The 439949-nt window shown below is 65.2% G+C and carries 416 protein-coding genes, 4 tRNA genes, 1 other RNA gene, 1 pseudogene and 1 riboswitch; of the genes and pseudogenes, 288 read left to right on the top strand and 134 right to left on the bottom strand.

Going from position 1 to position 439949, the window contains the following annotated elements; all coding sequences use genetic code 11:
* Positions 1–238 precede the first annotated feature (238 nt).
* Genes CH268_RS08140 through CH268_RS08125 form a run of 4 tightly spaced genes read left to right on the top strand, consistent with a single transcriptional unit; the run spans position 239 to position 3768 of the window.
* Complete coding sequence (locus tag CH268_RS08140) at positions 239–1075, top strand: biotin--[acetyl-CoA-carboxylase] ligase (RefSeq protein WP_032372888.1); 837 nt, start codon at positions 239–241, stop codon at positions 1073–1075.
* Between the two features lie 47 nt (positions 1076–1122).
* On the top strand, positions 1123–1722 hold the full coding sequence (locus CH268_RS08135; protein WP_094663178.1) for a PH domain-containing protein: 600 nt from the start codon (positions 1123–1125) through the stop codon (positions 1720–1722).
* 39 nt (positions 1723–1761) lie between these two features.
* The gene (locus CH268_RS08130; protein WP_094663176.1) at positions 1762–2442 is read left to right on the top strand and encodes a response regulator transcription factor; all 681 of its coding nucleotides are present in this window, start codon (positions 1762–1764) and stop codon (positions 2440–2442) included.
* A gap of 6 nt (positions 2443–2448) precedes the next feature.
* Entirely contained in the window at positions 2449–3768 is a 1320-nt protein-coding gene (locus tag CH268_RS08125) for a sensor histidine kinase (RefSeq protein ID WP_027496485.1), read from the top strand.
* 12 nt (positions 3769–3780) lie between these two features.
* Here CH268_RS08125 and CH268_RS08120 read toward each other — a convergent pair whose 3' ends face one another.
* Entirely contained in the window at positions 3781–4335 is a 555-nt protein-coding gene (locus CH268_RS08120) for a GtrA family protein (RefSeq protein ID WP_032366285.1), read from the bottom strand.
* 167 nt (positions 4336–4502) lie between these two features.
* On the opposite strand from CH268_RS08120, the gene CH268_RS08115 reads away from it, so the two are divergent.
* From CH268_RS08115 to CH268_RS08105, 3 genes are read left to right on the top strand one after another with little or no spacing between them, the layout of a single operon-like run.
* Positions 4503–5756 (top strand): 5-(carboxyamino)imidazole ribonucleotide synthase, encoded by a 1254-nt coding sequence (locus tag CH268_RS08115; RefSeq protein ID WP_094663174.1) that lies wholly within the window; start codon positions 4503–4505, stop codon positions 5754–5756.
* Complete coding sequence (gene purE / locus CH268_RS08110) at positions 5749–6261, top strand: 5-(carboxyamino)imidazole ribonucleotide mutase (RefSeq protein WP_027496487.1); 513 nt, start codon at positions 5749–5751, stop codon at positions 6259–6261. Before CH268_RS08115 ends, purE begins: the two co-directional genes overlap by 8 nt.
* A complete protein-coding gene (locus CH268_RS08105) occupies positions 6258–6647 on the top strand; it encodes a hypothetical protein (protein WP_032372702.1) in 390 nt (129 codons plus the stop codon). Before purE ends, CH268_RS08105 begins: the two co-directional genes overlap by 4 nt.
* A 9-nt stretch (positions 6648–6656) precedes the next feature.
* Here the strand turns inward: CH268_RS08105 and CH268_RS08100 are convergent, their stop codons facing one another.
* Positions 6657–7367 (bottom strand): TIGR03089 family protein, encoded by a 711-nt coding sequence (locus tag CH268_RS08100; protein ID WP_094663172.1) that lies wholly within the window; start codon positions 7365–7367, stop codon positions 6657–6659.
* Positions 7368–7422: 55 nt separating this feature from the next.
* Positions 7423–8853, bottom strand: a complete 1431-nt coding sequence (locus CH268_RS08095) for an LCP family protein (RefSeq protein WP_094663252.1) — start codon at positions 8851–8853, stop codon at positions 7423–7425.
* Between the two features lie 479 nt (positions 8854–9332).
* Between CH268_RS08095 and rfbD the strand changes: the two genes are divergently transcribed.
* Genes rfbD through CH268_RS08075 form a run of 3 tightly spaced genes read left to right on the top strand, consistent with a single transcriptional unit; the run spans position 9333 to position 12218 of the window.
* Positions 9333–10184 (top strand): dTDP-4-dehydrorhamnose reductase, encoded by an 852-nt coding sequence (gene rfbD, locus CH268_RS08085; protein ID WP_094663250.1) that lies wholly within the window; start codon positions 9333–9335, stop codon positions 10182–10184.
* Positions 10185–10222: 38 nt separating this feature from the next.
* Positions 10223–11134 carry a glycosyltransferase family 2 protein gene (locus CH268_RS08080; RefSeq protein WP_094663170.1) on the top strand — a complete coding sequence of 304 codons (912 nt, stop codon included), beginning with the start codon at positions 10223–10225 and terminating at the stop codon, positions 11132–11134.
* Positions 11124–12218: a sugar phosphate nucleotidyltransferase gene (locus CH268_RS08075; RefSeq protein WP_027496494.1), complete on the top strand. Its 1095-nt coding sequence runs from the start codon at positions 11124–11126 to the stop codon at positions 12216–12218. Before CH268_RS08080 ends, CH268_RS08075 begins: the two co-directional genes overlap by 11 nt.
* Before the next feature lie 40 nt (positions 12219–12258).
* On the opposite strand, the gene CH268_RS08070 is transcribed toward CH268_RS08075, so the two are convergent.
* The 3 genes from CH268_RS08070 to cofD are packed head-to-tail and all read right to left on the bottom strand — an operon-like array spanning position 12259 to position 15179.
* Positions 12259–12807: an NUDIX hydrolase gene (locus tag CH268_RS08070; RefSeq protein ID WP_094622376.1), complete on the bottom strand. Its 549-nt coding sequence runs from the start codon at positions 12805–12807 to the stop codon at positions 12259–12261.
* A 6-nt stretch (positions 12808–12813) separates the two neighbouring features.
* Positions 12814–14166, bottom strand: coding sequence for a coenzyme F420-0:L-glutamate ligase (locus CH268_RS08065; RefSeq protein ID WP_032408195.1), 1353 nt, complete (start codon positions 14164–14166; stop codon positions 12814–12816).
* Positions 14167–14189: 23 nt separating this feature from the next.
* The gene (cofD, locus tag CH268_RS08060) at positions 14190–15179 is read right to left on the bottom strand and encodes a 2-phospho-L-lactate transferase (protein WP_032366289.1); all 990 of its coding nucleotides are present in this window, start codon (positions 15177–15179) and stop codon (positions 14190–14192) included.
* 778 nt (positions 15180–15957) lie between these two features.
* Between cofD and CH268_RS08055 the strand changes: the two genes are divergently transcribed.
* Positions 15958–16191, top strand: a complete 234-nt coding sequence (locus CH268_RS08055; protein WP_027496498.1) for a WhiB family transcriptional regulator — start codon at positions 15958–15960, stop codon at positions 16189–16191.
* A gap of 43 nt (positions 16192–16234) precedes the next feature.
* Here the strand turns inward: CH268_RS08055 and CH268_RS08050 are convergent, their stop codons facing one another.
* A complete protein-coding gene (locus CH268_RS08050; protein ID WP_094663168.1) occupies positions 16235–16720 on the bottom strand; it encodes a metallopeptidase family protein in 486 nt (161 codons plus the stop codon).
* A gap of 72 nt (positions 16721–16792) precedes the next feature.
* Here CH268_RS08050 and CH268_RS08045 point away from each other — a divergent pair, with 72 nt between their 5' ends.
* From CH268_RS08045 to secA, 14 genes are all read left to right on the top strand, one after another.
* Positions 16793–17203, top strand: a complete 411-nt coding sequence (locus CH268_RS08045) for a DUF3499 domain-containing protein (RefSeq protein WP_174557261.1) — start codon at positions 16793–16795, stop codon at positions 17201–17203.
* A gap of 205 nt (positions 17204–17408) precedes the next feature.
* Entirely contained in the window at positions 17409–18791 is a 1383-nt protein-coding gene (locus CH268_RS08040; protein ID WP_052053378.1) for a phosphomannomutase/phosphoglucomutase, read from the top strand.
* A gap of 71 nt (positions 18792–18862) precedes the next feature.
* On the top strand, positions 18863–20005 hold the full coding sequence (locus CH268_RS08035) for a tobH protein (RefSeq protein ID WP_094663166.1): 1143 nt from the start codon (positions 18863–18865) through the stop codon (positions 20003–20005).
* Complete coding sequence (gene manA, locus CH268_RS08030; protein ID WP_094663164.1) at positions 20005–21240, top strand: mannose-6-phosphate isomerase, class I; 1236 nt, start codon at positions 20005–20007, stop codon at positions 21238–21240. Before CH268_RS08035 ends, manA begins: the two co-directional genes overlap by 1 nt.
* A 137-nt stretch (positions 21241–21377) precedes the next feature.
* Positions 21378–22889: an amino acid permease gene (locus tag CH268_RS08025; protein ID WP_048320229.1), complete on the top strand. Its 1512-nt coding sequence runs from the start codon at positions 21378–21380 to the stop codon at positions 22887–22889.
* Between the two features lie 182 nt (positions 22890–23071).
* Complete coding sequence (locus CH268_RS08020) at positions 23072–24292, top strand: alkane 1-monooxygenase (protein WP_094663162.1); 1221 nt, start codon at positions 23072–23074, stop codon at positions 24290–24292.
* 120 nt (positions 24293–24412) lie between these two features.
* Positions 24413–25897 (top strand): adenosylhomocysteinase, encoded by a 1485-nt coding sequence (gene ahcY, locus CH268_RS08015; RefSeq protein WP_027496506.1) that lies wholly within the window; start codon positions 24413–24415, stop codon positions 25895–25897.
* Positions 25898–25914: 17 nt separating this feature from the next.
* A complete protein-coding gene (locus CH268_RS08010) occupies positions 25915–26580 on the top strand; it encodes a dTMP kinase (protein WP_032370710.1) in 666 nt (221 codons plus the stop codon).
* A gap of 4 nt (positions 26581–26584) precedes the next feature.
* On the top strand, positions 26585–27262 hold the full coding sequence (gene mtrA / locus CH268_RS08005; RefSeq protein WP_027496508.1) for an MtrAB system response regulator MtrA: 678 nt from the start codon (positions 26585–26587) through the stop codon (positions 27260–27262).
* Positions 27259–28941, top strand: coding sequence for an MtrAB system histidine kinase MtrB (gene mtrB, locus CH268_RS08000; RefSeq protein WP_032366296.1), 1683 nt, complete (start codon positions 27259–27261; stop codon positions 28939–28941). Before mtrA ends, mtrB begins: the two co-directional genes overlap by 4 nt.
* Positions 28938–30719, top strand: a complete 1782-nt coding sequence (lpqB, locus tag CH268_RS07995; RefSeq protein WP_371827939.1) for an MtrAB system accessory lipoprotein LpqB — start codon at positions 28938–28940, stop codon at positions 30717–30719. The genes mtrB and lpqB overlap by 4 nt, the downstream gene beginning before the upstream one ends.
* A gap of 41 nt (positions 30720–30760) precedes the next feature.
* Positions 30761–31444, top strand: a complete 684-nt coding sequence (locus CH268_RS07990; RefSeq protein ID WP_094663160.1) for a ComF family protein — start codon at positions 30761–30763, stop codon at positions 31442–31444.
* A 233-nt stretch (positions 31445–31677) separates the two neighbouring features.
* Positions 31678–32346, top strand: coding sequence for a ribosome hibernation-promoting factor, HPF/YfiA family (hpf, locus tag CH268_RS07985; protein WP_027496511.1), 669 nt, complete (start codon positions 31678–31680; stop codon positions 32344–32346).
* A 321-nt stretch (positions 32347–32667) separates the two neighbouring features.
* A complete protein-coding gene (secA, locus tag CH268_RS07980) occupies positions 32668–35589 on the top strand; it encodes a preprotein translocase subunit SecA (RefSeq protein WP_094663158.1) in 2922 nt (973 codons plus the stop codon).
* Between the two features lie 45 nt (positions 35590–35634).
* Here the strand turns inward: secA and CH268_RS27555 are convergent, their stop codons facing one another.
* The gene (locus CH268_RS27555) at positions 35635–36231 is read right to left on the bottom strand and encodes an Rv3235 family protein (RefSeq protein ID WP_141215098.1); all 597 of its coding nucleotides are present in this window, start codon (positions 36229–36231) and stop codon (positions 35635–35637) included.
* A 174-nt stretch (positions 36232–36405) separates the two neighbouring features.
* Between CH268_RS27555 and CH268_RS07970 the strand changes: the two genes are divergently transcribed.
* From CH268_RS07970 to CH268_RS07950, 5 genes are all read left to right on the top strand, one after another.
* Positions 36406–37851: a WS/DGAT/MGAT family O-acyltransferase gene (locus CH268_RS07970; RefSeq protein ID WP_094663246.1), complete on the top strand. Its 1446-nt coding sequence runs from the start codon at positions 36406–36408 to the stop codon at positions 37849–37851.
* Between the two features lie 11 nt (positions 37852–37862).
* Positions 37863–38387 (top strand): DUF6912 family protein, encoded by a 525-nt coding sequence (locus CH268_RS07965; RefSeq protein WP_032366300.1) that lies wholly within the window; start codon positions 37863–37865, stop codon positions 38385–38387.
* A 138-nt stretch (positions 38388–38525) separates the two neighbouring features.
* Positions 38526–39641: a ferredoxin reductase gene (locus CH268_RS07960; protein ID WP_094663156.1), complete on the top strand. Its 1116-nt coding sequence runs from the start codon at positions 38526–38528 to the stop codon at positions 39639–39641.
* Positions 39642–39749: 108 nt separating this feature from the next.
* A complete protein-coding gene (locus CH268_RS07955) occupies positions 39750–41045 on the top strand; it encodes a fatty acid desaturase family protein (protein ID WP_032366301.1) in 1296 nt (431 codons plus the stop codon).
* Positions 41046–41174: 129 nt separating this feature from the next.
* Positions 41175–42425, top strand: a complete 1251-nt coding sequence (locus tag CH268_RS07950) for a fatty acid desaturase family protein (protein ID WP_032370715.1) — start codon at positions 41175–41177, stop codon at positions 42423–42425.
* A gap of 48 nt (positions 42426–42473) precedes the next feature.
* On the opposite strand, the gene rsgA is transcribed toward CH268_RS07950, so the two are convergent.
* The 3 genes from rsgA to ybaK are packed head-to-tail and all read right to left on the bottom strand — an operon-like array spanning position 42474 to position 45274.
* A complete protein-coding gene (rsgA, locus tag CH268_RS07945; protein ID WP_176457065.1) occupies positions 42474–43508 on the bottom strand; it encodes a ribosome small subunit-dependent GTPase A in 1035 nt (344 codons plus the stop codon).
* Positions 43460–44776, bottom strand: a complete 1317-nt coding sequence (gene aroA, locus CH268_RS07940; RefSeq protein ID WP_032366303.1) for a 3-phosphoshikimate 1-carboxyvinyltransferase — start codon at positions 44774–44776, stop codon at positions 43460–43462. The genes rsgA and aroA overlap by 49 nt, the downstream gene beginning before the upstream one ends.
* A gap of 6 nt (positions 44777–44782) precedes the next feature.
* A complete protein-coding gene (gene ybaK / locus CH268_RS07935; protein ID WP_094663154.1) occupies positions 44783–45274 on the bottom strand; it encodes a Cys-tRNA(Pro) deacylase in 492 nt (163 codons plus the stop codon).
* 91 nt (positions 45275–45365) lie between these two features.
* On the opposite strand from ybaK, the gene CH268_RS07930 reads away from it, so the two are divergent.
* A complete protein-coding gene (locus tag CH268_RS07930; protein ID WP_255182316.1) occupies positions 45366–46142 on the top strand; it encodes a sigma-70 family RNA polymerase sigma factor in 777 nt (258 codons plus the stop codon).
* Between the two features lie 44 nt (positions 46143–46186).
* Positions 46187–46474: a mycothiol system anti-sigma-R factor gene (rsrA, locus tag CH268_RS07925; RefSeq protein WP_027496522.1), complete on the top strand. Its 288-nt coding sequence runs from the start codon at positions 46187–46189 to the stop codon at positions 46472–46474.
* A 69-nt stretch (positions 46475–46543) separates the two neighbouring features.
* On the opposite strand, the gene CH268_RS28535 is transcribed toward rsrA, so the two are convergent.
* Positions 46544–46618, bottom strand: coding sequence for a 50S ribosomal protein bL37 (locus tag CH268_RS28535; protein WP_370878772.1), 75 nt, complete (start codon positions 46616–46618; stop codon positions 46544–46546).
* Between the two features lie 119 nt (positions 46619–46737).
* On the opposite strand from CH268_RS28535, the gene CH268_RS07920 reads away from it, so the two are divergent.
* Together CH268_RS07920 and CH268_RS07915 are read left to right on the top strand one after the other, a co-directional pair.
* Positions 46738–46953 carry a biotin/lipoyl-binding carrier protein gene (locus CH268_RS07920; protein WP_027496523.1) on the top strand — a complete coding sequence of 72 codons (216 nt, stop codon included), beginning with the start codon at positions 46738–46740 and terminating at the stop codon, positions 46951–46953.
* A 21-nt stretch (positions 46954–46974) separates the two neighbouring features.
* On the top strand, positions 46975–48453 hold the full coding sequence (locus tag CH268_RS07915) for a sensor histidine kinase (protein ID WP_027496524.1): 1479 nt from the start codon (positions 46975–46977) through the stop codon (positions 48451–48453).
* 152 nt (positions 48454–48605) lie between these two features.
* Here CH268_RS07915 and CH268_RS07910 read toward each other — a convergent pair whose 3' ends face one another.
* Together CH268_RS07910 and CH268_RS07905 are read right to left on the bottom strand one after the other, a co-directional pair.
* Positions 48606–48860: a WhiB family transcriptional regulator gene (locus CH268_RS07910; protein ID WP_032366305.1), complete on the bottom strand. Its 255-nt coding sequence runs from the start codon at positions 48858–48860 to the stop codon at positions 48606–48608.
* Positions 48861–49126: 266 nt separating this feature from the next.
* The gene (locus CH268_RS07905; RefSeq protein WP_027496525.1) at positions 49127–50080 is read right to left on the bottom strand and encodes a diacylglycerol/lipid kinase family protein; all 954 of its coding nucleotides are present in this window, start codon (positions 50078–50080) and stop codon (positions 49127–49129) included.
* A 221-nt stretch (positions 50081–50301) separates the two neighbouring features.
* On the opposite strand from CH268_RS07905, the gene CH268_RS07900 reads away from it, so the two are divergent.
* Entirely contained in the window at positions 50302–50733 is a 432-nt protein-coding gene (locus CH268_RS07900) for a hypothetical protein (protein WP_027496526.1), read from the top strand.
* On the opposite strand, the gene CH268_RS07895 is transcribed toward CH268_RS07900, so the two are convergent.
* Entirely contained in the window at positions 50730–51206 is a 477-nt protein-coding gene (locus CH268_RS07895; protein WP_094663152.1) for a GNAT family N-acetyltransferase, read from the bottom strand. The two genes, CH268_RS07900 and CH268_RS07895, sit on opposite strands and share 4 nt — an antisense overlap.
* On the bottom strand, positions 51203–51862 hold the full coding sequence (locus tag CH268_RS07890) for an acid phosphatase (RefSeq protein ID WP_204879550.1): 660 nt from the start codon (positions 51860–51862) through the stop codon (positions 51203–51205). The genes CH268_RS07895 and CH268_RS07890 overlap by 4 nt, the downstream gene beginning before the upstream one ends.
* Before the next feature lie 196 nt (positions 51863–52058).
* On the opposite strand from CH268_RS07890, the gene CH268_RS07885 reads away from it, so the two are divergent.
* Both CH268_RS07885 and CH268_RS07880 read left to right on the top strand, forming a co-directional pair.
* Positions 52059–53525 (top strand): DHA2 family efflux MFS transporter permease subunit, encoded by a 1467-nt coding sequence (locus CH268_RS07885; protein ID WP_032372689.1) that lies wholly within the window; start codon positions 52059–52061, stop codon positions 53523–53525.
* Positions 53526–53581: 56 nt separating this feature from the next.
* Entirely contained in the window at positions 53582–54376 is a 795-nt protein-coding gene (locus tag CH268_RS07880) for a ParA family protein (RefSeq protein WP_027496529.1), read from the top strand.
* A 49-nt stretch (positions 54377–54425) separates the two neighbouring features.
* On the opposite strand, the gene CH268_RS07875 is transcribed toward CH268_RS07880, so the two are convergent.
* Together CH268_RS07875 and CH268_RS07870 are read right to left on the bottom strand one after the other, a co-directional pair.
* The gene (locus CH268_RS07875) at positions 54426–55679 is read right to left on the bottom strand and encodes an Rv3212 family protein (protein WP_094663148.1); all 1254 of its coding nucleotides are present in this window, start codon (positions 55677–55679) and stop codon (positions 54426–54428) included.
* Positions 55680–55688: 9 nt separating this feature from the next.
* Entirely contained in the window at positions 55689–57245 is a 1557-nt protein-coding gene (locus tag CH268_RS07870; RefSeq protein WP_230595127.1) for a DEAD/DEAH box helicase, read from the bottom strand.
* A 413-nt stretch (positions 57246–57658) separates the two neighbouring features.
* Here CH268_RS07870 and CH268_RS07865 point away from each other — a divergent pair, with 413 nt between their 5' ends.
* Both CH268_RS07865 and CH268_RS07860 read left to right on the top strand, forming a co-directional pair.
* Positions 57659–58393, top strand: coding sequence for a ferritin-like fold-containing protein (locus CH268_RS07865; protein WP_032366312.1), 735 nt, complete (start codon positions 57659–57661; stop codon positions 58391–58393).
* A 137-nt stretch (positions 58394–58530) separates the two neighbouring features.
* A complete protein-coding gene (locus CH268_RS07860) occupies positions 58531–58758 on the top strand; it encodes a DUF3107 domain-containing protein (protein WP_027496533.1) in 228 nt (75 codons plus the stop codon).
* A gap of 83 nt (positions 58759–58841) precedes the next feature.
* Here the strand turns inward: CH268_RS07860 and CH268_RS07855 are convergent, their stop codons facing one another.
* The gene (locus CH268_RS07855) at positions 58842–59495 is read right to left on the bottom strand and encodes a TetR/AcrR family transcriptional regulator (protein ID WP_027496534.1); all 654 of its coding nucleotides are present in this window, start codon (positions 59493–59495) and stop codon (positions 58842–58844) included.
* A gap of 336 nt (positions 59496–59831) precedes the next feature.
* Between CH268_RS07855 and CH268_RS07850 the strand changes: the two genes are divergently transcribed.
* The 3 genes from CH268_RS07850 to CH268_RS07840 all read left to right on the top strand — a co-directional run bounded on the left by CH268_RS07850 (position 59832) and on the right by CH268_RS07840 (position 63026).
* Entirely contained in the window at positions 59832–60860 is a 1029-nt protein-coding gene (locus CH268_RS07850; RefSeq protein WP_370878773.1) for a DUF3152 domain-containing protein, read from the top strand.
* A gap of 76 nt (positions 60861–60936) precedes the next feature.
* Entirely contained in the window at positions 60937–62103 is a 1167-nt protein-coding gene (gene moeZ, locus CH268_RS07845; RefSeq protein ID WP_094663242.1) for an adenylyltransferase/sulfurtransferase MoeZ, read from the top strand.
* A 68-nt stretch (positions 62104–62171) separates the two neighbouring features.
* Positions 62172–63026 (top strand): TIGR02569 family protein, encoded by an 855-nt coding sequence (locus CH268_RS07840; RefSeq protein ID WP_027496537.1) that lies wholly within the window; start codon positions 62172–62174, stop codon positions 63024–63026.
* Here the strand turns inward: CH268_RS07840 and CH268_RS07835 are convergent.
* Positions 63016–63708 carry a FadR/GntR family transcriptional regulator gene (locus CH268_RS07835; RefSeq protein ID WP_027496538.1) on the bottom strand — a complete coding sequence of 231 codons (693 nt, stop codon included), beginning with the start codon at positions 63706–63708 and terminating at the stop codon, positions 63016–63018. The genes CH268_RS07840 and CH268_RS07835 overlap by 11 nt on opposite strands.
* A gap of 98 nt (positions 63709–63806) precedes the next feature.
* On the opposite strand from CH268_RS07835, the gene CH268_RS07830 reads away from it, so the two are divergent.
* From CH268_RS07830 to CH268_RS07805, 6 genes are all read left to right on the top strand, one after another.
* A complete protein-coding gene (locus tag CH268_RS07830) occupies positions 63807–65048 on the top strand; it encodes an MFS transporter (protein WP_032387180.1) in 1242 nt (413 codons plus the stop codon).
* Between the two features lie 224 nt (positions 65049–65272).
* Positions 65273–66676 (top strand): nitrate/nitrite transporter, encoded by a 1404-nt coding sequence (locus CH268_RS07825; protein WP_027496540.1) that lies wholly within the window; start codon positions 65273–65275, stop codon positions 66674–66676.
* A 59-nt stretch (positions 66677–66735) separates the two neighbouring features.
* Complete coding sequence (gene nirB, locus CH268_RS07820) at positions 66736–69231, top strand: nitrite reductase large subunit NirB (RefSeq protein ID WP_094663240.1); 2496 nt, start codon at positions 66736–66738, stop codon at positions 69229–69231.
* A gap of 128 nt (positions 69232–69359) precedes the next feature.
* Entirely contained in the window at positions 69360–69737 is a 378-nt protein-coding gene (nirD, locus tag CH268_RS07815) for a nitrite reductase small subunit NirD (protein WP_032366318.1), read from the top strand.
* A gap of 20 nt (positions 69738–69757) precedes the next feature.
* Positions 69758–70939, top strand: a complete 1182-nt coding sequence (locus CH268_RS07810) for a uroporphyrinogen-III synthase (protein ID WP_094663238.1) — start codon at positions 69758–69760, stop codon at positions 70937–70939.
* Entirely contained in the window at positions 70936–71670 is a 735-nt protein-coding gene (locus CH268_RS07805) for a sirohydrochlorin chelatase (protein WP_080736610.1), read from the top strand. Before CH268_RS07810 ends, CH268_RS07805 begins: the two co-directional genes overlap by 4 nt.
* On the opposite strand, the gene CH268_RS07800 is transcribed toward CH268_RS07805, so the two are convergent.
* Genes CH268_RS07800 through CH268_RS07775 form a run of 6 tightly spaced genes read right to left on the bottom strand, consistent with a single transcriptional unit; the run spans position 71627 to position 76511 of the window.
* Positions 71627–73408, bottom strand: coding sequence for an NTP transferase domain-containing protein (locus CH268_RS07800; protein ID WP_255182315.1), 1782 nt, complete (start codon positions 73406–73408; stop codon positions 71627–71629). The two genes, CH268_RS07805 and CH268_RS07800, sit on opposite strands and share 44 nt — an antisense overlap.
* 13 nt (positions 73409–73421) lie before the next feature.
* Positions 73422–73868, bottom strand: a complete 447-nt coding sequence (locus CH268_RS07795) for a PaaI family thioesterase (protein ID WP_228139195.1) — start codon at positions 73866–73868, stop codon at positions 73422–73424.
* Positions 73865–74206, bottom strand: a complete 342-nt coding sequence (locus tag CH268_RS07790; RefSeq protein WP_027496546.1) for an MGMT family protein — start codon at positions 74204–74206, stop codon at positions 73865–73867. Before CH268_RS07790 ends, CH268_RS07795 begins: the two co-directional genes overlap by 4 nt.
* The gene (locus tag CH268_RS07785) at positions 74207–74983 is read right to left on the bottom strand and encodes an alpha/beta fold hydrolase (RefSeq protein ID WP_094663234.1); all 777 of its coding nucleotides are present in this window, start codon (positions 74981–74983) and stop codon (positions 74207–74209) included.
* A gap of 23 nt (positions 74984–75006) precedes the next feature.
* A complete protein-coding gene (locus CH268_RS07780; protein ID WP_094653066.1) occupies positions 75007–75783 on the bottom strand; it encodes an ABC transporter permease in 777 nt (258 codons plus the stop codon).
* Complete coding sequence (locus CH268_RS07775) at positions 75780–76511, bottom strand: ABC transporter ATP-binding protein (RefSeq protein ID WP_094663146.1); 732 nt, start codon at positions 76509–76511, stop codon at positions 75780–75782. The genes CH268_RS07780 and CH268_RS07775 overlap by 4 nt, the downstream gene beginning before the upstream one ends.
* A gap of 136 nt (positions 76512–76647) precedes the next feature.
* On the opposite strand from CH268_RS07775, the gene CH268_RS07770 reads away from it, so the two are divergent.
* The 4 genes from CH268_RS07770 to CH268_RS07755 are packed head-to-tail and all read left to right on the top strand — an operon-like array spanning position 76648 to position 85196.
* On the top strand, positions 76648–77769 hold the full coding sequence (locus CH268_RS07770; protein WP_176457868.1) for a sensor histidine kinase: 1122 nt from the start codon (positions 76648–76650) through the stop codon (positions 77767–77769).
* Positions 77766–78410, top strand: coding sequence for a response regulator (locus CH268_RS07765; RefSeq protein ID WP_048320215.1), 645 nt, complete (start codon positions 77766–77768; stop codon positions 78408–78410). The genes CH268_RS07770 and CH268_RS07765 overlap by 4 nt, the downstream gene beginning before the upstream one ends.
* A 55-nt stretch (positions 78411–78465) precedes the next feature.
* Positions 78466–81792 carry an ATP-dependent helicase gene (locus tag CH268_RS07760; RefSeq protein ID WP_032390060.1) on the top strand — a complete coding sequence of 1109 codons (3327 nt, stop codon included), beginning with the start codon at positions 78466–78468 and terminating at the stop codon, positions 81790–81792.
* The gene (locus CH268_RS07755; RefSeq protein WP_094663142.1) at positions 81789–85196 is read left to right on the top strand and encodes an ATP-dependent helicase; all 3408 of its coding nucleotides are present in this window, start codon (positions 81789–81791) and stop codon (positions 85194–85196) included. The genes CH268_RS07760 and CH268_RS07755 overlap by 4 nt, the downstream gene beginning before the upstream one ends.
* Here the strand turns inward: CH268_RS07755 and CH268_RS07750 are convergent.
* Positions 85159–85545, bottom strand: coding sequence for a DoxX family protein (locus tag CH268_RS07750; protein WP_027496549.1), 387 nt, complete (start codon positions 85543–85545; stop codon positions 85159–85161). The two genes, CH268_RS07755 and CH268_RS07750, sit on opposite strands and share 38 nt — an antisense overlap.
* Before the next feature lie 139 nt (positions 85546–85684).
* On the opposite strand from CH268_RS07750, the gene CH268_RS07745 reads away from it, so the two are divergent.
* On the top strand, positions 85685–86752 hold the full coding sequence (locus CH268_RS07745; protein WP_027496550.1) for a potassium channel family protein: 1068 nt from the start codon (positions 85685–85687) through the stop codon (positions 86750–86752).
* Between the two features lie 23 nt (positions 86753–86775).
* Positions 86776–87678 carry an NAD(+) diphosphatase gene (gene nudC, locus CH268_RS07740; RefSeq protein WP_032370929.1) on the top strand — a complete coding sequence of 301 codons (903 nt, stop codon included), beginning with the start codon at positions 86776–86778 and terminating at the stop codon, positions 87676–87678.
* A 7-nt stretch (positions 87679–87685) separates the two neighbouring features.
* Here nudC and CH268_RS07735 read toward each other — a convergent pair whose 3' ends face one another.
* The gene (locus CH268_RS07735) at positions 87686–87955 is read right to left on the bottom strand and encodes a mycoredoxin (RefSeq protein WP_032366324.1); all 270 of its coding nucleotides are present in this window, start codon (positions 87953–87955) and stop codon (positions 87686–87688) included.
* Between the two features lie 112 nt (positions 87956–88067).
* Here CH268_RS07735 and CH268_RS07730 point away from each other — a divergent pair, with 112 nt between their 5' ends.
* From CH268_RS07730 to CH268_RS07720, 3 genes are all read left to right on the top strand, one after another.
* The gene (locus tag CH268_RS07730; RefSeq protein WP_032372680.1) at positions 88068–90182 is read left to right on the top strand and encodes an ATP-dependent DNA helicase UvrD2; all 2115 of its coding nucleotides are present in this window, start codon (positions 88068–88070) and stop codon (positions 90180–90182) included.
* Positions 90183–90325: 143 nt separating this feature from the next.
* Positions 90326–90637, top strand: coding sequence for a hypothetical protein (locus tag CH268_RS07725; protein WP_032366326.1), 312 nt, complete (start codon positions 90326–90328; stop codon positions 90635–90637).
* A gap of 153 nt (positions 90638–90790) precedes the next feature.
* Positions 90791–91111 carry a WhiB family transcriptional regulator gene (locus tag CH268_RS07720; RefSeq protein ID WP_032401423.1) on the top strand — a complete coding sequence of 107 codons (321 nt, stop codon included), beginning with the start codon at positions 90791–90793 and terminating at the stop codon, positions 91109–91111.
* A gap of 34 nt (positions 91112–91145) precedes the next feature.
* On the opposite strand, the gene CH268_RS07715 is transcribed toward CH268_RS07720, so the two are convergent.
* The 3 genes from CH268_RS07715 to CH268_RS07705 all read right to left on the bottom strand — a co-directional run bounded on the left by CH268_RS07715 (position 91146) and on the right by CH268_RS07705 (position 94966).
* Positions 91146–92456, bottom strand: coding sequence for an ABC1 kinase family protein (locus CH268_RS07715; protein ID WP_032366327.1), 1311 nt, complete (start codon positions 92454–92456; stop codon positions 91146–91148).
* A gap of 95 nt (positions 92457–92551) precedes the next feature.
* Positions 92552–93439, bottom strand: a complete 888-nt coding sequence (locus CH268_RS07710) for a hypothetical protein (RefSeq protein ID WP_094663232.1) — start codon at positions 93437–93439, stop codon at positions 92552–92554.
* A gap of 123 nt (positions 93440–93562) precedes the next feature.
* Complete coding sequence (locus CH268_RS07705; protein WP_032366328.1) at positions 93563–94966, bottom strand: zinc-dependent metalloprotease; 1404 nt, start codon at positions 94964–94966, stop codon at positions 93563–93565.
* 144 nt (positions 94967–95110) lie between these two features.
* On the opposite strand from CH268_RS07705, the gene CH268_RS07700 reads away from it, so the two are divergent.
* Positions 95111–96136, top strand: coding sequence for a YlbL family protein (locus CH268_RS07700; RefSeq protein WP_032366559.1), 1026 nt, complete (start codon positions 95111–95113; stop codon positions 96134–96136).
* Positions 96137–96151: 15 nt separating this feature from the next.
* Here the strand turns inward: CH268_RS07700 and CH268_RS07695 are convergent, their stop codons facing one another.
* The gene (locus CH268_RS07695; protein ID WP_094663230.1) at positions 96152–96718 is read right to left on the bottom strand and encodes a PPA1309 family protein; all 567 of its coding nucleotides are present in this window, start codon (positions 96716–96718) and stop codon (positions 96152–96154) included.
* Between the two features lie 288 nt (positions 96719–97006).
* Here CH268_RS07695 and CH268_RS07690 point away from each other — a divergent pair, with 288 nt between their 5' ends.
* Complete coding sequence (locus tag CH268_RS07690) at positions 97007–99967, top strand: UPF0182 family protein (RefSeq protein ID WP_176457866.1); 2961 nt, start codon at positions 97007–97009, stop codon at positions 99965–99967.
* Positions 99968–100109: 142 nt separating this feature from the next.
* Here the strand turns inward: CH268_RS07690 and CH268_RS07685 are convergent, their stop codons facing one another.
* Positions 100110–100679: a transglycosylase family protein gene (locus tag CH268_RS07685; protein ID WP_094663140.1), complete on the bottom strand. Its 570-nt coding sequence runs from the start codon at positions 100677–100679 to the stop codon at positions 100110–100112.
* Between the two features lie 501 nt (positions 100680–101180).
* On the opposite strand from CH268_RS07685, the gene CH268_RS07680 reads away from it, so the two are divergent.
* Both CH268_RS07680 and CH268_RS07675 read left to right on the top strand, forming a co-directional pair.
* Positions 101181–101257: transfer RNA gene (locus tag CH268_RS07680), tRNA-Met, on the top strand.
* Between the two features lie 105 nt (positions 101258–101362).
* Complete coding sequence (locus CH268_RS07675) at positions 101363–101875, top strand: putative immunity protein (protein WP_027496562.1); 513 nt, start codon at positions 101363–101365, stop codon at positions 101873–101875.
* Between the two features lie 97 nt (positions 101876–101972).
* On the opposite strand, the gene CH268_RS07670 is transcribed toward CH268_RS07675, so the two are convergent.
* Positions 101973–102161, bottom strand: a complete 189-nt coding sequence (locus tag CH268_RS07670) for a hypothetical protein (protein ID WP_094663138.1) — start codon at positions 102159–102161, stop codon at positions 101973–101975.
* Positions 102162–102234: 73 nt separating this feature from the next.
* Between CH268_RS07670 and CH268_RS07665 the strand changes: the two genes are divergently transcribed.
* On the top strand, positions 102235–102774 hold the full coding sequence (locus tag CH268_RS07665; RefSeq protein WP_094663228.1) for a GNAT family N-acetyltransferase: 540 nt from the start codon (positions 102235–102237) through the stop codon (positions 102772–102774).
* Here the strand turns inward: CH268_RS07665 and CH268_RS07660 are convergent.
* From CH268_RS07660 to CH268_RS07645, 4 genes are all read right to left on the bottom strand, one after another.
* Positions 102747–104027, bottom strand: a complete 1281-nt coding sequence (locus tag CH268_RS07660) for an RNA polymerase sigma factor (protein WP_255182314.1) — start codon at positions 104025–104027, stop codon at positions 102747–102749. The genes CH268_RS07665 and CH268_RS07660 overlap by 28 nt on opposite strands.
* Positions 104028–104043: 16 nt before the next feature.
* Complete coding sequence (locus CH268_RS07655) at positions 104044–104388, bottom strand: YciI family protein (RefSeq protein WP_094663226.1); 345 nt, start codon at positions 104386–104388, stop codon at positions 104044–104046.
* 184 nt (positions 104389–104572) lie between these two features.
* Positions 104573–105793 (bottom strand): acyl-CoA dehydrogenase family protein, encoded by a 1221-nt coding sequence (locus CH268_RS07650; protein WP_032366333.1) that lies wholly within the window; start codon positions 105791–105793, stop codon positions 104573–104575.
* 44 nt (positions 105794–105837) lie between these two features.
* A complete protein-coding gene (locus CH268_RS07645) occupies positions 105838–107247 on the bottom strand; it encodes an acyl-CoA dehydrogenase family protein (protein ID WP_094663224.1) in 1410 nt (469 codons plus the stop codon).
* A gap of 144 nt (positions 107248–107391) precedes the next feature.
* Here CH268_RS07645 and CH268_RS07640 point away from each other — a divergent pair, with 144 nt between their 5' ends.
* Complete coding sequence (locus CH268_RS07640; RefSeq protein WP_027496568.1) at positions 107392–107760, top strand: DUF1304 domain-containing protein; 369 nt, start codon at positions 107392–107394, stop codon at positions 107758–107760.
* Positions 107761–107805: 45 nt separating this feature from the next.
* Here the strand turns inward: CH268_RS07640 and CH268_RS07635 are convergent, their stop codons facing one another.
* Positions 107806–108597 carry an inositol monophosphatase family protein gene (locus CH268_RS07635; RefSeq protein ID WP_032370734.1) on the bottom strand — a complete coding sequence of 264 codons (792 nt, stop codon included), beginning with the start codon at positions 108595–108597 and terminating at the stop codon, positions 107806–107808.
* Positions 108598–108656: 59 nt separating this feature from the next.
* Positions 108657–109148, bottom strand: a complete 492-nt coding sequence (locus CH268_RS07630; RefSeq protein WP_094663222.1) for a beta-class carbonic anhydrase — start codon at positions 109146–109148, stop codon at positions 108657–108659.
* A 202-nt stretch (positions 109149–109350) separates the two neighbouring features.
* On the opposite strand from CH268_RS07630, the gene prfB reads away from it, so the two are divergent.
* The 19 genes from prfB to CH268_RS07535 all read left to right on the top strand — a co-directional run bounded on the left by prfB (position 109351) and on the right by CH268_RS07535 (position 127095).
* Complete coding sequence (gene prfB, locus CH268_RS07625; RefSeq protein ID WP_027496571.1) at positions 109351–110463, top strand: peptide chain release factor 2; 1113 nt, start codon at positions 109351–109353, stop codon at positions 110461–110463.
* Between the two features lie 3 nt (positions 110464–110466).
* Positions 110467–111366 (top strand): mechanosensitive ion channel family protein, encoded by a 900-nt coding sequence (locus tag CH268_RS07620; protein ID WP_094663134.1) that lies wholly within the window; start codon positions 110467–110469, stop codon positions 111364–111366.
* Complete coding sequence (locus tag CH268_RS07615) at positions 111363–111812, top strand: hypothetical protein (protein WP_094663132.1); 450 nt, start codon at positions 111363–111365, stop codon at positions 111810–111812. The genes CH268_RS07620 and CH268_RS07615 overlap by 4 nt, the downstream gene beginning before the upstream one ends.
* Positions 111813–111898: 86 nt before the next feature.
* Complete coding sequence (gene ftsE / locus CH268_RS07610) at positions 111899–112588, top strand: cell division ATP-binding protein FtsE (RefSeq protein ID WP_027496574.1); 690 nt, start codon at positions 111899–111901, stop codon at positions 112586–112588.
* 66 nt (positions 112589–112654) lie between these two features.
* Positions 112655–113560 carry a permease-like cell division protein FtsX gene (ftsX, locus tag CH268_RS07605; RefSeq protein ID WP_032366335.1) on the top strand — a complete coding sequence of 302 codons (906 nt, stop codon included), beginning with the start codon at positions 112655–112657 and terminating at the stop codon, positions 113558–113560.
* Positions 113561–113643: 83 nt separating this feature from the next.
* Positions 113644–114117 carry an SsrA-binding protein SmpB gene (gene smpB, locus CH268_RS07600; protein WP_027496576.1) on the top strand — a complete coding sequence of 158 codons (474 nt, stop codon included), beginning with the start codon at positions 113644–113646 and terminating at the stop codon, positions 114115–114117.
* An 8-nt stretch (positions 114118–114125) separates the two neighbouring features.
* Positions 114126–114980 carry a DMT family transporter gene (locus CH268_RS07595; protein ID WP_072692108.1) on the top strand — a complete coding sequence of 285 codons (855 nt, stop codon included), beginning with the start codon at positions 114126–114128 and terminating at the stop codon, positions 114978–114980.
* Positions 114981–115011: 31 nt separating this feature from the next.
* On the top strand, positions 115012–116472 hold the full coding sequence (locus tag CH268_RS07590; RefSeq protein ID WP_048320205.1) for an SDR family NAD(P)-dependent oxidoreductase: 1461 nt from the start codon (positions 115012–115014) through the stop codon (positions 116470–116472).
* Between the two features lie 65 nt (positions 116473–116537).
* Positions 116538–116908: a transfer-messenger RNA gene (gene ssrA, locus CH268_RS07585) on the top strand.
* A 115-nt stretch (positions 116909–117023) separates the two neighbouring features.
* Positions 117024–117716 (top strand): alpha/beta hydrolase, encoded by a 693-nt coding sequence (locus tag CH268_RS07580; RefSeq protein WP_094663130.1) that lies wholly within the window; start codon positions 117024–117026, stop codon positions 117714–117716.
* Positions 117695–118981, top strand: a complete 1287-nt coding sequence (locus CH268_RS07575) for an NAD(P)/FAD-dependent oxidoreductase (protein WP_217900900.1) — start codon at positions 117695–117697, stop codon at positions 118979–118981. The genes CH268_RS07580 and CH268_RS07575 overlap by 22 nt, the downstream gene beginning before the upstream one ends.
* Positions 118972–119751: a DUF1365 domain-containing protein gene (locus CH268_RS07570; RefSeq protein ID WP_094715278.1), complete on the top strand. Its 780-nt coding sequence runs from the start codon at positions 118972–118974 to the stop codon at positions 119749–119751. Before CH268_RS07575 ends, CH268_RS07570 begins: the two co-directional genes overlap by 10 nt.
* The gene (locus tag CH268_RS07565; RefSeq protein ID WP_094663126.1) at positions 119748–121049 is read left to right on the top strand and encodes an SAM-dependent methyltransferase; all 1302 of its coding nucleotides are present in this window, start codon (positions 119748–119750) and stop codon (positions 121047–121049) included. Before CH268_RS07570 ends, CH268_RS07565 begins: the two co-directional genes overlap by 4 nt.
* A complete protein-coding gene (locus CH268_RS07560; RefSeq protein ID WP_094663124.1) occupies positions 121046–122371 on the top strand; it encodes an SAM-dependent methyltransferase in 1326 nt (441 codons plus the stop codon). Before CH268_RS07565 ends, CH268_RS07560 begins: the two co-directional genes overlap by 4 nt.
* On the top strand, positions 122368–123159 hold the full coding sequence (locus CH268_RS07555) for a DUF1295 domain-containing protein (protein ID WP_094663122.1): 792 nt from the start codon (positions 122368–122370) through the stop codon (positions 123157–123159). Before CH268_RS07560 ends, CH268_RS07555 begins: the two co-directional genes overlap by 4 nt.
* A gap of 89 nt (positions 123160–123248) precedes the next feature.
* Positions 123249–124889 (top strand): phosphoglucomutase (alpha-D-glucose-1,6-bisphosphate-dependent), encoded by a 1641-nt coding sequence (gene pgm, locus CH268_RS07550; protein WP_027496584.1) that lies wholly within the window; start codon positions 123249–123251, stop codon positions 124887–124889.
* A 77-nt stretch (positions 124890–124966) separates the two neighbouring features.
* Complete coding sequence (locus CH268_RS07545; RefSeq protein ID WP_045841964.1) at positions 124967–126124, top strand: MFS transporter; 1158 nt, start codon at positions 124967–124969, stop codon at positions 126122–126124.
* Between the two features lie 25 nt (positions 126125–126149).
* A complete protein-coding gene (locus CH268_RS07540; RefSeq protein ID WP_176457865.1) occupies positions 126150–126896 on the top strand; it encodes a DsbA family protein in 747 nt (248 codons plus the stop codon).
* A gap of 126 nt (positions 126897–127022) precedes the next feature.
* Positions 127023–127095: transfer RNA gene (locus CH268_RS07535), tRNA-Ala, on the top strand.
* Positions 127096–127209: 114 nt separating this feature from the next.
* On the opposite strand, the gene CH268_RS07530 is transcribed toward CH268_RS07535, so the two are convergent.
* Positions 127210–127554 (bottom strand): histone-like nucleoid-structuring protein Lsr2, encoded by a 345-nt coding sequence (locus CH268_RS07530; RefSeq protein ID WP_094663216.1) that lies wholly within the window; start codon positions 127552–127554, stop codon positions 127210–127212.
* Positions 127555–128103: 549 nt separating this feature from the next.
* On the opposite strand from CH268_RS07530, the gene CH268_RS07520 reads away from it, so the two are divergent.
* Positions 128104–129189 (top strand): N-acetylmuramoyl-L-alanine amidase, encoded by a 1086-nt coding sequence (locus CH268_RS07520; RefSeq protein ID WP_255182313.1) that lies wholly within the window; start codon positions 128104–128106, stop codon positions 129187–129189.
* A gap of 11 nt (positions 129190–129200) precedes the next feature.
* A complete protein-coding gene (locus CH268_RS07515; RefSeq protein ID WP_094663119.1) occupies positions 129201–130259 on the top strand; it encodes a CobW family GTP-binding protein in 1059 nt (352 codons plus the stop codon).
* A 5-nt stretch (positions 130260–130264) separates the two neighbouring features.
* Here CH268_RS07515 and CH268_RS07510 read toward each other — a convergent pair whose 3' ends face one another.
* Genes CH268_RS07510 through CH268_RS07500 form a run of 3 tightly spaced genes read right to left on the bottom strand, consistent with a single transcriptional unit; the run spans position 130265 to position 132865 of the window.
* Positions 130265–130678 carry a molybdenum cofactor biosynthesis protein MoaE gene (locus tag CH268_RS07510; protein WP_027496591.1) on the bottom strand — a complete coding sequence of 138 codons (414 nt, stop codon included), beginning with the start codon at positions 130676–130678 and terminating at the stop codon, positions 130265–130267.
* Positions 130671–131678 carry a bifunctional molybdenum cofactor biosynthesis protein MoaC/MoaB gene (moaCB, locus tag CH268_RS07505; protein WP_027496592.1) on the bottom strand — a complete coding sequence of 336 codons (1008 nt, stop codon included), beginning with the start codon at positions 131676–131678 and terminating at the stop codon, positions 130671–130673. The genes CH268_RS07510 and moaCB overlap by 8 nt, the downstream gene beginning before the upstream one ends.
* The gene (locus tag CH268_RS07500) at positions 131675–132865 is read right to left on the bottom strand and encodes a molybdopterin molybdotransferase MoeA (protein WP_094663117.1); all 1191 of its coding nucleotides are present in this window, start codon (positions 132863–132865) and stop codon (positions 131675–131677) included. Before CH268_RS07500 ends, moaCB begins: the two co-directional genes overlap by 4 nt.
* Before the next feature lie 179 nt (positions 132866–133044).
* Between CH268_RS07500 and moaA the strand changes: the two genes are divergently transcribed.
* The gene (moaA, locus tag CH268_RS07495) at positions 133045–134097 is read left to right on the top strand and encodes a GTP 3',8-cyclase MoaA (RefSeq protein WP_255182320.1); all 1053 of its coding nucleotides are present in this window, start codon (positions 133045–133047) and stop codon (positions 134095–134097) included.
* 31 nt (positions 134098–134128) lie between these two features.
* Positions 134129–134374, top strand: a complete 246-nt coding sequence (locus CH268_RS07490) for a MoaD/ThiS family protein (protein ID WP_094663113.1) — start codon at positions 134129–134131, stop codon at positions 134372–134374.
* Positions 134375–134404: 30 nt separating this feature from the next.
* On the opposite strand, the gene nadE is transcribed toward CH268_RS07490, so the two are convergent.
* Positions 134405–135250, bottom strand: coding sequence for an ammonia-dependent NAD(+) synthetase (gene nadE / locus CH268_RS07485; protein ID WP_094663111.1), 846 nt, complete (start codon positions 135248–135250; stop codon positions 134405–134407).
* Positions 135251–135262: 12 nt separating this feature from the next.
* Between nadE and CH268_RS07480 the strand changes: the two genes are divergently transcribed.
* Positions 135263–136099 carry a fructosamine kinase family protein gene (locus tag CH268_RS07480; RefSeq protein ID WP_094663109.1) on the top strand — a complete coding sequence of 279 codons (837 nt, stop codon included), beginning with the start codon at positions 135263–135265 and terminating at the stop codon, positions 136097–136099.
* A 10-nt stretch (positions 136100–136109) separates the two neighbouring features.
* Here the strand turns inward: CH268_RS07480 and CH268_RS07475 are convergent, their stop codons facing one another.
* Positions 136110–136709, bottom strand: a complete 600-nt coding sequence (locus tag CH268_RS07475) for a TetR/AcrR family transcriptional regulator (RefSeq protein WP_027496598.1) — start codon at positions 136707–136709, stop codon at positions 136110–136112.
* Positions 136710–136813: 104 nt separating this feature from the next.
* Here CH268_RS07475 and CH268_RS07470 point away from each other — a divergent pair, with 104 nt between their 5' ends.
* From CH268_RS07470 to nrdF, 7 genes are all read left to right on the top strand, one after another.
* Positions 136814–137380, top strand: a complete 567-nt coding sequence (locus CH268_RS07470) for an NAD(P)H-dependent oxidoreductase (protein ID WP_032383451.1) — start codon at positions 136814–136816, stop codon at positions 137378–137380.
* Positions 137381–137423: 43 nt separating this feature from the next.
* Entirely contained in the window at positions 137424–137546 is a 123-nt protein-coding gene (gene ykgO / locus CH268_RS07465) for a type B 50S ribosomal protein L36 (RefSeq protein WP_027496600.1), read from the top strand.
* Positions 137547–137948: 402 nt separating this feature from the next.
* Positions 137949–138182: a redoxin NrdH gene (locus CH268_RS07460; protein WP_027496601.1), complete on the top strand. Its 234-nt coding sequence runs from the start codon at positions 137949–137951 to the stop codon at positions 138180–138182.
* A gap of 24 nt (positions 138183–138206) precedes the next feature.
* A complete protein-coding gene (nrdI, locus tag CH268_RS07455; protein WP_027496602.1) occupies positions 138207–138668 on the top strand; it encodes a class Ib ribonucleoside-diphosphate reductase assembly flavoprotein NrdI in 462 nt (153 codons plus the stop codon).
* A 34-nt stretch (positions 138669–138702) separates the two neighbouring features.
* On the top strand, positions 138703–140868 hold the full coding sequence (nrdE, locus tag CH268_RS07450) for a class 1b ribonucleoside-diphosphate reductase subunit alpha (protein ID WP_094663107.1): 2166 nt from the start codon (positions 138703–138705) through the stop codon (positions 140866–140868).
* A 91-nt stretch (positions 140869–140959) separates the two neighbouring features.
* Positions 140960–142054, top strand: a complete 1095-nt coding sequence (locus CH268_RS07445) for a type IV toxin-antitoxin system AbiEi family antitoxin domain-containing protein (protein WP_094663105.1) — start codon at positions 140960–140962, stop codon at positions 142052–142054.
* 48 nt (positions 142055–142102) lie between these two features.
* Positions 142103–143068: a class 1b ribonucleoside-diphosphate reductase subunit beta gene (gene nrdF, locus CH268_RS07440; protein WP_027496604.1), complete on the top strand. Its 966-nt coding sequence runs from the start codon at positions 142103–142105 to the stop codon at positions 143066–143068.
* Positions 143069–143092: 24 nt separating this feature from the next.
* On the opposite strand, the gene CH268_RS07435 is transcribed toward nrdF, so the two are convergent.
* From CH268_RS07435 to CH268_RS07420, 4 genes are all read right to left on the bottom strand, one after another.
* The gene (locus tag CH268_RS07435) at positions 143093–143290 is read right to left on the bottom strand and encodes a hypothetical protein (protein WP_032370750.1); all 198 of its coding nucleotides are present in this window, start codon (positions 143288–143290) and stop codon (positions 143093–143095) included.
* A 3-nt stretch (positions 143291–143293) separates the two neighbouring features.
* Positions 143294–144211, bottom strand: coding sequence for an SPFH domain-containing protein (locus CH268_RS07430; RefSeq protein ID WP_032387199.1), 918 nt, complete (start codon positions 144209–144211; stop codon positions 143294–143296).
* A gap of 98 nt (positions 144212–144309) precedes the next feature.
* Positions 144310–144783: an NUDIX hydrolase gene (locus CH268_RS07425; RefSeq protein ID WP_094663103.1), complete on the bottom strand. Its 474-nt coding sequence runs from the start codon at positions 144781–144783 to the stop codon at positions 144310–144312.
* Positions 144784–144787: 4 nt separating this feature from the next.
* Positions 144788–145801, bottom strand: a complete 1014-nt coding sequence (locus CH268_RS07420) for an ABC transporter substrate-binding protein (RefSeq protein WP_094663101.1) — start codon at positions 145799–145801, stop codon at positions 144788–144790.
* 373 nt (positions 145802–146174) lie between these two features.
* Here CH268_RS07420 and ctaD point away from each other — a divergent pair, with 373 nt between their 5' ends.
* From ctaD to yczE, 4 genes and pseudogenes are all read left to right on the top strand, one after another.
* Positions 146175–147965 (top strand): aa3-type cytochrome oxidase subunit I, encoded by a 1791-nt coding sequence (gene ctaD, locus CH268_RS07415; RefSeq protein WP_027496609.1) that lies wholly within the window; start codon positions 146175–146177, stop codon positions 147963–147965.
* Between the two features lie 149 nt (positions 147966–148114).
* Positions 148115–149341, top strand: coding sequence for a phosphoserine phosphatase SerB (gene serB / locus CH268_RS07410; RefSeq protein WP_094663212.1), 1227 nt, complete (start codon positions 148115–148117; stop codon positions 149339–149341).
* On the top strand, positions 149338–150147 hold the full coding sequence (locus CH268_RS07405; protein ID WP_094663099.1) for an aminoacyl-tRNA hydrolase: 810 nt from the start codon (positions 149338–149340) through the stop codon (positions 150145–150147). Before serB ends, CH268_RS07405 begins: the two co-directional genes overlap by 4 nt.
* 76 nt (positions 150148–150223) lie before the next feature.
* Positions 150224–150802: pseudogene (gene yczE / locus CH268_RS28530) on the top strand (membrane protein YczE); the annotation flags it as partial.
* Between the two features lie 11 nt (positions 150803–150813).
* Here the strand turns inward: yczE and glgX are convergent.
* Positions 150814–152919: a glycogen debranching protein GlgX gene (gene glgX / locus CH268_RS07395; RefSeq protein WP_255182318.1), complete on the bottom strand. Its 2106-nt coding sequence runs from the start codon at positions 152917–152919 to the stop codon at positions 150814–150816.
* Between the two features lie 112 nt (positions 152920–153031).
* Here glgX and CH268_RS07390 point away from each other — a divergent pair, with 112 nt between their 5' ends.
* The 5 genes from CH268_RS07390 to CH268_RS07370 are packed head-to-tail and all read left to right on the top strand — an operon-like array spanning position 153032 to position 157862.
* Complete coding sequence (locus CH268_RS07390) at positions 153032–153853, top strand: ABC transporter ATP-binding protein (protein WP_027496614.1); 822 nt, start codon at positions 153032–153034, stop codon at positions 153851–153853.
* Positions 153854–153900: 47 nt separating this feature from the next.
* Positions 153901–154716 carry an NUDIX hydrolase gene (locus CH268_RS07385; RefSeq protein ID WP_094663095.1) on the top strand — a complete coding sequence of 272 codons (816 nt, stop codon included), beginning with the start codon at positions 153901–153903 and terminating at the stop codon, positions 154714–154716.
* A gap of 24 nt (positions 154717–154740) precedes the next feature.
* Positions 154741–155520 (top strand): enoyl-CoA hydratase/isomerase family protein, encoded by a 780-nt coding sequence (locus CH268_RS07380; RefSeq protein WP_032366354.1) that lies wholly within the window; start codon positions 154741–154743, stop codon positions 155518–155520.
* Between the two features lie 56 nt (positions 155521–155576).
* Positions 155577–156635: a class I SAM-dependent methyltransferase gene (locus tag CH268_RS07375; RefSeq protein ID WP_032370757.1), complete on the top strand. Its 1059-nt coding sequence runs from the start codon at positions 155577–155579 to the stop codon at positions 156633–156635.
* Between the two features lie 54 nt (positions 156636–156689).
* Entirely contained in the window at positions 156690–157862 is a 1173-nt protein-coding gene (locus CH268_RS07370; RefSeq protein WP_094663093.1) for a THUMP-like domain-containing protein, read from the top strand.
* Here CH268_RS07370 and CH268_RS07365 read toward each other — a convergent pair.
* Positions 157850–159178 (bottom strand): outer membrane protein assembly factor BamB family protein, encoded by a 1329-nt coding sequence (locus tag CH268_RS07365; protein WP_094663091.1) that lies wholly within the window; start codon positions 159176–159178, stop codon positions 157850–157852. The genes CH268_RS07370 and CH268_RS07365 overlap by 13 nt on opposite strands.
* A 151-nt stretch (positions 159179–159329) precedes the next feature.
* Between CH268_RS07365 and CH268_RS07360 the strand changes: the two genes are divergently transcribed.
* A complete protein-coding gene (locus tag CH268_RS07360) occupies positions 159330–160091 on the top strand; it encodes an acyltransferase (RefSeq protein ID WP_027496620.1) in 762 nt (253 codons plus the stop codon).
* A 53-nt stretch (positions 160092–160144) separates the two neighbouring features.
* Here CH268_RS07360 and CH268_RS07355 read toward each other — a convergent pair whose 3' ends face one another.
* Genes CH268_RS07355 through CH268_RS07345 form a run of 3 tightly spaced genes read right to left on the bottom strand, consistent with a single transcriptional unit; the run spans position 160145 to position 163766 of the window.
* The gene (locus CH268_RS07355) at positions 160145–161392 is read right to left on the bottom strand and encodes a glycosyltransferase family 4 protein (RefSeq protein WP_094663089.1); all 1248 of its coding nucleotides are present in this window, start codon (positions 161390–161392) and stop codon (positions 160145–160147) included.
* The gene (locus CH268_RS07350) at positions 161389–162903 is read right to left on the bottom strand and encodes a 1,4-alpha-glucan branching protein domain-containing protein (RefSeq protein ID WP_094663208.1); all 1515 of its coding nucleotides are present in this window, start codon (positions 162901–162903) and stop codon (positions 161389–161391) included. Before CH268_RS07350 ends, CH268_RS07355 begins: the two co-directional genes overlap by 4 nt.
* A 23-nt stretch (positions 162904–162926) precedes the next feature.
* The gene (locus tag CH268_RS07345; RefSeq protein WP_032366359.1) at positions 162927–163766 is read right to left on the bottom strand and encodes a class I SAM-dependent methyltransferase; all 840 of its coding nucleotides are present in this window, start codon (positions 163764–163766) and stop codon (positions 162927–162929) included.
* A 173-nt stretch (positions 163767–163939) separates the two neighbouring features.
* On the opposite strand from CH268_RS07345, the gene CH268_RS07340 reads away from it, so the two are divergent.
* The 10 genes from CH268_RS07340 to ligA all read left to right on the top strand — a co-directional run bounded on the left by CH268_RS07340 (position 163940) and on the right by ligA (position 174813).
* A complete protein-coding gene (locus CH268_RS07340) occupies positions 163940–164740 on the top strand; it encodes an electron transfer flavoprotein subunit beta/FixA family protein (protein ID WP_027496624.1) in 801 nt (266 codons plus the stop codon).
* 43 nt (positions 164741–164783) lie between these two features.
* Entirely contained in the window at positions 164784–165740 is a 957-nt protein-coding gene (locus CH268_RS07335) for an electron transfer flavoprotein subunit alpha/FixB family protein (RefSeq protein WP_027496625.1), read from the top strand.
* Between the two features lie 153 nt (positions 165741–165893).
* Complete coding sequence (locus tag CH268_RS07330) at positions 165894–166712, top strand: GNAT family N-acetyltransferase (RefSeq protein WP_032372652.1); 819 nt, start codon at positions 165894–165896, stop codon at positions 166710–166712.
* The gene (locus CH268_RS07325) at positions 166709–167638 is read left to right on the top strand and encodes a lysophospholipid acyltransferase family protein (RefSeq protein WP_045841877.1); all 930 of its coding nucleotides are present in this window, start codon (positions 166709–166711) and stop codon (positions 167636–167638) included. The genes CH268_RS07330 and CH268_RS07325 overlap by 4 nt, the downstream gene beginning before the upstream one ends.
* Positions 167639–167720: 82 nt before the next feature.
* Positions 167721–168959 (top strand): cysteine desulfurase family protein, encoded by a 1239-nt coding sequence (locus CH268_RS07320; protein WP_094663087.1) that lies wholly within the window; start codon positions 167721–167723, stop codon positions 168957–168959.
* A complete protein-coding gene (gene mnmA / locus CH268_RS07315; protein WP_094663085.1) occupies positions 168959–170047 on the top strand; it encodes a tRNA 2-thiouridine(34) synthase MnmA in 1089 nt (362 codons plus the stop codon). The genes CH268_RS07320 and mnmA overlap by 1 nt, the downstream gene beginning before the upstream one ends.
* The gene (locus tag CH268_RS07310) at positions 170044–171063 is read left to right on the top strand and encodes a methionine synthase (RefSeq protein ID WP_094663083.1); all 1020 of its coding nucleotides are present in this window, start codon (positions 170044–170046) and stop codon (positions 171061–171063) included. Before mnmA ends, CH268_RS07310 begins: the two co-directional genes overlap by 4 nt.
* A gap of 155 nt (positions 171064–171218) precedes the next feature.
* Positions 171219–172406, top strand: coding sequence for a GGDEF domain-containing protein (locus CH268_RS07305; protein ID WP_094663081.1), 1188 nt, complete (start codon positions 171219–171221; stop codon positions 172404–172406).
* Between the two features lie 25 nt (positions 172407–172431).
* Positions 172432–172614: a hypothetical protein gene (locus tag CH268_RS07300; RefSeq protein WP_094663079.1), complete on the top strand. Its 183-nt coding sequence runs from the start codon at positions 172432–172434 to the stop codon at positions 172612–172614.
* A 54-nt stretch (positions 172615–172668) separates the two neighbouring features.
* The gene (gene ligA, locus CH268_RS07295; RefSeq protein WP_441346971.1) at positions 172669–174813 is read left to right on the top strand and encodes an NAD-dependent DNA ligase LigA; all 2145 of its coding nucleotides are present in this window, start codon (positions 172669–172671) and stop codon (positions 174811–174813) included.
* 30 nt (positions 174814–174843) lie between these two features.
* Here the strand turns inward: ligA and CH268_RS07290 are convergent, their stop codons facing one another.
* On the bottom strand, positions 174844–175494 hold the full coding sequence (locus CH268_RS07290; protein ID WP_027496633.1) for an amino acid-binding protein: 651 nt from the start codon (positions 175492–175494) through the stop codon (positions 174844–174846).
* Positions 175495–175786: 292 nt separating this feature from the next.
* Between CH268_RS07290 and gatC the strand changes: the two genes are divergently transcribed.
* From gatC to CH268_RS07275, 3 genes are read left to right on the top strand one after another with little or no spacing between them, the layout of a single operon-like run.
* The gene (gene gatC, locus CH268_RS07285) at positions 175787–176086 is read left to right on the top strand and encodes an Asp-tRNA(Asn)/Glu-tRNA(Gln) amidotransferase subunit GatC (protein ID WP_027496634.1); all 300 of its coding nucleotides are present in this window, start codon (positions 175787–175789) and stop codon (positions 176084–176086) included.
* Entirely contained in the window at positions 176083–177555 is a 1473-nt protein-coding gene (gene gatA / locus CH268_RS07280) for an Asp-tRNA(Asn)/Glu-tRNA(Gln) amidotransferase subunit GatA (RefSeq protein ID WP_032366363.1), read from the top strand. Before gatC ends, gatA begins: the two co-directional genes overlap by 4 nt.
* Positions 177556–177561: 6 nt before the next feature.
* Positions 177562–178644, top strand: coding sequence for an alpha/beta hydrolase (locus tag CH268_RS07275; protein WP_094663075.1), 1083 nt, complete (start codon positions 177562–177564; stop codon positions 178642–178644).
* 35 nt (positions 178645–178679) lie between these two features.
* On the opposite strand, the gene CH268_RS07270 is transcribed toward CH268_RS07275, so the two are convergent.
* Together CH268_RS07270 and CH268_RS07265 are read right to left on the bottom strand one after the other, a co-directional pair.
* Positions 178680–180074, bottom strand: coding sequence for an alpha/beta-hydrolase family protein (locus CH268_RS07270; RefSeq protein ID WP_094663073.1), 1395 nt, complete (start codon positions 180072–180074; stop codon positions 178680–178682).
* The gene (locus tag CH268_RS07265) at positions 180074–180715 is read right to left on the bottom strand and encodes a hypothetical protein (RefSeq protein ID WP_176457864.1); all 642 of its coding nucleotides are present in this window, start codon (positions 180713–180715) and stop codon (positions 180074–180076) included. The genes CH268_RS07270 and CH268_RS07265 overlap by 1 nt, the downstream gene beginning before the upstream one ends.
* A 220-nt stretch (positions 180716–180935) precedes the next feature.
* Here CH268_RS07265 and CH268_RS07260 point away from each other — a divergent pair, with 220 nt between their 5' ends.
* The 4 genes from CH268_RS07260 (at position 180936) to gatB (ending at position 185511) form a co-directional block, all read left to right on the top strand.
* Positions 180936–182123 carry a sensor histidine kinase gene (locus tag CH268_RS07260; RefSeq protein WP_037219267.1) on the top strand — a complete coding sequence of 396 codons (1188 nt, stop codon included), beginning with the start codon at positions 180936–180938 and terminating at the stop codon, positions 182121–182123.
* Positions 182124–182133: 10 nt separating this feature from the next.
* The gene (locus tag CH268_RS07255) at positions 182134–182796 is read left to right on the top strand and encodes a response regulator (RefSeq protein WP_032366365.1); all 663 of its coding nucleotides are present in this window, start codon (positions 182134–182136) and stop codon (positions 182794–182796) included.
* A 101-nt stretch (positions 182797–182897) separates the two neighbouring features.
* Positions 182898–183929, top strand: coding sequence for an ATP-dependent 6-phosphofructokinase (locus CH268_RS07250; RefSeq protein WP_032366581.1), 1032 nt, complete (start codon positions 182898–182900; stop codon positions 183927–183929).
* A 70-nt stretch (positions 183930–183999) separates the two neighbouring features.
* Entirely contained in the window at positions 184000–185511 is a 1512-nt protein-coding gene (gatB, locus tag CH268_RS07245; protein WP_027496639.1) for an Asp-tRNA(Asn)/Glu-tRNA(Gln) amidotransferase subunit GatB, read from the top strand.
* Positions 185512–185583: 72 nt separating this feature from the next.
* On the opposite strand, the gene CH268_RS07240 is transcribed toward gatB, so the two are convergent.
* Complete coding sequence (locus tag CH268_RS07240; protein ID WP_032370765.1) at positions 185584–186732, bottom strand: PQQ-dependent sugar dehydrogenase; 1149 nt, start codon at positions 186730–186732, stop codon at positions 185584–185586.
* A 93-nt stretch (positions 186733–186825) separates the two neighbouring features.
* On the opposite strand from CH268_RS07240, the gene CH268_RS07235 reads away from it, so the two are divergent.
* Complete coding sequence (locus tag CH268_RS07235; protein WP_094663071.1) at positions 186826–187767, top strand: DoxX family protein; 942 nt, start codon at positions 186826–186828, stop codon at positions 187765–187767.
* Positions 187768–187839: 72 nt separating this feature from the next.
* On the opposite strand, the gene ilvD is transcribed toward CH268_RS07235, so the two are convergent.
* Both ilvD and CH268_RS07225 read right to left on the bottom strand, forming a co-directional pair.
* On the bottom strand, positions 187840–189681 hold the full coding sequence (gene ilvD / locus CH268_RS07230; protein WP_094663069.1) for a dihydroxy-acid dehydratase: 1842 nt from the start codon (positions 189679–189681) through the stop codon (positions 187840–187842).
* Between the two features lie 59 nt (positions 189682–189740).
* Complete coding sequence (locus CH268_RS07225) at positions 189741–190280, bottom strand: PH domain-containing protein (protein ID WP_196249493.1); 540 nt, start codon at positions 190278–190280, stop codon at positions 189741–189743.
* A gap of 257 nt (positions 190281–190537) precedes the next feature.
* Between CH268_RS07225 and CH268_RS07220 the strand changes: the two genes are divergently transcribed.
* The 5 genes from CH268_RS07220 to CH268_RS07200 all read left to right on the top strand — a co-directional run bounded on the left by CH268_RS07220 (position 190538) and on the right by CH268_RS07200 (position 196894).
* Positions 190538–192496 (top strand): acetolactate synthase large subunit, encoded by a 1959-nt coding sequence (locus CH268_RS07220; protein WP_032366369.1) that lies wholly within the window; start codon positions 190538–190540, stop codon positions 192494–192496.
* Complete coding sequence (gene ilvN, locus CH268_RS07215; RefSeq protein ID WP_008717436.1) at positions 192493–192996, top strand: acetolactate synthase small subunit; 504 nt, start codon at positions 192493–192495, stop codon at positions 192994–192996. Before CH268_RS07220 ends, ilvN begins: the two co-directional genes overlap by 4 nt.
* 62 nt (positions 192997–193058) lie before the next feature.
* On the top strand, positions 193059–194060 hold the full coding sequence (gene ilvC, locus CH268_RS07210) for a ketol-acid reductoisomerase (RefSeq protein WP_170944858.1): 1002 nt from the start codon (positions 193059–193061) through the stop codon (positions 194058–194060).
* Positions 194061–194244: 184 nt separating this feature from the next.
* On the top strand, positions 194245–195840 hold the full coding sequence (gene serA, locus CH268_RS07205) for a phosphoglycerate dehydrogenase (RefSeq protein WP_027496645.1): 1596 nt from the start codon (positions 194245–194247) through the stop codon (positions 195838–195840).
* Between the two features lie 43 nt (positions 195841–195883).
* Positions 195884–196894 carry a 3-isopropylmalate dehydrogenase gene (locus tag CH268_RS07200; protein ID WP_094663067.1) on the top strand — a complete coding sequence of 337 codons (1011 nt, stop codon included), beginning with the start codon at positions 195884–195886 and terminating at the stop codon, positions 196892–196894.
* An 83-nt stretch (positions 196895–196977) separates the two neighbouring features.
* On the opposite strand, the gene CH268_RS07195 is transcribed toward CH268_RS07200, so the two are convergent.
* Positions 196978–198213 (bottom strand): MFS transporter, encoded by a 1236-nt coding sequence (locus CH268_RS07195; protein ID WP_032383590.1) that lies wholly within the window; start codon positions 198211–198213, stop codon positions 196978–196980.
* A 132-nt stretch (positions 198214–198345) separates the two neighbouring features.
* Between CH268_RS07195 and CH268_RS07190 the strand changes: the two genes are divergently transcribed.
* Genes CH268_RS07190 through CH268_RS07180 form a run of 3 tightly spaced genes read left to right on the top strand, consistent with a single transcriptional unit; the run spans position 198346 to position 201659 of the window.
* Entirely contained in the window at positions 198346–199119 is a 774-nt protein-coding gene (locus tag CH268_RS07190) for a fumarylacetoacetate hydrolase family protein (RefSeq protein WP_032370769.1), read from the top strand.
* Between the two features lie 7 nt (positions 199120–199126).
* A complete protein-coding gene (gene gltX / locus CH268_RS07185) occupies positions 199127–200602 on the top strand; it encodes a glutamate--tRNA ligase (protein WP_094663065.1) in 1476 nt (491 codons plus the stop codon).
* A gap of 46 nt (positions 200603–200648) precedes the next feature.
* Entirely contained in the window at positions 200649–201659 is a 1011-nt protein-coding gene (locus CH268_RS07180; RefSeq protein WP_032366375.1) for a YihY/virulence factor BrkB family protein, read from the top strand.
* Here CH268_RS07180 and CH268_RS07175 read toward each other — a convergent pair.
* Positions 201611–203182: a bifunctional 3'-5' exonuclease/DNA polymerase gene (locus CH268_RS07175; RefSeq protein WP_094663063.1), complete on the bottom strand. Its 1572-nt coding sequence runs from the start codon at positions 203180–203182 to the stop codon at positions 201611–201613. The two genes, CH268_RS07180 and CH268_RS07175, sit on opposite strands and share 49 nt — an antisense overlap.
* A 240-nt stretch (positions 203183–203422) precedes the next feature.
* Here CH268_RS07175 and CH268_RS07170 point away from each other — a divergent pair.
* Positions 203423–203494 (top strand) — tRNA-Gln (locus tag CH268_RS07170).
* Positions 203495–203593: 99 nt separating this feature from the next.
* Positions 203594–203666, top strand: a tRNA-Glu gene (locus tag CH268_RS07165).
* 91 nt (positions 203667–203757) lie between these two features.
* Here the strand turns inward: CH268_RS07165 and CH268_RS27795 are convergent.
* A complete protein-coding gene (locus CH268_RS27795) occupies positions 203758–203925 on the bottom strand; it encodes a DUF5302 domain-containing protein (protein ID WP_158514274.1) in 168 nt (55 codons plus the stop codon).
* Positions 203926–204045: 120 nt separating this feature from the next.
* Positions 204046–204774, bottom strand: coding sequence for an IclR family transcriptional regulator (locus CH268_RS07155; RefSeq protein WP_027496652.1), 729 nt, complete (start codon positions 204772–204774; stop codon positions 204046–204048).
* Between the two features lie 145 nt (positions 204775–204919).
* Between CH268_RS07155 and leuC the strand changes: the two genes are divergently transcribed.
* The 3 genes from leuC (at position 204920) to CH268_RS07140 (ending at position 207883) form a co-directional block, all read left to right on the top strand.
* Entirely contained in the window at positions 204920–206374 is a 1455-nt protein-coding gene (leuC, locus tag CH268_RS07150) for a 3-isopropylmalate dehydratase large subunit (RefSeq protein WP_037219272.1), read from the top strand.
* A gap of 47 nt (positions 206375–206421) precedes the next feature.
* Complete coding sequence (gene leuD / locus CH268_RS07145; RefSeq protein ID WP_032366380.1) at positions 206422–207039, top strand: 3-isopropylmalate dehydratase small subunit; 618 nt, start codon at positions 206422–206424, stop codon at positions 207037–207039.
* 148 nt (positions 207040–207187) lie between these two features.
* On the top strand, positions 207188–207883 hold the full coding sequence (locus CH268_RS07140) for an HU family DNA-binding protein (RefSeq protein ID WP_027496655.1): 696 nt from the start codon (positions 207188–207190) through the stop codon (positions 207881–207883).
* Positions 207884–208003: 120 nt separating this feature from the next.
* Here the strand turns inward: CH268_RS07140 and CH268_RS07135 are convergent, their stop codons facing one another.
* From CH268_RS07135 to cofC, 3 genes are all read right to left on the bottom strand, one after another.
* The gene (locus CH268_RS07135) at positions 208004–208939 is read right to left on the bottom strand and encodes an NUDIX hydrolase (RefSeq protein ID WP_094663061.1); all 936 of its coding nucleotides are present in this window, start codon (positions 208937–208939) and stop codon (positions 208004–208006) included.
* Positions 208939–211059 carry an RNA degradosome polyphosphate kinase gene (locus tag CH268_RS07130; protein ID WP_228139401.1) on the bottom strand — a complete coding sequence of 707 codons (2121 nt, stop codon included), beginning with the start codon at positions 211057–211059 and terminating at the stop codon, positions 208939–208941. The genes CH268_RS07135 and CH268_RS07130 overlap by 1 nt, the downstream gene beginning before the upstream one ends.
* Before the next feature lie 172 nt (positions 211060–211231).
* Positions 211232–212029 carry a 2-phospho-L-lactate guanylyltransferase gene (cofC, locus tag CH268_RS07125; RefSeq protein WP_176457873.1) on the bottom strand — a complete coding sequence of 266 codons (798 nt, stop codon included), beginning with the start codon at positions 212027–212029 and terminating at the stop codon, positions 211232–211234.
* 101 nt (positions 212030–212130) lie between these two features.
* On the opposite strand from cofC, the gene CH268_RS07120 reads away from it, so the two are divergent.
* Positions 212131–213129, top strand: a complete 999-nt coding sequence (locus CH268_RS07120) for an NAD(P)H-dependent glycerol-3-phosphate dehydrogenase (RefSeq protein ID WP_027496659.1) — start codon at positions 212131–212133, stop codon at positions 213127–213129.
* Positions 213130–213202: 73 nt separating this feature from the next.
* Positions 213203–214309 (top strand): D-alanine--D-alanine ligase family protein, encoded by a 1107-nt coding sequence (locus CH268_RS07115; RefSeq protein WP_032391547.1) that lies wholly within the window; start codon positions 213203–213205, stop codon positions 214307–214309.
* Between the two features lie 9 nt (positions 214310–214318).
* Here the strand turns inward: CH268_RS07115 and CH268_RS07110 are convergent, their stop codons facing one another.
* Positions 214319–214942: a DUF3515 domain-containing protein gene (locus CH268_RS07110; RefSeq protein ID WP_094663055.1), complete on the bottom strand. Its 624-nt coding sequence runs from the start codon at positions 214940–214942 to the stop codon at positions 214319–214321.
* A 3-nt stretch (positions 214943–214945) separates the two neighbouring features.
* Positions 214946–215194 (bottom strand): Lrp/AsnC ligand binding domain-containing protein, encoded by a 249-nt coding sequence (locus tag CH268_RS07105; RefSeq protein ID WP_032370776.1) that lies wholly within the window; start codon positions 215192–215194, stop codon positions 214946–214948.
* A gap of 232 nt (positions 215195–215426) precedes the next feature.
* Between CH268_RS07105 and CH268_RS07100 the strand changes: the two genes are divergently transcribed.
* The 3 genes from CH268_RS07100 to CH268_RS07090 are packed head-to-tail and all read left to right on the top strand — an operon-like array spanning position 215427 to position 217638.
* Positions 215427–216386, top strand: coding sequence for a thiamine-phosphate kinase (locus CH268_RS07100; protein WP_369597498.1), 960 nt, complete (start codon positions 215427–215429; stop codon positions 216384–216386).
* A 38-nt stretch (positions 216387–216424) separates the two neighbouring features.
* Positions 216425–216949: a gamma carbonic anhydrase family protein gene (locus tag CH268_RS07095; RefSeq protein WP_032366386.1), complete on the top strand. Its 525-nt coding sequence runs from the start codon at positions 216425–216427 to the stop codon at positions 216947–216949.
* Positions 216946–217638 (top strand): uracil-DNA glycosylase, encoded by a 693-nt coding sequence (locus tag CH268_RS07090; RefSeq protein WP_094663053.1) that lies wholly within the window; start codon positions 216946–216948, stop codon positions 217636–217638. Before CH268_RS07095 ends, CH268_RS07090 begins: the two co-directional genes overlap by 4 nt.
* Before the next feature lie 5 nt (positions 217639–217643).
* On the opposite strand, the gene CH268_RS07085 is transcribed toward CH268_RS07090, so the two are convergent.
* Both CH268_RS07085 and rpmB read right to left on the bottom strand, forming a co-directional pair.
* Positions 217644–218438 (bottom strand): enoyl-CoA hydratase/isomerase family protein, encoded by a 795-nt coding sequence (locus CH268_RS07085; protein ID WP_032366585.1) that lies wholly within the window; start codon positions 218436–218438, stop codon positions 217644–217646.
* Between the two features lie 145 nt (positions 218439–218583).
* Entirely contained in the window at positions 218584–218775 is a 192-nt protein-coding gene (rpmB, locus tag CH268_RS07080; RefSeq protein ID WP_008717389.1) for a 50S ribosomal protein L28, read from the bottom strand.
* 283 nt (positions 218776–219058) lie between these two features.
* Here rpmB and CH268_RS07075 point away from each other — a divergent pair, with 283 nt between their 5' ends.
* The 14 genes from CH268_RS07075 (at position 219059) to smc (ending at position 236580) form a co-directional block, all read left to right on the top strand.
* Entirely contained in the window at positions 219059–220726 is a 1668-nt protein-coding gene (locus CH268_RS07075) for a DAK2 domain-containing protein (protein WP_094663051.1), read from the top strand.
* A gap of 14 nt (positions 220727–220740) precedes the next feature.
* Entirely contained in the window at positions 220741–223020 is a 2280-nt protein-coding gene (gene recG, locus CH268_RS07070; RefSeq protein ID WP_032370778.1) for an ATP-dependent DNA helicase RecG, read from the top strand.
* 110 nt (positions 223021–223130) lie between these two features.
* On the top strand, positions 223131–226547 hold the full coding sequence (locus CH268_RS07065) for a pyruvate carboxylase (protein WP_032383422.1): 3417 nt from the start codon (positions 223131–223133) through the stop codon (positions 226545–226547).
* The gene (gene rsmD / locus CH268_RS07060; RefSeq protein ID WP_027496669.1) at positions 226544–227116 is read left to right on the top strand and encodes a 16S rRNA (guanine(966)-N(2))-methyltransferase RsmD; all 573 of its coding nucleotides are present in this window, start codon (positions 226544–226546) and stop codon (positions 227114–227116) included. The genes CH268_RS07065 and rsmD overlap by 4 nt, the downstream gene beginning before the upstream one ends.
* Positions 227117–227210: 94 nt before the next feature.
* Positions 227211–227699 carry a pantetheine-phosphate adenylyltransferase gene (gene coaD, locus CH268_RS07055; RefSeq protein ID WP_027496670.1) on the top strand — a complete coding sequence of 163 codons (489 nt, stop codon included), beginning with the start codon at positions 227211–227213 and terminating at the stop codon, positions 227697–227699.
* A 151-nt stretch (positions 227700–227850) separates the two neighbouring features.
* Positions 227851–228642 (top strand): DivIVA domain-containing protein, encoded by a 792-nt coding sequence (locus CH268_RS07050; protein ID WP_045841865.1) that lies wholly within the window; start codon positions 227851–227853, stop codon positions 228640–228642.
* Positions 228643–228733: 91 nt separating this feature from the next.
* The gene (locus CH268_RS07045) at positions 228734–229342 is read left to right on the top strand and encodes a YceD family protein (protein ID WP_027496671.1); all 609 of its coding nucleotides are present in this window, start codon (positions 228734–228736) and stop codon (positions 229340–229342) included.
* Positions 229343–229525 carry a 50S ribosomal protein L32 gene (rpmF, locus tag CH268_RS07040; RefSeq protein WP_032397784.1) on the top strand — a complete coding sequence of 61 codons (183 nt, stop codon included), beginning with the start codon at positions 229343–229345 and terminating at the stop codon, positions 229523–229525.
* Between the two features lie 26 nt (positions 229526–229551).
* On the top strand, positions 229552–230334 hold the full coding sequence (gene rnc, locus CH268_RS07035) for a ribonuclease III (RefSeq protein ID WP_027496672.1): 783 nt from the start codon (positions 229552–229554) through the stop codon (positions 230332–230334).
* A complete protein-coding gene (gene mutM, locus CH268_RS07030; RefSeq protein ID WP_027496673.1) occupies positions 230334–231200 on the top strand; it encodes a bifunctional DNA-formamidopyrimidine glycosylase/DNA-(apurinic or apyrimidinic site) lyase in 867 nt (288 codons plus the stop codon). Before rnc ends, mutM begins: the two co-directional genes overlap by 1 nt.
* A gap of 49 nt (positions 231201–231249) precedes the next feature.
* Entirely contained in the window at positions 231250–231678 is a 429-nt protein-coding gene (locus tag CH268_RS07025; RefSeq protein WP_027496674.1) for an OsmC family protein, read from the top strand.
* Complete coding sequence (locus CH268_RS07020) at positions 231678–232574, top strand: SMP-30/gluconolactonase/LRE family protein (RefSeq protein WP_094663048.1); 897 nt, start codon at positions 231678–231680, stop codon at positions 232572–232574. The genes CH268_RS07025 and CH268_RS07020 overlap by 1 nt, the downstream gene beginning before the upstream one ends.
* Complete coding sequence (locus CH268_RS07015) at positions 232571–232846, top strand: acylphosphatase (RefSeq protein WP_032372630.1); 276 nt, start codon at positions 232571–232573, stop codon at positions 232844–232846. Before CH268_RS07020 ends, CH268_RS07015 begins: the two co-directional genes overlap by 4 nt.
* 59 nt (positions 232847–232905) lie before the next feature.
* Positions 232906–236580 carry a chromosome segregation protein SMC gene (gene smc / locus CH268_RS07010; RefSeq protein WP_094663046.1) on the top strand — a complete coding sequence of 1225 codons (3675 nt, stop codon included), beginning with the start codon at positions 232906–232908 and terminating at the stop codon, positions 236578–236580.
* 7 nt (positions 236581–236587) lie between these two features.
* Here the strand turns inward: smc and CH268_RS07005 are convergent, their stop codons facing one another.
* The gene (locus CH268_RS07005; protein ID WP_094663206.1) at positions 236588–237220 is read right to left on the bottom strand and encodes an MSMEG_1061 family FMN-dependent PPOX-type flavoprotein; all 633 of its coding nucleotides are present in this window, start codon (positions 237218–237220) and stop codon (positions 236588–236590) included.
* Between the two features lie 97 nt (positions 237221–237317).
* Here CH268_RS07005 and ftsY point away from each other — a divergent pair, with 97 nt between their 5' ends.
* From ftsY to trmD, 12 genes are all read left to right on the top strand, one after another.
* A complete protein-coding gene (gene ftsY, locus CH268_RS07000) occupies positions 237318–238694 on the top strand; it encodes a signal recognition particle-docking protein FtsY (protein WP_027496679.1) in 1377 nt (458 codons plus the stop codon).
* Positions 238695–238880: 186 nt separating this feature from the next.
* Positions 238881–240185 (top strand): ammonium transporter, encoded by a 1305-nt coding sequence (locus CH268_RS06995; RefSeq protein ID WP_370878683.1) that lies wholly within the window; start codon positions 238881–238883, stop codon positions 240183–240185.
* A gap of 72 nt (positions 240186–240257) precedes the next feature.
* A complete protein-coding gene (locus CH268_RS06990; RefSeq protein WP_019664269.1) occupies positions 240258–240596 on the top strand; it encodes a P-II family nitrogen regulator in 339 nt (112 codons plus the stop codon).
* The gene (locus CH268_RS06985; protein WP_027496681.1) at positions 240586–243117 is read left to right on the top strand and encodes a [protein-PII] uridylyltransferase; all 2532 of its coding nucleotides are present in this window, start codon (positions 240586–240588) and stop codon (positions 243115–243117) included. Before CH268_RS06990 ends, CH268_RS06985 begins: the two co-directional genes overlap by 11 nt.
* A gap of 202 nt (positions 243118–243319) precedes the next feature.
* Positions 243320–244264 carry a M23 family metallopeptidase gene (locus CH268_RS06980; RefSeq protein ID WP_094663044.1) on the top strand — a complete coding sequence of 315 codons (945 nt, stop codon included), beginning with the start codon at positions 243320–243322 and terminating at the stop codon, positions 244262–244264.
* 153 nt (positions 244265–244417) lie between these two features.
* Positions 244418–245977 carry a signal recognition particle protein gene (gene ffh, locus CH268_RS06975; protein ID WP_032366589.1) on the top strand — a complete coding sequence of 520 codons (1560 nt, stop codon included), beginning with the start codon at positions 244418–244420 and terminating at the stop codon, positions 245975–245977.
* 11 nt (positions 245978–245988) lie between these two features.
* On the top strand, positions 245989–247107 hold the full coding sequence (locus tag CH268_RS06970; RefSeq protein WP_094663042.1) for an amidohydrolase family protein: 1119 nt from the start codon (positions 245989–245991) through the stop codon (positions 247105–247107).
* Positions 247100–247975 (top strand): CPBP family intramembrane glutamic endopeptidase, encoded by an 876-nt coding sequence (locus CH268_RS06965; protein WP_094663040.1) that lies wholly within the window; start codon positions 247100–247102, stop codon positions 247973–247975. The genes CH268_RS06970 and CH268_RS06965 overlap by 8 nt, the downstream gene beginning before the upstream one ends.
* A 171-nt stretch (positions 247976–248146) precedes the next feature.
* On the top strand, positions 248147–248626 hold the full coding sequence (rpsP, locus tag CH268_RS06960; RefSeq protein WP_032366399.1) for a 30S ribosomal protein S16: 480 nt from the start codon (positions 248147–248149) through the stop codon (positions 248624–248626).
* Positions 248623–248865 carry an RNA-binding protein gene (locus CH268_RS06955; protein ID WP_027496687.1) on the top strand — a complete coding sequence of 81 codons (243 nt, stop codon included), beginning with the start codon at positions 248623–248625 and terminating at the stop codon, positions 248863–248865. Before rpsP ends, CH268_RS06955 begins: the two co-directional genes overlap by 4 nt.
* Positions 248866–248880: 15 nt before the next feature.
* Positions 248881–249420 (top strand): ribosome maturation factor RimM, encoded by a 540-nt coding sequence (rimM, locus tag CH268_RS06950; protein ID WP_094663038.1) that lies wholly within the window; start codon positions 248881–248883, stop codon positions 249418–249420.
* Positions 249421–249423: 3 nt separating this feature from the next.
* Positions 249424–250104, top strand: a complete 681-nt coding sequence (gene trmD, locus CH268_RS06945) for a tRNA (guanosine(37)-N1)-methyltransferase TrmD (protein WP_032370788.1) — start codon at positions 249424–249426, stop codon at positions 250102–250104.
* A gap of 5 nt (positions 250105–250109) precedes the next feature.
* Here trmD and CH268_RS06940 read toward each other — a convergent pair whose 3' ends face one another.
* Positions 250110–251066, bottom strand: coding sequence for a serine hydrolase (locus tag CH268_RS06940; RefSeq protein ID WP_051365124.1), 957 nt, complete (start codon positions 251064–251066; stop codon positions 250110–250112).
* 68 nt (positions 251067–251134) lie between these two features.
* On the opposite strand from CH268_RS06940, the gene CH268_RS06935 reads away from it, so the two are divergent.
* The 13 genes from CH268_RS06935 (at position 251135) to CH268_RS06875 (ending at position 264393) form a co-directional block, all read left to right on the top strand.
* Positions 251135–253486 (top strand): Tex family protein, encoded by a 2352-nt coding sequence (locus CH268_RS06935; RefSeq protein WP_176457863.1) that lies wholly within the window; start codon positions 251135–251137, stop codon positions 253484–253486.
* 107 nt (positions 253487–253593) lie between these two features.
* Complete coding sequence (locus CH268_RS06930) at positions 253594–254457, top strand: hypothetical protein (RefSeq protein ID WP_370878684.1); 864 nt, start codon at positions 253594–253596, stop codon at positions 254455–254457.
* Between the two features lie 133 nt (positions 254458–254590).
* Complete coding sequence (rplS, locus tag CH268_RS06925) at positions 254591–254932, top strand: 50S ribosomal protein L19 (RefSeq protein ID WP_027496692.1); 342 nt, start codon at positions 254591–254593, stop codon at positions 254930–254932.
* A 184-nt stretch (positions 254933–255116) separates the two neighbouring features.
* Complete coding sequence (lepB, locus tag CH268_RS06920) at positions 255117–255908, top strand: signal peptidase I (protein ID WP_094663035.1); 792 nt, start codon at positions 255117–255119, stop codon at positions 255906–255908.
* Positions 255905–256666 carry a ribonuclease HII gene (locus CH268_RS06915; protein WP_080732047.1) on the top strand — a complete coding sequence of 254 codons (762 nt, stop codon included), beginning with the start codon at positions 255905–255907 and terminating at the stop codon, positions 256664–256666. The genes lepB and CH268_RS06915 overlap by 4 nt, the downstream gene beginning before the upstream one ends.
* A gap of 37 nt (positions 256667–256703) precedes the next feature.
* Positions 256704–257009 carry a DUF2469 domain-containing protein gene (locus CH268_RS06910; protein WP_008717288.1) on the top strand — a complete coding sequence of 102 codons (306 nt, stop codon included), beginning with the start codon at positions 256704–256706 and terminating at the stop codon, positions 257007–257009.
* A gap of 397 nt (positions 257010–257406) precedes the next feature.
* A complete protein-coding gene (locus CH268_RS06905) occupies positions 257407–257751 on the top strand; it encodes a histone-like nucleoid-structuring protein Lsr2 (protein WP_027496695.1) in 345 nt (114 codons plus the stop codon).
* Positions 257752–258102: 351 nt separating this feature from the next.
* Positions 258103–258459, top strand: a complete 357-nt coding sequence (locus CH268_RS06900; RefSeq protein ID WP_027496696.1) for a YraN family protein — start codon at positions 258103–258105, stop codon at positions 258457–258459.
* The gene (locus CH268_RS06895; protein ID WP_094663033.1) at positions 258459–259964 is read left to right on the top strand and encodes a YifB family Mg chelatase-like AAA ATPase; all 1506 of its coding nucleotides are present in this window, start codon (positions 258459–258461) and stop codon (positions 259962–259964) included. Before CH268_RS06900 ends, CH268_RS06895 begins: the two co-directional genes overlap by 1 nt.
* Positions 259961–261082: a DNA-processing protein DprA gene (gene dprA / locus CH268_RS06890; protein WP_027496698.1), complete on the top strand. Its 1122-nt coding sequence runs from the start codon at positions 259961–259963 to the stop codon at positions 261080–261082. The genes CH268_RS06895 and dprA overlap by 4 nt, the downstream gene beginning before the upstream one ends.
* Before the next feature lie 98 nt (positions 261083–261180).
* The gene (locus CH268_RS06885) at positions 261181–261963 is read left to right on the top strand and encodes a siderophore-interacting protein (protein WP_027496699.1); all 783 of its coding nucleotides are present in this window, start codon (positions 261181–261183) and stop codon (positions 261961–261963) included.
* Positions 261964–262032: 69 nt separating this feature from the next.
* Complete coding sequence (locus CH268_RS06880; RefSeq protein ID WP_094663031.1) at positions 262033–262959, top strand: tyrosine recombinase XerC; 927 nt, start codon at positions 262033–262035, stop codon at positions 262957–262959.
* 69 nt (positions 262960–263028) lie between these two features.
* Positions 263029–264393 (top strand): MinD/ParA family ATP-binding protein, encoded by a 1365-nt coding sequence (locus tag CH268_RS06875; protein WP_441346970.1) that lies wholly within the window; start codon positions 263029–263031, stop codon positions 264391–264393.
* Between the two features lie 3 nt (positions 264394–264396).
* On the opposite strand, the gene CH268_RS06870 is transcribed toward CH268_RS06875, so the two are convergent.
* Entirely contained in the window at positions 264397–264897 is a 501-nt protein-coding gene (locus CH268_RS06870; protein ID WP_081371335.1) for a M23 family metallopeptidase, read from the bottom strand.
* A gap of 342 nt (positions 264898–265239) precedes the next feature.
* Between CH268_RS06870 and rpsB the strand changes: the two genes are divergently transcribed.
* The 6 genes from rpsB to CH268_RS06840 all read left to right on the top strand — a co-directional run bounded on the left by rpsB (position 265240) and on the right by CH268_RS06840 (position 270307).
* Entirely contained in the window at positions 265240–266130 is an 891-nt protein-coding gene (gene rpsB / locus CH268_RS06865) for a 30S ribosomal protein S2 (protein WP_032366407.1), read from the top strand.
* A gap of 159 nt (positions 266131–266289) precedes the next feature.
* Positions 266290–267114 carry a translation elongation factor Ts gene (tsf, locus tag CH268_RS06860; protein ID WP_027496703.1) on the top strand — a complete coding sequence of 275 codons (825 nt, stop codon included), beginning with the start codon at positions 266290–266292 and terminating at the stop codon, positions 267112–267114.
* A 164-nt stretch (positions 267115–267278) separates the two neighbouring features.
* Entirely contained in the window at positions 267279–268007 is a 729-nt protein-coding gene (gene pyrH / locus CH268_RS06855) for a UMP kinase (RefSeq protein ID WP_027496704.1), read from the top strand.
* Between the two features lie 55 nt (positions 268008–268062).
* On the top strand, positions 268063–268620 hold the full coding sequence (gene frr / locus CH268_RS06850) for a ribosome recycling factor (protein WP_027496705.1): 558 nt from the start codon (positions 268063–268065) through the stop codon (positions 268618–268620).
* A 36-nt stretch (positions 268621–268656) separates the two neighbouring features.
* Positions 268657–269571 carry a phosphatidate cytidylyltransferase gene (locus CH268_RS06845; protein WP_027496706.1) on the top strand — a complete coding sequence of 305 codons (915 nt, stop codon included), beginning with the start codon at positions 268657–268659 and terminating at the stop codon, positions 269569–269571.
* A gap of 16 nt (positions 269572–269587) precedes the next feature.
* Positions 269588–270307: a class I SAM-dependent methyltransferase gene (locus CH268_RS06840; protein WP_176456708.1), complete on the top strand. Its 720-nt coding sequence runs from the start codon at positions 269588–269590 to the stop codon at positions 270305–270307.
* Between the two features lie 21 nt (positions 270308–270328).
* On the opposite strand, the gene CH268_RS06835 is transcribed toward CH268_RS06840, so the two are convergent.
* A complete protein-coding gene (locus CH268_RS06835) occupies positions 270329–271171 on the bottom strand; it encodes an HpcH/HpaI aldolase/citrate lyase family protein (protein ID WP_032366409.1) in 843 nt (280 codons plus the stop codon).
* Positions 271172–271261: 90 nt separating this feature from the next.
* Positions 271262–271702, bottom strand: a complete 441-nt coding sequence (locus CH268_RS06830) for a LapA family protein (protein ID WP_094663200.1) — start codon at positions 271700–271702, stop codon at positions 271262–271264.
* Positions 271703–271868: 166 nt separating this feature from the next.
* Between CH268_RS06830 and rlmN the strand changes: the two genes are divergently transcribed.
* Positions 271869–273020, top strand: a complete 1152-nt coding sequence (rlmN, locus tag CH268_RS06825) for a 23S rRNA (adenine(2503)-C(2))-methyltransferase RlmN (RefSeq protein WP_045841851.1) — start codon at positions 271869–271871, stop codon at positions 273018–273020.
* A 4-nt stretch (positions 273021–273024) separates the two neighbouring features.
* Here the strand turns inward: rlmN and CH268_RS06820 are convergent, their stop codons facing one another.
* On the bottom strand, positions 273025–273294 hold the full coding sequence (locus CH268_RS06820) for a DUF2631 domain-containing protein (RefSeq protein WP_027496710.1): 270 nt from the start codon (positions 273292–273294) through the stop codon (positions 273025–273027).
* 217 nt (positions 273295–273511) lie between these two features.
* Here CH268_RS06820 and puuE point away from each other — a divergent pair, with 217 nt between their 5' ends.
* Complete coding sequence (gene puuE / locus CH268_RS06815; protein WP_032370792.1) at positions 273512–274411, top strand: allantoinase PuuE; 900 nt, start codon at positions 273512–273514, stop codon at positions 274409–274411.
* A 1-nt stretch (position 274412) separates the two neighbouring features.
* On the opposite strand, the gene CH268_RS06810 is transcribed toward puuE, so the two are convergent.
* Positions 274413–274934, bottom strand: a complete 522-nt coding sequence (locus tag CH268_RS06810) for a DUF1990 family protein (protein WP_032366411.1) — start codon at positions 274932–274934, stop codon at positions 274413–274415.
* A 122-nt stretch (positions 274935–275056) separates the two neighbouring features.
* Here CH268_RS06810 and dxr point away from each other — a divergent pair, with 122 nt between their 5' ends.
* The 5 genes from dxr (at position 275057) to CH268_RS06785 (ending at position 281460) form a co-directional block, all read left to right on the top strand.
* On the top strand, positions 275057–276196 hold the full coding sequence (dxr, locus tag CH268_RS06805; protein WP_094663029.1) for a 1-deoxy-D-xylulose-5-phosphate reductoisomerase: 1140 nt from the start codon (positions 275057–275059) through the stop codon (positions 276194–276196).
* A gap of 3 nt (positions 276197–276199) precedes the next feature.
* The gene (locus CH268_RS06800) at positions 276200–277411 is read left to right on the top strand and encodes a M50 family metallopeptidase (RefSeq protein WP_094653004.1); all 1212 of its coding nucleotides are present in this window, start codon (positions 276200–276202) and stop codon (positions 277409–277411) included.
* A gap of 61 nt (positions 277412–277472) precedes the next feature.
* Entirely contained in the window at positions 277473–278612 is a 1140-nt protein-coding gene (ispG, locus tag CH268_RS06795; RefSeq protein ID WP_032370959.1) for a flavodoxin-dependent (E)-4-hydroxy-3-methylbut-2-enyl-diphosphate synthase, read from the top strand.
* A 116-nt stretch (positions 278613–278728) separates the two neighbouring features.
* A complete protein-coding gene (locus CH268_RS06790) occupies positions 278729–279565 on the top strand; it encodes a GNAT family N-acetyltransferase (RefSeq protein WP_032366413.1) in 837 nt (278 codons plus the stop codon).
* Between the two features lie 104 nt (positions 279566–279669).
* Positions 279670–281460 (top strand): penicillin-binding transpeptidase domain-containing protein, encoded by a 1791-nt coding sequence (locus tag CH268_RS06785; protein ID WP_094663027.1) that lies wholly within the window; start codon positions 279670–279672, stop codon positions 281458–281460.
* Between the two features lie 22 nt (positions 281461–281482).
* Here CH268_RS06785 and CH268_RS06780 read toward each other — a convergent pair whose 3' ends face one another.
* Positions 281483–282352 carry a helix-turn-helix transcriptional regulator gene (locus CH268_RS06780; protein ID WP_032383405.1) on the bottom strand — a complete coding sequence of 290 codons (870 nt, stop codon included), beginning with the start codon at positions 282350–282352 and terminating at the stop codon, positions 281483–281485.
* A 139-nt stretch (positions 282353–282491) separates the two neighbouring features.
* On the opposite strand from CH268_RS06780, the gene map reads away from it, so the two are divergent.
* Both map and CH268_RS06770 read left to right on the top strand, forming a co-directional pair.
* A complete protein-coding gene (gene map / locus CH268_RS06775; protein WP_052060642.1) occupies positions 282492–283367 on the top strand; it encodes a type I methionyl aminopeptidase in 876 nt (291 codons plus the stop codon).
* A 78-nt stretch (positions 283368–283445) separates the two neighbouring features.
* Entirely contained in the window at positions 283446–284975 is a 1530-nt protein-coding gene (locus tag CH268_RS06770) for a cobyric acid synthase (RefSeq protein WP_094663025.1), read from the top strand.
* Here CH268_RS06770 and CH268_RS06765 read toward each other — a convergent pair.
* Genes CH268_RS06765 through CH268_RS06755 form a run of 3 tightly spaced genes read right to left on the bottom strand, consistent with a single transcriptional unit; the run spans position 284959 to position 286960 of the window.
* The gene (locus tag CH268_RS06765; RefSeq protein WP_094663023.1) at positions 284959–285654 is read right to left on the bottom strand and encodes an ABC transporter permease; all 696 of its coding nucleotides are present in this window, start codon (positions 285652–285654) and stop codon (positions 284959–284961) included. The genes CH268_RS06770 and CH268_RS06765 overlap by 17 nt on opposite strands.
* Entirely contained in the window at positions 285651–286601 is a 951-nt protein-coding gene (locus CH268_RS06760; protein ID WP_094663021.1) for an ABC transporter ATP-binding protein, read from the bottom strand. Before CH268_RS06760 ends, CH268_RS06765 begins: the two co-directional genes overlap by 4 nt.
* Positions 286598–286960, bottom strand: a complete 363-nt coding sequence (locus tag CH268_RS06755; RefSeq protein ID WP_176457871.1) for a GntR family transcriptional regulator — start codon at positions 286958–286960, stop codon at positions 286598–286600. Before CH268_RS06755 ends, CH268_RS06760 begins: the two co-directional genes overlap by 4 nt.
* 106 nt (positions 286961–287066) lie before the next feature.
* Here CH268_RS06755 and CH268_RS06750 point away from each other — a divergent pair, with 106 nt between their 5' ends.
* Entirely contained in the window at positions 287067–287633 is a 567-nt protein-coding gene (locus CH268_RS06750) for an alpha/beta fold hydrolase (protein WP_032366419.1), read from the top strand.
* A gap of 7 nt (positions 287634–287640) precedes the next feature.
* On the opposite strand, the gene mtr is transcribed toward CH268_RS06750, so the two are convergent.
* Together mtr and CH268_RS06740 are read right to left on the bottom strand one after the other, a co-directional pair.
* Positions 287641–289026 carry a mycothione reductase gene (mtr, locus tag CH268_RS06745; RefSeq protein ID WP_094663019.1) on the bottom strand — a complete coding sequence of 462 codons (1386 nt, stop codon included), beginning with the start codon at positions 289024–289026 and terminating at the stop codon, positions 287641–287643.
* Positions 289023–290063: an alpha/beta hydrolase gene (locus CH268_RS06740; protein WP_032383400.1), complete on the bottom strand. Its 1041-nt coding sequence runs from the start codon at positions 290061–290063 to the stop codon at positions 289023–289025. Before CH268_RS06740 ends, mtr begins: the two co-directional genes overlap by 4 nt.
* Before the next feature lie 191 nt (positions 290064–290254).
* Here CH268_RS06740 and mqo point away from each other — a divergent pair, with 191 nt between their 5' ends.
* From mqo to CH268_RS06690, 10 genes are all read left to right on the top strand, one after another.
* Complete coding sequence (mqo, locus tag CH268_RS06735; RefSeq protein WP_027496726.1) at positions 290255–291775, top strand: malate dehydrogenase (quinone); 1521 nt, start codon at positions 290255–290257, stop codon at positions 291773–291775.
* Positions 291776–291786: 11 nt separating this feature from the next.
* The gene (locus CH268_RS06730) at positions 291787–292263 is read left to right on the top strand and encodes a GNAT family N-acetyltransferase (RefSeq protein ID WP_027496727.1); all 477 of its coding nucleotides are present in this window, start codon (positions 291787–291789) and stop codon (positions 292261–292263) included.
* 85 nt (positions 292264–292348) lie between these two features.
* Positions 292349–292441, top strand: a riboswitch (adenosylcobalamin-variant (AdoCbl-variant) riboswitch).
* A gap of 54 nt (positions 292442–292495) precedes the next feature.
* The gene (locus CH268_RS06725; RefSeq protein ID WP_441346969.1) at positions 292496–294433 is read left to right on the top strand and encodes a magnesium chelatase subunit D family protein; all 1938 of its coding nucleotides are present in this window, start codon (positions 292496–292498) and stop codon (positions 294431–294433) included.
* Positions 294434–294444: 11 nt separating this feature from the next.
* Complete coding sequence (gene cobO / locus CH268_RS06720) at positions 294445–295065, top strand: cob(I)yrinic acid a,c-diamide adenosyltransferase (protein WP_027496729.1); 621 nt, start codon at positions 294445–294447, stop codon at positions 295063–295065.
* Positions 295059–296453, top strand: a complete 1395-nt coding sequence (locus CH268_RS06715) for a cobyrinate a,c-diamide synthase (RefSeq protein ID WP_032366424.1) — start codon at positions 295059–295061, stop codon at positions 296451–296453. The genes cobO and CH268_RS06715 overlap by 7 nt, the downstream gene beginning before the upstream one ends.
* A complete protein-coding gene (locus CH268_RS06710; protein WP_052073793.1) occupies positions 296444–296833 on the top strand; it encodes a cobalamin biosynthesis protein in 390 nt (129 codons plus the stop codon). The genes CH268_RS06715 and CH268_RS06710 overlap by 10 nt, the downstream gene beginning before the upstream one ends.
* A 37-nt stretch (positions 296834–296870) precedes the next feature.
* Positions 296871–298538, top strand: coding sequence for a DUF7800 domain-containing protein (locus CH268_RS06705; protein WP_048318321.1), 1668 nt, complete (start codon positions 296871–296873; stop codon positions 298536–298538).
* Between the two features lie 72 nt (positions 298539–298610).
* Positions 298611–300293 carry an ATP-binding cassette domain-containing protein gene (locus CH268_RS06700; RefSeq protein ID WP_032366426.1) on the top strand — a complete coding sequence of 561 codons (1683 nt, stop codon included), beginning with the start codon at positions 298611–298613 and terminating at the stop codon, positions 300291–300293.
* An 11-nt stretch (positions 300294–300304) separates the two neighbouring features.
* On the top strand, positions 300305–301540 hold the full coding sequence (cobA, locus tag CH268_RS06695; RefSeq protein ID WP_027496733.1) for a uroporphyrinogen-III C-methyltransferase: 1236 nt from the start codon (positions 300305–300307) through the stop codon (positions 301538–301540).
* Positions 301541–301547: 7 nt separating this feature from the next.
* The gene (locus CH268_RS06690; RefSeq protein ID WP_032366427.1) at positions 301548–303035 is read left to right on the top strand and encodes an MFS transporter; all 1488 of its coding nucleotides are present in this window, start codon (positions 301548–301550) and stop codon (positions 303033–303035) included.
* 13 nt (positions 303036–303048) lie between these two features.
* On the opposite strand, the gene mgtE is transcribed toward CH268_RS06690, so the two are convergent.
* The 4 genes from mgtE to yaaA all read right to left on the bottom strand — a co-directional run bounded on the left by mgtE (position 303049) and on the right by yaaA (position 307364).
* Positions 303049–304395, bottom strand: coding sequence for a magnesium transporter (gene mgtE / locus CH268_RS06685; protein ID WP_048318325.1), 1347 nt, complete (start codon positions 304393–304395; stop codon positions 303049–303051).
* A 44-nt stretch (positions 304396–304439) separates the two neighbouring features.
* Complete coding sequence (locus CH268_RS06680; protein WP_094663015.1) at positions 304440–305348, bottom strand: nuclear transport factor 2 family protein; 909 nt, start codon at positions 305346–305348, stop codon at positions 304440–304442.
* A gap of 64 nt (positions 305349–305412) precedes the next feature.
* Positions 305413–306624, bottom strand: a complete 1212-nt coding sequence (locus CH268_RS06675; protein ID WP_094663013.1) for a DUF2786 domain-containing protein — start codon at positions 306622–306624, stop codon at positions 305413–305415.
* Positions 306621–307364 carry a peroxide stress protein YaaA gene (gene yaaA, locus CH268_RS06670; protein ID WP_094663011.1) on the bottom strand — a complete coding sequence of 248 codons (744 nt, stop codon included), beginning with the start codon at positions 307362–307364 and terminating at the stop codon, positions 306621–306623. Before yaaA ends, CH268_RS06675 begins: the two co-directional genes overlap by 4 nt.
* A gap of 70 nt (positions 307365–307434) precedes the next feature.
* Between yaaA and CH268_RS06665 the strand changes: the two genes are divergently transcribed.
* Entirely contained in the window at positions 307435–309186 is a 1752-nt protein-coding gene (locus tag CH268_RS06665; protein WP_094663008.1) for a proline--tRNA ligase, read from the top strand.
* A 91-nt stretch (positions 309187–309277) separates the two neighbouring features.
* Positions 309278–310999 carry an acyl-CoA dehydrogenase family protein gene (locus CH268_RS06660; RefSeq protein ID WP_032366432.1) on the top strand — a complete coding sequence of 574 codons (1722 nt, stop codon included), beginning with the start codon at positions 309278–309280 and terminating at the stop codon, positions 310997–310999.
* Positions 311000–311002: 3 nt separating this feature from the next.
* Here the strand turns inward: CH268_RS06660 and CH268_RS06655 are convergent, their stop codons facing one another.
* The gene (locus tag CH268_RS06655) at positions 311003–311617 is read right to left on the bottom strand and encodes a TetR/AcrR family transcriptional regulator (RefSeq protein WP_255182310.1); all 615 of its coding nucleotides are present in this window, start codon (positions 311615–311617) and stop codon (positions 311003–311005) included.
* Positions 311618–311699: 82 nt separating this feature from the next.
* Between CH268_RS06655 and CH268_RS06650 the strand changes: the two genes are divergently transcribed.
* Positions 311700–313157, top strand: coding sequence for an MFS transporter (locus CH268_RS06650; RefSeq protein WP_094663006.1), 1458 nt, complete (start codon positions 311700–311702; stop codon positions 313155–313157).
* On the opposite strand, the gene CH268_RS06645 is transcribed toward CH268_RS06650, so the two are convergent.
* The gene (locus tag CH268_RS06645; RefSeq protein WP_027496742.1) at positions 313120–313560 is read right to left on the bottom strand and encodes a ferritin-like domain-containing protein; all 441 of its coding nucleotides are present in this window, start codon (positions 313558–313560) and stop codon (positions 313120–313122) included. The two genes, CH268_RS06650 and CH268_RS06645, sit on opposite strands and share 38 nt — an antisense overlap.
* Positions 313557–314066 (bottom strand): hypothetical protein, encoded by a 510-nt coding sequence (locus tag CH268_RS06640; RefSeq protein ID WP_094663004.1) that lies wholly within the window; start codon positions 314064–314066, stop codon positions 313557–313559. Before CH268_RS06640 ends, CH268_RS06645 begins: the two co-directional genes overlap by 4 nt.
* Positions 314067–314251: 185 nt before the next feature.
* On the opposite strand from CH268_RS06640, the gene rimP reads away from it, so the two are divergent.
* The 8 genes from rimP (at position 314252) to CH268_RS06600 (ending at position 322653) form a co-directional block, all read left to right on the top strand.
* Positions 314252–314827: a ribosome maturation factor RimP gene (gene rimP / locus CH268_RS06635; protein WP_032370966.1), complete on the top strand. Its 576-nt coding sequence runs from the start codon at positions 314252–314254 to the stop codon at positions 314825–314827.
* On the top strand, positions 314824–315831 hold the full coding sequence (nusA, locus tag CH268_RS06630; RefSeq protein WP_027496745.1) for a transcription termination factor NusA: 1008 nt from the start codon (positions 314824–314826) through the stop codon (positions 315829–315831). The genes rimP and nusA overlap by 4 nt, the downstream gene beginning before the upstream one ends.
* Positions 315832–315927: 96 nt before the next feature.
* Positions 315928–316260 (top strand): YlxR family protein, encoded by a 333-nt coding sequence (locus tag CH268_RS06625; protein ID WP_052053323.1) that lies wholly within the window; start codon positions 315928–315930, stop codon positions 316258–316260.
* 97 nt (positions 316261–316357) lie between these two features.
* Positions 316358–319291: a translation initiation factor IF-2 gene (gene infB / locus CH268_RS06620; RefSeq protein WP_032366434.1), complete on the top strand. Its 2934-nt coding sequence runs from the start codon at positions 316358–316360 to the stop codon at positions 319289–319291.
* A 157-nt stretch (positions 319292–319448) separates the two neighbouring features.
* Positions 319449–319739 carry a DUF503 domain-containing protein gene (locus CH268_RS06615; protein ID WP_027496748.1) on the top strand — a complete coding sequence of 97 codons (291 nt, stop codon included), beginning with the start codon at positions 319449–319451 and terminating at the stop codon, positions 319737–319739.
* Between the two features lie 100 nt (positions 319740–319839).
* Positions 319840–320328: a 30S ribosome-binding factor RbfA gene (gene rbfA, locus CH268_RS06610; protein ID WP_027496749.1), complete on the top strand. Its 489-nt coding sequence runs from the start codon at positions 319840–319842 to the stop codon at positions 320326–320328.
* A 1-nt stretch (position 320329) separates the two neighbouring features.
* Positions 320330–321328, top strand: a complete 999-nt coding sequence (locus tag CH268_RS06605) for a DHH family phosphoesterase (RefSeq protein WP_032384417.1) — start codon at positions 320330–320332, stop codon at positions 321326–321328.
* Positions 321325–322653: an MATE family efflux transporter gene (locus CH268_RS06600; protein WP_094663002.1), complete on the top strand. Its 1329-nt coding sequence runs from the start codon at positions 321325–321327 to the stop codon at positions 322651–322653. Before CH268_RS06605 ends, CH268_RS06600 begins: the two co-directional genes overlap by 4 nt.
* Before the next feature lie 15 nt (positions 322654–322668).
* Here the strand turns inward: CH268_RS06600 and CH268_RS06595 are convergent, their stop codons facing one another.
* Genes CH268_RS06595 through CH268_RS06580 form a run of 4 tightly spaced genes read right to left on the bottom strand, consistent with a single transcriptional unit; the run spans position 322669 to position 325762 of the window.
* A complete protein-coding gene (locus CH268_RS06595; protein WP_094663000.1) occupies positions 322669–323763 on the bottom strand; it encodes a sulfate/molybdate ABC transporter ATP-binding protein in 1095 nt (364 codons plus the stop codon).
* Positions 323760–324569 carry an ABC transporter permease gene (locus CH268_RS06590; RefSeq protein WP_027496753.1) on the bottom strand — a complete coding sequence of 270 codons (810 nt, stop codon included), beginning with the start codon at positions 324567–324569 and terminating at the stop codon, positions 323760–323762. Before CH268_RS06590 ends, CH268_RS06595 begins: the two co-directional genes overlap by 4 nt.
* A complete protein-coding gene (modA, locus tag CH268_RS06585; protein ID WP_032387250.1) occupies positions 324566–325351 on the bottom strand; it encodes a molybdate ABC transporter substrate-binding protein in 786 nt (261 codons plus the stop codon). The genes CH268_RS06590 and modA overlap by 4 nt, the downstream gene beginning before the upstream one ends.
* A gap of 12 nt (positions 325352–325363) precedes the next feature.
* Positions 325364–325762, bottom strand: a complete 399-nt coding sequence (locus CH268_RS06580; protein ID WP_048318336.1) for a TOBE domain-containing protein — start codon at positions 325760–325762, stop codon at positions 325364–325366.
* A 232-nt stretch (positions 325763–325994) separates the two neighbouring features.
* Here CH268_RS06580 and CH268_RS06575 point away from each other — a divergent pair, with 232 nt between their 5' ends.
* Genes CH268_RS06575 through truB form a run of 3 tightly spaced genes read left to right on the top strand, consistent with a single transcriptional unit; the run spans position 325995 to position 328548 of the window.
* Positions 325995–326918 carry a metallophosphoesterase family protein gene (locus CH268_RS06575; RefSeq protein WP_027496756.1) on the top strand — a complete coding sequence of 308 codons (924 nt, stop codon included), beginning with the start codon at positions 325995–325997 and terminating at the stop codon, positions 326916–326918.
* Positions 326915–327580 carry a 4'-phosphopantetheinyl transferase Npt gene (gene npt / locus CH268_RS06570; protein ID WP_094662998.1) on the top strand — a complete coding sequence of 222 codons (666 nt, stop codon included), beginning with the start codon at positions 326915–326917 and terminating at the stop codon, positions 327578–327580. Before CH268_RS06575 ends, npt begins: the two co-directional genes overlap by 4 nt.
* Positions 327581–327615: 35 nt before the next feature.
* Positions 327616–328548, top strand: coding sequence for a tRNA pseudouridine(55) synthase TruB (gene truB / locus CH268_RS06565; protein ID WP_027496758.1), 933 nt, complete (start codon positions 327616–327618; stop codon positions 328546–328548).
* Between the two features lie 43 nt (positions 328549–328591).
* On the opposite strand, the gene CH268_RS06560 is transcribed toward truB, so the two are convergent.
* The 4 genes from CH268_RS06560 to CH268_RS06545 are packed head-to-tail and all read right to left on the bottom strand — an operon-like array spanning position 328592 to position 331978.
* Entirely contained in the window at positions 328592–329344 is a 753-nt protein-coding gene (locus tag CH268_RS06560; protein ID WP_441346968.1) for a metal-dependent transcriptional regulator, read from the bottom strand.
* A gap of 1 nt (position 329345) precedes the next feature.
* Entirely contained in the window at positions 329346–330173 is an 828-nt protein-coding gene (locus tag CH268_RS06555) for a metal ABC transporter permease (RefSeq protein ID WP_052053360.1), read from the bottom strand.
* Between the two features lie 48 nt (positions 330174–330221).
* The gene (locus CH268_RS06550) at positions 330222–331019 is read right to left on the bottom strand and encodes a metal ABC transporter ATP-binding protein (protein WP_094662996.1); all 798 of its coding nucleotides are present in this window, start codon (positions 331017–331019) and stop codon (positions 330222–330224) included.
* Positions 331016–331978: a metal ABC transporter substrate-binding protein gene (locus CH268_RS06545; protein ID WP_032370822.1), complete on the bottom strand. Its 963-nt coding sequence runs from the start codon at positions 331976–331978 to the stop codon at positions 331016–331018. Before CH268_RS06545 ends, CH268_RS06550 begins: the two co-directional genes overlap by 4 nt.
* A gap of 103 nt (positions 331979–332081) precedes the next feature.
* Here CH268_RS06545 and CH268_RS06540 point away from each other — a divergent pair, with 103 nt between their 5' ends.
* The 4 genes from CH268_RS06540 (at position 332082) to CH268_RS06525 (ending at position 337465) form a co-directional block, all read left to right on the top strand.
* On the top strand, positions 332082–333050 hold the full coding sequence (locus CH268_RS06540; RefSeq protein WP_027496763.1) for a bifunctional riboflavin kinase/FAD synthetase: 969 nt from the start codon (positions 332082–332084) through the stop codon (positions 333048–333050).
* 136 nt (positions 333051–333186) lie between these two features.
* Positions 333187–333456, top strand: a complete 270-nt coding sequence (rpsO, locus tag CH268_RS06535) for a 30S ribosomal protein S15 (protein WP_027496764.1) — start codon at positions 333187–333189, stop codon at positions 333454–333456.
* A gap of 393 nt (positions 333457–333849) precedes the next feature.
* Positions 333850–336111: a polyribonucleotide nucleotidyltransferase gene (locus tag CH268_RS06530; protein ID WP_027496765.1), complete on the top strand. Its 2262-nt coding sequence runs from the start codon at positions 333850–333852 to the stop codon at positions 336109–336111.
* Positions 336112–336205: 94 nt separating this feature from the next.
* Positions 336206–337465: a M16 family metallopeptidase gene (locus CH268_RS06525; protein ID WP_032383575.1), complete on the top strand. Its 1260-nt coding sequence runs from the start codon at positions 336206–336208 to the stop codon at positions 337463–337465.
* On the opposite strand, the gene CH268_RS06520 is transcribed toward CH268_RS06525, so the two are convergent.
* Positions 337446–338018 carry a TetR/AcrR family transcriptional regulator gene (locus tag CH268_RS06520; RefSeq protein ID WP_255182309.1) on the bottom strand — a complete coding sequence of 191 codons (573 nt, stop codon included), beginning with the start codon at positions 338016–338018 and terminating at the stop codon, positions 337446–337448. The two genes, CH268_RS06525 and CH268_RS06520, sit on opposite strands and share 20 nt — an antisense overlap.
* Positions 338019–338071: 53 nt before the next feature.
* Between CH268_RS06520 and CH268_RS06515 the strand changes: the two genes are divergently transcribed.
* Both CH268_RS06515 and CH268_RS06510 read left to right on the top strand, forming a co-directional pair.
* A complete protein-coding gene (locus CH268_RS06515; RefSeq protein ID WP_094662994.1) occupies positions 338072–338746 on the top strand; it encodes a lysophospholipid acyltransferase family protein in 675 nt (224 codons plus the stop codon).
* Positions 338743–339540, top strand: a complete 798-nt coding sequence (locus CH268_RS06510) for an SDR family oxidoreductase (RefSeq protein ID WP_094662992.1) — start codon at positions 338743–338745, stop codon at positions 339538–339540. The genes CH268_RS06515 and CH268_RS06510 overlap by 4 nt, the downstream gene beginning before the upstream one ends.
* Before the next feature lie 19 nt (positions 339541–339559).
* Here the strand turns inward: CH268_RS06510 and CH268_RS06505 are convergent, their stop codons facing one another.
* Together CH268_RS06505 and CH268_RS06500 are read right to left on the bottom strand one after the other, a co-directional pair.
* A complete protein-coding gene (locus CH268_RS06505) occupies positions 339560–340303 on the bottom strand; it encodes a polyprenol monophosphomannose synthase (RefSeq protein WP_032372836.1) in 744 nt (247 codons plus the stop codon).
* Positions 340304–340389: 86 nt separating this feature from the next.
* A complete protein-coding gene (locus CH268_RS06500) occupies positions 340390–341157 on the bottom strand; it encodes a 2-phosphosulfolactate phosphatase (RefSeq protein WP_094662990.1) in 768 nt (255 codons plus the stop codon).
* Between the two features lie 70 nt (positions 341158–341227).
* Between CH268_RS06500 and CH268_RS06495 the strand changes: the two genes are divergently transcribed.
* Together CH268_RS06495 and CH268_RS06490 are read left to right on the top strand one after the other, a co-directional pair.
* On the top strand, positions 341228–341662 hold the full coding sequence (locus CH268_RS06495) for a hypothetical protein (protein WP_032366446.1): 435 nt from the start codon (positions 341228–341230) through the stop codon (positions 341660–341662).
* A gap of 125 nt (positions 341663–341787) precedes the next feature.
* Positions 341788–343245: an APC family permease gene (locus CH268_RS06490; RefSeq protein WP_027496772.1), complete on the top strand. Its 1458-nt coding sequence runs from the start codon at positions 341788–341790 to the stop codon at positions 343243–343245.
* 2 nt (positions 343246–343247) lie between these two features.
* Here CH268_RS06490 and CH268_RS06485 read toward each other — a convergent pair whose 3' ends face one another.
* Complete coding sequence (locus CH268_RS06485; protein ID WP_027496773.1) at positions 343248–343523, bottom strand: hypothetical protein; 276 nt, start codon at positions 343521–343523, stop codon at positions 343248–343250.
* A 100-nt stretch (positions 343524–343623) separates the two neighbouring features.
* Between CH268_RS06485 and CH268_RS06480 the strand changes: the two genes are divergently transcribed.
* Complete coding sequence (locus CH268_RS06480) at positions 343624–344259, top strand: AMIN-like domain-containing (lipo)protein (RefSeq protein WP_141215095.1); 636 nt, start codon at positions 343624–343626, stop codon at positions 344257–344259.
* An 89-nt stretch (positions 344260–344348) separates the two neighbouring features.
* Complete coding sequence (locus tag CH268_RS06475) at positions 344349–344798, top strand: chemotaxis protein CheY (protein WP_051365375.1); 450 nt, start codon at positions 344349–344351, stop codon at positions 344796–344798.
* A 1-nt stretch (position 344799) separates the two neighbouring features.
* Here the strand turns inward: CH268_RS06475 and CH268_RS06470 are convergent, their stop codons facing one another.
* Positions 344800–345513, bottom strand: coding sequence for an aquaporin (locus CH268_RS06470; RefSeq protein WP_032370827.1), 714 nt, complete (start codon positions 345511–345513; stop codon positions 344800–344802).
* 290 nt (positions 345514–345803) lie between these two features.
* Here CH268_RS06470 and CH268_RS06465 point away from each other — a divergent pair, with 290 nt between their 5' ends.
* From CH268_RS06465 to nuoN, 14 genes are all read left to right on the top strand, one after another.
* Positions 345804–346163, top strand: a complete 360-nt coding sequence (locus tag CH268_RS06465) for an NADH-quinone oxidoreductase subunit A (protein WP_027496775.1) — start codon at positions 345804–345806, stop codon at positions 346161–346163.
* Positions 346164–346234: 71 nt separating this feature from the next.
* A complete protein-coding gene (locus CH268_RS06460) occupies positions 346235–346789 on the top strand; it encodes a NuoB/complex I 20 kDa subunit family protein (protein ID WP_027496776.1) in 555 nt (184 codons plus the stop codon).
* On the top strand, positions 346786–347490 hold the full coding sequence (locus tag CH268_RS06455) for an NADH-quinone oxidoreductase subunit C (protein ID WP_176457862.1): 705 nt from the start codon (positions 346786–346788) through the stop codon (positions 347488–347490). Before CH268_RS06460 ends, CH268_RS06455 begins: the two co-directional genes overlap by 4 nt.
* On the top strand, positions 347490–348788 hold the full coding sequence (nuoD, locus tag CH268_RS06450; protein ID WP_094662988.1) for an NADH dehydrogenase (quinone) subunit D: 1299 nt from the start codon (positions 347490–347492) through the stop codon (positions 348786–348788). The genes CH268_RS06455 and nuoD overlap by 1 nt, the downstream gene beginning before the upstream one ends.
* Entirely contained in the window at positions 348785–349681 is an 897-nt protein-coding gene (nuoE, locus tag CH268_RS06445; protein ID WP_032366450.1) for an NADH-quinone oxidoreductase subunit NuoE, read from the top strand. Before nuoD ends, nuoE begins: the two co-directional genes overlap by 4 nt.
* A 1-nt stretch (position 349682) precedes the next feature.
* On the top strand, positions 349683–350984 hold the full coding sequence (nuoF, locus tag CH268_RS06440; RefSeq protein ID WP_032366451.1) for an NADH-quinone oxidoreductase subunit NuoF: 1302 nt from the start codon (positions 349683–349685) through the stop codon (positions 350982–350984).
* A 104-nt stretch (positions 350985–351088) separates the two neighbouring features.
* Positions 351089–353554 carry an NADH-quinone oxidoreductase subunit G gene (locus CH268_RS06435; RefSeq protein WP_255182317.1) on the top strand — a complete coding sequence of 822 codons (2466 nt, stop codon included), beginning with the start codon at positions 351089–351091 and terminating at the stop codon, positions 353552–353554.
* A gap of 26 nt (positions 353555–353580) precedes the next feature.
* The gene (gene nuoH / locus CH268_RS06430) at positions 353581–354861 is read left to right on the top strand and encodes an NADH-quinone oxidoreductase subunit NuoH (protein WP_032391636.1); all 1281 of its coding nucleotides are present in this window, start codon (positions 353581–353583) and stop codon (positions 354859–354861) included.
* On the top strand, positions 354854–355399 hold the full coding sequence (gene nuoI / locus CH268_RS06425) for an NADH-quinone oxidoreductase subunit NuoI (protein ID WP_094662984.1): 546 nt from the start codon (positions 354854–354856) through the stop codon (positions 355397–355399). The genes nuoH and nuoI overlap by 8 nt, the downstream gene beginning before the upstream one ends.
* Positions 355396–356163: an NADH-quinone oxidoreductase subunit J gene (locus tag CH268_RS06420; RefSeq protein WP_032387262.1), complete on the top strand. Its 768-nt coding sequence runs from the start codon at positions 355396–355398 to the stop codon at positions 356161–356163. Before nuoI ends, CH268_RS06420 begins: the two co-directional genes overlap by 4 nt.
* Positions 356160–356459, top strand: coding sequence for an NADH-quinone oxidoreductase subunit NuoK (nuoK, locus tag CH268_RS06415; RefSeq protein ID WP_032383367.1), 300 nt, complete (start codon positions 356160–356162; stop codon positions 356457–356459). The genes CH268_RS06420 and nuoK overlap by 4 nt, the downstream gene beginning before the upstream one ends.
* A 16-nt stretch (positions 356460–356475) precedes the next feature.
* Positions 356476–358347, top strand: a complete 1872-nt coding sequence (gene nuoL / locus CH268_RS06410) for an NADH-quinone oxidoreductase subunit L (RefSeq protein ID WP_094662982.1) — start codon at positions 356476–356478, stop codon at positions 358345–358347.
* Positions 358344–359882 carry an NADH-quinone oxidoreductase subunit M gene (locus CH268_RS06405; RefSeq protein WP_094662980.1) on the top strand — a complete coding sequence of 513 codons (1539 nt, stop codon included), beginning with the start codon at positions 358344–358346 and terminating at the stop codon, positions 359880–359882. The genes nuoL and CH268_RS06405 overlap by 4 nt, the downstream gene beginning before the upstream one ends.
* Positions 359879–361441, top strand: coding sequence for an NADH-quinone oxidoreductase subunit NuoN (nuoN, locus tag CH268_RS06400; protein ID WP_094662978.1), 1563 nt, complete (start codon positions 359879–359881; stop codon positions 361439–361441). Before CH268_RS06405 ends, nuoN begins: the two co-directional genes overlap by 4 nt.
* An 11-nt stretch (positions 361442–361452) precedes the next feature.
* Here the strand turns inward: nuoN and CH268_RS06395 are convergent, their stop codons facing one another.
* Entirely contained in the window at positions 361453–361932 is a 480-nt protein-coding gene (locus CH268_RS06395) for a DUF4188 domain-containing protein (RefSeq protein ID WP_094662976.1), read from the bottom strand.
* Between the two features lie 81 nt (positions 361933–362013).
* On the opposite strand from CH268_RS06395, the gene CH268_RS06390 reads away from it, so the two are divergent.
* Entirely contained in the window at positions 362014–362607 is a 594-nt protein-coding gene (locus tag CH268_RS06390) for a TetR/AcrR family transcriptional regulator (protein WP_027496788.1), read from the top strand.
* Here CH268_RS06390 and CH268_RS06385 read toward each other — a convergent pair.
* Together CH268_RS06385 and CH268_RS06380 are read right to left on the bottom strand one after the other, a co-directional pair.
* Positions 362601–363524: a YdcF family protein gene (locus CH268_RS06385; RefSeq protein WP_094662974.1), complete on the bottom strand. Its 924-nt coding sequence runs from the start codon at positions 363522–363524 to the stop codon at positions 362601–362603. The two genes, CH268_RS06390 and CH268_RS06385, sit on opposite strands and share 7 nt — an antisense overlap.
* A 127-nt stretch (positions 363525–363651) precedes the next feature.
* Positions 363652–363906: a hypothetical protein gene (locus tag CH268_RS06380; protein WP_141215094.1), complete on the bottom strand. Its 255-nt coding sequence runs from the start codon at positions 363904–363906 to the stop codon at positions 363652–363654.
* A 107-nt stretch (positions 363907–364013) separates the two neighbouring features.
* Here CH268_RS06380 and CH268_RS06375 point away from each other — a divergent pair, with 107 nt between their 5' ends.
* The 7 genes from CH268_RS06375 (at position 364014) to CH268_RS06345 (ending at position 375033) form a co-directional block, all read left to right on the top strand.
* Complete coding sequence (locus CH268_RS06375) at positions 364014–364529, top strand: DinB family protein (protein ID WP_032366611.1); 516 nt, start codon at positions 364014–364016, stop codon at positions 364527–364529.
* A gap of 49 nt (positions 364530–364578) precedes the next feature.
* Entirely contained in the window at positions 364579–366105 is a 1527-nt protein-coding gene (locus CH268_RS06370) for an aldehyde dehydrogenase family protein (protein ID WP_176457861.1), read from the top strand.
* Between the two features lie 24 nt (positions 366106–366129).
* A complete protein-coding gene (locus CH268_RS06365; protein ID WP_032366458.1) occupies positions 366130–367641 on the top strand; it encodes an APC family permease in 1512 nt (503 codons plus the stop codon).
* Positions 367642–367653: 12 nt separating this feature from the next.
* Complete coding sequence (locus CH268_RS06360) at positions 367654–369201, top strand: GMC family oxidoreductase (protein ID WP_094662970.1); 1548 nt, start codon at positions 367654–367656, stop codon at positions 369199–369201.
* Positions 369191–371140: a putative nucleotidyltransferase substrate binding domain-containing protein gene (locus CH268_RS06355; RefSeq protein WP_032391504.1), complete on the top strand. Its 1950-nt coding sequence runs from the start codon at positions 369191–369193 to the stop codon at positions 371138–371140. The genes CH268_RS06360 and CH268_RS06355 overlap by 11 nt, the downstream gene beginning before the upstream one ends.
* A 24-nt stretch (positions 371141–371164) precedes the next feature.
* Positions 371165–373843 carry an MGH1-like glycoside hydrolase domain-containing protein gene (locus CH268_RS06350; protein ID WP_255182308.1) on the top strand — a complete coding sequence of 893 codons (2679 nt, stop codon included), beginning with the start codon at positions 371165–371167 and terminating at the stop codon, positions 373841–373843.
* Between the two features lie 83 nt (positions 373844–373926).
* Positions 373927–375033: an alcohol dehydrogenase catalytic domain-containing protein gene (locus CH268_RS06345; protein ID WP_094662968.1), complete on the top strand. Its 1107-nt coding sequence runs from the start codon at positions 373927–373929 to the stop codon at positions 375031–375033.
* 3 nt (positions 375034–375036) lie between these two features.
* Here the strand turns inward: CH268_RS06345 and CH268_RS06340 are convergent, their stop codons facing one another.
* A complete protein-coding gene (locus CH268_RS06340; RefSeq protein WP_094642990.1) occupies positions 375037–375825 on the bottom strand; it encodes an ABC transporter ATP-binding protein in 789 nt (262 codons plus the stop codon).
* Positions 375826–375918: 93 nt separating this feature from the next.
* Here CH268_RS06340 and dapB point away from each other — a divergent pair, with 93 nt between their 5' ends.
* Genes dapB through CH268_RS06325 form a run of 3 tightly spaced genes read left to right on the top strand, consistent with a single transcriptional unit; the run spans position 375919 to position 377605 of the window.
* Positions 375919–376677: a 4-hydroxy-tetrahydrodipicolinate reductase gene (gene dapB / locus CH268_RS06335; protein ID WP_027496797.1), complete on the top strand. Its 759-nt coding sequence runs from the start codon at positions 375919–375921 to the stop codon at positions 376675–376677.
* Between the two features lie 50 nt (positions 376678–376727).
* Positions 376728–377147 (top strand): hypothetical protein, encoded by a 420-nt coding sequence (locus CH268_RS06330; RefSeq protein ID WP_063216903.1) that lies wholly within the window; start codon positions 376728–376730, stop codon positions 377145–377147.
* Between the two features lie 5 nt (positions 377148–377152).
* The gene (locus tag CH268_RS06325; RefSeq protein WP_094662966.1) at positions 377153–377605 is read left to right on the top strand and encodes a flavodoxin family protein; all 453 of its coding nucleotides are present in this window, start codon (positions 377153–377155) and stop codon (positions 377603–377605) included.
* A gap of 56 nt (positions 377606–377661) precedes the next feature.
* Here CH268_RS06325 and CH268_RS06320 read toward each other — a convergent pair whose 3' ends face one another.
* Positions 377662–378114: a hypothetical protein gene (locus CH268_RS06320; protein ID WP_094662964.1), complete on the bottom strand. Its 453-nt coding sequence runs from the start codon at positions 378112–378114 to the stop codon at positions 377662–377664.
* A 137-nt stretch (positions 378115–378251) separates the two neighbouring features.
* Between CH268_RS06320 and CH268_RS06315 the strand changes: the two genes are divergently transcribed.
* From CH268_RS06315 to zwf, 4 genes are read left to right on the top strand one after another with little or no spacing between them, the layout of a single operon-like run.
* A complete protein-coding gene (locus CH268_RS06315) occupies positions 378252–379622 on the top strand; it encodes an OFA family MFS transporter (RefSeq protein WP_027496813.1) in 1371 nt (456 codons plus the stop codon).
* A complete protein-coding gene (locus tag CH268_RS28525; RefSeq protein ID WP_420030340.1) occupies positions 379619–379735 on the top strand; it encodes an MFS transporter small subunit in 117 nt (38 codons plus the stop codon). The genes CH268_RS06315 and CH268_RS28525 overlap by 4 nt, the downstream gene beginning before the upstream one ends.
* A gap of 35 nt (positions 379736–379770) precedes the next feature.
* The gene (locus tag CH268_RS06310) at positions 379771–380979 is read left to right on the top strand and encodes a winged helix-turn-helix domain-containing protein (protein ID WP_094662962.1); all 1209 of its coding nucleotides are present in this window, start codon (positions 379771–379773) and stop codon (positions 380977–380979) included.
* 48 nt (positions 380980–381027) lie between these two features.
* Positions 381028–382482: a glucose-6-phosphate dehydrogenase gene (gene zwf / locus CH268_RS06305; protein WP_027496815.1), complete on the top strand. Its 1455-nt coding sequence runs from the start codon at positions 381028–381030 to the stop codon at positions 382480–382482.
* 30 nt (positions 382483–382512) lie between these two features.
* On the opposite strand, the gene CH268_RS06300 is transcribed toward zwf, so the two are convergent.
* Entirely contained in the window at positions 382513–382989 is a 477-nt protein-coding gene (locus CH268_RS06300) for a hypothetical protein (protein ID WP_032372573.1), read from the bottom strand.
* A 126-nt stretch (positions 382990–383115) separates the two neighbouring features.
* Between CH268_RS06300 and thyX the strand changes: the two genes are divergently transcribed.
* The 3 genes from thyX (at position 383116) to CH268_RS06285 (ending at position 386762) form a co-directional block, all read left to right on the top strand.
* Entirely contained in the window at positions 383116–383895 is a 780-nt protein-coding gene (thyX, locus tag CH268_RS06295) for an FAD-dependent thymidylate synthase (RefSeq protein WP_228139203.1), read from the top strand.
* 99 nt (positions 383896–383994) lie between these two features.
* Positions 383995–384903: a 4-hydroxy-tetrahydrodipicolinate synthase gene (gene dapA / locus CH268_RS06290; RefSeq protein ID WP_027496818.1), complete on the top strand. Its 909-nt coding sequence runs from the start codon at positions 383995–383997 to the stop codon at positions 384901–384903.
* A 107-nt stretch (positions 384904–385010) separates the two neighbouring features.
* Complete coding sequence (locus CH268_RS06285) at positions 385011–386762, top strand: ribonuclease J (protein WP_032366466.1); 1752 nt, start codon at positions 385011–385013, stop codon at positions 386760–386762.
* Positions 386763–386765: 3 nt separating this feature from the next.
* Here the strand turns inward: CH268_RS06285 and CH268_RS06280 are convergent, their stop codons facing one another.
* Complete coding sequence (locus tag CH268_RS06280; RefSeq protein ID WP_094652950.1) at positions 386766–387545, bottom strand: sulfite exporter TauE/SafE family protein; 780 nt, start codon at positions 387543–387545, stop codon at positions 386766–386768.
* Positions 387546–387624: 79 nt separating this feature from the next.
* Here CH268_RS06280 and CH268_RS06275 point away from each other — a divergent pair, with 79 nt between their 5' ends.
* Both CH268_RS06275 and CH268_RS06265 read left to right on the top strand, forming a co-directional pair.
* Complete coding sequence (locus tag CH268_RS06275; protein WP_094662960.1) at positions 387625–388248, top strand: TIGR03085 family metal-binding protein; 624 nt, start codon at positions 387625–387627, stop codon at positions 388246–388248.
* A gap of 68 nt (positions 388249–388316) precedes the next feature.
* Positions 388317–391007 carry a DNA translocase FtsK gene (locus tag CH268_RS06265; RefSeq protein ID WP_176457860.1) on the top strand — a complete coding sequence of 897 codons (2691 nt, stop codon included), beginning with the start codon at positions 388317–388319 and terminating at the stop codon, positions 391005–391007.
* A gap of 88 nt (positions 391008–391095) precedes the next feature.
* On the opposite strand, the gene CH268_RS06260 is transcribed toward CH268_RS06265, so the two are convergent.
* Positions 391096–391380, bottom strand: a complete 285-nt coding sequence (locus tag CH268_RS06260; protein WP_027496823.1) for a YciI family protein — start codon at positions 391378–391380, stop codon at positions 391096–391098.
* 41 nt (positions 391381–391421) lie between these two features.
* On the bottom strand, positions 391422–392009 hold the full coding sequence (locus tag CH268_RS06255) for an amino-acid N-acetyltransferase (protein ID WP_237606192.1): 588 nt from the start codon (positions 392007–392009) through the stop codon (positions 391422–391424).
* 110 nt (positions 392010–392119) lie between these two features.
* Between CH268_RS06255 and pgsA the strand changes: the two genes are divergently transcribed.
* The 5 genes from pgsA to CH268_RS27790 all read left to right on the top strand — a co-directional run bounded on the left by pgsA (position 392120) and on the right by CH268_RS27790 (position 395508).
* A complete protein-coding gene (pgsA, locus tag CH268_RS06250) occupies positions 392120–392806 on the top strand; it encodes a CDP-diacylglycerol--glycerol-3-phosphate 3-phosphatidyltransferase (RefSeq protein ID WP_441346967.1) in 687 nt (228 codons plus the stop codon).
* A 219-nt stretch (positions 392807–393025) separates the two neighbouring features.
* A complete protein-coding gene (locus CH268_RS06245; protein WP_027496826.1) occupies positions 393026–393367 on the top strand; it encodes a helix-turn-helix domain-containing protein in 342 nt (113 codons plus the stop codon).
* A gap of 144 nt (positions 393368–393511) precedes the next feature.
* Positions 393512–394321 carry a PspA/IM30 family protein gene (locus CH268_RS06240; RefSeq protein WP_027496827.1) on the top strand — a complete coding sequence of 270 codons (810 nt, stop codon included), beginning with the start codon at positions 393512–393514 and terminating at the stop codon, positions 394319–394321.
* A gap of 45 nt (positions 394322–394366) precedes the next feature.
* A complete protein-coding gene (pspM, locus tag CH268_RS06235) occupies positions 394367–395236 on the top strand; it encodes a phage shock envelope stress response protein PspM (protein WP_230592957.1) in 870 nt (289 codons plus the stop codon).
* A 98-nt stretch (positions 395237–395334) separates the two neighbouring features.
* Positions 395335–395508, top strand: coding sequence for a hypothetical protein (locus tag CH268_RS27790; protein WP_027496829.1), 174 nt, complete (start codon positions 395335–395337; stop codon positions 395506–395508).
* A 12-nt stretch (positions 395509–395520) separates the two neighbouring features.
* Here CH268_RS27790 and CH268_RS06230 read toward each other — a convergent pair whose 3' ends face one another.
* The gene (locus CH268_RS06230) at positions 395521–396417 is read right to left on the bottom strand and encodes a diacylglycerol kinase (protein ID WP_094662958.1); all 897 of its coding nucleotides are present in this window, start codon (positions 396415–396417) and stop codon (positions 395521–395523) included.
* A gap of 238 nt (positions 396418–396655) precedes the next feature.
* Here CH268_RS06230 and CH268_RS06225 point away from each other — a divergent pair, with 238 nt between their 5' ends.
* The 5 genes from CH268_RS06225 to CH268_RS06205 all read left to right on the top strand — a co-directional run bounded on the left by CH268_RS06225 (position 396656) and on the right by CH268_RS06205 (position 400502).
* Positions 396656–397267, top strand: a complete 612-nt coding sequence (locus CH268_RS06225) for a TetR/AcrR family transcriptional regulator (protein WP_094663184.1) — start codon at positions 396656–396658, stop codon at positions 397265–397267.
* Between the two features lie 65 nt (positions 397268–397332).
* Positions 397333–398505, top strand: a complete 1173-nt coding sequence (locus CH268_RS06220; RefSeq protein WP_032370149.1) for a glycosyltransferase — start codon at positions 397333–397335, stop codon at positions 398503–398505.
* Positions 398506–398515: 10 nt separating this feature from the next.
* Positions 398516–398707: a DUF3046 domain-containing protein gene (locus CH268_RS06215; protein ID WP_027496833.1), complete on the top strand. Its 192-nt coding sequence runs from the start codon at positions 398516–398518 to the stop codon at positions 398705–398707.
* A gap of 193 nt (positions 398708–398900) precedes the next feature.
* Positions 398901–399938, top strand: a complete 1038-nt coding sequence (recA, locus tag CH268_RS06210; RefSeq protein ID WP_027496834.1) for a recombinase RecA — start codon at positions 398901–398903, stop codon at positions 399936–399938.
* Between the two features lie 12 nt (positions 399939–399950).
* A complete protein-coding gene (locus CH268_RS06205) occupies positions 399951–400502 on the top strand; it encodes a regulatory protein RecX (RefSeq protein WP_094662956.1) in 552 nt (183 codons plus the stop codon).
* A gap of 96 nt (positions 400503–400598) precedes the next feature.
* Here the strand turns inward: CH268_RS06205 and CH268_RS06200 are convergent, their stop codons facing one another.
* From CH268_RS06200 to CH268_RS06185, 4 genes are all read right to left on the bottom strand, one after another.
* A complete protein-coding gene (locus tag CH268_RS06200) occupies positions 400599–401471 on the bottom strand; it encodes an amino acid ABC transporter permease (protein ID WP_027496836.1) in 873 nt (290 codons plus the stop codon).
* Positions 401471–402148, bottom strand: a complete 678-nt coding sequence (locus CH268_RS06195) for an amino acid ABC transporter permease (protein ID WP_027496837.1) — start codon at positions 402146–402148, stop codon at positions 401471–401473. Before CH268_RS06195 ends, CH268_RS06200 begins: the two co-directional genes overlap by 1 nt.
* A gap of 96 nt (positions 402149–402244) precedes the next feature.
* Entirely contained in the window at positions 402245–403075 is an 831-nt protein-coding gene (locus CH268_RS06190) for a glutamate ABC transporter substrate-binding protein (RefSeq protein WP_027496838.1), read from the bottom strand.
* A gap of 52 nt (positions 403076–403127) precedes the next feature.
* Positions 403128–403856: an amino acid ABC transporter ATP-binding protein gene (locus tag CH268_RS06185; RefSeq protein ID WP_174557262.1), complete on the bottom strand. Its 729-nt coding sequence runs from the start codon at positions 403854–403856 to the stop codon at positions 403128–403130.
* A 249-nt stretch (positions 403857–404105) separates the two neighbouring features.
* Here CH268_RS06185 and miaB point away from each other — a divergent pair, with 249 nt between their 5' ends.
* Together miaB and CH268_RS06175 are read left to right on the top strand one after the other, a co-directional pair.
* Positions 404106–405656, top strand: a complete 1551-nt coding sequence (gene miaB / locus CH268_RS06180; RefSeq protein ID WP_072692104.1) for a tRNA (N6-isopentenyl adenosine(37)-C2)-methylthiotransferase MiaB — start codon at positions 404106–404108, stop codon at positions 405654–405656.
* Positions 405653–406240 carry an Rv2732c family membrane protein gene (locus tag CH268_RS06175; RefSeq protein ID WP_027496841.1) on the top strand — a complete coding sequence of 196 codons (588 nt, stop codon included), beginning with the start codon at positions 405653–405655 and terminating at the stop codon, positions 406238–406240. Before miaB ends, CH268_RS06175 begins: the two co-directional genes overlap by 4 nt.
* Positions 406241–406266: 26 nt before the next feature.
* Here CH268_RS06175 and CH268_RS06170 read toward each other — a convergent pair whose 3' ends face one another.
* Entirely contained in the window at positions 406267–407742 is a 1476-nt protein-coding gene (locus CH268_RS06170) for a DUF349 domain-containing protein (RefSeq protein ID WP_255182306.1), read from the bottom strand.
* Between the two features lie 152 nt (positions 407743–407894).
* Here CH268_RS06170 and CH268_RS06165 point away from each other — a divergent pair, with 152 nt between their 5' ends.
* From CH268_RS06165 to CH268_RS06145, 5 genes are all read left to right on the top strand, one after another.
* A complete protein-coding gene (locus CH268_RS06165; protein ID WP_045841803.1) occupies positions 407895–408617 on the top strand; it encodes a class III extradiol dioxygenase subunit B-like domain-containing protein in 723 nt (240 codons plus the stop codon).
* Positions 408610–409551, top strand: coding sequence for a tRNA (adenosine(37)-N6)-dimethylallyltransferase MiaA (gene miaA / locus CH268_RS06160; RefSeq protein ID WP_052057279.1), 942 nt, complete (start codon positions 408610–408612; stop codon positions 409549–409551). Before CH268_RS06165 ends, miaA begins: the two co-directional genes overlap by 8 nt.
* 24 nt (positions 409552–409575) lie before the next feature.
* The gene (dapF, locus tag CH268_RS06155) at positions 409576–410445 is read left to right on the top strand and encodes a diaminopimelate epimerase (protein WP_094662954.1); all 870 of its coding nucleotides are present in this window, start codon (positions 409576–409578) and stop codon (positions 410443–410445) included.
* 184 nt (positions 410446–410629) lie between these two features.
* Complete coding sequence (gene hflX / locus CH268_RS06150; RefSeq protein ID WP_051365137.1) at positions 410630–412051, top strand: GTPase HflX; 1422 nt, start codon at positions 410630–410632, stop codon at positions 412049–412051.
* A 5-nt stretch (positions 412052–412056) separates the two neighbouring features.
* Entirely contained in the window at positions 412057–413151 is a 1095-nt protein-coding gene (locus CH268_RS06145) for a hypothetical protein (protein ID WP_094662952.1), read from the top strand.
* Here CH268_RS06145 and CH268_RS06140 read toward each other — a convergent pair.
* From CH268_RS06140 to CH268_RS06125, 4 genes are read right to left on the bottom strand one after another with little or no spacing between them, the layout of a single operon-like run.
* Positions 413148–413405 carry an HPr family phosphocarrier protein gene (locus CH268_RS06140; RefSeq protein WP_094662950.1) on the bottom strand — a complete coding sequence of 86 codons (258 nt, stop codon included), beginning with the start codon at positions 413403–413405 and terminating at the stop codon, positions 413148–413150. The two genes, CH268_RS06145 and CH268_RS06140, sit on opposite strands and share 4 nt — an antisense overlap.
* 43 nt (positions 413406–413448) lie before the next feature.
* Positions 413449–415503 (bottom strand): PTS fructose transporter subunit IIABC, encoded by a 2055-nt coding sequence (locus tag CH268_RS06135; protein ID WP_094662948.1) that lies wholly within the window; start codon positions 415501–415503, stop codon positions 413449–413451.
* An 8-nt stretch (positions 415504–415511) separates the two neighbouring features.
* Positions 415512–416522, bottom strand: coding sequence for a 1-phosphofructokinase family hexose kinase (locus CH268_RS06130; protein WP_032391491.1), 1011 nt, complete (start codon positions 416520–416522; stop codon positions 415512–415514).
* Entirely contained in the window at positions 416519–417286 is a 768-nt protein-coding gene (locus CH268_RS06125; protein ID WP_027496851.1) for a DeoR/GlpR family DNA-binding transcription regulator, read from the bottom strand. The genes CH268_RS06130 and CH268_RS06125 overlap by 4 nt, the downstream gene beginning before the upstream one ends.
* A gap of 242 nt (positions 417287–417528) precedes the next feature.
* Between CH268_RS06125 and ptsP the strand changes: the two genes are divergently transcribed.
* The 3 genes from ptsP to CH268_RS06110 all read left to right on the top strand — a co-directional run bounded on the left by ptsP (position 417529) and on the right by CH268_RS06110 (position 421784).
* Complete coding sequence (gene ptsP, locus CH268_RS06120; RefSeq protein ID WP_032383688.1) at positions 417529–419196, top strand: phosphoenolpyruvate--protein phosphotransferase; 1668 nt, start codon at positions 417529–417531, stop codon at positions 419194–419196.
* A 20-nt stretch (positions 419197–419216) separates the two neighbouring features.
* Positions 419217–420488 carry a uracil-xanthine permease family protein gene (locus CH268_RS06115; RefSeq protein ID WP_032400221.1) on the top strand — a complete coding sequence of 424 codons (1272 nt, stop codon included), beginning with the start codon at positions 419217–419219 and terminating at the stop codon, positions 420486–420488.
* A gap of 153 nt (positions 420489–420641) precedes the next feature.
* Positions 420642–421784, top strand: a complete 1143-nt coding sequence (locus CH268_RS06110) for an acyl-CoA dehydrogenase family protein (RefSeq protein WP_027496854.1) — start codon at positions 420642–420644, stop codon at positions 421782–421784.
* Positions 421785–421863: 79 nt separating this feature from the next.
* Here CH268_RS06110 and lexA read toward each other — a convergent pair whose 3' ends face one another.
* Entirely contained in the window at positions 421864–422547 is a 684-nt protein-coding gene (gene lexA / locus CH268_RS06105; RefSeq protein ID WP_027496855.1) for a transcriptional repressor LexA, read from the bottom strand.
* Between the two features lie 399 nt (positions 422548–422946).
* Here lexA and CH268_RS06100 point away from each other — a divergent pair, with 399 nt between their 5' ends.
* Positions 422947–423336, top strand: a complete 390-nt coding sequence (locus tag CH268_RS06100; RefSeq protein ID WP_032383680.1) for a hypothetical protein — start codon at positions 422947–422949, stop codon at positions 423334–423336.
* A 99-nt stretch (positions 423337–423435) separates the two neighbouring features.
* Positions 423436–423900 (top strand): transcriptional regulator NrdR, encoded by a 465-nt coding sequence (gene nrdR, locus CH268_RS06095; RefSeq protein WP_027496857.1) that lies wholly within the window; start codon positions 423436–423438, stop codon positions 423898–423900.
* A gap of 12 nt (positions 423901–423912) precedes the next feature.
* Here nrdR and hrpA read toward each other — a convergent pair whose 3' ends face one another.
* A complete protein-coding gene (hrpA, locus tag CH268_RS06090; protein ID WP_094662946.1) occupies positions 423913–427809 on the bottom strand; it encodes an ATP-dependent RNA helicase HrpA in 3897 nt (1298 codons plus the stop codon).
* A 97-nt stretch (positions 427810–427906) separates the two neighbouring features.
* Between hrpA and CH268_RS06085 the strand changes: the two genes are divergently transcribed.
* Complete coding sequence (locus tag CH268_RS06085) at positions 427907–429166, top strand: aminotransferase family protein (RefSeq protein ID WP_094662944.1); 1260 nt, start codon at positions 427907–427909, stop codon at positions 429164–429166.
* Here CH268_RS06085 and CH268_RS06080 read toward each other — a convergent pair.
* Positions 429150–429380: a hypothetical protein gene (locus CH268_RS06080; protein WP_027496860.1), complete on the bottom strand. Its 231-nt coding sequence runs from the start codon at positions 429378–429380 to the stop codon at positions 429150–429152. The two genes, CH268_RS06085 and CH268_RS06080, sit on opposite strands and share 17 nt — an antisense overlap.
* A 37-nt stretch (positions 429381–429417) precedes the next feature.
* Between CH268_RS06080 and CH268_RS06075 the strand changes: the two genes are divergently transcribed.
* Positions 429418–430092 (top strand): hypothetical protein, encoded by a 675-nt coding sequence (locus tag CH268_RS06075; protein WP_032383676.1) that lies wholly within the window; start codon positions 429418–429420, stop codon positions 430090–430092.
* On the opposite strand, the gene CH268_RS06070 is transcribed toward CH268_RS06075, so the two are convergent.
* The 7 genes from CH268_RS06070 to sthA all read right to left on the bottom strand — a co-directional run bounded on the left by CH268_RS06070 (position 430082) and on the right by sthA (position 438827).
* Positions 430082–430756: a PhzF family phenazine biosynthesis protein gene (locus tag CH268_RS06070; RefSeq protein ID WP_094662942.1), complete on the bottom strand. Its 675-nt coding sequence runs from the start codon at positions 430754–430756 to the stop codon at positions 430082–430084. The genes CH268_RS06075 and CH268_RS06070 overlap by 11 nt on opposite strands.
* Positions 430757–430852: 96 nt before the next feature.
* Positions 430853–431392, bottom strand: coding sequence for a carboxymuconolactone decarboxylase family protein (locus CH268_RS06065; protein ID WP_094662940.1), 540 nt, complete (start codon positions 431390–431392; stop codon positions 430853–430855).
* A 1-nt stretch (position 431393) separates the two neighbouring features.
* Positions 431394–431981 (bottom strand): peroxiredoxin, encoded by a 588-nt coding sequence (locus tag CH268_RS06060; RefSeq protein ID WP_032366622.1) that lies wholly within the window; start codon positions 431979–431981, stop codon positions 431394–431396.
* A gap of 456 nt (positions 431982–432437) precedes the next feature.
* Positions 432438–434954, bottom strand: a complete 2517-nt coding sequence (locus CH268_RS06055) for a DEAD/DEAH box helicase (protein ID WP_027496866.1) — start codon at positions 434952–434954, stop codon at positions 432438–432440.
* A 65-nt stretch (positions 434955–435019) separates the two neighbouring features.
* Positions 435020–436060, bottom strand: coding sequence for an alpha/beta fold hydrolase (locus CH268_RS06050; protein ID WP_027496867.1), 1041 nt, complete (start codon positions 436058–436060; stop codon positions 435020–435022).
* A 225-nt stretch (positions 436061–436285) separates the two neighbouring features.
* Positions 436286–437230 (bottom strand): proteasome assembly chaperone family protein, encoded by a 945-nt coding sequence (locus tag CH268_RS06045; protein WP_027496868.1) that lies wholly within the window; start codon positions 437228–437230, stop codon positions 436286–436288.
* Between the two features lie 181 nt (positions 437231–437411).
* Positions 437412–438827, bottom strand: coding sequence for a Si-specific NAD(P)(+) transhydrogenase (sthA, locus tag CH268_RS06040; protein ID WP_032366488.1), 1416 nt, complete (start codon positions 438825–438827; stop codon positions 437412–437414).
* A gap of 164 nt (positions 438828–438991) precedes the next feature.
* On the opposite strand from sthA, the gene CH268_RS06035 reads away from it, so the two are divergent.
* A partial coding sequence (locus tag CH268_RS06035; protein ID WP_094663180.1) for an S-(hydroxymethyl)mycothiol dehydrogenase occupies positions 438992–439949 on the top strand: 958 nt, incomplete at its 3' end.

The raw sequence follows: 439949 nt of genomic DNA, 5'->3' as shown, positions 1-439949 counted from the left end.
TGGACCCGCTCCACCGCCGCCTCACCCGACGGCATCTCCGCAGCCCCCAGACGTTTACGAAGATCGGCCAATTTACCCGCAGTGGTATGGATATCGGGTGCATCTGCCGACCCGGGTGCAGTGGAATCCTGGACGCTGGTCATGGGGCAACACTTTAACTGCGAGTGTGATCTGCGCCCCGACCGAGGGTGGTTCACGAGCCGACGTCGGTTCGTGCCGAACCCATATGCTGGTGGTCATGTGGACCAATCTGGATCGCCCACCGCTCGACGTCCGTGCACTCCGTCGAGCCTTGGTGGACGGACCGCAGGCCTCGTGGTCTCGGGTGGACGTGGTGACCGAGACCGGTTCGACCAATGCCGACCTCGTCGCTGCGGCGGCAGATCGGGCGGACCGGACGGCCTTGATCGCCGAACATCAGGGGAGTGGGCGGGGCAGGCATTCGCGTCCGTTCTCCGGTGCTCCGCGATCGCAGATATTGCTGTCGATGCTGCTGAAGTTCCCGGGGATCGACCCGGCGGTGCTGGGTTGGCTGCCGCTGATGACCGGCGTGGCTCTGGTCGATGCGCTGCGTACCGTGGCCGAGGTCGATGCGCGGTTGAAGTGGCCGAACGACGTTCTGATCGGCGGTAGGAAGGTCTCGGGCATTCTGGCCGAAGTAGCCGCCCACGGACCGAGTCCGACCGTGGTCATCGGCCTGGGAGTGAACGTCTCGATGACCGAGGCCGAGCTCCCGGTGCCCACGGCGACGTCACTCGCGCTCGAACAGGCCGCGGTGCTCGATCGAGACACCCTGGTGCGTGCGATCCTGCGCGGGGTGGCCGCCGAGGTGGATTCGTGGCGGGATGCGCACTGGGATACCGAGGCGCTGGCGCACCGATACAGAGATCGGTGCGGCACCATCGGACAGCGAGTGCGTGTCGACCTCCCCGGCGGCGAGCACGAAGTGGGAACCGCTGTCGATGTGGACGAACACGGCCGGATTGTGATCGAGGTCGAACGTGCCGGCTCCGCATCGCCCTCGGTTCTCGCGGTGGCCGCCGGCGACGTCACTCATCTCCGACCTGTCTCGTGAGACCATCTTCACCCGGGCAGATCCGGCGCGAATAGTCAGGAGTGCACGTGGGTTACCCACAGGATGCGTTGGCCGACGAGGAAGAGCTACTGCTTCACCGTCACCCGCATTGGAAGATGTTGATCCTGCCGTCGATCACGTTCGTGCTCGCCACGGGTCTCGCCGGCGTCGCCCTCGGTGTCGCAGGTGCCCGACTCGAATCCACGGCCGCCGATGTGGCCACGATCGCCGCGCTGGTGGTGTGGGCAGCGATCGTCGGGTGGCGATGCCTGGTTCCGCTCGTGAGCTGGAAGTGCACTCACTTCATCGTCACCGATCGTCGGGTCCTCGTTCGGCAGGGTGTGCTCACGCATTCCGGAATCGACATCCCCATGAGCCGCATCAGCAACGTGCAATTTCGACACGGGCTGCTGGACAGGATGCTCGGTACCGGCACCCTGATCATCGCGTCGGCGTCGGACGACCCACTCGAGTTCGACGACATTCCGCAGGTGCAACGCGTCCATTCGTTGCTCTACCAGCAAGTATTCGACTCCATGGACTTTCGTCGCGAGTCCGTTCACGATCGGGACCGAGCATTCGAGCCGATGGCCGACGATAGACCGGCCGAGTCCAAGCCCGGTTGGCGCGCGGGGAAACGCAGGTAACACAGGCTGTTCTCACATTCGAACCGTAGGGTTGCCGACGTGACCGATGTTCTGCTTGCCGAAGACGACGAAGCTATCGCCGCACCCCTCTCCCGTGCCCTCGGGCGCGAGGGCTACACCGTGACCGTCGAACAGACCGGGCCGGCCACGCTACAGCGTGCTCTCGACGGCAAGTTCGACTTGCTGATCCTGGACCTGGGGCTGCCCGGAATGGACGGCCTCGAAGTGTGCCGTCAGGTCCGCGCCAACCGGTCCGAGGTGGCCGTGTTGATGCTCACCGCGCGCACGGACGAGGTCGACTTCGTCGTCGGCCTCGACGCCGGTGCCGACGACTATGTGGGCAAGCCGTTCCGGCTCGCCGAGCTGATGGCTCGGGTTCGAGCGCTCCTGCGTCGACGCGGTGCCGGCGAGGACGCTCCGATCGAGGTCGGTGCCATTCGCCTCGAACCGGCCGCCCGACGGGTGCTCGTCGGAGGTACCGAGATCTCGCTGGCCAACAAGGAATACGAGTTGCTCAAGGTGCTGCTCGATCACGCCGGTCAGGTGGTCTCGCGGGAGGTGATCCTGCGCGAGGTGTGGGGCGACGCGGAGTTGCGCGGATCCAAGACACTCGACATGCACATGTCCTGGTTGCGCCGCAAGATCGGCGACGAAGGACCGGTGGCGGAGCGTCGCATCGCGACCGTTCGCGGTGTCGGATTCCGCATCAACAGCGACTAGTCGTCGATGCGGCGTCGAATCCTGGTCTCCATTCTCGCTGTCGTCATCATGACGGCCCTGCTGCTCGGGCTGCCGCTGATGTACACGGCCTGGCTGTGGGTCGAGGACTTCACTCGAAACGATCTGCAGGCGCGCCTCGACCGAATGGCCGCGGAGATCATCTCGCAAGAGGGGTCGGCCGGCCTGATCGAGGGTCAACTCGACATCGGTTCGCTGCGTCTGGCGATTCCGCAGGGTGGCCGCCTCGTCGTCATCTATCCGACGCCGGAGGATGCCGCGTCCCGTGCCGACATCGGCCAGGCATCCGTCCCCCGGCCACTCGTCGAATCGTTGTCGATGGGGACCTCGGGATCACTGCGACTCGAAGTACCGTCCGACGACATGCGTTCACTGCAGCGGCAGGCTCTCGGCGCGGTGACTCTGGTGGTCTTGGCGTCCGCGCTGGCAGGAACCGTGGTGGCTGTGCTCACCGCCAAGCGACTTGCCGATCCGTTGCAGGACGTCGCGCGGCGGGCGGCCCGACTGGCCGAGGGCGACTTTCGGCCGGACCCGCGTCGGCACGGCATTGCCGAGCTGGACCGGGTGTCGGAGGTTCTCGACTCGGCCACCGTCGAGATCGCCGGGCGGCTGCAGCGCGAACACACGTTGGTTGCCGACGTCTCGCATCAACTTCGTAGCCGCCTGACCGCCGTTCGACTGCGGTTGGACGAGATCTCCACCCATCCGGACCCCGCGGTGGTCGACGAGGCGAACGAGGCGATGGATCAGGTCGATCGGTTGACCCTGGCCATCGACGAACTCGTCCGCTCCTCCCGCAGCGACGGCGCCGCCGATGCGCACGAGGTATCGGTCATCGAGGAACTGACCGGCACGGTGGTCGAATGGCAGCGAAATTTCGACGATGCAGGTCGGAGTCTGGTGCTCAAGGGCGACGCCGACCTCCAGGCGTCGGTGACCGGCTCGCGTCTGCGCGAGGCCGTGTCGGTACTGGTCGACAACTCTCTGGTGCACGGCGACGGTGCCTGCACGGTTGCAGTGCGCGCCGTGTCCGCCGCCGAGGGGACCGACCGGCGGCGAGAGAAACTGGTCTGTGTCGAGGTGTCCGACGAGGGTCCAGGGGTGAGCAACGAACTGGCACCCCACATCTTCGACCGCGGATTCTCCGGAGCCGGTTCGACCGGAGTCGGTCTCGCGCTGGCCCGGGCCCTGATCGAGGCCGACGGCGGACGGTTGGAACTACAGCGCAGACGGCCGGCACTGTTCTCGGTGTTCCTGCCCGCTCGGCGCGAATCGTCGCCCGCGCTCTCGCGGCGCGAACCACGCTGACCGAACTGGGGGTCAGTCGAGCGCGTTCGATGCGTCGGTCGGATCCCCGTTGCGCTCGGCGTCCACTTCCAGGATGGTGCGCGCGTTGTCCTCGGGAAAAGCGAAGCGACGCAGCGCCCAGAAGCGGAACGCCATCTGGAGCAGGTTGCCGATGATGTAGTTCAGCACGAAGTCGATGACGACCACCATCGTCAGCGACTCGTTGGTGTCGCGGATGTCGAAGATGTTGTTCGCGATCCACAGCGGCCCGGCGGCGATGAGCACTCCAATGCCGCTGATGGCGAAGAAGAGAAGCGCTTCGTGGTGGCGTTCGCGCCCGCCGCGGTGCTTGAAGGCCCACTCACGGTTGAGGAAATAGCTGAGCAGGGTGGCGAGTACGCCCGAGATGATCTTCGCGATCACCGGCTTCTGCTCGAGCACCGTCAGGCTCAGCGAGTAGAAGATGACGAGGTCGAACACCATCGTCGTACCGCCCACGATGGCGAACTTGATCAACTCGCTGTGCCGGATCGCAAGGTCCCTGATGGGCTTGGGTAAGCGCTGAAGCACGCTGTCGATCGTCGGCACAACGGTGAAGTCTACGAAACGAACGCCCGATCCGGCGAACCGACGCTCTGTTCATCAGCGTTTCCACAGTCTTGACGACAGTGTTTCCACGTTCTTCGCGACAACGACGACCGCCGTGCGACTGCCGGTTCGGCCCGAACCGGCAGGACATGACACCATGGTGAGCCGTGACAGGTACCGAACCGCGCCCCACCGCTGCGCGCCCGTCGTCGACCGGAATGCCCGTCGTGACGATGATCGGCGGAGGTCAGCTGGCCCGCATGACCCATCAGTCGGCCATCGAACTCGGCCAAACGCTGCGCGTGCTCGCCGCGGGCGCAGACGAGCCGGCGGCTCAGGTGAGCCCCGACGTCGTGTTCGGGCTGCACGACGACCTCGATGCGCTGCGCACGGCCGCGACCGGATCCAACGCCCTGACCTTCGACCACGAGCACGTGCCGACCGAGCACCTCGAGACCCTGGTCGCCGAGGGCGTCAACGTCCAGCCGCCACCGAGCGCGCTGATCTTCGCGCAGGACAAACTGCGCATGCGTCGAAAGCTCGAAGAGCTGGGGGCACCCGGACCGGCGTACGCGGAGGTGTCGTGGGCGCAGGACGCCATTGCGTTCGGTGACGAACACGGGTGGCCGGTCGTCCTCAAGGCGGTCCGGGGCGGCTACGACGGCCGCGGTGTCTGGATGCCCGCCGACGCCGAGGAAGCCGAAGAGATCGTCACTGCCCAGCTCGACCTCGGTGTGTCGCTCATGGTCGAGGAGAAGGTCGCCATGCGCCGCGAGTTGTCGGCGATGGTCGCGCGATCGCCGTTCGGTCAGGGTGCTGCGTGGCCCGTCGTACAGACCGTGCAACGACACGGACAATGCGCGGTGGTTCTGGCCCCGGCTCCCGACCTGGACGAGGACGTCGCCACGTACGCCGGTCGGCTGGCGCTCGATATCGCGGGCGCCCTCGGCGTCGTCGGAGACCTCGCGGTCGAGCTGTTCGAGACCACCTCGGGCAAGCTTCTGGTGAACGAGCTGGCCATGCGGCCGCACAACTCCGGTCACTGGACCATGGACGGCTGCCGCACCTCGCAGTTCGAGCAGCATCTGCGTGCAGTGCTCGACTACCCGCTGGGTGACACCGATCCACTGGCACCGTTGACGGTGATGGCGAACATCCTGGGTGCACCCGAAGCGCCGGAGATGACGATGGACGAACGCCTGCATCACCTGTTCGCCCGCATGCCCGACGCCAAGGTGCACCTGTATGGCAAAACCGAGCGGAAAGACCGCAAGATCGGCCACGTGAACATTCTGGGCGCGAGGTCCGGATCGCTCGGCGACCCGGCCTACGTGGCGGCCGTACGTGAACGAGCCGAACGTGCAGCGCATTGGATGTCGCACGCCGAATGGACCGACGGATGGGACCCGCATCATGACTGACGAATCCGGTACCGCCGTCGTAGGCCTGATCATGGGCAGCGATTCCGACTGGCCGACGATGGAGGCCGCTGCAGAAGCCTTGGCCGAGTTCGGTATTCGGTTCGAGGTCGGTGTCGTCTCGGCCCACCGAACCCCGCAGCGGATGCTCGACTATGCCCGCGAGGCCGCCGGTCGTGGCATCAAGGTGATCATCGCCGGTGCCGGGGGAGCGGCGCACCTGCCCGGCATGGTGGCGTCGGCGACGCCATTGCCGGTCATCGGGGTGCCGGTACCGCTGAAGTACCTCGACGGTATGGATTCGCTGCTCTCGATAGTGCAGATGCCCGCCGGCGTTCCCGTGGCCACGGTGTCCATCGGCGGTGCCCGCAACGCGGGGCTGCTCGCCGTTCGGATCCTGGGAGCGTCCGATCCTGTTCTGCAGCAGCGGATGTCGGCCTTCCAGGCCTCTCTCGAGGCCATGGTGCTGGACAAGGACGCGGCACTGCGAACCACGCTGCTGGGATGAGTGCCGCGGCGTCGCGGCGCGAGCAGATTCGACGAGCCGGCCGCGGCAAGTGGCAGTCGGTGTCGGTGACCCGGCTGGCACTGCGCTACGCGCAGCTGTGGGGCGGAACGGCGCGTTTCGACGACGAGTTCTCGATCTTCGTGTGTTCCGGCCTGCGCGGCGGATTCGGCCGCGGCGGAACCACTTTCGGTGGGGCCTACCTGACGGCGAACAACACCGCCCGTCGGGTGCTGCGGCACGAGGCGATTCACGCCGACCAGTGGGCGAGGTTCGGGCTGACCTTTCCGTTCCGCTACCTCGTCGAGGAAGCGCGTCACCGCGGCAGCGCCAATCGGTTCGAGATCGAAGCGGGACTCGCGGACGGCGGCTACCGCCCGACCGGATGAGGAGACAAGTCAGTCGAGGGTCGTCGTGACCTTTTCGGTGTCGATGCGTCGTTCCTTCTTACTCTCGTCGGAGTTGGCCACCTGTACCAACGACGCTCCGGCCGCGAGCACCGAGAGCAGTCCGTCGATCAACTCGTCGGCGTTGGTCCAGGATGCACTGGACAACACTCGATCCGCGGCCGAGAGAGAACGGGCCTCGGCGCGTTCTCTCGCTGCGGCGAGGACGTCGTCCACCGAGCGGCCGTCCAATGCCGCGGCCCCGGATCCGGTTGCCCTGAATTGGTCACCGTGTACGCGAACCGAGGTGGCGTAGTCGGTCATCCCGAGGGGCAGATCGGGGACTGCCTTGCCGAAGGCATCGAGCGAGAGCGCCAGAACTTCGTCGACGTCGGGCGCGTCCTCGAGGCGGTCGCCGTGCACCAGCGCGAGATCCGCGCAGTCGTCTGCACCGAGCACCACCTCGCCGCCGGTCCACCAGATTCCCAGAAGTACGGCAGCGGTCTGCCAGTGCGCCGGCAACAGCACGCACACGCGCGCGCCCTGATCGAGTGCGAACTCGTCACGGAGCAGGTTGGCAGTCTTGGCCGCCCAGTTGGCCAGTGTCACGGCGGACACCTCGACCCGCTCGCCGGTGGCATCGTCGTAGTACGTGATGCGGGGACCGGCCGGGTCTGCCGCCAGGATCGGCTCGAGCAGGGTTTGAGTCAGGTTCGAAGCCACACCACGACCCTAGTCGACGCCGACCCGCCCCGATTTCCGCGCTGCGTTCGTACTGTCAGTTCACGCACATGGGGCCGGTGGAACCCGCGTCGATCGGTGCCGCAGGTTCCTCGGGGACTGCTGTACCCGCTTCGGGTGCCACGGTTTCGGCCGTCGCGGCCTGACCCGAGCCGGGGCCGGCGTAGTCATCGGCGAGCACGACCCGTACGGCATCGGCCGGCATGGTGTCGTCGGCGGTGATCTGCAGGCCACCGAGTGCGGCCGACACGGCGCGAGCGGCGTCGCTGTCCACGTCGGCGGTCTGGATGCGGCTCGTGGAGATGGACGAGCCCTCGTAGTTGCCGATGGTGCCACCGACGTACCCGAGCGCCGTCAACGATCCGGCCACACCGTTGGCCAAGCCTTCGATACCGCTGTCGTTCGCGACGTCCACCGTCACCGTCGACGGATCGACGGTCGGGGCATCCGAATTCTCGGCGTTGGTCTCGGCGGAGTTCCCGTCCTCGAGTAGTCCGGCGACGTATTTCTTCACTGCTTCCGGGTCGACCTGCACGATGGATTCGCCGTAGTCGGTCGTCGCATTGATGTCGACCGCGGGAATGGTCTCGAACTTGACCTTGCCACCGGCGAGATCCTGCAGGCGAGTGGCGAACTGCAGGATGTCCCAGTCCGAATCGAGGGTGACCGACCGCTGCACCGCGGTACTGAGCTGACCGAGCTTGCTCGGATTGCTCAACGTCTTGGCGCTGAGCACACTGCGTACGAGGGAGGCCATGAAGACTTGCTGGCGCACGATCCGGTCCAGGTCACCGCGGGGCAGATCGTGTCGTTGCCGGACGAAACTCAGCGCCTGCGAACCGGACAGGTTCTGCTCACCGGCGGCGAAGTTCGCACCCGACAGCGGCTCCTGCACCGGATTGTTCAGGCATACCGCTACTCCGCCGACGGCGTCGGTCAGCAGAACGAAACCGAGCAGGCCGACCTCTGCGTAGTGATCGACCGTGATACCGGTCAGGTTGGCGACGGAATCGATCAGCGCTTCGCGTCCGGCCTCGGTGGCCTGCGGTTCGGCGTCGGCATCGGAGACTCCCTGCTCGACCAGTTCGAGCCGTTTGTTCTCCTTGGTCGCTCCGTACGCGGCGTTGATCTTGGACATTCCGATCCCGGGCACCTCGACGTACGAGTCGCGCGGGATGGAGATGGCAGTGGCCGACGAGCCGTCGTTCGGGACACGGATCAACACGATCGTGTCCGTGTTCGACGCAACTTCCTCGCCTGCGTTGAGCGAGGCCAGTTCTTCCGGTGAGAGCGCGTTGCCGTGGGCGTCGGTGCGGCTGTCGGTGCCGACCATCAGGATGTCGACGGCACCGTCCGCTGCGCCGCCCAGACCGAGGCCGCCCGCAGTGGCGATGTTCGACCGCAGACTGTCCACGCTGTGCCATGCGAAGCCGGTCACCAGCAGGACGAGTACCGACAACACGGCCACCGCAACGTGGGTTGCCGGCCAGCGACCGCCTGCGCCCGGTCGGCGGGGTGCCTCGCCTGCGTCCGGGCGTCGTTCGTCGCCTCGGGGCCCGCGCTGCGGTCGTCGTGTGCGGCCGGCCGTGGTTCGTCGTTCGTCGCCGGCCGCGCCGCCTCGGCGATGCACGCCCGGTTCGCCGTCTGCGGAGGGACGTACAGGTCGATCCTGGGAGTCGCGCCCGCGGGATGCACGAGGGTCGGTGTCACGGTCGCGTCGCTCGCCGCGCAGGCCGTCGCCGTCGGCTCGCCGCGAGGTGCGCCGGTGTGGTGGGGGCGTGCGCTCACCTCCGTGCGTGCCTGAATCTCGTGGCACCTTCGACCCTTTCCTCGTTTCCGGCAGGCATGGACACCTACCGACAGACGTTCACTCCCCCCGACTCGAAGGTTACTGGCGATCGGCCGCGCTCTCGCCGAACCGACCGCGGCGTGCCACACTTGGCAACCGTGAATGCGATCGTGGTGACCGGTGCACACGGCCAGTTGGGCCGAAGGGTGGTCTCGCTCGCCGCCGAGCGTTATTCCGACGTCGAGGTGCACGGCTATTCGTCCGCCGACCTGGACATCACCGACCCCGATGCCGTCGACGCCGTGGTGACTGCGGGTGCGACCGTCGTCAACTGCGCCGCGTACACCGCCGTCGATGCCGCCGAAACCGACGAGTCCAGGGCGATGGCCGTCAATGCCGACGGTCCTCGAAATCTCGCGCGGGCGTGCGGGCGTGTCGGTGCCCGACTGATTCACATTTCCACCGACTATGTGTTCGACGGCACAGCGACCGAGCCGTACGACGTCGACGCGGCGACCGCGCCGAAGTCCGTGTACGGACGCACCAAGTTGGCCGGGGAAACGGCGGTACGTGAGGAACTTCCCGAGGCCGTCATCGTGCGCACCGCATGGGTCTACGACAACACCGGCAAGAACTTCGTCACCACGATGCGAAGACTCGAAGGCGAGCGGGAGACCGTCTCGGTGGTCGACGACCAGATCGGATCGCCCACCTTCGCCCTCGACCTGGCCGCCGGTCTGCTCGAGATCGAAGCCAACGCGACGGTGACCGGCCGGACCCTTCACTTCACCAACGCCGGGCAGGCGAGCTGGTACGACCTCGCCCGGGCAGTGTTCTCGGGAATTGGTGCCGACCCCGACCGGGTGCGACCGTGTTCGAGCGCAGAGTACGTCGTCCCGGCACCTCGGCCCGCATACTCGGTGCTGTCACCGAATGCGTGGTCCGCAGCCGGGCTCGGTGCGCCCCGCCCCTGGTCCGAGGCTCTGACGGCGGCTCTTGCTCGGTCGTGATGCGGGATCGATGCTCGCCTCGGGCTAGTCTTGCCCGCGTGAGTTCCGACCTGGCCGTGGTGACGGTGACCTATTCCCCCGGCGAATACCTCGAGCAATTTCTGACGTCTCTTCGCGAGGCCACGACTCGGCCCGTGCGAGTCATCATGGCCGACAACGGGTCGGTCGACGGCACTCCGGAAGCTGCCGAGGCGGCGTTCGCGGAAGCAGAATTGCTGCGTACCGGCGCCAACATCGGCTACGGCGCTGCCGTCAATCGGGCGATCGCCGCGGTCGACCCCGAGGTCGAATTCGTCGTGGTCGCCAATCCGGATGTCAGGTGGCACCCCGGGTCCCTTGACGGATTGCTCGACGCCGCGGCGCGATGGCCGCGCGCAGGTTCGCTGGGCCCACTCATTCGTGAGCCGGACGGGTCGCGATACCCGTCCGCGCGATCGGTGCCCGATCTGACGTCCGGGGCCGGCCACGCAATTCTGGGCAAGCTCTGGCCGGCCAATCCGTGGACTCGGCGATACCGCCAGGAGAACGAGACGGTGTCCGAGCGGCCGGTGGGATGGCTGTCGGGATCATGCCTGTTGCTTCGCCGCGCGGCGTTCGACTCCATCGACGGGTTCGATTCGCGCTACTTCATGTACATGGAGGACGTGGACCTCGGCGACCGGCTCGGTAGGGCGGGTTGGCAGAACGTCTACGTACCCGAGGTCGAGGTCACGCACTCGAAAGGCCATGCGGCAGGACGGCATCCGGAAGTGATGCTGCCCGCACACCACACCAGCGCCTACCGATTCCAGGCCGACAGACACGACCGGGTGTGGCAGGCTCCACTACGATGGGCGCTGCGCGCGGGTCTCGGTCTTCGCTCGAAGGTCGTTGTGACTTCGGCGCTTCGGGCCCGAGCTCGTGAAGAACGACCGTCGGACGAGAGAACAGAGGCTGGACATGTCGGATAGTTCCCCATCGGTCGCCGCACGGACGGATGCAGTGATCTTGGTCGGCGGCAAGGGAACTCGACTGCGCCCGTTGACTCTGTCGGCACCGAAGCCGATGCTCCCGACTGCAGGACTCCCGTTTCTCACACACCTGCTGGCCAGGATCAAGGCTGCGGGCATCGAACACGTGGTTCTCGGAACGTCGTTCAAAGCCGAAGTGTTCGAGCAACATTTCGGCGACGGGTCGGCGTTGGGCATCGAACTCGAGTACGTGTTCGAGACCGAGCCCATGGGCACCGGCGGCGGAATCAGAAACGTGTTGCCGCGACTGCGGGCGGACAACGTCATGGTGTTCAACGGTGACGTGTTGGGTGGTACCGATCTGACGGCAGTGCTCGATACGCACCGCACGACCGACGCGGACGTGACGTTGCATCTCGTTCGGGTCGGCGATCCCCGAGCGTTCGGTTGTGTCCCGACCGACGAGAACGGCCGAGTCACCGCGTTTCTGGAGAAGACCCAGGATCCGCCGACCGACCAGATCAACGCCGGTTGCTACGTGTTCAAGCGTGAGATCATCGAGTCCATCGCAGCCGACCGGCCGGTGTCGGTGGAGCGAGAGGTGTTCCCCGCCTTGCTCGCCGAGAACAAGAAGGTCTACGGGCACGTCGACAGTGCGTACTGGCGCGACATGGGTACGCCGGAGGATTTCGTCAAGGGATCGGCCGACCTCGTTCGTGGGATTGCGCCGTCGCCCGCACTGCACGGAGATCGCGGTGAGTCCCTGGTTCACCCCGGAGCGGGTGTCGCGCCGGGCGCACTGCTGATCGGTGGAACCGTCGTCGGACGTGGTGCCGAGATCGGCGCAGGCGCTCGTCTCGACGGCGCGGTGGTGTTCGACGGTGCGATCGTCGAAGCGGGGGCCGTGGTCGAACGGTCCATCCTGGGCTTCGGAGCCCGCATCGGACCGCGGGCACTCGTGCGTGACGCCGTCATCGGTGACGGTGCCGATATCGGAGCTCGGTGCGAGTTGCTGCGTGGGGCACGGGTATGGCCCGGAGTGAAGCTGCCCGACGGGGGAGTGCGCTTCTCCACCGACGTCTGATCGTCGTCCCGAGGGGCTGAGCGGGGCCGAGCCGGGCCGATCAGCGATGCGCGGCGAGCGCGACGAGATGGTCGATGGTCTCGCGCTCGGCCGAGTCGGGTAGTTCGTCCACCGGCCACCAACGCAGGTCCGTCGATTCCTCGCTGCGCACGGCGCGCGCGCCGTCCGGGGCGCGCACCAGGAACCGCAGGTCCAGGTGCCGGGTCGGCTTACCCAGCGAGCACGTGATCGGGTGAGTGTGCGCCGAGAGCAACTCGGGATCGATCGACAGATCGGTAATTCCGGATTCTTCGGTCGCCTCGCGCAGCGCCGCGGCGACGACCGTCTCGTCCTCGGGTTCGCAGTGACCGCCCAGCTGAATCCACCGGCCCACCCGGGGATGCAGGGTCAACAGAACGTGCCGTCCCGACGCGTCGAGTACCAGCGACGACGCCGTGATGTGGCCGGCCTCGTTGGCACGAAGACACGCGTCGGGATTGCTGTGCAGAAAGGCGATCACGGTGTGCCGAAGGGATTCGTCCCTGGAGTCGGTCGGTGCCCATCGGTCGAGTGTCTCGGCCGCGGACTGCCACAGTGAGGAAGCGGACATCGTCGGTCAGAGCTCCACCAGCGAAGACCCGGGCGCGGCCGGATCTCGCACCGTCAGCGGTTCGCTGGGGTGCCCGATTGCGATGGCCCCCAATGCTTTCCAGTCCGCACGCAAGCCGAGCTCGGCGCGGACGGTATCGGCGGCGAAGATCGTCGAACCGATCCAGCAGCTCCCGAGATCGCGAACGGCCAGGGCGACGAGCAAACCCTGAACGGCGGCACCGACCGCCACGGTGAACATGGTGTCCTCCGCTGCGCGACGCCTCTCGTCGGGATAGGTGTGCGCCCCGTCCGGCACACAGAACGGAATCACGATTTCCGGCGCATCGAACAGAATGTCACCGCGGCTCAGCCTCGCGGCGATGCGGTCCTCGGTCAGCCCGTCGCCGGCCAGATCGGCTCGCCACTGCTCGCGCATGGTCTCGAGCAGTCGTCGACGCACCGCGGGCGTTCTGATCCAGACGAATCTGACGGGGTGGGTGTGGTGCGGGGCGGGGGCGGTGAGGGCGTCCGCGACGGCGTCACGAATCGAGTCCGGGTCGACTGCATCCGGGGAGAACGATCGAACCGACCGCCGGCGGAGCAGGGCCTCGCGTCGACCACGTTCGAGTGCCTCGGCGGTTCCCAGCCAGAACAGGTCGTCCTCGCCGCCGCGCAGCAGGGTGGCGGCGGTGGAGCCGTCGTCGACCGGTGACAGGCCGCGGACGACGGCTATCGGAACGCCACCCAGCTTGCCCTTCACGAGATCGCCTGCCGCAGCGAGCTCGTCGGCGATCGCGACTTCGGTGACGATCAGTTCGTTGCCCTGGCCGTCTTCTGCCCCGGCGTATCGATGGACGACCGCCAGGCCGGCAGACCCGATCGCGGCATCGGTCTGACCGATGCGCCAGGCCCGGCCCATCGTGTCGGTGATCACGACAGCCACGGTGACTCCGGCCGACTCGTGCAGTGCTCGCCGAAGAGCCGCCGCGCTGGCGTCGGGATTCTCCGGGAGCAGCGCCAGTTCGCTGCCGTCGACGTTGGACCCGTCGATACCCGACGCGGCTTGCACGATGCCGAGGCGGTTCTCGGTGATGAGTGTCCGGCCTTTTCGGGCGACGACGCGAACGGCCTCCTGATCGACGAGGACCCGGCGGGCTGCGTCCCGCTCCTCGGGGTCCTGCGGTGCGGGCACCAGACGTCCCTCGACCTTGGAGACGATCTTGCTGGTGACCACGAGGACGTCTCCGTCGCGCAGCCAGGGCGCTCGGTCGACGATCGCTGCGGCGAGATCGTCGCCCGGACGAAACTCGGGAAGTCCCGTGACCGGCAGGATTTCGATCGATCCGCCCGGTGCGTGGTCACCGGGAGCCTCCGGCATAGATGCCACGTCGCGTGGGGCGGTCACAGTTCGAGTCCGGCTGCGCGCAGGGCGGTGCGGGCCATCACCGCTGTGGTCTCCGGGTCGGTCATCAGCAACGGAATCGACTGCACGTCGACTCCGTCGACCACCGCCGAGTCGGTGCTGTGCACCAGCCAGGCGTCGAGAATGCCGGTGCCGCTTCGGCTTCCGTAGAGGCGGCCGACGGCCTCGGCCGTCGTCTCGACGCCGATGACCGAGAGGCACTCGTCTGCCATGCCGCGCAACGGTTTACCGTCCACCACCGGGGACAGGCCGACGACCTTGGCGGCGGTGGTGCGCAGTGCGCCGCGGATGCCGGGTACGGCAAGAATTGCGCCGACACTGACCACCGGGTTGGACGGGGCCAGGATCACCGCGTCGGCCTCGGCGATCGCTTCGGCGACTCCCGGTGCGGCAGTGGCCTGTTCGGCACCGATATGAGCGAAACTGTGCGTGGGAATCTGCGCGCGGTAGCGAACCCACCACTCCTGGAAGTGGATTGCACGTTGCTGCTCGCCGCTGGGGTCGTCGGGGTCGGTGACCACGACGTGTGTTTCCGAGCGGTCGTCGGTGACCGGCAGCAATCGGACCCCGGGCTGCCATCGGTTGCACAGTGCCTCGGTGACGGCCGACAGCGGAAATCCGGTGCGCAGCATGCGACTGCGGATCAAGTGCGTGGCGATGTCCCTGTCGCCGAGGCCGAACCAGTCGGGATCTGCTCCGTAGGCGGCCAACTCGTCGCGGGCGTTCCATGTCTCCGCGACCCGGCCCCAGCCTCGCTCGGTGTCGATTCCGTTTCCGAGGGTGTACATGCACGTGTCGAGATCCGGGCAGATGCGAAGGCCGTGCATCCAGACGTCGTCGCCGACGTTGACCACCGCCGTGATCTCGTTCTCGGGTTCGTCGCCGAGAAGGGAGTCGCCGAACAGGGATTTGAGCCCCTGGAGGAACCGTGCGCCACCGACGCCACCGACCAGAACAGTAACTTTCACAACATGCGAGCCTAGTGCGGTTGCCGCCCGCCCGGGTGAGCGCCCACCCGGACCGTCCGCGGGGCCGGGATCCGAGCCCGAGAACCGCCGCGACACGCACGGGACGCGCTCCGATTCGGGGAGACAGCCGATTTCGGGCATGGGATGGTATTGGATTTGTGCGATCGGCTTGACCGCGACACACCTGTACGTGTCTAATCACAGGTATGTCATTCAGCGTTCGCGGCACGTGTTCGACTGCAGCGAACCTGGTTTCGAACACTCGTTCCCTTCCTGTTCGTCCCTGAGTGGACGTGGAGTAGAGGTCGAGAGTTGGACGGGTGGAGAGCCGGCTCGGACGTACCAGCTCGATCGAATACCGGCGCGGGGCAAGGTATTCGAGATTACGAGGACCGAAAGTATCTGCGCTACCACAGGTGAGGAGGCGGAAGCGATGTATGACCAGCACGTGACACGTGATCAGCGGGGCGGACCCACTGCACACCTCAGCGCTGTCGACGACGCGCCGCAAACCGAGTCCGATTCCGGCGTGGATTCGAGCGTCTCCGTCGACGCCGGTTCTGCGTACGTGACCCCGTCGAACGATGCAGTCGACGGTGAACTCTCGAGTGACGCCGTGCAAATCGATCAGGACATCGACAGCCCCGATGTCGACAGCCCGGATGTCGACGACATCGATAACGACGACTCGGACAACGACGCCGATTCGATGCCGTTCGTGGCCGAATCGGTTCCACCCGCGAAGCCGTTCCTCAGTCTCGTGGCGGGTTTCGACGAGATGTTCGAGGAGATCGAGGATCAGTGGCAGGAGCGCGCCCTGTGCGCTCAGACCGATCCCGAAGCCTTCTTTCCCGAAAAGGGCGGCTCCACCCGCGAAGCGAAGCGAATCTGCCTCGGCTGCGAGGTCAAGGACGAATGCCTCGAGTACGCTCTCGCCAACGACGAGCGATTCGGAATCTGGGGCGGACTGTCCGAGCGTGAGCGTCGTCGGCTCAAGCGCGGGATCGGCTGAGCCGAGCGCTCTCAGGGGGATCCACCCACGAGCCGACGCTGCATCACGGCTCGGCGCTGGCGGGGTCCACCTCGTCGGGATCGATCCCCAAATACGTCGCTACCTGCTCGACCAGGACCTCGAACAGTAGGTCCTCCAAATCTTCCGGGTGCTTGGCGCGCCGCTCGAGCGGACGCCGGAACAGCACCACACGGGCGCGTGTCGTCTCTCCGCGCTTGTCGATCCCTGCGGGGACCAGTCGCGACAGGGGTACCGGTCCTTCTGCGACCACCTCGGGCGGCCAGGTGACCGATTCCGGGTCCAACGCCCTGATCTTGGGCACGTCGTCGACGGCGATGTCGAGCTTCGAGAGCTTGTCGTGCCACCGGTGGTCGATGCGCGCGAACGCGTCGAGTACCAGCCGGTCGAACTTCTCTGCACGTGATCGCCGGGCAGGTAGGTCCTCGGGCAGCACCGGTCCGCGGATGCCGCGGCCGTGCCGCGCAACGGACCGCGACGTGATCCTGCGCGCGGAAAAGAACTGAGGCATGGGGGCAGGTTATCGCGGCTGTCCGGTGTGTCGGTCGTTCGGTCGGTTGCACGTACCGGATACTCTGCACTCGTGAGATCACTGCGTGGCTGCTGCAGGCCTGGTTGCAACCGTTCTGCCGTTGCGACGCTCACATATGTCTACTCCGACTCCACTGCGGTCGTCGGTCCGCTGGCCACCGTGGACGAGCCGCACTCCTGGGACCTGTGCGAGGTCCATGCCTCGACGACCACGGCACCCAAGGGCTGGGAGCTCGTGCGGTACGAGGGTGGTTACTCGACATCGACCCCCGACGAGGACGATCTGACCGCGCTGGCCGAGGCCGTACGCGAAGCCGGTCGGGGAGACCGGACGCGCTCCGAGGATCGAGACAGCGGTGACCGGTCGCCGGCTCGCCACCAGGACACCGAGCGACGGGCCACGCCTGCCGTCCGAACCGGCCGACGCGGACACCTCAGAGTTCTACCCGATCCCACGTCCTAGACCCCCTGCGCAGAACGCCGCGGCGGGGCGAGGCGCTGCGTCGACCCGAATGAACGACGGGTCGACTGGCCCGCCCACCGGGCGTCTGGCAAGGTTTGCACCAGTACCGAAACGGACAAGCCGGTCTGCCGAGCTTCGGTGTTGATCGCCCCGTACCCAACGCTGGATGTCCGACGCCGGACGACCGACAATCAGGAGAATCTTCGTGGCCCGAACCGCAGAGTCCGTCAACGCCGTCATCAAGGCCTACGACGTCCGTGGCGTCGTAGGTGAGCAGATCGACGAGGCGTTCGTCCGAGACGTGGGTGCATCGTTCGCCCGGTTGGTACGCGACGAGGAGGGCGCGGCGCGGACTGTCGTCGTCGGACACGACATGCGCGACTCCTCGCCGGGCCTGTCCCGCGCTTTCGCGGACGGCGTCACCGCGCAGGGGCTCGACGTCGTGCACATCGGTCTCGCCTCGACCGATCAGCTCTACTTCGCGTCGGGCCTGCTCGAATGCCCCGGTGCCATGTTCACCGCAAGCCACAATCCGGCGAAGTACAACGGAATCAAGCTCTGCCGCGCCGGTGCCAAGCCGGTGGGGCAGGACACCGGGCTGGCCACGATCAAGTCGGAACTGATCGACGGCGTGCCGGACTTCGACGGCCCGGCCGGTACGGCAACGTCGCGAGACGTGTTGACCGACTACGCCGGGTTCGTTCGCGACCTGGTCGATCTTTCCGGCATCGGATCCATGAAGATCGCCGTCGACGCGGGTAACGGCATGGGCGGGCACACGGTCCCCGCGGTGTTCGCTCCGCTCCCGGTGACGATCGAACCGTTGTTCTTCGAACTCGACGGCAGCTTCCCCAATCACGAGGCCAACCCACTGGATCCGGCGAACCTGGTGGATCTGCAGCGCTTCGTCGTCGAGACCGGTGCCGACATCGGGCTCGCGTTCGACGGAGACGCCGACCGGTGCTTCGTCGTCGACGAGAAGGGCGATCCGGTCTCGCCGTCGGCCGTGACCTGCTTGGTGGCAGAACGCGAGCTGGCCAAGGAGCCCGGTGCGTCGATCATTCACAATCTCATCACCTCGCGTGCGGTGCCGGAGCTGGTCACCGAGCTCGGCGGCAAGCCTGTCCGCACCCGAGTGGGGCACTCCTTCATCAAGCAGCAGATGGCCGATACCGGTGCGATCTTCGGCGGAGAACATTCCGCGCACTACTACTTCCGCGATTTCTGGGGTGCCGATTCCGGCATGCTCGCCGCGCTGCACGTTCTCGCTGCCCTCGGTGCCCAGGATCGACCGCTCTCGGAGATGATGGCCTCGTACGAGACGTACAGCGCGTCGGGTGAGATCAATTCGACGGTCGACGACGCAGCCGAGCGCACCCAGGCCGTGCTCGACGCGTTCGCCGATCGGACCACCGGAATCGACCGTCTCGACGGCGTGACCGTCGACCTCGAGGGTGGTGCATGGTTCAACTTGCGTGCGTCCAACACCGAGCCTCTGTTGAGACTCAATGTCGAGGCGCGCACCCGCACCGAGGTCGACGCGTTGTCGACCGAGATATTAAGCATCGTTCGCTCCGGACTGGAATAGTGGTTACCTAGAGTTCACAAGTGGGTATGCAGGCATTTCGAGTCGGTGACGTAAGGGAAGGTGCCGAGGTCATGAGGGCAGTGACGTCTCTGGTCGATCTCGACGACGCCGGCGCGATCGTGGCCGCCGATCGGGAGGGCGCGCTCCGCAGCGCCGCGCTCGCGGGTGCTCAAGTACGCGCCGTCGCCACTGCGGTCGAAGAGTCGGTGCTGGCGCGCCTGGCCGACCTGCGACCTCGCAGCGTGGTGATCGTGACCGGCGACGGCCGCAGCAGCCGTGCGGCGTCTCTGCTTGTCGCTGCTCTCGGAAACCATTTGGGCGTTCCCCTGGTTCGTAGTACCGGAACTCCGCCGTGGATCGGGCCACTGGATGTCGTCGTGGTGGCCGGCGACGATGCAGGCGATCCGCGCTTGGCCGAATCGGTCGACGCGGCAGCGCGGCGCGGCGCGGAGGTCGTCGTCGTGGCACCGGAAGAGGGTCCCTTACGTGCCGTGCGCGGTGCCAGGGTCATGTGGTTGCCGCCGCGCATAGCGGTGCGTGACCACAATGCGCTGATGCGCTACCTTGCGGCGTTCGTGGCCGTCCTCGGCGCGGTTGCCGGTGGTTCATGGAAGGCGCTGCTGCCCAACCTTTCTCGGCTCGCAGATCTGCTCGATGCCGAGGCTGTGCGCAACAGCCCGTCCAACGAGGTGTTCCACAACCCGGCCAAAGCGCTTGCCAGTGGGTTCAGCGGCAAACGTGTGGTGCTGAGCGGTGCCGGGCCGGCTGCCGTCGAGGTGGCGCGGCACGGTAGCGAGGTGTTGCTGCGGGTGGCCGGTCTGATCGTGGCTGCGGGTGAGCTCGGCGATGTCATCGCTGCGTCCATCCGTGCGTCCATGGTCGAGTCATCGGGGCCGGTCGGCACCTTCGACTCGATCTTCCACGACGAGGAGCTCGACGGACCGGCTCCCGAACAGCCGATGCGGGTATTCGTCCTGGCGTCCGAATCCGATCGCGCGCTGACCGAACGACGCATTGCCGGTGTTCCGAATTCCGAACTGGTACTGACCGAGTCCGGTGAGGCGACGTCCGGCGGGGAGTTCGTGAGTTCGGGTTTCGAGACCCGCGCGGCGTCGCCCGATCCGGTTACACTCTCGATGCTCGACACGATGTCGGTGTTGGCAACGCGGTTGGACACCACTGCCGCGTACTTGTCGTTGATGGGCGGTAGCTAGTGCAACTCCTGCGAGGCGCAGTCCGGTCCTACGCTTGGGGTTCGCGCACTGCTCTGGCTCGTATCCAGGGCAGGCCGGTACCGTCCGATCATCCCGAGGCGGAGATCTGGCTGGGTGCACACCCGGCCGATTCTGCGCACGTGGTTCACGAGGGTGGCAGCACTCCGTTGCTCACCCTCATCGACGGGGATCCGGAAACACAGTTGGGCGGCTCTGCAGAGGACTTCTCGTCGCGGCTGCCGTACTTGCTGAAATTGCTTGCCGCAGAAGAACCTCTGTCGTTGCAGGCACATCCGAGCAGCGCGCAGGCGCGTGAGGGCTTCGCGCGTGAGAACGCCGCAGGTGTTGCGATCGATTCCCCGGTGCGCAATTACCGGGACGCCAATCACAAGCCCGAGCTGATCGTGGCACTCACCGAATTCGAAGCACTGGCAGGGTTTCGGCAACCTGCCGAGACAGTCGAGTTTCTCGATGCGTTGGCCGTGCCGTCCCTCGGGGGGTATCGCACGTTGCTCGCCGCTCAGCCCGACGCGTCGGGCCTCCGGACGGTGTTCACCTCGTGGATCACGTTGCCCGGGCAGTCCCTCGACGACCTGTTGCCTGCGGTCGCCCAGGGCTGCATCGATTATCTGTCGGGGCCTGCCCGCGCCGACGGCGGTCGATTCGCCGCCGAGGCACGGACGTTGCTCGAGCTGGGGGAGTCGTATCCCGGTGATGCCGGAGTACTGGCGGCCTTACTGCTCAATCGGGTCACCCTGACTCCCGGCCAGGGCCTGTACCTGGATGCGGGCAATCTCCATGCGTACCTGCGCGGAACCGGTGTGGAGATCATGGCCAACTCCGACAACGTTCTGCGTGGAGGGTTGACGCCCAAGCACGTCGACGTGCCGGAGTTGTTGCGCGTGCTGGACTTCGAGCCCGCCGACATCTCTCCGATCACGCCGGGTGAGAACGATCGGCCCACCTACCGATACCCGACGCCGGCCCCGGAATTCGTCCTCAGCCGGACGGCGGTCGGTTCGGGGGAGACCGTCGAGATCCCTGGAACCGGTCCGCGAATTCTGTTGTGCACCAGCGGTTCGGTGCTGGCAACGACCGGTGACACACACGCGGGGCTCACCGTGCCCCAAGGTAGTTCGGCGTGGATTCCCGCTGCCGACCGATCCGTCACCGTCACCGCGGACTCCGACGGTGCCGAAGTGTTCGTGGCGGCGGTCGGATCATTGCAGTCGTAAGGCGCGGCAAGTCGAGTGGCCGAAGTGTCCGACACGGGTGCCCGCTACCAATAAGGTGATGTCACAGTGAATTCTGGGACGGGTGGGTCCGATCGGATCGGCCGTCTGCAGAAGCGACGTGGCGATACGGAGGTCCGATGACCAAGGCAGACCGGCCCAGGAAGCCCCCGCGTACGACGGGGTGGTTCCGGACCAAGTCGATCGAACAATCGATCAAGGACACCGACGAACCGGACACCAAGTTGCGCAAGGAGCTCGGTTCGTGGGATCTGACCGTGTTCGGTGTCGCGGTGGCGGTCGGAGCCGGCATTTTCACGCTGACGGCGAGGACTGCCGGAAACGTTGCCGGACCGGCTGTTTCGGTGGCGTTCGTGTTGGCGGCCATCGCCTGCGGGCTCGCTGCCCTCTGTTACGCCGAGTTCGCCTCCACGGTTCCGGTCGCCGGTAGTGCCTACACGTTCTCCTACGCCGCATTCGGTGAGTTCATCGCCTGGATCATCGGCTGGGATCTGATCCTGGAATTCGGACTCGCCGCGGCGGTGGTGGCGAAGGCCTGGTCGCTCTATCTGGGAGACCTGCTCGGCACGTCGGCCCCGGTACTGCAGATCGGTTCGCTGAATTTCGACTGGGGCGCACTGCTCATCGTGGTGGTGTTGACGGTTCTCATCGCCTCGGGAACCAAGTTGTCCTCGCGCGTGTCGTTGGTGATCACAGCCATCAAGGTGATCGTCGTGCTGTTCGTCGTCGTGCTCGGTGCGTTCTACATCAAGGTCGCCAACTACGACCCGTACATTCCGCCGTCCGAGCCCGCGTCCACGGGTGAGGGGCTTCATCAGTCCCTGTTCTCCTTCGTCACCGGTGCGGGCGGTAGCACCTTCGGTTGGTACGGACTGCTGGCGGCGGCGTCGCTGGTGTTCTTCGCGTTCATCGGCTTCGACGTGGTCGCGACCACGGCCGAGGAGACGAAGGAGCCGCAGAAGGCATTGCCGCGCGGCATCCTCGGATCTTTGGCCATCGTGACCGTGCTCTACGTGGCGGTGACCCTGGTGCTGACCGGGATGGTCAAGTACACGGATCTGGCCGGCGACAGTGCCACGCTGGCAACGGCGTTCGAGCTGAACGGGCTGACGTGGGCCAAGAACATCATTTCGTTCGGCGCACTGGCCGGTCTGACGACGGTGGTCATGGTTCTCATGCTGGGGCAGACTCGCGTCCTGTTCGCCATGTCGCGAGACGGCCTGGTGCCGCGCGGTCTGGCCCACACCGGAAAGAAGGGCACGCCGGTTCGGACGACGATCCTGGTCGGTGTGGTGGTCGGACTGCTCGCCGCGTTCGTCCCTCTCGGCACGCTCGAGGAGATGGTCAACATCGGAACGCTGTTCGCCTTCGTTCTGGTGTCGGCCGGTGTCCTCGTCCTCCGCAGGACGCGGCCCGATCTCGAGCGCGGGTTCCGCGTGCCCTGGGTTCCGCTGGTTCCGATCCTGGCAGTGGCCGCGTGCCTGTGGCTGATGCTCAACCTGTCGGTCGAGACGTGGTTGCGGTTCCTGGTGTGGATGGCAGCGGGTGTCGTCATCTACGTGCTGTACGGCCGCCGTCATTCGGTGATGGGTCTGCGCGAGGCGAAGAAAGTCGAGTCGCGACCCGAGTGAGACGCGGCCGAGTCGTCTTGCGAGGCCGGCCCCGACCGTCGATCGTGCGGGCGGGGCCGGTTTTCTCGGATCCGACGTGTCCGGGGTATCCGTCACACCCCTCGGTCCGAACGCCCGGCATGTTATACCCTCGAAAACAAACTGATAGGACCGCAAACATTCGGTGAGAGGGTGTGGCAACTGTGAGCGTGGACGGCCGAACCACCTCATCGGACGATTCGGGTGTCGCTTTCGGGGAGCGGAATTCGGCCGGGGCTGCACCTGCGGTTCGGCGGTGGGACAACAAGCGCTACTTGTGGATACTGGGTCTGCTGGCACCGGCATCGGCACTGTTGCCGTCCCAATTGGTGTACCGGACCGGCATGCCGGTGTTCTGGTGGAGCGGCGTCCTGGTGTTCTTCGTGATCATTCCGATCATCGATCTGCTCGCGGGCGAGGACGGTCACAACCCGGACGCGTCTGCGGCCGACAAGCTGCAGAACGACCGCTATTACCGCTGGTGCACCTATCTGTTCCTGCCCATCCAATTCATCGGTCTGATCGTCGCCTGCTGGATGTGGGCGTACGGAGGTCTGAGCGTGGTGGACAAGATCGGGCTCGCGGTGACGGTGGGCCTGGTCGCGGGAACCGGAATCAACGCCGCCCACGAGCTGGGCCACCGCGTCGAGCAGCACGAACGCTGGTTGGCGAAGGTGGCCTTGTCGCAAACCCTGTACGGACACTTCTTCGTCGAGCACAACCGCGGTCACCACGTGCGGGTGGCCACTCCGGAGGATCCGGCCAGTGCCCGGCTGGGAGAGAGCGTGTGGACGTTCGTGCCGCGCAGCGCTGTTCTCGGGCTGGCCTCGGCCTGGAAGCTCGAGGCTCGGCGGCTGCGCCGCAAAGGCCACTCCGTGTTTCACCCGTCGAACGCTCTATTGCACACGTGGCTGCTCAGCGCCGTTCTCTTCGTCACGCTGATGGTCGTCTTCGGCTGGGCGATCGCGCCGTATCTGCTGATACAGGCCGTCGTGGGATTCGTGCTCCTGGAGATGGTGAACTACGTGGAGCACTACGCACTGCTGCGCGAGACGAACGAGCGAGGCAGATACGTGCGGTGCGCACCGCGGCACAGTTGGAACAGCGACCGGCTGTGCACCAACATCTTTCTCTACCACCTGCAGCGACACAGCGATCATCACGCCAATCCGGGGAAGCGATACCAGACTCTGCTCTCGTGCGACGAGGCTCCGCAGTTGCCCGCAGGGTACGCGACGATGGTTCTACTGGCAGCGGTACCGCCGCTGTGGCGTCGGGTGATGGACCCGCGGGTGCTCGACCACTACGACGGTGATCTCGTCCGGGCCAACATTCTGCCCCGAAAGCGCGATCGGATTCTGGCGCGAGCCCAGCAACACGGGTGACCGCGGGACCACTCGACGAGCCGTCTGAAGGGCATCGGACCGATTCGCCGGGCAGACGGTCGCCGCGCGCCGCGACCCGATAGCCTGGACGAAGACATTCAAGTCAACAGGAGAGGCAAGATGACGACCTCAGTTACGTCAGGATCGGCACTCACCGTGGAACACCGCGGTGGAATCGACTTCAAGGTCGCAGACCTGTCACTCGCAGAATTCGGCCGCAAGGAAATACGGCTGGCAGAGCACGAGATGCCCGGCCTGATCGCGCTTCGTCGCGAGTACGCCGACGTTCAGCCGCTCAAGGGCGCACGAGTATCCGGATCGCTGCACATGACGGTGCAGACCGCCGTGTTGATCGAGACGCTGGTGGCACTCGGTGCCGAGGTGCGTTGGGCCTCGTGCAACATCTTCTCCACCCAGGATCACGCTGCCGCGGCCGTCGTCGTCGGCCCGTACGGCACCGTCGAAGAGCCCAAGGGCGTTCCGGTGTTCGCCTGGAAGGGTGAGACCCTCGAAGAGTACTGGTGGGCCGCCGAGCAGATGCTCACCTGGCCCGAGCAGCCTGCCAACATGATCCTCGACGACGGCGGTGACGCCACGATGCTGGTGCTGCGCGGCGCTCAGTTCGAGAAGGCAGGCGTCGTTCCGCCGACCGACGACGACCAGGATTCCGACGAGTACAAGGTGTTCCTCGGCCTGCTGCGTCGCTCCCTCGAGGCGTCGACGACCAAGTGGACCGAGATTGCCGCATCCGTGCAGGGTGTCACCGAGGAGACCACAACCGGTGTGCTGCGGTTGTACCAGTTCGCTGCTGCCGGTGAGCTGTCGTTCCCGGCCATCAACGTCAACGACTCGGTCACCAAGAGCAAGTTCGACAACAAGTACGGCACTCGCCATTCGCTGATCGACGGCATCAACCGTGGCACCGACGTTCTCATCGGCGGCAAGGCCGTGCTGGTCTGTGGCTACGGAGACGTGGGCAAGGGCTGCGCCGAGGCACTCAAGGGCCAGGGCGCTCGCGTGACGGTCACCGAAGCAGATCCCATCAACGCCCTGCAGGCACTGATGGACGGCTTCGACGTGCGCACGGTCGACGAGTTCATCGAGCAGGCCGACATCGTGATCACCTCGACGGGCAACCTGAAGATCATCACGTTCGAGCACATGCGCAAGATGAAGCACCAGGCGATCCTGGGCAACATCGGCCACTTCGACAACGAGATCGACATGGCCGGCCTCGAGAAGGCTGCCGACGTCACGCGGATCAACATCAAGCCGCAGGTCGACGAGTTCCAGTTCAAGGACGGGCACTCGATCATCGTGCTGTCCGAGGGCCGTTTGCTGAACCTCGGCAACGCCACCGGTCACCCGTCGTTCGTCATGAGCAACAGCTTCTCCAACCAGGTCATCGCGCAGATCGAACTGTGGACCAAGCCGAGTGAGTACGACAACGAGGTCTACCGGTTGCCCAAGCACCTCGACGAGAAGGTTGCTCGCATCCACGTCGAAGCGCTGGGCGGCTCGATCACCAAGCTCACGAAGGAGCAGGCCGAGTACATCGGCGTCGACGTCGAGGGCCCGTACAAGCCCGAGCACTACCGCTACTGACCGAGAGAGTTCGGTCGTTGGGAAAGCTCTTCGTCATCGAGGGAGTCGACGGAGCGGGCAAGAACACGCTCGCCCGTCGGCTCGTCTCGGCGTGGGAACGCGACGGCCTGGCCGTCGTCCGGGTCGGGTTTCCCCGGTACGGCAGGTCGGTTCATGCCGATCTGGCGGCCGAGGCGCTGCAGGGGGAACACGGAGACACCGCGGGCAGCGTGCACGCCATGGCGCTGCTGTTCGCACTCGACCGCAAGGATGCGGCCGACGAGATCCGAAACTTGTTGTCCCGCAACGATATCGTGTTGCTGGACCGGTACGTGGCGTCCAATGCCGCCTACACCGCGGCGCGGTTGGAGCAGTCCGTCGACGGAGCGGCCGTCGAGTGGATCCGGTCACTCGAATTCGAGCGGTTCGGTGTGCCCGTTCCGGACGTGCAGGTGCTGCTGGACGTACCGGTGGCTCTCGCTGCGGAGCGCGCCGCCGCGCGTGAGAGTGCGGACGCCGCGCGCACCCGGGATGCCTACGAACGCGACGGCTCGCTGCAGACCCGAACCTCGGCCGTCTACGGCCGTCTCGCAGAAACGAACTGGGCGTCGCCCTGGCGAGTCGTGCGCGCCGACGTCGACCCCGATCGACTCGCCGCCGACATGTTCAATCAGCCATCCGCCGAGCCGAAAGTGACACGATAGAGCCATGAAGCCTCGGATTCTGGTTGTGGACGACGATTCGGCTCTGGCGGAGATGCTCACCATCGTGTTGCGCGGTGAGGGATTCGAGCCGTTCGTCGTCGGAGACGGCACCCAAGCGCTGGCGGCCGTCCGCGAGAATCGACCCGATCTGGTGTTGCTCGACCTGATGCTTCCCGGAATGAACGGCATCGACGTCTGTCGCGTGCTGCGAGCCGACTCGGGCGTCCCGATCGTCATGCTGACGGCCAAGACCGACACCGTCGATGTGGTGCTCGGTCTCGAATCCGGGGCCGACGACTACATCATGAAGCCCTTCAAGCCGAAGGAGCTGGTGGCACGCGTCCGGGCACGACTGCGTCGAACCGAGGACGAGCCGGCCGAACTGTTGTCGATCGCCGACATCGTCATCGACGTCCCCGCCCACAAGGTCAGCCGCGGCGACGAGCTGGTCTCGCTCACTCCGCTCGAATTCGATCTGCTGGTCGCCTTGGCCCGCAAGCCCCGTCAGGTGTTCACCCGTGAGGTTCTGCTCGAACAGGTGTGGGGCTACCGGCACGCCGCCGACACCCGCCTGGTCAACGTCCACGTTCAGCGCCTGCGCGCCAAGGTCGAGAAGGATCCGGAGAACCCGGAGGTGGTGTTGACCGTGAGGGGGGTCGGGTACAAGGCCGGACCGCCGTGATCGGTTTTTCCCACTCTCGGCGACGAATCAACGGCAAGTTCTCCCCGCTCCTGCGTTGGTTCAGGTCGCTGAGCACATCGCTGGGTCATGCCTGGCGAAGGTCACTGCAACTGCGCGTGGTCGTCTCGACCCTGACGTTGTCGCTCGTGGTGATCCTGATTCTCGGCGTCGTTCTGACCAGCCAGATCACCGATCGGTTGCTCGAAGCGAAGCTGTCTGCAGCCACCGAGGAACTCGACCGCTCGCGCACCACGGTGGAGGGCAACCTCGCCGGTGCCGATGATTCGAGCGGCCTGTCCACCCGTCTCGAACGGGCGAGAGCAGCGTTGACGAACCAGGACCTCGACGCCGCGTCGACCACAGGGTCGGCAGGGTCCTTCGACCCTGTTCTGATCGTCGAGGGCGACGCGACCCGCGCGGAAGCGTCGGTCGGTCCGGTCGACCAGATACCGGCCAGCTTGCGCGACTTCGTCAAAAAGGGCCTGATCAGCTCGCAGTACGCCACCGTGACCGACAGTGACGGCGGATATTCCGGATCGGCGCTCATCATGGGATCGCCCACCGGTTCCGACATATCGGCGCTGCAGCTGTATCTCATCTTCCCGCTCGCCAGCGAAGACCGAACGCTCTCTCTGGTCCGCGGCACGCTGTTCATCGGGGCCGTGGTGCTGCTGGTGCTGCTTGCCGCGATCGCGATGCTCGTCGCGCGGCAGGTGGTGCTACCCATTCGATCCGCGTCCCGCATCGCAGTACGTTTCGCCGACGGCAGGCTCAAGGAGCGAATGCCGGTTCGAGGTGAGGACGACATGGCGAGGCTGGCGATGTCGTTCAACGAGATGGCCGAAAGTCTGTCCAAACAGATCACGCAGCTCGAGGAATTCGGAAACCTGCAGCGCCGGTTCACCTCCGACGTCAGCCACGAACTACGAACTCCGCTCACCACCGTGCGGATGGCCGCGGATCTCATTCACGACGCCAGTGACGATCTCGAACCTGCCCTCAAGCGTTCCTCCGAGCTGTTGGTCAACGAGCTGGACCGCTTCGAGACGTTGCTCGGTGATCTGCTCGAAATCAGCCGCCACGACGCCGGTGTCGCCGAACTGGCTGCCGAGCAGCTCGACCTCCGGATGTGTGCACGCGCCGCGGTCTCCACGGTGCGTCACCTCGCCCGCGAAACCGGCACCGAGGTGATCGTCGACATGCCCGAGACGGCGGTCATCGCCGAGGTGGACCCGCGGCGCGTCGAACGTATCCTGCGCAACCTACTGGCCAACGCCCTCGATCACGGGGAAGGCAAGCCGGTGCTGCTGCGCCTGAGATCGGATGCCGACGCGGCAGCCTTCGTGGTGCGCGACCAAGGAATCGGTCTGCGCCCCGGCGAGGAGAAGCTGGTGTTCAATCGGTTCTGGCGCTCGGACCCCTCCCGCGTCCGGCGCTCGGGCGGTACCGGCCTCGGGTTGGCGATCAGTGTCGAGGACGCCCGGCTGCACGACGGTAAGCTCGAGGCGTGGGGTGCAGTCGGCGAAGGCGCATGTTTCCGGCTCACGGTGCCACTGGTCCGTGGTCACAAGGTGATCGGCTCACCTCTGCCGTTGAAGCCGAGCACCAAGAAATACGCTCAGGGACAACCGATCCCGGCTATCGGTGCGCAGCGGGCCGCGTCGGAGTCGTCGACGTGATTCGCTCGTCTCGTCGGCTGTCTCGCTCGGTTGCAGTCTGCGCCCTGATCGCCGCCCTGGTCTCCGGTTGTGCCAGCCTGCCCGAGTCCTCGAGCCCCCAGGCCATCGGCACGTTGACCGACGGTGCCGCGCCGACCAGCGCCCCGGCCCCCGAACCCGGACGTGAGCCCGACCGGCTGCTCGACGACTTCTTCGAGGCCAGCGCAGTGTCGGCCAACCGCCACCAGGCCGCCCGACAGTTCCTGACCGAGGACGCGTCGAACACGTGGGACGACGGCGCTCGTACCGTCGTCGCAGATCGGATCGACACCTTGTCGGGGCCCCGAACTGCAGACTCTGCGCAGTTCACGATTCGGTCGACGACAGCGGGAATCCTGGCTCCCGGCGGGGAATATCAGGCCGGATCGGACACCTTCGACATCGCGATCGACATGACGCGCGTCGACGGCCAATGGCGCATCTCGAAGCTGCCACCGGGTGTGGTCATCGATCGCTCGGCGTTCATGGACACCTATCAGCAGCGATCCATCTACTTCGTCGATCCGCTCGGTGGGGTGTTGGTGCCGGATGTTCGGTGGACGAGCGGATCGCAGGATCAGCTCGCAAACCAGCTCGTCCAGCTGTTGATCGATGGACCCAAGTCCGCGCTGTCCGCAGCGGTGAGCAACGAATTGTCCGACGACGTCAGTATCCGGGGGCCCATCACCAAGGCCGACGGACAGACCACACAGGTCGGAGTCGGTCTCGGCGGCATCAGAATCGACTTCGGTGGTTTGCAGAACAAGGGCGACCGCGACCGAGAATTGCTTGCCGCACAGGTGATCTGGACTCTGGCCTCGGCGGAGGTGGCCGGGCCCTACGTGCTGCTCGCCGACGGACAACCCATCGACACGACCAAGCCGGACGGGTGGACGACGGCCGGGGTCGACTCCTTCGATCCACAGAGCTCCACCAACGAATCGGTCGGCCTGCACGCATTGGCCTCCGGTCGACTGCTCCGCGTCGAGGAATCCGCGACCACACCCGCCCCCGGGTACTTCGGGCAGGCACGGAATCTGCGCTCGGTGGCATTGTCGAACGACGGAACACTCGTGGCCGGCGTCGCGGATACCGGTAGACCCGCTCCGGCACCGTCGAGCACATTGATGGTCGGTAGCTACGACGGTGGCGCGTTCCCGGTGGCCGAGGGGCAGTCGATCACGCGTCCGACGTGGGGAGCCGATGACAACGCCGCCTGGGCGGTCATCGACGGCACCAACGTCATTCGCGCGGCCCGCGACCCCTCGACCGGTCAGGTATCGGTGATACCGGTCGATGCCCGCGCGGTCACCACCCTGGGAACTCGCATCACCGAACTCCGGCTGGCCCGCGACGGCGTTCGGGCCGCACTCATCGTCGACGGCGTGGTGTACGTGGCCACCGTGGTACGCGATCCGTCGGGCGTCTATTCGCTGACGGCCCCGCGCGCGGTTGCGATCGGACTCGGCAGTGACGCCACCAGCCTGGACTGGAGCACCGGCGAGGCTATCGTGATCGCACGGGTTGCCACCGATACACCGGTGGTCCAGGTGACGGTCGACGGCTCGAGGATGGACGCCCTGCCGTCGCGCAATCTCACCAATCCTGTTCTGGCGGTCGATGCGTCGCCGGAAACCGAGTACGTTGCCGACGCTCGCGCTGTGTTCGCACTCAACAACGCCGATCCGGTCGGCGACAGGTACTGGCGCGAGGTCACCGGCCTGGCCGGGGTGAAGGCCGTCCCGATCCTGCCCGGCTGACGTCCGGCGGGTGTCGGTGGCTACCGGCACACTTCACGGTCATGAGAACGCTTCTCGACCTCGTCCTGCCCCTCGAATGTGCCGGGTGTGGGGTGCCGGGGGAGCAGTGGTGTCGCCGTTGTGAACAGGCGCTGTCGGTGCCGCCTGTCCGGGTGCGTCCGCGGGTCGATCCGGGGGTGCCCTGCTGGGCGCTGGGCACGTACACCGGCCCTCGGCGCAACGGGGTGATCGCACTGAAAGAACGGGGCCGACGGGCCGTGTCCGTGCCGTTCGGGCGGGCGCTGGCCGGTGCGGTGCACCAACTGCGCGCTGCGGGCGAGATCGATCCACCGGAGCTGAGTCCCCTCGTTCTGGTGTGCGCTCCGTCCCGGGCGCGCGCAGCGCGAGCCCGAGGGGGCGATCCGGTGCTGCGGTGTGCGAGGAACGCAGCGACCGAGTTGGCACCGGAGCGAGTATCGGTTCCCCAGCTGCTGAAGATGGCCGGGGGAGTGCGAGATTCGGTCGGGCTCTCGGCAGGTCAGCGTCAGCACAACGTGGCGGGCCGGATCGAAGTGATCGGACAGTCGCGCCCGGCTATCGGCCGGCCGCGGCCGCGAACCGACGAACTGACCGTTCTTCTCGTCGACGACGTGGTGACCACCGGGGCGACCCTGGCCGAATGTGCAAGAGTGCTAATCGATTTCGGGATCTCGTTGGCTGGTGCGATCGTGGTGGCCAGCGCGTGAACGCGAGTCGACGAGACACGCCGACAACCAATTCGGGGTGAACGGTGGCACACGCGTCGATGACCGACTAACGTCGCGGACACGCTCCATCACGACGGAGCGGACCGGTAGAACGACCCGTAGAAACACGGACGTGAGGTGATGCCCCGGACTCGAGATGCCGGAAGGTTCCCCATTCGGCATGCACACCTGCCACGTCCAACAGTGGGCGTGGCCGATATCGGGAGGTACACGTGACGACCCCTTCACAAGCCTCGGTTTTCTTCGACGAGAAGCCTTCGGAAGAACCCGCCAAGAGCAATGCCGACGTTGTGGTCAAGGGCCGCAACGTCGAGATACCGGACCATTTTCGGATATACGTGTCCGAGAAACTGGCTCGCCTCGAGCGCTTCGACCCCTCCATCTACTTGTTCGATGTCGAACTGCAGCACGAACGAAATCGCCGTCAGGCCAAAGCATGTCAACGCGTGGAGATCACCGCGAAGGGCAAAGGCCCGGTCGTTCGTGCCGAAGCGTGCGCAGACAGTTTCTATGCCGCACTCGAAGCAGTGACCTCGAAACTCGAAAGCAGACTCAGGCGCACCAAGGATCGGCGCAAGGTCCACTACGGCGAGAAGAGACCGGTATCCGTCGCCGAGGCCACCGCTGAACTCGCCGAAGACGACACACTTGCGCTCGATCCCGAGACCAAGCTGGATTCGTTCGAGGACGATCAGACCGGCCCCGGGCACATCGTTCGCACGAAGGTTCACTCGGCGGCACCGATGAGCGTCGACGATGCGCTGTACGAGATGGAACTGGTCGGCCACGACTTCTTCCTGTTTCACGACAGCGCCACCGACCGGCCTTCCGTGGTGTACCGACGGCATGCCTTCGACTACGGCCTGATCAGGCTCACCTGACCGAGCGTGACAGCGAACGGGTCGTTCGCCGTCCGTGAAATATCCGACCACTGCAGGCTCGACGCCGGAAGACACGATCCCCACGTCGAGCCTGCAGTGCTGTGTCGGGGTTGTCCGAATGCCGGCGTGGTGTCGTTCGGGGACCGACAGTGGGACTGCCGTACCCACAGTGAGACCGCCTACCATGGACGCGTTCGGGTTACTGCCGCGCGGACGTCACGGTGACGAACCCGTGCGCTCGTGCAGGTAGCAGTAACGCGTCGAGTAACAGATTTGTTCGTGTCAGTACCCGTGAACCGAGGATCGAGGACGAGAAAACCCGTGCCGTCGCTGTCGTTTTCTAAGCTGCTCCGTGTTGGTGAAGGTCGCATGGTCAAGCGGCTCAAGAACATCGCTGACCACGTCTCGACCCTGTCTTCGGACGTCGAGAGTCTCTCCGACGACGAACTGAGGGGTAAGACCGCCGAGTTCAAGGAGAGGTATTCATCCGGGGAGACCTTGGATCAGTTGCTGCCCGAGGCATTCGCGGTCGCCCGTGAGGCATCGTGGCGGGTGCTGTCCCAGCGGCACTTCGACGTGCAGGTGATGGGCGGAGCTGCCCTGCACTTCGGCAACATCGCCGAGATGAAGACCGGCGAGGGCAAGACCCTGACGTGTGTTCTGCCTGCTTATCTCAACGCCATCTCCGGCGACGGTGTGCACGTGGTGACGGTCAACGATTACCTCGCCAAGCGTGACTCGGAGTGGATGGGCCGTGTGCACCGCTTCCTGGGTCTGTCGGTGGACGTGATCCTGTCCGGGATGACGCCGGTCGAACGCCGTGCAGCGTATGCCGCCGACATCACCTACGGCACCAACAACGAGTTCGGGTTCGACTACCTACGCGACAACATGACGCACTCGCTCGACGATCTGGTGCAGCGCGGACACAACTTCGCCGTGGTCGACGAGGTCGACTCGATCCTCATCGACGAGGCGCGAACCCCACTGATCATCTCGGGCCCCGCCGACGCGTCGAGCAAGTGGTACGGCGAGTTCGCCCGGATCGCCCCCATGCTGAAGGTCGACACCCACTACGAGGTCGATATCCGCAAGCGCACCATCGGTGTGCACGAGGCCGGCGTCGAGCTGGTCGAGGATCAGCTCGGTATCGACAACCTGTACGAGGCGGCCAACTCGCCTCTGGTGAACTACCTGAACAACGCCATCAAGGCCAAAGAGCTCTACACCAAGGACAAGGACTACATCGTCCGCGACGGCGAGGTCATCATCGTCGACGAGTTCACCGGTCGCATCCTGGTCGGACGCCGCTACAACGAGGGCATGCACCAGGCGATCGAGGCCAAGGAGAAGGTGGAGATCAAGGCCGAGAACCAGACCCTCGCCACGATCACGCTGCAGAACTACTTCCGCCTGTACGACAAGCTCTCCGGCATGACCGGCACGGCCGAGACCGAGGCCGCGGAGCTGCATCAGATCTACGGATTGGGCGTCATTCCGATCCCGACGAACCGCCCGATGGTCCGCGTCGACAACGGCGACCTGATCTACAAGACGGAAGAAGCCAAGTTCGACGCGGTGGTCGACGATGTCGTCGAGCGGCACGAGAAGGGCCAGCCGGTTCTCATCGGCACCACGAGCGTGGAACGGTCGGAGTATCTGTCCAAGCAGTTCACCAAGCGCGGCGTCGCGCACAACGTGCTCAATGCGAAGTTCCACGAGCAGGAAGCGACGATCATCGCCGAGGCCGGGCGACAGGGCGCGGTGACGGTGGCGACCAACATGGCCGGCCGTGGCACCGACGTCGTGCTCGGCGGCAACCCGGACATCCTCGCCGACCTGAAGCTGCGTAAGCAGGGCTTGGACCCGGTGGAGACTCCCGAGGAGTACGAGGCCGCCTGGGAGCCTGCTCTGGAAGAGGTCAAGGCTCAGGTCAAGGCCGACGCGGACACCGTGCGCGAAGCCGGTGGCCTGTACGTTCTCGGAACCGAGCGCCACGACTCACGTCGTATCGACAACCAGCTCAGAGGGCGGTCCGGTCGTCAGGGTGATCCGGGCGAATCGCGGTTCTACCTCTCGCTCGGCGACGAGCTGATGCGTCGATTCAACGGCGGCGCACTCGAATCGATCATGACTCGGCTCAACTTGCCCGACGACGTCCCGATCGAGGCCAAGATGGTGTCCAAGGCCATCAAGAGTGCCCAGACACAGGTCGAGCAGCAGAACTTCGAGATCCGCAAGAACGTCCTCAAGTACGACGAGGTGATGAACCAGCAGCGCACCGTCATCTACGAGGAGCGCAGGCGCATCCTCGAAGGTGCCGACATGGAGGGCCAGGTCGAGGGCATGATCACCGACGTGATCACCGCCTACGTCGATGGTGCGACGAGCGAGGGCTACGTCGAGGACTGGGATCTGGAGCAGTTGTGGACGGCGCTGAAGACTCTGTATCCGGTCGGTATCGATCACAAGGTTCTCTCGGGCGAGAACGAGGACGGCGAGAAGGGTGACCTGAGCCGCGACGAGCTGCGCGAGGCGCTGCTCGAGGACGCCCGCTCGGCCTACGCCGCTCGCGAGGCCGAGATCGACGGCATCGCAGGCGAGAACGGAATGCGGGAGCTCGAACGTCGGGTTCTGCTGTCCGTCCTCGATCGCAAGTGGCGCGAGCATCTCTACGAGATGGACTACCTCAAGGAGGGCATCGGACTGCGTGCGATGGCCCAGCGAGATCCACTGGTCGAGTACCAGCGGGAGGGCTACGACATGTTCCAGGGCATGCTCGACGGCCTCAAAGAGGAGTCGGTGGGCTTTCTGTTCAACCTCCAGGTCGAGGCGACCCCTGCCCCGGCAGGTCCGGCCGCGTCCGCCGGTCTCGCGGTTGCCCCCGGGTTGGCCTCACCCGTCGGATCCGGTCGCCCGGCAGCTGCGGCAACGTCGGCACCTGCGGCCACGTCGGCACCTGCGGCCACGGGCGGTCAGCCTGCGGCCAAGGCGGCCCCGGCCCCTGCCGCTCCAGCTCAGGCAGCTCCCACAGCTCTGCGTGCCAAAGGACTCGACGAGCGGGACGAACAGAGATTGACGTTCTCCGGCCCGGCCGAGGGGGGCGGTACGGCTGTGCAGCGATCGGATGCTGCAGCGAGCGCGGAGTCGGCGGCCGAGGGAACCCGACGCGAGCGTCGCGAAGCAGCGCGAGCGCAGAACAAAGCACCGAAGAAGTCGGCGCGCTCCAAGCGCAAGAAGTAGTCGGCCGGGTCGATCCGGCGCGACCTAGCCGGGCGACCCGTGTTCTCAACCCACTCGCAACGAGGTGACCGTCCATCCTGGCCGCCGTGGGTCGACCGCCTGCTCGATTCGGCCCGCGAAGGCGAAGGTGCGTGGGCCGCGGGTGTACGAGCCGAATATCTCGGCCGACGTGTCCGATCTATAAGCGACGTGCACGCGACGCACCGCGGCGAATCCGAGTCGCCGTCCCGGTGGGGGCGTGCGGACGATGGTGCGAATCAGGTCGATCACGGGCGCAGTGAACAACGAGGACAGTTGCTCGGCACTGCGCCTGCGGTCGATCACCTCGATGAGCAACCGCATGGCGCGTTCGGCGCTCGCCCGCGCATCGGCGGGCACCACTTGCACGATCGGTCGATGGGGTGCCTCGGCCCGGCGGCGGGGGCGAGTGCTGCGTACCGATGCCGGATGGCGTTCCGGTGGCCTTTGCGGGCTCTCACCCCGTCCCCAGGTGTGCACCGCGCCTGCCGAGAGTGGCGGCTCGAACTGGGTCGGCCGCGACAGAAAGCAATGGTGCTCGGCGCGCAGCCGAGAGTCCGCCGGCGACGGTATCGGGCTGTCGTCCCCGGTGTCCGGCGGATCGTTGGATTCGATGACGCTCACACCGACATTGACGGTCGCGATCGAATTTCGGTTCCCGAGATCGGCGACACGTCGGTGCCCACCCGGCACTGGGACTCACGTCGCGAACCCACGTACTCTGAGTTCGAGCACACCGCGCAACAGGCGGTATCGATCGGGGCGCACCACGTGCGAGGACGGGGACCGAGACACGCGATGGCGACCAGACTGACGGCGCAGGATGCGTCGTTCTACTTTCTCGAGGCCGGCAGCAGTCCCATGCACCTCGGCTCGCTCGCCGTCTTTCGGACCCCGCGGAGCGGTTTCAGTTACGACCGACTGCTGTCGTTGGTCGAACAGCGACTGATGCTGGTTCCGCGCTACCGGCAGAAGGTCCGCGAAGTCGCGTTCGGTTTGGCGCGGCCGGTCTGGGTGGACGACGCGGATTTCGACATCACCTATCACATCCGTCGTTCGGCACTACCCAAGCCGGGGACGGACGATCAGTTGCACGACCTGATCGCGCGACTGACCTCACGGCCGCTCGATCGCACCCGACCGTTGTGGGAGATGTACCTGGTCGAGGGCCTCGCGAAGAATCGTTTCGCCATCTTCACCAAGTCTCATTCGGCCCTCGTCGACGGCGAGAATGCGCTCGACATCGGTCAGGTCATTCTGGACGCGAGCAAGAACCCCGCGCCGATGGCCGAGGAGCTGTGGATGCCTGCCCGTGAGCCCAAGGACTCGGTGTTGGTGCTCGACGCGCTCACCGAACTGGTGGTGCGTCCGGGCGAGAGCATCGAGACGTTGCGCGGCGCGGTCAACGGGGTTGCCGGTCTCGCGGGCGACGCATTGCGCGCCGCGGGCAAGGTCGCGGCCGTGCTGCGTACCGCGACACAGAGCGCCCCGTCCAGCCCACTGAACGCGCCGATCTCGCGAAATCGTCGGTTCGCCGTGGCCAAGACCGAGCTGGCGGATTACCGCAGGATCCACGACAGATTCGACTGCTCGATCAACGACGTCGTGCTCGCAGTCGTCACCGGCGCGCTGCGAAATTGGCTGCTCTCGCGCGGCGAACCCGTCACGGCATCGTCCACGGTGCGGGCCATGGTGCCGATGTCGGTGTACGTCTCGTCCGATCGAGTCGGCTTCGGTGAGGGCAGCGACATTTCCGGTGAGCCGGCAGAGGACGATCGCAGCGAGGTGTCCTCGTTCCTCGTCGACCTCCCGGTGGGGGAGTCGAACGCCGTCGTTCGGCTGTCTCACATCGCGCACGCGACCGAGGCCCATTCTCATCAGAGCCGCGGTGTGACGGCTCAGACGCTGATGCGGATCAGTGGGTTCGCTCCGGCGAGCCTGCATGCCATGGGTGCGCGGGCGGGTAGCCGACTCTCGCAACGAGTGTTCAACCTGATCGTCACGAACGCGCCGGGCCCGCAGTTTCCGCTGTACGTCGGTGGTGCCCGGATGCTCGAGATGTACCCGGTGTCGCCGCTGTTCGAGAATCAGGCGTTGAGTATCGGGCTGACGTCGTACGACGGTTTTGTGTTCTTCGGGCTCAATGCCGACCGCGGAGCGATGCCCGATGTGGATGTGGTGACAGCGCTACTGCACGAGGCGCTGGAAGAGTTGGTCGACGCCAGCAACGAATCGAGAGTGTGAGGTCTTCTGCAATGCGTGTCTACGTTCCGGCGACGCTGGAATTCTTGAAAGTGCTCGCAGCCGAGGGCGAGTTCAGTCCGGTCTCGCGCACCGCATTCGCGGTGACGCCCACCTTGCGTGAGGCGTACTCGTCGGGCGACGACGAGGAGTTGTCCGAGGTCGCGATGGGGGAGGCCGCGCGTGCCTCGCTGCGCCTGATCGCCGCTGCCGTCGACGACGAGGCGGACACGGGGACGGTGGCCGACGGCGTGGTCTACCGACGGGCGGTGATTGCCGCAGACGTCGACGATCCCACCCTGCGTCCCGATCTCGACGACGCTGTCGTTCGGCTGAAGGAACCGCTGCGAATGGATCAGGTCGCGTCGGTGCACGTCGATCTGGAAGGGGCCGAAGAAGCGGTTGCCAAGGCTGTCTCCGCCGTGGACGCAGCGGACATGGGCGATGCCGATGCAGAATTCGTTCTCGGTGATGCCGAAGACCACACGCTGGCGTGGTACGCCCCCCAGGAACTACCATTTCTGCTCGATCTGCTGTGATCCTGCTCTCGGCCACGACCTGGCGATATCCGCGGTTGGGCGGCCTGCAGAGGTGACCAGGGGACTCAACCTACGGTAGCGTAACCTCGATGCCCGCACGCGGTTCGGTACGACGATCGAGGGGATGGGGAACACCCGATGGATCTGAAGAAGTGGTTGGAGGCCCCGGTGGCCGGTGTCTCGGCACCCAAGCGGCCGAGGCTGAACATGCTGCGTGGTGCTTTCACCCGCATCACCACTCCCTTGCTGCCCGACGACTACTTGCACCTCGCCAACCCGTTGTGGTCGGCCCGTGAACTGCGCGGCCGCGTCGTACGCGTGGAGAAGGAAACCGCTACCGCGGTGACACTGGTGATCCAGCCCGGGTGGGGCTTCAATTTCGATTATCAGCCGGGTCAGTACATCGGAATCGGACTGCATCTCGGCGGTCGGTGGCACTGGCGCTCGTATTCGCTGACCTCGCCGCCGAACTGGGAAGACAAGCTGATCTCCATCACGGTCAAGGCGATGCCCGAAGGGTTCCTGTCGTCACATCTGGTGGGCGGCGTGCCGCAGGGGACCATCGTGCGACTGGCGGCACCGAAGGGCAATTTCGCACTGCCCGTTCCGCCGCCCGCCAAGATTCTCTTCGTCACCGCAGGTAGCGGCATCACCCCGGTCATCTCGATGCTCAGAGCACTCGATCGTCACGGCGACATGCCCGATACCGTGCATATCCACTCGGCCCCCACCGAGGACGAGGTGATGTTCGCGGCCGAACTCGCAGCCCTCGAGAAGTCGCATCCCGAGTTCACCTCTCACGTGCAGCTGACGCGTTCCGACGGCAAGTTCGCTCTGTCCTCGCTCGACGAGCTCTACCCCGACTGGCGTACCCGCGACACCTGGGCCTGCGGTCCCGCGGCACTGCTCGAGGAAATCGAGAAGACGTGGAAGCACGAGGGCATCGAGCACAAGCTGCACCTCGAGCGGTTCGAGATCTCGCGCGCCGATACGTCCGGTTCCGGCGGAACCGTCACGTTCTCCAAGTCCGACAAGAAAGCAGCGGCGGACGGGGCGACCACGCTGCTCGAAGCGGGCGAAAATGTGGGTGTTCGGATGCCGTTCGGCTGCCGTATGGGTATCTGCCAGACGTGTGTGGTGCCGTTGACCGCAGGGCATGTGATCGACCTGCGTTCCGGTAAGGAACACAGCGAGGGTGACCGCGTCCAGACGTGCATTTCCGCGGCCGCGGGCGACTGCACATTGGAACTGTAGGTCTGTTTTTCGCACACTGCCTTCTCAGGCTGCTGGGTTACGCTCACGTAGGTTGCCCACGCTGAACCCCGGTATTTCGGGCGCCGCACACAACTGTTGGAGGACCCGGTGGCCATCACCGACATCAAAGAGTTTGCTCACCTGACCGAAGAAGACATGGAAGCGTTCGGGCGCGAACTGGACGCCATTCGCCGCGACGTCGAGGACAGTCGCGGTGAACGCGATGCCGCATACATCCGCCGGACCATCCGAGCTCAGCGCATGCTCGAGCTCGGTGGACGCGCCGTGCTGCTCGGTAGCAAGTACCGGCCGGCATGGCTCGTGGGGACCGCGATGCTCAGCGTCGCGAAGATCATCGAGAACATGGAGCTCGGCCACAATGTGATGCACGGCCAGTGGGACTGGATGAACGATCCGGAAATTCACTCCACCTCGTGGGAGTGGGACCAGACCGGGCCGTCGGAGCAGTGGAAGCGGGCGCACAACTACTCGCACCACACGTACACCAACATCGTCGGAATGGACGACGACATCGGCTTCGGCATCCTGCGGATGACCCGCGACGAGCCGTGGAAGCCGATCAACCTCGTTCAGCCGCTCGCCAATGTCGTGCTGGCGACGACGTTCGAGTGGGGCATCGCACTGCACGACTACGACGCTCAGAAGCAGCTCGACGGGGAACACGAAAAAGGCCTCTTCAAGTCACCGGCGGCCCGCGCTTTCGCGCGCAAGATCGCCAAGCAGGTCGGCAAGGACTTCGTCCTGTTCCCGGCCCTGTCCGGCCCGGCGTGGAAGTCCACGTTGACCGCCAACGCCACGGCCAACCTGGTTCGAAACCTCTGGGCCTACGCCGTGATCTTCTGCGGTCACTTCCCCGACGGCGCCGAGAAGTTCACGATCGGTCAGTTCGAGAACGAGACCCGGCCCGAGTGGTACCTGCGGCAGATGCTCGGTAGTGCCAACTTCGAGGCCGGCCCCGTCATGGCGTTCATGAGCGGAAACCTCTGCTACCAGATCGAGCACCACATGTTCCCGGACCTACCGAGCAATCGGTACTCGGAGATCGCAGAGAAGGTGCACGCGCTGTGCGACAAGTACGACCTGCCGTACACGACAGGGTCGCTCGGTAAGCAGTACCTGTTGGCACTGCGGACCATCCACAAGCTGTCGCTGCCCGACAAGTGGTTGCGCGCAACCTCGGACAACGCGCCCGAGACATCGTCGGAGCGGCGTTGGCGCGTCGGCGATTCTCCGACCGTGCACGCACTTCGGATCGACCCGCTCACCGGCCAGCGCCGTGGACTGCGCTCGGCGATGCAGGAGGCACGAGGAGCTCTGCGCAACGCGAAAAAAGAAGCCAAACGACAGGCGAAGGCGCTGCGGCGATCGGACGTCACCGCCTGATTGTGAATCGTCACACAGATTCGCGCCCGTAACCTACGCGACCGTAAGTTACGATACGGTAGGTGACGGAAATGCACACGGCTCACTACCGCACGCTGTGTGTTCACAACTGCCAGGAGGCTGTTTCCCATGGCGATTTCGGACATCAAGGAATACGCGCATCTGACCGACGCCGACATCGAAGCATTGGGCCACGAGCTCGATGCGATTCGGCGAGACATCGAGGCGTCCCGTGGTGAACGCGACGCCCGGTACGTGAAGAACACGATTCGGCTGCAACGCTCGCTCGACATCGGCGGACGTGCAGTCCTGTTCGCCAGTCGCCGCCGCCCGGCATGGCTGGTCGGTACCGCCATGCTCGGGGTCGCGAAGATCATCGAGAACATGGAGCTCGGCCACAACGTCATGCACGGCCAGTGGGACTGGATGAACGATCCGGAGATCCACTCCACCTCGTGGGAGTGGGACAACACCGGGCCCTCGGCGCACTGGAAGCAGACGCACAACTACATTCACCACAAGTACACCAACGTGTTGGGCATGGACGACGACGTGGGCTACGGCCTGCTGCGCGTCACCCGCGACCAGCGTTGGAAGCCGTTCAACATCGGCAACCCGGTCTACAACCTGTTGCTGCAGCTGTTCTTCGAGTACGGCGTGGCGCTGCAGCATCTGGAACTGGGCAAGGTGGCCAAGGGCCGCGTCCCACGCGAGGAATTCGAGCAGAAGCGTCGCGAGGTCCTCGAGAAGGTCGGCAAGCAGATGGGCAAGGACTACGTCCTGCATCCACTGCTCACCGGACCTGCCTGGAAGAGCACGCTGACGGCGAACATCGTCGCCAACATGATGCGCAACGTGTGGACCAACACCGTCATCTTCTGCGGGCACTTCCCCGACGGTGCCGAGAAGTTCACCAAGTCGGACATGGAAGGCGAAACGCAGGGGCAGTGGTACCTGCGTCAGATGCTGGGCAGCGCGAACTTCAACGCCGGTCCGGTCATGGAGTTCATGAGCGGCAATCTCTGCTACCAGATCGAGCATCACCTGTTCCCCGATCTACCCAGCAATCGTCTGCGGGAGATCAAGGTTCGGGTTCTCGAGCTCGCGGAGAAGTACGACCTGCCGTACACGACCGGTTCGATCGTGCACCAGTACTTCCTGTCGTGGCGAACCATCGCCAAGCTGTCGCTTCCGAACAAGTACTTGAAGGCGACCAGCGACGACGCGCCGGAAACCGCGTCCGAGCGTAAATGGGAACAGGCACCTGCAGGTCTGTTCGCCGTCGACCCCGACACCGGAAAGCGGCGTGGCCTTCGGACCGCGATCGCAGAAACCAAGAAGCGCAAGGGGATTCGCAGACTGGTCGGCAAAGCAGCCTGACCGACTCCGATTTCGAGCAGCGAAGCCTGGTACAGACCCCGTGGGTCTCTACCAGGTTTCGTTCGTTCGAACCGCTTCCAGCAGGAGCCGTACGGCAGCCACCCGTCGTGCTGCATCCCCGGTGAGCGTGTCGAGAGCGCACTCGGGATCTGCAGGCGGACCCAGGTGAGTGCAGCCGCGGGGGCAGTCCTCGATGGTCTCGGCGAGGTCGGAGAATGCGGCCACGACGTTCTCCGGCGAGATGTGCGCCAATCCGAACGATCGGATGCCGGGAGTGTCGACCACCCATCCGCCGCCCGGTAGCGGCAGCGCCACCGACTGCGTCGACGTATGGCGGCCCTTGCCGACGCCCGAGACCACCCCGGTCGCGCGATAGGCGTCGGGCACCAGTCTGTTGACAAGCGTCGACTTGCCGACACCGGAGTGTCCGATGAGCGCGGTGACCTTGTTCGTCAGCATGGCGGTCAGTTCGGTCAGGTCCTCGGACTGGCCCGCCAGTACCACCGGGACGTCCAGATCGGCGAACGACGCGGTGAACTCGTCGGGTGCAGCGAGATCGCTCTTGGTCAGGCACAGCACCGGTTCGAGTCCGCCGACGTACGCCGCGACGAGAGCGCGCTCGACGAAACCGGTGCGGGGAGGTGGATCGGCAAGCGCTGCGACGATGAGCAGTCGGTCGGCGTTGGCCACCACGACGCGTTCGAACGGGTCGGTGTCGTCCGCGGTGCGGCGCAGCACCGTTCGCCGCTCGGCCACGCGCACGATTCGGGCCAGAGTGTCGACCTTGCCCGACAGATCTCCGACGATGCCGACCTCGTCGCCCACCACGATCGGAGTTCGCCCCAGCTCGCGGGCCCGCATCGTCACGACCGGCCGAGACGGGTCACCGTCGAGTACGCAACCCCAGCGGCCGCGGTCCACGGACACCACCATGCCGGCTTCGGCGTCGTTGTGTTCGGGTCGAGTCTTGGTGCGCGGACGAGAACTCTTGCCCGGCCGGATGCGGACGTCGGACTCGTCGTAGCGGCGCGCGGTCAGGATCCGACCCCGCTGGGTGTGGAAGCGGACAACATCGTGTCCCACAGGTTCTCGAAGCCGGGGAGAGTCTTGGCAGTGGTGCCGATGTCGTCGACCTCGACGCCCGGGACGCGGAGCCCGACGATCGCGCCGGCAGTGGCCATGCGGTGGTCGGCGTAGGAGTGCCAGGTGCCGCCGTGCAGCGGTGCGGGATCGATGCGAATGCCGTCGTCGGTTTCGACCGCTCGCCCGCCGAGGCGCACTATCTCGGTCGTCAGTGCGGCCAGTCGGTCGGTCTCGTGACCGCGTAGGTGGGCGATGCCGCGCAGGATGGACGGCCCCTCGGCCAGGGTGGCGAGCGCTGCGACGGTGGGGGTCAGCTCGCCGACGTCGTGTAGATCGAAGTCGATGCCGCGCAACGTGTTCGGACCTTCGACGGTCAGCACCCCTGCGCGTAGTTCGACCACCGCGCCCATCTGCGTGAGGATCTCGCGGAACACATCGCCGGGTTGAGTCGTCGACTCAGGCCAATTCGGTACTCGCACAACACCTTCGGTGACAGCGGCGGCAGCGAGGAACGGGGTGGCGTTCGAGAGATCCGGCTCGATGCTCCAGTCGACGGGGGTGACCGAACCGGGATGCACGCGCCAGGTGTTCGCGTCTCCGCTCGATTCCGGGGTGTCGACTCGGACGCCCGCACGGCGCAGCATCTCGACGGTCATGTCGATGTGCGGCATGGACGGGACGGGCTTACCGATGTGATGGATCTCGATTCCCTCGTCGAACGCCGCGGCCGAGAGCATCAGGCCCGAGACGAACTGCGACGACCCCGAGGCGTCGATCTCGACGGATCCACCACGCAGCGAACCGGTACCGCGCATCGTGAACGGCAGCGCGCTGCCGTCGACGTCGGCGCCCACAGCGCGCAGTGCGTCGAGGATGGTGTCGAGCGGCCGGATGCGAGCCTGCTCGTCTCCGTCGAAGGACACCACGCCGTCGGCGAGCGCGGCCAGGGGCGGGACGAAACGCATGACCGTTCCGGCCAGGCCGCACTCGACGGATCCACCGTGCAGCGTTCCCGGCGTCACGCGGAGAGACGTCGGATCGTTGCGGTCGGCGGCCACCTGCACGCCCAGTGTCTCCAGAGCATGGATCATCAAGTCGGTGTCGCGGCTGCGAAGCGCGCCGGTGACGGTCGACGGGCCGGATGCGAGCGAGGCGATGATCAGCGCGCGATTGGTGATCGACTTCGATCCGGGCAGAGTGACTGTCGCGTCGATGGGTCCATCGGCGGCGGGGGCTGTCCAAGTGCTCACCGGTCCATCTTCGCTCATCGGCGGTCAGTGTGCGGCGATGGGCGCGGTGACGGCGCGCGTGAGGCGGATCAGATCGGCCGGAGCCAGTTCGATCTCCAGGCCACGGCGACCTCCGCTGCACAGCACACGGTCGAACTCGAGTGCCGAGTCGTCGATGACGGTGGGCAGGGATCTACGTTGGCCGAGCGGAGAAATTCCACCGAACACGTAGCCCGACGACCGTTCGGCGGCAGCTCTGTCGGCCATCGCGACCTTCCGCGTGTTCAGAGCGGCTGCTGCCGCTTTGAACGAGAGCAATCCGGTGACGGGGACCATCGCGACGGCCAGCGAACGATCTGCGCGTTCGACGACCAGGGTCTTGAACACCTGCTCCGGGCGCACGCCGAGGCGCTCGCCCAGAATCTCGGCGGCCTCGCTGCCGAACGACTGCGTGCGCGAATCGTGCTCGTAGGTGTGCACGGTATGCGCCACCTTCCGTGCGGTGAGCAGCGCAAGAGCGGGGGTCGACGCAGCCATTCCTCGGACTCTATCGACTGCGGCGGGAACACCGCGGCGCGCGGCAGTGTTGTGACAGGGCAGATACGGATGCAGGCGGAAGGAATGACGAATGGCAGTGCTGACCGCGGGACGTCCCTTGGCGATCAAGGGGGTGATCTCGGCGCAGAAGCCGACTTCGGGCGCGGTAGCCTGGGTGGTGGAAGCTACCGAAGGGATCAGCGTGACAGAAGCCAGGACTCCCACCGAAGCGGACGAGAAGGCGATCGCCGAGCAGCGGGCAGCAGAGACCGAGGCCCAGCTGACCGAACGCTTCGAGCGTGACGCGCTGCCGATGCTCGATCAGCTGTACGGTGCCGCGCTGCGGATGACGCGGAACCCCGCAGATGCCGAGGACCTGGTGCAGGAGACGTTCGTGAAGGCCTACTCGGCGTTCCGGTCGTTCCGTGAGGGCACGAACCTGAAGGCGTGGCTCTACCGAATCCTGACCAACACCTACATCAACTCCTATCGCAAGAAGCAGCGTCAGCCTGCGCAGTACCCGACCGACGAGATCAGTGACTGGCAGCTCGCCGCGACCGCCGAACACACGTCCACAGGACTGCGCTCGGCCGAGGTCGAAGCGCTGGACGCACTGCCGGACGACGACATCAAGGCCGCTCTGCAGTCGTTGCCCGAGGAATTCCGGATGGCGGTGTACTACGCCGACGTCGAGGGTTTCCCGTACAAGGAAATCGCGGAGATCATGGGAACGCCCATCGGAACGGTGATGTCGCGCTTGCATCGTGGGCGTAAGCAACTTCGAGGTTTGCTGGCGGGTGTGGCCCGCGACCGTGGATTCAACCGGGACGGCGCAGTCGACCGGCACGAGCAGGAGGTAGTCCAGTGACGCGCACCGGTGATTCCGGCGATGACATCATCGGCGGCGGTTCTGTGGGCGACGGCGGAGCCGACGCCGAATTCGAGCGACTGGATTGCTCGGCCGTGATCGCGGACGTATGGATCATGTTGGACAACGAGTGCGACGAGGCCAGCAGGCAACGGTTGCAGAAGCACATCGACGAGTGCGGATCGTGCTTCGAGGCGTACGGCATCGAGGAGAAGGTCAAGCGGCTGATCTCCCGTAAATGTGGCGGAGATCAAGCGCCCGCCGGGCTTCGCGAACGACTCAGCGTGGAAATCCGACGCACGGTGCTGACCCGTAGCGTCGACTCCGAATAGCCTGATCGTACCGACGACGAAGGGCCGAGAAGCAGTGCTTCTCGGCCCTTCGTGGCTGGTGGCAGAACGTCAGCTGTTGGGACGTTTGCCGTGGTTGGCCTTGTTGCCCTTACGAGCACGCTTCTTACGTCCACGCTTTCCCATGATGGGCTCCTCTCGTTTGTTCACTACAGTCTCCCACGTGTGATTGGCTTACTGTGACGGGCATGGTCTCCGGTGTGTGCCCGCCGCGGTTCGAGGTGTCGTGAGAGAGGGGTTCGCCGGTGTCCGAGGATGTTCGTGCGGAGATGGTGTCGACGGTGTTTCAGGTGGTCGTGGCCCGCGGTGATGCCGTCGAGGTCGGTGACACGTTGGTCGTGCTGGAGTCGATGAAGATGGAGATTCCCGTGCTCGCCGAGACCGCAGGCACCGTCACGTCCGTGGACGTCGCAGTGGGGGATGTCATTCAACAGGGCGATCTCATCGCTGTGGTGTCCTGACCGACGGCTGCGTGAGAACCCGTGTCGACCCTCAGTGACCTGCTGGCCGAACACACCGATCTGCCCGGTGCCGCGGTGGACCATCTGCAGCGCGTCGTAGGGGAGTGGCAGCTCCTGGCCGACCTGTCGTTCGCGGACGTATTGCTCTGGGTCGGTACCGACGATGTCTCGGACGGGTCGGCGGACGTGCTGTGTGTCGCCCAGTGCAGACCCACCACCGCGCCGACGGTGTTCACCCACGACATCGTGGGGACGACCATCTCCGAGTCCGAGCACCCCGAAGTGCTCGTCGCGTTGCAACAGCGAAAGATCGTGCAGGGTGGTGTTCTGACCCGCAGCGAGAGCATTCCCGTGCGATGTGGAGAGCACGTCATCGCCGTGCTGACCCGCGACACCAATCCGGCCCAGCTTCGTCCGCCGAGTGCGCTCGAGGTCGCGTATCGGGAATGTGCGGACGATCTCTGCCTGATGATCAGCGAGGGAACGTTTCCGACGCCGGAGGAGCGAACCGACGTCAACTCGTCGCCGCGGGCCGGCGACGGCTTCATCCGCATCGATACCGAGGGACGGGTGGATTACGCGAGCCCCAATGCGCTGTCGGCGTACCACCGGATGGGTTTGACGACGGAACTGTCGGGCCGTGACCTCGCGTCGGTGACGCGGTCTCTGGTGACCGACCCGTTCGATTCGCAAGAAGTGGCCGACCATATCCGGTCGTCACTGTCCGGCAACGTCGGGCACCGAATGGAAGTGGACGCCCGCGGCGCGACGGTTCTGGTGCGCACGTTGGCACTGCAGCCGCACGGTCGATCCGCGGGCGCAGCCGTACTCGTCCGAGACGTCACCGAGGTGAAGCGCCGCGACCGTGCGCTGCTCAGCAAGGACGCGACGATCCGCGAAATCCACCATCGAGTGAAGAACAACCTGCAGACCGTGGCGGCTCTGCTGAGGCTGCAGTCGCGGCGGCTCGAGAACGAGGAAGCTCGCACCGCGTTGTCCGAATCCGTTCGCCGCGTGACGTCCATCGCGCTGGTGCACGAGATGCTGTCGATGTCGGTCGACGAAGAAGTGGATCTCGACGAGATAGTCGACCGGTTGGTGCCGATCATGCTCGACATCGCCACCGTCAACCCTCGGGTGCGGGTGGTCCGGGACGGCCAACTCGGTGTCTTCTCCGCCGAGCGGGCGACGCCGCTGGTGATGGTGTTGGCCGAGCTGGTGCAGAACGCGATGGAGCACGGGTTCGACGCCGGATCGGTCGGCGTGGTGCGCATCGGTGCCGACCGTTCGTCGAAATGGCTCGACGTCGTCATCCACGACGACGGCCGCGGGTTGCCCGCAGGGTTCTCGTTGGAGCGTTCGGACGGACTGGGGCTGCAGATCGTGCGCACTCTGGTGTCGGTCGAACTGAACGGTTCTCTGGGCCTGCATCCGGCTCCTGGAGGTGGCACCGACGCGATGCTGCGAGTGCCACTGGGCCGTCGGGTGCCGCGAGCCTGACGGGCCGCTCGTGAACAGTGCGTTACGAACCGGCCGCACTGTGACGTGAGAACGCCCGATCCGTGGAAGCGCCCGCTGTGCAGTTCGACACGCAGAAGGCCCGGTATCCGCTGAGCGGATACCGGGCCTACCGAGTGTTGTGTGTCTGCGTCCTAGACGGAGCTACGTGCGCGCGTACGTGCGTTGCGTCGCTTGAGTGCACGGCGCTCGTCTTCGCTCATTGCGCCCCATACTCCTGCGTCCTGGCCGGATTCGAGTGCCCAGGACAGGCATTCTGCGGTGACGGGGCACCGAGTACAGACGACTTTGGCATCGGCGATCTGCGCGAGCGCCGGACCACTGTTTCCCACCGGGAAAAATAGTTCCGGATCTTCATCGCGACAAATTGCCTTGTGGCGCCAGTCCATCCTCTGCTCCTTACCGGGCGCCGAAGCGCCGTTTCGTTTCTCTTCTGTTTCACGAGTGGGTAACCAATGTTTCCGCACTGTTGCTTGTGAATGCTTTCACGAACTCAGGTGAAGTCAAGGGATACGCGCGTGACCGTGGTCAAGCTCACTCTGTTAGGCTCGCTTTAGCCTTCTGCGCTCCTTTGTACCCCGACTCGGCAGATATTGCTCGTGATTTCGCAGGAAATTGCCCATCGAGCATCTTCGCGCGCAGGCCATAGTGGGTCTCACGTGACGGGCGCGACAACATCCAATGCGTCGGGAGTCGAGAAGAACTCCGCCTCGGTGCGTTCACCCAGATAGTCCCCGTCCATCTGCAGCCCCATCGGTTCTGCAGACGTGATTCGAACACTCGGGACGTCGTCGACTCGAATCAACTTGCGAGACTTCGGTTCTGCACCTTTGGCCAACAGCTGACGCGACACCCGCAGCGTGGGGAACAGTGCCGTCGAGCGCATCGCGAACACACCGAGACCCGAATCGAAAGCGGTCCCGGGATTGGTATGGACCGGACGATCGTTCAAGAAGGTCCACGGACTCGAGTTCGACACGAACGCATAGTGCACGTTCTCGAACGGATCCCGCCCGGGAACCTCCACCGTCAACTGCGCCGGACGACGCTTGTGCTTGAAGAACTCCTGCACCGAGAACCGGAGATAACGCGTCGCCGACACCGGCGTACCGTCCTTCCGGCTCGCATCGATGGCCCGACACACTTCCGCGTCCAAACCCATCCCGGCATTGAACGTGAACCACCGGTTGTCGCAATGCCCCAGACCGACCGTCCGCCGCGCCCGCGCGTCCAGCAGACCGATCAACTGATTCGTGGCCGCTACCGGATCCGCCTCGATTCCGAGAGAGCGCGCGAACACATTCGCACTACCACCGGGAACGACCGCAATAGGCGGAATCGCGCCGATCGTCACCGCCTGCATCGACGTCGGCAACGGAACCCCGAGCAGACCGTTGATGACCTCGTTCACCGTGCCGTCACCCCCGTGAACGATCACCAGGCCCACCCCGTCTTCACGGGCACCTCGAGCCAACTCCGACGCATGATCACGATGCGTCGTCTGCGCCACCGTCACCCGCAACCGACTCGACAATGCATGAGCCAACAGATCCCGAGCTGCAGCCGTCGTAGAAGTCGCATTGGGATTGACGATCAGCAGCGCACGCACAGGAACAAACACTAACCGGGTGGCTCGGCGGACTCCACCGGCACCACCCGGGTCGTTCCGCAGGCTCCACTCCCGCCACCCGGGTCGTTCCGCAGGCTCCACTCCCGCCACCCGGGTCGTTCCGCAGGCTCCACTCCCGCCACCCGGGTCGTTCCGCAGGCTCCACTCCCGCCACCCGGGTCGTTCCGCAGGCTCCACTCCCGGTTGCCTAGGCTGGTCCCGTGTCCACCCAACCCGAGAACCTCACCCCACCGGCCACTTTTCGATCCGCCGGGGTCCTCGTCGCAGCACAAGGTGCCGTCTCGCTGGTCGCGGCCTTCGTTCTCGTCGTGCGCGCGGTCTCCGGAGAGGGCGACAACGCTGTCGCGAACGGGTACGGCACGGCCGGGTGGTTCGGCGTGCTGGGCCTCGGCGTCGGGGCTGCAGGCGTCGCCCTGATTCTCGGCAAACGGTGGGGGAGGGCGCTGGCAACCGTCGTCCAGCTGCTGCTGCTTCCGGTCGTGTGGTCGCTGCTCACCGGTTCACATCAGACCGTCTACGGCATCGTTCTGGGAATCGTCGTGGTTGCCGTGCTGGTGCTGCTGTTCAGTCCACCCTCGTCGCAGTGGATGGCGGCCGAGTACAGCGACGTCGACGACGAACCGCGTCTCTAGGACGCTGTCGCTGCCAGGTCCCTCAGGGCACCGTCGGTCAATCGGAATGTGGTCCACTCGTCCTGAGCCTGCGCGCCCAACGCTCGGTAGAACCCGATCGACGGAGTGTTCCAGTCCAACACCGACCAGGTCAGCCGCGTGTAGCCGTTGGCTTCGCACTCGGCCGCCAACGCTGCCAGCAGTGCGGTTCCGAACCCATGGCCGCGTGCGTCCGGCTGCACGTAGAGGTCCTCCAGATAGATTCCGTTGACCCCGTCCCAGGTGGAGAAGTTCAAGAACCACAGAGCGCACCCCACCACCACGCCGTCGTGCTCGGCGATGTGCGCGAACACCGACGGATTCTCACCGAACAGAGCCGACCGAAGGTGGTCGTCTCGGACCGTGCACAACGAGGACGCCTTCTCGTACTCCGCCAGTTCGTGGACCAACCCGCAGATGGCGGATACATCGTCTTCGGTGGCGCGTCGGATCATCGTGGACCTCCGGTCGGTTCGGTGCCGATCGAGCGATCGGTGGCTGCAGAGAGAATCGAGGGGTGAACATTGTGGGCGATGAGCTGTCGAAAGGAGTGCTCGAAACCGAGCAGTGAATAGGCGGCCGGGGACAATGCGAAGCGCTTTCCTTCGGTGATGGACGCTTCCGTCCAGCCGGCGATCAGTGCTCTCGAGAAATGGCCGTGTCCCACCAGCACCACGTCCCGGCCTTCGAGCAGTGGAAGAACAACGGACAACACCAGTTCGACGCGAACAGCGATGTCACCGATCGACTCTCCGCCCGGGCACGGGTGCGTCCAGACGGTCCAGTGCGGCACTGTCTCGTGGATCTCCGACGACGTGATGCCCTCGTAGTCGCCGTAGTCCCACTCCGACAGTGCATCCCATGTTCGATCGACCTCGAGCCCCGCGAGATCGGCTGTTCGACGGGCCCGTTCGCGCGGGCTGCTGATGACCACCGGGTCGCGCAGATTCAGCAGAGTCAGTAGTGAGCCGGCCTCGACTGCCTGCTGCTCACCGTGCGCGGTGAGTGGAACATCGGTGTTTCCGGTGTGCTTACCTGCGAGGGCCCATTCGGTTTCCCCGTGACGGAGTAGAACGACTCGGCCGGCCTCGACGGCTCCGTGGTTGGTCATGCACACGATCATGCCTGCCGGTCGGGTGTGGGCTTCGTCATACCGAACCGGTGGATGTGTCCGAAAACGCGATTGAGTCCAGACCTACCGGACGGTTATTCTCTTCTGGATCTTCACCGTCGCAGGCAACGCAGTCCTGCCCGTCAGTGTGCTCACTGCATTGACCTCGTAGCTCTTCTCATCGATCTGGAGAACAATGACCGACTTGCAGAAGCCCGCGCCCTCCGGTGCCCCGGAGAAGCTCGACGGAGCGTTGCTGAAGATCGCCGGTGTCGTCGTTCTCGGCGCGATCATGTCGATTCTCGACGTCACCGTCGTCAGCGTGGCCTTGAGGACGTTCACCGACGTATTCGAGACCACGTATGCCAACGCGGCCTGGACGATGACCGGTTACACCCTCGCCTTGGCCACCGTCATCCCGTTGACGGGCTGGGCTGCGGACCGTTTCGGCACCAAGCGTCTCTACATCACGGCACTGGTGCTGTTCGTACTCGGTTCGGTGCTGTGCAGTTTCGCCTGGGACATCACGTCGTTGATCGTGTTTCGCGTACTGCAGGGCCTCGGCGGAGGCATGTTGATGCCCCTGGGCATGACGATCATGACGCGTGCCGCCGGCCCCGAACGGATCGGCCGGGTGATGGCCGTGCTCGGTGTGCCGATGCTGATCGGGCCCATCGCGGGCCCCATCCTCGGCGGTTGGCTGATCGAGGCCGCGAGCTGGCACTGGATCTTCCTCATCAACTTGCCGATCGGCATTCTCGCGCTGATCGCCGCAATCGTGATCTTTCCGCGAGACAATCCGACCCCGTCGGAATCGTTCGACTTCCGCGGCATGCTGATGCTCTCGCCCGGTCTGGCCCTGTTTCTCTACGGTGCGTCGTCGGTCGTCGAAACCGAGACCGTACTGGCCGTCAAGGTGCTGGTTCCGGTCATCGTGGGCCTGGTGCTGATCGTGTTGTTCGTCTTCCACGCTCTGCGCGTCGAGCATCCGTTGATCGACCTGAGGCTCTTCCGGAACCGTTCACTCACCGTCGCAGTCATCACGACCACCTTCTTCATGGTCGCGTTCATGGGCGCAGGGTTGCTGTTTCCCAGCTACTTCCTGCTCCGCGGCGAGTCCACACTGTCGGCCGGGCTGCTTCTTGCACCGCAGGGTATCGGCGCGATGATAGCCATGCCGATCGCCGGAGTGATCGCGGACAAGACCGGTCCAGGACGAATCGTGCTGATGGGCATGGTCCTGATCACCGCAGGCATGGCGGTGTTCACCCAGGTCGGCACCAGCACGTCGTACACGTTGTTGATCGGAGCCTTGTTCGTCATGGGGCTGGGGCTCGGCTCGACGATGATGCCCATCATGACTGCTGCGCTGCAGACGTTGACGAACGAAACAGTCGCTCGCGGTTCGACATTGATGAACATCGTCCAGCAGGCCGCCGGATCGATCGGAACCGCGTTGATGTCGGTGGTGTTGACCGCGCAGCAGAAGCCGGCGCTGACGGCCTCGAGCCAGCTCGAAGCATTCGACATCTCGGCGCGCGCGTTCGGGACCACCTTCATGGTCGCGTTGGTGCTCATCGTCATCACGTTCGTGCCCGCGTTCTTCCTGCCCCGAACCAAGCACGTTTCTCAGGAATCCGCGCCGCCGATCGTGATGCACTGACGCGCCCGGAACCGACAAACCTCGCTCGAGCGGCGAATCTAGGCAAGGATCAGGGCGTGACGACAATTCTTGCGGTAGCGAATCAGAAGGGCGGCGTGGCCAAGACCACTACGGTCGCCTCGCTGGCAGCCGCGCTGCACGCACTCGACCGACGCGTTCTGGTGGTCGATCTCGACCCGCAGGGATGCCTGACGTTCTCGCTCGGTCACAACCCGGACAAGCTCGACTCGTCGGTGCACGAGGTATTGACCGGGGACGCACAGGTCGAGGACGTGCTGATCGAGACGGCGGAGGGGATCGTGCTGTTGCCCGCCACGATCGACCTCGCGGGTGCGGAGGCGCTGTTGCTCATGCGCGCCGGTCGCGAGTTCGCACTCAAGCGTGCTCTGGCACCGATTCTGCAGGATTTCGACGTGGTCGTCATCGATTGCCCACCCTCGCTCGGTGTTCTCACGCTCAACGGTCTCACTGCAGCGCAATCGGTTCTGGTCCCGCTCCAGTGCGAGACGCTCGCTCACCGCGGCGTCGGACAACTACTGCGGACGGTGTCCGAGGTGCAGCAGATCACCAACCCCGACCTCGCGCTGCTGGGTGCACTGCCCACCCTGTTCGATGCCCGTACCACCCACAGCCGTGACGTGCTCGGCGATGTTTCCGACCGGTACTCGCTGCCGGTCCTCGCTCCGCCGATCCCCAGGACGGTGCGTTTCGCGGAGGCGAGTGCATCCGGCGCAACAGTGCTGTCGGGGCGAAAGAACAAGGGCGCGCAGGCGTATCGCGAGCTGGCCGAGAACTTGTTGGCCCACTGGGAGGGCACAGCGGAACTGAAGACGTACGACCCCGCGGAGTAGCTCCTCCTCGCACGTCTTCGATCGGCCGTCCTCGATCAGCGGTCCCTGATCAACCCAGCGCGACCAGGTCGGAACCGCGCTGCTCGACGACGACATCGCCGATCACGGAGGTCTGCACCGGTCCGTCGTAGTCGCCGCGATCGATCGGAATTTGGGCAGTGACCGTGCCGGTGGCGAGCTCGACCACCGCGATCGCGTCGGGCACGGGAACCAGTAGCCTGCCGGCCATGACGGCACCGCTGCCGAGGGCCCCGGGCATGGACCACGCCGGAGTCAGGTCGGTGGAGTTCAGTGCCTGCACTCCGGAGCCGGTGAACCAGGTGAACACCGAACCCTGTTTCGCTGCCGGCGAGGAGGGCGGTGCGGATGCTGGGTCGAGGCCCGCGGGAAGTGCGAATTCGGAGACGGACGTGGCGGTGTCGTCGTAGAGCGCGATGCGCGCAGGGGCACCGTTTGCGGACGGAACATACAGCGCGACAAGGCTTCCCGTCAGAGCCAGGACGCGTCCGGATGTCGGCTCCTGCTCCGAGGTGACGAGATCCGGGACCACCGAGGATCCGTACTCCTCGGGTTCGCTCGCATCCTTGGGGGCAGGGTTGAGCAGAGACAGTCGTGCGGCCGGCTCACCCGGGCACTGTTCGAGCACTGCCGTCCGCGAATTGGACGACGTGGTGGACAGGAGCGTGCATCCGGTTCTCGGCTGAGTACCCGGGTTGACCGGAGCATCGACGCGCCCGTATTCGAGTGTGCGCACCATGTCGGAGCGCCACAGTTCCATCCGAGTGTCACCTCGCGAGGTCACGTAGGTGCCGTCGGACGAGAGGTACACCGAGTCGTCTGCGTCGGACGTGCGCTGTGCTGTGCGGACGCCGGTCGATCCGTCGAGCGTGGTCACCTGCGAGCAACCGCGGTCGTCGCGGTAGACCGAGACGGCAGTGTTCCAGGAGGCGATCACAGAGCACAGGGGTAGGTCTCGCGAGTACGACCACGCCGGGTCGCCGGAACGGGGGTCGTGGCCGACGACCGAACCGCCATCGGCGGTCACGACTGCCGAACCGGTCACGACCGGAACCGGCGTATGCGCCGAATCCGTCGCCGAACTCGGTGCCCGCCACAACTCGGACAGGGCGGCGGGCACGGAGGCGGCCGCCTCGGACGGCGCGAGTGGATTGTCGGCCGTGACAGAGGTGGTGCCCCGAGCGTCACCCGTGAGCCAGGCGACGCTCGCGGCCACGACCACCGTCACCGCGATGACTGCCGCGACGACGAGATCGGTTCTCGACCTACGTTCTGGAGCCAGCACGGCTGGAGACTACTCCGACGCGCTCGCCGTCGACGGTCCGGTCTCGGCGGACGATCCGCTCGTGCGGCGACGGCGTCGGCGACGAGGAGCGGTCTTGGTCGACGCTTCCGGTGTCGACGAATCGGTCGAATCCGACTGTGCTGCAACAGGGTTCGCGGTCGATGCGGAGGCGTTGACCGAGTCGGTCGAGGTCGAGGCCTGGTCCCCGTCCTGTCCCGCGCGGGTGCGACGGCGGCTGCGTGAGCGGCGCGGCTTGCTCGGTGCGGACGCCTCTGCCGACGGTGCTGCGGACTCGGTGTCGGGGGCCTTGTCAGCGGCCTGCTCCGCGGCTCGCGCGGGTGCCGCCTTGCGTACGGTGCCGGTCGCATCGGTGGGGATATCGAGCTCGGCGAACAGATGCGGCGAGCTCGAGTAGGTCTCGACCGGATCCGGCATACCCAGATTCAGGGCCTTGTCGATCAGCTGCCAGCGCGGGATATCGTCCCAGTCGACGAGGGTGACGGCGATACCGGTGCGCCCTGCACGGCCGGTACGGCCGATGCGGTGGACGTAGGTCTTCTCGTCCTCGGGGCACTGGTAGTTGATGACGTGGGTGACGTCGTCGATGTCGATACCCCGGGCCGCGACGTCGGTGGCGATCAGCACGTCGATCTTGCCGGTGCGGAACGCCTTGAGAGCCTTCTCGCGTTGGACCTGCCCGAGATCTCCGTGGACCGCGCCGACCGAGTAGCCACGCTCGGCGAGCTCGTCGGAGACCTTCTGCGCCGTGCGCTTGGTGCGGGTGAACACCATCGTCGCGCCGCGGCCTTCCGCCTTGAGGACCTTGGCGACCATCTCGACCTTGTCGAGTGCGTGTGCCCGGTAGACGTGCTGGGCGGTGCGATCGTGCACGGCGGAGGACTCCGCCTCTTCGGCCCGGATGTGCGTCGGCTGCGTCAGGAATGTACGGGCCAGCGTGATGATCGGGCCGGGCATCGTCGCGGAGAACAGCATCGTCTGACGCTTGTCGGGGACCATGCCCAGGATGCGTTCGATGTCGGGAAGGAACCCGAGGTCGAGCATCTCGTCGGCCTCGTCGAGAACCAGGACGCCGACCTTGCCGAGGATCAGGTGGTTCTGCTTGGCGAGGTCGAGTAGACGGCCGGGAGTGCCGACGACGACGTCGACGCCGTTCTGGAGCGCGCTGATCTGAGCTTCGTACGGGCGGCCGCCGTAGATGGAAAGAACCTTCACTGGGCCGTTCGCGCCGCTGAGGTACTTCGATGCATTCTCGAGGTCGGAGCTGACCTGAACACACAGCTCACGGGTCGGCACGATGATCAGCGCGCGTGGCGTGCCGTCGAGCGGGGTCGTTCCGGAATTCTCCGTGGCGAGACGATGCAGAAGGGGCACGCCGAAACCGAACGTCTTGCCCATTCCGGTCCTGGCCTGCCCGATGAGGTCGTCGCCCGCGATGGCCAGCGGAAGAGTGAGCTCCTGGATGGCGAAGGTGCGCTCGATACCCATGTCGGCGAGTGCACGAACGATGTCGGCGTCGACGTTCAACTCGGCGAACGTCGGTGGCACATGCGTGTCGTCCAGTTGGGCCGACAGGGTCGTGTCGCCGGTCTCGGATTCTTGGTCTACGACTATCTTGCTCAGGGGACTGGCCTTCCTCGTGGTCGAACGTACGCACAAGGAAGGGCACAGGCCTATTGCCGGCCGAAGTCGATGCCCTCAATCCGATGTGATGTCGCCGTCAGCCTCAGCGCGGCCGCGAACTGTGACGTTCGCTGCGGCGAAGCTCTCGAGGCGACCCGGATCAGGTGCGCACACATTATCGATGATCGCCGCATCGGCTTTCGGTCCGTGTGACAGGTCCGCGAGCAACGATCGACACCATGGTAGCTTGCCCGGCCCGATTCTCCACGGTCGACGGGTCGCGGCAGGTGTGACGCGCCCCGCGACGGGGCGTCGGACTCGGGTCTACGATTCGTGGAATGGGAGCCCATTCGTCGGAGTCGTCGTCGCCCGCAGTTGCATCCACCGCCCTCGTCGGGTCGAGCGATCCGGACAGAGGGGAGCCCGCGATCGCACACGATCACCCGGGCGTTCCCGACTTGTTCGCCGTGCTCGCCTACGGCGAGATCTCTGCGTTCTACCGGTTGGCGGAGGACGCTCGAATGGCTCCGTCCATGGAAGGCCGGGTGGCGCTGGCAAGTATGGCCGCCGCCGAGATGAGTCATTTCGAGACGTTGGAACAGGCTTTGTCCAACCGTGGCCTCGACGTGTATTCGTCGATGGATCCGTTCGTGCGAGCTCTGGACGAGTACCACGCCTCCACCACGCCGTCGACCTGGTTGGAGTCGCTGGTCAAGGCATACGTGGGTGACGGAATCGCCGCTGATTTCTACCGGCAGATCGCGCACAGCCTCGCCCCCGACGTCGCGGAGATCGTTCGCGACGTGTTGGCCGAGACCGGGCACTCGGAGTTCGTCGTCCACGAGGTGTCCGAACGGGTCCGGGCGAGCTCCCAGGACAAGGCACGCCTGATGTTGTGGGGGCGTCGACTGCTCGGCGAGGCGATCACGCAGGCCCAGTTCGTGCTCGCGCAGCGCGAGTCGCTGACCGATCTCGTCATCACCGCGTCGGGCGACCTCAACGGGGTCGTCGCGCTGTTCGATCGCATGCAGGAGCAGCATGCCGAGCGGATGTCCTCGCTCGGGTTGGACTGATCGGCTCGATCGGCCACCGGGCGGGGCGGGTCCCCGCCGGTGTTCGCTGACAGCACAGGCCTGGAAGCGGCTGCGGCACGCGGGCTGCACTAGCCTGGCGAGAACAGCGTCAGTTGTCGAGAGTTCGGAGGTTGACCGTGGAGGTCAAGATCGGTGTGTCGGAGAGTTCCCGTGAGCTCGTCGTGAACAGTGCGCAGTCCCCGGCCGAGGTCGAGGCGCTCGTATCGACCGCCTTCGCAGGTAAGGACGGAGTGCTGTCGTTGGAGGACGAGAAGGGACGCAAGTTCTTGATCCAGACCGCCAAGGTGTCGTACGTCGAGATCGGCCCGTCCGATCCTCGCAAGGTCGGGTTCGCAACCACCTGAGACGGCCGGTAACACCACACGCCCCTCGTTCTTCTCGAACGAGGGGCGTGTGGCGTATGTGGGCGGGATGCCCGACCGGCTGGTTACGGAGACTGCAGCGGAACGTGCGACAGGCCGCCCCAGGCCAGTGAGACCGTGGTGTCGACGGCGTCTTCCTTGGAGATCGGCCGATCTGCTTCGAGCCAGTAGCGCGCGGTGAACTGGCTGGCACCGACGAGGCCGACGGCCAGCACTCGTGCTCGGTACGGATCGAGTCCGGAATCGTGGGCGACCAGGTCGAAGACGGCGTCGACGCATGCTTCGGTCGCCTGCTCCACGCGGGCGTTGACCTGAGGGTCACCCATCAGATCCGACTCGAAGACCAGACGGAAACCCTGGGTGTCGGTGTCGACGAAATCGTAGAACGCCAGAACCGCGGCGCGGACGCGTTGCTTGTTGTCCGTCGTCGAACGCAGAGCCTGACGAACCCCGGCGATGAGGGTGTCGACGTAGCTCTGCAGTACCGCCAGGTACAGCTCGAGTTTGCCGGGGAAGTGCTGGTAGAGAACCGGCTTGCTGACTCCGGCGCATTCGGCGATCTCGTCCATTCCCGACGCGTGATAGCCGCGGGTCACGAAGATTTCGCTCGCAGCAGCCAGCAGTTGCGCCCGACGGGCATCACGCGGCAGCCTGGCGCTGCGGCGGTTGCCGGTGGTGGCCGGTCGGTCGGAGGACCTCCGGTCGTCGAGATCTGTCATCAAATATGTTCCCATCGCGTCGACAGCTGCGCTCGTCTTGGTTCGACAACGTGCGGTCCGGCGTGAACTTTCGGCGGGTGGCCTTCGGTTCGGACCGCTCGTAGCGCAGATCACGGGCAACGATACTCGTGGCCGTCGGCACCGCTGGGATCCTGGGGGATCCTTGTCGGAAACGGGCGATCTCGAATCACATCGGATGGTTTGTTTGTACGATGTTTGTCGTACCGAGAGCCCGATAGATCCGTCCCCGGTATCGGCGTGCCGAGCGGCGAGCGAGCAGGATTGTGAGATCGTGAGCGAGTGACTGACCGAGGCGAGCCGCGAATTCGCGGCGGTGTGCAGTCCGGCGGGTTCGACGAGCGGTCGGACGATCTTCCACGCGGCGTGGGCGGTCGTGGGTCGCATCAGCCCTTGCGCGCTCAGTGGGACCCGACGCAGCGCGAGGTCAAGGACCGCAGTCGCCGTCCCGAGCGTGACGTGCGCAAACAGACCAAGCTGGGAAAGTTCGCCGCCACCTACGGTTGGCGGGCTTACGCGGTACCGATCCTGATCGCCGTCACCGCGCTCGTGGTCGTCGATGCCGTTCGGGCCGGTGACCCGGTCGTCGGCACCGCCTCTCAGGGCACCTCGCAGGACCCAGGGTTCGGCACGCTGAGCTCCGATACGTCCGGAACCGGAATCATCGGGGTCCCGCCGCAGGCCGACGGCAACTTCGCGGAAACGATCTCGTCCGGTGAGCTGCCCGACGGTGGACCGTTCGCGGTGCAGGGGGCAGGCACCTGGCACACCGTCGCCGGAAGCACCGAGCAGGTCGGCCAGGGAACCGAGCGGGTGTTCACCTATACCGTCGAGGTCGAGGACGGTGTGGACACCGTCGGTTTCGGCGGCGACGAGTCGTTCGGCCGTCTGGTGGATCAGACGTTGGCCAACCCCAAGAGCTGGACCAACGACCCACGTTTCGCGTTCCGCCGTATCGATCAGGGTGACCCGGATTTCCGGATCTCACTGACGTCGCAGATGTCCATTCGGCAGGCGTGTGGATACGACATCCAACTCGAGGTGTCCTGCTACAACCCCGGCATCGAACGGGTCGTGCTCAACGAACCCAGATGGGTACGCGGAGCGATCTCCTTCCAGGGAGACATCGGTTCGTACCGTCAATATCAGATCAACCACGAGGTCGGGCACGCCATCGGCTACCAGCAGCATCAGCCGTGCGAAACCGACGGCGGGCTGGCGCCGGTAATGATGCAGCAGACGTTCGGAACGGCCAACGACGACATCGCGCGGCTCGACCCCGAGGGCGTCGTGCCCATGGACGGCAAGACCTGCCGGTTCAACCCGTGGCCCTATCCACGCGGGTGAGCGATCGCGGATTAGATTCGAAGGCGGCGAACGCAGTTATGTGGTCGCCCCGTCGAGTCGAGGAGAGTCGCTGAGCGTGGTCCACCTACCGCCACTGGTCGAAGCCACCTGTGAACTGACCTCCGAGGAGGTTGCCAGGTACAGCCGTCACCTGATCATTCCGGACGTCGGAACGGACGGCCAGAAGCGGTTGCGGAACGCCCGCGTGCTCGTGGTCGGAGCCGGCGGACTGGGTTCGCCTGCGCTGCTGTACCTCGCGGCCGCCGGCATCGGAACTCTGGGCATCGTGGAATTCGACGACGTCGAGCTGTCCAACCTCCAGCGACAAGTCATCCATGGGCGGTCCGACGTCGGACGACCGAAGGCCGACAGCGCACGGGACTCGATCCTCGAACTCAACGACGGCGTCTCGGTGGTGCTGCACAGGGTCCGCCTCGACTCGTCCAACGCGATCGACCTCTTCGGCAATTACGATCTCGTTCTCGACGGCACCGACAACTTCGCCACCCGCTACCTCGTCAACGACGCGGCCGCACTGGTCGGTATCCCGTACGTGTGGGGTTCGATCTACCGGTTCGAGGGGCAGGTCTCGGTGTTCTGGGATGCAGCTCCGGGTGGCGTCGGGATCAACTATCGAGATCTGTACCCCGAGGCTCCGCCGCCGGGAATGGTGCCCTCCTGCGCCGAGGGCGGCGTCCTGGGCGTGCTCTGCGCCTCGATCGGATCGGTCATGGTGACCGAAGCCATCAAGTTGATCACCGGAATCGGCGAGACGCTGCTGGGACGGCTGATGATCTACGACGCGTTGGCCATGAGCTACCGAACCGTCGGACTGGCCCGTGATCCGCACCGAACCCCGATCACGGAACTGATCGACTACGACGCCTTCTGCGGGGTGGTGCCGGCCGTCGAATCCGACGACGCCTCGATCAGCCCCGAGCAGCTACGGGCGATGTTGGATTCCGGACGCGAGGTCGCCTTGATCGACGTGCGTGAGCCGGTGGAGTGGGACATCGTGCGGATCGAGGGCGCTCGGCTGATACCGCGCGGGCGAATTCTGTCCGGGGCGGCGTTGGCCGAACTGCCACAGCAGGTACCGATCGTTCTGTACTGCAAAACCGGCATCAGGTCCGCGGAGGTTCTCGACGCTCTCGTCGGTGCCGGTTTCACCGACGCAACCCATCTCGACGGCGGAATCGTGGAGTGGGCCAAGCAGATCGAGCCCGGCCTGCCCATCTACTGACGTGGCGGCTGGGCCGCATGCGCGCGTCGTCCGCAGAGCTCTGCCCGATCGGCGGTACCGTGGCGTTCGTGAGCTCTGTCGAACCTCCTCAGCACGTGATCTCTACGTTCGGGCTGCGCGATGTCGAGCCTGCGCCACTGGGTGCGGACTGGGACGGAGGGTGGCGTCTGGGTGACGTCGTGCTCTCGCCCGTCGCCGATCACGCTCGCGCAGCCTGGTCTGCGAAGGTGCGAGAAACACTGACTGTGGACGGTGTGCGCCTCGCTCGACCGGTGCGCTCGACCGATGGTCGATACGTCGTGTCCGGTTGGCGTGCAGATACGTTCGTCGCAGGCGAACCCGAGCCTCGCCACGACGAAGTGGTCTCGTTGTCCATGCGGTTGCACGCAGCGACCGCGCAGTTGGAACGTCCCCGCTTCTTGGTGCAGCCACCCGTCGCCCCGTGGGCCGACGTCGACGTGTTCGTCGCGGCCGACCGGGCCGCCTGGGAGGCCGTTCCGCTACGGACCGCTCGCGGTGCGGGTGCGCCGGAGCCGTCGTCGAGTGACGGCAAGAGCAGCCTCGAATTGGTTAAACAGCTTGCGACACTGCGTAAGCCCGTCGAATCGCCGGACCAATTGGTACACGGCGACCTGTTCGGGACGGTGTTGTTCTCCGGCAGCGATGCTCCGGGGATCAGCGATATCACCCCGTACTGGCGTCCGGCGTCGTGGGCTGCCGGCGTCGCCGTGGTGGACGCGCTCTCGTGGGGAGACGCCGACGACGGTCTGGTGGGCCGGTGGGACGATCTACCGGAATGGCCGCAGATGCTGTTGCGCGCGTTGATGTTTCGTCTGGCTGTGCACGCACTTCATCCGCGGTCGACGTCGGAGGCATTTCCCGGCCTCGCGCGCACGGCAGATCTGGTGCGTCTCATTCTGTAGGTTCGGGCGCGTGGCCCGGAGGGGCGGAGAGTTCGCGGAACAGCGACCGGGCGGAGGCGATTGCCCGGGCCGAATCACCGTCCACGATCGCGTCGACGAGGGCTGTGTGCTCGGCGACGTAGTCGTCGTCGTGAGCAGTGGCGTGTTCTCTGATCGTCTCGTGGATCACCGGTAGCAACGAGTCGTAGAACTCCAGGTAGATCGCGTTGTGGCTGGCGGCGACGATGCTCCGATGCAGGCGCGCGTCGATTCGTACGGCGTCGGCCAACGGCACGTCGCCGCTCGACCAGGCGACATTGCGGTTCTCGAGGGCGTCGTTCATCTCTCGGATGTCGTGCTCGTCGCGTCGATCCGCAGCCAATGCTGCTGCGGTCACCTCGAGAGTTTCCCGGAGCTCGGTGACGTCGCGATAACGGGCGTCCGAGAAGTACTTGCCCAGGGTGCCGCCGAGGTCCGAGCAGGTCATGACGAACGTTCCCGACCCCTGCCGTCGCTCGACCATGCCGGCGTGGACGAGTGCCTGAACGGCCTCACGAACCGTGTTTCGCCCGGTGCCGGTCATCTCGCACAGCTCCGGTTCGGTGGGAATTCTGCTGCCGACCGGCCATCGTTTCGACGTGATCTCGTCGCGCAGGGCTGCAGTGACCTGGGTGATCAGGCTCGATCGGTGGACCTGGCGCACGGAGGCTCCTCGTTCTGGGGGCGGTGCAGTGCTCGGGGTGCTGCGCCGACGATGATACTGCGTTGCACCCGATGATCCGGTCATCCTATGATTACGCGGTGAGTGCCCCTACCGTTTCCGAGACCACCCAGACCGGTACATCACTCGTTCGCGGCCGACTGCTGGTGTTCGCCGCCATCGTTCTTTCTGCGCTGACGCTGCGCGCCGCCGTGACGTCCATCAGCCCTCTGTTCGGCAGGATCGCAACGGATCTGCAGTTCGGGGATGCCGTGATCGGCGTCGTCGGGATGCTGCCGCCGGCGATGTTCGCCGTGTTCGGGTTGGCGACACCTTTTCTCGCCAAGCGCACCGGTCTCGAGCGCGCCGCCCTGCTCGCCATGGCGTTGACCACGATAGGGATGGCCACCCGGGCATTCGCGCCGAACACGGCGTCGTTGCTGGCGCTGTCCGCGATCGCCCTCGCCGGCATGGGTATCGGAAACGTCGTCATTCCACCTCTGGTCAAGCGGTACTTCTCGGATCGACTCGCAGTGGTCAGCACCATCTACATCTGTGCACTCCAGATCAGCACCATGATTCCGCCCCTGCTCGCGGTTCCGGTCGCCGATGCCCACGGGTGGCGGCTCTCCATCGGGGTCTGGGCGATCGTCGGTGTTGCCGCAGCATTGCCGTGGCTCGGTGTCGTGATCGCCCGACGCGGTCGCGACGAGAAGGACGTCTCTGCCGAGGCCGGTTCGGCGGCCGTGCACACCCGATCCGGCGGCCGCATCCATCGATCCTCGCTCGCGTGGGGAATGGTGATGATGTTCGCGATGACGTCGCTGATCACGTATTCGATGTTGACCTGGCTGCCGACGCTGTTGATCGACTCGGGTATCGGCGAGGGGTTGGCCGGAGCCTCGGTCGCCGCGTTCGGAGCGATGGGCCTGGTCACGTCGCTGGCCACGCCGACCCTCTGCGCAAAACTGCGAAATCCGTTCGGTCTCGTCCTGGTCGCCGCGGTCTGCTACCTCTGTGGGTTTTCCGGCTTGCACTTCTCGCCTTCCGCCGGAACGGTGATCTGGGTGTGCCTGATCGGCCTCGGCACGATGACCTTTCCGATGTCGCTGACGCTGATCAATCTCAGGACCCGCACCGCGGTGGGCTCATCCTCGCTCTCGGGCTTCACCCAGGGGCTGGGCTACGTGGTGTCGGCCACCGGACCGATACTGTTCGGCTTCCTGCACACCGTGTCCGGCGGTTGGGGATTGCCGCTGACGCTGCTCACCGGATGCGTTGTGATTCTGCTGGTCGGCGGCTATCTGTGCTGTCGACCTCGGATGCTCGAAGACTCCTGGTGACCCGGCTCGTCGACGCGTTCGATCTCACGTACGCGCCGACGAGCGGGTGAGAACGAGTTAATCAGCGGGTCACCGCACGCAGCGCCGCTGCAACATGGCTTTCCTATCTTGGTGTCACTCACCGAACCAGGAGGCCATACGTGACCAGCCTTTCTCGCAGCGCTTCAGCCGAAACCGGCTCTGCTGCCACCGCACCCGTTCCGCCCGGAACCGTTCCCGTCTCGGTGAATCACCGGATCGCGCATTGGAATTCCGAGGACGTGCAGGCGTGGGAAGGCGGCGGTAAGCAGATCGCCAAACGAAACCTGATCTGGTCGGTCGTCGCCGAACACGTCGGCTTCTCGATCTGGTCGATCTGGTCGGTGATGGTGCTGTTCATGCCGTTGTCGGTTTACGGCATCGATGCCGCGGGCAAATTCTTCCTGGTGGCAGTCCCCACTCTCGTCGGTGCTGTCCTGCGTATTCCGTACACGTTCGCCACGGCGAAATTCGGCGGGCGCAACTGGACCATCTTCAGCGCTCTGGTGTTGTTGATTCCCACGCTGTTGACGATGTACTTCATGTTGAACCCGGCCTCGTACACCACGTACATCATCGTGGCGGCGTTCGCCGGAGTCGGCGGCGGTAACTTCGCCTCGTCGATGACGAACATCAACGCCTTCTATCCGCAGCGCGAAAAGGGTTGGGCCCTCGGACTCAACGCCGGCGGAGGCAACATCGGCGTACCGGTCATCCAGCTCATCGGTCTGCTGGTCATCGCTACCATCGGCAACACCGCACCCGAGATCGTCTGCGCCGTGTACCTGGTGTTCATCGCGATCGCCGCCGTCGGTGCCGCGCTGTACATGGACAACCTCGACAACCAGAAGACCAACGGCCGCTCCATGATCGACGTGTTGAAGTTCTCCGACGCATGGTGGATCGCCTTCCTCTACATCGGCACGTTCGGATCGTTCATCGGCTTCAGCTTCGCATTCGGGCAGGTACTCCAGATCAACTTCCTGGCCGGATTGACCGACGGGGCGCCCGCCACGGCGGCTCAGCAGGCCCAGGCCTCGCTGCACGCTGCGCAGATCGCGTTCCTCGGACCTCTGCTGGGATCGCTGTCGCGGCCGTTCGGTGGCAAGCTCGCCGACAAGATCGGCGGCGGAAAGATCACCCTGTACACGTTCGTGGCCATGACCTTCTCCACCGGAATTCTGGTAGCGGCCAGCACCTGGGACGACTCGACGCCAGGGGCGGCCAGCGGCACGGTGATGGTCCTCTTCGTCATCGGATTCATCGCACTCTTCTTGCTCTCGGGCCTCGGCAACGGGTCGGTGTACAAGATGATTCCCGCGATCTTCGCTGCGAAATCTGTTGCACTGCAGGGCATGACGGTCGAGGAACAGCAGCACTGGTCCCGCAAGATGTCCGGCGCACTGATCGGGATCGCCGGTGCCATCGGCGCACTCGGCGGTGTCGCCATCAACCTGGTGCTGCGGGCGTCGTACTCCGGTAGTGCGAAGTCGGCCACCACAGCGTTCTGGGTGTTCCTCGGCTTCTACGTGGTCTGCGCGATCGTCACGTGGGCGATCTACCTGCGCAGGACCGACTCCGCCGACGCCGACGCACCGGTAGCCGTCTGACGCTCGGTGCAGGCGCACTCGAAACACTCTGCACGGCAACGAAATCGGAAGGACCCGCAATGAAGAACGCGGTAGTGGTAGGGCACGGAATGGTAGGGCACAGGTTCGTCGAGGCGCTGCGGGCGCGCGACGAGGGTGCCGAGTGGAAGATCACGATCCTGTGCGAGGAAGCTCTGCCGGCGTACGACCGGGTGGGTCTGTCGTCCTACGTCGGTGCCTGGGACCACAAGGAACTTGCGTTGGCGGGCAACGACTATCCGGGCGACTCCCTCGTCGAGATGCGTACCGGGGTGCGGGCCGAACGCGTCGACCGTGACCACCGAACCGTCGTCACCTCGGCCGGCGACACCGTGGACTACGACGCGCTGGTCCTCGCCACCGGCTCCTACCCGTTCGTTCCGCCGATCGCCGGACACGACCTGCCCGCGTGCTTCGTCTACCGCACCCTCGACGACCTGGACAGGATCCGTGCACGCGCCGACGCCGCTGGACCGGGTGCCGTGGGCGTGGTCGTCGGTGGCGGCCTGCTCGGCCTCGAAGCGGCGAACGCGCTGAAGAAGATGGGCATGACGCCGCACGTCATCGAGTTCGCGCCGCGGTTGATGCCGCTCCAGGTCGACGAAGGCGGCGGTGCGCTACTGGCCCGCCTCGTCACCGATCTCGGATTGAACGTGCATGTGGGAGTGGGCACGTCGTCGATCACCGAGAACGACAGCGCCGGGTTGACGGTCGAGCTGAGCAACGGTGACACGATCGACGCGGCGCTGCTGGTGTTCTCCGCGGGGGTACGGCCGCAGGACCGGCTGGCTCGCGAGAGCGGCCTCGACGTCGGCGAGCGCGGCGGAATTCTGGTCGACATCGGCTGCACCACATCCGATCCCGACGTCTACGCCATCGGCGAATGTGCTGCGGTCGAAGGCCGATGCTACGGACTCGTCGCGCCCGGATATTCGACGGCCGAGGTGGTGGCCGACCGATTGCTCGGCGGCGCAGCGGAGTTCCCCGGAGCGGACATGTCGACCAAGCTCAAGCTCATGGGCGTCGATGTGGCGAGCTTCGGTGACGCGATGGCCGCAACTCCGGGTGCGCTCGAGGTGGTCTTCAGCGACGCACCCAAGGGCACCTACGCCAAGCTCGTCGTCACCGACGACGCCAAGACGTTGCTCGGCGGCATCCTCGTCGGCGACGCATCGGCGTACTCGTTGCTCCGGCCGCTCGTCGGACGCGAATTGCCGGGCGATCCGGGTTCGTTGATCTCTCCGGCGGCCGAGCAGGTCGGCATCGGAGCGCTTCCCGACGACGCCGAGATCTGCTCGTGCAACGGTGTGACGAAGGGTGCGATCTGCTCGGCCATCTCCGACGGTGCGTGCGATCTGGCCGCGGTGAAGAGCTGCACCACGGCGGGTACCACCTGTGGAGGGTGCTTGCCGTCGATCAAGTCGCTGCTGGCGGCATCGGGGGTAGTGCTGTCGAAGTCGTTGTGTGAGCACTTCTCTCAGTCGAGGGCCGAGCTGTTCGAGATCGTGCGGGCGACGAACACCCGAACTTTCTCGTCGTTGATCGCCAAGTACGGATCGGGTGCCGGCTGCGACATCTGCAAGCCCGTCGTGGCCTCGATTCTCGCGTCCACCTCGTCGGATCACATTCTCGACGGTGAACTGGCGTCGTTGCAGGACACCAACGACCACTTCCTGGCCAACATCCAGAAGAACGGCACCTATTCGGTGGTGCCTCGGATGCCGGGAGGCGAGTGCACGCCCGAGCAGTTGATCGTCATCGGTGAGGTCGCCCGCGACTTCGGGCTGTACACCAAGGTGACCGGCGGGCAACGCATCGACATGTTCGGTGCCCGTGTCGAACAGCTTCCCGAAATCTGGAAGCGGCTCGTCGACGCAGGCATGGAATCGGGTCAGGCGTACGGAAAGTCGCTGCGTACGGTCAAGAGCTGCGTCGGGTCCAGCTGGTGCCGCTACGGTGTTCAGGACTCGGTGGGAATGGCCGTCGACCTCGAGAACCGGTACCGCGGACTGCGCTCGCCGCACAAGATCAAGTTCGGAGTGTCGGGCTGCGCACGTGAGTGCGCCGAAGCCCGCGGCAAGGACGTCGGCATCATTGCCACCGAAGGTGGCTGGAATCTCTACGTGGGCGGCAACGGTGGCCAGTCGCCCAAGCACGCCCAGTTGCTCGCGTCCAACCTCGACGACGCCACACTCGTCAGCTACATCGACCGCTATCTGATGTTCTACGTCCGCACCGCGGACCGCCTGCAACGCACCGCACCGTGGCTGGAATCGCTCGATGGGGGATTGGACCACCTCAAAGCCGTCGTCTGCGAGGACAGCCTGGGCATCGGCGCAGAACTCGAGGCAGACATGGCACGCCACGTCGCCGGCTACAAGGACGAATGGGCAGGGGTGCTGGAGGACGAGGAGAAGCTCGGCCGGTTCGTATCCTTCGTCAACGCTCCGGCCGAGGCCGATCCGACCATCGCGTTCGACGAGTCCGGCGCACGCAAGGTGCCCGTGCTGATGGGGATGCCGCGCATCGAAGCGTGACGTGATCGAGTGACGGGTTCCTGACAACTGACAGGTCACGAACCTGAGCGCATGTGCACAGGTGGGTAATCGCCGCTTAACGGCCAAGAAACACGGGCAGCGTCAAATAGCTGACCAGGAGGTACGTCATGACTGTCATCGATTCACATACTTCGGTACCGAACGATCTTTCGCGAGACTGGACCCCGGCCTGCACCCTCGACGCTCTAATCCCGGGCCGCGGGGTGGCGGTGCTGCTGCGCGGCGGCACCCAGGCGGCACTGTTCTTGCTCGACGACGGACGACTGTTCGCCGTGGGCAACATAGATCCCTACGGCCGGGCCGCAGTGATGTCGCGTGGTCTGGTCGGCGACCGTGGCGGCGAGCCCACGGTCGCGTCTCCGCTGCTCAAGCAGGTCTTCTCTCTCGTCGACGGACGTTGCCTCGACGATGCGGAGGTCTTGCTCGGCTCGTTCGAGGTCGCCACGGTCGAGGGTGTCGTGCTCGTCCGCGGCGGATCTACGTGACCGAAAATGCCGGGGCGGACATGCCTCTGGCCGGGTTCACCGTCGGGGTGACGGCGTCGCGTCGCGCCGAGGAGTTCGCGACCCTGCTCGAGCGGCGTGGGGCCAGCGTGATGCACGCGCCTGCGATCAGGATCATCCCGCTCGCCGACGACGCAGAGTTGGAACGCGTCACCGCGGCGATCATCGCTGCACCACCCGAGATCACCGTTGCCACCACGGGAATCGGTTTTCGTGGCTGGATCGAGGCCGCCGACGGTTGGGGGCGAGCCGAGGAACTCGGTCGTGCTCTCGGTGCGTCGCGACTGTTGGCGCGCGGTCCGAAGGCCACCGGTGCCATTCGCGCGGCGGATCTGCGCGAGGAATGGTCGCCTGCCTCCGAGTCGTCCGCCGAGGTGCTCGAACATCTGCTCGCCGAGGGCGTCGAGGGCAAACGCATAGCGGTACAACTGCACGGCGCGACCACCGAGTGGGAGCCGGTTCCGGACTTCTGCGAGGTACTGCGTTGCGCCGGAGCCGAAGTGGTGCCGGTGCCCGTCTACCGTTGGACGGCGCCCGACGACCAGAGTCCGATGGATCGCATGATCGAGTCGGTCGTCGTCGGTGATCTCGACGCCATCAGCTTCACCTCGGCACCGGCGGTCGCGTCGATGCTGATGCGTGCCGACGAGAACGGCGTACTCGAGCCTCTGCTGCAGTCGATGCGTACGCGGGTGCTTCCGGTGTGCGTGGGGCCGGTCACCGCCGCCCCGCTCGAACAGCTGTCGGTTGCCACCACTGCGCCTGCGCGTGCGCGCCTCGGTGCGCTCGCCCGTCACATCGCCGAGGAGCTGCCCAGGAGAACCGGTCGCCTGCACGCAGGCGGGCATGTGGTCAGTGTTCGGGGACGGTGTGTGGTGGTCGACGGGGAGGTGCGGCCCGTGTCCCCGGCCGGGATGGCGCTGATGAAGACGTTGAGTCGCAATCCGGGGCGCGTGGTCTCCCGTGAAGACCTGTTGGCCTCGTTGCCCGGAGGGGGTGGCGATACCCACGCGGTGGAGACCGCCATGACCCGACTCCGTTCCTCACTGGGGGCACCCAAGGCGATCCAGACCGTGGTCAAACGCGGCTACCGTATCGCGTTGGACTATATAGAGACCGAATCCGACTGCGATACAAACGAACCCACGGGGGCTGTTGCCGTGAGCGAGGGGAGTAAGTACTGATGGAACCCACCTTGGTGTTGGTCGCACACGGCACTCGAAACCCGCGCGGTGTGGAGATGGTCGCCGCGCTCGCCGACGCCGTCTCGAAGCAGATCGGTACTACGCGTGTCGCCTTCGTCGACGTGCTGGGACCGTCCCCATCCGAGGTACTGCGCGACACTCCGGAATCGGCGGTCGTCGTTCCGGCATTTCTGGCATCGGGTTATCACGTCCACACCGACGTGCCGCGCGAGATCACGGACAGTGCGCACTCGTCGGTCGCCGTCACCCGTGCCCTCGGGCCCGACCCGGTGCTCGCACGAGTGATGGTCGATCGGCTCCGGGACGCCGGCTGGCGAGCCGGCCAGAGCATCGTGCTCGCGGCCGCAGGATCGTCCGATCCTCGTGCGTTGCAGGAACATCGGATCGCGGCAGCCATGCTCGCGGACGCGGCTCGGACACCGGTGAAGATCGGATACGTGGCCACCAGTACGCCGACCGTCGCGCAGGCGGTGTCCGGACTGCGGGAAGCCGGGCACGATCGAGTGTTCGTGGCGAGCTATCTGCTGGCTCGTGGGCTCTTCCACAATCGGTTGGCCGACGTGGGAGCCGACGGCGTCGGTGCGCCGCTCGGGGTGCATCCGGCCATCGTCGATCTCGTCGTCGAGCGGTACCACGAGGGTGTTCGACTGCTGGCCGGTTCGGAATTCAGTACGGTAACGGAAGAATTGTCACCGGCTCGTCGTCGCTGACGTCGGCGGGTATCACGGCGAGCGCATCACGGCCGACGAGGTGCGCCAGATGAGCTGTCCTGACCTTGGTGTCGGCTCGCCAGCGGGTACCGTCGGCCACCACGGGAACGATTCGAGGGATCGGGGCTCGAACCTCGGATGCGTTGGACAACAACCCCGTTCGCGGTGAACGCGGACCGCGAGCGGTGAGCGCGTCGACGATCGCCGGTGCCGTCAGCAGCGCCGTGCTCACTGCCGCGAGCGGATTGCCGGGGAGGCCGAGTACAACCGTACCGTCGGGCAGGGTCGCGGTGATCTGGGATCCGCCGGGACGCACGCGCACTCGCCCGACCACGGTTTCGGCACCGAGGGCGGCGAGCGTGGAGCGTAGCTGATCGGCGGCGCCTCCTCCGGTGGCTCCGACCACGACCACGAGGTCGATGTTTTCGGTACTTCCCAAGAGGTCGGCGAACGCGGTCGCCGTGTCGTCGAGCAGCAGTGCGTCCACGACGGCGATTCCACAGTGCGCCAGATACTCCGGCAGCGCCGATCCGAGTACATCCCTGGTCTCCCCGGGTGCCAGCGGACCCGATACCCGAATCTCGTTTCCGCTGATGACAATTCGTGCGCGAACCGGTCCCCGCACATCGAGTTCGGTCACCTCCGCGCTCGCGGCGAGTGACCGAACAGCAGTGTCGATCGCGGTACCCGAGGCAACCAACTCCGTTCCGGGAAGCCAGTCCTCGCCGCGGCGACGCGTGTCGTCGGTCGACGTCGCCGTCGGTGCGCGTTCTACGACGCCGGCCGGTGTCGTGACCGCGTGTTCGTCGCGAACGACCGCAGTGGCACCGGGAGGAAGCGCTGCGCCGGTCGCAATGCGTACCGCGCTGCCGTCGGCGAGTCGCGCGATGCCGGACGTCCCGGCGTAGGCGATATCGGGCCTCAGCGTCCACGGAGAGGGTCCGCTCACGGCAAATCCGTCCATCGCGGAGATGTCGACCGCAGGCAGTGCTGTTGCTGCCACCAACGGTTGCGCGAGCACGGTCCCAGCCGTGTCCTGCAACGGAATTCGATGAACCGGGAGGGCGGCTACTCGCTGTCGAATTCGTTCGTGCGCGGCGTCGATGTCGAGTACGTCCTCCGATTTCGACGAGGCTGCGGCGCGCGCGGCGACCAGATCGGCAGGGGTGTCGCAGTCCTCGATATCGGCAACCGTGACGACGCGGTGCTCGTTCGGTACGAGTGCGCGCATCGGGGCACCCTCGACGGTATCGAGCGCCGCCATCGCCGAGCGCAGCGCGCTGTAGCGCCAGACTCCGAGCAGGAACTGGGTGCGACCGGTGGCGTCGGCCGCGAACACTGCGTCGGTCTCGACTCGGTGGAACTGATCGATCAGTGACTGCACCGCAGAAGCATTCAGCAGTGGTATGTCCGACGCTACGACTGCGACCAGATCGGCTGTCCCGTCGAGTGTTTCGAGTCCGGCGGCCAGAGCTGCCACCGGGCCGCCGCCGGCGGGGAACTCTCGGGTCTGCACAACCGAACCCGGTACTGCGTCGCGTGTGGGGCCCACCAGTACCGTTCGGCGACAGTCCGAGACGGCCGCCACTGCAATGTCGACCAGTCGTCGTCCGCCGACGGTGAGCGCGGGCTTGTCGACTTCTGCCGATGCGGTGCCGGCAAGGCCTGCCATTCGCGATCCGCGACCACCCGCGAGCACGATGGCGTCGCATATCGGCTCGGTCGACGAGCCGCTCACCGGTGCGATCCCATCACGTCGGCAGCGGCACGTTCTGCAGTCGAACCTGGCCGCGCGCGATGGTCTTACCGCTGTCGGTCGCGGTGATCGTGACCAGCCAGAGTTGCTGAACGCGGCCCTGCTGCAACGGTTCCGCGAGAACGTCCACCCGTCCGCCTTTGCTGGCGCGTAGGAAATCGGTTCCGTTGTGCACTCCGACCGCGAACTCGCCGCGATCCTTGACCGCCTCACTCGCACCGATGCTCGCGGCGCTCTCCACAGCGCTGGTGTAGACCCCACCGTGCACGACGCCCCAGGGCGTGAAATGTTCCTCGGTCAACTCGATGTGCCCCGCTACCCGCGTGCCCGAGACCTCGTCGATCACCAGGCCGGCCGCGGCGACGAAAGTGCTCGCCTTGGACAGGGCGAACTTCGCCGTAGGGCGTGGATCGAACTGCCCGAGCCGATCTCCGATGTTCATCCTTCGAGATTAGTGGTCGACGTCGGAGGCTGGGGGAGCGCCCCGAAGTCGAAGCGAACGGACTTCAGCGACACTCGCCCGTCGCGGATCTCGACACCTTCACCGCGCAGCGTCTCGAGTTGTCTCGTCGCCAGATGCGCCGCAGGCTTTCCGCTTGCACCCAGGACACGGTGCCACGGCAGATCGGCGGAGTCGGTCCGCATGATCCACCCGACGATGCGGGGGCTGGACAGGTCGGCCGCCGCCGCGATGTCCCCGTAGGTGGCAACGGAACCGACGGGAATCGACGCGACCAACGCGCGTACCCGCTCCACCTGCGCCTCGGTGATCGGAGCCATCTACAGCAGGGATCGCACCAGCTCGGCCACGTCGGCCGGCTTGGCCTGGCCGACCATGTGATCGCAGTCGAGTTCGACGGTGCGCAGGTTCTCGCCGAGCTTGTCTCGGAGCGCGGACACGAATTCTTCGGTCACGTAAGGAGGTTCGACGCGCATGGCCCGCACCACGATGGTCGGGACGCTCTCGGCGGGCACCACGATCGGACGAGCGAGCTCGCCCCACGTCGCAACGATGGCCGGAATCGACATTCGCCACGCGACCTTCCCGCCGTCGGCGGGGACCAGGTGATCGGCGACCTCGCGGTCGAGCAACTCGGTGGGCACGTCCGCCCAAGCCCCGTGAATCTTCTCCGAACGCGCCTCGTCGGCGTCGGTGTAATCGGGGGACTTCGCAGTGGCCTCGGCGACCTCGAGCAGCTCCTCCGGCGGCAAGGCAGTCGCAGGATCGAGCAGCACCAGCGCGCGCACCACCTCCGGGAACTGCTGTGCGAGATGCACGGCCAACGCGCCGCCGTACGAATGTCCGAGCACCACGACCGGACCGCGCGCATGGGCGTCGAGCACGGCCTTCAGTGCGGTGACCTGAGCGTCGATGTCCCACGGTGGAACGGACGGAGAACGGCCGTGGCCGATCAGATCGGGAGCCAGAACGCGGGCCTCGGGCAGGTGATTCTCGGCGAGGTCCCACCAACGGGCACCGTGACCGGTCACACCGTGAACGGCGAGGATTTCGGGACCGTCTGCGGGTCCGAACGTATGCAGATTCAACTCGGGCACGTGAACCACTATGCCGCATCTGCTCAGGACCAACGAAACAACCGGATTGCACACGCGGTTCCGACGACCACGGTGGCCCCCAGCCCGATCGGTCCGGCTATGTCGATCGGGGTTCCGGCCCAGGCAGACCCCAGCGCAGTAACGGTGGCACCGAAGGGAAGAAGCTCTCCGACGGCGATCAGCGGACCGGGCAGGTCTGCGACGGGGCCGAACAGTCCGCCGCCGGCACCGAGTATCAAGAACAGGGTGAGGCCGATCGCGACGGCAGAGTTCGCTGTGGGTGCGACGGCCGCCACCACGATCCCCAGCGAGTACATCGCCGCTGCACCCAGCACCAGAATTGCCGCAACCAGGATCGGGTTGTGCGGGGGAGTGATTCCGAACAGCAGGGCCGCAGTGGACAAAGCGATACCGATTCCGAGTGTCGCTTGCACTGCGCTGGTGATCACCTGCGCAGCCAGCACCTGCGTCGGCCCGATCGGTGTCGTCGACAGCCTCTTCAGCACGCCGGACTTCCGATAGAGCGCAAGAAAGCTCGGCATGTTCACGATTCCGATGACGGCGACGATCATGGTCAGGGCAAGCGGCAGGACGAACCGATCGAATGCTGTGATTGCGCCCGGCCCGACGATTTCGGCCGACGTACCGGATCCGTTCATTACCAGTACGAGAACCGGGAGGGCGATGGGGACGATCAGGCCGGCCGTGTCCCGGGTGACCATGCGCATTTCGGCCCCGACGAGTGCGCCGGTGGCGCGCAGGCCTGGACGAGGCGCAGCGTGGATGTCGCATGCGGTCATGCCGTCCTCCGTTCGGTCAGCGTCAGGAATGCGTCCTCGAGGGTGGCCCGGTGGTCGCCTCCGAGGCCGGCATCGGCGATCAGAGACTCCGGTGTGCCGGTGGCCGCGACGGCCCCTCGATCGAGGACGGTGATGCGATCGCACAGGCGGTGTACTTCGTCCATGTGATGGCTGACCAGCAGGATGGTGACACCGTCTGCGCGGAGGTCCTCGATCAGTCGCCACACGGTGCGTCGTGCATCCGGGTCGAGTCCGGTGGTGAGCTCGTCGAGCATGACAACCCGAGGGGAGCCGATCAGTGCGAGGACCACCGACAACCGCTGTTGCTGGCCTCCGGACAACCGCTCGTACCGCACCCGGCGGTGCTCGTGCAGGCCCACCGCGCGGACGAGAGCGTCTCGATCGGCGGGTCGACGGTAGAAGGAGGCGAACAGATCGACCAGTTCCTCAACGGTGAGCGCGGTGTGAAGGTCGTTGGACTGCAGCTGTACTCCCAGAACCGCGCGTACTCGATTGCGGTCGGTGAAGGGGTCGAGTCCCAGAACTCGCACGGCACCGGAGCTCGGCTTACGAAGGCCCGCAATGGTTTCGACCAGGGTCGTCTTACCGGCGCCGTTGCGCCCGAGCAGGCCGTGCGTCTCGCCTTCGCGGACCGAGAGGCTGACGCCTGCCACGGCGGTGCGCTCTCGATAACGCTGGGTGATACCTCGAACGTCTATCGCTGCCATCCGATGTTCCCTTCTCGATCGTGTCGATCTCGACGCTAGATCCGCCATGGCCTGCGCACAGGTGCCGATCGTCACCGAAGGGGATCGTGACTTTCGGCAGGGGCGTGCGGGTGGAGCGGGCGATAGGGTCGACAGAATGAGACGCCTCGGACCCGACGTTCTGGCCGGTGCGTTCGTGTCCGCGCTCGCGGTCGCGATGGGCGCTCTCGTCGTCTTCGATCGGTCGATCGCCGACGGTCTCTCGGTTCCGCGTTGGGCCTGGGCTGCGCTGTTCGCAGCCTTCCTGCTCGTGCAGACCGCGGGCATGTGGTGGGAAGACCGGCTGCCGGATCGTCTCGTCCGCGCGAGCTTCGCCACCCAGGTGATGCTGGCACCGGTTCTCGTGCTGACCGCCCCGACTGCAGGTTGGTTGCCCATTCTGTTGGTGTTCACCTCGACGTTCGCCGTGTATCGGGTGTCCGGCTCGTCGGTGGCGGTCATTGTTGCGGTCTACACCTGCTGTGTGGGGGTGTCGGTTGCGATTCGGGGTGGACGGATCTCGGAAATCGCGCTGATAATGTCGATCTACGGAGCGCTGCAGGTGGCCAGCGCGTTGTCGGTGACTGCACAGCTGCGACAGGCTCGGTTGCGCCGGGAACTTGTGGTCGCGCACGCCGAACTGCGCACCGCCAGTGCGTTGTTGAACGATTCCTCCCGTGCCGACGAGCGATTGCGCATCGCGCGCGAGCTGCACGATGTGCTCGGTCACCAGCTCACCGCACTGAGCCTCGAGCTCGAGGTGGCGTCCCATCAGGTCTCCGAGCCTGGGCGCGAGCATGTCGTTCGGGCCCGATCCATCGCACGTGACCTGCTCGGCGACGTTCGGTCGACCGTCGGCGAAGTGCGCAGCAGGACTCCGGTGCTGGGGGAGTCGCTCGATCGTCTGGTTGCGCAGCTGCCCGAACCGGTCGTGCATCTTACGGTCGACCCCGAGATCAGGGTCGACGAAGCTCGGGCGGTGGCGGTGGTCCGCTGCGTGCAGGAGATGATCACCAACACCATTCGCCATGCGAATGCCGATGAGATGTGGATCGAGTTACGCGCGGATTCGACCGGTGCGCTATCGGTCTCGGTGCGCGACGACGGCCGGGCGTCGGCCGACTTCGAGCCGGGGCACGGGCTGCAGGGAATCCGAGAGCGCATCGAAGGACTGGGCGGTACGGTCACCTTTTCGGTCGATCGCGGATTCACGGTCCACGCGACGGTGCCTGCCCCGTGATCACGGTCTTGATCGTCGACGACCACACTCTGGTTCGGCAGGGTATCCGCAGCCTGCTCGAACTGGATCCCGACATCGAGGTGACCGGTGAGGCGGACAACGGTGCCGCTGCGGTCGCGTCGATCGAACTCGATGCTCCAGATGTGGTGTTGCTCGATCTGCGCATGCCGCGCTTCGACGGCCTGTGGACGCTTCGGGTATTGCAGGACAGGGAAATACGGGTCCCGGTCTTGGTTCTGACGACGTTCGACGACGACGAGTTGGTACTCGGGGCGCTGCGTGCGGGTGCGAAGGGCTATCTGCTCAAGGACGTGACCTTCGAGCGGCTCGGTGGTGCCGTACGCGAACTCGCGGCCGGGCGAACCTTGGCGCAACCTGCCATCACAGAGAGACTGCTGGACGCTTTTCGGACCGGCAAGCACGGCCCGAGCGACGTCGTGATCGCCGAAACACTCACGGCCCGCGAGATCGACGTACTGCGCCTGGTGGCAAGTGGATACACCAATAGAGCAATAGCCGACGCGTTGCATCTGGCCGAGGGGACCGTGAAGAACCACGTGTCGTCGGCGATTCTCAAACTCGGGGCCAGAGATCGCACCAGCGCGGTTCTGCGTGCGCTGAGCGGCGGGTTGCTCGACTGATTTAGAACGCATTCTTGTCATGGCGCAATTGGGTGTGTCGGTGGTTCGTGATTGCATGTCCCGCATGAGCACGGACGGCAGACACGGCGCGACGGTCACCCTCGTCCGTGCACCCAGGGTGGCGCAGCCGCCCCGCCGGTGGACCGATTCCGCTGCCCGGTTGCTGGCGTGGACTCCCGATTCGGCGGCGGAGGCGGCTCAGGGCGCTCCTCGATGGAACCCCTGGCAGGTGCTCGGCGGGCCCGGCTCGGGAAAGACAGCGCTCGTGGCCGACTACGCAGTCTCCCGAATCGTGTCCGGCGATCCGGAATCGGTCCTGGTGCTCACTCAGTCGAAGCGCGCGTCCATCACGCTCCGCGAGCAGATCACCGCCGGTCTGTTCAGCGGCGATCACGCGCTGCGCGCCACGCGCGAACCGCTGGTACGTACGGTGCACTCCTATGCGTTCGCGGTACTCAGGTTGCAGGCCTCCCTCTACGGCAATCCGCCTCCTCGACTGCTGACCGGTGCCGAGCAGGACGCGGTGGTCCGCGAGATGCTGCGGGGCGACATCGAGGACGGCGCAACCGACTGGCCGGATCGATTGCGCCCGGCTCTCGGTACCGCAGGATTCGTCACCGCGGTGCGAGACATGATGCTCCGATCCGCAGAACGCGGAATCGGACCCGAGGATCTGGTCAAGCTGGGCCGCACGCACGGCCGACCCGAATGGATCGCCGTCGGCAAATTCGCGGCTCGATACGAACAAGCCATGTTGCTGCGCGGCGCAGTCGGCGTCGAAGCCGCAGGGGCCACGGCACCGGGCCTCGACGCGGCCGAGCTCATCGGCAGCGCACTGATGGCGTTCGCCACCGACCCGGATCTGCTGCGCAGTGAGCGCGCCCGCATCCGGCACCTCGTCGTCGACGATGCACAGCACCTCGATCCGCAAGCTGCGCAGTTGATTCGGTTGATCGGCACCGATACCGAATCGACCGTGATCGCCGGGGACCCCGATCAATCCGTCTTCACGTTCCGTGGAGCGGATCCCACGTTCGTGGCCGATCTGCTCGATGCGGACTCGCCTCGACGGGTGGTCCTGACGCGGAACTTTCGATCGGTGCCTGCAGTGGCGGAACTGACCGACATCGTGGCGGGGCGACTGCCCGGGCTCGGTCGGCACCGCAGTCCCGAGCCGGTGGCCACGGCTCGGTTCGGCGAGCCGGAGGCCCGGGTACACGTCGTGTCTTCGCCTGCCAAGGAAGCCGCGATCATCTCCGACGCCATGCGACGCGCGCACCTGATCGACGGAATGCCCTGGTCCGAGATGGCGATCGTCGTGCGGTCGGTCCCGCGTACCGTCGCGCCGCTGCGTCGCGCTCTGCACGCGGCCGGTGTCCCCATGATCACCCCGGCTTCGGAGTTGCCGTTGCATCGCCAGCACGGAGCGGTGGGCTTGCTGCTGGTGCTGCGGGCGATCTCCGACCCGTCGTTCGACGGAGAAGATGCGCTGGCTCTGCTGTCCGGCCCGATCGGGGGTGCCGATCCGGTAGGTCTGCGGCGGCTGCGCCGAGGTGTCCGCAGACTCGAACTGGCCTCGGGCGGCGAGCGCGATTCGGCCGAACTGCTCAGAGTCGTTCTCACCGGCGAGACGCGAGAGAAGTTCGGGTGGATCACTGGTCTGTCGGACGTGGAAGCGGCACCGCTGCGACGAGCACTGAGCGTCGTTCGTAAGGCGCGAGCGGTGGCTCGGGAGGGCCGCGGAGTCGAGGACGTGCTGTGGGCTGCGTGGCAGGCGTCCGGACTCGAGCGGCGTTGGGCCGCCGCGTCCGCGTGGGGTGGGTCCGCGGGTGCTCAGGCCGATCGAGACCTCGACGCGGTGGTCGCACTCTTCGACGCCGCGGCGGCCTACGTCGACAGGCTGCCGCGCGCGCAGCTGGGCGGATTCCTCGATTACATTGCGCAGCAACAGATTCCTACCTCGAGCTCGAATCGTTCGACTGCGCCGGCCGATGCGGTGACGCTGCTCAGCGCGCACTCGGCAGCCGGTCGCGAATGGGAACTGGTGGCGGTCGCCGGGGTTCAGGAGGGGCTGTGGCCGGGTCTGCGAGCGCGCGGCAGCCTCCTCGGAACCGACACGCTCGTCGATCTGGTGTCCGGCAAGGTCGACGCGGCTGCGGCCCTCGACGGACGACTGTCGAAAGCTGCACCGCTACTCGCCGAGGAACGCAAGCTCTTCCTCGTGGCGTGCAGTCGCGCGCGCTCCACTCTGCTCGTCACCGCCGTGGACTCGAGCACGGGCGATACCGATCTGGTCCGCTCCCGATTCGTCGACGAACTCCGGGGAGTCGACGGCGACGCAGATCCCGTCCCGCTGCCCGAAGGTTCCGAGCCGCCGACCCCGCACCGGGTGTTGGCATTACCGATGTTGGTCGCCGAGCTTCGCGGGGTCGTCTGTGATCCCGTTGTCGCCGAACACGATCCGGACAAGCGAGCGCGCGCCGCGCGGCACCTGGCCACACTCGCCGAGGCCGGCGTCCGAGGCGCACATCCCGACGAGTGGTTCGGAATTGCGGGCCTCAGCACCAGCGAGCCCCTGTGGCACCTCGGCGATGGGCCGGTCCCGCTCTCGCCATCGACGGTGGAACAGCTCACCACGTGCCCGCTGCGCTGGATGCTCGAACGTCACGGAGGAAACGACGGCACCAACACTCACGCCGTCACCGGAACCCTCGTGCACACTCTGGTGCAGGCGGTGGCAGGCCGGATTCCACCGGACCAGCTCAGGCGGGCACTCGAGACGGCGTGGGATGCAGTCGATCTCGGATCACAGTGGTTCTCGCGTCACGAGCTCGATCGAACCGGGGCGATGCTCGACACGTTCGAGAATTGGCTGCAGGGCACCCGAGGCGAGCTCACCGAGGCGGGCGTCGAGGTACAGGTCGACGGCATTCTGGCCGCCCGATCCGAGGACGAGCCTGCGGTCGCCCTGCGCGGCCGGATCGATCGGCTCGAACACGATCCGGACGGCCGCCCGGTCGTCATCGACGTCAAGACGGCCAAAACGGTGATGTCCAAGGAAGACGCGCGCAATCACCATCAATTGGCTACGTATCAGGTCGCCGCTGCCGCGGGCGCAATCGAGGGAGAGCCCGCGGGCGAACCCGGGGGTGCCCGGTTGGTGTTCGTGGCCAAACCGCACAACAAGGACGGCGCAACGCAGCGGATCCAGGAGGTGCCGACACCGGAGAAACTCGAGGAATGGCGAGACACCGTCCACCGGGCGGCCTCGGCGACGCAGGGTCCCGTCTTCGAAGCCAGAGTCAACGACGGGTGCAGACATTGCCCCGTCAAATCCAGTTGCCCGGCCCACGAGACAGGACGGCAGGTGACCGAGCAGTGACCGCCTCGGCGACGCGCAGCGCAACCGTGCGGGTCTCACCCGTCGAACTGTCCCGCGCCCTCGGGCAGAAGCACCCACCCACCGACGAGCAGGCGGCGGTGATCGCCGCCCCACCCGGTCCGACGCTCGTCGTGGCAGGCGCAGGGGCTGGGAAGACCGAGACGATGGCCGCGCGAGTGGTGTGGATGGTGGCCAACGGGTTCGTCGATCCGGATCAGGTACTCGGACTGACCTTCACCCGCAAGGCTGCGCAGCAACTGACGTCCCGAATCCGCGCTCGGCTGGCGCGGCTCGCCGGGTCGGATCTGGTGCGCGCGCTGGATCCGAGTCTGGCACTGCGCGAACGGATTCTCGCCGCCGAGCCGGAGGTGAGCACCTACCACTCGTATGCCGGGCGACTGCTCACCGAGCACGGCCTGTTGCTGCCCATCGAGCCCTCCGCGACGCTGCTGTCGGAGACCGAACTGTGGCAGCTCGCGCATCGTGTGGTCAGCACGTGGGACGGCGATCTCGACACCGACCGAAATCCCACGTCGGTGACCGAGGCGGTACTCGCCCTCTCCGGTCAGCTGGCCGAGCATCTGGTGGACCCCGACCAGCTGCGCGAGGCGCACGTGGAACTCGAGAAATTGGTGCACACACTCGGCCCCGGTCCGCGTCAACGTGGTGGGCCGACCAAGGAGCTGCTCAACATCCTCGATGCCCAACATCAACGAATCACGTTGCTGCCGTTGGTGGAACGACTCGCGCAGACGCTTCGGCACGAAGGGGCACTGGATTTCGGTTCGCAGATGTCGATGGCGGCGCGGGTCGCGGCCGAACATCGCGAAGTGGGAATCGCAGAGCGGCAACGCTTTCGGCTCGTTCTGCTCGACGAATACCAGGACACCGGTCATGCCCAGCGGGTGCTGCTGTCCTCACTGTTCGGATCCGGTAGCGATGCCACCCTGGCGCTGACAGCCGTGGGCGATCCGATGCAGTCGATCTACGGGTGGCGAGGGGCGTCGGCGGCGAACCTGCCGCGGTTCGCCACCGATTTCCCGCAGGCGGACGGCAGTCCGGCACCGCGGCTCGAACTCCTCACCAGCTGGCGCAACCCGCCCGAGGCACTCGCTCTCGCCAATCTGATCACCGACCCCCTGCGCCGCGTCGGTGTACCGGTGCCGACCCTGCGGGCCCGGCCGGGCGCGGTGCCCGGCGATGTACGGCTGGCCGTCACCGACACCGTCCTCGACGAACGGGAATGGATCGCCGACCGAATAGCCGAGCACTACCGCGACGCCCTCGAACTGGACCGGCCTCCGCCCAGTGCCGCGGTACTCGTGCGGCGCAACGCCGATGCCGAGCCGATCGCCGAGGTGCTGCGTAGCCGTGGCCTACCCGTCGAGGTGGTCGGGCTCGGCGGATTGCTGCATGTGCCGGAGGTCGCCGACATCACCGCGATGCTGCGTCTGGTGGCCGATCCGACTGCGGGCAGCTCGGCCATGCGCATCCTCACGGGCTCCCGATGGCAGATCGGGGCCGCCGATCTGCGGGCGCTCGCTCAGCGCGCCAAGGAGCTCGAGATTCGGGGCGGCTACGGCACCGCGGGCCGTGTCGACGACCCACAGGCGCTCGACGCCGCGCTCGGAAGTGCCCTGCCGGGGGAACAGTCGGAGCAGGCCGGTCTGGCCGACGCCATCGCCGATCCAGGTTCGGCCGAACGATATTCGGAGGCCGGGCACCGACGCATCACTGCGCTCGCCGGAGAACTACATCTGTTGCGCGACCGAATCGGGCAGCCGCTGACGGAACTGGTCGCCGACATCGAACGCATCATGGGCATCGGCGTCGAAGCGCAGGCGCGGACACCGTTCGGTGTCGATGGTGCAGTCGGGCGCGAGCATCTCGACGAATTCGCCCATGTGGTGGCCGATTACGCCGACAATCCAACGGCCACGGTCACCGGATTCCTGTCGTTCCTCGCGGCGGCAGAGACTGTCGAGGACGGGTTGGCTCCGGGCGAGGTCGAGGTCGCCCCGCATCGAGTACAGGTGCTGACGGTGCATTCGGCGAAGGGCCTCGAATGGGAGGTCGTGGCCGTACCGCACGTGGCGACCGGAGTGTTCCCGTCCTCGAACGCCTCGTCGACCTGGCTCGGGGCGATGGCCGAACTGCCGCCGTCCCTGCGCGGCGACCGCGCTCTCGACGGTGAAGGTTCCGAGGGGGTACCGGTACTCGAGCTCGAGGACCTCTACAACCGAAAGGACCTCGAGGACGCCGTCAAGCGGCACAAGGATGCACTCGCTCGGCGTCGGCTCGCGGAGGATCGTCGACTGTTCTACGTTGCACTCACCAGAACCGAACGGGTGCTGCTGGTCTCGGCGCATCAGTGGGACGAGACGTCCACGAAGCCTCGTGGCCCGTCCGAGTTTCTCGACGAGCTCCACCGGTACACCTCGACGGCCGAGGACGCCGTCGCGGTGGTCGAGCAGTGGGCACCGGCCCCCGAAGCCGGAGCCGTCAACCCGTTGGGGGCCGAGCCGCATACGGCATCCTGGCCGCGAGATCCGCTCGGGCCGCGGCGAGGCGCGATCGAGAGTGGTGCGGCCGACGTTCTGCGGGCCCTGGCCGACAGGGCCGGCTCCCACCATGATTCGGACGAAGACGAGGACGAGGACGACCCGGAGGAGTGGGGCTTCGACGTCCGGACCTTGCTGGCCGAGCGCTCGGCGCGGGCCGTTGCCGGGGTCGATGTCGCACTACCCGAGAACCTGTCGGTGACGCAGCTGGTCGACTTGGCGGCAGATCCGGATGCGCTCGCCTCGCGACTGCGCCGGCCACTTCCGTTTCCCCCGAATCCGTTGGCGCGCCGGGGAACAGCGTTTCACGCGTGGATCGAGCGCCGGTTCGGCGCGACCCGACTGCTCGATCTCGACGAACTGCCGGGCTCCGCCGATACCGGTGCTTCTGCCGATGTGGACCTGGACACTCTTCAGCGGGCGTTCGAGGCCTCCGATTGGGCTCTGCGCAGTCCGGTGGAGGTAGAGGTGCCGTTCGAGACGTCGGTGGCTGGAACAGTGCTGCGCGGTCGGATCGACGCGGTGTTCGCCGACCCGGACGGCGGCTGGACCGTCGTCGACTGGAAGACCGGAGCCGAACCGTCGGCGTCCGAGCAGCAGGCGGTGGCGATGCAGCTGGCGGCGTACCGGCTGGCGTGGGCGGAGTTGATGTCCGTCGGTCGTGCCGAGCCGGTACCGCTCGATCGCGTCCGTGCGGCGTTCCACTACGTCCGCAGCGGTCGTACCATCTCGCCCGACAAGCTGCCTGACGCAACAGCTTTGGCGGCGTTGCTCGAAGGTCGATCCGTCGTGGACGACGTCGGCACTACGGTGCCAGTCGACGAGCTTTCAGAGCCTCGGTGACCAGTGGGATCTGCAGGGGGAGACGAGCGATCATGGCGGCCTTCAAGGCCGGTGACGTCTTGGAGCTGCGTACGTACTTCCATGCGAGGTTGATGTTGGCGGGGAATACCGTGACGAACAGGCCCGCTGCCAACGCACCGCCCACTCGACGGGTGCGGGGTGCGGCCAACGTGGCAGCGACAGCGAGCTCGGCTACTCCCGATACCTGGGTGTACGTCCGCGCCGAACCTGGCAGGGCGGTCGGTACCTGCGCATCGAAGAATTGGGGAGTGACGAAATGGAGTACTCCGGCGCCGGCGAGCAATCCCGCGAGACGCAGCGCTGCGGCCTGACTCGGTCTCTGTGTCATGCACACACCGTGCCACACGGTGCTGCATCCGCCCATCCGGTCCGCTCGAAGCGGTCGGTTGTCGACGCAGAAGCGCGGCATGGGGTTACGCTGCGTGCCGTGAATGATCTCGACTTCGGTGAGCACCTCGGTGGGCGACGTGGGAGGTAGGTTGCGCACGCGCCTGGGGGACAGCGGCGCGTTGACCGACAAGCCCGATTTCGCGCTGGTAGGTGTGCTGCGGGTTCCGGAAATCGAATCCAGCCCGTGGAGCGCGATCTACAAGCGGGTTCTGATGGCGTTGGGAATTCTCTTTCTCGCGGCGTTCGTCGTCTACCTCGATCGCGACGGCTACAGCGACAATCAGAACGGCGAGCTGTCGTTCCTCGACGCGTTCTATTACGCGACGGTGTCGTTGTCGACCACCGGATACGGTGACATCGCGCCGATGAGTCCGTCTGCGCGGCTGGTCAACATTCTGGTCATCACCCCCTTACGAGTCCTGTTCCTCATTCTGTTGGTCGGCACCACGCTGTCGGTTCTCACCGAGCGGTCTCGACAGGCATTCAAAATTCAGCGATGGAGACGCAGCGTGCGCAATCACACCGTGGTCATCGGTTTCGGTACCAAGGGCCGAACCGCAGTCGACGCGATGCTCGGCGACGGAGTGTCGGCCTCGGACATCGTCGTGGTCGACACCGACCAGACCGTGCTCGACGCGGCCTCGGCGATGGGTCTGGTCACCGTCCACGGCTCGGCTACCAAGTCCGATGTGCTTCGGCTCACGGGCGCTCAACATGCCGCGGCCATCATCGTGGCGACCAATCGCGACGACACGGCGGTCCTGGTGACGCTGACGGCCAGGGAAATCGCTCCGAAGGCCAAGATCGTCGCCGCGATCCGAGAGGCCGAGAACACGCACCTGGTGCGCCAATCCGGCGCGGACTCGGTGGTCGTCTCGTCCGAGACGGCGGGTCGGCTGCTCGGAATTGCCACGTCCACACCGTCCGTCGTGGAGATGATCGAGGATCTTCTCACCCCGGAGGCAGGCTTCGCCGTCGCAGAGCGAGAGGTGGAGCGGGACGAGGTGGGCGGTTCACCGCGTCACCTGGCCGACATCGTGTTGGGAGTGGTTCGGGGCGGCAAGCTGTTCCGTGTGGGATCACCCGAGGTCGACGCGATCGAGGCAACCGACCGACTGCTGTACATCCGTCGCGTGGCCGACTGAGCAGGCCCAGTAGGGTCGTGAGCGTGCCGAATTTTCAGCTCGTCCATCCACCTCGACTGTCTCGATCACCGCTCGACCGGGCCGAGGAATTGCGCCGCGACACAGCGGCACTGGCCGCCGGTTGGTCCACGGCTCGCATACTCGACGTGGACGGTCGCGGCAGATTCGCAGTGGACGACGGTGGTCTGGTCTTCGTCGACGCCGCAGACGTGGCCACGGAACCGACCGAGGACGCGGTCTTCCTCGGAATTCATGGCGACCGGCACCTGTGGACCCGACGCGTCGAACTACTTCAGGGCACGCTGGGAGACCTGCGAACCGACGGCGAGCGCCTCGACAGTGTGTCGCTGTCGATGGTCACCGGGGCTCTGGCCATCCTCAATTGGCACGCCAGTGCGCGGTTCAGCTCGCTCGACGGCGCTCCGTCCGTTCCGTCGGCTGCAGGCTGGTCGCGGACCAGCACGTCCTCGGGTCACGAAGAGTTTCCGCGCACCGATCCTGCGGTGATCTGCCTGGTTCACGACGGCGCGAATCGAGTGCTGTTGGCGCGCGCACCGATGTGGCCCGAACGTCGGTTCTCGGTGTTGGCCGGATTCGTCGAGGCCGGCGAATCGCTGGAGACCTGTGTCGCGCGGGAGATCAAGGAAGAAGTGGGGCTGGACGTATCCGGCATCGAATATCTCGGCAGTCAGCCGTGGCCGTTTCCGCGTTCGGTGATGATCGGCTTCTCGGCCGTCGCCGACCCGGATCAGCCGCTCGCGTTCCAGGACGGCGAGATCGCCGAGGCGCACTGGTTCGAGCGGACCGAGGTCGTCGCCGCCCTCGAACTGGGCGACTGGGGATCGGAGTCGACGTCTCGATTGCTGCTTCCCGGATCCATCTCGATCGCTCGCGGGATGCTGGAGGCGTGGGCAGCGACGACCTGACGCCCGATCAGAGCGAGAGAGCGCGCTTGACCTCGGCGAGGCTGGGATTGGTTGCCGTCGATCCGTCCGCGAACTGCACGGTGGGCACGATGTGGTTTCCGTTGTTGACGCTGCCGACGAACTCGGCGGACTCGGGGTTCTGCTCGATGTCGATCTCGGAGTAGGCGATTCCCGCCTCGTCGAGCTGAGTCTTGAGCCGGCGGCAGTACCCGCACCAGGTGGTGGAGTAGACGGTCAGCGCGGCCGGGGTTTGTGGGGTGTTCTCGGTAGTGGTCACGGAGACAGTCAACAGCAGGGCGCAGGTGATTGTTCCGTGACGGCCGCCTCGGCGAGTCTCGGCGGCGTCGGGCCCGGACATCGCTGTCGGTAGGCACTGACACAATGGACCCATGGCTGACGACGCGATGACTGCCGGTCTCGATCCGGAGCAATCCGCGGCAGTGCTGGCCCCTCGCGGTCCGGTCTGTGTGCTCGCCGGGGCGGGAACGGGTAAGACCCGCACGATCACTCGACGCATCGCGCATCTCGTGTCCGCGGGGCACGTGTCCTCCGGCCAGGTATTGGCGGTCACCTTCACCGCGCGGGCGGCCGGTGAGATGCGCGGCCGTCTTCGAGAACTCGGCGTCGGGGGAGAGGGACCTCCGGTGCAGGCTCGTACCTTCCACGCTGCCGCGATGCGCCAGCTCAAATATTTCTGGCCACAGGTCGTCGGCGACACCGGGTGGCAGTTGCTCGACCGTAAGTTCACCGTGGTCTCGCAGGCGGCGAACCGGGCCGGCGTCTCCACCTCCACCGACGCCATCCGCGACCTCGCGGGCGAGATCGAGTGGGCGAAAGGCTCGTTGATCGCCCCCGAGGACTACCCGCGCATAGCGGCGAGCAACCGACGCGACGTGCCCATGGACGCAGCCAAGGTCGCTGCGGTGTACGCGGGATACGAAGAACTCAAATCTCGCGGCGGCGACGGCATGTTGCTCGACTTCGACGATCTGCTGCTGCACACCGCCGCGGCGCTCGAAGAGCACTCTTCGGTGGCCGACGAATTCCGCGAACGGTATCGCTGCTTCGTCGTCGACGAGTATCAGGACGTGACGCCGCTCCAACAGCGGGTTCTCGACGCCTGGGTGGGCGATCGTGACGACCTCACCGTCGTCGGGGATGCGAATCAGACGATCTACTCGTTCACCGGAGCGTCCCCTCGCTACCTGCTCGACTTCTCTCGCAAGTATCCCGAGGCCACCGTTGTCCGTCTCGAACGTGACTACCGATCGACACCGGAGGTCGTGTCGTTGGCCAATCGCGTGATCGGTGCCGCGCGGGGTCGCATTGCGGGCACTCGGCTGCAGCTGATCGGTCAGCGTGATTCCGGTCCGGAGCCGGAGTTCTTCGAATACGACGACGAGCCCGCCGAAGCGGACGGAGTGGCACGCGCGGTGAAGAGGTTGATCTCGAAAGGCGTCGAGCCTGCCGAGATCGCAATTCTGTACCGCATCAATGCGCAGTCCGAGGCGCACGAGCAGGCCCTGACCGAGCTGAAGATTCCCTATCAGGTTCGCGGCGGCGAGGGTTTCTTCACTCGACCCGAAGTGCGGCAGGGAGTCAATGCACTGCGCCAGGCTGCTGGCCGAGACGATCTACCCGACGGTTCTCGTTCCGGGGACGGCCTGACCGGTCTGGTTCGGGCCGTGCTGGCTCCACTGGGGTTGACCGCTACCGAGCCGACCGGTGCGCAGGCGCGGGAGAAGTGGGCCTCCCTGGGAGGTCTCGTGCAACTCACCGAGGAATTGTTGCTGCACGACCCCGAACTGACCCTCGACTCACTTCTCGGTGAACTCGCGGCTCGCGCCGAGGCGCGACATCCACCGACGGTGCAGGGCGTGACGCTGGCCTCGCTGCATGCGGCGAAGGGGCTCGAGTGGGATGCAGTGTTCATCGTCGGGCTTGCCGACGGAACGCTGCCGATATCTCACGCGATCGGCAACGATCCCAGTGCGAACAACGAGGCCGCCGTCGAGGAAGAGCGTCGCCTTCTCTACGTGGGTGTCACCCGGGCGCGGGTCCACCTGCACCTGTCGTGGGCCCTGGCCCGTAACGAGGGTGGGCGCAAGTCGCGTCGCCGCTCCCGATTCCTCGTCGGATTGGTGCCCGAGGATTCGCCCGCGTCGCGCATCGCGGCACCCGCGGCCAAGAGGTCGGGGCCCAAGTGCAGAATCTGCGGTAAGCCGTTGATCGGCACGTCGGCCACGATGCTCGGACGATGCGATAGCTGCCCGTCCAACGTGGACATCGCCCTGCTCGACGCGTTGAAGTCGTGGCGCTTGGACAAGTCTCGTGAACTCAAGGTGCCCGCATACGTCGTGTTCAGTGACAACACGTTGACTGCTATCGCCGAACAGCAACCGCAGGACGAGCGTGGGCTTGTTGCGATACCGGGAATCGGGGCCAAGAAGCTCGAGCGCTTCGGCGAGGACGTGCTCACGGTGGTGCGGTCCTCCGACCGGTAACCGTCCGTCGAACAGTTGCCGTAAAACTGCTGGTCAAAAATAACTTGTGCAGATCTCGGCGGGGGGCTTAGTCTGTTTCTCGTGTCGCGGGAGACCGCACACTGCCCAGTCCGCCCACGAGACCAGAACAGGAGCTGAAGAACATGATCGACACATTCGACATCGCCGGTGCAAGAGCAACCGTCGTGCTCAGCCCTGTCTGCGGTGCAACGCCCTTCGGCGATGCGCTGGTCGGTACGCCCGCTGCTGCGGCCGTAGCCGCCGGCTCGGTTGCGCAGACGTGGATTCGTCCCACCGCTTTCGGCCCGATGCACCAGTCCGCATCGGAAGCCCTCGGGTCGAATTCCGCCCCCGGCGTCCTGGCGTTGGCAGCACCCGCTGTGTACACCCATCGACGTCACCGCGCACCACGCGCGTCCGTGTTCGACAGCAGATACCGACTTCACTGTAGGTAGACGCTTCGATTTGCCCACCAGGCCACGGACCCGCACTCGCGGACCGTGGCCTTTGTCGTTCAGGTAGATCCTCTACCCGAGCGTGAGGCCGACATGGTTCGCATTACCCCTCGAACCGATAACGACGCCGCACGAAAAGTAGAGGAGACCGACGTGTCAACCGCCACGATCCGGACGACATGCCGACCAGAGTCCGAAACCGCCTACGCAGCAACAAGTTTCGCCGAATCGGCGGAGCTCGAGCTGTCGGTGCCTTGCCGAGCGGCGAACCCCGACATGTGGTTCGCCGACACCCCTGCCGAATTGGAGCAGGCCAAGGCGCTGTGCGCCGAATGCCCCATCCGCCGAACCTGTCTCAGCGCCGCATTGGATCGCGCCGAGCCATGGGGCGTATGGGGTGGCGAGATCCTGGAACAGGGTGTTGTCATCGCACGCAAGCGTCCTCGCGGACGACCACGTAAGAACGCGGCATGACGCTCGATCTGGAAGTCCGGCTTCACCGAGTGATTCACTCGGTGAAGCCGGGCAACCATTCCGTCAGAATTGCCATGTACGGCGCATAGGCGTCGAGCTGCGCGCAGATTCCCACCAGGCCGCCCAGTACCCGGAAGATCATCACGTACTCCGGCGGCATGTTCAGCGAGCGAACGGTGCGGAACTGTGCGCTGTTGAAATCGGCTGCGGTGCCTGCCGCTTTCTGCAGCCACGCCCGAGTGAAATGAAACGACTCGGTGTGAATCGGGTCTGTGAACGGGCGAAGGTAATCGGCAATTTCCTTCTCCGTCACCGTGCGACCCGGCACCACGAAGCCACTCTCGGTGCACAGTTCGACCAGCTCGTCGAACTTGTCGTCACGAGCGAGTGCGACCATCCGGCCGAGGACCGGAGGCAGGCCGTCGGGCATCGGAGCACATGCCCCGAAATCGATGACGCCCATTCGGCCGTCGTCGAGCATCATGAAGTTTCCCGGATGTGGGTCCGCGTGCAACAACTTCGCACGCGCGGGAGACTCGAACGCGAACCGCGCGAGTAGTTCGCCGGCTCGATTACGCTCGTCCGCAGTTCCGTGCGCGATCACATCGGCCAGGGGCCTACCCGTCATCCATTCGCTCACAACCACTTTCGGGGCGCTGGCAACGATCTTGGGTACCGCGAACCGAGGATCGCCCGCAAATTCCTTGCTGAAGGCGCGCTGATTGGCTGCCTCGATACGGTAGTCGAGCTCGTCCTCGGTGCGAGCCGTCAGCTCTTCGAGCACGGGCTTGACGTCCGTACCGGCGAGCACCGTGCTGAACAGATTCGCGAAACGAGACAGAGTCTTGAGGTCCGACCGCAGGGCGTCGTCCGCACCCGGGTACTGGATCTTGACCGCGACGTCCCGCCCGTCCGCCCATGTGGCTCGGTGGACCTGGCCGATGCTGGCCGAGGCAATGGCGGTGTCGTCGAAACTCTCGAACCGTGATCGCCACGCCGTACCCAGTTGTTGATCGAGTACGCGATGCACCGTCTTGGCCGGCATAGGCGGGCCCTGAGCCTGCAGCTTCGTCAGTGCCTCACGGTAGGGCTCCGAATACTCCTCGGGAACGGCGGCTTCCATCACCGACAGCATCTGACCGAGCTTCATGGCCCCGCCTTTGAGCTCTCCGAGGACGGAGAAGAGTTGCTCGGCTGCTTTGGCGGCCATGTCCGCGTCGATCTCGTCGCGGTTTCCGCCGGCGAGCTTCTTTCCGAAGCCCATCGCGGCACGTCCGGCCATTCCCAGGGGAATGCTGGCTAGTTTCGCGGTACGAGTGGATCCACGGCGCGGTATGTCTGACACAGCTCCATCATGGCTGAACCTTCCGACAAATGCTCGGACCGGTGAAACCGTGGCCTCGACTGCCGAGTTGGGCGGGTGGTCGAGTGACCGTGTCGTCAGTACCAGCAATCGCAATGCGGATGTCGCGTCCACTGCCGTTTGTGCACGGACGTACCGGTTGCCGCGAAACTCAGCTCCATCGTGCAGTCGGTGGTTTCGGGCATCGTTCCGTCCGTGCGATCGATGAGGGTCTCGAGTTGCGCGAACGCGAACGCCGCCGTGGCCAACACCGTGGCGGTACTCGCCTGGCCCACCGTGCCGAGCAGATGTGCGGACAGGTGCGGCCACTCCGGATCGAGATCACAGCGGGTGAGATCGGCGCAGCGCAGGCAACTCGTCTGTCCGGGCACCACGAACGGGCCGACGATTCCTTTCCCGTCCCGCAGTCGCACCTGCAGGTGCGGGATCCTTTTCCGCACCAGATCGGTCACCAGGCGGGGCTCGGCGACGAGGTCGTCGGTGAGCACGACCACGTCGTACTGCCACGAGTTCACGGCGAGGTGCGGATAGCGTGTCGGGGTCAGGCTCGTTCTGGTCACCGCGACACCGGTGCGCCGCAACCCGGCGGTCAGCGCATCCGAGAGCGGCCCACGGCCCACGAGATGCACGGAACGAATGTCGCGCAGTTCACTCGACGAAGCGTCCGCGTTGCTCGACGCCGGGCCACTCGTGCCGTGCACGAGCAGGCCGGAATCGTCCAATTCGGCGAGCATCGACGACACTCGGTTCGCGGACAAACCCAACGTCATTGCGTGACAGACGATGTGAGGCCGGGAACGTCCTGCCGCGAGAAGCCGCAGGATCTCGAGTATCGAGCCCGGTTCCGCACCGGGAGGGGGAGTAACGACGACGCTGGTCTCGGGGCTCCACCCCAGTTGAACGGTTCCGTCCCGTCGCGGCAGGATGGCCACCGCGGGATCGAGTCGAACGGTCGATGTGATCATGAACCACACTGTGACACTCGGTCCGACGGCAAACGCCCGCTCGAAGCACGTTATCCACAGGGGAAAATGGGCTTCGAGCAGGCGTTCGACGGGGCCGACGGCATTGGTGTGCGCCGTCCGGGTTCAGGGTGTGGAAGAGCCTTTGTCCGGATGGTCGTCGCCGTCCTCCGAGGCGTCGTCCGTGCCGTGTTCCGCTCGTTCGGCGGCCTCTTTTGCCTCCATCGCCTCGAGTTGCGCGATGGGGTCGTCGAAGCTGGAGGTGCCGCCGCCCACGACTCGGTCGATGAACGCCGCCGGATTGTCCAGGTCGGATGCGTCGGGCAGGAGATCCGGGTGTGCCCACACCCCGTCGCGGCCCTCCACGTCCGCGGCGGCCAGTAGTTGGCGCCACAGATCCGCGGCCTCGCGCACCTTGCGGGGACGCAACTCGAGACCGACCAACGTCGCGAACGTCTGCTCTGCCGGGCCGCCGGAGGCGCGGCGACGGCGAATGGTCTCGGCGAGGGCAACCGCGCCGGGGAGACGGTCGCCGAGTGCGGCCGTGACCACGGTCTCCACCCAGCCCTCCACCAGCGCCAGCAACGTTTCGAGACGTTCGAGAGCGTGCTTCTGCTCGGGTGTGGTCTGCGGCTCGAACGAACCCTGCTGCAGCAGCGCTTCGATCTTCGACGGATCCGTCAGCGCCGACGGGTCGAGCCCTGCAGCGGCTTCCTCGATTGCCGAGAAATCCATGCGGATGCCGCGAGCATATTCCTCGACAGTGGCGAGAACCCGCTGGCGCAGCCACGGGACATGGCTGTACAGCCGCTGGTGTGCAGCCTCGCGGGCGGCCAGGAACACCAGCACCTCGCGCTCGGGCTGTTCGAGACCTTCGCTGAACGACGCGATCGCCGACGGTAGCAACGCGGCGGTGCCCGACGGGCCGAGCGGGAGACCGATGTCGGTGGAGGTGAGAACTTCCTTCGACAGTTGGCCCAGTGCCTGACCGAGTTGCGAGCCGAACGCCATTCCGCCCATCTGGGTCAGCATGCCCATCATCGGTCCGGCCATCTGCTGAGCCTCCGGCGGCAACCCCGAGGTCCACATGCCCGAAATCTGCTCGGCGACCGGATCGCACAGCCGCTTCCAGGTGTCGATGGTGTTGTCCAGCCAGTCGACCGGCGTCCACGCTGCAGTCTTGGTGGCACCGGCAGGCAATGTGGTGGCACCGTCCAGCCAGAGCTCGGCGAGGTGCGCGGCCTCGGTGATGGCCTCACGCTCCCCGGCCGACACCGGGCTGAAATCGCCCATCTGCTGTCGGGCCAATTGCTTGGCGAGGTCGTAATTGACCGGTCCGGCCGACGATCCGCCCGACCCCGCGGCACCCATGCCGCTGAGCATCTGGCCGAACTGGGTGAGCATCTGGCCCAGTTGTGCAGGGTCGAAGCCCTCCGCCCCGAACCCGAAACCGGCGGGGTTACCCGACCCGTCCGGATCCTTCTTCTTGTCCGGGTCGTCGTCGGAAGCACCGAAACCAAAATTGCTCATGGCTCAACGGTACAAGCCATGAGCACTCGGAGCGCGAAAGATCGTCACGCTGACGGCGAACAGAACGGCTTCGTCGCATCGTGCGTCGGGCTCCGGCAGGGGCGGTATCCACGCCGCCGCACGTTCGGATCTAGTGTCTACCGAGTGAACCGAAGGATCGCCACACTCGTCGCAGCGCTGGTACCGGTCGTGGTGCTGGGCGTCACCGGCTCGGTCGTCACCGTTCCGTTCGCGGCACTCGGCCCCGGGCCGACGTACAACACTCTCGGCGACGTCGACGGCGTGCCCGTAGTCCAGATCGACGGCACCGACGTCGACCCCACCGCAGGCCATCTGAACATGACGACGGTGGCCGTGCGGGATCAGCTCAATCTTTTCGAGGCCCTCGGGTTCTGGGCCAGTGGGCGTCAGGGACTGGTACCTCGTGAGGAGGTGTACCCACCGGACAAGTCGAAAGAGGAAGTGCAGGAAGGTAATCAGGCCGATTTCGAGCAATCGGAATCCAGTGCCGAACTCGCCGCTCTGCATCACCTCGACCTCCCGGTGTCGCTGTCGGTGACGAGCGTGGCCCAGGACGGCCCCGCCGCAGGCGTGCTGAACATCGGAGACACTCTGGTTGCGGTGGGCGGCACCCCCGTCTCGACGGCAGGCGCGGTTCGCGAGGCCGTCAGCGCCAAGGCACCCGGCGATTCGCTCGACATCGACTACGTGCGTGATGGTGCCCCTCGTACGGGTTCCGTTGTGCTCGGGGCCAGGCCGGACGATCCCTCCAAGGGATATCTCGGTGTGACGCCCGAGGAGCAGCCGGACGTTCCGTTCGACGTGAAGTTCAATCTCGCCGACGTCGGTGGTCCGTCCGCCGGCTTGATGTTCAGCCTCGCGGTGGTGGACAAACTGAGTCCCGGCGAGCTGAGCAACGGCGAATTCGTGGCGGGAACCGGCACGATCGACGCAGCGGGAACGGTCGGCCCCATCGGCGGTATTCCGTACAAGCTGATAGCAGCTCGTGAGGCAGGGGCCACCACGTTCCTGGTGCCCGACGCCAATTGTGGTGAGGCGCAACAGAATGTGCCAGACGGTCTGCGCTTGGTGCGAGTCGAATCGCTGGACAACGCGATCGACTCGCTCCGAGCGATCGGGTCGGGCGAAGACGCTCCGACGTGTAGCTGACCCGCTCGGTCGTATTCAGTCGTCGTCGACCACATCGAACGTCGCGTACAGACCGTGGACGACGTTGGGTGCCAGGTCCTCGGCGATGCGAAGGTCGATGGGAGCGAACGGATCGGCGTCTTCGTCCGGATGCAGTTGCAACAACGTCAACGACGGTCCGTCCTTGAGCACTGCCACGATCAGCCGCGCGTCACGCTTCTCGGGATGGTTCTCGGCGGCCGATCGCGCCGCGTTGTCGGCCGCGTCGGGATCTGCGAGAAGCGGCATCAGCGCATCGTCGAGTGCCGACTCCGCCGCCGGGGGGAGTACGACGATCTCCTGGACGAGTGCGCATCCCACGACGCCCTCGGGCCACGTCGACGTGGCGAGGAATTCGTCGAGGGCGGGGGAGCCGCCGGTGATGTCCTCGGGCAACGAATGCTGCTGGATCGGTGTGAGTGCAGCACCGTCGGCCAGATCGTCGAGCAGGCCGGGTTCTGCCGCGGCGAGGGCAGCGGTGGGCACCAGCGCGAACATCTGGGGCGACTGGCCCCACCCGCCCGCGTCGACGAAGTCCGCCACCTCACGCGCGCACCGAGCCAATGCCTCGGCGACGCCGGGTCCGCCCGACTCGGGGTCGAAGTCGTCTCCGAAATGTTCCTGGCCGGGCAGTCCGTCACTGTCGTTGCTCACCGCACTATCCTCGCATCCGAATGGTTCCACGAATGTCGATGCTCCTGACCTGCGATCCGGCGGGGCCGCAGTACGGGCGTCACAGCCGTAGGATCAACGTACGTACAGTAGGGCGAAACGGACATGCGGCGCACGCGAGGTGCGCCGTGACAGTCATCTGCGGCGCCATCGGCGTCGCCCGAAGTTGGAGTGTGGCACGTGGGCATGAGGCCCCCCACCGGTATGCCGTCGTTGTCGCGGCGAAGCCGGATCTTGCTCGTATTGGCCTTGGTAGTAGCAGCTTTGCTGCTCATCGGTCCGCGGTTGATCGATATCTACACGAACTGGTTGTGGTTCGGAGAAGTCGACTTCCGCGGCGTCTACACCACCACTCTGTTGACCCGGTTGGTGATCTTCCTCGTCGTCTCGGTCGTCGTCGGGCTCATCGTCTTCGGCGCGCTGGTCGTCGCGTACCGCAATCGCCCGGTGTTCGTTCCAGTGGCCGGACCCAACGATCCGATCGCTCGATATCGCACCACGGTGATGAGCCGATTGCGGTTGTTCGGCATCGGAATCCCGGTCGTGTTCGGTTTCCTGTCCGGCATGATCGCGCAGACGAACTGGGTCACCGTGCAGCTGTTCCTGCATGGCGGCGACTTCGGCCAGACCGACCCGCAGTTCGGCCTGGACGTCGGGTTCTACTCGTTCGATCTGCCGTTCTACCGCTTCATCCTGAACTGGCTGTTCGTTGCCATCCTGGTTGCATTCTTCGCAAATCTGGTGACGCAGTACGTCTTCGGCGGCATTCGTCTCGCCGGCCGAGAAGGAGCGCTCACCCGTGCGGCGCGGATTCAGCTCGCTGTGCTGGCCGGCACCTTCGTCCTGCTCAAGGCCATCGCCTACTGGTTCGACCGATACACGCTGTTGTCGAGCAGTCGTAAGGAGCCGACGTTCACCGGTGCCAGCTTCACCGACATCAACGCGGTGCTGCCGGCCAAGCTGATTCTGTTGGCCATCGCAGTCATCTGCGCGATTGCCTTCTTTGCGGCCATCTTCCTTCGTGACCTCAGAATCCCCGCCTTGGCCACAGCGCTGTTGGTGTTGTCGTCGATTCTGATCGGTGCCGTCTGGCCGTTGGTGATGGAGCAGTTCTCGGTTCGTCCGAACGCGGCCGACAAGGAGAGCACGTACATCGAGCGCAACATCGCGGCAACGAGGTCTGCGTACGGCTTGACCGATGACGTGGTCTCGTACCGCGACTATTCGGGTGAAGCGTCGTTGAGCCCGAGCGAAGTGGCATCGGAGTCGGCCACGATGTCGAACATCCGGTTGCTCGATCCGAACATCCTCGCGCCGACGTTCACTCAGCAGCGTCAGATCCGTAACTTCTACGGATTCCCCGACACACTGGCCGTCGACCGCTACCCGGACGCGGACGGCAACCTCCGCGACTACGTCGTCGCCGCGCGTGAGATCTCACCGCAGACTCTCGACGCGAACCAGCGTGACTGGATCAACCGCCACACCGTGTTCACGCACGGAAACGGCTTCGTTGCTGCTCCTGCCAACTCCGTCGACGAGGCTGTCGCCGACGAGTCCAGCGGCGGGCGTGGTGGTTATCCCAACTACCAGGTGAACTGGATCGAGAACAACGCCGAGGGAACCGTGCGTAAGGACGGCCCAGGTGACCTCGATCAGCCGCGCATTTACTTCGGCCCGGTCATCGCGAATTCCGACGCCGACTACTCCATCGTCGGCTCGGCCGGCGAACCCCGTGAGTACGACACGGACAGCAAGAGCTACTCCTACACCGGTGCAGCGGGTGTCGACGTCGGCAATTTCTTCAACCGACTCGTGTTCGCGAGCAAGTACGCCGAGCGCAACATCCTGTTCTCGAGCGTGATCGGTGACGAATCGAAGATTCTGTTCAACCGTGATCCCCGAGACCGCGTGCAGAAGGTCGCGCCCTGGCTCACCACCGACGGTTCGACGTACCCGGCGATCGTCGACGGCAAGCTCGTCTGGATCATCGACGGCTACACAACGCTGGACAACTTCCCGTATGCCCAGCGGATGTCGCTCGAGGATGCCACTGCCGACAGCATCGAGTCGACGACGACGCGCGCACTGCCGAGCCGGGAAGTCTCGTACATCCGGAACTCGGTCAAGGCCACCGTCGACGCCTACGACGGCACTGTCAAGCTGTACGAGCAGGACGAGAACGACCCGGTGCTCAAGGCATGGGAAGGCGTGTTCCCCGGAACGGTCATCCCCAAGAGCGAGGTGTCTCCGGAATTGCGGGATCACTTCCGGTACCCGGAGGACCTGTTCAAGGTTCAGCGTGAACTGCTGACGAAATACCACGTCAACGATCCGCGAGAGTTCTTCACCAACAACGCGTTCTGGGAGGTTCCGACCGACCCGACCGCGGAGAACACTGCCGCCAAGCAGCCTCCGTACTACGTCGTCGCGTCCGATATCTCCAACGAGGAGAACCAGGCCTCGTTCCAGCTGACCAGTGCGCTGGTGGGGTATCGCCGAGAAGTGCTGGGCGCGTATGTCAGCGCGGATTCGGATCCGGAGAACTACGGCAAGATCACCGTGCTGAGGCTGCCGACCGATACGTCCACTCAGGGCCCGAATCAGGTACAGAACCAGATGACGACCACGACGGACGTCTCCGAAAGCCTCGGCATCGTGCGCCGGGAGAACACTGTCGAGTTCGGCAATCTTCTGACCCTGCCCGTGGGCAACGGCGGTCTGATCTATGTGGAGCCGGTCTACGCCTCGCGCACCAACGAGGCGTCGGCGTACCCGCAGTTGATCCGGGTGTTGGTCTCGTACGAGGGTCGTGTCGGTTACGCCGCCACGCTGCCCGAGGCCATCGAGCAGGTATTCGGGGCCGGTGCCGGACGGACCGTCACGGCGCCGGGGGAGACCGACGGCAGTACCCAGCCGGGTGCCGTACCCGAGACGACCCCGTCCGAGGGCGGTTCGACGCCGGCGAATCCGGCTCCGTCCACCGGTGGGTCGACCACCAGGGACGCCGCTGTCACCGGGTTGAACGACGCACTCTCCGCCGTGCGCACTGCACAGCAGAGCGGCAACCTGGCGCAGCTCGGCACCGCGCTGGAGAACCTGCAGACGGCTGTCGACGCGTACAACCGGGCCGGTAGCTGATCGGCACGGTTTCACCGGGCTGACAGAAACGACAGAGCCGCCTCACCGAATCGGTGAGGCGGCTCTGTCGTTGTTCGCTACACCGGATGCGCTGGGCATCGCGGCGAGCGGAACGAGGCAGTTCTAGCGAACTGCCGGTGAATCAGCGTCCGATGGGCGCGAGCACAGGAGCGTTCGCAGCAACGAAGTGCTGGAACTGGGTGCTCAGGCCGTACTGGTCGGCGAGCTTGGATGCTGCATCGAATGCGCCCTGAGCGGCCTGTGCGGCTGCTGCGGCCTCGGGTGCGACGGCAGGCGCGGGGGCAGGTGCCGGAGCCGGAGCTGCCTGGGGAGCCGGTGCCGGTGCCGCTTCGGGCTCGGCTGCCGATGTACCGGTGGTCAGCTGCTGACCGCAGACGGGCCATGCGCCCGGTCCCTGGCTCTGCAGGGTGTTCTCCGCGACGCGGATCTGCTCGGCCTTGGAGGCGTTGGCCGGGGATCCGGTTCCGCCGTTGGCCGTCCAGGTGCTCTGCGAGAACTGCAGGCCGCCGTAGTAGCCGTTTCCGGTGTTGATGCTCCAATTGCCACCGCTCTCGCACTGTGCGACGCCGTCCCAGTTGTGGGTGGCTGCGTTGGCGGTTCCGGCAGAAACGCCGAGCGGAATGGCGACGGCTGCGCCGGCGATGGCGGCCAATCCGAGTGCGCGCTTACCGAAGTTGTTCTGAGTGGTCATGCGGGGTGAATCCTCTCCGCGCTCGACTGGCGCGACTGGCCTGCGAATCGTTACGCCGGTGATGATGGCGATGACGACCAGGCACTTCGTATCGTCGCGGCTCTGCCCCCGTACGTATTGGGGACCACACCCGCGGGGCAGAGCGAAAGAAGCGGCGGGGTGGTGCAAGCCCAGCGGTTTAGGGCCGTCCGTGAAGGTAGTCGAGGATTCACTTACCGTCACTGAGCGGATATGGGATGCCACCCGTCCACATAGTGGGATTGGGCCCCCTGTTCGTGCAGCTCGAGCCGCATTGTGGCGGGAATGTTTCACCTTCGTGACCCGACCGTTATGTGACCCGAAACACGCAAGAAAAGAGACCCGGAGCACTATTTCGAGGGGCTGCGAACGTGCTGTTCGGGTCGGCTCGGCCGTGCGTCGAGCCTGATCGGCTGGACCGAGCACCCCGTGGTCACGTGATTTGCATTCGTCGTACACGCAGGGGTAACTTCGTAGACGCAACGCGGGGTGGAGCAGCTCGGTAGCTCGCTGGGCTCATAACCCAGAGGTCGCAGGTTCAAATCCTGTCCCCGCTACCACTCGAAAAGCCCGAGGCCATACGGTCTCGGGCTTTTTTGTGCTCTGATAGCCATCGTGCAATCACATTGGACTGCCCGATGCCAGTGCGAAGAGGGCGACCGAGGATGATCCTGCCCGCTGTTCGAGATCCCCGGCTCGTCACGGCCCGGCGCGGGGGACTGCTGTCCGACGACGATCATCGGGCCCTGGCGCTCTGGGCTGCTGCCTGTGCCGAACACGTGCTGCCCCTGTTCGAGAGCTCGGTTCCGTCGGACGCCAGACCGCGGGAAGCCATCGACGGGATCGGCGCGTGGGTACGCGGTGAGCTGCCGATGATGGAGACCCGCGCCCTCGGCGGACACGCGATGGGCGCAGCGCGTCCCCTTCGCGGAGCGGCTCGATTCGCCGCCTACGCCGCAGGCCAGGCCGCATGCGTGGCGCACGTGGCCGAACACGACCTCGGAGCAGCGGCATACGCCATCAAGGCAGTTCGAGCTGCGGCACCGTCGTCGAGCGCAGCCGCCGCGGCGTATGCGGAAAATGAGTGGCAGAGGGAACAGCTGCCGGACAGCGTGCGGGCTCTGGTGTTGGAGGACCAGCACAGGAGAAACAGCATCTGCTGGTACGTGTTCGAGTAGATCTACAGAACCGTGACCGTGAAGGACTGGGTGTCGATCTCGATCGCCGTCGACGACCGGTTGCGCCGACTGGGCGCAGAGAACGCCGGCGCTTGCTTCAGTCCGAGACCTGCTCCCGTGCATCGTCACTGGTGACGATGTCATTGTCGTCGGTGGTCGCAGCATCCTCCGGCTCGTCTGCGGTGAGGTCGACGGTGTCCGCGCCCTCGAGAGCCGTCAGTTCCTGTTCTGCCTCTGCGATGAGGCCCTTGGCGTTCTCTTCGACCTTCTTGATCCACTCGGCCATGACTGTCACCCTTCGCTCGATCGTCTACCACCGGTCTACCAGACCCGAGCCCTCTAGGATCACCGGTGTGCGAATGCAGACCCCACGACTGGTTCTCGACGAGCCTGCAGATGCGGATCTCGACGCGTTGTACGAGATCTGCAGCGATCCGCAGTCGTGGACACACTTTCCGAGCTTGCGGCACACCGATATCGGTACGACCGAACGTATGGTGCAGAACTGGACTGCGCAATGGCGCCGAGATGGATTGAGTACGTGGATCGTTCGTGAGCACGGCAGCGACATGATCAGCGGCTACGGCGGGTGTTCCATCCGACAGAATGCCTTCTGGAATCTCGGCTACCGTCTCCATCCCGACGCGCAGGGCAAGGGGTACGCCGCAGAAATGTGTCGAACCGCAGTCGAGTGCGCGTACCGAACTCGGCCCGAAATGCCGGTCGTGGCATATCTTCTCGAACACAACCTCTCATCCGCTCGCGTGGCAGAGCGCGCCGGCCTGAAGCTGGTATCCCGTGGACCCGATATCGGCAACCCCGATCCCGAGGCCATCCGATTGGTGTACGCAGACCGACCGCTGACGGCCGATCAGGTGGATGCTGTGCTGTCCGCCTGATCCCGTGCGTCGGCAACCTCGGCCAGTCGTCTTCCCAGCAAACGCTTCTCGGGTGCCGTTCGCGCGAGATCCAGTGCTTTCCGGTAGTGCACGGCGGCCTCGTCCATCCGGCCCAGTCGGTGCAGCAGATCGGCCTTCGCCATCGCGAACGGGTGGTACCGGCGCAGGACCGGCTCAGCGGCGATGGCGTCCAACAACTCGAGCCCGGCCTCGGGCCCTTCGGTCATTGCGACGCCGACGGCCCGGTTGAGCGCGACGACCGGTGATGGTGTGAGTGCCATCAACACGTCGTACAGGGCCACGATCTGAGGCCAGTCCGTGCCCGCGGCGTCAGCAGCCTCGTCGTGTAATGCCGCGATGGCGGCCTGAACGGAGTACGGGCCGGCCGGCCCGCGGGTCAGGGCCTCGCTCACGAGTTCCGATCCCTCGGCCATGAACGCGGCATTCCATACGCGCCGGTCCTGATCGGCCAACAGCACGATCTCGCCGTGTTCGTCGATCCGGGCGCGGCGTCTGGCGTCGGTCAGCAACATCAGCGCCAGCAAGCCCGTCACCTCGGACGTGCCCGGCAGAGCCGCGTGCAGAACTCTGCCCATACCGATCGCTTCGTCTGAGAGATCGACGCGTCCGACTCCATCGCCGGATGTCGCCGAGTACCCCTCGGTGAAGATGGAGTAGACGACCTCGAGCACCATCGGCACTCTTTCCGCGAGCTCGTCCGGTCCTGGAACGCGAAACGGAATGCGAGCCGTGCGAATCTTGTTCTTGGCCCGCACTATTCGCTGTGCCGCCGTGGCAGGAGGGATGAGCAGTGCGCGCGCCACCTCTGCTGTGGACAGACCCGCGAGACACCTCAGCGTCAGGGCGAGTCGGTCCTGGGCAGCAAGAGCCGGGTGGGAGCACGTGAAGAACAGCTGGAGGCGATCGTCGGGCACACGATCGTCGAGCGCATTCGAGCCGGACGGGTTGTCGCGGTCCGAGTCGATCTGTAGTACGGCCATTTTCGCAGCCAGTGTCTCATCGCGTCGGAGGCGGTCGACTGCCTTGCGCCGGGCTGTGGTGAGCAACCAGGCCCCTGGCTTGGCCGGTATGCCATCGATCGGCCAATGCTTCAGAGCCGCCTCGATGGCATCCGACGTCACCTCCTCCGCGAGGTCGAGGTCACGGTAGCGCTGCACCAACGACGCGAGCAGCATCGAGCGCTCGGCACGGAATACCGATCCGATCGTTCGACTGACGTCGACCTTGCTCACCGAACGATCCCGCGCGTCAGAATTCTGCGAGCGGGCGCACGACGACGGTGCCGCCGTCCTTGGAGCCGGGGCAGCGGGCCGCCCACTCGAGCGCGGCATCGAGGTCGGGAACGTCGATGACGTCGTAACCCCCGAGTACCTCGTGCGACTCGGCATACGGGCCGTCCGTGACGGTCCGTTCGCCCGTGCTCGGATCGACGCGTACCGCGGTAGCAGTGGTCAAGTCGGCCAGCGCGTGCCCGGCAACGTAGACGCCGGCCTCCTTCAGTTCCCTCTCGTACGTCATCCAGTCCTCCACACTGCTGCAGCCGGGTGCAGCACCGGGGGAGGTGTCGGCGTTGATCAACAGGATGTACTTCATGGTGCGCTCCTTGGCTCGGTACCTCGGTGTCGCGGCGCGATTCGCCGTACACGAAGACGACGATCGAGACATCACGATATCGACACCGACCCTCGACATTTCTTCCAAGCGCACGAAAGCGGCACCGGACGCACAGTCCGGTGCCGCTTGTCGATCACGTGCCGACTCGATGACGAGCCACTGCTTACTTCAGCTCGGCCGAGGACTTTCCGAGTACGCGACGGGCAACGATCAGCTGCTGGATCTGCTGCGTGCCCTCGAAGATGTCGAGAATCTTGGAGTCACGGCTCCACTTCTCGAGCAGCGGGCGCTCGGAGTAGCCGTAGGTACCGGCCAACTCGACTGCTTTGAGGGTGATGTCGACTGCGGAGCGTCCGGCCTTCGCCTTCGACATCGACGCCTGCAGCGAGTTGGGCTCCTTGTTGTCTGCCATCCATGCCGCGCGCAGTGCGAGCAGGTGCGCGGCTTCCCAGTCTGCTTCGAGTCGCAGGAACTCTGCGGCCGCCGCGTGCTGGTTGTAGGCGGGAGTCTCGTACGAGATGTCGACTCCGGCATCGACCAGGATGGACCGCAACTCCTCGAGTGCGGCACGGGCGACGCCGATCGCCATTCCAGCAACCAGAGGGCGAGTGTTGTCGAACGTCTGCATGACGCCCGCGAAGCCCTTTTCGACGTTGACCTCGGCGGTGCCGAGCAGGTTGTCCTTCGGGATGCGGCAATCCTCGAGCAGCAGGGCTGCGGTGTCGGACGCCTTGATGCCCAGCTTGTGCTCGAGGCGGGCAACCGACAGGCCCGGAGCGTCACGCGGGACGACGAACGACTTGATGGCCGCGCGGCCGAGAGACTTGTCGACCGTTGCCCACACCACGATGTGGGTGGAACGCTCACCGGCGGTGACGTAGATCTTCTCGCCGTTGAGCACCCACTCGTCGCCGTCGAGGACAGCGGTGGTGGTGACTGCCGCGGAGTCCGAGCCGAAGCTGGGCTCGGTGATGGCCATCGAAGCCCACACCTTGCCGAAGCGCTCGAGCTGCTCGTCGGTGGAGACCGCGGCGATAGCGGAGTTGCCGAGTCCCTGGTACGGGATCGACAGCGTGAGGCCGACGTCGCCCCAGCAGGTTTCGATGACGTTCACCAGAGCGGACATGTTGCCGCCGTTGGAGTTGGCTGTCTTGCTGGGCTTGGCCGACTCGCTGTCCTTCTCGCGGCCACCGGCGGCTCCGCCGATTTCGCCACCGGCGTCGGACATGCCTTCGACCATGGACGCCATGGTGTCGAGCTCCACCGGGTACTCGTGCTCGGCGAGGTCGTACTTGCGGGAGATGGGGCGGAAGATCTCGGCAGCGACCTGGTGAGCCTGATTCGCCTGCGCCCGAAGCTTCTTGGGAAGTTCAAGATTGATCATCGTGTGTGTCCTTGGGTGAGTGCCATGGAATTCGGGTCGGCGAGCTAGATGAGAACGATGCCTTCGGCGACGCCGACGGACCGTAGATCGCGGTACCAGCGCTCGACCGGATGTTCCTTGGTGAAGCCGTGTCCACCGAGCAACTGCACACCGTCGGAGCCGATCTGCATTCCCTTCTCGGACGCCAGGCGGCGTGCGAGGGCCGATTCACGAGTGAACGACAGTCCCTGCTCGGCGCGAGACGCGCCACGCAGCGTGACCAACCGCATGCCGTCGAGCTCGATGGCGATGTTGGCGACCATGAAGGCCACGGCCTGGCGGTTACTGATCGGCTCGCCGAACGCAACGCGCTCGTTGACGTACGGAACGACGTAGTCGAGTACGGCCTGGCTCGTACCGACGGCCAAGGAGGCCCAGCCCAGACGGGCCAAACCGATGGCGGCGCTGTACTCGGCGGCGCGCTGGTCGGCGTCACCATCACCGAGCAGAGCCGACTCGGGCACTGCCACGTCGGTGAGGATCAGGCGACCCAGGCCCGCGGCGCGCAGACCCATGCTCGGATCCGCTTCGACGACGAGGCCCTTGGAGTCGGACTCGACGATGAAGAAAGTCGGGCGACCTTCGAGTTCCGCCGCGATGACGAACAGCTCGGAGCTGCCGGCCGCGGGTACGAGGCTCTTGACTCCGTTGAGCTTGTATCCGCTGGGCGAGCGCACCGCCTTGGTCTGCAGCGCGTACGGATCGAACAGTGCGCGGGGCTCGTTGACGACCACTGCTGCGTTCGGCACCTTCTCGCCGACGAATGCCGGAAGGTACGTCTTCTGCTGCGCATCCGTTCCCCACTGAGTGAGGGCGACAGCGACACCGCTGGGCGCGAGGATCGGCAGGGCCAGGCCCATATCGCCGTGGGCGAGCGCCTCGGCGACGAGGGAATTGGTGACCGCACCGCGCTCGCTGGCGGCACCGTCGAGCTCCTCGGGGACGTTGATGAGCGTGATGCCGAGTTCGGCGGATCGGCGGACCAGGTCCTCGGGCGAGGAGGCGTTGTGATCGGCCTCGAAGGCGGCCGGCCGGAGGATTTCCTCGGCGAACTCCTTGACCGTTTCGATGATCATGCGCTGCTCGTCGTCGGGGGTCAGGTCGAAGTAGCTCAGGTTCTTCGCGGCACCGTCGTCGAGACGCTTGGGCTTGCCGCCTCCGGTGACCTTGGCGAACGTACGGTTGGCAGCGCCGAGGGTCTTGAACCCGGTCTTGGTGCTCTCGTACGTAACGCGGTCGATCGTCTGTCGAAGGTTGTACTTCTCCGCCAGTTCGGACCCGGTGATGGCCGTCAGAACGCGCATGGCGGTTCCGATCGCATCTCTCTTGAACGGGTTGAGGCCAACCGCAGAAGTATCGCGGGGCACCTTGGGGGCCTTCGCGTCGACCACACTGTCTTGCTTGCTCATGATCACCAGTTCCTCGGCGTCGGGCACGGACTTCACAGATCTTACTCCCGAGTAAGTTACCTGTCTACTGTCGAGTAAGTACTGGTGGCGCACGACACCGTGGCGGGTCTTTCGTATCCTGCGTCGTACCGATGTGACAGGCTGTTTCCTGTGCATCCGATAGCTCAGGTCTTCGCCGCCCTCGCCGCGGTACTCCATGTCGCCATCTTCGTCATGGAAAGCGTGCTCTGGTCCAAGCCGGCCGTGTGGGCGAAGTTCGGTGTCGCCAGTCAGAACGACGCAGACATCACCAAACCGATGGCCTTCAATCAGGGGTTCTACAACCTGTTTCTCGGCATCGGCATCGTGGTCGGCCTCATCGTGGGCGGTTCGGCCGGCGACGCGATCGTCTACTTCGCATGCGCCAGCATCGTCGGCGCGGCTCTGGTACTCGCCACCGGCGGAGCGAAGTACTTCCGGCCCGCGTTCGTGCAGGGAATCACTCCGCTCCTGGCCCTGGTCCTGGCCGCAGTCCTCTGACGCCTCGCTGTTCTTACCGTCCGTCTCCGGTGAGTGCCGACCGATTCACGCAACAGGGGAGAGGCGGCCGAGGACGTCCTGGTGCAGCAGCCCGTTCGTGGCTACCGCGCTCCCGCCGTGCGGCCCGACGCGTCCGTCGAGCGAGGTGAACGTCCCGCCCGCCTCGCGCACCAGAACATCGAGTGCCGCCAGATCCCACAGGGAGACCTCCGGCTCGGCGGCGATGTCGAGGGCTCCTTCGGCGAGCAGGCAGTAGGAGAAGAAGTCGCCGTAGGCGCGGACTCGCCACACGTCATCGGTCAGTCCGACAAAGCGGTCTCTGGTTCCGAGGTCGGCCCAGCCGGACAGGCTGGAGAAACTCAGACTGGACGCGGCCAGTGAATCGACTTTCGACACGTTGATTCGACGGGCGGCTTCGTCGCCGACGCTCGTCCACGATCCCAGCTGCTCGGCGGCCCACCATCGGCGATGCAGCGCCGGGGCGCTGACCACTCCGACTGCGGGGACGCCGTCCTCGAGCAGCGCGATCAGCGTTGCCCACACGGGTACGCCGCGCACGAAGTTCTTGGTGCCGTCGATCGGATCGACGACCCATTGGCGGCCGCTGAACGTAGCCGTGCCACCGAACTCCTCGCCGAGCAGAGCATCGTCGGGACGCTCCGAACCGAGCTCCGCCCGAATCATCGTTTCCACGGCCAGGTCTGCGTCGCTGACCGGTGTGAGATCCGGCTTCGAGTCCACCGTCAGGTCCATGGCGAGGAATCGTCCACGGGTGATGACGTCGGCTTCGTCGGCGAGCCGGAGGGCGAGATGCAGATCGGCAGAGTAGTCGGTCACCGCAGAAGACTATCGCCGCGCACGGGCCTGCTCGTACGCGGCAATATGGGTGGCCGGGCCTATCCGGTGACTTCGTTCAACTTTCCGGTGGCAACATCGAAGACGAACCCGCGAAGCGACTCGTGCTTCGTGACGAACGGGCTGAGCTCGATGCGCGCCAAGGACTGCCGAACGTCGCGGTTCAGATCGGGGAACGATTCGGCAGCCCAGTTGGGCTTCAGACCCGTTTCTTCCTGGAGGTCGTTCTTGAACTCGTCGTCGGTGAACGTGAGCATGCCGCAATCGGTGTGGTGGATCAGGATGATCTCCTTGGTGCCGAGTAGACGCTGGCTGATGGCCAGAGAACGAATCTCGTCGTCGGTGATCACCCCACCCGCATTGCGGATCACGTGTGCTTCCCCGTCGGCCAGGCCGAGAATCCGGTAGACGTCGAGCCGGGCGTCCATGCACGCGACCACCGCGATGTGCTTCGACGGCGGCAGCGGTAGGGGACCGCCGAATTGGGCGGCGTATGCCTTGTTGTTCTCGAGGTACTGGTCGGTGACGGTCATACGAGACTCCTCTGTCCATCGAATGTCGCTGGCACCGTGCGGCGGCAGGGATGTCGACGTGCGCATATGCCGACTGGTCGAAAGCTAACAGCGGACGAGGTGCCCGAACAGGGTTCGAATCAGCACGGTTCGAACCCCTGGATGACCATGCGTCTTCGGGGGCGGTCGGGGACGGGTTCGTGTGCCGGTAACCTTGACTCTCGTGCATCCCGACGTTTCTGCAGACCTCGCCGAGCTCGACACCACTCTGTCCACAGTCGAGTCCGTTCTCGACGTCGAGGAGCTGCGGCGACGCATCGACGAGCTGGAACATCAGGCCGCCTCACCCGACCTGTGGAACGACCAGGAACACGCTCAGCAGGTGACCAGTCAGCTCTCCCATGCGCAGGCCGAACTGCGCCGCGTCGAGGAGCTCCGGCAGCGGCTCGAGGACATGCCGGTTCTGTACGAGTTGGCCGAGGGCGAAGAGGGCGAGGCCGCCGCATCCGCCACCGCTGACGCCGACGCCGAACGCGCCTCGCTCCGAGAGGACATCGCTGCCATGGAAGTTCGAACGCTGCTGTCCGGTGAGTACGACGCCCGCGACGCCCTCGTGAACATTCGCTCCGGTGCCGGCGGAATCGACGCCGCCGACTGGGCGGAAATGCTCATGCGCATGTACATCCGCTGGGCCGAGAAGCACGGGTACGGCGTCGAGGTCTACGACACGTCCTACGCCGAAGAGGCCGGAATCAAGAGCGCGACGTTCGCCGTCAAGGCGCCGTACACCTACGGAACGCTGTCGGTCGAGCAAGGTACGCACCGGCTCGTCCGGATCAGCCCGTTCGACAACCAAGGTCGACGCCAGACGTCGTTCGCGGAGGTCGAGGTGCTTCCGGTCGTCGAGACCACCGACCACATCGAAATCCCCGAGAACGACATTCGGGTCGACGTCTATCGCTCGTCCGGGCCAGGTGGGCAGTCGGTCAACACCACCGACTCCGCTGTCCGGTTGACGCATATTCCGACCGGAATCGTCGTGACCTGCCAGAACGAGAAGTCGCAGCTGCAGAACAAGGTGTCGGCCATGCGCGTGCTGCAGGCCAAGCTGCTCGAGGTCAAGCGCAAGGAAGAGCGGGCCGAAATGGACGCGCTCAAGGGTGACGGCGGCAGCTCCTGGGGCAATCAGATGCGCTCGTACGTCCTGCACCCGTACCAGATGGTCAAAGATTTGCGTACCGAGTACGAGGTCAACAATCCGTCTACTGTTCTCGATGGAGACATCGACGGCTTCCTGGAATCGGGAATTCGCTGGCGAATGCGAGGGGAGCAGTAACCGATGACGTCCTGGCTCGACCCGACGCTCGACTTCAAGCTCAACGCACTCGGAATCGTGCTCTACATCCTCGGTGGACTGCTGGCCGCGCGGTTCGTCACGTGGACCGGCTCCCGGATCACGGCCCGTATCGACCAGAACTATCAGCACAGCGATGCGCTCGTCCGGTCGGAGGCCGCCAAACACCGTCATGCCCTGGCTCAGGTCATCACCTGGGTGCTGGTCACGCTCATCTACATCCTGGTCACCATCGAGGTGTTGCGCCGCTTCGGCTTCGGGGTCGGTGGACTCGTGGCACCCGCGACTGTCATCGGTGCAGCCCTCGGCTTCGGTGCTCAGCGCGTGGTTCAAGACATCCTGGCCGGCTTCTTCATCATCACCGAACGGCAGTACGGCTTCGGTGACGTGGTGCAGATCGCCGTCAACGGCTCCGCCGAGGATGCCGAGGGCACGGTCGAGGACGTCACGCTCCGAGTGACGCGGGTCCGTAGCGTCGACGGCGAGGTCATCACCGTGCCGAACGGGCAGATCGTCAAGGCGATCAACCTGTCCAAGGATTGGGCTCGCGCCGTCGTCGACGTTCCGGTCCCCAGTACCGCCGATCTGACTCAGGTGAATGCGCTGCTGCGTGCGGTAGGCCGCGATGCGTTCGCAGATTCACACTTGCGTCCGCTCCTACTCGACGAACCGACCGTGATGGGCGTGGAGAGCATCGAGGTGGGGCAGGTCAACGTGCGCTTGGTCGCGCGGACGCTGCCGGGCAAGCAATTCCAGGTGGGACGAGAGCTGCGTGTGAGAGTTGCCGCTGCGCTGCAGCCCGAGGGCATCAACGTTGCCCCCGACGTCAGCACGGCCGGAGTTGCACCGGAATCATCGGGACGAGATCGAACGGAAGACCAGTGAGTACACCCGATACCGGAACCGAACGCTCGCAACGAAATTGGCGGCAGTGGCGCATTCCGGCCAAGATCTACGGCCGCGTCCGAACCTCCACCGTGGCGTTCGGAATCTGCTTCGTGCTCACCGCTCTGCTGTACGGGCAGGTCAGCGCAGATATCGCCGAGAGGAACGGGGAAGCGGTTCAGGGGCCGGTTGCGGTGAGCCCGGACGAGCTCAATCAACCGAGCGAATCGCAGACGTACGTACCGACCCCCTCACGTCTGTCGACCACCACCACACCCAGCACGACCACCGACCCGGAGTCGTCGACGAGCGCCGACGACACCGGTACCCAGTCGACGACGACTACCGCCCCGCCGACCACGACGACTGCCCCGTTCGGCGTGCCCATCCCGCCGGCGATTCAGTCGCTCATCCCGTCCCGGCCTGCACCGACGTCGTCGCGCTGAGGCACTCTTTACCGACCCTCGGGACTCGCCGCGGCACCCGCTCGCTTCCGGCGGTTACCGACGGGTAAGGACTACACTGGCGACCCGTGATCAGCACCTCGAATGTGTCCAAGTCCTACAAGACCTCGACCAGGCCCGCTCTGGACAAGGTGACGGTCTCCATCGACAAAGGCGAGTTCGTGTTTCTGATCGGGCCCTCGGGTTCGGGCAAGTCGACATTCATGCGTTTGTTGCTCAAGGAAGAGACGCCGACGTCCGGCGATATCCACGTAGCGGATTTTCACGTCAACCGGCTCGCTGCTCGTCGCGTCCCGCGGCTACGACAGAGCATGGGGTGCGTGTTCCAGGACTTCCGACTGCTGCAGCAGAAGACCGTGGTGGAAAACGTCGCGTTCGCGCTCGAGGTGATCGGCAAGCCTCGATCGATGATCAAGCGCACTGTTCCCGAGGTGCTGGATCTGGTGGGACTCGGCGGCAAGTCCGACCGTCTGCCCAACGAGTTGTCCGGTGGTGAGCAGCAGCGTGTGGCGATCGCCAGGGCGTTCGTCAATCGGCCGCTGGTGCTGCTCGCCGACGAGCCGACCGGAAACCTCGATCCGGACACCAGTCAGGACATCATGCTGCTGCTCGAGCGCATCAATCGCACCGGAACCACCGTGCTGATGGCGACCCACGACAACCACATCGTCGATTCCATGCGTCGACGCGTCGTGGAACTGGACAACGGACGAGTCGTTCGTGACGAGGCCCGAGGGGTCTACGGCGTCGGCCGCTGACGCCGACCACCGAACTCGACCGCTCAGACTTCTCGACCGAACGAATCGAAGGGCTCGGATTCCGCGATGCGCGCAAGTTTCATCTTCAGTGAGGTCTTCACCGGGCTTCGCCGCAACATCACCATGACGATCGCCATGATTTTGACGACCGCTATTTCCCTCGGTCTGTTCGGCGGCGGATTGCTCGTGGTGCAGATGGCAGGAAAGACCCAGCAGATCTTCCTCGACCGGGTGGAGGTGCAGATCTTCCTCACCGACGACATCTCTGCCACCGACGCAGACTGTGCCCAGGAGACGTGCGCTACGTTGCGCTCGGATCTCGAGAACACACCCTCCGTGGTCTCGGTGCAGTACCTCAACCGCGAGGACGCGGTGAAGGATGCGACCGAGCGAGTGTTCAAGGACCAACCAGAACTGGCAGAGTTGGTCAGTGCCGACAGTTTCCCGGCCTCGTTCAAGGTGCGTCTGAGCGACCCGGAGCGATTCGGAGTGATCAACGACAACTTCGAGAACCGTCCGGGTGTGCAGAGCGTGCTCAACCAGCGAGACCTGGTGGAGCGGTTGTTCAGCGTCCTGAACGGAGTACGCAACGCAGCGTTCGCGATTGCCACCGTGCAGGCGATCGCTGCGATCCTCCTGATCGCCAACATGGTCCAGATCGCTGCGTTCACCAGACGAACCGAGGTCGGAATCATGCGGCTGGTCGGTGCCACCCGGTGGTACACCCAGCTGCCGTTCCTCCTCGAAGCCGTGGTCGCAGCTCTGGTCGGTTCGGCGCTGGCGATTGCCGGGCTGTTCACCGCGAAGAACATGTTCATCGACGACGTCCTCTCCGACGTCTATCAAGCCAACATTCTGGCTCGGATATCGAACAGTGACGTGCTGTTGGTCTCGCCGTTCCTGGCACTCGTCGGAGTGGGAATGGCGGCGGTCACCGCCTACATCACATTGCGCCTCTACGTGCGCGAATAAATTCGGTTGCCGATCGGTTCTATGCTGGAGCGGTTGCCGATGAGGCGGCGTCAGGCATCGAACGCTCGAGAAAGGGCCCTGCAGTGAGAGAGAAGGGCCGCAAGGCCATTGCGACCAATCGCAAGGCACGGCACAACTACTCCATACTCGACGTCGTCGAGGCCGGAGTCGCGCTCGTCGGCACCGAGGTCAAGAGCCTGCGCGACGGCAAGGCCTCCCTCGTCGACGCCTTCGCGACCGTCGACGACGGCGAGATCTGGCTGCGCGGGCTGCACATCGCGGAATACACGCTCGGAAGTTGGACCAACCATGCGCCGCGTCGAAACCGCAAACTTCTTCTCCATCGTCGCGAGATCGACCGCCTGGCCGGCAAGGTCAAAGAGGGAAACCTGACGTTGGTGCCGCTGTCGATGTACTTCTCGGACGGCAAGGTCAAGGTCGAACTGGCGTTGGCCAAGGGCAAGCAGGACTACGACAAGAGACAGTCGTTGGCCAAGCGCACCGCCGAACGCGAAGTCACTCGTGAGCTCGGGCGTCGAGTGAAGGGCATGCGCTGACCGCTGTTCTGCTCGCTCTGGTAGCTGCCGTGGGCTACGGGGTGAGCGATTTCGTCGGCGGTGTCGCGTCCCGTCGAGTCGCCGCCCTGCGGGTGGTCATCGTGTCCTACCCGCTGTCGCTCGTCATCGTGTTGCTCGTCGCTCCGTTCGTCGGCGGGACCATCGAACTCCCTGCGATGCTGTGGGGCCTGGCGTCGGGTGTGGCGGGCGGCGTCGCCGTGTGGTGGTTCTATCTCGCGCTCGCGGCCGGGCCGATGGCAGTGGTGTCCCCGGTGACGGCTGTGTTGGTCGCCGGGATCCCGGTTCTGGTCGGGTTGTCGATGGGTGAGCGTCCCGGCGTCATCGCCTTCGTGGGCATCGCCGTTGCCCTGGTGGCCGTCGTGCTGGTCAGCAAAGAGTCACCGGACGAGGTGACCGGCGAGGTCGCGGGCGGCCGCGACATGAAGTTCACCCGCACCGTGGCCTGGCTTACGGTCGGGTCGGGTGTGACGTTCGCCTTCGCCTTCATCTTCCTGCATCAGATCGGTGACGGCAGTGGGCTGTGGCCCCTCGCGGCGTCCCGCGCATCGGCCACCGCGGTGGTCTGGGCCGTGGCGTTGGCGTCGGGGCATTTCGCACCGCCCCACGGCAGCGTGCTCAAACTTGCCGCGTTCGTCAGCGTGCTCGACGTGGTCGCCAACGCCGCGATGATCTACGCGTACGAGGGCGGTCTGCTGTCGTTGGTGAGCGTCATCGCTTCGCTGTATCCGGCTGCGACGGTGTTGCTGGCGATGGTGATGCTCGGCGAACGGGTCGGCGCACTACAGAAGGTGGGAATGGCGTTGGCGCTCGGGGCAATCGCGATGATCGCGCTCGCGGGTTGAACTTGCCCGCGCACGGGTAATGAACCCGTTTATGACTGCTTCCGGTTCTACCTCCGATGTCCCCACATCCGAGAACGCGTCGTCTCGGCCGCGTGTGCTGGTCACCGGTGCCACGGGATACCTGGGCGGTCGTCTGGCACCGCGCCTGCTCGACGAGGGTTACCGAGTTCGCGTGTTGGCTCGGACCCCGAGCAAGCTCGACAACGTTCCGTGGGCGGCGGACGTCGAGATCGTCCAGGGTGACCTGAGTGATCGGGAGTCACTGAAGGAGGCGCTCAGCGACGTCGACGTCATGTACTACCTGGTGCACTCGATGGGCACCGCGGGCCATTCCGATTTTGCCGACACCGAACGCGACAGCGCCGAGAACGTAGCCACCGTCGCAGCGGATTGCGGCGTCGGTCGCATCGTGTACCTCGGGGGCCTGCATCCGCCGACGGGTGAGCTGTCGCCACACCTGAAGTCACGCGCCGAGGTCGGTCGTATTCTGATCGAGTCGGGTGTCCCGACGATCGTGCTGCAGGCGGGCGTCGTCATCGGGTCCGGTTCGGCCTCGTTCGAGATGATTCGCCACCTGACCAATCGGTTGCCGGTGATGACCACCCCACGGTGGGTGCACAACCGTATTCAGCCGATTGCCGTACGCGACGTGCTGCACTACCTCATCGGGGCCGCGAGCGCTCCGGTCACCGAATCCCGCACGTACGACATCGGCGGGCCGGACGTCATGCAGTACGGCGAGATGATGAACATCTACGCCGACGTGGCCGGTCTGCGCCAGCGTCGCATCATCGTGCTGCCGGTGTTGACGCCTCGTCTGGCCGGTCACTGGATCGGGTTGGTGACGCCGATTCCGCGCGGATTGGCGATGCCCCTGATCGAATCGTTGCAGTACGACGCCGTCGGTCACGAGATGGATATCGACGCCGTCGTTCCACGTCCGGCCGAAGGCTTGACGGGCTACCGAGATTCGGTACGGCTGGCTCTACGCAAGATCGACGACGGCGAAGTCGAGACACGGTGGACCGACGCCACCGGAACTGCGGCCCCGTCGGATCCGCTTCCCTCCGACCCCGATTGGGCTGGAGAGGTCGTCTACACCGATACCCGGGTGGCCCGAAGCAGCGCGCGTTCGAGCACCATTCGGCCCGCGCTCGAACGATTGGCCGACGCCGAGGTGCTCACCGGTTGGCACCGCGACGCCACGGGGCCGGATGCGTCCGCCTCGGGAACCGAACACACCACCCGGCTGAAGTCGTCACGACGGCTGCCGGGAGAGGCGTGGTTGGATCTCACGGTCGGTGGCACCGCCAAGCAGCCGACGATCGAACAGCGACTCGTGTTCTTTCCTCGCGGATTGGCCGGGCGAGCCGTGTGGTACGCGTCGTTGCCCGTACGCAGGGCCGTTGCTCGTCGAATGCTGCGGACAGTAGTGGAACGAGTCGAGTCCGACGCCGGTGCAGCCGCGGCGCAGGGACCTGCCGGCCGTTAACGGGATGAATATGGCCGATCGACGCGTTACACTGAACAGCCCGGGCACGGTGTCCGGGAACATACGGGGCTGAACGGTTTCGACTTTGTATGTTGAGTCAGGGGAAGCGTGTCGGTGCAGGCGAGAGACCACCGTAAGCGTCATCGCAACCTTATAAGCGCCGATTCCAATCAGCGCGACTACGCACTCGCTGCCTAAGTAGCGACTGCGTGTCTGTCAGTCCGGGCTTGCCCTCGGCCCGGGTACTGGCATCAGCTAGAGGGCTCACCGATTCATCCGGCCGCGGGATGATGAGGAACATCAAACAGTGGCTGGGATCGTCATCCTGACTTGTTCGCGAGATCGGGAGATCCAAGTAGAGGCATAGCGGACTGCACACGGAGAAGCCCTGGCAATGCAGCAGAGGACCCGGGTTCGATTCCCGGCAGCTCCACTGTGAAGGCCGGGCCGAGAGACTTTCTCTCGGCCCGGTCTTTTTTGTGTCGGACACCTCACAAACACTGCTGTCGACCCGGTCCCACCCGGAGGGGGCTCGGTGCCGAATAGAGGGCATGAGCAACCAGCGGACCCCAGTTCTCTACACGGGGAAGCGGCTGTCGTCGCCGTCGATGGTGGTATTGGTTCTGAGCGGTGGCAAGGACGTGAGTCGCGCGCGCAGCAGGCCGTGGCACCTGGCGGGGTTGAGAATGTGGCCCTTCACCTGGACGCTTCGGCGGGCCGGACGTAGCCGCGATATTTCGGTCCAACAACTGCGATATCGGTTCCGCGGCTGGAACGCCCCCGAACGGACGCCGGTAGAGGACGCGCGGTGGGCGCTGCGCCGCATTCGTGACCGCAATCCCGAAGTTCCTGTGGTCGTGGTGGGTCACTCGATGGGTGGGCGCACAGCTGCCGCGCTGATCGACGACCCGTCGATCGCGGGTGTCGTTGCGCTTGCTCCGTGGTGGCCGCAGGGTACGGAGGCCGACGGATTCGACGAGAAGCGCACGCTGCTCGTGGTGCACGGAACTGCCGACCGGTGGACCGACCCGCGAACCTCCCGTCGCGCGACCGAACGCGCGATGGCGAACGGTGCCGACGCCGAATATTTCTCGGTGCCTGGAGGCCATTTCATGCTGCGTGATCCGCGCGTGTGGTCGCGCGTCACTCGTGACTTCGTTCTCCGTATCGCCGACGAGTCAAGAGTGCGAACCGATTCGAGCGAATCCGGTGCGTCGACGGGCTGCAGGGGAGAATCGTCGTGACCCGCCGTGTTGCCGTCGTGGGCAGCGGGGTGGCCGGCCTCACGGCGGCATACGCGCTGTCCAAGAACTCGTCGGTGACGTTGTACGAGGCCGACCCTCGGCTCGGCGGCCATGCCGACACCCACTTCGTGGACGGCCCCGGTGGTCCGGTGGGCGTCGACACCGGGTTCATCGTGCACAACGACCGCACGTATCCGACGCTGCTCCGTCTGTTCGACGAGCTCGACGTGCCGACGCAGGATTCGGACATGAGCATGTCCGTTCGGTGCGACGGCTGCGGGCTCGAATACTCGGGCGGACAGGGAATGCGGGGCATTCTCGCGCAGCGGACCGCGGTCCTGCGGCCTCGCTTCGTCTCGATGCTGCTCGACGTCAAGCGATTTCATCGTCTGGCGACCGAGCTACTCGAGCGCGAGGACGCCGCGGACACCGAGACGACGCTCGCTCAATTCTTGGAGCAGCACTCGTTCTCCGCATACTTCGAATCCCACTTCATGACACCGTTGGTGTCCGCGGTGTGGTCGTGCGATCCGGACACTGCTCTCGCCTACCCGGCTCGCTACCTGTTCACTTTTCTCCGCCACCACGGAATGCTCACCGTCACAGGATCTCCCACCTGGCGTACCGTCACCGGCGGGTCGATCGAATACGTTCGTCGGGTTGCGGAGCACATCGACGAGGTGTTGCTCGACAATCCGGTACATGCTGTCTACCGGTCCGTGGATTCGGTGCAGATCCGGGACGGCCACGACGACCTGCGCACGTTCGACGCCGCCGTGATCGCAGTCCATCCCGGTGCCGCGCTGAAGATGCTCGCGGAGCCGACTGCGCTCGAACACAGCGTTCTCGGAGCTATGCCGTATTCGGTCAATCACACTGCACTGCACACCGACTCGTCGGTGCTGCCACGAAACATCAGAGCGAGAGCGTCGTGGAACTACCACCTGCCGTCCTGTAGCGCCAAACCCGATCGAGTTCTGGTCAGCTACGACCTGACGAGGTTGCAGCGATTGGGTGACAGCGATCGAAGGATGCTGGTCACCCTCGGGGGAGCAGATCGCATCGACCCGAACACGGTGCTCGACGAGATGACCTACGAGCACCCGCAGTACACCCCCGAATCCGTCGCAGCGCAGCGTCGGCTGCCCGAATTGGACACCGATACGGTGTCGTTCGCCGGGGCGTACCACGGGTGGGGATTCCACGAGGACGGTGCGTTGTCCGGAGCGCGCGCCGCGCAACGGGTGGGGGCCTCGTGGCTCTGACGTCGGTTCTGCCGAACACCCGGGCGCACGGGGCGGCGCTGTATCTCACTCGGATCGATCACGTCCGACGAGCACCGATACGAAATACGTTCTCGTACAAGAGCTACAGCTGGTTCGTCGACCTCGACGCACTTCCCGAACTGCCGCGGATCCTGCGGCCACTCGCTTCATTCGATTCCCGCGACCACATGGGTGACCCTGGTGCCACCATTCGCCAGAACGTCGATGCCTTCGTGGCAGAGAGCGGAATCGATCTCGGCGGCGGTCGCATCACGATGTTGGCCAGCGCGCGGGTGTTCGGGCACACGTTCAACCCATTGACTGTGTACTGGTGTCACGACCGCGACGGAGACCTCGGCTGCGTGGTGGCCGAGGTGCACAACACCTACGGCGAGCGATACCGGTATCTGTTGGACACCGGTCGTCACGGCGAGGCACGGACTGCCAAAGAGTTCTACGTCTCACCGTTCAACGACGTCGACGGCGAGTACTCCATGCAGCTGCCCGAGCCGGACGCCACACTCCGGCTGTCGATCGTCCTCGAACGTCTCGGCCACCCTCCGTTCGTGGCGACCGTCGTCGGCCGTCGCCGCCAGGTGACGACGCGATCGATTCTTCGTACCGCACTCGAGATCCCGATGGCACCGCTGCGAGTGGTGATACAGATTCGCTGGCAGGGCATTCGGCTCTGGGCGCGGGGTCTGAAGATCGTGCAGAAACCTGCCCCTCCGGGGGCGCGGAGAGTTCAGAAGGAAGGAGCTCACAGATGACAACGGTGTCTCGAACCGATTCCGTGTCGCACCCGTCCGGTGCCGGGCCGCGCCCGCTCGTCGATCCTCGGGTCTGGCCCCAGATCGCCCACGTTCCCGGTGGCGTGAAAGTTGCGGTCGCCGCGCCCGTTGCCGACTTTCTCTTCCGTCGTGCGGTCGCGGGATTGCAGGTCCGAGTCGCGATGCCGGACGGCACAATGATCGGGGCCGGATCGTCCGACGCACCGTTGATGACGGTCTATCGGCCACACGACTTCGCCGCGCGCGTCGGCGACAGCGGCCTCATCGGATTCGGTGAGGCATACATGGCCGGAGACTGGGATGCCGAGGATCTCACCGCTGTGCTCGAGGTCTTCGCTCGTCGAATGGCGTCGCTGATTCCCAATTCCTTGCAGCGACTCCGTGGGCTCTACGTCCCGAAACCTCCACGGAGTGAACGCAATACGACGAAGAACACTCGATCCAACATTTCGCGTCACTACGATCTGTCGAACGAGCTGTTCGAGCTCTTCCTCGACGAGACCATGACCTACTCGAGTGCGTTGTTCGCCGGATCGGGACCCGACGACAGCATGGAGCTCGCCGACGCCCAGCGCCGAAAGATCGACCGGCTACTCGATCGCGCAGGCGTCGGCGAAGGAACCAGGGTCCTCGAGATCGGCACCGGATGGGGCGAGCTGGCCATCCGCGCAGCCGCTCGTGGTGCGACGGTCCGGTCGGTGACACTGTCTGTCGAGCAGCAAGAGCTCGCGCGTAAGCGTTGTGCCGCTGCGGGTTACGCGGATCGAGTGCAGATCGATCTTCTCGACTATCGTCTGGTCGACGGGGAGTACGACGCCATCGTGTCGGTCGAGATGATCGAGGCCGTCGGGCATCAGTATTGGAGAACGTACTTCGAGACGATCGACTCGTTGCTCGCGCCGGGCGGTCGGGTTGCGCTGCAGGCGATCACGATGCCACACGACCGGATGCTGGCCACCCGAAACACCTACACCTGGGTACACAAGTACATCTTTCCCGGAGGTTTCCTGCCGTCGGTGCGGGCAATCGAGGAGGTGACCGAGCAGCGCACCTCGCTCCGGGTTCGGGAGCGCCTGTCCATGGGTGACCACTACGCGCGCACCCTCGCGCTGTGGGACAGTCGATTCCGTGAATATCGCTGTGAGGCAGAAGCTCTCGGATTCGACGAGGTGTTCGCGCGTATGTGGCACTTCTACCTGTGTTATTCGGAGGCCGGGTTTCGATCCGGGTACCTCGATGTTCAGCAGATCGTGCTCGACCGAAGGGACAAGCGATGATTGCCTCGACACTTACCGCAGACCGGACCGAGCGCGGCGTCGGAGTCGCGCATCGGATCGCCGAGTTGATAGAACCCCTGGTGGGTGGTCCGCTTCCCGTTCGGCTGCACGCGTGGGACGGATCCGTCGCAGGGGATGCCTCGGCACCGAGAGTGCTGTTGCGAAGTCCGAATGCCCTTCGTCGATTGCTCTGGAGCCCGGGTGAACTCGGTGCTGCGCAGGCGTACGTCACCGGAGAGTTGGACGTCGACGGCGACCTTGCTGCAGCTCTCGATCACGTCTGGGGTGTGGTGCGTGAGCGTCGACTCGCGGCCGTTCGCCCGGGGCCGGCGTCGCTACTGCGGTTGGCGAAACTGGCCAAGGATCTCGGAGTGTTCGGCCGCCCATTGCCGCCGCCGGTGTCGCAGGCCTCGGTGAAAGGACGGCTGCATTCGGTGCTCCGTGACCGCGCTGCGATCAGCCACCACTACGACCTGTCGAACGACTTCTACGAACTCGTCCTCGATTCCCACATGGCGTATTCCTCCGGATACTGGACGTCCGACTCGGCCGACTACACGCTCGACGATGCCCAACGAGACAAGCTCGATCTCGTCTGTCGCAAGGTCGGTTTGGACAAGAAGCCAGGTCAGCGGTTTCTCGACGTCGGCTGCGGCTGGGGTTCCCTGAGTCTGCATGCGGCTCAGGAGTACGGCGCGCAGGTCGTCGGAGTGACCATCTCGCGCGAACAGAAAGCCTTCATAGACAAGCGAATCGCCGACCGGGGACTGCAGGACAACGTCGAGATCCGAATCCAGGACTACCGGGAGATTCCGGACGGTCCGTTCGACGCAGTGGCGTCGATCGAGATGGGCGAGCATGTGGGAGAAGCCAATTACCCGACCTACACCGCCGCACTGCATGCCAACGTGAAACCCGGCGGACGCGTACTGATTCAGCAGATGTCGCGGAGGGAGGGCGACAACCCCGGCGGCGGCGCGTTCATCGAATCGTTCATCGCGCCCGACATGTTCATGCGTCCGGTCGGGCGGACCGTGGCCATGATCGAGGAGGCCGGACTCGAGGTTCGCGACGTCCATGCTCTGCGCGAGCATTACGTGCGGACCGTCGATGTCTGGACGGAGCGCTTCGAGGCGCGGTACGACGACGTGGTGGCGATGGTCGGGGAAGAGGTCGCCCGCGTATGGCGGCTGTACCTGATAGGCGGTGGAATGGCGTTCCGGGACAACAGAATGGGCGTCGATCAGATTCTCTCGGTTCGGTCCGGTAACGGTCCGTCCGACATGGAACCGGTGCGGCCTACCTGGACGACGGTCGGATGAACTGGTCGGACTTGTTGACCGTATCGCTCGCGAGCCTCGGCGGTACCGCTCTCCTGATGATCGTCACCGCGCTCATCGGTGCGCGTATCGGAAGGCACAACGTCGTGGATGTGACGTGGGGCGGCGGCTTCGTGCTCATCGCGCTGATCGCGGCTGCGACCGGAACAGGTGATGCGTGGCGTCGAGTCCTGCTGCTCGTCCTGGTCGGAGTGTGGGGGCTTCGTCTCGCAGTGCACGTCTGTCGGCGTTCACGTGGACACGGTGAAGATCCGCGATACACCGAACTGCTCTCCAAGGCGACCGGAAACACAACCTTGTATGCCCTGCGCAAGATCTATCTGACGCAGGCAGTCGCACTGTGGTTCGTGTCCCTGCCGTTGCAGGTGTCCGCTGTCGCACATGGTTCGGTAGTGGCCGTCGTCGTCCTCGGCGTGCTGGTCTGGATGCTCGGATGGACGTTCGAGGCAGTGGGCGACGCGCAATTGAAGGAGTTCAAGGCCGACGCGTCGAACAAGGGCAAGATCATGGACCGAGGTCTGTGGGCCTGGACGCGGCATCCCAATTACTTCGGCGACTCGGCAGTGTGGTGGGGACTGTTCCTCGTCTCGGCCTCGGCGTGGCCTGGGGTGTTCACGATTCTGTCGCCCGTCGCGATGACGTACTTCTTGGTGTTCGCCACCGGGGCTCGGCTGTTGGAACGGACCATGGAGAAGCGTCCGGGGTATCGCGAATATCAGCAGCGAACCAGCTATTTTCTGCCACGGCCACCGAAACGGCAGAGCAAGTAGCTCGCGGGTGGGGCAGCGGCGTTAGGGTTGAACGAGAAATTCGGTTCGTCGACCGGATTCGGTTCGTTCGAGGATTGAGGAGGCGCATCGTGGCGCACGAGAGAGCTGGAACCACTGCACTGCCGGAGGATCTGGTCGATCTCTCGCAACTCGTCACGGCGTACTACTCGCGCATTCCGGACGTGTCGGAGCCGAGTCAGCAGGTCGTGTTCGGGACCTCGGGTCATCGAGGTTCGAGCCTGGATTCGGCGTTCAACGAGGCGCACATCGTCGCGACCACGCAGGCCATCGTGGAATATCGTTCCGCGCAAGGCATCACCGGGCCACTGTTCATCGGTCGAGACACCCATGCATTGTCCGAGCCCGCGTGGACGACGGCTCTGGAGGTGTTGGCAGCCAACGACGTCGACGTTCTGGTCGACTCGGGGGATCGCTACACCCCGACGCCCGCCGTCAGTCATGCCATTCTCCGGTACAACGAGTCGGGGCCGACCGCGAAAGCCGACGGCATCGTGGTCACACCGTCCCACAATCCGCCGCGTGACGGCGGGTTCAAGTACAACCCTCCGCACGGTGGACCGGCCGACAGCGATGCGACGTCGGTGATCGCTGCCCGCGCCAACGAGCTTCTCCGCGAGGGCATTACCGGAATCAAGCGTGTGACTCTCGCGCAGGCGTTCGCGGGAAGCGTCTCGCGGTACGACTTCCTCGGCACCTACGTGGACGACCTCCCGAACGTGCTCGATCTCGATGCGATCCGCGCCGCCGGAGTTCGCATCGGTGCGGATCCGCTCGGCGGTGCCAGTGTCGACTACTGGGATGCGATCGCCGAACGACACAACCTCGATCTGACCGTCGTCAATCCGTTGGTCGACGGCACGTTCCGCTTCATGACGTTGGACACGGACGGCAAGATCAGAATGGACTGCTCGTCGCCGAACGCGATGGCATCACTCATCGCTGCGCGGGATCGATTCGACATCGCCACGGGCAACGACGCCGACTCCGATCGACACGGCATCGTCACTCCCGACAGTGGTCTGATGAACCCCAATCACTACCTCGCGGTCGCGATCGACTATCTGTTCACCCACCGACCCGGGTGGTCACCGACCGCGGCAGTCGGCAAGACGCTGGTGAGTTCCTCCATGATCGATCGCGTCGTCGCCGGTCTCGGACGAAAGCTGCTCGAGGTCCCGGTCGGGTTCAAGTGGTTCGTGCCGGGGCTGCTCGACGGCGAGCTCGGCTTCGGCGGCGAGGAGAGCGCCGGTGCCTCGTTCCTGCGGCACGACGGCCGAGTGTGGACCACGGACAAGGACGGAATCATTTTGGCGCTGTTGGCCTCGGAGATCACCGCGGTCACCGGATCGACACCGTCGCAACGCTACGCAGAATTCACAGCCGAGTACGGCGACCCGTCGTACGCCCGCGTCGATGCTCCGGCAACCAGGGAGCAGAAGGCTGTGCTCGCGAAGTTGTCGCCCGACCAGATCACAGCCACCGAATTGGCGGGGGAGCCGATCACCGCGACGCTGACCGAGGCTCCCGGAAACGGGGCCGCACTGGGTGGGCTGAAGGTGACAACGGAGAGCGCCTGGTTCGCAGCTCGTCCGTCGGGAACCGAGGACGTCTACAAGATCTACGCGGAGTCGTTCCAGGGCAAGGAACACCTCGCCGAGGTCCAGGCTGCCGCACGTGAATTGGTCTCGTCCGCTCTCGAGAGCTCGTGACCGACTCACCGACACCCGACCACGACAGCTCGGCCCCCGAGCCGGCATTCCAACCCGGAGGCAAACTCCCTCCGGAGATCTGGGTACTGGTCTCGGCAGCGTTCGTCATCGCCCTCGGATTCGGCATCGTCGCGCCTGCCCTGCCGCAGTTCGCGCGAGAATTCGGCGTCGGATACACGGCCGCATCGGCAGTGATCAGTGCCTTCGCCCTCATGCGGTTGCTATTCGCACCGGCGAGCGGCGCTCTGGTTCAGCGCCTCGGCGAACGACCCGTCTACCTGATCGGACTGTTGATCGTGGCGGTCTCCACCGGTGCGTGCGCTCTGGCTCAGACGTACTGGCAGCTGCTGGTGTTTCGCGGACTGGGCGGAATCGGGTCGACGATGTTCTCGGTGTCTGCTCTCGGACTGCTGATCAGAATCAGTCCACCTACCAGTAGAGGCCGCATCTCCGGGCTGTACGCGACCGCTTTCTTGCTGGGAACCATCGGTGGTCCGCTCGTCGGCGGCGCGCTCGTCGGTTTCGGTCTGCGGGTGCCGTTCGTCATCTATGCCGTGGCTCTGGTGATCGCCGCTGCCGTCGTGTACTTCACCCTCGGCAATTCCGATCTGGTCAAGCCGGAGAAGGGAACTGCGCCGCCGACGATGTCGTTGCTCGCTGCTCTGCGAATCCCGTCCTATCGGGCCGCGCTGGCGTCGAATTTCGCGAACGGATGGGCCGTGTTCGGTGTCCGAGTGGCGCTGGTGCCGTTGTTCGTCGTCGAGGCAATGCAGCGGTCCGAGGTGTTCGTCGGGATTGCTCTCACGGTGTTCGCAGTGGGTAACGCACTGGTTCTCACCACTGCCGGTCGCCTGTCCGACGTACGCGGACGCAAACCGTTCATGCTGGGCGGTTTGGCGGTGTGCGGCCTGGGAACGGTCGTGATGGGCTATGTCCACGATCCGGTGTTGTTCCTCGCGGTGTCGTTGATCGCCGGAATCGGATCGGGCCTGATGAGTCCTGCCCAGCAGGCCTCGGTCGCCGACGTAATCGGCTCCAAGGCCCGTGGAGGACCCGTGCTGGCTGCCTTCCAGATGGCGTCCGACGTGGGCGCGGTGATCGGCCCGATCGTGGCCGGAATGATCGTGGAACGGGTCTCGTTCGGTCCGGCTTTCGCCGTGACGGGCGCACTGCTTCTACTGGCGGGGTTGTGGTGGTCGCGCGTTCCGGACACCCTCGAGCGCGAGCGCAGCTGACGGATTCGTCCGTAGTATTCGCTCTGTGAGCGAGAAGAAGACATCCAGCACGAAACACACTCCGCAGGCCTCGTCGAATACCGTGACGTACATTCTGGGCGGTATTGCAATCCTCGTGGTGGTCGCGGTCGTCGTGGTCGCGATCCTGTGGCAGCGAGGCAGTGACGCGCCCCGGAACGACGGGTACGGGTCGGTCAAGAATCCCGACGTCGAATTGTCGTTGCCGGGAGACGGTGTCGTCGTATTGGCTCGTCCGGGCGCGCAGCGCGTCATCGATATCTACGAGGACCCGATGTGCCCATTCTGCAGTGATCTCGAGGTGAAGCACGGCCAGGAATTGGCTCAGAAAATCGACGACGGCGTTGTCTCGGTCAACTACCACCTGATCAATTTCCTCGATGCGAGCTCGGCCTCGGGTGACTATTCGACGCGGGCCGTTGCGGCGTCGCACTGCGTGGCCGCCACCGAGAATGCGCGGGTCTACTCGGCTTTCCACGCCGCGCTGTTCGACCCGGAATTCCAGCCGGAGGAAGGAAGCGACTCCGACCGAACCGATGCCGAGCTGGCGGAGCTGGCAACGTCGAACGGAGCGAGCGATCTTGCGGTGGAGTGCATCACCACGGGCGCTCAGCGTGACTCAGCGGTGGCGGACGCGACGACCGGTCGGGACGCCTTGGCCGCATCGGGTGCACGCGGAACTCCGGGTGTTCTGGTGGACGGACAGGTGGTCGACGCGCTGGGCGACTCGGAATGGCTGGCTACGGTCGGCTGATCGGGGTCGAGCGCGGGGGCCCGTACCGGAGCATCGAGTACGGGCCGCACCAGCTGATTTGTTGCTGCCGCGAGCGATGGTGTAACTTCGTTCGAGCAACCGCATGAGCGGGAGCACGCAGTACTCGGGGCTATGGCGCAGCTGGTAGCGCACCACACTGGCAGTGTGGGGGTCAGGGGTTCGAGTCCCCTTAGCTCCACCGAGAAAGCAAAAGCGCCGCCCATCGGGCGGCGCTTTTGTTGTGTCTATGGCTTCGGCCACCGAATCGGCGTCTGCAGCGTGAGTCCTGAGACGCCGATTCGGAAGGCAGGAGTCAGTGAGCTGCGTCGAACGCCTGCTCCACTTCGGCGGGTATTCTTCCGCGCGCAGAAATGTTGTGGCCGTTCGCCTTCGCCCATTCTCTGATGGCTTTGGTCTGATTGGCGTCGCTCTTCGCCCCGGTGGCCGGGGAAGTCGACTTCTTCTGTCGCTTTCCGCCCACCTTCGTCGAGTGCTCGATGTAATAGTCGAGCTTGCGGTGGAATTCTTTGGCGTTCTTGTCGCTCAGATCGATTTCGTAGCTGACTCCGTTGACCGAATAGGTTATGTGTTCGCCACCGGATTCGATCGGTTTTTCGTCGATGTCATCGACTAGTTGCACATAGACTTTTCTGGCCATGCTGAAGCTCTCCAATGGTGCAGGGAATGATGCGGGGGGATGTCCAGATCGAACTGTGTCGACTATACGGCCGAACAATGTGTATATCCATGCTGGCCGATCGATTGTTACCGGTTTCGCAGCATTGCCACAGAATCTGCAGATGTATTCGTCGAAACCGACGTGGCGCAGGCATTAAGTGTGTGCGCAGTGCGAGGGATCGCTGTTGCGGTGAACAAAGACAAACTGTCCGGTATTCATAGGAAATTCGTTCTCGGGGTCGGTTCGAGCCGGCGGCCGGTTTCGGAGTTTCGCGGCACTGGTGTCGCCGTCGTGGGAAACATGAGAAGGCTGGGCAGATCGCAACGAATCGATCACGAAATGCACTCCTTTGGCTAACGAAATTCGATCAGGGACTCGAATGGTTCGATCTCTGGTTCACTCGAGCAGCAAGTGTCTGTTGTGACGCACGGTAGCTCCTGATGCCAATGGGAACCGCGTGGCTCGACGGCGTCCGAGGTGCCGAGAGGGGAGTGGCGCGACCGGCTCCACCGGAGCGCCCACGAGTCGATGAAATCTTCACGAACAGCCGGGTCGGCTGCGGTGACGCTGATGTGCGCAGGTCTACTGGGTGCTGGGGCGCTCGTCGGCGCACCGGCATCGGCCGACCCGTCCACGCCCGCCACCGCGCCGTCGGCGACACCCGGCACGGAATCGGCCGGACGAGAGTTGACGGGAAAGACGGTCTTTCTCGATCCGGGTCACCAGGGCACAGCTCACTCGGAGAATCTGCAACGGCAGGTCGACGACGGGCGCGGCGGTACCAAGGATTGCCAGACCACGGGCATGACCACGGTGGACGGGGTGCCGGAGCACACCATCAACTGGAAGGTCTCGGAGCTGGTTCGGTCCAGTCTGGAGAGTCTCGGTGCGACGGTGAAGACCAGCCGCGTCGACGACACCGGATGGGGCGGGTGCGTCGACGATCGGGCTCGCGCTGCCAGCGCGTCCGGAGCCGATGTGGCCGTCAGCATTCATGCGGACTCGACGAGCACGACGACCGACACCGACAAGCACGGATTCCATCTGATCGTGCCGACACTGCCGATTCCGAATGCGGCGGCCGATGCGGCTCAGTCGGAGGGCGGGCGCTCGGCCTCGAAGCTGATGAGAGATTCCTACGTTCGCGCCGGGTTCGATCCCGCCAATTACTCGGGCGTCGTCGACGGGATCCAGGAACGATCCGACGTCGCGGGGCCCGCACTGACGACTGTTCCGTTGGTGTTCGTCGAGATGGGCAATGGTTCCAACCCGGACGACGCGGCGGTGCTCGAGGGCTCGGACGGTCAGGTGAAGCATGCGATCGCCATCGCCACCGGCATCATCGACTATCTTCTCGGAGCCGAGGCTGCCTCGTCGCCGGATGTCGCAGTTTCCACCGCCTCTGCGCCGACACCGACGAGCGCGACTGTTCCCGCAGCTACGTCGACGTCCGTAGCGGGTCGTAGTGCCTTGTCTCGACTGCTCGAAAGCGTCTCGCCGTATGTCGAATCGTTCGGTGTCGACGGATTGAAGGGATTGGTGACCGACGAGAACGTCAGCAGCGTCTCCACCTTCGCTCGAGGCCTCCTGAATCGAATTCTCGCCGCCCGGTAGTCTCGACCGGCGTGGCGCGTCGACGAATTCCGGTGGTGATCGTTGCCGGCTTTCTGGGTGCCGGCAAGACCACTCTGCTCAATCATCTGTTGCGCAGCGATGCGGGAATTCGGATCGGCGTCGTGGTCAACGATTTCGGTGCGATAAACATCGATTCCATGCTCGTTGCAGGACAGGTCGATTCGATGGTGTCACTGGGCAACGGATGCATCTGCTGTGCGGTGGACATCGCTGACATGGACGCGATGTTCGATACGCTGGCTCACCGCCGTTCGGCCATAGACGTGATCGTGGTGGAGGCCAGCGGATTGGCGGAGCCACGGAATCTCATTCGAATGGTGCGCGGCAGTGAGAACGAGTTCATCGTGTACGGCGGATTGGTGGGAGTCGTCGACGCGGTCGAATTCGCGGATACCCGCACCCTGCATCCCGAAATCGATCAGCATCTGCAATTGGCGGATCTGGTGGTACTGAACAAGTCCGACGCCGTCGAGGATTCGGAGCGCTCTGCGGTGGTGTCGACGGTTCGGTCCATTGTCGGCGACGTCCCTGTCGCAGCTGTGTCGTTCGGACGCGTCGATCCTCTGTTGTTGTTCGACCGGCCCCAGAACGGGCCGGTCGAATCCGCACTACCCGTGCAATTGTCTTTCGACGAACTGCTCCGCGAGCACCTCGACGACGACAGCTGCCACGAGCACGGACACCACCGACACCTGCATGCGCAGTACTCGCATACCGAGTTCGTCAGCACAGCAGCGATGGAGCCGCGTCGGCTGATCGAATTTCTCGAGAACCCGACCGGAAACCTCTACCGCATCAAGGGTGTCGTGCATTTCGACCTGCCGGGACACCAGCAGAAGTTCATCGTGCAGACGGTGGGGCGACACATCCGGTTCGAGAGTGCAGCGTGGTCACGGGGTGAAGCCCAGCAGACATCACTGGTGCTGATCGGCACCGAACTCGACGCGGACGCGGTCGAACATCGACTGCGGGCCTGCGTGCGCGGCCCTGACGACGCAGTCGACGCCTCGGCCATGTTGCCTGTCCATCGATACCTCGAGCCGGCGTAGGTCTTCTACAGTCCGACCCATTCGGTGCGCCCGCCTTCGAAGCCCTGCCGTTTCCAGATGGGTACCTCGGCCTTGATGCGTTCGACCAGTCGGGCGCACGCCTCGAACGCCTCGGCGCGATGAGCCGATCCGACTGCGGCCACGAGCGCGAGATCGCCGACCCGCAAGTCCCCGACGCGATGCACGGCAGCGACCGCAAGACCGGTTTCGGACGAGACCTCCGAGCAGCATCGGCTCAAGAAGCGTTCCGCATCGGGGTGGGCGCGGTATTCGAGAGTTTCCACGGCGTGGCCACCGTCGTGGTCACGAACGATTCCGCTGAACAGCACCACGGCACCGTGGTGCGAATCCTGTACCGCGGCCTCTACCTCGGCGGTCGTCAGCGGCTCGTTCGAGATGCGGGCGACGAGTTCAGTCATCGTGGGGTCCTCCTCCTGAGATCTGGGCGAGTACATGATCGAGGAGCGGATCGAGAACGGCCAAGCCGTCTTTCACGCCTCCCGGTGATCCGGGCAAATTGACGACGAGGGTACGTCCGATCAACCCGGACACTCCGCGACTCAGCACCGCGTGCGGCGTCGCGGAGGTTCCCTTGGTGCGGATCTGGTCTGCTATTCCTGGCATCTCGATGTCGAGCAGTGCCGCCGTGGCCTCCGGAGTTGCATCGGTAGGGGAGACGCCGGTTCCGCCGGTCGAGATGATCAGCGACGGCTCGCCGCGTAGCGAGTCGCGCAGTCCGGCCTCGATGTCGGCATCGGCGTACACCAGCGGGCCGCGCACCGCGAAGCCCCGATCGGTCAGCCAGGATGCGATGGACGGGCCGGTGGTGTCCGGGCGGGTTCCGCGAGCACCGCCGGTGGAGGCCACGAGCACGACCGCCGACTTCGTCCCCTCCGACGGCCGAGCGTCGTCGTCGGGGGCGGTCGCCTTTGCATCACGCTGCCAATGCCCGTGCTTACCACCGTCTTTGGTGATCAGCCGGACGCCGTTCATCGTTGCACCCGGGTCGACCGCCTTGACCATGTCGTGCAGGGTCAACCCGGCAACCGCGACGGCGGTGAGGGCTTCCATCTCGACGCCGGTCCTACCGGTCGTGCGCGCGGTGGCCTCGACCGTGATGGAGGTGTCGGTGAATCCGAAGGAGATTTTCACCGACGAGAGCGCGAGTTGATGGCACAGCGGAATCAGGTCGGACGTGCGCTTGGCAGCCGAGATACCGGCGATCCGAGCGGTCGCCAGGACATCGGCCTTCGGCATGCCGTCCGCCTGCACCAACCCGATGACCTCGGGCGTGGTGACGAACTCGCCGGCCGCCACAGCCGTTCGGGAGGTCTCTTTCTTGTGCGCCACATCGACCATGCGGGCACGGCCCTCGTCGTCCAGGTGCGACAGGGGGTTCTGCGGGACTTCGGTGGTCACAGCGGCCATGCCTCCACGGGTGATCCTGCGGCGAGTTCGGTTGTCTCGGCGGCGATGTCGATGAGCACGTCGGCCCACGCCAGTGCGGCCACCAGGTGGGACCCCGGTCCGGCGACCAGTTCGACCCGGCCGTCGTCACGCAATTTCCCGCGGAGCAGTTGACGCCTGCCCGGCGGCGAGGTGATCGACTGGAACAGAGTCGCAGGGCCCGACAGGACCGGTGGCAGGCCGGCCGATCGCCGAACGATGTTGCGCGCGAACATGATGTACGACACCACGGTGCTGACGGGGTTGCCCGGGAAACTCAGGACCGGGGTGCCGTCGAACATCGTGATGCCCTGCGGTCCACCCGGTTGCATCCGAACCGATCCGAACTGTCCACCCAGCGGCGCGAGAACGTCCTTGACCACCTCGAAGTCGCCCATCGACACTCCACCGGAGGTGATGATGAGCTCCGCCGATGCGGCTGCGGAGGTGAGGATGCTTCGGAAGCGTTCCGGATCGTCGGTGCTGCGTGCGACGGTGACCACGTCGGCACCGCTCGCGCGCAGGTGCGCGGCAAGAGTGATGCCGTTCGAGTCGAAGATCTGACCGGGCGAGAGCGTCTCGCCTGCGTCGGCCAACTCTGCTCCGGTGGTCACCACGGCCACACGAGGACGCGACCGTACGTCGACGGTGGCCAGTCCGACGGCCGCGAGAACCGAGATGTGCCGGGGCTCGAGCACTCTGCCCGCGTCGATCAGGATCGTTCCCGCGCGTACGTCGCTACCCTGTTCGCGCACGAATTCGCCTGCGACGCGGGCTCGTTCGACGGTCACCGCACCTGCGGTGGTCACCGTGGTGTCCTCCACGGGGACGATGGCGTCCGCTCCGTCGGGTATCGGTGCACCGGTCATGATCTTGGCTGCGCTACCGGGCGTGAGCGTCGAGGGTCGGGTGGGTCCGGCAGCGATGATCGTCGATACCGGAAGCGTCACGGGCGCAGACTGCACCGAGCGAGAATCGACCGCATAACCGTCCATCTGCGAATTCCGGAACAGAGGTAGATCGACGGGGGAGGTCACGTCGTGGAATGCCACCCGCCCCAGTGCGTCGGTCAGCGGCACTCGTTGGGCTGCTCGGGTGCCCAAGTCTGCGAGCAGCGACTCGATCGCTGCTGCGTGCTCCTCGACGGATACGGCGCTCACAGTGCGGGTCCGGTGATCGCTCGAGTGTGCTCAGCCGTCATGGCTGCCAATCCTAGGCACGCCGACACGACGGGCGCGTGTGGGCTGCGGCATACTGGGTAGACAAGCCGATGTGAGACATGCAGGAACAGACGGATTCGAGGTGTGAGGTGACGGTGGACAGTGTCACGTCCCTCGGGATCCCGCGTATCGGTGCAGCTTCCTCGGGGTCGTCGTTCGGCCCGGTGGACGATCGTCCCGACGTGCCGCATCTGATCGATCGATTCGGGCGGGTGGCACGCGATCTGCGCATCTCGATCACCGAGAAGTGCTCGCTGCGGTGCACGTACTGCATGCCGGAGGAGGGGCTGCCGGCAATTCCCACAGCCGACCTGCTGACCGCTGGCGAGATCGCTCGGGTCGTCTCGGTTGCCGTGCGCCTGTTGGGAATACGCGACGTGCGTTTCACCGGCGGCGAGCCTCTGATGCGTCGAGATCTGGACGAGATCCTTCGTTCGTGCTCCGCTGTGGCGGACGGCGTGCCGTTGTCCATGACCACCAATGCCGTCGGTCTCGAACATCGTGCGCAGGCCCTCGCCGAGGCCGGTCTGACGCGCGTCAACGTGTCGTTGGACTCGGTCGATCGCGAACAGTTCGCGCGCTTGACTCGACGCGATCGTCTGCCGTCGGTGCTGGCCGGCATCCGGGCGGCCAAGAAGGCGGGCATCGGTCCGGTGAAGGTCAATGCCGTACTGATGCGAGATACCCTCTCCGGGTCCGTGGATCTGCTCCGGTGGTGTCTGGACGAGGGGGTCGCGCTTCGATTCATCGAGCAGATGCCACTCGACGCCGATCACGAATGGGCCCGCAACAACATGATCGACGCCCAGACGTTGCTCGACGAGCTGTCCACTGCTTTCGATCTACGTGAAGTGGGTCGCGCCGATCCGTCCGCTCCCGCCGAAGAATGGAGCGTGGACGGCACGGAGGCGACCGTGGGAATCATCGCGTCCGTCACGCGCTCGTTCTGCGGCGACTGTGATCGAACGAGGCTCACTGCCGAGGGGACCATCAGGTCCTGCCTGTTCAGCGACGACGAGACGGATCTTCGCGCGGCGCTGCGGGGCGGTGCCACCGATTACGAGTTGGCAGCAGTATGGCGCGGAGCCATGTGGAACAAATGGGCCGGGCACGGCATCGACGCCGAGGGCTTCGTGCCACCGACCCGCAGTATGGGAGCAATCGGTGGTTGAGACACAGCCCAGCACGACCGGTAGTCGAACGATGCAAGTGGAGGTGCGGTACTTCGCAGCCGCCGTCGACGCGTCCGGCTGCGAGTCCGAACACCTCACTCTGCCGGCCGGTGCGACGCTGGGAGAATTGCGCGAGACCATCCGTTCTCGGTACGGAGCCCCGATGGAACCGATTCTGCGGGTGTCGGCGTATCTGGTCGGAGACGAGTTGACCCGCGATCTGGGTCGGTCCGTAGGCAGCAGAGTCGACGTACTGCCGCCGTTCGCCGGCGGCTGATCGTCACCGATCGCCGCCGACGAAGGTCGGTCAGTGACCGTTCTTCCACCAATCGTCGAACGGTGTCACCGGAACGGTTCGCTTGTGCCGCGTCGCGGCGAACATCTTCTCGAGTTTGTCGGCCACTTCCTCGGTGACATCTTTGCCTTCGAGGTAGTCGTCGATCTGCTCGTATGTGACGCCGAGTGCTTCCTCGTCGGGCAGAGCCGGTCGATCGTCTTCGAGATCCGCGGTGGGGACTTTGCGCCAGGTACTTTCGGGCGCACCGAGCTCGCGCAGCAGCGCAGCACCTTGTCGCTTGGTCAGGCCGGTCAGTGGCGTCAGATCCACCCCGCCGTCCCCGAACTTGGTGAAGAAGCCGGTCACCGCCTCGGCTGCGTGGTCGGTGCCGACCACCACATAGCCGAGTTCGCCGGCGATCGCGTACTGGGCGACCATGCGTTGACGAGCTTTGATGTTGCCGCGCACGAAATCTCGGACCTCGCCGGTTCCCAGAGCCTCGGCGGTCGCAGCGGCTGCGGCATCGGAGGCCGCCTTGATGTTCACCGTCACCGTGCGGTCGGGATCGATGAACTTCAGTGCGATCGCCGCGTCGTCCTCGTCGGCCTGCACACCGTAGGGGAGCCGTACGGCGACGAATTCGGCCTCGTGCCCGTCGGCTCGTAGTTCGGTCACCGCCCGCTGTGCGAGCTTGCCGGTGAGCGTGCTGTCCTGTCCGCCGCTGATCCCGAGTACGAAACCGGAGGCCGGGGTCGACGCGAGGTAGTCCTTGAGGAAGTCCACGCGCCTGCGGACCTCCGTCACCGGATCGATGGTCGACTGTACCGCCAGCTCACGCATGATTCCGGAGCGCAATTCCGAGTTGATGTGTCCCATCCGATCATCCTAATGACGAGTGCGGGTACGCGTTCGGGTCGAGAAGGATGCGTAGTGTCGTTCGACGTGAGCGGATCCACGGATACCTTCGTCAAGCGAGATACCCGCGCGCACCCGGACTTCTTCGAGGCCGAGGCGACGGGACTCGCGTGGCTCGGTGAGACAGGGGTGCCGGTCGTCGGTGTTCTCGATCGCGGACCGACGTTCATCGAACTCGAGCGGTTGACGGCCGCGCGTCCCACCGAGATCGCGGCCCGTCGATTCGGGCGCGCACTGGCCCGTATGCACGACGGCGGCGCGGCCGGATTCGGGGCTCCGCCGAATCGCTCGGACGGCACACCGTTTCCCGGGCAGTTGTTCATCGGCTCGCGGCCCATGACCAACACTGTCCACGCCACCTGGGGTTCGTTCTACGCCGCCGAGCGAGTGCTGCCGTTTCTGCGGATCGCGGTCGACGCCGGAAACGTGACGCAGTCCGAGGCGGCGACCGTCGAGGCGGCGTGCGGACGGGTGGCGGACGGCGAGTTCGACGACGGTGAACCGCCCAGTCGAATCCACGGAGACCTGTGGAACGGCAACGTCTTCTGGACCGATGCGGGTGTCGTGCTGATCGATCCCGCGGCACACGGCGGCCATCGCGAAACGGATCTGGCGATGGCGGCACTGTTCGGCTGTCCTCATCTGGACGCCATGGTCGACGGCTACGAGTCCGTGCACCCGCTGCGGACGGGGTGGCGCGACCGGACCGCCCTCCACCAGTTGCATCCTCTGGCCGTACATGCGGCCGGACACGGCCGTTCGTACGGAACTGCCTTGCATTCGGCGGCACTGTCGATCCTCGCGACGTGACCGACAACCGCTATGGGACGCGAGTTGCTCTGCGCACCAGATCTTCCCACCCGTCGGCCAGACGATCCATCGTCATTCCGAGGTCTCGGTACTGGTGCAGCACCAACGTGGCTTCCAGGGGTGTGAGCAGCCAGTAGGTGAGAAGTTCCAGGTCTCCCTCCACGCCGGCTGCACGGAGCAAAGACAGAACGTGTGTGAAATTGACCATGTGCGCCGGAGCCGAATACCGAGCGTCGGCCGAGCTTTCCGCGGCCCGCAGCACCTCACCTTGAACCCTGACGAACTCCAGCCGTGCCCGACCGAACGCGACAAGGCGGTCGATGGGATCGGCACCGGGCCCGAGCGGCGGTTCGCCGAACATGAACGAGCTCTGCAACATCTTCTCGGTGTGATCCAACAGGGCTCGCATCAACCCGGCGCGGTTGCCGAAGCGCCGGAACACGGTGCCTTTGCCGACGCCGGCCCTCGTTGCCACGGCCTCCATGGTGACGGCGTCGGCACCGAGGGTCGCCACCAGCTCCGTCGCCGCGTCGAGGAGCAGTCGGCGGTTGCGGGCAGCGTCACAGCGTTCGGAGTCTTCGCCTACTACGGGCAGCATCGGACCGGTCACCTGTTCAGGGTACCTCGCTGGGGAATACAAGTGGACCGCGGTCCGTTTGGATGGTATGAATTGACACGACGATCACGTCATCCGAACTTTCGAAGGAAGATTTCATGTCAGACGCACACGTACTCGTTCTCGTCGGAAGCCTGCGCGCCGAATCGGTGAACAAGCAGATTGCCGAGACTGCAGTCACCGTCGCACCGGCCGATGCCGAGATCGTGGTCTACGACGGGCTGGGCGACGTTCCCTTCTACAACGAGGACATCGACGTCGACGGCTCCGTGCCTGCGGCCGCCCTCGCTCTGCGCGCCGCTGCCGAGAAGGCTTCTGCGCTGCTGTTGGTCACGCCCGAATACAACGGCACCATTCCGGCCGTGTTGAAGAACGCCATCGACTGGCTCTCACGTCCCTACGGTGCCGGTGCCATGGTGGGCAAGCCGGTCGTGGTCATCAGCGCATCGCCGAGCGGCAACGGTGCCAAGTGGGCCCACGAGGATACGAGCAAGGCCGTCCGCATCGCCGGCGGATCCGTACTCGAGGACGTCCAGCTCTCCATCGGCGGCACCATCGACAAGTTCGGGGCCGCCCACCCGCGTGAGAACGCCGAGGTGTCCGGTGAGATCGGCCACGTCGTGGCCGAGTTGGTCAAGGCGTCGAAGGAACTCGTCAACGCGTGACCGCTTGATGGTATCGGGAATCGTTTTCATGTAGCATGGTCTCATGAAGGTGAGAAATTCTCTGAAATCGCTCAAGAACAAGCCCGGTGCCCAGGTGGTTCGCCGCCATGGGGTCGTGTTCGTGATCAACAAGAAGGAGCCGCGGTTCAAGGCGCGTCAACGCTGACGCTCGCGTGATCCACGTGACGGCCCCTCGGAGCAATTCCGAGGGGCCGTCGTCGTGCGCGGATGTCGTAGGGGAACGTCACTGTCGGGGCGACGGTCGGTAGTGATGAAAGACACCTCGTTTTGTGACGTCCGACACGCCGATGTGGGGTGGACGAGCGTCGGTCGCACGGCCGTGACCAGCGAATACCACGCATGTTGTTCGCAACATCTCGTGTTCTAGGCAGATGGGGGACACTAGGTGTAGTGTTTGACCCGCCGAGAGACCACAACTCGAAGAGCCCGAACGACGTGGGTTCGAGCAGGTCGCAGTCGCCCTGAGCGGGAGATGTTCTCGGTGCCACACGCAGAGCACATCGTCGCCATCGGTGCACCCGACGGCGACACCGGAAAGAGGGACACCATGAGCATCACCGTTTACACCAAGCCCGCCTGCGTCCAGTGCAATGCCACCTACCGCGCCCTCGACAAAGCGGGTATCGAGTACTCCGTCATCGACATCTCGCAGGACCCCGAGGCACGTGACTACGTCATGGCGCTCGGTTACCTGCAGGCCCCCGTCGTCGTCGCCGGTGACGACCACTGGTCCGGTTTCCGCCCGGATCGCATCAAGACCCTCGCGACGAACGCTGCTTGAACAGATCGAGAAAGTGAGTGAGCGGTGAGTTCACAACAGCAGTCCTCGAACTCACTCGTCTACTTCTCCAGCGCGTCGGAGAACACGCACCGTTTCGTATCGAAGTTGGATATCCCCGCGACGCGCATTCCCTTACGAGATCCGGACGGCACGTTTCGCGTCGACTCTCCCTACGTCCTGATCGTGCCGACGTACGGCGGAGGAACGACGTACGCCGGCCGCGACACCAACTACGTCCCCAAGCGTGTGATCAAGTTTCTCAACGACAAGCACAATCGATCGTTGATCAGAGCCGTCATCGCTGCCGGAAACACCAATTTCGGTGACTCCTTCTGCTTTGCCGGAGACGTCATCTCGCAGAAATGCGCGGTTCCGTATCTCTACCGCTTCGAATTGATGGGCACCCCCGAGGACGTAGTGCGAGTCCGCGAGGGACTCGAAGACTTCTGGGAACGGGAAGTCCGTCGCGCTGCCCACACGCACTGAGCATCAACCACCACAGACCAGTAGGAGCACCGCCGTGGCACCGACCATCACCGACGCAGCACCCGCACCCGCGACCGTTCGCAGCGACGGTGACATGGACTATCACGCGCTCAACGCGATGCTCAATCTCTACGGGCCCAACGGTGAGATCCAGTTCGAGAAGGACCGCGAAGCTGCCAATCAGTACTTCCTGCAGCACGTCAACCAGAACACCGTGTTCTTCCACGACCTGGACGAGAAGCTGGACTACCTGGTCGAGGAGAACTACTACGAGCCCGAGGTTCTGGACCAGTACTCACGTGAGTTCGTGAAGTTCCTGATCAACCACGCGTACTCCAAGAAGTTTCGATTCCCGACCTTCCTCGGTGCGTTCAAGTACTACACCTCCTACACGCTCAAGACGTTCGACGGTAAGCGCTACCTCGAACGCTTCGAGGACCGTGTGTGCATGGTGGCATTGACGCTGGCGGCCGGTGACGAAGCCCTGGCCACCGATCTCGTGGACGAGATCATCGCCGGCCGATTCCAGCCCGCGACGCCCACCTTCCTCAACTCGGGCAAGAAGCAGCGCGGCGAGCCCGTCTCGTGCTTCCTGCTCCGCATCGAAGACAACATGGAGTCCATCGGACGATCCATCAACTCCGCGTTGCAGCTGTCCAAGCGCGGCGGCGGAGTTGCATTGCTGCTGAGCAACATTCGCGAAGCAGGTGCGCCGATCAAGCGGATCGAGAACCAGTCGTCCGGTGTCATCCCGATCATGAAGCTGCTCGAGGATTCGTTCTCGTACGCCAACCAGCTCGGGGCACGCCAGGGCGCGGGCGCGGTGTACCTGCACGCGCACCACCCCGACGTGTACAAGTTCCTCGACACCAAGCGAGAGAACGCCGACGAAAAGATCCGCATCAAGACGCTGTCCCTCGGAATCGTCATCCCGGACATCACGTTCGAGCTGGCGAAGAAGAACGAGGACATGTACCTGTTCTCGCCGTACGACGTCGAGCGCATCTACGGAGTGCCGTTCGCCGACATCAACGTCTCGGAGAAGTACTACGAGATGGTCGACGACAAGAGGATTCGCAAGACCAAGATCAAGTCGCGTGAATTCTTCCAGACTCTCGCCGAGCTGCAGTTCGAGTCCGGCTACCCGTACATCATGTACGAGGACACCGTCAATCGTGCGAACCCGGTGAAGGGCAAGATCACTCACTCCAACCTGTGCTCGGAGATTCTCCAGGTCTCGACGCCGTCGACGTTCAACGACGACCTCTCGTACAGCCATGTGGGCAAGGACATCTCGTGCAACCTGGGCTCGCTGAACATTGCCAAGACGATGGATTCGCCCGATTTCGGTAAGACCATCGCGGTGGCGATCCGTGGTCTGACTGCGGTGTCGGATCAGACCCACATCTTCTCGGTACCGTCGATCGAGCAGGGCAACAACGACTCTCACGCGATCGGCCTGGGTCAGATGAACCTGCACGGCTACCTCGCCCGCGAGCGCATTCACTACGGCTCGACCGAGGGAATCGACTTCACCAACATCTACTTCTACACGGTGCTGTTCCACGCCATCCAGGCCTCGAACCAGCTGGCCAAGGCTCGCGGCCAGTACTTCAAGGGTTTCCCGGATTCCAAGTACGCGTCGGGAGAGTTCTTCGACAAGTACACCGACCAGGTGTGGGAGCCTGCGACACCGAAGGTCGCGAAGTTGTTCGCCGACTCCGACGTCGCCATCCCGAGCCAGGCCGACTGGGCCGCGCTGAAGGCGTCGGTGCAGGAGTACGGAATCTACAACCAGAACCTGCAGGCCGTTCCGCCGACCGGCTCGATCTCGTACATCAACAACTCGACCTCGTCGATTCACCCGGTGGCGTCGAAGATCGAGATCCGCAAGGAAGGCAAGATCGGCCGCGTCTACTACCCGGCACCGTATCTCGACAACGACAACCTGGATTACTACCAGGACGCGTACGAGATCGGCTACGAGAAGATCATCGACACCTACGCTGCCGCAACGCAACACGTCGATCAGGGCCTGTCGTTGACGCTGTTCTTCAAGGACACGGCCACCACCCGCGACATCAACCGCGCGCAGATCTACGCATGGCGCAAGGGCATCAAGACGCTGTACTACATCCGTCTGCGTCAGATGGCCCTCGAGGGCACCGAGGTCGAGGGCTGCGTTTCCTGCATGCTGTAGGGCTTCGCCGTCGTGCGCGTTTTGCGTACCTGGAGGGGCGCAAAACGCGCACGACGGAAGCTGTCGTACCCACTGGGCAGGATGGCCGGCCATGGAACATGGTCGGGGGGACGGTCGAGAACTTCAGGTTCTGATCGACACGCAGTGGGGGCTGTTCACGCAGTCGCAGGTCACGAAGTTGGGGTACAGCCGAAATCGAGTCCGCAAGCTAGTGGAGAGTGGCGCGTGGATCGTTGTTCTGCGCGGCGTCTACTCGATCTTCACCGGGCCGTTGACTCGGGATCGGATCCTGATGGCAGCGCTTCTGTACGGAGGTGGGCACGCAATGCTGAGCCACCGCTCCGCAGCCGAAGAATGGGGATTGCGACGGCCCGATCCCGATTCGGCCGTCCACGTCACCGTGCCGTACGGAAAGTCTGCATGCAATCAGCGCCCGACGCTGCGCTCGGTCCCCAGGGTCGGAACGAGGCTGGTGGCGGGCATCGGACTATCGCTGCATCCCGGAGTGGTGGTGCACCGATCTCGTGCGCACCGGCACATCGGCGTACCAGGGGATATGCCGCGAACGACGCTGGTGGACACTGCACTCGATCTGGCGGTGTCGGAACCTACGCCGAGGCAGGCTTTCCACAGCTTGGTGTCGTCGGTGACTCAGCGGCGAATTCGATTGACGGACGTTCGGAAGCAGATCGCTGTCCGCAGGCCGTACCGGTATCTCACAGCGCTGACCGAAGCCGTCGACTTGCTCGCGAACGGCGTTCAGTCTGTTCTCGAACTCGAATATGCGACCAACGTCGAAGAGGCTCACGGGCTCCCTGCTGCCGAACGGCAGAGCGAGATAAAGGTCGACGGGCGGACACTCTACGAGGACGTCGTGTACCGAGTTGGATCTCGTACGCTGACCGTGCGCCTGGACGGTCGTCGGTTCCATTCGATGCAAGAGGTCGCATTCCGCGATCGGCGACGTGACAATGCTTCGGAACTCGCCGGGCGTGCGCGACTCGTTTTCGGGTACGAGGAGGTCAGCAGCGATCCGTGCGGCGTCGCAGGAGACGTGGCGCAGGTTCTTCGACGTGAGGGCTGGGAGGGCGAACTCACGTCGTGCGCGTTGTGCGCCCCTCCAGGTACGCAAAACGCGCACGACACAGATCTTGTGTTAGCTATTGATGTCGGACACAACGGGTAGTGTTCAAGCAAGCCAATATTCGGCAGATTCTCTCGGTAGATAGGACACATGGTGAAGCTGATCGATCGCGTTTCCGCAATCAACTGGAATCGGGTCCAGGACGACAAGGACTCCGAAGTCTGGGAGCGTCTCACCAGTAATTTCTGGCTGCCCGAGAAGGTGCCGGTGTCCAACGACATCCCGTCGTGGGCAACTCTCACGGCCGTCGAGAAGCAGCTGACGATGCGCGTGTTCACCGGACTGACCCTGCTGGACACGATTCAGGGGACGGTCGGTGCCGTCAGCCTCATTCCCGACGCCATCACTCCGCACGAGGAGGCGGTGTACACCAACATCGCGTTCATGGAGTCGGTGCACGCGAAGAGCTACAGCTCCATCTTCTCCACCCTCAGCTCCACCCGCGACATCGACGATGCGTTCCGCTGGTCCGAGGAGAACGTCAACCTTCAGCGCAAGGCCGAGATCGTGCTGAACTTCTACCACGGTGACGACCCGCTCAAGCGCAAGGTGGCGTCGACTCTGCTCGAGTCGTTCCTCTTCTACTCCGGCTTCTACCTGCCGATGTACTGGTCCTCACGGGCCAAGCTGACCAACACGGCGGACCTGATCAGGCTGATCATTCGCGACGAGGCCGTCCACGGGTACTACATCGGATACAAGTACCAGAAGGGTCTCGAGAAGGTCAGCGAGGAGCGGCGCGAGGAACTGAAGAACTACACCTTCGAGTTGCTGTTCGAGCTGTACGACAACGAGGTCGAGTACACCCAGGATCTGTACGACGAGATCGGTCTGACCGAGGACGTCAAGAAGTTCCTGCGCTACAACGCCAACAAAGCACTGAACAACCTCGGCTACGAGGGCCTGTTCCCCAAGGACGAGACGGATGTGAACCCGGCAATTCTGTCTGCTCTGTCACCCAACGCCGACGAGAACCACGACTTCTTCTCCGGGTCGGGCTCCTCGTACGTCATCGGAAAGGCCGTCAACACCGAAGACGAGGACTGGGACTTCTAGAAACCCATCCTCGCGCCGTGCCGCTCACTCCTTCGGTGGGCGGCCCGGCGCGCGAATGTCTCTGGCCTCCTTCGGCATTCGGCCCTGCTCGCTCAGTGCTCGACGCAGTAGGAACTCGATCTGAGCGTTGGTGCTTCGGAGCTCGTCGGAGGCCCAGCGGGCAAGAGCGTCGTGCACCGCTGGGTCCAGCCGAAGCAGAATTTTCTTACGCTCGACGGCCATGGCTCACTGGTACAGCGATCCGGTGTTGACGACGGGCTGGGTATCGCGATCGCTGCACAACACGACGAGCAGGTTCGACACCATCGCCGCTTTCCGCTCCTCGTCGAGTTCCACGACGTGCTTCTCCTCGAGCTTCGAGAGTGCCATCTCCACCATTCCCACCGCACCTTCGACGATCTGCTGACGCGCCGCGATGACAGCTCCGGCCTGCTGGCGTCGCAGCATGGCCTGCGCGATCTCCGGAGCATAGGCAAGACGGTTGATGCGGGTCTCGATCACCTCGACGCCTGCCGATCTCACCCGCGCGTGTACTTCCTCCGACATGGCGGCGGTGATCTCGTCGGCGTTCTCGCGCAACGACATTCGTCCCTCGGCGTCGTACGGGTAGCTACCGGCGATATGCCGAACCGCAGATTCGGTCTGAACGGCCACGAACTCCTCGTAGTCGTCGACCTGGAACGACGCCAGGGCGGTATCGGCAACCTGCCAGACGACGATGGCGGAGATCTCGATCGGATTGCCGTCGGCGTCGTTGACCTTCGACTGGCCGGTCTCGTGGTTGCGGATGCGCGTCGAGATGGCCCTGCGGTACGTCAACGGATTGGTCCAGCGTAGCCCCGGTGTGCGCAGCGTTCCACTGTACGAACTGCCGAGTAGCTGCAGAACACGAGCTTGATTCGGTTGCACCAGAGTCAATCCCATGAGTGCCGGCAACGACAGCACGAACAGCGCGACTCCGACGGCCATCAGCGCCACAACGGAGAAGACGAGTCCGAGAACGAACGCGGCGATTCCGCCGAGGAACAACACGAGACCGACGCCGAGCATCGACCAGCCGGGTAGATCCCAGCCGGTGCGCTCGGCAATGGTGGTGGTCGGAGTACCCGTCGGCTTCTCGGCGACGGTAGTGGGTACGGACATCGGAACCTCCCTCTCGTGAGTGATACTAAAGTGATATCACATTATCGACCGAGTGGGGGACGGTTCGATGGAGCTGCGGTCTCGGGGTGGTGGGGGAGTCAGCGTCGGAACCACGCCGACGGGTCGTCGGCGATGGCCTTCTCGATCCGCAATCGTGAGGTGGCCGTGAGGTTTTCGGGTAGTCCATCGAGCTCGAACCAGGCCACGTCGAGGTTCTCGTCGTCGGCGACATGAGGAGTGCCGCCGGTGTAGCGAGCGAGGAACGTGATGTCCAGATACTGCGCGACGTCGCCGTTGGGGTAGGTGATGGGCTCCGTCACGTCGACGCTCGTCAGGCGCACGATCGTGGCGTCCACACCGGTCTCCTCACCGATCTCACGCAGCGCGGCGGGTGCAGGTTCTTCGCCGGGCTCGAGGATTCCGGACACCACCGCCCAGGTGTTGTTGTCTGCCCGCAGAGTCAGCAGCACGCGCCGATCGTCGTCGAGAACGACAGCGCTGACGCCGGACAGCCACAGCGGGGACGCGCCGACGACGCTGCGCAGCGCCTGAACGAAGTCCGGTATGGGCATCGCGTCAGGACACGTAAGCGTTCAGAGAAGCGGACAGGTCGGCCAGAACGGCCCGCGCCGCAACGACCCCGCTGCCCGACCAGACCGTGTCGTTCACCACGAACACCCGCCCGTCGGTGACCGAGCCGAGAGCGTGCCACGCGTCGCCGTCCATCACCTCACGGCCGAAGGTCTCGCCGTCCGGACCCGCGAATCGCACGTAGACGATGTCGCCCTCGACGGGCTCCAGGTTGCCGGGCTCGACCGAGAAACCGGTGTCACGCTGATTCTGTGGCCGTGCAACGCCGACCTCGGCGAGCACCTGGCCGGCGAAGGAATCCTGGCCGTCGACCTCGACCGCGTCGGCACCGAATCGGACGACCGACGCCTGCGTCTGGGTTGCATCGATCTCACGCCCGACGCGTTCGGCATCCGCGGAGAACGACGCGAGCTGGTCGAATCCTGCCTGGCCGCGCCCCAAGGCGGCTGCGGACTGCAGAAAGGTGTCTTTCCATCCCTGTCCGGTCGCGGTGAACACGGTCGGCGCGATGGCAGTCAGCGAATCGTAGGTATCGGATCCGAGAGAATCTGCCCCCAGGATCAGGTCCGGGTCGAGGGCGGCGATCGCATCGAGGTCGGGGGCACCGACCGGGCCGACCGACGGAACCGACGCCAGGCCGGTGCCCAGGTACAGCGGTTGGTCTCCGTCTCCCCGAAAGTCGGGGTCGAGCGTGGCCGCGCCTACGACGCGGTCCCAGATCCCGACCGCGCAGCTGGCGTCGAGGCCTGCAGCGTCGAGGACGACGATGCGCTGTGGATCGGCCGGGATGGCACTGATTCCCTCGGCGTGCCCGACGGGGCGCGTATCGCCCTCGACTCCCGTCGGGTCGAGTGGGGCAAGTGCGGGACACAGTCCGACGGTGTCCCGGTTGTTACCGACCACCCCCGCTCCGGCAATGTTCGTCGTACTGCGAACGATGGTGGATGCGTCGTCCTCGGTCGCGGAATCGGAGCATCCGGTCAACGCCACGGCTGCCATCAGACAGACAGCGGCCGCCGTGCCCGTGGTGTGTGGCGCGAACCGGCGGGGGAGTCGTGGTCGAAGTGGCAATGCGGGACTTCTTTCTGCGGGTCGGGTGGTCTCACACAGTAACGGAAAGCGCCTCGCCCAGAGCACTGCCGCGCACCCTTCCCGGCCATCTGTTCGGGAGGTGTTCCAGGGTGTGTCGGAGGGCTCGTAAAGGCCGACGGCGCAGGCAGATCGCACCCCGAACCATGGTTCGATCGAATCCAATACGACACACGGTAGGACCGGTTCGGCAAGCGTCGGTCCGACGGTCTACGATTCGAGTAGCGCACGACTAGTGACGTCGCCTCGTGATTCGGGGTCGGACGCGCAATCAGGAGGATCTGTGACTGCCCTAGCGCCTAGGCCCGCTCCCGCGGTGGATGCTGCTCGGCCTTTCCCGCCGCGGATGGGACCGAAGGGTTCGTTCATCCACAAGGCGGTGACCACAACCGATCCCAAGGTTCTCGGGATCATGTACATCGCGACGTCGTTCGCATTCTTCCTCGTCGGTGGACTGATGGCGCTGTTGATGCGCGCCGAGTTGGCCGTGCCGGGGATGCAGTTCCTGTCCAACGAGCAGTACAACCAGCTGTTCACGATGCACGGCACCATCATGTTGCTGCTGTACGCAACGCCGATCGTGTTCGGCTTCGCCAACTACATTCTTCCGCTGCAGATCGGCGCGCCGGACGTGGCGTTCCCGCGTCTCAACGCGTTCTCCTACTGGCTGTACCTGTTCGGTGCGCTGATCACCACGGCCGGCTTCATCACCCCGGGCGGCGCAGCCGACTTCGGATGGACGGCGTACACGCCGCTCACCTCTGCTCTGCACTCGCCCGGTGTCGGTGCCGACCTGTGGATCATGGGCCTCGCCGTCGCCGGTCTGGGAACCATCCTCGGTGGCGTCAACATGATCACCACGGTGATCTGCCTCCGCGCCCCCGGTATGACGATGTTCCGGATGCCCATCTTCACCTGGAACATCCTGGTCACGTCGATCCTGATCCTGCTGGCGTTCCCGCTGCTGACCGCCGCACTGCTCGGCCTTGCCGCCGACCGCCACCTGGGCGCGCATCTCTTCGACCCGGCAACGGGCGGAGTGCTGCTGTGGCAGCACCTGTTCTGGTTCTTCGGGCACCCCGAGGTCTACATCATCGCGTTGCCGTTCTTCGGAATCGTGTCCGAGGTGTTCCCGGTGTTCTCCCGCAAGCCGATCTTCGGTTACTCGGGTCTGATCTACGCGACGATCGCCATCGCTGCATTGTCGATCGCCGTGTGGGCCCACCACATGTACGCCACCGGCGCGGTACTGCTGCCGTTCTTCTCGTTCATGACATTCCTCATCGCTGTTCCGACCGGTGTGAAGATCTTCAACTGGGTCGGCACGATGTGGCGCGGACAGGTCACGCTCGAGACGCCCATGCTGTTCTCGATCGGCTTCCTGATCACGTTCGTGTTCGGCGGACTGACCGGTGTGCTGTTGGCTTCGCCTCCCATCGACTTCCAGGTCACCGACACGTACTTCGTGGTCGCCCACTTCCACTACGTGGTGTTCGGCACCGTGGTGTTCGCGACCTACGCAGGCATCTACTTCTGGTTCCCGAAGATGACGGGCCGGATGATGGACGAGGCTCTGGGCAAGTGGCACTTCTGGCTGACGTTCTTCGGATTCCATGCCACGTTCCTGGTTCAGCACTGGCTCGGTAACGAAGGCATGCCACGTCGCTACGCCGACTACTTGCCGTCCGACGGATTCACCGAACTGAACATCATCTCGACCATCGGTGCGTTCATTCTCGGTGCCTCGACGCTGCCGTTCGTCTGGAACGTGTTCAAGTCGTACCGATACGGTGAGGTCGTCACCGTCGACGATCCCTGGGGTTACGGAAACTCGTTGGAGTGGGCCACCTCGTGCCCGCCCCCGAGGCACAACTTCACCGAGCTGCCCCGGATTCGTTCCGAGCGTCCGGCGTTCGAGCTGCACTACCCGCACATGGTCGAGCGGATGCGGTCCGAGGCGCACGTCGGTCCTGGTGCTCACGGCGGCAAGACCACCGCGGTACTCGAACAGGCCCGCCGGGCTCCGATCGCCACCAGCGATCACGAAGGTTCGGGCGACCCGGATCCCCGGTAGTCCACAGCACAGCGAGAGCCCCTCCCGGCTACCGGGCGGGGCTCTTCGCTTGCGACAATCTTTCCTGCGTGTCCGGCCCGTTCGGCGGTAGTCGCGGGACACGAGCAGGGCACACCAGTAACGGGGGGACAGTGCGAAAGGGAGATTCGGTGAGATCGAGCGACACTGCGGTGTTGGTAACGGTGACGGGACCCGACAAACCAGGTGTCACATCGGTGCTGTTCGCGGCCCTGTCGCGGCACGACGTCAGCCTGCTCGACGTGGAGCAGGTGGTCATCCGCAACAGGCTGACCCTCGGGGTGTTGCTGAACTGTCCACGCGATCCCGAGGCGCTCCAGGAAGAACTCGAAGACGCCATGGCCACCGTGGGTGTCCATGTCGATGTCGAGATCGACGCGGCTCAGAACGGTGGACGCACGTTGGCCACGCATGTCGTCGTCGTGCTCGGCCGTCCGGTGACTGCGCGAGCGTTCAGCACCATCTCGAGGGAATTGGCCCGGCAGGGCACGAATATCGATTCCATCCGTGGGATCGCGGACTACCCGGTGACGGGCCTCGAACTTCAGGTCACCGCCACCGACACCTCGCCTGAGGCAGACCTCCAGCTACGCACCGGCCTCGCCGCGATCGCAGCGGGAATCGGCGTCGACATCGCAGTGGAGCGAGCCGGCATCGCACGGAGGTCGAAACGACTCATCGTGTTCGACGTGGACTCGACGTTGGTCCAGGGCGAGGTCATCGAGATGCTTGCCGCCCGGGCCGGGCGCGAAGACGAGGTACGTGCCGTCACCGAGGCGGCGATGCGCGGGGAGATCGACTTCGCCGAGTCGTTGGAACAGCGTGTCGCAGCGCTGGCCGGCCTCGACGCATCCGTCATCGACGACGTCGCCGACAGCTTGGAGCTGACGGCGGGGGCTCGAACGACCATCCGGACGCTTCGGCGTCTCGGTTTCGCCTGCGGTGTCGTCTCGGGTGGATTCCGCCAGGTGATCGAGGGACTGGCTCACGAACTCGAACTCGACTACGTGAAGGCCAACACACTCGAGATCGTCGACGGGAAGTTGACCGGTCGCGTCATCGGCGACGTCGTCGACCGCGCTGCGAAGGCGACCGCACTGCGGGAGTTCGCTGCCCAAGCCGGAGTGCCGATGGAGCAGACGGTCGCGGTCGGCGACGGCGCCAACGACATCGACATGCTCACCGCGGCCGGGCTCGGCGTTGCGTTCAACGCCAAGCCCGCGCTTCGCGAGATCGCCGATACTGCGATCTCGCACCCGTACTTGGACGCCGTCCTGTTCATTCTCGGGGTCACCCGAAACGAGATCGAAGCCGCGGATGCCGTCGACGGGGGAGTCCGCCGCGTCCCGATCCCATGACCGACGCCCCCGCCGTCGGCGACTCCGTCGATCGGGACCGTGCCGGGTCGACGTCCGATACGGCTGAACCCGAGCAGTTCTCGGACGCCAACACGTTCGCCTCGCGTCACGCCGAGTTGGCCCGCGGCTATGGCGGCGCGGACGATCCCGAGGACCCGTCGGAGGTTCTGGCGATGCCCATGGTGCTGCACATACCCAAGGCCGATCCGCCGGTGCGCAACGACCTACTCGAAGCCGCCGCCCGCGCCGTCGTGGCGCTGTGCCTCGACCCACGGGTCGGTGTCGACGCCTCGTGGCACGAGCCTTTCGTCGCATGGACCTCGGCGCGGATCAGGAAGGTGGCCCGCCGTGCCCGCGGCGCGCAATGGACTGCGGCGCAGGAAGTTCCGGGTGTCACGGTCGAGGTCGGGAACGCTTCGGCCCGTGCTTTCGTGCCGGGCCGCGTCGGCGATCTGGATCCGCGCATCAAGCGTCTTCAGATCGGCGGCACCGACGTGCCGGCCGAGGAAGAGTCACCGCCGAGCGCCGGTCCGGTGCTGTGGATCGACGCGTCCCTGTCGATGACGGTGGGCAAGGCCGCGGCGCAGGTGGGTCATGCGTCGATGCTGCTGGCCGGTGCGATGAGCCTCGACGACTGTCGAGCCTGGGCCGATTCCGGTTTCGCCTGTTCGGTTCGATCGGCGGATCCGGAGCAGTGGACGCACGCGCTGGACGAGGTCCGCGAGGGTCGCGCCGTCGCAGTCCGAGATGCTGGTTTCACCGAAGTGGCTCCCGGTTCGACGACCGTGATCGCTGTCCGGACGTAACGCAGCATCGGCCGGGGGGTCCACTGTCGCGCAACTGGCTATCGAACGAGGTATCCAGTGGCCGGACACTGACACCATGCCTTTCTCACCGCTACGCGTCGCCGGCCGTCGTCTCCCGTCTCGCCTGACGGCGCTCTACGTCGGCCTGTGGCTGTACGGCGCGTCCATGTCGCTGATGATCGCCGGTGGGCTCGGCGTCAACCCCTGGGATGTGTTCCACCAAGGTCTGTCGCGGCACCTGTCGCTCAGCTTCGGAACCATCACTGCCATCACCGGCGTGGCGGTGCTCCTGATGTGGATACCGCTGCGGCAGCGTCCGGGTTTGGGGACCGTGAGCAACGTGATCGTCATCGCTGTCGCCGTGGATACGACGTCGGCGATCCTGCCCCATCTGGACGGGCCGATCGTTCGGACACTGGCAATGGTGTCGGGCATCGTCGTCAATGCCTTCGCCACGGCGCTCTACATCGGTGCGGGAATGGGCCCGGGCCCCCGAGACGGTTTGATGACCGGGTTGGTGGCGCGCACCGGATCGTCGATTCGCCTCACTCGCACGGGAATCGAACTGACAGTGGTACTCACCGGCTGGCTGCTCGGCGGAACTCTCGGTGTGGGTACGGTGCTCTACGCGCTCGGGGTAGGACCGCTCGTGCAGCTGTTCATGACTCACCTACCGGCGCTGCGGAACACGAGAACGGTCGAGCCGGTCACCGAAATCTTCGAACCTGCCTCCAGTGCAGTGGTATCGGGTGGGACGCCGTCCACGCGAGAGGAATCGAGGACGGGCACGAATCGAGACGACGACCAACTGGGGCAGGCCAGCGTGATCTCGGCGGGACCGCCGGAATGCAAGATCAGCAACGAACTCGCGTCGTCCACCTGCCCGCCGTCGGAGGCGTAGGAACGCACGTCGGACCCGTCGACCCAGGCGGAGATCGTGCGCACCGAATCGTCGTTCCATCTGTCGTGATCGAATTCGATTCCGGCGGAATCGAACCAGACGAGGTCCGGTCGACCGGTCGGCGTCGCCCGGCCGGTGAAGAACTCCTGCTGACGCAGTGTCGGGGCGCTCGCACGTACGCGCAGCAGGCGCGCCACGAATCGAATCATGTTCTGATCCGCGCTGTCCCAGTCGACGGCCCAGGCGTCGGATGCCGGTGCATCGTGAGATACGCAGTAGGCGTTGTTGTTTCCGCCCTGGCTGTGGCCGAGTTCGTCACCTGCGAGCAGCATCGGTGTTCCGGTCGACAGCGTCAGGGTGGCAAGCAGAGCACGGACATGTCGTCCACGGTCTCCGAGGACGGAGGGATCGTCGGTCGGACCCTCGACGCCGTAGTTGACCGAGGAGTTGTTGTCGGTGCCGTCTCTGTTCTCTTCGCCGTTGGCTTCGTTGTGCTTTCGTTCGTACGAGACCAGATCGTGTGCGGTGAATCCGTCGTGTGCGGTGACGAAATTGATCGACGCCCACGGCAGTCGACCGCTGCCGGCATAGAGGTCCTCGGAACCGGCCAGGCGGGAAGCCAATTCGCGCACTCCGTGATGGCCGGCCCAGAATCCTCGCACGGTATCTCGGTAGCGGTCGTTCCACTCGGACCACATGACCCCGAAGTTGCCCACCTGATATCCGGCACCGGTCGCATCCCAGGGTTCGGCGATCAACTTGACGCCCGACAGCACCGGATCGGTACCGATCGCCGTCAACAGCGGTGCACGAGAATCGAATCGCCAACCGCCCGGTCGGCCGAGCGTACTGGCCAGGTCGAATCGGAATCCGTCCACGCCCATGTCCTGCACCCAGTACCGCAGGCTGTCGCACACCATGCGAACCACGGCGGGAGACGCCGAATCGAGTGTGTTGCCGCAACCGGTCAGGTCGACGTCGGATCCGCGACCGTCGAGCAGGTAGTACCCCGGCGCGTCGAGACCCCGCCAACTGATCGACGGCCCGTCGACCGCGGATTCGCACGTGTGGTTGTAGACCACGTCGAGAATCACTTCGATCCCTGCGCTGTGCAACGCGTCGACCATCGTCCGGAACTCGTCCACTTCGTTGCCTCGTACGGCGGCGAAACGCGGATCGGGAGCGAAATACGCGCCCGTGGAGTAGCCCCAATGGTTTCGCATCCCTCGAGCGCGTACCCCGGGTTCGGTGAACGTGGTGTGGACCGGCAGCAATTCGACCGACGTGATGCCCGTTCGGGCCAGGTGTTCGAGTACGGCCGGTTGCGCGAGCCCGAGGTAGGTGCCACGAAGGTGTTCGGGTACGCCGTTGTGGCGCGCGGTGAACGACCCGACGTGCAATTCGTAGAGCACGGTTCTGTCCCAGGGAACGGCAGGCCTCACCGGCCGGTCGCCGTTGTCCGACGGTCCGCGGACGACGCCGAGCGGGAGGTGGCCGAGGGAATCGCGACTGCTGGGGGCTCCGAACGGGTCGTCCTCGTAGGCCAACAGGGCCGCGGGATCCCCGAAGTCACCGGACACCTGGCGGGCGGACGGGTCGAGCAGGATCTTGGCCCCGTTGAATCGTCGGCCCGAGTGGGGATCCCAGGTGCCGTGCGCGCGAAAGCCGTACCGCACGCCTGGCCCGACGTCGGGGACGAAGGCATGCCTGATGCCGAAGGTCCGGTTGGTCAACTCCACGCGCCGCTCGCCGCCGTCCGGGTCGATCAGACATACCTCGACGCCATCCGCACCGGGAGCGTGGACTGCGAATTGCGTACCAGTGGGATGCGCAGTGGCACCCAGGGGGAACGGCTGCCCGGGCGGGTTCACGCGAGTGACCCCGTCGACGGGTCGGCGGGAGGTGCGAGGTACATCGTCAGTGGGCGACACGCGTGCACATCCTGCCGTGTCTGCGCGGGGAGTGTGCGGGAGGATAGGAGCCGTGTCTGAACCGGATCCCGACCTGCTCGTAGATTTCACCGATGTCGTAGTCCGCCGAGGTGGCGTGACGTTGGTGGGTCCCGTCACCTGGAAGGTGGAACTGGACGAACGGTGGGTCGTACTCGGGCCCAACGGTGCAGGTAAGACGTCGCTGCTCCGTATCGCTGCCGCCGAGATCCATCCCACGTCCGGTGTCGCTCACGTCCTCGGCGAGGTGATGGGCAGAACCGACGTCTCGGAACTGCGTCCTCGAATCGGCTTGTCGTCGTCCTCGTTGGCGCACCGAATCCCTGCCGACGAACTGGTCTCCGATCTGGTCGTGTCCGCCGGCTACTCCGTGCTGGGGCGCTGGCGGGAGAAGTACGACGCGATCGACACCGAACGGGCCGTCGAGATGCTCGAGAGCCTCGGGGCCGAACATCTGGCGACGCGGACCTACGGCACCCTGTCGGAGGGTGAGCGCAAGCGTGTACTGATCGCCCGTGCCCTGATGACCGACCCCGAACTGCTGTTGCTGGACGAGCCCGCTGCCGGCCTCGATCTCGGTGGCCGCGAGGAACTGGTAGCCCGGTTGGCCGATCTGGCTGCCGACCCCGACGCTCCCGCGACGGTGCTGATCACCCACCACGTGGAAGAAATCCCGCCCGGCTTCAGCCACGCACTGCTCCTCAAGGAGGGCGGCGTGGTTGCGCAAGGCCTGGTCGACGACGTCATCACGGCGGAGAACCTGACCGAGGCATTCAGCCAGTCGATCACCCTCGATCGCGTCGACGGTCGCTACTTCGCGCGGCGCACGCGCGCTGCCGGGGCGCACCGCCGCTAGAGCGGACCCCGTGCCCGGGCGCGCCGGCTCAGCGGTACGTTGCGGAGATGAGCTCGAGCACCGCCGCCGATCCTGTTCCAGCACGTGATGCGTCGACCGTCATCCTGATCCGTGACGGCCGATCACAACCCGGCATCGAGGTGTTCCTTCTCGAACGCGTCGGCGGGATGGCGTTCGCGGGCGGCATGACGGTATTTCCCGGTGGCGGTGTGGATCCGTCGGATGCGGCCGCGGACATCGAGTGGGCAGGTCCGCCGCCGTCGTGGTGGGCCGACCGGTTCGGTACCGACGAGGGGACGGCGCAGGCGCTGGTGTGCGCAGCGGCGCGCGAGACGTTCGAGGAGTGCGGCGTGTTGTTGGCCGGTCCGACGGCGGATTCGGTGGTCGCCGACACCGCCCCGTTCTCTGCGGAGCGCGGTCGACTGGAACGCCGGGAGCTGTCGTTCGCCCAGTTTCTCACCGACCACGATCTGGTTCTGCGAGCAGATCTGCTGCGGCCGTGGTCGCACTGGATCACCCCGATCGGTGAAGCCCGACGGTACGACACGAGGTTCTTCGTTGCCGTGCTCCCCGAGGGGCAGAACGCCGACGGTGAGACCAGCGAGGCCGCGTCGGTGAGCTGGCGTTCGGCCGAGGACGCGTTGACGGACTGGCGTTCGGGGACCACCGTCCTGCTGCCACCGACGTGGAGCCAGCTCGATGCGCTCGGCCGATTCGACACGGTGGCCGACGTTCTCGATCACGAGCAGACGATCGCGGCGGTCCTGCCCGTCCTGACCCGGGAGAACGGCACCGTCCGAGTGGAGTTCGACGGCGAGGACGCGTACTACGCGGGCACGGTCCATCCCTGGTCGGATCGCTGAACTCGGGCGCGGTAGCCTTCGGCCATGGCTGAGTTCGTGACTCTCGAAGTATCCGACGGTATCGGCACCATTCGCTTGGATCGCCCACCGATGAACGCGCTCAATCGTCAGGTGCAGGAGGAGATCCGGGCTGCGGCACGCGAAGCCACCGTGAACTCCGACGTCAGAGCGGTCATCGTCTACGGCGGCGAAAAGGTGTTCGCGGCCGGTGCCGACATCAAGGAAATGGCGGCAATGTCCGTCGTCGAGATGACCGATATCGCGGCGGAACTGCAGTCCGCCCTCGGCTCGCTCAGCACGATTCCCAAACCGGTCGTGGCCGCAGTGACCGGATATGCACTGGGCGGTGGACTCGAGGTCGCGCTCGGCGCGGACCGACGCATCGCCGGAGACAATGCCAAGCTCGGCGTTCCCGAGGTGCTGCTCGGAGTCATTCCCGGGGGCGGCGGCACGCAGCGCCTGGCCCGTCTGATCGGGCCCAGTCGCGCCAAGGACATGGTCTTCACCGGCCGTTTCGTCGGAGCCGAGGAGGCCCTGCGCATCGGTTTGGTGGACGAGGTGGTCGCGCCGGACGAGGTGTACAACGCGGCACGCGCATGGGCGGGGCAGTTCACGACCGGAGCGTCACGCGCTCTGGCTGCGGCCAAGGCGTCCATAGATCAGGGGTTGGACGTCGACCTGACCAACGGACTGCGCGTCGAGGCACAGCAGTTCGCGGCCCTGTTCGCCACCGAGGACCGCACCGTCGGGATGGAATCCTTCATCGCGAACGGACCGGGTAAGGCCGCTTTCACCGGGCGTTGAGCATCGAGGTCGGTGGACGAACTTGTTCCATGGCTACCGGATAGTAGGCTCGCCTCATGACTGCAAGCCCCCACGACGGTGCGAATCGACCGACTGCTTCTGTGACGCCTCTCGTCTCGGCCGAGGCGCGAGACCGCGAGGTCGATCCGGCACCGAATCCGCACGCCACGGCCGAGCAGGTCGAGGCAGCGCGGTCGGACACCAAACTGGCGCAGGTGCTCTACCACGACTGGGAAGCCGAGACCTACGACGACAAGTGGTCGATCTCCTACGACGAGCGCTGCATCGATTACGCCCGAGGCAGGTTCGATCAGGCGGTGTCCGGTGACGCGTCGGCTCGAGCGGCTCTGCCGTACGGTCGTGCGCTCGAATTGGGTTGTGGCACAGGTTTCTTCTTGCTCAACCTGATGCAGGCCGGGATTGCCGACAAGGGCTCGGTCACCGACCTCTCACCCGGAATGGTCAAAGTCGCGCTGCGCAACGCCGAGCACCTCGGACTCGATGTGGACGGCCGGGTGGCCGACGCAGAAACGATTCCGTACGACGACGACACCTTCGATCTGGTGGTCGGTCACGCCGTGCTCCACCACATCCCGGACGTCGAGCAGTCTCTTCGAGAAGTTCTGCGCGTTCTCAAGCCCGGTGGACGCTTCGTCTTCGCAGGCGAGCCGACCACGGTGGGCAACTTTTACGCTCGCTGGCTGGGCCGTATCACCTGGGAAGCGACCACTCGTGCCACCAAGCTGCCGTTCCTGGCGGACTGGCGCAAACCACAGGAAGAACTCGACGAGTCCTCGCGAGCTGCAGCACTCGAGGCCGTCGTGGACCTGCACACGTTCGATCCGACCGACCTCGAGAACATCGCGTTGTCGGCAGGTGCCGAGGCCGTCCAGGCGAACACCGAAGAATTCGCTGCCGCTCTGCTCGGGTGGCCGGTGCGCACGTTCGAGGCTGCCGTTCCGGCAGGCAAGCTCGGCTGGAACTGGGCCAAGTTCGCGTTCAACGGGTGGAAGACGCTGAGCTGGGTCGACGAGAAGGTCTTGCAGCACGTGGTACCGCGAGGCATGTTCTACAACGTGATGATCACCGGAACCAAGCCCGCGCCCCGCGCTTGATTCGTTCCACCACCGTCGGCCGTACGGCCGACGCTGCATCGATCGGTCCCAACCGTGGGCTATGACTTCACCGGCACCGACCTCGACTTTCTGCGAAGCGAGGCCGGTGCCGAGGCACTCGGTGCAGTCGACCGACTCGAGCTCGATGCGCGAACTTCGCTGCGCGATATCGCCTCGGTACGTGCCCGCTACCCCGAGCACGTTGCGGCCCTCGTCGAGACGGTGACGGTGCGGCGGAAAGCACGGGCGAAGCTGCTGGGGTCCGACGGCTGGCTCGTCACCGACGACGCGGTGCAGCAGGCGACGCCGACGACCGTCGCTCGCAGGCGCGCGGACCGCCTGGCCGGACGGCGGGTGCACGATGTCACCTGCTCCATCGGCAGCGAGCTGGCGGCGTTGGTCGACACGACCGAACTTGCGGTGGGAAGTGACCTGGACCCGATTCGGGTGCGCATGGCTGCCCACAACGTGCCCTCCGCGACGGTGCTGCGCGCCGACGCACTGACCCCGACGACACGGGGGACAGTGATCGTGGCCGATCCCGGACGACGCGTCGGTGGTCGCCGACGGCACGATCCCGCGGCGCTCGAACCTCCGTTGCCGGATCTCCTCCACGCGTATCGGGGGCGAGATCTGGTCGTCAAATGTGCGCCCGGGCTGGATTTCGATGCCCTCGATTGGCCCGGTGAGATCGAGGTGGTCTCCCTCGACGGGGGAGTACGCGAGGCGTGCCTATGGTCGGAAGGTCTCGGCGACAGCGGAATTCGGCGTCGTGCCGCGGTCCTGCGATCCGACGGAAGTGCGCTCGAGATCACCGACGCCGAGTCGGACGAGATTCCCGTTCGGCCGCCCGGTGAATACATCGTGGATCCGGACGGTGCGGTCGTGCGGGCCGGACTGGTGCGGCACTACGGTGCCAAATTCGGCCTCTGGCAATTGGATCCGAGGATCGCGTACCTGACGGGCGACGCCGTACCCGTCGGCGTGCGTGGTTTCCGAATCCTCGAACAGTCGAAGTTCTCGGAGAAAGTGCTTCGGCAGCAACTGAATCGACTGGGGTGTGGCGCGGTGGAGATCCTGGTGCGCGGAGTCGACGTGGATCCCGCGTTGCTCAGGCCCAAACTCAAGCTGCGGGGCCGGGTCTCGCTGTCGGTCGTCATCACTCGCATCGAGCGCTCGGCCGTGGCGTTCGTCTGCGTGCCTGGCGCGGTCCGTCAGCCGGTGTAGGTAAAGATCTCGCCCAGGTAGCTCGCCGTGACGACCTGCCCGTCGGGACCGACGGACGTGCCCACGGTGGTGCCGACGACATCGGGTAGGGGCTGCGAATCGATGCTGTCGCCCGTCGCCGCGTCGAACGTGAGCAGAGCCAGCCCGTCGCCGTCGCGAACGACGGTGTGGCCGCGCCCGTCCGCGGATTGTGCTGCTGCCCCGGCCTGTTCGACGTCGTCGCGAACCCACACGCGCTCGGCCGAGTCGCCGTTGTCTCGAAGTCCCATCAGGGTGCCGTCGCCGCCGGCCGGGACGATGGTGCCGTCGGAGGCGATCGATGGACTGCCTCCGATTCCGAGTCCCGTGCCCTCGGTCCACTTCTGTTTCCCGTCCGAGGTGTCGAATGCGGTCAGTCGCCCGTCGACGTCGGCGATGTAGACCGTCGATCCGTCCTCGGAGAGCACCGGGCTCGATGCGACGCCTGCAGGGAGGAGGTCCGAGGACCACCGTTCGACGAGTCCAGGTGCGCCGTCGCGGGAGTACTGCAGCGAGACCAGTTGCGGCGCAATCGAACCCGGTCGCCACAGGGTCAGGTAGATGGCGTCGCTGTCGCGGTCCACCGCGGGCGCGGCAGGCACAGCGCATTCGGATTCACCCGAACTGCACTGGGCGAGTCCGGTGTCCATCGGCTCGAAGTCCGCATCGGGGTCGGTCAAGAAGTCCGGGGCCGGAACGAGATCGAGAATGGGTACTCGCAGTTGGCCGTTCTGGGAATCGAGGACACTGACCTGACCCATCTGGGTGATCGACAGCACGCTGCCGTCGCCCAAGAACTGGGCGGATTTCGAAACACCGTATACCGGTGTACGCCAACGTAATTGCCCGTGATCGTTGTACGAGTTCAGCCCGCCTTCGTCGCCGATGTAGACATTGATCGCAGAATCGACGGTGGGGGTGGCAGTCACCACGGAAGGGCCGATCCGGTTGCACCAGCGCTTGCGGGCCGACTCGATCTCGAACGAGAACAGATTGCAACCCGATTCGGTTGCGGCAGTGACGAACAGCTGACCGTTCGAGCCGATCGATACCGGTGACGTCACGGTGCCGCCGGTGGGTCGAGTCCAGTCCAGCGTCAGTGGAGCACCGACCGATACGTCCGTCGAGCCACTGTTGCGGAGGTTCGCGTGCGCCGCGGGCCAGGAGTCGGGCGAGAGCGGTTCGATGGCAGCAGGTTCCGTGCTGCACCCGGCAAGGGTCAACAGGACCGTCGCAGCCACTGCAGTCAGACCCTTGCCTGCTCCGGACGTCGAACCTGCACCGAACCCGACACGCATTCGAGCACTCCCCATGATGTCCGTTGTGCCCTTTCGATCGGCGGTCGCTCGGCCTGCTGCGCCGATGCCCGGGCATCGGTCGAGAGACAACACTAGCCCGCTGACGGGTGCCGGCAGAGAGCGGGCGAGCGAGAAACTAGGGTGAACGTCCATGACGAGTATGTGGAACGCGCCGCTGCGAACACGCTGGCGCGGGTCGAGGCGACGCGACAGCGAGCAGGCGCGGTTTCTCACGCGGGCGTCCCTCGACTGGGTGCTCGCCAACAAGGCCTACACCCCCTGGTACCTGGTTCGGTACTACCGTCTGGCCAAGTTCAAGCTCGCGAACCCGCACGTGATCCTGCGGGGCATGGTCTTCCTCGGCAAGAACGTCGAGATTCACTCCACCCCTGAACTGTCTCGCCTCGAGATCGGCCGGTGGGTCCACATCGGCGACGGCAATGCCATCCGGTGCCACGAGGGTTCGCTCCGCATCGGAGACAAAGTGGTGTTCGGCAAGGACAACGTCGTCAACACTTACCTCGACATCGAGATCGGCGCGTCGACGCTCGTGGCCGACTGGTGCTACATCTGCGATTTCGACCACCGGATGGACGACGTGAACATGCCCATCAAGGACCAGGGAATCGTCAAGGGCCCGGTACGAATCGGACCCGACACCTGGATCGCCGCCAAGGTGACGATCCTGCGGGAGACCAGAATCGGGCGAGGCTGCGTCCTCGGTGCCCATGCCGTCGTCAAGGGTGAGATTCCGGACTACAGCATCGCCGTCGGTGCCCCGGCCAAAGTCGTCCGCAATCGCAAGACGGCCTGGGAGGCCGGCGCAGCCGAGCGAGCGAAGTACATCGCGGCACTCGAAGACATCGCGCGCAAGAAGGCTCTCGGTCAGGCCGAGGCGGCGCGGGAGAGCTGAGACCCAGGTGAGTGGAACCTCGTAGTCCACTACGAGGTTCCACTCACATGGGGTCAGCTGCGATCGGGCAGGGCGCGTTCGACGATGTGCGGGCGACCCAGCGGATGGCGAACCTTGCGCTTGGCTTCGAGGTACACCCGAGCCGTCGACTCCGCGACGTGCTTCCAGTCGAAGTCGACGGTGAGACGTTCACGAGCGGCGACGGCTCTCTCCTGCGCCGCATCGGCGTTGTCCAACACCCGCCGCACCGCCGCCGACAGCGCGGCCACATCACCCGGCGGAAAGGACAGCCCGGTGACGCCGTCGACGATCGCCTCACCGAGTCCGCCGGCCGTCGATGCCACCAACGGAATGCCCGCGGCTGCGGCCTCCAGAGCGATGATGCCGAAGGGTTCGTACCGGCTGGGAAGGACGATGGCGTCGGCGCCGTGCAGCCATCCGAGCAGATCGGAGTGGTTCAGGTTGCCGAGGAACGACACCGACCTGGCGACGCGGTGGGTGCGTGCCAGACCTGCCAGCCACCCGAACTGAGTGCCTTCGCCGGCGATGTGCAGCGTGGTGCCGGGGTGACTTCGTCTGACGCGTGGCAGAGCGGCTATGGCGTCCTGGATGCCCTTCTCGTATTCCAGACGACCGACGAAGAGCAATTTCGCGGGCTCGGAGCGGGGCTGTCGGCGTCGGAAACTCCACGCGGATCCGTCGATGCCGTTGTGAATGACCGAGACCGCCGACTCGGCGACGTCGAACAGGGCCGTGACCTCGTCCTTCATCGACGCCGAGCACGCGATGATCGCGTCGGAATCGTTCGCGAGCCACCATTCGATCGAATGGACCTGGCGGTTGACGGTGCCCGAGATCCAGCCGCTGTGGCGTCCGGCTTCGGTGGCATGGATGGTCGAGACCAGCGGCACGTCGTAGAACTCGGCCAGAGCGATGGCCGGGTGCGCGACCAGCCAGTCGTGGGCGTGGACGACATCGGGCTGCCAACCGTCGCCGAGGCCGGGTTTACCGAGGGCGACCCCTGCCCGCACCATGGCGTGCCCCATCGCCAGAGTCCACGCGAGCATGTCCTCTCCGAACACGAAGTGCGCCGGATCCTCGGCGACGGCGACCACCAGTACGCCGTCCTCGATGTGGTGGGACGTGGGATGGGTGGACGCGTCGGTGCCGGTGGGTCGACGTGAGAGAACGACGACCTCGTGCCCGCAGCGCACCAGCTCGGTCGCCAGGTGATGAACGTGGCGACCCAGCCCGCCGACCACCACGGGTGGGTACTCCCACGACACCATCAGAACTCTCATCTACGCCCCCCTGGGCCTTCTCGGCGTGCATCGGGCAGTCTGCGTGCGTCCAGCGCCGCGAACAGTCCGTCTGCGTGATTCCATTGCCGCGCCAATTCTTCGGCTCGGGCCGGGTGCTGCTGCGCGGCAGCGATTTCACGTAGCGCATGTGCGTGGACGTGAGCTCGCTCTCGGGCGTATCCGGCCGCGGAGTCCTTGCTGACCATGAACGCCCAGTCGCTGGCCACGGCCATGAGTGTCTCACGCAGAATCTGATCGTCGACTCGATTGCGCAGTTCGGGGCCACCCGCCCGGCTTCGGACGGCACGGGAGGCGTCGACGGCATCGAGCGCGGTCCGGGACACCTCGGCGTTGAGTTTTACCAGGTCGGCGACGTCGTCGCCTGCCCACACGCGCCAGTCCTTGCCCGATCCCCAGGAAGAATCCTGCAGTTCGAGTGGGGCTCCGACGTATCCCCGTTCCCGGGCATCGTTCAACGTTCCAACGGTGACTCCCGCGGCGGGCAGGGCGCGCATCAACTTTTCGAGCCACTGTGGCCCCTCGTGCCACCAGTGTCCGAACAGTTCGGTGTCGAAGGCGGCCACCACCACGGCATCGCGGCCGATCCGCTCGGATTCGGAGATCAATCGCCGACGCACCACGTCGACGAAGTCGGCGACGTGACGGTCCACTGCTGCCGCGGCACGCTCGGGTTCGTAGGGAGCCTTGTCGTTCGAGTCGACGGTGCGGCCGGTGACCCGGGCCGGTTTGAGTCCGGTCGCGTGGTCGTAGGTGTGGAAATCCCGGTAGGCACCGTGGCCCGGGTAGCCGGACTTCGGTGACCAGACGCGGTAGCTGACCGGGAGATCGCGCCCGAACGCGACGACGTCCGAATCCCACACGGGCCGGCCGAGGGAGGTGTCGCCCCGCATGGCGGGGCCGTCGACCATGAAGTGCGAGACGCCTGCGGCCGCGTATTCGGTTTCCATGCCCGGGGTGAATCCGCATTCCGGTGCCCAGATGCCGCGGGGAGTGGTGCCCCATCGGGCGGCGGCGTCGCGTAGGCCCTCGCTCAGCGAGAACCGCCGCAGTCGTTCGTCGAGCAGCGGTTGGAACGGGTGCGCGAGCGGCCCGCCCAGCAGTTCGACGATGCCCTCGTCGATCAGCGGACGCAGCACCGCCGAGCCGCCGTGTCGCCATCGCGTCTCGAAGCGGTCCAGAGCAGCGGCGGATGCCCTGTGTTCGCGTACCGAGAGCGCAGGGTCGGTCGCTTCGTGGGCGCGTAGCTGCCAGTTTCCGAGCCAATGGTGCATACCGGCCAGACAGTGCGGATCGTCGAGCTGGGCCGCGAGCACCGGGGTGACGCCGAGCGAGAGAACGTCGCTGTAACCGTCCTCGGCCAGCCGTTCCAGTGCCGCGGTCAGTGGGAGGTAGCAGTCGGCCCAGGACTGGTACAGCCATTCCTCGCCGACGGGCCACCTGCCGTGATTGGCCAACCAGGGCAGGTGGGAGTGCAGAACGAGGGAGAACATGCCCGGCACGGTGGCACCGGATGTCACCCGATCACCGCAGCCGAGCTCTTTCGGGCGACGGCGACCAGGTCGAGGCTGTCGTCGATTCGATCGGCCGCGATGTCGAAGTCGGCGATGGTGATCGCGGCGACGTCCTCGGCGAGTTCGGCAGGCCAGGGTTCACCGGCGAGTGCTCGTTCGATCTGCGCGTCGATGAAGGATCCGCCGTGTTTGGCGTCGAGGGCGGCCAGCGTGCTGCCGTGCCGGACTCCGGTGAGTTCGGTGACCTCGAGGCGGGCGGCGACGAGCAACTCGGTCAGTTCTGCCGCGTCGAGTTCGCGGGTGTGGAAGGGGTTGAGGGGAGTGTCGCGTCCGGGCGAGAAGGTGATGCGGTTCGGTGTGCTGATCAGCAGCGTGCCGCCGGGCTCGAGGACGCGGTGCACTTCGGCCAGGAACGCTCCTTGATCCCAGAGGTGTTCGATGACCTGGAAGTTGACGACGACACCGACCGAGGAATCCGCGAACGGAAGGCGGTCGAGATTGCCGCGCACCATCGTCACCGCGGGGTAGCGCGCGTGGACGTGCGTCGCGGCCGAGACGTCGTAGTCGAGGCCGACGACGCAGGCCGCAACCTCGGCAATCATGTTGGCTCCGTAGCCTTCTCCGGATCCGGCTTCGAGCACCGTGCGGTCGCGGCACCGCTCTGCGAGGGCACGGTAGACCACCTCGTGACGGCGGAACCAGTAGTTCTCCTCGGCGATGCCGGGCACAGTCCGCTCGCCGGTGAGGGGGAGTGGTTCCGGTGCCGGTGTCCGAGCCGATGAATCGTTCACCGACGGAAGGTTAGTGCCTCCGGCGATGAGGTAAGCCAACGTGGTCTCCATAACAGTCGGGGTGCGGATGTATGGTCGATCGGGCAGGGAGGTAAGTTACCCACCAGTAACTACGGTGGGGTAACCTCGTAGCGGAACGTAGAACTGCACCAACCGTTCGACTTGCAGCAACCGTTAGAACACTCACGATCAGCAGAACATGACCAGGAGGTCGACGCAGACCCATGACGAACATCGTTGTTTTGATCAAGCAGGTTCCAGACACATGGTCCGAGCGCAAGCTCAGCGACGGTGACTACACCCTCGATCGCGAGGCTGCAGACGCCGTTCTCGACGAGATCAACGAGCGGGCCGTCGAAGAAGCCCTGCTCATCAAGGAAGCTCAGGGCGGTGAGGTCAAGGTTCTGTCCGCAGGCCCCGATCGCGCCACCGACGCGATCCGCAAGGCTCTGTCGATGGGCGCGGACAGCGCGGTACACCTCAACGACCCGAGCCTGCACGGCTCCGACGCCATCCAGACCGGGTACGCCCTGGCTGCGGCACTGGGCAACGTCGCGTTCGAGAACGACGAGCCTGCCGATCTCATCATCGCGGGTAACGAGGCCACCGACGGCCGCACCGGCGCAGTTCCGGCGATCATCGCCGAATACCTGCAGATCCCGGCCCTGACGCAGCTGCGCAAGCTGTCCGTCGCAGACGGCAAGGTCACCGGCGAGCGCGAGACCGACGAGGGCATCTTCGGACTCGAAGCCACGCTGCCCGCCATCGTGAGCGTCACCGAGAAGATCAACGAGCCGCGGTTCCCGTCGTTCAAGGGAATCATGGCCGCCAAGAAGAAGACGGTGCAGACCATCACTCTGGCCGACATCGGTGTCGAGGACGGCATCGTCGGCGTCGACAACGCCGGAACGACGGTCACCTCGTCCACCCCCAAGCCTCCCAAGACTGCCGGCGAGCGGCTCACCGACGAGGGCGACGGCGGCGACAAGATCGCCACCTACCTCGTAGGCCAGAAGATCATCTGATCCCGCCCCACCGAGCAATCGAAGACCAACGAGGAGCAAAGTCATGGCAGAAGTACTCGTGCTCGTGGAGCACGTCGAAGGAACACTGAAGAAGGTCAGCTCCGAGCTGATCACCGCGGCCCGTGCACTGGGTGAGCCGTCCGCGGTCGTCACCGGCCCGGTCGGTACCGCCGACAAGGTCGCCGACGCGTTGACCGAGGCCGGTGCCGAGAAGATCTACGTCGCCGAGTCCGACGACGTCGACGGTTTTCTCGTCACGCCGAAGGTCGACGTCCTGTCGTCCCTCGCCGAGTCGGTCTCGCCTGCGGCGATCATCACCGCAGCGACGATCGAGGGCAAGGAAGTTGCCGGCCGCCTCGCCGCCCGTCTGGGCTCGGGCTACCACAACGACGTCGTCGCGATCAACGGCGACGGCAGTGCCGTCTACTCCATCTTCGGTGGTGCGTTCACCGTCGAGGCCAAGGCCAACGGCGACGTCCCCGTCCTCTCGCTGCGCCCCGGCGCAGTCGAGGCAGAGCCGAAGGCCGGAGCGGGAACCCGCGAGACCGTCGAGGTCCCGGCGCAGGAAGAGGGCACCGTCAAGGTCACCTCGCGTGACCCGATCGTCGGCGGCGACCGTCCGGAACTGACCGAAGCGACGGTCGTCGTCTCCGGTGGACGTGGCGTCGGCAGCGCCGACAAGTTCACCGTCGTCGAGGATCTGGCAGATTCGCTGGGTGCCGCAGTGGGTGCCTCGCGTGCCGCCGTGGACTCCGGTTACTACCCGGGCCAGTTCCAGGTGGGCCAGACGGGCAAGACCGTCTCCCCGCAGCTGTACGTTGCACTCGGCATTTCCGGAGCCATCCAGCACCGTGCCGGCATGCAGACCTCGAAGACCATCGTCGCGGTGAACAAGGACGAGGAAGCACCCATCTTCGAGATCGCCGACTACGGCATCGTCGGTGACCTGTTCAACGTCGCGCCTCAGCTGACCGAGGCCGTCAAGAAGCACAAGGGATAGCCTCTCGGCGAAAATCTCTGCTCGACGGGCCCTCATCGCGATTGCGGTGGGGGCCCGTCGCGTTTCGACTGGCGCAATCGTGTTCATGCAAACTCTTCCGACACTTCTCCTCGGCGATGCCCGGTAGTCTTCCCCGCTCGTTAGACACACCTCATGACCACTTCCGTCATGAGCTCGACTGCATCGATCGTCCCGGCCACCGACCGCTATTCGCTCGTGTTGTCCACCGACCCCGAACACCGACTCGCGGCGCAGCGCCTGCGCTACGACGTGTTCGCCTCCGAGCCCGGCTTTGCCATACCCACCGACACGGACGGTCTGGACGCCGACCGGTTCGACGATTTCTGCGACCACCTTCTCGTTCGCGACCAGTGGACCGACACGTTCGTCGGTTGCTATCGCATGTTGCCGCCGCAGGCCGCGGTGTCGGCAGGCGGCTATTACACCGCAACCGAATTCGACATCTCCGCGCTCGATCCCGTCGGGATGAACATCGTCGAAATGGGTAGGGCTGCTGTGCATCCCGACCACCGATCGGGGTCGGTCCTCGGCCTGATGTGGGCGGGAATCCTGCACTACCTCGACGTGACGGGATACGAGTGGGTGATGGGTTGCGTGTCGGTTCCGATGCAATCGGCTCCCGGGGAAGCGGTCGGGGCCAACGTGCGTGGTGTTCGCGACCGGCTGTTGGATCGACACGCGACAGCGGTCGACAGGCGGGTCGTGCCCTACAACCCCGTGATCGTCGACGGCGTCGATCTCCTCGACATTCCGGCGGCGAAGCGAGCGTCCATGCCGCCGTTGATGAACGGGTACCTCCGGCTCGGTGCCTCCATCTGCGGTGAGCCCGCCCACGACCCGGAATTCGGAGTGGCGGATTTCGTCGCGCTCCTCGGCCTGCACGAGGCCAACACCAGGTATCTGGACCGTCTTCGTTCTGCAGCAACGACATTCGAGTCGGGTGCCCGATGACGCAACCCCTGGTTCGCGCACACGCCTGGATGCCGTCCTCGCCGTGCGGTGACGGGTGTCTGCCGAAGAATCCGCCCACGGTGCGTCGAATCGTCCTCGTTCTGCGCATCGCTGCGGCGATCGCGGCCTTTGCGCTGTTGCCGCTGTTGGTCGTCCTGGGGGTGCCCTTTCCCCGGGTTCGGCACGCGTTGACGCGGCTGGGCGCTCGGATGCTGCTATCGGCCATCGGCATCGATCTCACCGTGCTCGATACACGCTCGGAGCGGGAGCGGTCGCGTACGGCAGGTGGTGCCCTGCACGTTTCCGGACACATTTCGTGGACCGACGTCGTCGTCCTCACGGCAGTGCGCCCGTCGACGTTCGTTGCGCGAGCCGATCTGGTGGACTGGCCGCTGCTCGGGCGACTGGCCCGGGCGATGAAGGTGCTCCCCATCGATCGCGCACGACTGCGTGAGCTCCCGGCCGTTGTCGACCAGGTTGCCGACCGAATCCGCGCAGGCGCTTCGGTCGTGGTGTTCCCCGAGGCCACCACCTGGTGTGGGTTGGCCTACGGATCGCTTCGCCCGGCTCTGTTGCAGGCTGCCATCGATTCCGAGACGTGGGTGCAGCCCATCCGGCTGCGCTATCTCGATCGACACGGCGAACCGACCACCGCGACGTGCTTCGTCGGAGACGAGACGATCGGAGCGTCGATCGGCCGCATCTTCCGGCTCGCCGGACTGCGCGCCGAGGTCGAGTTCACCGCCCCGGAAGCGCCGGGCGGCGATCGACACGACCTCGCGCGGCGCTGCGAGGTGGCGATCCGACGCGACGACGGAGTGGAGCCTGCGGAACGACCCCGGAAGGACGTCTACGACCCGACGGTGCACGAGGTGATGGCCGAAGCCGAGCGAAGCCCCAGCGCGCCGACGGTTGCAGCCGCCTGATCCACAGCTGAACCGGGCGACCGTGGACCCACCTCGCGCAGGTAGGTCCGCGGTCGCTCGACCGGGTATCGTCGAGCGCGTTATGCCTTCTGTGCGCAGTACGCCTGCCCCCGCCCCGCCGCAGCCATCGGTGTACCTCGATCACGCCGCGACCACTCCCATGTTGCCGTGTGCGATCGAGGCGATGAACTCCGTGTTCGGCACCGTCGGGAACGCATCGTCGCTGCACACCTCGGGCCGGTCCGCCCGTCGCCGGGTCGAGGAATCTCGCGAGTCTATCGCCGCGGACCTCGGTGCGCGCCCGTCCGAGGTGATCTTCACCTCCGGTGGTACCGAAAGCGACAATCTCGCCGTCAAGGGCATTTTTTCGGCCCGTCGAGACTCGAACGCCGCACTGACCAGGATCATCGCCAGCTCGGTGGAGCATCACGCCGTGCTCGACGCGGTGGAGTGGCTCGTCGCGCACGAAGGGGCGAGTGTCACCTGGCTCCCGGTCGACGACGAAGGCCGGGTCACCCCCGATGTGCTGCGCGCCGAGCTGGCTCTGCACGCAGACGAGACGGCGCTGGTGACGGTCATGTGGGCCAACAACGAGATCGGCACCGTCATGCCGATCGCCGAACTCGCAGCGGTGGCCGCGGAGTACGGCGTTCCGATGCACAGCGACGCCGTGCAGGCCGTACCGCACCTACCAGTGGGATTCGCCGACAGCGGTCTGTCCGCCCTGAGTATCGCCGCACACAAGTTCGGGGGCCCGCAGGGCGTCGGAGCCCTGTTGCTGGGCCGCCAGGTCCCGTGCGTGCCGCTGTTCCACGGTGGTGGACACGAACGTGACGTCCGGTCCGGCACGCCCGACACGGCCGGCGTCGTCGCGATGGCGGCCGCACTGCGATCGACGGTACAGAATCTGTCGCTGCACGGGGAACGAACTCGCGCGTTGCGTGATCGACTCATCACCGGGGTTCGCGAGGTGGTGCCCGACGCCATCCTCAACGGCCCGGAGGGCGACGGGCGGCTCGCCGGCAACGTGCACTTCACCTTCCCCGGGTGCGAGGGGGATTCGCTGTTGATGCTTCTCGACGCCGCGGGCATAGAATGTTCGACGGGATCTGCCTGCACTGCGGGTGTGGCGAGCGCGAGCCATGTTCTGATCGCGCTCGGGTGCGATCCGGGCGTGGCCCGCGGATCCCTGCGGTTCTCGTTGGGAACCGGCTCGTCCGATTCGGACATCACCACTGTGCTTGCGGCCCTGCCGCAGGTCGTCGAACGTGCTCGTGCCGCCGGACTTGCCGGCGTCGGAGCTCGAGGAGGAAATCGCTGATGCGTGTTCTTGCTGCCATGAGCGGGGGAGTCGACTCCGCAGTCGCCGCGGCTCGAGCCGTCGACGAGGGGCACGACGTCGTGGGCGTTCACCTGGCGCTGTCCACCGCTCCCGGGGCGCTGCGGACCGGCTCTCGCGGGTGCTGCTCGAAAGAAGACGCCGGGGATGCACGCCGAGCTGCCGACGTCCTCGGAATACCGTTCTACGTCTGGGACTTCGCGGATCGGTTCAAAGAAGACGTCATCGACGACTTCGTCGCCTCGTACGCCGCGGGGGAGACTCCGAACCCGTGCCTGCGGTGCAACGAGAAGATCAAGTTCTCCGCGCTCGCGGACCGCGCGTTGGCACTGGGCTTCGACGCCGTCGCGACCGGGCACTACGCGCAACTGCACGACGGAGTTCTGCGGCGTGCGGTGGACGCCGACAAGGATCAGTCCTACGTGCTGGCCGTCCTGAACCGCGGGCAGCTCTCGCGTGCGATGTTCCCCATCGGCGACACCCCCAAGTCCGAGATCCGCGAGGAAGCAGCCGAGCGGGGTCTCGCCGTCGCCGACAAGCCGGACAGTCACGACATCTGCTTCATTCCCTCGGGCGACACCCGGGCCTTCCTCGGCGCACACATCGGTGTTCGTCCCGGCAAGGTCGTCGACTCCGAGACCGGAGCCGAGTTGGCGGACCACGACGGTGTGCACGGCTTCACCATCGGCCAGCGTAAGGGTCTCGGGGTGGAAGGACCGGCCGTGGACGGCCGTCCGCGCTACGTCACCTCGATCGAACCGGACACCGGCACCGTCATGGTCGGTTCGGCGCAGAAGCTGGACGTCTGGTCCATCACCGGAGACCGCGCAGTATGGACCGAGGGCACCGCGCCCACCGGGCCCATCGAATGCGTCGTACAGGTTCGGGCGCACGGCGGGCTGACCGACGCGGTTGCCGAGTCCGTCGGCGACGGCATGGAGATCCAGCTCCGGGCACCCTTGACCGGTGTCGCCAAGGGGCAGGCAGCGGTGTTGTACCGCAAGGACATTCACGGTGACATCGTGATCGGCAGCTCGACCATCTCGGGCACCCGATCCGAGCGCGAGTGACCCCGAGCACGTTCGGAGGGCTGGCGACCGGCATAGGTTCGTGGCCCGGCACCGACGTTCGTGAGGCCGTCGCCATCGTCCTCGGCGAGCTGGGTGAACTGCCACACGTGGTCGAACTGCCCGGGCGCGGGCTCGGTGCCGACATGATCGGCCGCACCGGAGCCATCATGGTCGACGTCGAACTCGACGTTCGGACGTCGGGCTACCGCGTCGTACCGCGTCCGATGCTGGCCGGTCGCCGTGCGACCGACTTTCTCACCGAGGATCTCGACGTGCTCGAAGAACTGTGGGAGGTCGCGGGACTACGCGGTACCGGCCGGACCATCAAGGTGCAGGCTGCAGGACCGTTCACCATGGCCGCGCAGGTCGAATTGCGGCACGGACACCGTGCGCTGACCGACCGCGGCGCTCTACGGCACTTCGCGGAATCCCTCGGCGAGGGGCTGCGTCTGCACTGCGCAGAAGTGGCACGCAGACTTTCGGCGAACGTGGTGGTCCAACTCGACGAACCCAGTCTCGCCGCCGTTCTCGCGGGCAGTCTGACCGGGATCACCGGTATCGACTCGGTGCGCGCGATCCCGGAACCGGAGGTTCTGGACCTGCTCGACTCACTGATCGACACCATCGCGTTACCGGTCGCTGTGCACTGCTGTGACGGGGGGGCTCCCGTCGATCTGCTGCGCCGAACCCGAGCCGTCGCGGTGGCCGTGGATGCACACGAGCTGCGCCGAACCGACCTCGATGCGCTGGGAGAGCTGCTCCAGGCCGGCAAGACCCTCGTCCTGGGATCGGTTCCGTCGGCAACCCCGGACCTACCACCCTTGTGGCGCGAGTGCGCCGAGCCCGGTGTGAAGTTGGTCGACAGCCTCGGCTTCGATCGTTCGATACTCGCTTCGCAGGTGTCGGTGACGCCGTCCTGCGGCTTGGCCGGAAGCACGCCCGAGTGGGCTCGTCGAGCAACGGCTCTCACCCACGAGGTTGTCGCGGCCTATCGGGACGCACCCGAATCGTTGTGACCACGAACCGGGACATTGTGACGAAGCACAGTGTGCCGAGTCGGAATGCCTGGAGCGTCCTGCGGCTCCGTCCCGGGTCGTTCGGGACGTACAACAGGTGTGACATCATTCACACGGCCGTCGGGGGTCTGCTTTGAATCGGTGGGAGTTCGTACATGGCATCAGGTGGTCGCGGCTTCGATGAAGTCGCCTCCCTCCGACGTTCCGGCCGGCATCGACGCGGAGTTCTGGCCAAACTCGCTGCCGCCACGTCGGATTGGTACCGGGCTCCGCACGACTTCGAATGGATCATCAACCACCGGTCCACTCGTCCACTGACGGGAATCATCCGGGTCGTCTTCGGCACCGCCGTCCTGATGTATGCCCTCACGTCGATTCTCATGTTGTTCAGCGATCTCGGCCCCACCGGTTCGCCGGCAATCGGGTGGGTCTTCTTCGTCCTGTTCACGCAGGTACTCGTTGCCGCACGGTGCGTGTTCGGCCCGATCCCCGGGAAGAAGTTCTTCGTCGGGTTTCTGGCGTTCGGCGACATTCTGACCACCTCGGTGCTGGTGTTGTACGCGCCGGTCGCGTCCTTGATCGGAACGGTGCTGTTCGCCGTCACCGGAGCGTTCTGTACGTATTTTCTCAGTCCTCGATTGCTCGTGGCCCACCTGGTGTGGACGGCGACGTTCATCATCGGCTTCGGTATTCGCACGTTCCTCGCTGTGATGGACGGCGAGGTGGTTGCCGTAGACGGACCGGCGGTCGCGACGGCGACGGTGGTGCTGTTGCTGGCAACGGTGGCGGTACCGGTGTTCGCGCAGGTGGCGTGGACGACGTTGTCCAACGACGCCAAGCGGTCGGTACTCGATCCTCTGACCGGGGTGTACAACCGCCGCGGTATCGACAGTGAACTGCTCGACCTGTGGCAGCTCGCGAACAAACGCGGACTGTCGATGGCGTTCCTGGTGGTCGACATCGACAAGTTCAAGGCCGTCAACGACCGCTACGGCCACAGCCGGGGCGACGAGGTCATCGTCCGGGTCGCGGATCGGCTGCGCAGACTCGCCCGCCACCACGGCGGAGTGCTCGCGCGAACCGGTGGCGAAGAATTTCTGCTGGCCGTCGTCGGACCTGCGCAGAGCACCGTCGACCTCGGCGTCGATGTGGTGCGCGTGCTGTGCGACCACCGGGACGACATTCCGGTCACGGCGAGCGTCGGTATGGCACTGCTGCGTGAGGACTCCGCGCTGTGGGACGTGGGCACCTCCGTCGTGGGACGAGCGGCTCGCACGGCGGACGCGGCGATGTATCGGTCCAAGCAGTCCGGCGGGAACAGTGTGGTCGTCGATGAGATCTGACACGGGGATCTGCGATGATCGAGACATGTATCGACTCTCGGACGCCCAGCGGCGCGGTCTGCCCGCCGGTGTCCTGCTCTCGGTGATGGCCTCCGTCCTCGGCGGTATCTACTCCGACGACTTCCTGACCGGATTCGCGCTGACTGCCGGAATCTGCGCGGTGGCGTTGATCGGCGCCACCCTGCTGCTGGGCCTGATGGGCAGATAGCTTTCCGGACGCAGGATCGTTTCGATGTCGGTGCCGTCGGATAATCTTCGTCACGTGCCTGAGCCGACCGAACTGCCTGCAGGAACCGACGATGCCGCCGAGGCTGCCGGAGTCGAACTCGATCCTGCCACCCCTGCCGACCGCGAGCGGTGGCAGACACTGGCCGAGGAAGTACGTGGACATCAATTTCGCTACTACGTACGTGATTCGCCCGTCGTCTCGGACGGTGAATTCGATGGCCTGCTGCGCGAACTGAACGATCTCGAACAAGCCCACCCGGACCTGCGTACGGCCGACTCACCGACCCAACTCGTGGGCGGTGGTTTCGCGACGGAGTTCACCGCCGTCGACCATCTGGAACGAATGCTGAGCTTGGACAACGTGTTCGATCACGACGAGCTCCGTGCGTGGGCCAAGCGGGTCGAGACCGAGGCCGGTCCGGATCTGCACTACCTGTGCGAAGTCAAGATCGACGGTGTGGCGTTGAACCTGGTGTACGAGAACGGAACTCTGGTGCGCGGTGCGACCCGAGGTGACGGGCGGACCGGCGAGGACGTCACGCTCAATGCTCGGACGATCGACGACATCCCCGATACCTTGACCGGCAGCGCCGAATATCCGATTCCGGAGCTGCTCGAGGTGCGCGGTGAGGTGTTCTTCCGGCTCGAGGACTTCCAGGCACTCAACGCGGCGCTCGTCGAGGAGGGCAAACCCCCGTTCGCCAATCCGCGGAACTCGGCGGCGGGCTCGCTTCGTCAGAAGAACCCGGCCGTGACCTCGAAACGGCGTCTCGGCATGATCTGTCACGGCTTCGGACGGATGGTCGGGTTCACCCCCGATTCGCAATGGCACGCCTACGAGGCTCTGCAGGCGTGGGGTCTGCCGATCTCCACCCACACGACGCGCGTGCAGGGCATCGACGCCGTCGTAGAGAAGGTCGAATACTGGGACAAGCACCGCCACGATGTCGAGCACGAGATCGACGGCCTGGTGGTCAAGATCGACGAGATGTCGTTGCACCGTCGGCTCGGAACGACGTCGCGAGCACCGCGGTGGGCCATCGCGTACAAGTACCCACCCGAGGAAGTCACCACCACCCTGCTGGACATTCGCGTCAGCGTCGGCCGAACCGGTCGAGTGACTCCGTTCGCGTACATGACGCCGGTGCTCGTCGCGGGGTCCACGGTGTCTCTCGCGACCCTGCACAACGCGTCGGAGGTCAAGCGCAAGGGCGTTCTGATCGGTGACACCGTCACGATTCGCAAAGCGGGAGAGGTCATTCCGGAAGTGCTCGGCCCGGTCGTCGACGCCAGGACCGGCGACGAGACCGAATTCGTCATGCCCACCGAATGCCCGGAATGCTCGACGCCGTTGGCACCGGCGAAGGACGGCGACGCGGACCTGCGCTGCCCCAATTCGCAGTTCTGCCCGGCGCAACGCCGTGAGCGTGCGTTCTTCGTGGCCGAACGGCAGCGTTTCGACATCGAGGGTCTCGGATACGAAGCGGCGACGGATCTTCTGGCCACCGGTGCGATCGAGGACGAGGGCGATTTGTTCTCGCTCACCGAAGAAGACCTGATGAAGACGGCGATCTTCCGCACGAAATCGGGCGCATTGTCGGCCACCGGTCGCAAACTGCTCGACAATCTGTCCTCCGCCAAGAATCAGCCTCTGTGGCGAGTGCTGGTGAGCCTGTCCATTCGCCACGTCGGCCCCTCCGCCGCACGAGCCCTCGCCGGAGAATTCGGCAGCCTCGAGCGCATCGAAGCAGCGTCCGTCGAGGAGTTGTCGGCGGTGGACGGGGTGGGCGGCACCATCGCGGCTGCTGTGTCCGAATGGTTCGAGGTCGACTGGCACCGAGCCATCGTGGAGAAGTGGCGGAATGCCGGTGTCTCGATGGAGGACGAGCGAGACGCCTCCATCGAGCGCAATCTGGAAGGCCTGTCGATCGTCGTCACCGGTTCACTCGAGTCCTACTCGCGTGACGAGGCCAAAGAGGCGATCTTGCTGCGGGGCGGAAAGGCCGCCGGTTCGGTGTCGAAGAAGACGGCGTTCGTCGTCGTCGGTGAATCGCCCGGTTCGAAGCACGACAAGGCCGTCGAGCTCGGCGTACCGGTCCTGGACGAGGCAGGGTTCACGCGTCTGTTGACCGAAGGCCCGGACGCAGTGTCGGAGCCGCCGACGGACACCGACGCGTAGCAGTAGGAGAGACCGGGCGAGTTCCGGTGATCAGGTAAGGACGGTTGCGACGATCCCGGCGAGGTAACCGAGCCGGGCTACCTCCGACGGCCTGAACTCGGGCCCTCCCGGCCGGCCGAGCATCAGCACGGTGCCGGTGGTGCCGAGGGGAGCGGCAGCGATCTTGGTGTCCATGTCCCGCCACACCTGAGGTACCCAGTCTGCGTCGGAGTCGAGTGCAGCGGGAGAGGTCAACGGGAACCAGGGCAATTCGGCGGCGTGTGTTTCGGGTGCGCCCGGGCTACCGACCAGGCGGAACGGACCGTGCGCGTTGGTGGCCACCACGGTGCTCCAGCCCACGCGCAGAACGCGGGGAGCGCCGTCGACCAGAACTTGCAGACGGTCGTCGGATGCCGCTGCGACCCGGTCGATCAGTTCCAGTTCGCGATGGGTGTCGAGAACGCCGGTGTACGGGCGGATCGAGTCGACGCGGACGTCGGTGAGGTTCTCGGCTGCAGTGATCAGTGTGTCGGGAAGCGAACCGGGCGCAACGTCGACCACCAGGTCGTCGACCGCGTAGCCGTCGCCGCGTTCGATGACGTCGAGCGAGAGGATGTCCGCTCCGACCGAGCCGAGGGCCACGGCCAGCGATCCGAGGCTGCCCGGCCGGTCGGGCAGCTGCACGCGGAGCAGGTAGGACATGGCACGCTCCCTTTCGACGTCTGGCGTAGTTCAGGGAACACTGTGCACCCCCGGCGCGAGCAATCTTTGCATCTTCGACCTGGCCGGCTCGACACGCAACGCGGGACGTGACAATTCTGACACTCGTGCGGCCGAGATCGGCGGCCGATCGAGACCGCTGACCGGGAGTGAGGTCGGCGAAACGGTGCGCACTAGGCTGGACCGCGTTCGCGGACCTGTGCGGTTCGCTCTGCGCAAATACGGGGCCGGTTCCTGCAGGCCCCACTCCTACTGTGTGAAAGGGGTCTACGCGGTGCCCGATATCTCCCGCGACGAGGTCGCTCACCTCGCCCGGCTGTCGCGCTTGGCTCTCAGCGACGCCGAACTCGACGAGTTCGCCGGCCAGTTGGATTCGATCCTCCATCACGTCAAGACCGTCGCCGAGGTGGCGACGGACGACGTTGCGCCGACAGCCAACCCCAGCGACATCGTCAATGTGACGCGTCCCGACGTGATCGTTCCCGGTCTGACGCCGGAGCAGTCGCTGTCCGGTGCACCGAATGCCGAGGAGGGCCGTTTCGCGGTGCCGCAGATTCTGGGAGAGAGCGAATGACCGACCTGACCAAGCTCGACGCGTCCGAGCTCGCCGACCGTATCCACTCGCGTGACGTCAGTGCGGTGGAGGTGACCCGGGCACATCTGGATCGAATTGCCGAGGTCGACGGCGACCTTCACGCCTTTCTGCATGTGGCGAGCGCGCAGGCGCTGGCCGCCGCGAACGACGTCGACGCCGGGCTGGCCGCGGGCTCGGCACCGGCCTCACCGCTCGCCGGGGTGCCGTTGGCGCTCAAGGACGTGTTCACCACCACCGACATGCCGACCACCGCCGGCTCGAAGATTCTCGACGGGTGGGTGTCGCCGTACGACGCGACGCTGACCTCGAAGCTGCGAGCCGCGGGCATTCCGGTTCTCGGCAAGACCAACATGGACGAGTTCGCGATGGGCTCCTCCACCGAGAACTCCGCGTACGGACCGACCAAGAACCCCTGGGACACCACCCGGATCCCGGGCGGCTCGGGAGGCGGAAGCGCGGCTGCGCTCGCCTCGTTCCAGGCACCGTTGGCCATCGGCACCGACACCGGTGGATCCATCCGGCAGCCCGCGGCACTGACCGGCACCGTGGGAACCAAGCCGACGTACGGCAGCGTCTCGCGGTACGGACTCATCGCCTGCGCCTCCTCGCTGGATCAGGGTGGACCCTGTGGTCGTACGGTGCTCGACACCGCGTTGCTGCACGAGGTCATCGCGGGTTACGACCCGCGGGATTCCACGTCGGTCGACACCCCGGTTCGTCCCGTCGTCGAGGCGGCCCGAGAGGGCGCTCGCGGCGACCTGACCGGAGTGAAGGTGGGTGTGGTCAAGGAATTGCACTCGGACAACTATCAGTCCGGTGTCATCTCGTCCTTCGACGCCGCAGTGGCCGCATTGACCTCGCTCGGCGCCGAGGTGGTCGAGGTGTCGTGCCCCAACTTCGTCCACGCATTGGCTGCGTACTACCTGATTCTCCCGTCCGAGGTGTCGTCCAACCTGGCTCGGTTCGACGGAATGCGGTACGGCCTGCGTGCGGGCGACGACGGCCACCACAGCGCAGAGTCGGTCATGGCCACCACCCGCGCTCAGGGGTTCGGGCCGGAGGTCAAGCGCCGCATCATGATCGGCACCTACGCGCTGTCGGCCGGTTACTACGACGCGTACTACGGGTCGGCCCTGAAGGTTCGCACCTTGATCGCGCAGGACTTCGACGCGGCATACGAGAAGGTGGATGTGCTCGTATCGCCGACGACCCCGACGACGGCATTCCCGCTGGGCGACAAGGTAGACGACCCGATGGCGATGTATCTCAACGATCTGTGCACCCTGCCCACCAACCTGGCCGGCCACTGTGCGATGTCGGTGCCGTCCGGTCTGGCGTCCGAGGACGGTCTGCCGGTGGGTCTGCAGATCATGGCTCCCGCGTTCGCGGACGAGCGGCTCTACCGAGTCGGCGCTGCGTACGAGGCCGCCCGCGGCGATCTGCGGTAGTTCGAGGTGTTGCATCGGTGGGCCGCCCGGTTGGCGCATCTGCCCTTGCTCGGTGGAGCGGTCCCGGTCATCGGATTGGCGGCGGCCACGGTGCTGGCGATCGTGGCCGCCGGTGCGATCGTGGTTCGCATCCGCCGTGGCCGTCCGCTCGGCTCGCCCGTCGGTGGGCTGAGCGCACTGGGCCTGGCAGCGGCGCTCCTGGTCGCGACCGCCGTACTGACCAACCTGACGGTGACGCGGTACCCCACGGCCGCGTCGGCACTCGGGCGTACACCGGTCGTGCACGTCGAAGGACACGGCCGGTTGTTCGACGTGGAGGTGCCCGGCACGGTGTCGCAGTTTCGTGCTCGTCCGGCGACGGTCTATCTCCCGGCCGCGTACGACGACGGCGCGGACGACCTCCCGGTACTGGTGTTGCTCACCGGACAGCCCGGCCACGTGGTCGACTGGATCGAAGGTGGTCGACTACCGCAGACGATGGACGCGTTCGCGGCACGTCACGGCGGCGTCGCCCCGGTTGTCGTCGTCGCAGACGGGCTGGGGGACACCGAAGCCAACCCGATGTGCATGGATTCGGACCTCGGTAATGCTGCGACGTATCTGACAGTCGATGTCCCACAGTGGGTTCGGTCGAACCTCCACGTGTCCTCGGACCCGCGATCCTGGGCGGTCGGCGGGTACTCCTACGGCGGAACCTGCGCCCTCCAGCTCGCGACGACGGAACCGTCGGCGTACCCCACATTTCTCGACATCTCCGGTGAGGACGAACAACGTCGTGGAACCAGAGCGGAGTCGGTCCTTGCTGCCTACGGGGCGGACACACCGGCCGACGAGGATCGGTTCGATCGTTCTACGCCGCTGAACGTGCTCTCCCGCAACAGCTTTCCCGACTCTGCCGGTGCCTTCGTCGTCGGAGCCGACGACGAGGAGTTCAGGCCGCAGACCGAGCGGGCCTACCGGGCAGCCGCCGCCGCGGGCATGGATGTGCACTACAGCGAGCTGCCGGGAGGACATTCGATGCAGGTCTGGGCTCCGGCGCTCGATCAGGAGATGGACTGGCTCGGCAATCGGCTCGGTCTGCTCGGCTGACGGTCCAGCACTCCCTTTTCCGGCGGCCCCGCTCTTCAGCGGCAGCGAGCCATGGCCTCACCTTGGTCGGTCCCGTATCGATGGCCGTGGCCCGACGTGACATCCAATGCGGCGAGCAGGTCGACGGACGTCTGCAGGAAGCCGACGACAGGCAACCACGGCGGCCGTGGGGCGTCGAGCGTGAACGTTGTCGTATCCGGCGGTGACCACAACAGATCGAGAGACCATCGCGCGACGGGGTCCGAGGAGTTGGCCAGGACGGCGGCACCGTCGGTGTCGACCGATCCCGCGGGCGGGCCGGCCCAGACAGCCCCGCAGAGTGACGAAATGTTCTGTTGCACGGCAAGGTACGCATCACTTCCTGCAACCGAGCCCAGGCTCTGGCCGTACACGACAACTTTCGGTGTGGTCGGCTCCGCCGCCGCTCGTGTGGCGACCGCTCGAACCACGGCGTTCGCGGACCGGCGGGCGTCGTCCTCGGCGAACAGGAAGGTCGCCCAACTCGGCTTGTCGGAGTACTGCACCGCCACCGTCGCGACGTCACCGCCGAACGTTCTTTCGGCCCCGGTGATCGCATTCTCGTCCACCCAGCCGGACCCGGTGGGAATCGCGACCACGACGACGCTGCGTTCGAAGGCTCCAGCCCGTTCCATCTCGGAGACGGCCAGTGCCACACGCTCGTCCGGTGTCGCGGCCGACTCGAGTCCCACGTACGTCCGTACGGTGTCGAGATCCTGCCCTCCCGACGCGAACGCGCGGCCCTCGCGTCCCAGCGTGCGCCACGGTGCCGAGGATCCGGGACCGCCGGATCTCGTCTCCGATGTCGGGGCGGCCACTGCGTCGTCCATTGCAGAGTTCGAGGCCGAGTACGAGGCCGACAGAGTGGACCGCACGAACGGAACGGCCAGGGTGTATAACAGCGCAGCGACCGTGACGAGCATTGCCACGCAACGGTTCCGGCCCAGAGTGGAGCAGATTCGCCGGAGCGCGTTACCGGCTCCGCACAGTACGAGCGCAACGCACAGGGCACCCCCGGCAACGTCGACGGCGTAGCTCCAGCTCACCGGCTCGACGTCCATCGCGGCTCGTAAGCGATTCTGCCAGTGCATGTTCGAGGCCAACGCAACGCTCGAGATCAGTGCAGCAGTGACGACGGTCCACGCTCGTAGTCGTAGCGACGCGGGCCGTCGTCGCCCGAACACCCGTCGGCCCGCCCATGCGACCGTCAGAGCGAGTGCCACCATGATTCCGGTGAACAGGGCTGCGGTGGCGGTGGAGCGGGGCAGAAGTGACGGAGCCGAGGAGATCGCCACAGCCGCTGCAACGGACACCGACGTGCCGAGTCTCGGCAAGCGAATACGGTTGGGCGAGAGGATATCCGATGCGACCGGGGTCTCGACCCCACGGTCCGGGATGGCCGTGGTGGACATCAGCGTCGGTAGGTGAGGGTCGGGGTCATCGACACACGCCGGTACCGCGCGACAACGAGTGCGATCAGCAGCGTCAGCGCCAGCACGGCTCCGAACAGTGTCAGGGGCATGGCGGGTTCGGCGACCGGTGCACCGAACGATTGTCGCCAGGAATTGAGGTCGACTGCCGTGGCCGCCACGACCGCAGCTGCGTCGCAGATCTGCCGGGCCCCCTCCTCGGTGCGATGGTCACAGGCGTCGTGCATGCGACTGTCGAGTTGGGCGTCGATCGCCCTGCGCCATTGTGGGTCGACGGTCGTCCCCGTCGCGCTCGCGTACCGGAGCAGGTCGTATCCCAGGTCGTGGGCTCGGCACGCAGCCTCGAACTCGGGTGGCAGTGGGATCGGGGACGAGCAATCCCCGCCGGGATTGCTCGCCATCCCGTCCTGCACCGCGGGCCGGTAGCCCATGACGTCCGCGAAGTCGCTCGGGATTGTCGACGCAGCGTCCTCGGCGGGTTCGGTGACCAGTGCACGAACGGTCAGTGCCACCGGGGAGCGACCGTCCTCGGTGGGTGACGACGTTGCTGCTCCCGTCGTGGCGGTCACGACGACGATGGCAGCTGCCACGCACATCAGGGTGCGAGATATGTTCCGGCTCATGGCGATCGACGCTAAGTTCGGCCGGCCGAGGCGAGCATCGCTCCGAGGTTCGGCTGTGGTGAGTGCCCCCGGGACCGGTTCGACGCGGTCCTGATACCTCCGAGCCATGCCGAACCGATACCCCGGTACGAGGACGCCGGCGGTCGATGCTGCCTAGGCTCGAGACGTGCGAAAGAAAAGGTCGACGAGTCTCGAACTCGGGGTACGTGCTCGGTGCCGGGTGCCCGAGCAGATCGGCGGCGTCCGTTCGGTCGACGTGCTGATCATCGCGGTGACGGCAATTCTGTACTCGATCGCGTGGCCGACACTGACGGTCACGCATCAGGTTTCGGTTCCGTTGCTACCGTTCGTCGCAGCGTTGGCAGCGTTTCCGTTCGCTCTGATCAGACTCAATCCCGCGATGGGGTGGGCGGTATCGGCGCTGTCCGCGTTGGTGATTCCGGCGGCGTTCGACCGCGTTCCGGATTACGACTACCCGTGGCAAGTGGTGCACATCCTCGTCCTGTTGGCGTTGCTGTTCGCGGTCGCGCTGCGTTCTCCGGCGCAGGTGCTGTTGGTGGCGTGGTTGGCCAGCATGTTGGTGTTCTTCGCGTACATGCCGGGCTCCGACGGAATCGGGTGGTCGGTGGGCCTGACTGCCGTGGTCGTGTTCGGGCTGCTGATCCGGTGGCTCGTTCTCTCGCGCAGGCAGCTCGCGCAGCAGGAGGAGGTCAGCGAACTCGAACGCACTCGCCGCACGATTCTCGAGGAGAGGGCGAAGATCGCTCGCGATCTGCACGACGTCGTGGCACACCACATGTCGATGGTCGTCGTTCAGGCCCAGAGCGCGCCGTACCGACTGGACGACGTGTCACCGGCCGCGGCTCGGGAATTCGAGTCGATCGGCGCGAGTGCACGCGAGGCGCTCAACGAAATTCGGGGGATGCTCGGGGTACTGCGCAGTGATGGAGCGCAGATGCAGGACGCGCCCGCGCCGAGTGCACTGGATCTCGAACGCACATTGCAGGCGAGTCGCAGAGCGGGCATGAATGTGCGGTGGACCATCACCGGTACCGTCGAATCGGTTTCGGAGACAACAGGACTGGCCTTGTTCCGTATTCTGCAGGAATCGCTGTCCAATGCTGCGCGCCATGCGCCCGAAGCCGAGGTGGAGGTGTGTATCGCGATCGGCCCTGCCGTCGTGGACATGACGGTGATCAACGCACCGGCTCCGAACCCGAGCATCTCCCGCACTCCCGGAAGCGATTGCGGCGGGCACGGAATCGCGGGAATGCGCGAGCGAGCGCAGGCCGCACACGGCCGGCTGCATGCAGCCCCTCTGCCCGGCGGTGGGTTCGAGGTTGCGGTTCGTGTGCCGACCGGAATGTCGACTCCGCCGGCAACGGGTGACGCCGGCGACGCGGTTTAGGCTGTCACGCGTGGTTACAACGGTGTTCATCGCCGACGATCAAGCGATGGTGCGGCAGGGGTTCGGTGCACTGCTCGGCGCTCAGGACGACATCTCGGTCGTCGGCGACGCCGACAACGGTCGTACCGCGGTCAGCGAGGTAGCGCGGCTGTTGCCGGACGTAGTGCTGATGGACGTGCGCATGCCCGAGATGAACGGGCTCGACGCGGCCCGCGCGATTCTGTCCGCGTCGCACGCGTCGCCGGTCCGCGTCCTGATGCTGACGACCTTCGACATCGACGATTACGTCTACGAGGCCCTGGCTCTCGGGGCCAGCGGATTCCTCCTCAAGGACGCGCCGGCCGAGGAACTGATCAGAGGCGTACGAGTCGTCGCGGCCGGCGATGCGCTCCTGGCACCGTCGGTGACCCGACGGCTCATCTCCGACGTCACGACTCGTCGCGGTGCGCGGAGGAACACTCCTTCGCGCCTGGCCGATCTGACGCCGCGCGAGCGCGAGGTTCTCGAACTGATCGCGACCGGTATGTCCAATGCGGAAATTGCAGGTGCGCTGTTCTTGGCCGAACAGACGGTCAAGACCCATGTGGGCAAGGTGCTGAGCAAGCTCGGGCTACGCGACCGCGCGCAGGCGGTCGTGCTGGCCTACGAAACCGGTGTCGTCACGCCCAAGTGAGGCCGACCGGTACCGGCGCGCGCGGGGACCCACGCCCGATTAGGCTGATGTTCGTCACTTCGGTCCGCTCCGCGGGCCTGCGAGCAGAGAGGCCAAAATCGATGCGCATCGGAGTTCTGACCGGAGGCGGCGATTGCCCAGGGCTCAATGCGGTGATCCGCGCTGTCGTTCGCACCGCCGACGCGCGATACGGCTCCACGGTCGTCGGATTCCAGGACGGGTGGCGTGGGCTTCTCGAAGACCGTCGGGTCCAGCTGCGCAACGACGACCGCAACGACCGGCTGCTCACCAAGGGCGGCACCATGCTCGGGACGGCTCGAACCAACCCCGACGTGCTGCGGGCCGGTCTAGACCGAGTCAAGCAGACCCTCGAGGACAACGGCATCGACGTGTTGATTCCGATCGGCGGTGAAGGAACTCTGACGGCAGCTGCGTGGCTGTCGGAGGAGGGCGTACCGGTGGTCGGTGTCCCCAAGACGATCGACAACGACATCGATTGCACCGACGTCACATTCGGCTTCGACACGGCGCTCACCATCGCCACCGATGCGATCGACCGACTGCACAGCACCGCCGAATCGCACCAGCGAGTGATGCTGGTGGAGGTGATGGGCCGACACGCAGGCTGGATCGCGTTGCACGCGGGATTGGCCTCGGGCTCGCACATGACTCTCATTCCGGAGCAGCCCTTCGACGTCGAAGAGGTATGCACGTTGGTGCGCAAGCGTTTTCAGCGGGGCGACTCCCACTTCATCTGCGTCGTGGCCGAGGGGGCCAAGCCCGTCGAAGGGTCGATGCAATTGCTCGACGGCGGTATCGACGAATTCGGTCACGTCCGATTCACCGGAGTCGCACATCAGCTCGGCGTCGAGATCGAACGTCGCATCAACAAAGAGGTACGCACCACGGTGCTGGGTCACGTGCAGCGTGGCGGCACTCCCACTCCGTACGACCGTGTGCTCGCAACGCGATTCGGTGTCAACGCCACCGATGCCGCGCATTCCGGAGACTTCGGAAAGATGGTGTCGCTGCGCGGTGCCGAGATCGGCCTGGTGTCGTTGGCCGAGGCCACCAAGCAACTCAAGCGGGTCCCTCAGACCCGGTACGACGACGCGGCAGCGTTCTTCGGCTGACCCCGAGGCGATCGGTGCCCGAGGACACGTGGTTACTCGGGTGGCGAATGCAATGCATAAACTACGGAGCATGACTGCTGCAACCGTCGATCTGATCGATTACGACGATGTGCTCGCCACGTTCGACCCCGTGCTCGGCATGGAGGTCCACGTCGAGTTGGGTACGGCCACCAAGATGTTCTGTGGTTGCCCCACCGCGTTCGGTGCGGAGCCCAATACGCAGGTGTGCCCGGTGTGCCTCAGCCTCCCCGGCGCACTGCCGGTGGTCAACGCTGCTGCGGTGGAGTCGGCGATCCGTATCGGGCTGGCGCTCAATTGCTCGATCACTCCGTGGGGACGGTTCGCGCGGAAGAACTACTTCTACCCGGATCAGCCGAAGAACTACCAGATCTCGCAGTACGACGAGCCGATCGCCACGGAGGGGTACCTCGACGTCGTGCTCGACGACGGCAGCACGTTCCGCGTCGAGATCGAGCGTGCCCACATGGAGGAAGACACCGGCAAGTCGACGCACGTCGGTGGCGCAACCGGACGAATCGAGGGCGCATCGCATTCGTTGCTCGACTACAACCGTGCCGGTGTGCCGTTGGTCGAGATCGTGACCAAGACCATCACCGGTACGGGGGCGCGGGCACCGGAGGTGGCGCGGGCGTACGTGACCGCATTGCGTGACCTGTTGAAGTCGCTGAACGTCTCCGATGTGCGGATGGATCAGGGTTCGTTGCGCTGCGATGCCAACGTCTCGTTGATGCGGAAGTCGGCCACCGAGTTCGGTACTCGCACCGAGACGAAGAACGTCAACTCGCTCAAGAGCGTCGAGGTCGCCGTGCGCTACGAGATGCGCCGTCAGGCTGCAGTGCTCGAATCCGGCGGCGAGGTGACGCAGGAAACCCGACATTTCCAGGAGTCCGACGGCACCACCACGGCGGGCCGGAAGAAGGAGACCGCGGAGGACTACCGCTACTTCCCGGAGCCCGACCTCGCTCCCGTGGCCCCGGATGCGGCGTGGATCGAGGAGCTGCGAGCCACTCTGCCCGAGCTGCCGTGGTTGCGCCGGGGGCGAATTCAAAAGGACTGGGGCGTCTCCGACGAGGAGATGCGCGACTTGGTCAACTCGGGTGCTCTCGAACTCGTGGCGGCGACCGTCGACGCGGGCGCGTCGGCGCAGGCTGCGCGGTCGTGGTGGGTGTCGTACCTGGCGCAGCAGGCCAACATCGCCGGCGTCGAATTGGGGGATCTGGCGATCACTCCGGCTCAGGTGGCCGAGGTGGCAGCCTTGGTGGCCGACGGCAAGGTCAACAACAACGGTGCCCGTCAGATCGTGGACGGCGTCTTGGCCGGTGAGGGCGAGCCCGCAGAGGTGATGTCGGCGCGGAACCTGGTGTTGGAGAAGGACGACACCAAGCTCCAAGCCGCCGTCGACGAAGCACTTGCCGCGAACCCCGGTGTGGTGGACAAGATTCGCAGTGGCAAGGTCCAGGCCGCCGGTGCCATCGTCGGCGCGGTGATGAAGGCGACGCGGGGACAAGCCGATGCCGCCCGAGTCAAGGAACTCGTGCTGGCGGCGTGCGGTCAGTCCTGATCGACGCATGAGCAGGGCGGCCGGGCAGCGATTGCTGCCCGGCCGCCCTGGTCGTTCGAAGGAGCTGTCGGATCAGTCGAAGCCGCCACCACCGCCGGCAGGGAACGGCACCTTGACGACCCGGTCGTCGGTGGGGCCGACGGCAGTGCCGTTCTTGTTCACCGTCCCCACCAGAATCTGACCGTCGCTCGTGCTGGTAGCCCCGTTCAACTGCCCGTACTTGTCCTGGATCAACAGGGTCGGCTCGGCCGAGACCGCTCCGGTGTTCGGGTCCGTGGCCAGTGCTGCAACAGCTTTCGCTGTGGTCAGGGCAACCGCGACGCCGCTCTGACCGGCGGCACACCCGGCCACACCCGGACGGTCGGGCCAGGTCCACACGGGGGAGAACACTGCTCCCAGCTTGTCGATGCGCTGCAGGCGATCCTCGGTGGCGGTGCGGTCGGTGACGTAGATGTTTCCGCTGCCGTCGGTGCACACGTCGCCCGCTGTGCCGATACCGCTGAGCGCGATCCCCGGCCGCGGGGGAGTAGGAGTCGGCGACAGTGACGTCACGCGTAACAGCTTGCCGGACAACGAGTTCGGATCCGCGGCGGCCACGGCATCGCCGTTGTCGCCGGTCAACACCAGAAGTTCGTTCGGCGTGTAGAACTCGAGGGAACCTCGGACTCCCGCGGCCCCGCGGGGGATCCCGGTCAAGATGTCCTTGGGTACGTCCCCCTGCGCGAGCCGAACGACCCGCGTATCCGACGCCGTCGTGATCAGCGCGTAGAGCAGTTTGTCCTCTGCGTACGTGGGCGAGAGTGCGATGTCCAGCAGGCCCCCGTCGCCGGTGCCGTCGACGGGGATCGTGGCCACCTGCTGTGGCGTCCGGCCTGCGGTGACCTCCATGATGCGGCCGGTCCTGCGTTCTGCCACGAGGCTGCTCTGGCCGTCGGGAAGAGCTACGAGTCCGCCCGTGGTGTCGAGGCAGGTGGCGATCACTGCTGGGTCGGGATCCACGCACGGTCCCGAGACGGGCTGCGGGGCGTTCGGACCCGCCGGGGGCGAGGTTTCGCTGGGTGTGGTGGGTTTGAGTTCGGCAGCTCCGACATCCGGCGCGGGAGTGAACGGGGACGAGTTGGAGTCGTCGAATCGGGCGCACCCGGCGAGCAGAACAGCCGTCGTAGACAGGGCGACCACAGCCGCGCGGGCAGTTCGTGACGATGCTCCGAGCGGCTTCATGGTTCGAACGTTACGGAACGTCGAGTCCGACGCGCCACGCGGCCGTGAGCGTCAACGTCGGTGGCGCGGGGTTGTCGGCCTTAGTGTGGGGAGGTGACCGATACACCGCGTGACCCCAACCAGCAGGATCCCTCGTACGAACCGGCCGAGAGCCCGTACGACAACCCCACCGAGAAGATTTCGCCCACGCGTTCGGGTTCCGACGCGTCCGGTGCATCGACCACAGCGTTCGGTGCGCAGCGTTCGGATCGTCTGCCCCGAACCGACGACGAGTTGGACTTCCCGAATTCCTCCGCATCCGACAAGCGGAGCACCGATGCGGCACCGACAGAGAAGATCCCGACGTACCGCCCGTCGGCCTTCGCCGACTCGCCGACCCAGACGACGGCTACGACGGCCGGTGCCACCTCGAACGCGTACTCGGATCGCACGACGGAGTATCTCGGTGAGTCCTCCGATTCGACGGTCGCTGCCCCGGCAGCCCCGGTGCGCACCGAGACCGTGGAAGTTCCGGCCCGACGCGGCACCACCGATCTGGGCCTGTTCGTCCTACGCGTCGCCATCGGAGCAGTGTTCCTCGGGCACGGCTTACAGAAGCTCGTCGGATTGTGGAACGGTCCCGGGCTGGACGGATTTCAGAATCTCCTGGAGGAGTCCGGGTTCCGATACCCGGAGATCCTCGCCATCGCGGCCGCGGCCGGCGAAACCCTCGGCGGCGCACTGCTGATCCTGGGACTGGCGACGCCGCTGGCCGGTGCAGCTGTGTTGGCGACCATCATCAACGCCTGGTGCTTCAAGCAGGTGGCAGAGCCGGGGCTGCAGTTCTCCGGTGCCACCGGCGTGGAGTACGAAACCGTTCTCGGCTTCGCGGCCGCGGCCATCATTCTCACCGGACCAGGAAAGATCGCGTTCGACGGCCGCCGCGGTTGGGCGACCCGCCCGCGCATCGGATCGTTCCTCGCACTCGCGGTGGGAATCGCTGCGGGCGTGTGCATCTGGATCTTCCTCAACGGAGCGAATCCGGTCGTCCGCTGATCCGGTCGACAACCAACCTTGTGAGTGGTTCCTCGTAGCCTGCTACGAGGAACCACTCACATGCTTTTCTGCTCAGGGCACGTAGCGCACAGCACCCTTGTCCGCGGATGTCGCCAGTGCGGCGTACGCGCGCAGCGCCGTCGTGACCGTGCGCTGTCGGTCGACCGGCTGCCACGGCCGCTCGGACGCGAGCATCTTCGCGCGTCGAGTCTCCAGAGTTTCCTCGTCGACGAGGATCTCGAGCGTGCGCGTGGCGACGTCGATGCGGACCTGGTCGCCGTTCTCGACGAGGCCGATCACGCCGCCGGCCGCAGCCTCCGGGGAAATGTGTCCGATGGACAGGCCCGACGTACCACCGGAGAACCGTCCGTCGGTGATCAGGGCACAGACCTTGCCCAGACCGGCACCCTTGAGGAACGCCGTCGGGTGCAGCATCTCCTGCATTCCCGGTCCACCCTTGGGTCCCTCGTACCGCACGACGAGCACGTCACCGGGTTGGATCTTCTTCTGCAGGATGGCCGAGACGGCTTCTTCCTGAGACTCGACGACCAGCGCAGGTCCCTGGAACGAGAAGAGGTCCTCGTCGATGCCCGCAGTCTTCAGAATCGCGCCGTCGACGGCGATGTTGCCGCGCAGCACCACCAGACCACCCTCGACCGTGTAGGCGTGTTCTAGATCGCGGATGCAACCACCCGCGGCGTCGGTGTCGAGGGAGGACCAGCGATTGCTCGTGGAGAACGGTTCGACGGTTCGGACACCGCCGGGAGCGGCATGGAACAGCTCGATCGCCTCGTCGGATGCGGCACCGGAGCGGATGTCCCACGTGTCGAGCCACTCGTCGAAGCTCTTCGTGTGGACGGTCGAGACGTCGGTCTCGAGCAGATTCGCACGCCGCAGTTCACCCAGCAGGGCGGGAATTCCACCCGCCCGGTGCACGTCTTCCATGTGGTAATCCGAATTGGGGGACACCTTGGCCAGGCACGGCACCTTGCGGCTGATGGCGTCGATGGTGTCGAGATCGAAATCGACCTCGCCCTCCTGCGCCGCCGCGAGTGTGTGCAGCACGGTGTTGGTCGAGCCACCCATCGCCACGTCCAGTGCCATCGCGTTGCGGAATGCCGCCGGGGTGGCGATGTTGCGGGGCAGCACCGACTCGTCCTCGTCCCGGTAGTACTTGATCGCCGCCTCGACGATGGTCGTGCCGGCCCGGGCGAACAGGGCGCGGCGGGCCTCGTGGGTGGCCAGCGTGGAGCCGTTGCCGGGCAACGCCAGGCCGAGCGCTTCGGTGAGGCAGTTCATCGAGTTGGCGGTGAACATGCCCGAGCAGGACCCGCATGTCGGGCACGCGCTGCGCTCGACCTCGTCCAGGCCCTCTTCGGACACGGCATCGTTCGCGCTGGCAGAGATCGCGGTGATCAGGTCGGTGGGTGCCTGCGCGACCCCACCGACAACCACCGCTTTACCGGCCTCCATCGGCCCACCGGAGACGAACACCGCCGGGATGTTCAATCGCATGGCTGCGTTGAGCATGCCGGGGGTGATCTTGTCGCAATTGGAGATGCACACGAGTGCGTCCGCAGTGTGGGCGTTGGCCATGTACTCGACCGAGTCGGCGATGATCTCGCGGCTGGGCAGCGAGTACAGCATGCCGCCGTGCCCCATCGCGATTCCGTCGTCGACGGCGATGGTGTGGAACTCGCGAGGGACTCCGCCTGCCGCGCGGACGGCGTCGGCGACGATCTCGCCGACGTTCTTCAGGTGAACGTGGCCGGGTACGAACTGGGTGTACGAGTTCGCGATGGCGACGATCGGTTTACCGAAATCCGAATCGGTCATTCCGGTGGCGCGCCACAGCGAGCGCGCGCCCGCAGCATTGCGTCCGACAGTGGTGACCCGTGAGCGTAGCGGCGGCATAGTGCAGTTCCTCGTTCGTTGCAGCGGTGATCGCAACGAGGAGATTACTCGGCCGCTCGTCAGCGATCCTTCGGTGCCTGTTCGTCGTCGTGCTCGGCATTCTCGGCCTCTGCGCGTGCCTGATCCTCCGCCGCAGCTGCCGCGGCATAGGGGTCGGTGATGCGACCGCCGCTGGCGGCCGCGAGTTGGGGGAGCCGATCGAACCGCACGAGCGGAAGTGACTTCTCCGTCTTGTCGGTGAGCACCACGCGTGCCCAGCGGCGATCGGGGAAGTGCAGTCCGACCACGGACTCCCACTCGATGACGTCGGAGCCGATGAAACGGCGGGCCGTGATCGCCTCGGGAGTGATGACGGTGCGCACACGCAGCACCCAGATGCACGCGACGATCGGCAGAATCAGCAGCCAGCCCAGTGCGGCGGGCCAGCTCGCCGCCGGCAGAGAGGTACTGAACAGGAGCAACCCGACGCCGATCAGGGCCAGACGCGGGAGGCGGATGACCTGCCTGCTCGACGGCGGTGGCCCGTCGGCACTGTTCGGTTGCTCGGAACCGGTGTGGGATGATGACCGAGGTGGTTCGGACTGCTGCGAAGACGACACCCATTCATCTTCGCATTGCATCTACGCGATCTCACATAATGGGATTGCGTCGTGACGAGTTTGACTCTTCCCTGTGCGCGCGCCTACCGTTCAGTGCGTGAAGCGGAATTGGATACTCGTAATCGGCCGGCGCGTCAACGCCTGAGCCGGTTGTTCAAACTCGCATCGACGCGCCACCCTCGTACAGCTCACGCTGACGGGGGTTTTTTCTTGCCCAGAGATCGCCCAGCAATTTCACATTCCTGAGGAAGCAATCAGTGAGCGCACCAACCGCACGCCCAGGGCCCACGACACGTAAGTCGGGGACAGCCACGAGCCCGTCGACCAGCAACCCGTCCGCAGACGCGGCGACCAACGGATCGCGACGCCACGTCGCACCCGAGAAGGTCAGCGGCGCACAGTCGGTCGTACGAGCTCTCGAAGAACTCGACGTCGACACCGTATTCGGCATTCCCGGTGGCGCGGTTCTCCCGGTCTACGATCCGCTCTTCGACTCCGTCAAGGTGCGCCACGTGCTCGTTCGCCACGAGCAGGGTGCGGGTCATGCCGCCACCGGCTACGCCCAGGCGACCGGCAAGGTCGGCGTCTGCATGGCGACGTCCGGCCCGGGTGCGACCAACCTCGTCACCCCGTTGGCCGACGCGCAGATGGACTCGGTTCCCATCGTCGCGATCACCGGTCAGGTCGCCCGCAGCCTCATCGGTACCGATGGGTTCCAGGAAGCCGACATCTCGGGTATCACGATGCCCATCACCAAGCACAACTTCCTGATCACCGACGGTGCGGACATCCCGCGCATCATGGCCGAGGCGTTCTACATCGCCGCGTCGGGTCGTCCCGGTGCCGTCCTCGTCGACATCCCGAAGGATGTGCTGCAGGCGCAGACCACGTTCTCGTGGCCGCCGGAAATGCGTCTGCCCGGCTACCGCCCGGTCACCAAGCCGCACGGCAAGCAGGTTCGCGAAGCCGCACGCTACATCGCCGATGCCAAGCAGCCGGTGCTGTACGTCGGTGGCGGCGTCATCAAGGCCAACGCCTCGGCAGAACTGCTCGAGCTCGCCGAACTGACCGGCATCCCGGTCGTCACGACGCTGATGGCGCGCGGGGCATTTCCCGACACCCACCAGCTGAACCTGGGCATGCCCGGTATGCACGGCACCGTCGCGGCGGTCGCCGCTCTGCAGCGCAGCGACCTGCTGATCACGCTCGGTGCCCGGTTCGACGACCGCGTCACCGGTCAGCTCTCGTCCTTCGCTCCCGATGCCAAGGTCATCCACGCCGACATCGACCCGGCCGAGATCGGCAAGAACCGATACGCGGACGTGCCGATCGTGGGCGACTGCGGCGAGGTCATCACCGAGCTGATCGAGGCGCTGCGGGCCGATCGCGCCACCGGAACGACTCTCGACCTCGAGCAGTGGTGGGTCTACCTCGACGGCATCCGCAAGACGTACCCGTTGAGCTACGACCGTCCGTCCGACGGTTCCATGTCTCCCGAGTTCGTCATCTCCTCGGTCGGCAAGTTCGCCGGTCCCGACGCGATCTACTGCGCAGGCGTCGGCCAGCACCAGATGTGGGCCGCGCAGTTCATCAACTACGAGAAGCCGCGCACGTGGCTCAACTCCGGTGGTCTCGGCACGATGGGGTACGCGGTTCCGGCCGCCATGGGAGCCAAGATGGGCCTACCCGACGCCGAGGTGTGGGCCATCGACGGCGACGGCTGCTTCCAGATGACCAACCAGGAGCTTGCTACCTGCGCGGTCGAGGGAATCCCGATCAAGGTCGCGCTCATCAACAACGGCAACCTCGGCATGGTTCGGCAGTGGCAGACCCTGTTCTACGAGGAGCGCTACTCCAACACCAATCTCGGCACCCACGGTGCCGTGCGCATCCCCGATTTCGTCAAGCTGGCCGAGGCATTGGGCTGCGTCGGTTTGCGATGCGAGCGGGAAGAGGACGTGGATGCGGTGATCGCCCAGGCACGCGCCATCAACGATCGTCCGGTCGTCATCGACTTCATCGTCGGTGCCGACGCCCAGGTGTGGCCGATGGTGGCCGCCGGAACGGGTAACGACGAGATCATGGCCGCCCGCGGCATCCGTCCGCTGTTCGACGAGGACGAGACCGTGGGCAGTGAGCCAGGACTCGACGACGCGATGGAACGCGAGCAGGCACCGCACCCGATGAACAACGACGCGAAAGGCACGGACCTGTGAGCACCAGCCATACCCTCAGCGTTCTCGTCGAGGACAAGCCAGGTGTGTTGGCGCGCGTGGCCGCGTTGTTCTCGCGCCGCGGCTTCAACATCTCCTCACTCGCCGTCGGCGGCACCGAGATTCCCGATATCTCGCGCATGACGATCGTGGTGACGGTCGACGAGTTCCCGCTCGAGCAGGTGACCAAGCAGCTCAACAAGCTCATCAACGTCATCAAGATCGTCGAGCAGGACGACGATTCCTCGGTGGCGCGCGAGTTGGTCCTGATCAAGGTCCGCGCCGATGCCAGCGTTCGGAGCGAGGTCATCGAAACGGTGAATCTGTTCCGCGCCAAGGTCATCGACGTCTCTCCCGAGGCGGTGACGGTCGAGGCGACGGGCACCCGCTCCAAGCTCGACGCGTTGCTGAAGATGTTGGACCCCTATGGAATTCGAGAAATAGTTCAGTCGGGAGTCGTTGCCGTCGGACGTGGACCGAAATCGATCACTGCGTCGCGTTAGCGGCCCCGGTGACGAACATGCGTAAAACCCAAGAGGAAAGGTAACAACCAGTGGCAGTCGAGATGTTCTACGACGACGATGCTGATCTGTCGATCATCCAGGGCCGCAAGGTCGCTGTGATCGGCTACGGAAGCCAGGGCCACGCGCACTCGCTCAGCCTGCGCGACTCCGGCGTCGATGTTCGCATCGGCCTGGCGGCAGGCTCGAAGTCCCGCGCCAAGGCGGAGGAGCAGGGCCTGAAGGTCGGAACTCCCGCAGAGGTGTCCGAGTGGGCCGACGTGATCATGGTGCTCGCACCCGATACCGCTCAGGCCAAGATCTTCTCCGAGGAGATCGAGCCCAACCTGAAGGACGGCGACGCGCTGTTCTTCGGCCACGGCCTCAACATTCACTTCGACCTGATCAAGGCTCCGGAGTTCGTGACCGTCGGCATGGTTGCCCCCAAGGGCCCCGGCCACCTCGTGCGCCGTCAGTTCGTCGACGGCAAGGGTGTTCCCGCGCTCATCGCCATCGACCAGGACCCGAAGGGTGAGGGCCAGGCCCTCGCGCTGTCGTGGGCCAAGGGCATCGGCGGCACCCGCGCAGGCGTCATCAAGACCACGTTCAAGGAAGAGACCGAGACCGACCTGTTCGGTGAGCAGGCCGTGCTGTGCGGCGGCACCGAAGAACTCGTCAAGACGGGCTTCGAGGTCATGGTCGAGGCCGGCTACGCACCCGAGATGGCGTACTTCGAGGTGCTGCACGAGCTCAAGCTCATCGTCGACCTCATGTACGAGGGCGGCATCGCCCGCATGAACTACTCGGTGTCCGACACCGCGGAGTTCGGTGGGTACCTCTCCGGACCGCGCGTCATCGACGCAGGCACCAAGGAGCGCATGAAGGCCATCCTGGCCGACATCCAGTCGGGCGAATTCACCCGTCGCCTCGTCGCCAACGTCGAGAACGGCAACACCGAGCTCGAAGGCCTGCGCAAGGCCAACGCCGAGCACCCCATCGAGGTCACCGGCAAGAAGCTGCGCGACCTCATGAGCTGGGTCGACCGCCCGATCACCGAGACGGCCTGATTCTCATCGAATCGCGTTGTCACGCAATCTGATCGAAGGGCACCCCTGGATTGCCGGGGGTGCCCTTCGGTGCGTGAGTCCGGTGGCGTCACCGTGTGACGTCTCGGACCTCTAAACTGTTCGTGCTGCACAGCCCGCCGAATTTTTCCGACCACGTCTCGAACCGATATAGGGAGTTTTTCACGTGAGCCAGCCAGGCCGTCCTGTCGTTCTGATCGCCGACAAACTTGCGCCGTCCACCGTCGAGGCACTGGGCGACGGCGTCGAGGTTCGCTGGGTCGACGGTCCGGATCGCCCCGCGTTGCTCGCTGCAGTTCCCGAGGCCGACGCCATTCTCGTGCGGTCCGCGACCACGGTCGACGCCGAGGTGCTCGCTGCCGGGACCAACCTCAAGATCGTCGCCCGCGCCGGTGTCGGCCTGGACAACGTCGACGTGCCCGCAGCCACCGAGCGCGGCGTCCTCGTCGTCAACGCACCGACCTCCAACATCCACACGGCCGCCGAGCATGCGGTGACGTTGCTTCTCGCGGCCGCGCGCCAGATCCCGGCTGCCGACGCCACCCTGCGTCAGCACGAGTGGAAGCGCAGCAAGTTCAACGGTGTCGAGATCTTCGGCAAGACCGTCGGCGTCGTCGGACTCGGCCGTATCGGCCAGCTGTTCGCGCAGCGTCTGGCCGCGTTCGAGACCCACATCATCGCGTACGACCCCTACGTCTCGGCAGCGCGCGCGGCGCAGCTCGGCATCGAACTGGTGAGCCTGGACGAGCTGCTCGAGCGGGCCGACATGTTCTCGGTGCACCTGCCGAAGACGCCGGAGACCAAGGGCATCATCGGCAAGGAAGCCCTCGCCAAGACCAAGCCCGGGGTCATCGTCGTCAACGCCGCACGCGGTGGACTGGTCGACGAGCAGGCACTGGCCGACGCCATCACCTCCGGTCACGTGTTCGCCGCAGGCATCGACGTCTACGCCTCCGAGCCGTGCACCGACAGCCCGTTGTTCGAGCTGCCGCAGGTCGTCGTCACTCCCCACCTCGGGGCATCGACCACCGAAGCGCAGGACCGAGCGGGCACCGATGTGGCCAAGTCCGTATTGCTGGCTCTCGCAGGCGAATTCGTGCCCGACGCGGTCAACGTCAAGGGTGGGGCCGTCGGCGAAGAGGTATCGCCATGGCTCGAAATCGTACGTAAGCAGGGTGTGCTGCTCGGAGCCTTGTCCGACGAGCTGCCCACCTCGTTGTCGGTGGACGTTCGCGGCGAACTCGCGAGCGAGGACGTGCAGATCCTGAAACTGTCCGCGTTGCGCGGACTGTTCTCGGCCGTCATCGAGGATTCGGTCACGTTCGTCAACGCTCCGTCCCTCGCCGAGGAGCGCGGTGTCACAGCAGAAGTGACCACCGCTCCCGAGAGCGAGAATCACCGCAGTGTCGTCGACATTCGCGCCGTCTACGGTGACGGATCGGTCCTCAACGTTGCCGGCACTCTGACGGGCACCTCGCAGGTCGAGAAGATCGTCAACATCAACGGCCGCAACTTCGACCTCCGCGCCGAGGGCAAGAACCTCATCGTCAACTACGCGGATCAGCCCGGCAGCCTGGGTCGAATCGGCACTCTGCTCGGCGACGCCGGAATCGACATCCAGGCCGCAGCACTGAGCCAGGACTCCGAGGGTGACGGCGCAACGATTCTGCTGCGCGTCGACAAGGACGTTCCGGCCGAGCTCAGTGCGAGCATTGCCACCGCTGTGGGTGCCTCCACCATCGAGCTGGTCGACCTGTCCTGATCGCTCGCAGCCGATCGGACCGACACGAACTACGAGGAGTGAAATGAAGCTGGCCGTCATCGCCGGGGACGGAATCGGACCGGAGGTCGTCGCCGAAGCGCTTGCCGTTCTCGACGTGGTCGCACCCGGAGCCGAGAAGACCGAGTACGACCTCGGGGCGCGGCGTTACAACGCCACCGGAGAGTTGCTGCCGGATTCGGTGTTGGCAGAACTGCGTGAGCACGACGCAATTCTGTTGGGAGCCATCGGCGATCCGTCGGTGCCCAGCGGTGTGCTCGAGCGTGGGCTGTTGCTGCGGGCGCGATTCGAGCTCGATCACCACATCAATCTGCGGCCGGCCAAGTTGTACCCGGGCGTGGTCGGTCCGCTGGCCGGGGACAAGCAGATCGATGTCGTCGTCGTTCGGGAGGGTACCGAGGGGCCGTACACCGGCAACGGTGGTGCACTGCGCGTCGGTACACCGCACGAGGTGGCCACCGAGGTCAGCGTCAACACTCGTTACGGCGTGGAGCGCGTGGTGCGCAACGGTTTCGAGCGGGCGCTGACCCGCAGGAAGCACCTGACGCTGTTGCACAAGACCAACGTGCTCACGTTCGCCGGTAGCCTGTGGGCCCGCACGGTCGAGGCAGTCTCGGCGGACTTCCCGGACGTCGAGGTCGCGTATCAGCACATCGATGCCGCGATGATCCACCTCGTCACCGATCCCGGCCGGTTCGACGTGATCGTCACCGACAATCTGTTCGGCGACATCGTGACCGACCTCTCGGCTGCCGTCACCGGCGGAATCGGTTTGGCCGCAAGTGGAAACATCGATGCCACCGGTACCAATCCCAGCATGTTCGAGCCGGTCCACGGCAGCGCACCGGATATCGCCGGTCAGCAGAAAGCCGATCCGACGGCTGCCATCCTGTCGGTGTCGCTGCTACTGGCACACCTCGGCGACGCATCGAACGCTGCACGGGTCGAAGCCGCTGTTGCAGCGGATCTCGCCGAGCGGGGAACCACGGCCGCGTCGACGAAAGAGATCGGCGCACGGATCGCCGGTCGCCTGTAACTCTCACGCCACGACATGCCACGGTGGGCCGACGGCCCACCGTGGCATGTCGTGTATCACGGGCAGGTCACCCCTTCGGCACGTCAGCGGGCGCGGTCTGCACCGGCGTCGGACGTCTCGTCCGTGGGCTCGGGTGCCGGATCGTCGGGCACGATAGGTACGGAGAGCGCGGGAAAGACCGCCGACACCAGGAACGCCACGGGGAAGCTGATGGCCGCGATCGCCCCGAAGACAGGCGGTACAGCTGAGGCGAATACGTACTGACTCGTGTTCTGTACCCCGAGAGCGCGTCCGCTCCAATACGGTCCCGAGATTTCCGCGACAGCAGTGAACGCGAGGCCGTTCGGGGCAACGGTGGCAACGGACGCGACGACGAGCAGGACGATGGCCGCGGGGGAGTCGAACCAGTCGGCGATGCCGAGCCCGAGCATGCTGGCAGCGGCCGTCACGGCCACCCACCGCAAAGGCCGCATGCGGCTACCGACACGATCGGACAGCGCGCCCACGCTCATCCGACCCAGTGCGCCGAGAATCTGGGTCAGCGTGACGAGGACACCCGCGGCCGCGGCCGTCCACCCTCGGTCGGTCATCAGCCACACGAGCGCATACGTCCACACCACGTACTGCGGCACCACCAACAGGATGGACGTGGCGTGAATGCGCCACAGTTGGCTGCTGTTGCGGTACGGATTGTCGAGCAGACCCTGCGCCGCCGCATCGGTGCGATTCGGACGGGGAGGGTCGACCACGGCCAGGCACAGCAGAGCGCTCGCAGCGCAGACGGCAGCGGGCACGAGCAGGGCCGCGCCGACGCCGTGGTCACGCGCGACAGGCGGGATGGTCAGTGCCGCGACGGCCACGCCGAGGGGAACCGACATCTGTCTGATGCCCATGGCCAGCCCACGACGGTGCGGCGGAAACCACCCCACCACGACGCGTCCGCTCGCGCTGTTCGCGCTGGCCGCAGACATACCGCCGATCAACAGCAGGGCGGCGAGCGCCGGAATGGACGTGCTGACCACCGCAGCCAGGCTCGCGGCAGCGGTGAGCCCGAGCCCGATCACCAGAACGAGACGTTCGCCGATGCGGTCGACGAGCACGCCCCATGCGATGAGGGTCAGCATGATGCCCACGGTGGGCATCGCAACCACGAATCCTGCGGTCGCAAGTCCGAGTCCCCGGTCGTCGTGCAGGGCGGGAATGAGAAATGCAGCACCGTTGATGAAGACGGCACCGGCAGTCTGCGCGAGCATCCCGAGCACGAGCATGAACCACCGTCGCGTCTCGCCGATACTGGACAGCTGCTTCGTGGCGCTCATTCCGGCCTCTCGTCTCACTATGTGAACACGTAATCTTGCTATCTGGATACAGATCGAAACATTACACCGGCGAAAGATCGACGGACAGGACGGCATCGGCGTGCGGAGAACGGCGGTCGATAGACTTTCGACATGCGTCTCGGTCGAATTGCAAGTCCTGATGGTGTGGCATTCGTGAGTATCGAAGGTGAGGGGGATGCCCGGACGGCGAAGGAAATTGCCGAACATCCTTTCGGCACACCGACGTTCACGGGTCGATCGTGGCCACTGGCCGACGTGCGACTGCTCGCACCGATCCTCGCCAGCAAGGTGATCGCCATCGGTAAGAACTACGCCGCGCACGCCGCCGAGATGGGTGGTGAAGCACCGGAGACTCCCGTCATTTTCATCAAGCCGAACACCTCCATTGTCGGTCCGGGTGCGGCCATCGTGCTGCCTCCGTCGTCGAACGAGGTGCACTACGAAGGCGAACTCGCCATCGTGATCGGTCGTCCGTGCAAGGACGTGCCCGCCTCCAAGGCGTACGACGTGGTGCTCGGATACACCGTCGCCAACGACGTCTCGGCACGCGACCATCAGAAGCACGACGGGCAATGGACCCGGGCGAAGGGGCACGACACGTTCTGCCCCCTCGGGCCGTGGATCGAGACGTCCCTCGATCCTTCCGACCTCGAGATCAAGACCGAGGTCGACGGCGTCGTCAAGCAGCAGAGTCGTACTTCGCTTCTACTGCACGACATTCCGAAGATCATCGAGTGGGTGTCCGCAGTGATGACCCTGCTGCCTGGAGACGTCATTCTGACCGGAACGCCCGAGGGGGTCGGCCCCATCGCCGACGGAGACAGTGTGTCGATCACCGTCGAGGGAATCGGAACCTTGACCAACCCAGTCGCAGCGAAGAAGTAGGACAACGATGACCACAACAGCAGATGTCCGCGTTCGGTTCTGCCCGTCGCCCACCGGCACACCGCACGTCGGTCTGGTCCGCACCGCCCTGTTCAACTGGGCGTTCGCGCGACATCACGGCGGCACCTTCGTCTTTCGGATCGAGGACACCGACGCCGCTCGCGATTCCGAGGAGTCCTACGCAGCGTTGCTCGACGCGCTGCGATGGCTCGGTCTGGATTGGGACGAGGGCCCCGAGGTGGGCGGTCCCTACGAGCCCTACCGCCAGTCGCAGCGACGCGACCAGCATGTGGCTGTCGTACAGCAACTGCTCGATGCCGGCGAAGCCTACGAGTCGTTCTCGACGCCCGAGGAAGTCGAAGCGAGGCACAAGGCCGCCGGGCGTGACCCCAAGCTCGGCTACGACAACTTCGACCGCGACCTGACGCCGGAGCAGCGGCAGGGATTCCTCGACGAGGGACGCGGGGCCGTGGTGCGGCTGCGCATGCCCGATCACGATCTGACGTGGAACGACCTCGTACGCGGCGAGACCACGTTCAAGGCGGGGACCGTACCGGACTTCGCCTTGACTCGCGGCAACGGAGTTCCGCTGTACACGTTGGTCAATCCGGTCGACGACGCACTGATGAAGATCACGCACGTGCTGCGCGGCGAAGACCTGTTGTCGTCGACGCCTCGACAGCTCGCACTGTACGAGGCCCTGATCCGAATCGGTGTGGCCGACCGCACCCCGGAGTTCGGACATCTGCCGTTCGTGATGGGCCAGGGGAACAAGAAGCTGTCCAAGCGTGACCCCGAATCGAACCTCTTCATCCACCGCGACCGAGGCTTCGTCCCGGAGGGGCTGCTGAACTACCTGGCGCTTCTCGGGTGGGGCATCTCCGACGATCACGACGTGTTCTCGCTCGACGAGATGGTGGCGGCGTTCGAGATCTCGTCGGTCAATTCCAACCCTGCGCGCTTCGACCAGAAGAAGGCCGACGCGATCAACGCCGAGCACATCAGGATGTTGGCTGCAGACGACTTCGCGGCACGGTTACGCGAATTCCTCGTTGCTCGAGGGCATCTCACCGAGCCGGTCGACGAGAAGATGTTCGCTGTCGCGGCGGATCTGGTGCAGACGCGCATCGTCGTGCTGTCGGATGCGTGGGGCCTACTGAAGTTCCTCTTCGTCGACGACGCGGAGTTCGAGATCGATCCTGCAGCGGCGGCCAAGAATCTCGGCGCAGACGCGGCACCGGTACTCGACGCCGCCATCGAAGCACTGACCGCAGTGACGGACTGGTCGACGGCCGAGCTGGAAGTCGCCCTCAAGGACGCGCTCATCGAGAAGATGGAACTCAAGCCCCGCAAGGCCTTCGCGCCGGTTCGGGTGGGGGTCACCGGCTCCCACATCAGCCCGCCGCTGTACGAGTCCATGGAACTTCTCGGCCGCGAGAGGACCCTCGCTCGTCTGACCGCCGCACGTACCCTTATCGCGTGACGGCGGTGCGACGTCGGCCGTCGAGGTCGGTCGGAGACTTTCGCACATGAGCGTCGCCGACCGACTGGATCGACTGCAGCGCAGGCGTCCGGTTCTCGGATTTCCGATTGCGGTGGTCTACAAGTTCGTCGACGATCAGGGTGGTTACCTGGCCGCGCTGATCACGTACTACGCATTCGTCTCGCTCTTTCCTGCGCTGCTGCTCTTCTCCGTGATTCTGGGCATCGTGTTGATGGGCAACCCGGAGCTGCAACAACAGATCCTGAACTCGGCACTCGGTCAGATCCCGGCGATCGGGGAAGAACTGGGGCGTCCCGAACGGATAGGTGGCGGCACGGTCGGTCTGACGGTGGGTATCCTCGGGTCGCTCTACGGCGGACTCGGCGTGTCCGTTGCGTTGCAGAACGCGATGAACACCGCATGGGCCGTACCGAAGAATCTTCGGCCCGATCCCATTCGAGCCCGAGTGCGGGGATTGGGTTTGCTGAGCACCGTGGGTCTGGCGGTACTGGCGATCACCGCACTCAATGTGCTCAGTGCCGCAGGATATTTCGGTCCGGAATCCGGTCTCGTCGTGTTCGTGATCGGAACGCTGCTGTACGTCGGGGTGTTCGTCGTTGCGTTTCGGCTCGCCACAGTGCGAGCGGTGTCGATCGGGCAGGTACTCCCGGGAGCCATAGCGGCCGGTCTGACGTGGCAGCTGCTGCAGACCTTCGGCGGTGTGTACGTGAAGTACGTCGCCGCGAGTGCGACGGTGACGAACGGTGTCTTTGCGGTCGTGCTCGGGCTGTTGGCCTTTCTGTACGTGACCTCGGTCTCGATAGTGATCTGCATCGAGATCAACGTGGTTCGTGTCGACAGGCTGTTCCCGCGGGCCCTTCTGGCCCCGTTCACCGACGACGTCGACCTGACCGAAGGTGACAAACTCACCTACACCGGACAGGCAGAAGCACAGCGCAGTACCGCGTTCGAGGAAATAGACGTGACGTTCGAGGACCCACCGAGCGCTCAGTCGGACTCCGGCCCGAACTCCGGCTCGGCAGCCGGGGCACCGTAGAAGCGGTCGATCCTGGTCTCCATCGGGAAGAGCACCGCCGTGTCGCCGAACATCAGACGCGTGGCCGAGCCTGCCGCCGCAGCAACGGCCTCGGACACCCACGGTGCGTCTCCGAGTGGACAGTGCACCACTACTTCGTCGTGCTGAAAGAACACCAACTCACTTCTGCTCGACCGCAATCGCCCGCGCAGATCTGCCAACAGGCACAGCGCCCACTCGGCTGCGGTCGCCTGCACCACGAAGTTGCGCGTGAATCGGCCACGCGCGTGGGCGTCACCGGTGGACCACCACTGCGGCGTAGGGGGAGGGCACGCTCGGCCCAGCCACGACCGGACCACCTCGCCGCGCTCGCCGGCCCGCGCCGCCTCTTCCACGACCGCCACCGCGTCGGGGAATCTGGCGCGTAGGCGGGTCAGCAACGCACGAGCCTCACCCGACGTCGCGCCGTACAGCACTCCGAGAACAGCGACCTTGGCGTGCGCACGATCACCGTCGAACGACTCGGCCGCGACGGGGGCGTAGAGATCCGCTGTTCCCGCAGCGGCGACCATGCGTGGGTCACCCGACATCGCGGCGAGAATGCGGGGCTCGAGCTGGCCGGCGTCGGCGGCGACGAAGGTGTACCCCGGGTCGGCGATCACGCTGGCGCGCAGAGGTTTCGGGATCTGCAGACCCCCACCGCCCCGGCTCGCCCAGCGGCCGGAGACGACGGCCCCTGGCACGTAGACCGGCCGGAAACGATCTCCGCGAACCCACGCGTCCAGCCACGTCCACCCGTTGGTGCTGTGCAGTTTCGACAGATCTCGGTGGCGAAGCAACAGCGGCACCGCAGGATGGTCGATGTCTCGGATCACGTGTGCTCGAGTGGATGTGAGCTCGATACCGGCGCGCGCGAACGCGGCGACCACCTCCGCGGGTGAACCGGGGTTCACGCGGCGCCCGAACGCCGACGAGATCTCGTTCTCGAGCTTCACCAACGCAGGAGGAGTCGATCCGTCGACCGGCCTCGCACCGAGGGTCGCGTCGAGGTGCCGCCGATGCGCAGCGGCCGAGAACGGCAATCCGTCGAATGTCATCTCCGCCGCGGCCAGACCTCCGGCCGACTCGGCGGCCGCCAACAGCTGCAGCGCCCGATCGTCACCGATCTCCTCGCTCTGACGGCGGTAGTCGGCGAGCACTGCCACCGGATCCGCATGCGGGTCGGCGTCGAACAATCCGGGTCGCAGGTCTGCGGGTGTGGACGGTGTCGTGGTGCGCCCCGTTCGCATCGCCAGAATGGCACCGACGAGGGCGAGATCGTGGCAGCGCCGGACCCGCACCCCTCCGTCGAGCAGTCGCGGGTAGATGCGGCTCGTGTCCTCCCACACCCAACGGGGAGCGTGCTCTCGCTCGACAGCGGCCACGGAGCCCACCAGATCGTCGGTCACCTCCTCGGCAGCGGAACTGCCGCCGGACGGGGAGCCGTCCTCGTCGAGGCGGATCAGCACGGCCCGGTTGCCCTGGGGAACGAGCAGCACCTTCATCGGCGTCTGCGAAGTTCGAGAACGCTCACGACACAGAAGTCTGCTGCATGCTCTGCGGCCGACGATGCGCGGGTTCTGCGTTCACGCGATGGTGTCCGAGCGGGCCTCGAGGGCGGTCGAGGGCGGTTATCAGGGCTCTGAGCAGCCGATTTGGAGAATGGGTAGTGACCTTTGATAGTCTCTATCCCGGCTCGAAACGCAGTGCACATCGATCGGATGCGTATTTCGATTCAAGTCCATTGGGGTATGGTGTAATTGGCAACACAGCGGTTTCTGGTACCGCCATTCTAGGTTCGAGTCCTGGTACCCCAGCGAGCAGGTGAGCGGCGATTTTGCCGCCGATGCCGAGGCAGTTAAGCTACCTCAGCATCACGTGTTCGATACAGCGTCAACAATGCAGGTGAAGTTCCTGGCCCCGTCGTCTAGCGGCCTAGGACGCCGCCCTCTCAAGGCGGTAGCGCGGGTTCGAATCCCGTCGGGGCTACGAAGACAGCACCCCCTCGATCTCCGGATCGAGGGGGTGCTGTCGTTTCGGTGTGACCGTCGTTGCTGTCGTGCGGTGGTATCGCTTCGCGTCAGACGCTCTTGCGGCGGAACATCTTCTGGTGATCGGCCGGACCGTGGGCATTGTTCACCTTGGGGCCACCGTCCTTGTGGTCGACGGAATTGTGCGACTTGCTGTTCTTCTGTTCGAGAACCTCGCGGAACTTCTTCTTCAACTCTTCGCTGCCGGATTCTGACATGGGGCACTCCTTGCAGTCGGCGACCGGCCGGGTGGGCCGTTCGAGACGAACGTACTCCACTTCTGCGGTCACTTCAGCCGGTTTTTGGTGGGTGCCGCTCGATCGGCCTCGGTTCGGCGCTCAGAGGCGCTTGTGCAGCGCGTCGGCGGCGGCGAGCAGGTCTGCCGCCCAGCGTGCGCCCGGCTTGCGTCCGATGCGGTCGATTGGGCCGGACACCGAGATCGCTGCCACGACAGTGTCGTTGCTGTCGCGAACGGGAGCCGAGACGCTCGCGACCCCCGGCTCACGTTCACCTGCGCTCTGCGCCCACCCTCGCCTGCGGATCTCCAGCAGCACCCGTTCGCCGAATTCGGCGTCCGGCAGCACTGTGCGTTGAGTCTGCGAATCTGCCCACGCAAGAAGAACTTTCGCCCCGGAGCCGGCTGTCATGGGTAGCCGGGCCCCGACGAGCACGGTATCTCGGAGACCGGTCGGGGGCTCCATGGATGCGACACAGACACGAACGGTCCCCTCGCGGCGGTAGATCTGCACGCTCTCTCCGGTGATTTCGCGAAGCCGAGGCAGTACCGATGCTGCGGCGTCGAGCAGAGCATCCGACGCGCTCGCCGCCAATTCCCCCAGCCCCGGACCGGTGCGCCACAATCCGTCGGAATCGCGCACGAGGAGGCGGTGGGTTTCGAGTCCGACCGCGAGCCGATGCGCAGTGGCGCGGGGGAGCGCTGTGCGGGCACACAGGTCGTTGAGAGTGCAGGGTGTCTCGGCCACTGCATGCAACACGGCCATGGCCTTGTCGAGGACACCGATACCGCTCGATTTGTCGACGGTGCCGCTCAGGCTATGCTGTCTCATAGAACGATATTAGCCTCCCGAATGCTGAGATTGCACAACCGCGAGAAGTCCAGCGTGCCGCGGGGGACGATGTCGAGACGATCACGCGAGGTGGACCAGCCCGTCCGCCGGCGCGACGACAGGGAAGACGAGGTCTGCGACAGCGATGTCCGAAACGACGAAATCCGATGCGTCCGTAGCGCAAGCGCCGAAGACGCTGGCGGAGAAGGTGTGGGACCAACATGTGGTCGTCCCCGGTGGGGGAGAAGGCGGTGCACGTGAGCCGGATCTGATCTACATCGATCTGCACCTCGTGCACGAGGTCACCAGCCCCCAGGCATTCGACGGTCTGCGGTTGGCCGGCCGCGACCTTCGTCGCCCGGACCTGACGATCGCAACGGAGGACCACAACGTCCCGACGGCCGACATCTTCGCGCCGATTGCCGATCTCGTCTCACGCACCCAGGTCGATACTCTTCGCCGCAACTGCGAGGAATTCGGAGTTCGGTTGTACCCGATGGGAGATCTCGATCAGGGCATCGTCCACATCATCGGCCCGCAGCTCGGTCTGACCCAGCCGGGTATGACCATCGTGTGCGGAGACAGCCACACCTCGACGCACGGTGCATTCGGTTCGATCGCAATGGGAATCGGCACCAGCGAGGTCGAGCATGTGATGGCCACCCAGACTCTGTCTCTGCGACCGTTCAAGACCATGGCCATCACCGTCGACGGAGAACTGGCTCCCGGTGTGACGAGCAAGGATCTGATTCTCGCGGTGATCGCCAAGATCGGCACCGGCGGCGGTCAGGGATACGTGCTCGAATATCGCGGTGAGGCCATCCGCAAGCTGTCGATGGAAGCCCGAATGACCATCTGCAACATGTCGATCGAGGCCGGGGCGCGCGCGGGCATGATCGCACCCGACGAGATCACGTACGAATACCTGAAGGGACGGCCGCATGCGCCCCAGGGGGCAGAGTGGGATGCGGCGGTGGCCGCCTGGAACGAACTGGCAACCGACCCGGATGCAGTGTTCGACAACGAGGTACACATCGATGCGAGCACTCTGACGCCGTTCGTCACCTGGGGAACGAACCCGGGTCAAGGTGCTCCGTTGGGAGATGCCGTGCCCGATCCCGAGGCAATGCTCGACGAGGGCGAGCGCGTATCGGCCCAGAAGGCCTTGCAGTACATGGGTCTCGAAGCCGGTACACCGATCCGCGAGATCTCCGTCGACACCGTGTTCGTCGGCTCGTGCACGAACGGCCGCATCGAGGATCTGCGTGCGGTGGCGTCCGTCCTCGAGGGCCGCCGCGTCGCAGACGGCGTGCGAATGCTGGTGGTACCCGGGTCGATGCGGGTGCGCGCGCAGGCCGAAGAGGAAGGGCTCGGTGAGATCTTCACCGCAGCAGGGGCCGAGTGGCGGCAGGCCGGCTGCTCGATGTGTCTGGGAATGAACCCCGATCAGCTCACCTCGGGAGAGCGTTCGGCATCCACGTCCAACCGCAATTTCGAGGGGCGTCAGGGCAAGGGTGGTCGCACTCACCTCGTGTCGCCTCTGGTTGCGGCGGCCACTGCAGTTCGCGGAACCCTGTCCTCTCCGGCGGATCTCGCGTAGCAGCGAGCCCTCCGACCGGATCGATCGAACTCACAGGAGAAATTTCGATGGAAGCTTTCACTCGACACAAAGGCATCGGCGTTCCGCTCCGGCGGTCCAATGTCGACACCGACCAGATCATTCCGGCGGTCTATCTCAAGCGAGTGACTCGCACCGGATTCGAGGACGGATTGTTCGCCGGTTGGCGGTCCGATCCGAACTTCATCTTGAACCTCGCGCCCTACGACCGCGGATCGGTTCTCGTGGCCGGGCCGGACTTCGGCACGGGATCGTCACGCGAGCACGCTGTCTGGGCGCTGTCGGACTTCGGTTTCAGGGTCGTCATCGCATCCAGATTCGCCGATATCTTCCGCGGAAACATGGGCAAGGCCGGCTTGGTGGCGGCCGAGGTGGAGCAATCGGACGTCGAATTGCTGTGGAAAGCCTTAGAAGAACAGCCCGGTCTGGAGCTCGTCGTGGACCTCGTCGACAAGACGGTCACGGCTGGAACCTTGGTGGTGCGCTTCGCGATTGACGACTACACGCGGTGGCGTCTGCTGGAGGGTCTGGACGACATCGGACTGACATTACGCCAGGTAGAGGCCATTACGGAGTACGAAAAGTCAAGGCCTTCATACAAACCCCTCACCCTTCCGGCAAGGATCGAGGAGCCTTCGAAAAGCTGACGGACGGGGGTCCGACACGCTTTGCGGCCGTGAAGCATTCCGCGACACCGAAATGAAAATTGGCGTGGCGCATAGACTCTTGACGACTTGGGGTTTACCGTTGTAGTAGTCGGTCCGACGATGGGCCACAATATAGCGGAGGAAATCCATGAACAAGGCAGAGCTGATTGACGCCCTGACCGAGAAGTTGGGGTCTGACAGGCGGAGCGCCACAGAGGCTGTCGAGAACATCGTCGACACCATCGTGCGCGCGGTCCACCGCGGCGAAAGTGTCACGATCACGGGCTTCGGCGTGTTCGAGCAGCGTCGTCGCGCGGCGCGTGTCGCCCGTAACCCCCGCACCGGTGAGACCGTTCGCGTCAAGCCGACCAACGTACCGGCATTCCGTCCGGGCGCGCAGTTCAAGGCCGTCATCGCCGGTGGACAGAAGCTGCCCGCAACCGGACCTGCCGTCAAGCGCGGTTCGGCAGCAGCTCCGGCCAAGAAGACTGCGGCAGCGAAGAAGACGGCCGCCAAGAAGGCAGCGGTGAAGACGACCGCCCGCAAGGCCACCACCGCGGCAGCCAAGAAGGCGGCTCCGGCGAAGACTGCCGCCAAGAAGGCAGCTCCCGCAAAGACCGCCGCCAAGAAGGCAGCTCCCGCAAAGACAACCGCACGCAAGACCACGACGGCTGCTGCCAAGAAGGCTCCGGCCAAGACGACCGCACGCAAGGCCGCAACCACTACGGCCCCTGCCAAGAAGGCTCCGGCCAAGACAGCGGCCAAGAAGACCGTCGCCAAGAAGGCCCCCGCCAAGAAGGCTCCGGCCAAGAAGGCACCCGCGAAGCGCGCTGCAAAGAAGTAGCGCTCGACCGGCACCGGTCATCCAGGACCGGGCCGTTCTCGCACTCCACAGAAGGCCCCGACCGAAATTTCGGTCGGGGCCTTCTGCCGTGTTCGTGATCCGAGGATCCTCGGATGCAACTCAGTCGTCGGCGACCAGGTTCGGTAGCGGGCTGGCGATGTGGTCGGCCGCGACGAGCCGACCGTCGTGGCGCGAGAGCACCCACACGCTCCCTTTTCGATTTCTGTTGGCAGGCAACGTGATGCCGTCCTTGTCGGCCCACCATCGCATGAGATCGGGGATCACCTTGCCTTGGCTGCAGATCACCGGTGTGCTCATGGACTCGGCGATGTCGCGAGCCCGGTGGCGGCCCTTTCGGGGGTCCTCGGCGTACCCCTCCTCGGACAGCAGATGCTCCGGTTCGACCTGCACGCCCAGTGATTCGGCAAACGGTGCGACCGTCTGTTCGCACCGGACGCGGTCGGCCGCATACACCGAGTCACCGCCGAACGCTCCCAGCAGTGAGACGAGTGCCTCGGCCTGACGTCTACCGGTCTTGTCGAGGGGGCGATCGGCGTCGTTGCCCTTGTATCGCGACCGCGAGCCGGCACTGCCGTGCCGGACCAGCAGCACGGTGGACGTAGCGGCCGGCTTGGCGACGAATCGTCGAAGAATCTTGTGGTCCATGGGATACGAGAGTTCGCCGCCGATCTTGTCGGGTGCGATCCAACGGAGTTCGTCCACTTCGTCGTTCGGGACGAATTCTCCGCCGGTTGCCTCGGCAGCCCAGTAGAGCACCTTCTTCATGCGACGGTGGCCGGGAATCGGGTAGGTGACGTAGGACAGCGACCGTCCGAGAGTCGAGTCGAAGCCCGTCTCCTCCTTGACTTCTCGGACAGCCGCGTCGACCGCTGTCTCCCCGGGATCGAGCTTTCCCTTGGGAAAAGACCAGTCGTCGTACTTCGGCCTGTGTACCAGAGCTACTTCCACCACCGAGTGATTCTCCGGCGATCGTCGCCACAGAATCGATCCGGCCGCGAAGATGTTGGCGCGGGGGGAGCCATCGGAAGTGCCCATCAGGACGCCTGATTCCTCCGGCTGCGCATCAATTCCACCTGGTGTTCTCGGACACTTTCGCCTTGCGCAGGCGACGCGACCCAGCCACCGTCCGGCCCCAGTTCCCAGCAGCGGGTGGTGGGGTCGAGGGCCGAGTCGAAGATGTCACCGAGTTGCTTGGTCAGCTTCGGATCCTTGACCTGGGCCATCACTTCCACTCGCCGGTCGAGGTTTCGGTGCATCATGTCGGCGCTGCCGATCCAGAATTCGTCGGCACCCTGGAAATGCAGAACCCGTGAGTGTTCGAGGAACCTGCCGAGAATGGACCGAACTTCGATGTTCTCCGACAGGCCCGGTACGCCCGGCTTGAGCGCGCAGATCCCGCGTACGACCACCTTGACGGGGACCCCGGCGACCGATGCGCGGTACAGAGCGTCGATCACCTGCTCGTCGACAAGAGCGTTGGCCTTGAGGCGAATTCCGGCTGCGCGACCCGCCTTGAGGTGCTCGACTTCCGCTTCGATGCGCTCGACGATGCCGCGTCGCACGCCGTACGGGGCCACGAGAAGATTGCGGTACTTGGACTTTCGCGAGTATCCGGTGAGCGAGTTGAACAGGTCGGTGAGGTCCGCACCGATCTCGGGCGACGACGTGAGCAACCCGACGTCCTCGTAGATACGCGCCGTCTTCGGATTGTAGTTGCCCGTGCCGATATGGCAGTACCGGCGGATGACGGATCCTTCTCGGCGGACGACGAGGCAGGTCTTGCAGTGAGTCTTCAACCCGACGAGGCCGTAGACCACGTGCACCCCGGCCTTTTCGAGCTTGCGTGCCCACTCGATGTTCGCCTGCTCGTCGAATCGTGCCTTGATCTCGACGAGTGCAACCACCTGCTTGCCGGCCCCGGCCGCGTCGACGAGTGCGTTGACGATCGGCGAGTCACCCGAGGTGCGGTACAGAGTTTGCTTGATCGCGAGGACCTGCGGATCGGCCGCAGCTTGTTCGATGAAGCGCTGCACGCTGGTGGAGAACGAGTCGTACGGGTGATGCACCAGAACGTCGCCGTCGCGAAGCGTCGAGAACACGCTCTTCGGGGTTTCGCGCTCACCGAACGCGGGATGTGTTGCCGGGACGAAGGGAGCGTCCTTGAGATTGGGGCGGTCGACGCTGTAGACCTGCCACAGGCACGACAGATCGAGCAGACCGGGAACCTGAATGACGTCGCCCGGATCGACGTCGAGTTCGCGTAGCAACAGTTCGAGCATGTGCTCGGTCATGTCGTCGGCGATCTCGAGGCGGACGGGAGAACCGAAACGCCTACGCGCCAGCTCTCGTTCGAGTGCCTGCAGGAGATCCTCGTCGCGGTCCTCTTCGACCTCGAAATCGGCGTTGCGAGTAATGCGGAACGCGTGGCTCTCGACCACCTCCATGCCGGGGAACAACACGTCGAGGTGCGCCGAGATCAATTCCTCCATCGACAGGAAGGCGTCGATGCGATGGCTCCCCTCACCGCGCTTGACGCGCACGAATCGGTCGACGTTGTCGGGTACCTTCACGCGGGCGAAGTGCTCGCCGGTCGTGGAGTAATCCTTTACCGTCACAGCGAGATTCAGGCTCAGGCCGCTGATGTACGGGAAGGGGTGCGCCGGGTCGACGGCCAGCGGGGTGAGGACCGGGAAGACCTGTTCGGTGAAATAGTCGGACAGACGCGCACGCTCGTCGCTGTCGAGATCGGACCACCGAATGATTGCGATGCCCTCGGCCGTGAGCTCGGGCAGGATCGAATCGAGCAGTACTCGGGCGTGTTTGAGAGCGAGCTCCTGAGTGCGCTGCCCGATGACCGCGAGCTGCTCTCGCGGGGTCATGCCATCGGCCGATCGAACCGACAGTCCGGTCTCGTCGCGGCGTTTGAGCCCTGCGACACGAACCATGTAGAACTCGTCCAGATTGGACGCGTAGATGGCCAGGAACTTGGCACGCTCGAGTAGCGGCAGGGACGAGTCCTCTGCGAGCGCGAGAACACGGGAGTTGAAATCCAGCCAGCTCAATTCCCGGTTCAGGTACCGATTTTCGGGAAGCACCATGGCAGCATCCACCGATTCCGGAGTGGCGGCAGGAAGGGCGGAGGGAATGCTCGGCATCGTTGCGGTCACCGGGGCACTCCACACCGGCTCCGCACCGTTGCTGTCCGCGGTCTCGATCGCCGGATCTTCGGTCGCTGGCTGCGCGTCGTCTGTGCTCACAGCACGATCATCCCCCATACCCGCCGTCGGTGAAACTCCGATGACCGAACTTGTTCGCACGTTCACCGAATCACGCGGTGGTTGCGGATTCCTCGTCGCTCCAACCGAGTGAGCGGAGTACGGCTGTCGTCTCCGGTCCGACCCCGAGTCGATGAGCCCGACGTACGTCGTCGACGGTGTCGACGTCGAGTCGAAGTCCCGGCCACGTGCCGTCCAGTGGTCGCGCTCCCGACAAGGTGTGGCGGCGTGCGGAATCCGATCCGAACAGCGGCGCGAGCTCGTCGGCAGAATTCTTCAGGATCAGCGCTGCGGTTCCGGTGCCGTGATGGTCGACCACGACCGACCTGCCGCCGGAGACTGCCGTCGCATACGCCTGCGCGAGTTCGGCGGGACGCAGCGCAGGCAGATCCGCTTGCAGCGCAACGATGTCGACCCGATCGGCCGGGGCCGCGCCGGAGTTCCCGTGGCGATCGCGTGGTGCGTGATCGACTCGCAGTGCGGCCGCAGCAGCGGAGAATGCGGCATTGAGACGGGCTTCGGGATCTAGAGCGCCGGAAGCCGACGGTTCGTCCAGCACCCGGGCACCGATTTGTCGCGCGGTGTCGGCGACGACCGGATCGGGTGTGACGACGGTGACCGAATCGACCACCGATACCGAACCGGCCGCGGTGACCGTGTCGACGAACATGGCGAGCACCAATCGGGTCCGGTCGGCCCCGGAGAACTCGGACGCCAGACGGGACTTCGCCGCTGTCAGGTCCTTGACCGCGATGACGACTCCCACCGCGCGGCGCAGCGCATCGGACGGCCGACCCTCGCGGTCGTCGTCGCTGCTTCGAATTGCGCCCATGGTGTTCGATCCTGCCAGCGTCACCGATGTCTGCCGACTCCGACCGCCCGGGCAGGTCTGCGCGTTAGGGTGATGCGCGCGTAGGCAGGGCATCGGCGAGTAGGTGAGAGGTTGGCGGCATGAGCAGAGCAGCGGTACTGGGGTCCGGGTCGTGGGGTACCGCATTCGCCAAAGTGTTGGCCGATGCCGGAACCGATGTCACCATGTGGGCGCGCCGAGAGGAACTCGCTGCCTCGATCAGCGAACGGCACGAGAACGCGGACTACCTCCCCGGAATCGAACTGCCGTCGTCGATCCGCGCCACGAGCGATCCGGCGACCGCCCTCGATGGTGCGGACATCGTGGTGCTCGCGGTGCCGTCGCAGAGTCTGCGCGCGAACCTGGGGGAGTGGACGGATGCGATCGCACCGCACGCGACACTGCTGTCTCTGGCCAAGGGCATAGAGACCGGAACGCTCATGCGCATGAGTCAGGTGATTTCACAGGTGACCGGGGCCGATCCCAGCCGGGTGGCCTGCCTGTCCGGGCCGAATCTGGCGCGCCCGATCGCCGAGGGGCAGCCGGCCGCGACCGTCATTGCGTGTTCCGACTCGCAACGAGCGCTCGAGATTCAAAAAGCTTGCGCCACAGGATATTTCAGGCCGTACACCAACTCCGACGTCATCGGTGCCGAGATCGGTGGCGCGTGCAAGAACGTCATCGCCCTCGCCTGTGGAATGGCCAGCGGAGTCGGCTACGGCGAGAACACCCTCGCGTCGATCATGACCCGAGGCCTGGCCGAGATCATCCGCCTCGGTGTCGCGCTCGGGGCCACACCGTCGACGCTGTCCGGGCTCGCCGGCGTGGGAGATCTGGTCGCCACCTGCTCGTCGCCGCTCTCGCGCAACCGTACGTTCGGTGAGCGGCTCGGTTCGGGAGGCTCCCTCGAGAGCGCGCAGGAAGCAGCGCACGGGCAGGTGGCCGAGGGCGTGAAGTCCTGTACGTCGGTGCGCGCGCTCGCCGAGAGCTACGACGTCGAGATGCCGTTGACCGATGCCGTGCACCGTGTGTGCCACGGGGGAATGTCGGTTCCGGACGCGGTGGGCCACCTGCTGGGGCGTCGAATCAAGCCCGAGTGAGGTCACGTTCTCGACGTGTGCACGAACAGGGCGAATCCGCGTTCGCGGGGAGACGGCGGTACGGTTTGTCACCGTGAGTACTCCCCGAATCAAAGTTGCCGTCGTCTTCGGTGGCCGCAGCAGTGAGCACGCGGTGTCCTGTGTCTCGGCGGGTAGCGTGCTCGCGAATCTGGACCCCGATACCTACGAGGTGGTCCCGGTGGGGATCACCCCCGACGGTGCCTGGGTGCTCGGCTCCAGTGATCCGGATGCGCTGACGATTCGTGATCGAGTACTGCCGACGGTGGACAAGTCCGGTGCCGCACTCGCGCTGAGCACCGATCCGGGACGCGCAGGCGCGCTGATCGCTCTCGGTGAGGGCGACGCCGGACAGGTCCTGGCTGCGGTCGACGTCGTGTTTCCGGTGCTGCACGGGCCGTACGGCGAGGACGGCACCCTGCAGGGAATGCTCGAACTCGCCGGTGTCCCGTACGTGGGTCCCGGAGTGTTGGCCAGTGCCGCAGGCATGGACAAGGAGTTCACCAAGAAGCTTCTGGGAGCCGACGGACTACCGATCGGCAGGCAGGTCGTGCTGCGACGCGGCACCGATGACCTGACCGAAGCCGAACGCGACCACATCGGTCTCCCTGCCTTCGTCAAGCCCGCGCGAGGCGGATCGTCGATCGGAATCTCGCGCATCACCTCGTGGGATCACCTGCAGTCGGCGATCGGCGTTGCCCGCGAGCACGACCCCAAGGTGATCGTCGAAGGAATGATCCACGGCCGCGAGGTCGAATGCGGCGTACTCGAATTCCCCGACGGCAGCGTGCGCGCCAGCGCGATCGCCGAGATCCGGCTCCCCGACGCGGACAGCGACGATCACGCCTTCTACGACTTCGACACCAAGTACCTCGACGATGTCAGCGAATTCGACATTCCTGCCGCACTCGACGACGACATCAGCGATCGTATTCGCGAACTCGCAGTCTCGGCCTTCCGCGCACTGGACTGCCAAGGATTAGCGCGGGTCGACTTCTTCGTCACCGAGGAAGGCCCGGTGATCAACGAGATCAACACGATGCCCGGATTCACGTCGATCTCGATGTACCCCAAGATGTGGGCCGAGAGCGGAATCGACTACTCGACCCTGATCAGCACCCTGATCGACACCGCTCTCGCACGCGGTACCGGCCTGCGCTAGAGCTCGGCGCTACTGCAACGGTGCCGGGTCGAGGGGCTGCTGGGGTAGTGCTGCCGACACTGCCGACGAGGCATCCTGCAGAGGTGTCGGGCCGGAGTCGCCGGGAATGGTGAGAGCGATGTACGTGCCGCGATCTACGACGAACCACGTGCTGGCGTCGATGCCGTCGTTCTCGCCGGACACCTCGAACCACTGGACGCCGTCGATCACCTGAAGTGGTGCAGCCACATCGAATCCGATAGGGCGAGGCAGCCCGCAGCGAAGCACGACCGGCTCGGCGTTCTCCTCGGCCGATACCCAGGCTCGGACTCCGACAGGTGCCGGGTCGGCCAGGTCGGCGCGGCTGTAGTCGCCCAGCTCGTCGGGCAGCGCATCGAGGAGGGTCGAGCACTGTGCGCTCGCGGCGTCGGGTGCGTCGACCGGTCCCAGCGCTACCGGATCGTGGGCGGGGGAGCTGTTCACCGCTATCGCGGCCACGAGAACTCCCACCACCAACGCGACCGGCAGGGCGATCGCGGTGGCTATGACCGCAGGGTGGCGCTTCTCGTCGGCCGCTGCTGCATTCTCGGACCGGGTGCCGGCGTCGTCGCCGCTGTTGTTGTCGTGGTCGTTGTCGTGGTCGGCAGAATTCATGCGCTACCGAACCGCCGAGGTCGACTGCGGGGCGACGGGACAGGTGAGGGTGCGTGTGATGGCGTCGACCTTCTGAATTCGGGAGACGATGTCCGCGATCTCGGTGTCGGATGCGCCGTCGGCCCTGACGATGACGTCGTAGGGTCCGACCACAGCTTCTGCGGATACGACGCCGTCGACCGACTCGATCTGCCGCGCAACGGTCGTGGCACGGCCGACTTCGGTCTGAACGAGAACGAAGGCTTGCACCATCGGTGGTCCCTTTCCTTGCTGGGACGATCGACTGTAAGTTGAGTCGACTGTACGTTGAGTCGGTTGCGTACTCACAGCACGAAACCGGCTGCGCCGGACCGGGCCCGGGCACCGCTAAAGGTACCGCAGGCGCGGTGCCGGTTTCGCGGGAGACCACGTCCGAATTGCGCTCTCAGGGAGGAACATCATCGACGACACCGGCCCTTCGGGGACCACCGCCGCCGAACCGACGGTGGCCCAGATCGGCGAGTTCGACGTCATCGCCCGGGCCGTCGCCGATCGAGTGCAACCGACGTCGACCATCGTCGGCCCCGGCGACGACGCTGCCGTCGTCAGTGCATCCGACGGCAGGGTGGCCGCCACGACCGATATGTTGGTGCACGGCAGGCACTTTCGGCTCGATTGGTCGACTCCGGTGGAGATCGGTCGGAAGGCGATCGCGCAGAACGGGGCAGACATCGCCGCGATGGGTGGGCAGTGTTCGGCATTCCTGGTGGCTCTCGGCTGCCCGGCGGACACACCGGTGAGCGTGACGGACGGTCTGAACGAGGGCATGTGGCGCGAGGCGTCGGCTGCGGGCTCGGCCATCGTCGGCGGTGATGTGGTGCAATCGGATCAGCTGGTGATCTCGATCACTGCGCTCGGTGACCTACAGGGCAGGGCTCCCGTACTGCGATCGGGTGCGCAGGTCGGTGATGTGATCGCGTTCGCGGGGCGGCTCGGGTGGTCCGCGGCCGGACTCGCTCTGTTGCTCGCGGGCGGCGATCGCTCCGGGCACGACGCGGTTCTCGATGCACACCGCGTGCCCTCCCCGCCGTACCGTGCCGGAATCGAGGCCGCCGAAGCAGGCGCGACATCACTCACCGATGTGTCCGACGGGTTGTCGGCCGACCTGGGTCATATCGCCGACGCATCCGGCGTATCGATGGTTCTGGAACCCGAGCGTCTTCCGATCGCCGACGAAGTCCGTTCGGCTGCAGAGCTGTTGGGGGTAGACCCCCTCGAGTGGGTACTCACCGGCGGCGAGGATCATGCTCTCGTCGGCACGTTCCCCGGCCTCGCTACTGTTCCGACGGGCTGGATCGTGATCGGCCGCGTCGAGCCGGCGTCGAATGCAACCGACGGTGGCGTCACTGTCGCCGGGCACCACCGCGTGGGCAGATCCGGTTGGTCGAGCTTCGACGGAGAGTGAGCTCCGACCGGGTCGATGGAGTCGGCTAAGTTGCAAGGATGGCTATCTACGCGCTCGGCGACCGCGAACCCGATATTCACCCGGACGCCTATGTCCATCCCGATGCAGTCGTCATCGGAGCGGTGACCTTGGCGGCGGGATCGTCGGTGTGGCCGACGGCCGTGCTCCGAGCCGATTACGGCACGATCTCCGTCGGTGCGGGCACCAACATCCAGGACGGGACCGTCATCCACTGCACCCCCATCGACGCGACCGTGATCGGTGCCGGTTGCGTTCTCGGTCACAACGCGCATGTCGAGGGTGCGACCATCGGCGACAACTGCCTCATTGCATCGGGTTCCGTGGTGCTCAACGGCTCGAGGATCGGGGCCGGTTCCATCGTGGGTGCGGGTGCGGTGGTGCCGTTCAAGTTCGTCGTTCCCGAACGCAGCATGGCGCTCGGTGTTCCCGCGAAGATCCGTGAGGGCTTCGAGGTTCCGGAGGGGCACGTGGACATCAACGTGCAGATGTACTCCGCGAACGCCGCGTACTACCGCGACGCGCTGCGCCGGATCGACCGGTGACGGCCCGCCCGCTCGCCGAGAGCGTAGATCCGGGTTGGGCCCGTGCCTTGGCTCCGGTCGAGACGAATGTTGCTGCGATGGGCGACTTTCTGCGAGCCGAGCTCGCCGCCGGAAAGCACTACCTCCCTGCCGGTGAGAACGTTCTGCTTGCATTTCGGTACCCGTTCGACCGGGTTCGGGTGCTGATCGTCGGCCAGGACCCGTACCCGACCCCGGGTCATGCAGTGGGGCTGAGCTTTTCGGTCGCCCCCGACGTGCGTCCCGTTCCACGCAGTCTGGCCAACATCTTCAAGGAATATTCGGACGATCTCGGTCTGCCGACACCCAGCAACGGTGATCTCACGCCGTGGGCGGAGCAGGGTGTGATGCTGCTCAACCGAGTGCTCACGGTCGAACCGTCCGCGGCGGCGTCGCACCGCAAGAAGGGCTGGGAAGCGGTGACGGAGCAGGCAATTCGTGCTCTTGTCGCCAGAGCCGAGGATCCCCGGGCTCCTGGCCTGGTGGCGATTCTCTGGGGACGTGACGCGGCGACGCTCAAACCCATGCTGGGGACGGTGCCGTACATCGAGTCGGCCCACCCGTCACCGCTGTCCGCATCACGGGGATTCTTCGGATCCAAGCCCTTCAGTCGCGCCAACGAATTGTTGGTCGAGGGCGGAGACGAACCGATCGACTGGACGTTGCCGTGACCGGCTCAGGAAAAATCGGGTCGACGCTTCTCGACGAATGCGTCGACGCCTTCCACTCCTGCAGGTGAGACTGCGGCCGCCGAGATCGAGGCGGCCTCGGCATCCAATTGCTCTGCCAGAGTAGCGGTGTCGGACGCCGCCAGCAGCTTCTTGATTCCCTGATACGCCGAGGTGGGGCCGACGGCGAGGGTTCGGGCCAGTCGTTCGGCCTCGCTGTCGACGAAGTCGTCGCCCACGAGGCGGCTGAGGATTCCGAGGCGCACCGCATCCTCACCGTTGAGAATCGAATCGTTCAGCAGGATGTCCATCGCGTGGCCGGATCCGACGATGCGGGGCAGGGTCCAGGACATTCCACCGTCCGGTGTGAACCCGATGGCGGGGTAGGCCGGTCGAAGCTTGGTGGACGGGCCACCGATCGCGATGTCGGTGAGGCAGACCAGGCTCATGCCGGCACCGGCCGCCCAGCCGTGTACCCCGGCGACGATCGGAACCGTCACTGCTGCCAGTTCGCGAACGAAGGCGTGGAACGCATCGGCAACCGAGCCGACGAAGGCACCGCGATCGTCGGCACCGGCGAAGTCCCGCACGTTGCCGCCGGCGCAGAAGTTCGGCCCGCGGCCGATGAGCAGGACGCTTCCTACAGATGTGGCACCGGTGTTCACCTCGTGCAGTGCCTGCGTTCCCGAGGTGATGCCGTCCAGGTCGAGAGAGGAACCGCCCGCCTCGGTGGCGACGACGATGTGCAGCACTCCGTCTTCGATGCTGACCTTGCTCGAGCTTTCGCTGTCCGAATGAGTCACGTTCGGCACTCTATCGGACGTCCAACTGTTTGCCCGAATGCGCAGGAACATCGACAGACAACTGTGCCCCGCATCCGAGTGGATGCGGGGCACAGTTCTCGCACGCGGTCGAGGCCGTGGAGGAAATCGAAGAGCGGGGCCGAAATCAGCCCCGAACCACCTTGCCTGCCTTCAAGCAGGAGGTGCACACGTTCATGCGCTTGGAGTTGCCAGGCGCAACCTGAGCGTGAACGGTCTGAATGTTCGGGTTCCAACGACGGTTGGTCCGTCGGTGCGAGTGCGAGACCGACTTACCGAAGCCGGGCCCCTTGGCGCATACGTCGCAGACGGCAGCCATAGTCGCGAACTCCTTGTTAGATGTTGAGCGTTACATGTGGTCGAAGACATCGAAACGAACTACGAGCAGATGCAAGGATTGCAATGCGTGAAGATCGCCTCGAGGCAACCCTGCAAGAATAGCGGCGTCCCACCCAATCACCAAACCGCCACCGCAGACGAGGTGTACCGGCTCACGCGCGCCGCGCTGACGATTCTGCCCGACTAAGCTTCGGGCACTGTCCGCGGCCGACATCGTCGGGCCCGGGCGCAGGTACGGACGGAACGCAGGGGAGGCGCTCGAGGTGGTCGACGTACTCGAATCCATCGATGCCTCGGGCCTGCGCCGGTGGGCCTATCGCTGTGTGGATTCCCTCACTGCTCGGTGCGACGAGATCGACGCACTGAACGTCTTCCCGATTCCGGACTCCGATACCGGCACCAACCTGATGTTCACGTTCCGCGCTGCGGTCGAGTCCATGCGCAGTGTCGGGCCGGCCGCGGGCGCGGGTGCGATCGGACGGGCTCTGGCGGTGGGAGCCGTATCGGGCGCGCGAGGAAATTCCGGGGTCATCGTCTCGCAACTCCTGCGCGCCGTGGGTGAGGCCGCAGCCGACGGTCCGCTGGACACCGTGTCGATCCAGGCCATGTTGCGGCGTGCACGAGTTCTGGTGGCGGGCGCGGTCAGTGTCCCCGCCGAGGGCACCATGCTCACGGTGCTCGAAGCCGCTGCCCACGAGGCCGCTGCCCACGACGCGAACGTCGATCTGGCCACGCTGGTGGTCGATATCGCCGAGGCCACCGCTCGCGCTCTCGATCGCACGACGGACCAACTCGCACCGTTGCGAGAGGCGGGCGTCGTGGATGCGGGGGCGCTGGGGTTGTCGGTGATCTTCGACGCGTTGGTCGAGGTCGTGACCGGCCGCACCCCGCCGAGGCGACGCTATCGCCGTCCTCAGGACCACGAACGGGTGATCGAAGTCGGTGTTTCGAACGCACACGGAGCCTCCGACGGGGCAGCGACTCGCTCGCAGTCCCGGCCGCTCGGCTACGAGGTTCTCTACGTCGTCCCCGGCATCGACGACACCCGCGCGGCAGCGCTGCGTGCAGCGCTGTCGGACCTCGGCGATTCGGTCGTGGTTGCCGGAGACGGCTCCGGGGCGTACTCCGCTCATGTGCACACCACCGACCCGGGCGGTGCCGTCGAGTGCGGGATCGCGGCGGGAAGTATTCGAGGAGTGCGCATCTCGTGTTTCGGACTGGCCGAGTACGCCGTCGACGCGAACGTCGGTGAGCACGAGCCCGAGGCTATGTCGGTGGGTCGCGATATTTTGGCCCTGGTCGCCGGTGACGGTGCCGCGGCTCTCTACGTACAGGAAGGTGCGACGGTGGTGCGATGCGACGAGCCCATCGATTCGTCGGTGTTGCATCGCGCCATCGTGGGCATGAAGCACCGCGAGGTTCTGGTGCTGCCGAACGGGGCGCTGTCCGCTCAGGAGCTCGTTGCCGTCGGTGCTGCGGCCAGGGCCGACGGTAAGGACGTGTCGATGTTGCCGTGCTCGGCGATGGTGCAGGGGTTGGCTGCGCTCGCAGTGCACGACGCGGCCAGAGCAGCCGTCGACGACGCGTTCGCGATGTCCGATGCTGCAGCGGGGACGAGGTGGGGTTCGTTGCGCATCGCCGAGCAACGCTCGCTGACCTGGGTCGGCATGTGCGAGCCGGGTGACTGTCTCGGTCTGGCCGGGCAGGAAGTGGTGATCGTTGCCGAGCATCCGCTCGATGCCGGATGCAGACTGCTGGACCAGCTGTTGGCCACCGGCGGTGAGATGGTGACGGTGTTGCTCGGGGCGCTGGCTCCCGCGGATCTCGGAGGTCGGCTCGCCGACTATGTGGCGGGTGCGCATCCCGGCGTCGACGTGGTGGTCTACCCGGGCGGGCAGCCCGGGGATCTCGTGCAATTCGGAGTGGAATAGGGAATCTCGGAACAATGGCAACGCTGGTGGATCGGCTCGACGATGTCCTCGGAGCGGCGGCTGCGGCACCGCTGGCCGAGGTGTTCGGCATCCATACCGTCGAAGACCTGCTGCGGCACTACCCGCATCGCTACATGACGCACGGTTCCGAGCTCGGCGAGAAGGAACCCCCCGAGGGGGAACACATCACCATCGTCGCCACCGTGGAATCGGCCACCCTGCGTTCGATGAAGAACCGCAACGGTCAGTTCCTTGCCGTCACCCTTGCGGCCGACGGGCAGCGGATCGAAGCCACGTTCTTCAGCCCGCACAAGCTCAAACACGTGGTCGTGCCCGGGCGGCGGGGCATGTTCTCGGGCAAGGTCAAGTATTTCGGTCGGCGGTGGAATCTCACCCACCCCAGTTACGTGATCCTCGGGGGTGACGACAACGACGGGGCCATCGTCCCCGCGGGTCGCATCGTCGGCGGTGGCACGCTGGCCGGCCTGGCGCGTGGCTCGGTCGATTCGTCCGGAGCCGTCGACATGTCGGTGTTCGACCGCGCCTACGTACCTATCTATCCCGCGGCGAAAGATGTCGAGAGCTGGACATTCATGCGTTGCGTCCGGCAGGTACTCGACCAGCTGGACGACGTGGTCGATCCGCTCCCGGAATCGGTGCGCCGCGAGCGTGGCCTCATCGACATAGACGCCGCGCTGCGTTCGGTCCACTTTCCCGATACTGCGGCGGACAAGGACGCCGCCCGGGAACGATTGAAGTTCGACGAGGCATTGGCTGTTCAATTGGTACTCGCGGACCGACGACGCGACGCGTCCGACCGGGTAGCCGCGCGGTGCCCACCGATCACCGACGGCATCGCGGCGGAGTTCGATCGCCGGCTGCCGTTCGAGTTGACGGTCGGTCAGCACCAGGTTGCTGCGGAGATCGCCAACGACCTGTCGGGTCCGCATCCGATGTCGCGTCTGTTGCAGGGCGAGGTCGGCTCGGGTAAGACCATCGTCGCGTTGCGTGCCATGCTGCAGGTGATCGACGCCGGACACCAGTGCGCACTGTTGGCACCGACGGAAGTGCTTGCCTCCCAACATGCGCGATCGATTCGATCGATGCTCGGCACGCTGGCCGCCGGTGGCGAGCTGGGATCGCACGAGCTGGCCACCAAGGTGGCTCTGCTGACGGGGTCGATGTCCACTGCGGCAAAGCGATCGGCCCTGCTCGATGCCGTGACAGGTGATGCCGGGATCGTCATCGGCACCCACGCTCTCATCGAGGATCGGGTCGAGTTTCTCGACCTCGCGATGGTCGTCGTGGACGAGCAGCACAGATTCGGTGTGGAGCAGCGAGATGCCTTGCGCGCGAAGGCTCGTGGAAACACCAGCCCGCATCTCCTCGTGATGACGGCGACACCGATTCCGCGCACGATCGCGATGTCGACACTGGGGGACCTGGAGACGTCGGTACTGACGGAGCTTCCGCGCGGCAGGTCGCCGATCGTCAGCAACGTCGTCCCGGCCAGATCCAAACCGGGATGGGTGGATCGAGCCTGGCAACGGATTCACGAGGAGGTCGCGGCCGGCCGACAGGCCTACGTGGTCTGTTCTCGTATCGGTGACGGCGATGATGCGGACACGGGCAAGAAGAGCGGAGCGGCGAAGAAGGCTGCGCCGAAAGTGGAGGACGGGCCGGAGACGACGGCTGCCGTGGATCTCTACGAGACGCTCTCCGCCGGGCCGATGGCCGATCTGCGTGTGGGGCTGCTGCACGGTCGACTGTCCGGTGACGACAAGGACATCACCATGTCGGAATTCAACGCGGGTGAGATCGACGTGCTCGTCTGCACGACGGTGGTCGAGGTGGGCGTGGATGTACCCAATGCCACGGTCATGGTGATCATGGATGCCGACCGCTTCGGCGTCAGCCAGCTCCACCAGCTGCGTGGGCGAATCGGCCGCGGCGGGCATCAGGGTCTGTGCATCATGATCAGCTGGCTCAGCCCGGGCGGTGGGTCGTTCGCTCGGCTCGAGGCTGTGGCCGCCACCAACGACGGGTTCGAGCTCGCCAAACTGGACCTGGCGACCCGCCGAGAAGGTGACGTGTTGGGAGCCGCGCAGTCGGGCACGGTGACCGGACTTCGGTTGCTCTCGTTCATCGACGACGAGGACATCATTTCCGACGCCCAGGATTGTGCCCGGTCGTTGTTCGCGCGGGACCCGTCTCTGGCCGACAATCCCGGCATCGCGTCGATGATGCGTTCGGCGTGGCGATCCGACAGAATCGACTACCTCGACAAGTCCTGACCCCGTCGCAGTCCGCACTGCACCGTTTCAGTAGCCGAAATTGAACAAAAGTTCCCGCATCGTGGGATCAGTACGCCTCCGGGGCTCTGTCTGCCGGGTAAGTTGAGCCAATGTTCTCCAAAGTTTTGGTTGCCAACCGCGGCGAGATCGCTATCCGCGCCTTCCGTGCGTCCTACGAACTCGGTGCCTCGACGGTGGCGGTGTTCCCGTTCGAGGATCGAAACTCGGTGCACCGAACGAAGGCCGACGAGGCTTATCAGATCGGGGAGAAGGGCCATCCCGTTCGGGCGTATCTCTCGGTCGACGAGATCGTCGCCGCCGCCAAGCGTAGCGGTGCCGATGCTGTGTACCCCGGCTACGGATTCCTTTCCGAGAACCCGGATCTCGCCGCCGCGTGTGTGGAGGCGGGCATCACGTTCGTCGGGCCCTCCGCCGATGTCCTCGAGCTGACCGGTAACAAGGCGCGTGCGATCGCCGCTGCGAAGGCCGCGGGACTACCGGTGTTGGCGTCGTCGGAACCGTCGTCCGATATCGACGAATTGGTCGCGGCATCGGAATCGATGACTTTCCCGCTGTTCGTCAAGGCCGTGGCAGGTGGCGGTGGTCGCGGAATGCGCCGCGTGGCCGAGCCCGAGCAACTACGCGAGTCCATCGAAGCTGCTGCGCGCGAAGCGGAGTCGGCGTTCGGCGATGCGACCGTGTTCCTCGAGCAGGCAGTGATCGACCCCCGTCATATCGAGGTACAGATCCTTGCCGACGGCCAAGGCAACGTCGTCCATCTCTTCGAGCGCGATTGCAGTGTGCAGCGTCGACACCAGAAGGTGATCGAGCTGGCCCCGGCACCCAACCTTCCTCAGGAATTACGCGAGAAGATCTGCGCCGACGCCGTGGCGTTCGCCAAGCAGATCGGCTATTCCTGCGCCGGTACCGTCGAGTTCCTTCTCGACACCCGCGGCAATCACGTCTTCATCGAGATGAATCCGCGAATTCAGGTGGAGCACACCGTCACCGAAGAGGTGACCGATGTGGACCTGGTGCAGTCGCAGTTGCGTATCGCCTCCGGTGAGACGTTGGCGGACCTGGGATTGCAGCAGGAAAACATCGTGTTGCGCGGTGCAGCGTTGCAATGCCGCATCACCACGGAGGATCCCGCCAACGGATTCCGGCCCGACGTCGGCCGTATCACTGCCTACCGCACCCCGGGCGGTGCCGGCGTGCGCCTCGACGGTGGCACGACGTTGGGTGCCGAGGTCGGTGCCTACTTCGACTCGATGCTCGTCAAGCTCACCTGTCGCGGCCGTGATTTCGACACTGCCGTGGCGCGTGCCCGACGTGCGGTGGCGGAGTTCAGAATTCGCGGTGTCGCGACGAACATCCCGTTCCTGCAAGCTGTTCTGGTCGACCCCGATTTCACCGCAGGACGCGTCACCACCTCCTTCATCGAGGAACGTCCGGAACTGCTGACGTCGCGTTCCTCGGGTGACCGTGGCACCAAAATTCTGACCTACCTGGCCGACGTGACGGTCAACAAGCCGCACGGGGAACGTCCCTCACCGGTGTACCCGCACGACAAGCTGCCCGAGGTCGACTTCTCGGCTCCCATTCCCGACGGCTCCCGGCAACGGCTGCTGGCCCTCGGGCCGGAGGGGTTCGCCCGCGATCTGCGCAATCAGAAGGCGCTCGGTGTCACCGACACCACGTTCCGTGATGCCCATCAGTCGTTGTTGGCAACGCGTGTGCGCACCAGTGGTCTGCTCGGCGTAGCGCCGTACGTGGCGCGAACGACGCCGCAGTTGCTCTCGATCGAGGCCTGGGGAGGGGCGACGTACGACGTGGCGTTGCGCTTCCTGCACGAGGATCCGTGGGAGCGGTTGGCGAGCCTGCGAGAAGCCGTGCCCAACATCGCGATTCAGATGTTGCTGCGCGGCAGGAACACCGTCGGATACACCCCGTACCCGGAGAAGGTCACCCGTAGCTTCGTCGCCGAGGCCACCGACACCGGAATCGACATCTTCCGTATCTTCGATGCGCTCAACAACGTCGATCAGATGCGTCCGGCGATCGATGCAGTGCGCGAAACCGGTACGGCCATCGCAGAAGTGGCCCTGAGTTACACCGGCGACCTGTCGAATCCGAACGAGAACCTGTACACGCTCGACTACTACCTGAAGTTGGCCGAGCAGATCGTCGATGCCGGCGCGCACGTGCTGGCCATCAAGGACATGGCGGGTCTGTTGCGTGCCCCCGCGGCCAAGACGCTGGTGACGGCCTTGCGGTCCAACTTCGACCTGCCGGTGCACGTGCACACCCACGACACTCCCGGCGGACAGCTCGCTACCTATCTCGCGGCCTGGGAAGCCGGAGCCGACGCGGTCGACGGTGCCTGTGCTGCGATGGCCGGAACCACCAGTCAGCCCGCGCTGTCGGCGATCGTCGCCGCGGCCGCGCACACCGAGCGCGACACCGGCCTCGATCTGCAGGCCGTCTGCGATCTCGAGCCGTACTGGGAGGCCGTGCGAAAAGTGTACGCGCCCTTCGAGTCCGGGCTTCCTGCACCGACCGGTCGCGTGTACACCCACGAGATTCCGGGCGGCCAGCTGTCGAACCTACGCCAACAGGCTATTTCGCTCGGTCTCGGTGATCGCTTCGAGACGGTCGAAGCCAATTACGCTGCGGCCGACCGCATGTTGGGTCGATTGACCAAGGTGACGCCGAGCTCGAAGGTCGTGGGCGATCTGGCTCTTGCGCTCGTGGGTGCGAATGCATCCGCCGAGGAATTCGCCGAGGACCCCAGCCGGTACGACATCCCCGATTCCGTTGTCGGGTTCCTACGCGGCGACCTCGGAACACCCGCCGGCGGCTGGCCGGAGCCGCTGCGCACCAAGGCGCTCGAAGGCCGTGGTGCGGGCAAGCCGGTGACGCCGCTGACCGACGAGGACGAGAAGAACCTCGACGGGACGTCGGCGCAACGCCGTACCACTCTCAATCGGTTGCTCTTCCCCGGCCCGACAGCGGAACTCGAAGCTCATCGAGAGAAGTACGGCGACACGACCCGATTGTCGGCCAACCAGTTCTTCTACGGTCTGCGTCAGGGCGAGGAGCATCGAGTCACGCTCGAGAAGGGCGTCGAACTGCTCATCGGTCTCGAAGCGATCTCCGACCCGGACGAACGCGGTATGCGCACGGTCATGTGCATCCTGAACGGGCAGCTACGTCCGGTGTCGGTGCGCGACCGGTCCATCGCGAGCGAAGCACCCACGGTCGAGAAAGCAGACCGCTCCAACTCCGGACACATTCCGGCTCCGTTCGCCGGGGTGGTCACCCTGGCAGTCGAAGAGGGCCAGAAGATCTCGGCCGGCGACACCATTGCCACGATCGAAGCGATGAAGATGGAGGCAGCGATCACCGCACCGCGGGGCGGCTCGGTCACTCGTCTGGCGATCTCGGGCGTTCAGCAGGTGGAGGGCGGCGATCTGCTCGTCGTCATCGGTGGGGGGTCGACGGGCGAAGAGGCCGGGAGCGAATGACCCGGATCGTCGCGGGCGTTGCCGGGGGTCGCCGATTGGCGGTCCCCGGCCAAGGCACCCGGCCCACGTCGGAGCGGGTTAGAGAGGCACTGTTCAGTGCGCTCGAAAGTCGGATGGAGCTCGACGGGGCCGCGGTGTTGGATCTGTTCGCAGGGTCGGGTGCGCTCGGCCTCGAAGCACTCTCACGTGGGGCCGCGTCGGCGGTGCTGGTCGAATCCGACGCACGGGCGGCCGCGGTAGTGCGCAAGAACATCGAATCGGTCGGCCTGACCGGAGCTTCGGTCAAGTGCGCGCCGGTGGCCTCGGTCCTGGCCGGCACCGCCGACGCGGCCTACGACCTGGTGTTGGCAGATCCGCCGTACGCCGTCACGGATACCGCCGTGGCAGGCCTCCTCGAGCGGCTGGTGAGCGGGGGATGGCTCTCGGTCGACGCGGTGGTCGTGCTCGAACGGTCGTCGCGTTCGCCGGAGACTGTGTGGCCGACCGGGCTCGTGCCGGAGAAGTCGAAGAAGTACGGCGAGAGCCGAATCGAGATCGCAATCCGGTCAGGAGTGGAGCCTGCGGAATGACCGGGTTGGGTCAGGAGTGGAGCCAGCGGAATGACCGAAGTGGTCAGGAGTGGAGCCAGCGGAATGACCTGGCTGAGCTGATAGGTTCGCGGGCATGACTGGTGCACTGTGTCCTGGATCCTTCGACCCGGTGACCATCGGTCACCTGGATATCTTCGAGCGCGCGGCGGCCGCCTTCGACGAGGTGGTGGTGACGGTGATGGTGAACAAGAGCAAGAAGGGCATGTTCAGCGTCGAGGAGCGAATCGAGATGCTCGAGGTCGCGACCGAGCATCTGCCTAACGTTCGGGTCGGTTCGTGGTACGGCCTGCTGGTCGATTACGCACGGCAAGAGGGCTTTTCGGCGATCGTGAAGGGTCTTCGGAGTGCTGTCGACTTCGATTACGAGTTGCAGATGGCGCAGATGAACCGGACGCTGACCGGAGTGGACACGGTGTTCCTCCCTGCGAATCCGGCGCACAGTTTTCTGTCGAGCTCGTTGGTCAAGGAGGTGGCCACGTTCGGGGGAGACGTCACCGGTATGTTGCCGCCGTTCGTGCAGGACCGGTTGATGTCGCGTATCGCCGAGCGTGCCGCCCAGTAGTTCGATGGCCCAGTAGTTCGATAGGGCGACACACCGGGTGGGTATAGCGCAGACCGGCGTATCGGCGGGCAGACTGAACAGCGAAGAACTGTGGGTGTCGTCTGCGGAGCAGATGCGTTCACGGTGGCAGATTCGACGATTGGGGTAACCGGTGTACCGCGTATTCGAGGCGCTCGACGAGCTCGTCGCCATTGTCGAGGAGGCGCGCGGCGTTCCGATGACTGCCGGGTGCGTCGTCCCTCGCGGCGATGTCCTGGAACTGCTCGACGACGTCCGTGACGCCATCCCCGGCGAGCTCGACGATGCGCAGGACGTGTTGGATCATCGCGACAAGCTGGTGGGTGATGCGCGGGCGACGGCGGAGAAGACCGTCACCAGTGCGAACGCCGAAGCTCAGGACACGGTGGAGAACGCACGCGACTCGGCGGACCGCATTCTCGCCGACGCCAAAGCACAGGCCGATCGCATGGTGTCCGAAGCGTCGGCGCATGCCGATCAGCTCGTGGCCGATGCCGAAGCCGAGGCCGAGCGAACGGTTCTCGAAGGCCAGCGTGAGTACGAGGCGCTGACCGTTCGCGCTCGCACCGAGGCCGATCGGATGATCGAGTCCGGTACGGCGTCGTACGAGCGGTCGGTCGCAGACGGCACCGCCGAACAGAACCGGCTCGTCTCGGAGACGGAGGTCGTTCAGGCGGCCCACGCCGAGTCGGCTCGGGTGATCGACAGCGCACACGCCGAATCCGATCGGATGCGCAGCGAGTGCGACGTCTACGTCGACACCAAGCTTGCAGAGTTCGAGGAGTTCCTCAGCGGCACCATTCGGTCGGTGGGTCGCGGTCGGCAGCAGTTGCGCACCGGCTCGGGCGTCCCGGACTACGGCAACGAACCGTACGGTGACACCTCCTACGGAAGTGCAGACCAGGGACGTCGTAGTCGGCACTGACCCGTCACGATTTGCTCACGTATGCGCAGATGCGTATCGTTGTGTGGTTGCTTACCGACAGTAGGCACACCGACAGTAAGGAAGATCAGCCGTGCCCCCGCCCAAGAGAACGACGCGTCCCGAACTGGACGCAGGATTCGTTCTGGACATTCTCAACCTCGGTCGTCGACCCGGGTCGACGAAAACCATCGAGCGGACGGTTCCGGCTCCTTCCCGAATCGGCCTCGATGCCATCGCCATCGAAGCCGGTGTACCGGTTTCGCTCGATCTGCAGTTGCAGGCGGTATCCGAGGGCGTTCTCGTCACCGGTTCCGTGCGAGCTGCCACGGCCGGTGAGTGCACGCGCTGCCTCGACCCGGTCACTGGCAATGTCGACGTCTACCTCACCGAGCTGTTCGCTTACCCGAACAGCATCACCGAGGAGACGACGGATGCGGACGAGATTCACCGTATCGTCGACGACCTGATAGATCTCGAACCCGTCATCGTCGACGCGGTCGGTCTGGAGCTTCCACTCCACCCCGTCTGCAGTGACGAGTGCGAGGGATTGTGCCCAGAATGCGGCGTTCGCCTGGCGATTGCTGAATCCGGCCACAGTCACGATACAATTGATCCTCGCTGGGCTGGACTTGCAGCCAAATTTGGCGTGGATCCAGAACCGAGCACAGAACTTGTGAACAACGAAGCCGAGGAGAAGTAAGTGGCTGTCCCGAAGCGCAAAATGTCGCGTTCCAACACGAGGTCGCGTCGTGCACAGTGGAAAACCACTGCGCCCACCCTCGTGACGTGCCCCAACCGTGGTTGCGGCGAGAAGACGCTGCCCCACATCGCGTGCCCTTCGTGCGGTACCTACAAGGGCCGCCAGGTCGTCGCAGCGGTCTGATTCCCGCTCAGGTGACAAACGAAGTAGTGGACCGACACAACGGCGGGCCACAGAACAATAGCTCCACTGCCGTCAGCGGCGGGGACGACCGAGAGTCGCTCCTCGCCGCTATCGGTGTTTCTCTGTCCGAACCCTTGTTGACCCTCGCTCTGACGCACCGGTCGTTCGCCTACGAGCACGGTGGTCTGCCGACCAACGAACGGCTCGAGTTCTTGGGCGACTCCGTGCTCGGCTTGGCGGTCACCGAGCACCTGTACGCGGTGCACCCCACCAAGTCCGAAGGACAGCTGGCCAAGATCAGAGCCAGTGTGGTCAACATGCATGCGCTCGCCGAGGTGGCTCGTGATCTCGGTGACGGCGGCCTCGGTCGTCATCTGTTGCTGGGTAAGGGCGAAGAGCAGACCGGCGGGCGCGACAAGCCCAGCATCTTGGCCGACGGTATGGAGTCCTTGCTCGGTGCCATCCACCTGCAACACGGAATCGATGTTGCCCGCACCGTGGTTCTGACACTGTTCGCCGGCTTGCTCGATCGGGCTCCCAAGCTCGGTGCGGGTCTGGATTGGAAGACCAGCCTGCAGGAGTTGACTGCGGAACGTGCACTGGGTGTCCCCGCGTACGAGATCTCGTCCACCGGACCCGACCACGACAAGGAATTCACGGCCACTGTGCTCGTCGGCGGATTCCCGCGCGGCGTCGGGGTGGGCCGGTCGAAGAAGGAAGCCGAGCAGAAGGCTGCCAGCACGGCGTGGAACTCGTTGTCGGACAACGAGACTCCTGTCGTTGCCGACTCCGCATCCGACTCTTCCTGATGCCCGAACTGCCTGAGGTCGAGGTGGTCCGGCTCGGCCTGGAATCTCACGTGGTCGGCAAGACGGTGCGCTCGGTGGAGGTACTGCACCCTCGCGCCGTACGGCGACACGACCTCGGCGGCCTCGATCTGATCGGCCAATTGCAGGGTCAGCGCATCGCCTCGGCCCAGCGGCGTGGCAAGTATCTGTGGCTGGTGATGGAACCCGGAGATTTCGCGACCGTCGTCCACCTGGGTATGAGCGGGCAGATGCTCGTGCAGCCTCCCACTGCCCCGGACGAGAAGCACCTGAGAATTCGAGCTCGCCTGGACGACGGTAGCGACCTCCGCTTCGTCGACCAACGGACCTTCGGCGGTTGGGCACTCGCTCCGATCGTGACGGTGAACGGAACCCAGGTACCCGAACCGGTCGCGCACATCGCCCGCGATCCTATCGACCCACTGTTCGATGCCGAATCGGTGGTGAACGTGTTGCGCGGCAAGCACACCGAGATCAAGCGGGCACTGCTCGACCAGACCGTGCTGTCCGGTGTCGGCAACATATACGCAGACGAAGCGTTGTGGCGCGCGAAGATTCACGGCAATCGAATCGCAGAAACACTGACGCGTCCCGCGCTGCGGCGTCTGCTGACCGGGGTCCACGCGGTGATGGGGGAGGCCCTCGCTCAAGGCGGAACCTCCTTCGATGCGCTGTACGTCAACGTCAACGGGCAGTCCGGCTACTTCGACAGGTCGCTCGATGCCTACGGGCAGGAAGGACTGCCCTGTTCGAGGTGCGGCGCACCGATCCGGCGCGAAAAATTCATGAACCGCTCCTCGTTCAGCTGCCCCACCTGCCAGCCGCGGCCGCGACACCTCCGGACCTGACCCCATTCCGCAGGCTCCACTCCTGAACCGCCCGCCTAGTATTTCGGTCATGGCAGAACAGAGCACGCCGACCAACCTCTGGGTCGAGCGCACAGGCACACGTCGATACACCGGTCGCAGTTCGCGGGGAGCCGAGGTGCTCATCGGGTCCGAATCGGTCGAGGGTGTTTTCACTCCGGGGGAGCTGCTCAAGATCGCCCTCGCGGCGTGCACGGGCATGAGCTCCGACGTCCCGCTCTCTCGTCGACTCGGTGACGACTACTCCGCCACCGTCGAGGTGTCCGGGGCCGCCGACCGCGAGAACGAGCTCTATCCCGAGTTGAACGAGATCCTTCGAGTCGACCTCAGCGCGATGGACCCCGAGGCGCAGCAACGCCTGCTGACCGTCGTCGAGCGTGCCATCGACAAGGTGTGCACGGTCGGGCGGACCTTGAAGGCCGGAACGACGATCAACCTGGACATCGACGTGGACGCCTGATGAAGTCTCGGGCGATCTTCACCGCTGCGTTGCTCTGCGGCGCGTCGATCGCCGCGGCCCCGGCCGCACAGGCGTCGAGTGCGTGTACTCCGTGGTCGGTGAGCACAGTGGCGTCGGGATTCGGGATGCTCGAGAATCTGGAGTTCGACGGCCGCGGCTCGATGATCGTTTCCGAGACGTCGCCGATCGGACCGGGTGCTCTACGTAGCGTCGCGCCGAACGGAGACCGGGGCACTCTGGTGTCGGGCGTCGAGTCACCCGGCGGCTTGGTGCGGGACGGAGACACCCTGTACTTCACCACCGGAAACAGTGCGGCCGCAGGACTTTTCGATTCCTCGACCGGAACGATCGACGCGCTCGATCTCGATACCGGTGGTCGCTCGACGTACGCGTCGGGCCTGGCGATGCCCAACGGACTGGCGAGATCGGAGACGGGTGATCTCTTCACCACCCGTAATCTGGGTGTCGCTGCAGGCCTGAGCCGGATCGCGACCGATCGCACCGTGTCGACGGTACGTACGGATCTGGGGTCTGCCAACGGGATTGCGATTGCGCGCGGAAAGATCTACGTGGGCAACACGTTCGATGTCGAGCCCGTCGTGTACGTCCTCGACGAGCAGGATCCGTCCGGTTCGGTCTCGAGTGTTCGCGTCGACGGATTCGGACCACTCACCATGTCGGACGACCTGACCGTGGGTGTCGACGGAATGATCTATCTCGCACAGAATCTCGCGGGACGAGTTATTCGCATCGACCCGACGTCGGGGTCGTCGTGTGCCGTGGCGACAGGTGTGCCGCTGACATCTGCGGTCGCGTTCGGCGGGGTGGGATTCGACCCGACGTCGTTGTACGCAACGAGTTTCGACGGATCCGTCCGAGAGTTGAGCCCGGCATGAGCGACGAGCGTCTGACAGCGTGGGTGCACGGCCTGGTGCAGGGCGTCGGGTTTCGGTGGTGGACTCGATCGCGTGCTCTCGAACTCGGTCTCGTCGGTCACGCGACCAACCACGCCGACGGACGGGTGCTGGTGATCGCCGAGGGACCGCGCGATCGTCTCGACGCGCTTCTCGAACTGCTACGCGGCGGTGGCACCCCCGGCACGGTGACGCTCGTCGTCGAGAGTTGGGGGTCGGCCCGCGGTGATCTGAGCGGTTTCGTCGAGCGCTGACCTGCACTACCGGAGGCTGGGCGCGCGGGTGGGCACCTGGCCGGTAAAGTACGGACGCTATGTATCTGAAGAGTCTGACGCTCAAGGGCTTCAAGTCCTTCGCTTCGGCGACGACTCTTCGATTCGAGCCCGGTATCACCTGCGTGGTCGGACCGAACGGCTCCGGTAAGTCGAATGTCGTGGACGCTCTGACCTGGGTGATGGGCGAGCAGGGTGCCAAAGCCCTGCGCGGCGGCAAGATGGAAGACGTCATCTTCGCGGGAACCTCGGGTCGAGCGCCGCTGGGTCGAGCCGAGGTGACGCTGACGATCGACAACTCCGACGGAGCGCTGCCGATCGACTACTCCGAGGTATCGATCACCCGCCGTATGTTTCGCGATGGTGCGGGCGAGTACGAGATCAACGGAAGCTCCTGCCGTTTGATGGACGTCCAGGAGCTGCTGAGCGACTCCGGTATCGGGCGCGAGATGCACGTGATCGTCGGGCAGGGCCGGCTGGCGGCGATTCTCGAATCCCGCCCGGAGGACCGGCGAGCATTCATCGAGGAAGCTGCCGGCGTTCTCAAGCACCGCAAACGCAAGGAAAAGGCGGTCCGCAAACTCGACGCGATGCAGGCCAATCTCGCGCGACTGACCGATCTGACGACCGAACTGCGTCGGCAACTCAAGCCGTTGGGTCGGCAGGCCGAGGTCGCACGTCGAGCGCAGACGGTGCAGGCAGACCTGCGCGACGCTCGCCTCCGGCTGGCGGCAGACGATTTGGTGGCCAGGCGAGAAGAATTCGCCAACCAGACGCAGGACGAGGAAGCGGCTCGCGAGCAGTATGCGATGGTGCAGGACGCCCTCGAGGCGGGGACCGTAGCCCTCGCCGAACACGAGCAAGCCGTCGCTCGCCTGACGCCCAGCGCCGAAGCAGCCGGGCAGACGTGGTTTCGACTTTCCGCGCTGGCCGAACGAGTCAACGCGACTGTTCGCATCGCGCACGAGCGGGCCCGGCACCTCGACTCCGTGCAGAGCGCCGGTCGAGGGCAGGACCCAGACGAGCTGGAGGCACAAGCCGAGCGGGTTGCCGAAGAAGAGATGGAACTCGTCGAAGCCGTGGAGATGGCGCGGGAAACCCTCGAGGCGGCCCGCGAACAGTTGGCCGAACGAGAGTCGGCGGCTGCGGCTGCGGAACGGGCGCACCTGGCGGCCGTGCGTGCGGTGGCCGATCGCAGGGAGGGCTTTGCACGCTTGTCCGGGCGGGTCGATACCTTTCGGACCAAGGTCGAATCTATCGACGCCGAGGTGGCACGCCTGTCGGTGGCCATCGACGAGGCCCGTGAACGGGGCGAGGCGGCCCAGCGCGAGTTCGAGAGCGTGCAGGACCAGATCGGTACCCTCGACGCCAGCGAACTGAGCTTGGACACCCACTACGAGCGCGCAGTGGCTGCGCTACGTCATGCCGATGCGCGTGTCTCGGAATTGCAGGCCGAGGAACGGACCGCGGGTAAGCGGGTGGCGTCCTTCGAAGCGAGGATCGAGGCGCTGACGATGGGCCTCGAACGAAAAGACGGTGCCGGCTGGTTGGTGGAGAACGAACAGGACGGACTGTCGGGACTGCTGGCCGGGCACCTGACGGTCGAGCCGGGATACGAGATCGCGGTCGCAGTCGCGATGGGACCGGCGGCCGACGCTGCCCATGCAGAGTCCTTCGCCGCTGCCCGCGATGCAGTCCTGGCGCTCCGCGCCGCGGACGGTGGTCGCGCTGCCATCGTGCACAGCAGTTCCGTTGCAGTGCAACCACTCTCGCGCCCCGAACTTCCTGATGGCGCGCGGTGGGTGCTCGATCTCATCGACTACCCGGACCGCCTGGCCGGTGCCATGACGGCATTGCTCGACGGCGTGGTTGCCGTCGACTCGCTCGACACCGCGCACCGACTCGTCTCCGGCAACGGCCGACTGCGCGCGGTGACCAAGGACGGCGACGTCGTCGAACCCGGGTGGGTGACCGGAGGATCGGACCGACGGCCCAGCACGCTCGAAGTGCAATCCGCCATCGACACCTCGACCGTCGAGCTGGCTGCGGCCGTGCGCCGGGCCGAGGAACTCGATGCAACGCTCTCCGGTGCACTCGCGGAACAGCGCGACCGACGTGAATCGGCGGAGCAGGCTCTGGCTGCCCTCAACGAATCCGATGCCGCTATGGCAGCTGTGTACGAGCAGCTGGGCAGGCTCGGTCAATTGGCGCGGTCTGCTCATGCCGAATCGGCACGGTTGACGACGCAGCGTGATTCGGCCGAGACGAGTCGCGAGGAAGCGGTCGCTCGGCTGGCCGAGCTCGAAGACAGCCTGCGATCTGCCGAGGACGAACAATCCGGGTTCGTGGGAGACGGTGAGAGCGGCGACGCGGCCACCACGATGGAGCGTGAAATGGCGGCGGCCGCACTCACCGAGGTTCGCGCCGTGGAAGTCGAAGCTCGGCTGAACGTGCGCACCGCGGAGGAGCGTGCGCAGTCGGTCCGGGGACGGGCAGATTCGCTGCGCCGGGCGGCGCGAGCCGAGCGGGAGGCCAGAGCCAGGGCCGAGAGGGAGAGCGCGGCTCGGCGTCATGCTGCCGCGGTCGCTGCCGCAGTGGCGGAGTCGGGTGAAGAGCTCGCGGCTCGTCTCGGGGCGGTCGTCGCTGCTGCCGCACGACGGCGCGACGAGCTCTCGGCCGAACGTACCACGCGCACAGCCGAACTCGACACGGTCAAGGAGCAGGTTCGGGCACTGCAGGGACAGTTGGCCTCGATCACCGACGCGGTGCACCGCGACGAGGTGGCGCGTGCCCAGGCCGCCCTGCGCATCGAGCAACTCGAGACGACCATTCTCGAACAGCACGGGATCGGTCTCGACGACTTGGTAGCGGAATACGGCCCCGACGTCCCGCTGCCTCCGACCGAACTCGAAATGGCCGAGTACGAGGCGGCCAAGGAACGCGGTGAGCAGGTGGTGGCACCCGCCCCGATGCCGTTCGACCGCGCCACTCAGCAGGCGCGTGTCAAACGCGCCGAACGGGATCTGGCCACGCTCGGCAAGGTGAACCCGCTGGCTCTGGAAGAGTTCGCGGCACTGGAAGAGCGATACAACTTTCTGTCCACCCAGCTCGAGGACGTCAAGTCCGCGCGCAAGGACCTGCTCGGGGTCGTCGCCGACGTGGACGACCGCATCCTGCAGGTGTTCACCGAGGCCTGGCTGGACGTCGAGCGTGAATTCACCGGTGTCTTCGCCAAACTGTTCCCCGGTGGCGAGGGACGGCTGATTCTGACCGACCCGTCGGACATGCTCACCACCGGGATCGAAGTGGAAGCACGGCCGCCCGGCAAGAAGGTGAAGCGGCTGTCGCTGCTGTCCGGCGGCGAGAAGTCGCTGACGGCCGTTGCGATGCTCGTGGCGATCTTCCGTGCTCGACCATCGCCGTTCTACGTGATGGACGAGGTCGAAGCAGCGCTGGACGACACCAACCTGCGGCGACTCATCGGATTGTTCGAGCAACTCCGTGAGAAGTCGCAACTGATCGTCATCACGCACCAGAAGCCGACGATGGAAGTGGCCGACGCCCTCTACGGCGTCAGTATGCGCGGCGACGGCATCACCACCGTCATCTCGCAGCGGCTCAATCGCGAGCGTGTCGCCGTCGATGCAGTCGAACCCGCAGTCGAACCCGCCGAACCGGACGTGTCGGTGCCCAGCGACACCGATTCCGCGACGTGAGGTTGCGCTACTTCTCGGGGTAGAGCTGCTCGGCGTAGGCGGGCCCGTAGTACTCGCGAAGTTCTTCCACCGTTTCGGGTGCCTGCGGAATCAACGCTTTCGTCAAGGACGCGACATCGGGAATGGAGTCCGCATCCCACGTGTCCGGCTGCCACAACTTGGACCGCATGAATGCCTTGGCGCAGTGGTGGAACACCTGCTCGATGTCGACGACGAGGCACATGATGGGTCGGTGGCCCTTGACCTGTAGTTCGTCGAAGAACGGTGCGTCGGTCACCAGCGACGCGCGACCGTTCATGCGCAGGGTGTCGCCGCGCCCCGGCACGAAGAAGTTCAGGCCGACGAACGGATTCTCGAGAATGTTGCGGTAGCCGTCCATTCGACGATTACCGGGCCGTTCGGCCAGTGCGATCGTGGCCTCGTCGATGACGTGGACCAGGCTGCCGGGCGGATCACCCTTGGGGGAGACGTCGCACCGCCCGCTCGCGTCCGAGGTTCCCATCAGGCAGAAAGGCGAGGCTGCGAGCCATTGCACGTCGAGTGGATGCAGGGTCCGGCGATCCTTGTTGGCCGCCCGGAAGCTGGGTTCGCCGAACATGGCGGTCAGTTGGTCGGCGTCGCGCACCGTGGTCCACGTCATGGCGACGATGCTATCGACACGACCCGGACGGCGGACAGTCCATTTCGGCGATGCACCACCGATGCGTTCGGTCGTGACCACCTGAGAGGATGGTCACGTGAGTAATCAAGCGTGGATCATCGTCGCGGCGATCGCTGCCGTCCTGCTCGTCGTCCTCGTCGTCGGGTTCGTTCTGTCCCGTCGCCGGAGAGTGTCCCTCAAGTCGGATGAGGCCGCCCGAATCGAGGACGCGGCCACCAAGGACAGATCCGGTGGCTACACCGCCGGCAGCGGTTTCTCGTTCAGTCAGGGCACTGCGACCGCCGAGCCCGTCCCGCCTGCCCCGAAGCCCGTCCCGCCTGCCCCGAAGCCTGTCGAGACCTTCCCGGTCGAGCCGACGCCGGTGCCACCCACCCACACTCGGGACGAGCCGGAGGTCCTCGACCCGGAGGTTCCGGTCGTCGAGCCTCAGGTGCCGGTTGTCGAGCCCGCCGAGCCGGCCGAGCCCACCGCGCCTGCGGTGCCGGAACCCGCTCCGGACGCCGAGGCACCTGCTCCTCGACTGGACACCATCGATCCGACCGAAGGTCGGTTGGACCGTCTTCGTGGACGTCTGGCTCGTTCCCAGTCCGCGGTGGGCAAGTCCCTGCTCGGATTGCTCGGCGGCGGAGACCTGGACGAGGACTCCTGGGAAGAAGTCGAGGACACGCTGCTGATCGCCGACATCGGCTCGGCCACGACGACGGAGATCATGCGCACGCTGCGCGAGCAGATGGCAGCTCGCAGTATTCGTACCGAAGCCGATGCGCGAGCCCTGCTGCGGGAAATTCTGGTGGCGCAACTGCATCCGGAGTTCGATCGTTCGATTCGCGCGCTTCCGCACGACGGCGCGCCTGCGGTGTTGTTGGTCGTCGGAGTCAACGGCACCGGCAAGACCACGACCACCGGCAAGCTCGCCCGTGTCCTGGTCGCGGACGGCCGGCGAGTGCTCCTCGGTGCGGCCGACACGTTCCGCGCTGCTGCCGCGGATCAGCTGCAGACCTGGGCCGAGCGAGTCGGTGCCGAAGTGGTGCGCGGTAAGGAAGCCGCCGACCCGGCCGCCGTTGCCTTCGACGCGGTGAGCAAGGGAATCGAGAACGGAGTCGACGTGGTGCTGGTCGACACCGCAGGTCGCCTGCACACGAAGTCCGGTCTGATGGACGAGCTGAGCAAGGTCAAACGCGTCATCGAGAAGCGGGCCCACGTCGACGACGTGCTGCTCGTTCTGGATGCGACGGTCGGCCAGAACGGACTGACTCAGGCGCGCGTCTTCGCCGAGATCGTGGACATCACCGGTGTCGTGCTGACCAAGCTCGACGGAACCGCGAAGGGCGGCATCGTTTTTCAGGTACAGCGGGAACTCGGGGTACCCGTCAAGCTCGTCGGTCTCGGCGAGGGTGCCGACGATCTGGCTCCGTTCGAGCCAGGGGCGTTCGTCGACGCACTGCTCGGTTGATCGACCTCGCCGGGGCTCCGCGAACCGGGTAAAAAGCACAAACGCCAGCACGAAACCTTTTAGCAACAGAATTCGGTCATGCGTTCACATGCCCGAAACACCCGAGTGTCACGGATGAAACTTCGTGAAACCACTCTTCTTGCGTAACGGCGCGCCAACCGGTGTGCAGGAGAATGGAGGGTGTACGTGAGTCCCGAGGATATGTTGGCCAACTCCGGCAACGCCGCGTGGATGCTGATGGCAGCATCGCTGGTACTGCTGATGACGCCGGGCTTGGCGTTCTTCTACGGCGGTATGTCGCAGTCGAAGTCCGTGTTGAACATGATGATGATGTCGTTCGGAGCTATGGCCGTCGTCTCGATCATCTACTTCTTGTGGGGATGGTCGATGTCCTACGGCACCCAGGACATCGGCGGTGTCTTCGCCAACCCGTTCGAGTTCTTCGGACTCAAGGATTCGATCACCGACGCGGACGGCAACTACATCGCCGGCGCATGGGGTTACGCCAACGTCATCGACGTAGCGTTCCAGGTCACGTTCGCCATCATCACGGTCGCCCTGATCAGCGGCTCGATCGCCGGTCGAGTCAAGTACGGCACCTGGCTCGCCTTCGCAGGAATCTGGGTCACCCTCGCGTACTTCCCGCTGGCACACATGGTCTGGGGCGGTGGACTGCTGTCGGGCTCCGAGAAGGGCTTGGCCGCAAAGATTTTCGGAACGATGGTCAACGACGACGGTGACACCGTCGCCAACGTCGCACCGATCGACTTCGCCGGTGGAACCGTCGTGCACATCAACGCCGGTATCGCAGGCCTGATCCTGGCGATCATCATCGGCAAGCGAGCCGGATTCGGCAAGGTCGCCTACCGTCCGCACAACCTCCCGTTCGTCATGCTCGGCGCAGCGCTGCTGTGGTTCGGCTGGTTCGGATTCAACGCCGGTTCGGCATTCGCCGCCGACGGCATCGCAGGCGTGGCCTGGGTCAACACCACCGCGGCCACCGCAGCGGCCATCGCAGGCTGGCTCATCACCGAGCGCATCCGCGACGGACACGCAACCAGCCTCGGTGCCGCATCGGGCATTGTCGCAGGTCTGGTCGCCATCACCCCGGCCGCCGGTGCGCTCACCCCGGTCGGAGCCATGATCCTCGGCGTCATCGCCGGCGTGCTGTCGGCTCTCGCCGTCGGACTGAAGTTCAAGTTCGGCTACGACGACTCGCTCGACGTCGTCGGCGTCCACCTGGTCGCAGGCCTGTGGGGCACCATCGGAATCGGCTTCCTCGGATCCGAGACCGGCCTGTTCTACGGTGGTGACTACAAGCAGCTCGTCGTGCAGATCGTCATCGCGTTGTTCGCATTGGTCTTCACCGCAATCGTGACCGCGGTCATCGCCTTCGCTCTGAAGCCGCTGGGCTGGCGCGTGACGGACGAGGAAGAGGCGAACGGCATCGACGAGGCCGAGCACGCCGAGACTGCATATGATTTCGCCTGACAAGGTAGAGATAGAGATGAACGCTGCACCGTACGACAACGGGCACTCGAGGTCTTGTGAAGGGAAGCAAAAATGAAGCTGATCACGGCAATCGTCAAACCGTTCACCCTGGAGGACGTCAAGACGGGGCTGGAACAGGCCGGCGTGCTCGGAATGACCGTCAGTGAGGTTCAGGGCTACGGCCGCCAGAAGGGCCACACCGAGGTCTACCGAGGTGCGGAGTACTCGGTCGATTTCGTTCCTAAGGTGCGTGTCGAGGTAGTCGTCGACGACGCCGCAGTGGAGAAGGTCGTCGAGGTCATCGTCGAAGCAGCCCGCACCGGCAAGATCGGTGACGGCAAAGTGTGGGTTTCCCCGGTGGATTCGGTCATCCGAGTCCGTACCGGAGAACGTGGCGCCGATGCGCTCTGACCCCACAGGGTCTCGGTCCGGGGGCCCCGGTTCTGGCGCACGCGCGCCAGAACCGGGGCCTTCGGTCTCTACGGGCTCCGCATCGAAGGGCACGAGCGATGCAGCTGCGGATCTCGCTCGGGCCAGAAAGCAACTGCTCGACGGCGGCACCCGCAACCGCCGCCTCGATGCGCCCTCGCTCAGGCAGGCGCTCGTCGATCTTCACGAGTTCTGGCTGACCACCAAGGGCGCAGAACTGGGCGTGAAGCCGGATTCCGGTTTCGCGATAGTCGCAGTAGGAGGTCTGGCGCGTCGCGAACTGCTGCCGTACTCCGACCTGGACTTGATTCTGTTGCACGACGATCTCGACCCCCGCATCGTGGCCGACGTCGCCGACAAGCTCTGGTATCCGTTGTGGGACGCCCACATCAAGCTCGATCACAGTGTGCGTACGGTGCCGCAGGCCCTGCAGGTTGCCGCGGCGGACATGACCGCAGCACTCGGCATGCTCGAAGCACGCCACATCGCCGGTGACGTGGAATTGAGCAACCTGTTGATCGGTGGCATACGTCGGCAGTGGCGCACCGGAATTCGCGGTCGCTTCGACGAGCTGATCGGCCAGACTCAGGGGCGCTGGGCACGAAGCGGCGAGATCGCACACCGTGCCGAACCCGACCTCAAGAGCGGCCGCGGCGGGCTGCGCGACGTGCAACTGCTCGACGCCCTCTCGATTGCTCAATTGACCGATGGCATGCCCGGGTTGGGACCCGAATCACCGGGCGGTGGTTTGGCATTCGCGCACGGGCGACTTCTCGACGTGCGAACCGAACTGCACCGGGTGGCCGGTCGTGCCCGAGATCAGCTGCGTGCGCAGGACGCCGACGAGATCGGTGCTGCGCTTCGCATCGGCGATCGGTTCGATCTCGCTCGTGTGCTCAGCGATTCGGCACGCACCATCAGCTACTCGGTCGATGTGGGTTTGCGTACCGCCGGCAATTCGCTTCCACGACGCGGTCTTTCGCGTCTGCGTCGCGTACCCGTTCGCCGTCCGCTGGACGAGGGAGTCGTCGAGCACGCGGGTGAGGTGGTGCTGGCACGCGATGCACGACCGAACAAGGATCCGGGTCTGATCATGCGGGTTGCGGCAGCGTCGGCTCAGACCGGCATGCCGATGTCTGCCTCCACGCTCAACCGTCTGTCCGACAGCGCCCCCGAACTCCGTGAGCCGTGGCCCAAGGAAGCACTCAACGATCTGTTGGTGCTGCTGGGATCCGGCCGCAAGGCCATCGCGGCCATCGAGGCGCTCGATCGAACCGGATTGTGGGGCAGGCTGATTCCGGAATGGGGTGCGGTTCGAGATCTGCCGCCTCGAGATGCGGTGCACACCTGGACGGTGGATCGACACCTGGTAGAAACTGCCGCGTACGCAAGTGCATTGACCACACGCGTCGCTCGTCCCGATCTGCTGGTGCTCGGCGCGCTCGTCCACGACATCGGAAAGGGACGCGGCGGCGACCACAGCGTCGTCGGTGCCGATCTCGCCGTTCAGATCGGTAACCGGCTCGGCTTGTGGCCCTCCGACGTGGCCCTGCTGACGGCAATGGTCCGCTATCACCTTTTGCTGCCGGAGACTGCCACCCGGCGCGATCTGGACGACCCGGCAACCGTGCAGACCGTCGTGGATGCGCTCGGTGCGGACACCGTTCTGCTGGAGCTTCTGCATGCACTCGCCGAGGCGGACTCTCTCGCGACCGGACCCGGGGTGTGGGGGGACTGGAAGGCGTCGCTGATCCGTGAACTCGTTCGTCGTTGTCGGCTGGTGATGGCGGGAGAGACTCTGCCGTCGCCGGATCCGCTCGACCCGGCGCACATCGAGTTGGCCTCGCGCGGGGGAGTGCACGTCGACATCACGCCCACCGACGGTCTGCACACCTTCGTCGTGACCGTGGTTGCACCCGACACTCCAGGACTGCTGTCCGACGCGGCCGGAGTGCTGGCACTGCATTCCTTGCGGGTGCTGTCGGCCTCGCTCGGCAGTCACGACGGTTCGGCGATCAACTCGTTCGATGTCGCACCCTTGTTCGGTGCTCCGCCGCAGGCGGGGTTGATCCGGCAGGAGATCATCCGTGCGCAGGCGGGCGAGCTCGACCTCGTCGCCGTGCTCGACGCGAAGGAACGAGACGCCCGCGTCGAGACCTCGGACGAGGACGGCGAGGATTCGGCTGTGCCGGTCCTGTACGCCCAGGCTCCGCCTCGGGTGCTGTGGTTCGACGACAACGAACCGGGTCAGGTCGTGCTCGAACTGCGAGCCGAGGACCGCCTCGGCCTGCTGTGTCGGTTGGCGAGCGCAATCGAGCAGCAGGGATTCGATATTCGCTGGGCGCGGGTATCGACGCTGGGTAGTTCTGTGGTCGATTCCTTCTGCATCGACTTGGCCGGTGCGGACAGTCGGGCTGTGCGCGAGGATCTCGAACGCGCGCTCCTCGCCGTCGTGCCATCGCCGGAACCGCCCAAACCCCCGGAAAAGCCCGAGGGCACTTGACCGTTGGTCGGAAGTTCGTCGGAAACCGACATGCCGTGGTGACATTTCACGAACTTCCGGCCGATGGGTTTACCCCCGAGACCGATTTGTTATGTTCGTCACCTGACGCAGCAGGCCCTTCGGGCCGAACTGCCGGCTCCGCTGCTCGAACGTCTCGTCGTTCCTGCAGGCTCCAATTCTGACATTTCGAGAGGCGCGCACTGTGGGATCACACCGACGGTCGAACATCTACGTACCGGCCGAGACGGCATCGGGTACGCCCGGTGGCAAGCATCGCGCCGCGGAGGAAGTTCAGGACACCGGCAGGCGTGCGGCCACCATCGTCGCCGCAACCGGTGCCATCGTCGTCGGCGCGACCACCATGGGCGCGGGCACCGCAGGCGCGGCACCCGTCCCGGAACCGCCCGCGGCCGGATTCCCCTTCGCCGTCCCGGAGGGTGTGCTGCCTGCCGGATTCGAGCTGCCCCAGTTCGTGCCACCGCAGTTCGAGTTGCCGCAGTTCGCGCCGCCTTTCGGTGCGCCGCCGCAGGCCGCACCGGACCTTGCTCCGGCCCCACAGACCGATCCTTCGGCAGTCCCGTCGGACGCCGCGACACAGGCACCGACTCCGGGACCGCTCGCCGCTCTCGGCCCCGAGGTGGACGCCGCGGCCCAGCAGTGGCTCGACGACGTAGGACTCGGTGGAACGGGTTCCGGGCCGGCGTCGCCGCTCGAGAGTTTGCGTTCGTTGAAGAAGGCGACGGTCCAGCCCGTCGCCGGAGTGTTGACGTCGAACTTCGGTTCGCGGTGGGGCACTCAGCACAGCGGACTGGACATCGCCGCCCCGATCGGCACGCCCATCTACGCTGCAGCCGACGGCACGGTGTCCGATGCGGGACCGGCGTCAGGTTTCGGACTCTGGGTCAAGGTTCTGCACGACGACGGCACCGAGACCATCTACGGTCACGTCAACGACTTCTCGGTGCAGCCCGGTCAGCGGGTCACAGCCGGAGAACAGATCGCAACTGTGGGCAATCGCGGTCAGTCGACCGGCCCGCACCTGCATTTCGAGGTGCACGATCCCGCCGGCGTCAAAGTCGATCCCGCACAGTGGCTCTCCACCCGCGGCGTCGCTGTGACGTGGAGCGATTCGGCAAGCAAGGCCTGACCGGTCGCACCGCACCGAACGGACTCACTGCCCGACGCCCTGAGCGAGGATAAGGTGGGCTGGCGTTAGTCTGGTGACAACGCCGGACTCGGTCTGGTGACAGTGCCGGACTCGGCTCGTTTTCGGTGATCGGCTAGCTCAGGAGTGCAATCGGTGTTCGAATCCCTTTCCGACAGGTTGACCGGGACTCTCAAGGACCTGCGTGGCAAAGGTCGACTGTCCGGTGCGGATATCGACGCCACAGCCCGCGAGATCCGACTGGCCCTGCTCGAGGCGGACGTGGCGTTGCCCGTCGTGCGGGAGTTCATCAACCGCATCAAGGTCCGCGCCAAGGGTGCCGAAGTATCGGGCGCACTCAACCCGGCTCAGCAGGTCGTCAAGATCGTCAACGAGGAACTGGTCGGCATCCTCGGCGGCGAAACACGCAGACTGGTGTTCGCCAAGAACCCGCCCACCGTCATCATGCTGGCCGGCCTGCAGGGTTCCGGTAAGACGACCTTGGCGGGCAAGCTCGCCAAGTGGCTCAAGGGTCAGGGTCACACCCCGCTTCTCGTCGCCTGTGACCTGCAACGTCCCGGTGCCGTCAGCCAGCTCCAGATCGTTGGCGAACGGGCAGGCGCGGCAGTCTTCGCCCCGCACCCGGGCACGTCCATCGGCGGTGGCGAGAACGCGCTCGGCGTGTCGGCCGCGGACCCGGTCGAGGTGGCCCGCGCCGGAGTGGCCGAGGCTCGCAGCAAGCAGTACGACGTGGTCATCGTCGACACCGCAGGCCGTCTCGGTATCGACACCGAGCTGATGAGCCAGGCCGCCGGGATTCGCGACGCGGTCGAGCCGGACGAAACCTTGTTCGTTCTCGACGCCATGGTCGGCCAGGACGCCGTCAGTACCGCCGAGGCGTTCCGCGACGGAGTCGGCTTCACCGGTGTCGTGCTGACCAAGCTCGACGGCGATGCCCGCGGCGGCGCAGCACTGAGCGTGCGCGAGGTGACCGGGCAGCCCATCATGTTCGCGTCGACCGGCGAGAAGCTCGAAGATTTCGACGTCTTCCACCCCGACCGCATGGCCAGTCGCATCCTCGGCATGGGCGACGTGCTCAGCCTCATCGAGCAGGCCGAGCAGCACTTCGACGCCGAGCAGGCCGAGGCCACCGCCAACAAGATCGGCTCCGGCCAGCTCACGCTCGACGACTTCCTCGAGCAGATGATGGCCGTTCGCAAGATGGGGCCCATCGGAAATCTGTTGGGGATGTTGCCCGGCGCGGGCCAGATGAAAGAACTGGCCAATGTCGACGAGAAGCAACTCGACCGGGTGCAGGCGATTATTCGCGGCATGACGCCGCAGGAGCGCACCGATCCGAAGATCATCAATGCCTCTCGACGGCTGCGGATCGCGAACGGCTCGGGCGTGAAGGTCTCCGACGTCAACCAATTGGTCGATCGGTTCTTCGAGGCACGCAAGATGATGTCGGCGATGGCCGGTCGGATGGGCATGCCGGGTGCGCGAAAGCAGGTGCGCAACAACAAGAAGGGCAAGAAAGGCAAGAAGGGTGCTCGCGGGCCCACACAGCCGAAGATCCGCGGCGGGTTCCCCGGAATGCCTGGTGGAATGCCTGCCGGAATGCCCGACCTGTCGTCGATGCCCAAGGGCCTCGATCAATTGCCGCCGGGACTCGAGGGAATCGATCTCTCGCAGCTGAAGCTGCCGAAGAAGTAAGCGGGCCTGCGGTGTCGGCATTGCGGGTGCGGGGACGCGGGCTGCCGAACGAGTCCCCGATCGACCTGTGGATCGACGGCGGCGTCCTGTCCACGGAGCCCATCGCCGATGCCGACTTCATCCACGACGGCGGGTGGATACTGCCCGGGCTCGTCGACGCGCACTGTCATGTCGGCATCGAGTACGGCGGAGGACACACCGACCTGGCCGGGTCGATCGCGCAGGCCGAGACCGAACGAGGCGTCGGGGCTCTGCTGCTGCGTGACGCGGGATCTCCGGTCGACACGCGGGCGTTGGACGACCACGACGATCTGCCACGCATCATCAGGGCGGGGCGGCACATCGCCTCCCCGAAGCGATACATCCCTGGCCTGGCGATCGACATCGAGGACGAATCACAACTTCCCGATGCGGTCGCGCAACAAGCGCGATTCGGTGACGGGTGGGTCAAGCTCGTCGGTGACTGGATCGACCGCTCGGTGGGAGACCTCCGACCCCTCTGGAACGACGCGATCCTCGTCGACGCCATTGCCGCGGCCCATGCGGAAGGGGCACGCGTCACCGCGCACGTCTTCGGGGAAGACGCGCTCCCCGGACTGATCGCGGCAGGCATCGACTGCATCGAACACGGCACCGGCCTGACCGACGAGACCATCGAGATGATGGTCCAGCACGGGACAGCGTTGGTGCCGACGTTGATCAACATCGAGACCTTTCCCGGCATCGCGGACTCGGCCACCCGCTACCCGGTCTACGCCCGGCATATGCGCGCGTTGCATGCGCGAGTCGGCGATACCGTCGGCCGTGCCCACGACGCAGGTATCCCGATCTTCGCCGGAACCGACGCCGGCGGATCCATCGCGCACGGCCGGATCGCCGACGAGGTGGACGCTCTGGGACGCGTCGGATTGTCACCGACCGATGCGCTCGGTGCTGCTTGCTGGGACGCCCGGTCGTGGCTGGGGCGAGGCGGGCTCGAGCACGGTGCGCCCGCCGATCTCGTCGTGTACTCCGACGACCCGCGCGGGGGAGCGGACGTGTTGTCCAACCCCGAGCTGGTGATTCTGCGCGGCCGCGTGACCGATCGTCGCGGACGCGCCGCGAGTGGATCGGGATACGGCGATGGTTGATCCGCGGCAAGGCCCGGACCGATTCGATGCCGACCAGTTCGGCCGCACACCAGGAGGCGCGGGGGAATTCGACGTGAACCGGCCCAGCTGGGCGGGAATGGCACCGATGAATCACGTGCAACAGCAGGGCTCGGGACTGTCCGAGACATACTGGCGTGCCGAAGCAGCGGCTGCGGAGCGCAGACCCGGCCAACGGTGGGGACTGCCGGCGGCCGCCCTCGTGCTCGGCCTCAATCTTGCCGGGTTCCTGCTCCTCGGCCTGGTCGTGTCCTCGGAGTCCTCGCCGCTGTTCGTCGTGGGGATCATGATCCCGAGCCTGCTCGCCGCAGGACTGGCGGTGGCGGTCACGATGTCGAGGGGCAACGGCCCCGTCGTCGACTTCGGGCTCCCGAGATCCGTTCACGAACTCGTCGGTCATATCCGATCCGGTCTGGCCTGGGGTGGAGTCGCCCTCGTCGGTGGAGTGCTGCTCGCACTCGTGCTGCTCTCGCGTATCGATTTTCAGGATCAGGCACCGCTGGGCGGTATGGCAGACATCGCCATGGGGTGGAAAGTCGTTTTCGCGGTGTGGATTTGGATCGGCGCACCGATCTGCGAAGAAACGATGTTCCGCGGCATGTTGTGGGGAGCTCTCGAAAAACGCACTCGACCCATGCCGATGGCGTGGCTGGGCAACCGCTGGGTGGTACTGGTGATCACGGCGGTGATGTTCGCGATCTGGCACCGAGAATGGTGGCGCTTCGTCGTCCTGCTGTGGGGAGGACTCGCCATCGGCATCGCGAGAATGAGAAGCGGCTCGATCGTCGCGTCGACCACGGCCCACTCCGTCAACAACACCTTTCCGGCTTTGGTGATTCTGCTGGCCTGACCGGGCGATTGAGGGTATCGGGTGGTCGTCTGGCAGAATGGACCGCTGTTCGCCCGTCTCCGGTTACGTACCGCGCGGCGGTCACGACAACTCCAACGCAAAACCGGGTTCGCATGCCGTGCGAACCGCTGAATTGCGCAGTGACCACTCCTCGAAAGGCTTCACCAGAACATGGCCGTCAAGATCAAGCTCATGCGTATCGGCAAGATCCGCACCCCGCATTACCGCGTCGTCATTTCCGACGCCCGCACCCGCCGTAACGGCCGTGCAATCGAGACCATCGGGACGTACGAGCCCAAGCAGGACCCCAGCGTCATCGAGATCAACTCCGAGCGTGCGCAGTACTGGCTGGGCGTCGGCGCGCAGCCGACCGAGCCCGTCGAGGCACTGCTGAAGATCACCGGCGACTGGCAGAAGTTCAAGGGTCTGCCCGGCACCGAGGGCACCCTCCGCGTCGCCGAGCCCAAGCCGTCGAAGCTCGACCTCTTCAACGCTGCGCTGGCGCAGGCGGATTCCGAGCCCCAGGGCGAGGCCACCACCGCCAAGAAGAAGAAGGCGCCGAAGTCGGACGATTCCGCTGCCGCGGAGACCACCGACGCTGCAGCAACCGAGACGGCAGACGCGCCGGCCGCCGAGGCTGCTGAGAAGTGAGTGCCGTTGTCGCCGATGCCGTCGAACACCTCGTTCGCGGCATCGTCGCCAATCCCGATGACGTTCGCGTCGAGATGATCACCGGCCGTCGTGGTCGCACCGTGGAAGTTCACGTGCACCCCGACGACCTGGGCAAGGTCATCGGACGCGGTGGTCGCACCGCTACGGCGCTGCGCACTCTCGTCTCCGGAATCGGTGGTCGCGGCATCCGTGTCGACGTCGTCGACACGGACCAATAGGTCACGTAACCCATCATGGAGCTGGTCATCGGTCGTGTCGCCAAGTCGCACGGCATCAAAGGTGAAGTGGTTGTCGAGGTTCGCACCGACGACCCCGACGACAGATTCGCCGTCGGCACTGTTCTGCGTGGCCGCAAGCCACGATCGAATGCACAGCCCGTGACACACACGGTGGACGCCGTCCGGGAACACTCCGGGCGGCTTCTGCTGCGTCTGAACGGCATCGACGACAAGACCGCAGCGGACGAATTGCGCGGGATTCTCTTCGTCGTCGAATCCACCGATCTCCCGCCGTCCGACGATCCGGACGAGTTCTACGATCACGAACTCGAAGGCCTCACCGTCGTACTGACCGACGGTTCCGTCGTCGGTACCGTCCGTGAGGTCCTGCACTCGGCAGCAGGCGAACTGCTGTCCATCACGCCGAGTTCTGACGAGGAATCCGGTCGTTCCGAGATACTCGTACCCTTCGTCTCGGCCATCGTGACCTCTGTGTCGTTGGCAGACAGGACAATCGAGATCGATCCGCCCGAGGGCTTGCTGGATCCGGAGTAGTTCGTGCGCCTCGACGTCGTCACCATCTTCCCGGAATACCTCACCCCACTGCGTACTGCTCTGCTCGGTAAGGCGATCGATCGCGGGCTGGTATCGGTGGACGTTCACGACCTGCGCTCCTGGACCCACGACGTGCACAAGGCCGTCGACGATTCCCCGTACGGCGGCGGGCCGGGAATGGTCATGAAGCCGACCGTCTGGGGTGACGCACTCGACCACGTGCTGACCGACGAGTCGCTCCTCGTCGTCCCCACTCCCGCAGGGGTGCCGTTCACACAACGTACGGCGGAAAGATGGTCCACCGAACAGCATCTCGTGTTCGCGTGCGGTCGCTACGAAGGCATCGATCAACGCGTGTTCGACGACGCCGCACGCCGCGTTCGGGTCGAGGAAGTCAGCATCGGAGACTACGTTCTCATCGGCGGCGAGGCGGCAGTACTGGTCATGGCCGAGGCCGTCGTCAGATTGATGCCGGGCGTACTCGGCAATCAGCAGTCGCACCAAGAGGATTCGTTCTCCGATGGGCTGCTGGAGGGTCCGAGTTACACCCGGCCGGCCCGATGGCGAGAACTCGACGTCCCCGAGATTCTGTTGTCCGGCGACCACGCGAAGATCGCCGCCTGGCGTCGAGAACAATCTCTGCGCAGAACAGCGGACCGACGCCCGGATCTACTGACGGACTGACGTTTTCAGCTGATTCTGCCGTCGGGGAACAACATCGACACGAAGCCGGTCAGGGTGTCCCGTGCGTGCAGTGCGCTGGCGTCGTCGCTCACGTCGACGACGGCTGTGTCCGGATAACTTTCCATGTCGTCGGCGTAGAAGATGTCTTCACGGGACGACAGGGCCAGTACGTAGCGATTGTCCGCGCCGATGGTTCCCGTCGACAGATGGACCCACCGATCGGACACGCAGCACATCCAGCCCTGCTTGACTGCATGCACGGTCTCGCCCGGTAAGCCGTCGACGATCCCGAAGTGTTGCTTGTAGCCGTCGGCAGCTACGGGGGCCGAGCGTCGCAGCATTCCGATGATGATGTCGGTCGACGCGGTGGTCAGACCGCCGCTGCCGTTCAGCAGCCCGGCGTAGTAGCCGACCAGGTCGCTGGGAGTCGTTTCCGTGTTGTACCACTGGTCGTCGCCGGGAGCGTCGGTGTTCCTCAGGGCATATCGCGCCGCGACTGCGCGGACGATCTCGGACGAACCGTATCGATACCAGAGCGTGTATGCGGCATTGTCGTCGGAGAACTCGAGCATGCTGGTCATCGTGGCCAGCTCGTCGGCGGAGACGGGGCGGTTCTGCGACTGCGCCTCGAACATCACCTCGTCGGCAATGAAGAGCTTGGAGACCGACGCCGTTTCGATCGGCTCGTCGGCATCGCTGCTGTAGTAGGAACCGGTCTCTCGATCCAGCAACGCGAAATTCACATCGGCACCGCGGGCTCGCGCCGATTCCACCGCCATCGGAATACGCGCTTCCAGGGCCACGCCGTCGACCTTCTGGATATCCGGGAACGGTGATGCCGATGTCTCGGCCGAATCCCTGCCACCGGGATCGCCGGCTTGATCATCGGGCGGTACGGAGCACGCGCTCAGGACCAACAGTGCGGCGCAGGTGGCGGTCAGTAACCGAGCCCCCCTGACCATCTACAGAACTCTCCCGCACATAGAACCGCTGACCGACCTGTCCCACACTAGCGGTAGGGTCCATCGCCGTGACCACTGCTCTGAAATCTGTGAACAAGCGCATAGCCGAAGAACTCGATGTTCGCGAAGAACAGGTTCGTGCCGCTGTAGAACTCCTCGACGGCGGGTCCACGGTCCCGTTCATCGCGCGCTACCGCAAGGAGGTCACCGGCACACTCGACGACGCGCAATTGCGCCAACTCGACGAGCGACTTCGATACCTCCGAGAACTCGACGAGCGGCGAGATGCCGTCATCGAATCGATTCGTTCGCAGGGCAAACTCGACGACGCGCTCGAACAGTCGCTGATGCTGGCCGAGACCAAGGCCCGCGTCGAGGACATCTACCTGCCGTTCAAGCCCAAGCGTCGGACGAAGGCACAGATTGCGCGCGAGGCCGGCCACGAACCCGTCGCAGACGCGCTGTTCACCGATCCGTCCACCGACCCGGCGCAGTTCGATCAGGAGCAGCTCGACGGGGCACGAGCAATTCTCGTCGAGCGTTTCGCCGAGGATGCCGACCTGGTGGGTGAGCTGCGTGAACTGATGTGGACCTCCGGCAAGCTGGTCGCCACCGTGCGCAAGGGAAAAGAGGAGGAAGGCGCGAAATTCTCGGACTACTTCGAGTTCTCCGAACCGTTCACGAGCCTGCCCTCGCATCGCATCCTCGCGACGCTACGCGGTGAGAAGGAAGAGATTCTGTCCCTCGGGTTCGAACCGGAGCGGGACGAGCCGACTCCCGGTGTGCCCAGTGTCTACGAGGGGCGTATCGCCACCAAGTTCGGAATCGCAGATCGCGGCCGCCCGGCCGACAAGTGGCTGCTCGATACCGTTCGCTGGGCATGGCGCACAAAGATGCTGGTCACCGTCTCACTCGATACGCGCATGAGACTGCGCCAGTCGGCCGAGAAGGACGCCGTGGACGTGTTCGCGAGTAACCTCAAAGATCTGTTGTTGGCCGCACCCGCCGGAAACCGCACCACGATGGGACTCGACCCGGGCTTTCGTACCGGAACCAAGGTGGCGATCGTCGACGCCACCGGCAAGGTCGTCGACTACGACACGATCTATCCCCACAAGCCGCAGGGCAAGTGGGACCAGGCGGTGGCCACACTCGCCGGGCTCGCGGCCAAGCACAAGGTGGAGCTCATCGCCATCGGAAACGGTACGGCGTCACGCGAAACCGATTCTCTGGCAGCAGAATTGATTGCAAAATTCCCGGCGGCGAATTTGACCAAGGTGGTGGTGTCCGAGGCGGGTGCCTCGGTCTACTCGGCGTCGGCGTACGCCTCGAGTGAGCTGCCCGAACTCGACGTCTCCATCCGCGGCGCGGTCTCGATCGCTCGCAGGCTGCAGGATCCGTTGGCCGAGCTGGTCAAGATCGACCCCAAGTCCATCGGTGTCGGCCAGTACCAGCACGACATCTCCGAAACTCTGCTCGCCCGTTCTCTCGGGGCCGTGGTCGAGGATGCGGTGAACGCGGTGGGTGTCGACGTCAACACAGCGTCGGTACCCTTGCTGTCGAGGGTCTCCGGTATCGCCGGTTCGCTCGCCGAGAGCATCGTGGCGCACCGCGACCAGAACGGTCCGTTCGCCAGCCGCAGCACCCTCAAGGACGTACCGCGCTTGGGGCCCAAGGCTTTCGAGCAGTGCGCCGGGTTCCTGCGCATCTCCGGGGGAGAGGATCCACTCGACCGCTCCAGCGTGCACCCGGAGGCCTATCCCGTCGTGCGCCGCATCGTCGACAAGGCGGGTGTGGGCGTGCGCGAGGTGGTGGGCAACACCGCACTCCTGCGCCGCCTCGATCCCGCCGAATTCGTCGACGAACGATTCGGGTTGCCCACCGTCACCGACATCATCTCCGAGCTGGAGAAGCCTGGACGCGATCCGCGTCCGGAGTTCAAGACCGCTACTTTCGCAGCCGGTATCGAGAAGGTCGCCGACCTGAAGCCGGGGATGACGCTCGAAGGTGTCGTGACCAACGTGGCGGCGTTCGGTGCTTTCATCGACGTCGGCGTGCATCAGGACGGACTCGTTCACGTCTCTGCGATGTCGCACAACTTCGTCAAGGACCCGCGTGAGGTCGTCAAATCCGGAGATGTGGTGCGGGTCAAGGTGATGGAGGTCGACATCCCACGTCAGCGCATCGGCCTGAGTCTGCGGTTGGACGACGAACCCGGTGCCAGCGGTGGCAAGGACGCACCTCGTAAGCAGCAGGGTGACCGCTCCCGCGGTACGTCCTCGAGCAAGGGCAACGGCCGTCAGAGCAATGGCGGCCAGGGCAACCGCCCGCAACGCGACCGACGCGGCGGTGGCCCCGCAGCGACACCTGCGGCAGGTTCCATGGCCGACGCGTTGCGCAAAGCGGGCTTCGGGAAGTAGCGCTCGGACTTTCCCGGTCGATGCCGACCCCGGCGGCGACGAACGAGAATAGGCTGATTCGGCGATAGCCGTTGTTTCGGGCGTGCGGCGGGAAGGACGTGGAGCGCGTGAGGTGGTTGGAGCACGGTGTCGTCGAGCACGGCCGCCTTCCGTTGCTCTGCTTCCTGCTCGGCCTACTCGTGGGATTTCTGCTGATTCGCCTGAGCGTCAGAATGATTCGCGCAGATGTGAAGTGGTGGCCTGGCAACATCACCCCTGGCGGTCAGCACATTCACCATGTCGTGTTCGGAATCGTGCTGATGCTGTTGGCGGGGATCGGCCTCATCGCGGTGTACGTGGACGGGTCGCAGACCATCGGTGCCGTGCTGGCGGCGATCTTCGGCAGCGGTGCTGCCCTCGTGCTCGACGAATTTGCACTCATCTTCTATCTCCGCGACGTCTACTGGTCCGAGCAGGGCCGAACATCCGTCGATGCGGTATTCGCAGCCGTCGCCTTCACCGGGTTCCTGCTACTGGGACTTCACCCGTTGGAGCTGCTCAGCCCCGCCGATTTCCGGGCCGATCCCGATCCCTGGGTTCGCGGAACACTCGGTGTGCTGGCACTGCTCAACCTGAGTCTGTGCGTCGTCGTGCTGCTCAAGGGCAAGATCTGGACCGGGCTGATCGGGCTGTTCGTTCTGCCCATCCTCATTCTGGCCGCGGTCCGACTCAGCAGGCCGAGTGCACCCTGGGCGAGGTGGCGCTACACGAGCAGACCGAAGAAGATGGAGCGTGCGCTGCGGCGAGAGAAGAAGTGGCGCAGGCCGTTGATACGGGCCAAGATCTACCTGCAGGATGCGATCGCGGGCAAGCCCAGCATTGTTCACGCGGTCGAGGCCACCGAGGACGAGCTCGCGCGGACCGTCGTGCCTGCACCCCAGGCCGGAACCGTGGCCCAGTCCTCGGTCGGGGCGATTTCCTCGAACGCCTGACGGTCTGGCACAATAGGCGGGTTGCCTCTCGCGAGGCACACACCTCACTCGGAGTACGAACCAGTTGTGCCGCCCCGGTGGCGAGCCGCTCGGTTCCTCTGCTCAAGCGCAGAACGCAAGGATGGCACAACCGATGAACACCCTGGACTTTCTCGACAATCAGTCGCTGCGTAGCGACATCCCCGATTTCCGCCCCGGCGACACGCTGAATGTGCACGTCAAGGTTATCGAAGGCTCGAAAGAGCGTATTCAGATCTTCAAGGGCGTCGTGATTCGACGTCAGGGCGGTGGCGTTCGTGAGACGTTCACCGTTCGTAAGGTGTCGTTCGGCGTCGGCGTGGAGCGCACTTTCCCGGTGCACAGCCCCAACATCGCGCAGTTCGAGGTCCTCACTCGCGGCGACGTTCGTCGCGCGAAGCTGTACTACCTCCGCGATCTGCGTGGCAAGGCCGCCAAGATCAAAGAAAAGCGCTGACCCGGTCGTATCGACCGCTTCGAGCAGCAACCATGCCGCGTCACCGAACATCGGTGACGCGGCATGGTGCGTTGGAGCCACCGCCCTGATGTTTCGGACGTACCGGTACTAGCGATACTCGGTGAAAACGCCGCAGGCGCGGACCGACCGGCCCGCGGGCGACGGTTCCGGCTAACCTGTCCAGGTGACGCAGTCCCCACAGGATCCGACCCCACAGGGTTCGACGAACGAGCCCGACGACGAGTCTCCCCGGAACAAGCGTGCGGATCGCAAGCAGCGGTCCTTCTGGCGCGAACTTCCCATCCTCATTCTGGTAGCTCTCGTGCTGAGTTTTCTGCTTCAGACGTTCGTCGCCCGGGTCTATCTCATCCCATCCGAATCCATGGAACCGACACTGCACGGCTGCGCCGGCTGCACCGGGGACCGCATCGTCGTGGAGAAGATCGGCTATCGATTCGGCGATCCGAAGCCCGGCGATATCGTCGTGTTCCGCGGCCCCGATTCCTGGAACGACGAATTCGTCTCGCAGCGCTCCGACAATTCGGTCATCCGCGGGGCCCAGGAAGTGGGCTCTTTGATCGGAGTCGTCGCTCCGGACGAGAACGATCTGGTCAAACGCGTCATTGCCACCGGCGGTCAGACGGTCGAGTGCTGTGACGCTCAGGGACGGGTGCTCGTGGACGGAAAGCCGTTGGACGAGCCGTACATACAGATGGATTTCCCGTTCGTTCCGGACACGATGACCTGCGAGACCGAATTGAAGTCGGGCCGGTGCTTCGACCCTGTCACGGTGCCCGAGGGCAACATCTGGGTCATGGGCGACAATCGCAGCAATTCGCGAGACTCGCGGTATCACGTCACCGACGAGTTCACCGGCACCGTTCCGCTGGACAACGTGATAGGTAAGGCCGTGGCCATCGCGTTGCCGCCATCGCGAACCGGCCTCCTGGACTCGCCGGACATTCAGGGTCGATGACGGCACGTCCTCGTCCCGCGCCTCGTGCGCGCGCATCTCTGAGCCGCTCGTCGTGGCCGCCGCGTCCCATCATCAGGAGGGCGGCGGGGCTGCGGACCATGGAATCGGCACTCGAACGCAACGGGCTCGGTCCGGTTGCGGGTGTCGACGAAGCAGGCAGGGGAGCCTGCGCGGGGCCGTTGACGGTCGCGGCGTGCATTCTGGGATCCCGGGCGCACACTGCCCTTGCGGACCTCGACGATTCCAAGAAGCTGACCGAGCGTCGCCGGGAGGAGCTCTTTCCCCGGATCAAAAAATTGGCACTGGCATGGAGTGTGGTGTTCGTCGACGCGGCCGAGGTCGACCGAATCGGGGTGCACGTGGCGAACATCGAGGGAATGCGCCGCGCGGTGGCGGGCCTGGGCCTCACTCCCGGGTATGTCCTCACCGACGGCTTTCGGGTTCCCGGACTTCCGGTGCCGTCTCTACCCGTCATCGGAGGGGACGCCACAGCTGCCTGCATCGCTGCGGCCAGTGTGCTGGCCAAGGTGTCCAGAGACCGGTTGATGGTGCAGATGGACACCGACATTCCCGGCTACGGATTCGCCGTGCACAAGGGGTACAGCACACGTGCTCATTCGACCGCGATGACCACGCTCGGCCCGAGCCGGGAGCATCGAATGTCCTATGCCAACGTGGCTGCCGCGGCAGCCGGTCGCTCGCGTAGCGAGGTCGACGCGCTGGGGCGAATGGACTGCACCGACGACGGTGCGCCATGATTGAATTTCACGCCCGACTGGAGGATGAAAGAGACCGATGAGTGCCGAAGATCTCGAAAAGTACGAAACCGAGATGGAGCTCTCGCTGTACCGCGAGTATCGGGACATCGTCGGACAGTTCAACTATGTCGTCGAAACCGAGCGTCGTTTCTATCTCGCGAACTCCGTCGAACTCATTCCGCACAATGCCGACGGTGAGATCTACTTCGAATTGCGGATGTCCGACTCGTGGGTATGGGACATGTACAGACCGGCTCGTTTCGTCAAGCACGTGCGGGTGATCACGTTCAAGGACGTCAACATCGAAGAGCTGGACAAACCGGATCTGCGTCTCCCCGAATAGTCCTACCCGGGTCGGATCGGCAGGTGTGCCCGGTGCCTGACGGGCGCACCTGGACGGTTCCGCTCGGCGGATTCCCCGTGTGAAGTGTTCCGAAGCGCACCGATCAGCGAAAAGCTGGACAACCGACCGAATAATTCCGCGTGTGCTGTTTCGGGCTGAGGACCGTTGCCGTGTTACGTCGAGCGCGGGAGAATCGTCGAAATGTGAACGCCGAATTCTGTTGTCTCACATAGTATTTCGATTTAATGATGCAAATAGCTTCCGGTATTCACACGTTTTCGTACCGAATGTTTTCGACCCTACGTCGATGTGAACATCGTTGGGTCTTTGCCTCGGTCCGATAATCGGTGGTAGAACTTGAATTACCACATTCTCCCAGACGCGTAAGAGGTACGAGATGGCACGCAAGACGCTTGTCCAGATGATCGACGATGTCGACGGCTCGGTAATCAAAGAAGGCCAGGGGGAGTCGATCGAATTCGGTATCGGTGGAAACCAGTACCGCATCGACTTGAATCTCAAGCATGCGAACGAACTGCACGAGCAGCTGGCTTTCTGGATCGAGCACGCCGAGAAGATTTCCGGTCGCCGCCCCCGCAAGACCGGTGCCGCGCCTGCACCGGCTCGAGGAAAGGTCGATCTGCAGGACATCAGAGCGTGGGCTCGCGAGAACGGCCACGAGGTCAGCGCCCGAGGTCGAATCAGCCAGGAAGTTCAGGCCGCCTACGAGGCTGCGCACTGACCGCCTCCCAGCCTTGATATGTCCGCTGTCTTCGGTCAGCGGTAGTTCGGTCATCGAATTCGATTACCAATTCCGTGCTTCAGCTCCGTCCGTGCAGTAATCCGGACGGAGCTTTTGCATGTTCGAACCATTTGTCGGGCGATCGACAGGGCATGAACGCCGGTAAGCACACAGGTACGACAAAACAGGTGTGTCGGCCCTGCGATTCGACGGTTCTCTCCACAGGATTGCGCGTGTCCACAGGGCAATGCGGCACCTGCACTTTCTCGGAATCACCTCCTTTCGGTCGTGTCACCGTCATGGCGACCGGATCCGGCCGTGCTGTGCGGCCGCAGAGTGGAGGAATTCGACATGCCGACCAATCAAGAACTCGGGGCCCGCGGTGAGGACCTTGCTGCACGCCATCTCGAGCACATCGGCCTGGAGGTGATCGAGCGGAATTGGCGGCATCGTTCGGGGGAGCTCGACATCATTGCGCGCGAGGGCGAGACGATGGTGTTCGTCGAAGTCAAAACGCGTTCGGGAATCGGTTACGGAACGCCGGCGGAAGCGGTGACGTACACCAAGCAGACTCGGATCAGAGGATTGGCGTTGCAGTGGCTTTCGCTTCGCGGAGGGCCGTGGGTCCACATCCGATTCGACGTGATCGCCATCGTGATCGGTCGCGGTGACGACCCTGTTCTCACTCACGTCAGGGCGGCGTTCTGATGCCCCTGGGACGAGCCCATTCGGTGGCGGTCAACGGCGTCGACGGAGTGTTGGTGGAGATCGAAGCCGATATCGGTCAGGGTCTTCCGGGGACCCATCTGGTGGGACTGCCCGATACCGCGCTGAACGAATCGCGTGATCGTGTCAAGGCCGCGGTGAAGAATTCGGGTGGTACCTGGCCGGACAGTCGAGTGATTCTCGCGTTGTCTCCGGCGACGTTGCCCAAGGGTGGCTCGGTGTACGACCTGGCGTTGGCATTGTCGGTCCTCGACGCCGCCAAGGCCATTCCGCGGGGAAGCCTGTCGGAGACGGTGTTTCTGGGTGAGTTGGCTCTGGACGGCAGGTTGCGTGCGGTCCGCGGGGTACTGCCCGGAGTGCTCGCGGTGAAGGCGGCGGGGTGGCAGCGGGTGGTGGTGCCGAGTCGGTGTCTGCCCGAAGCGGGTCTGGTTGACGGTATCGAGGTGTTGGGTGCCGATTGCCTGGCAGATGTCGTTGCGTGGCTTCGTGGTGAGCAGGCGCTGGAATCGCCCACCCCGACCGACTGGCATCAGGAGAGCTATCCGGATCTCAGTGACGTTGCCGGTCAGGCAGATGCCCGATGGGCGTTGGAGGTCGCTGCGGCCGGTGCGCATCACATCATGTTGACCGGTCCACCGGGAATCGGGAAAACGATGCTTGCGCAACGTCTTCCGGGGATACTCCCGCCGCTCACCGAGTCCGAGGCGCTGGAGGTGACCGCGATCCATTCGGTGGCGGGGCTGCTGACGAGTGCGCGGCCGCTGATCACATCGCCGCCGTTCATCGCCCCACACCATTCGACGTCGGTGAGTGCGTTGGTCGGAGGAGGCACCGGAATGGCCAAACCGGGCGCAGTCAGTCGCGCGCATCGCGGAGTCCTGTTTCTCGACGAATGCGCCGAGATGAGCATCCGGGTACTCGAAGCGTTGCGAACCCCACTCGAAGACGGTGAAATTCGGATTGCGCGTCGCGACGGGGTGGCCCGGTACCCGGCGAGGTTCCAACTCGTCCTGGCGGCCAATCCGTGTCCGTGCGCGCCGGCGCGGCAGGCCGACTGCGTGTGCGCGCCCACTGCTCGCCGCAAGTACTTGGGAAAACTGTCCGGACCGCTCCTCGACCGGGTCGATCTCCGAATTCAGATGATGGGAGTCGCGACCGGGACGCTGGTCGACGACATCGGAGAAGGAACGGCCGATATTCGCGCCCGCGTGACGGGAGCGAGGGATGCTGCCGCTCATCGTTGGTCGGAGTTCGGGTGGAGGACCAATGCGGAAGTGCCCGGACCCGCACTGCGTCAACGGTTTCGGCTCGCTCGGTCGACGCTGGCACCGATCGAGCGGGCATTGCGCAATGGATCGCTGACCGCGCGCGGCGCGGATCGTGCGATTCGGGTGGCGTGGACTCTGAACGATCTCGCCGGCGGCACCGTGCCCGGTGCAGACGAGGTCGGTGCCGCACTGGATTTTCGAGACAGGGGAGTGGCATGACCTATGACGCACGTCGGCTGGCGTGGGCGTATCTGTCCCGGGTGGCACAGGGTCCGCATCGCACGGTGACGGACCACGCCGCTGCCCACGGCCCCGAGGTCACCGCCGCAGCCGTACGCGCCGGACACTTGGGTGAGCGACTGGCAGCACGGGCTCATGTCGACACTGCAGCAGCAGATCTGGACCACATGGCCGCTCTCGGTGGACGGCTGATCACCCCTGACGACGACGAGTGGCCTGCGTGGCGTTTTCTCGGCTTCGACGGGTCCGGCCTTACCGCGGGTGTCGACACATCGCCGCCGATCGCACTGTGGGCGTTGGGAAACCGGTCTGTCGGAGCAGACACCGAACGATCGGTGTCGATAGTCGGAACCCGAGCGTCGAGTCCGTACGGCGACCACGTCACTGCCGAGATCTCCGCCGATCTGGCGCTGGACGGCTGGACCGTCGTGTCGGGTGCTGCCTTCGGTATCGATGCGGCAGCGCATCGCGCGGCACTCGGAGTCGAGGGGACGACGATGGCGGTGCTCGCCTGCGGCGTCGACCGGGCATACCCGGCGGGCCACTCCCGCCTGTTGCGTCAGATCGCCTCGAGCGGTGTCGTTCTCAGTGAATACGCGCCGGGCACCACTCCGGCCAAGCACCGGTTCCTGGCGCGCAACCGACTGGTGGCGGCTCTCGGTTCGGCGGTGGTGGTCGTCGAGGCAGGATGGCGAAGCGGGGCGCGCAACACCGCGGCGTGGGCGGCGAAACTGGGGCGCCCCGTTCTTGCGGTGCCGGGGCCGGTCACTTCTCCGACGTCGAAGGGATGCCATCGCATGATTCGTGAGGGTGAGGCCGTTCTGGTGTCGAGCTCGCACGATGTGGTGGCCGAGGCCGGGGCGCTCGGCTCGCCGGAGGAACCCCGTCCCGATCTGTTCCGGGAAATCGATGCGCTGTCCGAGACCGCACTGTTGATCTACGACGCGCTGCCGGCCACGGGAGCGTTGTCCACCCGTGAACTGTCGGAGAGTTCCGGAGTTCCGTTGTCGAAGGTCCGCGCCGCGCTACCGGTGATGGAGATGGACGGCTTCGTGAGCAACGACGAGACCGGGTGGGCCCGGGTGGTGCGCGGCTGAGGTGACGGCCCTACCGAGGCCCGGTGAAGGTAGGGTGTTAGGTAATGCTTAGTCGGTGTAGTGAGCATCGGCGTCGTTCGCTCGAAGAGGGGTCTGTAGTGCCGCGTAAGAAAACCACGTTGACCGTAGTGCGCACGGAAGCGCTGACCCCGCACATGCACCGGGTATATCTGGGTGGTCCAGGCTTCGAGGAGTTCGACGCCATCGATAAGACCGATGCGTACGTCAAGCTGTTCTTCGGAACCGAGGACGAACCGATCATGCGGACCTACACCGTTCGATCCGTCGACACCGACGCGCGGGAAATCGCCATCGACTTCGTGGTGCACGGCGACGAGGGCGTCGCCGGACCGTGGGCCACACGCGCGAAGCCGGGCGACGAGATGTCGTTCTTCGGGCCGTCGGGGGCGTACGCGCCTCGCCCCGATGCCGATTGGCACCTGTTCGCAGGCGACGAATCGGCTATCCCGGCCATCTCGGCCGCGGTCGAGGCCCTCCCCGAAGACGCCATCGCCAAGGTGTTCATCGAGGTCGGCGACCGTCACGACGAGATCTATATGGAGACTCTCGCAGTCGTCGACGTCACCTGGGTGCACCGGGGCGCGTCGTCGAACGAGATCGGCGACGACCGGGCCGGAGACAACGCACCGCTGATCGAGGCCGTCAAGAACACCGAATGGTTACCCGGGCAGGCGCAGGTGTTCGTCCACGGTGAGGCGCAGGCCGTCATGCACAACCTCCGTCCGTACATCCGCAAGGAACGTGGGGTCGGGGCCGAGTGGGCGTCGATCTCGGGTTACTGGCGTCGGGGGCGGACCGAGGAAACCTTCCGAGCCTGGAAGCGTGAGCTGGCACAGGCGGAGGCGGGAGTCGACGCCTGATCGCGCACCGACGTCCACCCGACGGCGTGTCCGGTTGTCGCGCGAGACGTCAGCGCCCAAGCTGAGCCGATGACCGATTCGCTGCCGCCGCACCTGGAGGTGCACGTCGAGGAGTTCGCCGAACACCTGCGCCTCGGCCGGGAACGGTCGGAGCACACCATCCGGGCCTACGTTGCCGACGCGCGTTCGTTATTGGTGCACCTGGCCGCGTCCTCACCGGGCGCAACGATCGCCGATCTGGATCTGCGTGTCGTGCGCTCGTGGTTGGCGGGGTACTCGGCAGCCGGCGCGGCCCGGACATCGATGGCCAGGCGCACCTCGTCGGTGCGAACGTTCGGGGCGTGGCTCGAACGGGTCGGGGCTGTGAAGGTCGGCCCCGCGCAGCGTCTCGCGTCCCCGTCGGGTCACCGCACCCTGCCCGGAGTGCTGCGTCACGATCAAGCGACGCGAGCGCTGGACGCTGCCGAGTCGGGTGCCGCCGAACTCGATCCCATAGCGCTGCGCGATCGACTCGTCGTCGAACTGTTGTATGCGACGGGGGTCCGCGTGGGGGAGCTGTGCGGTCTCGATGTCGACGACGTGGACACCGATCGACGAGTCGTTCGGGTGGTGGGCAAGGGCAACAAGGAACGTTCGGCACCGTACGGTCTGCCGGCCGCGCATGCACTCGACGCCTGGCTCACCGACGGCAGGCCTGCCCTGGCCGTCGATCGATCGGGACCGGCCCTGTTGCTCGGGCGTCGGGGTGGACGGCTCGACCAGCGACAGGCCAGGTCGGCGGTGCATGCTGTGCTGGAGACAGTCCCCGGCGGCCCCAGCCTGGGACCGCACGGCCTGCGCCATACGGCAGCCACGCATCTGCTGGAAGGAGGTGCCGATCTCCGGGTGGTGCAAGAACTGCTCGGACATGCATCTCTTGCCACGACGCAGATCTATACTCACGTATCCGTCGAACGGTTGCGGGCGGTGCACGATCAGGCGCATCCCAGAGCATGAGCGTCGAGCTGGGCGGCGCATCGTTTGGTAGCGTCTGCCCAGGATCGACTACACCGAATACGGGGGACCGTGGACCGCGACCGACCGCAAGGTAAATCGGAGCCGTGGTCGACGCATGGCCACAGTGCGCCGGTGAACGGGGCACGACCCGGCAGTGCAGTCGCCGGCAGTGCAGCCGCCGGCCGGGGCGACGATGCCGCCGGATCCGTACCGTCGGAACCGATGTCCACTCCACGCTCCACGCCCCGGCAGCCCCCGCCGTGGCAGACGCCCGATTCTGCGCAGCGACCTCCCGTGCCCCCGCGGTACAACCCGCCCGTGCCGCTTCGACCGGGCCCGCCGGCCGCCTATCCCGAGGCACAGATGCCGCCCGTTCCGCCCGTCGGAGACGATCGGTCGCAGGCCCAGCAGGCCCAGCAGGCCCAGCCGGCCCAGCAGGCACCCTGGTCCCCGCAGCCGTGGGCAGGTGCCCCGAATCCGTATCGTCCGAGCAGTCAGGACCTGGGTGCCGAATCGCTGCTCAAACGACCCAAGCGCACCTCGTCGTCGGGGTGGCGTCGCGGTGTGCACCGGTTGACCGGTGGCGTCATCAATCCCGGCGAGTCGACGGCCGAGGAGCGCTACCGCAACCAGGTCGATCGCATACGGCAGCCGGTGCTGGGGGACTACCGCATCGCGTTCCTGTCGCTCAAGGGCGGGGTCGGCAAGACGACGACCACTCTGGGTCTGGGGTCGACGTTCGCGTCGCTGCGCGGAGATTGCGTCATTGCCGTCGACGCGAACCCGGATTTCGGGACACTCGGAGAGCGGGTACCGCGTCAGACCGCGTCGACTGTTCGCGACTTGTTGGCCGCAGCCCCGAACATTCGCCGGTATTCCGACATTCGCGCTCATACCTCGCAGGCACCGAGCCGACTGGAAGTGTTGGCCGGTGAGCGGGATCCCTCGGCGTCGGAGATGTTCGGCGAAGAGGACTATCGCGCGGTCATCGACATGCTGCAGGTCTATTACAACCTGATCCTCACCGACTGCGGAACCGGCATCATGCACTCGGCGATGAACGGGGTGCTGCAGCTGGCCAATGCGCTGGTTCTGGTCAGTTCGCCGGCCGTCGACGGGGCACGGAGCGCAGCCGCGACTCTGGACTGGCTGGAACTGCACGGATACGGCCATCTGGTCGAGCGCACGGTCGTGGTGATCAGTTCGGTCCGACCGGGTTCGTCCGCGGTCGACATGAACTTGTTGCAGCAGCACTTCCTGGAACGCTGCCGCGCGGTGCTGGTGGTTCCGTTCGACGAGCACCTCGCCGAGGGGGCCGTGGTCGATCTCGAGAAGCTGCGTCCCCAGACCAGGAGCGCTTTCGTCGAGCTTGCCGCCATGGTCGCGGACGACTTTCCTGCCGCGTCCGGTCGTCACTCCGGCCCTGCGCACTGACCGTCACCGAACCGGCTCCTGCACGGGTTTCAATCTGATCGGACGGGCACGCACCAGGGCCGTCGGATCGAGGTATTCGCGGCCCCGCTTGATGCCCCAGTGCAGGCATGTCGCCGTGCAGCCGTCGTGTCCCGACGTCAGCGAACCCAGGATGTCGCCGCGTCGTACTCGTGCTCCGGCCCGGACCGCCGCCGTCACGGGTTCGTACGTCGATCGAAGTCCGCCCGGATGGTCCACCGACACCACCGGCTTACCGGCCACGAGGCCTGCGAACACGACCGTGCCGTCGGCGACGGCCAGAACCGAGGTGCCGTCCGCCGCGGCGAGGTCGACCCCGCGATGGCCGGGGAGCCAATCGTGTTCCGGGCGGTCGAACGGTGTCACGACGCGAGGGTGCGGCCGTATCGGCCACGCGAACGAGTCCGATTCGGCTGCCGCGGCCGGCGTGGTCAGCACGATCGCGGCAAGAACGCAGGCGATGCACCCGGTACGAAGAGTGTTCACTCGTCGACGATGGCCTGTGAATGTGCTGGAAAACGAGGCCCAGCACGAATTGTGGACAACCGAAAGATTCGTCCACAGGCACCGGAATCTCTTGACAGTCGGGCCTGGTTATGACGGGGGCCGCCGCAGGTCTACACTCCTTGTTGCGGCCTGTGCGTGCACGGGTCGACTTCGCGCGTCCGCGTCATCGTATCGACTGCCTCGGCAGAGTTCACGATACGAGAACCGGTTGTCGGCGGTCCTGATCCCCCTGTGGTTCAGGTCCGACAACTTCGGCGGTCGCCAGGGCAGAGGTCACCGACACTCTGCGTCAACCGAACCATGAAAGAGAGTTATTCAGCCATGGCTGTAGTAACAATGAAGCAGCTGCTCGACAGCGGCACACACTTCGGACACCAGACCCGTCGCTGGAACCCGAAGATGAAGCGATTCATCTTCACCGACCGCAACGGCATCTACATCATCGACTTGCAGCAGACTCTGACCTTCATCGACAAGGCCTACGAGTTCGTCAAGGAGACGGTCGCCCACGGCGGCACCGTTCTGTTCGTCGGCACCAAGAAGCAGGCACAGGAGTCCATCGCCGCTGAGGCAACTCGCGTGGGCATGCCCTACGTGAACCAGCGCTGGCTCGGTGGCATGCTCACCAACTTCCAGACCGTGCACAAGCGCCTGGTCCGCCTCAAGGAGCTCGAGGCAATGGAGCAGACCGGTGGCTTCGAGGGACGCACCAAGAAGGAAATCCTCATGCTCACGCGTGAGATGACCAAGCTCGATCGCACCCTCGGCGGCATCCGCGACATGGCCAAGGTTCCGTCGGCCATCTGGATCGTCGACACCAACAAGGAGCACATCGCCGTCGGAGAAGCGCGCAAGCTGAAGATCCCGGTCATCGCGATCCTGGACACCAACTGCGATCCCGACGTGGTCGACTACCCGATCCCGGGTAACGACGACGCGATCCGTTCCGCTGCGCTGCTGACCAAGGTCGTCGCATCCGCAGTGGCCGAAGGTGTGCAGGCCCGTGCAGGCCAGAACACCGCAACCGACGCCAAGCCCGAGGTCGGCGCAGGCGAGCCGCTCGCAGAGTGGGAGCTCGAGCAGCTCGCACAGGCGTCCCCGGCCGCTGACGCTCCGGCAGCAGAGGCTCCCGCAGCCGATGCGCCGGCCGCCGACGCCCCGGCAGCAGAAGAAGCACCGGCAGCAGAAGAAGCGCCGGCCGCTCAGGCTTGATCGAATTCGGTCCCGGTTCACCCTCGGGGGTGGGCCGGGGCCGCTTCGGTATGTCAGGGTTGTGATCGGTCCGGCTCCACAGCGAGCCCGTCGATCACGCTTCGAGAACAGCACTTTCGTCAACGCCCGTATTCAGACTTTTGAGGAGGCTCGCCCACGATGGCGAACTACACTGCCGCCGACGTCAAGCGGCTCCGCGAGCTCACCGGCTCCGGAATGATGGACTGCAAGAACGCACTCGCCGAGAACGACGGCGACTACGACAAGGCCGTCGAGTACCTGCGTATCAAGGGTGCCAAGGACGTCGGCAAGCGCGCCGAGCGCAACACCGCCGAAGGCCTCGTCGTCGCCGAGGGTGGAGTGCTCGTGGAGATCAACTCCGAGACCGACTTCGTGGCCAAGAACGACGAGTTCCAGACGTTCGCCGCGTCCGTCGCGGCGACGGCTGCAGCAGGCGAGCCTGCTGATGTCGACGCTCTCAAGGCACTCGACCTGAACGGCAAGACCGTCGAGACGGCTCTGAACGAGTTGTCGGCCAAGATCGGCGAGAAGCTCGAAATTCGCCGCGTCGTGTCCTACGACGGCAACACCGCGACCTACCTGCACAAGCGCAGCGCGGACCTGCCGCCTGCCGTCGGCGTGCTGGTCGAGTACACCGGTGACGGCGACGCCGCCGGCGATGCTGCGCGCGCTGCCGCGATGCAGATCGCAGCGCTCAAGGCCAAGTACGTCACCCGTGACGAGGTTCCCGAGGATCTGGTCGCCGCCGAGCGTCGGATCGCAGAAGAAACCGCGCGCGAAGAGGGCAAGCCGGAGCAGGCTCTGCCGAAGATCGTCGAAGGTCGCGTCAACGGATTCTTCAAGGACGTCGTTCTCACCGAGCAGAAGTCGGTTCAGGACGGCAACAAGACCGTCAAGGCCATCCTCGACGAGGCCGGCGTGACCATCACCCGTTTCTCCCGATTCGAGGTCGGCGCCAGCTAGTCTGCGCTGGATCCGATCGAGGCGATGCCGTTCATTCGATTTCATCGAGTGGACGGCATCGTTCGTGCGCGAGGCAGGTCGGAGCCGTGTCCACCGATCGGGTGCCGATAGGGCAGGATGATCGGTGAGTAAACCGTAGTGTTCGACGAGTACCGAGGAGAGCTATGACCGATCCGGCCCCTGACCGTCCCGGGTTCCGACGCGTGATGCTCAAACTGGGTGGGGAGATGTTCGGTGGTGGCCAGGTGGGGCTCGATCCGGATGTCGTGAACAACGTTGCCGAGCAGATCGCCGAGGTGGTGGCCACCGGAGTTCAGGTCGCCGTGGTGATCGGTGGCGGAAACTTCTTCCGCGGTGCCGAATTGCAGCAGCGGGGGATGGACCGATCTCGCTCGGACTACATGGGCATGCTAGGCACGGTCATGAATTGTCTTGCGCTGCAGGATTTTCTGGAAAAGCAGGGTGTTGCCACCAGAGTGCAGACCGCGATCACGATGGGCCAGGTGGCCGAGCCGTACCTCCCGCTGCGCGCGCGACGGCACCTCGAGAAGGGGCGTGTCGTCATCTTCGGCGCAGGTATGGGCATGCCCTACTTCTCGACGGATACGACGGCGGCGCAGCGGGCGCTCGAGATCGGTGCCGAGGTGCTGTTGATGGCCAAGGCCGTCGACGGTGTCTACTCGGCCGATCCACGGCTCGATCCCGACGCGACGATGTTCGACACGATCACCCACCGCGAAGCCCTCGAGCGAGGCCTCAAAGTTGCCGACGCGACTGCCTTCAGCCTCTGCATGGACAATCAGATGCCGATGTTGGTGTTCAATTTGCTGATTCAGGGAAACATTGCTCGCGCCGTGTCGGGCGAGAACATCGGCACGCTGGTCACGTCGTGAATGCCGCCGACACGACCGCGAACGAACCGAGAACGAAGACGATGGAGGACAGATCGTGATTGACGAAGCTCTCTTCGACGCCGAAGAGAAGATGGAAAAGGCCGTATCGGTTGCCCGTGACGATCTGTCCTCGATCCGCACCGGGCGGGCCAACCCGGGAATGTTCTCGCGCATCGTCATCGAGTACTACGGTGCCCCGACGCCCATCACCCAGCTGGCCAGCATCAGCGTGCCGGAGGCGCGATTGGTGGTGATCAAGCCGTACGAGTCGAATCAGCTCGGGCCGATCGAAACCGCTATCCGCAATTCCGATCTCGGCGTCAACCCCACCAACGACGGCAACCTGATTCGTATCGGCGTGCCGCAGCTGACCGAGGAACGACGCCGCGAGTTCGTCAAGCAGGCCAAGGGCAAGGGCGAGGACGCCAAGGTGTCCATTCGCAACGTGCGCCGCAAGACGATGGAAGAGCTCAAGCGCATCCAGAAGGACGGCGAGGCCGGCGAGGACGACGTCGTACGTGCCGAGAACGAGCTCGACAAGACCACCGCGAAGTACACCGCCTCGGTCGACGAACTGGTCAAGCGCAAAGAGGGTGAATTGATGGAGGTCTGACCTCCTTCGATAGTTGCGCAACACGGTGGAACGACGATGAATATCGAGGAGTTGACGACAGTGGTGGGACCGGATCGGCAGGAGGGCAGCGGCACGCCCGCTGGCTCGTCCGGGGTCGCCGCCACGAAGTCCGCCGGCAAGGCGGGTCGAAATCTGCCTGCCGCGATCGGCGTCGGCGGCAGTTTGGGTATCGGGTTGATCCTCGTGCTCGTGTTCGTGCCGCTGGTATGGATCGGTGTCGTGGCCGTGGCGTTGGCCGTCGCGACGTACGAGGTGTCCAAGCGGCTCCGCGAGGGCGGTGTTCTCGTTCCGCGGATCCCGCTGATCCTCGGTGGTCAGGCCATGATCTGGCTGGGCTGGCCGTTCGGTGCCGTCGGAGTGCTCAGTGCGGCTGTGGGCACCGTCGTGGTCTGCATGGTGTGGCTGTTGCTGAGACAAGGCTTCGGTACTGCTCCCAAGAACTATCTCGAAGAACTCTCCGTCACCGTTCTGGTGGCGTGTTGGCTACCGCTGTTGGCCTCGTTCGCCGTTCTGATGGTCCTGCAGGACAACGGTGCCGGCCGCATCCTGGTCTTCGTCATCGGCGTCGTGTGCTCGGATGTCGGTGGTTACATCGCCGGTGTGCTGTTCGGCAAACACCCGATGGCACCGGCCATCAGCCCGAAGAAGTCCTGGGAAGGGCTGGTCGGGTCGCTCATCTTCTGCGTCATCGGTTGCCTGCTGACGGTGACCTTGATTCTCGAGGCCAACTCGATGATCGGTGTCCTGCTGGGAGTCGTGCTGGTCGTGACGGGAACTCTGGGCGACCTCATCGAATCGCAGGTCAAGCGCGACCTTCGAATCAAGGACATGGGCTCGTTGCTGCCCGGCCACGGCGGCATCATGGACAGACTCGACTCGTTGCTGCCCTCTGCGTTCGTTGCGTGGCTCGTCTTCACCGTGTTGCTCTGACCGACTCCGCCGGACGATGAGCGGTGATCGCGGCGGGGTGATTCCCAGTCCCAACATCTGGCACTGGCCGCATCTGTACGAGGCGGAGAACAGGGCTCAGGACGTCGACGGCGCTGTGTTCGCGACCATTCGATCGACCGTCGATTGGACGGCCGAGAACGTCGTGGACGTGGGCTGCGGCAGCGGTTTCCATCTTCCGATGTTCGCTGCGGACGCCCGGTACGTCATCGGTGTGGAACCGCACGCCCCATTGGTGGCCGCAGCCCGCACGCGCGTCGAGTCACTTGCGAACGTCGACGTGCGTGCGGGTAGAGCGGACGCGCTGCCCGTCGACACAGGTTCGGTCGATCTCGTCCACGCGCGAACCGCGTATTTCTTCGGCCCCGGCTGCGGCCCGGGTATCAGCGAAGCGATGCGAGTTCTGCGGCCCGGAGGGGCGTTGGTGGTCGTGGACCTCGACGCGACGGCGTCTCCGTACGGGGACTGGATGCGTGCGGATCTCCCGCACTACGATCCGGCGGCCGTCGAGGCGTTCTTCGATGCCCAGGGATTCGAGATGCGACGCGTCGACACGAGGTGGGCGTTTCCCGACCGCCGGGTTTTGCGGGATGTGCTGGGAATCGAGTTCTCACCGCGGGTAGCGCGCGCTGCGGCACGGCAGGTCGACGGCCTCACCCTGAATGTGCGCTATCGCATCCACGTTCGATACAAGCCGACCGGCGTCGAGTCGATCTGAGCCTGGCTCGGCAGCGAGCGATCAGGACGCGGCAGAGATTCCGAAGATTCGAGCCAGTTCGTTGATCTTGAGAGCCTTTGCCAGACGCGGCAGATCGCTGCCGTCCTTGACGTGAGCACCGTCGGCACCGAGAGCGTCGATGACATCGTGAGCCCAGGACACGTCGGTCGGGGAGGGGGCCAGTTCGCGGTTGACGATGGCCACCTGATCGGTGTGCATACAGAGTTTGCCTGCCATGCCCATCGAGAGCGTCAGGGCTGCATCGCGCCCGAGGATGCTGTCGTTCGCGGTCAGTGTCGGACCGTCGATGGGTCCGGGCAGTCGTGCGACGCGCGAGGAGACGACCAGTCGCGAGCGCGGGTAGGCCATGGCGAGCGGGTCGTCGCTCATGCCCGTGTCGCGTCGGAAGTCGCCGCTGCCGAAGGCGAGACGGAATGTCGAGTCCGCGCGCGCGATTTCGGTGGCGGCCTCGAGTCCTGCTGCTGATTCGACCAGCGCGAGGATCGGGGTGCCGTCGGCGAGGCGGGCGGCTGTCGCCTCGACCTGACCGCCGCTCTCGGTCTTCGCGAGCATGACCCCCACCAGGCCGGGCAGCCCGGACAACGCGGCGAGATCGTCGGCCCAGTACGGGGTCGTCGCGTCGTTGACGCGCACCCAGGCCGAGTTGCCCTCGCTGAGCCAGCGCACGACGGTCTCGCGAGCAGCAGGCTTCTTCGCTGGAGCGACTGCGTCCTCGATGTCGAGGATGACGGCGTCGACACCGGATGCGACAGCAGCGTCGAAGGTATCGGGCTTGGTGGCCGGAACCAACAGCCACGATCGTGCGCGGTCGGGTGCAACGCCGGATGCCACCGGTGTCTCCATGAAAGTAGTCACGTCATGCTCCTCGAGTGAAGTCGGGCACCGCCAACCTTATCGATTCAGAGCATCGGTGCCAGCTTCTGTACATAGTGTTCACGAACCGTGACGCTGGTTCTTCTTCGCTGCGCGCCGGACCTGCAGGATTCGGGCACCGCCGGCCATGGCCATCACCAGCGCGCCCGCGATCGCGGCCAGCAGCATGCTGATTCCGAGGGGTAGGTCGAGCTGCCAGGCGAAGATCTGGACGGTGACCGAGTCGAGGTTCTGCACGATGAACACCAGGAGGATTACGAGGACGACGGCCCCGACCACCAGACCGGTCCAGAGGGCGGCGGTGCGGGTGTGCGCCACGTCGGTTGGGGTGTGCTGCTGTTCCGGAACGAACTCGGGGTCGGGCGCGGAATGGCCGTCCGAATCCGGGGTGGTGATCGGGGTGAGGTCGCCGGCGGCACTCGTCGGCCGGTCGAATCCGGGCGTGGCCGAGGCCGATGTGTCGAACGGTGCCTCGTTGCTGTCGTCTGCTCTGGTGGCCATGTCGATGATCCTTTCGCACGCGTGGTCCGAATGCACGCGCAATCGGTCCCGGCGTCGATACCCGTCAGGGCACCGTCGAAAACCGCCGCGAATAGGACTGTGAGCGGAACGGGTGGACAATGGTGGGTATGGAGTTGAGTCAGCAGGAACGACGCGGGGGTCGAGCATGAGTGATTCCGCAGCCGCAACGGACAGCACGACCGAGCAGAAGAGACCGAATCTTCCGCTGGTCTTCACAGCTCCGCGTCGGGGAATGCCGTCGCGTCACCTCGCCGACCTGGACAAAGAGGGCCTGCGTGAGGCAGTGAAGGCACTCGGTCTACCGGCATTCCGGGCCGACCAACTTGCGCGGCACTACTACGCGCGGCTCGAGGCCGACACCACCAAGATGACCGATCTTCCGGCCGAGGCTCGGGAGAAGGTCGGTGCCGATCTCTTTCCCACCTTGCTGACGCCGATCAAGCACTTGGCGTGTGATGACGGTGACACTCGAAAGACCCTGTGGAAGGCCAACGACGGGACTCTGCTCGAGAGTGTTCTGATGCGGTATCCGGATCGCGCGACGCTGTGCATCTCGAGTCAGGCCGGTTGCGGAATGGCATGTCCGTTCTGCGCGACCGGTCAGGCCGGCCTCACGCGGAACCTGTCGACGGCGGAGATCGTCGATCAGGTCCGTTCGGCGGCCGCGGACATGCGCGACGGCGTCGTCCCCGGCGGTGAGGGTCGTCTGTCCAACGTCGTGTTCATGGGCATGGGCGAGCCGCTGGCCAACTACAAGCGCGTCGTCGCGGCGGTGCGCAAGATCGTCTCACCAGCCCCCGACGGGCTGGGACTGTCACAGCGTTCGGTCACCGTATCGACGGTCGGCCTTGCTCCGGCCATTCGAAAGCTGGCCGACGAGGGTCTGTCGGTGACCTTGGCCGTGTCTCTGCACACGCCGGACGATGAGCTGCGAGACACGTTGGTCCCGGTCAACAATCGTTGGTCGGTGGCGGAGGTTCTCTCCGCTGCCCGGTACTACGCCGATCAGACCGGTCGACGCGTCTCGATCGAGTACGCGATGATCCGGGACGTCAACGATCAGCCGTGGCGAGCGGACATGCTGGGCAAGAAGCTGCACAAGGCGCTCGGATCCCGGGTACACGTCAACCTGATTCCCCTCAACCCGACTCCGGGTAGCGAGTGGGATGCCAGCCCGAAGCCGGTGGAGCGGGAATTCGTTCGCCGGGTCATCGCGCAGGGCGTCTCGTGCACCGTCCGCGATACCCGAGGGCAGGAGATCGCGGCGGCGTGCGGTCAGCTCGCCGCCGAGAACTGAACCGCTAGCGGGGCTTGCGGCGGACGATGACGTCGCGCACGACGAGTCCGACCAGCGCGACGGCAAATCCGACCAACCACAGGTCCTCGACCTTGCCGGTGTGATTTCCGATGATCATGAACAGCAGGAACGCGGCAACGACGATGGCTGCGACGCGCATCGCCTTGTTCGACTCGCCGCTCCAACCCCATGCGGCGGACGGCACCTCGGGCACCTCGTTGCGGGTATCGACGACCGGGTCGTACGAAGCGGATTCCAGTTCGGTATTTGCCACCGGTCGATCCTCTCGGGTGATGCGTTCACGTGGGTCCCTGCACGCACGGTGCGAGGCGCGTTGTCGGAACAATATTGGCATACGACCGCCCGTCGTAGTGATCAGGGTTGCATCGCTCACCCAGCGCGTGTGTGGGCTCGAATGAGAGACTGCGGCGGTGACCTCCGAGCGCCTTCCCCATCGTCCGAGTCGGTCCCCGCTGAGCTATCCCCGCGACATGGTCGGTTACGGCCGCACGCCGCCGCTCGCGCAGTGGCCGGATGAGGCGAACATCGCCGTCCAGTTCGTCCTCAATTACGAGGAGGGTGCCGAGAACAACGTGCTCGACGGCGACACGAAGTCCGAGACGTTTCTGTCGGAAATGATCGGCGCACAGGCGTTTCCGAATCGACACATGAGCATGGAATCGCTGTACGAGTACGGATCCAGAGCCGGAGTGTGGCGCGTGCTGCGCGCATTCGAGAAGCGTGGGTTACCGCTGACGGTGTTCGCGGTCGCCAAGGCCATGGAGCGGAACCCGGAAGTGGTTGCGGCACTGCTGGAGTTGGACCACGAGATCGCATGTCACGGCTTGCGGTGGTTGTCGTATCAGCAGATCGACGAGAACGTCGAACGCGAGCACATGGCGGAGGCCGTGGCCATCCTGCGCGAGCTGACGGGGTCTGCGCCACTGGGGTGGTACACCGGGCGCGATTCCCCCAACACCCGATCGCTCGTGGTGGAGCACGGCGGATTCGTGTACGACTCCGACTCCTATGCAGACGATCTGCCGTACTGGGAGAAGGTGCCCCGAGACGGCGGTGTCGTCGATCATCTGGTGGTGCCGTACACCCTGGACACCAACGACATGCGTTTCGCATCGCCGGGAGGATTCTCGACGGGCGACGAGTTCTACGCGCATCTACGTGACGCCTTCGACGTTCTCTATGCCGAGGGCGCGAGTGGGAGTCCCAAGATGCTCTCGGTCGGACTTCACTGCCGGCTGGTGGGCAGGCCGGCCCGCATGGCTGCACTGGAACGTTTCCTCGATCACGTGCAGTCGCACGACAAGGTCTGGGTCGCGAAGAGAATCGACATCGCCGAACACTGGCGAGCTGTGCACCCGCCCGAGGCCTGAGTCAGTCGGCCTGTCGGCACGCCGATGCCAGCGCGCTCAGATAGCGGTCGGTGAACGCTGCCTGGACACGCCTGCCCACCGGGCCGCCGAGCTTGGTGTACCAGCGACCGGGACGCGAGAACGCCGATATGTGGGCGGTGACGGCACCGTCGGCGGGGGAGTAGTCGACGTAGAAGAGTTCCTCGCCGGACTCGGGATGCCCGTCGAGTGTTCCGTAGGCGAAACCCTGACGGTTCGCCTCGTCGATGACATAGACCACTCGACACGGAATGCGCACCGGTCCGAGTGTGAGAACGACCACCGAGTCGGGCACAGCGGTCTCGGCCTCGGAACGGACCTTCAGTCCTGCCCCTCGGTGCATGTCCCATCGCATCAACGCATCGGCCGCCGCCACGAAGTCGTCCAGCCCCGATCCCACGACCCTCGACATCGTGACGTGGTGGTATCCGGTGGGCAGTGGGCCGGCGGTGGCCCCCGCATCGTCGTAATTGAACGGTGCCGAGCGGTACTTCGAGAAGTCCATGCACCCCAGCGTGCCAGCCTGCGTCGGCACATAGGGGTTTCTCAGCCTCGGTAGGCAACAATGGACCGGTGCCAGACCATCGTGAGCGAACGACCAACTCGGATCGCCCCGAGCCGATACGTGTGCTGTTGCTGGGAAGTACCGGGTCGATCGGAACCCAAGCGCTCGACGTCATCGCCGCCAACCCGGACCGCTTCGTCGTGGTCGGGCTGGCTGCGGGCGGTGGAAACATCGAACTGCTCCGTCGCCAGATCGCGGAGACCGGTGTCCGACGGGTAGCCGTCGCCCAGCCCGAGGCCGCCGCCGAGCTCGATTTCCCCGGAGTGCTGAGTGGTCCGCGAGCAGTGACCGAGCTGGTCGAGTCGACCCCGGCGGACGTCGTGCTCAATGCCCTCGTGGGTTCTCTCGGCCTCGAACCGACCCTGGCCGCGCTGAACAGCGGTGCGCGCCTGGCGTTGGCCAACAAGGAATCCCTGGTCGCCGGAGGCGAGCTGGTTCTCGCCGCCGCAGCCCCCGGTCAGATCGTGCCGGTCGACTCCGAGCACTCCGCGCTCGCCCAGTGCCTGCGCAGCGGTTCGCGCGGCGAAGTGGATCGACTGGTTCTCACTGCATCGGGAGGTCCCTTTCGAGGGTGGAGCGAGAGCGAACTGAAGTCGGTCACGCCGGAGCAGGCCGCCGCGCATCCCACCTGGTCGATGGGGCCGATGAACACGTTGAACTCGGCGACACTGGTCAACAAAGGTCTGGAACTGATCGAGGCGCACCTGCTGTTCGGTGTGCCCTACGAGAAAATCGATGTCACCGTGCACCGGCAGTCCATCGTGCACTCGATGGTGACGTTCGTCGACGGTTCGACCATCGCTCAGGCCAGTCCACCGGACATGAAGTTGCCGATCGGGCTCGCCCTCGGCTGGCCCGATCGAGTGCCCGACGTCGCCCGTGCACTCGACTTCACGACCGCATTCTCCTGGGACTTCGAGCCACTCGACGACCGAGTGTTTCCAGCGGTGCAGCTGGCGCGTGAGGCCGGGATCATGGGTGGGTGCATGACTGCGGTGTACAACGCGTCCAACGAAATCGCAGCAGAAGCGTTCCTGGCCGACAGAATCGAATTTCCGCAGATCGTCGAGACGGTGCGCGCGGTACTGGGCGACGGCGGGCAGGACTGGTCGACGGCTCCCAGGGACGTCGACGACGTACTCGCGGCGGACTCCTGGGCCCGGGCCCACGCCCGTGAACTACTGAAACCGAAAGGCCTCTGACACATGGTGTTCGCTCTGGGTGTCGTGCTGTTCGCCGTCGGAATCGGGGTGTCGATCGCGCTGCACGAAGCGGGACACATGTGGACCGCGAAAGCGCTCGGCATGAAGGTTCGCCGCTACTACATCGGGTTCGGCCCGAAGATCTTCTCCTTCCGACGCGGCGAGACCGAGTACGGCCTCAAAGCCATTCCAGCAGGCGGGTTCTGCGACATCGCCGGTATGACCGCCATCGACGAGCTCGCGCCCGACGAGGTCGAGCGCGCAATGTACCGCCAGAAGACGTGGAAGCGCATCGTCGTCATGGTCGGCGGCATCGCGATGAACTTCGTGCTGGGAATCGTTCTGGTCTACGTGTTGGTGCTCGGCTGGGGCACGCCGGATCGGGTGACGCCGACAACGACGGTCCAGGGCATCGGTTGTGTCAGCACGTCCCAGACCGAGGACGGTGAACTTGCGCCGTGTTCGGGAGACGGTCCGGCTGCCGAAGCTGGACTGCGCACGGGCGACATCATCACTGCGGTGAACGGTCAGCCGACAGAGGCCTGGTCCGATGTCGTTCTCGCCATTCGGGACTCCACCGGGTCGGCCGATCTGACAGTCGATCGCGACGGTGCTTCGCAGACTCTGAGCGTTCCGATCCTTCAGGTTCAGCGCTACGTCGTCGATCCTGAGACCAAAGCGAAGAACTCGACAACCGTGGGAGCGATCGGCGTCACCGGCGGTCCACCGCCGAACATTCGATACAACCCGATCGAAGCGGTGCCCGAGACCTTCGTTTTCACCGGGGACATCTTCGTGCAGACCGGGAAAGCGTTGGTGCAGTTGCCGAGCAAGGTGGAGGCGCTGTGGGATTCGATCTTCGGTGGTGAACGAGGGCTCGACACGCCGATGAGTGTCGTCGGAGCCAGTGTCATCGGTGGCCAGGCCGTGGAAAACGACAACTGGCAGACGTTCGTCGGGCTGCTGGCGTCGCTCAACTTCTTCCTCGGTGTGTTCAACATCGTGCCGCTGTTGCCACTCGATGGTGGCCATATCGCCGTGACCATCTACGAGCGCATCCGCAACATTTTCCGCAATCGTCGCGGCCTGCCCGACGGTGCGCCGGTGGACTACATGAAACTGATGCCTGTCACCTACGTGGTCATCATTGTTTTCATCGGGTTCTCCTTGCTGACGCTCACGGCGGACATTGTCAACCCGATTCAATTGTTCTAAGTAGACTCGACAGTCGTAGCTAGGAAAGAAGGCCACTGTGTCCGTGTCAGTCGGATTGGGAATGCCCGCACCGCCGGTGCCCGTACTCGCGCCACGTCGAAAGACCAGGCAGCTCCAGGTCGGGTCGGTGGGTGTCGGAAGCGAAAGCCCCATCTCGGTGCAATCGATGTGCACCACCAAGACCCACGACATCAACGCCACCCTGCAGCAGATTGCAGAGCTGACGGCGTCGGGTTGCGACATCGTTCGTGTTGCGTGCCCCACACAGGACGACGCCGACGCGCTGTCGATCATCGCCAAGAAGAGCCAGATTCCGGTGATCGCCGACATTCACTTCCAACCGAAGTACATCTTCGCGGCCATCGACGCCGGATGTGCAGCGGTGCGCGTCAACCCGGGCAACATCAAGGAGTTCGACGGCCGTGTCAAGGAGGTCGCCAAGGCGGCCGGTGACGCGAACATTCCGATCCGCATCGGTGTGAACGCCGGCTCTCTCGACCCGCGGCTGATGAAGAAGTACGGCAAGGCGACACCCGAGGCGCTCGTCGAATCCGCGCTGTGGGAAGCAGGCCTGTTCGAGGAGCACGGTTTCGGCAACATCAAGATCTCGGTCAAGCACAACGACCCCGTCATCATGGTCGCTGCGTACGAGCAGTTGGCGGCACAGTGCGACTACCCACTGCACCTCGGTGTCACCGAAGCGGGACCGGCTTTCCAGGGGACCATCAAGTCCGCTGTGGCCTTCGGGGCCCTGCTGTCCAAGGGCATCGGCGACACCATCCGAGTTTCCCTGTCGGCACCGCCGGCGGAGGAGATCAAGGTGGGCAACCAGATCTTGCAGTCCTTCAATCTGCGCCCGCGCAAACTCGAGATCGTGTCCTGCCCCTCGTGTGGGCGCGCACAGGTCGACGTCTACACCCTCGCCGACGAGGTGACTGCGGGACTCGAAGGCATGGAGATCCCGCTACGCGTCGCGGTCATGGGCTGCGTCGTGAACGGGCCGGGCGAGGCCCGCGACGCTGACCTCGGTGTCGCGTCGGGCAACGGAAAGGGCCAGATCTTCGTCAAGGGCAAGGTCATCAAGACGGTCCCCGAAGCGCAGATCGTGGAGACGTTGATCGAGGAAGCGATGCGCATCGCCGAGGAGTTCGAGAAGGACGAGATCGCCAGCGGTGGCGCGCCGGTGGTCACCGTCAGCTGAGCGGGTACACCTGTTCGGCGTCCGGTTTGCCGCTCTGCCACCGGGGGAACACATTGTCTGGAATGATTCGCTTCAGAATCGGTGCGTACGCGGTAGGTGGGTCAGGAGGTCGGTAGGTGCTCAAGCTCCTCGGCGCGAAGCCTCTCGGTAATCGGGACGTCGCGCACGTGCTCCGGGTGCTCGACGCCGACCCCGTTGCAACCTGCATGGTTGCCGCGCGCGTGCAGGAATCGGGCCTCGATCCGAGGTCGTTCCACGGCGAGATGTGGAGCAGAGGCGGTCCGGACGAGTCGCTGTGCTTCTACGGTGCGAATCTGGTTCCGTTGCTCGGTTCCAGCGACGATCTTCGTTCTTTCGCGGACCGCGCGTGCCGTGGGCCGCGTCTGTGCTCGTCGTTGGTCGGCAGAGCGGAGTTGACGCTTCCGTTGTGGGAAATGCTCGAGACGGATTGGGGTCCGGCGCGAGAGGTACGCGGTGAGCAACCGTTGTTGGCCACGTCGGTACCGTCGTCCATCTCTCCTGATCCTCTCGTTCGGCTTGTCCGACCCGACGAGTTGGACGTCTATCTGACCGCGGCCGTTGCCATGTTCATCGAAGAGGTCGGCGTCGACCCGCGACTGAACGACGGCGGTAGGGGATACCGGCGTCGGATCGCCAGTCTCATTGCAGCGCAACGTGCCTGGGCCAGATTCGAGGACGGCCGCGTGGTGTTCAAGGCCGAGATCGGCTCGCAGTCCGGGACGGTCGGGCAAATCCAGGGAGTATGGGTGCACCCGGACCGACGCGGGCACGGCCTGGGTGCATCCGGAACGGCGACCGTGGTGAACTCGGTCGTCCGCCAGGGGCGTACTGCGAGCCTGTACGTCAACAGCTTCAACTACGTCGCGCGCCGGGCCTACGCGAAAATCGGTTTGACGCAAGTGGCGACGTTCACCACGGTGCTGCTGGACTGAGAACGGTCGCTCGATCGGCTTGTCCCGAAACGCGATTCGTTGCCGTGGTCGACGCACCGGCCGTATTACGATGGGGCGCAATGAGATCACGTGATGCGACCTGGATGCGCGGACGGCTGGGCGTGGTGACCGTGATCGGTGCCGTCGTCGGTGCCTGCCTCACTGGGTGTACACCCAAGCCCGACGGTCCGGAGCCCGCAGCTCAGGCATTCCTCGCGGCCTTCGAGGCCAACGACATCCCCACGGCCGCCGCCGATACCGACAAGCCGGACGCCGCGGCCGCTGCGCTGAGCGAGGCGTGGACCAATCTCCAAGCAGAGGCCCTCGACGCCGAGACGACGTCGGTTCGAGTCGACGGCGACACCGCCACGGTCGGCTACACCTACCGTTGGCAGCTGCCCAAGGATCGGGTGTGGACGTACGACGGCCAACTGAACATGGGTCGGAGTGCGGGAGAGTGGGTGGTGCGGTGGACCGCCTCGGACATCCACCCGAAGCTCGGCGACACGCAGACCATGGCCTTGCGCTCGACGGCTGCACCACGCGCTCGCGTCAACGAGCGCTCCGGCACCGACGTCCTGGTGCCCGGGGTCGTACATCGAATCAAGTTCGACGCGTCGGCCGCGAACAACGTCGTGGCCTCGGCAACGACGTTGTCGACACTGCTGACACCGTTCGACGCGTCGATCACGGCTCAGTCGATCGTGGAGTCTGCGACTTCCGTCGACGGCGACTACCCGGTGGCGCTGCTGCGAGACAGCGACTTCGAACCCATCTCGGCGGCGCTGACCGAGATTCCCGGTGTCACGGCGTCCGACGAATCGGATCTCGTGTCCACCGACCCCACCTTCGCGCCGGACCTGGTGGGCCAGGTCAAGAAGGCCGTCATAGACGACGTCGACGGCAAGGCCGGCTGGAGCGTGGTGACCAGCAACCGCAACGGCGTCGACATCGACGTCCTCACCGACACCCCGCCCGAGCCGGCACCGTCCTTCTCGATCAGCCTCGATCGGAATATTCAGGTCGCGGCCCAACGAGCAGTGAACGCCAGGGCCGAGCAGGCCATGACGGTGGTCATTCAGCCGTCCACCGGGGCCATCCTCGCTGTGGCGCAGAATCCGGCCGCCGATCGGGACGGTCCGGTCGCGTCGGCCGGTCTCTACCCACCGGGTTCGACGTTCAAGATCATCACCGCCGGGGCGGCGATCTCCAGCGGACTCGCGACCCCGGGGAGCACCGTTCCGTGCCCCGGTCGTATCGAGATCGGCGAACGAAGCGTCCCCAACTACAACGAGTTCGCCCTCGGTGACGTGACCATGAGCACCGCGTTCACCCGATCGTGCAACACCTCCTTCGCGAAGCTGGCGAGCGAGATGTCGCCCGACGCGTTGACTGTGGCCGCGTCCCAGTTCGGCGTCGGTCCGGACTACGACGTCGTGGGCTTGCCGACCGACTCGGGTTCGGTCCCGCCCGCGGACGAACTCGTCCAGCGCACCGAGGACGGATTCGGCCAGGGCAAGGTGGTCGTCTCGACCTTCGGGATGGCACTGGCCGCCGCGACGGTTGCCCACGGCTCCACACCGGTTCCCAATCTTCTGGTCGGACGGGAAACCGCCATCACCGGCGATCATCCACCGATAGAACCTGCCATGGTCGACGGGTTACGCGGCATGATGCGCTCGGTGGTCACCAGCGGCACCGCAGAGCGGATCGCCGACCAGGGCGAGGTGTACGGCAAGACCGGAGAAGCAGAGGTCGAGGGCGGATCGCACTCGTGGTTCGTCGGTTACCGAGGCGACATCGCCTTCGCGACCTTGGTGGTACGCGGCGGCAGCTCGGACAATGCGGTCGCCGTCACCCGAGAGATGTTCGAGCAGCTTCCGCCGGGGTACTGAGCGCTACGCCGGTGGGCCGGATTCAGCCCGACAACAGCCCGAGTCGACGACACGCGAGAACCGCTTCGTATCGAGTGTGCGAGTCGGTTTTTCGCATCACGCTGCGGAGATAGGACTTGACCGTCTCGGCACCGATCGACAGCCGTGCCGCGACTTCGACGTTGGTGCAACCGAGCGCGACCTGCGAGATGACGTCGATCTCGCGTGGCGTCAATGCCTGCGAGTCGCCGGAGTCGCTGTCCTGGTTCGCCGTCCGACCGAGCGTTGCTGCCAGTCGCGCGGTGACCGCGTCCAGTCTGTGCTTGACCGCCGCGTCTCCGATCGACCGAGCGAGCTCGGCGAGCTCGTCGTGCACACCGCGCAACTCGGCCGTCCGCGAGAGGTTCCCGTCCGACGTGGCCCGCGCACTCTCCATGAGGCGCACCCTGCGGTCGACCTCGTCCCGGATGGCGATCTCCTGACCGAGGCGCCGGGCTGCGGCGGTCATGATGTCGCCGACTCGATCACCGAGGGGGCCGCGTTCTCGCACCGCTGCGTACATCACCATGCGGGCTGCTCCGGCGACGACAACCGGCACCGCCAGGATCGACTTGAGGCCCTCGCCGAGGACCGGCCGGTCGAAGTGATGGGTGATCGACATCGACGCGCCGTAATCACTGACGGCCGCGGGCCGACGTTGGTCCATGACCCGGCCACCGAGACCGGACCTGGGCGGGATGGCGAGCCCGTCCAGCCCACGCGTGCGGGTGCCGTGAAATTCGCTCAGGTGCAGCGTTTCCGAGGACACTTCCCCGCCGAACACGACGGGCACGGCGGACGTCGCGGCGACCTGGCGTAGTTCGGCGCGAAGGGCATCGCCGTCCCGGGGGCGCAACAGACTGGAATGGACCACGACGCTTCCTTCCTCGGTTCGGGTACGTCGACGGCGAACGTGACCCAGATCATATCCCGTCGCGCGGTTGCGGATTCGGTGGCCTCGACCAGCAGCGCTGGTTCTTCTGGACACGGTTGCGACGACTACTCTGGACGGCATGTCTGTCACCGCCGAGAGCAAGCCCCGTCAGCCACTCGTGCCAGGCGTCGTCTCGCCCGTCCTCTCCGTGCCGAAGTCGATCGAGCGACCCGAATACGCGTGGAAGTCGACCGTGAACGAAGGCAGCGAGCCGTGGGTGCAGACCCCCGAGGTCATCGACAAGATGCGCGTGGCGTCGAAGATCGCGGCTCGCGCTCTGCAGGAAGCGGGCCGGGCCGTGGCACCGGGAGTGACCACCGATGAGCTCGACCGTATTGCACACGAGTACATGGTCGACCACGGTGCTTACCCGTCCACGTTGGGCTACAAGGGTTTTCCGAAATCGTGCTGCACCTCGCTGAACGAGGTCATCTGCCACGGCATCCCCGATTCGACGGTGATCGAGGACGGGGACATCGTCAACATCGACGTCACCGCGTACATCGACGGTGTGCACGGCGATACCAACGCGACGTTCCTGGCGGGTGACGTGTCCGAGGAGGCGCGCCTGCTCGTCGAGCGGACCCACGAAGCGACGATGCGGGCCATCAAGGCGGTCAAGCCGGGGCGCGCCCTGAACGTGGTCGGCCGAGTGATCGAGTCCTATGCGCACCGGTTCGGCTACGGCGTGGTGGAGGACTTCACCGGCCACGGCATCGGCACGACGTTCCACAACGGCCTCGTCGTGCTGCACTACGACCAGCCGTCGGTGGAGACCATCATCGAGCCGGGCATGACGTTCACCATCGAACCGATGATCAACCTGGGCACGATCAACGCCGAGATGTGGGACGACGGCTGGACGGTGGTCACGCACGACCGTAAGTGGACCGCACAGTTCGAGCACACGCTTGTGGTGACCGAGACGGGTTGCGAGATCCTGACACTGCCGTGAGCGGAGCCTGCGGAGTGAATAGAAGTCTGATACTGCCGTGAGCGGAGCCTGCGGAGTGAATAGAAATCTGATACTGCCGTGAAAGGCGCTCTGCTGGTTGCCGGCACTACCTCCGATGCAGGCAAGAGTGTGTTGGTCGCCGGCCTGTGTCGGATGCTGGCGCGGCGGGGTGTTCGGGTGGCCCCGTTCAAGGCGCAGAACATGTCGAACAACTCGGTCGTCACGTTGGACGGCGGCGAGATCGGCCGGGCTCAGGCGATGCAGGCGGCCGCTTGTGGCCTCGAGCCCAGCGTGCGGTTCAATCCGGTGTTGCTCAAGCCCGGCAGTGATCGGACGTCGCAGTTGGTGGTGCGCGGGCGTGCGGTGGCCCAGGTGAGTGCGAGCAACTACATCGAACATCGGCAGGCGCTCCGGCATGTGGTCGCCGACGAGTTGTCCTCGCTACGTGCCGAATTCGACGTGGTGATCTGCGAGGGTGCCGGTTCACCGGCCGAGATCAATCTACGCGCCACCGATCTGGCCAACATGGGATTGGCGAGGGCGGCGTCGCTGCCGGTGATCGTGGTGGGCGACATCGACCGCGGGGGAGTGCTGGCACACCTGTTCGGGACGGTGGCGGTGTTGTCACCCGAGGATCAGGCTCTCGTGGCAGGGTTCGTGATCAACAAGTTTCGGGGTGATCCGGCTCTGTTGGCACCGGGGCTCGACCAGTTGCGGGCGTTGACCGGGCGGCCGACGTACGGAGTCGTTCCGTTCGCCGACGGGTTGTGGATGGACGCGGAGGATTCGCTCGGCACCGTTCCCGATGCGCCCGTCGGCAGGCCCCGTCCTCCGCTCGGCTCGCAGTGGCTGCGGGTGGCGGCGGTGCGATTGCCGAGGATCTCCAACACGACCGATGTCGAGGCGCTGGCGTGCGAGCCCGGAGTGTCGGTGCACTGGGTCACCGAGCCTTCTCGGCTCGAGGATGCGGATTTGGTGGTCGTCCCCGGCAGCAAGTCCACGGTGTCGGATCTGGAATGGTTGCGGCGCACCGGTCTTGCTCGTGCCCTTTCCGAGCGCGCCGCTGCGGGGAGGCCGGTTCTCGGCATCTGCGGCGGTTACCAGATGTTGGGCCGAACCATCTCTGATTCCGTGGAGTCAGGCGTCGGAACGGTCGAGGGACTGGGATTGCTCGATCTCGACATCCAATTCGCGGCCGAGAAGGTACTCGTGCAGGTGAGTGGTCGTTCCGTCACATTCGGCTCGGATCCCGTGCGGGGGTACGAAATTCACCATGGACGAGTGGTCCGGAACGACGACGATGCGCTGCTGACGACCGCGGGGGGCGTCGGCGAGGGCAGTGTGCGTGGCGGTGTCGTGGGAACTCACTGGCACGGACTCCTCGAATCCGATGATTTCCGTCGATCCTTTCTCGCCTGGGTGGCAGAGAAGGCGGGTCGCGCAGGATTCGAGGTTGCGTCCGACACGTCGGTTGCGGCCCTTCGAGAACAGCAGTTGGATCTGCTGGCGGATCTGGTGGAAAGCAACATCGATATCGACGCCGTTCTCGATCTGATAGAGAACGGCGTCGACGGCTCGACGAAAAAGATCGTTACGCAGATGCTTTGACCAAGCCCATCCAACTGACGGTCGAGAAGATCCCGGTGATCACGAGCGGAACGACCACCAGCAGAAGCACGCGTGGGGTGTCGGTGAAGAAAGTCCCGACGTCGGGCCACCAGTTCTGCCACGTGATCACGATCGCGCCGCCTCCGAAGACGACGAGGCCGGCGAGTCCGAGCGTGAACAGACCGTTCGTGCGGAAGCGCCGGTAGACGACTCCGACGAACGCCCCGATGGACCCGATCAGCAGTAGCCCGATCACCAGAGTCAGCCACTGCAGGAGCGGGTTGTCGGTGGCGTAGCGGGCCAGACCGAACATGCGGATCTTCAGCCCGAAGCCGCCGGTCGCGGCTTCGACGACCGACAACAGGTAGACGATCGTGCCGAGGGCGACCGATTGTGCTACCCCCACCAGTGCTGTCGCAGTGAGGAATTCGCGACGTGTGATGCTCAGGCTCAGGGCGTACGGGAAGCACTGGGTGATAGCCGTGACGTAGAAGGCAATAGCGAACCCATAGACCGAGAACACGCCGCCGCTGAAGCTGAAATCCGAATCGCTTTCCGGAACTACCGAGAAGATGCCGTAGGTGATCACGAACACTGCGACGAGAATTCCCAGGGGCCACGCGAATGTGGTTGCCCAGGAGGTGTTGTGGACCCGAGCTACGTTCAATATGCGCTTCATGACAAGGCCTCCTCGGCGGTGGTCGACTTGTGGATAGATCCGGAATGGGCAGTGGTTCGATCGATGATCAACTGCTGCAACGGAATCGGTTCGATGCTGAGACCGGACGCCACGCCGAGGGATTGCTGGTGATCGTTCAGTCGCCCGTCGATCGTCGCTCGGGCTGTCGAGCCGAGAGCAGTTCTGTGCAAGATTCGATGCTCTGCAGCGAACCGGTCGACAGCCTCGGTCGGACCGGTGATCTCGAATGCTCTCTCGCGCAGATCGTCCGACTCGGCGTCGAGCAGAATTCTTCCCTTGTCGATGAGAATCACGTGCTCGATCAGATTGCTGACCTCGTCTATGAGGTGCGTCGACAGAACGACCGTTCGGGGGTTCTCCGCGTAGTCGGCCAGCAGCCGGTCGTAGAACATGTGTCGTGAGACTGCGTCCAGCCCCAGGTAGGGCTCGTCGAAGAAGGTGAGTGGCGCTCGGGACGCGAGACCGATGACGATTCCGAGTGCCGACGTCATTCCGCGAGAGAGCTTCTTGATCTTGCGACCCAACGGGAGGTCGAAATCGCGCAGCAATTCGGCGGCGAAGTCGTTGTCCCAGTGCGGAAGAATGTGGGAGGCCTGCGCAATGGCGTTCTTGACCTTCAAATCGTCGGGATACTTCTGGCTTTCCTTGACGAAGCACACGTGACTCAGAGCCTGTGGGTTCTCCCACGGGCGTTCGCCGAATACCGAGATCTCACCATCACTTTCGCGCATCTGGGCGGTCATCATCTGCATGACGGTGGTCTTGCCTGCTCCGTTGCGGCCGAGGAAGCCGTAGATCTTGTTGCGTTCGATCTCGAAGCTCACGTCGTCGACGGCGGTGAACGAGCCGAACTTCTTGGTCAGGTGTGTGGCCGACGCAACGACGCGGCGGAGTTCGTCGGGCGTACCGATATCGTGGATGCTCATCGCGATGCCTCCCAGTTGTCGAGCATGGTCTTGAGTTCGTCCACGGTCATTCCGAGCTTGCGTGCCTCGGTGACCAGCGGGTCGATGTACTGACGGGCGAACAGATCGCGTCGACGGAACCGGAGTGCGTCCCGTGCGCCTGTGGTGACGAACATTCCGATCCCTCGTTTCTTGTAGACGACGCCGTCGGCGACGAGCTTCGCGAGCCCTTTGCCTGCTGTGGCCGGATTGATGCGGTGGAACGCGGCGAGCTCGTTGGTGGAGGGAACCTGTTCTTCCTCGGCCAGGGAGCCGTCGATGATCGAGTTCTCGACGAGCTCGGCGATCTGCAGGAAGATCGGCCTGCCCTCGTCCATCAGAGCCACCGCCGCGGCGGCGAGGTTCGGTACCTCACTGGTTCATTACTCATGTAACTAACCATAGAACCGGTGTGTGGTTCTGGCAAGAGGCAGTACCGTCGTCCCCATGGAGTTCACGCATGTGAGTGCTGCGGGCGGGTCTGTTTCGGTACGAGTAGCGGGACCGGACAGTCGGCACGCCGTGCTCCTGTTGCCGGACATCGGCGATTCGGTCGATGTCTACGACTCGGTGAGCGAGCGCTTGCACAACTCGGATCTGAAAACCGTTGCGGTGGAAGACATCGACGGAGTGGGGGACGACGCTGTTCTCGCCTTGCTGGACGAGCTGAAGCTGTCGTGGGTCCACCTCGTCGGGAGCGGTGCCGGTGCGGAATCGGCCTGGAGACTGGCGGCGAAGACATTCGGTCGGTTTGCCAGCCTCATCGCCGTGGATCGTTGCCACCCGGCGATCGCCGACCATCGGGGCATCGTGCGGGACGCCGATTGCCCCGCAATCGAGTTGCCGACGACGCTGGTCATCGGCAACTCCGAGATGCGTCCGTCCGCCGACAACAGCGGCCGCTTCGTCTACTCGGACTTTCGGGTCGTCGCGCTCGACGGCGTCGAACATGTCGCGGCCGACGCCCCGGCGGCGCTGGCCACGGAGATCGTGCTCCGCACCAGCCCCTGGTGATCGAAACCTACAGGTCGAGGCCCAGGAGGGCGTTCTCGACCACCTCGGGCAGTCCTGGGTGGATCCAGTACTGACCACGGGCCATGTCCTGGGCGGACAGTCCGAAGCTCATCGCCTGGATGAGCGGCTGGATGAGAGTCGGGGCCTGAGCTCCGATGATGTGAGCCCCGAGTATCTTGCCGGTGCCCTTCTCGGCGATGATCTTGCACAGCCCTTCGCTGTCCTCCATCGCCCAGCCGAAGGCGACGTCGCCGTAGTTCTGGACCTTCACCGTGATGTCGAGCCCTGTGTCTCGGGCCTGTTCCTCGGTCATACCCACCTCCGCGATCTGCGGATCGGTGAACACGGCAGCGGGAACGAAGCGGTGATCGTAGGTACGCAACGCGGACGTGTCGCCGTGCCAGGCGTCCTGCAACAGGTTGTGCTGGACCACGCGCGCTTCCTGATTGGCCACATGCTTGAGCTGATACGGCGAGGAGACGTCGCCCAGTGCGAACACGCCCTCGGCTGTGGTGCGGCCGAACTCGTCGACCACGATGCGGCCCTCGTCGTCCAGCTCGATCCCGGCAGCACCGAGATTCAGTCGGTCGCCGTTGGGCTGGCGGCCGACGGCCACGAGAAACGCGTCTCCGAGGACCTTGGTGCCGTCCGAGAGTTCGACGCCGTGCAGTCCGCCCTCGGAAATCCCGTGCGTGTCACCGGAGTCGAGGTGAACTTCCCACTTGGCCCGGGCGAGCTCGGTGAATCGCTTCGCGATATCGGCATCCAACGCGCGCAGCAGCGAATCCTTGCGGGCGACGATCGACACCTTCGACCCGAGTGCGGAGAAGACGTGCGCGAATTCGGCTGCGATGTAACCGGATCCGAGGATCACGAGGTGTTCGGGCAGTGCCGGTAAACGCATGACGTCGTTGTTGGTGTGGTAGTCGACACCGGAATCTTCGATCGATTGCGGCACGATGGGACGCGAGCCGGCCGCGATGACGATCCGGTCGGCCGTGATGGTCGTGCCGGTTCCGGTGTCGATGGTGCGCGGCCCGACAAAGCTCGCGTGACCTTGGAACAGCGTCACGTTGGGGCTGCCCTCGGCCCGGTATCGCTTACCGCCCTCGGAGATGGGGTCGATGCGTCCGAAGACCCGCTCGACGATGTCCGGCCAGCGGACCGCGTCGACGTGTGCGTCGATGCCGTACTTGGCGGAATCTCGCACGGTACGGGCGACCTCGGCCGCGTAGACGTACATCTTGGTGGGGATACAGCCGACGTTGAGGCAGGTTCCGCCGAACGTCGAATTCTCCTCGATCAGGGCGACCTTCTTGTCGTCGAACCTCTGATCGACGATCGAGTTTCCCGAGCCGGAGCCGATGATGACGACGTCGAAGTGCTCAGTCATGAAATGTGTCCGATCTCGGTGTGGTCCTTGCCCGACGCGTGGTCGGTCTTCTCTCCTCGGTGCAACCACTCGAGCCATTCGTCCATTTCCTCGAAGGCCTGGGCGCGAGGGCCCTCGGTGGACAGGAAGACGTCGTGGCGTGCGCCCTCGATGGGGACGATGGAGGTTCGATCACCCAGGCAGCCGGCCCAACGGGCGATCTGCCGGACGTCGAGAACGGCATCGGCCGCGTCGACGGCCGAGCTGTAGCGGCGAGAGAAATGCGTCACTTTCGAGCGAAGGATCAGCGACGGAATTCCGATATCGAGGCCGCGGTGCAGCTCGGCATGCCCGTGCCGGACCGCACGGATCCAGCCGAAGGTGATGGGGAAGCCGGCGAGGGGTTTCCAGTCCAGGTCGTAATCCCACTCGCCCTGCTCCGATGCCGCGAGGGAAAGGCCGTAGGTGTCCAAGCCGCCCCCGGGAACCGGGGTCTTGGCCCGGAATCTGCCGATGACGTCGATCGCCGCGGTACCGACGCTACGTATCGCAGGCGGGCCCTGCAGGTCGAACCAGGGGCTGTTGAGGACGACGCCTGCCAGGCCCAACCCGGACGAGCCGCCTTCCTGACGGTTGAGACGGTTGAGCCACAGCGGCAACACGAGGCCACCGGTGGAGTGCGCCATCAGCAGCACCGGCGCGTCCGCGCGCTCGGCGCGCACCAGGCTCAGCGCCTCGTTCAGCTCGGCGTCGTACATCGCCAGATCGGTCACGAAGTGTGCGGTCTGGCCCTCACGGCGCGATCGTCCACATTTGCGCAGGTCGAGCGCGTAGAACGCGTATCCCTTGGCGGCGAAATGCTCGGCGATGTGTCGCTGGAAGAAGTAGTCGGTGAACCCGTGGACATAGATGACCGCGCGGTCGAAGTTGGCGACACCCGGCGGTTGATACCGCACCAGAGTGGCCTCGACCTGGCCCTCGCCGTCCGGATCGTCTCCGAGTGGGATGGTCGTCTGTTCGTAGCCGTCGCCGAGGACATCGGGAACCCAGGTAGTCACAGATCACAACTGTAGTGGGCGCCGCCGGCAGCGTCCGAGGAGCACAATCGAGAGCAGGTTGACGTGGTGTCCGATGGGGTAGGCCCAGCTAGTAACCTGACCGCATCGGGTGAGTAACCCTCTACAGAAGAGTTCTCGGACCGATACCGCCACCGGCCGAGACCTTTACAGACAAGGAAGTCGATTCTCCAGTGTCCACAGATGAGCAGGGTAAGCGGATCAAGACCGACGTCGTTCTGGTCGGTGCCGGAATCATGAGCGCCACCCTCGGTGCGCTGCTCCGTCAGCTCGAGCCGAACTGGTCGATCGACGTCTACGAACGTCTCGACGCCGCAGCGGCCGAGAGCAGCGACGCGTGGAACAACGCGGGCACCGGGCATTCGGCGCTCTGCGAGCTCAATTACACGCCGCAGAACAAGGACGGCAGCGTCGATATCGCCAAGGCGCTCAACGTCAACGAGCAGTTCCAGGTCTCGCGGCAGTTCTGGGCCCACGGCATCGAGACCGGCGTCCTCTCCGACGCCAAGAACTTCATCAATCCGATCCCGCACGTGAGCTTCGTGCACGGCGAGGACAACGTGAAGTACCTGCGGGCGCGCTACGAGGCGCTCGTCGGCAACCCCTTGTTCGCCGGCATGGAGTACATCGATTCCAAGGACGAGTTCACCGCGCGACTGCCGCTGATGGCTCGTGGCCGTGACTTCTCCGATCCGGTTGCGCTCAACTGGAGTCAGGAAGGCACCGACGTCGACTTCGGTGCGCTCACCAAGCAGCTGCTGAACTACCTGTCCGCTGCGGGTGGCACCGTGCACTTCGGGCACGATGTGCGCAACATCACCAAGCAGTCCGACGGCACGTGGGACGTCAAGGTGGCGAACCAGCGCACCGGTGCCAAGAAGACCGTCAACGCCAAGTTCGTGTTCGTCGGGGCGGGCGGCGGCGCGCTGCACCTGCTGCAGAAGTCGGGCATTGCCGAGATCAAGGGCTTCGGCGGATTCCCCGTCAGCGGCGAATGGCTGCGGTGCACCAACCCCGAGCTGATCGAGCAGCACTCGGCCAAGGTGTACGGAAAGGCCTCGGTGGGAGCACCGCCGATGTCGGTGCCGCACCTCGACACGCGCGTCATCAACGGCCAGCAGGGATTGTTGTTCGGACCGTACGCGGGATGGTCACCGAAGTTCCTCAAGCAGGGCAAGATCACCGATCTGCCCGGCTCGGTCAAGCCGGGCAACCTGATGTCGATGCTCGGCGTCGGCGTGACCGAGCTCGGGCTCGTGAAGTACCTGGTGAGCGAGTTGGCTCAGTCGCAGGCCGATCGGGTCGAGACTCTGCGGGAGTTCGCGCCGACCGTCGTCGCCAAGGACTGGGAGCTGGTCACGGCCGGCCAGCGTGTGCAGGTGATCCGCAAGAAGGGACGCGGCGGCGTTCTCGAGTTCGGTACGGCTGTGGTCAACGCTGCCGACGGCAGCATCGCGGGCCTGCTCGGTGCCTCTCCCGGCGCATCGACAGCCGTACCGGCCATGCTGGACGTGCTCCAGCGGTGCTTCGGAGACAAGTACGACGCGTGGCAGCCCAAGCTCAAGGAAATGGTCCCGTCCCTGGGGGTCAAACTGGCTCAGAACAGCTCGCTGTTCGACGAGGTCTGGGCCTGGACCTCGAAGACGCTGGAGCTGGAAAGTTCGCGTGAGCTCGCACAGCACACGGGTGTGTGATAGCAAAAGGTATGAATACGCAAGCAGCAGCTCTCAAACGATCGTGGGCACTAGACCTGTCCAACAGCACGTTGTACGACCTGTTGAAGCTGCGTGTCGAGGTGTTCGTGGTCGAGCAGGCCTGCGCCTATCCGGAGTTGGACGGACGCGACCTGCTGACCGAGACGCGGCACTTCTGGCTCGAACGAGACGGTGAAGTGGTGTGCACTCTGCGTCTGCTCGAAGAGCACGACGACGGCGAGAAGGCGTTCCGTATCGGCCGCCTGTGCACCCAGCGTTCGGCCAGGGGACAGGGACACACCACGCGAATTCTGCGGGCCGCCCTGGCCGAGGTCGGTTCGGCACCGTGCCGGATCAACGCGCAGAGCTACCTCGTCGACATGTACGCCAAGCACGGCTTCCTGCCCGACGGCGAGGAAGTACTCGAGGACGGTATTCCGCACACTCCGATGCGTCGCGGTGGCGGCACCGCCTGGAGCGAGGCGTAACAGCCCGTTCGGATCCGAAGCTACGAATGCCACACACGTCCAGGCGTGTGTGGCATTCGTTCGTTCGGCGGTAGTGTTCCGTTCGAAGTCGAGTGCGGAGAAGTCCTGTGAGAATCAGGCGCGGTCCCGCCACTGTGATCAGGAGTGTTCTCCTGTCAGCCAGATCGCCGCCCGGCTTCGTGTAGTCCACCGAACGCTCGGCGCGGAACTCCGAGCACGAAGGGAATTGGTTGTGCAGCGAGAGAGCAGTGTCCCCGAACCGGGGTATCCGTTCAGTGCGATCGTCGGTCAGGATCAGCTGCGGTTGTCGTTGATCCTGTGCGCGGTGCACCCCGGTATCGGCGGTGTGCTGGTGCGCGGCGAGAAGGGGACCGCGAAATCGACGGTGGTTCGCGCGCTCGCAACTCTGCTGCCGGCCGTCGAGGACGAGGACGGTGCCCGCCCGGCCAAGCTGGTCGAGCTTCCGGTGGGAGCGACCGAGGACCGCGTGGTGGGGTCCATCGACCTCGAGAAGGTACTGCGCGACGGGGAACGAGCATTCCAACCCGGCCTGCTCGCAGCAGCACACCGCGGCGTGCTCTACGTCGACGAAGTGAACCTGTTGCACGACCATCTTGTGGACGTCCTGCTCGACGCGGCGGCGATGGGTCGCGTACATGTCGAACGAGACGGCGTATCGCATTCTCACCCAGCACAATTCGTCCTCGTGGGCACGATGAATCCCGAGGAGGGAGAGCTCCGGCCACAGTTGCTCGACCGATTCGGTCTGGCGGTCGAGGTCACCGCGTCGCGTGATGTGGACGTGCGCATGAACGTCGTGCGCAGGCGTATGAACTACGAGCGTGATCCCCACGCGTTCGCGGCCGCGTACGTCGACGAGGAAGCCGTCGTTGCAGCGCAGATCGTGGCCGCACGCTCGATCCTCGACGATGTGGTGTTGAGCGACAAGGAACTTCGGCGCATCGCCGCGCTGTGCGCATCGTTCGACGTCGACGGTATGCGCGCAGACCTGGTGGTCGCGCGTACTGCCTCGGCCCACGCCGCGTGGCGAGGCGCGAGCGAGGTGACCGAGGAGGACGTGCGCGTCGCGGCGGAACTGGCGCTACCGCACAGGCGTCGACGCGACCCCTTCGACGAGCCCGGTATAGACGACAAGCAGCTCGACGACGCCATGCGCGACGCCGCCGAACAGGCCGAGCAGCAACCCGATCCCGAGCCGGAGCCGGATCCCGACGGTGATGGAGGAGCACCGAAGCCCGACGCGGCGGATAATTCCGACGCGCCGTCGAGCACGGAATCCGACGCCCCGCAGGAACCGGCCGACAGCCAGGAGAAGGCCCCGACCGGTGCGGGCAGCGATCGGCAGGCGGGAACGCCGGGCGCGCAGTTCAAGGCGCGGCTCATCGAGCTTCCCGGGGTCGGTGAAGGTGCTCCGGGTAGGCGCTCGCGGTCGAGGTCCTCGTACGGACGGTCGGTTCGTCCCACCGTCGAACCGGGCCGGGGTCTGCATCTGATCGGTACGTTGTTCGCGGCAGCCGAGCAGCAGGTGGTGCGTGGGCGCACGTCCGGGCGGCTGCGACTGGCACCCGAGGACCTGCGCGGAGCCGTCAAGGAGGGACGCGAGGGCAATCTCATCGTCTTCGTCGTCGACGCGTCGGGATCCATGGCTGCGCGAGATCGACTGTCGGCGGTGACGGGTGCGGTGCTCTCACTGCTCCGTGACGCCTATCAACGGCGCGACAAGGTCGCGGTCATCACCGTGCGCGGCACCGAGGCCGAGACAGTACTGCCGCCGACGTCCTCGGTCGATGTCGCTGTGACGCGGCTGCGAAAGATGAAGACCGGGGGCAAGTCTCCGTTGGCGCAGGGATTCCTGACCGCGCGAGAGTTGGTGCTGCGCGAGAAGGTTCGAGACCCGCTGCGGCGCGCGTTGGTGGTCGCTCTGACGGATGGGCGTGCCACGGGCGGCACCGATCCCGTCGGTCGGGCGCGAATCGCCGCCGGCCGCATCGCTGCGGACAAGATCGCGTCGGTCGTCGTCGACTGCGAGTCGGGCATGGTGCGCCTGGGATTGGCCGCGGACTTCGCCGGCTGTCTCGGAGGCGGATACGTGGCGCTCGCGGACCTGTCGGCCGAGCAGGTCACCGCCGTCGTTCGCGCAGCGGCGTAGGGGGACACGCGATGCCACAGGGAGTACCTGCTCCGGGAACCGTTCCGGAGGACGGCCTCACGACTCGTCAGCGCCGCAATCTGCCGGTGCTCGCCGTCCACACCGGTCCCGGCAAAGGGAAGTCGACCGCTGCGTTCGGAATGGCGTTGCGAGCCTGGAACCAGGGTTTCGACGTCGGCGTGTTCCAGTTCGTCAAGAGTGCGAAGTGGAAGGTGGGCGAGGAAGCGGCATTTCGTGCTCTGGGCGACGCGCACGAGAGCACCGGAATCGGCGGCGCTGTGGAATGGCACAAGATGGGCGAGGGGTGGTCGTGGACTCGCAAGAAGGGCAGCGAGGTCGACCACGCCGACGCCGCGGCGGAAGGCTGGCGTGAGATCGCACGGCGCATCGAGCAGCAATCCCATCGCTTCTACGTGTTGGACGAATTCACCTATCCACTCAAGTGGGGCTGGGTCGACGTCGCGGAGGTGGTCGAGGTGCTGACACATCGGCCGGGCAACCAACATGTCGTCATCACCGGCCGCGACGCTCCGCCGGAGTTGATCGCGGCCGCCGACCTCGTCACCGAGATGACCAAGGTGAAGCACCCGATGGATGCGGGTCGCAAAGGGCAGCGGGGCATCGAATGGTGAACCGGTCGTGTCCGGCCGTGGTGATCGCGGCACCCGCGTCGGGCAGCGGAAAGACGACGGTCGCCACCGGACTGATGGGTGCCCTGCGCGGTGCCGGCCGTCGGGTCGCTCCGTTCAAGGTCGGCCCGGACTACATCGATCCCGGTTACCACTCGCTCGCCGCGGGCCTGCCCGGTCGAAATCTCGACGCGGTCATGGTCGGTGCCGACCGCATCGGCCCACTGTTTCTACACGGCAGCAGCGGCTGCGACATCGCAGTGGTCGAAGGCGTCATGGGCCTGTTCGACGGCAAGATCGACATGACCGGTCCGGGGGAGGCGTCCGCCGAGGGCTCGACCGCGCGAGTGGCGGCCATGCTCGGCGCGCCGGTGGTGCTCGTGGTGGACGCACGCGGGCACAGTCAATCCCTCGCCGCCGTGCTGCACGGATTTTCCACCTACGACTCGAGTGTGCGGATCGGCGGTGTGATCCTCAACCGCGTCGGCAGTGATCGGCACGAACAGGTGCTCCGTCAGGCCTGCGAACGAGTGGGTGTTCCGGTTCTGGGCTCCCTGCCGAGGATGAGTGAATTGGTCGTTCCGTCACGGCATCTGGGGCTTATCACCGCGGTGGAGCACGGCGGTGCCGCTACCGATGCGGTCGACGCGATGAGTGCATTGGTCGCACAGTTCGTGGACATCGAGGCGGTCGAGGCGCTGGCGCGTTCGTCGGTGCCCGTCCCGGCCTGGAACCCTGCGCTCGAGGTCAGACCGTCCGGTGGCGCACCGGTGATCGCTGTCGCCGGCGGCCCGGCGTTCACCTTCGGCTACACCGAGCACGTCGAACTGCTCCGGGCCGCCGGCGCAGATGTTGCGGTCTTCGATCCGCTGCGCGACGGATTACCCTCGGGCACAGCAGGAGTGGTACTTCCCGGCGGGTTCCCGGAAGAACATGCCGCCGCCCTCGCGGCGAACGAAGTGCTACTCGCCGATATCAGGACAGCGGCAGCCCGCGGATTGCCCATACATGCCGAATGCGCCGGGTTGCTCTATCTCGCACGGAGATTGGACGGCCACGCCATGGCCGGAGTAGTCGACGTCGACGCGGAATTCGGGAACACGCTCACCCTCGGGTACCGCGATGCCGTCGCCCTCGAATCGTCGACGCTGTTCGACGCGGGTAGTCGCGTCACCGGCCACGAATTCCACCGAACGAAACTGGTGGACGTCCGAGAGAGCGCACCGGCGGCGTGGGGTTGGCACAAGCACGGGGTCGACGGCAGAACCGCCGCACGCGAGGGTTTCGTGCAGGGTGGTGTCCACGCGTCGTATCTGCACACGCACGCGGCGGGAAACCCCGAGTCGATCACTCGATTCGTCTCTGCCGCACACGATTACGCGTGCGTGTGAGGCGCGGCGTCGTCATCGGAATCGGCACCAGAGCAGGGGTCGGACCCGACGAGGTACTGCAGGCGATCACCGAGGTGATCGAGGAGAACTGGTCGGTGGTGAGCATCGCATCGATCGACCGAAAAGCAGAACTGGTGGCAGCGATCGCGTCCAGAATGGGTGTTCGAGGATCGACGTTCTCGGCGTCGGACCTGTCCGCAGTCGTCACCGAATCCGGGTCGGACCGGGTGCGAGACGCAGTCGGTACTGCCAGCGTCGCGGAAGCGTCGGCTCTGTTGGCCGGCTCGTCGCGGCGGCTGCTGGTTCCGAAGGCAGTCGGTGCCACCGTGGTCGTCGCGGTGGCCGCGACGGACGAAGAACCGGCGGATCTGCCGCACTGACTGGCGAAAGCGAGCCGACGAGGGCACTGTGGGTCGAATGAGTTCCGACAGTCTGGTTCTACTCGGCCCGATCGTTCGTTATGTCGGCACCGAGACCGCGACCTTGTGGTTCGAGATGGCGCACCCGTGCACCGTCACCGTCGTCACCGAAGTCGGCGTCCGAGCATCGGAACGAACGTGGGGAGTGCACGGCCACCACTTCGCGCTCGTTCCACTCGAGGGCCTGCCCGCCAACGCGCCGGTGAGCTACGAGGTGTTCGTCGACGAGCACAGGGTGTGGCCGGAGGACGGCAAGCGAGCCAGCATCCACACCGTGGACGCAGCGGGGCCGGTCACGCTCGCGTTCGGGTCGTGTCGGCGCGGTGACGATTACAGCGCGAAGTCTCTGAAGACGATCGGTGCCGATGCACTCGCCGGTCTCGGATCTGCCCTCATCGAGCAGGATCCGGGCCAGTGGCCCCAGGCCCTGTTGCTTCTGGGTGACCAGGTGTACGCCGACGACCCGTCGCCCGAGATAGTCGAACGACTGCAGGCGCGGCGGGAGTCGGGAGAGGGACCGACCAGTGCCATCGGCACCGACGCGGAGAACGAGATCTGCGACTTCGAGGAGTACTCGTGGCTCTATCGGGAATCGTGGGGACTCGAGCCGGTGCGGACGCTGTTGGCGAGCATCCCGTCGTGCATGATTCTCGACGATCACGATCTGCGCGACGACTGGAATTCGTCGGCCTCCTGGCGTCGTGACATCGAGACCCGGCCGTGGTGGAACGACCGCGTGATCGGGGCGTACTCGTCGTACTGGGTGTATCAACATCTGGGCAATCTCTCGCCGAAAGAACTGGCGGGGGACGAGATGTACGCCGCCGTTCGCTCCGCCGAGACCGATGCGGATCGCGAGAAACTGTTGGCCGACTTCGCGTTACGTGTCGATCGAGCCCCCGAGACCGGCCGGTGGAGCTTCTATCGAGATTTCGGCGACACCCGTCTGATAATGATCGACTCACGCTGCTCACGAAATCTCGACCCCGACAACCGCGAAATGGTCGACGAGAAGGAATGGGCGTGGGTCCGCGAGCGCGCACTCGAGACGACGCCCCGACACCTGCTGTTCGGATCGTCACTGCCGTACCTGATGCTACCGGCACTGCATCATCTAGAACAGTGGAACGAGGCTGTGGCACAGGGGAGTTGGGGGCCGAGGTCGGCCAAGGTGGCCGAAAAGATGCGAATCGGACTCGACCTCGAGCACTGGGCCGCATTCACCAACTCGTTCAACGACATGGCAGCCCTGACGCGTGAGCTCTCGCGCGGTGACGACAAGCCCGCGTCGATCATGTGGCTCTCGGGAGACGTGCACTGCTCGTACGTCGCGAACGCCGACTTCGGTGTCGGCGGGCGCGACGTGCCTGCGACGTACCAGCTGACCATGTCCCCGTTCCGCAATCCGCTGAATCTGCCGATCCGCGCGGTCAACAAACTGGCCGTCAAACGCCCGGCGGCGAGGATCCTGTCGAAGCTCGCGCGGGCCGCCCACGTGGGCCCGTCGGGTGTCGAGTGGCAGGCCGAGGCGGGCCCGTGGTTCGACAACGGGGTCATGCTGCTGACCCTGCACGGCGACTCGGCGCGACTGCAAGTCCACCATGCCCACGTCGACGATGCCGGGAAGCAGGTCCTGACACGAACGTCCAGCCTGGCGCTCGCCTAGAGCAGGCATCCCCGCCATGCTCGGGTGAAAACGATTGGCCATCGAGGGGCTGATGGGGTTGGCTGGTTCGTTGTGGCCCATCTCGAACTCAACGACATCGTGTACTTCCTGCCCGACGGACGGCAGCTGCTCAACGGCGTCGGCTTCCGGGTGGGCGACGGTGCCAAGACCGCACTGATCGGGCCCAACGGAACCGGTAAGACGACGTTGACGCGCATCGTGGCGGGCGACGAGGCTCCCGACGAGGGCGCGGTGTCGAGCTCCGGTTCGCTCGGGGTGATGCGGCAGTTCGTCGGGCAACTGCGAGACGACTCGACGGTGCGTGACCTGTTGCTGTCGGTCGCGTCCCCAGCCGTGCGGTCCGCAGCTGCTGCGCTCGACGCCGCCGAGAACACGATGATCGAGGTCGACGACGAGAAGACCCAGATGAAGTACGCGCAGGCCCTGTCCGATTGGGGCGACGTGGGCGGCTACGACCTGGAACCGTTCTGGGACAAGGTGACCACGGCTGCACTCGGTATGCCGTTCGATCGGGCGAAGTGGCGCGCAGCCTCGACGCTCAGTGGCGGTGAGCAGAAGCGGCTCGTGCTCGAGTCACTGTTCGCCGGTACCGACGATCTGCTGCTGCTCGACGAGCCGGACAACTACCTCGACGTGCCCGGCAAACGTTGGCTGGAAGCAACGATTCGCGACTCCGACAAGTCCGTCCTGTTCATCAGCCACGACCGGGAGCTCATCGCCAACGCTGCCAATCGGATCGTGACCCTCGAGCCGGGGGTGAGCGGGGCCACCGCGTGGGTGCACGGCGGTGGGTTCGCGACGTATCACGCAGCGCGGGAAGACCGGAACGCGCGACTCGACGAACTGCGCAGGCGGTGGGACGAGGAATTGGTCAAACTGCGCGCGCTGGTGTTGCGTCTGCGCGAGAAGGCGAAGTTCAACGACGGCGTCGCCGCCCGCTACCACGCATCGCAGACGCGACTGGCCAAATTCGAGGAGGCCGGACCGCCCGAGGCCGTGCCGCTCAAGCAGCACGTCACCGTCCGGTTGCGCGGTGGTCGAACGGCCAAGCGCGCGCTCGTGTGCACGGCCCTGGAACTGACCGGCCTGATGAAACCGTTCGACACCGAGATCTGGTACGGCGATCGCGTGGCGGTATTGGGTTCCAACGGCTCGGGCAAATCGCACTTCCTGCGTCTGCTCGCCAACGGCGGCACCGATCCCGAGAAGGAGCACGAGCCGGTCCAGGAACTCGCACTCGCGCCCGTTCCGCACACCGGGACAGCGGTACTCGGGGCCCGGGTACGGCCCGGTCTGTTCGCGCAGACGCACACGCGTCCGGATCTTGCCGGCAACACGCTGCTCGAGATTCTTCACATGGGCAACGAGCACCGGGACGGCATGGGCCGTGAGGCTGCCGGCCGAGCGTTGGACCGATACGGTCTGGCCCGCGCGGCCGAACAGTCCTACGACAATCTGTCGGGCGGGCAGCAGGCACGTGTGCAGATTCTTCTGCTCGAGCTATCCGGCGCCACGCTGCTGCTGCTCGACGAGCCGACCGACAACCTCGACCTGATGTCGGCCGATGCGCTCGAAGACGCCATCGCGGCATTCGAGGGCACCGTGATCGCGGTGACACACGACCGGTGGTTCGCCCGCAGTTTCGATCGATTCCTGGTGTTCGGTGCCACCGGGCAGGTTTACGAAGCAGCCGAGCCCGTATGGGACGAGAAGCGAGTCCAGCGCGCGCGGTAGCGTTTCCTCTCGTGAACGCGACTGACTCTCCCTATCTGGTCGGCCTGAATCTCGAAGGGCGGCGCGTCGTCGTGGTCGGTGGCGGCACCGTCGCACAGCGTCGACTACCGCTGTTGATCTCGTCCGGAGCAGTGGTCCACGTGGTCACCCGCGAGGCCACTCCGGCCGTGGAGGCAATGGCGACAGCAGGGCAGGTGACGCTCGAACTGCGCGATTACCGCCACGGCGATCTGGCCGACGCCTGGTACGCCATCGCCTGCACCGACGAGGCCGAGACCAATATCGCCATTGTCGCCGAAGCGACCGCGTCCAAGATTTTCTGTGTCCGTGCCGACATCGCCAAGGACGGCACAGCCGTCACTCCGGCGTCGGCCGAATGGGACGGCCTCACGCTGGGAGTGCTGGCAGGCGGCGAACATCGCCGATCGGCCGCCGTGCGCAATGCCGTCGTCGAAGCGCTGCAGTCCGGCGTCGTGGCCGACTCGGCGCACGCGCCGCTGACCGGTGTCGCGCTCGTGGGCGGCGGTCCGGGCGACCCGGATCTGATCACCGTCCGGGGCCGCAGACTGCTGGCATACGCGGACGTCGTGGTGGCCGATCGGCTGGCTCCACCCGAGTTGCTCGCCGAACTCGGACCACACGTCGAGGTCATCGACGCCTCGAAGATTCCGTACGGCCGGGCGATGGCGCAGGAAGCCATCAACCAGGCGCTGATCGACGGTGCCAAGGCCGGCAAGTTCGTGGTTCGGCTCAAGGGCGGTGACCCGTACGTCTTCGGTCGCGGTTACGAGGAACTCGAAGCGCTGGCCGCCGAGGGCATTCCGGTTACGGTGGTACCGGGCATCACCAGCGCGATCTCGGTTCCGTCCTCGGCCGGAATCCCGGTGACGCATCGCGCCGTCACCCACGAATTCGTCGTCGTGAGCGGTCACGTGGCCCCCGATCACCCCGATTCTCTGGTCGACTGGGACGCGTTGGCCAAGCTCAAGGGCACAATCGTGTTGCTGATGGCCGTCGAGCGCATCGGGCTGTTCGCCGATGTACTCGTGGCGGGCGGCCGCCCGTCGGACACCCCGGTCATCGTCGTTCAGGAGGGCACCATGCGCACCCAACGTGAAGTTCGGGCCACGTTGAGCACCGTCGCCGACGCGGTCCGCGAGGCCGAGATCAGGCCGCCGGCGATCGTCGTCATCGGCACTGTGGCCGGGTTCTCTGTACACGCCGGTAACGTGAACGCTCGTGCCTGAGTCATCGATGTCCAACACCTCCGCCACCGAGATCAAGTACCCGGTGACGACTCGAGCGTTCGGGATGGCGATCATCGTCCTGAGCGGGCTGCAACTGATGGTGGTTCTCGACGGCACCGTCGCCAACCTGGCCTTGGCTCCGCTGCAGGCCGATCTGGGTCTGTCCGACGCCGGGCGCAACTGGGTGTTGACCTCCTACGCGCTGGCATTCGGTGGGCTGATGTTGCTCGGCGGCAGGCTCGGCGACGCCTTCGGGCGAAAGAAGATGTTCCTCGCCGGCGTCGTCCTGTTCACGATCGCCTCGTTGCTGTGCGGACTGGCAGTCAACGAAGCCACGCTCGTTGCGGCGAGGGCACTGCAGGGGGTCGGTGCCGCGGTGGCGTCGCCCACGGCATTCGCGCTGGTGGCCACGACATTCGCTCCTGGCCCGGTGCGTAATCAGGCCATCGCCATCTACGCCGCCATGACCGGTGTCGGGTCCATTGCCGGGCTCATCATCGGTGGCGCTCTGACCGAGGTGTCGTGGCGCTGGATCTTCCTGATCAACGTACCGATCGGCATCGTCATCGTCGTGCTCGCCGTCGTGTCGCTGCAGGAGACCGTCGGGGCGAAGCTCGCCCTGGACGTGCCGGGTGCGATCCTGGCGACCCTGGGCTGCACGGGTGTGGTCCTCGCGCTGAGCGAGGGTACCGAGCTGGGCTGGTCGAGCCCGATCGTCATCGTGTCGTTGATCGCCGGACTGCTGTTCCTCGGACTGTTCCTGTTGGTCGAGCGACGGGCCGAGAACCCGCTGCTGCCGTTCTCGTTGTTCGTCAGTCGCGATCGAGTGGCGACCTTCGTCGCGATCTTCTTCGCCGGCGGGGTCATGTTCTGTCTCGCGGCGTATGTGGCGTTGTTCGTGCAGGACATTCTGGGCTACAGCCCGCTGCATGCCGGCCTGGCGTTCGTGCCGTTCGCCTTCGGTCTCGGTGCCGCGGCGTTCCTCGCGTCGCAACTGGTGACCCGGATCGCTCCGCGCTGGCTGATTCTCTGTGGTGCGGTCATCATGGTCGGCTGGCTGCTGGTGTCCGTGACGACGATGGACGCGGATTCGGCGTACTTCCCAGGGTTGTTCTTCCCGGTGATCGGGATCGGCTTCGGCGTCGGTCTGACGGTCGTTCCGCTGCCGCTGTGCGCCATCGCGGGCGTGAGCCCCACCGAAATCGGTCCGCTGACAGCAATCTCACTGGTCGCCCAGACCCTCGGCGGTCCTCTGGCGCTGGCCGTCATCGGGGCACTGGTCACGTCCCGGACACTGTCCCTCGGCGGCATATCCGGGCCGGCGACTCTGATGAACGACAGTCAGCTCGACGCACTGAGCTCCGGATACATGTTCGCGCTGTTCTGTTGCGCGGTCTGCGCCGTGATCGCCGGCATCGCCGCACTGTTCATCCGGTTCACCCCGCAGCAGGTGGCCCAGGCGCAGGCCGCGCAGGAAGACGCCCAGAAGGGCTGACGAGCGGGGCCGATCAGACTCCGAGTACGGCCTTGGCGATGAGGAAGTAGACGATCAGGCCGGTCGCATCGCAGAAGGTCGAGATGAAGGGCGTCGAGAACACCGCGGGGTCGACGCCGATCTTCTTGGCGATCAGCGGCATCGCACCGCCGACCGTCGCGGCGAGCGTGCATATCGACAGCAGCGTCGTGCCGATGACCAGGCCCAGGTGCCAGTCGTAGACGAGTCCGGCGATGACGAACCCCAACGTCCCGAGCATCGCTCCCATCGTCGCGCCGACGCGGACCTCGCGAAACAGCACAGCGGCGATGTCGCGCGGGCGGACGTCACCCAGGGCGAGCGCGCGGGTCACCGTGGTCGCGGCCTGCGAACCGGTGTTCCCGCCCGTGCCGGTGAGCAGGGGAATGAACAGCGCGAGGGTCACCACCGCGGCCAGTGCATGCTCGAAGATCTCGAGCACCTGCACGGTGAGGATGGCCGACAACGCCAACACGAGCAGCCAGACCACGCGCGAACGAACGATGGACAGGACCGGCGTCGACAGGTACGGCCGACGGAGCGGTTCTGCACCGCCCGCCCTGGCGGCGTCCTCGTCCTCGGCCTCCTCGAGAATGCGAGAGGACTGCTCGAGGGTGAGGATGCCGATCAGGCGCTGTTCGGAATCGACCACCACCACCGCCGGACTGCGATGCTCGAAACACAGACGTGCCGCGACCTCCGCCGACGAGTCCGCCCGCACCACCGGATGCGACGAATGGAGCTCTCCGACCGGCGTGGTCGATTCCGCCGTCGCGAGATCGGCGAGCGTCACCACACCGAGCAACGTGCGGCGGTCGTCGGTGATGGGCAGCAGGTACACCGATTCTGCGTCGGGACCGGTCCGTCGCACCGCGTCGAGAGCCTCGGCTGCCGTGGTGTCGCTGCGTAGGCGCACGTACTCCGGGCTCATTCGACGGCCTACCGAACCGCGGTCGTAGCCCAGCATCGGTGCGGTGAGCGCCCGTTGGGCGGGCGACAGGCCGAGCATCATGCGATGCGCGATGTTGGAGGGCAGCTCGTCGAGCAGTTCCACTCGGTCGTCGGGATCGAGGTTCTCGAACAGGGCGATGACGTCGTCGCTACGCAAACTCTCGAACAGCTCGCTGCGAATGGTCGCGTCGAAGCGCTCGAACACGACGACGGCCTCGTCCTTGGGCAACAGCCGAAACAGAACCGCCCGCTGCGCCGAGTCGACCCGTTCGAGCATTCTGACCGCGTTCGTCGTGGACAGACCCGCCATCAGGGTCGACAACGCGGCCACGTCGCGCTCGGCCAGTAGTTCCGATGTCCTGGTCACGATGTCGTCGAGAGTCTCGGGCACCGGTCCATTTTGCCTTGCGAGCGGTCATCGACCGACAGCGGTCGCTACTCCGGAACGACGTCCCAGTGCTCGACGATGGCGCCGTCGAACCGGAAGATGTCTCCCGCGACGAAGGGGTCGGATTCTGGCGCGCCCGGCGCTTTCGCGAATGTCCACACCAGATCGCCGTCGGCCAGCGAGACGACCGATTCCGAGGCAGGGAACTGCGCGCCGCCGGCGAAGAACTGTTGCAGTGCCGCGGTGCCGTTGCCCGCAATCGGATTGTGTTGCAGGTAGGACGGGGCGAAGTCGGTCCCGAGCACGGACGCGTCGTGTTCGCGGAAGAGCGCGTCGTAGGTAGCCGTCACCGACATGCGTCGGCGCTCTTCCTCGTCCTCGGTCGGCTCGGTCGGCTCGGTGGGCGCGGTCGGGTAACGGTAGAGGTCACTGAACATGGTGTTGCTGCTCATCGACGTGGCCGGCACGGATTGCGTCATGGCCCAGTGCTCGGTGACCTTGCCGCCGTCGAAGGCGAAGAGGTCGATGTTCGCTTCACCGGTGGTCTCGGATGCCGGATCAGCGGTGGCCTGCCAGTGCACTGCCACCCATCTGCCATCGGCCGCGACATGCTTGACGACGGCTCGTGCACCGGGAATCCGTGTCCGGGTGGCCTCGAATCGGGCGACGATCGCGTCGGGCCCCACCGCTGGTCCAGGTCGATCGACGGCGTTCTCGGACACGACCGACGCGGCGGCGGCGGGTTCTTCGGCCGTGAATGCAGATTCGAAGAGCGTCAGCGCTGCTTCTTCGTTGCGTGATTCGGTGACGCTGTCGGAGCGGTCGTCGGGCGACTGCGCGGCTACGGAGACGTCGTTCGGGCCCGGGGTGGAGGGCGACGTACCGCACGCCGTGATGGCGGACAGTGCGACCAGAACGGGCACGGTGAGTCGAGCAGCTGCGCGTGTTCGGTTCATGTCTGCTCAACTGACTTGAAGCTACAACAGTTCCCGAATCGGACGACGAAGCTCGTGGAATGTTTCAGCGGGACAGATCGGCTCGGTCGGCCGCGGCTCGTCCCGAGTCCCATCCCTCGGCATCGAGGCGCGGGCCACGCATCGGCTTGGCGGTGGGAAAGAGGCGGTCGAACTCCGCTTCCACGGCAACGGTCTGTGCCGCGAGAATCGGCAGCAGGTCGCCCGATTCCTGTCTCGCCTCGTCGAGGGCATGCGCGTCGGCATCGGTGAGACGATCTCCGATGCGGATGGCGTAGGCGTAGAGGAACGCCTTGCCGAATGCGGCCGAGCCGGCCTTCTTTCGCTTCTTGGCTTCCGGGGAGTGGCCGAGAGCTCGGGTTGCCTGCACCAGCAACGAGGTGAAGACGAGCTCGGCCTGTTCCACGTCCACCGGCGCGCCCACGAGCGTCGCAACGGCGTACTCCGCGTCCCAGATCGTCTTGACCCGGTTGGCAGTACCGGCGACGTGCAAGAGCTGGGCTTTGGCGGGTGCGTGCGGACCGTCGATGTGCACCCGTCGACCGCGAACGTCGAGATGACCCTCGGCCAACAGCAGCGTGTCGATCGAGTATCGCGTCATCAACTCCTGCGCCTTGGCGGTCAGCGTCTCGGCTTCCTCCGCGAAATCGGTGGCATCGGCCTTGGCCAGCAGACCGCGAATCTTGGCCAGCAATTTGCTGTTCGGTGAATCCGAGCCGGTGGTCGTCGGCACCGACGAGCGTGTGCGGGGCCATTGCGAGGGCTTGGCACCCAGTTGCGGCCAACGGGGGAGGGTTTGCCACTGGCCGAGCAGAGTGAGCACGTCGAGCCACTGATCGCTGCCGGCGATGTAGTCGGACTTGCCGGACGCCACGAGGTACGCCGTGAGGAAGTCGGGAGTGGCGTCGACTCGGGCTGCGACCGTCGGAAACTGTTCGCAGATCGCCGACATCTGATCGACCCAATCGTGCGGGGCGCGGGAGTCCGCTTCGATGAGATCGGCATGGTGCAGCAGTGCCGCGGCAGCGAGATTCGTCACCGCCACCGTGTGCTGACGCCGGACCACATGCATCAGATCCAGTGGTTGCCAGCCGTTTTCGTACAGTGTGCCGATCATGTTGGTCAGTGCCAGCGTGCCGAGTTCGTTCGCTTGCATCGAGACCAGACGGTCGGCGATGTCGTCGGCGATGCGTTGACTCTTGTTCTTGCCGACCGACGCCTCGGCTCCCTGTCTGAGCAGTTCCGGAACGGCGCTCATTCGGTGAGCACGATCAGTTCGGTGTCCGACGCCACTTCGACTCGAAGACCCGCCTTCGATGCCACGCGCGCAACAGCTTTCACATCTTTGGGCTCGGCCGTGGTCAGGGTCAGCGCGCGTGCGAGCAATCCCTTGTGATGCTTGTTGAAGTGGCTCACCACCGACCGACTGCCGTCGAGCTTCTCGGTGAGCACCGTTGCCGTGATCGCCCCGGGGATGGGCCCGAGCTGTTGATAGGTGCCGGACCGGAGGTCGACGACGATTCCCTCGGCCTCGGTGAGAAGGGCCTCGGACAGTCGAGGCTTCCAGTGCGCTCGCAACGTCCCGAAGTTCGGAATGGACGACCCGCCGGAGAGTCGATAGGACGGAATCGGGTCGGACGCGCGAACGGCCCCGAACAGTGCCGACCCGATCCACAGCCTGGCATCCGCACGCGCGCGTCCGGCACGGGTGAAGGTCGACGCCCCGAGAGCGTCGTACAGCACTCCTGTGTACCGGCGCAGGGCGGGAGTGGTGGGCGAGGCGAACAGGCGAGCGTTTCGTTCGATCTCGTCCACCTGGGTCGGACCGAGACCGAGAGCGGTGATGGACGCGTCGACGTCGTCGGAGAGCCGGACCAGGGCGTCGGCAAGCGTTCGGCGGAGCGGAAGCAGGGACGGCAACGACAACCGGTCCAGATCGAGAGGTGCTCCGGAACCGCCGTCGGACTTCGTCTCGGAGGGAGGCAGCAGAATCAGCACGGGGGTCAAGGCTACTCACTTCGCGGCCGCCTATCCGCAGGCGCTGCACCACCGACTAGTCTGACAACCCGTGATCACCCGTCTTTCGCAGCTGTTCCTTCGTACCCTTCGTGACGACCCGGCCGACGCCGAGGTCGACAGCCACAAGCTGTTGGTTCGCGCCGGCTACGTTCGTCGTATCGCGCCGGGCGTCTATTCGTGGCTGCCGCTGGGTCTCCGGGTGCTGCGACAGGTCGAACGCGTCGTGCGTGAGGAAATGAACGCCATCGGGGCACAGGAAATTTCGCTGCCCGCCCTGCTGCCGCGTGAGCCGTACGAGACGACGAACCGGTGGACCGAATACGGGGACGCATTGTTCCGGTTGCAGGATCGCAAGGGCAACGACATGCTGCTCGGTCCGACCCACGAAGAGTTGTTCGCGTTGACGGTCAAGGCCGAATACAACTCCTACAAGGACCTGCCGGTCACGCTGTACCAAATTCAGACCAAGTATCGCGACGAAGAGCGTCCTCGCGCCGGCATTCTGCGCGGACGCGAGTTCGTCATGAAGGATTCCTACTCCTTCGACATGGACGAGGACGGACTGAAGCGGTCCTACGCCGCACACCGCGACGCTTACCAGCGCATCTTCGCCAGGCTCGGGGTCAGCTACGTCATCGTCGCCGCGACGTCCGGCGCGATGGGCGGAAGTGCGTCCGAGGAATTCCTGGCCGAGAGCGACATCGGCGAGGACACCTACGTTCGGTGCATCGAAACGGGATACGCGGCCAACGTCGAGGCCGTCACGACCCCGGCACCGGACCCCATCGCCATCGAGGGGCAGCCTGCCGCGGTCGACTACGAGACGGGCAACACTCCCACCATCGCGACGTTGGTCGAGTGGGCGAACGGCGCAGATCTGGGTCGTACCGTCACCGGTGCCGACACGCTCAAGAACATCCTGCTCAAGGTGCGGTCCGCCGGTGGCGAGTGGGAGCTGCTGGCCATCGGCCTGCCCGGCGACCGTGAGGTGGACGAGAAGCGCCTCGAAGCATCGCTCGAGCCTGCCGAATTCGCATTGCTGACCGACGCGGACTTTGCTGCTCACCCGTTCCTGATCAAGGGATACATCGGGCCACGTGCGCTGCAGGCCAACGGAGTTCGCTACCTCGTCGACCCCCGGGTGGTGAACGGAACATCGTGGATCACCGGTGCCGATGTGCAGGGCAAGCACGTGGTGAACCTCGTGGCCGGCCGCGACTTCGTTCCCGACGGCACCATCGAGGCCGCCGAGGTGCGTGACGGGGACATGTCACCCGACGGACAGGGGACGCTGGTCAGCGCTCGCGGAATCGAGATCGGGCACATCTTCCAGTTGGGCTACAAGTACACCGATGCATTCTCGGTCGACGTACTCGGCGAGACCGGCAAGCCCGTACGACTCGTACAGGGTTCCTACGGCGTCGGTGTCTCCCGTCTGGTGGCCGTCATCGCCGAGCAGATGCACGACGACAAGGGCCTTCGGTGGCCGTCGGAGGTAGCACCCGCCGACGTACATCTGGTGATCGCGAACAAGGACGAGGCCGCGCGCGCCGGCGCAGAATCCATTGCGACGCAACTCGATTCGCAGGGTATCGAGGTTCTCTTCGACGACCGCAAGGCCTCGCCCGGCGTGAAGTTCAAGGACTCCGAACTGATCGGTGTTCCGCTCGTCGTCGTCCTCGGCCGAGGTTGGGCGGATGGCAAAGTCGAAATCCGGGACCGATTCTCGGGTGAGAGCCGTGAACTCGACATCGATTCCGCGGTCGACGAGGTCGTCGCCGCGGTGCGCGCCACCACGTAACAGCCCGTCCCGATCTCTCCACGCTCGATCTCCCCACGCGCCGGTCTACTCGCTGGTAGCTTCGGGTCACACGACTAGGAGAGGTCACACCGTGGCTCAGTTTGCGCTGTTCGATCCGACAACTTTCGATCCCGCCGAGCTCGACGAGGAGTCTCGTCGTCAGCTCCGCGCACTGATCGATTGGTTCGAGGATCGAGGTAAGGCCAGGCTGCTCGCCGACGATCTCGAAGGAGTCTGGCCCGCCGACTTCCTCGAGTTCGTCGCAGCCCAGAAACTGTTCGCCACGTTCTCGACGCCGGCCGAGTATGCGAACGGGTTGCCCAACGCTCGTTGGGACGCTGCCCGCAACGCTGCTCTGAGCGAAATTCTCGGGTTCTACGGCTTGGCCTACTGGTACACCTGGCAGGTCACGGTGCTCGGCCTCGGCCCGATCTGGATGAGCGACAACGACGACGCCAAGCGCAGGGCCGCGCGAGAGCTCGACCGCGGCGGCGTCATGGCATTCGGATTGTCCGAGCGCGCACACGGTGCCGACGTCTACTCCACCGACATGCTGTTGACGCCCTCCGTCGACGACGACCTCGAGTTCACCGCGTCGGGGGAGAAGTACTACATCGGTAACGGCAACGTGGCGGGCATGGTGTCGGTGTTCGGTAGACGCACCGACATCGACGGGCCGGAGTCGTACGTCTTCTTCGTCGCCGACAGCTCGCATCCCGCGTATCGGTTGCGCGAGAGCGTCGTTCACGGCCAGATGTACGTCAGCACCTTCTCGCTCGAGAATTATCCCGTTCGCCGCGAGGACATTCTGCATACCGGGCCCGACGCGTTCTCGGCTGCATTGAACACCGTCAACGTCGGCAAGTTCAACCTCTGCACCGGCTCGATCGGCATCTGCGAGCACGCGTTCTACGAGGCGATCACACACGCCAACAATCGGATTCTATACGGCAACCGTGTCACCGAATTCCCCCATGTGCGCAGTGCATTCGTCGATGCCTACTCGCGGCTGACCGCCATGAAGCTGTTCAGTGCGCGTGCGCTGGACTACTTCCGCGCTGCGGGTCCCGGCGACCGGCGCTACCTGTTGTTCAACCCCATGACCAAGGCCAAGGTGACGTCCGAGGGCGAGACGGTGGTTCGCTTGCTGCACGACGTCATCGCCGCCAAGGGGTACGAGAAGAACACCTATTTCCGTGAAGCCGCGCAACTGATCGGAACACTGCCGAAACTCGAGGGAACGGTGCATGTCAACGTCGCCTTGATGCTCAAGTTCATGCCGGCATACATGTTCTCGCCCACCGATCAGGCGGAGGTCACCAGGTTCACCGACGCCGTCGACGACGGATTCTTCTTCGCCCAGGGCCCCGCTCGCGGCGCGAGTTCGGTTCGGTTCCACGATTGGAACCCGGTGTATCGCAAGCATTCCGGTGTTCCCAACGTGGGTCGTTTCTACGAGCAGGCCCAGGCGTTCGCGTCGTTCCTCGCCGAGTGCGCCCCCGACGAGTCGCAGCAACAGGACCTCGACTTCCTGCTCGTGGTGGGGCATCTGTTCTCACTCGTCGTCTACGGCCACCTGATCCTCGAACAGGCCGACGAGATCTCCACCGACATGCTGGACCAGATCTTCGACTTCCAGATCAGGGACTTCTCCGGCTACGCCGTCGCGCTGTACGGAAAGCCGTCGTCGACCGATGCGCAGCAGAAATGGGCGCTGGACGCCGTACGCAAGCCGGTGGTGGACGCAGCACGATTCGAGACGGTCTGGAACGACGTCGTCACGTACGACGGTCGGTACGAGATGCGCCCCTAGGCGTCACAGCTGTCCGGAATCGGCTGGGACGAGCTTGGTTCCGAACGCGCACATCGTCATCTCGTGCAGTCCGTCGCTGTCCTCCGGATGCTCCGGTGCCTGCATCGACAACAAGACGTTGAGCAGCATTCCGTGCGCGATGAACTGCCGAGCCTGATCTTCCGAACACCCGGTACCGCTGCGGATCTGGTTGTAGATCGCGCCCATTCCTTCTCGTGCCTGGCGGCCGATCTCGGGTACCGACCCTGCACCGAACCCGTGCATCATGACCATCAAGAGGTCGCGATCGGCCACCAGATCGGCGTAGGCACCGCCCAGGTCGGCCCAGGTCTCGTCGTCCGTCGGGTCCAGAGGCCCCGAAGCCAGCACTGCGTCGAATGCCGTCATGATGCCGTCGATGGAGCGTTGGAAGACCAGCCGAAACAATTCGACTTTGGTTCCGAACATCCGAACCACATACGGCTGCGAGACGCCCGCTTCCTTGGCCACCGCATCGGTGCTCGTCCCGGCAAAGCCCCCGCGTGCGAACGCTCGTGTCGCGGCGTCGAGGACGAGTTCTCGACGGTCGGCCGCGTCCATTCGGGTCGTTCTGGGTTTGGGCGTGGGAGTGTCGGACATGTTGACAGGTTATCAGTCGATAACTTACGGTCGATCACAAGTAATCATTCGATGCTTACAAGCTCGAGACGGGACGTTCGCCATGACCGCTACAGCCTCTCCGCCTGCAGTGCACCCCGCCGCTCGGTCGATTCCCGTGTGGCTGGGAATCGTCGCCGCATCCCTGCCCATGTTCATGGCGACCCTCGACAATCTGGTAATGACCAGCGCGCTGCCGGTGGTTCAGCAGGATCTGAATGCGTCGGTCGGACAGCTGCAGTGGTTCCTCAACGCCTACACACTGAGCTTCGCGACATTCATGCTCACCGCAGCGACATTGGGCGATCGCTGGGGCAGGCGCGCGGTGTTCCTCGGCGGGATAGCGCTGTTCACCGCAGCCTCCGTGGCCAGCGCGCTCGCCACGAGTCCGGCAATGCTCATCGCCGCGCGGGCGATACAGGGCCTCGGTGCCGCGGCGATCATGCCGCTGTCACTGACTCTGCTCGCAGCTGTCGTTCCGATTGCCAAGCGCGCCATGGCAATCGGAATCTGGGGCGGTGTCTCGGGCCTCGGTGTCGCACTCGGGCCTGTCGTCGGTGGTGCGGTTGTCGACGGTATTTCCTGGCAGGCGATCTTCTGGATCAACGTCCCGGTGGCGCTCGTCGCGGTACCGCTGGCGTACATCGCCCTGACCGAGTCGACCGGGCGCAGGCAACCTCTCGATCTGCTGGGTGTGGTGCTCGCGGGCGGCGGGGTGTTCTTGCTGGTGTGGGCCGTGGTGCACGGCAACGACGACGGATGGGCATCGACCACCGTGCTCGCGAGCTTCGTCGGCTCTGCGGTGCTTCTCCTCGCGTTCGTCTCCCGAGCATGGCGAACCCCCTTCTCGGTACTGCCGTTGACGCTCTTCCGATCACGCAGTTTCACGCTGGCGAACATCATCGGAATCACGTTCTCGCTCGGCATGTTCGGGGCCGTGTTCCTGCTTGCTCAGTACCTGCAGATTGTGATGCACTACAGCCCGTTCGAGGCGGGTCTTCGCACATTGCCCTGGACCGCCGCGCCTATGGTGGTCGCACCCATTGCGGGTCTCGTGGCCGATCGAGTCGGCCTGCGCGGCCTGTTGGTGTGCGGACTGGCGTTGCAGTCGCTGTCACTGGTGTGGATGGCACTGATCCTCGGACCCGACACCGCCTACCTGTCGATGGTGCCCGCGCTGTTGATGGCCGGAGTCGGCATGGGTTTGACCTTCGCACCCTCGGCGACCGCAGTGTTGCGAGACATGGACGACGACGATCACGCCACGGCGAGCAGTGCGAACTCCACTGTGCGGGAAGTGGGAATTGCGCTCGGAATCGCCGTCCTGACGGCGGTGTTCATCGGAAACGGAGGATCACTCACCCCCGCCGGATACACCGACGCGTTGGCACCCGCCCTACTCGTAGGCGCAGGGGCGGTGGCGATCGGATTGGTTGCGGCACTGTTCATGCCGGGTCGTTCCGCCGGGCGCGCGGACGACGTGGTCACGGCTGACCGGGAAAAGCCGTCGACGACGGTGTGACGCCGAGGATCTGCTGCCATGTGGCCAGTCTGATCGCGGCCTCGGTCAGTGCCTGGACGCCCATCTCGCGAGTGCCGCCGGATCGACTGCGCTCGACGGCCGAGCGCCACGCCACACTCGTGTCGATCTCTGCCTGAACAGCGAGCTGCACAGCCGAGATCGCATCGGTCACCGGAAACGGCGACGCGTATGCCGGATCGGGCAGGGGCGCTGTGACGCTGGCCGCGCGGAGTGCGTCGATGGTCGAGTCTCGACGCGCTCGGTGTGCCGCGGTGCACGCGGCCACCATGTCTGCTCGGGTCGGGTTGGAGAACGCCGCGACGATCCCGTACGCGAAGACGGCTGCGTACTCGGCGACGAGTGCATCGACGAGCCCCTGTTGTTCCGGTCCGAGATCGCTCATGCGAGTACCACCTGAGCGAACACCGTGCACGAGGCACTGATCGACCCGAGAAGGCCGGCGCGATAACCGCTTTCGTCGCGGGCGGCGGACGCCGCACTGCGTGCCGAGGCGGTCAGCGTATCGCGCACCGCGACGAGATCGGGTGGCGGCGCGGACTGGGCCGCACTCGTGGTCGTCGTGGCAGTCGCCGACGAGGTGTCGGTGGTCGCTCCGGTGGCCCGGGCGATCTCGGTCTCGAGTGCATCCGCGTGTTCGGTCCGCTGGGCCGCGACCACGCCGAGAGCTCCTGCGTAATCGGGAGCGACCGTTGCCGCCGAAGACGCAGCCGCGGCGTCGGAGCGAGCGGAGCGCAACTGTGCCGTCAGAGAATCGAGTGCGGGACCGGAGATTTCCTCCGCGCCGCAGGCCGTGACGGTCGACGCCGTGGCCGCAGTGAGTACGGCGGCACCGGCGAGCCGGAACAGCCCACGTCTGTTCAACGAGAGAGGGGCGGTCGGCGTGGGCACCCCGATATCGTGCCAGACCCTCGACCGTGCCGAACCCTCGAGGCGACACGTGCCGTGCCCGTGTGTCGCCTCGGCCGTGCGTGGTCGCGAGCACCACCTGCGGGGCGGTAGTCTGTTGGTTCACCAAACGCGGTCCGGCGCACCTGTGCCGCATTGCCGACAACTACACACGAGGAGTTCGCGACATGCCTGTTCCGTCCCAGGAAAGGGTTGTCGAACTGCTCGGCGACCTGGTTCGAGATCGGGGCTACGACCTCGAGGACGTGAACGTGGTCGCTGCCGGTAAGCACAGTGCCGTGCGCATCATGGTCGACCGTGAAGACGGCGTCGACCTCGACGCGTTACCGGAATTGAGCCGGGTGATCTCCGATGTGTTCGACGGCGTGACCGATTTCGGCGAAGCGCCGTACACCCTCGAGGTCACCACTCCCGGAATCGATCGCCCGTTGACACAACCACGGCATTGGCGTCGCGCGCGTGGTCGCAAGGTGCGGATCGAACTCGCCGACGGCAAGGTCGAGGGCCGCGTCGGACTTCTCGACGGTGACTCGGTTGCCCTCGTGATCAAGGACAAGGGAGTTCTCTCGACACGATCGATCGCGCTGGCCGATGTTGTGAAAGCTGTTGTGCAGGTAGAATTTTCGCGGCCGACCGCAGAAGAGATGGATCTGGCGGGCGGCGTGGTGGGCGGTAGGCCGTCACCCGCGAACACCGACGAAATCGTGAATGTGGAAGCACCGGAAGAAGGGTCGGACAAGTGAATATCGATATTGCAGCTCTGCGCGCCATCGAGGCGGACAAGGGCGTTCCGATCGAGATGGTGATCTCGACGATCCAGACCGCGCTGTTGACCGCCTACCGGCACACCGAGGGGCACCAGTCCAACGCGCGAATCGACGTCGATCGCAAGACCGGTTCCGTCCGCGTGATGGCCAAGGAATTCGACGCCGAGGGCAATCTGATCTCCGAGTGGGACGACACTCCGGAAGGCTTCGGCCGGATCGCTGCCACCACCGCTCGTCAGGTGATTCTGCAGCGTTTGCGCGATGCGGAGCACGAGCGCTCCTTCGGGGAGTACTCGACCCACGAGGGTGAGATCGTCAACGGCGTCATCCAGCGCGATACGCGCGCCAACGCCAAGGGCACCGTCATCGTCCGGATCGGCAGCGAGGCGAACGGGGCCGACGGCCTGCTTCCGCCCGCCGAGCAGGTTCCGGGGGAGACGTACGAGCACGGTGAGCGCATCAAGTGCTACGTCGTCGGAGTCGCGCGGGGCAACCGCGGCCCGCAGATCACGCTCTCGCGCACACACCCCAATCTGGTGCGCAAGTTGTTCGCGCTCGAGGTGCCCGAGATCGCCGACGGTTCGGTCGACATCGTGGCGGTAGCGCGTGAATCGGGGCACCGCTCGAAGATCGCGGTCGCGTCGACGGTCTCGGGCCTGAACGCCAAGGGTGCATGTATCGGGCCGATGGGGCAGCGCGTGCGGAATGTGATGAGCGAACTGGCCGGCGAGAAGATCGACATCATCGACTTCGACGAGGACCCGGCGACGTTCGTCGGGAATGCACTGTCGCCGTCGAAGGTTGTGTCTGTGACCGTGGTGGACGCAGCCGCTCGCGCGGCGCGAGTGGTGGTCCCGGAGTACCAGTTGTCGCTGGCGATCGGCAAGGAAGGGCAGAACGCTCGACTTGCCGCTCGATTGACCGGTTGGCGTATCGACATCCGCAGTGACGCGGCGGCACCCGAGACGACCAGCGCCTAGGGCCGGAATGCGGAGATCGAGGCAATACAGCGGTAGAGTGGTCGATGGTTCGGTAACGACCTCTCCGCTCGGAGACGTGAACACGAGAATCCGGTTGTGACAAGCCGGCCGATTCGTACATGTGTCGGGTGCAGGGAGCGAGTGCCGGCCGCCGATCTGTTGAGGATCGTGGTTCGAGAAGCTGGTTCGTACGAATTCGCTCTCGTCCCCGACATCCGGCATTCGATGTCCGGTCGTGGTGCTTGGTTGCACTACAACCGAGAATGCCTGCACAATGCGGAACGTCGCCGAGTCTTCGGCCGCGCGTTTCGGATATCGGGAAATGTGGAATCGTCCGCAGTATCGGACGTGCTCGACGAGCACGAACGGCTGCACGGCGAGAACACGACAAGAGCAACACCCGTCGACAAGAACAGGCAACAGCACTGATGAGCACACCGTGAAGCACCAACGATGAACGTCCATCGGAGATAACCCGAGGTCGTGCGGGCACCAAGCCTCGCTCGGCCTCTCAGTGAGGAGAGCAGTGGCAGGCAAGGCCCGCGTGCACGAGTTGGCAAAAGAACTCGGTGTCACCAGTAAGGAACTACTCGCACGGCTCAAAGAGCAAGGCGAGTTCGTCAAGTCCGCATCATCCACAGTCGAAGCCCCCGTGGCTCGTCGACTTCGTGAATCCTTCCCGTCCGCAAACGCGGACGCGCCGGCGTCCGGTGCAGCAGCACCCAACGGTCGCGCAGCAGCAGATCGTGCGTCGGATTCCGCCGCGAAGCCCGGCGCAGCAAAGCCGAGTGGACCTCGTCCCGGACCCAAGCCGGCATCCCGCCCGGCCGAGCCCGAGGCCCCCGCTGCACAGGCACCCGCAGCGCAAGCTCCGGCAGCGCAGTCGCCCGCAGAGGTAGCTCCCGCTGCTCCGTCGGCACCGGCCGCTGCGCCCACGCCGGCACCGGCTGCGCCCACCCCTCGTCCGGCAGCACCCGCTGCTCCGGTCGAGCAGGCACCTGCCGCGTCGGCCGAGGCAACCGCGTCGGCTCCGGCCGCCCCCAAGCCCGCTGGTCCTGGCCCCAAGCCCGGCCCGAAGGCTCCGCGCGTCGGAAACAACCCGTACTCGTCGGCTCCGGTGGAACGACCGGCTCCGCGACCCGCTCCCGGTGCCGGTGCTCCCCGCCCCGGCGGCGGACGACCGGCTCCCGGACAGGGTGGACCCCGTCCGGCCGCACCGGCAGGCGGCGCTCGTCCGGCTCCCGGACAGGGCGGCCCCCGTCCCGCACCGGGTCAGGCCGGACCTCGGCCCAGCCCGGGCTCCATGCCTCCTCGCCCCAATCCGGGTGCGATGCCGACTCGTTCGGCACGTCCCGGCCCCGCAGCAGGACGTCCCGGTCGCCCCGGCGGCGCACCGGGTGGACGTCCGGGCGGCGGCGGTGGCGGTGGCTACCGCGGCGGTGGCGCTCCCGGCGCGCCCGGTGGTGCACCGGCAGGCGGCGCTCCCGCAGGTGGCTTCCGTGGCCGTCCCGGCGGCGGTGGCCGTCCCGGTCAGCGTGGCGCAGCCGCAGGTGCGTTCGGTCGGCCCGGCGGAGCAGTCCGCCGCGGTCGCAAGTCGAAGCGGGCGAAACGCGCCGAGTACGAGAGCATGCAGGCTCCCGCAGTCGGCGGCGTCAGGCTGCCCCGCGGCAACGGCGAGACCATTCGTCTCGCCCGCGGAGCATCGCTGTCGGACTTCGCAGACAAGATCGACGCCAACCCCGCTGCACTCGTGCAGGCACTGTTCAACCTCGGTGAGATGGTCACCGCGACGCAGTCGGTCAACGACGAGACGCTGGAGCTTCTCGGCGGCGAGATGAACTACGTCGTGCAGGTCGTCAGTCCCGAGGACGAGGATCGCGAACTGCTCGATTCGTTCGACCTCACCTACGGCGAAGATGCCGGCGGCGAGGAAGATCTCGAGCAGCGTCCCCCGGTGGTCACCGTCATGGGCCACGTCGATCACGGTAAGACTCGACTGCTCGACTCGATTCGTAACACCACGGTGCGCGAAGGCGAGGCCGGCGGCATCACGCAGCACATCGGTGCGTACCAGGTGTTGACCGAGCTCGAAGGCAACGAGCGTCTCGTGACCTTCATCGACACCCCCGGTCACGAGGCCTTCACGGCCATGCGTGCTCGTGGTGCCAAGGCCACCGACCTTGCGATCCTCGTGGTCGCGGCCGACGACGGTGTCATGCCGCAGACGGTCGAAGCCATCAACCACGCCCAGGCGGCCGACGTGCCGATCGTGGTCGCGGTCAACAAGATCGACAAGGAAGGCGCGAACCCGGACAAGATCCGGCAGCAGCTGACCGAATACGGTCTGGTCGCCGAGGAATACGGCGGCGAGACGATGTTCGTCGACATCTCCGCCAAGCAGGGCACCAACATCGATGCCCTCCTCGAAGCGGTGCTGCTGACGGCCGATGCGTCACTCGATCTGCGTGCCAACCCGGACATGGATGCCCAGGGTGTCGCCATCGAGGCACACCTCGACCGCGGTCGCGGTCCGGTGGCCACCGTGCTCATCGCTCGCGGAACGCTGCGAGTCGGTGACTCGATCGTCGCCGGCGATGCCTACGGCCGCGTGCGTCGCATGGTCGACGAGCACGGCGAGGACGTCACCGAAGCGATGCCGTCCCGGCCCGTTCAGGTCATCGGCTTCACGTCGGTGCCCGGTGCAGGCGACAACCTTCTGGTCGTCGACGAGGACCGGATCGCCCGTCAGATCGCCGATCGCCGTAATGCCCGTAAGCGCAATGCTCTGGCGGCCAAGAGTCGCAAGCGCATCAGCCTCGACGATCTCGATGCAGCTCTGAAGGAGACTTCGCAGCTCAACCTGATCCTCAAGGGTGACAACTCGGGAACCGTCGAGGCGCTCGAAGAGGCCTTGCTCGGTATCCAGATCGACGACGAAGTCGAGTTGCGCGTCATCGACCGCGGCGTCGGTGGCGTCACGGAGACCAACGTCAACCTGGCGTCGGCATCCAACGCGATCATCATCGGCTTCAACGTGCGGGCCGAGGGCAAGGCAACCGAACTCGCCAACCGCGAGGGCGTCGACATTCGGTACTACTCGGTGATCTACCAGGCCATCGACGAAATCGAGAAGGCCCTCAAGGGCATGCTCAAGCCGATCTACGAAGAGGTCGCTCTGGGCCAGGCCGAGATCCGCGCGCTGTTCCGTTCCTCGAAGGTCGGAAACATCGCCGGTTGCCTCGTCACCTCCGGTACGATCCGTCGCAACGCCAAGGCGCGCCTGCTCCGTGACAATGCGGTCGTGGCCGAGACCGTGACGATCTCCTCGCTTCGCCGCGAGAAGGACGACGCAGTCGAGGTTCGTGAGGGATACGAGTGTGGTTTGACGGTGACGTACTCCGACATCAAGGTGGGCGATGTCATCGAGGCGTACGAGCTCCGTGAAAAGCCGCGCGACTAGAACAGGTCCGGAGCTGAACAGCTCCGTTCCCGGTCACGTCGGCTCGGTGGTGAAGCCAGGGGAGTGACACTGCACTCCGGGGACGAGCCGGTGGTGGTACGACATATGTACCGCCACCGGCTTTGTCGTCGGAGCTGATCGAAGGGGCGACGTCAGCGTGTATCTGGGTGCTTTGGAGTTGGACGTGTTGTTGGGGGACGTGCGTTCGCTCGCCGAGAAACGGTCGATGGTGGAACCGGTTCTCGGCGATCTGCAGAGGTTGGGAGTGTCTGCCGCCGAAACCGGTGAGCGAGAACGTATTCGGCGTTCGATGTTGGGCGTGGCAGCGGCGGGCACGAACGTCGACCTGTTGCACGACAAGCTCGACGAGTGCGAGCGGCACGTCGCCGAGCGTCAGGATCTGGAACTGTTGGCAGTACGCCGAAGAATTTTCGGCCCCGAGGATTAGATCGGGGAGTTCGTCGAACGTGTTCGGCGAATGTTGGAGCGTAATCGCCGAGACGTCGCACTGCAGTGACGTCCGGCCATGAAAGAGGAGTGTGATTGTCGTGGTGGATCAGGCCAGGGCTCGTAAGTTGTCCAAGCGAATCGCCGCTATCGTTGCGACGGCGATCGACCACGAGATCAAAGATCCACGGTTGGCGTTCGTGACCATCACCGACACGAAGGTGACGGCAGACCTGCACGACGCCACGGTGTACTACACGGTGATGGGCGAGGATCTCGATACCCCGCCCGATCTGCAGGGAGCTGCGGCGGGTCTGGAGAAGGCCAAGGGCGTTCTCCGCTCGAAGGTCGGAGCCGGTACCGGTGTGCGGTTCACTCCGACGCTGACGTTCGTGACGGATACCGTCCCCGACACCGCCCGGCACATGGAAGAGCTGCTCGAACGCGCTCGCGCAGCCGACGAGGAGCTGGCTCGCGCCCGGGCGAACGCGAAGCCTGCCGGAGACCCGGACCCCTACAAGGCTCCCCGCGAGGAGTCCCCCGCGGATCGCGGCGATGCAGAAGCCGTCGAGCCAGCCGAAGCCGACTGAGATGTCCGATGGTTCTGGTTCGGAGTTCGAGCTGGACGAGGATCTGGCGCGTGCGATCGAGATGCTCGAGCGCGCTTCCTCGGTGACCGTGCTCTGCCATGTCCAGCCGGATGCCGACACGATCGGCAGCGGATTGGCAATCGGTTCGGTACTCGAACGTCGCGGCGCGCAGGTGCAGGTGGCGTTCGCCGCGCCCGCGTTTCTGCCGCAATCGATGGAAGAGCTACCGAACCGGCATCTGCTGGTGGAGCCGGAGAAGGTGGCCGAATCGGTCGATCTGGTGGTCACAGTGGACGCCGGAAGCCGAGGTCGACTCGGTTCGCTCGGCGAGCGACTCGACTCCGCATCGGAGTCCCTGGTCATCGACCATCACCGGAGCAACACGCGGTTCGGAACACTGAACGTCGTCCACGCGTCCGCCGAGTCCACCACGGCCGTGATCGTCCGCCTGCTGGATCGGTGGGGTGTCGACATCGATGCGGACCTGGCGCATCTGCTGTTCGCGGGTCTGGTCACCGATACCGGGTCGTTCCGGTGGGTGCGGCCGGGTTCGCATCTGCTCGCCGAGAGGTTGCTCGCGACCGGCATCGACGGTGCACGTATCGCCCGTCGCCTCCTCGATACGCACCCCTTCGACTGGCTGCCGATGCTCGGGGCGGTACTGGGTTCGGCCGAGTTGCTGCCCGACGCGGCGGGCGGAAAGGGGCTCGTGTACGCCGTCATCCGGAGCGAGGATTCGGCCGGTCTGAGGTCGGAGGAGATCGAGAGTGTCATCGACATCGTGCGGACCACCTCCGAGGCGGAGGTGGCCGCGGTGTTGAAGCAGCAGGATTTCGGGTCGGTCTGGGTGGTGTCACTCAGATCCAAGACGCAGGTGGACGTATCTGCAGTGGCGACCGGGCTCGGCGGCGGTGGACATCACAACGCCGCGGGCTACACCGCGACCGGTGAGCTCCCCGACGTGATCGATGCGCTCCGTGAGGCCTTGTCGGCGTCGTGAGTTCCACCCCTGTCACGGCTCGCAGAATTCTCGGGCTGTCGCTTCCATCGCTCGGAGTTCTGGCCGCCGAACCCCTCTACCTCCTGTTCGACGCGGCGGTCGTCGGCCGGCTCGGCGCGTTGGCTCTGGCCGGCCTGGCGATCGGGGGGCTCGTCCTCGCTCAGGTCAGCACGCAGCTGACCTTCCTGTCCTACGGAACCACTGCGCGTGCGGCGCGCATGCACGGTGCCGGTCGTGAGCGCGACGCCGTCGGGGAAGGGGTGCAGGCGACGTGGCTGGCGGTGGCGATCGGTCTCGCGATCGTCCTCGTGGTCCAGTTGTTCGCCGCCCCCGTCGTGTCGCTACTGGCCGGTGGCGGTGACATTGCCGCGGAGGCACTGCTGTGGCTGCGCGTGGCGCTGGTGGGGGTGCCGTTCATTCTGATATCGCTGGCCGGGAACGGCTGGATGCGCGGCGTGCAGAACACGACGACACCATTGCGGTTCGTCGTGCTCGGTTTCGGCGTGTCGGCGGTGCTGTGTCCACTCCTCGTCCACGGCCTGCTCGGATTTCCCCGGCTCGAATTGGTGGGCTCGGCCGTTGCGAACGTCATCGGCCAAGGTGTCGCAGGCGCTCTGTTCGTCGGTGCCCTCGGGCGGTCGGGTGCGCCGTTGCGCCCGCGCTGGTCGGTCATGCGGGCGCAGCTGGTACTCGGCCGCGATCTGATCGTGCGCAGTCTCGCGTTCCAGGCGTGCTTCCTGTCTGCCGCAGCGGTCGCGTCGAGGTTCGGTGCCGCGTCGGTGGCGGCAAATCAGGTGGTGCTGCATCTGTGGAACCTGGTGTCGTTGATGCTCGACTCGTTGGCCATCGCCGCGCAGACACTCGTGGGAGCGGCTCTGGGCGCGGGCAGGACCGAGGACGCGCGTGCGCTCGCTCGCCGGTTGACGGCATGGTCGACGGTCTTCGCGGTGGTCCTGGCGGCGGTGTTCGCCGCCGGGCAGCCGGTCGTCCCGGGATTGTTCACCACCGACGTCTCGGTGATCGATCAGATGCAGGCGATCTGGTGGATCTTCGTGGCGATCATTCCGGTCGCCGGTGTGGTGTTCGCGTTGGACGGGGTGCTGTTGGGCAGCGGCGATGCCGCGTTCTTGCGTAACGCCACGATGGCGTGTGCGGTCGTCGGGTTCCTGCCGTTCATTTGGTCTGCCCTGGTGTTCGACTGGGGTGTCGTGGGCATCTGGCTGGGTCTGGGTGTTTTCGTCTGCCTGCGCATGGTCGCGGTCGCCGGTCGAGTGCTGTCGGGTAAATGGCTCGTGACCGGTAGCGATCGGCAACTGCGAGACTGACCGCGTTCGCACGCATCACCGCCGTGACACCAGGGCCGGATGCAGCACCACCTCGCGGCTCTTGACGACGAAGAACACCCGTAGGCCGGGTTCCAGGCCCAGCTCCGATACCGCGGCGGCGGTGATGTCTGCCGCGATACCCGGTGTGCCGTCGGGGTGCGGACGAGCTCGGACGCGGATGCCCGAGCCCTGCACTTCCATCTCCTCGATGACTACTTCGAAGACGTTGCGCGGGCTGGCGTGCGGCGCGGTGAGGTATACCGAAACCGCAGCGGGGGAGAAGACTGCGACCACCGGCGTCCCGGAACCGTGTTGCCCCGAGCCGTGCACGACGGTGTCCCACGGCGTGCGCAGCGCAGTGGTGTCGCCGACGGTGAGCGCGTGGCCCGAGATCAGATTGACCCCGGCCATGCGAGCACCGAACTCGCTTCGCGGGGCGGTGAGAACGTCGGCGACCGACCCGCGTTCGACGACGCGTCCACCGTCGACGACGGCAACGGTATCGGCGAGTGCGACGACGTCGAGCAGATCGTGGGTGACGATCAGTGCCGTACGACCGTTCTCTCGGAGTACGGTGCGCAGCAGTCTTCGGATGGCCGGGGCCGTGTCGACGTCGAGCGCGGCGAGCGGTTCGTCGAGCAGGAGGAGTCGGGGATCGGCGGCGAGTGCGCGGGCGATGGCAACCCGCTGAGCTTGGCCCCCGGACAGCTGTGCCGGGCGGCGCTCGGCCAGGTGAGAGGCTCCGACTGCGTCGAGCCATCGATCGGCCACTGCCCCGGCCGTCCTCCGGTCGGCGCCGGAACTACGTGGTGCGAATGCGACGTTCGTCCGTGCGGTCATGTGGGGAAATAGCAGTGTCTCCTGTGCCAGAGTCGCGATGCCGCGGGCGTGCACCGGAACGGCCGTCCTTGCGGTCGTGTCGGTCAGAACGTCCTCGCCCAGGCGGACGATGCCGTCGTCGGGTGGCACCAGGCCCGCGACGAGCTGCAGCAGTGTGGATTTACCTGCGCCGTTCGGTCCCAGGATCGCCGTTGTTTCACCCTCGGCGACATCCAGCTCGAGATCGACGCCCCGGGCCGCGACGGTGGCGCGCAGGTGTAGCGAACTCATGGTGTTCCCGTCGTTCGAGTACCGCGAGCGGCCAGGACCACCACTGCCGCGACGACGACGAGGACGAGCGACAGGGCTATCGCTGCGTCGGGGTCGGACTCGCGTTGCAGATAGATTTCGAGGGGCAGGGTTCTGGTCACTCCCTCGAGAGAACCGGCGAACGTCAGCGTCGCGCCGAACTCTCCCAGTGCGCGCGCGAACGCGAGAACGATTCCGGACGTCAACCCGGGCAGGATCAAGGGGAGGGTGACGCGGCGCAGGACCGTCGTAGGGGGTGCGCCCAAGGTTGCGGCCACCACGTCGTATCGGTCACCGGCAGTGCGCAGCGCGCCCTCGACGCTGACCACCAGGAAGGGCAACGACACGAAGGCCTGGGCGAGCACCACGGCCGTCGAGGTGAACGCGATCCGGATTCCGAAGGCATCGAGATGTTCGCCCAGTAGCCCCTGGCGACCGAACGTGTAGAGCAAGGCGATACCGCCGACCACCGGGGGGAGCACCAGGGGGAGGACGACGAGGGAACGCAGCGTCGACAGACCGCGAAACGAACTGCGGGCGAGGACCGTTGCCATCGGCACACCCAGGAGCACACACAACACCGTGCTCGCCGAGGCCGTCTTCAGACTCAACAGCAGTGCGGCTACTGCGGACTCGGACGTGATGAGCCCGAAGAAGTTCGTCCAGTCGATCCGGGTGAACATCGCGGCCAACGGCGCGACGACGAGAAGCGCTCCGGCAGCGGCAGGGACGAATATCCATCCGGGTACACCGACGGTCGGACCTGTGCCCGCGGCGTGCCCGGTCACGGTGCCGCGAAACCGGCCTGCGTCAGCACTTCACGGCCGATCGGTCCGGCGACGAAGTCGGTGAAGGCGCGGGCCGTGTCCACGTTGTCGGATCCGCTCAATGCTGCGATCGGATAGGTGTTGACCGCCCCGCTCGATTCCGGGAAAGGCACGGCGGTGACGGCGTCTGCGGCCCCCGTTGCATCGGTGACGTACACCAGTCCGGCGTCGGCCTGACCGGAGGTGACCTTGCCCAGAACGTCGGTGACGGACGACTCCTCGCTGACTGCCGGGATGTCGGTTCCGGTGGCGTTCTCGACGGCTGCCGTGGCCGCGCCGCACGGCACCTGCGGCGCGCAGATCACCGTCAGCACATCGGGTTTCGCCAGATCGGCGAACGACCGGACGGCCTTGGGGTTACCCGGGGCAGTGACGATGGTGAGGGTGTTGGAGGCGAAATCGACCGGGTCGCCGGCGACGAGGCCGGCATCGACGATCGTGCTCATGTTCTTGGTATCGGCAGAGGCGAACACGTCGGCAGGTGCACCGTTGACCAGTTGCGCGGCCAGATCGGAGGAGCCCGCAAAGCTGAAATCGACGGTGGTGCCGGGATGTTCCTGCTCGAAGCGGGTGCCGAGGGCGGTGAACGTCGAGCGCAGTGATGCCGCCGCGAACACGGTCAGCGTGCTCGAACCCCCGTCCTGCGGAGCGTCCTCGGCAGCGGGGTCGGCCGCGCACCCTGCAAGCATCAGGGCGACCGCGACCAGAGCACCGTGAACCGCTCGAATGTTCTTCACTGACATCGTCCTTCGGTTCTAGGGAGTTTCGACAATGACGGTCGTGGCCTTGACGACCGCGACGGTGATGGAGCCCGGTTCGAGCCCCAATTCCTGGACCGATCGGGTGCTCATCAGGGACACGATGGTGAACGGCCCACACTGCATGCGGACCTCGCTCATGACCGCGTCGGAGACCACGTCGGTGACCAGCCCCACGAGTCGGTTCCGGGCCGAGCTACCGCCCGATGCCACCTCGGGCGGGGGAGCGGCGTGCTCGCGGGCGTACTGCGCGAGAGCACGCGCGTCGACGACCTTGCGACCCGTCTCGTCGTCGTGGGAGGGCAGGGTCCCGCTGTCCATCCACCGGCGGACGGTGTCGTCGCTGACTCCGAGCAGTGCGGCGGCGTCGCGTACCCGTATCGGCGGTGCCGTCATCGCACGATGCCGTTTCCTGCACCTATCCGCAAAAGCGTCATGGATGGCACCATATACCCGAATCTGCGGTCGTTGCTGCGTGGACCGTCCTTTCGGAGCCGTCCGACGAACCGCAGCGGTTCACCCCGCGTGCACCGCTGCGGAATCTCCGGGGAGTATTGGAGGTTGGTAGGTTCTCGGGCGGTTGTGGCGATTCGACGTCGGCGGCCGAGTGCATCGGAAGGGATCATCAGTGGCAGCCAAGTTATGGGCAGTGAGCGACATTCATGTCGGACATCGGGGCAATCGACCTGTCACCGAGGACATTCATCCCGAGTCACCCGAGGATTGGCTGATCGTCGCCGGAGACGTCTCGGAGAAGACCGACGACATCAAATGGGCGCTCGAGCTGCTGCGCAGCCGCTTCGCGAAAGTGATCTGGGTTCCGGGCAATCACGAGTTGTGGACGACGGTGAAGGACCCCGTTCAGATCCACGGAGCGGCTCGGTACGAGTACCTGGTCAATCTCTGCCGCGAGATCGACGTCGTCACTCCCGAGGATCCCTACCTGCTCTGGGAAGGCGAAGGTGGACCCGCGACGATAGTGCCGATGTTCCTGCTCTACGACTACACGTTTCTCCCGCAGGGTGCGCGGGACAAGGAGCACGGGCTGGCGATCGCGCGCGAGAAGAACGTCGTCGCCACCGACGAGTTCCTGCTGTCCTCTCAGCCGTATGCGACGCGCGATGCCTGGTGCCATGCCCGCATCGACGCCACCCGCGAGCGCCTCGACGCGCTGGACACCACGGTTCCCACCGTGCTCATCAACCACTTTCCGATGGTGCGTCAGCCGACCGAGGTGTTGTTCTACCCGGAGTTCGCCCTGTGGTGCGGGTCGACGCTGACGGCGGACTGGCACACCAGGTACAACGCGATCTGCTCGGTGTACGGTCACCTGCACATCCCGCGGACCACCTACTACGACGGCGTCCGCTTCGAGGAGGTCTCGGTGGGTTACCCGCGCGAATGGCAGCGCCGTGGACTGCCGAACAACGTTCTGCGCCAAATTCTTCCGGTTCCCGAGTACCCGCCGGGCACGTTGAACAAATGGGGCGGGCACTTCACCGTGACGCCCGAGATGGAGGCAGAGGTCGAGAAGATGAGGGCAGGCCAGTGATCGAATCGCTTCTCCCCAATGGTGTTGTCTCGGCCGAATTGTTCACCGATCCACCGGGTTTGATGCCGCACCCACTCGAAGCGCCGTTGGTCGCCAAGGCGGTGGACAAGCGCAGGCGTGAGTTCACCTCGGCTCGACACTGCGCGCGTGTGGCGATGCAGAAGCTCGGTGTGGAGCCCGCGCCGATCATGCGCGGCACCTCCGGCGCACCGCAGTGGCCGAAGGGAGTGGTGGGCTCGTTGACGCATTGCGACGGCTACCGCGGTGCCGTTCTGGGCTACGCCATGCAGGTTCGCTCGGTGGGAATCGATGCCGAGCCACACGGACCTCTTCCCGACGGTGTGCTCGACGCGGTCAGCCTCGAAGCCGAGCGCGAGTGGCTCTCGACAGCGGGCCGAGAAGACGTCCACTGGGATCGAGTGTTGTTCTGCGCCAAAGAAGCGACGTACAAGGCCTGGGAGCCGCTGACCGGTCGCTGGCTCGGGTTCGAGGACGCGCACATCACGTTCGAGCGCACCGGCACCGGCGACGACATCTCGGGAACGTTTCGATCCGAACTGCTGGTCCCGGGCGACACCGTGTCCGGACCTCCGCTGACGGCTTTCGACGGTCGATGGATGGTGTCCGACGGTTTGGTGATGACGGCGATCTCGGTGATGTGACGACCGGCTCGTCGCGCCTGGCACAATGCACTCTCGTGAGTGCTCGCGGAAAGATCTCGTCCGGTCTCGTCGGTGCCGGTGTGTTGGTGGTCGACAAGGGGCCGGGCGTCACCAGCCACGATGTCGTCGCGTCGTGCCGAAAGTTGTTGCAGACCAGAAAGGTCGGTCATGCGGGGACGTTGGACCCCATGGCGACCGGGGTGCTGGTTCTGGGCGTCGAGCGGGCGACCAAGATGCTCGGATTGCTGACGCTGACGACCAAGTCGTACACCGCCACCGTGCGACTGGGGCGCAGTACGACGACCGATGACGCCGAGGGTGAGGTGCTCGCCGACGTCCCGGCCACGAATGTCTCGGATTCGGACATCGCGGCCGGGGTTGCCGCACTCACCGGTGACATCGAGCAGGTTCCGGCCAGTGTCAGTGCCATCAAGGTCGACGGTCAGCGGGCACACAAGCTCTCGCGCGCCGGTGAGGAGTTCACCCTCGCCGCTCGCAAGGTCACTGTCACTCGCTTCGACGTGACGGCTCGCCGCGATGTCGTCGATTCCGATGGCCGGTTCGTCGACCTCGATGTCGAGGTGGACTGCACGTCGGGGACGTACGTGCGCGCGCTCGCACGGGATCTCGGCGCAGCACTGGGCGTCGGCGGCCACCTGACGGTTCTGCGCAGAACCAGGGTCGGGCCGTTCACGCTCGACCACGCCGTGACGCTCGAGGAATTGGCCGAGAATCCCGCTGTGGGTCTCGATATAGACGAGGCCGCGCGCACCGCATTTCCGCACCGACAGATCGATGCCGCCGAAGCGGAGTCGCTCAGCCAGGGACGCTGGCTCGATCCCGTCGGAATCGAGGGGGTCTACGCGGCTGTCGATCCCACCGGGCACACCATCGCGTTGCTGCAGGAAAAGGGCAAGCGGGCGAGCTCGGTGATGGTGGTGCGGCCGGCAACACTGCGCGGGTACTGATTTCCCGTTCGAGTCGGCCCTGCGACCGAGGGGACTGCACCGCTCAGGTGGCCGGAACCATCCAGATCGCTTCGGCGGCGCGGTGACCGAGCTCGATGGACTCCGTGCTGCCGCGTCGGGCGAGTTCGATCGCCACCGTGCCGGCGTAGTCGCGTCGTTCGACCACGGTGATCGGTAGATCGAGCTCGATGCCGACCGAATCGAAGTACCGGAGCATTGCGGGGTCCGAATCGGAGATACGAGCCACTCGTCCTGACTGCCCGTCGAGGTACTCGCTCAGTCTGGTTGCGGACGGCGTGTCGATCGACCCGTTGGCCGACGGAATCGGGTCCCCGTGTGGATCTCGTTCGGGGTGGCCGAGTTTGGCGTCTATCCGATCCATCATCAGATCGGATACCGCATGTTCGAGGATTTCTGCCTCGTCGTGGACCTCGTCCCAGCCGTACCCGAGTTCGCGAACGAGGTAGGTCTCGATGAGGCGATGTCGACGGACCATGCCGATGGCCGCCAGTCGGCCCTTCTCGGTGAGTGAGATGGCACCGTACCGGGCGTGGTCCACCATGCCCTGATCGGCGAGTTTGCGAATCGCCTCGGACACAGTGGATGCGGACACGCCGATTCGTTCGGAGAGCATCTTGGTGCTGACGGAGTCTTCACTCCATTCGCTGGCCGTCCAGATGACCTTGAGGTAGTCCTGCGCAACTGCGGACAGCTGTACGCCCTCGTCGGCCGGAGCTGGATCGTCTTTTCGTTGCGCCACGTCGCCGAGCTTAGGCAATCCAATGGAAAAAGACATCTCACCCGGCCGGAGCCACCGTCACCTGTCCTCGGCGGCGCAGAGCGCGCGTGACGATGCCCTGCGCCGGGCTGAACAGGTACGCCAGCACGAACACCAGGCCTTGGGCCAGCACCACGCTGCCACCCGAGGAGACGTCGAGATAGAAACTGGCGTAGATACCGACCAGGGCGCAGCCCACCGAGATGGCGGGGGCAATCACCAGCATGCGGCCGAAGCTGTGGGTGAGTAGGTATGCGGTTGCGCCGGGTGTGATCAGCATGGCGACGACCAGGATGACGCCGACGGCCTGTAGCGCCACGACGGTCGTCAGCGCGAGCAGCGTCAACATCGCGGCCGAGATCACGCTCGGATTGATGCCGACCGCGCGAGCCTGCGTGCGGTCGAAGGCGAACAGAGTGAAATCGCGACGCTTGATCACCATCACGGCCAACGCCAGCCCGCCGAGCACGAACACCTGGATCATGTCCGACTGCGACACCCCGAGCAGGTTTCCGAACAAGATGTGGTTGAGGTCGATCTGGCTCGGAAACTTGGAGATCAGGACGACGCCGAGGGCGAACAACGTGGTGAACACGACGCCGATCGCGGCGTCCTCCTTGACGATGGTGGTGTTGCGAACCACCCCGATGGCACCGACCGCGATGAGTGCGAACAGCAGCGCGCCGATGGCGAACGGCGCACCCAGCAGATAGGACAGGGCGACGCCGGGGAGTACCGCGTGCGATACGGCGTCCCCCATCAGTGACCAGCCGATGAGTACGAGCCAGCAGCTCAACACTGCGCAGACGATCGAGGCGGTGACGGTCACCAACAGCGCACGCTGCATGAAGGTGTATTCGAGAGGATTGACGACGAAGTCGATCAGGTACACGGTTCAGCTCGCTTCCGAAGTAGGAGAGCTCGCGCCCAGTTCGTCGATCTTCGACGGGTCCATGCCGAAGGCCAGTGCCAGGTTCTCCGGGCGCAACACCTCGGCCGGACTGCCGTGCATCAGGACCCGCTGCTGCAGCAGGATTGCCTCGTCGCACAGTTCCGGAAGGGCGTGCAGATCGTGGGTGGACACCAGGACGGACGCACCCTGAGCGGCCAGTTCTCGGAGGAGTCGCGTGATCGTCGCCTCGGTCTTCTTGTCCACTCCTGCAAACGGCTCGTCGAGGAGCAGCAAGGACGCTTCCTGAGCGATGGCGCGGGCCACGAATGCCCGTTTGCGCTGTCCGCCGGAGAGTTGCCCGATCTGTCGATCGGCGAGCTCGGTGAGATCGACTCGTCTCAGGGCCGCGTCCACCGCAGCTCTGTCTGCCGCACGAGGGGTTCGGAGAAAGTTCTGTTTGCCGTAACGACCCATCATCACCACGTCCCGGACGCTGATGGGGAAGGTCCAGTCGACCGATTCGGCCTGGGGCACGTAGCTGACCGTCCCGGCTTTGCGGGCCCGGGCGGGGTCGCCGCCGAAGACCGTGATCGAACCGGCATCGGTCTTGACGACGCCCATGATCGCCTTGAACAGCGTCGACTTACCCGATCCGTTCATTCCGACCAGGCCGCAGACGCGTCCGGGTGCGAGGGTCAGGCTCGCGCCGACCAGCGCCACGACGTCTCGGTACCGAACGTCGACGGCGTCGACGGCCAGCGCGGCACCGTCCCGGTTCGCACCCGAGATGTGCCGGGTCATCGCGTGCCCACCAACGCGTCGGCGATCAGCCGCGCGTCGTAACGCAGCAGATCGAGGTAGGTGGGCACGGGTCCGTCGGCGGCGCTGAGGGAGTCGACGTACAGCTTTCCGCCGAAGCGGGCACCCGTGTCCTCGGCGACCTGGAGCTGAGCCTTGTCCGAGACGGTCGACTCGCAGAAGACGGCAGGCACGTCGTTGTCACGTACGAAATCGATGGTGCGGACCACTTGTTTGGGTGTCCCTTCCTGTTCGGCATTGACCGGCCACAGATACGCCTCCTGCAGGTCGAAGTCGCGGGCCAGATAGCCGAACGCGCCCTCACACGTCACCAGAGCACGTTGCTGCGCCGGAAGTTGGGCCAGATCGGATTCCAGTTCGTCGCCGACCGACCGCAGCTCGGTGATGTACGCGGCGGCGTTGGCACGGTATTCCTCGGCATGGACAGCGTCGAGCGCCACGAACGCGTCGGCGATGTTGGTGATGTAGGTCTCCGCCACGACCGGCGACATCCAGGCGTGTGGATTGGCCTTGCCCGCATACGCGTCGTCGCGGATGTAGACGGGTTCCACGTGTGCGCTGACGACCGCGTGCGGTGCGGGCACCCGCTCGACGAACTTCTCGAACCACGCCTCGAGTCCCAGACCGTTGTCCAGGATCAGATCGGCGCTTTCGGCAGTGCGTAGGTCGCCGGGTGTGGGCTCGTACCCGTGAATCTCGGCTCCGGCCTTGGTGATCGACTCCACACGGAGATGGTCGCCTGCAACGTTCGCGGCCATGTCGGCCAGCACCGTGAACGTCGTCAGCACCAACGGTCTGCCGTCGTCCATCGACGTCGGCTCGTCGTCGCCGACCGCGCGAGCGCATCCGCTCGACGTCGCTACCAGCAGTCCCGCCACGGCCCAGCTCGCAACGATTCGACCCACGCGAGATCCGCGGGATCGAAGAAATAAGTTAGGCACACCGAAATATTTACCGTGGGGACACCCTTTTGTCCATACCTGCCGCACGCGACACGCCTGTCCGAGGATGACCGAGCGGCCGCCGGGCCGTAGGCTTCGCGGTGTGCAGAGATGGCGAGGTCTCGACGATGTACCTGCCGACTGGGGCCGATGTGTGCTCACGATCGGTGTGTTCGACGGCGTTCACCGCGGACATGCGCAGTTGATCGGTAGAGCAGTGGCCGCAGCTCGGGAACGCGGCGTACCCAGCGTGCTCATGACCTTCGATCCCCACCCGATGGAAGTGGTCCGTCCGGGTAGTCACCCCGCGCAGTTGACGACGTTGACCCGGCGTGCCGAACTGGCCGAGGAACTGGGTATCGATGTGTTCTGTGTCATGCCGTTCACGCCCGAGTTGATGAAACTCACCCCTGAGCGATACGTGCACGAGATCCTCATCGAACGCCTGCACGTTGCAGAAGTGGTCGTCGGAGAGAACTTCACCTACGGGAAGAAGGCGCTCGGGACGGTCCCCATGCTGCGCAAGATCGGCGAACGGTCCGGCTTCGCGGTCGACGGAGTCAACCTGTTGGCCGAGCATGCCGTCACGTTCTCGTCCACCTACATCAGGTCGTGCGTGGACGCCGGGGACGTCGCGGCAGCGGCCGCAGCGCTCGGCCGCCCGCATCGCGTCGAGGGTGTCGTCGTGCACGGCGACGGACGCGGCCGTCAAATGGGCTATCCCACAGCCAATGTCGCTCCGCCGATGTACTCGGCCATACCGGCGGACGGGGTCTACGCGGCCTGGTTCACCGTGCTCGGCCCGGGTCCGATCATGGGGACGGTCACTCCGGGGGAGCGGCACCCGGCGGCGGTGTCGGTGGGCACGAATCCCACGTTCTCGGGACGCACCAGGACCGTCGAGGCGTTCGTGCTCGACGGCGAGGGAGACCTCTACGGACAGCACGTGGCAGTCGACTTCGTCGAGCGACTGCGCGGAATGGAGAAGTTCGATTCCATGGAAGCTCTCGTGGAGGAGATGGGCCGGGACGCCGACCGGGCCCGCTCGATCCTGGCCGCCAGCGCAGCCTGATAGGCTGACTCCTCGGTGTTCGCTGCGGTCCGCGGCGGCTGCACCGGCTTCGATACCGCCCGGATGATCACGCATCGTCCACGGTGGGGCCCGTTGCTTCCTTTCACGCGGACGTCATTGATCAGGAGTAGTACCAGTGGCATTGACCACCGAACAGAAGAAGGCCGTTCTCGGCGAGTACGGCTTGCACCCCACCGACACGGGTTCGCCCGAGGCGCAGGTTGCAATGCTCACCAAGCGCATCGTCGACTTGACCGAGCACCTCAAGATGCACAAGCACGATCACCACTCCCGCCGCGGCCTGTTGCTGCTGGTCGGACGTCGTCGTCGTCTGCTCAAGTACATCGCGAAGGTAGACGTCACTCGCTACCGTTCGCTCATCGAGCGTCTGGGTCTGCGTCGATAATTTCGATCGACGCGAGGATGTTGCCGATGCATGGTTCGACGCGCCGGTGTACACCCGACTCGCAGCAATAGTGCAGTAGCCAACGAGGCAGTGCTTAGACTGTTCCTCGTTGGCTTTCTGTGTTTGTACCGCAACATCAGGATAGTCAGCACGACCAGCGGATACACGGTATCCGCACACCGCCGTGTATGCCTGTCACGCCGTGGTGTCGGTCTTCGGTAGTGGCTTTCCGGATACGAGATCCGGAGGGCTTCGATCGATGGCCGCCTCCGCGCAGCCGCGTCCCGAGACGAACTCTCGGAGATGGACGGCACAGGTATGCCGCCACAGCCAGGAGGGCTGGTGGTGTGTCCACGCGGGCACGGCAAAGACGAGAGGACGAGAACAGAACACATGTCGGACACCACAACATTGGACGCCGAAGAAGGCGTCTACGAAGCAACAGCGATCATCGACAACGGCTCTTTCGGTAAGCGGAGCATCCGCTTCGAGACGGGTCGCCTCGCACAGCAGGCCGCAGGCGCAGTCGCCGCGTACCTCGACGAGGACACCATGCTGCTGTCGGCAACGACGGCAGGCAAGCACCCCCGTGAGGGATTCGATTTCTTCCCGCTGACGGTCGACGTCGAAGAGCGCATGTACGCCGCGGGCCGTATCCCCGGATCGTTCTTCCGCCGCGAGGGCCGTCCGTCCACCGACGCCATCCTCACCTGCCGCCTGATCGACCGGCCGCTGCGTCCGACGTTCGTCGACGGACTGCGCAACGAGATCCAGGTCGTCATCACGGTCATGAGCCTCAACCCGGCCGATCTGTACGACGTCGTCGCGATCAACGCCGCGTCGGCATCGACCCAGATCGCCGGCTTGCCGTTCTCCGGTCCGATCGGCGGCGTTCGCGTCGCGCTGATCGACAAGCAGTGGGTTGCGTTCCCGACCAACGAGCAGCTCGAGAAGGCCGTGTTCAACATGGTCGTCGCCGGCCGCATCGTCTCCGGCTCCGGTGCCGACGCCGACGTCGCGATCATGATGGTCGAGGCCGAGGCCACCGAGAACGTCATCGAGCTCATCGAGGGCGGCGCTACCGCACCCAACGAGGCGGTTGTCGCCGAGGGCCTCGAGGCCTCGAAGCCCTTCATCGCGGCCCTGTGCACCGCGCAGCAGGAGCTCGCGTCCAAGGCCGCCAAGCCGACCGGCGACTACCCGGTCTTCCCGGCGTACCAGAGCGACGTCTTCGAAGCCGTCGAGAACGCGGCGAAGATCCCGCTCAACGAGGCACTGACCATTGCCGGCAAGGCCGAGCGCGAGAACAAGCTCGACGAGGTCAAGGCTCAGGTCCTCACCTCGGTCGGAGACAGCTTCGCCGGCCGGGAGAAGGAGATCGGTGCCGCGTTCCGCGCACTGACCAAGAAGTCGGTTCGCCAGCGCATCCTCACCGATCACTTCCGTATCGACGGCCGCGGCATCACCGACATCCGGTCGCTGTCCGCCGAGGTCGCGATCATCCCGCGCACCCACGGATCGGCCCTGTTCGAGCGCGGCGAGACCCAGATCCTGGGTGTCACCACCCTCGACATGGTCAAGATGGCGCAGCAGGTCGACTCGCTCGGGCCCGAGACGTCCAAGCGCTACATGCACCATTACAACTTCCCGCCGTACTCCACCGGTGAGACGGGCCGCGTCGGTTCGCCGAAGCGTCGCGAAATCGGCCACGGAGCGCTCGCCGAGCGTGCTCTGCTGCCGGTGCTGCCCAGCCAGGCCGAGTTCCCGTACGCCATCCGCCAGGTCTCCGAGGCATTGAGCTCCAACGGCTCGACCTCGATGGGCTCGGTCTGCGCATCGACTCTGTCGCTGCTCAATGCCGGTGTGCCGCTGCGTGCCCCGGTTGCCGGTATCGCGATGGGCCTCGTGTCCGACGAGGTCGACGGCGAGACTCGCTACGTCGCCCTCACCGACATCCTCGGTGCCGAGGACGCGTTCGGCGACATGGACTTCAAGGTCGCCGGAACCAAGGACTTCGTCACCGCCCTGCAGCTCGACACCAAGCTCGACGGCATCCCCTCCAAGGTGCTCGCCGGCGCGCTGTCGCAGGCCAAGGATGCTCGCACGACGATCCTCGAGGTCATGGCCGAGGCCATCGACACCCCGGACGAGATGAGCCCGTACGCACCTCGCGTCACCGCGATCAAGGTGCCGGTCGACAAGATCGGCGAGGTCATCGGGCCCAAGGGCAAGATGATCAACTCCATCACCGAGCAGACCGGTGCCAACATCTCGATCGAAGATGACGGCACTGTCTACGTCGGTGCAGCGGACGGCCCGTCCGCACAGGCCGCGATCGACATGATCAACGCCATCGCCAACCCGCAGTTGCCGAAGGTCGGCGAGCGATTCCTCGGAACCGTCGTCAAGACAACGGCTTTCGGTGCATTCGTCTCGCTGCTCCCGGGCCGCGACGGACTGGTGCACATCTCGAAGCTCGGTAACGGCAAGCGCATCAACAAGGTCGAGGACGTCGTGAGCGTCGGGTCGAAGTTGCGCGTCGAGATCGCCGATATCGACAACCGCGGCAAGATCAGCCTCGTTCCCGTCGAGGACGACAACGCGGCTGCTCCCGCCGACGCTCCCGAGGCACCCGCCGAGGTCAGCGCTGAGTAAGAAGCAAGCGAGTCGAACGGTACGTCCCCTCGGGACGTACCGTTCGGCCGTTCCAGAGACCAGCGGCACCGACACGGGCGTTCGACGCACGACTCTGCCCGGCGGGCTTCGGGTCGTCACCGAGTTCGTTCCCGGCGTTCGCTCGGCATCGGTCGGTGTGTGGGTCGGCGTCGGCTCGCGCGACGAGCAACCCAGCGTCGCCGGTGCCGCGCACTTCCTCGAACATCTGCTGTTCAAGTCGACTCCGACGCGCAGTGCGCTCGAGATCGCCCAGGTGATGGACGGAGTCGGGGGAGAGCTGAACGCGTTCACCTCGAAGGAGAGCACCTGCTTCTACGCGCACGTGCTCGACGAGGACGTCGCGCTCGCGATCGATCTCGTCAGCGATGTGGTGCTTCGTGGGCGGTGTAGATCGGCAGACGTGGACGTCGAGCGTCAGGTGGTCCTCGAAGAGATCTCCATGCGCGACGACGATCCCGAGGATCTCCTGGGAGATGCTTTCCTGGAAGCGATGTTCGGTGATCACCCGATCGGGCGTCCGATCATCGGATCTGTCGAATCCATCGAATCGATGACCCGTTCTCAACTGCACTCGTTCCATGTTCGCCGCTATACGCCGCAACGGATGGTCGTCGCCGTCGCAGGCAACGTCGATCACAAGCAGATCGTGTCCTTGGTACGTCGCGCCTTCGCGGGTCATCTGGAAAAGGGCCTACGGCCGGCCGAAAGGCGTAGCGGTACAGCGCGATTGCGCCAGAATCCGACGCTGAGCCTGACCACCCGGGACAGCGAACAGGCGCATCTGTGCCTGGGCGTGCGGGCGTTCGGACGTCACGAAGGACACCGCTGGGCGTTGTCGGTACTGAATTCTGCTGTCGGCGGTGGGCTCAGTTCTCGCCTGTTTCAGGAGATCAGGGAAGAGCGCGGACTGGCTTACTCGGTGTACTCCTCGGTGGATACGTTTGCCGACAGCGGCGCGTTCTCGGTGTACGCGGGATGTCAGCCGGAGAACCTGGGCGAGGTCACCACGGTGATTCGCGAGGTGCTCGCAAAGGTTGCGGCCGAGGGCATCACCGATGCCGAGTGCGCTCGCGCCAAGGGTTCGTTGCGCGGCGGATTGGTGCTGGGACTGGAGGATTCGGGTTCTCGGATGAACCGGATAGGTCGTAGTGAACTGAACTACGGCAATCACCGCGACATCACCGACACGTTGGCGCGGATCGACAGTGTCGGCAACGACGAGGTGCGTGAGGTCGCGGCGGTGTTGCTCGATCGGCCCTTCGGTGCCGCAGTGGTCGGCCCCTACAAGAACGTCCGCCAGCTGCCGGCGTCGGTCAAGTCTCTGATTCGCTGACGTTCCTGATCGCGTCGCGCACTGCGCATCGGATCAGGTCCGGCACCGCCGAGGTGTCGGTGATCGGCTCGAACGCTCGGGTGGCGTGGAGCGCCGCAATTCCGTGCACGGAGGTCCACAGTCTCAGCGCTGTGAACTGTGGATTCTCCGGCACGACGGCATCGAGTGTCGAGGTGAGAGCCTCGAACAGGGGTCGCGACTGTCCGCGCAGATTCTCGCCGGAGCCCTCGAGCAGGTCGTGTCGAAAGATGAGCGCGAACATCGCGGGGCGCTGCGCCGCGAACTGCACGTACGCGTGCGCCATCGCATCCAGTGCATCTCGGGGCGAATCCGACTGCTGTGCAGCAGAATTCAGTGCGTTCTCGAGATCGACCAGACCGACTCGGGCCACGGCCGCGGCCAGTGCGCTCAGCGTCGGAAAGTATCGCCTGGGAGCGCCGTGCGAAACACCGGCCTCGCGAGTGACCGCTCTGATGGTCAGCCCTTCCGGCCCTTCGCTGTCGAGTAGGCGGACGCCTGCGTCCACCAGTCGAGTCCGAAGGTTGTCAGCCACGTAGACATTGTCTACTCTCAGCCGTGACGATGTCCAGCCGAGAGGATCGATCAATGTGGTATCTGCTTTTCAAATATGTCCTGATCGGCCCGATCCTCCGAGTTCTCGGCCGTCCGTCGGTGGTCGGCGCAGGCAATATCCCGAAGACGGGACCGGTAATCATCGCCGGCAACCACCTCACCGTCGTCGACTCGTTCTTTCTCGTCCTCCTGGTTCGTCGCCGAGTCACGTTCATCGCCAAGAGCGAGTACTTCACCGGCCGGGGAATCAAGGGCGCGGCGCTTCGTTGGTTCTACAGCGCGACAGGTCAGGTTCCCGTCGACCGACGCGGGGCAGATGCTTCGGCTCCGGCGCTCGATGCCGCGAAAAGTATTCTGCGACAACGGAAGGTGTGGGCGGTGTACCCGGAGGGGACGCGATCTCCCGACGGCCGGTTGTACAAGGGCAAGACCGGGCTGGCAAGAGTAGCGCTCGAGACGGGAGCGCCCGTCGTGCCGGTGGTGATGCACGGGACGCTCGGAGTCAACCCGGTGGGCTCGAGGATGTGGCGGCCGGGCAAGGTGCGCATGGTCGTCGGCGAACCATTGAATTTCACGAGATACGCAGGGGGAGAAAACAGTAAAGCCATTCTGCGGGCGACCACCGACGAGGTGATGGCTGCGCTGGCGAACCTGTCGGGGCAGGACTACGTCGACGTGTACGCCGCGACAGTGAAGGACGCGGCATGACCTCGGACGCGCAGGCACGCGGAAGAACAGTCCTCGTCACCGGCGTCGGTCGGAGGGAAGGAATCGGCTTCGCCATCACCCGCAGATTGCTGCAGGACGAGCGCGCCCGCGTCTTCGCGCAATCATGCGATGCCTACGACGTCAGTGAACCGTGGGGAGTGGGAACGCCGGGAGCGGTGCAGGTTCTCGCCGAGTTATCCACTGCGCCAAGCAGACTCGGGAATCTGGACATCGATCTCTCCGATGTCGAAGCGCCTGCCGTCCTGTTCGATGCTGTCGAATCCAGGTTCGGTGCCGTCGACTCGTTGGTGATCAACCATGCGCGATCACAGCTGGGCGAACTGGGTTCTCTGACGGCAGAGAACCTCGACCTGACGTGGGCGGTGAACGTGCGCGCGTCGTTGCTTCTGGTGCAGGAATTCGCGCAACGGTACGTCGATCATCCTGACGGCGGACGCGTCGTGCTGTTCACGTCCGGGCAGGGAGAGGGGCCGATGCCAACCGAGATTCCCTATGCGGTGACCAAGGGTGCCACCGCCGCGATCACACCGACCGTGGCCGATTCCCTGATCGAACGAGGCATCACCGTCAACACGATCAATCCGGGTCCGACCGATACCGGTTGGGCAAGTGCGGATCTGAACGAGTTCGTCTCGCGCCACATGCCGCGCGGGCGGTGGAACTCACCAGACGAGGCCGCAGCGGTCGTGGCGATGTTGCTCTCGCCCGATTCGGGCTCGATCACCGGTCAGGTCATCGGCGCCGAAGGTGGATTCCGACGCTTCACGCCGTGATCACGGCACGGTGCCTCGGTCAGAGCTTCTTCTTGTTCCGCAACAACTTCCAGGGCACCAAGGCGGATTCGAGCTGGACCGACAGGCTCATCTTCGACTCGCCTTCGCTGCGCTCCTCGAACGTGATCGGTACCTCGGCGAGAGTGAGCCCGTGTTTGACGGTGCGGTAGTTCATCTCGACCTGAAATGCGTACCCGTTGCTCTCCACCGACGCAACGTCGATCGTGCGGAGCGTACGGGCATGCCATGCCTTGAAGCCGGCGGTGGCGTCCTTGACTCCGAGACGAAGAATCGTGTTCACGTAGAAGTTGGCCCACGCCGACAGCGCCTTGCGGTGCCACGGCCAGTCCGCCGCGACCGAACCGCCGGGGACGTAGCGCGAACCGAGCACGACCGCGGCGTCGGTGCTCCGCAGCTTGTCGATCATCGCCGGAATCACCTCGGTGGGGTGCGACAGATCGGCGTCCATCTGGATCACGATGTCGGCTCCCTCGTCGAGGGCCCGTGTCATGCCGGCCACGTATGCGCGGCCCAGACCGTTCTTCTCGGTGCGGTGCAGAACGGAGACCTCGAGGGGACCGTCGATGGCGAGTTTGTCGGCGATGTCGCCGGTTCCGTCGGGGGAATTGTCGTCGACCACGAGAACACCGAGCCCCTCGACCTTCAGCCCGGCCAGCAGCTCGACCAGCTTGGGGAGGTTCTCGCGTTCGTTGTACGTCGGTACAACGACGGTGGTCTTCGGGGCGACTCGTTCCGTACTCACCACCGTATGATCCGTGATTCCGTGTTCCGATCAAAATTTCGGACACGATCGGCCGCGTCGGTGCGGGTTTCATAGGCCCGATGGGGCTATCGGCCTCGGTGCTCGACGAAGGTCTCGCCGCGCAGTATCGGCACGCAGGAACTCGAGCCGACCTCGGCGGCGATGTCGACGTCCTCGGGGTGGCCCATCGCTATGAGCTCCCGCCCCGAGCCGCATCGCCGCAGCTCGGTAGCTATATCCGACGCGGCCGCGTGCCACGCGGTCGCAGCGACCACCGCCTCGGGGGATGGATCGAACAGGCCGGACTCCACGAGCGGTGCCAGCACGGCTCCGGCACCCCACAAGTCCTCCACTGCGGGCCGCAACGACGAATCCGGCCATCTCTCACCGGCGGCTATGACGGCAATCACGCTGTGGGGATGGTCGTCGACGACCCACTGCGCGATCGCGGCGGCGTTGCGGAGCGATGCGCCCACGCACGTGTCGACCCGGGCGGCGAGTGCGTGGGCGATCGTGGAACCGTTCGGCGACGGCAACACGAGTCGTCTCGGTGGCGGTGCGGCGGCGCGCACGGTGGCAGGACACAAGCTGACGTCTCCCGGCGTGGCAACCGAACGGCCGACTGCGAGAACGGCGTCGTGGTGCTCGGCCAGGTGGGTGGCACGGTCGTCGCGCCATCGGCTGGGTACGACCTCGATTCCGGCGTCCATCGCCACCGTCAGAGTGGTCGTGAACGACAGGACGTCCACGACGACGGCGATGTCGGCACCGGCGACCACAGCGTCGATCGCGGACAGGCCCCACTCGAAGCGCAATGCGCAGTCGTTCTGAGTGTGGGCGGAGTCGGCCGGCATTGCGGAACCGTAACCAACATTGCGTCCGGTGCTACGTTCGGCCCGGACAGCGGAACCAGGGGAGGCGCGGATGCAGCTGGAGATCGACACGAAAGTGATCGTGTTCGCGTCGGGTGTGTTGCTGATGTGGGCGTTGGCGCTCGGAGTGCTCAAGTACCACCAGATGTCCACGTCGAGCGACGGAACCGCGCACCGATACGTCGACATCGCGCATCGGGCAGCGTTGATGTACTCCTTCGCTGCTCTCGTTCTTGCGGCTCTCGCGCACTACAGCGCCTGGCCGACGGTGGTCGACCTGACCGCAGCGGTGGTGGTGCTGGTGTTCTTCGTCGCCGCGATCGCCGGCTACACCGTGCACGGGATCCGGCGAGACACCGAGAATCAGTTCGTCCATCCCGTTCCGGGGACGCACCTGTTCATGCTCGCTCTGATCGTCGGCGAGATCGGCGGGACCGCGGTACTGCTGGCCGGATTTTTCGCCGAACAATTCTTGGGACGGTCCTAGTGTCGCTCGGTCCCGAGGACGGTTGTGACGCAAGGATTTCCGATTTGTCCGGATAACCGACAATCGCGAAAACAAACACCACCTTTCCTCCGGCGCGGAAACAGTGGATGGCTTAGCGTCGGGAAATGGGAATGTTTCGCACGAAGTCCGTCGACGAGATCGAGAGCGACGTCGACGACGAGGGGTCCGGCAGTCTGCGCAAGCAGCTCGGGTTACGCGATTTGGTCGGTTTCGGGGTCGGCATCGTCATCGGAACCGGCATATTCACGCTCACCGGTGTACAGGCCAAAGAAAATGCCGGCCCGGCGGTCGTGATCTCCTTCGTCATCGCCGGTGTCGTGAGTTTGCTTGCCGCACTGTGTTATGCGGAACTTGCATCGGCCGTGCCGACGGCTGGCAGTGCGTACACGTACGCGTACGCCACCCTGGGGGAGCTGTTCGCGTGGATCATCGGATGGGATTTGATCCTCGAATTCGCTTTGGGTGCTGCCGTTGTCGCTCGAAGCTGGTCCGGCTACCTCGCGGATCTCTTTTCTCTGCCACCCAGCTTGTTCACGGAGGAAGCGCCGGTGAACGTCGGTGCTGTTGCCATCGTCGCGGTGCTGGGCGTCATTGCCGCTGTGGGAGTCAAGGAGTCGGCGCGAGTGACCAACGTGCTGGTTCTGATCAAGGTCGCCATTTCGGTGTTCATCGTGATCGCCGGCCTGTTCTTCGTCCAGAAGTCGAACCTGGTTCCGTTCGTGCCCGAGTCCGTGCCCGCCGAGGCCGGTGGCTCGACGCTCGATCAGCCCCTGATGCAGGCCGTGGCCGGAATCGCACCCTCGGCGTTCGGATTTGCCGGCGTCGTCACCGCTGCAGCGGTCGTGTTCTTCGCCTACACAGGATTCGAGGCCGTTGCCAATCTCAGTGAGGAGGCCGAGCGGCCCGCCCATGATCTGCCTCGTGCACTGATCGGCACGCTCGTGGCATGCACGTTGCTGTACATGATGGTCGCGTTCGTCGTCACCGGCATGGTGAAATACACCGAGCTCGACGACAGCGCACCCATTGCCAAGGCGTTCGATTCTGTGGGTGCAGGCTGGGCGGGTGTTCTGGTCTCGATAGCGGCCGTCGCGGGTCTGACGTCGGTCATTCTGGTCGAGTTGGTGACCATCAGCCGAATCGGCTTCGCGATGGGCCGGGACGGTTTGCTACCCAAGTCGGTTGCGAAGGTGTCTCCCCGTTTCGGGACTCCGACCCGGTTGACCGTCGGCGTAGTGGTGTTCGTGGCGCTGCTGGGGGCCCTGGTACCGCTGAAGGAATTGGCCGAGATGGTCAGCATCGGAGCCCTGTTCGCGTTTCTGCTGGTCTCGGCGGCAGTGCCGATCCTGCGTCGGACCAAGCCGGATCTCGAGCGGCCCTTTCGGGTTCCGCTCTCTCCCGTCGTGCCGATTCTGTCCGGGCTCTCGTGCGTCTACCTGATGGCCAACCTGGTGGTGGAGACGTGGATTCGGTTCCTGGTCTGGTTGGCCCTCGGTCTGTTGATCTACTTCGCCTACGGGCGCCGCAATGCGAGGTTGGCGACCGAGGTGGTCGACCGATAGACCTACCGTCGGTCGAGGTAGAGCTCCGCCGTCTCCGTTGCCACGGCCGCGACCGCCGAGGCGAGGCCGGGCTCGAGATCCAGAGCCGTCGCGAGTGGCTCGCCACGAAGATTCGACGATCGAAGCAACTCCCAGGCCCGCTCGACCAGTCGCACCGAGGTCGGGTGGTCCAATTCCGGTCGGTTGGACCGCAGCGCAGTGGCCGCCCAGTCCGCGTCGAACGTCCCGTTGGGAGGTCCGAACACGCGTTCACCGGACGAATAGCTCGTGGGCTCCATGCTCGACGACGCTAGCAGGATTTGCGGCAGGTGGGACCGTGACCGAACTGCGGCCGATAGACACTATCGAACCGATCGGTTTCATCTGTACGGTGAGTCGATGAGCGAGGGGTATCGCAGGCCTGTGGCGGCCGGGTCGGTCGTAGCACCACTGCTCGCTGCTGTGCTGCTCGTCGGTTGCTCCGCCGGTGAGGCACCTCGCCCGACGCCCGATGCGTCGTCGTCACCGAACTTCGAGACCGCCACCGGCTCGCTCGTGGTCGGTGACCCGTTCACCGCGCCGACCGCCCCGACCGAAACGCTGCCCCCGGTCGTGCCGGGACTGTCGCTGGAGGGAATTCGTCAACCCTCCGGCTCACCCGTGGCGGTGACGGACGTGGTGTTGGGAGCCTCCTCCGTCGAGTATCGACTGCGCGGCAACGGGCCGGTGTCCTACACGGTGCGCTACGTCGACGAGGCCGTCCGATACGGAACCAGTGAGCCGGTCGCGCTTCCCGGGCGAGCCGTACTCCAGGTCGACATCGCCGGTACCTCGACCGAGCCGGATGTCACCGTCGTTCCGTACGCCGGGCCGGATCGGATTCGAAACGAGCCGGACTCCGCCGTGGTGGCAGTCGACTTCCTGGCCGATGCCGATGGAATCTCACAGTCCTTCGTCGCCGTGGCGTCAGACCGTCCTGACTTCGCGGTGCACAGCACCGAGGAACCGGCCGCCGTGATCGTCACCATCTCCTGAGCTGCCGCCAACCGACGTCGACGACGCGAAAGTACCTCTGCGACGTGCGTTCGGGCCCGGTCCACCGGGGGCCGCGCTACCATCGCGGTGTGTCCGACGCCACAGCGAGAGCAAGTTCGGCAGGTCAGGTGCATGTGCTCGTGTACAGCAGTAACGCGGCCACGCGCGCTCAGGTGATGTCTGCGGTGGGCACCCGGCCCGATCCGGCGCTCGGCGTCGTCGACTTCGTCGAGGTTGCCACCGCGGCCGTGGTGATCGAGCACCTGGACGCGGGTGGAATCGATGTGGCGATCCTCGACGGTGAGTCCTCGCCCGTCGGCGGACTGGGTTTGGCCAAGCAACTCAAGGACGAGATCGACGACTGCCCGCCGGTGCTGGTGCTCATCGGACGCCCCGACGACCGGTGGTTGGCCGACTGGTCGCGCGCCGAGGCCGCAGTTCCCCATCCAGTGGATCCGATCCGACTCGGGCGCGCGGTGGTCGATCTGCTGAGGCAGCACTCGGGTCGCGTCGGTGCCAGGGTCTCTCGATCGCGGTAGATCAGACCGTTTTCTCCGATGCGGGCACCGTCAGCACGAACCGGTGGATCGAGCCGGCGACAACAGCTCCGAGCACGGGGAACACCACGAACACCCACAGTTGTGACAGGGCAGGGCCGCCGGCGACGAGGGCGGGGCCGAGGGACCGAGCAGGGTTGACCGAGGTCGAGTCGATTCCGATGCCCAGCAGGTGAACCACGGTCAGGGTCAGGCCGATCGGGATGCCGGCCGCCACGACGGGGTGAACGGTGGGGGCCGTGGTGGCGAGTACGACGAGGACGAGCAGGCCGGTCGCGATCGTCTCGAACACCGCGACCGACGCCAAGCCGTACGCTCCGGGCGAGGAGCTGCCGAATCCGTTGGTGCCCAGACCGTCCGACGACATGTCGTACCCGGGACGGCCCGATGCGACCAACAGTACGACCAGCGCGCCGATCACTGCACCTGCGGCCTGGGCGGCGATGTAGAACGCAGCCTTGATCGGGGTGATGGCGCGAGCTATCAGGGCTCCGATCGTCACGGCCGGGTTGATGTGGCAGCCCGAGATCGGGCCGATCGCGTAGACGAGGGCAAGCAGTGTGAGTCCGAACGCCAGGGCGATGCCCGGGGTTCCGACGGTGTCGCCCGCGATGACGGCGGTGCCGACGCCGAATATCACGAGCAGGGCAGTTCCCAGTCCCTCGGCGGCGAGCGCCGAGACGGAAATCGACTTCATTGTCTCTCCTTAGTGGTGGCGGCAGCCCGGGTCGGGTGGCCGGAAATGTTCGGTGATTGGTCGTCCCTCGCGGTGTGGACCGCATGTGAGGCGAGAGTGATGTGGATCACATCAATGATTGGGTCCGAGGGTGGGTGGCCCATGCGCGTCAACGGTTTACGAAACTGGACTGCTCGAAATCCCGCGAGATCTGCACCGAACCCATACTGTGTGGTTCAGGTCACATTGGTACGGCCGTCGCATTTACTTTCGCGGCGGCGCGGTCGTCGATCGAGGGAGCGGATGCCCGAATGAACGCCTACGTTCCGATTCTCGTCCTGGGTGCCGTCGCAGTCGCGTTCGCGGTCTTCTCGGTGATGGTCGGCACGATGGTGGGACCCGCCCGATACAACCGAGCGAAGTTCGACGCGTACGAATGTGGAATCGAACCCACGATGCATGCGCCTACGGGACAACGATTTCCGGTGAAGTTCTATCTCACCGCGATGCTGTTCATCATCTTCGACATCGAGATCGTCTTCCTCTATCCCTGGGCCGTCCACCTCGACGTTCTCGGTGCGTTCGGGCTCGTCGCGATGGCGTTGTTCGTCGTGAACGTGTCGGTGGCCTACGTGTACGAGTGGCGGCGAGGCGGGCTCGGTTGGGACTGACCACACGATCTCGGATACGACGACGGCACGATGCACTGTTCTCATTCCGCGGAAGCGAAAGAGCGTGATCGATGGGACTCGAAGAGAAGCTACCCAGCGGATTCCTGCTGACCACCGTCGAGGGGTTGGCCGGGTACGCACGTAAGGGCTCGCTGTGGCCCGCCACCTTCGGGCTCGCATGTTGTGCCATCGAAATGATGGCCACCACGTCCGGCCGTTTCGATCTCGCGCGATTCGGAATGGAAGCGTTTCGCGCGTCCCCCCGGCAGGCGGATCTGATGATCGTGGCCGGCCGCGTCAGCCAGAAGATGGCTCCGGTGTTGAGGCAGGTCTACGACCAGATGGCAGAACCGAAATGGGTTCTCGCCATGGGTGTCTGTGCATCCTCGGGCGGAATGTTCAACAACTACGCGGTGGTCCAGGGAGTGGACCACATCGTGCCCGTCGACATCTATCTGCCCGGGTGCCCGCCTCGGCCCGAGATGCTGCTCAACGCAATCCTGGAGTTGCACAAAAAGATTCAGCAGATGCCGTTGGGTGTGAACCGGGAACAGGTGCGAGCGGCCGCCGAGGCGGCTGCACTCTCGTCCACCCCGACGATCGATCTGAAGGGTTTGCTCCGATGACGGCGCAGCCGCCGGGTGGGATGTCTCAGCCGCCAGGAAAAATGTCTCAGCGGCCACGCGGGATGTTCGGGGTTCGCGGTAGTGGCGACACGTCGGGCTACGGCCGATTGGTGCCGCCGGCGGCAGCGGAGGACACCGCGACGCGGCCCTACGGCGGCTACTTCGATGCCCTCGTCGATCGGTTGGCCACCGTCCTTCTTGCTGTGAACCCCGTCGCTACGTTCGACGCCGCCGTCGAACGGGTGGTGATTCATCGCGGCGAATTGACGCTGCATCTGGTGCGGGAGTACGTGCCTGCCGTCGCCCAGGCGCTACGGGACGACGAAGAATTGCGATTCGAATTGTGTACCGGCGCATCGGGTGTGCACTATCCGGACCTGATCGGCCGGGAGTTGCACGTTGTGTACCATCTGGTCTCCATCACGCACGGCCGTCGGCTCCGACTCGAAGTTGCCGTCCCCGTCGACGATCCACACAGTCCGTCGCTGTGCGGGGTGTATCCCACCAACGACTGGCACGAGCGCGAGGTCTACGACTTCTTCGGCATCGTCTTCGACGGTCATCCTGCATTGACGCGGATCGAGATGCCCGACGACTGGGTCGGTCATCCACAACGCAAGGACTATCCGCTGGGCGGAATTCCCATCGAGTACAAGGGCGCTCGCGTCGCGCCTCCCAACGAGCGCAGGTCGTACAACTGATGAGTGCAACGGACGAAACCATCTACGCGGTCTCCGGACAGGACTGGGACGACGTCGTCGAGTTGGCCCGCGGATCGAGTACCGAGCGGATCGTGGTCAACATGGGCCCGCAGCACCCGTCAACACACGGCGTGCTGCGGTTGATTCTCGAAATCGAGGGCGAGACCGTCACCGAGGCTCGTTGCGGGATCGGGTATCTGCACACGGGAATCGAGAAGAATCTCGAGTACCGAAACTGGACCCAGGGCGTCACGTTCGTCACCCGCATGGACTACCTGTCGCCGTTCTTCAACGAAACCGCATACTGCCTCGGCGTGGAGAAGCTACTGGGTATAACCGACGACATTCCCGAGCGCGCCACGGTGATCCGGGTGATGCTGATGGAGCTGAATCGCATCTCGTCGCATCTCGTCGCATTGGCCACGGGCGGAATGGAATTGGGAGCGGTCACCGCGATGCTGTTCGGGTTCCGTGAGCGCGAGCTGATACTCGACGTCTTCGAGGCCATCACCGGCCTGCGCATGAACCACGCCTACATCCGGCCGGGCGGACTGTCGCAGGACCTACCCGAGGACGCGGTCGGCAGGGTACGTGAGCTCCTTCGCGTGCTGCCGGGACGCCTGCGCGACCTCGAACTCATGCTCAACGACAACCCGATCTGGAAAGCCAGAACCGAGCACGTAGGTTATCTGGATCTCACCGGATGTATGGCGCTGGGCGTCACCGGTCCGGTGCTGCGTTCGACCGGACTGCCCTACGACCTGCGACGGTCCGATCCGTACTGCGGGTACGAGAACTACGAGTTCGACGTGGTGACGGACACCGGATGCGACTGCTACGGGCGATATCTGATTCGCGTCGAAGAAATGAAGGAATCGCTCAAGATAGTCGAACAGGCCCTCGACCGCCTGCGTCCCGGCCCGGTCGTCATCGACGACAAGAAGATCGCGTGGCCGGCCGAGCTGGTCTCGGGACCCGATGGCCTGGGCAACTCTCAGGAGCATGTGCGGACCATCATGGACACCTCGATGGAATCGCTGATTCACCACTTCAAACTGGTGACCGAGGGAATGCGGGTCCCGGCCGGCCAGGTGTTGTCCTCGGTGGAGTCGCCGCGAGGGGAGCTCGGGGTACACATCGTCAGCGACGGTGGAACCAGGCCGTACCGAGTGCATTTCAGAGATCCGTCCTTCACCAACCTGCAAGCGGTGGCGGCAATGTGCGAGGGCGGAATGATCTCCGACGTCATCGCCGCGGTCGCCAGTATCGACCCGGTGATGGGTGGGGTGGATCGATGACCGCGCAGCCCCAGTCGGAACCGGTTCTGATCCAACTCGGAGCCCGGCCGGACGAACCGGTGCAACTGGCCACGCCGGGTGCACGAACGTCGTATCCCGCCGAGGTGCTCGCCCGGCTGCACGCCGACGCCGATATCGTCGTCGCGCGCTATCCGCAGGCCAGATCGGCCCTGCTGCCGCTGCTCCATCTCGTGCAAGCCGAGGACGGCTGCCTCACGCCCGCTGGAATCGAATTCTGCTCGGAGGTACTCGAACTCACCGGGGCGGAGGTGACTGCAGTCGCGACCTTCTACTCGATGTATCGACGCGAACCCACCGGGACGTACCGCGTCGGCGTGTGCACCAACACGCTGTGTGCTGTCATGGGCGGCGACGCCATCATGGACGCGCTGCGTGATCACCTGGATGTCGAGCACGGAGGTACCACCGCCGACGGCACGATCACCCTCGAACACATCGAGTGCAATGCCGCATGCGATTACGCCCCGGTGATGATGGTCAATTGGGAGTTCTTCGACAACAGCACCCCGTCGTCTGCGCGGGATCTGGTCGATGCACTTCGATCCGGCACCCAGGTCACACCGACGCGTGGAGCACCGCTGTGCACGTTCCGCGAAACCGAGCGGATTCTCGCCGGATTTTCCGACGATCGGCCCGAGGCACTCGAAGCGACCGGTAGTGCAGGCGATGCCACCCTGGCCGGACTGCGATACGCGCGCGAACACGCGATGTCGGCACCCGAGGCCGGGGCACGACCGAACGACGATCACCCGGACGTCGGCGCCGCGGCCGCACCGGAGACGGTGCGAGACAAGCCCGCACCGGCACCCTCGGCGACTGTGCCACCACAACCGAACACCACCGAGACCGATCCACCGACGAACGGAGCGTGACATGGCCCTGACGCCGGTGTTGAGCGAGTTCTGGGACGAGAAGAATTCCTGGACGCTCGACGTCTACCGCAGCCACGACGGATACCGCGGGCTCGAGAAGGCCCTCGCGATGGACCCCGACGACCTCATCGCCTTCGTCAAGGAATCCGGATTACGCGGTCGCGGCGGCGCAGGATTTCCGACCGGAACGAAGTGGAGCTTCATCCCGCAGAACGACGGTAAAGAGCATTACCTGGTGGTCAATGCCGACGAGTCCGAGCCGGGTACCTGCAAGGACATGCCCCTGCTGATGGCGAGCCCGCACACGCTGGTCGAAGGAATAGTGATCGCCGCGTACGCAATTCGCGCATCCCATGCATTCGTGTACGTCCGCGGCGAGGTAGTGCCGGTGCTACGCAGGCTGCAGGCTGCGGTCGCCGAGGCCTACGCGGCGGGCTATCTGGGAAAGGGTGTTCTCGGAACGAAATTCGACTTGGAGTTGGTGATCCACGCCGGAGCCGGCGCGTACATCTGCGGCGAGGAAACAGCCCTCCTCGACTCGTTGGAAGGTCGGCGCGGACAACCTCGGCTGCGGCCACCGTTCCCCGCAGTGGCGGGCCTCTACGCACGCCCGACTGTGGTGAACAACGTCGAATCGATCGCCAGCGTTCCAGTGATCCTGCGCAAGGGAATCGAGTGGTTCCGATCGATGGGTAGCGAGAAGTCACCCGGCTTCACGCTGTACTCCATCTCGGGCCACGTCTGCCGTCCAGGCCAGTACGAGGCACCGTTGGGGATCACGCTGCGGGAGTTGCTCGGCTACGCGGGCGGGATCAGACCGGGACACGAACTGAAGTTCTGGACGCCGGGAGGATCCTCGACGCCGATGTTCACCGGCGAGCATCTCGATGTCCCACTCGACTACGAGGGCGTCGGTGCCGCCGGATCGATGCTGGGCACCAAGGCCTTGCAAATATTCGACGAGACGACCTGCGTGGTGCGAGCGGTGCTGCGCTGGACCGAGTTCTACGCACACGAATCCTGCGGCAAATGCACACCGTGCCGGGAAGGCACGTACTGGCTGGTACAAATCCTGCGCCGCCTCGACGGTGGAACCGGCACCGAGGCCGACCTCACAACCTTGCTCGACATCGCCGACGGCATCGCCGGAAAGTCCTTCTGCGCGTTGGGGGACGGTGCCGCCAGCCCGATCGTGTCTTCGCTGAAGTACTTCCGTGACGAATACATCCGTCACGTCACCGAGCAGGGATGCCCATTCGATCCACACCGATCGACCCTGATGGCAGAGGAGCTGACGTCATGACTGCAGCAGCACATGGTCGCTCCGCAGGCTCCACTCCTGCATCCCCGGGTCGTTCCGCAGGCTCCACTCCTGCCAATCCCGATCAGTCGGTCACCCGAGTAGAGATGGTGACACTGACCATCGACGACCACGAGATCAGTGCCCCCAAGGGCACGTTGGTGATCCGCGCGGCCGAGTTGATGGGCGTACAGATTCCGCGATTCTGCGATCATCCGCTGCTCGATCCGGTGGGTGCCTGCCGCCAATGTCTGGTCGATGTCGAGGGGCAACGCAAGCCGTTGGCGTCCTGTACGACGACCGTGGCCGAGGGCATGGTGGTGCGCACTCAGGTGACGTCGGAGGTCGCGGGCAAAGCGCAACGTGGCGTCATGGAATTGCTGCTGATCAATCATCCTCTCGATTGCCCGGTGTGCGACAAGGGCGGTGAGTGTCCACTGCAGAATCAGGCGATGGCCGCGGGTCGCACCGAGTCCAGGTTCACCGAGACCAAACGTACGTATCCCAAACCGATTCCGTTGTCGGCCGAGGTTCTGCTCGATCGCGAACGCTGTGTCCTGTGCGCTCGATGTACTCGCTTCGCGGCGCAGGTTGCCGGTGATCCATCCATCGAGCTGCTCGAACGCGGTGCCGTGCAACAGGTCGGCATCTTCGGCACCGAGCCGTTCGACTCCTACTTCTCGGGAAACACCGTCCAGATCTGCCCCGTGGGTGCACTGACGAACACCGAGTATCGGTTCCGAGCGCGCCCGTACGATCTGACGTCCTCGCCGAGCGTGTGCGAACACTGCGCAGGAGGCTGTGCGCAACGCACGGATCATCGTCGTGGCAAGGTCCTCCGCCGGTTGGCTGGTGACGATCCCCAGGTCAACGAAGAGTGGAACTGCGACAAGGGCCGGTGGGCATTCAAGTACGCCAGCGAGCCGGACCGCATCGGCGCACCGATGGTCAGAGACGAATCGGGGGCTCTGGTCGAGACGTCCTGGTCGGCTGCATTGGCGGCGGCGGCAACGGGACTGGCTGCGTCGATCGGGAACGCTGCGGTACTCGTGGGCGGAAGATCGACTGTCGAAGACTCCTACGCATACGCCAAGTTCGCGCGAACAGTGCTGCACACCAACGACATCGACTTCCGCAACCGTGCTCACAGCGCCGAGGAAGCGGAGTTCCTGGCCGGTCGTATAGCGGCGACGGGGCTGGGCGTGACCTACTCGGATCTCGAAAACGCTCCTGTGGTGTTGATGGTGGGGTTCGAGCCGGAAGAAGAGTCACCGCTGATGTTCCTCAGGTTGCGCAAGGCGCGCCGGACGCGCGGCGTGGTCGTGGCGTCGATCGCACCCTGGGCCAGCCGCGGTCTGCGCAAGCTCGACGGGGTGCTCCTGCAGTCGATTCCCGGCGAGGAACCACAGTGGCTCGACGCACTGCACGTCGGTGACCGGGGTACCGAATCGATCGCCCAGCTCCTCCGGAGCCCGGGAGCGATCGTGCTCGTGGGCGAGCGGCTCGGTTCCGTTCCCGGTGCATTGTCCGCAGCGTCGAAGTTGGCCGACGACACCGGAGCGAACCTGGCATGGATTCCGCGACGGGCAGGAGAGCGCGGTGCCCTCGACGCAGGCGCGTTGCCGAACCTGCTGCCGGGCGGGCGGCCCGTCGCCGACGCCGCCGCCCGCGCCGAGGTGGCAGCCGTGTGGGGAGTGACAGAACTGCCTACGGACGCGGGCCGAGATACCGCGGCGATACTGGCGGATACCGGGCCTGACCGCGCCCTGATCACCGCAGGGATCGACCCGGACGATCTGCCCGATCCGCAGGGTGCGCTCGACGCGGTGGACCGATCGGCATTCGTGGTCAGCCTGGAACTACGCCACAGCGCCGTCACCGAGCGGGCCGACGTGGTGTTTCCGGTGGCACCGGTGGTCGACAAGCCCGGAACCTTCGTCGACTGGGAGGGCAGGCCTCGCACGTTCGACACCGCACTCGGTGCCGGCGCAGTATTACCCGACCAACGCGTTCTCGACGCCATTGCCGCGCAGATGGGAGTCGAACTGTCGCTACCCGACGCGGCGGCGGCGCGCGGCGAGTTGGCACGGCTGGGAGCCTGGAGCGAGTCACGGATTCCTGTGGCTCGAGTGGCACCACGGCGAGATACGCCGACGCTCTCCATCGGCCAGGCAATTCTGGCCACCTGGCGAATGCTCATCGATTCGGGACGGATGCAGGACGGCGAGGACAATCTCGCGCAGACCGGCAGGGCACCCGTGATCAGGCTGTCCGAGACGGCGGCGTCGAGCATCGAAGCGTCGCCCGGCGACCTGGTCAGGGTCGAGACGGGCCGGGGCTCGATCACCTTGCCACTGAAAATCACCGATCTACCCGACAACGTGGTGTGGGTACCGATGAACTCGCCCGGTTCTTCGGTGTACCGCTCACTCGGCGCGGAGTCGGGTGCGGTGGTGGGGATTTGCAGGGATCAGCCTGCGGAACGACCCGGGGGTGCAGGAGTGGAGCCTGCGGAACGACCCGGGGGTGCGGGAGTGGAGCCTGCGGAACGACCCGAGGGTGGTGCATCGTGATTGTCGCAGCGCCGACCGATCTGTCGATGTTCGGCACCGACCCGTGGTGGCTGGTGGTCGGCAAGGCCCTGGCGGTCTTCGTTTTTCTTGTGCTCACACCGCTCGTGGCCATCTATGCCGAGCGCAAGATCATGGCGTGGATGCAGATGCGCGTCGGGCCCAATCGGGTGGGTCCGTGGGGACTGTTGCAGTCTCTGATGGACGGGATCAAGCTCGCTCTGAAAGAGGGCATCACTCCGACCGGCGTCGACAAGCCGATTTACATTCTGGCTCCGATCATTTCGGTGGTCCCTGCCTTCATGGCCTTCGCGGTGATTCCGTTCGGTCCCGAGGTGTCGGTGTTCGGCACTACGACTCCGCTGCAGATGACCGACCTGCCGGTGGGGGTTCTGTACATCCTTGCGGTCACCTCGGTGGGTGTGTACGGGATCGTCCTGGCCGGTTGGGCGTCGAGTTCGACGTATCCGTTGCTGGGTGCACTACGTTCGACGGCTCAGGTCATTTCCTACGAGGTTGCGATGGGGCTTTCGTTCGCTGCGGTGTTCCTGTACGCGGGCACCATGTCGACGTCCGGAATCGTTGGTGCGCAACAGAACACCTGGTACGTGTTCCTGTTGTTGCCGTCGTTTCTGGTGTACGTGACGGCGATGGTGGGTGAAACCAACCGCGCGCCGTTCGACTTGCCCGAGGCCGAGGGGGAGTTGGTGGGCGGGTTCCACACCGAATATTCCTCCTTGCGTTTCGCGATGTTCATGCTTGCCGAGTACATCAACATGGTCACGGTGTCGGCGCTCGCGACCACGTTGTTCCTGGGTGGCTGGCGGGCTCCGATTCCGTTGAGTCTGTGGAGCGGTGCCAATTCCGGGTGGTGGCCGGTGCTGTGGTTCGTCGCCAAGGTGTGGGTGTTCCTGTTCGTCTTCATCTGGTTGCGGTCGACGTTGCCGCGATTGCGTTACGACCAGTTCATGAACTTCGGCTGGAAGATCCTCATTCCCGTCGCTCTGATCTGGGTGATGGTGATCGCGACGGTGCGGGTACTGGGGGCCGGGCGATACGACGTACCTCTGGTCACGTTCGTGGTGTCGACGATCTTTGCAGTCGCCGTCCTGGGTTCGCTGCTGCTCTTACTGCGCCGCCGCGCGCGCACACGAAACCTGCCGCCTGCTGCACCCGTCGCACCGTTCGACGCTGCGGCGGGCGGGTTTCCCGTACCTCCCATTCCGAAGCAGGGCACGAACATCGCGAGCCGGCACGCCGGCGCACGGTCCACCGTGGCCGCGTCCCAGAAGGAGAACGCCGATGCCTGAATTCCTCGGTCCCATAGCAGGTTTCGGTGTCACCTTCGCCACCATGTTCAAAAAGCCCGAAACCGAGCTGTATCCGGAGGAGAAGAAGCCGACCGAGGAGCGCTATCACGGCCGCCATCAGCTCAACAGGTACGCCGACGGGCTCGAGAAGTGCATCGGTTGCGAACTCTGTGCGTGGGCCTGCCCGGCCGACGCGATCTATGTCGAAGGTGCCGACAACACCGAGACCGAACGGTTTTCGCCGGGCGAGCGATACGGCGGGGTCTACCAGATCAACTATCTCCGGTGCATCGGCTGCGGACTGTGTGTGGAGGCCTGTCCCACACGGGCTCTGACGATGACCAACGAATACGAACTGGCCGGTGACAACAGAGCCGACCTGATCTACGAGAAGGATTTGCTGCTGGCACCGCTGGAGCCGGACATGGTGCCGCCGCCGCACGCGATGGCACCGGGGTGTTCGGCAGAGGACTACTACCGCGGTGCCGTCACCGGTGCCGAGAGCGAGGCCGACACCGATCGAGGGCCGGTTCGATGACTGCCACCGTTCAGCTCGCGCTCGAGGCAACCTCCACCGGCGAGGCCGTGCAGTTCTGGACCCTCGGTGTCGTTGCGGTCATCGGTGCATTGGGTGTGGTGATGAGCACGAAGGCCGTCTACTCGGCACTGTTCCTCGCGGCCACCATGGTGGTTCTCGCTACCTTCTACATGGCCCAAGGGGCCCTGTTTCTCGGTGTCGTGCAGATCGTCGTCTACACCGGCGCGGTCATGATGCTGTTTCTGTTCGTCCTGATGCTCGTCGGGGTCGACACCTCGGAGTCGTTGACCGAGACACTGCGCGGGCACCGTATCGCGGCTGTCGTCATCGGAATCGGCTTCGGGCTGTTGATCATCGGGGTGCTGCTGCGCGACTCGGCCCGCGCCGGGCGACTCGATTTCGCCGGACTCGACGCGGCCAACTCCACCGGAAACGTAGAAGGCCTGGCCGAACTGATCTTCGTCGAGTACGTCTGGGCGTTCGAGCTGACCGGCGCGCTGTTGATCACGGCCACCATCGGGGCGATGATTCTGGCGCACCGGGAGGCTCTGGGACCGGTGAAGGGTCAGCGGGAGATGTCGCAGGACCGGTTCCGTGACGGCTCCAGGGTGACGCCGCTGCCGAGCCCCGGTGTGTTCGCTCGTCACAACGGCGTCGATCGACGGGCTCTGCTCCCGGACGGAAGCGAGTCGGACTCGTCCGTCAACGCACTGTTCGCCGATCGAGGCATCGAGTACAAGGTGGACGGGGGTGACGCGCGATGAATCCAGAGAATTACCTCTACCTGTCGGTTCTGCTGTTCACGATCGGCGCGGCGGGAGTCATCGTCAGGCGCAACGCCATCATCGTGTTCATGTGCATCGAATTGATGCTCAACGCAGTCAATCTCGCGTTCGTCACGTTCTCTCGCATGCACGGCAATCTCGACGGCCAATTGTTCGCGTTCTTCACCATGGTGGTCGCTGCAGCCGAGGTGGTGGTGGGCCTGGCGATCATCATGGCCATCTTCCGTTCTCGTCGCTCGATCTCGATGGACGAGAACAATCTGATGAAGAACTGAAGGGGGAGCAGAAACGATGTCGATCCTGTGGCTTCTCCCGGCTCTGCCGGCGTTCGGTGCGGCCGTCCTTCTGCTCGGTGGCCGGCGCTGCAACTCGTGGGGCCACCTTCTCGCGACGGCCGCCGCGGTGTCGTCGTTCGTCGTTGCGGCGCTGGTGTTCTCGTCGATGCTCGGACGGGACGAGTCGGACAGAACACTGACTCACACGCTGTTCCGCTGGGTGCCCGTCGACGAATTGCAGGTCGACTTCGGCATGCGTGCCGATCAACTCTCGATCTGTTTCGTCCTGTTGATCACCGGGGTCGGATCACTCATTCACGTGTACTCGATCGGGTACATGAGCCATGACCCGGAGCGGCGACGCTTCTTCGCGTACCTCAATCTGTTTCTCGCAGCCATGCTGCTGCTGGTGCTGGCAGACAATTTCCTCGGCCTCTATCTGGGGTGGGAGGGTGTCGGTCTGGCGTCGTACCTGCTCATCGGATTCTGGCAACACAAGCCATCGGCAGCGACGGCTGCTCGAAAAGCGTTCGTGGTCAACCGCGTCGGCGATATCGGCTTGGCCATCGCCCTGATGATCATGTTCGTGAACTTCGGGTCTGTGCAGTACGACGTGGTGTTCGCGGGAATCGGGAACGCGGGTGAATCGGTGGCGACCGCCATGGCACTGATGTTGCTGCTGGCGGCCTGCGGAAAATCGGCCCAGGTGCCGCTGCAGTCGTGGCTCGGCGACGCGATGGAGGGCCCGACGCCGGTCTCCGCACTCATCCACGCGGCGACGATGGTCACCGCCGGGGTGTATCTCATCGTCCGATCCGGACCGGTGTTCGAGGCCTCGCCGGTGGCGCGGGCGGCGACCGTCACGGTCGGCGCGGTGACGTTGCTGTTCGGTGCCGTCATCGGTTGTGCGAAAGACGACATCAAGAAGGCGCTCGCCGCCTCGACGATGAGTCAGATCGGGTACATGGTGCTCGCGGCCGGACTCGGCCCGTCCGGTTATGCCTTCGCCATCGTGCTGCTGCTGTCGCACGGATTCTTCAAGGCAGGCCTGTTCCTGGGGGCCGGCTCGGTGATGCACGCGATGAACGACGAGACCGACATGCGACGGTTCGGCGGGCTCCGTGCCGCGATGCCGATCACGTTCGTCACGTTCGGTCTCGGCTACCTCGCCATCATCGGAGTTCCGCCGTTCTCCGGTTTCTTCGCCAAGGATCCGATCATCGAGATCGCGTTCGCGGCCGGGGGAGCGGCAGGTGTGGTGCTGGGCTGCGTCACGTTGCTCGGTGCGGGCTTGACGGCCTTCTACATGACTCGGGTGATGCTGATGACGTTCTTCGGCCCGAAACGCTGGGCGGCGCAGGCACATCCGCACGAAGCGTCGGCGACGATGACAGCCCCCATGATTCTGTTGGCCGTCGGCTCGGTGGCATCGGGTGCCTTCCTTGCGGTGGGTGGACGCCTCGAGACGTGGCTGGAACCGGTGGTGGGATCGGCGCACGAAGAACACGCGATACCTGCCTGGGTCGTGACGGTCGCAGTTTTGGCGGTGGTACTCGTGGGTGCCGGCGTCGCGTACCGGAAGTACATCGCTCGTGACGTTCCCCCGACTCCACCCGAGGACGTATCGGTGCTGACCAGAGCCGCACGCGCTGACCTGTACGGCGACGCCTTCAACGAGGCAGCATTCATGCGGCCCGGTCAAAAGCTCACGAACACAATGGTATTCGCCGACAAGGCGGGTATCGACGCGGTTGTGGACGGGGTGGGGAGATCGATCGGCGGAGTATCGACTCGATCGAGGCGGCTGCAGACCGGATTCGTACGGTCCTATGCGTTGGCGATGTTCGCGGGGGCAGTTCTCGTCGTGCTGATGGTGGTGGTCCTGTGACGTTCCCCTGGCTGACCGTCCTGTGGGTTCTGCCGATTCTCGGCGCGATTGTCGTCGCCCTGGTGCCGGCCGATCGTCCGACAATCGCGCGTGGTGTCGCCGTGGGGTTCGCTACCGGCACACTCGTGGTGTCGGTGGTACTCGCCGTGGCATTCGACTCCGGTGGCGATCGCTACCAGTTCCTCGAAGATCATTCCTGGATAGCGGCATTCGGTGCGCGCTACACGCTCGGCCTCGACGGAATAGGCCTCGTGCTGGTGTTGCTCACCACCGTTCTGACCCCACTGCTGCTCGTCGCGGGCTGGCACGACGGCAGCCGTGTGGCGAACTACGGATCGCGCCGGGTCTCGCACACCTACATGGCGTTGATCCTGGTGGTCGAGTCCATGGTGATCGTCTCGTTCCTCGCCTTGGACGTATTGCTGTTCTACATCTTCTTCGAGGCGATGTTGATTCCGATGTACTTCCTCATCGGTGGGTTCGGCGGTGTTCAGCGAACGCGCGCCGCGGTGAAATTCCTGCTCTACAACCTGTTCGGTGGACTGGTGATGCTGGCTGCCGTCATCGGGTTGTACGTCGTCACGGCCAGGCCCGACGGCCCGTTCGACGGCGGCACGTTCGATCTGCGCGCGATCGCGGATGCGGCGTCATCGGGGGGACTCGGTGTGGATCCGATGGTTCTGAACGCGCTGTTCCTCGGCTTCATGTTCGCGTTCGCGATCAAGGCACCGCTGTGGCCGTTCCACACGTGGCTACCCGACGCTGCAGTGCAGTCGACCCCGGCGACTGCAGTGCTGATGATGTCGGTGGTGGACAAGGTCGGCACCTTCGCCATGCTGCGCTTCTGCCTCGAGCTCTTTCCCGGTTCGTCGCAGACGTTCGCCCCGTGGATCATCACGCTCGCGGTGATCGGAATCGTGTACGGCGCGATACTGGCGATCGGTCAGACCGACATGATGAGACTCATTGCCTACACTTCGATTTCGCACTTCGGGTTCATCATCCTCGGCATCTTCGCGATGACCGGTCAGAGTCAGGCCGGTGCCACGCTGTACATGGTCAACCATGGAATCTCCACCGCCGCATTGTTCTTGATCGCAGGCTTTCTCGTGTCCCGTCGTGGTTCACGCGCGATCGCCGACTACGGCGGCGTCCAGAAGGTCGCGCCGGTGCTCGCCGGAACGTTTCTGATCTCTGGTCTGGCCACGCTCTCGCTACCCGGTCTTGCCCCGTTCATCAGCGAATTCTTGGTGCTGATCGGCACATTCGGTCGCTACGGCGTCGCCGCAATCGTGGCCACCGGTGCGCTCGTGCTGTCGGCGATCTACATTCTCTGGCTTTATCAGCGGGTGATGACGGGGCCGGTCCGTGAGGGCAACGAGAAGATCTCCGATCTCGTTCCCCGTGAGGCGTTGGTGGTGATCCCGTTGCTCGCGCTGCTAGTCGTGTTCGGGGTGTACCCGAAACCGGCACTCGACATCATCACTCCGGCAGTGCAATCCACGATCGTCGATAGTGCAGGAGGTCAACGATGACCACTCCCGAAGTGCAGTACGGTCTGCTGTCGCCCATGCTGGTCGTCTTCGGTGTCGCGGTTCTCGGGGTTCTCGTCGAGGCGTTCGTACCGCTACGTGCTCGTCGCGCAACCCACGTGGGTCTCGCTCTGGCAGGGCTGGTCGGCGCCCTCGCGGCAGTGCTCGGCCTGGCCGGCACCGAGGCAGCCGCGATGAACGGGGCCGTCGCGATCGACGGACCGACTCTGTTCCTGCAGGGAACCATTGTGCTCGTGGCAATTCCGGCCATCGCACTGTTGGCGGAGCGCACCGTCGCCGTCACCGGGGCCGGGGCCGAGCGCCGCATCGACTCGTTCACTCCGCAGGCCTCGACCACGCCGGGCAGCGTGGCAGAGAAGCAGGCCATCGATGCAGGCGTCGCCCAGACCGAGGTCTTTCCACTGGCGATGTTCGCGATCGGCGGCATGCTGCTGTTTCCGGCGTCCACGGATCTGCTGACGATGTTCGTGGCGCTGGAGGTGCTGTCGTTGCCGCTGTATCTGCTGTGCGGACTGGCGAGACGACGACGACTGCTCTCTCAGGAAGCAGCCCTCAAATACTTTCTGCTGGGCGCGTTCTCGTCTGCGTTCTTCCTGTTCGGAGTCGCGTTTCTCTACGGCTACGCGGGGACGGTCCGATTGGACGGAATCGCCGACGCCATCACGGCAGACGGTCAGGGCAGATCACTCGCACTGATCGGAACCGCCTTGCTTGCGGTGGGTCTGCTGTTCAAAGTCGGTGCCGTGCCTTTCCATTCGTGGATTCCCGACGTCTACCAGGGTGCCCCCACTCCGGTGACGGCGCTGATGGCCACCGTGACCAAGGTGGCGGCCTTCGGTGCGATTCTGCGAATCTTCGGAATGGCGCTGCCCGGTCTCGAGTCGAGTTGGCGTCCGATGTTGTGGGTGATCGCCATCGCCACGATGGTGCTCGGTTCGGTTGTCGCGGTGACGCAGACCGACGTCAAACGGATGCTGGCCTACTCGTCCGTGGCGCACACCGGGTTCATCCTCACCGGAGTGACTGCGCTGGGTAGTTCGGGTGATGTACGTGATTCGGGGGTGTCGGCCACGATGTTCTACCTGCTTGCCTATGCCTTCAGCACGCTGGGTGGATTCGCGGTCATCGGTCTGGCCCGAGACGAACGCGGTGAGGTGAGCGACCTGGAGCGATGGGCGGGTATCGGTCGCCGCTCGCCGCTCGTCGCCGCTGTGTTCGGTTTGTTTCTGCTCTCGTTCGCCGGGATCCCGCTCACCAGTGGGTTCATCGGTAAGTTCGCGGTGTTCAGCGCAGCCTCGGGTGCGGGGGGAGCCGCACTGGTCGTGGTCGGAGTGGTGTGCAGTGCGATTGCAGCGTTCTTCTACGTGCGCGTGATCGTGCTGATGTTCTTCACCGAACCCAGCGAACGGACCGCCACGGTGGTGCGTCCTACCGCGCCGGTGGCCTGTGCGATCTGGGTGTCGGTGGTCGTCACCGTGGCACTGGGAGTCTTTCCTCAGCCCGTTCTCGATATCGCCGCGCGGGCCGGGATCTTCCTCTAGCACGTACGGGCCTACTTCGCGGACTTCATTCGCTGCTTCCACGTGTGCGAGCCGGTGCCGACGGGGATCCCACCGATGGCTCCCGCGAGGCCGAATGTCGGCATGTTGACGTAGATCGCTTCACTGTCCTGGGCTGTCGCGGTATAGGTTTCGTGCCATACGCCGACATGGCCGGTCGCAGCGACCGATCGGTTGAAGGCACGCCAGGCGGGGGCATGTGGTGCGTCAGGATCGGAGGCGAATCGCGTCAGGTCTTCCGCGTTGCGCCAGTAACTGACGAGCATGGTGGTGCGGCCCAACCACGAGTGGTAGCCGAGCAGTCCGGAGGTGGGATCCTGCTCGAGGTGGCTGAGCATCCGCGGCATCGCGCGCGCGGCGGGAAGCCAGGAGCGAACGGCAAGGGGATTGTTGATGCGCATTCCGATGAGGAAGACCGTGACGGTGTCGCGGTCGGATTCGACCGTGATGCGGCCGTCGATGATGGATTGCATGTCGTGTTCCCGTCTGTTCGGTTCGGGGCCGAGCACATGGCGTGACACTGTTATAAAACACTGTTGTGATAGATTTCGCAAGTGGCGAGACCCAGAATTCACGATGCCGAACTGCGCACCCGGCTACTCGAAGCCGCAGCGGAAACCGTTGCGCGCCATGGCGTCGACTCGTTGTCGTTGCGTAAACTCGCGGCCGCGCAGGGCACCTCGACCACGGCCATCTACTCGCTGTTCGGCGGTCGAGCGGAGCTGCTGGTGGCTCTGTTCGGCGCGTCGTTCTCGAGTTTCGGTGACGCGCAACGCAGCGTTCCTGTCACCGGGGAATCCGAGGTCGACCTGCGCGAACTGGCATTTGCGTACCGCCGCTGGGCCATGGCCAACCCACACCTCTACGCAGTGATGTTCGGCGGAGTGCTCGGTTCGGTCGACGTATCCGATCAGGCACATCTCGCGGCCGCCGCGATGGATCCGCTTCGGGCGGCGGTGGCGAGCGCCGTCGAGGCAGGCACGATGAGCGGCGCGTCGGTGGACGTGATCAGCCACTCGTTCTGGGCGATCGTGCACGGTCTGGTGTCGCTCGAGTTGTCGATACCCGGGATGGCCGACGACGAGGATCGTCGGGTGATGTTCGACGCCGGGGCGGCGTCTGTGCTGCGCGGGTGGATGCGTCAGTAGGTGCGCGGTATCCCGATGATCTTGGTGGCGTCGACGGTCATGCCCAACCGTGCTGTCGGAGCGAGCGCGGGCAGGGCCGGAAGATCGTCGGGGGTGGATGTGGCGGCACCGATCACGTCGGCACCGGCGATCTCGAAGTCGGAGATCGCTCGCCGAAGATGGCTGGGAGTTGTTGCGAGCACCAGATTCACAGCACCGATCTCAGTAGCCAGTGGGGTGGCGCGCTGCGCATTCTGCACCGTCGAATTCGCAGTGGACTCGGCGTGAATGCGGTCGGCCGCAATCTCGTTGTCGATCAGCCACTTCTTCATCGCTTCGGCTTCGGTGACGCCGCGCTGCGGATTTCCACCGGTGACGATGATGGGTGATTCGGGGGAACGCTCGGCGACCGCGGCAGCGGATTTCAGTCGCTGCACCAGTTCCGGTGCCATACTGCCGTCGTCGTTCAGGCCCAGGCCGAGCACCACGATTGCCGTCCTCACGCCATCGGTCGCAGGCGCGAAGTCGATCGCCTCCGTCGCCGCCTCGTCGATGACTTCGATAGCCCGATCCACCGCATCGGCAAGCGGGGGAGACAGGGCGCGCAGGCGGGCCGAGTGCAGCGCTCGCGCGTCGGCATCATCGGTTGCGTTGGCGTAGAACGTCTGCAGGGCTGCGACATTGGCATCGTTCGGTGCGGCGGTGGCAACCGCGTCCAGTGCGGCGAAACCGGCCTCGTAGCGACCCTTGACCAGAGCATTCTGCGCATCGTTGTAATGCTGCGCGTCGGCCGAACGTACTGCGTCGGCAGTCGTTGGGGTCGAGATCGGCGCAGCGGGCTCGGCCGTCGCCGAACTGGATCCCATGGCGAGCCCGAACACGGCGACACAAGAGACCACGGCAACGCGAATCGACGGTTGTTGTCGGCCGGATCGCATTGTCGGCTGCCCTCCTGAACGATGACGGGTTTTCGTCACCCTAGCTCAGTTCGGTGCCAGTGTGGCTGGTGTGATCCGAGCTGCTCGAGTTACAGGAATGTACTTCGGTGTCGGCTGAACTCGATCGTCACATCGTGACCGGAGCGCGTCCGCGGTCGGCTGGTTCGATGGTCACCTCGGCGTCGGGAAGGAAAACTCGCTCGGTCGTGGTGGTTCCGTCGACGCCATCGGTGACCGTCACCGCCACGTTCTCGGCAACCTGCCCAGCGCTTTCGATGAACCCGGTCACGACACCCTCCTCGATGAGGAGATGATCACCCACCAACAGAAGAAGCTCATCCGCCGTCACCGTTCGCCTGCCGCCCACATCTTCGATTGTCATGAATCCCACCGTAGTGTGAATTGTCCGAATGGGTTGTTGCTGGGGCTTCGCGCTCTGTTTCGGGCGGGTCGTTCGGCAGGAGCCACTTCGTGCTCGACAATCGCAGTATGAGCTTCACCGCGCCCACGCCCGATCCCGTCGACGGTCCGCTCGTCGGTGACGACAGACCCATTCTCGAAGGAATGCTGCGTTGGCATAGAGCCACGTTGTCGAACATCTGTGCCGGTGCCGATGCCGAACAGCTTGCGCAACGCCCCTTCTCGCACTCGACGCTCTCCCTCCTCGGACTCGTCCGGCACCTCGCGAAGGTCGAACGCATCTGGTTTCGAGAGCGACTGGCGTCGATGTCGTTCGACCCGATGTACGACGCTGCGTTGGGTAAGGATTCCGACTTCCTGGGCGCGACGGCATCGAGTGCAGAGTCGGACTTCGCGCGATTCGCTGCCGAGTGCGAGGCCTCGGACGTGGTCGCTGCCCAATACTCGTTCGAGGATCCGGTCGACTGTCGCGGCGGGCCGATGTCATTGAGGATGGTCTACGTGCACATGATCAGTGAATATGCGCGGCACAACGGGCACGCGGACATCATCCGCGAACAGATCGATGGAGTCACCGGCCGCTGAGGCATACCGTAGACACACCAACAGGCCCCCACACGGAAGAAGGTGTCGAGTGACCGACTCCGATGCAGGATTCGACCCGAGCTCACTGCGGCCGTCGTTGTTCATCGACGGGCAATGGCAGGGAGCCGGTGACGGCGGGACCCGCGACATCGTCGATCCGTCCAACGGCAGCGTGGTGGCCGTCGTCGACGAGGCGACACCCGACGATGCCCTGGCTGCGGTTGCCGCGGCGCGGGCAGCGTTCGACGACGGCCCCTGGCGCTCGGTGACGGTGGGTGAGCGCAGTGATCTGCTCAATCGCATCGCGGACTTGCTCCAACGGGACAAGGCGAAGTTGGCGCATATCGAGACCCTCGATACCGGAAAGACGTTCGGCGAGAGTGAGATCGATATCGACGACGTCACCTCGGTGTTCCGCTTCTATGCCGATCTCGCTGTGGTGCAGGCAGATCGACTGATCGACGTCGACCGTCCGGAAATTCTGAGCCGAGTGGTGCACGAGCCCATCGGTGTCTGCGTGATGATCGCACCCTGGAACTACCCGCTGTTGCAGATCTCGTGGAAAATCGCCCCCGCCTTGGCTGCTGGGTGCACCATGGTGCTCAAACCCAGCGAGGTGACGCCACTGAGCACCATCGCGTTCACCAAGCTCGTGGAAGAAGCAGGAGTGCCTGCTGGTGTGGTCAACCTGCTGCAGGGCAGCGGCGCGACGCTCGGAGATGCGCTCACCAGGAACCGCGACGTCGACTTCATCTCCTTCACCGGCGGACTCGCCACTGGCAGGCACATTCTTGCCGCGGCCGCGGAGAACGTCACGAAGGTGGCGGTGGAACTCGGGGGCAAGAATCCACACATCGTCTTCGCCGACGCGGTGGCCGACGAGCAGTCGTTCGCCGATTCGGTCGACAACGTACTGACCGGAGTGTTTCTGCATTCTGGTCAGGTGTGTTCGGCCGGTACCCGACTGATCATCGAGGAATCAGTGGCCGACCGGTTCGTGTCCGCCGTGGCAGAGCGCGCGAAGACCATCGTGATGGGGCCGGGTATGGACCCGGCCAGTGAGACCGGACCGCTGGTGTCGCAGGCGCAGCGCGAGAAGATCGAAGGCTTCGTGGCGACGGGTATCGAGGAGGGGGCCACCTTGGTCATAGGAGGTACCAAGCCGGACGATCCGTCCTTGAGCAAAGGTAGCTATTTCCTGCCCACCATCTTCGATCACTGCGATCGGTCCATGAATATCGTGCAAGACGAGACGTTCGGGCCCATACTCACTGTGGAGCGATTCGACACCGAGGCCGAGGCGCTTCTGCTGGGTAACGATACGAATTACGGTCTCGCCGCGGGTGTTCGGACGTCCGACGCCGCGCGAGGCGAAAGGATGGTGCGTGGGCTTCGTCATGGAACGGTGTGGCTCAACGACTTCGGTGTCTACACGGCGGCCGCGGAATGGGGCGGCTTCAAGCAGTCCGGGAACGGCCGCGAACTCGGACCGTCCGGTATGTCCGAATATCAAGAAGCGAAGCATATTTGGCACAACACCTCACCTACAGCGGCGGGGTGGTTCGGTACCCGATAGAGCACGATGGGAAAGGCCACAGGCATGGCAATACTGAACGACAATTCGAGCGGAATGGACGATTTCGGCTACAAGGAATCGCTCGACCGCAGTCTCGGAAAATTTGCAAGCTTCGCCGCAGGCGTCAGCTACATCTCGATCCTCACCGGCACCTTTCAGCTGTTCTACTTCGGCTTCGGCACCGCCGGGCCGGCGTATCTGTGGTCGTGGCCTGCGGTCTTCGTCGGTCAGCTCTGCGTGGCACTGTGCTTCATGGAGTTGGCCGCGAAGTATCCGGTGGCGGGATCGGTGTACAACTGGGCGAAGCTGTTGGGCCGCAGGATCGTCGGTTGGTCGGCGGGCTGGTTGATGCTCACGGCATCGATCGTGACACTGGCCGCCGTTGCCCTCGCTCTGCAGCTGAATCTGCCACGTATCTGGAGCGGATTTCAGATCATCGGCGACGGCTCGGGTGCCACCGACTTCGCGGCCAATGCAGTGCTGCTCGGTGCGATTCTGATCGCCATCACCACCACGATCAACGCGCTGGGCGTTCGACTGATGGCGATGATCAACAGTGCGGGTGTGTTCATCGAACTCATCGCGGCCGTGCTCATCGCGATCTTGCTCGCGGCCAACATCACTCGTGGACCCGAGGTGTTCTTCTCCACCAACGGCTACGGTGCCGGTGAGAGCGGCGGCTACCTCGGTGCCTTCCTGGTCGCGTCGCTGGCGTCGGGATACGTCATGTACGGATTCGACACCGCGAGCTCGCTCGGGGAGGAAACCGTCGAACCTCGGCGTACCGCTCCCAAAGCGATCTTTCGCGCCATCCTCGCGTCGTTCGTCATCGGTGGAGCCATCCTGGTGTTCGCCGTCATGGCCGCGCCGGACCTGAACGATCCTTCCCTCGGTAGCCCCGACGGCAGCCTGCAATCCATCGTCGAATCGGTGATGTGGGGCCCGCTCGGCACCGTCTTCCTCATCTGCATCGTCATTGCGGTGTTCGTCTGCTCACTGGCAGTACACACCGCGGCTATCCGGCTCACGTTCGCCATGGCGCGAGACAACGCGTTGCCCTTCGGTGAGAGTCTGGCCAAGGTGAATCCGAAGACCCAGACCCCGGTGGTGCCCGCGGTGACCATCGGCGTGCTGGCCATCGTGATCCTCGTCGTCAACATCGGTCAGCCGCAGATCTTCACGGTCCTCACCTCGATCGCGATCATCATGATCTATCTCGCGTATCTGATGGTCACCGGACCACTGTTGGTCAAGCGCATCAAAGGCGAGTGGCCGCCGGAGGATCTCAAACCCGGTGGATACTTCACGATGGGTAAGTTCGGCCTGCCGGTCAACATCGCTGCGGTGGTGTGGGGTGCCGGGATGGCGCTCAACCTCGCCTGGCCGCGCGAGGCCGTGTACGGAACCCCCTGGTACAACACGTTCGGTGCGTTCGTCTACATCGGCGGCATCCTGGGCGTAGGCCTGCTGTGGTACGCACTCAAGGGGCGCAAGCACATCGGCACTCTGAAATCACATGCCTCCACAGGCAATTAGAAGGAGCGTGCAGTGACAGACACCCAGTTCGATTACGTCGTCGCAGGAGGTGGCACGGCGGGATGTGTGCTCGCCGCGCGACTGAGCGAGGATCCCTCCGTCAGCGTCTGCCTTGTCGAAGCAGGGCCGACCGATGTCGGTGACAAGGCAATTCTCGAACTCGTCGAGTGGATGCATCTGCTCGACTCCGGCTACGACTGGGACTACCCCGTCGAACCGCAGGAACGTGGCAACAGCTTCATGCGGCATGCGCGTGCGAAAGTGCTCGGCGGTTGCTCGTCGCACAACTCCTGCATCGCTTTTCATCCGCCGGCGGAAACTCTCGACGATTGGGCCGCGGCCGGTGCGACGGGCTGGGGCGCGTCGGACATCCTGCCGTTCGTTGCGCGCGTGGAGAACAACGACACCGGCCGTGGACATGACGGCCCCGTTCGAATCCGCGACGTGCCGCCGAACGATCCATGCGGTGCAGCAGTGCTCGAATCGGCAGCCGGAGTCGGGCTTCCCACCGTTGCATTCAACCGCGGGACGCCGGTACTCAACGGTGCGGGCTGGTTTCAGATCAACGCGGGAGAAGACGGCTCGCGGATGTCGACCTCGCATGCGTATCTGCATCCGATCATCGGCTCGCGGCCGAACCTGGAGGTGCGCACCGACTGCTGGATCAGCGAGATTCTGGTCGACGAGTCGCTGACCGCGACGGGTGTGCGGTACCAACGCCCCGACCTGACCGGTTACGACACCGTGTCCGCGCGACGCGAAGTGATCGTCACCGCCGGTGCCATCGACACTCCGAAGTTGTTGATGCTCTCCGGAATCGGACCGGCGGCACAGCTGCAGGAGATGGGAATCACCGTTCGGGTCGATTCACCGGGAGTGGGAGAGAACCTCGACGACCACGTCGAGGGGCTGGTGTTCTGGGAGGCGAGCAAGCCCATGGTCACCACGTCCTCGCAGTGGTGGGAGATCGGCGTGTTCGCGCAGACCGACTCGTCGCTGAACTACCCGGACATCATGATGCATTACGGCAGCGTGCCGTTCGACATGAACACTCTCCGGTGGGGTTATCCGACCACCGACAACGGGTTCTGTTTGACGCCCAACGTCACCCAGGGTCGTTCTAGGGGAACTGTTCGGTTGCGCAGCAGAGACTTTCGCGATCGCGCAAAGGTGGATCCGCGCTATTTCACCGACCCCGACGGCCACGACGACGCGGTGATGCTCGCCGGTCTGAAGCTGGCGCGCGCTATCGCCGCAGACGGTCCACTCGCGGGTTGGATCGAACGCGAACTCGCACCCGGGCCCGATGCCGTCACCGACGATGATCTGCTCGACTACGTGCACAAGACCCACAACACGGTCTATCACCCGGCAGGCACGGCACGGATGGGATCGGTGGACGACACCATGGCCGTGCTCGATCCCGAGTTGCGCGTCAAGGGCATCTCGAACCTACGCGTGGTCGACGCGTCGGCGATGCCGAAGCTGCCGTATGTCAATCCCAACATCACGGTCATGACCATGGCGGAAAAGTGCGCCGACCTGATCCGTGGCGGATAGATCGGAGCTTGCCGACTTCCTCGGCGCGCACCCACCGTTCCAAGGCGCGTCACCTGCGGTACTGACCGACATCGCCGGAGCAGCCGTCGAACTCGACTATGCCAGTGGCGCATGGGTTGTGGGCCCGACGTCGAAGCTCGATGTGGCCGACACCGTGTGGGTGGTGCGTACCGGTCGAGTGGTGATCGTGCACTCCGACGACACCTCGCCCGCCGCCGTACCGATCGACACCATCGGTCCGGGCGGGGTCTTCGGTTTCTCGGCGTTGCTTGTCGGCGGGACGGTCGAATTCTGTGCGCGCGCAACCGAGCCGAGCACCGTTCTTCGGTTGCCCGGGGAGCTGATTCGACCGCTGTTCGCAACGCCGACCGGGCTGGCGTTTCTGGCCGACGCCGTCACCTCGGCCAGCACGCATCGCGGTGGGGCGGCCGAGGGTAGTGCCGGCCGCGCCGTCGGCGAACTGCTCTCGGCCCCACCGGTGTTCGTCTCTGTCGGAACCTCCGTCCGAGACGCAGTTCGGCACATGACCGAACAGGGCAGCTCGTACGTCCTGGTTCCGCTGCGAGGTTCGCGCTACGGAATATTCACCGACCGTGACCTCAGGGTGCGGGTGGTCGCCGCGGGAATCGGCGTCGACACCCCGGTCGAGCACGTCATGACGTCGCCCACAGAGACGGTCACCGCGGACCGGTTGGCCGGCACCGTCCTGATGGACATGCTCGAGCTGGGACTGCGGCACATGCCCGTCGTGTCCAGCCGAGGCGAGGTTCTCGGCGTCGTCGAGGACTCCGATCTGCATGCCGCGTCCACGCGTCGCAGCTTCGTGGTTCGTCGCGCGGTGACCTCGGCAACGACATCGGCCGAACTCGCCGACGCAGGAAGGCTCGTTCCGGGATTGGTGGCGGACCTGTTCCGGGGTGGGACCGACGCCCTGGCCGTCAGCGCGATTCTGTCCGTCGTGGTCGACAGCCTCGTTCGCCGAGCCGTGGAGATCGAATGGGCGGCGCGGCCCGAAGTACCGCGACACAACTTCGCCTGGATCACCCTGGGCAGCGTCGCCCGACGGGAGGCGATGCCCTCCTCGGACGTCGACAGCGCTCTGACTTGGTCGGATACCACCGCCGACCCCTACGTGCGTGGACGATCGAACTCGGTGCCGAGAACTCGCGACGAAGTGCTGATGGGCCTGGCCGCGCGGGTACACGCGAGCCTCGACGGTGCCGGGTTGCCGTCCGACACCAACGGTGCGGTTGCGAGCTCGCCGAGATTCGCACGCTCGGCCGGGCAATGGGAAAGTGCCGCGGCCCACTGGCTCAGCAACCCCTTCGGCGATCGTGGCAAAGCAGGAACCTCTGGTCGTTCCGCAGGCTCCACTCCGGCTGGGGACTCCGGCCTCATCATGTCGTCGCTGATGATCGACGGCAGGGTGGTGTGGGGCCCGCGGGAGTTGAACACCGTTCCCGAGGCCTATCGCCGACTGCTGGTCGACAACCCCGATGCACTGCGGCTGCAACTTCGCGACGCCCTTGCCGGACGGGCCAGGCTGCGTTCGCTGCGCGACGTGCTGGCGCGGCGCGGCGGCACGTTCGACCTCAAGGCCCATGCACTGACTCCCATCGTCAATCTCGCTCGGTGGGGTGGACTGTCGGTGGGAATGGCCTCGGCCTCGACACCGGCGCGTCTGGCGGCCGCGTCGGGCAACGGGATGCTCTCCGAACGGGACGTCACCACGTTGACCGAGGTGTTCGCGCTGCTTCAACGGCTGCGGCTGTCACACCAGATCGATCAGATGACGGCAGGCCATCGGCCCGGCGATGTGCTGATCATGGCCGATCTCTCACCGCTCGAGCGCAGTCTGCTCACCGACGGCATCCGAGAGATCGCCGCGGTACAACGCCGAGTCGGGTACCTCGCCGCCAATGTCGGCGTGCATCGCTGACCGGGAAGCACCAGACTGTGTGCCGTGACCACCAATCCCGTGAGCGTTCCCACCCCGTCCACCGTCGAACACAACCGTTTGGCGGAGTCACCAGGGGTCAGCGGGCCATGGCGTCAGTGGGGCCCGTATCTGGCGGGACGGCAGTGGGGCACGGTGCGCGAAGACTACTCCGAGGACGGAAACGCGTGGGCGTCGTTTCCGTTCGATCAGGCGCACAAGCGTGCCTACCGCTGGGGTGAGGACGGAATCGGTGGAATCTGCGATCGATTCGGTTTCCTGAATTTCGCGTTCGCCCTGTGGAATCGCAAGGATCCGATTCTCAAGGAACGACTCTTCGGGTTGGCCAACGAGGAGGGGAATCACGGGGAGGACGTCAAGGAGTACTTCTGGGCGATCGACGGCACTCCGACGCACAGTTGGATGCAGTGGCTCTACCGCTACCCGCATGCGGAGTACCCGTACGCGCACCTGCGCGAGGAGAGTGCCCGACGCGGCCGAGACGACCGCGAATACGAATTGGCCGATACCGGGATTCTGGACGAGAACCGCTTCTTCGACGTCCAGGTCACGTATGCGAAAGCGTCGCCCGACGACATCTGCATCACGATCTCCATCACCAATCACGGACCCGAGGCGGCATCGGTCGATCTGCTGCCGCAACTGTGGCTGCGCAACACCTGGTCGTGGGGGCGCGACGATCGCGGCGGATCGCTCACCCAGCTGACCCGACCGGAACTTCTGGCCGGCGGCCTCGAGGCCGTTGCCGCCGATCATGGCTTTCTCGGTCGGTACTACCTCAGTGCCGAGGGATCGCCGTCAGTGTTGTTCTGCGACAACGAAACCAATGCAGAGTCCTTGTGGGGGCAGGACAACCTGTCGAAGTACCCCAAGGACGGTATCGGCCGACATGTCGTCGACGGCGAACAGGGTGCGGTGAACCCCGAGCAGACCGGAACGAAGGCTGCATTCTGGTATAGATTCGACGACATCGCCTCGGGCGCAACCGAATCGGTGCGACTGCGCTTGTCGCCCCATCGGCCGGACGAGCAGACGTTCGGTGCGGGATTCGACGCGGTCACCGGAGACCGTCGTGCGGAGGCGGACGAGTTCTACGGCGCAGTGATCGGTGCGGACCTCACCGATGCCGATCGACACGTGGCGCGCCGGGCATATGCGGGGCTGTTGTGGACCAAGCAGCTCTACCGCTACGACGTCGAGCAGTGGATCGAGGGCGACAATGTGGGAGCCCCGGCGCCGCACTCGCGTCAGGACCCCAAGGGCCGTAACGCCCATTGGCGTCACCTCGCACTGGCCGATGTGATTTCGATGCCCGACGAGTGGGAATATCCGTGGTTCGCCGCTTGGGACTTGGCCTTTCACGCTATTCCTCTGGCACATGTGGACCCGGACTTCGCGAAGGAGCAGCTGGTCCTGATGTGCCGGGAATGGGCCATGCATCCCAACGGCCAACTGCCGGCCTACGAATGGGAGTTCGGCGACGTCAACCCTCCGGTGCACGCGTGGGCGGCCTGGCACGTCTATAGGATCGACGGCTATCGGGATCGCGAGTTCCTGGTCCGGGTGTTCACCAAGTTGCTGCTCAATTTCGCGTGGTGGGTCAACCGTAAGGATTCCGAGGGGTCGAACATCTTCGAGGGCGGGTTCCTCGGCATGGACAACATCGGATTGTTCAATCGGTCCGCTCCGCTGCCTCCCGGTTTCCGTCTGGAGCAGTCCGACGCCACGAGTTGGATGGCGTTCTACTGCCAGCAGATGTTCAAGATCGCACTCGAGCTCGCGCGCCACGACAGCGCCTGGGACGACGTCGCGACCAAGTTCTTCTCGCACTTCCTCTCGATCGCGAAGGCGGTCAACTCGTTCGGTTCCCAGCACATCTCGCTGTGGCACGAGGAAGACGGATTCTTCTACGACGTCCTCGTCCAACCAGAGGGCGACGCGGTACCGATGCGAGTGCGATCCATGGTCGGTCTGCTTCCCATTCTCGGGGCCACGGAAATTCCGCCCTGGGTCGAGGCGGAGTGCCCGGACCTCGCGGCGCGGCTGCGGTGGGTTCAGCACCGTCGGCCGGAAATGGTCTCACCGTTGCTGGCGCGTCGGGAAGGCAACGAGGTGCGCCTTCTGCTCACCCTCGTGCAGCCCGAACGTCTCAAGCGGATCCTCTCTCGCATGTTCGACTCGGAAGAGTTCTTGTCGGAGTTCGGTATTCGTTCCTTGTCGGCTTCGTACCGCGAGCCGGTCACGTTCGACGTCGACGGTCGAAGCCTGTCCATCGAGTACGAGCCGGGGGAGTCGCGCACCGGAATGTTCGGGGGCAACTCCAATTGGCGAGGGCCGGTGTGGTTCCCGGTGAACGTGCTGCTGGCGGACAAGCTGCGCGCCTACGGGCGCTATTACGGCGACTCGTTCACCATCGAAATTCCCACCGGCTCGGGAAACCATCGCACTCTCACCGATGCCGCAGACTTGATCGACAACGGCTTGGCAGGACTGTTCCGTCCTGTCGACGGCAAGCGGCCTGCCGACGGTCGGCGGATCGAATCGAGTTCCGATCCACTGTGGAGTGAGCACCCGACCTTCAACGAGTACTTCGACGGGGACACCGGCGAGGGACTCGGAGCAACACACCAAACCGGCTGGACGGCGTTGGTTGCACACCTGCTCAGGCCCCGTCTGCCGCTGTGAGGGCCTGCGGCCCATGTGAGTGGAACTTCGTAGTGGGCTACGAAGTTCCACTCACATGCGGCGCAGCCGCATAGTCTGGCGGGATGAAGATTCGCGGCGCTGTACTCGAAGAAATCGGCCGATCTCGTCCCTTCGCGGACTCGCATCCCATCACCATCTCCGATCTCGAACTGGGCTCACCGGGTGACGGGGAACTGCTCGTCCGGATCGAAGCCGCCGGACTGTGCCACTCGGATCTGTCGGTGGTCGACGGTAATCGCGTTCGTCCGGTACCGATGCTGCTCGGCCACGAGGCCGCGGGCCGCGTCGAGGAAGTCGGCGCGGGCGTCGACGACATAGCAGTCGGAACCCGTGTGGTCATGACGTTCCTGCCGCGCTGCGGTGACTGCGCGGGGTGCGCCACGGACGGCCAGATGCCCTGCGTCGTGGGAAGCGCGTCGAACAATGCGGGCACGTTGCTCGGCGGAGACATCAAATTGCATCGAGACGGTGCCGAGATCAAGCATCACCTCGGAGTCTCCGGCTTCGCCACACACGCAGTGGTCAGTAGAAAGTCGGTGGTACCGGTCGACGACGACATCCCAGCCGACATCGCAGCGGTCCTCGGTTGTGCAGTGCTCACCGGCGGCGGCGCTGTCCTCAACGCCGGAACTCCGAAGCCGGGGCAGTCGGTGATGGTGGTCGGCCTCGGCGGAGTGGGCATGGCGGCCGTACTGACCGCGGTATCGATCGGTGCGGGTGAGGTCATCGGTGTCGACGGCGTCCCCGACAAGCTCGTCGCCGCAACCGATCTGGGTGCAACACAGGTTTATTCGCCTGCGGATCTCGCAGAGAAGGGGATCAAGGCGGACATCGTCATCGAGGCAGCGGGCAACGCCCGTGCATTCGAGACTGCAGTCGCGGCAACGGCTCCCGGTGGAAAGACGATCACCGTGGGCCTGCCTGCTCCCGACGCCCGTTCGTCGATCTCACCTCTCGGTCTGGTAGCCGAGGCGCGCACGATCATCGGTAGTTACCTCGGCTCGGCCGTCCCGGCGCGCGACATTCCGACGTACGCCCAGATGTGGCGCGAGGGTCGACTGCCCGTCGAGAAGCTGATCTCCTCGCGCATCACGTTGGACGAGATCAACCGCGGCATGGACGAATTGGCCGACGGCAACGCCATCCGTCAGGTCATCGTTTTCGACTGACCGTCAGCGGTGGGCCGCGGTGGCCACCCACCGCCCGCGACGGCGAGAGATCTCGATCGGATGGTCGAAGCACGTGCTGATGTTGTCCGTGGTCAGCACCGTGTCGACAGGCCCCTGAGCGTGCACGCGCCCGTCGCGGATCAGCAATGCGTGGGTGGTCGAGGTGGGGATTTCCTCGAGATGGTGGGTGACCAGGATGCTGGCGAGCCCGGGATGTTCGGCACGCAGCGAGTCCAGCGCCGTCAGGAGTTGTTCGCGGGCAGCCAGATCGAGGCCGGTGGCGGGTTCGTCGAGTAGCAGCAGCGCCGGATCGGGCAGCAGTGCGCGAGCGATCAGTGCCCGGCCCCGCTCGCCCTGGGAGAGGGTGTGCCACGACGCGTCCACGCGGTGGGCGACTCCCAGCGACTCGACGAGCCGGTGGGCGCGAGCGACCTCGTCCTCGGTGGCCGACCATCTCGGGATCAGATCGGGCGTGTTGGTCAGTCCCGTCAGGACGACCTGGAGCAGAGTCAGCGGGGCCTCGATCTTCAGACGAGGGTCGACGTGTCCGATGTGCGTGCGTAATTCGCGCATGTCCACTCGGCCCAGGCGGTGGCCAAGTACGTGCACCGCGCCCCGCGTGGGATGGACGACGGCTCCCAGCAAGCTGAGCAGGGTGCTCTTGCCGGCACCGTTGGCACCGAGCAGCACCCAGTGCTCGCCCTCGTCGACCCGCACGGTCGCATCACTGAGGAGATAGCGGCCGCCACGGACGAGATCGACGCGGTCGGCGAACAGAACGCTGGACTTCACCGACCGACCGTAGCTGCCGGTGTCGGGGGCCTGGAAGTAGGCTCGGTCTTCGGTAGGACGACAAGACGACGACGAAACGAGTGTGGGAACGACGTGAGTGCAACGGCACCTGTTCGAGTAGGGGTACTGGGGTCACGCGGCAAGGTCGGTCAGGCGATCTGCGCCGCAGTCGACGCAGCCGGCGATCTGGAACTCGTGGCAACTGTCGACCAGGGCGATCCGCTGGCGAACTTCGTCGACAGCGGTGCGCAGGTGGTCGTGGATTTCACCCATCCCGATGTGGTCATGGACAACCTGCAGTTCTTGGTCGAGCACGGCATCCATGCTGTCGTCGGCACGACGGGTTTCGACGAGCAGCGGCTCGAGCAGGTTCGTGAGTGGTTGGCCGGATCGCCACAGACGGGTGTGTTGATTGCACCGAACTTCGCCATCGGAGCGGTGCTGTCGATGCGCTTCGCTCAGCAGGCAGCCCGATTCTTCGATTCCGTCGAGGTGATCGAGCTGCACCACCCGAACAAGGCCGATGCGCCCTCGGGGACCGCGTACCGTACCGCCGCGCTGATCGCCGAAGCGCGGGCGGCAGCGGGCACCCCGAAGAGTCCCGATGCGACGACGACGGAGCTCGACGGTGCTCGCGGAGCCGACGTGGACGGAGTGCGCGTGCACTCCATCAGACTGGCGGGACTCGTTGCGCACCAAGAGGTTCTGCTGGGGACACAGGGCGAGACGCTGAGCATTCGACACGACTCGCTGGACCGGACGTCCTTTGCGCCCGGTGTACTGCTCGGAGTCCGAGAGATCGCTGCCCGGCCGGGGCTGACCGTCGGCCTCGACCCGCTTCTGGATCTGTGAGCTGATCGACAGTGAACAAAGCGACCAAAGTCGTCGCCATCATTGCAGTGATGGTGTTGATCCTCGGCTTCTACTTCTTCCTGCTCGGACAGCGCGGAGTGACGTTGATCCAGAACGGCGGGGTGGCCAGTACTGCCCTGGGGATCGGGGTCATCCTGCTGCCGATCGTCGGGTTGTGGATCGTGTGGGCGACGCTCAAAGCAGGATTGGACCATCAGCGGCTGGCGTCGCGCATCCGAGAGGAAGGCCTCGAACTCGACGTCGACGATCTGCCGAGGAGGCCGTCGGGGCGCATCGAACGAGACGCAGCCGACGAACTCTTCCAACAGGTCAAGGCCGAATGGGAAAAAGATCCCGACAACTGGCGAAATTCGTATCGACTGGCGCGGGCCTACGATTACGCGGGTGATCGCGGGCGAGCTCGCGAGACGATGAAACGTGCTGTGGCACTGGAACGTGCCGAGAGCTGACGGACATGGCGCGCACTCTGCTGATCGTTCACCACACACCGAGCCCGCCGATGCGGGAACTGCTCGAATCGGTCCTCGCCGGAGCCCGTGACCCGGAGATCAGCGGTGTGGACGTGCGCAGTGTGCCTGCGCTCGGCGCGACAGTCCCGGATGTGCTTGCCGCCGATGGCTTTCTCTTCGGTACCCCGGCGAACTTCGGTTACATGAGTGGTGCCCTGAAACACTTCTTCGACACCGTCTACTACCCGAGTCTCGATGCGGTATCCGGAAAGCCCTACGGTGCGTGGGTGTACGGAAACAGTGATACCGCTGGTGCCGGGCGGGCAATCGAAAGTATTGCGGCGGGTTGGGGATTGGACAAGGTTGCCGAGACCGCTCACCTGGTGGACAGCGGCAAGGGGTCGCGGGAGCGCTGCTACGAACTCGGCGGGACGATCGCGGCCGGTCTGTCCGACTGACCGCGGCCCGAGCCGGCGTGTACGTCTCGGCACGCTGCGGCCGCGCGAGTACCGACTCAGTCCGACTCGACAGGGGAGTGGGATCGCAGCACGTCGTCGGCTGGGATCGACAACGGAATTTCCAGAAGTCGTTCCGGCCAACTCGGGTACGCGGGTCTGATCCAGACACGGTTGTCGTCGAGCTGAGTCATCAACACCCGGCGCCACTGCCAATCGTCCTGCGGTGTCAGCAGATCGGTCTCGGGCTGCAACGGCAGTGGGGCTTTCGTCCAGTGTGGCAACGACAGGGAAGCCAGTCCGCGTTCCTCCAGGGCGGCAATCGCGTCCACCAGCGACACACCCAGCGCAACAGTGATACCCACCGGATTGACGGCATCGACCAGGTATCCCTCGTCGTGTTCGTCGTACGGGGCCGATTCACCCGCGCTGTGTGCGACGGTCCATCCGATCACCTCGCCGTCCGAGGCTCGTTTCACCGGCAATCTGCTACGCCACCGCTCGACATCCACTCACTCGAGGATACGCGGCTCGATGTAGTGAGTTCGGTGAAGAAACTATGTCCGATTGTGAGCAGGCAGGGTCGTGCTCGTGTTTGACTGCAGGGGATAGTCGACATTTGTACCGCTCTCCATATCAAGGGATTTCGATGACCCTCCCCATTCTCGACCGCTCCAGAATCGTTGCTACGCCCGAGTGGAGTCGCTGGCTGATACCCCCGGCAGCCCTGTCGATACACCTGGCGATCGGATCTGCGTACGCCTGGAGCGTCTTCAAGAACGCCATCTCACAGCCCGACGCCCTGGGGCTCAGCGGAACGGTCACCGCCATACCGTTTCAGCTCGCCATCGTCATGCTCGGCCTGTCGGCCGCGATCTTCGGCACCAGAGTGGAGAAGAACGGCCCGCGTTGGGCGATGGCCGTCTCACTTGTCTTCTTCGTATCGGGACTGCTCATTTCCGCACTCGGCATGGCACTCGGCCAGTTCTGGCTGGTGATCTTCGGATACGGCTTCATCGGCGGTATCGGCCTCGGAATCGGATATATCTCGCCCGTGTCGACGCTGATGAAGTGGTTCCCGGACCGGCCGGGAATGGCGACCGGTATCGCAATCATGGGCTTCGGCGGCGGTGCCCTGATCGCGTCACCTCTCACCAGCCAACTGATGGTGAACTTCGGCGGCTTCACCGATGGTTCGATCGCCAAGACGTTCCTCACCCTCGGCGTCGGGTACGCGGTGTTCATGGCGCTGGGAGTCGTGCTGATCAGAGTCCCGGCCGAGGGGTGGACACCGAAAGGCTGGACGCCTCCCGCGGCGTCGGCGATGATCTCGACGCACAACGTCTCCGCGGCCAACGCCGTCAAGACTCCGCAGTTCTGGCTCCTGTGGGTGGTGTTGTGCTTCAACGTCACTGCCGGCATCGGCATCCTCGAACGCGGCTCCGGGATCTACCAAGACTTCTTTCCGGACGCCACCTCCCCGGAATCGTTGGCCGCGGCGGCCGCTGGTTTCGTGGCGTTCCTGTCTCTGACCAACATGATCGGTCGCTTCGTCTGGTCCTCGGTCTCGGACGTGGTGGGTCGCAAGAACATCTATCGTCTGTACCTCGGTGTCGGCGCGCTCCTGTACCTGTACATCGCCCTGTTCACCAACACGAACAAGATCCTCTTCATGGTGTCGGCGCTGTTGATCCTGTCGTTCTACGGCGCGGGATTCGCAACCGTTCCGGCCTATCTCAAGGACCTCTTCGGTACGTACCAGGTGGGCGCAATCCACGGACGACTGCTCACCGCATGGTCGGTGGCAGGTGTTCTGGGACCACTGATCGTCAACGCCATCGCCGACGCCGGCGAGGCGGGAACCACCGGCCGGTACCTCCCGGCCTTCTACGTGATGATCGGATTGTTGGTCGTCGGGTTCCTGGCCAACGAAGCCATCAAACCGGTGGCGTCGAAATTCCATGAATCCGATTCGGCCGACGCCGCCGATTCGACGACCTCGACAGGAGCCAAGGCATGACCACCGCGCGAATGCAGGGAACGATGGTGATCGCATGGCTCTGGGTGTCCGTGCCGTTCGCCTACGGACTGTACGAGCTGATCCTCAAGGCCAAGAATCTCTTCAGCACCTGAACCACCGTGTCGGTGGATCGTGACAGGGTGGCCCGATGCGAGACATGAGCGCTGCCATGGCGCGCCGCACCGCCTTGGCCGCCCAAGGACTGGCGTCGGCCCGATCGCGCACGCGGCCGGCGAGCAAGAGCGCGGTGCACGGAGCCATCGACACCACCGGGTTGTTGCAGATCGATTCGGTGTCGGTGGTGGTGCGCGCGCACTACGCGCCGGTGTTCAGTCGCGTCGGTGCCTACGACAGAAAAATCCTCGACGACGCCGCCTGGACCGACACCACCCGACGCCCGAGGCGGTTGGTCGAATACTGGGCGCACGAGGCAGCGTTGCTCCCGGTGGAGGACTGGCCGCTGATGCGGTGGCGCATGGAGTTGTACCGACACGGTCGATGGGGTGGAGCCGCCCGCATTCTCGATCGTGAACCCACACTGGTGGACGATGTTCTCGCCGTGATCGCAGAGCACGGCGCGGCCAGTGCGGGTGAGATCGAGAAGCATCTCGACGTCGAGAAGCCCGGGCGCAAGGGTCCCTGGTGGGATCGAAGCGACGTCAAGGTCGTGTGCGAGCAACTCTTCGCTGCCGGAGTGGTCAGCGTGCCGGCACGGTCCGGGTTCGTTCGGCAGTACGAGCTCAGCGAACGGGTGCTTCCCGACGCTGTTCTCCGCAGGCAGGTCGACGAAGCGGATGCGGTGCGGGCCCTGATCGAAAAGTCCTCTCGTGCACTGGGAATCGGCACCGAGCCGGATCTGCGGGACTACTATCGGCTCTCCCAGAAGCAGTCCAAGGCCGCAATCGCCGACCTCGTGGAAGACGGCGTCCTGGAGCAGGTATCCGTCCGAGGGTGGAACGCGCCGGCCTATGTGCACCGCGACGCCAGAACACCGAGGACTGCCACCGTCGCAACCCTGTTGTGCCCGTTCGATCCGATGATCTTCTATCGGCCGCGTGTGGAGAGAATCTTCGATTTCCACTATCGCATCGAGATATACACCCCGCAGCACAAGCGAATTCACGGGTACTACGTATTTCCCTTCCTGCTGGACGGCCATCTCGTGGCGCGCGTCGATCTCAAGGCCGTGCGGGCCAACTCGGAACTACACGTCATAGCGGCGTACGTCGAAGGCGACTGCGATCCACGCGACATCGCACCCCGGTTGCGCGACGTCCTGCACGAGATGGCGGAGTGGCTCGAACTCGAACGCGTGGTGGTGGGTACCCGAGGTGATCTCGTCGCTGCGCTGCGATGACATGATCCGGCGTGCGCTCGATCCGGATCGATGCCAGTATTTTCGAGCATGACCACTTTTCCGACAGGCATCGACACCGAACTTCCACCCCAGGTCGTCGTCCTGTTCGGGGCGACCGGAGATCTGGCCAAACGGAAATTGCTATCCGGGATGATGCATTTGGCGTTGTCCGAGCTGGCACCGAACATCCGCGTGGTGGGTACCTCGCTCGAAGAGATGTCCACCGACGAATTTCGCGCCCTTGCTCGCGAATCGATCAATGCGTACTCCAGCCGTAAAGTCGGCGACGAACAGTGGCGGCAGTTCGCGTCGCGGCTGACGTACGTCTCGCAGAAAGCCGGGCCGGCGGCGCTGGGTGCCGCGGTAGCCGAGGCCGAGATCGAACTCGGAGGCAACGCCAGGCGGTTGCACTACCTGTCGGTTCCGCCGAGAGCTGCACTGGCCGTAGTGGATACGCTCGCCTCCGCAGACCTGGTCAAGCGATCGCGCATCATCATGGAGAAGCCGTTCGGAACCGATCTGCAGAGCGCAATCGACCTGAACGCTCGCCTGCACGAGACCTTCGACGAAGAACAGATCTATCGAATCGATCACTTCCTCGGCAAGGAACCGGCGCAGAACATCCTGGCGTTCCGTTTCGCCAACGGGCTGTTCGAGCCGATCTGGAACCGCAACTTCATCGATCACGTTCAGATCGACATCCCGGAGGAGCTCGCCCTCGACGGTCGGGCCGGGTTCTACGAGTCCACCGGTGCGTACAAGGACATGGTCGTCACTCACCTGTTCCAGGTGCTCGCGTTCATGGCGATGGAACCGCCGACGGCACTCGAACCGCGTGCGATCGGTGAAGAGAAGAACAAGGTGTTTCGATCGATGGTCCCGCTGGACCCGAAAAATGTTGTGCGCGGACAATATACGGGCTACCGCTCGGAGGAAGGTGTCGCCCCCGATTCCGACACCGACACGTTCGTCGCACTGAAATGCGAAATAGACAACTGGCGCTGGGCAGGTGTGCCGTTCTACCTCCGTAGCGGGAAACGTCTCGCCGAAGGCCAACGCATCATTTCGATAGCGTTCCGAGAGCCACCGAAGAGCATGTTCCCTGCCGGTTCGGGCGTCGGAGCGCAAGGTCCCGACCACCTCACCTTCGACCTGGCGGACGCATCGAAGGTGTCGCTGTCGTTCTACGGCAAGCGGCCCGGGCCCGGGATGCGGCTGGACAAACTGAGCATGCAGTTCGCCACTCACGAAACCGAACGCGCCGGCGACGTGCTCGAGGCCTACGAGCGGTTGATTCTCGACGCCATGTACGGCGACCACACGCTGTTCACGACGGCGGAGGGTATCGAACGACTGTGGCAGGTATCGGAGCCGTTGCTGGCCGATCCACCGCCCGTGCGCCTGTACTCACCGGGGTCGTGGGGCCCCAACGCAATTCATCAACTCATCGCGCCGCATGCCTGGCGGCTGCCGTTCGAGCGACAGTGGAGAGAGAAGAAGTAGAGGCGCGAAAAGAAACAGGGGAGTGAGCCCTCAGTTGTTCCAGCCGCGGTCCTTGCGCATCTGATCTCGTAGCGCGCCCTGAACTGCTTGGGAGAGCCACGAGTTCAGGGACACCCCGCTGTTGTTCGCTGCGTCCTCGGCTCGTTCCTTGATTTGCTCGACGAGTCGGAGCGTGACGCGTCGTACCTCGCCCGAGACGTCGTCCATGGTCGGATACTCCTCGGCAACAGGCTCTTTGGGCTCGCCGTCGTGGTCCGATGTCGAATCGTTGCGTCGAACGTCTGCGTGTGCCTGCCCACCGTCCAGGCGGACGACCACGGTTCGATCGTCCAGTGCGTTCGACACCTCGGCCGCGAAGTCCGACAGGGCGGTCAGCAGCATCAACCGCGCCGACGCTTCCGCGGTCTTGCCGAGGGCCTCGGCTGTCTGCCGGGTGTGTTCATCGCCCAACGCCGCCGCGGCCATCAAATCGGTGCGCAGCGTGTCGGTGTACTGGCTCAGTTCCATGACGCCAGTGTGACGTCTTGGATGGCGTCAGTCAAGGCGTCGGGTGATGTCAGGTCGACGTCACGAAGGCACCAGCGGTGGCGTCGTGCGCGGCAGGGTGCGGTCGTCGCCGTTTAGGGTTGGGCGGTGTCGTCAGAAATCAGAGGTCGAGCTGCGCCTCGAACAGTCGCGCTGAACGTGCAGTTGGTGGCCCGAACCGAGTTCGTTCCACCCGCCGACATCCCGTGGGAGACCGACGCGGACGGTGGGCAGGCGTTGGTGGAATTCGCAGGCAGAGCGTGTTACCAGAGTTGGTCGAAACCGAACCCTCGCACTGCGACCAATGCGTCGTATCTGCGTCATCTGCTCGACGTCGGACACCTGTCGGTGCTCGAGCACGCGAGCGTGAGCTTCTACATCACCGGTATCTCCCGGTCGTGCACACACGAGTTGATTCGGCATCGACATTTCTCGTACTCGCAGTTGTCGCAGCGCTTCGTGCCCGAACACGATGCCAACGTGGTGCTTCCGCCGGCCGTGGAGGGCGATCCCGAGCTCGAGGCCCTGTTCGCATCGGCGACGGAGGCGAGTCGGGCCGCGTACAGCGAGTTGCTCGCTGCCCTCGACGGCAAACTGGAGTCGGTCACCAATGCTGCCTTGCGGGGCAAGCAGGCGCGGCAGGCCGCGAGATCGGTTCTGCCGAACGCGACCGAGACACGCGTGGTGGTGAGTGGTAACTATCGCGCCTGGCGGCATTTCGTGTCGATGCGGGCCTCGGAGCACGCGGACGTCGAAATCCGCCGCGTCGCCGTCGAATGTCTGCGTAAGCTCGTGGACGTGGCACCCGACGTGTTCGGCGACTTCGAGATCACGACCCAGCCGGACGGAACGGAAGTCGCACGCAGCCCCTTCGTCACCGAGGTCTAGGAATCGCGTTCGAGGCTCGAACGGACCGGCGCGGACCACCGGTGTCAGCGGGGAGTCCCGCTGCGTAGGAGTGGGTAAAGCACCGGGTAATCTGCTGCCATGACCTACGGTGACGCCGCTCCTTCCGTTGCGCCTGTGTTCGGTACGGTGCTCACCGCAATGGTGACCCCGTTCACGGCCGACGGGAAGTTGGATATCGACGCAGGCGTTCGGCTCGCGCATCATCTCGTCGAACAGGGAAACGACGGGCTGGTGCTGGCCGGGACGACGGGTGAGTCGCCCACCACCACCGAGAACGAGAAGCTCGAGCTGTTGCGCGCCGTGATCGCGGCCGTCGGACATCGGGCTCGAATCATCGCCGGGGCCGGAAGCAACGACACCGCACACAGCGTCGAACTGGCCCGTGATGCCGCTCGCGCCGGTGCGCACGGCCTGCTCGTGGTCACCCCGTACTACTCCAGGCCACCGCAGGCGGGCCTCTACGCCCACTTCACTGCGGTCGCCAACGCCACCGATCTGCCAGTGATGCTCTACGACATTCCGCCTCGATCGGTCGTCCCCATCGAGACCGAAACGCTGCGTCGGCTCGCCGAGCACCCCCGCATTCTTGCCGTCAAGGATGCGAAGGGCGATCTCAACGCCGGTGCCGAGCTGATCGCGTCGACCGGTCTGCAGTTCTACTCGGGAGACGACCCGCTGAACCTGCCCTGGCTCTCCGTGGGTGCCACCGGGTTCGTCAGTGTCATCGGGCACCTCGTCCCGGCCCGTCTGCGCGAACTGCACACAGCATTCATGATGGGCGACATCGCCCGCGCCCAAGCGATCAACGTCAGCCTCATCCCGGTCATCCGTTCGGTGGCACGCCTCGGCGGCGTCAGCGCATCGAAGGCAGGCCTGCGCCTCATCGGACTCGATGTCGGCGAACCACGACTTCCCCAGGTGCCACCGAGCATCGATCACATCGAATTGCTCGCAGCCGAGCTGCGGGCGGCAGGAGTTCTTGTATGACACGACCTAACAGATCGCGCGGACGCGCAACCCGAAACGCCGGACCGCCGTCCGAGCGTCCCGCTCCCAAGCAGGGCCAACCTTCGGGTGCCCGCCAGGGCAAGCCGATGGTGCAGAATTCCGCTCGGACGCAGCGTCCCGACAAGCGTCGTGAGTTCGACCCGACCGAGCGTCTCGGCACACCGCCGAAGGCGCCGTTCAAGGGCCTACGAGTGGTCGCGCTCGGCGGAATCGGCGAAATCGGTCGCAACATGACCGTCTTCGAGCATCAAGGCAAGATGCTGATCATCGACTGTGGCGTCCTGTTCCCCGAGGACCAGCAGCCGGGCGTCGACCTGATTCTGCCCGACTTCAGGCACATCGAGAACCGCATGGCCGATGTCGAGGCGGTGGTGCTGACGCACGGTCACGAGGACCACATCGGCGCAGTCCCGTTCTTGCTTCGACTGCGTCCCGACCTGCCCGTCGTCGGATCGAAGTTCACCCTCGCGCTGGTCGCGGCCAAGTGCCGTGAACACCGGCTGCGGCCGAATCTCGTCGAGGTGATCGAGGGTCAACACACACAGCACGGACCGTTCGACTGCGAGTACTTCGCCGTCAACCACTCCATTCCCGACGCCCTTGCGATCGCCATCAGAACCGACGCCGGTCTGGTGCTACACACCGGAGACATCAAGCTCGATCAGCTGCCGCTCGACGGTCGTCTGACCGACCTGGCCGGTTTCTCACGGCTCGGTGACGAGGGCGTGGACCTCTTCCTGGTCGACTCCACCAATGCCGAGGTGCCCGGATTCGTCACGCCGGAACGGGAGATCGGCGGAGTGCTCGACACCGTCATCGGCAAGGCGAAGCAGCGCGTCATCGTCGCGTCGTTCGCCAGTCACGTGCACCGCATCCAGCAGGTCATCGACGTGGCCGAGCGGTACAACCGCCGAGTGGCATTCGTCGGTCGTTCCATGGTGCGCAACATGCAGATCGCCCAGGATCTCGGCTACCTGCGGGTGCCCGACGGCCTCGAGGTCAATGTCGATACCGCCGCAACGCTTCCCGACGACCGGTTGGTGCTCATCTCCACCGGTTCGCAGGGCGAGCCGTTGTCGGCGCTGTCCAGGATGGCTCGCGGCGAGCACCGTCAGATCAACGTCAAGGCCAACGATCTCGTGGTGCTGGCGTCGTCGCTGATCCCGGGCAACGAGAACTCCGTGTTCGCGGTGGTCAACGGCCTCGCCAAGCGTGGCGCGACCGTCGTGACGCAGCAGAACGCGAAGGTGCACGTCTCGGGTCACGCATCGGCAGGCGAATTGCTGTACCTCTACAACGCAGTGCGGCCGACCAACGCCATGCCGGTACACGGCGAGTGGCGTCACCTGCGGGCCAATGCCGCTTTGGCAAAGGCGACCGGTGTATCCGAGGACCGGATCGTGCTCGCCGAGGACGGCGTCGTTGTCGACATGGTCGACGGGCTCGCCGAGATCGTCGGGCAGGTCCCGGTCGGTCACGTCTACGTCGACGGCTTGTCGGTCGGCGATGTCGGAGATTCGACGCTGTCGGATCGTCTGGTGCTCGGCGAGGGCGGCTTCATCGCGATCAGCGTTGCCGTCGATTCGGCCACCGGCCGTGCAGTGACCGCACCCGAGGTGTCCGGTCGCGGCTTCTCCGACGACCCGGCGGCCCTGAAAGAGGCCGGCCAGCTCGTGGAGGCCGAGCTGCAGCGGCTGGCCTCGGACGGAGTGTCCGATACCCACCGGATCGCTCAGGCCGTCCGCCGCGTCGTGGGCCGATGGGTAGCGGACAAGTATCGGCGTAAACCGATGATCGTTCCGACGATCATCGCGGTCAAGCCGCAACCGCAGTCCTAGAGTTCAGACGAGCAGTCGCCACAGGCCGATGAGGCCGAGGACGACGATGGCACCGCGCAGGGCCGCCGGCGACAGCCGGCGGCCGTAGCGTGCTCCCACCGCTCCGCCGATGAGGGAGCCGGCCGCGATCAGACCGGCGGCCTGCCAGCTGATGTCGTCGAATCGAAAAATCGTGAAAGCAACTGCTGCAACGACATTCACCACCAGCGAGAGCAAGTTCTTGGCAGCGTTCATGCGCTGCATGGATTCGGGGAGCAGTGCGCCCATCACTCCGATGAGCAGGATTCCTTGTGCTGCAGTGAAGTAGCCGCCGTAGATTCCGACCAGCAGAGTGCCGACGGTGACCAGTGCCATGCGGCCGCGGCCGATGTGGCCGGCCGCCTTGCCGGCCGCCTCGGACCGACGTTTGGCCCAGGCCTGGATCTTCGGTTGTGCGACAACGAGAATCAACGCACCGATGAGCAACACCGGAACGACAGAGGCGAATACTTTTTCGGGCAGATGCAACAGCAGCCACGCGCCACCGAGTGCGCCGAAGAAAGAGGCGGGAAGCTGCCAACGCAGTCGGTGCCATTGTCCGCGAAGTTCCCGGCGATACCCCCAGGTACCCGAGACGCTTCCCGCCACCAGTCCGATGGCGTTGGACATCGTGGCGACCACCGGGGGATAGCCGAACGCGACCAGGGTGGGGAACGTGATCAACGTGCCCGAACCGACGACGGCGTTGATTGCACCGGCCCCGAGACCGGCGAGCAGGATGACGAGAATTTCCGATACCGGCACTGTTGGGAGGTTACCCAGACGAAGGAGTCGGTCTCCCGGCAGGATGCCGCTCCTTCGGTGTAGCCGTAGCCTGAAGTACGTGAGCCTTGCCCAGGATGAACGTTCCCAGCTTGTTAGAACCCTTCTCGACGTCGGTCCCGATGCGCCGACACTGTGCGGTGAGTGGACTGCTGCCGATCTGGCCGCGCACCTCGTCGTTCGCGAACGGCGGCTCGATGCGTCGCCGGGTATCTTTCTCGGTCCGTTGTCCGGATACACGGAGCGGGTCCAGCGTTCCGTTGCGAATCGACCGTTCGCGTCGGTGGTCGAGGACGTTCGGACCGGGCCGCCGATGTGGTCGCCGTTCGCCCTGCTGGATCCGCTGATCAACCTCGGTGAGATGTTCGTGCATCACGAGGATCTGCGCCGCGCGGAAGGGAAGTGGACCCGACGGGTTCTGCCCAGCGCGGTCGAGTCCCGACTGTGGCCCCAGGTGCGGTTGATCGGACGAGCAGGGCACCGCTCGGCACCGGTTCCGGTGCACGTCCGTACCCCGGACGGCCGACAGGCCACCTTCAAGGGTGGCTCGGGCCCTGGTGTGACGGTGGTGGGGGAGCCCTCCGAACTCCTTCTCTATGCGTTCGGTCGGGACCAGGTAGAGGTCGTGTACGAAGGTTCTGCGAACGATGTCGCCGCCGTGAAGGCGCTCGACCTGAGTTTCTGACGCACATCCGTCGTTGTTACTGGTGTTGCGGATGGTTTCGACGGGGCTGTTGCGACTAGCCTGGGGGCATGGCAGGAAAGACCAGCACCTCCACCGCCAGGGCCGGATCCAGCGGATCCGGCTCCTCGCGCGCGTCCGGTACCTCTCGTAAGTCCGGTACCGGCCGCACGGCTCGAACCGTCACGACACCGAAGAAGCCCACCGCACCGCGCAACCCGGCGACCACGCGGGCAAGCGCATCGTCTCGCGGTAAGGCACCCGCGAGAGGTGCTGCGTCGCGGCGGCCCCCCACGAAGAAGAAGTCCCGCGGTGCGCTCGACGCGATCGGTCGCGGAATCGCGTCCACGTGGTCGATGGCGGCACGAGGTGTCGGTGCCACCACACGCACCGTCAGTAAGGCCGCGGACATCGAGCACGGTCACCGACGTGACGGAATCGCCCTCGGGCTCATCGCCGTCAGCGTCGTCGTCGCCGCAAGCGTGTGGTTCAGTGCCGGCGGCCCGGTCGGTGAGTGGATCGAGGTAGGGATCCGTGCCGTCATCGGCGACGCCGGCTACGTCGCACCCGTGCTGGGGGTGGCGATCGCCGTCGTGCTGATGCGTTCCGAGCCTCGCCCCGAGGTCAGACCACGCCTGGTCCTGGGCTCGATACTGCTGGGCTTGCCCGTTCTCGGGCTGTGGCACATGGCGGCGGGGTCACCGACCGACGCCACCGGCCGGTCCGAAGGAGCGGGCTTCGTCGGCTACGTTGCGGGAGGACCCATCGCCGACGGCCTGACGGTGTGGCTCGCCGTACCGTTGCTGCTGCTCGCCGGCCTGTTCGGCGTGCTGCTGCTCACCGGCACCACGGTACGAGACGTACCGGACCGGATGCGGGCACTGTTCGGTACCGACAGTCGAGGCGACGAATACGACGAGTACGACCCGGCCGATTTCGGTTCGGAATTCGGCGACGAGGGCTACGGCGACTACGACTCGAACTTCGACGCCGACGGATACCCGGTGCACGGCACCACCGACCCGTACGACAACTACCCGACCGAGGAGTACATCCCGGTCGTCAAGCCATCACGCGCTCGCAAGACCCCTGCACCGGCACCGGAGGCCCCCACCGAGGTCATGACGCCTGCCGCGGCCGCACCGGTCCCGGTGCCCGAGCCTGCCGCGCCCCCGCGGCCGAAGCCCAAGCCGATCGTCAAGGCCGCCGAACCCAAGCCGGCTGCCGACGACGACAAGATCGTCGTCGATCGCGTCGTCGACGGCGACTACACGCTGCCGTCGTTGTCGCTGCTCATCGACGGTGATCCGCCCAAGACGCGCAGCCAGGCGAACGACGCGATGATCGAGGCCATCTCCGAGGTACTCGAGCAGTTCAAGATCGACGCTGCGGTCACCGGATTCACCCGCGGACCGACGGTCACCCGCTACGAGGTGGAGCTCGGACCGGGCGTCAAGGTCGAGAAGATTACTGCGCTGGCACGCAACATCGCCTACGCGGTCGCGACCGACAACGTGCGATTGCTCGCCCCGATCCCCGGCAAGTCCGCCGTCGGTATCGAGGTGCCGAACTCGGATCGCGAGATGGTCCGCCTCGCCGATGTGCTGACCGCCCCGTCGACCCGCAAGGATCACCACCCTCTGGTGATCGGCCTCGGCAAGGACATCGAAGGCGATTTCGTCAGCGCCAACCTGGCGAAGATGCCGCACCTGCTGGTGGCGGGATCCACCGGTTCGGGTAAATCGAGCTTCGTGAACTCGATGCTCGTGTCGCTGCTGGCACGGGCGACACCCGACGAGGTCCGGATGATTCTGATCGACCCGAAGATGGTCGAGTTGACGCCGTACGAGGGCATCCCGCACCTCATCACGCCGATCATCACGCAGCCGAAGAAAGCTGCCGCGGCCCTGGCCTGGCTGGTCGAGGAGATGGAGCAGCGCTACCAGGACATGCAGATCAACAAGGTCCGGCACATCGACGACTTCAACAAGAAGGTGCGGTCCGGCGAGATCACCGCACCGTTGGGCAGCGAACGCGTCTACCGGCCGTACCCCTACATCCTTGCCATCGTCGACGAGCTTGCCGACCTGATGATGACCGCTCCTCGCGACGTCGAGGAAGCGATCGTGCGCATCACCCAGAAGGCGCGCGCCGCAGGTATCCACCTGGTGCTCGCCACGCAGCGTCCGTCCGTCGACGTCGTCACCGGTCTGATCAAGACGAACGTGCCCTCACGTCTGGCGTTCGCCACGTCGTCGTTGACCGACTCGCGAGTCATCCTCGATCAGCCCGGAGCTGAAAAGCTGATCGGCATGGGCGACGCGCTGTTCCTGCCGATGGGTGCGGGCAAGCCGACGCGTCTGCAGGGTGCGTTCATCACGGACGAGGAAATCTCGGCCGTCGTCGACTTCGCCAAGAATCAGGCCGAGCCCGAGTACAACGACACCGTCACCGCCGCGAAGGTCTCGGACAAGAAGGACGTCGACCCCGACATCGGTGACGACCTCGACGTGCTGCTGCAGGCCGTCGAACTCGTCGTCACCAGCCAGTTCGGTTCCACGTCGATGCTGCAACGCAAGCTACGGGTCGGATTCGCCAAGGCAGGACGACTGATGGACCTCATGGAGAACCGCGGCGTCGTGGGTCCGAGCGAGGGCTCGAAAGCCCGTGAAGTTCTCGTCAAGCCCGACGAACTCGACGGACTGCTGTGGTCGATCAAGGGCGGGGACCCGGACGAGCAGCCGGCGTCCGAGGAGTTCTGACGGGCCCTGCACCTGCGTGAATGGACCATTGCACAGCCGTCTGGGCGGTGCAATGGTCCATTCACGCAGAACGGGTGGGCGAGCAGACTCAGGCCGTGAACGCGCCCATCACCGGTGTCCATTCGTGGAAGTCTGCCGACTCGATGAGGTTCTCGACCGCGAAGGGATCCTGGGCGAACAGTGATTCCACGGATGCGGCGTCCGGGCCATCCACGAGCAGCAGAGCGCCGCTGTCGTCGGCGAACGGGCCACTGGAGACGAGCGTCTTCTTCTCCAACAAGTCGGCCAGCCACGCCCGGTGTGCGGCGCGATGGGTGTCGCGGCCCTCGGTTGTCGTGGGGGAGTAGGTGTAGGTGACGGCGATCAGGGGCATGGAGCTCACTTCCGGATTCGAGGGGTGTCCGGAGAATTCTGTCAGAGCGAAAGCAGCATGCGCGTGTTGCCCAATGTGTTCGGCTTGACGTAGCTCAGGTCGAGAAACTCTGCGACGCCGGTGTCGTAGGACCGGCACATCTCCGCGTACACCTCGGCAGTGACGGGCGTTCCCTCGATTTCGGAGAAGCCGTGCCGGGCGAAGAAATCTACTTCGAAGGTCAGCACGAACACCTTCTGCAGCGCCAGCTCGCGTGCCACCTCGATGAGTTTGGCGACGATCAGGTGGCCGGCTCCGTGCCCTTTGGCTGCGGGGTCGACTGCCACCGTGCGTACCTCACCCAGGTCTGCCCAGAGCACGTGCAGAGCTCCGCATCCGATGACGTCGCCTGCGCGCTCGGCAATCCAGAACTCCTGCACTGCCTCGTACAGCGTCACCAGGTTCTTCTCGAGCAGGATTCGGCCCGCGTAGATGTCGATCAGCCGCTTGATCTCGGGAATGTCGGAGGTTCGGGCTCGACGCACGACCAGGGTGGCGTCGCCGATGGACGTGCCGTCCACGGTGTCGGAATACTCGTCGGATTCGGGATCGGCAGTGTCGCGACTCGCCCGATTCGGCCCAGAAGTCATGTGGTGAACAGTAGTCACCGATGCAACCGATAAACTTTCCGTGTGTCGTTCAGCGAGCAGTGTCCCCGTCTCGACGGGTCGGTGCTGCCCGAACGCCGACACAGCAACGAATGCCCGGTCCGCGGCCGAGAAGCGGCTTCGTGACCGGCCCGACAGCGCCGGGCCACGGTGTTCCGTCCAGCGGTGCCTCGCGCAGTGCGGGGCTGCCGCACGGCAACGCTGCTCCGGGCGGATCGGACGCCGTCCCGCTGCTCAACATCGCCAATGTGTTGACCGTGCTGCGCATCGCTCTGGTTCCGGTCTTTCTTGCGGCACTGTTCGTCGGAGACGGTCACGACACCTCGTGGCGGTTGGCGGCGACGGCGATCTTCGCCGCAGCGGCCATCACCGACCGGATCGACGGCCAACTCGCCCGCAAGTACGGACTCGTCACCGATTTCGGGAAGATGGCCGACCCCATCGCCGACAAGGCGCTGATCGGCGCTGCCCTCGTCGGGCTGTCGATGTTGGGCGATCTGTCCTGGTGGGTGACGGCGATCATCGGGGTACGCGAAATAGGCATCACCGCGGTCCGTTTCGCCGTCATTCGTCACGGAGTCATTCCGGCCGGTCGTGGCGGCAAGGTCAAGACACTGGTCCAGACATTCGCGATCGGCGTGTATCTGTGTCCGCTGCCCAGCGCAGTCGATCCAGTGGCGGTGGCGCTGATGGCTCTGGCGGTTCTGCTGACCGTGTACACCGGCCTGGACTACGTGGTTCAGGCGATTCGGTTGCGCCGGGGTGTGTCCTCGGTGTGAGTGCATTCGACGGGCGTCCACGAGGCGATGCGGGAAGTTACAGTTCTGACAACCGTGTCGGAGCCCCTTCGGCGCGTGTCGGAAGCGACGGGCATATAGGGTCGGGAACCAATCGGGCCGGCTGGGACGTTGACCCTACGACGGCTCCGAACGAACGATACGAACGTGGTCGTCTCGACGGCACAGTCGTCGGCAACAGCACCAACGAGGAGGAGCGAGATGGCGCTGCTATTGCGTGAAGCACTCGGCGACAGTTTGCGGCGTACTCGCGTCGCACAGAGCCGCACCCTGCGTGAAGTCTCGAACACCGCGCGCGTGAGCCTCGGCTACCTCTCCGAGGTGGAGCGTGGTCGCAAGGAAGCGTCGAGCGAACTGCTCGCAGCGATCTGCGATGCTCTTGCCGTTCCCCTCTCCGACGTGATGAGCGACGTGAGTATCACGCTGTCGGATGCATCCACCGCTGCTGTGCGTGCCGAGGAATCGGCTGTGGCCACCCGCATCGACGGAGATACACGAGTCGTGATTCCGGCACCTGCTGCCAGAGCTCTCGCCGCCGCCTAAGATCGAACGAGTAGCCGAAGTCGGCTGCCGGCCCCACCGAATCACCCGAACATCACTGCACTGACAGGTTCATTTCGGTCACTGCGACAGCAGCCGACCCGTACGCGGCCACCGCGGCGCAACAGATGGAGGCAGGACCACCCCATGGCTAATCCTTTCGTCAAGGCCTGGAAATACATGATGGCGCTCTTCAATTCCAAGATCGACGAGAAGGCCGACCCCAAGGTTCAGATTCAGCAGGCGATCGAAGACGCGCAGCGGCAGCACCAGGCGCTGTCGCAGCAGGCGGCGTCCGTCATCGGCAATCAGCGTCAGCTCGAGATGAAGCTCAGCAGGCAGCTGGACGAGGTCGAGAAGCTCAACGCCAACGCTCGTCAGGCCGTGACGCTGGCCGATCAGGCCGCCACCGCAGGTGACGTCGAGAAGGCCACGCAGTACACCAACGCGGCCGAGGCGTTCGCGGCTCAGCTCGTGACCGCCGAGCAGAGCGTCGAGGACCTCAAGGTTCTGCACGATCAGTCTCTGCAGGCTGCCACGCAGGCCAAGAAAGCCGTCGAGCAGAACGCGATGGCCCTGCAGTCGAAGGTCGCCGAGCGCACCAAACTGCTCAGCCAGCTCGAGCAGGCGAAGATGCAGGAGAAGGTCAGCGAATCGCTGCGCTCGATGGACAGCACGTTGTCGGCACCGGGAAACACCCCGAGTCTCGATGCGGTGCGCGACAAGATCGAGCGTCGTTACGCAGACGCGCTCGGTTCCGCCGAGCTCGCTCAGAACTCCGTGTCCGGACGCATGCTCGAGGTTCAGCAGGCATCTGTGCAGATGGCTGGTCACAGCCGGCTCGAGCAGATCCGTGCCTCCATGGCCGGTGACTCCCTGCCCACGGGTAATTCCGCCGCCAAGCCGTCGATCGCCAAGGCCCCGGACGCAACGCCCGAGCCGCCGGCACAGGCGTGATCGACCGAACGCGAAGTTCGTTCGAGTAGACAGTAGTTCCGACGCATGAGCAACAAGAATCACGAACCCGGCCGGTCGCGTAAGCGGCCGGCCGTTTCGCTGGACAGGGAGACGGTGACAGCCGCCGTTGCCGAATCCGGAGCGGTGGTCCGGTCTCTGGCCGAGACAGCGCGGGCCGCAGGAACCTCACTGCTCGATGCCGCCGGCCGTCGTAAGGATCCACGTGCCAAGCACCTGAAGAAGATTCGACGGGCTCGCCGGCGAAGTATCAGGTTCGGGGCCGCGTCGACGACCACTGCCGTGAGTACTGCGGGGATCGCAGCCTTGTCGGCTCCGGAATGGACTCTGTTCGTCGGTGGTGGTTCTGCCGCGCTCTTGGCCGTTCCTGCTGTGTACGCCTTCGGTCGTTTGCGGCGACTGCGAGGTCAACCGGTTCCGGTGGGACTGCCCGGCAGGCGTTCGTTACCGCAGCGTGGATCTGCCGCCTTCGAGCCGATGTCACGATTGGCGGGCGCAGAGCAGAGTCTGTTCGAGCTGCTCGGAATTCTGGCGCGATCGGGCACCATCGCCCCCGAGGACGTCGAAGAGATGATCGGCGTTGCCTCGGATGCGGTGAGGGGCTTGGAAGGTGTTGCCGTCGATATTGCGGCCCTCGAACGTGCGGGAGCGGCAAGCGCATCGACACGCACGCATCTACGGCCCGGAATCGAGGCTGCAGCAAGCGATCTCGCTGCCGGAGTGGACCAGTACGAGGATCTCGTCGCCGCTGCAGCCCGGATGACCGGACCGGCCGGGTCCACGTCGAAGAACGTGGTGGAATCTCATCGCCGAGAATTGTTGTCTGCCACCGATCGACTGCAAGGGTGGGCCGACGCGCTCACCGAACTCGACGAGATCCGGTCACGACACCGGTGAGAAGATCAGGGTTCACCCCGATGTGTTCGCCGTGATCGGCTGCCAGTATCGACATAACGCGATACGACCCGGTGCGCGTCACACGGTAGGAGCCGTTCATGTTCTGGAAGATTCTCGGATTCATCGTTCTCGTCTGGATCGCACTTGCCTTGCTGGGCAGCATCATCAAGGGCTTGTTCTGGTTGGTCGTGGCCGGGGCCATCGTCTTCGGGCTGGTGTGGCTGTACAAGGCCATCTCCTCCGGTCACGACCGTTCGTCGCTGAAATACTGACTGCCGACCGCGTTACGTGCGCAGTGGGGAATCCGCTCCGACGAACACTCGCAACGCACGCGGCACGCATTCGATCGTGACGGGTAATTCTGCGATGCGTTCGCCGTCTGCGTACGCCACCATGTCGTCGCAGCGCACGGTCACGTTCCGGGCGCTGTAGACCTCGACCTCCGGAAGGTCGACGTGGGCACCCCGATACAACGTCGGCGACAGCGCAAGCAGTCGCGTTCGACTCACATCCCGGACGACAGTGATGGCGAACAGCCCGTCGTCCACTCGTGCGGTCGGGCAGATGGCCATGCCGCCGCCGTAGCTGCTGCCATTTCCGACGGCGACGAGAACGGCATCCAGATGCAGCTCGGCGTCATCCAATTCTATTGTGTACGAAAGTGTTCGGAGAGCAGCCAACTGCAATAGCATGGCCGCGTTGTACCGCAGCGGGCCGGCAAGCCACTGCATGCGGCCGGCGCGCTCGGTGACCAGTGAATCGAAGCCACTCGACAGGACCGTACCGAACCAGCGCGTCCCGACCCTACCGAGATCTATCGACCTCACGACTCCGTCGACCACGAGATCCGCGGCGCGGGTGGCATCGTCGAGGGGGACCCCGAGCGTCCGGGCCAAATCGTTGCCTGTGCCCGCAGGAATCAGTCCGAGCGGAGTGTCGGTTCCCGCGATCACCTGGAGCGCGAGATTGACGACCCCGTCGCCGCCCACGGCAACGACGGCATCCGTCCCGCACCCGACGGCTCGCTTCAACAACTCCAGCGCATCACCCGCCGTTCGGCCCTCGACGGTCGAGACGTCGAGTTCACGCTCGCGCAGACGCGTCACGGCTCGCCGTGACGCGTGGACTGCTCGACCACCGCCGGCCGTGGGATTGGTCAGGACGGTCACCGATCGCGTCATGCAAGCTCGAATTCGTCGGTCACTCGATCAGCTTGCCAGGGTCGAGGTTTCCTGCGCAGGTCGGCGGCGTGATCGGCACCCGACAATGGCACCGAAGAATACGGACGGACGGGCCGACGGTCACTGTGCAACATGGTGTCGCTGTTACTGTGAGGTATAGTAACGACACGAAATGTTTCCGAGTGAAGTACTTTACTTCCGACCGTTGTGCGAAGGGTGATCTGTGATCGAGCAGCAGGTGTCGACTCCCGCCTCGCTCGAGTCCTCCCCGGAGGCAGCACCCGAGAAGTCGGTGGAGGACACCGTTCTCGACGCCGCACGATCGTGCATCCTCGAACGAGGAGTCAAGCGTACGACCCTTGCCGAGATCGCACGACGCGCCAAAGTCAGCAGGCCCACGGTGTACCGGCGGTGGGCCGATACCCGAGCAGTGGTGTCGAGCCTGCTCACCCGTGAGATCGCTGCCCTGATTCCCGACTTCGACGCCACCGCGTCCGGACGCGAGCAGATCGTCGTTGCTGTGGTTCAGGCGGGAGATCGGATAAGGCAGCATCCGCTGTTCGTCAAGATTCTGCGGTCGGACTCGGACGTGCTCGCGACCTACATTCTGCACCGCCTCGGTACCAGCCAATCGTTGATCATCGATGCGGTGGCGCGTCTTGTCGAAGCGGGACAACGTGATTCGTCGGTCCGCGACGGGGATCCGAATACCCTGGCGACGCTCGTCCTGCTCATGGTCCAGTCCGCCGTCCAGTCCGCCGAGATGGTGTCCGAACGGGTTCCGGGTGGCGAGGTGGTACGCCAGATGGCGGACGCCGTCGACGCCTACCTTCGTCCCGACAAAGCCTGACCGTCGGCACCGCTGCCCGGCACGATCGGTGATCGTCCAGCGCGGCGATGTGGCACGCTGAGCGCGTGCGAGTAGCAGTGGTGGCCGGCCCGGACCCAGGACATGCGTTTCCCGCCATCGCCTTGTCGCTGTTGTTCGAGCGGGCGGGTGACGATCCGGTCCTGTTCACCGGAAGCCGGTGGGTCGGCGACGCCAGAGCGGCCGGTCTTCGCACGCTCCCACTGGGTGGCCTGCTGCCGCGACCGGAGGACGACGATCTCGATGCCGGGCAGCGCATTCATTCGCGCGCAGCCTTTGTCGCGACAGAACTGTTGCCGGACCTCGAGCGCGAGAACGTCGATCTGGTGGTCTCCGATATTCTCACCGCCGGAGGCGGAATGGCTGCCGAGCGATTGGGAATTCCCTGGGTCGAGCTCTCGCCCCACCCGCTGTATTCGCCATCGAAGGGGTTGCCGCCCATCGGAAGTGGGCTCGCGCCCGGACGCGGTGTTCGGGGTCGTCTTCGCGATACGGTGATGCGCGCGTTGACGGCGCGCTCGATCGCCCGCGGGCAGCAACAGCGCGCCGACGCCCGAGTGAGCATCGGACTACCCGCACGCGATCCCGGGCCGGCTGCTCGGCTCATCGCCACCATTCCCGCACTCGAAGTGCCGCGGCCCGACTGGCCGAGGGATGCCCATGTGGTGGGCCCACTGCTGTGGGAGCCCACCGACGAATTGCTCGACGTCCCCGCCGGCGATACGCCGCTGGTGATGGTGGCCCCGTCGACGGCGTTCACCGGGGCCGAGGGAATGTTGGAGATGGCTCTGAAGGGATTGGACGGCACAGGCGTCCGGGTAGTGGCCTCGGTGCTCGACGGGGGCCCCGACGACGTGCCGGAATGGGCGAATGCCGGACTCGGTCGCCAGGACGAATTGCTTCGCCGCGCCGATGTCGTGGTGTGCGGAGGTGGTCACGGCATGTTGGCCAAGGCGCTCATCCACGGAGTTCCAGTGGTCACCGTGCCGGGCGGCGGCGATCAGTGGGAGCTGGCGAACCGGGCCGCTCGGCAGGGGAGTGCCGTACTGGTGCGCCCCGCCACCGCGGGTGCAATTGCCGACGCCGTGTCCGCCGTGCTGTCCGACCCTCGTCATGCGGCGGCAGCGACCTCGGCGGCTGCAGGCGCGCATCACGTCGAGGATCCTGTCTCGGTCTGCCGCGAGGTGCTCGCCGGTAGCGACGCCGAGGGCGGGCGTTAGGCTGATCGATGTGCGTCTGACCGAATTTCGTGAACTGCTCACCGAGGAGTTCGGCTCCGTTCGAGGCAATTCCCTGCTCGCCGATCATGTGCTGTCCGGTATCGGACGGACGGGCGCGCAGGCCATCGAAGACGGTGTCGACCCGCGGGAAGTATGGCGGTCGATCTGTTACGAGTTCGATGTGCCCAAGGAACGTTGGTAGCTCCACCGCATCGGCTCGAGTCGCTCGGCGTGTCGAAAGCCGTGGTAGTTGACTCGAACACGTGTTCGCCTATGCTGATGTCAACGGTTGCTGGCCGGTCTCGAAGAACTTCTTGTCGGTACCCCGTTCTAGCGTTACCGCCAACAAGCTGATCGACAGACACAGCTGAACGAAACGACACAGGGAGCTCACGATGGCTGCATACGACCGCGACAAAGCGCTCGATCTCGCACTCGCGCAGATCGACAAGAATTTCGGTAAGGGCTCGGTGATGCGCCTCGGCGACGAGGTCCGTCAGCCCATCGCCGTCATCCCCACGGGATCGATCGCGCTCGACGTGGCACTCGGCATCGGAGGTCTGCCCCGCGGCCGAGTCATCGAGGTCTACGGTCCTGAGTCCTCGGGTAAGACCACCGTCGCATTGCACGCGGTGGCCAGCGCTCAGCGTGCCGGCGGAATCGCCGCGTTCATCGATGCCGAGCACGCGCTCGATCCCGACTACGCGAAGAAGCTCGGTGTCGACACCGACGCACTGTTGGTCTCGCAGCCCGACACCGGTGAGCAGGCCCTGGAAATCGCCGACATGTTGATTCGCTCCGGTGCCCTCGACATCCTCGTCGTCGACTCGGTGGCCGCACTGGTACCGCGCGCCGAGATCGAAGGCGAGATGGGTGACAGTCACGTGGGTCTGCAGGCCCGTCTGATGAGCCAGGCGCTGCGCAAGATCACCGGTGCCATGAGCAACTCCGGTACCACCGTGATCTTCATCAACCAGTTGCGCGAAAAGATCGGCGTCATGTTCGGTTCCCCCGAAACCACCACCGGTGGTAAGGCATTGAAGTTCTATGCCTCGGTACGTCTGGACATCCGTCGGATCGAGACGCTGAAGGACGGAACCGAGGCCATCGGTAACCGCACCCGTGTCAAGGTCGTCAAGAACAAGGTCGCGCCGCCTTTCAAGCAGGCCGAATTCGACATCATCTACGGCAAGGGCATCAGCCGTGAAGGCTCGTTGATCGACATGGGTGTCGAGCACGGGTTCATCCGCAAGTCGGGCTCGTGGTTCACCTACGAAGGCGATCAGCTCGGACAGGGCAAGGAGAACGCCCGTAAGTTCATGCTCGAGAATCCCGATGTGCGTGACGAAATCGAGAAGAAGATTATGGAGAAGCTGCAGATCGGTGCGGACGTCACCGCAGAGGAGCCCGCAGCTGCTCCGGTCGACTTCTAACCTGGGTTCGCTGTGCAGCAGCGAGACAACGGCGGCGGCACCGAAGCGCAGGCGAAAGACGTCTGCCTTCGGCTGCTGACCGACCGGGCCCGCAGCAGACACGAACTCGAAGCCAGCTTGGCCAAGAAGGGTTTCACCGACGAGGTCTCCACCGCAGTGCTCGACCGACTCGAGAAGGCGAAACTCGTCGACGACGAGTCGTTTGCGGAGCAGTGGGTTCAATCTCGGCACAAGTACTCCGGCAAGGGCAAACTCGCTCTGAGCATGGAGCTGCGGAACAAAGGCGTCAGCAACGAGTTGGCCGTGAACGCCCTGGATCTGATCGATGCCGAAGACGAGCGTCAGCGTGCTGCGGAGTTGGTGCGCAAACGATTCCGAACGCTGCATCTGCCGGATCCGAACGGGCCCGACGCACGAGTCGAACGCGACAAAGTGGTGCGCAAGTTGGTCGGGATGCTGGCCCGCCGCGGCTACTCGCAGGGAATGGCATTCGCCGTGGTCAAGGAACAACTCGATCGCGTGGGAGCCGACACCGAAGACTTCGACGGCCCAGATTCGATGTGATCGTCCACATCGAGTCCAGGCAGTCGAGAAACAGTATGGCCCGCAACACCATCGGTGTTGCGGGCCATACTGCTGTGCAGCCGAACGGTGCGGAGCTCAGGCCGCTTGACCGCCGTCGAGTGCAGGCACGACAGCGGCGGTGCCGCCCTTACGCTTTCGCGATCGCAGACGCCGCTCGACCACGGTCGCCAGTTTCGTCAACGCCGAGTTGATGATGATCATGATGACGGCGACGATGATCAGCGACGGGAGGTAGTTGCTGTAGAACGCGCCGACCTGCTGACCGGAACGGACGACTTCGACGTACCCGATGATGTATCCCAGCGCCGAGTCCTTCAGTGCCACCACCATCTGCGAGATGATGGCGGGCAGCATCGCGGTCACGGCCTGGGGGAGCAGTACCAGGGTCATGACCTGGCTCTTGCGCATGCCCAGCGCCGAGGCGGCTTCGCGCTGACCCTTCGGCAGTGAATTGACTCCGGCACGTACGATCTCGGCGATCACCGATCCGTTGTACAGAGTGAGGCCGGTGACCACCGCGGCCAACGCCAGGTACTTGACCTTGAAGACCTCGTAATCGGCGTACACCGCGTACAGGAAGATCATCAGGATCAGCACGGGAACTGCACGGAACAATTCGACAATCGCACCGCTGACGATCCGTACAGCGCGGTGATCCGAGAGGCGGCCGATGCCGAGGACGGCACCGAGAATCAGGGCGAACACGATCGACAATGCCGCCGCGACCAGAGTTCCCTGAATACCGGGCAACAGGTACGTGGTCCACGTTGTCGATTCGAGGAACGGGTCCCACTTCTCGGCAGTGAGCTGCCCCTTCGAGTCGAGGGCGCGGTAGATCAGAAATGCGATTCCGAGCGAGATCACCGCGACGACGACAGTCAGAATGCGGTATCGCAGTACCGCTTTGGGTCCGGGAACGTCGTACAGAACTGCTACTGCATCACTCATCATGACACCGCCAATCGCTTGCTGATGTAGCCGAACAGCAACCCGGTCGGGAGCGTCAAGATCATGAAGCCGAGCGCGAAGATTCCGCCGACGACGAAGATCGCGGCCTCGTTCTCGATCATGTTCTTCATCAGGAACGACGCCTCGGCGACGCCGATGACCGATGCGATGGTCGTGTTCTTCGTCAACGCGATCACGACGCTTCCCAGCGGGCCGACCACCGCGCGGAACGCCTGAGGAAGAACGACGATCGAGATGTTCTGGGTGAACGTCATTCCCAGCGAGCGGCCCGCTTCGGCCTGCCCCACCGGGACGGTGTTGATGCCCGAGCGCAGTGACTCGGCCACGAACGACGCGGTGTAGATGCTCAGCCCGAGGATTGCCAATCGAAAGTTGTTGTCGTCGAGTGACGTCGGTGAGGACTCCGACGCCAGAGAAACGCCCATTGTCTGATACAGCCCGAACGAGGTGAACAGAATGATCAGGGTCAAGGGGGTGTTACGAAAGATGGTGACGTACGTCGCCGCAATTCCGCGCGCGATCGGAATGGGTGATACGCGCATGGCGGCGATGATCGTTCCGATGACCAACGCACCGACGAGGGATGCCAACGTCAGGTAGATGGTCGAGAGGAACGCGTCGATCAGTTGATCGCCGTACTTGCTCAATAGGTTCACGGTGCTTGTTGATCCTCACGGCTCGGCGAGATCGAGCCGTCGTGTCCCGCCCGCGACGAGCGGGACACGACGGCGTGGTCGATCAGTAGCAGTCGATCAGTAGCGGTCGACGGTGGGCGGGCTCGGCAGCGGGTAGCCCGACGCGCCGACGGTGTCGTTGAACGCCTGCTCCCAGGCACCGCTGGTCACCATCTCTTCGATGGCGTCGTTGATCTTGTTGCGTCCGTCGGTGTCGTCCTTGTTCAGGCCGATGCCGTAGTTCTCCGTGGTGAAGGGCTCACCGACCACCTTGAACTGACCGGGGGACTGAGCGGCGTAACCGGCAAGGATGATGTCGTCGGTGGTGACGGCGTCCACGGTGCCGTTGCGCAGTGCTTCGACGCAGGCGGAGTAGGTGTCGAACGGCTGAAGCTGGACTCCCGGGTACTCGTCGGCGATGTTCTGTGCCGGGGTGGAACCGGTGACCGAGCACAGCTTCTTGCCCTCGAGTGAATCGGGACCGGTGATGTCGGTGTTGTCCTGCTTCACCAGGAGCGACTGACCTGCCACGAAGTACGGTCCGGCGAAGCCGACCTTCTCCTTGCGGGTGTCGGTGATGGAGTAGGTGGCGACGATGTAGTCGACCTCACCGTTCTGGATCAGCGTCTCGCGCTGCGCGGACGGGGATTCCTTGAATTCGATGTTCGCCTCGTCGACACCGAGCTTGCCTGCGACGTACTTGGCCACCTCGACGTCGAAGCCGCTGAACGAGCCGTCCGGATTGCGGAGGCCGAGGCCCGGCTGGTCGAACTTGATGCCGACGATGAGGCTGCCGTTCTCGGCGCTGCTCGAGATGGTGCGCGCTTCTTCGCCGCCGCCACAGGCGGTGGCGACGATGGACAGAGCGGCGATGGCGACACCGAGGCGAAGCGGTCGGGTGATTCTCACAGTGAATGTCCTTCGGATAGGTCGTACGTACGGGGACGAGCGGTGAATCTGATCAGTGACCCAGGATCTTGCCGAGGAAGTCCTTGGCGCGTTCGGACTTCGGGGACTTGAAGAAGGTTTCGGGATCGGTGTCCTCGACTACGGCACCGTCGGCCATGAAGATGACTCGGTCGCCTGCCTTGCGGGCGAAGCCCATCTCGTGGGTGACGACGAGCATTGTCATGCCCTCCTTGGCCAGCGAGGTCATGACGTCGAGTACCTCGTTGACCATCTCCGGATCCAGGGCCGAGGTGGGCTCGTCGAAGAGCATCACTTTGGGATTCATGGCGAGTGAGCGGGCGATGGCCACGCGCTGTTGCTGACCACCCGACAGCTGAGCCGGGTACTTGTCTGCCTGGTTGGCGATGCCGACGCGTTCGAGCAGAGCCAGTGCGCTCTTCTCGGCCTCGTCCTTCTTGAGCTTTCTCACCTTCATCGGTGCCAGCATGACGTTCTGCAGAATGGTCTTGTGTGCGAAGAGGTTGAACGACTGGAACACCATGCCGACATCCGCACGCAGTGCAGCGAGGGCCTTGCCCTCGGCGGGGAGTAGATCCCCGTCGACCTCGATGGCACCGGAATCGATCGGCTCCAACCGGTTGATCGTCCGGCACAGCGTCGACTTGCCGGATCCGGACGGACCCACGACGATGACGACCTGGCCGGCCGGCACTTCGAGATTGATGTCCTTGAGTACGTGCAGATCACCGAAGTGCTTGTCGACGGATTTGAGCGAGATCATCGAAGGGGCGCCCGGCGGTGGTGTCGCTGCCGGGGCGTCGGTGGCGTGCGTCATAGGTGGAAACCCTATGCGTAGTTTCCTCGCCGACCGGCGTTTTCGCCCGCAGTCTTCGATTATGTAATGGAAACTTTACTGTCGGCATGCATAGCGCCTGCACAGTCCGCGGAGGGCCCCGTGACCCCGGCGTGTCCGCCCGTGCGATGGACGTACCCTGAAGAGGTGCAAACGAGTGTTTTTTCGACCGTGGACGTGACCGATCGCGGGAGCGTCGACCCCGAGACGGCCAGTGCCCCATCGGCGGCAGGTGCCCGCAGCTACGAGGTGCGCACACACGGCTGCCAGATGAACGTTCATGATTCCGAACGCCTGTCCGGGCTGCTCGAAGAGGCCGGTTACGTGCCCGCCGACGCCGGTACCGACGCAGATCTCGTGGTGTTCAACACGTGCGCTGTACGCGAGAACGCGGACAACAAGCTGTACGGAAACCTCGGCATGCTGCGGCCCGCGAAGACGCGAAACCCCAACATGCAGATTGCCGTCGGCGGTTGCCTGGCGCAGAAGGACCGCAACACCGTCGTGGACAGGGCTCCGTGGGTGGACGTGGTCTTCGGTACGCACAACATCGGGTCGCTGCCGGTACTGCTCGAGCGCGCCCGGCACAACGAGCAGGCTCAGGTCGAGATACTCGAGTCTCTCGACGCCTTCCCGTCCACCTTGCCGGCCAAGCGGGAGTCCGCGTACGCCGGCTGGGTATCGATTTCGGTGGGCTGCAACAACACCTGCACGTTCTGCATCGTTCCGGCGCTGCGCGGCAAGGAGATCGACCGTAGGCCGGGCGACATCCTCGCCGAGGTACAGGCTTTGGTGGACCAGGGCGTGCTCGAGGTGACGCTGCTGGGGCAGAACGTCAACGCCTACGGTGCCTCGTTCGCCGACCCCGATCTGCCTCGCGACCGCGGGGCGTTCGCCGCGCTGCTGACCGCGTGCGGATCCATCGAAGGACTCGAGCGAGTGCGGTTCACGTCTCCGCATCCGGCCGAGTTCACCGACGACGTCATCGAGGCGATGGCATCGACCCCGAACATCTGTCCCACGCTGCACATGCCGCTGCAGTCCGGATCGGACCGAATCCTCAAGGCGATGCGCAGGTCCTATCGACAAACGAAGTTCATGGGCATCATCGACAAGGTTCGCGCGGCCATGCCGCACGCGGCCATCACCACCGACATCATCGTCGGCTTCCCCGGCGAGACCGAAGAAGATTTCGAGCAGACCCTCGAGGTGGTGCGGCGTGCGAAGTTCGCCAACGCGTACACCTTCCAGTACTCCAAGCGCCCGGGCACCCCGGCGGCCGACATGCCCGATCAGGTACCGAAAGAGGTTGTACAGGAACGGTATCTGCGGTTGATCGCGTTGCAGGAAGAGATCGTCCTGGCCGCGAATCAGGCCCTGATCGGCACCGAGGTCGAACTGCTCGTCGCTACCGGTGAGGGGCGCAAGAACAACGCAACTCATCGGATGAGCGGACGCGCCAGGGACGGCCGACTGGTGCACTTCGCCGTCGACGCCGAGCGGGCGGGCGACATTCGCCCGGGCGACGTCGTCACGACGACCCTGACCGCCGCGGCCCCGTACCACCTGATCGCCGACGCCGGAGTGCTGACGCACCGACGGACCGCGGCAGGAGACGCTCACGAACGCGGCATCATGCCGAAGACGGCCCCGATCGGGGTCGGTCTCGGACTTCCTTCGATCGGTGCCCCGGCACCGCTTCCGGTTCAGACAGGATGCACCGTATGACAGACACAGATGGACCCGATCGCGTCGTACCCTCGCGAACCGCCGAGGAACTCGGACGAACCGAGCGGGCGGTGATGACCGAGCTGGATCCGGGAGCGCGAGCCATGGTGGTGGCCGGGCTGGTGCTGGTCCTGTTGGTCACGTTCGCGTTGCCGCACACCGGATCGGCCACCGGCTTCGACGTGCTGACGGGCAGCGACGCAGCAGCCGCGGAATCGATTGCCCTGCCGTCGCGCGTTTTCGTCGTGCTGGTGCTGACGTTCGGTGTGGTGATGTCGGTGCTGGCGCTTGTCACCCGCGTCTGGGCGCTGGCCTGGGCCGCCCTCGCCGGGTGTGCGGTGTCGTCGGTGTACGGGATGCTTTCGATCTGGACGCGGCAGACCGTGCCGGACAACCTGCAGGGCGGCGGACCGGGCATAGGTCTCGTCATTGCGTGGATCGCGGTGATGGTGCTGACGTTCCATTGGCTCAAAGCCGTATGGAACAAGACCAACTCTCAGCTCGCCGCTCAGGAACAGCGCCGTATCGCGGCGGCGTCGGGCGAGCAGAAGCTACGCCTGTGGGACGGCCACTCGAACCCCTGAGTTCGTGTGGCCGCCCGCACTGCAGGTCACAACTCGTCGACGGCACTTTCCGCGGCATCGGCCCATTCACGCCACTGCTGGGCCTGCGCACGCGCCCGCTCGGCGTCCTTGGTCTTGCCTGCCGCCGTCGCCTTGGCCGCTTGATCCTCGAACTGGGCCACTCGCTCACGGAACTGAGCCGCGCGGGCAACCGCCTCGGGGTCGGACCGACGCCACTGAGACTCCACGGCGTCGTGGACGGACTTCTCGATCGCGCGGAGCTTGCCTTCGAGTTCCTGCATCTTCTCGCGCGGAACCTTGCCGATGGCGTCCCACTTGTCCTGCAGATCACGCAGCGCCGCACGAGCAGCGTCGAGGTCCTTGCTCGGATCGATATGTGTCTTCGCCAACAACGCTTCCTTGGCCTCGGCGTTGGCCTCGAATTCCGCGTCGCGCTCCGACGCCGCGGCGTTGCGTGCCGCGAAGAACACGTCCTGGGCGGCCTTGAAGTTCTTCCACAATGCGTCGTCGGCGTCCCGCGGAGCTCGGCCCGACGCTTTCCACTCCACCAACAGGTCTCGGAATGCGGCTGCAGTGGGACCCCAATCGGTGGACGAGGACAACGCTTTTGCGCGCTCGACCAGCTCCTCCTTGCGGGTCTTGGCTGCTCCTCGCTCCCGATCGAGATCGGCGAAATGCGCACCACGACGCCGGTTGAAGTTCTCCCTGGCCTTCGAGTACCGCTTCCACAGCGCATCGTCGATCTTTCGATCCACCCCGCGGATCGTCTTCCATTCGTCCAGAATTTCGCGCAGCCGATCCCCGGCATGCTTCCACTGCGTCGATTCACTGCCGATCTGCTCGGCCTCGGCGGCGAGGGCTTCCTTGCGGGCAGTGTGCTCGGCGCGTTCGAGCTCCTTCTCCTGCTTGGCGACTGCCGCTGCTGCGTCGGAGTGCTCGACGACGGCGTGGAGTCGGCGAGCCAGCAGATCGAGGTCGCCGATCACCGCGGCCGTCGGCAGGCTCTCCAGCAGCGCCGAGGCCGCAGCCTTGGTTTTCTTGGCATCACCGGTACCCGACGTCAGTCGGGCCTCGAGCAGTCCGACCTCGGTGGCCAGATCGTCGTATCGCCGCCCGAAATGCGCGAGGCCTTCCGCTGCGTCGCCCGCTTGCCAGGAGCCGACCTGCCGCTCGCCGTCCGAGGTGCTCACCCACGCGGTGCCGTCGTCGTCGACCCGGCCGTACTTGCTCGGATCGCTCGCCGGCGCGACCACGGTGGGCACATGCGCGGCCGTCGGGTGTGGCTTGGCTGCCGAGGAGCCACCGGGGCGGGGTGCGCCGGGACGAGGAGAAGCAGAACTCGGTCCGCCGGGCTTCGGTCCGCCGCCGGGCTTGGGGCCGTCACCTGGCTTGGGTCCTCCGGTCGAAGGTGTAATGGTCGCGTCACCACCGGAATGATCGGCGGGTGCAACCGACGACGGGGCGTCGGGGGTGGTGGGGGTACCGGCGTTCGGGTCGGTCATTATTCCTCATCTCTGCCGCGCGTCACGGCTGCCTACGATCGCGATCTGGACACCATTGAACTCGGTGACGACCGATCGGACCATTGAAACAGCTCAGACGGTTCGAGGTGGACTCGTCCGGCCAAGTCGCGTCACCGACTAGCGTGATACGTGTGTTCTGTGCCGCGGCCCTGGTGCCCTCTCCGCCGTTACTGGTCCCCGAACTGATGGGCCGGGCAGCAGCCGAGGCAACCGAGCTTCGAGCCGCTGCTGTGTCTGCTGTCGAGCAGCTGTCCGCTGTGGCCGACCGGTGGCTCGCGGTCGGCGTCGACGACGGCGAGGGGCGGTACGACGAGACGACGGTCGGCACCATGCGTGGGTACGGCGTCGATGTGGAGGTGCGGCTGTCCGGTTCGCCGGCACGGTCCGGGCCGGACCCCGAGTTGCCGCTGGCGGTTCTCCTCGCCGGCTGGCTGCGCGGGGCGGCGGCGGCCGACAGGGCAATCGAGGTCCGCACGGTACCCGCGGACGCGAGCGCACGGTGGTGCTCGCACACCGGGATGGAACTGCGCCGCGAACTCGACGCGTCCGACGACAGGTGGGGAGTGTTGGTGCTGGCAGACGGCGCGAACACCCTCACCCCGAAGGCACCGGGGTCGTTCGATTCGCGCGCCGCGGACGTGCAGCGTCGCATCGACGATGCTCTTGCCACCGCCGACGTCGACGCCCTCGCGGAGCTCGACGAGGGCCTCTGCGCAGCGATCGGCGTGCGGGGCCGACCGGCCGTGCAGATGCTCGCCGCACTCGTGGGAACCGACGCCGTCTCGACGACCGAGCTGTATCGGGGCGCACCGTTCGGTGTCGGATACTTCGTCGGAGTTTGGTCCCGTGGCTGACGAAACCGGGGCGACCGCCGAGGATTCGGCCACGACACCGGTGGCGGTGATCGGACCGACCGCTGCGGGCAAATCGGACCTGGCGCTGGACCTGGCCGAGGAGCTGGGCGGGGAGATCGTCAACATCGACGCGATGCAGCAATACCGGGGGATGGACATCGGTACCGCGAAAGTGACCGTGCCGGAGCGCCGCGGCATCGTGCACCATCAGCTCGATGTGCTCGAGGTCACCGATATCGCGACGGTGGCGCGTTACCAATCGGCTGCCGTCGCCGACGTCGAGAACATTCGATCCCGTGGCCGTCGGCCGATCATCGTGGGCGGCTCGATGATGTACGTCCAATCACTGCTCGACGAATGGGCCTTTCCTGCCACGGACCCGGTCGTCCGGGCCAAGTGGGAGGCGGTGCTCGAACGCGACGGAGTCGACGCGATCCACCGCGCTCTGACGGAGGTCGATCCGGACGCTGCCGCGTCGATCCTGCCCACGGACGGACGGCGAATGGTGCGGGCCTTGGAAGTGGTCGAATTGACCGGTCGGCCTTTCGCGGCCTCGGCCCCCGTCATCGGTGAACCGCGCTGGGGCACGGTGGTGCTCGGCGTCGACCGTGAGACCGCAGAGTTGGACGAGCGGATCGATCTGCGTACTCGGCGCATGTTCGATTCCGGGTTGCTCGACGAGGTCGAAGCGTTGCTGGAACTCGGCCTGCGCGACGGAGTGACGGCGTCACGGGCGATCGGATACGCCCAGGCGCTCGATGTGCTGGCCGGGGAGTACGACGTCGACCATGCACGTGAGCGGACGTTCATCGGCACCAGGCGCTATGTGCGCCGCCAGCGGTCGTGGTTCCGCCGCGACGAACGAGTGCGGTGGCTCGACGGCGCATCGCCCACCCTGCGGTCGGATGCGCTGTCCGCGATCGAACTCGGCTAGGTCGGTCCCCGTAGACTCGCCGACATGGAATTCGCCAAGGGCCACGGAACGCAGAACGATTTCGTCGTGCTGCCGGATCCCGGTGCCGAGCTCCAACTCACCAGGTCGGCGGTCACGGTGCTGTGTGATCGACGGCAGGGGATCGGCGCCGACGGGGTACTGCGTGTCGCGCGCGCCGGTGCGCTGCGGGACGCGGGTGTACTCGATCGAATCCCGGCCGGTGTCGAGGCCGACGACTGGTTCATGGACTACCGCAACGGTGACGGCACCATCGCCGAGATGTGCGGAAACGGGGTCCGAGTCTTCGCGCACTACCTGCGAGTCCACGATCTCGAGCAGCGCGATCAGTTCGTGGTCGGCTCTCGCGCAGGCGCACGTGCGGTGACGGTGCACTCGTACGACGAGACCGATGCCGACGTGACCGTGGCCATGGGCGACGTCACCCTGCTGGGTTCGACCGCGACGACCCTGGCCGGTGCAGCGTACGAGGGGATCGGTGTCGATGTCGGGAACCCGCATCTGGCCTGCGTCGATCCCACGCTGAACCGCACCGCGTTGCGGGCGTTGGACTTCACCGCTCCGCCGACTCTCGATTCCGAGTTCTTTCCCCACGGTGCGAACGTCGAGATTCTGACCCGGCTCGACGACGGTGCAGTCGAGATGCGCGTCTTCGAACGCGGCGTCGGAGAGACACGCTCGTGTGGCACCGGAACCGTCGCTGCCGCCGCTGCCGCGCTCAGTTACGAGGGGCTCGAGACCGGAGACGTGAGTGTCGGTGTGCTCGGCGGTCGGGTCCGAGTGGCCATCGACCACGTCGGTGCAACCCTGCGCGGACCGTCGGTACTGCTCGCCCGGGGAGAGGTCGACGACCGTTGGTTCGCCGGTCAGTCCTGACCGTCGCGCCGGCTCCGAGCGAAACCCGCGTGCACACGCTGGGCTTTTCGTGGATCATGGGAGTTGTATGACTAACTCACATGAAACATCACCTGCGGGCGAACCGGTCGACCATGATGCCGACGGTTCACCCGATACCGCATCTGCATGGACCCGCGAGGAGTCCGACGCATGGTCGAGGCGGATGGCGCGCTCACCCCTCGACGATGACTCCCCGTCCTCGGGCGATATGCAACTCGAGGAGCGCACTGCGCTGCGACGAGTCGCCGGACTGTCGACCGAGCTCGCCGACGTCACCGAGGTCGAGTACCGGCAGTTGCGCCTCGAACGCGTCGTACTGGTCGGAGTATGGACCACCGGTACTGCGGCACAGGCCGAATCCAGCATGACCGAACTGGCCGCGCTCGCCGAGACTGCAGGCTCCGAAGTACTCGAGGCGCTGATGCAGCGTCGGGACAAACCCGACGCGGCAACCTACATCGGCTCGGGCAAAGCCAAGGAACTGCGCGACATCGTGCTCGCGACCGGGGCCGATACCGTGATCTGCGACGGCGAACTGACGCCCGCCCAGCTCAATGCGCTGGAAAAGGTCGTCAAGGTCAAGGTCATCGATCGAACCGCACTGATCCTCGACATCTTCGCGCAGCACGCGACGTCACGAGAAGGCAAGGCACAGGTCGCCTTCGCCCAGATGGAATACATGTTGCCCAGGCTCCGCGGCTGGGGTGAATCCATGTCACGTCAGGCCGGTGGACGCGCCGGTAGCAACGGCGGCGTGGGTCTTCGTGGACCGGGTGAGACGAAGATCGAGACCGATCGCCGACGCATCCGTGAGCGCATGGCCAAGCTCCGCCGTGAGATCAAAGGCATGAAACAGGCTCGCGACACCAAACGCGAGCAGCGGCTCAGTGGCACGGTGCCGTCGATCGCGATCGTCGGATACACCAATGCGGGCAAGTCGAGTCTGTTGAACGCGCTGACCGGTTCCGGTGTGCTGGTTCAGAATGCGCTGTTCGCAACCCTCGATCCGACGACCCGGAAGTCGACGCTCGAAGACGGCCGCGCGATCGTGCTGACCGATACCGTCGGATTCGTCCGGCATTTGCCGACCCAGCTGGTCGAGGCCTTCCGCTCCACGCTGGAGGAAGTGACCGACGCCGACCTGTTGCTGCACGTGGTCGACGGTTCCGATCCGCTACCGATCGATCAGATCAAGGCAGTACGCGAAGTGATCACCGAGGTGGTCCGCGAGCAGGACGCGAAGATGCCACCGGAGTTGTTGGTGGTCAACAAGATCGACGCCGCAGATCCGGTCCAGCTGACGCAGTTGCGTGGCCTGCTCGACGGCGCACGATTCGTCTCGGCCAAGACCGGTGAAGGCATCGATGCACTGCGGGATCACCTCGGCGACATACTGTCCGAGCCCGATGTGTTGGTCGACGTTCTCGTCCCGTACACCCGCGGCGACCTGGTCGCCAGGATCCACACCGATGGCCGAATAGTGCAATCGACACACGAGGCGGACGGCACGCGCGTCGAAGCTCGTGTGCCGCAATCACTTGCGGCCGCCCTCGTCGAGTTCACCGCGACCGTACCCAGCGCCTGAGTTCGGTGAATCCGCGCGCAGTGGTGCGTGGTGGTGCCGCGGCCGTGGTCGGCACGGCGATCGTGCTGACCTGTGCATCGACCGCCCTGGCCGCGCCGGTCGACGTTGTAACCTACTGTCTACCAACCGATCCCGGACTCGAAGAGCTGTCCGGTGCGACGGTGCTCGACGGCACCGTGTACGGGATCGGCGACAGCGGTGCCGATGATCGGGTGGCGGTGCTCGACGCGAACTGTGCGGTGCAGCGCTGGATCGACGTTCCCGTCGACCCGTACGACGTGGAGGACATGGCGTCGTACGACGGCTCACTGTGGTTGGCCGACATCGGCGACAATCAGTTGCGCCGCGACACTGTGGCACTGACGCGAATGGACCCGGCAACAGGCGCGGGGGAGCTGTATCGACTGACCTACCCGGACGGCGCACACGACGCCGAGACATTGCTCCTCGAACCCGGCGGTCGGCCGGTGATCGTCACCAAGGAACTCTCGGGTGTCAGCGGGGTATACGTACCGACCGGAGACGAATCCGTCACCGATCTGAGAAGTCCGGGTCCGACGCCGCTGCGCAAGGTCGGCGAGCTGGCTTTCACGGCCACCGAGACCGCCGGTGGGCCGCCGTTCGTGGTCGGCTCGATCCTGGCGACCGGGGGAGCGGTGAGTGCAGACGGATCGACCGCTGTGGTGCGCACGTACACCGATGCGTATGTGTTCCGTCCGCCCGACGGGGACGTCGCGTCGGCGCTGGTCGACCCCACCTCACCCCGAGCCGTTTTCGCGCTACCGGCTCAGCCGCAGGGCGAGGCGGCGACGTTCCTGGACGACGGTTCCCTTCTGCTCGCGTCGGAAGCCGGGTTCGGACCGACCGACGGAACGCTGCCGCCCATTTTGAAGATTCCGAACCTGACGTCGGTGGAGCTGTCGACACCTTCGGCTACGCCGGCGTCGCCGACCCGCGATCCTGCTGCTCCTGCGGCACCCGCACAGACGACGACAGCGACGGACTCGGAATGGGAATTCCGAGCTGCCGTCGCTGCCGGGGTGGTGCTGATCGCCGGAGCGGTGGGATTCACCGTCCGGCGATCGATGCGCTCTGGTTAGGCGTCCAGGTCTGCTTCGACGAGTGCTGCAACTTTGTCCAGTGCTGATTGGTCGTCGCTGGTGACGGTGACTTCGGTCCCCTTGGTGGCGCCGAGGGTCATGATCATCAGGGCCGAACCGGCGTCCACCGGCTCGGAGTCCGCTGTTGCCAGCGTGACGTCGACTCCGGCTTCGGCTACGGCATCGGCGATCAGTGCTGCGGGGCGGGCGTGCAGGCCGATCGAGGATCCGACTGCGACTGTGGTGCTGGGCATGTGCTGCTCCTTGCGTAGTGGGTTCGTTGGATCGTATCGAGCGTCAGACGGTGGCGAGTGCCGGGTCGAGTTCGGCGTCGGTCGGTGCGTTCTTGCCCTTGATGAACTGCTTGGCGGAGACCACCAGGAATGCGGAGACGATGGTGCCCACGGCCAGCGAGACGATGAACCACAGGATGTTTCCGATGGCGAAGAACACGAAGATGCCGCCGTGGGGCGCACTGAGGGTCACGTTGAAGGCCATGATCATGGCCCCGGTGACTGCGCCACCGGCCATCATCGACGGGATGACGCGGAACGGATCGGCCGCGGCGAACGGGATGGCGCCCTCGGAGATGAATGCTGCTCCGAGGAACCAGGCAGCTTTACCGTTCTCGCGCTCGGCCTCGGTGAACAGACGCGAACGAACGGTCGAGGCCAGTGCCATGGCCAGGGGCGGCACCATTCCTGCGGCCATGACCGCTGCCATGATGCGCAGTGAGGCGGTGTCGGTGACCGACAGGCCTGCAGTGGCGAATGCGTAGGCCGCCTTGTTGACCGGTCCACCGAGGTCGAAGCACATCATCAGGCCGAGAATGATGCCGAGGATGATCACCGAGGAACCGCTGAGTCCGTTGAGCCAGTCGGTCAGTCCACTGGTGATCGCGGCGAGCGGCTTGCCGAGCAGCAGGAACATGATGGCACCGACGATGAGTGTTGCGAACAGCGGAATGATGACAACCGGCATCAGGCCGCGCAGAACTGCGGGGATCTTCCACTTGCTGATCCACAGTGCGACGAAGCCGGCAATGAGGCCACCGACGAGACCGCCGATGAAGCCTGCGCCCACCAACACAGCCACTGCGCCGGCGGTGAAACCTGGTGCCAGACCTGGTCTGTCGGCAATGGCATAGGAAATGTAACCGGCCAGCGCGGGCACCAGGAAGCTGAAGGACAGCGCGCCGATCTGGAACAGCACGGCACCGAGGTAGGCGGCGATTCCGCCTTCGGGCAGCGAGGTGATGGAGTTGTTGACGACGATGTCTTCGGCGACATCCTTGATTTCGTACCCACCGAGCAGGAATCCGAGGGCGATCAGGAGTCCACCGGCGGCGACGAACGGAATCATGTAGCTGACACCGGTCAGCAGGATCTGACGCAGGCGGGTGCCCCATCCGAGCTCACCGGCAGAGTCGGTGGAGCCGGCCGCGACGGCGGTGCCGCCGACGCGGGCAGCATCCGGATTGAGAGCTGCGCGGAGCGCTTCGGTGACCATGACGTCGGGCTCGTTGATGGCGCGCTTGACACCGGAAGAGATGACGGGCTTACCGGCGAATCGCTCACGGCCCTTTACGCCCACGTCGGTGGCGAAGATGACGGCCTCGGCACCGGCGATGAGTGCGGGGTCGAGGGGCGTGCTGCCGCTCGAGCCCTGAGTCTCCACGTGCACCGTGACGCCCGCGCGCTCACCTGCGGCGACGAGTGAATCGGCAGCCATGTAGGTGTGCGCAATTCCGGTGGGGCAGGCGGTGATTGCCACGATGTGCTTGGGCGAGGCGGTTGTTGCCGTCTCGGGGGTGGCTGCAGGCGCACTGTGTTTCGCGGTGTCGACCGGCGCAGCTGCAGCGGTTGCGGCAACCGGCTTGGCGGCCGGGTTGATGACTCCGTCGACCAGCGAGACGATCTCGGCGGGTGAGGACGCGTTGCGCAGTGAGGTGACGAATTCGGGCTTGACCAGTGCCCGAGCCAGGCTCGAGAGCAGCTTCATGTGCGCCGAACCGGCTCCGGCCGGTGCAGCGATGAGGAAGACGAGGTCGGCGGGGCCGTCGGGGGCACCGAAGTCGACCTTGGGGTTCAGGCGGGCGAAGCCGAGCGAGGCGCTCGTGACCGCCTCGGAACGGCAGTGCGGAATTGCGATGCCGCCGGGCAGGCCGGTGGCCGACTGAGCTTCGCGAGCAAGGGCTGCGTCGCGCAGGGCGTCGGTGTCGGTTGCGCGACCCGCGTGGGCCAGCACGCCTGCGAGGCGTTCGATGACGGCAGCTTTGGATTCGCCCAGATCGGCGTCGAGGAGGATCAGATCCTCGGCGATGATCGGCTGATCTTCGGTGGGGCTGGACATGGGGGCTCCTAGAGACGGTTCGAAGAAGGGGAGAGCGTGGACGGGGTGACGGACGTGGAGATGTCGAGCGCGCGAACCGTCACCGAAGTCGGATGGGTCTGCTCGGGCAGGGGAAGCGTGGTGCCTGGAAGTGCGGTGGCTGCCGTTCCGTAGGCGACGGCGCGGCGAAGTTTGTCTGCGTCGGAACAGTTCTCGACGTCGGCCAGAATGTAGCCGGCCAGCGAGGAGTCTCCTGCGCCGACGGTGCTGACGGCGGTGATCGGAGGTGGGCTGGCGTACCAGGCACCGCCCTGGGTGACCAGGACTGCTCCGGCGCTGCCGAGCGTCGCCAGTACGGCACCTACTCCTCGGCCGAGAAGAATCGTTGCGGCGGCGACAGCGGCCGATGGATCACCCTGTGCTGCAGCGCTTTCCAGCTCCACGGAATCGTACCCGGTGAGCTGGGCGAGTTCCTCCGAGTTGGGCTTGATCAGGTCGGGTGCCGATTCCGGAAACCGATCCGCGAGAGCGAGCAGCGGCTCGTCGGAGGTGTCCACCGCAACTTTGGCCGTGGTAGCGCGAAGGGCGACAACCAGTTCCGCGTACCACTCGACGGGCAGGCCGGGAGGAAGCGAACCCGACAGCACCACCCACTCGGCATCGACAGCGAGCGTGAGAATCCGGTCTCGCAGCTCGGCGCGTGTCTGCTCCGACACCGTTGCACCCGGCTCGTTGATCTTGGTGGTCGTGCCACCGATTTCGCTGACGGTGATGTTGGTGCGCGCCGGTCCGGACGTCGGAACTGCCGAGTATCGAACGCCTTTGGCGGACATCGCGTCGAGTATTGGATCGCCGACGTTGGCCGGGAGTACGGCCAGCGCCTCTACTCCCGATCCGCCGATGACGCGAGCGACGTTGACGCCCTTGCCGCCCGGGTCGACGGCCGAGGACGACGCCCGGTGCACGCCGCCGCGGGTCAGCGGCGTCTCGAGCGTGACCGTGCGGTCCATGCTCGGATTGGCCGTGAGCGTGACCATCATGCGATCACCACCTCGATTCCTTTGTTGCTGAGTTGTTTACGGTCTTCGTTCGAGATGTCGCTGTCGGTGACGATGACGTCGATGGTGTCGACTCGGGCGAAACTCACCAGGTGCTCGCGGCCGATCTTCGACGAATCTGCCAGCACGACAACATGGTTCGCGGCGTCGACCATGGCGCGCTTGACCGCGGCTTCGTCGCTGTCGGGGGTGGACAGTCCATGTCCGACGCTGATGGCGTTGGTTCCGATGAACGCAACGTCCACCCGTAGCCATTCGAGGGCGCGCAGTGCCTCGTCGCCCACAGCGGCCTGTGTCGTTCCTCGAACACGCCCGCCGAGCAATCGAAGACTGATGCTCGGCATGGTTGCGGCCCGGGCTGCGATCGGTACGGAGTTGGTGACCATGGTGAGTTCGCGATCGTGCGGTAGCAGTCCCGCCAGGCGGCCGGTGGTGGTGCCCGCATCGAAGACGGCGCTGCCGCCGACGGGTGGGAGGAACGACAACGCAGCAGCTGCGATCGCGTCCTTCTGGTCTGCGCGGGTGAATTCCCGCTCCGAAACGCCCGGCTCGAGTGTGGTCAGCGCCGAGGCGGGTACTGCTCCACCGTGCACGCGGCGTACCACTCCGAGTCGATCGAGGGTGGCCAGATCGCGTCGCACGGTCTCGGTGGTGACGCCGTAGTTGGCGGCCAGGTCGTTGACGGAGACGCGTCCTTGCGTGCTGATCAGCTCAGCGATGGCGTGCTGTCTTTCTTCTGCGTACACCTGCGTCTCCTTCCCGGTTGATGTTGCTTTATGTTGTTTTACGCCCGTGTGTGTTGACATGTCAAGGGTTTGGAGTAATCTCGGTCACAACATCATCGGGAAGCCAGGTGCGGCACACTCATCTGACATCCGGGACGACAGACGTACACGCAGGATCCGAGGAGGACCACATGACGGGATCGGTCAGCACCGCATCGACCGGACACACCGATGCAGCACCTGCTGCAGATGGGACGTCGTCGATCGGAGCGGAGTCCACGACACTGCGCGGCACACCCGTCGTGCCCGGAGTCGGCTACGGACCCGTCATCCGTCCCGGGGCACGTCCGGCCATCCCGGCCGACACCGGTGAGGTGGCCGAAGCGAATCGCGATGCGGAGAAGGACATCTTCGACTCGGCCGCGAACGCCGTCGCGACGCGGCTGCGCGGCCGTGCAGAGTTGGCGACCGGGGCAGCGTCGGAGGTGCTGTCGGCGAATGCGGCCATGGCATCGGACCGTGGTTGGCTCGGGGCCGCACGATCCTCGATCGCCAAGGGCAGCACCGCCGTCACCGCGACTGCTGCCGCGACCGAGAAGTTCGCCGCCATGTTCACCCAGCTCGGCGGATTGATGGCCGAACGAGTGACCGATCTGCGCGACATTCGCGACCGTGTCATCGCCGAAATTCTCGGTGTGCCCGAGCCGGGTGTTCCCGTGCCGGCCGAACCGTCGGTACTGTTCGCCGACGACCTGGCACCCGCCGACACCGCGGGCCTCGACCCCACCCTCATCGTCGGCCTCGCCACCTCACTGGGCGGTCCGACCAGTCACACCGCGATCATCGCGCGGCAGCTGGGGATTCCCTGCATCGTGGCCGTCGCAGGCCTCGACGACATCGCCGCCGGCACGCATGCATCCGTGGACGGAACCAGTGGACGCATCGAACTGGAACCGGATGCCGACACCGCCCGCGCGGCAGTCGTCTCGGCCAGGGACGAATTGGACCGAGTGTCTCGGTGGATCGGGCCGGGCGCGACGTCCGACGGACATTCCGTCGATATCCTCGCCAACGTTCAGGACGGTGCCGGTGCCCGCGCAGCGCGCTCCAGCGCAGCCGACGGGGTGGGATTGTTCCGAACCGAACTGTGCTTCCTGGACCGCGATTCCGAACCGACCGTCGACGAGCAGGCGGAGATCTACGGCCAGGTCCTCGACGCCTTCGCCGGCAAGAAAGTCGTCGTCCGCACCCTGGACGCCGGCTCGGACAAGCCCCTTCGATTCGCCAACCACCCCGACGAGGCCAATCCGGCGCTCGGCATCCGCGGTATCCGTATCGCCGAAGCCGACCGCGGCATTCTGTACCGCCAGCTCGACGGCATCGCCGCGGCAGCGAAGGCGACCGATTCGTCCCCGTGGGTGATGGCACCGATGATCGCCACCGCGCAGGAGGCACAGGACTTCGCCGCGGATGTGCGCGAACGCGGACTGACCCCGGGCGTCATGATCGAGATTCCCGCTGCCGCTCTGCTCGCCGAGCACATCCTCGAGCACGTGGACTTCCTGTCCATCGGCACCAACGATCTGGCTCAGTACACGATGGCCGCCGACAGGATGTCGGCGCAGCTGGCCGGTCTGACCGATCCGTGGCAACCGGCCGTGCTCGCGCTGGTGGCGCACACGGCGGCGGCCGGCGCGAAGGTGGGCAAGCCCGTCGGTGTCTGCGGCGAAGCTGCCGCCGACCCCCTGCTGGCCTGTGTGCTGGTAGGAATGGGCATCACGTCGTTGTCCGCGGCCTCCGCCGCCGTCGCCCACGTCGGGTCCAAGTTGGCGACCGTGACCCTCGATCAGTGCAAGGCCGCTGCTGCCGCTGCACTGAAGACCGACAGCACCGCCGCAGCCCGTGAGGCAGTGAGCGCGATCCTCGGGTGACGCAATAGTCTCTTCCCATCATGAGAACTATGGGTTGGACGCTGCACGGAAACGGACGAACCGTCGACGCGGGGGCGGTGGTCGCACCGGACGAACGGTTGTCGTGGCCACGCACTGTCGGCATCGGGATGCAGCACGTCGTCGCGATGTTCGGGGCCACACTGTTGGTTCCGACCATCACCGGTTTCCCGGTCTCGACGACGCTGCTGTTCTCGGGCATCGGCACCGCGCTGTTCCTGATCATCACGCGCGGGCGGGTACCGAGCTACCTCGGGTCGTCGTTCGCCTTCCTGGCCCCGCTCGGTGCGACCGCAGCAGACGGACCCGCCGCGCAGCTCGGTGCCGTTCTGTGTGTCGGCGTCGTGTTGGCTGCGATCGGCTTCGTCGTGAAGTTCGCCGGAGCGCGAGTGCTCGACGCAGCGATGCCGCCAGTCGTCACCGGTGCGGTGGTCGTATTGATCGGACTCAATCTGGCCCCTGCCGCGACGACCTCGTTCGAGGCGCAACCGCTCGTCGCGGCCGTCACCCTGGTGGCGATTCTCCTCGCGACGGCCGTCGGTCCCGGTCTGGTGGGTCGGCTCGGAATCCTGCTCGGTGTCGTCGTGGGCTGGGTATTCGCTGCCGTCACCGGCGGTATCGCGCAACCACGACTCGATGCTCTGAGCGCCGCGAGCTGGATCGGGTTACCCGAGTTCCGTGGCCCGTCCTTCCAGCTGTCGGTGATTCTGGTGGCGCTGCCGGTGGTGATCGTCCTCGTCGCCGAGAACGTCGGACACGTCAAAGCCGTCGCGGCGATGACCGGAAAGAACCTCGACGATGTCGCCGGTGACGCTCTGATCGCCGATGGGTTGGCGACCACCCTCGCCGGGGCCGCCGGTGGATCGGGAACCACCACGTACGCGGAGAACATCGGCGTCATGGCCGCCACCCGCGTGTACTCGACCGCCGCCTACTGGGTTGCCGCGATCACCGCGATCGTGTTGGCGTTCTCGCCCAAGTTCGGTGCGCTGATCTTCACCGTCCCGGACGGTGTCATCGGTGGAGCGACACTCGTGCTCTACGGACTCATCGGACTGCTCGGCGTTCGAATCTGGACCGATGCCAAGGTGGATTTCACCGATCCCGTGAACCTCACCGTCGTCGCCGCCGCACTCGTCGCCGGAATCGGCGACCTGACGCTCTCCGTCGGATCGGTCGAACTCGGTGGTATCGCGTGGGGATCGCTGGGCATCCTCGTGGGATACCCGATCGTCTCGGCGTTGGCCCGAGGGAGAACGACTCGACGACGCTAGCAGGGGCGGTCACGGATCGCGCGCGTTTTGGTCATCGACCCTCGGTGCACCGCGAACGTACTGTTGAACCGTGACGTCAGTCGCACCGACGACCGCGCTGTGACACCCCTTTCTCGCGGTCGACGACGGTGCGCACCGAACAAGGAGACCCGCGTGGAACGCACACTTTTCGAGCCCGAGCACGAGCTGTTCCGGGAGTCGTACCGGAAGTTTCTCGAACAGCACGTAGCCCCCAATCACGCGAAGTGGGAAGAGCAGAACATCGTCGACCGCGGCGTCTGGGTAGAGGCCGGCAAGCAGGGCTTCCTCGGGACTGCCGCACCGGAGGAGTTCGGCGGCGGCGGCGTCAAGGACTTCCGCTACAACGCCATCGTCACCGAGGAAACCACCCGCGGCGGCTACAGCGGCATCGGCTTCACCCTGCACAACGACGTCGTCGCGCCGTACTTCATCGAGTTGGCCAACGACGAGCAGAAGCAGCGGTGGCTGCCCGGATTCTGCTCCGGTGAGCTGATCACCGCGATCGCCATGACCGAGCCGGGTACCGGTAGCGACCTGCAGGGCATCAAGACCAAGGCCGTTCGGGACGGCGACGACTGGGTACTGAACGGCTCGAAGACGTTCATCACCAACGGCATCAATGCCGATCTGATCATCGTCGTAGCGTGCACCGACCCCGAGAAAGGTGCCCAGGGCTTCAGCCTGTTGGTCGTAGAGCGCGACATGCCCGGATTCGAGCGTGGTCGCAACCTCGACAAGATCGGCATGAAGGCCCAGGACACTGCGGAACTCAGCTTCACCGACGTTCGGGTTCCTGCCGCCAACCTGCTCGGCGAAGAAGGTATGGGCTTCATCTACCTGATGCAGAACTTGCCTCAGGAGCGGCTCTCGATTGCCGTCGTCGCCGCTGCGGCCATGGAATCGGCACTGGAGATGACCATTCAGTACTGCCGTGACCGCAAGGCATTCGGTAAGTCGATCGGAAAGTTCCAGAACACGCGATTCGTGTTGGCGGAACTCGCTACCGAAACCACCGCCACCCGCATCATGGTCGACAAATTCATCGAACTGCTCAACGACGGCAAGTTGACCGTGCAGGAAGCTGCCATGGCCAAGTGGTGGACCACCGAGAACCAGGTCAAGCTCATCGACCGGTGCCTTCAGCTGCACGGTGGGTACGGCTACATGAAGGAGTACCCGATTGCCAAGGCGTACATGGATTCTCGGGTACAGACCATCTACGGCGGCACCACGGAGATCATGAAGGAGATCATCGGTCGCGGACTGAATCTCTGATTCTTTCCATCGTTCAGGACCGAAGAGAAGGGCCGCAGCATCTGTGCTGCGGCCCTTCTTCGTTGTGTCCGAACAGAGTTCAGAGCTTGCGCATCACGGTGACGACCTTGCCGAGAATGGCGGCATTGTTGCCCGGGATCGGCTCGAACAGTGGGTTGTGCGGCATGAGCCATACCTCACCCTTGGAACGCTTGAACGTCTTGACCGTGGCCTCACCCTCGATCATCGCCGCGACGATGTCGCCGTTGTCGGCCACGGACTGTTGACGCACCACCACCCAGTCGCCGTCACAGATCGCCGCGTCGATCATGGACTCGCCGACGACCTTGAGCAAGAACAACGATCCCTGACCGACCAACTCGCGGGGGAGTGGGAACACGTCCTCGACGGCTTCCTCCGCCAGAATCGGTCCACCCGCGGCGATCCGTCCGAGAACCGGCACGAACGTCGGCGTCGGCAACCGATCCTGCTCGTCGGACGCTGCCGAACCGTCCACCGCCGCCGCGGCCTGGTCGGCCTGCACCTCGTCCAGTCCGCGGACGTCCACAGCGCGAGGGCGGTTGGCGTCGCGCCGCAGGAACCCCTTGCGTTCGAGGGTGCGAAGCTGATGTGCGACGGACGACGTCGACGTCAGGCCCACGGCATCGCCGATCTCTCGAATGCTGGGTGGGTATCCGCGCTCGGTGACCGAGGCCCGGATGACCTCCAACACCTTCCGTTGGCGCTCGGTGAGCCCTGCACTGATGTCGGTGCCCACCTCCATGGCCTTCGGGGTCGGCTCGGCAGCCGGCTTTCCGGCTGCAGCCTTGCCGACCGTCGAGGATCCGGCTCGCGTGGAACCAGCTTTCGTGGAACCCGTCGTACTGGAACCGGTGATGGACCTCGTCGAGGTCTCGTCCTTCATGCTGTCGGCCTCCTGCTGATGCGGCTGGATTCGGTCTACGCGGTATCGATCCACGCGGACTGGAGTTGATGATGTCGACTCGTATGGCGTGTGGTTTCTGACACGAATCTAGCGTGTATCAGCTGTTGAATCAAACATCTGTTCGACTCGTGTCGCGTTTTCTACAGACTTTGTCGGAGGCGCGTGATAGAACTTCGAACAAGCGTCCATCGAACGCCTGATCGAACAATCGATCCAACGAGCGAAGACGAGGTTCCGATGACCATCACCACCGATCGTCCCACCACTGCCGGTATGCGTTCGCGATCCGGTGTCGTCGAGCGTCGTCGGCGCTCGCGGCCCGTGTTGCAGAACCACGCGCGTCGGACGCAGAACGGCCCGTGCTTGCCTGTCGTGGACGAGTCCTGGACCGACGTCACCGATCGTGAGATGGCGGATCGAGACTTCGACGACACCTCGGCCCATTTCGCGAGCCAGACCGTGCGCCCACGCTCTCTCGTTCTGTGGATGTTGGCTGTGGTCGTCGTGGCCGGCGGTCTGATCGGCATCGCGAATCTGAGCGCGACCACACCCGACGCGTCCACTCAGCCCGCCGGCGCGGTCATGGTTCACGACGGAGCGCTCGTCGAGTACGCACCCAGCAGATGACCACCGGCACCATGGTGCCCAGCGTGGCTGAGTATCCTCGAAGACTGCCCCGACGCGCACGTTCGTCGTCGGAGTATCGGCTACGACGGAGGCTCCCTCATGCATTGCCCGTTCTGCAGGCACCCCGACTCACGCGTGGTGGATTCGCGTGAAATGGACGAGGGTCAGGCAATACGGCGACGCCGGTCCTGCCCCGAGTGCGGTCGACGCTTCACCACCGTGGAGGCTGCCGTGCTCGCCGTCGTGAAACGCAGTGGTGTGACCGAGCCGTTCAGTCGGGAGAAGGTCGTCAAAGGAGTTCGTCGCGCCTGCCAGGGCAGAGACGTCGACAACGACGCGCTGAACCTGCTGGCTCAGCAAGTCGAAGACAATATTCGCGCGGCCGGTTCGGCCGAGATTCCCAGCAACGAAGTGGGCCTGGCCATTCTCGGACCGCTACGCGATCTCGACGAAGTGGCCTACCTCCGTTTCGCATCGGTCTACCGCTCGTTCAGTTCGGCAGAGGACTTCGAGAAGGAAATTCACGAACTCCGCAAACATCGAGAGTCCGCCGACGTCGAGTGAACCGCGGGCCGATCAGCGAGACTGATCGGCGATCGCCTTCTCGATGCGCTTCTCCGATACCGGATACGCGGTACGAATTCCCTGCGCGAACAGCCCCACCCGCAGCTCCTCGATCATCCAGAACAGCTCCTGCACACCCGGGCTGTTCTTCCTGCTCTCCGGAACCGAATCCAACAGCCGCCCGTACGAGCCGTACACCCGGTCGAGAACGTCCATCGCCGCAGCGTCGCGGCCCGCGCTGCTCGGCAGAGTGGACAGCCGCTTCGTCGCCGCAGCGAGATAGCGTGGCAGATCTGCCAACCGTCGAGAACCGAATTCGGTGACGAAACCGCGAAAGATCAAGCCGTCGAGCTGTTCTCGGACATCGTCGGCCGGCTCACCCGATGCGGTCTGCAACTGGGCCGACAGAGCCAACGCGGCCGTCAGGACCGGTCGAACCAGTGCGAGAACAGCAGCAGTACGCCGCGGAACCTCCGCGTCCACCAGTGCCCTGAGCTTGTCGAACTCGGCCGGATCGCGAACCGGTCCGCCGTGCGCGTCCATCGCTTCTTCCACAGCGAGCGCACGGCATTCCTCGAGCAGCGCATCGACGCCGCCGTACGGGTTCTGGCCGAGCGCAAGACGTTCGGCGGTCGGCAGCCCGGCCAACAGCGCCTTCGTTCCCTTCGGTGCCGTAGCGAGCAGCAGAGTGCGGGTGCCCGCGCGCATGGCTGCTCGTTGCTGGGCGGGGGTACTGAGCACTCGCACCGCCACGCCCGAACCCTCGGGTACCAACGCCGGGTACCCGGTGACCTTCTGCCCGCCCACGTCTCGGGTGACCGTGGGTTCCAAGCGGCCCAACGTGCCCGAGGTCCACGCCAGCGTCGGGGCGCGCTCCGCGTCGCCGACCGCACGTGCGACCTGTCGGCCGACCTCACCGGCCAGACCGGCGCGCAGCGCAGTCAGATCCTTGTTGCTGCCGAGCACGGTCCCGGACGGGTCGACCGCGGCGAACGTCATTCGCAGGTGATCGGGTAGCGCCGCAGTGTCGAAGTCCTTCGCGGTGATGTGGCACTGTGCGGCCCGTGAGAGTTCTCGGGCCAGAGCCGTCACGAGTGTTTCGGCCCGCGGTTTCATCACTGCCAACGCTGCCGCAGCGAAGTCCGGAGCCGGAACCACGTTGCGTCGCAATGCCTTCGGTAGAGTCTTGATCAAGGCGGTGACGAGCTCGGCGCGCATCCCGGGCACCAGCCAGTCGAAGCCGACCGGCTGTACCTGAGCGAGCAGTGCGATGGGAATCCGCGCGGTGACGCCATCAGCGGCCGTGCCGGGCTCGAATTGATACGTCAGTGGGAATTGAATGTCACCCTGTCGCCACGCGTCCGGATACGCACCCGTCAGTACCGACGCGGCGTCCGAGTTGACGACGGTGTCCGTAGTGAAGTCGAGCAGGGACGGATCTTGCCGGCGGGCCTTCTTCCACCAGGTGTCGAAGTGTCGCGCAGACACGGCTTCCGGGGCGATGCGAGCGTCGTAGAAATCGAACAGTGCGTCGTCGTCGACGACGATGTCCCGTCGGCGAGCACGATGTTCGAGCTCGCCGACGTCGTCGAGCAGAGCCCTGTTCTTGTGAAAGAACCCGTGCTGGGTCTTCCATTCGCCCTGAACCAGTGCATGCCTGATGAAGAGCTCGCGAGACGCCTCGGGATCGATGCGGTGATAGTTGACCGGGCGCTGCGTCACCAACGGAATGCCGTACAACGTCACCCGTTCGTAGGCCAGCGCCGATTCCCGTTTGATCGACCAGTGTGGTTCGGAATACGTGCGCTTCACCAGATGCGGTGCCAACCGTTCGGCCCATTCCGGTTCGATGCGGGCGGCCATCCGGCCCCACAATCGTCCGGTCTCGACCAGTTCTGCAGCCATGACCCAGCGCGGTGGCTTCTTGAACAGACCTGACCCGGGGAAGATCGCGAAATGTGCTCCGCGGGCACCCAGAAAATCACGCTTGTCGCCCTCTCTGAGGCCGACGTGCGAGAGCAGGCCCGACAGCAGGGACTGATGCAGTGCGTTCTCGCTCGACTCTGCGTCGGGCACCGTCCATCCGAGGCCGCGAGTGATCTGGCGGAGTTGTCCGTGCAGGTCCTGCCATTCGCGGATCCGCAGGTAGTGCAGGAACTCGGTGCGGCACATGCGTCGGAACTGATTGGAAGACAGCTCGTCTCGCTGCTGCCGCAGGTACTTCCACAGCTGCACGTACGCCAGGAAGTCCGAATTCTCGACGGCGAAACGGGCATGCTTCTCGTCTGCAGCCTGTTGGTGCTCGGCGGGACGCTCCCGCACGTCCTGAATCGACAACGCCGCCACCACCACCAGCGCGTCACGAAGCGATCCGTTGCCGTTGGCCTCGACCAACATTCGTGCCATTCGTGGATCGACAGGAAGGGCGGACAGTTCGCGGCCGATCGGGGTGAGCTCGGCAGTGCCGTCCTTCGTGGCCGGCTTCAGTGCTCCGAGTTCTTCCAGCAAGCCGATACCGTCGCGGATGCTGCGTGGATCCGGCGGCTCGACGAAGGGAAACGCGTCGATCTTGCCCAATCCGAGCGCGGTCATCTGCAGAATGACCGAGGCCAGATTGGTGCGCAGAATCTCCGGCTCGGTGAACTGCGGACGAGACTCGAAGTCTTCCGCCGAGTACAACCGGATACAGATCCCGTCGGCGACGCGTCCGCAGCGACCCGCCCGCTGGCGCGCAGACGCCTGTGAAATCGGTTCGATGGGCAGCCGCTGCACCTTGGTGCGCAACGAGTATCGCGAGATGCGCGCGGTGCCCGGGTCCACGACGTAGCGGATGCCGGGTACCGTCAGCGACGTTTCTGCCACGTTCGTCGACAGCACGACCCGGCGTCCCGAGTGCGGTGAGAACACCCGATGCTGTTCGGCGGCAGAGAGTCTGGCATACAGCGGCACGATCTCGGTGTTGCGGAGATTGCGATCGGCCAGCGCGTCCGCGGTATCGCGAATTTCGCGTTCACCGGACAGGAACACCAAGATGTCGCCGTCACCCTCGGACATCAGCTCGTCGACGGCCTGGCAGGTGGCATCGACGGGATCGAGGTCGATCGTCGTTTCTCCCGCGTCGACCGTCAGAGGTCGATACCGCATCTCGACCGGGAACGTACGGCCGGATACCTCGATGATCGGTGCTGCGACCCCGTCGCGTGCGAAGTGTTGCGCGAATCGCTCCGGATCGATGGTCGCCGACGTGATGACGATCTTGAGATCGGGTCGCCGGGGGAGCAGTTGCGCGAGGTATCCCAGGATGAAGTCGATGTTCAGGCTGCGCTCGTGCGCCTCGTCGATGATGAGGGTGTCGTACTGGCGGAGCAGTCGGTCGCGTTGGATCTCGGCCAGCAGAATGCCGTCGGTCATCAGCTTGACGAGGGTCGAATCGGAGGACTGGTCGGTGAATCGAACCTTGTAGCCGATCGATTCGCCCAGTGGTTGACCCACCTCCTCGGCGATGCGCTCGGCAACGGTGCGCGCCGCCAACCTTCGCGGCTGTGTGTGACCGATCGAGCCGCGGATTCCGCGCCCCAGTTCGAGGCAGATCTTGGGAATCTGGGTGGTTTTGCCGGACCCGGTTTCACCGGCGACGATGACGACCTGGTGGGCAGCGATCGCTGCGGCGATATCGTCCTTGCGCGCGCTGACGGGCAACGCCTGCGGATATTCGAGGGTGGGCACTGCCGCCTGGCGTGTGGAGATGACGGCTTCTGCGCGAGCTACATCGCGTTCGAGCGCGGCGACGGCGTCCTCGGTGCGGGCCTTGTCGAGACGTCGTCGGAGCCGGTTCTCGTCGCGGATGGTGAGCTGTGCAACACGTGCGGCGAGTGCTCGTCGATCACCGGACGAATTCGAGGTAGACATACTCGTACCAGGATATCCGTTACGCGGTACTCGCCCGAACTCCGTCCGGGAACGAACCGATGCACTCGCCGAATTCGACGTGACTACTGTGTAGCGCATGTCTTCCGACCTGGATCCAGCCGCCTCCACACACACCTCCGCGCTGTGGCACGGCTTCGCCGACATGGGCAACGTCACCGCCAATGGGCCGTTCGTCGTCTCGCGAGGCGAGGGTGCGTACATCTTCGACAACGAGGGCAACCGATACCTCGACGCCACCGCCGGTCTGTGGTTCACCAACGTCGGTCACGGGCGCCGCGAGATCGCCGACGCCGTTGCCGCGCAGCTGAGCTCGATCGCCCACTACTCGAACTTCGGCGACTTCGTGCCCGAGACCACGTTGGCCCTGGCCGATCGTCTCGCCGCCATCGCACCGGTGCCGGGCAGCAAGATCTTCTTCACCTCGGGTGGATCGGACTCCATCGACACCGCGGCGAAGCTTGCGCGCCGCTACTGGGTCGAAATGGGACAGCCGTCCAAGAAGATCATCGTCGGACGGCAGAAGGCCTACCACGGCATGCACGTCGCCGGCACCGCGCTCGCCGGCATTCCGGTCAACAAGGAGAACTACGGCGAGCTGATGCCCGACGCCAGAACAGTGGCGTGGGACGACGCGAAATCGCTTCTCGCGCTGATCGAAGAGGTCGGAGCCGAGAACGTCGCCGCCTTCTTCTGCGAACCGGTGATCGGAGCGGGTGGAATTTACTTGCCTCCCGAGGGCTACCTACGTGAGGTACGGCAGATCTGCCGCGACAACGACGTGCTGTTCGTCGCCGACGAAGTGGTGACCGGATTCGGCCGGATCGGCGGTAGTTGGTTCGCCTCCACCCGCTTCGAGCTCGAACCCGACCTGATGACGACCGCCAAGGGGTTGACGTCGGGCTACGTCCCGATGGGCGCAGTGTTCATCGCTCCGAAGATCGCCGAACCGTTCTTCGCAGGCGGAGTCTGGTGGCGTCACGGCTACACCTACGGTGGCCACGCAGGTGCAGCCGCCGCAGCGATGGCCAACCTCGACATCATCGAGCGCGAGGACCTGCTGAGTCACTCCAAGCGCATCGAAGCCGCACTGCACACCCACCTCGCGCCCCTGGCCGACCACGAGCGGGTCGCGGAAGTCCGCAGCGGGATCGGCGCTGTCGCTGCCGTTCAGCTCACCGACCCGGCGGAGGCATTACCGTTCGTGAAAACGTTGAGAGCTCATGGTGTTTCGGGCCGCGCGGCCGGACAGGGTGCAATGCAGATCTCGCCGGCGTTCGTCATGACCGACGCCGAGATCGAGGATATGGCCTCGCGCATCCTCAGTGCGCTCGGCTGAACCGAAGTCTGCTCAACAGCTGCTTCCCCCGCGAGAGCGGGGGAGCAGGTTCGGGTTCCGGCTCGGCGGAGATCGCGGCGAACCGCCGGTGCAGCTGATCGCGCACTTCGTCGGGTGCATACGCGCGCCGCTTGCGCTCGGACCGCACCACCAACGCCCCGGTGGCCGCAACCCCGGCCATCCCGGCGAGACCGAGAGCTTTCCAGACGTTCATGCGGCAACCGTACCGCCACGAGATCTAGGGTTGGTCCATGAATCCGTCGCGAGTCAGCCTCGATACCGCTGTGGATGCCACCAGAACCGGCGATATCTGGATCTTCCGTGGCCATTCTTCGGCGGACCGCGCAATTCAGGCTCTGACGAACAGCCCGGTCAATCACGTCGGTATGGCCGTCGTTCTGGACGACCTGCCGCCGCTGATGTGGCATGCAGAGCTCGGAAAGTCGTTGCAGGACATGTGGACCGGAAACTTCCAGCGTGGAGTGCAGCTGCACGACCTACGCGCTGCCGTCACGCACTGGGCCCAGCGGTATCAACAGCGTTGTTGGCTGCGGCAATTGGACGGATACGCCGGTCGTTCCCCAGGCTCCACTCCGGCCGTGACGAAGGAGCAGGAAGACGCGCTGCTTCGCACCATCGCGCGGATGGACGGAACGGCTTTTCCGACCACCGCGGCGCTCGCCGGTCGGTGGTTCCGTGGACGCGTGCCGGCGCTCCGGAAGAACGCGCAGGAGAGCGCTGCGCTCGAAACCGCGTACTGCGCCGAAGTTGTTGCGATGACCTACGACTCGATGGGTCTGTTGACGGGAAACAAGAAAGCCAACTGGTTCGATCCAGGAAAGTTCTGGAGCGGCGACCGTCTGCCACTGGCGGAAGGGGTGCGTCTGGGTGAGGAAATCGAAGTGGACGTGCCCGTCACACCGTGATCGAGTCGTCGTCGACGCTTCGGCCCCCGAGCTCCACCCACCCATCCTCGTCGACGGTGGTCCACAGCGCAGACCCCGCACCCTGGACGATGTTCAGGCCCCGACCGAGCTCGGCAGTGAGCCGTACGGCGGCAGCACCTGTTGCCTCGTCCTCGGCGATTCCCATCATCGGCGCGAACATGCGCGAGCGCAGTTCGGCGCGCTGCTCGTCGGTCCAGGCCCAGATGTAGTGGTGGCCACTGTCGTAGGTGTTGAGATCTGCCGCTGCCACTTCGGCTGCGTCGTGGACCTGATGAAACGTGAACTGCGGAGTCCACTCGGCGCGTGCACGCACCCAGGTGAGCTCGCCGTCGTAGCGGATGTCGAGCGTGGCAGCGGGGACGGTGAGCGTCTGCACCGAGTGTCCGTTGTTGCGAAGCCACCAGGACAATCCGACCGTCGGATGTCCGGCGAACGGGAGCTGCGTTGCCGGTGTGTAGATCGTCGCCGACGCGGTACCGGGTGACGAGCGATCGACGAACACCGTCTCGCTGAAACCCAACTGCCTAGCAACATCCTGCCTGTCGCTCTCGCCTACAGCCTGTGCGTCAACGATGCCCAGTGGATTACCGAACCTGCCGTCGGCATCGGTGAACACTCGGACGACGGACACTTCGATAGCCATGCGGGGACGTTACCAATACGTCGTCGAGGCGTCTCGGTCGACGACGAACGGGGACCCGCCGCACCGGATCCCCGTTTCGACCTGTTCAGCGGAACCTCAGACGGAGGCACCGTCGAGTACGCGGCCGGCCTCGACGGTCTGCGCGACACCCGCGACGATCGACGCGGCGCGAATCGCCTCGAAGATCTTCTCGCGGTCGACGCCCTCGGCGCGCAGAGTCTTCTCGTGCGCCTCGAGGCAGTGGTTGCATCCGTTGACGGCCGAGACCGCGAGCGACCACAGCTCGAAATCGGCTTTCTCGACGCCAGGGTTGCCGATGATGTTCATGCGCAAGCCGGCGCGTAGATCGTCGTACTTTCCGTCCAGGTAGCCCTTGGTGCGGTAGAAGACGTTGTTCATACCCATGATCGACGCGGCACCCAGAGCGGCGTTGTACGCCTCGGCCGACAACGAGTCGGCGGCGTCCTCGGCGATCTCTTTCAACGTGGTCGAGGACTTCGACGCGGCGGCCACCGAAAGCAATGTGCCCCAGAGCTGTTGCTCGCTGAGCACGGTGGACCGCACGATCGAACCGAGGTTGAGCTTGAGGTCCTTCGCGTATTCGGGGACGGCGTTCTTCAAATTGTCGATCGACATGTCAGACGCTCGCCGTCAGTAGTTCGCCGGCGTCGATGGTGGGATCGCCCTTCTTCCAGTTGCAGGCGCACAGCTCATCCGACTGCAGTGCGTCCAGTACTCGAAGAACCTCGTCCACATTTCGACCGACCGATCCGGCGGTGACCGAGACGAACTGGATCTCGTTGTTCGGGTCCACGATGAAGGTGGCCCGGTCGGCGACGCCGTCGGCATTGAGAACACCGGTGGCAGCGGCCAATTCGCGCTTGAGATCCGAGAGCATCGGGAAGGGGAGTGTCTTGAGCTCGTCGTGCTGCGCGCGCCACTGGAAGTGCACGAATTCGTTGTCGACGGAGGCACCGAGAACCTGCGCGTCACGATCTTCGAACTCGTCGTTGAGCTTGCCGAATGCTGCGATCTCGGTGGGGCACACGAACGTGAAGTCCTTGGGCCAGAAGAAGACGATGCGCCACTTTCCGGCGTGGTCGTCGCTGGTGACGGTGGTGAAGTAGTCGTCGGGCTGCTGCGCGTTCACCTTGGACAGGTCGCCGCCGATGACGGCGGTGAGATTGTATGCGGGGAACTGGTCGCCGATTGTCAACAGTGCCATGTGGTCTCCTCGTGTCGAAATGATCGCGTCGGTTCCGTCGGGAAGCGGTTCGGCTCGGTGGCGATTGTGCAGCCGCACGAGCTCGACCGACCTGGACGAGTGTGCCAAAAATGGGCCGAAAGGTAAACGTGATGAGTGGCACTGGACCGACAGGCGTGCCCGATCGGCCCTGTCGGCCGACGCAGTCTTGTCCGCGATCCGCGCACTACTGCTATTTCGTAACGGCAGCAACGCAATTGGTCTCGGAACCGTATCGGGCCGTCGAAAACTAGGTACCTGCCCAACCAACCGTGTACACGGAGCATTTCGTCCCCGTCGTACCGTCCGGTCGTGTACTCGGCGGACGCACCCCGACCGTTGCCGCGCAACGCAATTCGGATCCGAAGTGCGTGGAACGGGTCGGCCATAACCGACTTTGCCACGCTCGCAGGCTTTCTCGCGCGCGAGGCGCACGCATCAGCCGGGCGTGACGACGATCTCGTCGAACACGATTTCTCCGGCCGCGTCGGATTCGGCGAGGTCGATGACAGCATCGAGCGACCAGCCGTGGTCGCCGTCCGGATCTTCGAGTACCTGGCGGACCGTGGTGGATTCCGCACCGACGTTCAGGGTGAACAGCGCCGGTCCGCGAGCTGAGGGGCCGGTGCCGATGAACCCGTACTCGGCGAAGAACGGCTCCAATTCCTCCTCCCAGTCCGGACCGTCGTCCAGGTCGTCGAGCGCGTTCCACTGACGACGCGCCGCCAGATCGACCCTTCGAAAGATCGCGTTACGGGCCAGGATTCGGAAAGCCCGTGGATTCGCCGAGATCGGACGCGGCGCATCGGACCCGTACGCCTCGACCAGGGCTTCCGGTTCGGCACCGGGATCGGTCAGGTTCTCCCACTCGTCGAGCAGGCTGGAATCGACTTGCCGAACCAGCTCGCCCAGCCACTCGGTGATGTCTTGGACCTCCTCGGTGCGCGATTCCGGCGGAACCGTCTGGCGCAGAGTGCGGTACGCGTCGGCGAGGTAGCGCAGTACCAAGCCCTCCGAGCGCATGAGGCCGTAGTGACTGATCAGCTCCGCGAAGGTCATCGCGCGCTCGACCATGTCACGGACGACGGACTTGGGCGACAGGCCCACCTCGGAGAGCCACGGGTGAGACCCGCGGTAGATCTCGAAGGCCGGAACGAGCAGCTCGGCAAGGGGTTTCGGCCAGGTGACCTCTTCGAGGAGTTCCATCCGCTCGTCGTACTCGATGCCGTCGGCCTTCATCTGGGCCACCGCTTCGCCGCGTGCGGCATGTTGCTGCGCCATCAACACCTGCCGAGGATCGTCGAGCGTCGACTCGATGATCGACACCACGTCGAGCGCGTGGGTGGGGGAGTCGACGTCGAGCAACTCGAACGAGGCCACCGCGAACGTCGACAACGGCTGATTGAGCGCGAAGTCCGGCTGCAGGTCCACCGTCAGCCTGGCATGGCGCCCGTCCGCGTCCGGCTCGGCCAACTGTTCGACGATTCCGGCCTCGACCAGGCCGCGGTACAGCGACAGCGCACGCAGGATGTGCTTGCGCTGAGCCGGCCGGGTCTCGTGGTTGTCCTCGAGCAAATGACGCATCGCGTGGAAGCAATTGCCCGGCCGCGCAATGACATTGAGCAACATCGCATTGCTGACCGAGAACCGGGACGTCAACGGCTCCGGGCTTGCCGCGATGATGCGCTCGAACGTCGGCTCGCCCCACGAGACGAAGCCGTCGGGTGCCTTCTTGCGCTGTACCCGCTTGAGCTTCTTCGGGTCGTCACCGGCTTTGGCCACGAGCCGAGCATTCTCGATGTCGTGCTCGGGTGCCTCGACCACGACGGTGCCGAGGGTGTCGTACCCCGCGCGGCCCGCGCGTCCCGCGATCTGATGGAACTCACGCGCCCGAAGCTTGCGTGTTCTGATGCCGTCGTATTTGGTGAGTCCGGTGAACAGCACGGTCCGGATGGGAACGTTGATGCCCACGCCCAACGTGTCGGTACCGCAGATCACCTTCAAAAGACCGTCCTGCGCCAGTTTCTCCACCAGCCTGCGGTACTTGGGAAGCATGCCGGCGTGATGCACCCCGATACCGTGACGAACGAGTCTGGACAGCGTCGACCCGAAGCCGGTGGTGAAGCGGAAGTTGCCGATGGCCTCGGCTATCGCGGCCTTCTCTTGCTTGGACGCGACATTGATGCTCGTCAGGGCCTGAGCGCGTTCGAGTGCCGCTGCCTGGGTGAAGTGCACGACGTACACCGGCGCCAGGTGCGTCTGCACCAGCTCCTCGATCGTTTCGCCGATCGGGGTGGTGACGTACGAGAACATCAACGGGACAGGCCGTTCGGTACCGGAGACGACGGTGGTCGTGCGGCCGGTGCGTCGGGTCAGATCGTCGCGGAAGAACGAGACGTCGCCCAACGTCGCCGACATGAGCAGGAACTGGGCGTTCGGCAGTTCGATCAGAGGTACCTGCCAGGCCCATCCCCGGTCCGGCTCGGAGTAGTAGTGGAACTCGTCCATGATCACTTGGCCGATGTCGGAGTCGGCGCCCTGCCGCAGTGCCAGGTTCGCGACGATCTCGGCAGTGGCGCAGATGATCGGCGCACCGGAATTGACCGACGCGTCGCCGGTCATCATGCCGACGTTCTGCGCTCCGAAGATCTCGCACAGGGCGAAGAACTTCTCGCTGACGAGCGCCTTGATCGGCGCGGTGTAGAAACTGCGAATGCCTGCGGCCATGGCCGCGAAGTGGGCACCGATGGCGACCATGGACTTTCCGGAACCGGTCGGCGTGGCCAGGATGACGTTGGATCCCGACACCAGCTCGATCAGCGCCTCTTCCTGCGCGGGATACAGCGTCAGGCCCCGGTCCGAAGCCCAGGTGGTGAACGTGTCGAACAGGACGTCCGGGTCCACGCCGTCGGAGGTGGCGGCGGAAACGTCGGGTATCAGTTCGGTGAGGAGCACCTCTACAGGCTATGTGTCGGTGACGGCGGTTCCCGAATCGACACCGAACGCCTGCGACGGGAGCGTCAGGTCGCGCTTCGCTCGTCGGACCCCATGGCCCCGAGCACGGCCATCCTGGTGCTCGAGCTGCCGCTGATCATGTCCTCGCCGACGCCGGTGATGAGCAGGTTGCGCCAGCGCACCTCGTCGAAACTGAGTGAGGGAGTCGAGTCGATGAAGTCCTCGAGGACCTGAAGGAAGCGCATCGGATCGTCGCGAAACGGGAAGTGTCCGGAATTGTCGAACACCTCCAGCTTCGAACCGGGCATGGCGGAATGAGCCAGCCGGGCGTGCGCCACCGGAATCACCGAGTCCTGCTCACCCCATACCAGCAGCACCGGCAGATTTTCGGTGAGATAACAGCGGTCCAGCATCGTGACCACCTGGCCACGCCAGTCCACCACGGCACGCAGCGTCCGTAGGTAGGCCTCGTACGTCGTCGGTGCAGGCAGTTCGCTCAGCACTCGGATCAGATCGGGGGTGTCGTGCAGCATCGACCCCGGTCGTAGTGGGGAGCTGTGCAATTTGCTCAACAGGCCGCCGGCCAGCTTGACCGCCGGTATCGCGCCCGGCAAGCGCAGCAGCTTCACCGCCTCGGACAGGAACGGCATCGACGCCAGTCGCAGAAGGGGGTGCACGTCCTTGGTCACTCCGCCCGAGGACACCAACGCGAGGCGGTCGACCATGTGCGGGAACTGATAGGCGAACTGCATCGCCACCCCGCCGCCGAGCGAGTGGCCCACCACGGTGACGTGCTCGATGCCCAGGACGGACAACAGATCGCGCATACCGTTGGCGTACGCGGCAACGGAATAGTCGGCCCGAGGTTTGTCGGAGCGGCCGTGGCCCAGGAGATCGGGTGCGATCACCGTGTAGCTCTTGGCGAGGTGCGGGATGACCTCGTTCCACGTCTCGGAATTGTCACCGATCCCGTGGATCAGCAGCAGCACAGGGCCCTCACCGGCCATGCGAAAGGCCCGCCGATACCCGTGAATGGTCCGAAAGATCAGCCGCGGTTCCTCGTCGGGAACCGGCCGGAGCTTACGACTGCGCGGAGTAGTGGACATTCGCGCCTCCTGATTCCCTGGTGCGCCGACGTACGGCGCAGTACGGCGTCGCTGCTCACCAGAGCGCAGCAACACAGACGACGGTTGTGTGTTGCTACGACTCTCGCACGAGATCGCGCTCGGGGCAGAGCATCGGGCGTATTGCGGGTTACAGGTATGTTGCGATCCGCCGGGGCTGTCGCATATGACTGGATCCCACTGCTTTCGCTGTGACCAGCTCCACAACTACCGGGGTGCTTGCCCGTCTCCGTCGTCGAGGCCGGCCTGCTCGGCCAGGAACCGCTCGAACTCGGCACCCAGCTCGTCGCCGCTGGGGAGCGGCTCGTCACTGGCCAACAGGGTGGACTGTTGTTCCTGCGCGGCGACATACGTGTCGTACTGGCGCTCGAGAGCCTGTACGACCGACTGCACTTCCTCGTTTCCGGTGATGTGCTCGTTGACCTGCTCCCGGACGCGAGCCGCGGCCTCGCCCAACGCTGCCAACGGTAGATCGAGCTCGGCAGCTTCACCGACGTTCTCGAGCAGCGTTTCCGCAGCCCCCGGGTAGTCCGTCTGCGCCAGATAATGCGGGACGTGTACCGAGAAGCCCATCGACTCGTGGCCGTGCTGTGCCATCCGTAGTTCGAGCAAGGACGACGCACTACCGGGCACCTGCAGCTCGCCCGCCCAGCTGTTGCCTTCCTTGACCAACGCCCTGTCGCTCGCGTGCGCGGTGACGCCCAGCGGGCGGGTGTGCGGAATGGCCATCGGAATGGAGCCGAGACCGATCGTGCGCCGCACTCCGAGCTGCTCGGCAAGCAGGCGCACTGCCGTCGTGAACTTCTCCCATCGCAGATCGGGCTCCATGCCTGCCAGAAGAAGGAAGGGGGTCCCCACGTTGTCCTTGACGGCATACAAGTTGAGCTCGGGAGCGTCGTAATCCGAGAAATGATCGGACTTGAACGTCATGGTCGGCCGACGGGACCGGTAATCGATCAACTCGTCGACATCGAAGGAGGCCACCAGCTCGGTTTCGAGACTCTCCCGCAGATGGGTCGTCGCAAGCTTCACGGCATGGCCGGCGTCGGAGAATCCTTCCAGCCCGTGCACCAGCACGGGCCCGACTCCGTCGTTGGAGAAAATCTGAGGTGCCGGAAATTCCAGCTCGTACATCTTCGACTGTTCGGTCATGGCCGGGCCCCTTTCGGATCGACTCGTCGATGCCTCGACGCGAGCATCGGGTCAGAATACGCGGACCGTCTGCTCGAGCCGCATACACGCCGACGTCGATCGTGGTGAATCACTACCCGACAGAACAACCGCGGAACCGTCGTTCATTCCCGGTCGGCGATTCGGTCCCCGCGTCGACGCATCAGCGGTCGAAATTTGCCAGGGCTCGGATCTTGTTCGTGACGTCCAGTGCGGCGACCTTGTACGCCTCGGACAACGTCGGATAGTTGAAGACCGCGTCGACCAGGTAGTCGACGGTGCCGCCGCACCCCATGACGGCCTGACCGATGTGCACCAGATCCGTGGCTCCCGAACCGAAGATGTGCACGCCGAGAATCGAACGGTCCTCGGTGGAGACGAGCAACTTGAGCATCCCGTACGAGTCCCCGGCGATCTGGCCACGGGCGAGTTCGCGGTATCGCGACACACCGACCTCGTAAGGAATGGATCCCTTCGTCAGATCGACCTCCGTCGCGCCGACGTACGAGACCTCGGGGATGGAGTAGATGCCGATCGGTTGGACGTCGGTGAGCTGCGCGCTCGGTTCCCCGAACGCGTGATACGCCGCCAACCTGCCCTGATCCATCGACGTCGCCGCCAACGCCGGAAACCCGATGACGTCGCCGACGGCATAGATGTGGTCCACCTTGGTCTGAAAATGCTCGTCGACGAAGATGCGCCCACGGGCGTCCGCTTCGAGGCCCGCGTTCTCGAGTTCGAGGGCCGTGGTCAACCCCTGGCGACCCGCCGAGTACATCACCGTCTCCGCCGGGATGCGTTTGCCGCTGGCAAGGGTCGTCACCGTGCCGTTCGGCCCGACGTCCACCGCCGTGACTGCTTCACCGAAGCGGAACGTCACCGCGAGATCGCGGAGGTGGAACTGCAGGGATTCGATGATCTCGCGATCGCAGAAGTCGAGCATCGAATCGCGTTTCTCGACGACGGTCACCTTGGTGCCCAGGGCGGCGAACATCGAGGCGTACTCGATGCCGATCACGCCGGCACCCACGACGACCATCGACGCCGGGATGAACTCCAAGTTCAGAATGCCGTCGGAGTCCAACACCCGGTAGTCGTCGAATGCGACGTCGGCGGGTCGCGCGGGGGCGGTGCCGGTGGCGATCACCACGTTGGCGGCCGAGACCGTGATGCGCTCGCCCCGGGCCTCGTCCTCGACGACGATGGTGTGTGCATCCAGAAACTTGCCGACCCCGGTGATCAGCTCGATGCGGTTACGGAGCAGTTGCGAGCGCACCACCTCGATTTCCTTACCGATCACATGCTGGGTTCGGGCCAGCAGGTCGGCGGGAGTGATGTCGGCCTTGACGCGGTAGCTCGCGCCGTACAGCTCTCGCTGATTCATCCCCGTCAGATAGAGAACGGCTTCTCGGAGTGTCTTGGACGGAATGGTTCCGGTGTTGACGCACACGCCGCCGAGCATGTGGCCCTTCTCCACGATCGCCACTCGCTTGCCGAGTTTCGCGGCCGCGATCGCGGCCTTCTGGCCGCCGGGGCCCGAGCCGATGACCACCAGGTCGTATTCCATGGGTGCAGACATCGTTCATAGGTACCGCTCGCACGAGAAGACTGTGTGCCCGCTCGGTCACGAGCGTGTGAATTCCGCGGCTCGTCCCACCGAACGAATGCAGATGTCGCCACGTGACGATGCGTTGTGCGAGGCTGAACCGAGCACGCAACACACGATTTTCAGTGGAGGAATACATGCCGCAGCAGGTCCGCGCCGTCGTCGCCAAGAGCAAAGGCGAGCCCGTCTCGATCGAGACGATCACCATTCCCGATCCCGGCCCGAACGATGTCGTGGTCACCATCGCCGCGTGCGGGGTGTGTCATACCGATCTGCATTACCGCGAGGGCGGCATCAACGACGAGTTCCCGTTCCTGCTCGGCCACGAAGCCGCAGGCACCGTCGAGGCCATCGGTGACGCTGTCACTCATGTCGAGGTCGGTGATTTCGTGGTGTTGAACTGGCGTGCGGTGTGCGGGGAGTGCCGAGCCTGCAAGAAAGGCACCCCCTGGTACTGCTTCGACACCCACAATGCGTCGCAGAAGATGACCCTCGCCGACGGCACCGAACTCTCTCCTGCGTTGGGGATCGGGGCGTTCGCCGACAAGACCCTCGTCCACGAAGGCCAGTGCACCAAGGTCGACCCCGACTCCGATCCGGCGGTGGTGGGGTTGCTCGGGTGCGGGGTGATGGCCGGACTCGGTGCGGCGATGAACACCGGCCACGTCTCCCGCGGGGATTCCGTCGCCGTGATCGGGTGCGGCGGTGTCGGGGACGCCGCGATCGCCGGCGCCCGCCTGGCGGGGGCGTCGACGATCATCGCCGTCGACCGCGACAAGAAGAAACTCGACTGGGCTCTCGATCTCGGTGCCACCCACACCGTCGATGCCTCGCAGGTCGAGGCCGTCGAGGCCATCCAGGAGCTGACCGGTGGGTTCGGGGCGGATGTGGTCATCGATGCCGTCGGCCGCCCGGAGACGTGGAAGCAGGCGTTCTACGCCCGCGATCTCGCCGGGACGGTCGTCCTCGTCGGGGTGCCGACGCCGGAGATGACGGTGGAGATGCCGTTGATCGATTTCTTTTCCCGGGGTGGGTCGTTGAAGTCGTCGTGGTACGGCGATTGCCTACCGGAGCGGGATTTTCCGATGTTGGTCG

Origin of the sequence: Rhodococcus sp. 06-1460-1B, from assembly GCF_002258475.1 — a bacterium.
GTDB classification, from domain to species: Bacteria; Actinomycetota; Actinomycetes; order Mycobacteriales; family Mycobacteriaceae; genus Rhodococcoides; species Rhodococcoides fascians.
The sequence above is the reverse complement of the archived record's forward strand: the minus strand, read 5'-3'. Positions and strand labels throughout refer to the sequence as shown.

Excerpts from the sequence above, each read along its gene's own strand:
- CH268_RS08140 (WP_032372888.1), top strand. The coding sequence starts at position 239 with ATGTGGACCAATCTGGATCGCCCACCGCTCGACGTCCGTGCACTCCGT.
- CH268_RS08125 (WP_027496485.1), top strand. The coding sequence starts at position 2,449 with ATGCGGCGTCGAATCCTGGTCTCCATTCTCGCTGTCGTCATCATGACG.
- purE (WP_027496487.1), top strand. The coding sequence starts at position 5,749 with ATGACTGACGAATCCGGTACCGCCGTCGTAGGCCTGATCATGGGCAGC.
- CH268_RS08105 (WP_032372702.1), top strand. The coding sequence starts at position 6,258 with ATGAGTGCCGCGGCGTCGCGGCGCGAGCAGATTCGACGAGCCGGCCGC.
- CH268_RS08075 (WP_027496494.1), top strand. The coding sequence starts at position 11,124 with ATGTCGGATAGTTCCCCATCGGTCGCCGCACGGACGGATGCAGTGATC.
- CH268_RS08070 (WP_094622376.1), bottom strand. The coding sequence starts at position 12,807 with ATGTCCGCTTCCTCACTGTGGCAGTCCGCGGCCGAGACACTCGACCGA.
- CH268_RS08065 (WP_032408195.1), bottom strand. The coding sequence starts at position 14,166 with ATGCCGGAGGCTCCCGGTGACCACGCACCGGGCGGATCGATCGAAATC.
- CH268_RS08055 (WP_027496498.1), top strand. The coding sequence starts at position 15,958 with ATGTTCGAGGAGATCGAGGATCAGTGGCAGGAGCGCGCCCTGTGCGCT.
- CH268_RS08050 (WP_094663168.1), bottom strand. The coding sequence starts at position 16,720 with ATGCCTCAGTTCTTTTCCGCGCGCAGGATCACGTCGCGGTCCGTTGCG.
- CH268_RS08035 (WP_094663166.1), top strand. The coding sequence starts at position 18,863 with ATGAGGGCAGTGACGTCTCTGGTCGATCTCGACGACGCCGGCGCGATC.
- CH268_RS08025 (WP_048320229.1), top strand. The coding sequence starts at position 21,378 with ATGACCAAGGCAGACCGGCCCAGGAAGCCCCCGCGTACGACGGGGTGG.
- ahcY (WP_027496506.1), top strand. The coding sequence starts at position 24,413 with ATGACGACCTCAGTTACGTCAGGATCGGCACTCACCGTGGAACACCGC.
- mtrA (WP_027496508.1), top strand. The coding sequence starts at position 26,585 with ATGAAGCCTCGGATTCTGGTTGTGGACGACGATTCGGCTCTGGCGGAG.
- CH268_RS07990 (WP_094663160.1), top strand. The coding sequence starts at position 30,761 with ATGAGAACGCTTCTCGACCTCGTCCTGCCCCTCGAATGTGCCGGGTGT.
- CH268_RS07970 (WP_094663246.1), top strand. The coding sequence starts at position 36,406 with ATGGCGACCAGACTGACGGCGCAGGATGCGTCGTTCTACTTTCTCGAG.
- CH268_RS07965 (WP_032366300.1), top strand. The coding sequence starts at position 37,863 with ATGCGTGTCTACGTTCCGGCGACGCTGGAATTCTTGAAAGTGCTCGCA.
- CH268_RS07960 (WP_094663156.1), top strand. The coding sequence starts at position 38,526 with ATGGATCTGAAGAAGTGGTTGGAGGCCCCGGTGGCCGGTGTCTCGGCA.
- CH268_RS07950 (WP_032370715.1), top strand. The coding sequence starts at position 41,175 with ATGGCGATTTCGGACATCAAGGAATACGCGCATCTGACCGACGCCGAC.
- aroA (WP_032366303.1), bottom strand. The coding sequence starts at position 44,776 with ATGAGCGAAGATGGACCGGTGAGCACTTGGACAGCCCCCGCCGCCGAT.
- ybaK (WP_094663154.1), bottom strand. The coding sequence starts at position 45,274 with ATGGCTGCGTCGACCCCCGCTCTTGCGCTGCTCACCGCACGGAAGGTG.
- CH268_RS07930 (WP_255182316.1), top strand. The coding sequence starts at position 45,366 with ATGGCAGTGCTGACCGCGGGACGTCCCTTGGCGATCAAGGGGGTGATC.
- CH268_RS07910 (WP_032366305.1), bottom strand. The coding sequence starts at position 48,860 with ATGGACTGGCGCCACAAGGCAATTTGTCGCGATGAAGATCCGGAACTA.
- CH268_RS07895 (WP_094663152.1), bottom strand. The coding sequence starts at position 51,206 with ATGATCCGACGCGCCACCGAAGACGATGTATCCGCCATCTGCGGGTTG.
- CH268_RS07890 (WP_204879550.1), bottom strand. The coding sequence starts at position 51,862 with ATGACCAACCACGGAGCCGTCGAGGCCGGCCGAGTCGTTCTACTCCGT.
- CH268_RS07885 (WP_032372689.1), top strand. The coding sequence starts at position 52,059 with ATGACCGACTTGCAGAAGCCCGCGCCCTCCGGTGCCCCGGAGAAGCTC.
- CH268_RS07865 (WP_032366312.1), top strand. The coding sequence starts at position 57,659 with ATGGGAGCCCATTCGTCGGAGTCGTCGTCGCCCGCAGTTGCATCCACC.
- CH268_RS07855 (WP_027496534.1), bottom strand. The coding sequence starts at position 59,495 with ATGACAGATCTCGACGACCGGAGGTCCTCCGACCGACCGGCCACCACC.
- nirB (WP_094663240.1), top strand. The coding sequence starts at position 66,736 with ATGAAGAACGCGGTAGTGGTAGGGCACGGAATGGTAGGGCACAGGTTC.
- nirD (WP_032366318.1), top strand. The coding sequence starts at position 69,360 with ATGACTGTCATCGATTCACATACTTCGGTACCGAACGATCTTTCGCGA.
- CH268_RS07810 (WP_094663238.1), top strand. The coding sequence starts at position 69,758 with ATGCCTCTGGCCGGGTTCACCGTCGGGGTGACGGCGTCGCGTCGCGCC.
- CH268_RS07795 (WP_228139195.1), bottom strand. The coding sequence starts at position 73,868 with ATGAACATCGGAGATCGGCTCGGGCAGTTCGATCCACGCCCTACGGCG.
- CH268_RS07790 (WP_027496546.1), bottom strand. The coding sequence starts at position 74,206 with ATGGCTCCGATCACCGAGGCGCAGGTGGAGCGGGTACGCGCGTTGGTC.
- CH268_RS07780 (WP_094653066.1), bottom strand. The coding sequence starts at position 75,783 with ATGACCGCATGCGACATCCACGCTGCGCCTCGTCCAGGCCTGCGCGCC.
- CH268_RS07775 (WP_094663146.1), bottom strand. The coding sequence starts at position 76,511 with ATGGCAGCGATAGACGTTCGAGGTATCACCCAGCGTTATCGAGAGCGC.
- CH268_RS07770 (WP_176457868.1), top strand. The coding sequence starts at position 76,648 with ATGAGACGCCTCGGACCCGACGTTCTGGCCGGTGCGTTCGTGTCCGCG.
- CH268_RS07760 (WP_032390060.1), top strand. The coding sequence starts at position 78,466 with ATGTCCCGCATGAGCACGGACGGCAGACACGGCGCGACGGTCACCCTC.
- CH268_RS07750 (WP_027496549.1), bottom strand. The coding sequence starts at position 85,545 with ATGACACAGAGACCGAGTCAGGCCGCAGCGCTGCGTCTCGCGGGATTG.
- CH268_RS07730 (WP_032372680.1), top strand. The coding sequence starts at position 88,068 with ATGGCTGACGACGCGATGACTGCCGGTCTCGATCCGGAGCAATCCGCG.
- CH268_RS07725 (WP_032366326.1), top strand. The coding sequence starts at position 90,326 with ATGATCGACACATTCGACATCGCCGGTGCAAGAGCAACCGTCGTGCTC.
- CH268_RS07710 (WP_094663232.1), bottom strand. The coding sequence starts at position 93,439 with ATGATCACATCGACCGTTCGACTCGATCCCGCGGTGGCCATCCTGCCG.
- CH268_RS07705 (WP_032366328.1), bottom strand. The coding sequence starts at position 94,966 with ATGAGCAATTTTGGTTTCGGTGCTTCCGACGACGACCCGGACAAGAAG.
- CH268_RS07685 (WP_094663140.1), bottom strand. The coding sequence starts at position 100,679 with ATGACCACTCAGAACAACTTCGGTAAGCGCGCACTCGGATTGGCCGCC.
- CH268_RS07675 (WP_027496562.1), top strand. The coding sequence starts at position 101,363 with ATGATCCTGCCCGCTGTTCGAGATCCCCGGCTCGTCACGGCCCGGCGC.
- CH268_RS07670 (WP_094663138.1), bottom strand. The coding sequence starts at position 102,161 with ATGGCCGAGTGGATCAAGAAGGTCGAAGAGAACGCCAAGGGCCTCATC.
- CH268_RS07665 (WP_094663228.1), top strand. The coding sequence starts at position 102,235 with ATGCAGACCCCACGACTGGTTCTCGACGAGCCTGCAGATGCGGATCTC.
- CH268_RS07655 (WP_094663226.1), bottom strand. The coding sequence starts at position 104,388 with ATGAAGTACATCCTGTTGATCAACGCCGACACCTCCCCCGGTGCTGCA.
- CH268_RS07650 (WP_032366333.1), bottom strand. The coding sequence starts at position 105,793 with ATGATCAATCTTGAACTTCCCAAGAAGCTTCGGGCGCAGGCGAATCAG.
- CH268_RS07630 (WP_094663222.1), bottom strand. The coding sequence starts at position 109,148 with ATGACCGTCACCGACCAGTACCTCGAGAACAACAAGGCATACGCCGCC.
- CH268_RS07620 (WP_094663134.1), top strand. The coding sequence starts at position 110,467 with ATGACGTCCTGGCTCGACCCGACGCTCGACTTCAAGCTCAACGCACTC.
- ftsX (WP_032366335.1), top strand. The coding sequence starts at position 112,655 with ATGCGCGCAAGTTTCATCTTCAGTGAGGTCTTCACCGGGCTTCGCCGC.
- CH268_RS07590 (WP_048320205.1), top strand. The coding sequence starts at position 115,012 with ATGACTGCTTCCGGTTCTACCTCCGATGTCCCCACATCCGAGAACGCG.
- CH268_RS07580 (WP_094663130.1), top strand. The coding sequence starts at position 117,024 with ATGAGCAACCAGCGGACCCCAGTTCTCTACACGGGGAAGCGGCTGTCG.
- CH268_RS07565 (WP_094663126.1), top strand. The coding sequence starts at position 119,748 with ATGACAACGGTGTCTCGAACCGATTCCGTGTCGCACCCGTCCGGTGCC.
- CH268_RS07560 (WP_094663124.1), top strand. The coding sequence starts at position 121,046 with ATGATTGCCTCGACACTTACCGCAGACCGGACCGAGCGCGGCGTCGGA.
- CH268_RS07555 (WP_094663122.1), top strand. The coding sequence starts at position 122,368 with ATGAACTGGTCGGACTTGTTGACCGTATCGCTCGCGAGCCTCGGCGGT.
- CH268_RS07530 (WP_094663216.1), bottom strand. The coding sequence starts at position 127,554 with ATGGCCAGAAAAGTCTATGTGCAACTAGTCGATGACATCGACGAAAAA.
- CH268_RS07520 (WP_255182313.1), top strand. The coding sequence starts at position 128,104 with ATGAAATCTTCACGAACAGCCGGGTCGGCTGCGGTGACGCTGATGTGC.
- CH268_RS07510 (WP_027496591.1), bottom strand. The coding sequence starts at position 130,678 with ATGACTGAACTCGTCGCCCGCATCTCGAACGAGCCGCTGACGACCGCC.
- CH268_RS07490 (WP_094663113.1), top strand. The coding sequence starts at position 134,129 with ATGCAAGTGGAGGTGCGGTACTTCGCAGCCGCCGTCGACGCGTCCGGC.
- nadE (WP_094663111.1), bottom strand. The coding sequence starts at position 135,250 with ATGGGACACATCAACTCGGAATTGCGCTCCGGAATCATGCGTGAGCTG.
- CH268_RS07480 (WP_094663109.1), top strand. The coding sequence starts at position 135,263 with ATGACGAGTGCGGGTACGCGTTCGGGTCGAGAAGGATGCGTAGTGTCG.
- CH268_RS07470 (WP_032383451.1), top strand. The coding sequence starts at position 136,814 with ATGTCAGACGCACACGTACTCGTTCTCGTCGGAAGCCTGCGCGCCGAA.
- ykgO (WP_027496600.1), top strand. The coding sequence starts at position 137,424 with ATGAAGGTGAGAAATTCTCTGAAATCGCTCAAGAACAAGCCCGGTGCC.
- CH268_RS07460 (WP_027496601.1), top strand. The coding sequence starts at position 137,949 with ATGAGCATCACCGTTTACACCAAGCCCGCCTGCGTCCAGTGCAATGCC.
- CH268_RS07445 (WP_094663105.1), top strand. The coding sequence starts at position 140,960 with ATGGAACATGGTCGGGGGGACGGTCGAGAACTTCAGGTTCTGATCGAC.
- nrdF (WP_027496604.1), top strand. The coding sequence starts at position 142,103 with ATGGTGAAGCTGATCGATCGCGTTTCCGCAATCAACTGGAATCGGGTC.
- CH268_RS07435 (WP_032370750.1), bottom strand. The coding sequence starts at position 143,290 with ATGGCCGTCGAGCGTAAGAAAATTCTGCTTCGGCTGGACCCAGCGGTG.
- CH268_RS07430 (WP_032387199.1), bottom strand. The coding sequence starts at position 144,211 with ATGTCCGTACCCACTACCGTCGCCGAGAAGCCGACGGGTACTCCGACC.
- CH268_RS07425 (WP_094663103.1), bottom strand. The coding sequence starts at position 144,783 with ATGCCCATACCGGACTTCGTTCAGGCGCTGCGCAGCGTCGTCGGCGCG.
- CH268_RS07420 (WP_094663101.1), bottom strand. The coding sequence starts at position 145,801 with ATGGCAGCCGTGGCGTTGACCGGATGCTCCGATTCCGCGACCGAGGAC.
- CH268_RS07405 (WP_094663099.1), top strand. The coding sequence starts at position 149,338 with ATGACCGACGCCCCCGCCGTCGGCGACTCCGTCGATCGGGACCGTGCC.
- CH268_RS07385 (WP_094663095.1), top strand. The coding sequence starts at position 153,901 with ATGAGCTCGAGCACCGCCGCCGATCCTGTTCCAGCACGTGATGCGTCG.
- CH268_RS07380 (WP_032366354.1), top strand. The coding sequence starts at position 154,741 with ATGGCTGAGTTCGTGACTCTCGAAGTATCCGACGGTATCGGCACCATT.
- CH268_RS07375 (WP_032370757.1), top strand. The coding sequence starts at position 155,577 with ATGACTGCAAGCCCCCACGACGGTGCGAATCGACCGACTGCTTCTGTG.
- CH268_RS07365 (WP_094663091.1), bottom strand. The coding sequence starts at position 159,178 with ATGCGTGTCGGGTTCGGTGCAGGTTCGACGTCCGGAGCAGGCAAGGGT.
- CH268_RS07360 (WP_027496620.1), top strand. The coding sequence starts at position 159,330 with ATGACGAGTATGTGGAACGCGCCGCTGCGAACACGCTGGCGCGGGTCG.
- CH268_RS07355 (WP_094663089.1), bottom strand. The coding sequence starts at position 161,392 with ATGAGAGTTCTGATGGTGTCGTGGGAGTACCCACCCGTGGTGGTCGGC.
- CH268_RS07350 (WP_094663208.1), bottom strand. The coding sequence starts at position 162,903 with ATGTTCTCCCTCGTTCTGCACTCCCACCTGCCCTGGTTGGCCAATCAC.
- CH268_RS07345 (WP_032366359.1), bottom strand. The coding sequence starts at position 163,766 with ATGGAGACCACGTTGGCTTACCTCATCGCCGGAGGCACTAACCTTCCG.
- CH268_RS07340 (WP_027496624.1), top strand. The coding sequence starts at position 163,940 with ATGACGAACATCGTTGTTTTGATCAAGCAGGTTCCAGACACATGGTCC.
- CH268_RS07335 (WP_027496625.1), top strand. The coding sequence starts at position 164,784 with ATGGCAGAAGTACTCGTGCTCGTGGAGCACGTCGAAGGAACACTGAAG.
- CH268_RS07330 (WP_032372652.1), top strand. The coding sequence starts at position 165,894 with ATGACCACTTCCGTCATGAGCTCGACTGCATCGATCGTCCCGGCCACC.
- CH268_RS07325 (WP_045841877.1), top strand. The coding sequence starts at position 166,709 with ATGACGCAACCCCTGGTTCGCGCACACGCCTGGATGCCGTCCTCGCCG.
- CH268_RS07320 (WP_094663087.1), top strand. The coding sequence starts at position 167,721 with ATGCCTTCTGTGCGCAGTACGCCTGCCCCCGCCCCGCCGCAGCCATCG.
- mnmA (WP_094663085.1), top strand. The coding sequence starts at position 168,959 with ATGCGTGTTCTTGCTGCCATGAGCGGGGGAGTCGACTCCGCAGTCGCC.
- CH268_RS07305 (WP_094663081.1), top strand. The coding sequence starts at position 171,219 with ATGGCATCAGGTGGTCGCGGCTTCGATGAAGTCGCCTCCCTCCGACGT.
- CH268_RS07300 (WP_094663079.1), top strand. The coding sequence starts at position 172,432 with ATGTATCGACTCTCGGACGCCCAGCGGCGCGGTCTGCCCGCCGGTGTC.
- CH268_RS07290 (WP_027496633.1), bottom strand. The coding sequence starts at position 175,494 with ATGTCCTACCTGCTCCGCGTGCAGCTGCCCGACCGGCCGGGCAGCCTC.
- gatA (WP_032366363.1), top strand. The coding sequence starts at position 176,083 with ATGACCGACCTGACCAAGCTCGACGCGTCCGAGCTCGCCGACCGTATC.
- CH268_RS07270 (WP_094663073.1), bottom strand. The coding sequence starts at position 180,074 with ATGTCCACCACGGCCATCCCGGACCGTGGGGTCGAGACCCCGGTCGCA.
- CH268_RS07265 (WP_176457864.1), bottom strand. The coding sequence starts at position 180,715 with ATGAGCCGGAACATATCTCGCACCCTGATGTGCGTGGCAGCTGCCATC.
- CH268_RS07250 (WP_032366581.1), top strand. The coding sequence starts at position 182,898 with ATGCGCATCGGAGTTCTGACCGGAGGCGGCGATTGCCCAGGGCTCAAT.
- gatB (WP_027496639.1), top strand. The coding sequence starts at position 184,000 with ATGACTGCTGCAACCGTCGATCTGATCGATTACGACGATGTGCTCGCC.
- CH268_RS07240 (WP_032370765.1), bottom strand. The coding sequence starts at position 186,732 with ATGAAGCCGCTCGGAGCATCGTCACGAACTGCCCGCGCGGCTGTGGTC.
- ilvD (WP_094663069.1), bottom strand. The coding sequence starts at position 189,681 with ATGCCGCCGCTACGCTCACGGGTCACCACTGTCGGACGCAATGCTGCG.
- ilvC (WP_170944858.1), top strand. The coding sequence starts at position 193,059 with ATGTTCTACGACGACGATGCTGATCTGTCGATCATCCAGGGCCGCAAG.
- CH268_RS07200 (WP_094663067.1), top strand. The coding sequence starts at position 195,884 with ATGAAGCTGGCCGTCATCGCCGGGGACGGAATCGGACCGGAGGTCGTC.
- CH268_RS07195 (WP_032383590.1), bottom strand. The coding sequence starts at position 198,213 with ATGAGCGCCACGAAGCAGCTGTCCAGTATCGGCGAGACGCGACGGTGG.
- CH268_RS07190 (WP_032370769.1), top strand. The coding sequence starts at position 198,346 with ATGCGTCTCGGTCGAATTGCAAGTCCTGATGGTGTGGCATTCGTGAGT.
- gltX (WP_094663065.1), top strand. The coding sequence starts at position 199,127 with ATGACCACAACAGCAGATGTCCGCGTTCGGTTCTGCCCGTCGCCCACC.
- CH268_RS07180 (WP_032366375.1), top strand. The coding sequence starts at position 200,649 with ATGAGCGTCGCCGACCGACTGGATCGACTGCAGCGCAGGCGTCCGGTT.
- CH268_RS07175 (WP_094663063.1), bottom strand. The coding sequence starts at position 203,182 with ATGAAGGTGCTGCTCGTTCCCCAGGGCAACCGGGCCGTGCTGATCCGC.
- CH268_RS27795 (WP_158514274.1), bottom strand. The coding sequence starts at position 203,925 with ATGTCAGAATCCGGCAGCGAAGAGTTGAAGAAGAAGTTCCGCGAGGTT.
- CH268_RS07155 (WP_027496652.1), bottom strand. The coding sequence starts at position 204,774 with ATGAGACAGCATAGCCTGAGCGGCACCGTCGACAAATCGAGCGGTATC.
- leuC (WP_037219272.1), top strand. The coding sequence starts at position 204,920 with ATGTCCGAAACGACGAAATCCGATGCGTCCGTAGCGCAAGCGCCGAAG.
- leuD (WP_032366380.1), top strand. The coding sequence starts at position 206,422 with ATGGAAGCTTTCACTCGACACAAAGGCATCGGCGTTCCGCTCCGGCGG.
- CH268_RS07140 (WP_027496655.1), top strand. The coding sequence starts at position 207,188 with ATGAACAAGGCAGAGCTGATTGACGCCCTGACCGAGAAGTTGGGGTCT.
- CH268_RS07135 (WP_094663061.1), bottom strand. The coding sequence starts at position 208,939 with ATGGGCACTTCCGATGGCTCCCCCCGCGCCAACATCTTCGCGGCCGGA.
- CH268_RS07130 (WP_228139401.1), bottom strand. The coding sequence starts at position 211,059 with ATGCCGAGCATTCCCTCCGCCCTTCCTGCCGCCACTCCGGAATCGGTG.
- CH268_RS07120 (WP_027496659.1), top strand. The coding sequence starts at position 212,131 with ATGAGCAGAGCAGCGGTACTGGGGTCCGGGTCGTGGGGTACCGCATTC.
- CH268_RS07110 (WP_094663055.1), bottom strand. The coding sequence starts at position 214,942 with ATGAATTCTGCCGACCACGACAACGACCACGACAACAACAGCGGCGAC.
- CH268_RS07105 (WP_032370776.1), bottom strand. The coding sequence starts at position 215,194 with ATGGTGCAAGCCTTCGTTCTCGTTCAGACCGAAGTCGGCCGTGCCACG.
- CH268_RS07095 (WP_032366386.1), top strand. The coding sequence starts at position 216,425 with ATGGCTATCTACGCGCTCGGCGACCGCGAACCCGATATTCACCCGGAC.
- rpmB (WP_008717389.1), bottom strand. The coding sequence starts at position 218,775 with ATGGCTGCCGTCTGCGACGTATGCGCCAAGGGGCCCGGCTTCGGTAAG.
- recG (WP_032370778.1), top strand. The coding sequence starts at position 220,741 with ATGGCAACGCTGGTGGATCGGCTCGACGATGTCCTCGGAGCGGCGGCT.
- CH268_RS07065 (WP_032383422.1), top strand. The coding sequence starts at position 223,131 with ATGTTCTCCAAAGTTTTGGTTGCCAACCGCGGCGAGATCGCTATCCGC.
- rsmD (WP_027496669.1), top strand. The coding sequence starts at position 226,544 with ATGACCCGGATCGTCGCGGGCGTTGCCGGGGGTCGCCGATTGGCGGTC.
- coaD (WP_027496670.1), top strand. The coding sequence starts at position 227,211 with ATGACTGGTGCACTGTGTCCTGGATCCTTCGACCCGGTGACCATCGGT.
- mutM (WP_027496673.1), top strand. The coding sequence starts at position 230,334 with ATGCCCGAACTGCCTGAGGTCGAGGTGGTCCGGCTCGGCCTGGAATCT.
- CH268_RS07025 (WP_027496674.1), top strand. The coding sequence starts at position 231,250 with ATGGCAGAACAGAGCACGCCGACCAACCTCTGGGTCGAGCGCACAGGC.
- CH268_RS07020 (WP_094663048.1), top strand. The coding sequence starts at position 231,678 with ATGAAGTCTCGGGCGATCTTCACCGCTGCGTTGCTCTGCGGCGCGTCG.
- CH268_RS07015 (WP_032372630.1), top strand. The coding sequence starts at position 232,571 with ATGAGCGACGAGCGTCTGACAGCGTGGGTGCACGGCCTGGTGCAGGGC.
- smc (WP_094663046.1), top strand. The coding sequence starts at position 232,906 with ATGTATCTGAAGAGTCTGACGCTCAAGGGCTTCAAGTCCTTCGCTTCG.
- CH268_RS07005 (WP_094663206.1), bottom strand. The coding sequence starts at position 237,220 with ATGACGTGGACCACGGTGCGCGACGCCGACCAACTGACCGCCATGTTC.
- CH268_RS06990 (WP_019664269.1), top strand. The coding sequence starts at position 240,258 with ATGAAGCTGATCACGGCAATCGTCAAACCGTTCACCCTGGAGGACGTC.
- CH268_RS06985 (WP_027496681.1), top strand. The coding sequence starts at position 240,586 with ATGCGCTCTGACCCCACAGGGTCTCGGTCCGGGGGCCCCGGTTCTGGC.
- CH268_RS06965 (WP_094663040.1), top strand. The coding sequence starts at position 247,100 with ATGGTTGATCCGCGGCAAGGCCCGGACCGATTCGATGCCGACCAGTTC.
- rpsP (WP_032366399.1), top strand. The coding sequence starts at position 248,147 with ATGGCCGTCAAGATCAAGCTCATGCGTATCGGCAAGATCCGCACCCCG.
- rimM (WP_094663038.1), top strand. The coding sequence starts at position 248,881 with ATGGAGCTGGTCATCGGTCGTGTCGCCAAGTCGCACGGCATCAAAGGT.
- CH268_RS06940 (WP_051365124.1), bottom strand. The coding sequence starts at position 251,066 with ATGGTCAGGGGGGCTCGGTTACTGACCGCCACCTGCGCCGCACTGTTG.
- rplS (WP_027496692.1), top strand. The coding sequence starts at position 254,591 with ATGAACACCCTGGACTTTCTCGACAATCAGTCGCTGCGTAGCGACATC.
- CH268_RS06915 (WP_080732047.1), top strand. The coding sequence starts at position 255,905 with ATGACGGCACGTCCTCGTCCCGCGCCTCGTGCGCGCGCATCTCTGAGC.
- CH268_RS06910 (WP_008717288.1), top strand. The coding sequence starts at position 256,704 with ATGAGTGCCGAAGATCTCGAAAAGTACGAAACCGAGATGGAGCTCTCG.
- CH268_RS06905 (WP_027496695.1), top strand. The coding sequence starts at position 257,407 with ATGGCACGCAAGACGCTTGTCCAGATGATCGACGATGTCGACGGCTCG.
- CH268_RS06900 (WP_027496696.1), top strand. The coding sequence starts at position 258,103 with ATGCCGACCAATCAAGAACTCGGGGCCCGCGGTGAGGACCTTGCTGCA.
- CH268_RS06895 (WP_094663033.1), top strand. The coding sequence starts at position 258,459 with ATGCCCCTGGGACGAGCCCATTCGGTGGCGGTCAACGGCGTCGACGGA.
- dprA (WP_027496698.1), top strand. The coding sequence starts at position 259,961 with ATGACCTATGACGCACGTCGGCTGGCGTGGGCGTATCTGTCCCGGGTG.
- CH268_RS06880 (WP_094663031.1), top strand. The coding sequence starts at position 262,033 with ATGACCGATTCGCTGCCGCCGCACCTGGAGGTGCACGTCGAGGAGTTC.
- rpsB (WP_032366407.1), top strand. The coding sequence starts at position 265,240 with ATGGCTGTAGTAACAATGAAGCAGCTGCTCGACAGCGGCACACACTTC.
- tsf (WP_027496703.1), top strand. The coding sequence starts at position 266,290 with ATGGCGAACTACACTGCCGCCGACGTCAAGCGGCTCCGCGAGCTCACC.
- pyrH (WP_027496704.1), top strand. The coding sequence starts at position 267,279 with ATGACCGATCCGGCCCCTGACCGTCCCGGGTTCCGACGCGTGATGCTC.
- CH268_RS06845 (WP_027496706.1), top strand. The coding sequence starts at position 268,657 with ATGAATATCGAGGAGTTGACGACAGTGGTGGGACCGGATCGGCAGGAG.
- CH268_RS06840 (WP_176456708.1), top strand. The coding sequence starts at position 269,588 with ATGAGCGGTGATCGCGGCGGGGTGATTCCCAGTCCCAACATCTGGCAC.
- CH268_RS06835 (WP_032366409.1), bottom strand. The coding sequence starts at position 271,171 with ATGGAGACACCGGTGGCATCCGGCGTTGCACCCGACCGCGCACGATCG.
- CH268_RS06830 (WP_094663200.1), bottom strand. The coding sequence starts at position 271,702 with ATGGCCACCAGAGCAGACGACAGCAACGAGGCACCGTTCGACACATCG.
- rlmN (WP_045841851.1), top strand. The coding sequence starts at position 271,869 with ATGAGTGATTCCGCAGCCGCAACGGACAGCACGACCGAGCAGAAGAGA.
- puuE (WP_032370792.1), top strand. The coding sequence starts at position 273,512 with ATGGTCGGTTACGGCCGCACGCCGCCGCTCGCGCAGTGGCCGGATGAG.
- CH268_RS06810 (WP_032366411.1), bottom strand. The coding sequence starts at position 274,934 with ATGGACTTCTCGAAGTACCGCTCGGCACCGTTCAATTACGACGATGCG.
- CH268_RS06800 (WP_094653004.1), top strand. The coding sequence starts at position 276,200 with ATGGTGTTCGCTCTGGGTGTCGTGCTGTTCGCCGTCGGAATCGGGGTG.
- ispG (WP_032370959.1), top strand. The coding sequence starts at position 277,473 with ATGCCCGCACCGCCGGTGCCCGTACTCGCGCCACGTCGAAAGACCAGG.
- CH268_RS06785 (WP_094663027.1), top strand. The coding sequence starts at position 279,670 with ATGCGCGGACGGCTGGGCGTGGTGACCGTGATCGGTGCCGTCGTCGGT.
- map (WP_052060642.1), top strand. The coding sequence starts at position 282,492 with ATGTCTGTCACCGCCGAGAGCAAGCCCCGTCAGCCACTCGTGCCAGGC.
- CH268_RS06765 (WP_094663023.1), bottom strand. The coding sequence starts at position 285,654 with ATGAAGCGCATATTGAACGTAGCTCGGGTCCACAACACCTCCTGGGCA.
- CH268_RS06760 (WP_094663021.1), bottom strand. The coding sequence starts at position 286,601 with ATGAGCATCCACGATATCGGTACGCCCGACGAACTCCGCCGCGTCGTT.
- CH268_RS06750 (WP_032366419.1), top strand. The coding sequence starts at position 287,067 with ATGGAGTTCACGCATGTGAGTGCTGCGGGCGGGTCTGTTTCGGTACGA.
- mtr (WP_094663019.1), bottom strand. The coding sequence starts at position 289,026 with ATGACTGAGCACTTCGACGTCGTCATCATCGGCTCCGGCTCGGGAAAC.
- CH268_RS06730 (WP_027496727.1), top strand. The coding sequence starts at position 291,787 with ATGAATACGCAAGCAGCAGCTCTCAAACGATCGTGGGCACTAGACCTG.
- cobO (WP_027496729.1), top strand. The coding sequence starts at position 294,445 with ATGCCACAGGGAGTACCTGCTCCGGGAACCGTTCCGGAGGACGGCCTC.
- CH268_RS06715 (WP_032366424.1), top strand. The coding sequence starts at position 295,059 with ATGGTGAACCGGTCGTGTCCGGCCGTGGTGATCGCGGCACCCGCGTCG.
- CH268_RS06705 (WP_048318321.1), top strand. The coding sequence starts at position 296,871 with ATGAGTTCCGACAGTCTGGTTCTACTCGGCCCGATCGTTCGTTATGTC.
- CH268_RS06690 (WP_032366427.1), top strand. The coding sequence starts at position 301,548 with ATGTCCAACACCTCCGCCACCGAGATCAAGTACCCGGTGACGACTCGA.
- CH268_RS06680 (WP_094663015.1), bottom strand. The coding sequence starts at position 305,348 with ATGAACCGAACACGCGCAGCTGCTCGACTCACCGTGCCCGTTCTGGTC.
- CH268_RS06675 (WP_094663013.1), bottom strand. The coding sequence starts at position 306,624 with ATGAGCGCCGTTCCGGAACTGCTCAGACAGGGAGCCGAGGCGTCGGTC.
- CH268_RS06655 (WP_255182310.1), bottom strand. The coding sequence starts at position 311,617 with ATGTCCGACACTCCCACGCCCAAACCCAGAACGACCCGAATGGACGCG.
- CH268_RS06650 (WP_094663006.1), top strand. The coding sequence starts at position 311,700 with ATGACCGCTACAGCCTCTCCGCCTGCAGTGCACCCCGCCGCTCGGTCG.
- CH268_RS06645 (WP_027496742.1), bottom strand. The coding sequence starts at position 313,560 with ATGAGCGATCTCGGACCGGAACAACAGGGGCTCGTCGATGCACTCGTC.
- rimP (WP_032370966.1), top strand. The coding sequence starts at position 314,252 with ATGCCTGTTCCGTCCCAGGAAAGGGTTGTCGAACTGCTCGGCGACCTG.
- CH268_RS06605 (WP_032384417.1), top strand. The coding sequence starts at position 320,330 with ATGTCCGATGGTTCTGGTTCGGAGTTCGAGCTGGACGAGGATCTGGCG.
- CH268_RS06595 (WP_094663000.1), bottom strand. The coding sequence starts at position 323,763 with ATGAGTTCGCTACACCTGCGCGCCACCGTCGCGGCCCGGGGCGTCGAT.
- modA (WP_032387250.1), bottom strand. The coding sequence starts at position 325,351 with ATGTCAGTGAAGAACATTCGAGCGGTTCACGGTGCTCTGGTCGCGGTC.
- CH268_RS06580 (WP_048318336.1), bottom strand. The coding sequence starts at position 325,762 with ATGACGGCACCGCCGATACGGGTACGCGACGCCGCCGCACTGCTCGGA.
- CH268_RS06560 (WP_441346968.1), bottom strand. The coding sequence starts at position 329,344 with ATGTCTTTTTCCATTGGATTGCCTAAGCTCGGCGACGTGGCGCAACGA.
- CH268_RS06555 (WP_052053360.1), bottom strand. The coding sequence starts at position 330,173 with ATGCAGCGTGCGCTGTTGGTGACCGTCACCGCCTCGATCGTCTGCGCA.
- CH268_RS06550 (WP_094662996.1), bottom strand. The coding sequence starts at position 331,019 with ATGACCCGGCACATCTCGGGTGCGAACCGGGACGGTGCCGCGCTGGCC.
- CH268_RS06530 (WP_027496765.1), top strand. The coding sequence starts at position 333,850 with ATGTCGGACACCACAACATTGGACGCCGAAGAAGGCGTCTACGAAGCA.
- CH268_RS06515 (WP_094662994.1), top strand. The coding sequence starts at position 338,072 with ATGTGGTATCTGCTTTTCAAATATGTCCTGATCGGCCCGATCCTCCGA.
- CH268_RS06510 (WP_094662992.1), top strand. The coding sequence starts at position 338,743 with ATGACCTCGGACGCGCAGGCACGCGGAAGAACAGTCCTCGTCACCGGC.
- CH268_RS06500 (WP_094662990.1), bottom strand. The coding sequence starts at position 341,157 with ATGCCGGCCGACTCCGCCCACACTCAGAACGACTGCGCATTGCGCTTC.
- CH268_RS06495 (WP_032366446.1), top strand. The coding sequence starts at position 341,228 with ATGCAGCTGGAGATCGACACGAAAGTGATCGTGTTCGCGTCGGGTGTG.
- CH268_RS06490 (WP_027496772.1), top strand. The coding sequence starts at position 341,788 with ATGGGAATGTTTCGCACGAAGTCCGTCGACGAGATCGAGAGCGACGTC.
- CH268_RS06485 (WP_027496773.1), bottom strand. The coding sequence starts at position 343,523 with ATGGAGCCCACGAGCTATTCGTCCGGTGAACGCGTGTTCGGACCTCCC.
- CH268_RS06480 (WP_141215095.1), top strand. The coding sequence starts at position 343,624 with ATGAGCGAGGGGTATCGCAGGCCTGTGGCGGCCGGGTCGGTCGTAGCA.
- CH268_RS06470 (WP_032370827.1), bottom strand. The coding sequence starts at position 345,513 with ATGAAGTCGATTTCCGTCTCGGCGCTCGCCGCCGAGGGACTGGGAACT.
- CH268_RS06465 (WP_027496775.1), top strand. The coding sequence starts at position 345,804 with ATGAACGCCTACGTTCCGATTCTCGTCCTGGGTGCCGTCGCAGTCGCG.
- CH268_RS06460 (WP_027496776.1), top strand. The coding sequence starts at position 346,235 with ATGGGACTCGAAGAGAAGCTACCCAGCGGATTCCTGCTGACCACCGTC.
- CH268_RS06455 (WP_176457862.1), top strand. The coding sequence starts at position 346,786 with ATGACGGCGCAGCCGCCGGGTGGGATGTCTCAGCCGCCAGGAAAAATG.
- nuoD (WP_094662988.1), top strand. The coding sequence starts at position 347,490 with ATGAGTGCAACGGACGAAACCATCTACGCGGTCTCCGGACAGGACTGG.
- nuoE (WP_032366450.1), top strand. The coding sequence starts at position 348,785 with ATGACCGCGCAGCCCCAGTCGGAACCGGTTCTGATCCAACTCGGAGCC.
- nuoF (WP_032366451.1), top strand. The coding sequence starts at position 349,683 with ATGGCCCTGACGCCGGTGTTGAGCGAGTTCTGGGACGAGAAGAATTCC.
- CH268_RS06435 (WP_255182317.1), top strand. The coding sequence starts at position 351,089 with ATGGTGACACTGACCATCGACGACCACGAGATCAGTGCCCCCAAGGGC.
- nuoH (WP_032391636.1), top strand. The coding sequence starts at position 353,581 with ATGTTCGGCACCGACCCGTGGTGGCTGGTGGTCGGCAAGGCCCTGGCG.
- nuoI (WP_094662984.1), top strand. The coding sequence starts at position 354,854 with ATGCCTGAATTCCTCGGTCCCATAGCAGGTTTCGGTGTCACCTTCGCC.
- CH268_RS06420 (WP_032387262.1), top strand. The coding sequence starts at position 355,396 with ATGACTGCCACCGTTCAGCTCGCGCTCGAGGCAACCTCCACCGGCGAG.
- nuoK (WP_032383367.1), top strand. The coding sequence starts at position 356,160 with ATGAATCCAGAGAATTACCTCTACCTGTCGGTTCTGCTGTTCACGATC.
- nuoL (WP_094662982.1), top strand. The coding sequence starts at position 356,476 with ATGTCGATCCTGTGGCTTCTCCCGGCTCTGCCGGCGTTCGGTGCGGCC.
- nuoN (WP_094662978.1), top strand. The coding sequence starts at position 359,879 with ATGACCACTCCCGAAGTGCAGTACGGTCTGCTGTCGCCCATGCTGGTC.
- CH268_RS06395 (WP_094662976.1), bottom strand. The coding sequence starts at position 361,932 with ATGCAATCCATCATCGACGGCCGCATCACGGTCGAATCCGACCGCGAC.
- CH268_RS06385 (WP_094662974.1), bottom strand. The coding sequence starts at position 363,524 with ATGCGATCCGGCCGACAACAACCGTCGATTCGCGTTGCCGTGGTCTCT.
- CH268_RS06380 (WP_141215094.1), bottom strand. The coding sequence starts at position 363,906 with ATGACAATCGAAGATGTGGGCGGCAGGCGAACGGTGACGGCGGATGAG.
- CH268_RS06375 (WP_032366611.1), top strand. The coding sequence starts at position 364,014 with ATGAGCTTCACCGCGCCCACGCCCGATCCCGTCGACGGTCCGCTCGTC.
- CH268_RS06365 (WP_032366458.1), top strand. The coding sequence starts at position 366,130 with ATGGCAATACTGAACGACAATTCGAGCGGAATGGACGATTTCGGCTAC.
- CH268_RS06345 (WP_094662968.1), top strand. The coding sequence starts at position 373,927 with ATGAAGATTCGCGGCGCTGTACTCGAAGAAATCGGCCGATCTCGTCCC.
- CH268_RS06330 (WP_063216903.1), top strand. The coding sequence starts at position 376,728 with ATGGTGTTGATCCTCGGCTTCTACTTCTTCCTGCTCGGACAGCGCGGA.
- CH268_RS06325 (WP_094662966.1), top strand. The coding sequence starts at position 377,153 with ATGGCGCGCACTCTGCTGATCGTTCACCACACACCGAGCCCGCCGATG.
- CH268_RS06315 (WP_027496813.1), top strand. The coding sequence starts at position 378,252 with ATGACCCTCCCCATTCTCGACCGCTCCAGAATCGTTGCTACGCCCGAG.
- CH268_RS28525 (WP_420030340.1), top strand. The coding sequence starts at position 379,619 with ATGACCACCGCGCGAATGCAGGGAACGATGGTGATCGCATGGCTCTGG.
- CH268_RS06310 (WP_094662962.1), top strand. The coding sequence starts at position 379,771 with ATGCGAGACATGAGCGCTGCCATGGCGCGCCGCACCGCCTTGGCCGCC.
- zwf (WP_027496815.1), top strand. The coding sequence starts at position 381,028 with ATGACCACTTTTCCGACAGGCATCGACACCGAACTTCCACCCCAGGTC.
- CH268_RS06300 (WP_032372573.1), bottom strand. The coding sequence starts at position 382,989 with ATGGAACTGAGCCAGTACACCGACACGCTGCGCACCGATTTGATGGCC.
- dapA (WP_027496818.1), top strand. The coding sequence starts at position 383,995 with ATGACCTACGGTGACGCCGCTCCTTCCGTTGCGCCTGTGTTCGGTACG.
- CH268_RS06285 (WP_032366466.1), top strand. The coding sequence starts at position 385,011 with ATGGTGCAGAATTCCGCTCGGACGCAGCGTCCCGACAAGCGTCGTGAG.
- CH268_RS06265 (WP_176457860.1), top strand. The coding sequence starts at position 388,317 with ATGGCAGGAAAGACCAGCACCTCCACCGCCAGGGCCGGATCCAGCGGA.
- CH268_RS06260 (WP_027496823.1), bottom strand. The coding sequence starts at position 391,380 with ATGCCCCTGATCGCCGTCACCTACACCTACTCCCCCACGACAACCGAG.
- CH268_RS06255 (WP_237606192.1), bottom strand. The coding sequence starts at position 392,009 with ATGACTTCTGGGCCGAATCGGGCGAGTCGCGACACTGCCGATCCCGAA.
- pgsA (WP_441346967.1), top strand. The coding sequence starts at position 392,120 with ATGCCCGGTCCGCGGCCGAGAAGCGGCTTCGTGACCGGCCCGACAGCG.
- CH268_RS06245 (WP_027496826.1), top strand. The coding sequence starts at position 393,026 with ATGGCGCTGCTATTGCGTGAAGCACTCGGCGACAGTTTGCGGCGTACT.
- CH268_RS06240 (WP_027496827.1), top strand. The coding sequence starts at position 393,512 with ATGGCTAATCCTTTCGTCAAGGCCTGGAAATACATGATGGCGCTCTTC.
- pspM (WP_230592957.1), top strand. The coding sequence starts at position 394,367 with ATGAGCAACAAGAATCACGAACCCGGCCGGTCGCGTAAGCGGCCGGCC.
- CH268_RS27790 (WP_027496829.1), top strand. The coding sequence starts at position 395,335 with ATGTTCTGGAAGATTCTCGGATTCATCGTTCTCGTCTGGATCGCACTT.
- CH268_RS06230 (WP_094662958.1), bottom strand. The coding sequence starts at position 396,417 with ATGACGCGATCGGTGACCGTCCTGACCAATCCCACGGCCGGCGGTGGT.
- recA (WP_027496834.1), top strand. The coding sequence starts at position 398,901 with ATGGCTGCATACGACCGCGACAAAGCGCTCGATCTCGCACTCGCGCAG.
- CH268_RS06200 (WP_027496836.1), bottom strand. The coding sequence starts at position 401,471 with ATGAGTGATGCAGTAGCAGTTCTGTACGACGTTCCCGGACCCAAAGCG.
- CH268_RS06185 (WP_174557262.1), bottom strand. The coding sequence starts at position 403,856 with ATGATCTCGCTCAAATCCGTCGACAAGCACTTCGGTGATCTGCACGTA.
- CH268_RS06175 (WP_027496841.1), top strand. The coding sequence starts at position 405,653 with ATGACAGACACAGATGGACCCGATCGCGTCGTACCCTCGCGAACCGCC.
- CH268_RS06170 (WP_255182306.1), bottom strand. The coding sequence starts at position 407,742 with ATGACCGACCCGAACGCCGGTACCCCCACCACCCCCGACGCCCCGTCG.
- dapF (WP_094662954.1), top strand. The coding sequence starts at position 409,576 with ATGGAATTCGCCAAGGGCCACGGAACGCAGAACGATTTCGTCGTGCTG.
- hflX (WP_051365137.1), top strand. The coding sequence starts at position 410,630 with ATGGCGCGCTCACCCCTCGACGATGACTCCCCGTCCTCGGGCGATATG.
- CH268_RS06140 (WP_094662950.1), bottom strand. The coding sequence starts at position 413,405 with ATGCCCAGCACCACAGTCGCAGTCGGATCCTCGATCGGCCTGCACGCC.
- CH268_RS06135 (WP_094662948.1), bottom strand. The coding sequence starts at position 415,503 with ATGTCCAGCCCCACCGAAGATCAGCCGATCATCGCCGAGGATCTGATC.
- CH268_RS06130 (WP_032391491.1), bottom strand. The coding sequence starts at position 416,522 with ATGATGGTCACGCTCACGGCCAATCCGAGCATGGACCGCACGGTCACG.
- CH268_RS06115 (WP_032400221.1), top strand. The coding sequence starts at position 419,217 with ATGAGAACTATGGGTTGGACGCTGCACGGAAACGGACGAACCGTCGAC.
- lexA (WP_027496855.1), bottom strand. The coding sequence starts at position 422,547 with ATGGAGGTGGGCACCGACATCAGTGCAGGGCTCACCGAGCGCCAACGG.
- CH268_RS06100 (WP_032383680.1), top strand. The coding sequence starts at position 422,947 with ATGACCATCACCACCGATCGTCCCACCACTGCCGGTATGCGTTCGCGA.
- nrdR (WP_027496857.1), top strand. The coding sequence starts at position 423,436 with ATGCATTGCCCGTTCTGCAGGCACCCCGACTCACGCGTGGTGGATTCG.
- hrpA (WP_094662946.1), bottom strand. The coding sequence starts at position 427,809 with ATGTCTACCTCGAATTCGTCCGGTGATCGACGAGCACTCGCCGCACGT.
- CH268_RS06085 (WP_094662944.1), top strand. The coding sequence starts at position 427,907 with ATGTCTTCCGACCTGGATCCAGCCGCCTCCACACACACCTCCGCGCTG.
- CH268_RS06080 (WP_027496860.1), bottom strand. The coding sequence starts at position 429,380 with ATGAACGTCTGGAAAGCTCTCGGTCTCGCCGGGATGGCCGGGGTTGCG.
- CH268_RS06075 (WP_032383676.1), top strand. The coding sequence starts at position 429,418 with ATGAATCCGTCGCGAGTCAGCCTCGATACCGCTGTGGATGCCACCAGA.
- CH268_RS06070 (WP_094662942.1), bottom strand. The coding sequence starts at position 430,756 with ATGGCTATCGAAGTGTCCGTCGTCCGAGTGTTCACCGATGCCGACGGC.
- CH268_RS06065 (WP_094662940.1), bottom strand. The coding sequence starts at position 431,392 with ATGTCGATCGACAATTTGAAGAACGCCGTCCCCGAATACGCGAAGGAC.
- CH268_RS06060 (WP_032366622.1), bottom strand. The coding sequence starts at position 431,981 with ATGGCACTGTTGACAATCGGCGACCAGTTCCCCGCATACAATCTCACC.
- CH268_RS06050 (WP_027496867.1), bottom strand. The coding sequence starts at position 436,060 with ATGTCCACTACTCCGCGCAGTCGTAAGCTCCGGCCGGTTCCCGACGAG.
- CH268_RS06045 (WP_027496868.1), bottom strand. The coding sequence starts at position 437,230 with ATGACCGAACAGTCGAAGATGTACGAGCTGGAATTTCCGGCACCTCAG.
- sthA (WP_032366488.1), bottom strand. The coding sequence starts at position 438,827 with ATGTCTGCACCCATGGAATACGACCTGGTGGTCATCGGCTCGGGCCCC.